Source organism: Methylobacterium sp. Ger2507, assembly GCF_055231875.1.
The window spans coordinates 1,916,228-2,376,157 of record NZ_JBUYVC010000001.1 but is presented as its reverse complement, the minus strand read 5'-3'; the positions used below and the strand labels follow the sequence as shown (position 1 = coordinate 2,376,157).

414 protein-coding genes, 3 tRNA genes, 2 pseudogenes and 1 riboswitch (2 of these 420 only partly in view) are annotated in these 459,930 nt (G+C 67.2%); of the genes and pseudogenes, 184 read left to right on the top strand and 235 right to left on the bottom strand.

What is annotated here, in order from left to right; genetic code table 11:
• The 4 genes from ACV7NL_RS11015 to ACV7NL_RS11000 all read right to left on the bottom strand — a co-directional run.
• On the bottom strand, positions 1–291 hold the beginning of the coding sequence (locus ACV7NL_RS11015; protein ID WP_463355676.1) for an alpha-hydroxy acid oxidase. Its footprint begins 930 nt before the window's first position; 291 of the gene's 1,221 nt are visible here — the first part of the coding sequence; it begins with the start codon at positions 289–291; its stop codon lies off the left edge, out of view.
• 341 nt (positions 292–632) lie between these two features.
• The gene (locus tag ACV7NL_RS11010; protein WP_056189087.1) at positions 633–1,349 is read right to left on the bottom strand and encodes an RlmE family RNA methyltransferase; all 717 of its coding nucleotides are present in this window, start codon (positions 1,347–1,349) and stop codon (positions 633–635) included.
• Positions 1,346–2,476, bottom strand: a complete 1,131-nt coding sequence (locus ACV7NL_RS11005) for a Ppx/GppA phosphatase family protein (RefSeq protein WP_056189090.1) — start codon at positions 2,474–2,476, stop codon at positions 1,346–1,348. Before ACV7NL_RS11005 ends, ACV7NL_RS11010 begins: the two co-directional genes overlap by 4 nt.
• 157 nt (positions 2,477–2,633) lie before the next feature.
• On the bottom strand, positions 2,634–3,104 hold the full coding sequence (locus tag ACV7NL_RS11000) for a response regulator (protein WP_056189093.1): 471 nt from the start codon (positions 3,102–3,104) through the stop codon (positions 2,634–2,636).
• 380 nt (positions 3,105–3,484) lie between these two features.
• On the opposite strand from ACV7NL_RS11000, the gene ACV7NL_RS10995 reads away from it, so the two are divergent.
• Together ACV7NL_RS10995 and ACV7NL_RS10990 are read left to right on the top strand one after the other, a co-directional pair.
• Positions 3,485–4,252, top strand: a complete 768-nt coding sequence (locus ACV7NL_RS10995) for a cold-shock protein (RefSeq protein WP_463355675.1) — start codon at positions 3,485–3,487, stop codon at positions 4,250–4,252.
• Positions 4,253–4,359: 107 nt separating this feature from the next.
• Entirely contained in the window at positions 4,360–4,650 is a 291-nt protein-coding gene (locus ACV7NL_RS10990; RefSeq protein WP_463355674.1) for a hypothetical protein, read from the top strand.
• A 100-nt stretch (positions 4,651–4,750) separates the two neighbouring features.
• On the opposite strand, the gene rpsD is transcribed toward ACV7NL_RS10990, so the two are convergent.
• The 3 genes from rpsD to murI form a co-directional block, all read right to left on the bottom strand.
• Positions 4,751–5,368, bottom strand: a complete 618-nt coding sequence (gene rpsD, locus ACV7NL_RS10985) for a 30S ribosomal protein S4 (protein ID WP_056189104.1) — start codon at positions 5,366–5,368, stop codon at positions 4,751–4,753.
• A 196-nt stretch (positions 5,369–5,564) separates the two neighbouring features.
• Positions 5,565–6,125: a DUF3291 domain-containing protein gene (locus ACV7NL_RS10980; RefSeq protein ID WP_463355673.1), complete on the bottom strand. Its 561-nt coding sequence runs from the start codon at positions 6,123–6,125 to the stop codon at positions 5,565–5,567.
• A 12-nt stretch (positions 6,126–6,137) separates the two neighbouring features.
• A complete protein-coding gene (murI, locus tag ACV7NL_RS10975; protein WP_463355672.1) occupies positions 6,138–7,013 on the bottom strand; it encodes a glutamate racemase in 876 nt (291 codons plus the stop codon).
• A 203-nt stretch (positions 7,014–7,216) separates the two neighbouring features.
• On the opposite strand from murI, the gene egtB reads away from it, so the two are divergent.
• Entirely contained in the window at positions 7,217–8,518 is a 1,302-nt protein-coding gene (gene egtB, locus ACV7NL_RS10970) for an ergothioneine biosynthesis protein EgtB (RefSeq protein ID WP_463355671.1), read from the top strand.
• Positions 8,519–8,555: 37 nt separating this feature from the next.
• Positions 8,556–9,530, top strand: coding sequence for an L-histidine N(alpha)-methyltransferase (gene egtD, locus ACV7NL_RS10965; RefSeq protein WP_463355670.1), 975 nt, complete (start codon positions 8,556–8,558; stop codon positions 9,528–9,530).
• 3 nt (positions 9,531–9,533) lie between these two features.
• On the opposite strand, the gene ACV7NL_RS10960 is transcribed toward egtD, so the two are convergent.
• The 4 genes from ACV7NL_RS10960 to ACV7NL_RS10945 form a co-directional block, all read right to left on the bottom strand.
• Positions 9,534–9,797, bottom strand: a complete 264-nt coding sequence (locus ACV7NL_RS10960; RefSeq protein WP_056189114.1) for a hypothetical protein — start codon at positions 9,795–9,797, stop codon at positions 9,534–9,536.
• Positions 9,798–9,995: 198 nt separating this feature from the next.
• Positions 9,996–12,470 (bottom strand): ATP-dependent Clp protease ATP-binding subunit ClpA, encoded by a 2,475-nt coding sequence (gene clpA / locus ACV7NL_RS10955; protein WP_056189116.1) that lies wholly within the window; start codon positions 12,468–12,470, stop codon positions 9,996–9,998.
• A 23-nt stretch (positions 12,471–12,493) separates the two neighbouring features.
• Entirely contained in the window at positions 12,494–12,922 is a 429-nt protein-coding gene (gene clpS / locus ACV7NL_RS10950) for an ATP-dependent Clp protease adapter ClpS (RefSeq protein WP_244476771.1), read from the bottom strand.
• Between the two features lie 312 nt (positions 12,923–13,234).
• A complete protein-coding gene (locus tag ACV7NL_RS10945; RefSeq protein ID WP_463355669.1) occupies positions 13,235–13,672 on the bottom strand; it encodes a phasin family protein in 438 nt (145 codons plus the stop codon).
• Between the two features lie 302 nt (positions 13,673–13,974).
• Here ACV7NL_RS10945 and ACV7NL_RS10940 point away from each other — a divergent pair, with 302 nt between their 5' ends.
• Positions 13,975–15,465, top strand: a complete 1,491-nt coding sequence (locus ACV7NL_RS10940) for an SPOR domain-containing protein (protein WP_463355668.1) — start codon at positions 13,975–13,977, stop codon at positions 15,463–15,465.
• A gap of 130 nt (positions 15,466–15,595) precedes the next feature.
• Here ACV7NL_RS10940 and ACV7NL_RS10935 read toward each other — a convergent pair whose 3' ends face one another.
• The 3 genes from ACV7NL_RS10935 to ACV7NL_RS10925 all read right to left on the bottom strand — a co-directional run bounded on the left by ACV7NL_RS10935 (position 15,596) and on the right by ACV7NL_RS10925 (position 17,751).
• Positions 15,596–16,273 carry a J domain-containing protein gene (locus ACV7NL_RS10935; RefSeq protein ID WP_463355667.1) on the bottom strand — a complete coding sequence of 226 codons (678 nt, stop codon included), beginning with the start codon at positions 16,271–16,273 and terminating at the stop codon, positions 15,596–15,598.
• Positions 16,270–16,506: a hypothetical protein gene (locus ACV7NL_RS10930; protein WP_056479321.1), complete on the bottom strand. Its 237-nt coding sequence runs from the start codon at positions 16,504–16,506 to the stop codon at positions 16,270–16,272. The genes ACV7NL_RS10935 and ACV7NL_RS10930 overlap by 4 nt, the downstream gene beginning before the upstream one ends.
• An 84-nt stretch (positions 16,507–16,590) precedes the next feature.
• Positions 16,591–17,751 carry a S1C family serine protease gene (locus tag ACV7NL_RS10925; RefSeq protein ID WP_463355666.1) on the bottom strand — a complete coding sequence of 387 codons (1,161 nt, stop codon included), beginning with the start codon at positions 17,749–17,751 and terminating at the stop codon, positions 16,591–16,593.
• A gap of 436 nt (positions 17,752–18,187) precedes the next feature.
• On the opposite strand from ACV7NL_RS10925, the gene ACV7NL_RS10920 reads away from it, so the two are divergent.
• The gene (locus tag ACV7NL_RS10920) at positions 18,188–18,403 is read left to right on the top strand and encodes a hypothetical protein (protein WP_055953370.1); all 216 of its coding nucleotides are present in this window, start codon (positions 18,188–18,190) and stop codon (positions 18,401–18,403) included.
• Here ACV7NL_RS10920 and ACV7NL_RS10915 read toward each other — a convergent pair.
• Positions 18,391–19,329, bottom strand: coding sequence for a DUF817 domain-containing protein (locus ACV7NL_RS10915; RefSeq protein WP_056189136.1), 939 nt, complete (start codon positions 19,327–19,329; stop codon positions 18,391–18,393). The genes ACV7NL_RS10920 and ACV7NL_RS10915 overlap by 13 nt on opposite strands.
• A 240-nt stretch (positions 19,330–19,569) precedes the next feature.
• Positions 19,570–20,436, bottom strand: a complete 867-nt coding sequence (gene galU / locus ACV7NL_RS10910; RefSeq protein ID WP_056189657.1) for a UTP--glucose-1-phosphate uridylyltransferase GalU — start codon at positions 20,434–20,436, stop codon at positions 19,570–19,572.
• Positions 20,437–20,603: 167 nt separating this feature from the next.
• Between galU and galE the strand changes: the two genes are divergently transcribed.
• From galE to ACV7NL_RS10895, 3 genes are all read left to right on the top strand, one after another.
• The gene (gene galE, locus ACV7NL_RS10905; RefSeq protein WP_463355665.1) at positions 20,604–21,593 is read left to right on the top strand and encodes a UDP-glucose 4-epimerase GalE; all 990 of its coding nucleotides are present in this window, start codon (positions 20,604–20,606) and stop codon (positions 21,591–21,593) included.
• Positions 21,594–21,661: 68 nt separating this feature from the next.
• Entirely contained in the window at positions 21,662–22,807 is a 1,146-nt protein-coding gene (locus ACV7NL_RS10900) for a lytic murein transglycosylase (RefSeq protein WP_463355664.1), read from the top strand.
• Positions 22,808–22,876: 69 nt separating this feature from the next.
• Positions 22,877–24,283 (top strand): SGNH/GDSL hydrolase family protein, encoded by a 1,407-nt coding sequence (locus tag ACV7NL_RS10895; RefSeq protein WP_463355663.1) that lies wholly within the window; start codon positions 22,877–22,879, stop codon positions 24,281–24,283.
• Positions 24,284–24,292: 9 nt separating this feature from the next.
• Here the strand turns inward: ACV7NL_RS10895 and gor are convergent, their stop codons facing one another.
• The 16 genes from gor to ACV7NL_RS10815 all read right to left on the bottom strand — a co-directional run bounded on the left by gor (position 24,293) and on the right by ACV7NL_RS10815 (position 42,713).
• Complete coding sequence (gene gor, locus ACV7NL_RS10890; protein WP_463355662.1) at positions 24,293–25,690, bottom strand: glutathione-disulfide reductase; 1,398 nt, start codon at positions 25,688–25,690, stop codon at positions 24,293–24,295.
• Positions 25,691–25,855: 165 nt separating this feature from the next.
• Positions 25,856–26,023 carry a 50S ribosomal protein L33 gene (gene rpmG / locus ACV7NL_RS10885; RefSeq protein ID WP_018044575.1) on the bottom strand — a complete coding sequence of 56 codons (168 nt, stop codon included), beginning with the start codon at positions 26,021–26,023 and terminating at the stop codon, positions 25,856–25,858.
• Between the two features lie 107 nt (positions 26,024–26,130).
• The gene (locus ACV7NL_RS10880) at positions 26,131–27,312 is read right to left on the bottom strand and encodes an MFS transporter (RefSeq protein WP_463355661.1); all 1,182 of its coding nucleotides are present in this window, start codon (positions 27,310–27,312) and stop codon (positions 26,131–26,133) included.
• 268 nt (positions 27,313–27,580) lie between these two features.
• A complete protein-coding gene (locus ACV7NL_RS10875) occupies positions 27,581–28,846 on the bottom strand; it encodes a peptide-binding protein (protein ID WP_463355660.1) in 1,266 nt (421 codons plus the stop codon).
• A gap of 62 nt (positions 28,847–28,908) precedes the next feature.
• Positions 28,909–29,142, bottom strand: a complete 234-nt coding sequence (locus ACV7NL_RS10870; protein ID WP_463355659.1) for a helix-turn-helix domain-containing protein — start codon at positions 29,140–29,142, stop codon at positions 28,909–28,911.
• The gene (locus ACV7NL_RS10865) at positions 29,142–29,747 is read right to left on the bottom strand and encodes a DUF2975 domain-containing protein (RefSeq protein WP_463355658.1); all 606 of its coding nucleotides are present in this window, start codon (positions 29,745–29,747) and stop codon (positions 29,142–29,144) included. Before ACV7NL_RS10865 ends, ACV7NL_RS10870 begins: the two co-directional genes overlap by 1 nt.
• Before the next feature lie 369 nt (positions 29,748–30,116).
• Positions 30,117–31,394: an efflux RND transporter periplasmic adaptor subunit gene (locus ACV7NL_RS10860; protein ID WP_463355657.1), complete on the bottom strand. Its 1,278-nt coding sequence runs from the start codon at positions 31,392–31,394 to the stop codon at positions 30,117–30,119.
• A 61-nt stretch (positions 31,395–31,455) separates the two neighbouring features.
• Positions 31,456–34,680: an efflux RND transporter permease subunit gene (locus tag ACV7NL_RS10855; RefSeq protein WP_463355656.1), complete on the bottom strand. Its 3,225-nt coding sequence runs from the start codon at positions 34,678–34,680 to the stop codon at positions 31,456–31,458.
• A 172-nt stretch (positions 34,681–34,852) separates the two neighbouring features.
• A complete protein-coding gene (locus ACV7NL_RS10850) occupies positions 34,853–36,007 on the bottom strand; it encodes a M48 family metallopeptidase (protein WP_463355655.1) in 1,155 nt (384 codons plus the stop codon).
• Entirely contained in the window at positions 36,007–37,299 is a 1,293-nt protein-coding gene (locus ACV7NL_RS10845; protein ID WP_463355654.1) for a DUF898 family protein, read from the bottom strand. Before ACV7NL_RS10845 ends, ACV7NL_RS10850 begins: the two co-directional genes overlap by 1 nt.
• A 119-nt stretch (positions 37,300–37,418) precedes the next feature.
• Complete coding sequence (locus ACV7NL_RS10840; protein ID WP_056479277.1) at positions 37,419–37,643, bottom strand: YbdD/YjiX family protein; 225 nt, start codon at positions 37,641–37,643, stop codon at positions 37,419–37,421.
• 5 nt (positions 37,644–37,648) lie between these two features.
• Positions 37,649–39,715, bottom strand: coding sequence for a carbon starvation CstA family protein (locus ACV7NL_RS10835; RefSeq protein WP_247634955.1), 2,067 nt, complete (start codon positions 39,713–39,715; stop codon positions 37,649–37,651).
• A 145-nt stretch (positions 39,716–39,860) separates the two neighbouring features.
• The gene (locus tag ACV7NL_RS10830; protein ID WP_463355653.1) at positions 39,861–40,493 is read right to left on the bottom strand and encodes a TPM domain-containing protein; all 633 of its coding nucleotides are present in this window, start codon (positions 40,491–40,493) and stop codon (positions 39,861–39,863) included.
• Positions 40,483–41,265 carry a TPM domain-containing protein gene (locus ACV7NL_RS10825; protein ID WP_463355652.1) on the bottom strand — a complete coding sequence of 261 codons (783 nt, stop codon included), beginning with the start codon at positions 41,263–41,265 and terminating at the stop codon, positions 40,483–40,485. Before ACV7NL_RS10825 ends, ACV7NL_RS10830 begins: the two co-directional genes overlap by 11 nt.
• 21 nt (positions 41,266–41,286) lie before the next feature.
• Positions 41,287–41,940, bottom strand: coding sequence for a LemA family protein (locus tag ACV7NL_RS10820; RefSeq protein ID WP_244478518.1), 654 nt, complete (start codon positions 41,938–41,940; stop codon positions 41,287–41,289).
• A gap of 497 nt (positions 41,941–42,437) precedes the next feature.
• Positions 42,438–42,713 carry a hypothetical protein gene (locus tag ACV7NL_RS10815; protein ID WP_463355651.1) on the bottom strand — a complete coding sequence of 92 codons (276 nt, stop codon included), beginning with the start codon at positions 42,711–42,713 and terminating at the stop codon, positions 42,438–42,440.
• A 448-nt stretch (positions 42,714–43,161) separates the two neighbouring features.
• Between ACV7NL_RS10815 and ACV7NL_RS10810 the strand changes: the two genes are divergently transcribed.
• The 4 genes from ACV7NL_RS10810 (at position 43,162) to ACV7NL_RS10795 (ending at position 47,149) form a co-directional block, all read left to right on the top strand.
• Entirely contained in the window at positions 43,162–43,584 is a 423-nt protein-coding gene (locus ACV7NL_RS10810) for a hypothetical protein (protein WP_056189183.1), read from the top strand.
• A gap of 213 nt (positions 43,585–43,797) precedes the next feature.
• A complete protein-coding gene (locus tag ACV7NL_RS10805; protein ID WP_463355650.1) occupies positions 43,798–44,403 on the top strand; it encodes a hypothetical protein in 606 nt (201 codons plus the stop codon).
• 725 nt (positions 44,404–45,128) lie between these two features.
• Entirely contained in the window at positions 45,129–45,584 is a 456-nt protein-coding gene (locus ACV7NL_RS10800; protein ID WP_463355649.1) for a hypothetical protein, read from the top strand.
• 830 nt (positions 45,585–46,414) lie between these two features.
• On the top strand, positions 46,415–47,149 hold the full coding sequence (locus ACV7NL_RS10795) for a DUF4396 domain-containing protein (RefSeq protein ID WP_463355648.1): 735 nt from the start codon (positions 46,415–46,417) through the stop codon (positions 47,147–47,149).
• Between the two features lie 210 nt (positions 47,150–47,359).
• On the opposite strand, the gene ACV7NL_RS10790 is transcribed toward ACV7NL_RS10795, so the two are convergent.
• The 3 genes from ACV7NL_RS10790 to ACV7NL_RS10780 all read right to left on the bottom strand — a co-directional run bounded on the left by ACV7NL_RS10790 (position 47,360) and on the right by ACV7NL_RS10780 (position 50,606).
• A tRNA-Ser gene (locus tag ACV7NL_RS10790) sits at positions 47,360–47,451 on the bottom strand.
• A 157-nt stretch (positions 47,452–47,608) separates the two neighbouring features.
• Positions 47,609–49,138 (bottom strand): class I adenylate-forming enzyme family protein, encoded by a 1,530-nt coding sequence (locus ACV7NL_RS10785; RefSeq protein ID WP_463355647.1) that lies wholly within the window; start codon positions 49,136–49,138, stop codon positions 47,609–47,611.
• A gap of 94 nt (positions 49,139–49,232) precedes the next feature.
• On the bottom strand, positions 49,233–50,606 hold the full coding sequence (locus ACV7NL_RS10780; RefSeq protein ID WP_463355646.1) for a methyl-accepting chemotaxis protein: 1,374 nt from the start codon (positions 50,604–50,606) through the stop codon (positions 49,233–49,235).
• A 751-nt stretch (positions 50,607–51,357) separates the two neighbouring features.
• Between ACV7NL_RS10780 and ACV7NL_RS10775 the strand changes: the two genes are divergently transcribed.
• On the top strand, positions 51,358–52,194 hold the full coding sequence (locus ACV7NL_RS10775) for an aldo/keto reductase (RefSeq protein ID WP_463355645.1): 837 nt from the start codon (positions 51,358–51,360) through the stop codon (positions 52,192–52,194).
• Between the two features lie 36 nt (positions 52,195–52,230).
• Here ACV7NL_RS10775 and ACV7NL_RS10770 read toward each other — a convergent pair whose 3' ends face one another.
• The gene (locus ACV7NL_RS10770; RefSeq protein WP_056189668.1) at positions 52,231–54,375 is read right to left on the bottom strand and encodes a sensor histidine kinase; all 2,145 of its coding nucleotides are present in this window, start codon (positions 54,373–54,375) and stop codon (positions 52,231–52,233) included.
• 95 nt (positions 54,376–54,470) lie between these two features.
• The gene (locus ACV7NL_RS10765) at positions 54,471–54,803 is read right to left on the bottom strand and encodes an Rdx family protein (RefSeq protein WP_056479244.1); all 333 of its coding nucleotides are present in this window, start codon (positions 54,801–54,803) and stop codon (positions 54,471–54,473) included.
• A gap of 535 nt (positions 54,804–55,338) precedes the next feature.
• Between ACV7NL_RS10765 and ACV7NL_RS10760 the strand changes: the two genes are divergently transcribed.
• Both ACV7NL_RS10760 and ACV7NL_RS10755 read left to right on the top strand, forming a co-directional pair.
• Positions 55,339–55,626 (top strand): hypothetical protein, encoded by a 288-nt coding sequence (locus ACV7NL_RS10760; protein WP_463355644.1) that lies wholly within the window; start codon positions 55,339–55,341, stop codon positions 55,624–55,626.
• Positions 55,627–55,861: 235 nt separating this feature from the next.
• A complete protein-coding gene (locus tag ACV7NL_RS10755) occupies positions 55,862–57,295 on the top strand; it encodes a mannose-1-phosphate guanylyltransferase/mannose-6-phosphate isomerase (protein WP_056479241.1) in 1,434 nt (477 codons plus the stop codon).
• Between the two features lie 168 nt (positions 57,296–57,463).
• Here ACV7NL_RS10755 and ACV7NL_RS10750 read toward each other — a convergent pair whose 3' ends face one another.
• Positions 57,464–57,766 carry a DUF6894 family protein gene (locus ACV7NL_RS10750; protein ID WP_463355643.1) on the bottom strand — a complete coding sequence of 101 codons (303 nt, stop codon included), beginning with the start codon at positions 57,764–57,766 and terminating at the stop codon, positions 57,464–57,466.
• Positions 57,767–57,989: 223 nt separating this feature from the next.
• Here ACV7NL_RS10750 and ACV7NL_RS10745 point away from each other — a divergent pair, with 223 nt between their 5' ends.
• On the top strand, positions 57,990–58,814 hold the full coding sequence (locus ACV7NL_RS10745; protein WP_463355642.1) for a YdcF family protein: 825 nt from the start codon (positions 57,990–57,992) through the stop codon (positions 58,812–58,814).
• Here ACV7NL_RS10745 and ACV7NL_RS10740 read toward each other — a convergent pair.
• The 9 genes from ACV7NL_RS10740 to ACV7NL_RS10700 form a co-directional block, all read right to left on the bottom strand.
• A complete protein-coding gene (locus tag ACV7NL_RS10740; protein ID WP_247634981.1) occupies positions 58,781–59,032 on the bottom strand; it encodes a DUF3253 domain-containing protein in 252 nt (83 codons plus the stop codon). The two genes, ACV7NL_RS10745 and ACV7NL_RS10740, sit on opposite strands and share 34 nt — an antisense overlap.
• Positions 59,033–59,181: 149 nt before the next feature.
• Entirely contained in the window at positions 59,182–59,904 is a 723-nt protein-coding gene (locus tag ACV7NL_RS10735; protein WP_056189215.1) for a DUF599 domain-containing protein, read from the bottom strand.
• A 114-nt stretch (positions 59,905–60,018) separates the two neighbouring features.
• On the bottom strand, positions 60,019–60,303 hold the full coding sequence (locus ACV7NL_RS10730) for an acylphosphatase (RefSeq protein ID WP_463355641.1): 285 nt from the start codon (positions 60,301–60,303) through the stop codon (positions 60,019–60,021).
• A gap of 15 nt (positions 60,304–60,318) precedes the next feature.
• Positions 60,319–61,158 (bottom strand): formate/nitrite transporter family protein, encoded by an 840-nt coding sequence (locus ACV7NL_RS10725; RefSeq protein ID WP_463355640.1) that lies wholly within the window; start codon positions 61,156–61,158, stop codon positions 60,319–60,321.
• Positions 61,159–61,282: 124 nt separating this feature from the next.
• Complete coding sequence (locus ACV7NL_RS10720) at positions 61,283–61,714, bottom strand: gamma-glutamylcyclotransferase (RefSeq protein ID WP_056189223.1); 432 nt, start codon at positions 61,712–61,714, stop codon at positions 61,283–61,285.
• A gap of 77 nt (positions 61,715–61,791) precedes the next feature.
• Positions 61,792–63,795: an acetyl-CoA carboxylase biotin carboxylase subunit gene (locus tag ACV7NL_RS10715; protein ID WP_463355639.1), complete on the bottom strand. Its 2,004-nt coding sequence runs from the start codon at positions 63,793–63,795 to the stop codon at positions 61,792–61,794.
• Positions 63,796–63,929: 134 nt separating this feature from the next.
• A complete protein-coding gene (locus ACV7NL_RS10710; RefSeq protein WP_463355638.1) occupies positions 63,930–65,210 on the bottom strand; it encodes a GGDEF domain-containing protein in 1,281 nt (426 codons plus the stop codon).
• Positions 65,211–65,309: 99 nt separating this feature from the next.
• Positions 65,310–65,747, bottom strand: coding sequence for a hypothetical protein (locus ACV7NL_RS10705; protein ID WP_463355637.1), 438 nt, complete (start codon positions 65,745–65,747; stop codon positions 65,310–65,312).
• Between the two features lie 168 nt (positions 65,748–65,915).
• Positions 65,916–66,569: a L,D-transpeptidase gene (locus ACV7NL_RS10700; protein WP_463355636.1), complete on the bottom strand. Its 654-nt coding sequence runs from the start codon at positions 66,567–66,569 to the stop codon at positions 65,916–65,918.
• A gap of 197 nt (positions 66,570–66,766) precedes the next feature.
• Here ACV7NL_RS10700 and ACV7NL_RS10695 point away from each other — a divergent pair, with 197 nt between their 5' ends.
• Entirely contained in the window at positions 66,767–67,696 is a 930-nt protein-coding gene (locus ACV7NL_RS10695) for a histone deacetylase family protein (protein WP_463355635.1), read from the top strand.
• Between the two features lie 143 nt (positions 67,697–67,839).
• Here ACV7NL_RS10695 and ribB read toward each other — a convergent pair whose 3' ends face one another.
• The 3 genes from ribB to ACV7NL_RS10680 form a co-directional block, all read right to left on the bottom strand.
• Positions 67,840–68,916, bottom strand: a complete 1,077-nt coding sequence (gene ribB / locus ACV7NL_RS10690) for a 3,4-dihydroxy-2-butanone-4-phosphate synthase (RefSeq protein ID WP_247634931.1) — start codon at positions 68,914–68,916, stop codon at positions 67,840–67,842.
• Positions 68,917–68,967: 51 nt separating this feature from the next.
• Complete coding sequence (aroC, locus tag ACV7NL_RS10685) at positions 68,968–70,071, bottom strand: chorismate synthase (protein WP_463355634.1); 1,104 nt, start codon at positions 70,069–70,071, stop codon at positions 68,968–68,970.
• A 94-nt stretch (positions 70,072–70,165) separates the two neighbouring features.
• Positions 70,166–71,305 (bottom strand): anhydro-N-acetylmuramic acid kinase, encoded by a 1,140-nt coding sequence (locus ACV7NL_RS10680; RefSeq protein WP_463355633.1) that lies wholly within the window; start codon positions 71,303–71,305, stop codon positions 70,166–70,168.
• Between the two features lie 120 nt (positions 71,306–71,425).
• Here ACV7NL_RS10680 and tyrS point away from each other — a divergent pair, with 120 nt between their 5' ends.
• Positions 71,426–72,724, top strand: a complete 1,299-nt coding sequence (tyrS, locus tag ACV7NL_RS10675) for a tyrosine--tRNA ligase (protein ID WP_463355632.1) — start codon at positions 71,426–71,428, stop codon at positions 72,722–72,724.
• 96 nt (positions 72,725–72,820) lie between these two features.
• Here tyrS and ACV7NL_RS10670 read toward each other — a convergent pair whose 3' ends face one another.
• Together ACV7NL_RS10670 and ACV7NL_RS10665 are read right to left on the bottom strand one after the other, a co-directional pair.
• Positions 72,821–74,059 (bottom strand): GGDEF domain-containing protein, encoded by a 1,239-nt coding sequence (locus tag ACV7NL_RS10670; protein ID WP_463355631.1) that lies wholly within the window; start codon positions 74,057–74,059, stop codon positions 72,821–72,823.
• Positions 74,060–74,242: 183 nt separating this feature from the next.
• Positions 74,243–77,692, bottom strand: a complete 3,450-nt coding sequence (locus tag ACV7NL_RS10665) for a YhdP family protein (RefSeq protein WP_463355630.1) — start codon at positions 77,690–77,692, stop codon at positions 74,243–74,245.
• Positions 77,693–77,864: 172 nt separating this feature from the next.
• On the opposite strand from ACV7NL_RS10665, the gene ACV7NL_RS10660 reads away from it, so the two are divergent.
• Together ACV7NL_RS10660 and ACV7NL_RS10655 are read left to right on the top strand one after the other, a co-directional pair.
• Complete coding sequence (locus ACV7NL_RS10660) at positions 77,865–78,332, top strand: peroxiredoxin (RefSeq protein ID WP_463357103.1); 468 nt, start codon at positions 77,865–77,867, stop codon at positions 78,330–78,332.
• A gap of 94 nt (positions 78,333–78,426) precedes the next feature.
• Entirely contained in the window at positions 78,427–79,629 is a 1,203-nt protein-coding gene (locus ACV7NL_RS10655; protein ID WP_463355629.1) for a M23 family metallopeptidase, read from the top strand.
• Positions 79,630–79,662: 33 nt separating this feature from the next.
• On the opposite strand, the gene prfB is transcribed toward ACV7NL_RS10655, so the two are convergent.
• The 5 genes from prfB to ACV7NL_RS10630 all read right to left on the bottom strand — a co-directional run bounded on the left by prfB (position 79,663) and on the right by ACV7NL_RS10630 (position 83,895).
• A protein-coding gene (gene prfB / locus ACV7NL_RS10650; RefSeq protein ID WP_156375915.1) for a peptide chain release factor 2 occupies positions 79,663–80,791 on the bottom strand; the annotation gives its coding sequence in 2 pieces (ribosomal slippage) (positions 79,663–80,721 and positions 80,723–80,791; 1,128 coding nt in all).
• 395 nt (positions 80,792–81,186) lie between these two features.
• Positions 81,187–81,504 carry a hypothetical protein gene (locus ACV7NL_RS10645; RefSeq protein ID WP_463357102.1) on the bottom strand — a complete coding sequence of 106 codons (318 nt, stop codon included), beginning with the start codon at positions 81,502–81,504 and terminating at the stop codon, positions 81,187–81,189.
• Positions 81,505–81,712: 208 nt separating this feature from the next.
• Complete coding sequence (locus ACV7NL_RS10640) at positions 81,713–81,925, bottom strand: hypothetical protein (protein WP_056189261.1); 213 nt, start codon at positions 81,923–81,925, stop codon at positions 81,713–81,715.
• Positions 81,926–82,102: 177 nt separating this feature from the next.
• Positions 82,103–83,335, bottom strand: coding sequence for an LL-diaminopimelate aminotransferase (locus tag ACV7NL_RS10635; protein ID WP_056480130.1), 1,233 nt, complete (start codon positions 83,333–83,335; stop codon positions 82,103–82,105).
• A 230-nt stretch (positions 83,336–83,565) separates the two neighbouring features.
• On the bottom strand, positions 83,566–83,895 hold the full coding sequence (locus tag ACV7NL_RS10630) for a hypothetical protein (protein ID WP_463355628.1): 330 nt from the start codon (positions 83,893–83,895) through the stop codon (positions 83,566–83,568).
• Between the two features lie 144 nt (positions 83,896–84,039).
• On the opposite strand from ACV7NL_RS10630, the gene ACV7NL_RS10625 reads away from it, so the two are divergent.
• On the top strand, positions 84,040–85,848 hold the full coding sequence (locus ACV7NL_RS10625; RefSeq protein ID WP_463355627.1) for a PHA/PHB synthase family protein: 1,809 nt from the start codon (positions 84,040–84,042) through the stop codon (positions 85,846–85,848).
• Positions 85,849–86,003: 155 nt separating this feature from the next.
• On the opposite strand, the gene ACV7NL_RS10620 is transcribed toward ACV7NL_RS10625, so the two are convergent.
• Both ACV7NL_RS10620 and ACV7NL_RS10615 read right to left on the bottom strand, forming a co-directional pair.
• Positions 86,004–88,439 carry a PQQ-dependent sugar dehydrogenase gene (locus ACV7NL_RS10620; protein WP_463355626.1) on the bottom strand — a complete coding sequence of 812 codons (2,436 nt, stop codon included), beginning with the start codon at positions 88,437–88,439 and terminating at the stop codon, positions 86,004–86,006.
• Between the two features lie 417 nt (positions 88,440–88,856).
• Positions 88,857–90,179, bottom strand: a complete 1,323-nt coding sequence (locus ACV7NL_RS10615; RefSeq protein ID WP_463355625.1) for an OmpP1/FadL family transporter — start codon at positions 90,177–90,179, stop codon at positions 88,857–88,859.
• 435 nt (positions 90,180–90,614) lie between these two features.
• Between ACV7NL_RS10615 and ACV7NL_RS10610 the strand changes: the two genes are divergently transcribed.
• Entirely contained in the window at positions 90,615–91,499 is an 885-nt protein-coding gene (locus ACV7NL_RS10610) for a fumarylacetoacetate hydrolase family protein (protein WP_463355624.1), read from the top strand.
• Between the two features lie 47 nt (positions 91,500–91,546).
• A complete protein-coding gene (bioB, locus tag ACV7NL_RS10605; protein WP_463355623.1) occupies positions 91,547–92,566 on the top strand; it encodes a biotin synthase BioB in 1,020 nt (339 codons plus the stop codon).
• 27 nt (positions 92,567–92,593) lie between these two features.
• On the opposite strand, the gene ACV7NL_RS10600 is transcribed toward bioB, so the two are convergent.
• The 4 genes from ACV7NL_RS10600 to mnmA all read right to left on the bottom strand — a co-directional run bounded on the left by ACV7NL_RS10600 (position 92,594) and on the right by mnmA (position 96,944).
• On the bottom strand, positions 92,594–94,084 hold the full coding sequence (locus ACV7NL_RS10600) for an ATP-binding protein (protein WP_463355622.1): 1,491 nt from the start codon (positions 94,082–94,084) through the stop codon (positions 92,594–92,596).
• Between the two features lie 193 nt (positions 94,085–94,277).
• Positions 94,278–95,066: a TVP38/TMEM64 family protein gene (locus ACV7NL_RS10595; protein ID WP_056189281.1), complete on the bottom strand. Its 789-nt coding sequence runs from the start codon at positions 95,064–95,066 to the stop codon at positions 94,278–94,280.
• Positions 95,063–95,716, bottom strand: a complete 654-nt coding sequence (locus ACV7NL_RS10590; protein WP_056479184.1) for a class I SAM-dependent methyltransferase — start codon at positions 95,714–95,716, stop codon at positions 95,063–95,065. Before ACV7NL_RS10590 ends, ACV7NL_RS10595 begins: the two co-directional genes overlap by 4 nt.
• 76 nt (positions 95,717–95,792) lie before the next feature.
• Positions 95,793–96,944 carry a tRNA 2-thiouridine(34) synthase MnmA gene (gene mnmA / locus ACV7NL_RS10585; RefSeq protein WP_463355621.1) on the bottom strand — a complete coding sequence of 384 codons (1,152 nt, stop codon included), beginning with the start codon at positions 96,942–96,944 and terminating at the stop codon, positions 95,793–95,795.
• A gap of 970 nt (positions 96,945–97,914) precedes the next feature.
• Between mnmA and ACV7NL_RS10580 the strand changes: the two genes are divergently transcribed.
• The 8 genes from ACV7NL_RS10580 to flbD all read left to right on the top strand — a co-directional run bounded on the left by ACV7NL_RS10580 (position 97,915) and on the right by flbD (position 105,027).
• Positions 97,915–98,604, top strand: a complete 690-nt coding sequence (locus tag ACV7NL_RS10580) for a flagellar hook-length control protein FliK (protein WP_463355620.1) — start codon at positions 97,915–97,917, stop codon at positions 98,602–98,604.
• A gap of 11 nt (positions 98,605–98,615) precedes the next feature.
• Positions 98,616–99,290 carry a flagellar hook assembly protein FlgD gene (locus ACV7NL_RS10575; protein ID WP_463355619.1) on the top strand — a complete coding sequence of 225 codons (675 nt, stop codon included), beginning with the start codon at positions 98,616–98,618 and terminating at the stop codon, positions 99,288–99,290.
• A gap of 101 nt (positions 99,291–99,391) precedes the next feature.
• Positions 99,392–99,667, top strand: a complete 276-nt coding sequence (gene sciP / locus ACV7NL_RS10570; protein ID WP_018044452.1) for a CtrA inhibitor SciP — start codon at positions 99,392–99,394, stop codon at positions 99,665–99,667.
• A 242-nt stretch (positions 99,668–99,909) separates the two neighbouring features.
• Positions 99,910–101,511 (top strand): flagellar basal-body MS-ring/collar protein FliF, encoded by a 1,602-nt coding sequence (gene fliF / locus ACV7NL_RS10565; RefSeq protein WP_463357101.1) that lies wholly within the window; start codon positions 99,910–99,912, stop codon positions 101,509–101,511.
• 54 nt (positions 101,512–101,565) lie between these two features.
• The gene (fliG, locus tag ACV7NL_RS10560) at positions 101,566–102,627 is read left to right on the top strand and encodes a flagellar motor switch protein FliG (protein WP_463355618.1); all 1,062 of its coding nucleotides are present in this window, start codon (positions 101,566–101,568) and stop codon (positions 102,625–102,627) included.
• Positions 102,624–103,223, top strand: a complete 600-nt coding sequence (locus tag ACV7NL_RS10555) for a FliH/SctL family protein (protein WP_463355617.1) — start codon at positions 102,624–102,626, stop codon at positions 103,221–103,223. The genes fliG and ACV7NL_RS10555 overlap by 4 nt, the downstream gene beginning before the upstream one ends.
• Positions 103,224–103,250: 27 nt before the next feature.
• Positions 103,251–103,595, top strand: coding sequence for a flagellar motor switch protein FliN (fliN, locus tag ACV7NL_RS10550; RefSeq protein WP_056189298.1), 345 nt, complete (start codon positions 103,251–103,253; stop codon positions 103,593–103,595).
• 64 nt (positions 103,596–103,659) lie between these two features.
• A complete protein-coding gene (gene flbD, locus ACV7NL_RS10545; protein ID WP_463355616.1) occupies positions 103,660–105,027 on the top strand; it encodes a sigma-54-dependent transcriptional regulator FlbD in 1,368 nt (455 codons plus the stop codon).
• A gap of 42 nt (positions 105,028–105,069) precedes the next feature.
• Here the strand turns inward: flbD and ACV7NL_RS10540 are convergent, their stop codons facing one another.
• Positions 105,070–105,348, bottom strand: coding sequence for a hypothetical protein (locus tag ACV7NL_RS10540; RefSeq protein WP_056189303.1), 279 nt, complete (start codon positions 105,346–105,348; stop codon positions 105,070–105,072).
• A gap of 75 nt (positions 105,349–105,423) precedes the next feature.
• The gene (locus ACV7NL_RS10535; RefSeq protein WP_463355615.1) at positions 105,424–106,737 is read right to left on the bottom strand and encodes a capsule biosynthesis protein; all 1,314 of its coding nucleotides are present in this window, start codon (positions 106,735–106,737) and stop codon (positions 105,424–105,426) included.
• A 240-nt stretch (positions 106,738–106,977) separates the two neighbouring features.
• On the opposite strand from ACV7NL_RS10535, the gene ACV7NL_RS10530 reads away from it, so the two are divergent.
• The 3 genes from ACV7NL_RS10530 to ACV7NL_RS10520 all read left to right on the top strand — a co-directional run bounded on the left by ACV7NL_RS10530 (position 106,978) and on the right by ACV7NL_RS10520 (position 109,457).
• Positions 106,978–107,355, top strand: a complete 378-nt coding sequence (locus tag ACV7NL_RS10530; protein ID WP_463355614.1) for a (2Fe-2S) ferredoxin domain-containing protein — start codon at positions 106,978–106,980, stop codon at positions 107,353–107,355.
• Positions 107,356–107,487: 132 nt separating this feature from the next.
• Positions 107,488–108,528, top strand: coding sequence for a lysylphosphatidylglycerol synthase domain-containing protein (locus tag ACV7NL_RS10525; RefSeq protein ID WP_463355613.1), 1,041 nt, complete (start codon positions 107,488–107,490; stop codon positions 108,526–108,528).
• 8 nt (positions 108,529–108,536) lie between these two features.
• Entirely contained in the window at positions 108,537–109,457 is a 921-nt protein-coding gene (locus ACV7NL_RS10520; protein ID WP_463355612.1) for an EamA family transporter, read from the top strand.
• Between the two features lie 19 nt (positions 109,458–109,476).
• On the opposite strand, the gene ACV7NL_RS10515 is transcribed toward ACV7NL_RS10520, so the two are convergent.
• The 9 genes from ACV7NL_RS10515 to ACV7NL_RS10475 all read right to left on the bottom strand — a co-directional run bounded on the left by ACV7NL_RS10515 (position 109,477) and on the right by ACV7NL_RS10475 (position 120,115).
• A complete protein-coding gene (locus ACV7NL_RS10515; protein WP_463355611.1) occupies positions 109,477–110,877 on the bottom strand; it encodes a dihydrolipoyl dehydrogenase in 1,401 nt (466 codons plus the stop codon).
• Positions 110,878–110,991: 114 nt separating this feature from the next.
• On the bottom strand, positions 110,992–111,654 hold the full coding sequence (gene gmk, locus ACV7NL_RS10510) for a guanylate kinase (protein ID WP_056479147.1): 663 nt from the start codon (positions 111,652–111,654) through the stop codon (positions 110,992–110,994).
• Between the two features lie 12 nt (positions 111,655–111,666).
• Positions 111,667–112,545, bottom strand: coding sequence for a YicC/YloC family endoribonuclease (locus ACV7NL_RS10505; protein WP_056479144.1), 879 nt, complete (start codon positions 112,543–112,545; stop codon positions 111,667–111,669).
• Between the two features lie 290 nt (positions 112,546–112,835).
• Entirely contained in the window at positions 112,836–114,203 is a 1,368-nt protein-coding gene (gene mltG / locus ACV7NL_RS10500; protein WP_056479141.1) for an endolytic transglycosylase MltG, read from the bottom strand.
• Between the two features lie 1,323 nt (positions 114,204–115,526).
• Positions 115,527–116,789: a beta-ketoacyl-ACP synthase II gene (gene fabF / locus ACV7NL_RS10495; protein ID WP_463355610.1), complete on the bottom strand. Its 1,263-nt coding sequence runs from the start codon at positions 116,787–116,789 to the stop codon at positions 115,527–115,529.
• A gap of 83 nt (positions 116,790–116,872) precedes the next feature.
• Entirely contained in the window at positions 116,873–117,109 is a 237-nt protein-coding gene (locus ACV7NL_RS10490; protein ID WP_018044468.1) for an acyl carrier protein, read from the bottom strand.
• Between the two features lie 465 nt (positions 117,110–117,574).
• Positions 117,575–118,315, bottom strand: a complete 741-nt coding sequence (fabG, locus tag ACV7NL_RS10485; protein ID WP_056189334.1) for a 3-oxoacyl-[acyl-carrier-protein] reductase — start codon at positions 118,313–118,315, stop codon at positions 117,575–117,577.
• Between the two features lie 16 nt (positions 118,316–118,331).
• Positions 118,332–119,273 (bottom strand): ACP S-malonyltransferase, encoded by a 942-nt coding sequence (gene fabD / locus ACV7NL_RS10480; protein WP_463355609.1) that lies wholly within the window; start codon positions 119,271–119,273, stop codon positions 118,332–118,334.
• Positions 119,274–119,392: 119 nt separating this feature from the next.
• Positions 119,393–120,115, bottom strand: a complete 723-nt coding sequence (locus ACV7NL_RS10475) for a carbonic anhydrase (protein ID WP_056189341.1) — start codon at positions 120,113–120,115, stop codon at positions 119,393–119,395.
• A gap of 1,290 nt (positions 120,116–121,405) precedes the next feature.
• Here ACV7NL_RS10475 and rpoZ point away from each other — a divergent pair.
• From rpoZ to ACV7NL_RS10460, 3 genes are all read left to right on the top strand, one after another.
• Positions 121,406–121,816, top strand: a complete 411-nt coding sequence (gene rpoZ / locus ACV7NL_RS10470) for a DNA-directed RNA polymerase subunit omega (protein ID WP_056189348.1) — start codon at positions 121,406–121,408, stop codon at positions 121,814–121,816.
• 222 nt (positions 121,817–122,038) lie between these two features.
• On the top strand, positions 122,039–124,282 hold the full coding sequence (locus ACV7NL_RS10465) for a RelA/SpoT family protein (RefSeq protein ID WP_056189352.1): 2,244 nt from the start codon (positions 122,039–122,041) through the stop codon (positions 124,280–124,282).
• 381 nt (positions 124,283–124,663) lie between these two features.
• Positions 124,664–125,407: a LabA-like NYN domain-containing protein gene (locus tag ACV7NL_RS10460; RefSeq protein WP_247634904.1), complete on the top strand. Its 744-nt coding sequence runs from the start codon at positions 124,664–124,666 to the stop codon at positions 125,405–125,407.
• A 111-nt stretch (positions 125,408–125,518) separates the two neighbouring features.
• Here the strand turns inward: ACV7NL_RS10460 and smpB are convergent, their stop codons facing one another.
• Positions 125,519–125,992: an SsrA-binding protein SmpB gene (smpB, locus tag ACV7NL_RS10455; protein ID WP_056189358.1), complete on the bottom strand. Its 474-nt coding sequence runs from the start codon at positions 125,990–125,992 to the stop codon at positions 125,519–125,521.
• Positions 125,993–126,072: 80 nt separating this feature from the next.
• Complete coding sequence (dapA, locus tag ACV7NL_RS10450) at positions 126,073–126,972, bottom strand: 4-hydroxy-tetrahydrodipicolinate synthase (RefSeq protein ID WP_056189361.1); 900 nt, start codon at positions 126,970–126,972, stop codon at positions 126,073–126,075.
• Between the two features lie 186 nt (positions 126,973–127,158).
• On the opposite strand from dapA, the gene ACV7NL_RS10445 reads away from it, so the two are divergent.
• The 3 genes from ACV7NL_RS10445 to ACV7NL_RS10435 all read left to right on the top strand — a co-directional run bounded on the left by ACV7NL_RS10445 (position 127,159) and on the right by ACV7NL_RS10435 (position 131,222).
• Complete coding sequence (locus tag ACV7NL_RS10445) at positions 127,159–129,426, top strand: lytic transglycosylase domain-containing protein (protein WP_247634903.1); 2,268 nt, start codon at positions 127,159–127,161, stop codon at positions 129,424–129,426.
• A 165-nt stretch (positions 129,427–129,591) separates the two neighbouring features.
• Entirely contained in the window at positions 129,592–130,311 is a 720-nt protein-coding gene (locus ACV7NL_RS10440) for a competence/damage-inducible protein A (protein ID WP_056189694.1), read from the top strand.
• A 65-nt stretch (positions 130,312–130,376) separates the two neighbouring features.
• A complete protein-coding gene (locus ACV7NL_RS10435) occupies positions 130,377–131,222 on the top strand; it encodes a formate/nitrite transporter family protein (protein ID WP_463355608.1) in 846 nt (281 codons plus the stop codon).
• A gap of 7 nt (positions 131,223–131,229) precedes the next feature.
• Here ACV7NL_RS10435 and ACV7NL_RS10430 read toward each other — a convergent pair whose 3' ends face one another.
• Both ACV7NL_RS10430 and ACV7NL_RS10425 read right to left on the bottom strand, forming a co-directional pair.
• Entirely contained in the window at positions 131,230–131,448 is a 219-nt protein-coding gene (locus ACV7NL_RS10430) for a hypothetical protein (protein ID WP_056189369.1), read from the bottom strand.
• A gap of 195 nt (positions 131,449–131,643) precedes the next feature.
• On the bottom strand, positions 131,644–131,823 hold the full coding sequence (locus tag ACV7NL_RS10425; RefSeq protein ID WP_056189372.1) for a hypothetical protein: 180 nt from the start codon (positions 131,821–131,823) through the stop codon (positions 131,644–131,646).
• 249 nt (positions 131,824–132,072) lie between these two features.
• Between ACV7NL_RS10425 and ACV7NL_RS10420 the strand changes: the two genes are divergently transcribed.
• A complete protein-coding gene (locus ACV7NL_RS10420) occupies positions 132,073–132,939 on the top strand; it encodes an outer membrane protein (RefSeq protein WP_463355607.1) in 867 nt (288 codons plus the stop codon).
• A gap of 128 nt (positions 132,940–133,067) precedes the next feature.
• Here the strand turns inward: ACV7NL_RS10420 and ACV7NL_RS10415 are convergent, their stop codons facing one another.
• The 9 genes from ACV7NL_RS10415 to ACV7NL_RS10375 all read right to left on the bottom strand — a co-directional run bounded on the left by ACV7NL_RS10415 (position 133,068) and on the right by ACV7NL_RS10375 (position 144,224).
• A complete protein-coding gene (locus ACV7NL_RS10415; protein WP_056189378.1) occupies positions 133,068–133,502 on the bottom strand; it encodes a GlcG/HbpS family heme-binding protein in 435 nt (144 codons plus the stop codon).
• 219 nt (positions 133,503–133,721) lie between these two features.
• Positions 133,722–134,696 carry an HpcH/HpaI aldolase/citrate lyase family protein gene (locus tag ACV7NL_RS10410; RefSeq protein WP_056189381.1) on the bottom strand — a complete coding sequence of 325 codons (975 nt, stop codon included), beginning with the start codon at positions 134,694–134,696 and terminating at the stop codon, positions 133,722–133,724.
• A gap of 130 nt (positions 134,697–134,826) precedes the next feature.
• Positions 134,827–137,586 carry a phosphoenolpyruvate carboxylase gene (locus ACV7NL_RS10405; protein ID WP_463355606.1) on the bottom strand — a complete coding sequence of 920 codons (2,760 nt, stop codon included), beginning with the start codon at positions 137,584–137,586 and terminating at the stop codon, positions 134,827–134,829.
• 267 nt (positions 137,587–137,853) lie between these two features.
• Complete coding sequence (gene sucD, locus ACV7NL_RS10400; protein WP_056189386.1) at positions 137,854–138,747, bottom strand: succinate--CoA ligase subunit alpha; 894 nt, start codon at positions 138,745–138,747, stop codon at positions 137,854–137,856.
• 18 nt (positions 138,748–138,765) lie between these two features.
• Positions 138,766–139,944, bottom strand: coding sequence for a malate--CoA ligase subunit beta (locus ACV7NL_RS10395; RefSeq protein WP_056189389.1), 1,179 nt, complete (start codon positions 139,942–139,944; stop codon positions 138,766–138,768).
• Between the two features lie 256 nt (positions 139,945–140,200).
• Complete coding sequence (fchA, locus tag ACV7NL_RS10390; RefSeq protein WP_463355605.1) at positions 140,201–140,842, bottom strand: methenyltetrahydrofolate cyclohydrolase; 642 nt, start codon at positions 140,840–140,842, stop codon at positions 140,201–140,203.
• A 5-nt stretch (positions 140,843–140,847) separates the two neighbouring features.
• Entirely contained in the window at positions 140,848–141,708 is an 861-nt protein-coding gene (locus tag ACV7NL_RS10385; protein ID WP_056189395.1) for an NADP-dependent methylenetetrahydromethanopterin/methylenetetrahydrofolate dehydrogenase, read from the bottom strand.
• A 239-nt stretch (positions 141,709–141,947) separates the two neighbouring features.
• The gene (locus ACV7NL_RS10380) at positions 141,948–142,886 is read right to left on the bottom strand and encodes a D-2-hydroxyacid dehydrogenase (RefSeq protein WP_056479106.1); all 939 of its coding nucleotides are present in this window, start codon (positions 142,884–142,886) and stop codon (positions 141,948–141,950) included.
• A gap of 129 nt (positions 142,887–143,015) precedes the next feature.
• Positions 143,016–144,224, bottom strand: coding sequence for an aminotransferase class V-fold PLP-dependent enzyme (locus ACV7NL_RS10375; protein ID WP_056189401.1), 1,209 nt, complete (start codon positions 144,222–144,224; stop codon positions 143,016–143,018).
• A 585-nt stretch (positions 144,225–144,809) separates the two neighbouring features.
• On the opposite strand from ACV7NL_RS10375, the gene ACV7NL_RS10370 reads away from it, so the two are divergent.
• The 3 genes from ACV7NL_RS10370 (at position 144,810) to ACV7NL_RS10360 (ending at position 147,422) form a co-directional block, all read left to right on the top strand.
• Positions 144,810–145,631, top strand: coding sequence for a UDP-2,3-diacylglucosamine diphosphatase (locus ACV7NL_RS10370; protein ID WP_056479103.1), 822 nt, complete (start codon positions 144,810–144,812; stop codon positions 145,629–145,631).
• Complete coding sequence (locus ACV7NL_RS10365) at positions 145,628–146,707, top strand: glycosyltransferase family 4 protein (protein WP_056189407.1); 1,080 nt, start codon at positions 145,628–145,630, stop codon at positions 146,705–146,707. The genes ACV7NL_RS10370 and ACV7NL_RS10365 overlap by 4 nt, the downstream gene beginning before the upstream one ends.
• 70 nt (positions 146,708–146,777) lie before the next feature.
• Complete coding sequence (locus ACV7NL_RS10360; RefSeq protein WP_247634897.1) at positions 146,778–147,422, top strand: ribonuclease HII; 645 nt, start codon at positions 146,778–146,780, stop codon at positions 147,420–147,422.
• Here ACV7NL_RS10360 and ACV7NL_RS10355 read toward each other — a convergent pair.
• Positions 147,388–148,512 (bottom strand): PA0069 family radical SAM protein, encoded by a 1,125-nt coding sequence (locus ACV7NL_RS10355; protein WP_463355604.1) that lies wholly within the window; start codon positions 148,510–148,512, stop codon positions 147,388–147,390. The two genes, ACV7NL_RS10360 and ACV7NL_RS10355, sit on opposite strands and share 35 nt — an antisense overlap.
• 187 nt (positions 148,513–148,699) lie before the next feature.
• Between ACV7NL_RS10355 and ACV7NL_RS10350 the strand changes: the two genes are divergently transcribed.
• Positions 148,700–149,221, top strand: a complete 522-nt coding sequence (locus ACV7NL_RS10350) for a glycosyltransferase family protein (protein ID WP_463355603.1) — start codon at positions 148,700–148,702, stop codon at positions 149,219–149,221.
• A 15-nt stretch (positions 149,222–149,236) separates the two neighbouring features.
• Here ACV7NL_RS10350 and ACV7NL_RS10345 read toward each other — a convergent pair whose 3' ends face one another.
• The 4 genes from ACV7NL_RS10345 to ACV7NL_RS10330 all read right to left on the bottom strand — a co-directional run bounded on the left by ACV7NL_RS10345 (position 149,237) and on the right by ACV7NL_RS10330 (position 152,207).
• Complete coding sequence (locus ACV7NL_RS10345; RefSeq protein WP_056189418.1) at positions 149,237–149,509, bottom strand: PilZ domain-containing protein; 273 nt, start codon at positions 149,507–149,509, stop codon at positions 149,237–149,239.
• Positions 149,510–149,631: 122 nt separating this feature from the next.
• A complete protein-coding gene (gene moaB, locus ACV7NL_RS10340; RefSeq protein WP_056189421.1) occupies positions 149,632–150,189 on the bottom strand; it encodes a molybdenum cofactor biosynthesis protein B in 558 nt (185 codons plus the stop codon).
• An 85-nt stretch (positions 150,190–150,274) separates the two neighbouring features.
• Complete coding sequence (ypfJ, locus tag ACV7NL_RS10335) at positions 150,275–151,186, bottom strand: KPN_02809 family neutral zinc metallopeptidase (protein WP_056479088.1); 912 nt, start codon at positions 151,184–151,186, stop codon at positions 150,275–150,277.
• 103 nt (positions 151,187–151,289) lie between these two features.
• The gene (locus ACV7NL_RS10330) at positions 151,290–152,207 is read right to left on the bottom strand and encodes a uracil-DNA glycosylase (RefSeq protein WP_463355602.1); all 918 of its coding nucleotides are present in this window, start codon (positions 152,205–152,207) and stop codon (positions 151,290–151,292) included.
• Positions 152,208–152,447: 240 nt separating this feature from the next.
• On the opposite strand from ACV7NL_RS10330, the gene ACV7NL_RS10325 reads away from it, so the two are divergent.
• From ACV7NL_RS10325 to ACV7NL_RS10310, 4 genes are all read left to right on the top strand, one after another.
• Positions 152,448–154,109 (top strand): electron transfer flavoprotein-ubiquinone oxidoreductase, encoded by a 1,662-nt coding sequence (locus ACV7NL_RS10325; RefSeq protein ID WP_056189428.1) that lies wholly within the window; start codon positions 152,448–152,450, stop codon positions 154,107–154,109.
• 172 nt (positions 154,110–154,281) lie between these two features.
• Positions 154,282–156,135 carry a tetratricopeptide repeat protein gene (locus ACV7NL_RS10320; RefSeq protein ID WP_463357100.1) on the top strand — a complete coding sequence of 618 codons (1,854 nt, stop codon included), beginning with the start codon at positions 154,282–154,284 and terminating at the stop codon, positions 156,133–156,135.
• A gap of 78 nt (positions 156,136–156,213) precedes the next feature.
• Positions 156,214–157,089: a 4-(cytidine 5'-diphospho)-2-C-methyl-D-erythritol kinase gene (locus ACV7NL_RS10315; protein WP_463355601.1), complete on the top strand. Its 876-nt coding sequence runs from the start codon at positions 156,214–156,216 to the stop codon at positions 157,087–157,089.
• A gap of 178 nt (positions 157,090–157,267) precedes the next feature.
• A complete protein-coding gene (locus ACV7NL_RS10310; protein ID WP_463355600.1) occupies positions 157,268–158,869 on the top strand; it encodes a putative bifunctional diguanylate cyclase/phosphodiesterase in 1,602 nt (533 codons plus the stop codon).
• Positions 158,870–158,900: 31 nt separating this feature from the next.
• Here ACV7NL_RS10310 and ACV7NL_RS10305 read toward each other — a convergent pair whose 3' ends face one another.
• On the bottom strand, positions 158,901–159,920 hold the full coding sequence (locus tag ACV7NL_RS10305) for a polyprenyl synthetase family protein (RefSeq protein ID WP_056189441.1): 1,020 nt from the start codon (positions 159,918–159,920) through the stop codon (positions 158,901–158,903).
• A gap of 158 nt (positions 159,921–160,078) precedes the next feature.
• On the opposite strand from ACV7NL_RS10305, the gene ACV7NL_RS10300 reads away from it, so the two are divergent.
• From ACV7NL_RS10300 to ACV7NL_RS10290, 3 genes are all read left to right on the top strand, one after another.
• Positions 160,079–160,303, top strand: a complete 225-nt coding sequence (locus ACV7NL_RS10300) for a putative signal transducing protein (RefSeq protein ID WP_056189444.1) — start codon at positions 160,079–160,081, stop codon at positions 160,301–160,303.
• Positions 160,296–161,090, top strand: a complete 795-nt coding sequence (locus ACV7NL_RS10295; RefSeq protein WP_463355599.1) for a tRNA1(Val) (adenine(37)-N6)-methyltransferase — start codon at positions 160,296–160,298, stop codon at positions 161,088–161,090. The genes ACV7NL_RS10300 and ACV7NL_RS10295 overlap by 8 nt, the downstream gene beginning before the upstream one ends.
• A 136-nt stretch (positions 161,091–161,226) precedes the next feature.
• Positions 161,227–162,081 (top strand): S49 family peptidase, encoded by an 855-nt coding sequence (locus tag ACV7NL_RS10290; RefSeq protein WP_056479064.1) that lies wholly within the window; start codon positions 161,227–161,229, stop codon positions 162,079–162,081.
• A gap of 24 nt (positions 162,082–162,105) precedes the next feature.
• Here ACV7NL_RS10290 and ACV7NL_RS10285 read toward each other — a convergent pair whose 3' ends face one another.
• The gene (locus tag ACV7NL_RS10285; protein ID WP_463355598.1) at positions 162,106–162,345 is read right to left on the bottom strand and encodes a hypothetical protein; all 240 of its coding nucleotides are present in this window, start codon (positions 162,343–162,345) and stop codon (positions 162,106–162,108) included.
• A gap of 223 nt (positions 162,346–162,568) precedes the next feature.
• Between ACV7NL_RS10285 and ACV7NL_RS10280 the strand changes: the two genes are divergently transcribed.
• From ACV7NL_RS10280 to glyS, 5 genes and pseudogenes are all read left to right on the top strand, one after another.
• Complete coding sequence (locus ACV7NL_RS10280) at positions 162,569–163,516, top strand: glycine--tRNA ligase subunit alpha (RefSeq protein ID WP_463355597.1); 948 nt, start codon at positions 162,569–162,571, stop codon at positions 163,514–163,516.
• Positions 163,517–163,593: 77 nt separating this feature from the next.
• Positions 163,594–163,803 carry a hypothetical protein gene (locus ACV7NL_RS10275; RefSeq protein ID WP_463355596.1) on the top strand — a complete coding sequence of 70 codons (210 nt, stop codon included), beginning with the start codon at positions 163,594–163,596 and terminating at the stop codon, positions 163,801–163,803.
• A gap of 15 nt (positions 163,804–163,818) precedes the next feature.
• Positions 163,819–163,941: pseudogene (locus ACV7NL_RS10270) on the top strand (Fic/DOC family N-terminal domain-containing protein); the annotation flags it as partial.
• Positions 163,918–164,751, top strand: a complete 834-nt coding sequence (locus ACV7NL_RS10265) for a Fic family protein (RefSeq protein WP_463357099.1) — start codon at positions 163,918–163,920, stop codon at positions 164,749–164,751. The pseudogene ACV7NL_RS10270 and the gene ACV7NL_RS10265, both read left to right, overlap by 24 nt.
• Before the next feature lie 4 nt (positions 164,752–164,755).
• Positions 164,756–167,005, top strand: a complete 2,250-nt coding sequence (glyS, locus tag ACV7NL_RS10260) for a glycine--tRNA ligase subunit beta (RefSeq protein ID WP_463355595.1) — start codon at positions 164,756–164,758, stop codon at positions 167,003–167,005.
• Positions 167,006–167,017: 12 nt separating this feature from the next.
• Here the strand turns inward: glyS and ACV7NL_RS10255 are convergent, their stop codons facing one another.
• A complete protein-coding gene (locus tag ACV7NL_RS10255; RefSeq protein WP_463355594.1) occupies positions 167,018–167,416 on the bottom strand; it encodes a winged helix-turn-helix transcriptional regulator in 399 nt (132 codons plus the stop codon).
• 106 nt (positions 167,417–167,522) lie between these two features.
• Here ACV7NL_RS10255 and ACV7NL_RS10250 point away from each other — a divergent pair, with 106 nt between their 5' ends.
• Positions 167,523–168,401: an SDR family oxidoreductase gene (locus ACV7NL_RS10250; RefSeq protein ID WP_463355593.1), complete on the top strand. Its 879-nt coding sequence runs from the start codon at positions 167,523–167,525 to the stop codon at positions 168,399–168,401.
• Positions 168,402–168,550: 149 nt separating this feature from the next.
• Positions 168,551–168,790, top strand: coding sequence for a hypothetical protein (locus ACV7NL_RS10245; protein WP_463355592.1), 240 nt, complete (start codon positions 168,551–168,553; stop codon positions 168,788–168,790).
• A 67-nt stretch (positions 168,791–168,857) separates the two neighbouring features.
• Here ACV7NL_RS10245 and ACV7NL_RS10240 read toward each other — a convergent pair whose 3' ends face one another.
• Positions 168,858–169,352 (bottom strand): GNAT family N-acetyltransferase, encoded by a 495-nt coding sequence (locus ACV7NL_RS10240; RefSeq protein WP_156375912.1) that lies wholly within the window; start codon positions 169,350–169,352, stop codon positions 168,858–168,860.
• Complete coding sequence (locus ACV7NL_RS10235) at positions 169,349–170,926, bottom strand: OpgD/OpgG family glucan biosynthesis protein (protein WP_463355591.1); 1,578 nt, start codon at positions 170,924–170,926, stop codon at positions 169,349–169,351. Before ACV7NL_RS10235 ends, ACV7NL_RS10240 begins: the two co-directional genes overlap by 4 nt.
• 678 nt (positions 170,927–171,604) lie before the next feature.
• On the opposite strand from ACV7NL_RS10235, the gene ACV7NL_RS10230 reads away from it, so the two are divergent.
• Together ACV7NL_RS10230 and ACV7NL_RS10225 are read left to right on the top strand one after the other, a co-directional pair.
• Positions 171,605–172,771 carry a type III PLP-dependent enzyme gene (locus ACV7NL_RS10230; protein WP_463355590.1) on the top strand — a complete coding sequence of 389 codons (1,167 nt, stop codon included), beginning with the start codon at positions 171,605–171,607 and terminating at the stop codon, positions 172,769–172,771.
• A 147-nt stretch (positions 172,772–172,918) separates the two neighbouring features.
• Positions 172,919–173,536 carry a GNAT family N-acetyltransferase gene (locus ACV7NL_RS10225; protein ID WP_463355589.1) on the top strand — a complete coding sequence of 206 codons (618 nt, stop codon included), beginning with the start codon at positions 172,919–172,921 and terminating at the stop codon, positions 173,534–173,536.
• A gap of 21 nt (positions 173,537–173,557) precedes the next feature.
• Here the strand turns inward: ACV7NL_RS10225 and ACV7NL_RS10220 are convergent, their stop codons facing one another.
• On the bottom strand, positions 173,558–173,734 hold the full coding sequence (locus ACV7NL_RS10220) for a hypothetical protein (RefSeq protein WP_200941009.1): 177 nt from the start codon (positions 173,732–173,734) through the stop codon (positions 173,558–173,560).
• 347 nt (positions 173,735–174,081) lie between these two features.
• On the opposite strand from ACV7NL_RS10220, the gene ACV7NL_RS10215 reads away from it, so the two are divergent.
• The 4 genes from ACV7NL_RS10215 (at position 174,082) to ACV7NL_RS10200 (ending at position 177,354) form a co-directional block, all read left to right on the top strand.
• Positions 174,082–175,527, top strand: a complete 1,446-nt coding sequence (locus ACV7NL_RS10215) for a homospermidine synthase (protein ID WP_463355588.1) — start codon at positions 174,082–174,084, stop codon at positions 175,525–175,527.
• Positions 175,528–175,696: 169 nt separating this feature from the next.
• A complete protein-coding gene (locus tag ACV7NL_RS10210; protein WP_056189478.1) occupies positions 175,697–176,038 on the top strand; it encodes a hypothetical protein in 342 nt (113 codons plus the stop codon).
• A gap of 27 nt (positions 176,039–176,065) precedes the next feature.
• Complete coding sequence (locus tag ACV7NL_RS10205; RefSeq protein WP_056189480.1) at positions 176,066–176,908, top strand: DUF1206 domain-containing protein; 843 nt, start codon at positions 176,066–176,068, stop codon at positions 176,906–176,908.
• A 110-nt stretch (positions 176,909–177,018) separates the two neighbouring features.
• Positions 177,019–177,354: a PepSY domain-containing protein gene (locus ACV7NL_RS10200; RefSeq protein ID WP_244476759.1), complete on the top strand. Its 336-nt coding sequence runs from the start codon at positions 177,019–177,021 to the stop codon at positions 177,352–177,354.
• A 46-nt stretch (positions 177,355–177,400) separates the two neighbouring features.
• On the opposite strand, the gene ACV7NL_RS10195 is transcribed toward ACV7NL_RS10200, so the two are convergent.
• From ACV7NL_RS10195 to leuD, 4 genes are all read right to left on the bottom strand, one after another.
• Entirely contained in the window at positions 177,401–178,354 is a 954-nt protein-coding gene (locus tag ACV7NL_RS10195; protein ID WP_463355587.1) for an NAD-dependent epimerase/dehydratase family protein, read from the bottom strand.
• Between the two features lie 13 nt (positions 178,355–178,367).
• A complete protein-coding gene (locus ACV7NL_RS10190; protein WP_463355586.1) occupies positions 178,368–178,754 on the bottom strand; it encodes a RidA family protein in 387 nt (128 codons plus the stop codon).
• On the bottom strand, positions 178,751–179,911 hold the full coding sequence (locus tag ACV7NL_RS10185; protein WP_463357098.1) for a lytic murein transglycosylase: 1,161 nt from the start codon (positions 179,909–179,911) through the stop codon (positions 178,751–178,753). The genes ACV7NL_RS10190 and ACV7NL_RS10185 overlap by 4 nt, the downstream gene beginning before the upstream one ends.
• 557 nt (positions 179,912–180,468) lie before the next feature.
• Positions 180,469–181,071, bottom strand: coding sequence for a 3-isopropylmalate dehydratase small subunit (gene leuD / locus ACV7NL_RS10180; RefSeq protein WP_056189704.1), 603 nt, complete (start codon positions 181,069–181,071; stop codon positions 180,469–180,471).
• 172 nt (positions 181,072–181,243) lie between these two features.
• Between leuD and ACV7NL_RS10175 the strand changes: the two genes are divergently transcribed.
• Positions 181,244–181,411: a hypothetical protein gene (locus tag ACV7NL_RS10175; protein WP_200935790.1), complete on the top strand. Its 168-nt coding sequence runs from the start codon at positions 181,244–181,246 to the stop codon at positions 181,409–181,411.
• A gap of 24 nt (positions 181,412–181,435) precedes the next feature.
• Here ACV7NL_RS10175 and ccrA read toward each other — a convergent pair whose 3' ends face one another.
• Positions 181,436–182,713 carry a crotonyl-CoA carboxylase/reductase gene (ccrA, locus tag ACV7NL_RS10170; RefSeq protein ID WP_056189493.1) on the bottom strand — a complete coding sequence of 426 codons (1,278 nt, stop codon included), beginning with the start codon at positions 182,711–182,713 and terminating at the stop codon, positions 181,436–181,438.
• Positions 182,714–182,961: 248 nt separating this feature from the next.
• Positions 182,962–183,267, bottom strand: a pseudogene (locus tag ACV7NL_RS10165) (catalase-related domain-containing protein); the annotation flags it as partial.
• A 120-nt stretch (positions 183,268–183,387) separates the two neighbouring features.
• Between ACV7NL_RS10165 and ACV7NL_RS10160 the strand changes: the two are divergent.
• Positions 183,388–185,454: a protein meaA gene (locus ACV7NL_RS10160; RefSeq protein ID WP_463355585.1), complete on the top strand. Its 2,067-nt coding sequence runs from the start codon at positions 183,388–183,390 to the stop codon at positions 185,452–185,454.
• A 108-nt stretch (positions 185,455–185,562) separates the two neighbouring features.
• On the opposite strand, the gene ACV7NL_RS10155 is transcribed toward ACV7NL_RS10160, so the two are convergent.
• The 6 genes from ACV7NL_RS10155 to miaB form a co-directional block, all read right to left on the bottom strand.
• Positions 185,563–186,738 carry an MFS transporter gene (locus ACV7NL_RS10155; RefSeq protein WP_463355584.1) on the bottom strand — a complete coding sequence of 392 codons (1,176 nt, stop codon included), beginning with the start codon at positions 186,736–186,738 and terminating at the stop codon, positions 185,563–185,565.
• Positions 186,735–188,411, bottom strand: coding sequence for an apolipoprotein N-acyltransferase (lnt, locus tag ACV7NL_RS10150; RefSeq protein ID WP_463355583.1), 1,677 nt, complete (start codon positions 188,409–188,411; stop codon positions 186,735–186,737). Before lnt ends, ACV7NL_RS10155 begins: the two co-directional genes overlap by 4 nt.
• Positions 188,412–188,421: 10 nt before the next feature.
• On the bottom strand, positions 188,422–189,525 hold the full coding sequence (locus tag ACV7NL_RS10145; protein ID WP_463355582.1) for a hemolysin family protein: 1,104 nt from the start codon (positions 189,523–189,525) through the stop codon (positions 188,422–188,424).
• A 36-nt stretch (positions 189,526–189,561) separates the two neighbouring features.
• Entirely contained in the window at positions 189,562–190,071 is a 510-nt protein-coding gene (gene ybeY / locus ACV7NL_RS10140; protein ID WP_056479019.1) for an rRNA maturation RNase YbeY, read from the bottom strand.
• On the bottom strand, positions 190,068–191,192 hold the full coding sequence (locus ACV7NL_RS10135; protein ID WP_463357097.1) for a PhoH family protein: 1,125 nt from the start codon (positions 191,190–191,192) through the stop codon (positions 190,068–190,070). The genes ybeY and ACV7NL_RS10135 overlap by 4 nt, the downstream gene beginning before the upstream one ends.
• Before the next feature lie 157 nt (positions 191,193–191,349).
• Positions 191,350–192,690 (bottom strand): tRNA (N6-isopentenyl adenosine(37)-C2)-methylthiotransferase MiaB, encoded by a 1,341-nt coding sequence (miaB, locus tag ACV7NL_RS10130; RefSeq protein ID WP_056189513.1) that lies wholly within the window; start codon positions 192,688–192,690, stop codon positions 191,350–191,352.
• 209 nt (positions 192,691–192,899) lie between these two features.
• On the opposite strand from miaB, the gene ACV7NL_RS10125 reads away from it, so the two are divergent.
• Both ACV7NL_RS10125 and ACV7NL_RS10120 read left to right on the top strand, forming a co-directional pair.
• Positions 192,900–193,187 (top strand): BrnT family toxin, encoded by a 288-nt coding sequence (locus tag ACV7NL_RS10125; RefSeq protein WP_463355581.1) that lies wholly within the window; start codon positions 192,900–192,902, stop codon positions 193,185–193,187.
• On the top strand, positions 193,162–193,671 hold the full coding sequence (locus ACV7NL_RS10120; protein WP_463355580.1) for a BrnA antitoxin family protein: 510 nt from the start codon (positions 193,162–193,164) through the stop codon (positions 193,669–193,671). The genes ACV7NL_RS10125 and ACV7NL_RS10120 overlap by 26 nt, the downstream gene beginning before the upstream one ends.
• A gap of 19 nt (positions 193,672–193,690) precedes the next feature.
• On the opposite strand, the gene ACV7NL_RS10115 is transcribed toward ACV7NL_RS10120, so the two are convergent.
• From ACV7NL_RS10115 to ACV7NL_RS10100, 4 genes are all read right to left on the bottom strand, one after another.
• Positions 193,691–194,569 (bottom strand): lysophospholipid acyltransferase family protein, encoded by an 879-nt coding sequence (locus ACV7NL_RS10115; protein ID WP_463355579.1) that lies wholly within the window; start codon positions 194,567–194,569, stop codon positions 193,691–193,693.
• 27 nt (positions 194,570–194,596) lie between these two features.
• A complete protein-coding gene (locus ACV7NL_RS10110) occupies positions 194,597–195,118 on the bottom strand; it encodes a GNAT family N-acetyltransferase (protein WP_463355578.1) in 522 nt (173 codons plus the stop codon).
• Positions 195,115–195,792 carry a tRNA (adenosine(37)-N6)-threonylcarbamoyltransferase complex dimerization subunit type 1 TsaB gene (gene tsaB / locus ACV7NL_RS10105; protein ID WP_056189520.1) on the bottom strand — a complete coding sequence of 226 codons (678 nt, stop codon included), beginning with the start codon at positions 195,790–195,792 and terminating at the stop codon, positions 195,115–195,117. The genes ACV7NL_RS10110 and tsaB overlap by 4 nt, the downstream gene beginning before the upstream one ends.
• A 173-nt stretch (positions 195,793–195,965) precedes the next feature.
• Positions 195,966–196,532 carry a NifU family protein gene (locus ACV7NL_RS10100; protein WP_056189523.1) on the bottom strand — a complete coding sequence of 189 codons (567 nt, stop codon included), beginning with the start codon at positions 196,530–196,532 and terminating at the stop codon, positions 195,966–195,968.
• Positions 196,533–196,800: 268 nt separating this feature from the next.
• Here ACV7NL_RS10100 and rplS point away from each other — a divergent pair, with 268 nt between their 5' ends.
• Positions 196,801–197,256 (top strand): 50S ribosomal protein L19, encoded by a 456-nt coding sequence (rplS, locus tag ACV7NL_RS10095; RefSeq protein WP_056189527.1) that lies wholly within the window; start codon positions 196,801–196,803, stop codon positions 197,254–197,256.
• A 158-nt stretch (positions 197,257–197,414) separates the two neighbouring features.
• Here rplS and ACV7NL_RS10090 read toward each other — a convergent pair whose 3' ends face one another.
• Together ACV7NL_RS10090 and ACV7NL_RS10085 are read right to left on the bottom strand one after the other, a co-directional pair.
• Complete coding sequence (locus tag ACV7NL_RS10090; RefSeq protein WP_463355577.1) at positions 197,415–199,433, bottom strand: putative bifunctional diguanylate cyclase/phosphodiesterase; 2,019 nt, start codon at positions 199,431–199,433, stop codon at positions 197,415–197,417.
• A gap of 369 nt (positions 199,434–199,802) precedes the next feature.
• Entirely contained in the window at positions 199,803–201,392 is a 1,590-nt protein-coding gene (locus ACV7NL_RS10085; protein WP_056189532.1) for a catalase, read from the bottom strand.
• Between the two features lie 138 nt (positions 201,393–201,530).
• On the opposite strand from ACV7NL_RS10085, the gene ACV7NL_RS10080 reads away from it, so the two are divergent.
• The 8 genes from ACV7NL_RS10080 to ACV7NL_RS10045 all read left to right on the top strand — a co-directional run bounded on the left by ACV7NL_RS10080 (position 201,531) and on the right by ACV7NL_RS10045 (position 211,477).
• A complete protein-coding gene (locus ACV7NL_RS10080; RefSeq protein WP_056189535.1) occupies positions 201,531–202,505 on the top strand; it encodes a LysR substrate-binding domain-containing protein in 975 nt (324 codons plus the stop codon).
• Positions 202,506–202,568: 63 nt separating this feature from the next.
• On the top strand, positions 202,569–203,618 hold the full coding sequence (locus tag ACV7NL_RS10075; protein WP_463355576.1) for an AbrB family transcriptional regulator: 1,050 nt from the start codon (positions 202,569–202,571) through the stop codon (positions 203,616–203,618).
• A 1-nt stretch (position 203,619) separates the two neighbouring features.
• The gene (locus tag ACV7NL_RS10070; RefSeq protein ID WP_056189539.1) at positions 203,620–203,976 is read left to right on the top strand and encodes a diacylglycerol kinase; all 357 of its coding nucleotides are present in this window, start codon (positions 203,620–203,622) and stop codon (positions 203,974–203,976) included.
• 244 nt (positions 203,977–204,220) lie between these two features.
• Positions 204,221–205,219 carry an asparaginase gene (locus tag ACV7NL_RS10065; RefSeq protein WP_463355575.1) on the top strand — a complete coding sequence of 333 codons (999 nt, stop codon included), beginning with the start codon at positions 204,221–204,223 and terminating at the stop codon, positions 205,217–205,219.
• A 198-nt stretch (positions 205,220–205,417) separates the two neighbouring features.
• Complete coding sequence (ilvA, locus tag ACV7NL_RS10060) at positions 205,418–206,971, top strand: threonine ammonia-lyase, biosynthetic (RefSeq protein WP_463355574.1); 1,554 nt, start codon at positions 205,418–205,420, stop codon at positions 206,969–206,971.
• Between the two features lie 213 nt (positions 206,972–207,184).
• Positions 207,185–209,347 (top strand): methyl-accepting chemotaxis protein, encoded by a 2,163-nt coding sequence (locus ACV7NL_RS10055; RefSeq protein ID WP_463355573.1) that lies wholly within the window; start codon positions 207,185–207,187, stop codon positions 209,345–209,347.
• 133 nt (positions 209,348–209,480) lie between these two features.
• Positions 209,481–210,398 carry a prolipoprotein diacylglyceryl transferase gene (gene lgt, locus ACV7NL_RS10050; RefSeq protein WP_056189550.1) on the top strand — a complete coding sequence of 306 codons (918 nt, stop codon included), beginning with the start codon at positions 209,481–209,483 and terminating at the stop codon, positions 210,396–210,398.
• Positions 210,395–211,477 (top strand): class I SAM-dependent methyltransferase, encoded by a 1,083-nt coding sequence (locus tag ACV7NL_RS10045; RefSeq protein ID WP_463355572.1) that lies wholly within the window; start codon positions 210,395–210,397, stop codon positions 211,475–211,477. Before lgt ends, ACV7NL_RS10045 begins: the two co-directional genes overlap by 4 nt.
• 186 nt (positions 211,478–211,663) lie before the next feature.
• On the opposite strand, the gene ACV7NL_RS10040 is transcribed toward ACV7NL_RS10045, so the two are convergent.
• Entirely contained in the window at positions 211,664–212,122 is a 459-nt protein-coding gene (locus tag ACV7NL_RS10040) for an N-acetyltransferase family protein (RefSeq protein WP_463355571.1), read from the bottom strand.
• A 408-nt stretch (positions 212,123–212,530) separates the two neighbouring features.
• On the opposite strand from ACV7NL_RS10040, the gene ACV7NL_RS10035 reads away from it, so the two are divergent.
• From ACV7NL_RS10035 to rimM, 4 genes are all read left to right on the top strand, one after another.
• Entirely contained in the window at positions 212,531–212,755 is a 225-nt protein-coding gene (locus tag ACV7NL_RS10035) for a glutathione S-transferase (RefSeq protein WP_463355570.1), read from the top strand.
• Between the two features lie 44 nt (positions 212,756–212,799).
• Positions 212,800–214,353, top strand: coding sequence for a signal recognition particle protein (ffh, locus tag ACV7NL_RS10030; RefSeq protein WP_463355569.1), 1,554 nt, complete (start codon positions 212,800–212,802; stop codon positions 214,351–214,353).
• A gap of 114 nt (positions 214,354–214,467) precedes the next feature.
• Positions 214,468–214,830, top strand: a complete 363-nt coding sequence (gene rpsP / locus ACV7NL_RS10025) for a 30S ribosomal protein S16 (protein ID WP_055957770.1) — start codon at positions 214,468–214,470, stop codon at positions 214,828–214,830.
• A gap of 10 nt (positions 214,831–214,840) precedes the next feature.
• The gene (rimM, locus tag ACV7NL_RS10020; RefSeq protein WP_056189560.1) at positions 214,841–215,527 is read left to right on the top strand and encodes a ribosome maturation factor RimM; all 687 of its coding nucleotides are present in this window, start codon (positions 214,841–214,843) and stop codon (positions 215,525–215,527) included.
• A gap of 373 nt (positions 215,528–215,900) precedes the next feature.
• Here rimM and ACV7NL_RS10015 read toward each other — a convergent pair whose 3' ends face one another.
• Together ACV7NL_RS10015 and ACV7NL_RS10010 are read right to left on the bottom strand one after the other, a co-directional pair.
• The gene (locus ACV7NL_RS10015; RefSeq protein ID WP_463355568.1) at positions 215,901–217,580 is read right to left on the bottom strand and encodes a sensor domain-containing diguanylate cyclase; all 1,680 of its coding nucleotides are present in this window, start codon (positions 217,578–217,580) and stop codon (positions 215,901–215,903) included.
• Between the two features lie 203 nt (positions 217,581–217,783).
• Positions 217,784–218,575: a class I SAM-dependent methyltransferase gene (locus ACV7NL_RS10010; RefSeq protein ID WP_463355567.1), complete on the bottom strand. Its 792-nt coding sequence runs from the start codon at positions 218,573–218,575 to the stop codon at positions 217,784–217,786.
• Positions 218,576–218,646: 71 nt separating this feature from the next.
• On the opposite strand from ACV7NL_RS10010, the gene trmD reads away from it, so the two are divergent.
• Positions 218,647–219,372, top strand: a complete 726-nt coding sequence (gene trmD / locus ACV7NL_RS10005; protein WP_056478984.1) for a tRNA (guanosine(37)-N1)-methyltransferase TrmD — start codon at positions 218,647–218,649, stop codon at positions 219,370–219,372.
• A 67-nt stretch (positions 219,373–219,439) separates the two neighbouring features.
• Here trmD and ACV7NL_RS10000 read toward each other — a convergent pair whose 3' ends face one another.
• A complete protein-coding gene (locus ACV7NL_RS10000; RefSeq protein ID WP_463355566.1) occupies positions 219,440–221,986 on the bottom strand; it encodes an autotransporter family protein in 2,547 nt (848 codons plus the stop codon).
• 26 nt (positions 221,987–222,012) lie between these two features.
• Entirely contained in the window at positions 222,013–222,549 is a 537-nt protein-coding gene (locus ACV7NL_RS09995) for a phosphatase PAP2 family protein (RefSeq protein ID WP_463355565.1), read from the bottom strand.
• Between the two features lie 1,036 nt (positions 222,550–223,585).
• On the opposite strand from ACV7NL_RS09995, the gene ACV7NL_RS09990 reads away from it, so the two are divergent.
• The 3 genes from ACV7NL_RS09990 to mtnA all read left to right on the top strand — a co-directional run bounded on the left by ACV7NL_RS09990 (position 223,586) and on the right by mtnA (position 227,577).
• Complete coding sequence (locus ACV7NL_RS09990) at positions 223,586–224,959, top strand: MFS transporter (RefSeq protein WP_463355564.1); 1,374 nt, start codon at positions 223,586–223,588, stop codon at positions 224,957–224,959.
• A 202-nt stretch (positions 224,960–225,161) separates the two neighbouring features.
• Positions 225,162–226,334 (top strand): phosphoserine transaminase, encoded by a 1,173-nt coding sequence (locus tag ACV7NL_RS09985; RefSeq protein WP_463355563.1) that lies wholly within the window; start codon positions 225,162–225,164, stop codon positions 226,332–226,334.
• A 145-nt stretch (positions 226,335–226,479) separates the two neighbouring features.
• The gene (gene mtnA, locus ACV7NL_RS09980) at positions 226,480–227,577 is read left to right on the top strand and encodes an S-methyl-5-thioribose-1-phosphate isomerase (protein ID WP_463355562.1); all 1,098 of its coding nucleotides are present in this window, start codon (positions 226,480–226,482) and stop codon (positions 227,575–227,577) included.
• Positions 227,578–227,581: 4 nt separating this feature from the next.
• Here mtnA and ACV7NL_RS09975 read toward each other — a convergent pair whose 3' ends face one another.
• From ACV7NL_RS09975 to ACV7NL_RS09945, 7 genes are all read right to left on the bottom strand, one after another.
• Positions 227,582–228,577: a MaoC family dehydratase gene (locus ACV7NL_RS09975; protein ID WP_463355561.1), complete on the bottom strand. Its 996-nt coding sequence runs from the start codon at positions 228,575–228,577 to the stop codon at positions 227,582–227,584.
• Positions 228,578–228,681: 104 nt separating this feature from the next.
• The gene (gene ychF / locus ACV7NL_RS09970) at positions 228,682–229,779 is read right to left on the bottom strand and encodes a redox-regulated ATPase YchF (protein ID WP_056189579.1); all 1,098 of its coding nucleotides are present in this window, start codon (positions 229,777–229,779) and stop codon (positions 228,682–228,684) included.
• A gap of 67 nt (positions 229,780–229,846) precedes the next feature.
• Positions 229,847–230,455 carry an aminoacyl-tRNA hydrolase gene (gene pth, locus ACV7NL_RS09965; protein WP_463355560.1) on the bottom strand — a complete coding sequence of 203 codons (609 nt, stop codon included), beginning with the start codon at positions 230,453–230,455 and terminating at the stop codon, positions 229,847–229,849.
• Between the two features lie 141 nt (positions 230,456–230,596).
• A complete protein-coding gene (locus tag ACV7NL_RS09960; RefSeq protein ID WP_056478967.1) occupies positions 230,597–231,289 on the bottom strand; it encodes a 50S ribosomal protein L25/general stress protein Ctc in 693 nt (230 codons plus the stop codon).
• Between the two features lie 427 nt (positions 231,290–231,716).
• A complete protein-coding gene (locus ACV7NL_RS09955; RefSeq protein WP_463355559.1) occupies positions 231,717–231,944 on the bottom strand; it encodes a hypothetical protein in 228 nt (75 codons plus the stop codon).
• A gap of 493 nt (positions 231,945–232,437) precedes the next feature.
• A complete protein-coding gene (gene mutS, locus ACV7NL_RS09950; protein ID WP_463355558.1) occupies positions 232,438–235,191 on the bottom strand; it encodes a DNA mismatch repair protein MutS in 2,754 nt (917 codons plus the stop codon).
• A 181-nt stretch (positions 235,192–235,372) separates the two neighbouring features.
• Entirely contained in the window at positions 235,373–235,675 is a 303-nt protein-coding gene (locus tag ACV7NL_RS09945) for a hypothetical protein (protein WP_463355557.1), read from the bottom strand.
• 181 nt (positions 235,676–235,856) lie between these two features.
• Between ACV7NL_RS09945 and hrpB the strand changes: the two genes are divergently transcribed.
• Both hrpB and ACV7NL_RS09935 read left to right on the top strand, forming a co-directional pair.
• A complete protein-coding gene (gene hrpB, locus ACV7NL_RS09940; protein WP_463355556.1) occupies positions 235,857–238,361 on the top strand; it encodes an ATP-dependent helicase HrpB in 2,505 nt (834 codons plus the stop codon).
• Positions 238,358–238,828, top strand: coding sequence for a DUF805 domain-containing protein (locus tag ACV7NL_RS09935; protein ID WP_082503610.1), 471 nt, complete (start codon positions 238,358–238,360; stop codon positions 238,826–238,828). The genes hrpB and ACV7NL_RS09935 overlap by 4 nt, the downstream gene beginning before the upstream one ends.
• Here the strand turns inward: ACV7NL_RS09935 and lpxB are convergent.
• The 9 genes from lpxB to ACV7NL_RS09890 form a co-directional block, all read right to left on the bottom strand.
• On the bottom strand, positions 238,806–239,978 hold the full coding sequence (gene lpxB / locus ACV7NL_RS09930) for a lipid-A-disaccharide synthase (RefSeq protein WP_056478956.1): 1,173 nt from the start codon (positions 239,976–239,978) through the stop codon (positions 238,806–238,808). The two genes, ACV7NL_RS09935 and lpxB, sit on opposite strands and share 23 nt — an antisense overlap.
• Entirely contained in the window at positions 239,975–240,871 is an 897-nt protein-coding gene (locus ACV7NL_RS09925; RefSeq protein ID WP_463355555.1) for an LpxI family protein, read from the bottom strand. Before ACV7NL_RS09925 ends, lpxB begins: the two co-directional genes overlap by 4 nt.
• Positions 240,868–241,680, bottom strand: a complete 813-nt coding sequence (gene lpxA, locus ACV7NL_RS09920) for an acyl-ACP--UDP-N-acetylglucosamine O-acyltransferase (protein WP_247635300.1) — start codon at positions 241,678–241,680, stop codon at positions 240,868–240,870. Before lpxA ends, ACV7NL_RS09925 begins: the two co-directional genes overlap by 4 nt.
• Positions 241,677–242,132 carry a 3-hydroxyacyl-ACP dehydratase FabZ gene (gene fabZ / locus ACV7NL_RS09915; protein ID WP_443136787.1) on the bottom strand — a complete coding sequence of 152 codons (456 nt, stop codon included), beginning with the start codon at positions 242,130–242,132 and terminating at the stop codon, positions 241,677–241,679. The genes lpxA and fabZ overlap by 4 nt, the downstream gene beginning before the upstream one ends.
• Before the next feature lie 417 nt (positions 242,133–242,549).
• Entirely contained in the window at positions 242,550–243,608 is a 1,059-nt protein-coding gene (gene lpxD, locus ACV7NL_RS09910; protein WP_463355554.1) for a UDP-3-O-(3-hydroxymyristoyl)glucosamine N-acyltransferase, read from the bottom strand.
• 45 nt (positions 243,609–243,653) lie between these two features.
• The gene (bamA, locus tag ACV7NL_RS09905) at positions 243,654–246,215 is read right to left on the bottom strand and encodes an outer membrane protein assembly factor BamA (RefSeq protein WP_056478948.1); all 2,562 of its coding nucleotides are present in this window, start codon (positions 246,213–246,215) and stop codon (positions 243,654–243,656) included.
• Positions 246,216–246,557: 342 nt separating this feature from the next.
• Positions 246,558–247,718, bottom strand: a complete 1,161-nt coding sequence (rseP, locus tag ACV7NL_RS09900) for an RIP metalloprotease RseP (protein ID WP_463355553.1) — start codon at positions 247,716–247,718, stop codon at positions 246,558–246,560.
• 161 nt (positions 247,719–247,879) lie between these two features.
• Positions 247,880–249,460 (bottom strand): DHA2 family efflux MFS transporter permease subunit, encoded by a 1,581-nt coding sequence (locus ACV7NL_RS09895; protein WP_463355552.1) that lies wholly within the window; start codon positions 249,458–249,460, stop codon positions 247,880–247,882.
• 8 nt (positions 249,461–249,468) lie between these two features.
• Complete coding sequence (locus ACV7NL_RS09890; protein ID WP_463355551.1) at positions 249,469–250,689, bottom strand: HlyD family secretion protein; 1,221 nt, start codon at positions 250,687–250,689, stop codon at positions 249,469–249,471.
• Positions 250,690–250,835: 146 nt separating this feature from the next.
• Between ACV7NL_RS09890 and ACV7NL_RS09885 the strand changes: the two genes are divergently transcribed.
• Complete coding sequence (locus ACV7NL_RS09885; RefSeq protein WP_463355550.1) at positions 250,836–251,480, top strand: TetR/AcrR family transcriptional regulator; 645 nt, start codon at positions 250,836–250,838, stop codon at positions 251,478–251,480.
• 9 nt (positions 251,481–251,489) lie between these two features.
• Here the strand turns inward: ACV7NL_RS09885 and dxr are convergent, their stop codons facing one another.
• From dxr to ACV7NL_RS09845, 8 genes are all read right to left on the bottom strand, one after another.
• A complete protein-coding gene (dxr, locus tag ACV7NL_RS09880) occupies positions 251,490–252,653 on the bottom strand; it encodes a 1-deoxy-D-xylulose-5-phosphate reductoisomerase (protein WP_463355549.1) in 1,164 nt (387 codons plus the stop codon).
• A gap of 12 nt (positions 252,654–252,665) precedes the next feature.
• Positions 252,666–253,529 carry a phosphatidate cytidylyltransferase gene (locus tag ACV7NL_RS09875; protein ID WP_463355548.1) on the bottom strand — a complete coding sequence of 288 codons (864 nt, stop codon included), beginning with the start codon at positions 253,527–253,529 and terminating at the stop codon, positions 252,666–252,668.
• A gap of 2 nt (positions 253,530–253,531) precedes the next feature.
• The gene (locus ACV7NL_RS09870) at positions 253,532–254,374 is read right to left on the bottom strand and encodes an isoprenyl transferase (RefSeq protein WP_463357096.1); all 843 of its coding nucleotides are present in this window, start codon (positions 254,372–254,374) and stop codon (positions 253,532–253,534) included.
• Between the two features lie 65 nt (positions 254,375–254,439).
• Complete coding sequence (gene frr, locus ACV7NL_RS09865; RefSeq protein WP_056189640.1) at positions 254,440–255,006, bottom strand: ribosome recycling factor; 567 nt, start codon at positions 255,004–255,006, stop codon at positions 254,440–254,442.
• 510 nt (positions 255,007–255,516) lie between these two features.
• Positions 255,517–256,266, bottom strand: a complete 750-nt coding sequence (pyrH, locus tag ACV7NL_RS09860; protein WP_463355547.1) for a UMP kinase — start codon at positions 256,264–256,266, stop codon at positions 255,517–255,519.
• Positions 256,267–256,421: 155 nt separating this feature from the next.
• Entirely contained in the window at positions 256,422–257,342 is a 921-nt protein-coding gene (gene tsf / locus ACV7NL_RS09855; RefSeq protein WP_463355546.1) for a translation elongation factor Ts, read from the bottom strand.
• A gap of 203 nt (positions 257,343–257,545) precedes the next feature.
• Complete coding sequence (locus ACV7NL_RS09850; RefSeq protein WP_056190063.1) at positions 257,546–258,613, bottom strand: 30S ribosomal protein S2; 1,068 nt, start codon at positions 258,611–258,613, stop codon at positions 257,546–257,548.
• A 197-nt stretch (positions 258,614–258,810) separates the two neighbouring features.
• Positions 258,811–259,185 carry a PH domain-containing protein gene (locus tag ACV7NL_RS09845; RefSeq protein WP_463355545.1) on the bottom strand — a complete coding sequence of 125 codons (375 nt, stop codon included), beginning with the start codon at positions 259,183–259,185 and terminating at the stop codon, positions 258,811–258,813.
• A 94-nt stretch (positions 259,186–259,279) separates the two neighbouring features.
• Here ACV7NL_RS09845 and ACV7NL_RS09840 point away from each other — a divergent pair, with 94 nt between their 5' ends.
• From ACV7NL_RS09840 to ACV7NL_RS09735, 22 genes are all read left to right on the top strand, one after another.
• Positions 259,280–260,041, top strand: a complete 762-nt coding sequence (locus tag ACV7NL_RS09840) for a pyridoxine 5'-phosphate synthase (protein ID WP_463355544.1) — start codon at positions 259,280–259,282, stop codon at positions 260,039–260,041.
• Positions 260,038–260,457, top strand: a complete 420-nt coding sequence (acpS, locus tag ACV7NL_RS09835) for a holo-ACP synthase (RefSeq protein ID WP_463355543.1) — start codon at positions 260,038–260,040, stop codon at positions 260,455–260,457. The genes ACV7NL_RS09840 and acpS overlap by 4 nt, the downstream gene beginning before the upstream one ends.
• A 111-nt stretch (positions 260,458–260,568) precedes the next feature.
• Positions 260,569–261,369, top strand: coding sequence for a signal peptidase I (gene lepB / locus ACV7NL_RS09830; RefSeq protein WP_463355542.1), 801 nt, complete (start codon positions 260,569–260,571; stop codon positions 261,367–261,369).
• A gap of 13 nt (positions 261,370–261,382) precedes the next feature.
• A complete protein-coding gene (gene rnc / locus ACV7NL_RS09825; RefSeq protein WP_056190055.1) occupies positions 261,383–262,177 on the top strand; it encodes a ribonuclease III in 795 nt (264 codons plus the stop codon).
• On the top strand, positions 262,170–263,144 hold the full coding sequence (gene era, locus ACV7NL_RS09820; RefSeq protein ID WP_056190120.1) for a GTPase Era: 975 nt from the start codon (positions 262,170–262,172) through the stop codon (positions 263,142–263,144). Before rnc ends, era begins: the two co-directional genes overlap by 8 nt.
• Positions 263,145–263,273: 129 nt before the next feature.
• Positions 263,274–264,194 (top strand): class I SAM-dependent methyltransferase, encoded by a 921-nt coding sequence (locus ACV7NL_RS09815; protein ID WP_463355541.1) that lies wholly within the window; start codon positions 263,274–263,276, stop codon positions 264,192–264,194.
• 50 nt (positions 264,195–264,244) lie between these two features.
• Positions 264,245–264,949, top strand: coding sequence for a pseudouridine synthase (locus ACV7NL_RS09810; RefSeq protein WP_463357095.1), 705 nt, complete (start codon positions 264,245–264,247; stop codon positions 264,947–264,949).
• Positions 264,950–265,012: 63 nt separating this feature from the next.
• The gene (locus ACV7NL_RS09805) at positions 265,013–265,276 is read left to right on the top strand and encodes a PepSY domain-containing protein (protein WP_463355540.1); all 264 of its coding nucleotides are present in this window, start codon (positions 265,013–265,015) and stop codon (positions 265,274–265,276) included.
• A 79-nt stretch (positions 265,277–265,355) separates the two neighbouring features.
• Positions 265,356–266,060, top strand: coding sequence for an MgtC/SapB family protein (locus ACV7NL_RS09800; RefSeq protein WP_463355539.1), 705 nt, complete (start codon positions 265,356–265,358; stop codon positions 266,058–266,060).
• A gap of 358 nt (positions 266,061–266,418) precedes the next feature.
• Complete coding sequence (gene rpsF / locus ACV7NL_RS09795) at positions 266,419–266,898, top strand: 30S ribosomal protein S6 (RefSeq protein ID WP_056190048.1); 480 nt, start codon at positions 266,419–266,421, stop codon at positions 266,896–266,898.
• Positions 266,899–266,901: 3 nt separating this feature from the next.
• The gene (rpsR, locus tag ACV7NL_RS09790) at positions 266,902–267,189 is read left to right on the top strand and encodes a 30S ribosomal protein S18 (RefSeq protein WP_056173092.1); all 288 of its coding nucleotides are present in this window, start codon (positions 266,902–266,904) and stop codon (positions 267,187–267,189) included.
• A 178-nt stretch (positions 267,190–267,367) separates the two neighbouring features.
• Positions 267,368–268,435 (top strand): DUF2232 domain-containing protein, encoded by a 1,068-nt coding sequence (locus ACV7NL_RS09785; protein WP_463355538.1) that lies wholly within the window; start codon positions 267,368–267,370, stop codon positions 268,433–268,435.
• 29 nt (positions 268,436–268,464) lie between these two features.
• Positions 268,465–269,028: a 50S ribosomal protein L9 gene (rplI, locus tag ACV7NL_RS09780; protein WP_056190044.1), complete on the top strand. Its 564-nt coding sequence runs from the start codon at positions 268,465–268,467 to the stop codon at positions 269,026–269,028.
• Between the two features lie 348 nt (positions 269,029–269,376).
• Positions 269,377–270,864, top strand: coding sequence for a replicative DNA helicase (locus ACV7NL_RS09775; protein ID WP_056190043.1), 1,488 nt, complete (start codon positions 269,377–269,379; stop codon positions 270,862–270,864).
• A gap of 394 nt (positions 270,865–271,258) precedes the next feature.
• The gene (alr, locus tag ACV7NL_RS09770; protein ID WP_463355537.1) at positions 271,259–272,371 is read left to right on the top strand and encodes an alanine racemase; all 1,113 of its coding nucleotides are present in this window, start codon (positions 271,259–271,261) and stop codon (positions 272,369–272,371) included.
• A 48-nt stretch (positions 272,372–272,419) separates the two neighbouring features.
• Positions 272,420–273,856 (top strand): DNA repair protein RadA, encoded by a 1,437-nt coding sequence (gene radA / locus ACV7NL_RS09765; protein ID WP_056190041.1) that lies wholly within the window; start codon positions 272,420–272,422, stop codon positions 273,854–273,856.
• 304 nt (positions 273,857–274,160) lie between these two features.
• Positions 274,161–274,766, top strand: a complete 606-nt coding sequence (locus tag ACV7NL_RS09760) for a CvpA family protein (RefSeq protein WP_463355536.1) — start codon at positions 274,161–274,163, stop codon at positions 274,764–274,766.
• A 108-nt stretch (positions 274,767–274,874) separates the two neighbouring features.
• Positions 274,875–276,365, top strand: coding sequence for an amidophosphoribosyltransferase (purF, locus tag ACV7NL_RS09755; protein ID WP_056190038.1), 1,491 nt, complete (start codon positions 274,875–274,877; stop codon positions 276,363–276,365).
• 8 nt (positions 276,366–276,373) lie between these two features.
• Complete coding sequence (locus tag ACV7NL_RS09750; RefSeq protein WP_463355535.1) at positions 276,374–277,123, top strand: SDR family NAD(P)-dependent oxidoreductase; 750 nt, start codon at positions 276,374–276,376, stop codon at positions 277,121–277,123.
• Between the two features lie 840 nt (positions 277,124–277,963).
• Complete coding sequence (locus ACV7NL_RS09745; protein WP_463355534.1) at positions 277,964–279,688, top strand: FAD-dependent oxidoreductase; 1,725 nt, start codon at positions 277,964–277,966, stop codon at positions 279,686–279,688.
• Between the two features lie 283 nt (positions 279,689–279,971).
• A complete protein-coding gene (locus ACV7NL_RS09740; protein WP_056478903.1) occupies positions 279,972–280,391 on the top strand; it encodes a dihydrofolate reductase in 420 nt (139 codons plus the stop codon).
• A 36-nt stretch (positions 280,392–280,427) separates the two neighbouring features.
• On the top strand, positions 280,428–281,555 hold the full coding sequence (locus ACV7NL_RS09735; RefSeq protein WP_463355533.1) for a carboxylate-amine ligase: 1,128 nt from the start codon (positions 280,428–280,430) through the stop codon (positions 281,553–281,555).
• Between the two features lie 9 nt (positions 281,556–281,564).
• Here the strand turns inward: ACV7NL_RS09735 and der are convergent, their stop codons facing one another.
• The 3 genes from der to ACV7NL_RS09720 form a co-directional block, all read right to left on the bottom strand.
• Entirely contained in the window at positions 281,565–282,923 is a 1,359-nt protein-coding gene (der, locus tag ACV7NL_RS09730; protein WP_056190028.1) for a ribosome biogenesis GTPase Der, read from the bottom strand.
• Positions 282,924–282,969: 46 nt separating this feature from the next.
• Positions 282,970–283,683 (bottom strand): tetratricopeptide repeat protein, encoded by a 714-nt coding sequence (locus ACV7NL_RS09725; RefSeq protein WP_056190026.1) that lies wholly within the window; start codon positions 283,681–283,683, stop codon positions 282,970–282,972.
• Positions 283,684–283,782: 99 nt separating this feature from the next.
• Positions 283,783–284,391 carry an NnrU family protein gene (locus ACV7NL_RS09720; protein WP_056190024.1) on the bottom strand — a complete coding sequence of 203 codons (609 nt, stop codon included), beginning with the start codon at positions 284,389–284,391 and terminating at the stop codon, positions 283,783–283,785.
• A gap of 117 nt (positions 284,392–284,508) precedes the next feature.
• Between ACV7NL_RS09720 and ACV7NL_RS09715 the strand changes: the two genes are divergently transcribed.
• Positions 284,509–285,702 (top strand): hypothetical protein, encoded by a 1,194-nt coding sequence (locus tag ACV7NL_RS09715; protein WP_056190022.1) that lies wholly within the window; start codon positions 284,509–284,511, stop codon positions 285,700–285,702.
• Here the strand turns inward: ACV7NL_RS09715 and ACV7NL_RS09710 are convergent.
• Complete coding sequence (locus ACV7NL_RS09710; protein WP_463355532.1) at positions 285,686–286,597, bottom strand: LysR family transcriptional regulator; 912 nt, start codon at positions 286,595–286,597, stop codon at positions 285,686–285,688. The genes ACV7NL_RS09715 and ACV7NL_RS09710 overlap by 17 nt on opposite strands.
• Before the next feature lie 101 nt (positions 286,598–286,698).
• Between ACV7NL_RS09710 and ACV7NL_RS09705 the strand changes: the two genes are divergently transcribed.
• Entirely contained in the window at positions 286,699–287,685 is a 987-nt protein-coding gene (locus ACV7NL_RS09705) for an aldo/keto reductase (protein ID WP_463355531.1), read from the top strand.
• A gap of 10 nt (positions 287,686–287,695) precedes the next feature.
• Here ACV7NL_RS09705 and ACV7NL_RS09700 read toward each other — a convergent pair whose 3' ends face one another.
• Both ACV7NL_RS09700 and ACV7NL_RS09695 read right to left on the bottom strand, forming a co-directional pair.
• Positions 287,696–290,275, bottom strand: a complete 2,580-nt coding sequence (locus ACV7NL_RS09700) for an ABC transporter permease (protein ID WP_463355530.1) — start codon at positions 290,273–290,275, stop codon at positions 287,696–287,698.
• Positions 290,276–290,279: 4 nt separating this feature from the next.
• Entirely contained in the window at positions 290,280–290,993 is a 714-nt protein-coding gene (locus tag ACV7NL_RS09695) for an ABC transporter ATP-binding protein (protein WP_056190016.1), read from the bottom strand.
• A 145-nt stretch (positions 290,994–291,138) separates the two neighbouring features.
• Here ACV7NL_RS09695 and ACV7NL_RS09690 point away from each other — a divergent pair, with 145 nt between their 5' ends.
• Together ACV7NL_RS09690 and thpR are read left to right on the top strand one after the other, a co-directional pair.
• Positions 291,139–291,768 (top strand): arylesterase, encoded by a 630-nt coding sequence (locus ACV7NL_RS09690; protein WP_463357094.1) that lies wholly within the window; start codon positions 291,139–291,141, stop codon positions 291,766–291,768.
• Positions 291,769–291,772: 4 nt separating this feature from the next.
• The gene (thpR, locus tag ACV7NL_RS09685) at positions 291,773–292,312 is read left to right on the top strand and encodes an RNA 2',3'-cyclic phosphodiesterase (protein ID WP_463355529.1); all 540 of its coding nucleotides are present in this window, start codon (positions 291,773–291,775) and stop codon (positions 292,310–292,312) included.
• Between the two features lie 21 nt (positions 292,313–292,333).
• Here the strand turns inward: thpR and coaA are convergent, their stop codons facing one another.
• The 11 genes from coaA to petA all read right to left on the bottom strand — a co-directional run bounded on the left by coaA (position 292,334) and on the right by petA (position 301,071).
• On the bottom strand, positions 292,334–293,305 hold the full coding sequence (gene coaA / locus ACV7NL_RS09680; protein WP_056190110.1) for a type I pantothenate kinase: 972 nt from the start codon (positions 293,303–293,305) through the stop codon (positions 292,334–292,336).
• 65 nt (positions 293,306–293,370) lie between these two features.
• A complete protein-coding gene (locus ACV7NL_RS09675; RefSeq protein ID WP_056190012.1) occupies positions 293,371–293,694 on the bottom strand; it encodes a phosphoribosyl-ATP diphosphatase in 324 nt (107 codons plus the stop codon).
• Positions 293,695–293,787: 93 nt separating this feature from the next.
• Positions 293,788–294,564 (bottom strand): imidazole glycerol phosphate synthase subunit HisF, encoded by a 777-nt coding sequence (gene hisF / locus ACV7NL_RS09670; RefSeq protein WP_056190010.1) that lies wholly within the window; start codon positions 294,562–294,564, stop codon positions 293,788–293,790.
• Between the two features lie 18 nt (positions 294,565–294,582).
• Complete coding sequence (gene hisA, locus ACV7NL_RS09665) at positions 294,583–295,341, bottom strand: 1-(5-phosphoribosyl)-5-[(5-phosphoribosylamino)methylideneamino]imidazole-4-carboxamide isomerase (RefSeq protein ID WP_056190008.1); 759 nt, start codon at positions 295,339–295,341, stop codon at positions 294,583–294,585.
• Between the two features lie 47 nt (positions 295,342–295,388).
• Positions 295,389–296,051 carry an imidazole glycerol phosphate synthase subunit HisH gene (gene hisH, locus ACV7NL_RS09660; protein WP_056190007.1) on the bottom strand — a complete coding sequence of 221 codons (663 nt, stop codon included), beginning with the start codon at positions 296,049–296,051 and terminating at the stop codon, positions 295,389–295,391.
• Positions 296,048–296,533, bottom strand: coding sequence for a DUF2628 domain-containing protein (locus ACV7NL_RS09655; protein WP_056190005.1), 486 nt, complete (start codon positions 296,531–296,533; stop codon positions 296,048–296,050). Before ACV7NL_RS09655 ends, hisH begins: the two co-directional genes overlap by 4 nt.
• Before the next feature lie 40 nt (positions 296,534–296,573).
• Positions 296,574–297,176, bottom strand: a complete 603-nt coding sequence (hisB, locus tag ACV7NL_RS09650) for an imidazoleglycerol-phosphate dehydratase HisB (RefSeq protein ID WP_056190002.1) — start codon at positions 297,174–297,176, stop codon at positions 296,574–296,576.
• Between the two features lie 99 nt (positions 297,177–297,275).
• The gene (locus ACV7NL_RS09645; protein ID WP_056190000.1) at positions 297,276–298,151 is read right to left on the bottom strand and encodes an S-methyl-5'-thioadenosine phosphorylase; all 876 of its coding nucleotides are present in this window, start codon (positions 298,149–298,151) and stop codon (positions 297,276–297,278) included.
• A gap of 171 nt (positions 298,152–298,322) precedes the next feature.
• Positions 298,323–299,219, bottom strand: coding sequence for a cytochrome c1 (locus ACV7NL_RS09640; RefSeq protein WP_463355528.1), 897 nt, complete (start codon positions 299,217–299,219; stop codon positions 298,323–298,325).
• A gap of 22 nt (positions 299,220–299,241) precedes the next feature.
• Complete coding sequence (locus tag ACV7NL_RS09635) at positions 299,242–300,528, bottom strand: cytochrome b (protein ID WP_056189996.1); 1,287 nt, start codon at positions 300,526–300,528, stop codon at positions 299,242–299,244.
• Positions 300,529–300,561: 33 nt separating this feature from the next.
• Positions 300,562–301,071, bottom strand: coding sequence for a ubiquinol-cytochrome c reductase iron-sulfur subunit (gene petA / locus ACV7NL_RS09630; RefSeq protein WP_244476788.1), 510 nt, complete (start codon positions 301,069–301,071; stop codon positions 300,562–300,564).
• Between the two features lie 621 nt (positions 301,072–301,692).
• Between petA and ACV7NL_RS09625 the strand changes: the two genes are divergently transcribed.
• A complete protein-coding gene (locus tag ACV7NL_RS09625; RefSeq protein ID WP_463355527.1) occupies positions 301,693–302,004 on the top strand; it encodes a hypothetical protein in 312 nt (103 codons plus the stop codon).
• Positions 302,001–305,012 (top strand): ATP-binding protein, encoded by a 3,012-nt coding sequence (locus tag ACV7NL_RS09620; RefSeq protein ID WP_463355526.1) that lies wholly within the window; start codon positions 302,001–302,003, stop codon positions 305,010–305,012. Before ACV7NL_RS09625 ends, ACV7NL_RS09620 begins: the two co-directional genes overlap by 4 nt.
• A gap of 143 nt (positions 305,013–305,155) precedes the next feature.
• Here ACV7NL_RS09620 and ACV7NL_RS09615 read toward each other — a convergent pair whose 3' ends face one another.
• From ACV7NL_RS09615 to ACV7NL_RS09595, 5 genes are all read right to left on the bottom strand, one after another.
• A complete protein-coding gene (locus ACV7NL_RS09615; RefSeq protein WP_247635334.1) occupies positions 305,156–306,085 on the bottom strand; it encodes an amino acid ABC transporter substrate-binding protein in 930 nt (309 codons plus the stop codon).
• A 337-nt stretch (positions 306,086–306,422) separates the two neighbouring features.
• On the bottom strand, positions 306,423–308,084 hold the full coding sequence (locus ACV7NL_RS09610) for a porin (RefSeq protein ID WP_056189987.1): 1,662 nt from the start codon (positions 308,082–308,084) through the stop codon (positions 306,423–306,425).
• 718 nt (positions 308,085–308,802) lie between these two features.
• Positions 308,803–309,417 (bottom strand): bifunctional 4-hydroxy-2-oxoglutarate aldolase/2-dehydro-3-deoxy-phosphogluconate aldolase, encoded by a 615-nt coding sequence (eda, locus tag ACV7NL_RS09605; RefSeq protein ID WP_463355525.1) that lies wholly within the window; start codon positions 309,415–309,417, stop codon positions 308,803–308,805.
• A 32-nt stretch (positions 309,418–309,449) separates the two neighbouring features.
• Positions 309,450–311,273, bottom strand: a complete 1,824-nt coding sequence (edd, locus tag ACV7NL_RS09600; RefSeq protein WP_463355524.1) for a phosphogluconate dehydratase — start codon at positions 311,271–311,273, stop codon at positions 309,450–309,452.
• A gap of 256 nt (positions 311,274–311,529) precedes the next feature.
• Complete coding sequence (locus tag ACV7NL_RS09595; RefSeq protein ID WP_463355523.1) at positions 311,530–313,008, bottom strand: SulP family inorganic anion transporter; 1,479 nt, start codon at positions 313,006–313,008, stop codon at positions 311,530–311,532.
• 359 nt (positions 313,009–313,367) lie between these two features.
• Between ACV7NL_RS09595 and ACV7NL_RS09590 the strand changes: the two genes are divergently transcribed.
• On the top strand, positions 313,368–314,753 hold the full coding sequence (locus ACV7NL_RS09590; protein ID WP_463355522.1) for a GGDEF domain-containing protein: 1,386 nt from the start codon (positions 313,368–313,370) through the stop codon (positions 314,751–314,753).
• A gap of 28 nt (positions 314,754–314,781) precedes the next feature.
• Here the strand turns inward: ACV7NL_RS09590 and ACV7NL_RS09585 are convergent, their stop codons facing one another.
• Together ACV7NL_RS09585 and ACV7NL_RS09580 are read right to left on the bottom strand one after the other, a co-directional pair.
• Positions 314,782–315,414 (bottom strand): L,D-transpeptidase, encoded by a 633-nt coding sequence (locus ACV7NL_RS09585; protein WP_463355521.1) that lies wholly within the window; start codon positions 315,412–315,414, stop codon positions 314,782–314,784.
• Between the two features lie 86 nt (positions 315,415–315,500).
• Positions 315,501–315,938 carry a globin family protein gene (locus tag ACV7NL_RS09580; protein ID WP_056189981.1) on the bottom strand — a complete coding sequence of 146 codons (438 nt, stop codon included), beginning with the start codon at positions 315,936–315,938 and terminating at the stop codon, positions 315,501–315,503.
• A 314-nt stretch (positions 315,939–316,252) separates the two neighbouring features.
• Here ACV7NL_RS09580 and ACV7NL_RS09575 point away from each other — a divergent pair, with 314 nt between their 5' ends.
• Together ACV7NL_RS09575 and ACV7NL_RS09570 are read left to right on the top strand one after the other, a co-directional pair.
• Positions 316,253–317,134 carry a DUF4336 domain-containing protein gene (locus ACV7NL_RS09575; protein WP_463355520.1) on the top strand — a complete coding sequence of 294 codons (882 nt, stop codon included), beginning with the start codon at positions 316,253–316,255 and terminating at the stop codon, positions 317,132–317,134.
• 206 nt (positions 317,135–317,340) lie between these two features.
• Entirely contained in the window at positions 317,341–318,270 is a 930-nt protein-coding gene (locus ACV7NL_RS09570; protein ID WP_463355519.1) for a hypothetical protein, read from the top strand.
• Between the two features lie 46 nt (positions 318,271–318,316).
• On the opposite strand, the gene ACV7NL_RS09565 is transcribed toward ACV7NL_RS09570, so the two are convergent.
• From ACV7NL_RS09565 to ACV7NL_RS09555, 3 genes are all read right to left on the bottom strand, one after another.
• A tRNA-Leu gene (locus ACV7NL_RS09565) sits at positions 318,317–318,403 on the bottom strand.
• Positions 318,404–318,468: 65 nt separating this feature from the next.
• On the bottom strand, positions 318,469–319,659 hold the full coding sequence (locus ACV7NL_RS09560) for an FAD-dependent monooxygenase (protein WP_463357093.1): 1,191 nt from the start codon (positions 319,657–319,659) through the stop codon (positions 318,469–318,471).
• A 32-nt stretch (positions 319,660–319,691) separates the two neighbouring features.
• Positions 319,692–319,946, bottom strand: a complete 255-nt coding sequence (locus ACV7NL_RS09555; protein WP_056190104.1) for a zinc-finger domain-containing protein — start codon at positions 319,944–319,946, stop codon at positions 319,692–319,694.
• A 211-nt stretch (positions 319,947–320,157) separates the two neighbouring features.
• Here ACV7NL_RS09555 and map point away from each other — a divergent pair, with 211 nt between their 5' ends.
• The 6 genes from map to ACV7NL_RS09525 all read left to right on the top strand — a co-directional run bounded on the left by map (position 320,158) and on the right by ACV7NL_RS09525 (position 326,007).
• Positions 320,158–320,988, top strand: coding sequence for a type I methionyl aminopeptidase (map, locus tag ACV7NL_RS09550; RefSeq protein WP_463355518.1), 831 nt, complete (start codon positions 320,158–320,160; stop codon positions 320,986–320,988).
• A gap of 10 nt (positions 320,989–320,998) precedes the next feature.
• Entirely contained in the window at positions 320,999–321,745 is a 747-nt protein-coding gene (gene radC / locus ACV7NL_RS09545; protein ID WP_463355517.1) for a RadC family protein, read from the top strand.
• Positions 321,746–321,844: 99 nt separating this feature from the next.
• Entirely contained in the window at positions 321,845–323,284 is a 1,440-nt protein-coding gene (locus ACV7NL_RS09540) for a circularly permuted type 2 ATP-grasp protein (RefSeq protein WP_056189972.1), read from the top strand.
• Positions 323,285–323,413: 129 nt separating this feature from the next.
• The gene (locus ACV7NL_RS09535; RefSeq protein WP_056189969.1) at positions 323,414–324,358 is read left to right on the top strand and encodes an alpha-E domain-containing protein; all 945 of its coding nucleotides are present in this window, start codon (positions 323,414–323,416) and stop codon (positions 324,356–324,358) included.
• Between the two features lie 37 nt (positions 324,359–324,395).
• Complete coding sequence (locus ACV7NL_RS09530; protein WP_463355516.1) at positions 324,396–325,223, top strand: transglutaminase family protein; 828 nt, start codon at positions 324,396–324,398, stop codon at positions 325,221–325,223.
• Positions 325,224–325,254: 31 nt separating this feature from the next.
• Positions 325,255–326,007 (top strand): proteasome-type protease, encoded by a 753-nt coding sequence (locus ACV7NL_RS09525; RefSeq protein ID WP_056189963.1) that lies wholly within the window; start codon positions 325,255–325,257, stop codon positions 326,005–326,007.
• A 7-nt stretch (positions 326,008–326,014) separates the two neighbouring features.
• On the opposite strand, the gene ACV7NL_RS09520 is transcribed toward ACV7NL_RS09525, so the two are convergent.
• From ACV7NL_RS09520 to ACV7NL_RS09480, 9 genes are all read right to left on the bottom strand, one after another.
• Positions 326,015–327,082, bottom strand: a complete 1,068-nt coding sequence (locus ACV7NL_RS09520; RefSeq protein ID WP_463355515.1) for an NAD(P)H-dependent flavin oxidoreductase — start codon at positions 327,080–327,082, stop codon at positions 326,015–326,017.
• A 3-nt stretch (positions 327,083–327,085) separates the two neighbouring features.
• Positions 327,086–327,757 (bottom strand): thiamine phosphate synthase, encoded by a 672-nt coding sequence (locus ACV7NL_RS09515; protein WP_463355514.1) that lies wholly within the window; start codon positions 327,755–327,757, stop codon positions 327,086–327,088.
• Between the two features lie 49 nt (positions 327,758–327,806).
• Positions 327,807–328,592: a thiazole synthase gene (gene thiG / locus ACV7NL_RS09510; protein ID WP_056189954.1), complete on the bottom strand. Its 786-nt coding sequence runs from the start codon at positions 328,590–328,592 to the stop codon at positions 327,807–327,809.
• Positions 328,593–328,595: 3 nt separating this feature from the next.
• On the bottom strand, positions 328,596–328,808 hold the full coding sequence (thiS, locus tag ACV7NL_RS09505; RefSeq protein ID WP_056189952.1) for a sulfur carrier protein ThiS: 213 nt from the start codon (positions 328,806–328,808) through the stop codon (positions 328,596–328,598).
• The gene (thiO, locus tag ACV7NL_RS09500) at positions 328,805–329,989 is read right to left on the bottom strand and encodes a glycine oxidase ThiO (protein ID WP_463357092.1); all 1,185 of its coding nucleotides are present in this window, start codon (positions 329,987–329,989) and stop codon (positions 328,805–328,807) included. The genes thiS and thiO overlap by 4 nt, the downstream gene beginning before the upstream one ends.
• 101 nt (positions 329,990–330,090) lie before the next feature.
• Positions 330,091–330,219: riboswitch (TPP riboswitch) on the bottom strand.
• A gap of 170 nt (positions 330,220–330,389) precedes the next feature.
• The gene (locus tag ACV7NL_RS09495; protein ID WP_463355513.1) at positions 330,390–331,637 is read right to left on the bottom strand and encodes an adenylate/guanylate cyclase domain-containing protein; all 1,248 of its coding nucleotides are present in this window, start codon (positions 331,635–331,637) and stop codon (positions 330,390–330,392) included.
• A gap of 222 nt (positions 331,638–331,859) precedes the next feature.
• Positions 331,860–333,854: an RNA polymerase sigma factor RpoD gene (gene rpoD / locus ACV7NL_RS09490; RefSeq protein WP_247635345.1), complete on the bottom strand. Its 1,995-nt coding sequence runs from the start codon at positions 333,852–333,854 to the stop codon at positions 331,860–331,862.
• A 198-nt stretch (positions 333,855–334,052) separates the two neighbouring features.
• Complete coding sequence (gene dnaG, locus ACV7NL_RS09485; RefSeq protein ID WP_056189943.1) at positions 334,053–335,975, bottom strand: DNA primase; 1,923 nt, start codon at positions 335,973–335,975, stop codon at positions 334,053–334,055.
• Between the two features lie 89 nt (positions 335,976–336,064).
• On the bottom strand, positions 336,065–336,526 hold the full coding sequence (locus tag ACV7NL_RS09480) for a GatB/YqeY domain-containing protein (protein WP_247635346.1): 462 nt from the start codon (positions 336,524–336,526) through the stop codon (positions 336,065–336,067).
• A 208-nt stretch (positions 336,527–336,734) separates the two neighbouring features.
• Here ACV7NL_RS09480 and carA point away from each other — a divergent pair, with 208 nt between their 5' ends.
• The 8 genes from carA (at position 336,735) to ACV7NL_RS09440 (ending at position 346,563) form a co-directional block, all read left to right on the top strand.
• Positions 336,735–337,976 (top strand): glutamine-hydrolyzing carbamoyl-phosphate synthase small subunit, encoded by a 1,242-nt coding sequence (carA, locus tag ACV7NL_RS09475; protein WP_463355512.1) that lies wholly within the window; start codon positions 336,735–336,737, stop codon positions 337,974–337,976.
• 216 nt (positions 337,977–338,192) lie between these two features.
• Complete coding sequence (locus ACV7NL_RS09470; protein ID WP_056189936.1) at positions 338,193–338,570, top strand: hypothetical protein; 378 nt, start codon at positions 338,193–338,195, stop codon at positions 338,568–338,570.
• Between the two features lie 163 nt (positions 338,571–338,733).
• The gene (gene carB / locus ACV7NL_RS09465; protein WP_056189934.1) at positions 338,734–342,219 is read left to right on the top strand and encodes a carbamoyl-phosphate synthase large subunit; all 3,486 of its coding nucleotides are present in this window, start codon (positions 338,734–338,736) and stop codon (positions 342,217–342,219) included.
• 126 nt (positions 342,220–342,345) lie between these two features.
• The gene (gene greA / locus ACV7NL_RS09460; protein WP_200935803.1) at positions 342,346–342,822 is read left to right on the top strand and encodes a transcription elongation factor GreA; all 477 of its coding nucleotides are present in this window, start codon (positions 342,346–342,348) and stop codon (positions 342,820–342,822) included.
• Positions 342,823–342,829: 7 nt separating this feature from the next.
• Positions 342,830–343,354, top strand: a complete 525-nt coding sequence (locus ACV7NL_RS09455; protein WP_463355511.1) for a hypothetical protein — start codon at positions 342,830–342,832, stop codon at positions 343,352–343,354.
• A gap of 49 nt (positions 343,355–343,403) precedes the next feature.
• Positions 343,404–344,429 carry a mitochondrial fission ELM1 family protein gene (locus ACV7NL_RS09450; protein ID WP_463355510.1) on the top strand — a complete coding sequence of 342 codons (1,026 nt, stop codon included), beginning with the start codon at positions 343,404–343,406 and terminating at the stop codon, positions 344,427–344,429.
• 14 nt (positions 344,430–344,443) lie between these two features.
• Entirely contained in the window at positions 344,444–345,418 is a 975-nt protein-coding gene (gene trxB / locus ACV7NL_RS09445) for a thioredoxin-disulfide reductase (RefSeq protein ID WP_463355509.1), read from the top strand.
• A 254-nt stretch (positions 345,419–345,672) separates the two neighbouring features.
• Positions 345,673–346,563, top strand: coding sequence for a LysR family transcriptional regulator (locus ACV7NL_RS09440; protein ID WP_056190100.1), 891 nt, complete (start codon positions 345,673–345,675; stop codon positions 346,561–346,563).
• Between the two features lie 58 nt (positions 346,564–346,621).
• On the opposite strand, the gene msrP is transcribed toward ACV7NL_RS09440, so the two are convergent.
• The 4 genes from msrP to ACV7NL_RS09420 form a co-directional block, all read right to left on the bottom strand.
• Positions 346,622–347,578: a protein-methionine-sulfoxide reductase catalytic subunit MsrP gene (gene msrP / locus ACV7NL_RS09435; protein ID WP_463355508.1), complete on the bottom strand. Its 957-nt coding sequence runs from the start codon at positions 347,576–347,578 to the stop codon at positions 346,622–346,624.
• Between the two features lie 193 nt (positions 347,579–347,771).
• Complete coding sequence (locus ACV7NL_RS09430; protein WP_463355507.1) at positions 347,772–349,466, bottom strand: AMP-binding protein; 1,695 nt, start codon at positions 349,464–349,466, stop codon at positions 347,772–347,774.
• 85 nt (positions 349,467–349,551) lie between these two features.
• Positions 349,552–350,238, bottom strand: coding sequence for a hypothetical protein (locus ACV7NL_RS09425; protein WP_463355506.1), 687 nt, complete (start codon positions 350,236–350,238; stop codon positions 349,552–349,554).
• 5 nt (positions 350,239–350,243) lie between these two features.
• Positions 350,244–351,740 (bottom strand): leucyl aminopeptidase, encoded by a 1,497-nt coding sequence (locus ACV7NL_RS09420; protein ID WP_463355505.1) that lies wholly within the window; start codon positions 351,738–351,740, stop codon positions 350,244–350,246.
• Positions 351,741–352,048: 308 nt separating this feature from the next.
• Between ACV7NL_RS09420 and lptF the strand changes: the two genes are divergently transcribed.
• From lptF to rsmA, 5 genes are read left to right on the top strand one after another with little or no spacing between them, the layout of a single operon-like run.
• Positions 352,049–353,221 carry an LPS export ABC transporter permease LptF gene (gene lptF / locus ACV7NL_RS09415; RefSeq protein WP_463355504.1) on the top strand — a complete coding sequence of 391 codons (1,173 nt, stop codon included), beginning with the start codon at positions 352,049–352,051 and terminating at the stop codon, positions 353,219–353,221.
• Between the two features lie 13 nt (positions 353,222–353,234).
• Entirely contained in the window at positions 353,235–354,323 is a 1,089-nt protein-coding gene (gene lptG / locus ACV7NL_RS09410; RefSeq protein ID WP_056480068.1) for an LPS export ABC transporter permease LptG, read from the top strand.
• A 56-nt stretch (positions 354,324–354,379) separates the two neighbouring features.
• Complete coding sequence (locus tag ACV7NL_RS09405; protein ID WP_156375935.1) at positions 354,380–356,989, top strand: LPS-assembly protein LptD; 2,610 nt, start codon at positions 354,380–354,382, stop codon at positions 356,987–356,989.
• A 34-nt stretch (positions 356,990–357,023) separates the two neighbouring features.
• On the top strand, positions 357,024–358,046 hold the full coding sequence (pdxA, locus tag ACV7NL_RS09400; RefSeq protein ID WP_463355503.1) for a 4-hydroxythreonine-4-phosphate dehydrogenase PdxA: 1,023 nt from the start codon (positions 357,024–357,026) through the stop codon (positions 358,044–358,046).
• Positions 358,043–358,903, top strand: coding sequence for a 16S rRNA (adenine(1518)-N(6)/adenine(1519)-N(6))-dimethyltransferase RsmA (gene rsmA, locus ACV7NL_RS09395; protein ID WP_463355502.1), 861 nt, complete (start codon positions 358,043–358,045; stop codon positions 358,901–358,903). Before pdxA ends, rsmA begins: the two co-directional genes overlap by 4 nt.
• Positions 358,904–358,993: 90 nt before the next feature.
• On the opposite strand, the gene ACV7NL_RS09390 is transcribed toward rsmA, so the two are convergent.
• The 3 genes from ACV7NL_RS09390 to ACV7NL_RS09380 all read right to left on the bottom strand — a co-directional run bounded on the left by ACV7NL_RS09390 (position 358,994) and on the right by ACV7NL_RS09380 (position 361,985).
• The gene (locus ACV7NL_RS09390) at positions 358,994–359,992 is read right to left on the bottom strand and encodes a Tim44 domain-containing protein (protein WP_056190093.1); all 999 of its coding nucleotides are present in this window, start codon (positions 359,990–359,992) and stop codon (positions 358,994–358,996) included.
• A gap of 138 nt (positions 359,993–360,130) precedes the next feature.
• Positions 360,131–361,264 (bottom strand): ATP-binding protein, encoded by a 1,134-nt coding sequence (locus tag ACV7NL_RS09385; RefSeq protein ID WP_463355501.1) that lies wholly within the window; start codon positions 361,262–361,264, stop codon positions 360,131–360,133.
• 88 nt (positions 361,265–361,352) lie between these two features.
• Positions 361,353–361,985 (bottom strand): S24 family peptidase, encoded by a 633-nt coding sequence (locus ACV7NL_RS09380; protein ID WP_056189898.1) that lies wholly within the window; start codon positions 361,983–361,985, stop codon positions 361,353–361,355.
• Positions 361,986–362,204: 219 nt separating this feature from the next.
• Here ACV7NL_RS09380 and ACV7NL_RS09375 point away from each other — a divergent pair, with 219 nt between their 5' ends.
• Positions 362,205–362,579: a DUF952 domain-containing protein gene (locus ACV7NL_RS09375; RefSeq protein ID WP_463355500.1), complete on the top strand. Its 375-nt coding sequence runs from the start codon at positions 362,205–362,207 to the stop codon at positions 362,577–362,579.
• On the top strand, positions 362,576–363,655 hold the full coding sequence (locus ACV7NL_RS09370; RefSeq protein ID WP_463355499.1) for a quinone-dependent dihydroorotate dehydrogenase: 1,080 nt from the start codon (positions 362,576–362,578) through the stop codon (positions 363,653–363,655). The genes ACV7NL_RS09375 and ACV7NL_RS09370 overlap by 4 nt, the downstream gene beginning before the upstream one ends.
• A gap of 50 nt (positions 363,656–363,705) precedes the next feature.
• Here ACV7NL_RS09370 and ACV7NL_RS09365 read toward each other — a convergent pair whose 3' ends face one another.
• Complete coding sequence (locus ACV7NL_RS09365) at positions 363,706–363,993, bottom strand: hypothetical protein (protein WP_463355498.1); 288 nt, start codon at positions 363,991–363,993, stop codon at positions 363,706–363,708.
• 341 nt (positions 363,994–364,334) lie between these two features.
• Between ACV7NL_RS09365 and ACV7NL_RS09360 the strand changes: the two genes are divergently transcribed.
• Both ACV7NL_RS09360 and ACV7NL_RS09355 read left to right on the top strand, forming a co-directional pair.
• Positions 364,335–366,632 (top strand): FdhF/YdeP family oxidoreductase, encoded by a 2,298-nt coding sequence (locus ACV7NL_RS09360; protein ID WP_463355497.1) that lies wholly within the window; start codon positions 364,335–364,337, stop codon positions 366,630–366,632.
• On the top strand, positions 366,629–366,934 hold the full coding sequence (locus ACV7NL_RS09355; RefSeq protein WP_056478809.1) for a hypothetical protein: 306 nt from the start codon (positions 366,629–366,631) through the stop codon (positions 366,932–366,934). Before ACV7NL_RS09360 ends, ACV7NL_RS09355 begins: the two co-directional genes overlap by 4 nt.
• A 367-nt stretch (positions 366,935–367,301) precedes the next feature.
• On the opposite strand, the gene ACV7NL_RS09350 is transcribed toward ACV7NL_RS09355, so the two are convergent.
• Together ACV7NL_RS09350 and ACV7NL_RS09345 are read right to left on the bottom strand one after the other, a co-directional pair.
• The gene (locus tag ACV7NL_RS09350) at positions 367,302–368,408 is read right to left on the bottom strand and encodes an alkene reductase (protein ID WP_463355496.1); all 1,107 of its coding nucleotides are present in this window, start codon (positions 368,406–368,408) and stop codon (positions 367,302–367,304) included.
• A gap of 106 nt (positions 368,409–368,514) precedes the next feature.
• On the bottom strand, positions 368,515–369,399 hold the full coding sequence (locus ACV7NL_RS09345) for an HpcH/HpaI aldolase/citrate lyase family protein (protein WP_056189874.1): 885 nt from the start codon (positions 369,397–369,399) through the stop codon (positions 368,515–368,517).
• A 200-nt stretch (positions 369,400–369,599) separates the two neighbouring features.
• Here ACV7NL_RS09345 and ACV7NL_RS09340 point away from each other — a divergent pair, with 200 nt between their 5' ends.
• Complete coding sequence (locus ACV7NL_RS09340; protein ID WP_056478803.1) at positions 369,600–369,929, top strand: DUF167 domain-containing protein; 330 nt, start codon at positions 369,600–369,602, stop codon at positions 369,927–369,929.
• Between the two features lie 13 nt (positions 369,930–369,942).
• On the opposite strand, the gene ACV7NL_RS09335 is transcribed toward ACV7NL_RS09340, so the two are convergent.
• The 8 genes from ACV7NL_RS09335 to ACV7NL_RS09300 form a co-directional block, all read right to left on the bottom strand.
• Positions 369,943–370,281, bottom strand: a complete 339-nt coding sequence (locus ACV7NL_RS09335; RefSeq protein ID WP_463355495.1) for a hypothetical protein — start codon at positions 370,279–370,281, stop codon at positions 369,943–369,945.
• Positions 370,282–370,339: 58 nt separating this feature from the next.
• A complete protein-coding gene (locus tag ACV7NL_RS09330) occupies positions 370,340–370,711 on the bottom strand; it encodes a tRNA-binding protein (RefSeq protein WP_463355494.1) in 372 nt (123 codons plus the stop codon).
• Positions 370,712–370,717: 6 nt separating this feature from the next.
• A complete protein-coding gene (locus ACV7NL_RS09325; RefSeq protein ID WP_463355493.1) occupies positions 370,718–371,542 on the bottom strand; it encodes an FTR1 family iron permease in 825 nt (274 codons plus the stop codon).
• A 46-nt stretch (positions 371,543–371,588) separates the two neighbouring features.
• The gene (locus ACV7NL_RS09320) at positions 371,589–373,016 is read right to left on the bottom strand and encodes a 4Fe-4S binding protein (protein WP_463355492.1); all 1,428 of its coding nucleotides are present in this window, start codon (positions 373,014–373,016) and stop codon (positions 371,589–371,591) included.
• A 134-nt stretch (positions 373,017–373,150) separates the two neighbouring features.
• Positions 373,151–373,489 (bottom strand): cupredoxin domain-containing protein, encoded by a 339-nt coding sequence (locus ACV7NL_RS09315; protein WP_056189854.1) that lies wholly within the window; start codon positions 373,487–373,489, stop codon positions 373,151–373,153.
• 5 nt (positions 373,490–373,494) lie between these two features.
• Positions 373,495–374,067 (bottom strand): iron transporter, encoded by a 573-nt coding sequence (locus ACV7NL_RS09310; protein ID WP_056478787.1) that lies wholly within the window; start codon positions 374,065–374,067, stop codon positions 373,495–373,497.
• A gap of 197 nt (positions 374,068–374,264) precedes the next feature.
• The gene (locus ACV7NL_RS09305; RefSeq protein ID WP_463355491.1) at positions 374,265–375,638 is read right to left on the bottom strand and encodes an MATE family efflux transporter; all 1,374 of its coding nucleotides are present in this window, start codon (positions 375,636–375,638) and stop codon (positions 374,265–374,267) included.
• A gap of 77 nt (positions 375,639–375,715) precedes the next feature.
• Positions 375,716–376,189: a gamma-butyrobetaine hydroxylase family protein gene (locus tag ACV7NL_RS09300; RefSeq protein WP_247635365.1), complete on the bottom strand. Its 474-nt coding sequence runs from the start codon at positions 376,187–376,189 to the stop codon at positions 375,716–375,718.
• A gap of 160 nt (positions 376,190–376,349) precedes the next feature.
• On the opposite strand from ACV7NL_RS09300, the gene moaA reads away from it, so the two are divergent.
• Positions 376,350–377,387, top strand: a complete 1,038-nt coding sequence (gene moaA / locus ACV7NL_RS09295) for a GTP 3',8-cyclase MoaA (RefSeq protein WP_463355490.1) — start codon at positions 376,350–376,352, stop codon at positions 377,385–377,387.
• Positions 377,388–377,463: 76 nt separating this feature from the next.
• Entirely contained in the window at positions 377,464–378,330 is an 867-nt protein-coding gene (locus tag ACV7NL_RS09290) for an NAD(P)-dependent oxidoreductase (protein WP_056480059.1), read from the top strand.
• Here the strand turns inward: ACV7NL_RS09290 and miaA are convergent.
• Positions 378,308–379,270, bottom strand: coding sequence for a tRNA (adenosine(37)-N6)-dimethylallyltransferase MiaA (miaA, locus tag ACV7NL_RS09285; RefSeq protein ID WP_463355489.1), 963 nt, complete (start codon positions 379,268–379,270; stop codon positions 378,308–378,310). The genes ACV7NL_RS09290 and miaA overlap by 23 nt on opposite strands.
• 19 nt (positions 379,271–379,289) lie before the next feature.
• On the opposite strand from miaA, the gene serB reads away from it, so the two are divergent.
• Positions 379,290–380,186, top strand: a complete 897-nt coding sequence (gene serB / locus ACV7NL_RS09280) for a phosphoserine phosphatase SerB (RefSeq protein WP_247635367.1) — start codon at positions 379,290–379,292, stop codon at positions 380,184–380,186.
• A 174-nt stretch (positions 380,187–380,360) separates the two neighbouring features.
• Here the strand turns inward: serB and ACV7NL_RS09275 are convergent, their stop codons facing one another.
• The 6 genes from ACV7NL_RS09275 to ACV7NL_RS09250 all read right to left on the bottom strand — a co-directional run bounded on the left by ACV7NL_RS09275 (position 380,361) and on the right by ACV7NL_RS09250 (position 386,689).
• On the bottom strand, positions 380,361–381,902 hold the full coding sequence (locus ACV7NL_RS09275; RefSeq protein WP_056189840.1) for a DegQ family serine endoprotease: 1,542 nt from the start codon (positions 381,900–381,902) through the stop codon (positions 380,361–380,363).
• Between the two features lie 133 nt (positions 381,903–382,035).
• Positions 382,036–382,998: a protease modulator HflC gene (gene hflC, locus ACV7NL_RS09270; protein WP_056189839.1), complete on the bottom strand. Its 963-nt coding sequence runs from the start codon at positions 382,996–382,998 to the stop codon at positions 382,036–382,038.
• Positions 382,995–384,170 (bottom strand): FtsH protease activity modulator HflK, encoded by a 1,176-nt coding sequence (gene hflK / locus ACV7NL_RS09265; RefSeq protein WP_463355488.1) that lies wholly within the window; start codon positions 384,168–384,170, stop codon positions 382,995–382,997. Before hflK ends, hflC begins: the two co-directional genes overlap by 4 nt.
• 275 nt (positions 384,171–384,445) lie before the next feature.
• Positions 384,446–384,943: a dihydrofolate reductase gene (locus ACV7NL_RS09260; RefSeq protein ID WP_056189834.1), complete on the bottom strand. Its 498-nt coding sequence runs from the start codon at positions 384,941–384,943 to the stop codon at positions 384,446–384,448.
• Positions 384,943–385,737, bottom strand: coding sequence for a thymidylate synthase (locus ACV7NL_RS09255; RefSeq protein WP_463355487.1), 795 nt, complete (start codon positions 385,735–385,737; stop codon positions 384,943–384,945). Before ACV7NL_RS09255 ends, ACV7NL_RS09260 begins: the two co-directional genes overlap by 1 nt.
• A gap of 94 nt (positions 385,738–385,831) precedes the next feature.
• Complete coding sequence (locus ACV7NL_RS09250) at positions 385,832–386,689, bottom strand: lysostaphin resistance A-like protein (RefSeq protein ID WP_463355486.1); 858 nt, start codon at positions 386,687–386,689, stop codon at positions 385,832–385,834.
• A gap of 401 nt (positions 386,690–387,090) precedes the next feature.
• Here ACV7NL_RS09250 and ACV7NL_RS09245 point away from each other — a divergent pair, with 401 nt between their 5' ends.
• Positions 387,091–387,756: an SspB family protein gene (locus ACV7NL_RS09245; protein ID WP_463355485.1), complete on the top strand. Its 666-nt coding sequence runs from the start codon at positions 387,091–387,093 to the stop codon at positions 387,754–387,756.
• Positions 387,757–387,964: 208 nt separating this feature from the next.
• Here ACV7NL_RS09245 and ACV7NL_RS09240 read toward each other — a convergent pair whose 3' ends face one another.
• The gene (locus tag ACV7NL_RS09240; RefSeq protein WP_463355484.1) at positions 387,965–389,398 is read right to left on the bottom strand and encodes a cytochrome P450; all 1,434 of its coding nucleotides are present in this window, start codon (positions 389,396–389,398) and stop codon (positions 387,965–387,967) included.
• Between the two features lie 156 nt (positions 389,399–389,554).
• On the opposite strand from ACV7NL_RS09240, the gene fumC reads away from it, so the two are divergent.
• The 3 genes from fumC (at position 389,555) to ACV7NL_RS09225 (ending at position 391,792) form a co-directional block, all read left to right on the top strand.
• The gene (fumC, locus tag ACV7NL_RS09235; RefSeq protein WP_056189826.1) at positions 389,555–390,967 is read left to right on the top strand and encodes a class II fumarate hydratase; all 1,413 of its coding nucleotides are present in this window, start codon (positions 389,555–389,557) and stop codon (positions 390,965–390,967) included.
• Between the two features lie 14 nt (positions 390,968–390,981).
• Entirely contained in the window at positions 390,982–391,173 is a 192-nt protein-coding gene (locus tag ACV7NL_RS09230; RefSeq protein WP_463355483.1) for a DUF4169 family protein, read from the top strand.
• A 400-nt stretch (positions 391,174–391,573) separates the two neighbouring features.
• Positions 391,574–391,792 carry a ribbon-helix-helix domain-containing protein gene (locus ACV7NL_RS09225; protein WP_463355482.1) on the top strand — a complete coding sequence of 73 codons (219 nt, stop codon included), beginning with the start codon at positions 391,574–391,576 and terminating at the stop codon, positions 391,790–391,792.
• Here the strand turns inward: ACV7NL_RS09225 and ACV7NL_RS09220 are convergent.
• On the bottom strand, positions 391,742–392,530 hold the full coding sequence (locus tag ACV7NL_RS09220) for a helix-turn-helix domain-containing protein (RefSeq protein ID WP_463355481.1): 789 nt from the start codon (positions 392,528–392,530) through the stop codon (positions 391,742–391,744). The genes ACV7NL_RS09225 and ACV7NL_RS09220 overlap by 51 nt on opposite strands.
• A gap of 164 nt (positions 392,531–392,694) precedes the next feature.
• Here ACV7NL_RS09220 and ACV7NL_RS09215 point away from each other — a divergent pair, with 164 nt between their 5' ends.
• Entirely contained in the window at positions 392,695–393,666 is a 972-nt protein-coding gene (locus ACV7NL_RS09215; protein ID WP_463355480.1) for an MBL fold metallo-hydrolase, read from the top strand.
• Positions 393,667–393,671: 5 nt separating this feature from the next.
• On the opposite strand, the gene ACV7NL_RS09210 is transcribed toward ACV7NL_RS09215, so the two are convergent.
• The 4 genes from ACV7NL_RS09210 to ACV7NL_RS09195 form a co-directional block, all read right to left on the bottom strand.
• Positions 393,672–395,054, bottom strand: coding sequence for a heterodisulfide reductase-related iron-sulfur binding cluster (locus tag ACV7NL_RS09210; RefSeq protein WP_463355479.1), 1,383 nt, complete (start codon positions 395,052–395,054; stop codon positions 393,672–393,674).
• Between the two features lie 144 nt (positions 395,055–395,198).
• On the bottom strand, positions 395,199–396,386 hold the full coding sequence (locus tag ACV7NL_RS09205) for an FAD-binding protein (RefSeq protein ID WP_463355478.1): 1,188 nt from the start codon (positions 396,384–396,386) through the stop codon (positions 395,199–395,201).
• A gap of 139 nt (positions 396,387–396,525) precedes the next feature.
• Positions 396,526–397,998 carry a lipopolysaccharide biosynthesis protein gene (locus ACV7NL_RS09200; protein WP_463355477.1) on the bottom strand — a complete coding sequence of 491 codons (1,473 nt, stop codon included), beginning with the start codon at positions 397,996–397,998 and terminating at the stop codon, positions 396,526–396,528.
• A 92-nt stretch (positions 397,999–398,090) separates the two neighbouring features.
• On the bottom strand, positions 398,091–399,095 hold the full coding sequence (locus ACV7NL_RS09195) for a magnesium transporter CorA family protein (RefSeq protein ID WP_463355476.1): 1,005 nt from the start codon (positions 399,093–399,095) through the stop codon (positions 398,091–398,093).
• A 213-nt stretch (positions 399,096–399,308) separates the two neighbouring features.
• Here ACV7NL_RS09195 and groES point away from each other — a divergent pair, with 213 nt between their 5' ends.
• Together groES and groL are read left to right on the top strand one after the other, a co-directional pair.
• Positions 399,309–399,596, top strand: a complete 288-nt coding sequence (groES, locus tag ACV7NL_RS09190; RefSeq protein WP_055886789.1) for a co-chaperone GroES — start codon at positions 399,309–399,311, stop codon at positions 399,594–399,596.
• 96 nt (positions 399,597–399,692) lie between these two features.
• Positions 399,693–401,345 carry a chaperonin GroEL gene (groL, locus tag ACV7NL_RS09185; protein WP_056478744.1) on the top strand — a complete coding sequence of 551 codons (1,653 nt, stop codon included), beginning with the start codon at positions 399,693–399,695 and terminating at the stop codon, positions 401,343–401,345.
• Positions 401,346–401,465: 120 nt separating this feature from the next.
• Here the strand turns inward: groL and ACV7NL_RS09180 are convergent, their stop codons facing one another.
• From ACV7NL_RS09180 to ACV7NL_RS09170, 3 genes are all read right to left on the bottom strand, one after another.
• The gene (locus ACV7NL_RS09180) at positions 401,466–402,653 is read right to left on the bottom strand and encodes a DUF1501 domain-containing protein (protein WP_056478740.1); all 1,188 of its coding nucleotides are present in this window, start codon (positions 402,651–402,653) and stop codon (positions 401,466–401,468) included.
• 12 nt (positions 402,654–402,665) lie between these two features.
• Positions 402,666–404,192 (bottom strand): DUF1800 domain-containing protein, encoded by a 1,527-nt coding sequence (locus ACV7NL_RS09175; RefSeq protein ID WP_463355475.1) that lies wholly within the window; start codon positions 404,190–404,192, stop codon positions 402,666–402,668.
• A gap of 176 nt (positions 404,193–404,368) precedes the next feature.
• Positions 404,369–405,001 (bottom strand): 2OG-Fe(II) oxygenase, encoded by a 633-nt coding sequence (locus ACV7NL_RS09170; protein ID WP_056494770.1) that lies wholly within the window; start codon positions 404,999–405,001, stop codon positions 404,369–404,371.
• Between the two features lie 188 nt (positions 405,002–405,189).
• On the opposite strand from ACV7NL_RS09170, the gene ACV7NL_RS09165 reads away from it, so the two are divergent.
• Together ACV7NL_RS09165 and ACV7NL_RS09160 are read left to right on the top strand one after the other, a co-directional pair.
• Positions 405,190–405,489: a hypothetical protein gene (locus ACV7NL_RS09165; RefSeq protein ID WP_463357091.1), complete on the top strand. Its 300-nt coding sequence runs from the start codon at positions 405,190–405,192 to the stop codon at positions 405,487–405,489.
• Between the two features lie 144 nt (positions 405,490–405,633).
• The gene (locus ACV7NL_RS09160; RefSeq protein WP_463355474.1) at positions 405,634–407,745 is read left to right on the top strand and encodes an ABC transporter ATP-binding protein/permease; all 2,112 of its coding nucleotides are present in this window, start codon (positions 405,634–405,636) and stop codon (positions 407,743–407,745) included.
• A 3-nt stretch (positions 407,746–407,748) separates the two neighbouring features.
• Here ACV7NL_RS09160 and ACV7NL_RS09155 read toward each other — a convergent pair whose 3' ends face one another.
• The 3 genes from ACV7NL_RS09155 to ACV7NL_RS09145 are packed head-to-tail and all read right to left on the bottom strand — an operon-like array spanning position 407,749 to position 409,347.
• Positions 407,749–408,465, bottom strand: coding sequence for an LrgB family protein (locus tag ACV7NL_RS09155; protein ID WP_056478728.1), 717 nt, complete (start codon positions 408,463–408,465; stop codon positions 407,749–407,751).
• On the bottom strand, positions 408,462–408,860 hold the full coding sequence (locus ACV7NL_RS09150; RefSeq protein ID WP_463355473.1) for a CidA/LrgA family protein: 399 nt from the start codon (positions 408,858–408,860) through the stop codon (positions 408,462–408,464). Before ACV7NL_RS09150 ends, ACV7NL_RS09155 begins: the two co-directional genes overlap by 4 nt.
• Before the next feature lie 13 nt (positions 408,861–408,873).
• Entirely contained in the window at positions 408,874–409,347 is a 474-nt protein-coding gene (locus ACV7NL_RS09145; protein ID WP_463355472.1) for a tellurite resistance TerB family protein, read from the bottom strand.
• Positions 409,348–409,569: 222 nt separating this feature from the next.
• Here ACV7NL_RS09145 and ACV7NL_RS09140 point away from each other — a divergent pair.
• Positions 409,570–409,645, top strand: a tRNA-Thr gene (locus ACV7NL_RS09140).
• Between the two features lie 172 nt (positions 409,646–409,817).
• On the opposite strand, the gene dps is transcribed toward ACV7NL_RS09140, so the two are convergent.
• Positions 409,818–410,372 (bottom strand): DNA starvation/stationary phase protection protein Dps, encoded by a 555-nt coding sequence (gene dps / locus ACV7NL_RS09135; protein WP_463355471.1) that lies wholly within the window; start codon positions 410,370–410,372, stop codon positions 409,818–409,820.
• 562 nt (positions 410,373–410,934) lie between these two features.
• On the opposite strand from dps, the gene ACV7NL_RS09130 reads away from it, so the two are divergent.
• Both ACV7NL_RS09130 and ACV7NL_RS09125 read left to right on the top strand, forming a co-directional pair.
• Entirely contained in the window at positions 410,935–412,200 is a 1,266-nt protein-coding gene (locus tag ACV7NL_RS09130) for a glycosyltransferase family 4 protein (protein WP_463355470.1), read from the top strand.
• A complete protein-coding gene (locus tag ACV7NL_RS09125; protein WP_082508117.1) occupies positions 412,197–413,015 on the top strand; it encodes a WecB/TagA/CpsF family glycosyltransferase in 819 nt (272 codons plus the stop codon). The genes ACV7NL_RS09130 and ACV7NL_RS09125 overlap by 4 nt, the downstream gene beginning before the upstream one ends.
• A 64-nt stretch (positions 413,016–413,079) precedes the next feature.
• Here the strand turns inward: ACV7NL_RS09125 and ACV7NL_RS09120 are convergent, their stop codons facing one another.
• Both ACV7NL_RS09120 and ACV7NL_RS09115 read right to left on the bottom strand, forming a co-directional pair.
• Positions 413,080–414,225, bottom strand: a complete 1,146-nt coding sequence (locus ACV7NL_RS09120) for a glycosyltransferase family 4 protein (protein WP_463355469.1) — start codon at positions 414,223–414,225, stop codon at positions 413,080–413,082.
• Positions 414,222–415,007 (bottom strand): polysaccharide deacetylase family protein, encoded by a 786-nt coding sequence (locus ACV7NL_RS09115; RefSeq protein WP_463355468.1) that lies wholly within the window; start codon positions 415,005–415,007, stop codon positions 414,222–414,224. Before ACV7NL_RS09115 ends, ACV7NL_RS09120 begins: the two co-directional genes overlap by 4 nt.
• 197 nt (positions 415,008–415,204) lie before the next feature.
• Here ACV7NL_RS09115 and ACV7NL_RS09110 point away from each other — a divergent pair, with 197 nt between their 5' ends.
• The 4 genes from ACV7NL_RS09110 to ACV7NL_RS09095 all read left to right on the top strand — a co-directional run bounded on the left by ACV7NL_RS09110 (position 415,205) and on the right by ACV7NL_RS09095 (position 421,386).
• A complete protein-coding gene (locus ACV7NL_RS09110; protein WP_463355467.1) occupies positions 415,205–416,206 on the top strand; it encodes a lipid II:glycine glycyltransferase FemX in 1,002 nt (333 codons plus the stop codon).
• A 39-nt stretch (positions 416,207–416,245) separates the two neighbouring features.
• Complete coding sequence (locus ACV7NL_RS09105; protein ID WP_463355466.1) at positions 416,246–417,553, top strand: lipopolysaccharide biosynthesis protein; 1,308 nt, start codon at positions 416,246–416,248, stop codon at positions 417,551–417,553.
• 186 nt (positions 417,554–417,739) lie between these two features.
• A complete protein-coding gene (locus tag ACV7NL_RS09100) occupies positions 417,740–419,119 on the top strand; it encodes an O-antigen ligase family protein (RefSeq protein ID WP_463355465.1) in 1,380 nt (459 codons plus the stop codon).
• Between the two features lie 155 nt (positions 419,120–419,274).
• The gene (locus ACV7NL_RS09095; RefSeq protein WP_463355464.1) at positions 419,275–421,386 is read left to right on the top strand and encodes a GumC family protein; all 2,112 of its coding nucleotides are present in this window, start codon (positions 419,275–419,277) and stop codon (positions 421,384–421,386) included.
• 19 nt (positions 421,387–421,405) lie between these two features.
• Here the strand turns inward: ACV7NL_RS09095 and ACV7NL_RS09090 are convergent, their stop codons facing one another.
• From ACV7NL_RS09090 to ACV7NL_RS09070, 5 genes are all read right to left on the bottom strand, one after another.
• Positions 421,406–422,371 (bottom strand): UDP-glucuronic acid decarboxylase family protein, encoded by a 966-nt coding sequence (locus tag ACV7NL_RS09090; RefSeq protein ID WP_056478706.1) that lies wholly within the window; start codon positions 422,369–422,371, stop codon positions 421,406–421,408.
• Positions 422,372–422,393: 22 nt separating this feature from the next.
• Positions 422,394–423,740 (bottom strand): UDP-glucose dehydrogenase family protein, encoded by a 1,347-nt coding sequence (locus ACV7NL_RS09085; RefSeq protein ID WP_056480037.1) that lies wholly within the window; start codon positions 423,738–423,740, stop codon positions 422,394–422,396.
• A gap of 325 nt (positions 423,741–424,065) precedes the next feature.
• Complete coding sequence (locus ACV7NL_RS09080) at positions 424,066–425,961, bottom strand: right-handed parallel beta-helix repeat-containing protein (protein ID WP_463355463.1); 1,896 nt, start codon at positions 425,959–425,961, stop codon at positions 424,066–424,068.
• Between the two features lie 272 nt (positions 425,962–426,233).
• Positions 426,234–426,443: a hypothetical protein gene (locus ACV7NL_RS09075; protein ID WP_056189755.1), complete on the bottom strand. Its 210-nt coding sequence runs from the start codon at positions 426,441–426,443 to the stop codon at positions 426,234–426,236.
• A gap of 322 nt (positions 426,444–426,765) precedes the next feature.
• Positions 426,766–428,637 carry an ABC transporter ATP-binding protein gene (locus tag ACV7NL_RS09070; RefSeq protein ID WP_463355462.1) on the bottom strand — a complete coding sequence of 624 codons (1,872 nt, stop codon included), beginning with the start codon at positions 428,635–428,637 and terminating at the stop codon, positions 426,766–426,768.
• A 104-nt stretch (positions 428,638–428,741) separates the two neighbouring features.
• Here ACV7NL_RS09070 and ACV7NL_RS09065 point away from each other — a divergent pair, with 104 nt between their 5' ends.
• From ACV7NL_RS09065 to hslU, 10 genes are all read left to right on the top strand, one after another.
• A complete protein-coding gene (locus tag ACV7NL_RS09065; RefSeq protein ID WP_463355461.1) occupies positions 428,742–429,209 on the top strand; it encodes a tRNA (cytidine(34)-2'-O)-methyltransferase in 468 nt (155 codons plus the stop codon).
• A gap of 84 nt (positions 429,210–429,293) precedes the next feature.
• Positions 429,294–429,983, top strand: a complete 690-nt coding sequence (locus ACV7NL_RS09060; RefSeq protein ID WP_463355460.1) for a PspA/IM30 family protein — start codon at positions 429,294–429,296, stop codon at positions 429,981–429,983.
• Positions 429,984–430,246: 263 nt separating this feature from the next.
• Positions 430,247–430,516, top strand: coding sequence for a YiaA/YiaB family inner membrane protein (locus tag ACV7NL_RS09055; RefSeq protein WP_056189740.1), 270 nt, complete (start codon positions 430,247–430,249; stop codon positions 430,514–430,516).
• Positions 430,517–430,566: 50 nt separating this feature from the next.
• The gene (gene hemF / locus ACV7NL_RS09050; RefSeq protein WP_056480033.1) at positions 430,567–431,493 is read left to right on the top strand and encodes an oxygen-dependent coproporphyrinogen oxidase; all 927 of its coding nucleotides are present in this window, start codon (positions 430,567–430,569) and stop codon (positions 431,491–431,493) included.
• Positions 431,490–432,077: a suppressor of fused domain protein gene (locus ACV7NL_RS09045; RefSeq protein ID WP_463355459.1), complete on the top strand. Its 588-nt coding sequence runs from the start codon at positions 431,490–431,492 to the stop codon at positions 432,075–432,077. The genes hemF and ACV7NL_RS09045 overlap by 4 nt, the downstream gene beginning before the upstream one ends.
• Entirely contained in the window at positions 432,077–433,198 is a 1,122-nt protein-coding gene (locus ACV7NL_RS09040) for an ATP-dependent DNA helicase (RefSeq protein ID WP_247636716.1), read from the top strand. The genes ACV7NL_RS09045 and ACV7NL_RS09040 overlap by 1 nt, the downstream gene beginning before the upstream one ends.
• A gap of 97 nt (positions 433,199–433,295) precedes the next feature.
• Positions 433,296–433,832: an ATP-dependent protease subunit HslV gene (gene hslV, locus ACV7NL_RS09035; RefSeq protein ID WP_056478689.1), complete on the top strand. Its 537-nt coding sequence runs from the start codon at positions 433,296–433,298 to the stop codon at positions 433,830–433,832.
• 84 nt (positions 433,833–433,916) lie between these two features.
• A complete protein-coding gene (locus ACV7NL_RS09030; protein ID WP_463355458.1) occupies positions 433,917–435,581 on the top strand; it encodes a methyl-accepting chemotaxis protein in 1,665 nt (554 codons plus the stop codon).
• Between the two features lie 171 nt (positions 435,582–435,752).
• Complete coding sequence (locus tag ACV7NL_RS09025) at positions 435,753–436,823, top strand: hypothetical protein (protein WP_463355457.1); 1,071 nt, start codon at positions 435,753–435,755, stop codon at positions 436,821–436,823.
• Positions 436,823–438,136 (top strand): ATP-dependent protease ATPase subunit HslU, encoded by a 1,314-nt coding sequence (hslU, locus tag ACV7NL_RS09020; RefSeq protein WP_463355456.1) that lies wholly within the window; start codon positions 436,823–436,825, stop codon positions 438,134–438,136. The genes ACV7NL_RS09025 and hslU overlap by 1 nt, the downstream gene beginning before the upstream one ends.
• Positions 438,137–438,200: 64 nt before the next feature.
• Here hslU and ACV7NL_RS09015 read toward each other — a convergent pair whose 3' ends face one another.
• From ACV7NL_RS09015 to ACV7NL_RS09005, 3 genes are all read right to left on the bottom strand, one after another.
• The gene (locus ACV7NL_RS09015) at positions 438,201–439,277 is read right to left on the bottom strand and encodes an MBL fold metallo-hydrolase (RefSeq protein ID WP_056478675.1); all 1,077 of its coding nucleotides are present in this window, start codon (positions 439,275–439,277) and stop codon (positions 438,201–438,203) included.
• Between the two features lie 80 nt (positions 439,278–439,357).
• Entirely contained in the window at positions 439,358–440,386 is a 1,029-nt protein-coding gene (locus tag ACV7NL_RS09010) for an aromatic ring-hydroxylating oxygenase subunit alpha (RefSeq protein WP_056480030.1), read from the bottom strand.
• 540 nt (positions 440,387–440,926) lie between these two features.
• A complete protein-coding gene (locus tag ACV7NL_RS09005; RefSeq protein ID WP_082508115.1) occupies positions 440,927–441,499 on the bottom strand; it encodes a hypothetical protein in 573 nt (190 codons plus the stop codon).
• Between the two features lie 168 nt (positions 441,500–441,667).
• Here ACV7NL_RS09005 and pgeF point away from each other — a divergent pair, with 168 nt between their 5' ends.
• The 3 genes from pgeF (at position 441,668) to ACV7NL_RS08990 (ending at position 444,585) form a co-directional block, all read left to right on the top strand.
• On the top strand, positions 441,668–442,525 hold the full coding sequence (gene pgeF / locus ACV7NL_RS09000) for a peptidoglycan editing factor PgeF (protein WP_463355455.1): 858 nt from the start codon (positions 441,668–441,670) through the stop codon (positions 442,523–442,525).
• Positions 442,526–442,751: 226 nt separating this feature from the next.
• Positions 442,752–443,627, top strand: a complete 876-nt coding sequence (locus ACV7NL_RS08995) for an outer membrane protein (RefSeq protein ID WP_247636723.1) — start codon at positions 442,752–442,754, stop codon at positions 443,625–443,627.
• A 217-nt stretch (positions 443,628–443,844) separates the two neighbouring features.
• The gene (locus tag ACV7NL_RS08990; protein ID WP_056484414.1) at positions 443,845–444,585 is read left to right on the top strand and encodes a DUF2076 domain-containing protein; all 741 of its coding nucleotides are present in this window, start codon (positions 443,845–443,847) and stop codon (positions 444,583–444,585) included.
• A 59-nt stretch (positions 444,586–444,644) separates the two neighbouring features.
• On the opposite strand, the gene ACV7NL_RS08985 is transcribed toward ACV7NL_RS08990, so the two are convergent.
• Positions 444,645–445,493 (bottom strand): L,D-transpeptidase, encoded by an 849-nt coding sequence (locus ACV7NL_RS08985; RefSeq protein ID WP_463355454.1) that lies wholly within the window; start codon positions 445,491–445,493, stop codon positions 444,645–444,647.
• 246 nt (positions 445,494–445,739) lie between these two features.
• Here ACV7NL_RS08985 and ACV7NL_RS08980 point away from each other — a divergent pair, with 246 nt between their 5' ends.
• The 4 genes from ACV7NL_RS08980 to moaD all read left to right on the top strand — a co-directional run bounded on the left by ACV7NL_RS08980 (position 445,740) and on the right by moaD (position 449,620).
• Positions 445,740–446,474, top strand: a complete 735-nt coding sequence (locus ACV7NL_RS08980) for a chemotaxis protein (protein WP_463355453.1) — start codon at positions 445,740–445,742, stop codon at positions 446,472–446,474.
• A 67-nt stretch (positions 446,475–446,541) separates the two neighbouring features.
• Positions 446,542–448,668 carry an excinuclease ABC subunit UvrC gene (gene uvrC, locus ACV7NL_RS08975; protein WP_463355452.1) on the top strand — a complete coding sequence of 709 codons (2,127 nt, stop codon included), beginning with the start codon at positions 446,542–446,544 and terminating at the stop codon, positions 448,666–448,668.
• A gap of 86 nt (positions 448,669–448,754) precedes the next feature.
• A complete protein-coding gene (gene pgsA, locus ACV7NL_RS08970) occupies positions 448,755–449,354 on the top strand; it encodes a CDP-diacylglycerol--glycerol-3-phosphate 3-phosphatidyltransferase (RefSeq protein WP_056179856.1) in 600 nt (199 codons plus the stop codon).
• A 14-nt stretch (positions 449,355–449,368) separates the two neighbouring features.
• The gene (gene moaD, locus ACV7NL_RS08965) at positions 449,369–449,620 is read left to right on the top strand and encodes a molybdopterin converting factor subunit 1 (RefSeq protein ID WP_056484406.1); all 252 of its coding nucleotides are present in this window, start codon (positions 449,369–449,371) and stop codon (positions 449,618–449,620) included.
• A gap of 11 nt (positions 449,621–449,631) precedes the next feature.
• Here moaD and ACV7NL_RS08960 read toward each other — a convergent pair whose 3' ends face one another.
• On the bottom strand, positions 449,632–450,591 hold the full coding sequence (locus ACV7NL_RS08960) for a metal ABC transporter solute-binding protein, Zn/Mn family (RefSeq protein ID WP_463355451.1): 960 nt from the start codon (positions 450,589–450,591) through the stop codon (positions 449,632–449,634).
• Positions 450,592–450,798: 207 nt separating this feature from the next.
• Between ACV7NL_RS08960 and ACV7NL_RS08955 the strand changes: the two genes are divergently transcribed.
• The 3 genes from ACV7NL_RS08955 (at position 450,799) to ACV7NL_RS08945 (ending at position 454,035) form a co-directional block, all read left to right on the top strand.
• Entirely contained in the window at positions 450,799–452,586 is a 1,788-nt protein-coding gene (locus tag ACV7NL_RS08955; protein ID WP_463355450.1) for an ABC transporter ATP-binding protein, read from the top strand.
• A 69-nt stretch (positions 452,587–452,655) separates the two neighbouring features.
• Positions 452,656–453,696: an aldose epimerase family protein gene (locus tag ACV7NL_RS08950; protein ID WP_463355449.1), complete on the top strand. Its 1,041-nt coding sequence runs from the start codon at positions 452,656–452,658 to the stop codon at positions 453,694–453,696.
• A gap of 3 nt (positions 453,697–453,699) precedes the next feature.
• Complete coding sequence (locus ACV7NL_RS08945; RefSeq protein WP_056179843.1) at positions 453,700–454,035, top strand: YnfA family protein; 336 nt, start codon at positions 453,700–453,702, stop codon at positions 454,033–454,035.
• Positions 454,036–454,269: 234 nt separating this feature from the next.
• Here the strand turns inward: ACV7NL_RS08945 and ACV7NL_RS08940 are convergent, their stop codons facing one another.
• From ACV7NL_RS08940 to tesB, 4 genes are all read right to left on the bottom strand, one after another.
• A complete protein-coding gene (locus ACV7NL_RS08940; protein WP_463355448.1) occupies positions 454,270–456,987 on the bottom strand; it encodes a DNA translocase FtsK in 2,718 nt (905 codons plus the stop codon).
• Between the two features lie 220 nt (positions 456,988–457,207).
• Positions 457,208–458,713, bottom strand: coding sequence for an ammonium transporter (locus ACV7NL_RS08935; protein ID WP_056179840.1), 1,506 nt, complete (start codon positions 458,711–458,713; stop codon positions 457,208–457,210).
• A gap of 103 nt (positions 458,714–458,816) precedes the next feature.
• Complete coding sequence (locus tag ACV7NL_RS08930; RefSeq protein ID WP_056179837.1) at positions 458,817–459,155, bottom strand: P-II family nitrogen regulator; 339 nt, start codon at positions 459,153–459,155, stop codon at positions 458,817–458,819.
• A gap of 357 nt (positions 459,156–459,512) precedes the next feature.
• A protein-coding gene (gene tesB, locus ACV7NL_RS08925; protein ID WP_056179836.1) for an acyl-CoA thioesterase II crosses the window boundary here: on the bottom strand, positions 459,513–459,930 show its final stretch. It continues 461 nt past the right edge of the window; the window shows 418 of its 879 coding nt (coding positions 462–879); its start codon lies off the right edge, out of view; the stop codon is at positions 459,513–459,515.

The following is a 459,930-nucleotide window of genomic DNA, read 5'->3' as shown; positions in this document are numbered from 1 at the left end:
GGCACGGATGCGGATCTTCTCAAAGCCGTCACGATTCGCCTTGAGCGTCTCGTCGCCGTCGACGCCGCTGGCGAGGTATCCGTAATGCGCTGGCGGGAGCGCCTTCTTGGCGGCCGGCTCGAAGTCGAACACGTTGAGGGCTTGGGTTGGGGAATCGATGATGTCGCCGACATTGCCCGGCGACTGACGCAGGACATCGTAGCTCTGGGCCATGGCTGCATCGGTGCCGAGGGCCGAGAGGCCTGCCAGGGCCGTGACGAGACCGGGGGCGACGACCGGACTTGCAGACAAGAACTCCAAGAACTTGCGGCGGTGGAGCAGTTTTTCAGTCTCGGAACCAGGCTGAATTTGAAACGTCTCGGTCATTCAATGGGCTCACACAGCGATCTCGCGGAGATGCCGTCCTGCACCATCCCTGTTGCGATGCGCAACACAGGCTCTATGCGTTATATGTCAATCTCTCGGCCCGGGATTGCGACGTTATATTGCAACTGTAGTCTTTGGAATGATAATAAACCGATGGTAAGATCGCGGGCGTAGATCTCGGCAGTCTAAAGGTCTGCACTCACATTCGTGCTGCATTGCATCAAACGCATCGTGGCTAAGCTTCGATCGGTCGGGTCGCGGCGCCGTCAGGCGTCATCCCGATCAGCGGTTTCGCCGGTCGGGCCCCGATACCCCGAGGCGAGGACGTAGAGTTCGCTGGAATCGGCCCGGCTGGCGTTCGGCTTGACGTGGCGCACGGTGGCGAAGTCGCGCTTCAGGTCGGCCAGCAGCGTTCCCTCGGTGCCGCCCTGAAACACCTTGGCGAGATACGATCCGCCGGGTGCGAGGATCTCGCGCGCGAACTCGGCGGCCGTTTCGGCAAGCCCGATGATCCGCAGGTGGTCGGTCTGTTTGTGACCGGTGGTGTTGGCCGCCATGTCCGACAGCACCAGATCGGCGCGGCCGCCGAGCAGGTCGGTCAGCAGCGCCGGCGCTTCCGGCGCCAGGAAGTCGAGGGTGATGAATTCGACGCCGACCATCGGCTCGATCTCCAGGAGATCGATGCCGACGATCCGGCCGGTATCCCCGACGATCTTGGCCGCGACCTGCGACCAGCCACCGGGCGCGGCGCCGAGATCGACGATGCGCTGCCCGGGCTTGAGCAGCTTGAAGCGCTCATCGATTTCGATCAGCTTGAAGGCCGCACGCGAGCGATAGCCTTCGCGTCGGGCACGAGCCACGTAGGGATCGTTCAGCTGCCGCTCGAGCCAGCGCTTCTGCGAGGCCGTGCGGCCCCGCCCCGTCTTGACCCGCTGCTTGAGTTCGCCGCGCAAACCCCCGCTGGCACCACGCCTGTCACTCACCGGTAGCTCCCACGGCGCCAGACGCCGTCCTCACGCATCATGTTCATCAGCAAGCCCTCGCGCAGGCCGCGATCGGCGATCCGGAGGCGGTCGGACGGAAAGGCCCGGCGAATGGCCTCCAGGATGGCGCAGCCGGCCAGCACGAGATCCGCCCGGTCGCGACCGATGCACGGATTGTCCGCGCGCTGGTCGAGGCGGGTGTCGAGAAGATCGTCGATGGCATCGCCGACTTCCGCATCACTCATCCAGAGGCCGTCCACGCGCCGACGCTCGTAGCGGGCGAGGCGCAGGTGCATCGCTGCCAACGTGGTCACCGTACCGGAGGTGCCGAGCAGGTGGAAGTGCCGCGCATTCGCCGCCGGCGCCGCCCGGATGGCGAAGCGCGCGAGCAGGTCGGCGACCTCCTCGACCATGCCCTCGAAGGTCAGGCGGGTGACGTCGCTGCCACCGTGCCGCTCGGCCAGCGTCACGACCCCGACGGGAAGCGAATCCCAGGCGCGGATGCGCAGGGTGGGGTCGGCAGAGGGGTTGGTGGCTGCCCCGTCGAGCCAGGCGATCTCCGTCGAGCCGCCGCCGATATCGAAGATAACGACCGACTCGGAATAGGGGTCGGCCAGGGCCGCACAGCCCGTCACTGCCAGATAGGCCTCGGTCTGACGGTCGACGATCTCCAGGTCGAGCCCGACTTCACTGCGCACGCGCTCGACGAATTCGGCGCCGTTGACTGCGAGGCGACAAGCTTCTGTGGCGATGATCTTGGCGCGCAGCACGCCGCGCGCTTGCATCTTGGCGCGGCAGACACGAAGCGCCTCGAGAGTCCGCTCGATCGCCGGCTCGCTCAGCCTGTCGGAGCTGCCGAGCCCCTCGCCAAGGCGCACGATGCGCGAAAACGCATCGATGACGCGAAAGCCGTGCGAGGCCGGCTCGGCGACCAGCAGGCGGCAATTGTTGGTGCCGAGATCGAGGGCCGCGTAGGCGTTGCGGCGCTGCGGGCGACCGGCCGGACCCTGTGCTTCGACGCGGGCCGACTCCACACGGGGAGCCTCGACACGCGCGAGCGGTGCCGGCGACGGCTTCTTCCCGCCATTCGGGCGGGCCGGCAGGGTCGCGGCGCTCTCTTCCCTCATCGGCCGAGCCGAAATCCTCGATCATGGCCCCAGGCGGAGAGCCGGACCAACATTCCGCAAGGACGCTACAGGTCTCCCCGACAAACTGCAAAGCCTCGATAACAAAGGCGCGTGGATGGCGGATGATTCCGGCGGCCCGACCGGAGCGAGGGGAAATCTAACCGAGTTTGCCGGCCGCCGCCATGCGCGGGACGGGGCGCAGCAGGCTCTTCACCTGCGAGAACGGACGCGGGCGGTTGATGACTTCATCGAGGCGCGACCAGAGCGTCTTCGGCGAGAACGGCTTCGCGATGATCTCGTTGACCCCTAGCGAGATCGCCCGATCCACCACGTTCCGGCGTGGCTGGGCGAGCATGAGAATGATCGGCACGGTCGGCGACGGAGAGGTCGTCGGCGTCCGGGCGAGGCGGATGAACTCCTCCCCGGAGAGAATTGCCAGATCCCAGTCGATGATGGTCAGGTCGGGCTTGCTTTCGGCCAGGACGCCGAGGGCCTCGGCTCCGTCCGGCGCCTCGAGCACGCGCTTGATCCCGACGCGCATGAGCATGTCGCGCACGATGCGACGGATGTAGAGGCTTTCGTCGACGACGAGGGCCGAGAGATCCGGGAAGCTCGGTGTGGCGATCATGTGTGAGGGTCGGACCGGTCGGCTGGCGCAGGCGTGCTCCGGCAACAGCTTAGCCGGACCGGCCTTTGCGCTTTGCTAACGCGCGACGACAAATTGCCACGATCGCGCGGGCGCCTGAAAATTGCCCAAACGCGAGGCATCGGCGCCCGCAGCTCGCCGGTGCGCTAAAAAGCTACGCATTTTGCCGCAGGAAAGTTACGGAACCCTGACGAACCCGGGCAGAAGCATCTTGCGATCAAGGCAGCTTTCAGTCAGGACTAAGGCGTTATTCTTGGTCACCGCTGCTGGGAGTAATGATAGTGCGGAGCGTGGGCTGTCTGGGATGGCGCGCACGCGGTTATCGAAACTGATGGTCGGCGGACGGTTTTTGCGAGCTTTCTATGGGACGTGGTCGTGATTTTCGGGGGCCGCAGAAGCGCGGCTTCGATGAGGGTGGAGCCGAGCCGCGTTGGCCGGATCAGGCTCCTCCGAGCGGCGGTGGCTACGGTGGTGGTTTCGGCGGTGGTGGCGGTTTCGACCGTGGCCCGGCCAGGGCTGCCGCAGCTCCCTCGGGGCCGGAGCGCGATGCGACGGTCAAGTGGTTCAACAAGGAGAAGGGCTTCGGTTTCGTCGAGCTGGCTGACGGTTCGGGCGATGCCTTCCTCCACATCCGCGCCGTCGAAGCTGCCGGTCATGCCGATCTCCTGCCCGGCACGCGCCTGACGGTTCATACCGCCCAGGGCCAGAAGGGTCCGCAGGTGACCGACGTCACCAGCGTGGATACCTCGACGGCTGAGGCTGCGCCCATGCGCGACGCGCGTCCGCCCCGCACCGGCGGGTTCGGCGGCGGCGACCGCTTCGGCGGTGGTGGCGGTTACGGCGGCGGCGGCGGTGGTGGCTACGGCGATCGCGCCGGCGGCGGCGATCGTGGCGGTGGCCGCTTCGCCAGCGGCCCGTCGACCGAGATGACCGGCACGGTGAAGTGGTACGACCCGGCCAAGGGCTTCGGCTTCGTCTCCGTCAACGATGGCGGCAAGGACGTGTTCGTGCATCGCTCCGCGCTCTCGCGGGCTGGCCTCGACTCGCTCGCCGAAGGCCAGCAGGTCGTCCTCGGTGTCGTCGAGGGCCAGAAGGGCCGCGAGGCCCAGAGCATTAACGTCGACGATTGATCCTCGTCCCGGGGTCGCGTTGCGGCCATCTTTGAGAGCTTGACTGAAGCGGCGGCCCCTTGGGCCGCCGTTTCACGTTGGGGATACGGCAGGCTGAGGACGAACGGATGCGGATCGCCGTGATGTCGACGGTTACCCTGGTTACCCTGGTTGCCTTGATCAACGCCGGCTCGGCCGCGGCGGAGGATTTCACCGGATTCTACGCCGGCGTGAACGCGGGCGATGCGTTCGGGGCGGCGGAGCGCGACGCACGGGGCGCTAGGCCGGATGCCGCGAGCGAGGTCGCGGGTGCGACGGCAGGGAATGGCTTGCCACCGAGTGCGATGGATGCATCCCGAGCGCTTCAGGCACGGAACCGCACACCGCAGCCGGGTTCGGCGAACCCCCTCCCCCGCTGATCGTCGCCAGGGGTGAGCGTTCCACGCGCGGACCGGGTCAACGAGAAAGGGCCGCCCTTGTGGGGGCGGCCCTTCCGGTGTTCGGCGCGATCCGCTGGGATCAGCGCGAATAGAACTCGATGACGAGGTTCGGTTCCATCTGGACCGGGTAGGGAACTTCGCCGAGGTTTGGCACGCGGGTCACGCGGGCGGTCATCTTGGAGTGATCCACCTCGATGTAGTCCGGCACGTCGCGCTCGGGGAGTTGCGCCGCCACGACGACGATCTCGAGCTGCTTCGACGAATCCTTGACCTCGATCAGGTCGCCCGGCTTCACCAGGTAGCTGGCGATGTTGACGCGCTGGCCGTTGACCTTGACGTGGCCGTGGTTGACGAACTGGCGCGCCGCGAACGGGGTCGGCACGAACTTCGCGCGGTAGACCACGGCGTCGAGGCGGCGCTCGAGCAGGCCGATCAGGTTCTCGCCGGAATCGCCACGCAGGCGGATCGCCTCGGCGTAGTAGCGGCGGAACTGCTTCTCGGTGATGTTGGCGTAGTAGCCCTTGAGCTTCTGCTTGGCGCGCAGCTGCGTGCCGAAGTCGGACATCTTGCCCTTGCGGCGCTGACCATGCTGGCCGGGGCCGTATTCGCGGCGATTGACGGGGCTCTTCGGGCGGCCCCAGATGTTCTGGCCCATGCGGCGATCGAGCTTGTGCTTCGCCTGAATGCGTTTTGACATCGCGGTTCCTCTCGCAATGGAGATCTATCGAGGAACGCGCCCTCCTCTTTCCGCCGGGGCACAGGGCCGATGACGGAACGACAGAACGGACATTGCCGCCCACGGGTGCGTTAGAACGAGTGTGTACGAAAATGCGTCGGGGCCCCTCGTCGGAGCCCCGTCACCGGCGCTTCGTTAGAGCAGGAGCGCGGCAAGGTCAATGCCGAGCCGGCTCTTCGCTACCGGCCGTGGCGGCACGGATCGGACCGGAGCGGGTGAGGCGCGGGGGCCGGTACGTCATCGTCAGATGCCGCGGACTTGGGTGGCGGACTTTCGAGGGGCGGCCATCCGCACGCATGCGGCGGTCCGCGTCCTTCCAAGGCGGGAGGTTGCTCCCGGAGGTCAGGACAGTGTCCGCCTGGGTCCAATGCACCACCGAGGCCTCATCGCACCAGCGGACCAGGCTGGGCATCGCGCTGCGATGGGCACCCCCCATCACGTACCGGCGCATGCTCGCCTCATCCGTCCAGGCCGTCATGGTCCAGAAGGTCCAGTCGTGATCCGGTAGCTGAGCACCGGCCTCGAACCCGGTGGCTAGGCGAACCTGATTGCGAGTCCGGATCGCGTGCACGGCAAATCCCGGCAGAAATCGGATCGCGCGGAGGCGCAGGCGAGTGACACTGATGAAGGTCATGATGTTACCGGTCACCCGCATTCGGCCGAGAGCGATGGAGGGGACGCCAGGTTGCGCCCACAGCGCGCGTTCGGCGACGAGCAAGGCTCCGTCCCGCTATTGGCGTCCGAGCGGCATCGGCTCGACGGCGATGGAGCCGATGCCGCGCAGCATCAGCGAATGTCGAAGCGGTTGGGTCAGGCCCCCTCCAGCCGTGAAGGCACCCAGCATGGGGGCGGCCGCGGGGGCGGTGCGGTCCACCGGTCCGAGCAACTGGGTCACGCGGCGGGCGATGGCCGGTGCGGGATCGATCCACGTCACCGGCCATGGTGCGAGGACCTGGAAGCGTGTGAGCAGCAGGGGGTAGTGCGTACAGGCAAGGCAGACCACATCGGTGCGCCGGCCATCCTCCAGGGTCACGAAGCAGGGAGCGATCTCGCGGGCGAGCTCTAAATCGTCGATGGGCCGTCCGGCCAGTTCGGCCTCGGCATAGCCCGCGAGGTTCGGAGCACCCACCAGGGTCACCGCGCAGGTGGACGCGTAGGTCTCGATGAGATCATGCGTGTAGGCCCGCGCCACCGTACCCGGCGTCGCCAGAAGGGTGACGACACGCGAGCGCGTTGCCTCCGCCGCCGGTTTGATCGGCGGCACGACGCCGACGAACGGTGTGGTGAAATGCTGGCGCAGGGCCGGCAGAACCAGGGTGGATGCGGTGTTGCACGCGACCACCACGAGGTCTGGGCGGTGCACGGCAACCAAACGCTCCATCACGGCGAGCACCCGGTCGACCAGGACGGGCTCCGCGAGGCGCCCATAGGGAAAGGCTGCGTCGTCGGCCGCATACACATAGCTGGCATCGGGCCGTGCCCGCCGAACCTGATCCAGCACGGACAAGCCGCCGAGCCCGGAATCGAACACCAGGATGGTGGGCGTCGGGACCACGTTCCGGGCCGCCGCGCTGGTGGTCGCTCCAGCCATGAGATCGATCCGCATCCGAGTTCGGTCCGACTGTCTCGCTTCAACGGCGAAGTATCGGCCGGCGACGGTTAAGGGGATGTCACCATGGCCTGAAAAAGGCGACGCGTTCCGTAGGGTGCGGGACCGTTGCCGCGACGAACGGCCCAGCTTTGCGGAGATTGCCGAATCCACCATCGGACATATCTCACCTGACGATAGTGTCAGAGAGGATGTTCGTCATGGCAGCGACGGCAGCGTTTCGCGAGATCCAGGACGTGGCGACGGACCGGGCGGTCTTCCCGCCTCCGTCTCGAAATGCCAAGCCTGTCGATCGCTCGGCCTGGATCGCCGCTTTTCATCATGTCCGCGACGAGACAGAGCGGCGAGCCGGCCCGCTCTCTCCCGAGGACCAGCAGGTCCAGTCGATGGCCGATGCGAGCCCGACGAAATGGCACCGAGCCCATACGACGTGGTTCTTCGAACAGTTCCTGCTGCGCGAGCATCTGCCGGGCTACGCCATCTATGATGAGCGGCTGCACTACCTCTTCAATTCCTACTACGTCGCCGCCGGCCCCCGTCAGCCCCGCATTCTGCGCGGGCTGATCACGCGGCCGACCGCCGACGACGTGGCGGGCTACCGGGCGCATGTGGATCGGGCCGTGGACGCTCTTCTGAGCCAAGCTTCCGCCAGCGCCTTGGATGCGATCCTGCCGGTTCTGGAGATCGGGCTGTACCATGAGCAACAGCACCAGGAGTTGCTGATCACCGATATCCTGCATGCCTTTGCGCAGAACCCCCTCGGACCAGCCTATGACGCCGGGTGGCGCTTCCCTCGACCGGTTGGCGCAGAGGGGCGTTCGGATCTCGCGCGCGGCATCGTCCCGATCGGGCATACGGGTGAGGGCTTCTCGTTCGACAACGAATCGCCGCGCCACGAGGTTCTGATCCAGGGCGGTACCATCGACAGAGCCCTCGTGACGAACGCACAATGGCTCGCCTTCATGGCCGATGGTGGCTACAAGCGCCCCGAACTCTGGCTTTCGGATGGCTGGATCGCCGCCCAGGCTGAGGGCTGGGAGGCGCCGGGTTACTGGCGCCGTGACGGCGTCTCGGAGGCCGAAGAGATCAGTGGCCGCCAAGCGTGGGCAAGCATGACCCTGGCCGGCATCCAGCCGATCGACCCAGCTCTCCCGGTGACCCATATCAGCTACTTCGAGGCTGACGCTTATGCCCGATGGGCCGGACGGGATCTGCCGACCGAGTTCGAGTGGGAGGTCGCTGCCCGCGAGGACAAACTTTCGGACGCCTTCGGCCTCGTCTGGCAATGGACTCGCAGCGCCTACACCGCCTATCCGGGCTATCGCCCGGTCGACGGAGCGCTCGGCGAATACAACGGCAAGTTCATGTCGAACCAGTTCGTGCTGCGCGGCTCATCGGTCGCCACGGCGCAAGGCCATGCGCGCGTTGAATACCGAAATTTCTTCTACCCGCATCAGCGCTGGCAATTCACGGGCCTGCGTCTGTCCGACACCCGCATCTGACTGCTCCCTCGACCTGTCGCGTATCCGGAGAGATCCCTTGACCATCAATCCCGTCTTCACGGATGCGACGCCGATCACGGCCCTCGACGCCGAACGGCAATTCCTAGACGATGTCCTCACCGGCCTGTCGGCACCCCAGAAGTTCCTCTCGGCGAAGTACTTCTACGATGCTGCCGGTTCGGACCTGTTCGAGGCGATCACCCGCCAGCCTGAATATTATCCGACGCGAACCGAACTCGGCATCCTCGACGCGCAGGGTTCGGCGATTGCCGCGGCCCTTCCGGAGCGGGCGACGCTCGTAGAATTCGGCAGCGGCTCGACCGTCAAGGTACGGCGCCTCTTGGTGCATCGGCCGGACCTCGCCGGATACGTTCCGGTCGACGTTTCGGAAAGCTTCCTGCGCAGCGAGGCCGAGGCCTTGGCGCAGGATTTCCCCCATCTCGCGATCACCCCCGTCGCCGCCGACTTCACCCGGGCCTTCTCCCTGCCGTCGGGACTCGCGGAGGGACCTGTGGCCGGCTTCTTTCCCGGCTCAACTATCGGTAATTTCGAGCCGCCCCAAGCAGCCCGGCTGCTCGAACACTTCGGACAGGTTCTGGGCTCCGGCGCAACGTTGATCATCGGAGTCGATCTCGTGAAGGACAGGGCGGTCCTCGAAGCGGCCTATGACGATGCGGCGGGAGTAACGGCGGCCTTCAACCGGAATCTTCTTGTCCGCATGAAACAAGAGCTCGGTGCCGATATCGACCGCGATGCCTTCACGCACCGTGCCTTCTTCAATGCGGACGCCTCTCGCATCGAGATGCATCTGGTCAGCCGGAGAGCGCAGACGATCCAGATCGCCGATCGGCGCATCTCTTTCGCGGAAGGCGAAACCATCCATACCGAGAACAGCTACAAGTATACGATCGATCGCTTCCGTGCCTTGGCTTACGAGGCCGGCTGGGAGGCGGGGTCTGTCTTGACCGACCCGGCCGCCCTGTTTTCGATTCACGCTCTGAAGCGGCCGTAGGCGTCAGCTGCGTTTCTCCAGCATGGCTTTGACCTGCATCAGCTGATCCCAGAGTTGGCCCGGCGAGGTACCAAGAACGTCGAGTCCGGCCGTCACACCCCAGTAGATCCCGACGACGATGACAGGAACGAGGATCCAGCCCAGGATTTCCTCGCCCTGACGCCGGCGCTTGCGACGCAGCCGACGCTGTTCGCGGGCCGTCAGCTTCGGCACGGGCTGGTGGGTCTGCGAAATCGGCGTGAGGGGACCTTCGTGTAAGTCACTCATCCGGGGGGCGCCCTCCTCAATCGTTCTCAGCGATAGGGAGGCGTTTCCGGCCCATCTGTCGTTGCAGCGCCCGCTCTCCGTTCCCGCGCTTGCTAACCACCCTGCGATCTCATGTCGACCGGCGGGTCTGGTTTTCTCAACGTCCAAGACCACGAAACCGGCCCCTCCGATGAACGGAGAGACCGGCTGGTTCTGCGATCAGGCTTTGACCAACGGCACTTTCGGGACTGTACGAACGCCCGAGCCGCCGCCCCCGGACCCACCCTTGTCATCACGCTTGTCGGTCGGCTTGCGCGTCGACGCCTTGGCCCGGGTCCGCTTGTGCTTCTTGGCGGCGTTGGTGACATCCTTCTCGGGCTTCGGCGTAACCGGGCCGGCCGGGAATTCGAAACCGAGTGCCTCCTTGCCCTCGCCTTCCGGCTTGCGGACCACGACCCGGACCGCGCCGCCATCCTTGAGCCGTCCGAACAGAACCTCGTCGGCCAGCGGAGTCTTGATGGTCGACTGGATCAGCCGGGCCATGGGCCGGGCGCCCATGGCATCGTCGTAGCCGTTCTCGGTCAGCCACTCGCGCGCCTCGTCCGAAAGCTCGATGGTGACATTGCGATCGGCCAGCTGCGCCTCGAGCTGGAGGACGAACTTGTCCACCACCTTCGCCACGACTTCCTTTGGCAGGTGCCCGAACGAGATGATCGCATCGAGCCTGTTGCGGAATTCCGGTGCGAACAGCTTGTTGATGGCCTCGACGTCGTCGCCCGTGCGCTTCGCCTGCGTGAAGCCGTAGGCGGACTTGGCCAGGTCGGACGCGCCCGCATTCGTCGTCATGATGATGATGACGTTACGGAAATCGACCTGCTTGCCGTTGTGATCGGTTAGCTTGCCGTGATCCATGACCTGCAACAGGATGTTGAACAGGTCCGGATGCGCCTTCTCGATCTCGTCGAGCAGCAGAACGCAATGCGGGTGCTGATCGATGCCGTCGGTCAGCAGGCCACCCTGGTCGAAGCCGACGTAACCGGGAGGCGCGCCGATCAGGCGGCTGACGGTATGGCGTTCCATGTACTCCGACATGTCGAAGCGAAGCATCTCGACACCGAGGGACGCCGCAAGCTGCTTGGCGGCTTCGGTCTTGCCGACGCCGGTCGGACCCGCGAACAGGTACGAACCGATCGGCTTGTCCGGGTCGCGCAAGCCGGCGCGCGCCAGCTTGATCGCGGATGTGAGCGCATCGATGGCGTTCGGCTGGCCGTAGACTACGCGCTTGAGGTTCTCGGTCAGGTTCTTGAGAACCACCGCGTCATCCTTCGACACGGTCTTGGGCGGAATGCGGGCCATCGTGGCGATGGTCGCCTCGATCTCCTTGACGCCGATGGTCCGCTTGCGGCGTGCCTCCGGGACCAGCATCTGCGACGCGCCGGTCTCGTCGATGACGTCGATCGCCTTGTCGGGCAGCTTGCGGTCGTTGATGTACCGGGCCGAGAGTTCCACCGCCGCCTTCACGGCCTCGGTGGTGTACTTGAGCTTGTGGAATTCCTCGAAGTACGGCTTCAGGCCCTTCACGATTTCGATCGCATCCGGGATCGACGGTTCGTTGACGTCGATCTTCTGGAAGCGGCGGACCAGGGCGCGATCCTTCTCGAAGTACTGGCGGTACTCCTTGTAGGTGGTCGAACCGATGCAGCGGAGCGAGCCGTTCGCCAGGGCGGGCTTCAAGAGGTTCGAGGCATCCATCGCGCCGCCCGAGGTCGCACCGGCGCCGATGACGGTGTGGATCTCGTCGATGAAGAGCACCGCGTTCGGATGCGCCTCGATCTCCTTCATCACCTGCTTGAGGCGCTCCTCGAAGTCACCGCGATAGCGGGTACCGGCCAGCAGGGTGCCCATGTCGAGGGAGAACACCGTGGCCTCGATGAGGACTTCTGGCACCTCCTTGTTGATGATCTTGCGGGCCAGACCCTCGGCGATGGCGGTCTTGCCGACGCCCGGCTCGCCCACCAGCAGAGGGTTGTTCTTCTGCCGGCGGCAGAGGATCTGGATGGTGCGCTGCACCTCGCTCTCGCGTCCGATCAGCGGATCGATGCGACCGTCACGGGCCTTCTTGTTGAGGTTGACGCAATAGGCCTCAAGGGCATCGCCCTTCTTCTTCGCGCGACCCTCGCCCTCATCACCGCTGGGACGCTCCGAGGCCGCTTCCTCGTCGGCTCCGCGCACAGGCTTCGACTCGGAGGCTCCCGGCCGCTTGGCAATGCCGTGGCTGATGTAATTGACGGCATCGTAGCGCGTCATGTCCTGCTCCTGCAGGAAATAGGCGGCGTGGCTCTCGCGCTCGGCGAAGATCGCCACCAGCACATTCGCACCGGTGACCTCCTCGCGCCCGGAGGATTGCACGTGGATCACCGCGCGCTGGATCACGCGCTGGAACCCCGCTGTCGGTTTGGCATCCTGCCGGCCGTCCCCGATCAGGTTCGCCAATTCGGTGTCGACGTATTCGACCAGGCTGCGCTTGAGGGTGTCGACCTCGACGTTGCAGGCGCGCATGACGGCGGCCGCGTCCTGATCGTCGACGAGGGCGAGCAGGAGATGCTCCAGCGTCGCGTATTCGTGCCGGCGCTCACCGGCGAGCGCCAAGGCGCGGTGGAGAGCTTGTTCTAGGCTGCGAGAGAAGCTGGGCAAAGCGTGGCCTCTGTGTGGGGTGCCTATTTCTTTTCCATAACGCACTGGAGAGGATGTTGGTGTTTGCGGGCGAAGTCCATGACCTGCGTCACCTTGGTCTCCGCAACTTCGTAGGTGAAGATCCCGCACTCGCCGACACCGTTGTGGTGTACGTGCATCATGATTTGAAAGGCGGCTTCCTGCGACTTGTTGAAGAATTTCTCGACGACATGCACGACGAATTCTTGCGGCGTATAGTCGTCGTTCAGCAAGAGAACCCGATAAAGGCTCGGTCGCTTCGTCTTAGGCTTCGTTCGAGTGATGATGGCGGTTCCGGACCGCCCGTCATCGGTACCACCCGGCTCGTGGGGTTCGTCGACCGCGCGCACTTCGGCGACACGGCGAAGCTGCGTAGGGGTGTCGGGGCCGTTCGCGCGTGAGGATTCGCTGCCCCGTATCAGGACGTCGGTCATCTGAATCGCATCGACCCCATAGTGCGGCATGCTGCTCGTAGGCTGCTGGTCCGCGGGTCACGCCGGCGAGGCGCGCTCGCATCGGGAGTAATCTATAGAGCGATCGGCCGCTTCGCCAGTCGGATGCGCGCACTTGTCCGATACCGCTTTCGGCAAGGCATCGGTGGAGCCCGGACAGCGGTTCTGTCCGCCGCAACGCCGCCGCGCGGCGCTCGAACGCAAACGACCCCGCGCGAAGACTCGCGCAGGGTCGAAGGGGGGTGTTCCGGGTCTCGCGAAGGGAGGTCGATGCCCCCCCCGCCGGGTCTGCGCTCAGGCGGCCAGCGTCTTGGGCGCGCCTGGAAAGCCCGGAAGTTTCGGAAAATTTTTCGGATCTAGGAAGGCTTTCGGATCGAAGAAAGTTTTGGGATCGAAGAAGGCCGGCACGCCGAACCCGGTCTTGTCCTGGAGGGGCGCGCCGATTTCCTTCGCCAGCCCTCGGTAGAGTTCCGTCATCGTGTTCGCTTGCGCCTGAAGCCGCTCGTAAGAGGCCTTCAGATACGCGGTCTGGATCTCGAGCACGGACTGCATCGTACGCGCGCCGGCCAGCTTCTTGATGGATTCCGAACTGGCTGCGTAGGAGTCCTTGGCAAAGTCCACCAGCTCGATCCCGGCCGTCTGGTTGGTCTTGGCCACCAGGGACACGCTTCTCAGCGCGTCGGACAGGCCCGTCTTGCTCATCGTGGAAGCTTTGTCGAACATTTGGGTCATCTGGCGATCCTCTCGGCTTTTTCAGGCCGGTCCCTGACGTTTCGGGTGCAGGCCCGGTCGACTGCGAGCAGCCTGCGACCTGATGTGTGCGATGCACCATCGAACGTCAAGATTTATATTGCGATGCAACACGAGATGTTTTCCCGGCGAATTGGCGTCCAGGCATTAACCGGGCCGTAACTGCGTCCACCTAGCCTGATTGACAGATGTTGCGGGGTTTGGGCGGACCGACCGCCCGCTCCGCCGAGATGTTGCGGTGCAAGCCGGCCTGCGGGCTGTGCATGTCGAGGCAGTGAGTCGTGATGCGTAGCCATACTCCCCGCGTCGGCCGGGTGCCTGCCCTGCCGGCCGCGATCGCGGCGGCCGCCGTTCTGGCCGCCCTCGCCTCTCCGGCGGAGGCCCGTCGCGGTCACCATCACCGCGGTGGCGGCGGAGGTGGCTACAACCCGCCCTACGCCGCCATGGTGGTGGACGTGAAGACCGGCAAGACGTTGCATGCGATCAACGAAGACTCGCTGCGTCACCCGGCCTCGATCACCAAGGTCATGACGCTCTACATGCTGTTCGAACAGCTTGAGCGTGGCCGCTACACCCTCGAGTCGCCTTTGACGATCTCGTCCTTCGCGGCCTCGCAGGCTCCTTCGAAGCTCGGTCTGCGCCCGGGCTCGACCATCGAGGTCGAGGAGGCGATCAAGGCGATCGTGACCAAGTCGGCCAACGACGTCGCCTGCGCCATCGGCGAGAATATTGCCGGCTCGGAAGCGCGCTTTGCCGAGATGATGACGCAGAAGGCCAAGGCGCTCGGCATGAGCCGGACCCACTACGCCAACGCCTCAGGTCTGCCGGACGCCGACCAGATCACCACGGCCCGTGACCTCACGATCCTGGCGCGGGCGATCCAGGACCGCTTCCCGCGCTATTACAAGTACTTCCAGACCCGCTCCTTCGCCTTTCGCGGCCGGGTCATCGGCAACCACAACCGCCTCCTCGGCAACGTGCAGGGGGTGGACGGAATCAAGACCGGCTACACCCGCGATTCCGGCTTCAACCTGATGACGGCGGCCAAGCTGGACGATCGCCAGATCGTGGCGATCGTGCTGGGTGGCAAGTCGGGCGCCAGCCGTGATCGCATCATGGCCGACCTTGTGCGCCAATCCTTGCCGCGCGCCTATGCGGGTTCGCGACAGACGCCCTCGACCATCGAGGTCGCCGAGCGCGCGCGTCCGGCCGTGGTGGCGGACGGCGCTTCGCGGACGCGGACGCAGGTTGCTTCGGCGGACGACGAGGAGGATGTCGAGACCACCGCGTCGACGCTCCGTGCCGGCCAGCCGCTCGACATCACACCCAACCGGAGCGCCACCACGACCCCCGGAAGCGCCGGTGCGAAGTGGCGGTCCGGTGCCCTTCCGAATTCTGCGCAGGCCTATGCGGCCACGAGCGGTCCTGCGGCCTTCCCGTCGGGCGGCAAGAGCGATGCCCGCCTCGCCTCCGTCGATGGTCCGCGCGCCGAGGCGCCGAAGCCGGTGGCCGGCGCGAAGATCACGCCGACCGCCTGGGTGATCCAGCTCGGCGCCATGGATGACGAGGACAAGGCGAAGTCGATGCTCGCCGAGGCCCGCAGCCGTACCGGTGGGACGCTCTCCAAGGCGTCGCCCTACACGGTGAAGGTCGAGCATGGCGGCGCGACTCTGTTCCGGGCCCGGTTCTCCGGCTTTGCCGAGCAGGATACTGCCCAGGACGCCTGCAACGCGCTGAAGCGCAGCGGTTTCAGTTGCTTCGCCACCCGTAGCTAAGGTCCCCGTCGGCGACCTTCGATCGGCCCGGACGCCTCATCGCGCGTCCGGCACAGGATACGCATGCCCGGTTCGTTCCACCGGTCGGCGGTACGTTCGACATTCCCTGTCTGGCAACGCGCGTGGAGTATCAGCGATGTCGGTTGTTAAGCCTGTCACGGGCCGCGTTGACGCGCGCCGCTTGCTCGGCCGTTCCCCCCTGGTCGGGGTGCAGCCGCTTCATCAACGTCCGATGGGCCGTGCGGACCTGCTCCAGGGACGCCCCGCGCTCAAGCCCCAGGATCTCATAGGCCTCCTGCTCCGTCATCGCCCCTGGGTACGCCGCACGGCGCGGCCCCGTGTCGGCATCTCCCTGAGCGTCTACACGCCAGCCGGGATGCCGGCGGTCGAGATACGCCTCTAGTCGGCGGGCGGTGACGGCATCGCGTCCGAACAGGGCGAGAAGACCGGGCACGGGGATCGCCGACAGGGGTTGCCCCGCATAGGGACCAATCAGCGCGATCCCGTCGCCACTTTGATCGAACCGGATGCTGCCGCCGCCGAATTGTCTCGGGTCAAACCGGGAAGCGATACCGTTTAGGCGGGTTTTCAATCCGGTGGAACCCTCCAGCAGCCAGGCCCCACCCGCGCCCAGCAGGAGCGCGAACTCGAGCCGGCCGCGGAACAGGAAAAGCCCCGCCGCCGCGAGGGCAAGATAGCCACCCACCTGCCGCAGCAGGCGCGTGCTCAGCGCCGGATACCGCCGGCGCGCATGGGATGCGAACCACCACAGGATCATGAGCGCGACGATGCCGGCGATGAACGTCACCGGCTGACGCCGTACTCAGCGGTGATCCGCCCGCCGACTCGAAGTTTCACCCCGTCGATGTCACGCAAGCCCTGATCCCGAGCCGATCGGTCCGGCGCGCGTTCGCTACCGCACCCGCGCCGCGAGGGCAGCCGCACGCCTTCCGGCGCGTTCTCCGGGCAGAGACGGGGCGGCATCTGCTCTCCGGCATCGGCGGCGACCATGCCGGCGAACCAGAGCAGGAGAATCGGCACGGGACGGTGACAGACCATGAGTCGCTTTCGCTGATCGCCGAGCCGCTTTACCGGTCGGCGCCCCACCTGACGAGAGGTCGAGAGTCAAAGACGGCTTTCCGCAACGTCGGACGTCGTGACACGGACACGGCGTGTGCGCCCGTCGCGCTCGACGGTCAGTTCGATCGACGCACCCAGGCCGGCCGCCTCCATCGCGGCGGTGAGATCGGCGAGGCGATGCACGGGTTGGTTGCCGGCGCCGACGATGATGTCGCCGATGTCGCCGGTCTGGGGATCGACACCGCGCAGGCCGGCCGCCGCGGCTGGCGATCCGCGCAGGACGCGCAGAACGACGACGCCATCGATGCCGAGGCGCGTTGCCGTGGCCTCCTGACCGGCGATAATCCCGATGCCGGGATTGCGGGTCCGGCCGTTTCGGATGAGTTCGGGAACGACCCGGTTCACCACATCGACGGGGATTGCAAAGCCGATGCCCGCGCTGGCTCCTGACGGCGAAAAGATTGCCGTGTTCACGCCGATGAGGCGCCCGGCGGAATCGAGAAGCGGACCACCCGAATTTCCGGGATTGATCGCGGCATCGGTCTGGATCACGCCCGACAATTCGCGGCCCGCGCTCGTGGGTAGACGCCGCTGGAGTGCACTGATCACGCCCGTGGTCAGCGTATGATCCAGACCGAAGGGATTGCCGATGGCATAAGCCGCCTGTCCGACCTTCAGGTCGGTCGAAGTGCCGATCGCCAGGGGTTGCGGTGCGGCTGTCGTGCGGCCGAGGCGGAGCACGGCAAGATCATAGCTCGGTGCCGCACCGACCAAACTTGCCGACACCACCGCGCCGGAGGAGAGGCGGACGGCGACGGAGCTGCCGCCCTGCGCAGCCGCTGCAACCACGTGATTGTTGGTGACGATATGTCCGGCCGCGTCCCAGACGAAGCCGGTGCCGGTCTGCGCGCCGTTGTTCTGGTCGCCATCCTCCGCGTCGACGCCCATCAGGGCTCGGCCTTGAGCAGCAGCCTGAACGAAGACGTGAACCACGGACGGACTCGCCCGGGCGAACAACTCGACCGTCGTCGCCTCGGCCGGCGCGAGGTCGCCCCGGGCGGTAATGGCGCGGGACGTCCGCTCGGAGAACGCGAGACCGGTCAGGTAGGGTTGCGCGACGAAGAGTGTGAGCAGGACGATCGCCGCACCGGCGACCCATCGCAGGAAACGATCCGCCGGAGGCTGCGGCGAAGACCGATCGCGCATGTGTCATCCTCTTCACCATGCCGCGAAAATCGCGTCGCACGTCATGTCCATTAACTGGTCAGTGACGCATCGCCCTTCAACTGATGCGGTACCACCGCCGGCGTGGGTGTGACAGCACACCGATTCTGGCGGCTGCCAAAGATAAACATCGGCCCGACATTGTCAGGCTTGGTGACAAACCGAACGAGAAGGCGTCCAAAAGCGGCCATATTCTGCGCTAATTGCACCGCGCAAGTGCATCGTATGAGGGAGACAGGGTTCAGGCTGAAATGAACATTTCATTGTGGTCTGAAATAGCCTCGAAGCCGCCTCAGAGATGCTTCCATTCATACCGATGAACGTCCCGCAGCGAATGTTCAGGTTCGAGGCCGTAAAGGTCTTGAGCCGGTCACCCGGTATCGCGGGGAACCACCCTCACGATTGAAGGAATACGAAAATGGAAACCCAAGCCCTGGAACGTCCCGCCGATCTGACGATCTGGCGTACGGCTCCGGTTCCGGCTCCCCTCGCCCAGCCGGCCCGCTACCGCACCCTGCGCGAAGCGATCGAAGCCGCCGCCGGTGCCCTGTCCGACCCGGCCAAGCAGCCCTGGATCATCACCGAGGATGGTGAGGTTCTCTCGCCGAACTGGATCCGCACCTACTTGAACTGACGTTCGTTCGTCGGCGCCGGATCGGCGCCGCACTCTGCGCGAGCCGGCTGTCGAAATGGCCGCGGCCGGCTCACGAGTGTCACGAGGACGTACGAGACGATCATCAGCAGGAACCAGGACCCGAACTTTTGCCAGGATACGGGCGACCAGCCGGTCACCTGCTTCGGATAGAGCCAGACCCGGGTGTAGGTGCCGATATTCTCCGCAATCCAGATGAACACTGCCACAAGGCCGAAGCCTAGAAGCAGCGGCATCCGGCGGTGGACCTGCCAGACCTTGAAATACACCCACGTCCGTCCAAAAAGCAGCACCGTGGCCAAGAATAGCGCAATCCGCATGTCCCAGATCACATGGTGGCTGAAGAAGTTCACATAGATCCCCCCGGCCAGGGGTAGCGTCAGGGACAGACGCGGATGATGGGCGAAGCGGAAGTCGAACAGGCGCCAGACCCGCGCGATGTAGGACCCGACACTGGCATACATGAAGCCCGTGAAGAGCGGGACACCGGCGATCCGCAGGACGCTTGCTTCGGGATAGATCCAAGATCCGACGCTGGTCTTGAACACCTCCATCACCGTGCCGACGACGTGATAGAGGGCGATGATCTTCGCCTCTTCCCAGGTCTCCATCTTCAAGGCGAGCAGGCTAGCCTGGATGGCTATGGCCGCGAGGGTCAGCGCATCGTAGCGGCTCAGGGCGGCATCGGGCGGATAGAACAGATAGCTCCCGATCACGGCGGCGCAGAGCAGGCCACCAAACAGGCAGGCCCAGCCCTGCTTGATGCCAAACCTTAGAAATTCGTAGGCTCCGGCGACCCAAGGCCCTTTCGCCTGTGCCCAGGTCCCAACGCGTACATCCAGAGATATGAAACGTGCGAGATGCGGCCAGAATCTGGCTGCGCTCTCTGCCCCCGTCCCGTGCTTCATGTCTGTCCCTGTTCCCGGCAGTAACGGCATAGGACAAAAAAAGGCCGCTCCGAAGAGCGGCCCGAAGTCTAGGGAGGAAACGCCCAAGAAGGGCTGCCGAACCGCGACGCCATCGCGGTCCCGCAACGCACAATCTAAAGTGCGCCGCACAAATAGCAAGGAGATTGTACGGCGTTCAACGCAGATTTTCGTCCGCGCGCTACGGCCGAATAGGCGCTCGCCGAGCCCCCTGTGGGGCGTTCAGTGCTCGCTGAGAAGCTGCGCGATCTCGACCTTCAAAGCATCGGCAAGGTCGGGCCGCTCCAGTGCGTAGGCGATGTTCGCCGTCAGGAAACCGAGCTTCGAACCGGTGTCGTACGTCCTGCCCTGATAGTGCATGCCGAAGAAGGCCTGATCCTGTGCCAGCTTGATCATCGCGTCGGTCAGCTGGATCTCGCCGCCTGCGCCCTTCTCGCCATGGGAGAGGATATCGAAGATCTCGGGCTGAAGGATGTAGCGTCCGGAGATGATGAAGTTCGAAGGGGCCGTGCCGGCCTTCGGCTTCTCCACCATCCCGTTGATCTCGAACGTCTGACCGAAGGTCTGGCCGACTCCCACGATGCCGTACTGATGCGTCTCCTCCGGCTTCACCTCCTCGACGGCGATGACGTTGCCGCCGTGACGCTCGTAGGCGGAGAGCATCTGCTGCATGCAGCCTCGGCTCAGCATATCGGGCAGCAGAACGGCGAAGGGCTCGTCACCCACGATCTCACGGGCGCACCAGACGGCATGGCCCAGACCGAGGGGAGCCTGCTGGCGCGTGAAGCTTGTCTGGCCGGCGGCCGGCAGGTCGCGCTTCAGAGACTCGTAGGCCTCCGTCTTGCCGCGCTCCTGCAGCATCCGGTCGAGTTCGAAGGCCACATCGAAATGGTCCTCGATCACCGCCTTGCCGCGCCCCGTCACGAAGATGAAGTGCTCGATCCCCGCTTCGCGGGCCTCGTCGACGACGTGCTGGACCACCGGGCGATCGACGACGGTGAGCATCTCCTTCGGGACAGCCTTGGTGGCCGGGAGGAAGCGGGTGCCCAAGCCGGCAACAGGCAGGACGGCTTTGCGAATCGGTTTCATCAAGCGGGACCCGATAACAAGGGAGGATGAGGAAAACCTCGAAGGGTTTGACGATGGCGCAACACAACCTCTGTTAACGGAGGTCATCGGGCAACCGGCGTAATGGACATAACCGACAAGCTCGATTTCGGATATATCGTCGGTGAAATGATTGGGGAGAGGATGTGATGGCGGTTCTGGTGACAGGCGGAGCGGGATATATCGGCAGTCACATGGTGCTGGCTCTGCTCGATGCCGGCCACGACGAGGTTGTGGTTCTCGACGACCTGTCGACTGGTTTCGATTGGTCACTTCCGCCTGAAGTAAAGCTTGTCGTCGGCGACATTGCCGATCAATCGCTTGTCACCGAGGTCATCCTTCAGCATCGCATCGATGCCATCGCTCACTTCGCTGCGCGGATCGTAGTGCCGGATTCGGTTGCCGATCCGCTCCACTATTATCTGGCGAACACGGTGAAGACCCGGGCGCTGATCGAGACGGCTGTCCGTTGCGGCGTCAAGCACGTGATCTTCTCGTCGACAGCCGCCGTCTATGGCGAACCGGAGACCGTCCCGGTGCCGGAGAGCCTGATACCGGCACCGATCAATCCCTATGGTCGCTCCAAGCTGATGAGCGAGTGGATGATTGCCGATGCGGCCAAGGCGCATGGGTTTTCCTACGTCATCCTCCGCTACTTCAACGTCGCGGGCGCAGACCCGCGTGGCCGGACCGGGCAATCGACTCCGAACGCGACGCACCTGATCAAGGTGGCCACGCAGGCCGCCCTCGGGCAACGCCCGCATCTCGATGTCTACGGGACCGACTACCCAACGCGCGACGGCTCCTGCCTGCGCGACTATATCCAGGTCTCCGACCTCGCCGAGGCGCATCGGGTCGCCCTGGATCACCTCCGCTCCGGCGGCGAGAGCCTGACCCTGAATTGCGGCTATGGCCAGGGCTACTCGGTCCTCGAGGTGATCGAGGTAGTCAAACGCGTTTCCGGGCGGGACTTCGAGGTCCGCCTGTCGCCGCGCCGGCCCGGCGATCCGGCGCAGATCGTGGCGGAGGCCGAGCGCATCCGGGCTCTCGGATGGACGCCGCGATACGACGATCTGGACGAGATCATCGGTCAGGCCTTCGCTTGGGAAGAAGCCCTCACCCGCCGCAATCGCACGTGACGCGCTGGTCAGCCCTCGTCCTTGCAAGCCTGATCGGCGCAGGTCCGGTGCTCGCCGCGGGAGCAGGCGTGTCTCCGCCCGTCGCCGCTCGCGAGATCACCGGTGGATTCGGCAGCTTCATCGCCGCATTGCGGCCGGACGCGGAGGCACGGGGCATTTCCGCCGCGACCTTCACGGCAGCGTTTGCCGGGATCTCGGGGCCGGACCCGGACGTCGTCGCTCGGACGCGCCGGCAGGGTGAGTTCAGCCGTCCAGTCTGGGACTATCTCGTCGGTGCCGTGTCGGCCAGCCGGATTGCGCGTGGGCAGGCGCAGGCCGCCAAGCTGGCGCGCGTGCTCGCGGAAATCGAGACCCGATACGGCGTACCGCGCGCCATCGTTCTTGCATTCTGGGGGGTGGAGTCGGATTTCGGCGCCACTGCCGGCACGATGTCGACCATCCGTGCCTTGTCGACCTTGGCGGAGGTCAAATTCCGCGGCAGCCTGTTCCGCGATGAATTGCTTGCCGCCCTGACGATCCTCGAGCGTGGCGACATCACCCCGGATCGCATGAAGGGATCCTGGGCCGGTGCAATGGGCCAGGTGCAGTTCCTGCCGACGAGCTTCCTCGCGCACGCGGTCGATTTCGACGGCGACGGCCGCCGCGACATCTGGACATCGGAAAGCGACTCACTCGCCTCGATTGCGGCCTATCTGAAGACGCTGGGCTGGAATCCATCGCTCTCCTGGGGTTACGAGGTCATCCTGCCCGCCGATTTCGATCTCGCGCGCTATCGCGGCGACCTCTCGGATTTCGCCCGGCGGGGCATACGGCGCACGGACGGAAAGCCTCTCCCGAGCGGCGGCCCGGCGAGCCTGTTCCTCCCCGGGGGGCATTCCGGACCGGCTTTCCTGATCACCGACAACTTCGAGGTCATTCGCGCCTACAACACTTCGGATTCCTACGCTCTGGCGGTGGGACACTTCGCCGATCGGCTGTCGGGCGGGCGGGCCCTGGCGCGGGCGTGGCCGACGAAGGAGGGGCGCCTCGACAAAGCGGGGCTGCAGGCCCTGCAGGCCGCCCTGGCCAAGCGCGGCCTTTATGCGGGCGAAGCTGACGGGCGCGCTGGACCGAAATTGCGCGAGGCGGTGCGTCAGGCTCAGATCGCCGAAGGTCTGCCGGTCGATGGCTATGCGACGCCGAAGCTCCTCGCTCATCTCGCAGGTCGGCCTTAGACCTCGCCGGCATCCTCCGCTAAGGTGGCGGGACCGATCGCTCCGCCGATCAGCATTTCGAGGCGCCCCATGACCTTGCCGGCTTCCCGCACGGCCTGGTGTTTCCTCTCGGGATTGTCCCTGTTTGTCGCCGGACTTGTGCCGGCGCAGGCCCAGTGGGGTGATTCCTATGATGCGCCGCGTGGTGGCGACTACGAGCCGCCGCGCCGGCGGCCGCGCGACTATTATCGCGACGACAGCGGCTACGGGGCGCGCCAGGCCACGCGCCGCTACGCACCGCCGCCGCAGGAAGCACCGCGGCAGTTCTACTGGCCTTGGGAGGATCGCCCGGCGCCTGCCCAGGCCGCGCCCCCGGTGCCGAGCGCCCGACCGGCTCCAACACGCGGGCGCAGCTATGCGGACGATCCGCGCGGCGGTCGCGACGATGGACGGGCGGTTCGGCGTCGACCGCGCCCAGCCCCCATCGTCGCACAGCCGAAGCCGGTCGTGCCGAAGGTCGAGCCGACGACCCGGATCGCCGTTTTCGGTGACACGCTGGCGAGCCACCTCGGCAGCGGGCTCTCGAACGTGTTCGAGGACAATACGGAGATCGGCGTGGTCGACCGCTCGAAGCCCGATAGCGGCTTGGTGCGCAAGGATGTGGTGGATTGGCCGAAGGCGGCCGAGGACTTCGTCAAGGCCAACCCCAAGACCAACTATGCCGTGGTCATGCTGGGATCGAACGACCGCCAGCCGATCCGGGAGGGCGATCAGACCCTCGATCCCCTGAACGACCGGTGGCGAACCGTTTATTCCGAACGCGTCGATGCCCTGATCAAGGTGTTCACCGACGCAAGGATTCCGCTGATCTGGGTCGGGGCGCCCCCCATGCGCAGCGAGGCACTGACGAAGGACATCGCCGAGATCAACGATATCTACCGTGAGCGCATCGCCAAGGCGGATCAGACCTATGTCGATATCTGGCCGGGCTTCGTCGATGATCGCAACCGTTACACGGCCACCGGTCCCGACCTCGAGGGCCAGGAGGCAAAGCTGCGTACCGCCGACGGCGTGCATTTCACCAAGGCCGGCGCGCGCAAGATGGCGCATTTCGCCGACGTGGAGCTCAAGCGCATGATGGGGACGGGGGTGGCGGCGCCGCCGGCCGCCCTCGCCGCCCCCGTGGCGACCGCGCCTCAGACACCCCTGGAAGGAGAGGCGGTCAAGCTCGACGATGCCGGAGCCATCGACCGCCAGATCACCGCGATGCTGCCGAGCCTGCCCGAACCGCCGGGGATTCCCGCTCTGCCGGTGAAGCCTCTTGCGGGGCCGGTGGTGCCCCTCGGACGCGCCGAGGTGACGCCGGGCGGAACCCTGATCAGCGGCCGCCCACGCGACGGGGACCCGTCTGGAACAGTAGAGCGCAGCCTGGTGCGCGGGGCGGCGCCCCTGGCGCAACCGGGGCGGGCCGACGATTTCAAGTGGCCGCCGGGCTGAGGGCGGGATCTAACCGACGCCGACCGGGTGCTTGGTCACCACGGGGCTGCGCATGGTGACGAGCTCTTCGCCGAGGGTCGGATGCACCGCGACGGTGCGGTCGAAATCCGCCTTGGTGGCGCCCATGGTGACGGCGATGCCCACGGCCTGGATGATCTCGCCGGCATCGTGGCCGAGGACGTGGACGCCGACGACCCGGTCGCTGGCACAATCGACCACCACCTTCATCAGCACGCGCTCATCGCGGCCGGACAGGGTCGCCTTCATCGGGCGAAAACGCGAACGGTATACATCGACGGTGCCGTAGAGGTCGCGCGCCACATCCTCGTTGTGGCCGACGACGCCGATCTCCGGAGTCGAGAACACGGCGGTGGGGATGAGGCCGTGGTCGACACACCACGGCGTATTGCCGAACACCGTATCGGCGAAAGCGTGGCCTTCGCGGATGGCGATGGGTGTCAGCGCCGCACGGTCGGTGACGTCGCCGACGGCATAGATCGAGGGAATGGAGGTCTGCGAGAAGGCGTCGACCGGGATCGCACCGCGCGCATCGGGCTGGATCCCGACCGCCTCGAGACCGAGGCCGGCGGTGTTCGGGCGCCGTCCCGTGGCGGTCAGGACCTGATCGACCTCCAGGGTCGTGCCGTCGTCGAGGGTGGCCCGGATGCCGGTCTCGGTTCGATCGAGTCGCTCCACGGTCCGGTTCAGGCGCAGGTCCATGCGCCGGGCATAGGCCTCGCCGAGCGCGTCGCGGACCTCTTCGTCGAAGCCCCGCAGGAGCTTGTCGCCGCGGTGCAGCAGGGTGGTGCGTGCACCGAGGTGGGCGAAGACACCGGCGAACTCGACCGCGATGTAGCCGCCGCCCACCACCAGGATGCGCGCGGGCAGGGTCTCCAACTCGAACACTTCATTGGAGGTGATGGCGAGTTCGGCGCCCGGAATCAGCGGCTCCTTGACCGGATGGGCGCCGACCGCGACGAGGATGAAACGGGCGGTGACGCGCCGGTCCGAGCCGACCAGCCGCACGGTGTGGGCGTCCTCGATCACCGCCCGTTCGGGGATGATGGTGACGCCGGCCCGGCTGAGATTGGCGTCGTAGATGCTCTCCAGCCGCGCCACCTCCGCGTCGCGGCGTGCTTTCAGCACCGACCAATCGAAGCTCGGCTCGGACACCGACCAGCCGAAGCCGGCGGCATCCTCGAACTCGTCGGCGAAACGCCCGGCATAGACCATGAGCTTCTTCGGCACGCAGCCGCGGATCACGCAGGTGCCGCCGACCCGGTATTCCTCGGCGAGCTGGACCCGGGCGCCGTATCCGGCCGCGATCCGTGCCGCCCGGACGCCGCCGGAGCCTCCGCCGATGACGAACAGGTCGACATCGAAGGTGCGGGCCAGATCGTCAGCCATGGAAGTCATCCTGCGGGTGGGAGCACCGAGGGCTCTCCATCGCCCGAACCGCGCGGTACATCAACCGGCGCGTCTTGCCGTTCCCACCGCCGAACGAAAAAGGCCGCCTCCCCTCGCGGAAAAGCGGCCTTCCGAACCCCAGCGCGGCGCGAGGCGCCGGCGGGCTTACTTGATCTTGGTTTCCTTGAAGTCGACGTGCTTGCGCACGACGGGGTCGTACTTCTTCATCGACAGCTTCTCGGTCTGCGTGCGGGAGTTCTTCTTGGTGACGTAGAAGTAACCCGTGTCGGCGGTCGAGATCAGCTTGACTTTAACGGTGACGGCCTTGGCCATGGACGCGGCGCTCCTGTGATCGCGGCATTCCGCATCAGCGAAACGCAAAAGGGCCGGCGGTGGCCGGCTGAATACCGGCGGGTGATTGCCTTATCGGCCGGGATTCGTCAAGGCGCCTCGTGCGTCGGATGCTGGACGATGCGCAGGGCGACGACCACCGCGTAGCCGAGGAACAGCAGACAGAGGCTGTAGGCGAAGCCCTGGGGCGGGATCAGGTCCATGCCTCCGCCGATGAGCGGCGGACCGAGCATCAGGCCGACATTGTACAGGACGACGAAGGCGGCGTTGGCGCCTGCCAGTTCGGGCCCCTGCACGGTGGCCCCGAGATGGGCGAGGCCCACCGTATAGAGCGTTCCGGCGATGCCGCCCCACAGGAACAGCAGCACGAGCAGGCCCGGAAACCAGGTCGACGCCAGGGGAATCAGCATCGACCCGAGGGCTCCGCCGAGCCCGGCCATGAGGAGGACGAGGCGGCGGTCGACCCGGTCGGCAAGCCAGCCGAAGGGAATCTGAAACAGCACGTTGCCCAGGGCGAGCGCGCTGACCAGTCCGGCCGCGGTCTCGGCCTCGTAGCCGAGGCGCAGGCCGTAGAGCGGCAGGATCGCGAATCCGCCGGTCTCGACCGCTCCGTAGACCAAGGCCGCGACGGTGGCGGCGGGGGCGAGGCGCAGATAGGCGAGGAACGGCCGCGATGCTCCGTGCCCGATCACCGGCGACAGCCCCCGCGCCAGCAGGAGCGGGACCAGGGCGACGAGGAACAGCAAGGCGCCCCCGAAGTAAGGCGCGTATCCTTGCGTGCCGAGGAGTGTCAGCAGGATCGGCCCGACCGCGAAGCCGAGGGCCAGAACCGTGGCGTAGATGCCCATGACCAGCCCACGCCGCTCCGGCGGCGCCGCCGCATTGATCCAGAACTCGGAGAGCACGAACAGGGCGCCGAGACTCATCGAGAACACGAAGCGCAACACGAACCACCAGACGATGCCCTGGAGCAGCTTGAAGGCGACGAGGCAGAGCGCGCCGAGCACGATGGCGCCGACGAGGAGGCGCAGAACTCCGAGCCGGGCCGCCAGGCGCGGCACGAACGGCACAGTGACGATGGCGGCGAGCCCCGCCACGGCGGTGTTGATCCCGATCAGGGTGCCGGAGGCGCCCATGCGCTCCATCTCGAGGGAAAGCAGCGGAATCGTCAGGCTGAGCCCGATGCCCACCACCGCCACGCAGGTGATGGCGGCGGCAATCGAAGCGAAGCGCGAGCCATCGGGGAAATCGGCGGGGCGTGGGGCCGGCATGAAGGGGTCCGTTGCGGGTCGCGCGCGACACCGGGACCGCCTTGTCTACGCCGGGGCTTGCCGACGCAACCGGCGCCCCGGCTGGCTGCGGATGGCTGAAGCCTGGGCCGGGCTGTTCACGCCGATCCTTGTCCTGTCTGTTCGTCGATGCCTCGCGTCTTCCGTGCGAACTCAACGATGAAGAGGCCCGGACGGGGGCGCATCGAACGATGCCCGGCTTGAGCGCGTAAGCGGTCCAACGCGCACGGCACAGGCAGGTACGCCATCGTCAGAAGCGCGTTCCTTCCGTCGCGACGGTGACGGATGTTCCGGCACGGTCAAGCTGCAGGCGGCGTCGCTCGCCCGGACGCGCCGACAGTTTCGCCCGCACGGCATCGGGTGCGAGGCCATCGAGCGGATACCCGTCGACCTGCAGCAATCGGTCTCCCACTTCGACGCCGGATACGAGGGGATGCCCGTCCCTCGTCGCGACGGCCGCGATGGCGTAGCCTGCATCGCGTCGCACCAGCGTCAGGCCAACACCGTCGAGATCGCCCGGATCGTCGCTGCCCAGCCGCTCCCAGAAGCTTGTGCCGGCTGCGTAGTCGAGCGTCAGCCGCACGGTGTCGAGAACGTTGTTGCCCAGCCAGCCGGTCACCGGCTCGCCCGCATCCACTTGCCAAGTGTCCCAGAAGATTTCGCCGAGGGCAGCGTCGCCGATGGCGCCACCGAGCGGGCCCGTGCCCAAAGCCCCGACATCCCGGAACATCACTCCCCCGACGTCGATGCCCGGCAGGCGAATGATTGTGCCAGCGCGTTCGAGAGCCAGATCCGCCATCGCCAGGTTGGCGCGCCCGACCGCGCCGTCGGCACGGCGCCACTCCGGATGCTGGAGAAGCCACCCGGCAACGGTCCGTCCACGCAGCCATGTATAGGGCGCGCCGACATCGAGAACGAGCGGAATGCGTTGGTCGCCGACCTGCGCATCCACCACGGTGATCCCCGTCGTGGGATTGGTCCGGACCGGAACCGGTACGCCGCGGCTCTGCGATGCACCGGATGGCGCCAGCGTCAGGGATGCGGTCTTTGGATCGATGGTGACGGCAAAGTGCTGAAGCACTCCAGCCGGCAGAACGGCCTCGACGGTGCGAGGTGCGAACAGGAGACCGAAGAGATCCTGTCCGTCGACGCTGCCCGGGCCATCTTTCACCGACCCTGCCTCGACCGTGACGCTGACGCCACCGATGTCCATCAGAAGATCGTGGCCCTCGGCGAGGCCCAACGCGCGATAGAGATCCTGAGACAGGATCGGAGCGGCCGCACCCATGTTGAGCCAAGCGAGCAAGCGCCGTTCGCTCCCATCCGGTCTCCGAAAGGCGACCGGTACGAGCCAGCGTCCGGACGCCCGCTCCATCGGCAGCGTGACCGAGGTCCCGCCGTCCGGCCAGACCACCGCAACCCGACTGACCTGCGACGGCGGCGGGAGACAGGCAGTCAGCAGCCCGGCGGCGAGACCGATCACGAGCGCGCGCCGAACACCTGAGAATTTGTACATGGGCACAGGTCTCCGCTCCTGCACCGTGAAGGCAGGTCGGTTCGAGATCGAGGATCGGATCGTCAGCCGGCGCGGCTCTGGGCGTTTTCGCCGTCGATCACGTATTCGAGCAGATCGCCCGGCTGACAGTCGAGTTCACGGCAGATCGCTTCCAGGGTCGCGAAGCGCACACCCTGAACCTTGCCGGATTTCAGAAGCGACAGGTTCGCCTCCGTGATTCCGACGGCGCGGGCGAGATCCTTCGACTTCCGCTTGCGTCGCGCGAGCATCACGTCGAGGCGCATCACGATCGGCATCAGACGAACCCGTCCCGGTCGTCCTGGATCGCCTGACCGGCCCGTATGAGTTCGGCCAGAACGATCAGAAGGACGGCGAGCAGGAGAGCGTGCATCGAGGAGGTGCGGAACCACGCGAGATCGACTCCACCCCCGGCGAGCCGGACCAGAGCCTGTCCGCCGATCGGAGCGACGGCATAAGCCAGGAGGCAGATCGCCATGCGACGCAGGCGTAGAACCTGTCCGGCCGCAAAGACCGTCCCGACCGCCAACTGGCGCAGCAGCGCGTGGAGATCGAAGAGCACGGCCGCGACGGGCATCTGGGTCAAAGTGAAATTCGCTCCGTAGGCCCACCGGGTCGGCCAAGTGAGAGCCTCGAACGGCACAACGCCCACAACGTCCGCGGGACGGGCGCCGATGAAGGCCGCACCCGGAGCAAGCCAGAGCCACGAGCCTTTGAAAACCAGGCCGAGCGTGAGCACGGCCACGGTGAAGACCAGGGTTGCCGCCAGGACCGTGGCGACAAGCCGTGCGGCAAAACGAGCACAGCGCCGAAGCGTGAGATGCTCCTCAGTCTGAAGCTGCGGCACCTGATTCCGCTTCGGCATGACCGATACGTTCGACATCCCCGCTCCTTCACGGATGGGATATCACGGAAAATAATTTCTGCAAAACAATAATATTTCGCCGGCGGCGTCGTCTTTGGCAGGTCGAGCGATGCCAGGACGCGGGCGTGCGTCGGACAGGTCTGCGCGCCAGCCACAGGATTGGCAGGGTGTCGGACCAGACGTTTTCGGAAAGAGTCCCGTCTTCACAGCGTATAACGGGATGCGCCGCTTGCCTGCTCAGCGGATCTCCAGCCAGCGCGAAAGTCGCCGAGCCTGTGTGTTCAAGGTGGTGTTCGGAGAAACGTCATGGTGCGGAGGCTGGCGGACCCATTCCCACCCCTGACCTCTCGCCACCAGGAGGTAACGGACGCAGCCTGATCCCTCTTGTCAGCGCGCGGCCGATTTCAGCGGCTTGCTGTCGGTGGAGGGCGGCTGGCGCTCGATCGTCTGGCCGTCGCGGAGGTCGGCGGGGGGGCTGAGGACGAGCTCTTCGCCGCCCTCCAGGCCCTGGTCGACCTCGATCGTGGTGCCGAGATCGCGCCGGATTCGGACCGTACGCCACTGCGCCGTGCCATCCTCGCGGGCCAGGGCGACCTGTGTGCCGCGCTGATTGAAGACGAGGCTTTCGGCCGGGATCACCACGTTCGCTTCGGTGCGAGGCACCTTCAAGGTGACGTAGACGTAGAGGCCGGCGCGCAGGGCACCGTCCTGGTTCGGCACGTCGACCTGCGTCGTCAGGGTGCGCGACGCGGTCAGCAGCGCCACCGAGCTGCGCTCCACCTTGCCGGAAAATATCCGGTTCGGGATCTGCGGCACCTTGATCGCCGCCTCGACTCCCGGCGTCACCCCGACCGCGAGGTTCTGGGGCACGTTGACCGAGACGCGCAGGATGTCATCGCGATCGACGGACAGGAGGGCCGTTCCGGTTCCATCGGCCTGGACGAGGTCCCCGACATCGACGCCGCGCTGGATGACCACGCCGTCGAAGGGCGCGATGATGTCCTTGAATCCGGTCAGCGCCCTAAGGCGCTCGACCGTCGCGGCCTGCGCCTTGATGTTGGCCTGGGCCACCTTCACGCCCGCTTCGGCCGAGGCGAGGGTCGCGGCCTGGCTGAGGACGCTGGCCTGCGAATTGTCGGCGTTCTGCTTCGAGGCCCAGCCCTGCCCCGCCAGGGTCGAGGTGCGGGTGTTGGTGACGTTGGCGAGGTTCACGTTGGCCTTGGCCTGATCGACCATGGATCGCGCCTGCAGCAGGGCGGCTTCGAGCTGGCCCGTCTGCGCCTCGGCCTGGGCCAGTTGCTGATCGAGGTCGGGCGCCGCGATCCGCATCAGGATGTCGCCCTGGCGCACGCGGCTGCCGATATCGACCCGGCGCTCGGCGATGTAGCCGGTGGCGCGGGCATACAGCGCGGCCTTGGCGAAGGCGTCGGTCTGGCCCGGCAGGGTGATCTCGATCGGCTTGTCGGCGCGCTCGGCTGTGGCCGTGCGTAGCTTCGGCACGAAGCTGTTGACCTTGCGCTGCGTCTCGGCCGCCGCCGCGCGGCGCTCCATCTGGCCGTAGCCGCCCCAGGCGAGCAGCCCGATGACGCCGAGCGCCACGAGCACGAAGGGCACCTTCCCGGGAGGCGGTGGGATTTCGGACGGACCGTGCTCCGGATGCTTCACGACTGTCCCATCCCCGAACCGGACATCATCCTGCCATACCGTATTTCGACCTGCCACCGGCTCACGCGTAGTCCTCCAGCGGCTTGACCTCGCCCCGACGGAGGCAGGCGTAAAGGAACGGCACGAACAGCAGGGTCGCGGGCGTACCGACCGCGATGCCGCCCATCACGGCACGGGCCAGGGCGGCGTTCTGCTCGCCGCCCTGGCCCGTGCCGAGCGCCATCGGGATCAGCCCGAGGAACATCGCGCTCGCGGTCATCAGCACCGGTCGCAGGCGGGTCTCGCCAGCGAGCAGCGCCGCCTCGACCGCTCCGCAGCCGGTCGCCTCGCGATGCTCCTTGGCAAAGGTCACCAGCAGGATCGAGTTTGCGGAGGCGATGCCCACCGACATGATCGCGCCGAAGAGCGAGGGAATCGAGAACGTGGTCCCGGTGATGAACAGGCTCGCGACGATGCCGCAGAAGGCCAGCGGCAGGGCCGCCAGCACCACGAACGGGTCGCCCCAGCTCTGGAAGTTCACCGCCATCAGCAGGTAGACCGCCACCAGGGCGATCGCGAGGCCGACCTGGAGCCGGAAGAAGGCCGATTCCATGTTCTCGATCTGGCCCCGGACGGTGATCTTGTCGGGGGCCGGCAGGGATTTCTGCTCCTCGGCGACGATGCGGCGGATCTCCTTGGCGACCGAACCCAGGTCGCTGTCCTGTACGGCAGCGTAGATGTTGAAGGTCGGCTGCGTGTTGACGTGGTTGATCACCGTTTGCGAACCCTCCCGCCGCATGGTCGAGACGCTGGACAGGAGCGTCAGGACGCCCGGCGCATCCGCGTTGCCGTTGACCAGAAGCGGCGTGTTCTGCAGGTCGGTGAGGGACGCGTTGCGGTATTCCGGCGTCTGCACCCAGAGTTGATAGGGGATGCCGGTCTTCGGATCGGTCCAGAAGTTCGGCGTCACCTGGAAGGAGCCCGAGAGCGAGACGTTCAGCCCTTGCGCGATCTGCTGTTGCGTCAGCCCGAGTTCCGAGGCGAGGCGCCGGTCGACATCGACGAAGAACTGCGGCGTGCCGACGATCTGGTGCAGGTGGACGTCGACGGCGCCGCGCGTGGCCTTGAGGCGTCGGACGATGGTCTGCGCCACCTCCAGATCCTTGGCGGTGTTGCGGCCAGAAACCTGGATGTCGATCTGCGCCAGGGTGCCGAAGTTCAGAATCTGGGTGATGATGTCCGAGGGCTGGAAGTAGAACACCACATCAGGAAACCGCTCGCGCAGAACCTCACGCAGGCGCTTGGTATAGTCGGCCACCGAGCCATGGCCTTCCTTCAAGTTGATCAGCATCTGACCGTCGTTGTAGGCGACGAACGAACCATCCGAGAAGGCGAAGTTGTAGTTGTTCGCCGGCAGGCCGATATTGTCGAGGATCTGGTCGATCTCCCCTTCGGGAATGACTTCGCGGACCACGGTCTCGACCTGGGCGAAAACCTGCTCGGCCGTCTCGATCCGCATGCCGGGGCGGGTGCGCAGGTGCAGGGTCATCTGGCTCGAAGCGACCTGCGGGAAGTAGTCTTGGCCCACGAAGACGAAGAGCCCCGCCGTGGTGGCGAAGACGATTGCGACCACGGCCAGCGTCGCGATCCGGCGGGCGATGACGACGTGGAGCAGGCCGAGATAGCCGCGATGGAAGCGCGCGAACCGCGCTTCGAAGCCGTGCCGGAACCAGCCGGCGAGGCGGAACACCGGGCCGACGATCCCGCCGAGTGCCCGGGCGATACGGCCCTGCTGCGGCGCGGCGCGCTCCCCGTGCTTGGCGTCGTATTCCCGCGCCACCAGCACGTCGATCAGCACTGGCACCAGGGTGCGGGACAGGACGTACGAGGTCAGCATCGCGAACACGACCGCGAGCGCCTGTGGGGTGAACAGGTATTTCGGGGTGTCTGTCAGGGCGAAGACCGACACGAAGGCGGCGCAGATCGACAGGGTCGAGATCAGCGCCGGCTTGGCGATGCCGGCGGCGCCCTCCACCACCGACTTGCGGAAGGGCTCGCCCTCCTCGAACAGCCGATAGGTGTTCTCGATCGCCACCGTGGCGTCGTCGACCAGGATGCCGACCGCCAGGGCCAGCCCGCCCAACGTCATCACGTTGATGGTCTCGCCGAGCGCCGTCAGGATCGCCAGCGAGGTCAGGATCGAGAGCGGGATCGAGACCAGCACCACGATGGTGGAGCGCCATGAGCCGAGGAACAGCAGAATGGTGAGGCCCGTTAGGGCCGCCGCGATGATCGCCTCGTGGATCACGCCCTCGATCGCCGCCGAGACGAAGACCGACTGGTCGAACAACGGCTTGAGGCTCATGCCCTCGGGGGCGGCGGCCTGAATGTCCGGCAGGGCCTTCTTGACGTTGTTGACCACGTCGAGGGTCGAGGCGGTGCCGTTCTTGAAGATCCGCATCAGCACCGAGTGCAGACCGTCGGCCCGCACGATATTGACCTGCGGCGGACCGCCGTCGCGGACATGGGCGACGTCGCGCACCAGGATCGGCTGTCCCCCCACGACCTTGATGGGGATCTGATTCAGGGCGTCGATCGCCTCCGGCGAGGCGTTGAGCTGCACCGGGTATTGCTGCTCGCCGATCTTGGCGAGGCCGGACGGAATGGTGAGGTTCTGCGCCGTCACCGCGTTGGTGACGTCGAGGGCGGTGAGCCCGAGGGCCTGGAGCGCGTGCAGGTCGAGGTCGACCATGATCTGGCGCGGGGTGCCGCCGAAGGGCGACGGCAGGGTCGAGCCGGGGACCTGGGTCAGGCGCTGGCGGATGCGGTACTGGGCGTAGTCGAAGACCTTGGTCAGGCTCTCCCGGTCGGAGGACAGGGCCAACTGGATCACCGGCACCGAGGAGGCCGAGAAGCGCAGGACGATGGGCGGCTGCACGCCCGGCGGCATCGTCGCGCGGATCGAGTTCATGGCCGAGACGACCTGTGCGATGGCCAGATCGATGCTCACGGCGCCGTCGAAGTAAATCTTCTGGATCGCCGTGCCCTGGAGGGTGGTCGATTCCATCCGGGCGATGTTGTTGACGTTGTTGGAGAGCGAAAACTCCGCGTAGGTGGTGATGCGACGCTCCATCTCGGAGGTCGACAGGCCGTTATAGGTCCACACCACCACCACCACCGGAATGTCGACGGTGGGAAGCACGTCCTTGGGCGCCACCACGACCGCCGCCGCGCCGCCGAGCATCATCAGCACGGCCAGCACGTAGATCGTGATGCGGAACTTTAGAGCATACTGGACGAGGCCCATCGGGTTTCCAGGTGGTCGCGTTCAGGCTGGTGTACCACGCTCGTCGCATGCCACGGGGCCATGTGTAGCCGCGACGCCGCGACGCAATTGTGGTTCCAGGCCGGGATTTTTGTTTCCGGGTGTAAATCCGCGGATCAAGATTGTACGAAAGCGTGCGGAACCGACGCCGGACCTATCGGGGTGCTGCCGTCGCGACGCTGCGGCAGATACCCTTCAGCGTGATCCAGTCCGCGTCGGTCAGGATGTGGCGTCCCGCTGTGTCGTTGCCGGCTAGGGCGCGGATGCGATGCGCGCGCTCCCGGGTGAAGGGATGGCTGCGCAGAAGGCTCGCGACCCCGTCCGGTTCTTCATCCCGGGCGATGCGCTCGAGGATGGTGGCGAGTGCGCCGGCATCGCCGCCGGAGCGCCGTAGGGATTCGACCGCGTAGGCATCCGCCGCGGTCTCGGCATCCCGTGAATAGCCGGCCGAGAGGGCCATCTGCCCGGTGGCGACGATGAGCGTCGAACCCGTGAGATCGCCGAGGACGAGGCTGAGGAGGAACGAACTGCCACTGGCCGCCAGCAGGGCGCGCATTGGATCGCGGGCGGCGATATGGCCGAACTCATGCGCGAGAATGCCGGCGAACTCGTCCGCGGTCTCGGATCGGTCGATCAGGCTGGACAGGATGATGACGCGGCTGCCCGGCAGGGTCAGCGCGTTGGCGACGGCGTGGTGGTGCACGGCGATCCGGGGCTCGCCCGCCATGACGCGCTGCCCCAGCATGCCGCGCTGCCCCGCCATCCGTGCCACGAGCCGGTCGAGAACGGCGCGGGCCGGACCGTCGTCGCAGACGGGGGGATGCCCGAGCATCCGGTCGACCTGATCCGCGACGGCGCTGCCGAGGCGTGCTTCGACCGATATCGGGATCACGGGGGCGAGCCGCGCGGCGATGGCAGGCACTCCGTAGATCGCCAGCAGGATCACCGAGAGCCCGGCGGCGATCGACCAGACGACCAGCCGCAGATTGCCGCCGGACCCGTTGTCATCCGACCGATGCAGATCTGGGCATCGGGCCGTGAGGGCGTCGGCGAAGGCGCTGTCGCTGACCTCCACGCGGGCCGGTTGGCCGCGCGGGCCGATCCGCATCAACGGTGCCACCGTGTCGCCGGCCACGAGGTCGAACAGATCCCAGTCGACGGCGATCTCCGGCCCCGCGATCCACAGGCGCTGATCGAGCCTCAGCGTCACGGGATGGATTCGGGCGCTGAGCCCATCGAAATAGCGCCCTTCGGCGTGGAGCGTCGCTCCCTGCCCGGCGCCCGTTCGGTCCGAACCGTGCGGCTGCACTAGAACCCGATCTCGAGGGCGCCGCCAACGTCGAGGGCGTCGGCGAGGCCCTCGTTGAGCCCGCTGCCGACCCGTCGGCCGGAAGCCAGGATCGCCCCGAGGCCGTCCGCGTTCTCCACCTGGGTGGTCGTGGCGACGGCGGCCCAGACGCGCGCGGTGATGACCCGGACGTAGAGCACGGCGAAGAACAGGGCACCGCCGAGATAGGCCAGGACCAGCCCGAACATGAGCACCCACTGGGCGCCATTGAGGGCTCCGCCGGTCTGGATCGAGACGGCGCCGGCTGCGATCACGACGCCGACCACGGTGATGAAGCCGAAGATCGACAGCATGTAGACGATGTAGGGCCAATAGAACTGTCGCGCTCTGAGGGTCGAGGCGAGGCGAACGGGGCCGAGGCTGGCCGCGTTCATGAAGATCCGCGTCTCGCGGGCCCGATAGAAAGGGATCAGCAGCAGCCCCAGGGGCGCAGAGACGCTGAACGTGCCGATGAGGAGGGCGCCGTAGGTGGCGATGGGAGTGCCGGCATAGGCGGAATTGAAGACGGTCTCACCGGGTTTTCCGCCGGGCTTGGCCACGAAGAGGTCGGCCGGGATGGCAAAATCTGAGGCTGCGAAGAAGGCCAGGACGGCGGCGAGAACCGGGACGAGCACCACGAGGTAGAAGGCGAGCCAGGGCAGGAGCAGCGATCGGCCTCGGGCCGACGACGCCATGCGGCCCGACCCGATCAGGGTGTGGTTGATCCGGTAACGCTCCAGGCTCGCGCGCATGAACGGGAAGGCGAGTCCGAGGGTCGCCAGGGTCAGGAGCGCCCACCCCGACGCCATCAGCGCGTAGGTGATCGCCGAACCGTCCTGCCCGAGCCGGATCCCGCGCCAGAGGGTGCGCGAGGCCCGGTAGCGACGGCCCCGATAGCGCGCGAATTGCCCGAGGACGAACAGGATGGCGAAGGACAGGGCACCGCCGAAGGAGGCGAGCGACGGCACCGACAGGGTGGCGACGAAGATCGCCACGTAGATTGGGATCAGGACCGCGAGCGCCACCAGGAACCCGAGAAACAGTTCCTTGCCGCGGCCGACATACTCGCCCGGGCTGCCGTCTACGACGGTTCGGCTCCAGAAGTAGCGCCGCAGGTCGGTCACATACCAGAACCGGTAGATTCCGAAGGTGACCAGAGACAGCAGGAAGCCCCGGACGGCGAGGCCGGTGAGCCCGGCGAGGCGCGTGTCGAAGGTGATCGCCCCGACGCGGCCACCCAGGGATCGCGCGTCGCCCGGCATCGGCTGTGTCATCGTGCCCCCAAACGTCAGAGGCTCCAGCTAAGCCGATTTGCCGTGCCGCTGCCACAACCGCACACGAACAGACTGTAGACCCGGTTAAGACCCGCCAAAGTCGCAGCAGGCGGACTCCTTCAGCAACAGCGGAAACCGTTGCGGTTGCCGACGCCGAAGCGAGCATTCTCGCGGTTGCGGAAGAATTCCCGCTCGGTCATGGGCTCCTGGTCCGCATGCGTTCGGCGGATATGGGCGGCATAGGCCTCGTAGTCGCCCTGCCCCACCATCAGCCGGGCGCCGTCGCAGACGCATTTCGAGAAGGTCTTGAGGCGGTCCCGCAACTCGGCCGACGATAGCGCCATGGTGCCTACTCCGCCGGAACCGCGGACGGACCGTCGCTCTCCAGCGCGGTCCAGCGATCGGCCCGGTACGCCTTCACGCAGGCCATGATGCCGAAGACCGCGATGGCCACCACGAGGCCGACGAACAGGATTGCCAGCGCCGCGTCGATCCGGTCGTTGAAGACGATCTTGTGCATGTCGGCCATGGTCTTGGCCGGGGCCAGCACCTTGTTCTCGGCGATCGCCGCCGAGAAGCGGTCGGCATGCGACAGGAAACCGATCTTGGGGTCGGCGGAGAAGATCTTTTGCCAACCGGCCGTCAGGGTGCAGATGCAGAGCCACACGGTCGGGATGATGGTGACGAAGGCGTAGCGCTCGCGCTTCATCTTGAAGATCACCACGGTGGCGAGGGTCAGCGCCACGGCGGCCAGCATCTGGTTCGAGATGCCGAACAGCGGCCACAGGGTGTAGATGCCGCCGAGCGGATCGGTGACGCCCTGGTACAGGAAGTAACCCCAGGCACCGACGCACAGGGCGGTGGCCAGGATGCTGGGAACCCAGGCAGTGGTGTCCTTGAAGGCCGGCGAGACGAGGCCGAGCAGGTCCTGCAGCATGAAGCGGCCGGCGCGCGTGCCCGCATCCACCGCCGTCAGGATGAACAAGGCCTCGAACAGAATCGCGAAGTGGTACCAGAACGCCATCATGCCCTTGCCGCCGATGGCAGAGGAGATGATGTGCGCCATTCCGACCGCAAGGGTCGGGGCGCCGCCGGCGCGCGAGATGATCGAGTGCTCGCCGACGTCGACGGCGGTCTGGGCGATCTCGGCGGCCGTGATCGTGAAGGCCGGGTCGAGCTTCGTCACCGCCGCCGCCGCGCTCTCCGGCGTGGTGCCGACGAGTCCCGCGGGCGAATTCATGGTGAAGTAGATGCCGGGCTCGATCACGCTGGCGGAGACCAGCGCCATCACGGCGACGAAGCTCTCCATGAGCATGCCGCCGTAGCCGATGAAGCGTGCATCCGACTCCCGGTCGATGAGCTTCGGCGTGGTGCCCGAGGAGATCAGGGCATGGAAGCCCGAGACCGCGCCGCACGCGATGGTGATGAACAGGAACGGGAACAGCGAGCCGGCCCAGACCGGACCGCTGCCATCGACGAATTTGGTCACCGCCGGCATCTGCATGTGCGGGGCGACGTAGGCGATGCCGAGCGCCAGACCCACGATGGTGCCGATTTTGAGGAAAGTCGACAGGTAGTCGCGCGGAGCGAGCAGGAGCCAGACCGGCAGGATCGAGGCGACGAAGCCGTAGCCGATCAGCAGCCAGCACAGCTGGGTCCCGGTGAAGGTGAAGACCGGACCCCAGTACGGGTCGGCCGCGACGTTGCCGCCGTACACGATGGCGAGCATCAGCAGGACGAAGCCGATGATCGAGACCTCGCCGACCTTGCCCGGGCGGATGTAGCGCGCATAGAGGCCCATCAGCATGGCGATCGGGATCGTCGCGGCGACCGTGAAGGTGCCCCACGGGCTCTCGGCCAGGGCCTTGACGACGATCATCGCCAGCACCGCCAGCAGGATCACCATGATCATGAAGGTGCCGAACAGCGCGATGATGCCCGGGATGGTGCCGAGTTCGGCACGGATCAATTCGCCGAGCGAGCGGCCGTCCCGTCGCATCGAGATGAACAGCACCATGAAGTCCTGCACCGCGCCGGCCAGGACGACGCCGGCCAGGATCCAGAGCAGGCCCGGCAGGTAGCCCATCTGCGCCGCGAGCACCGGGCCGACCAGGGGGCCGGCGCCCGCGATGGCGGCGAAGTGGTGACCGAACAGGACGTTGCGGTTGGTGGGCACATAGTCGAGCCCGTCATTGTGCACGTGCGCCGGCGTCCGACGGCCGTTGTCGAGCCGCATGACCTTTTCGGAGATGAAGAGCGAGTAGTAGCGGTAGGCGATCAGGTACACGCAGACCGCCGCGACGACGATCCAGAGGGCATTCACGGTTTCGCCGCGCGTCGTTGCGACGATCGCGAGGGCGGCCGCCCCCAAACCTCCGACCAGGACCCAGGGTCCGTGCTTGGATACCGCACTCATGACGTCTCGCTCCCGCGACCTGTCCTTGCCGGCAGGTCGTCAAGGGGCCTTCTCGCGCAAATTGACTGGAAGGGCCAGGGCAGTCGATTTCAATCGACGTTGTTTGAAAATCGAACGGCCTTCGTCGCAGGTCGACTCGCGCCGCTCAGTGGATGGTGATGACGCGATTCGGCAGGGCGTCGACAGGGACCGCGCGCGAGGGAAAGTCAGCCGCCAGGATGGTGCCGACCTGGCCGACGGCGGCGGTCAGGCCTGCCTCGACCTCATCGCGCCGGAGGGCATCGAGCAGGGTATCGATCGCGTTCGACCAGGCCGGGGTCGGGACCCGAGCGGCGACACCGCGATCCGCCACGATCTCCGCATGCCCTTCGGCCTGGGCGAGGTAGATCAGCACGCCGGTGCGCCCTTCGGTCTGGCACAGGCCCCTTGTCCTGAACTCGCGCAGGGCCTGTTCGTGAGCCCGGTCGCGGCGGATGGAACGGGGCACCAGGGCCATTCGCACACGGGGATGCAGACCCGCGAGCAGCACGACGAGCACGACGGCGATCTGCGCCAGGGCGATTGCGGCCGCACTCCAGGGCGTGAACAGGATCAGCGGCCAGGGGACCACGAGCCCGCAGGCAAGCGCGGCGAGAAGCGGCGCCGAGCGATAGAAGCCGGCCCGCGCGGCGACCAGCACCACGATCTCGCCGGAAGTCGTGGTTTCGGCCCTGCGGATCGCCTCCGCGATGCGGGTGCGGGCGCCCTCGTCCAGGAGGTCCCTCGATTTACCAGTCACCGGAGGCTCCTCCCCCACCCGACGAGCCGCCGCCGCCGGAAAAGCCGCCTCCATCGAAGCCGCCGGACACGCCGCCGCTCCATCCCCCGGAGACCGGCCCCGGCAGGATCACGAACCCGCCACCGCGGCCGCCGCGCCCGCCCCGGTTCATCCGATAGACGACGAACAGGATGACGAAGAACAGCACGATGAAAAGGAGGACCTGGCTCGGATCGGCCTCGTCGGTCCGGACTTTGGCCTTGCGCTGCCACTCCTCGGCGTCACCGGCCAGGATCGTCAGCATGGCGTCGACGCCGGCATTGAGGCCGCCGGCATAGTCGCCCGTCTTGAAGCGCGGGGTGATGGCGGTGGTGATGATGACCTTCGAGAGCGCATCGGTCAGCGCCCCTTCGAGGCCGTAACCGACCTCGATCCGGACTTTTCGCTCGTTGGGCGCCACCAGCAGCAGCGCTCCGTTGTTGGTCTTGGCTTCTCCGAGCTTCCAGGCCCGGAACAGCCGATTGCCGTAATCCTCGATGGTGCGGTCCTGCAGGCTCGGGATGGTGGCGACCACCACCTGGTCCGAGGTCTTGTCCTCGTAGGCCTTCAGCTTGGCCTCGAGGGTCGCCCGGTCCTCGGGCTTGAGGATGCCGGCCGCGTCCACAACCCGCCAGGTCAGGGCCGGAAACGTCGGTTCGGCCGCGCCGGCGGCTCCGGCCCAGAGGGCGAGCCAGAGCGCCAGCAGCAGGCAGGCGGTGTCGATCCAGAGGCGGCGCGCCGCGATCCCCCGCATGCTTGGAGCGCCCATCCTGGGCTAGAACTTCACGTTCGGCGGGCGCTCGGCGTTCGGCGTCGCCGTGAAGGTCTCCATCGGCTTCGCGTCCGGGTAGAAGATCGCCGCGATCCACCGGCCCGGAATGGTGCGGACCTCGGTGTTGTAGTCCTGAACCGCCGCGATGTAGTCCCGGCGGGCGACGGCGATCCGGTTCTCGGTGCCTTCGAGCTGCGACTGCAGGGCGAGGAAGTTCTGGTTCGACTTGATGTCGGGATAGCGCTCGACGGTGACGAGCAGGCGGCCGAGAGCGCCCGAAAGCTGGTTCTGCGCGTCCTGGAATTCCTTGAATTTCTGCGGATCGCTCACGGTCGAGGCGTCGACCTTGACGCTCGACGCCTTGGCCCGCGCCTCGGTCACACCGACCAGGACGTCCTTCTCCTGCTGCGCATAGCCCTTCACCGTCTCGACCAGATTGGGGATCAGATCCGCCCGGCGCTGGTACTGGTTCTGGACCTCGCTCCACGAGGACTTCGCCCGCTCCTCCAGGGTCGGCACCCGATTGACGGCGCCACATCCGGACAGGCCGATGCCGAGCGTCAGGGCGGCGACGGCGATCCGCACCCGGCCGAGCCAGTTTCCGACCGAACCGGATCTGACCGACTGGGTCGTGGGGGTGATCACACCTGCGTGCATCGTCGAACTCCTCGGAACCGGACCGCCGCGCATCGGCGCTGCCCCGCCCCAGTCTCCGAGGGATGGGGCCGCGCGTCGCGGCGGTGCGCGCTACTCACGATGCCGCTCCTGCCACGAGAAAGCCGAAGTACCAAACCCATCGGCGCCGAGAAAAGCCGTTATCACCCGATCCTTGGGTGCTGAGCCATCGTTCTTCCCCGAGATGCCCACGCCCGCCACCAAGGCGTGACAACTGGATGGGGGCTCTGTCCGGGTGAAACCTTGCTCGAATACCAGGTCTGAGCGGCGTTCCTGCCCGCGTCCCCGATGCCCGGCCGTCACACAGTCAGATTCTGCTTGGGCATCCCATCCGGCAGGCACCTCGGCAAGTCCAGGGCGCAAGGACAGGGCTCAAGCGCTTTCGAACGGCCTTAAGCAGGCCTCTGCTTTCTGCCCTGCCTCCCGCGATGGCCACGCAGCGCAATCAGGCCGAGAGACCGGCCGCCAGCAGGTGCCGGTCAGCGCCCCCCGGGGCCGCCGTTGGCGCTTCCATTCGGAAACGCCTGTTCGGGCCGGCTCGCATTGCCGCCGGCGGCAGAGTTCGTCGTCACCGTATCGGCCCCTGTGGCTCCATAGGAGATGACGACATCGCGACTGTTGCCGGTGGTGTTCGGCTGATTCTGGACGATGACGCCCCTTCGGTCTTCCGGGAGGAACACACCCTGCGCCAGAACCGGGGCCGCCGATGTAGCCCCGATGACAAGCGAACTGACCAGCGCGACACGAATGCTCACGGCGTCCTCCATGCAAGAATCCTGATCGGTGAACACGGGCCGGATGGGGCTGTTCCTGCGACCAAACGGAGGTGATCGGTCCGGTGTCGCGTCCGTTTGCGCGGTCGATCGCACCGATGAGCGAGGGACAGACCGCGCGCACCGGGCGTTTCAAACGTCGCCGCTACGAGCGTCGGATCGCTGAACAGGTCAGAGTGCCTGCAGCGACCGGATCGACGGTCGCGGATCTCAGCATTTCTTCCATCGCCCTAAGACAGCATAGTTGAGACGAAGCGTCATCGCTGTGCCTCGGACGATCCGCAGACCAAACTACGGCCAAATAGGCTGCGGCCCGGTCCGGCGTGGCGCCGGAGACTCACCCTGTGACGTGTTGAACCAACAGGTTCGAGGGAACGGCCTGGGGCGCAGGTTGTTTCTAGCCTAACGTTCATACGACAGGAGTTCTCAGATGCGGAAGTTCGTCCTTGCCTCCACGGCCTTGGTCGGCCTTGGCCTTCTGGCATCGGCACCTGCCGAGGCACGCGGTTGGGGCTACGGCCACGGTGGTTACGGTCATGGCGGTTACGGCTACGGCGGTGGTTATCGCGGTGTCGGCTTCCGCGGCGGCTACGGTGGATATCGTGGCTATGGCGGCGGCTACGGTCGCGGTTACGGCCATCGTCGCGGCATCGGCCCGGGTGCCGCCATCGGCCTCGGCATCGCCGGTCTGGCAGCCGGCGCGATCGTGGCAAACAGCTATGGCGGCTATGGATACGGCTACGGCCGTCCCGTCGGTTATTACGGCGGCGGATACGGCTACGCCCCGGCCCCCGCCTATGGCTATGCTCCGGCCTATGGCTACGGCTACCCTGCCTATGGCTACGGATACTAACGTGGCCAATTAAGCTCCGCAGTAGGGCGGGTTACAATCGACATCATTGGCGGCACATTCGGAAAGATCCGAGTGTGCCGCCTTTGTTTTGTTTTTCTTCTTTCGATCGTTCGTCTATCTGCGGCGATAAGGCTTCCGTTATCATTCGAACATCCGATTGACGCTCGCGTTGGTCGTCGGATTATTTAAAGGAAGCCAATGTCACCTTTTAAGATGCTGTGCGGTGTAGCCGCTCTGTCCGCGCTCGGCTTCGTCCATACGGCGGCCTACGGCCAGGAGGGCGGCCCCTGCACCGACGATATCGCCACGTTGAAGCGCGAACTCGGGACCCAGGTGGGGATGGGGGCACCCGTGTCCCAGCCGGATTCCGGGCAGCATAAGGGGCCGCACGCCGGTTCAGCGGATCGCGCGGCCGGCAACACATCGCCCGACGCCAAGCCCGTCGGCAATGCCGAGACGGATCGCGCCCAGCAGGGCGGAGCGTCCCGCGAGGCCGGTGGATCGCCGGGTACCGTCGGCGGCGTTTCCGGACCCGTGGCTGCTGCCACCGGGACCGGACAGGCAGATTCGGTTGCCTCAGGGCGGATCGCCACCTCTCCGGCCGACGTTCGCGCGCAATCCGAGAACAAGCCGACGGCGGCCGCCAAGGCTGCCAGCGGCGGAGAGGCCTCGGCTTCGCCCAGCCTCTCGGCCGAGGACAAGGTCTCCCAGGCCAAGACGGCCCTTCAGCGCGCGACCGACCTGAACGCCAAGGGCGACCAATCCTGCCGCGAGGCCGTCCAGCAAGCGCGTTCGCTGATGCCGCAACAGGGTCGCTGATCGGCGGCCGCCGCCACCAGACAGCAGGTACGGCGTGTCCCGGATGACGGGGCACGCCGTTTCCATGTGCGCCAAATCTTGGTCGGGTCTGGACCGGGCGCGTCGGGCCTGAGGCCGCATCACCGGATGGCGCTCCGTCTCGTGACGGCAAACACTCGCGAGAGCGATCCTATTCCCGCATGCAAAACTGCTCCGTCGCCTTTCGCGAACGGCAGGCTGTGCGATCACGGTGCGCGCTGAACGAGACCGCCGCGTTGGCCAAAGAACAGCGCCCCTTCGATGGCTGAGTCGGGAGCGGACGCATCGTCTGGCGCTCGGCACCTCGCCCAGCAATGACCGTTCTGATCCAGAACCGCGCGTGAATCACAATCCCCGAACAGTCTGATCTCTCGCAACGTTTCGTCGCGTGCTGTTATCGATAGACAGTATATAAGCTTCTTCGATATGACTTAACCGATGTTAGACGCACCGGATTTGTGCCGGAACCCAGCCGATGGCTGCGGAACTACAGCGGAAAGCACGCGGTTGGATGGGCTGAGCGAAGGGTTTCGGACGCCGGCCCTGCAATCCCGGTTCTCCCGTCCGTCCCGAGGAACGCAGCACTGAGCGATCTGCCGGACGGCCGAGCCTCCGCATGCGAGCCCCCACCGGCCGTTTCTCATCACCGAGACCATCGCGTCGGCTGCCAGTCGGGGAGCCGACCCGTATTGGAAGGATGTCATCCCATGGTTCGTCTGAGCCTGTCCCTCGCCCTCCTCGTCGGCGCAGCGGTGCCCGCTTTGGCCCAACCGGCGCTGTCCGACGCTCCACCGGCGCTGCTGGTGCATGGCAATTATTGCGGACCCGGCAACAACGCTCCGCGTCCACCAATCGATGCCCTCGACGCGGCCTGCGCCCGCCACGACGCGTGCACCCCGTCCGGCGGGTTGCCATCGCGCGCCTGCAATCTCCGTCTGCAGCGCGACGCCGCGCGCATTTCCCGCGATCCGCGTGAACCTGATGAGATTCGCGCCCTTGCTGGGCTCATGGGAGCGAGCGTAGCCCTTCTCCCATCAGATCTGCACCTCGCGGCCGCACCGGCGACGGCGACGGGCACGTCGAGCGTCGAGACACCGGCGCCGTCCGACCCGACCTCACTCCTGCCCACCGGCGGCGACATTACGATCCCGGCCGTGCAATAAGGTCAGGCCGGCTCCGCTTCGATCGGATCAAGACACCCATTGCGATCCGATGAGACCCTCGTGTGCAGCCGCGAGAAGACCCGCGCCTGCCGACCACCATCGGATGCACCGAGCAAGTCTCGACCGCCGGCGCGTCCCTGTGGACTTCCGGCTCTGGGAGGGCGGACATCGCGATCGTCAGCCGTGTGACGGATGAAGACTTTTCCAGCGTGCGACGGGTGAACACGCGGCCCAACCTGCTGATCAGCTTGGCGGAACTCAAGGCACTTCGGCACAGCCGGTCTTCGCAAACCCTGGGCGGTGGACCGACCCGCCGCGTCCATGGCGCCAGCCTCGACGCGGCGGCTCGGCATGTCTCTCGATCCGGCCCATGGCCGTCAATTTCATGGCCGTCAATTTGATGGCCCTCAAGCCGATGGCCCTCAACCTCATGGCCCTCGATTCAGTGTCAGCCTGACACGCAGCATTGATGGCATGCACGACCATGGGCATGCGCGGCGGTCGGATCGGCTGCATACGTGACAGTGGCGATGGTCGGCCGGACGAATCTTGGCATTCCTCCGCAAAGGACGACAGGGCCGAGGCGAACGGCACGCTCCGGCTGCCATTCGCCTGCATCGGTGACAGGTTTCTCCATCGCCGGAACGCATTGGACCCTACACGGCAACAGAGTCTACCAGGCGACCGGGTGCAGCCGGCGGCGCGACCGGAGATTCTCTGACGTCGGGAGAGCGATGTCTGAACGTGGTCTGGACACAGCAGATCCGCGGGAACAAACAATCGCACAACAACTTTTCGTTGAATTAGGGTGCGATTGAGAGAGGATCCCGATGTTTCCTGCATGGCTTCATGGTCTTTCGATCACCGCCCTGCTGTTGGGCGCTGTCTGTGCCCTCGTGATCTCCATCGACGTTGTCCGGCATCCCCAACCCATGGGCATCATGAATGTCGTATGGCCGGTCTGTGCCCTGTTCGGGACGGTCGCGGTTGCGTGGGCCTATCTCCGCTATGCACGATCCGTCATCCCGGAGGTGCATCATGCGGGGAGGGATCGGGACACAGCGACCGCGCACCGGACCGAGCCCCCGTTCCCCGTCATGGTCGGCAAAGGCGCCCTTCACTGCGGCAGTGGCTGCATGCTCGGCGATATTGCGGCGGAGTGGCTTGCTTTCCTGATCCCGGCCGTGGCGGTCTGGTTCGGCTGGCAGACCGTGTTCGCCGAGAAGATGTACGCGGTCTGGATCCTCGATTTCGTGTTCGCCTTCGGACTCGGCATCGTGTTTCAGTACTTCGCCATCGTGCCGAAGCGGAATCTCTCGCCGATGCAGGGACTCGTTGCGGCTTTGAAGGCCGACACGGCTTCCCTCATCGCGTGGCAGATCGGCATGTACGGCTTCATGGCGTTGGCCCAGTTCGTCCTGCTCCCGGCCCTCGGCGCGCCGCGGGCCGCGGTGAACACGCCCGAGTTCTGGTTCGTGATGCAGATCGCGATGGTAAGCGGTTTTCTGACCAGCTACCCGGTCAACTGGTGGCTGATCACCACCGGCCGCAAGGAGCGCATGTGAGGGGGCCGACATCGAATCGGGATCGGACGATCGGTTCGGACGGATCGGCCCCGAGCCGGACAGGTCGCGTTCGCCGGCAGGGGCGGTCCAGCGCTCTCCCGGTCCCCTGTCGCACGCCGGCAAAGCACGTCTGACAACAGCGGGCGAGCGGTCACAGACATCCGCTCAGCCCAAATCGGACTGACGATCGCGACGCGGGGGATTGCGGTCTGGCGGAGACGGAGGGATTCGAACCCTCGATACCCCTTTCGGGGTATGCTCATTTAGCAAACGAGTGCCTTCAGCCGCTCGGCCACGTCTCCGCAGGCCGTCGATCTAGAATTTCGCATCCGGCGGGTCAAGCCGCGTTTCGGCCAACGGTGGGGAATTCGGCGGCTTTGCGGGCGCTGTGCCGTGGGGAGCACAAGGGCCGAGAGCCCGATGGAGGAGCGCTTGGCACGGTCGCTGCCGCAATCCTGATCAGGGGCCAGCCAATCTCTTGCGCTGGACCTTGCCGTTCGGCGTGCGCGGCAAGGCGTCGAGGAACCGGACCTCGCGAGGGCATTTGTAGGCCGCCAGCCGATCGCGGCACCAGGCGATGAGGTCGTCAGCCTCCAACTCGGCACCCGGTCTCGCGACGACGAAGGCCGTGATCACGCTGAGGTCGCTGCGCACCGCCACCTCCGTCACGCCGACTTCGGCCACGTTTGGATGGACGCCCAGCACGCCTTCGACCTCGTTCGGCGAAACCCGATAACCCAGCGCGTTCATCAGGTCGTCGTTGCGGCCGTGAAAGGTCAGGTAGCCGTCGGCATCGAGGCTGGCGAGGTCGCCCCCGACGAACCAATCCCCGCGCCGTACCGCGGCCTCCTCCTCGGGTCGGTTCCAGTAGCCCAGCATCAGGCCGGGTTCGGACCGATGGACCGCCAGCAGGCCGATCTCGCCGGGACCGAGCGGGTCCGCCGGCCCATCCGTCGGCAGGATCGCGACGCGCCGGCCGGGCTGAGGCTTGCCCGGCGAGCCCGGCCGCACCGGAATGGTCGGTCCGGTCGACACGTAGGTCGAGACCTCGCTCATTCCGAGCGCTTCGTAGAGGGGTTTCCCGGTCGCTTCGGTCCAGGCCGCGTGCAGCGCGGGCGAGAGTGCTTCGCCCGCCGTCACCCCATGACGCAGGGCACGCAGGTCGACGGACGAGAGATCGCCGTATTTCAGAATCTGGCGGTACAGGCTGGGGACGGCGGCGAACAGGGTCGCCCGATGGCGCGCCATCAGTGCGGGCCAGACGGTCGGATCGCGCGGGCCGTCGTACAGCACCGCCGTGGCACCGCAGGCCCAGGGGTCGGTGATGCCGACGCCCAGAGTGTAGGTCCAGTTCATCGTGCCGGCATGCAGCATCACGTCGTGCTCGGACAAACCGAGCCAGTGTTCATGCATCGGGCGGCGGCCGCGAATGGCCCGATGGGCGTGCAGGACGCCCTTCGGCCGGCTGGTGGTGCCGGAGGTGTAGACCAGGGTCGCGGGATCCTCGGCGCCGGTATCGGCATAATCGACAAGCGCCGGTCCCGCCTTCATCGCGGCGATCGCGTCGGGCTTCAACAGGATGCGGCCACCGAGGCCGGCCGGATCGGCCGGGTGATCGCGGCCCACCACGACGACCGAGGCATCGGCATTCTCCATCAGGAATGCCGCTTCGGCCTCGGTCAATTGTGGGGAGGAGGGCAGCGCCACGAGGCCCGCCGCCAGCGCGCCGAAATACACCAGGACGTAGTCGATCTCGTTGCCCATACGGATCATGACCCGGGCGCCGCGTGCGAGGCCGAGTCTCTGGAAGCCGGCCGCGATGCCGCGGACGGCCCGGTCGGCCTCCGCGAAGGTCAGGGACCTGACGTCGTCGGCCCCCGCCATGATCAGCGCGACCTTGTCGGGCCGGAGCCGGGCGTTCTCGGCCAGACAGTAGCGGGCACCGTTGAAGCGGGATTCGGGGGCGGTGGCGTCCGACGATGGGGGCAAGCGGGCAGGCTCCGTGGCGTTCGGCCCGCAGGGAAACCGAAACCCGCCGGCGGCACAAGAGCGCCGACGGCTGCGCCATTTCGCACTGAGCGTATCAGCCCGTGATCTCCTTGGCGGCCGACAGCATATCCTTCATGGCGTCTGCGGCTGCCTGATAGGCGGGCGTGCCGATATCCCAGTTGCTGACCTTGATGGCTTCCAGCATCTTGGCGGCCTCGGCGCAGGCCTTGGTCTCGGCCGCGGCGAAGCGGGCGAAGGCCGGATGGGCGGCAGGCGCCGTTCCAGCAAGGTCGGTGCGCAGGCTGCGGCCCGGCTGCCCCGACAGGTTCGCCAGGGACGGCTCCGGCTGCGCCATGCCGACGAGGACGCGCGCGAGCTTGCGCTTCCAGGCGCCCACATCCGCGGGCAGCCGCACGAGCCCGTAGACCGGCACGTCGCGGGCGTTGGCGCTCAGGGCCGCCTGGCCGGTCGCTTCGGCACGGACGAGGCGGGTGGTGATCTTCTCGATCTCCTCGTGGGTCTTGGCCGCTTTCGCGGCGATGTTCTGGACGCTCGTGGAGATCTCGGACGTGGCCGCGCGCTGCTGGCCGAGCATCTGCGAGATCGCCTGGTTCAGGTCGCTCGCCTGAGCGATGCGGGTATTCGTCTCGACGATCCGGTGCTCGAGATGGTCGACGATGGTGCGTCCGGTGGTGACGGCGCTGCGGCTCTCGCCAACCGCCTCCGAAATCGCGCCCATTTCGCTGGTCAGGGTGCTGAGAAGACCGCGGATCTCGCCGGTCGATTTGGCCGTCTGGGCCGAAAGCGACTTCACCTCGGCGGCGACGACGGAGAAGCCGCGGCCGGCCTCGCCGGCACGGGCCGCCTCGATGGTGGCGTTCAGGGCCAGTAGGTTGGTCTGGGCGGAAATCGCCGCGATGGTTGTGGCCATCACCTCGATCTGCGCGATGGCACGCTCGAGGACCACGACCCGATCGGAAATCTGCGCGGTCCGGGTGTCGATCTCGTGCATCGCAGTCCGCGCCTTCTGCGCGTCCAGGATACAGGCCTGCGTCTCCGCCAGGGCGCCCTGCGCCACCATGACGACGGTCTCGGAGGTCTGGGCGACTTCGGCGACGGAGGCCGCCATTTCCTCGGTCGCGCCCGCGATGGTTTGGGTGGCGCTCGCCACCTCACCGACATCGTAGGTCATCCAGCCGGTGTTGGTGGCCGCCTCGGAGGCTTCGCGGGCGACGGCGGCGGTGTTGGCGAGGCTGCGCAGCAGGTCGCTCTCGCGCTCGGCGTGCAGACGCTCGATCGCTGCGCGCAGTGCGCCCTCCGGAAGGTCGACCGCCGCAAGGGTCTGGCTCGCCATCAGGGCCTCGACGGCGCGGACGAGACGGACCTCCTCGGTACCACGTCCGGTGTCCGACTGAACATCAGTCGAGGGCTGCTTCGGAGTGGAACGAGCGAAGGGGAGTCCGAGCATCGGGATGGGTCCTGTTGGGCGTAACGACAGGGTTTAGCCGAACCCCCTTAAGTTATCGTTATGCGCAATAGCACCGTGGAAGAACCGGTGGTTGATCACGGACTTGTCAATCCGGATATCGTTGCAACGCAAAAAGATCGATAAGGTTGCCACTTTCGATTTATTCAATGATTGCGGTTTCGAATTGAGATCGAAGTGTCAAAGATCTGCGCAACGAGCGCGGAGAACGTCTTGCAAGCGACGAATCCTGCGACCGTGACCGGCGAATCTTAGCTCTTGATCGAGCACTTGCTGAAAGACACAAACGCCGGTTCATCCGTGCAAAACTGCGGCGGATGCCTTTGGCCCTCGTTCTCACCAACAATAAACCCTGGAAAGGAAACCCGACATCAGCCATCGCACGATACACTGGCATGTTCTAACGGCAGAAAATTTCCTGTTTCGTTAAGGAAGACAAGTTTTCATCTTAGTTGTGAGCCAAATGGATCGGATTTCTCTCACAATTCATCTTTTTCGTGTGAATTGATAGAATACAATTTGAGGTAGATTATCGGCCTGACGACGCTCTCCTGCGAATCATAACTTTTGATCGGTTTCGATTTTCAACCAACTCGCTTCGGCCGTGGCGATGGCCGCTTTGGAAGCAACGACGCCTTCCGGACCGTCTGTCGCACCTCACCCGTCGATCCCTGGCAGGTTCACATTCCGAGGTCGCCGATGGCGGCAACCCCACGCCTAGGAGATCGACCTGATGGCTGACGTGACTGATATCCCGGCAATCAACCTCTGCGACGGACGCACGATCCCGCAGCTCGGCTTCGGGGTCTATCAGCTGCCGGACGACCGGGCGCCGGAGATTGTCGGCGCAGCGATCCGCGCCGGCTTCCGCTCGATCGATACGGCGGCCATCTACGAGAACGAGGCTGGTGTGGGACAGGCCCTTCGGGCGAGCGTGGTGTCACGCAGCGATCTCTTCGTCACCACCAAGCTCTGGAACGACCGCCAGGGCTACGAGGCGACCTTGCGGGCCTTCGACGAAAGCCTGGTCCGGCTCGGCCTCGATGATGTCGATCTCTACCTGATCCATTGGCCGTGTCCCGATCGGGGCCTCTTCCTGGAGACCTGGAAGGCCTTCGTGCGTCTCCAGGCGGAGGGTCGGGCGAAATCGATCGGCGTCTCGAATTTCGAGCCCGATCACCTCGATCGCATCATCACGGAGACGGGCGTGGTCCCGGCCGTCAATCAGATCGAATTGCACCCGCGCTTTCAACAGAAGCCCCTACGCGCTGTCCATGCGCGATACGGGATCGTCACGGAATCCTGGAGCCCCCTCGGCCGCGGGCAGGCCTTGTCCGATCCGATCCTGATGGGGATCGCGGAGCGGCACGGCCGGACGCCGGCGCAGGTCGTGCTGCGCTGGCAGATCCAGAAGGGTCACGTGGCGATCCCGAAGACCGCAACGCTCTCCCGCATTCCGGAGAATCTCGACGTCTTCGGCTTCACCCTGGAGACGGACGAGCTGACGGCCATCGACACTCTCGACCGCCCCGACGGCCGGATGGGGCCGGACCCGATGACGTTCGGGTAACGCAGGCCGGCGTCGGGCACGGTCTCCCGTTCCCGGTCAGGCCGAGCGGGACAGCGGGACCTCGCGGGGACCGATCAGATCGACCTTCCGCTCCAGAAGGGTCGGCGGCGGAACGGGAGCTTCGATCGTGCACACGACGCCGGTCGGGGCGAACGCGAGTTGGACCGTACCATCGAGTTCGCGCGCCAGGCTGCGTTCGATCAGCCGCGATCCGAAACCGGTCCGGCTCGGCGGCACGACGGGCGGACCGCCGTCCTCGGTCCATTTCAGGGTCAGGCGGGTTTCGGTCAGGCGCTCGACCGACCACGCGATGGTGACGGTGCCGCCTTCCTGCGACAGCGCCCCGTACTTGACGGCATTGGTTCCGAGTTCGTGCAGCGCCATCGCGATCGACAAAGCGAGGCGCGGCGGCAGGCGGAGAGTCGGACCGGAGGCGATGAAGCGCGACCGTTGTCCTTCCCCGCTGTCAAGGGGCGCGATGGCATCGGAGACGACCGTTCCCAGCTCGGCCCCGTCCCAATTCTCGCGGGTCAGGACATTGTGGACCCGGGCCAGCGCCAGGAGCCGCGCCTCGAAGGCCGCGCGGGCGGCGGTGGCTTCCGGCCCGTCCAGTCTGCGCAGGGATTGGCCGGCGATCGATTGCACTGTGGCCAGGGTGTTCTTCACCCGATGGTTCAGCTCATGAATGAGGAGCTGCTGGTGCTCGGCGGCGCGCTTGGCATCGGTGATGTCGACGTTGCAGCCGGTATAGCCGAGGAAGTTGCCGGTATCATCCGTGCGCGGCACGCCCTCGCAGCGGAGCCAGCGCACAACCCCGTCCCGGTCGATCACCCGCACGTCGGCCTGGAACGGCACCCGTGCCGCGAAGGCGTCGTTGAACCGTCGGGTGAAGGCCTCGAAATCGTCCGCGAAGATGATGCGCTGCCAGTTCTCCCCGCTGAGTTCGGCCGCCGTCTGGCCGCCGAACATGTGGTCGAAGTGCATGTTGGCGAAGCTGATCTGGGCCGCCTCGTCGGTCATCCAGATCAGGGCCGGCGCCGAATCCGCCATGTGCCGGAACCGCGCTTCGCTCTCGCGCAGAGCGCTCAGGCCCCGCTCCGTTTCCGCGAGCGCCCGGTCGCGCTCGTCGCTGCGCAGGCGCAGACGCTGCGAGGCTTCGGCGAGGACATCACCGAGACGCCGGATTTCGTGGATCGGCGAGGTGATGCGCGGGATGACTTCGCCGCGCGCCAAGGCCGGTCCCGTGGCGGCAAGCCGGCGCAGGGGCCGGGATACCCGTGACCACAGGTGAACCGCGAGCATCGACGAGGTTGCCAGGACGATCAGGCCGAATCCACAGAAGGCCCAGATCCAGTTGCGCAGGCGCGCCTCCACCAGGGCCTGCGGAATGATCGCCGCCGCCGTCCATCCGGTCAGGCGCGAGCGCGCTTCCACGACCGTGACCGGCTTCCTGCCCTGATCCTTGCCGTCCCAGACTCCCTGCGTCGCCGTCTGGTTTTGGCGCAGGCTGCCCAGGCGCATCGACCCGACGAGGGTGTCGCGGTCGGGGACGCGAGCCAGGATGATGCCGTCGCGGTCCGACAACCCGGTGGTCCAGCCGTCGACGGTCTCCCGGGCGACGAGGCTGTCCAATCGCCCAACCGGGACCGAGAAGCTGAGGATGTGGCTGACATTGCCCGCATTGAGCACCGGCACCGCGACCGCATAGGTCGCGTCGTCCGCTTTCATGCCCTTGATGAACCCTGAGACGATCGCCCGCTGGGCGCCGGAGGCGACCTCGCGATCGAAGGGAAGCCCAGTGCGCGGCAGGGGCGCGCCGCGCCGGACCGCTGTGTTGACGACCTGCTGTCCGTCGGGGCGCCGCAGGAGGATCTCCAGGCCGACCGTATCGCGCACGAGCCGGGCCTGGGCGTCGAAGCTGTCGAACTCGCCGTCTTTGAGCCGCGGCGAGGTCGCCAGGGTCTGCAGCACGGAGACGAGGCCGGCGGTGTCGCGGTCGACCGAGAGGGCGATCCCCCGCACCTTCTCACGGGCATCCTGCTCGAAGCGTGCCCGCTCGGTGCCGGCATAGCGGACGAGAAGAATCGCGGTGAAGAGAAGGCCCGGCCCGATCAGCGCCACCACCAAGGCGACCAGGTAGACCTGTGTCGAGAACCCGCGGTGACGGACCCGGTCGATCACTGCGGCCACGGGGCGGGGCCACCACCTGGGACGTCCCCCCGGAGCACCCGTCGCCGAACCGCGCGCTGTTACCGGATCCTTCGGAGTACGATCGCTCATGCGGGATCCGCAGGCGGGCGATCGTCTTTCCGGCGATCGATGTGGCCAAGATCCCGACCCGGGGCGAGGCAATCCCGCACGCGCTGCTTGAGAACCTTGATCTCCGGGAAGCCGCCATCGCGGGTCCGGTCCCAGATCAATTCCGTTCCGCACAGGATGACGAACGTGCCGCCGGTGCCTGGAATTAGCGCGACTTCACCGAGATCGTCGCGAAAGGTCGAGAGCAGTTCCTGCGCCATCCATCCCGCACGCAGCAACCATTGGCACTGCGTGCAGTACGTGATCGAAACCCGCAGCTTCTCGGGCGATGGGCGTCGCGTTTCGTCCATGGGTCGGTAAAGCGACCAATCCGTCCCGCGTTGTCAACCACGACGACAGGCCGGGAGGCGGTTGCGGCGCAAGCAAGGTCTTCATCCGACGCGGCAGATCGCTCGGAGGCGGTCACTCGGATCGGGCGTGTTTCGCCGGTGCGCGCCGTTATGACCCGATCATCGATGACGGATGACGGACAGGGGTCCGAGCCGGCTAGGAAGGTGCTGCTTCGATCCGTCCGCGAACAGCATGCTGCCTTCCGACACTGCTGGCCCGACAAGAGTATCCTCGCGCGATCGGCGCCGACCGAACCCCGTCACTGTCAGCCCGGTGGACGGGAACAGAAGCCGACGCGGAACGCCCGACAACTCGGCCAGCCCCCTCTTGGCATCGGCCGATCGATCGCTCCATCGAGACGGTTCGACGCGCTTCCGGACCCACCATTTCCATGCATGACAATCCGCCCTCTCGGAGAGCCGAGCGTCCGCGTTTTCCTTGCTCTGGCGTTCCACCGCCGTTGTCGAGTCTCCGACACCCTGGCATGATCAGGGAATGTCACAGACGTCCTATCCCCGCTGGTCGCCGGCGGAACTCGTCGCGGAACTTCGCGAGGCCGCCGAGGAGATCGCGCCCGAACTGAACGGCATCAAGGCCGAGGAGACCCTGGAGGGCGAATCGGCTCAGATGATCGAGGAAATGGCCGAAGCGCTGAAGCGGATCGCCAGCGGGGGCCCTCGGCCGCAGGAGATTGCCCGGACGGCACTTGCCGCGCAAACGCCACGCCTGCCGATCGGACGCCCGCAAGCGGGCGTCCGCAAGGCGGTGAAGCCACGGCGCTGACGTTGGTGCCGGACCAGTGGACGCCGGCCCTGGAAGCTTCCCCGGCGACGATTGTATTTTCGGGAAGTCGACCCCCAAACGCTGCATCGATCATTAAGCGTGATCGATGGTTTTGCGCTGGTGCCCGTGGTGGCGAATTGGTCTTTGAACTGGTAGAGCACGTTATTGTTGCAGTGCGGTCTGCGCGGATTTCTTCGATCCACGATAGGCAGATTTTTTCGGGATGAATGGTGAAATGTCGCAGCACGCCAACGCGTTGATCCATCCGGTGATTCTCTGTGGCGGCTCCGGCACGCGGCTCTGGCCCGCCTCGCGCGAGAGCATGCCCAAGCAGTTCACGCCGCTGGTCAATCCGGATTCGTCGACGTTCCAGGATACCGCTCTGCGCCTCGGTGACGGCTCGGTCTTCTCGCGACCCGCCATCCTCACCAGTAGCGATGCCCGCTTCATCGTCGCAGAGCAGTTGCAGCATGTGGGCATCGCGGCGGACATCATCCTCGAACCGGAGCGCCGGGATTCGGCCGCTGCCGTCGCGGTCGCGACCCTGCATGCCGCCCGGCGCGATCCGGAGGCGATCGTACTCATCATGGCCGCCGACCACGTGATCGGCGACGCGGCCGCCTTCGTGGAGGCGGCCAGGGCCGCCGCCGCCGGTGCCCGCGCGGGGGCCATCATGACCCTCGGCATCACCCCGACCGCGCCCGCCACCGGCTACGGCTACATTCGCGTCGGCGCGGCTCTTACGGGGGGCGAGGGCAACCACAAGGTTGAGCGCTTCGTCGAAAAGCCGGACCGCGACGGCGCCCTCCGGCTCATCGACGAGGGGGCGTTATGGAATTCGGGCTACTTCCTGTTCCGGGCCGACGTGATGCTGGCCGAACTCGAGACCTACGCGCCCGAGATCCTGGCCGCCACGCGGGCCGCCCTCGAGGCCGCCGTGATCGACCTCGACTTCGTCCGGCTCGATGCGGCGGCCTTCGGCCGGGCGCCCAAGACCTCGATCGACTACGCCGTGATGGAGCGCACGGACCGGGCCGGTGTCCGGCCGGTGTCCTTCCCCTGGTCGGATGTCGGCACCTGGGATGCGGTCTGGGACGTGCTCGCGCATGATTCCGACGGCAATGCGGTGCGCGGACGGGTCGAGACCATCGACACCCATGGCAGCCTGATCCACAGCGAGGGCGAGCACCTGACCACGGTCGTCGGCCTCGACGACGTCGTCGTGGTCACCACGCCGGACGCCGTCCTGGTGACCTCGAAGGCGCGCTCCGGACAGGTGAAGGACCTCGTCACCCGCTTGCGCGACAAGGCTCACCCGGAGGCGGATGCCCATCGGCGGATGTACCGGCCCTGGGGCTGGTACCAGCGCATCGACATCGGCGAGCGTTTCCAGGTCAAGCGGATCATGGTCACGCCCGGCGGTCGGCTGTCGCTGCAGAAGCACTTCCACCGCGCCGAGCACTGGGTCGTGGTGAAGGGCACCGCCGAGGTGACCTTGAACGAGTCCGTGGTGCTGGTGCACGAGAACGAGGCGATCTACCTGCCGATCGGCTCGATGCACCGCCTGACCAACCCTGGCAAGATCCCCCTGGAGCTCATCGAGGTTCAGGTCGGCTCCTATACCGGCGAGGACGACATCATCCGCGTCGAGGACATCTACGGCCGCTAGAGCGGTCGGAACCGACGCGGTGGCATCGGGCTCAGGCTGTGACCGGCGCCGTCGGCGTCCAATAGCCTGAGCGGGCTCGGCCCTCCGGTGCGTCAAGCAGCGCCCCGAGGGTCGGCGCACGGCCTCACTCCGCAGACGTTCGGTTAACTTGTTGTCTAAACGGGAAGCTCAAGGGTCGGTTGAAGTAACCTCGACGGAACCGTCGACTTGCTGGATGTCGAGGGACAAGTGGGCGCGGTAGAGAACCTGCGCCCCCTCCCCCCTTACGATCGCCAGATAGTCCTGGCGCTCGGTCTCGGTGCCGAACTCTTGCGCGATCTTGGCCATGATGCGTACAAGCTTGCTGCGCACTGCGCTCTCATCAGCCAATTCGAAGCCAACATTGTCCTTGACGAAATTGGCTCCGTCATGAAGATCAATAAAGAAGCGCGGCATAGACAATAACACCCGTGGGAATTTATCCCACTCCATATGATTAACCTAGGCTGTTCGAGCACCGAGCGCAATTGGTGCTGTCCACTTAGGTCGCCTCCCGGACAGATTTGTCGGCGCCCTGATCGACGCAATCTGCCGCCAGTGTCGCGGGTCTGTATCGCCCGTCGGAGAAAGCGGCCATCCAAAACCGTGACGGCGGACAGGCCGTCGACCCCTGCGCTATCAAGCGCATCCTTCTTGTGTGGTCCGGCTGCGCCTCATGTTCTTTCCGCTTTCGAAGCTGTTGTTTTTCGTGGTGACACCCTCGAATGCGCTCGTGCTCCTGATGCTCGTCGGGCTCGGTTTCGGCGTATCCGGATCGCGGCGATTCGGTTTCGGATTGGCGGCCGTCGCCGGCCTATTTCTCCTCATCGCGGGGCTCTCTCCTCTCGCCGTCACTGTCGCCCTACCCCTGGAGGAGCGCTTTCCGGCTTTCGTCGACGATGGCAGACCGGTCGCCGGGATCATCGTGCTGGGCGGTGCGATCGAAACGCGGCTCTCGGGCGAGCGTGGTCAGCTCGTCCTGAACGATGCTGCCGAGCGCCAGATCGCGATGGCGGATCTAGCCCGGCGCTATCCGACGACCCGGCTCGTCTTCACCGGGGGCAGCGGCAGCCTGGTGAACAGAAAACCGTCCGAGGCGGAGATCGTCAGCCGGTACGCCGATTCCACGGGCCTGCCGCGGACGCGACTGATCCTGGAGGATCGATCGCGCAACACGTGGGAGAACGCCCTGTTCACCGCCGACATGGTCAAGCCGAAGCCCGACGAGCGCTGGCTCCTCGTCACGTCGGCCTGGCACATGCCTCGTGCCGTCGGCTGCTTCCGGCAGGCTGGCTTCGACGTCACCGCTTATCCGGTCGATTACCGCACCGGCGGCTGGGACGACATCTGGCGCATCAACGGGTTCGCGTCGGAAGGACTGGCCCTCCTCGATCTGGTGACCAAGGAGTGGATCGGCCTCACGGCCTATCGGCTCGCCGGCTACACCGACGCGTGGTTGCCGGCGCCTCAGGCGCCGTCCGCGACCGAGCCGAGCCGGTAGACGCCGCGGAAATCATCGGGGTCCTCGACGGCCTTGCCCTTGCGCAGGATCGCGACCTGTCCGGCCTTGGTCATGCGCACCGCGATGCGGCGGATCGGCTGCATCAGCGGGCTCCACGCCTCGGGTTGCGAGCCGCCGAGTTCGCGCGCCACTTCCGACGGGCAGACCGTCTTGCCGACATCGCGGGCCGCTACGAGGCGCAGGATCGTCTCCGCGATGAGGTCCTCGGACGGCCCCTTCCGCTCGGGACGGCCAGAAACCTTGGGCGTCGGTTTGACCGCCGGTTTCACGGCGGTTTTCGGAACCGGCTCGGCCGCCGGCTTCTTGGGTGAGGAGGTGCGCTGGCGCGTCGGCTTCTTCGGTATCGTCATGGCTGCCACCCCTGCCCTGTCCCGTCGTCTTCCGCTAGCAGGGCGGCGCGAATTCGCGAAGCGAATTGCCGGCGCCACATCACCAGGACGACGGCCGTGGTGGTGAGAACGAGCAGCCACGGGCTGATGAACCAGCCGAGATAAGCCAGGGCGAAGAAGAAAGCCCGCTGCCCGCGGGCGAAGTGACTGCCCGCAGCGATATTCATGGCGGCGGCCTTGCGCGCCGCACGCTGCATCTGCTCCGCTGTCGCGCTCGACCCTTTCGGCGGAACCGCGCCGAGCAGGATCGCGCCGTAGTTGAACAGCCGGTAGGCCCAGGAAAACTTGAAGAAGGCATAGACGAACACCACAGCCAGCCCCGCGACCTTGATCTCCCAGGTCACCCGCGAGGCGATGGCTCCGAACGGCAGAGCCCCGAACAGCGTGAGCACGTCGTCGCCCGAGCGCGACAGGGTGAGCACACCCCCGAGGGCAATCAGCGACGTGGAGGCAAAGAAGGCGGTTCCGTTCTGCAGCGAGGCGTTGATGGTGGTGTCGACCACGCGGTTGTCGCGCTCGATGAGTTGGCGCGTCCATTCCGCCCGCTGGGCGTTCATGATCTGGCTGAGACTGGTGCGGCGCCCGCGCATCCGCGCCACGGCGACGCCGTATCCGGCCCAGGCGGCCACGAAGTAGCAGAGCGCCGCGAGGTCGAGATAGGAGAAGTCGGGGGTCAGCATCGCGTCCGCTCTTCGACGACCGGGTCGGGGGCGCCTCGCCGCCGGGCGCTAGCGCGGTTTCCGCCGCCCTGTCCAGCGCTGCCGGACCGTACCCGCGCCGACCGGCCTCGAACGTCACAGAATCGCGAAACCGACCTCGACCACCGCATCGGTGCGATCCGTCACCGCAACCTCATTCACGCGTGAGCCCGGTGGTCCAGTCCGGCAGGCCTCCAGCATCCGGTCGATGGTGTCGGGTCGGCCACAGAAGCGTGCCTCGACCGAGCCGTCCGCCCGGTTGCGGACATGACCGGCCAAGCCGAGACGGCCGGCCTCGCGACGCGTCCACATCCGGTAGCCGACCCCCTGGACCCGTCCGCGGATGATCACGTCAACGGTTCGGATCTCGGGGGTCTCCATCACCTGCTCCGACTCTCAGCGCGCGACGATCCCGCCCGCGCGCGGCCTCGCGAGCGGGACCGGCTGAGCCGTTCCGCTGCGGAAAGTGAGATACCACGCCACCGAGATGAAGAGCACGCCACCGACGAAGTTGCCGAGCGTAACGGGAATCTGATTCCACACCCACCATTGCTCGAACGAGACGTGTGCCCCGAGCATCATGCCCGCCGGAATCATGAACATGTTGACGACGGCGTGTTCGAAGCCCTGCGCGAAGAAGAGAAAGATCGGCAGCCAGGCACCCAGGATCTTGCCGAAGGTCGAGGTCGACATCATCGACATGGTGACGCCGAGGCAGACCATCCAGTTGCACAGCATGGCCTTCACGAAGCAGGTCAGCATGCCGGCGCTGCCGAGCGTCTCGTAGGCGACCGTCTTCGACAGGGTGATGTCGATGATCTTCTGCGCCACACCGGCCGGCGGCGTGTGCCAGGCATTGGTGAGGGCGATGACCAGAAGTACGGCGTAGAGAACGCTGCCGACGAGATTGCCGACGAAGCCCCAGGCGAAGTTGCGCATCATCGGCCGAAAGCCGATCCGCCCCTCCATGAAGGACAGCGCCAGGATGCCGAAATTCCCTGTGCAGAGTTCGAGGCCCAAGCAAACGATCATCACGAAACCGACGGGGAACACGATGGCGCCCACGAAGGGAACGCCGCTCTGAACGCCACCGGTGAGCGCGAGGCTGGTGGCGATCCCGAGCAGCGCGCCGGCCATCATGCCGCGCACCAGCATGTCCCGGATCGACAGATCCGCGCGTACGACACCGGCCTCACTCATCGCGGCGGCCATGTCGGCGGGTTTTACGAAGTCCATCGGCAGATTTCCTCAATGTGTTTTGAGGACGCTCGACGCAAGGGGAAGGCCAAACTACGATCACGGAGGGCGATGGTGCGATCCAAGACCAACGCGGCCCTGCGAAACATTCCGCGCCGGCGCCCTACCCTGCGCGGCCACGCTGCCAAGTCTTCAACTCGGCGCAGTAGGCTGGCGGCAGTTGTGCCGCCGATGCAGCCGCGATGACCGCCTCCAGGTAGCCCGGACGGGGCGCGCCCGTAGCGCTGCTGCCGCCGAGATAGATCAGTGCCCGCTTCGCGCCGCCCTGCATCGAGACCGGCTGCATCGCCTTGATGTAGAGGCCGGCCGCGACGCCCTCGTAGCGGTCCAGGGCCGGCACGTCTCCGAGGGACAGGTCCCATAGGATTCCGAACACGGTCGCACGCGGGTCACGCACCACCGAGGCGTAGCCCTCGCGCATGATGATGAAGCGGTGCCGGTTGAGCCGTCCCTGCCCGATCAGCGTCGAGCGTGGGCACCGCGCCGCCATCGCGGCGGCATCCATGTTCGCACCGTAGGCGAAGTAGAGGGGCATCGACCGTTCCTGGCGTCCGTCCCGACCGTGCGCCCTCCCCGAATGGAGGAGGGTGCACGGTGCGGCTCAGCGAATCCTCAGGCGAATTCGAGGATCACCGCGTCGACGGCAAGGCTGTCACCTTCCTTCGCGGAGATCTTGGAGACGGTTGCGTCGCGCTCGGCACGCAGGACATTCTCCATCTTCATCGCTTCGACGATGGCCAGCGGCTCGCCGTTCTTCACCTCCTGGCCTTCCTTCACCAGGATCGCCTTCACCAGACCGGGCATCGGGCAGAGCACCTGCTTGCCGGAGCCTGCATCCTCCTTGATCGGCATCAGGGCTGCCAGCGCCGCTTCGCGCCGGGTGTAGACGCGGGCCTCGGCCGCCGCGCCCGCATGCTGCAGAGCGACGCCGTTGAGGAGGCCACGCACCTGCATGGCGACACGGGTGCCGGCGATCTCGCCCTGCCAGACCGGCTCGCCGGGACGCCACTCGCTTGACACCGTCCAGGTGGTGCCGTCCTCGCCCGTGACCAGCAGCGTGCCGCCGACGGCGTCGACGGTGACCGGATAGGATTCGCCGGCCAGCACGACGATGCGGTCGCGCTCGAAATGCAACAGGGCGGGATCGCGCATCTGGCCGGAGATCCCGCGCTTGCGCTGGTTCATCTTGTGGTCGATGGCCGCCGCGGCCGCCGCCATGCGCTGGGCGACGGCGCCCTTCGGATCGGGGGCGACGAAGCCCTCGGGAAACTCCTCGGCGATGAAGCCGGTGGAGATGTTGCCCGAACGCCAGCGCGGATGGGCCATCAGGGCCGCCAGGAACGGAATGTTGTGGCGGATGCCCTCGATGGCGAAGGCGTCGAGGGCTTCGCCCTGCGATTCGATGGCCTCGGCCCGTGTCGGCGCCCAGGTCACCAGCTTGGCGATCATCGGATCGTAGTGGATCGCGATCTCGCCGCCCTCCTCCACGCCGGTGTCGTTGCGCACGATGGCTCCGCCGAATTCGCCCTCGGCCGGCGGCCGGTAGGTGGTGAGACGGCCGATCGAGGGCAGGAAGTTGCGGGTCGGGTCCTCGGCATAGACGCGGCTCTCGACGGCCCAGCCATTCAGCTTCACATCGGCTTGCGCGAGCGGAAGCGTCTCACCGGCCGCGACCCGGATCATCATCTCGACGAGGTCGAGCCCGGTGATCATCTCGGTGACGGGATGCTCCACCTGCAGGCGGGTGTTCATCTCGAGGAAGTAAAACGATTTGTCCTGGCCGGCGACGAACTCGACCGTGCCGGCGGAATCGTAGCTCACCGCCTTGGCGAGGGCGACGGCCTGCTCGCCCATCTTCCGGCGCGTGGCCTCGTCGAGAAGCGGCGACGGCGCCTCCTCGATAACCTTCTGGTTGCGGCGCTGGATCGAGCACTCGCGCTCGCCGAGGTAGATCACGTTCCCGTGCTTGTCGCCGATCACCTGGATCTCGATGTGGCGCGGATCGGTGATGAATTTTTCCACGAAGACGCGATCGTCGCCGAAGGACGAAGCAGCTTCCGATTTGGCACGGGCGAAGCCCTCGGCGACCTCCGACGAGGAATGGGCGATGCGCATGCCCTTGCCGCCGCCGCCGGCCGACGCCTTGATCATGACCGGATAGCCGATCTCGTCAGCGATCGTCACCGCGTGCTCGGGGCTCTCGATCACCCCGAGGAAGCCCGGAACGGTGGAGACGTTGGCGGCGGACGCCGCCTTCTTCGACTCGATCTTGTCACCCATCGCGGCGATCGCGCCTGGGTTCGGACCGATGAAGACGATGCCGGCCGCCTCCAGAGCGCGCGGGAAGGATTCGCGCTCGGACAGGAAGCCGTAACCCGGATGCACGGCTTGGGCGCCGGTCTGCTTGCAGGCCTCGATGATCTTGTCGATCAGCAGGTAGGACTGTGCCGCCGGCGCGGGCCCGATATGCACCGCCTCGTCGGCCATGGCGACGTGCACGGCATCGCGGTCGGCATCCGAGTAGACCGCCACGGTCTTGATGCCCATGCGGCGGGCGGTCTTGATGATGCGACAGGCGATCTCGCCACGGTTCGCGATCAGAATTTTATCGAACATTGATCCGCGCACTCTGTATTCAAACGGTAAACATCGAGGCGCGGTCGGCGCCCAAGCTTGTCTCCGATAAAGCAGTTATGCGGCTTCGGGAAGCAGACCGAACCGGGAGGCGCCCGTTGAACCGTGAATTGTGTTCACGCTACCTGCCGTGCCGGCGGCGCAACGGCCGCCTGCGCGTCCCAGGCCGCCACGACGCGGTTCCGGCCGGCAGCCTTGGCGCGGTAGAGGGCGATGTCGGCCTGCTTCACCAAATCGTCCGGCCAGATGGTCGAGTCGTCGGGTTTCGCCAGCGCGATCCCGACGCTGACGCTGACCACCTTCCGGCCTTCGAGCCCGGGATGAGGCATGCCGAGGTCCGAGACCGCGCAGCGGATCACCTCGCCCAATGCCACGAGGCTCTCCGGCGTCGCATCTCGTAAAACGGCGATGAATTCCTCCCCGCCGAAGCGACCGACCACCGCCTGGGCCGGCATCGCCTGCCGCATGGCCTCCGCAACGGCGATGAGACAGCGGTCACCCGCATCGTGTCCGGCGGTATCGTTGAATCGCTTGAAGTGATCGATATCGAGCAGGGCGACGCCGAGGCTGCCGTCGCGCTGTGCCGCCTCGGCCCACGCATCGACCAGACGGCCACGAATGGCGCGGCGATTGGCGAGACCGGTGAGGTCGTCGGTCCCGGCCAAAACCTCCAGACGCGTGTTCATCTCGGTCAACCGATCGGCCTTGAGCAGGTCTTCCAGCCTGAGCATGAAGGAATGGCGATGGAGGATATTCATACTTCGGCGCGCCGGGATCAGGCATCCCAGTATCACCCCGTAGAAGACCACCATCGTTCCCCGAATGACGGGATCCATGGCCGGGTTCCGGAGGCAGAAAGCCCCGTAGATGCCGATCGCCAGGACGGCGGCGCTGATGGTCGAGACAAGGCGAACCGGAAAGATCACCAAGCCGGTCGCCAGGACGAACAAGCCACCGCTCAGGTAGCGCTCGGGGATTGCGCCCTCACCGGTGTGGCCCAGGACGCCGGACATCAGCATCAGGGATACGGCCGCGACCGGCAGGATGAGACTTTCGGCTTTTTGCGATCGAAACCGGGTCATCGCCCAGCTCAAGCTGCCGTAGATGACTGGGAGGAAGATGAAATGCGACAGGAGCGCAACTTCAAAAATGCGTGGATTCTGCAGAACATCGATGGCGAAGATGGGCGTATTCAGGATCGCTACCCATATCAGCCATGAGCGAATACGCTTGGCGCGTTCGTGCCAGGTGCTGCTGTGATAGAGGGCTTCGAGACGTTTCGTCAGCTTGAGGTCGCGGATGCGGCCGTCGAGGACGGCTTCGACCTCGGTCAGCAGTTCCGCTCGTCCTGCGGGGTCCAAGGCATCAATGGGCGCCCGCCATCGGCTGGCCCGCATCTTCGCTGCCTTTCCGACTGTCGACTGCCTCATCAGAAAATCCGGGTTGAGACAAGCACCTGCTGCCAAGGCCTGAACGGGTGACGGCCTCAGGATAAGTCACGCTGCCTTAACAAATGATCTATCATTCTGCGTGTATTGATTGACCGACTTCGCGGAGAGCGCGAATGCGATCAGTGCTTCGTCGCTCACCTGGGCCTCGCGGACCACTTCGCGGGCGATCCGGGCTGCCAGGGCGCTCGGGCCGCTGCCGGCGCGCAGAGAGCTGACCAGCCAGCACGCCAGCTCGGTGTTGATGTAGCCGGTGGGACGCTCGCCCCAGACCGCGAAGTCGACCACGGCGGCGGTCAGGTAATCCCCGAAGGCGCCATCGGTCGCGGTCACGACCCGGTCGAGGGCGATCAGCATGTCGGCCTCGTCGCGGCTGGTGAGGCCATCCGGAAGGACGTGGCGGGTCAGCGCGACGACGTCGGCGGCGGTGATGGCGCCAGCGGCCACGATACGGTTACAGAAAACCTGCAGCGAAAGGTTGATCATGTCTTGATGCCTCCCCGGCTTTGTCTTGGCCGGTCTGTGTCCCTGTCGATGGTTTGACTATGCAGGACGGCATCGTTCAAGCAGTTAACGCCCAAATCTGAATCGACGTTCAGGTTAAAGCCTGATCACGAATGAGCCTTTCGAAAAGATGACCTTCCACACTGCGCCTCAGCGCACCACCACCTTCGCGCCGATCGGCACGCGGTCGTAGAGGTCGACGACATCGTCGTTGAGCATGCGGATGCAGCCCGAGGACACCGCCTGGCCGATCTTCTCGGGCTCGTTGGTGCCGTGGATGCGGAACAGCGTGTCCTTCTTGCCCTCGGCCAAGTACAGAGCCCGTGCGCCGATGGGGCTGGTCGGTCCGCCTTCCAGGCGCTTCGGCAGGTCGGGCCGGCGCGCCAGCATCTCGGGCGGCGGGTTCCAATCGGGCCACTCGCCCTTGCGATCGACATTGGCCGTCCCGGCCCAGGCCATGCCGGCATGGCCGACCGCCACGGGGTAGCGCACCGCCTTGCCGTCGGCCAGCACGTAGTACAGGCGCCGCTCCTTGGTGACCACGATGACCGTACCGGGGGCTTCCCGCGTCGGGTAATCTACGGTGGTGCGGGCGATCTTCGGATCGACGATCGCCGTTGGCGCCAGCTTCATCCAGGCCTTGTCGCGGGCAACGGGGTCCATCGGTGCGGCGCTGCCAGGCGCGGGTGTAACCACAGCGACTTGGACCGCCGCCGGTGCGGTGGCGATCCCCGTCGTCCGGGGGTTGCAGGCCCCAAGGGGCAGCAGGGCACCCAACAGCAGGGCGGTGGCGGGAGTGCGCATGGGTGGGGCCTGTCTTGGAAGGGCTGGTTTCGACCTGCCCACCTGTGACGCGGCCCGATCGATTCTGGGTGGATCGGGTCTTGCACAACCAGGGCCGAACGCGCATCCCAACACGACGATCGCACGCAAGATGTGATACATTGGCACCATGTGTTGCGGAAATGCCGCAGCAGAGGTTCGCCACCGGAGGGACGAACGTGACGACGCTGTATGTGAGCCATCCGTCCGCCCTCGACCATGCCATGCCCGAAGGGCATCCCGAGCGGGCCGATCGCATCCGCGCCGTCGAGCGGGCGCTGGAGGACGAGCGCTTCGCGGGATTGCTCCGCGGGCTGGCACCGAAAGCCGACGCCTCCGTTCCGGCCCTGGTCCATCCCGTCCCCTACGTCCAGGCGATCATCGAAGCGTCGCCGATGGACGGCTACGTCCAGATCGACGGCGACACCCTACTGTCGCCCGGTACCCTCGAAGCCGCGCTGCGCGGGGTCGGCGGCGCGGTCCATGCGGTCGATGCCGTGATGGCGGGCGAATGCACCAACGCCTTCGTGGCCATGCGCCCGCCGGGGCACCATGCCGAGCGCATGACCGCCATGGGGTTCTGCCTGTTCAACAACGCCGCCATCGCGGCCCGCCATGCCCGGGAGGCGTACGGGACGAGCCGGGTCGCGATCGTCGATTGGGACGTCCACCACGGCAACGGAACCCAGGACATCTTCTGGGACGACAAATCGGTGATGTATGCCTCCACCCACGAGATGCCGCTCTTCCCGGGCACGGGGGCGGCGTCCGAGCGCGGCAACCACGACACCATCGTCAACGTGCCCCTGCGCGCCGGCGACGATAGCGAGCGCTTCCGCGAGGTCTTCGAGGCCGGCATCCTGCGCCGTCTCGACGCCTTCGCGCCCGACCTCATCATCATCTCGGCTGGGTTCGATGCGCACCACCTCGACCCGCTCGGACACGTCCAGCTGACGGAAGCCGATTTCGGCTGGGCGACGCGCCGTCTGGTGGACCTCGCCGCCAAGCATTCAGGCGGCCGCGTGGTCTCCGTACTGGAGGGTGGCTACAGCCTGAAGGGACTGGGACTTTCGGTGTCGGCTCACGTCGACGCCCTGATGGGCCGGTGAAGGAGCACGCCGCCCGCTGGGGTTACGCCTGAAACTCGCAAGCACCTGGGAAACCGAAAGGTCGGGCGTAAGCCTCGCTCTTCGGCGCGTGCATTCGAGGCTTGGACCGGGTGCTTGACGCGCGAGCGTACGCTTCGCGCGCCCTATCCGTCGATGCGCTCGTCACCCAGGAACTCGATCCCGAAACCGGACAGGCCTACATAGGCGCGCGACGAGGTCGCGAGGTTGCGGATCGACGCGACGCCGAGGTCGCGCAGGATCTGCGCCCCAAGTCCGATTTCCCGCCACTGGGCCACTCGCTGGGCCTCCGAACCCTCCTCGGCGAAGGGCTTCAGGGGTACGCCGGCCGTACCGTCGCGCAGGTAGACCAGAACGCCCCGGCCTTCCTGAGCGAAGCGGCGCATCACCGCCTCGATTTGACGGCCCCCCTCGATCACGTCGGCGACCACATTGGAGCGGTGGAGCCGCACCAGCACGTCCTTGCCATCGCCGATGCGGCCATGGACGAAGGCGAATTGTTGCACGGTCTCGAACGGCGTGGTGTAGGCGTAGCCCGTCATTTCGCCGAACTCGGTCTTCACCGGGAAGGTGCTGACCCGCTCGACAAGCGTTTCGCGCGCTTGCCGGTAGGCGATCAGATCGGCCACCGAGACGCGCTTAAGCTTGTGAAGGTCTGCGAAGGCGGTGATCTGCGGGCCCTTCATCACGGTGCCGTCGTCGTTGGCGAGTTCACAGATCACGCCGACCGGCGGCAATCCGGCGAGCTTGCACAGGTCGACCGCCGCCTCGGTGTGGCCGGAGCGCATGAGCACGCCGCCATCCTTGGCGATCAGCGGGAAGACATGGCCGGGACGGACGAAATCGTCCTCGCCCATGTTGCCGTTGGCCAGCGCCCGCACGGTGTTGCAGCGCTGCTCGGCCGAGATGCCGGTGGTCAGCCCGTGCTTGGTGTCCACCGTGACCGTGAAGGCGGTGCCGAGCGGCGCGTCGTTCGAGGCCACCATCGGGTCGAGGCGAAGGCGCCGGGCCTCGGCGCGGGTCAGAGGCGCGCAGACGATGCCGCAGGTGTTGCGGATGATGAACGCCATCTTCTCCGGGGTGCAGAGCGAGGCCGCGACGACGAGATCGCCCTCGTTCTCGCGGTCGTCGTCATCGGTGACGACGACGATCTCGCCGCGGGCATAGGCCTCGATGGCCTCGGTGACTTGGGTGTGGGGCACGGGCTGTCTCTTGACGTTTCGCGGATCGGACGATGGCGGGCGCAAGCGGGATCAGTCCCGCGCGCCGACCTGCCCCCGATGGCGCAGATAGTGATCGGCGAGGACGCACGCCATCATGGCTTCGGCCACCGGTACGGCGCGAATGCCGACGCAGGGGTCGTGCCGCCCTTTGGTGATGAGGTCGACGTCGCGGTTGTCACGGGTGACGCTCATGCGCGGGGTCAGGATCGACGAGGTCGGCTTCACGGCGAAGCGGCACACGATGGGCTGTCCGGTGGAGATGCCACCGAGGACGCCGCCCGCATGGTTGGCCAGGAAGGTCGGGGCGCCGGCATTGCCGGACCGCATCTCGTCGGCATTGTCTTCGCCGCGCAGGGCCGCAGAGGCGAAGCCGTCGCCGATCTCGACGCCCTTCACGGCGTTGATCGACATCATGGCGGCGGCGAGATCCGCGTCGAGCTTGCCGTAGATCGGCGCCCCGAGTCCGGGGGGCACGCCCTCGGCCAGCACCTCGATCACGGCGCCGACCGACGAGCCGTCTTTGCGGATGCCGTCGAGATAGTCTTCGTAGAAGCTTGCCGTCTCGGGATCGGGGCAGAAAAACGGATTGGCGTTCACCGCCTCCCAATCCCAGCGCGACCGGTCGATGGCGTGTGGTCCCATCTGCACCAGGGCGGCGCGGATGGTAACGCCGGCAGGCAGAACCTTGCGGGCGACGGCGCCCGCCGCGACCCGCGCGGCGGTCTCGCGCGCCGAGGAGCGCCCGCCGCCGCGATAGTCGCGGATGCCGTACTTCGCGTCGTAGGCGTAGTCGGCGTGGCCCGGCCGGTAGCTGTCGCGGATCTCGGAATAATCCTTCGAGCGCTGGTCGGTATTCTCGATTTCGAGGGCGATCGGGGTGCCGGTGGTCAACTGGACGCCGCCGGTGCGGTCGTCGGCGAAGACGCCCGACAGAATGCGGACCTGATCGGGTTCGCGCCGCTGCGTGGTGAAGCGTGACTGCCCGGGCTTGCGCCGATCGAGTTCCGCCTGGATGTCTTCCGCCGACAGGGCCAATCCGGGCGGACAGCCATCGACCACGCAGCCGAGGGCGACCCCGTGGCTCTCGCCGAAGGTGGTGACGCGAAACAGGTGTCCGAACGTATTGTGCGACATGGCGCACCCGCTCTAGCGCGGGTTTGCCCCGAGGGCCAGCGCGGGGCCATGCGCCGGTTCGGGGACGACCGTGCGCCAGGACACGGGCCGAACCTTAAGCCTCCGGTCGTGCCAGCACGCCGCCGGTCGTTGGTGCACGGACGCCGGTGGTGGACGGGAAGGTGATCGGCAGGCCCTTCACCGAGCGCACCGCGAGATGCGCGAAGGCCTGCGCCTCGAGATAGGCCGAGGACCAGCCGATGGCGTCGGCCGTCGTGATCTCGGCGCGCAGGTGATAGTTCAGCAGGCGCACCAGTTCGCCGTTGCGGGCGCCGCCGCCGGCCACGATCCAGCGTGCGGGAATCTCGGGCGCGTGGTCGAGGGCGCGCGCCACCGCCCGCGCGGTAAAAGCGGTCAGCGTCGCCGCGCCGTCCTCGGTGGAGAGCTGGCCCGCGAGCTTGTGCGAGAACCAGTTCCGGTCGAGCGACTTCGGCGGGCGCCGGGCGAAGAACGGGTGGATCAGCAGCCAGGCGAGCAGCGGCTCGTCGGGCCGGCCGCGGGCGGCGGTGCGGCCGCCGTCGTCCAGGGGGCGGCCGGTGCGCTCGCGCATCCAGTCGTCGATCAGGGCATTGCCGGGTCCGGTGTCGAACGCGATGACGTCGCCGTTCGCCGACAGGATCGTGGCGTTGGCGACGCCGCCGATGTTCAGGATGCCCAGCGCCCCTTCGAAGCCGGAAGCGCGGGCCAGCGCCTGGTGGAACACCGGTACCAGGGGGGCTCCTTGCCCACCCGCCAGCACGTCGGCGTGGCGCAGATCCGAGACCACGGGGATGCCGAGGCGGCGGCTGAGGGCCGCGCCGTCGCCGATCTGCACGCTCATGCGCTGGTCCGGCCGGTGCACCACGGTCTGGCCGTGGAAGCCGACCACATCGATATCGGCGGCCGTGAGGCCGTTATCGGCCAGGAAGCTCTCGACCGCCTCGGCGTGGGCGGCGGTGACGAAGGCCTCGGCCTCGACAAGGCATCCCGGACGGTCCTCGCGCGCGATAACACCTTCCGCATCGATCAGCGCTTGGCGCAGCAGGGACCGATCCTCGTCCGAGTAGCCGCGATAGCCCGTGGGCCCGAGGGGTTCGAGATAGCCGTTATGGCTCACCACCACCCGCACGGTCTCGCCGTCCGTCTCGATCAGCGCGACGTCGACGCCGTCGAGGGACGTGCCGCTCATCAGTCCGATCGCGCGCATCATCGCCATGGTTTCCGCCCCGTGCCTTCCGTGTGCAGCCCTGCTAAGAGGCGCTCAGATCCCGTGCGGTGCTATCACGCGGCCTTCGACCCTGTCCCGCGCCGCGATTCCCTCGAACCGGAACTTCGCATGTCCTCCGACGCCACCCAGGTTGCTCCCGCCGCCGCGCCCTTCCAGCCGCAATCCGAGTTCCTGAAGGTCCTCACCGAGCGTGGCTACATCCACCAGGGCTCGGACCTCGCCGGCATCGACGCGGCCGCGCGCGAGGGCCGCCTGACGGCCTATGTCGGCTACGACTGCACCGCCTCGTCCCTGCATGTGGGTCACCTCCTGTCGATCATGATGCTGCACTGGCTTCAGGCCACCGGCGGCACTCCGATCACCCTGATGGGCGGCGGCACGACGCGGGTCGGCGACCCCTCGGGCCGCGACGAATCACGCAAGATCCTCACCCTGGAGCAGATCGAGGAGAACAAGGCCGGCATCCAGAAGACCTTCTCGCGGTTTCTGAACTTCGGTGACGGTGGCAATGCTGCGACGATGGTCGACAACGCCGAGTGGCTGACCAAGCTGAACTACATCGAGATGCTGCGCGACATCGGGCGCCACTTCTCGGTCAACCGCATGATGTCGATGGACAGCGTGCGCATGCGTCTGGAGCGCGATCAGGAACTGTCGTTCCTCGAATTCAACTACATGATCCTGCAATCCTACGACTTCGTCGAGCTGAATCGCCGCTACGCCTGCGTGCTTCAGATGGGCGGCTCCGACCAGTGGGGTAACATCGTCAACGGCATCGATCTCGGCCGTCGCATGGGCACGCCGCAACTCTACGGGCTGACCTGCCCGCTCCTCACCACCGCTTCGGGCGCCAAGATGGGCAAGACCGCGGCCGGCGCGGTCTGGCTGGATGCCGGGATGCTGAGCCCGTACGATTACTGGCAGTTCTGGCGCAATACCGAGGACGCCGATGTCGGCCGCTTCCTCAAGCTGTTCACGCTGCTGCCGATGGACGAGATCACGCGCCTCGAAGCCCTGCCCGGTGCCGGCATCAACGAGGCCAAGAAGGTGCTAGCCACCGAGGCCACCGCCCTGATGCATGGCCGCGAGGCTGCAGACGCCGCGGCAGAGACCGCGCGGAAGACCTTCGTGGAAGGCACGGTGGCGCAGGATTTGCCGAGCATCACGGTCTCGGCCGATCTGCTGGACGCCGGCCTCGGCGTACTCTCGGCCTTCGGGCCCGAATACGCCAAGCTTCTGCCCTCCACCAGCGAAGGCAGGCGTCAGATCAAGAGCGGGGGCCTGCGCGTCAACGATGTGCCGGTCACCGACGAACGGTCAGTGCTGCGCCACGCCGACCTGACGGCGGACGGTGTGATCAAGCTCTCGTTCGGCCGCAAGAAGCACGTGCTGGTGCGGGTGGGCTGAGGCGGGGACGTTCCGTCACCCGGACATCGTTTCGGACCAGGATACCGCCGGCAGTCCCGATGACTGCCTGCGGCCCGGACGGTGTGGCGCCCGGGATCAGGCAAACCGCTGCTGTTGGGTCCCGGAATCCGAGAGGGTATCGGTCGCCGGTTCGATCAACGAATTTTCCGCTTCGACGCGATTGCGACCCGCCCGTTTGGCGCGATAGAGGGCGGCATCGGCAACCTGCAGCAGGTCTATGAGGGTGCTGCCCGTCACCGGCGCCGCGGCACAGCCGATACTCACGGTCATGCCGGGCCGGCCCGTGGCCGGCCCGTCGGTCTCGACGCTCAAGCGAATTGCCTCGGCGAGACGGGCGCCGTCCGAGCGGGTTCCACCCGGAATCAGACAGACGAACTCCTCGCCTCCGATCCGAGCGAGGACCGGTTCGCCGAGCCTTTCGGTCGACCGCGGCTGTGTCTCGCGCAGGCTCCTGGCCGTCTGGCGCAGGAGCGCCGCGAAGCGGATCAGAGCCGCGTCACCGGCCGAATGCCCGCCGCTGTCGTTGATCCGCTTGAAATGATCGATGTCGAGCATCAGCACGGCCATGTCCCGGTGCTGTGCCGCGAGCCCCTCGGCGCAATCAAAGAACGCGCGCCGGTTCAGCAATCCGGTCAGGCTATCGGTGGTCGCCACCTTGCGCTGGCGCTCCGCTTCGTTCCCGAGTTCCAGCGTGGTCACGGCCAGGATCAGGACGATGTAGATCACCAGATACAGCATCAGCCACAGCGCCGCCCGGGTCTGGGCATGATCGAGCGGGACGACGATGTTCTCCTGGACGGCCGTGTAGGCCGTCAGTCCAAGAGAGGCGATCGAGAGCAGCCAGAGCAGAAACGCGGCAAGAACGCGGTTGGGGGTTGGCCGTACCTGATCCGGCCGCAGCATCTCCATCGACATGGCGAGGCAATAGGCCGTGAAGCCGAGGGTTGCGACGACGTAGCGAAATTGCTCGCCCGCGAAGAAGGCCGGCACCAGGCAGGCTGCCGTCCAGATCGTCGTGCCGGCCCAGATCGCGATCGGAGAATGCGATCGGTGGTGGACGAGTCGGACCGCCACCCACAGGAAGGCGAAGGTCTGAATGAAGCAGACCTGGGCGAGCCAGATCGTGACCCAGTCCGGCACGATCTGACGCAGCATGAAGAGAAGGCATCCCGCCGTCGCGCTGGTCGCCGAGGCGGCGATCCAGAGATGGATGCGGGCGGCGCGGCCGCTGACCCACAATACCCAGAAGTAGACCGCAATACCAAAGTCGATCACCGTCGTGGCGATGAGCAGAGTAGCGATGTCGAGGGTCACGTCATAGTCCGTCGTTTGTCAGAATCCTGGTCTAGAGTTTGTCAGGGATGAGTGGAAATCGGTTATCCCGATAAGACAAACGAAAACCAAAGACCCGAGAGTCTGGCTGGTTCAGAATGAACCGGACTGACTCTCGTCCCGTCTGGCTGCGGTCCTGCTACCGCTGTCTCGGACTGACTCCGTTCAGCGCTCGGTTTCGTCCATCGGCGGCCCGGCTGCGACGCCGTCGTTGCCGCCGCCGGCGCTGAACAGCTTGCGCAGAATGCCGGGTGCCAGTGCCGAGAGCGGGTTCACGCTCACATCCGGCTTGGCGAGGCGTCCCGAGACCCGGAAGTTGAGGGCGAAAAGCCCTTCGTTTCGGCCGCCGCCGAGGAGTTGGCCGAGGATCGGCAGTTGCGAGACGACGTTGTTGAGGCCGTAGAGCGGTACGAACGTGCCGTTGATGTCGGTGCGTTCCTTGGCGGTGTCGAGGTAACCCGTCATGGTGAAGCCCATGGCGGGATTCGAGATCGCCGCATCGCTGATGTCGATCCGGCTCCCCGTACGGGTGAAGATCGCCCGAAGCCGGTCGAATTCCACGTCGTTCCCGGCGTTCTGGACCACGTATTTCCGGCCGCGCGCATCGGTGACCTCGCTGGTCGCCGGTCCTTGGGCCATGATGCTCGACAGCGCGGGCTCGTTGCGCAGGATGAAGTTGCGGATCTGGACCGAGCCCGGCTGCGGCCCGTCGTTCAGCGAACTGCTCATGATCAGCTTGCCGCCATACATGCGCTTGTAGATGTCGGCGAAACGGAGCGCCGAGCCGGCATCCAGCGTCTCGATGGCGATGCTCGATCCGCCGCGATCGGCATGGGTGATCTGGGCCGAGAAGGGCGCGCTGCTGAACTTTCCGAGAATGCGTCCGCTTCGGAGGTCGCGGCCGCGCAACAGGAGCTTGGCACTTGCGTTGGTCAACGCTTCTCCGTTGAAGCCGCTGACGATGGCGAGGTTGATGTCGGCGTCGATGTCTTTCGGGCTCGCCTCACGGCCGCCCTTGGCGGCCGGCCCGGTCAACCCGCGCAGGAACGGGCGCGCATCGGCCACTGCGCCCCGGACCGAGACCCGATAGGCGTTGCCGCTGGTATGGTCGACCGACAGGCGCATGTCGTCGCCGGGCGACAGCTTGAGGGCGGTCAGGTCCGCGCGTTCGAACCCGCCCTCGCCGTTCAGGCTGATGCTGCCGCGCGCCATCAGGGGGCCGGCATCGACGCTGAGATCGCGCAGATCTTGAGCGCCGTTCGCGCCCTCCACCACCGTGAAGCTGGCGCGTCCCGGCTTGCCTGCCGCCTTGGTGACGCCGGGCAGCAGGCCGTCGCTGCCGACCCGGCTCAGATCGGCCTCCACCCGGGCCGGCGCCTTGCCGGGGCCGGGCCGGCCGATCGGCATGGTGATCCGCACCGGGATGGAGCCTGAGAGCTGCGGCGCCACCGGCAGACCCTTGCGGGCGCGGAGGGCGTCGTCGAGGGCAAAGCCGATATTGACTTCACCCGGCGCGCCGGCCTTCGGCTGACGCAGGTCGACGGTCAGGGGGGTGCCCATCACCCGCCCCTCGCCCTTCAGGGAGAACGCCCCGCGCTCGCAGAGGATAGTGAAGCGTCCACCCTCGAGCCGATCCTTGCCGAAGACCTTGTCGACACCGATGTCGGACAGGGTGCCTTTGATGCCCACCGGCAGATCCGCCAAGTCGGGGATGTGCTTCAGGTCGAGGGGGAAATCAATCCGCAGGTCGGCACTGCCCTTCACCGTCGCGGGATCGAGGTCGAGGCCCGTGAGCGTCTTGAACATCTTGGTCTGGAGGAGGGAGACCAGGGCATCCGCCCCCCCGCTGAGCCGCAGCCCGATCTGCGCCGTGACCATGTCGGGGGTGATCTTCGGGATGACAAACGATCCGTCCGAGATCGACAAAATCCGGTTGTCCGGCATCTGGACATCGGCCGTGACGTTGCGGATGTTGGTCGTCTGCCCCGTGATGGTGCCGGTCACGCGTCCGCGCGTCAGCGGCGGCGATTCCGGCACGACCGTCAGGGTCGCGTCCGACACGGCGAAGTTGATGTGCACCGCATTGTCGGGCATGGGCTCGCCGCGCGTGGCGGCGGCCAGTTCGGTCCCGCTCATGTCGACGCTGATGTCGACGGCGTTGACGGTCCCGCCACGCAGATAGTCGACGAGGTAGTTGCGTGCGGGTGGCGCCACGTGTTCGGGCCACAGCCGCAGCGCCGTGCGCGCGTCGGTTGAGGCGGCGGTGATCTTCAGGGTCAGGCCGTCATCGTCGGCGGTCGTTCCGAGAGTCCCGGTGATCCGACCGGTCGCCGCCCCCGCCTTGATGGCGAAATCGTCGATGACGACGCCGCCGGCCTTACCGGTGAGGTGGGCGGAGACCGCATCGAGCGTCACCGGCTTGTCAGCCGGGTTGGCACCGCGCAGCACCGCGTCCTTGCCGGCGAGCACCAGGGTCCAGGCCGTATCCGCGCCGGACGGGGCCGCCGTCCAGGCACCGGTGAGATGGACCGCATTGCCGGCGCCGCGATAATCGAGCCCGTCGAGCTTCATCGTGCGACCGGCCTCGTCCCAGCTGAGTTCGGCTGCCAGGCTGTCGATGGTGACCGGGTTGAAGTCCTTTTCCTCGATCAAGACATTGCCGCCGCCGGTGCGGATTTCGGCCTTCATGGTTTCGATGCGACCGGCATCGATGGCGACGTCCGTCTTGGCCGAAACCTTCAGGTCGGTCTCGACCGGAAGCTTGGACTGACCCGACAGCAGCAGGAGATCGTTGATCGGCAGATCGTCGAGGGTGATCGTCCCGGTGCGCTTCGTGCCGCCCGCCTCGTGCAGGTCGCCGCCGAAGCGCCACTCGCCGTGCGGGCCGTCGATCCGCAATTCGAAGATACGGGCGTCCCGCACGGCATCGCGGCGGAACAGACCGTTGACGTGCTCGAACACGGCGCGCTGGCGGGCGTCGTCGTCGATGAGGGTGAGCCGCCCGTTGGTGATCCGCGCCCGGTCCAGGGCGCCGATCACGCCGGCCGAGTCGAGCACGACGCCGAAGATCGAGGCGACCGTGGCGGAGATCGGTGAGACGCGGCCGAGCACCGCATCGACGCTCGGGAGGGTGTGCGGCTCGACGGACCCGGCCTGGGTCGAGTCGGAAGCCGCGAAGGCGATGCTGCCGTCCCGGTGGATCAGCGCCGTCATCTGCAGGTCGCGGAACTCGATGGCGCGGGGTAGGACCGAGAGGCGCAGGAGGCTCCAGCTGTCCAGGCTGACCACGGCCTGGGGCGCACGCACCACGAGGTCGCCCTCGGGATTGTGGATGTCGAGACCGACGACCCTCAGGGCCAGCGAGTTCTCTGAATCCAGCTCGACCGCACTGTCGCTCAGCCCGACGCGCCAGCCCGGTCCGATGCTGCCGGCGATCGCGGACGCGACCCGTTCCGAGAGTCCATCGAACCGCATCGGCCCCTGCGAAAGGCGCAGGATGAGACCGCCGACGCTCAGGACTACGATGAGCCCCAGGGCTGCCACCAGCCAGAGCAAGGCGCGCCATCGCACGCCGGGCCGCGCGGATTGCACAACGTTGGCCGTTTCCTGGTCCATCAATCCTTGTGCCGCTGGATCGGAACGTCCCCCCGGGCTATCGAGCGGCTGTCCTACGGGTTTCGGCTTTCGCGGGGCTTATCAGGTCCGCGGCGACGCGTTTCCGGAGCATCGGGCTCCGTCGGGATGCAACCGCAGACGCACACTATCAATCAGCCGAAAGGAAGGCATGATGCCCCTCGCGATTGGAGATCAGGCGCCCGACTTCACCCTTGCGGGCGCCGGTGACGAAACGATCAGTCTCAGCGCCCTGAGGGGCCGCAAGGCGATCCTGTACTTCTATCCCAAGGACGACACGAGCGGGTGTACCCTGGAGGCTCAGGGCTTCAATGCTCTCGAGGGCGACTTCGCCGCCGCTGACACCATCGTGATCGGGATTTCACCGGATTCGGTGAAAAGCCACGACAAGTTCCGCGCCAAGTACGGCCTGACCTTCCCCCTCGCCTCGGACGAGAGCAAGGCGATGCTGGAAGCCTATGGGGTCTGGGTCGAGAAGAGCATGTACGGCCGCCAATATATGGGCGTCGAGCGCACCACGCTGCTCATCGACCGCGATGGCCGCGTCGCGCGGCTCTGGCCCAAGGTGAAGGTGCCGGGACATGCTGAAGAGGTGCTGGCGGCAGCGCGCGACCTCGCCTGAAGCGAAATCTCGCAACTCGTTCGCGCCAGGACGCCTTGGCGGTTCGTTAACCCTGATTCGGCAGGGTGACGTCGTGGATCAGGTCACGCGTCCCATGTCACTGTCGCCATCGTTCTCTCGAAAACCATCTCGGAAGGCGACCCCCGTCGTCCCCGGTTCCGTGCTTCGGACACGCCTCCTCGCGGGAGCGCTGGCCCTGGCCGTGGCCTGGGCCGGCGGGGCGACATACTACCTTGTCTTTCACGACGAGGTTCTGGCGCGCTTCGTCTCCCAACAGAGCGCAATCCAGTATGGATACGAGGAGCGCATCGGCGCCCTGCGCCTACAACTCGACCGGGTGACGATGGAGCAGGCCGCCGCGCGGGACGGTATCACCCAGCGCCTGGCCGAACTCGTCCGCCGTCAGGCCGCGATGGAAGCCCGTCAGGCCGCTATCGCCACTCTGGCAGGGGAACCTAGCCCGTCCCAGCCCGGCGCAGCTCCGGTCGAGGAGCGGGCTGCCGAGACATCATCGAAGCCGGCCAACGGATCGAAGCCCTATCCCACTCCCGACACGCTGCAACTTCGTACCCAGGACGACCTCGCACCCGGGCGCCAGTCCGCCGGGGCCGTGGAGGGACGGCTCGCCTCGCTGGAGCAGCGCCTCGACGGACTCGCCGAAGCGCAATCCCGCGTGCTCAACCGCATCGGCCTGCGGGCCGGCCAGGGCGCCCAGCGCCTTCGCGGTCTCGTCGTCCGGCTCGGGCTGGACCCTGCGCGCTTCGAACGCGAGTCCACCGGCGGCATCGGCGGCCCCCTAGTTCCGCTCAATCCCGACGCGTTTGGCCTTTCCTTGGCTCAAGCCCAGCGCTCGCTGGCCGACGAGGCGCGCCTCCGTCGCATCGCGGCCACGCTGCCGGTGCGCCGTCCCCTGTCGGGGGAGATCAGCCTGTCGAGCAATTTCGGAGGGCGGCTCGATCCGTTCACCCGCAGCTACGCCATGCACACCGGCATGGACCTGCGGGCGGAGACCGGCGAGCCGGCCCGTGCCACCGCGGCCGGACGCGTCACGCTGGCGGATTACAACGGCGGTTACGGCAACATGGTGGAGGTCGATCACGGCCATGGCCTAATCACCCGTTACGCCCACCTCTCGGCCTTCAACGTGGTGCCGGGGCAGTGGGTCGAACCCGGAGCGATCGTCGGACGCGTCGGATCGACCGGGCGCTCGACCGGCAGTCACCTGCATTACGAGACCCGGATCGACGGTGAGCCCGTCGATCCGATCCGCTTCCTGAGGGTCGCCGAGGCGCTTTGAGAGTCGCCGCGGCGCTCCGAGAGCGCCCCTGCCCTACTCGATGTCCTCGACCACGTCGGCGCCGCCATAGACGCGTTGGGCCAGGGAGGCTTCCATGAATGGATCGAGGGAGCCATCCAGCACCGCGTCGGGATCGGTCGATTGCGTGCCGGTCCGCAGGTCCTTTACCAGTTGGTACGGTTGCAGCACGTAGCTTCGGATCTGGTGACCCCAGCCAATGTCGGTCTTGGCGGCGGCCTCGGCGCTGGCCTTCTCCTCCCGCTTCTTCAACTCGGCCTCGTACATGCGGGCGCGCAGCATGTTCCAGGCGGTCGCCCGGTTCTTGTGCTGCGAGCGCTCCTGCTGGCACGCCACCACGATACCCGTCGGAATGTGCGTGATGCGCACTGCCGAATCGGTGGTGTTGACGTGCTGGCCACCGGCACCGGACGACCGGTAGGTATCGATGCGGCAGTCGGATTCCTTGATCTCGATCTCAATCCGGTCGTCGATGACCGGATAGACCCAGACGCTGGCAAAGCTGGTGTGCCGCCTTGCGCTCGAATCGTAGGGTGAGATCCGCACCAGCCGATGGACGCCCGACTCGGTCTTGAGCCAGCCATAGGCATTGTGGCCCTTGATCAGGAGCGTCGCACCCTTGATCCCGGCCTCGTCGCCATCCGACCACTCGACGATCTCGACCTTGTACTTCCGGCGTTCGGCCCAGCGTCCATACATGCGCTGGAGCATGTTGGCCCAGTCCTGGCTCTCGGTGCCGCCGGCGCCCGAATGCACTTCGAGGTAGGTGTCGAAGCCGTCGGCTTCGCCGGAGAGCAGAGTCTCGATCTGGCGGCGCGCGGCCTCCTTCTCGACGGCGCGCACGCCGGCCTCACCTTCCTGAATGGTGGCTTCGTCTCCCTCCATCTCGCCGAGTTCGATCAGCGTATGGGCGTCCTCGAGGTCTTGGGACAGCTTCTTGATCGCGTTGACCGCATCATCGAGCTGGGTGCGCTCGCGCATCACCTTCTGGGCCGCCTCGGCGTCGTTCCAGAGTTCGGGGTTCTCGGAAGCTGCGTTCAGCTCCGCGAGACGTTTTTCGACGGTATCCCAGTCAAAGATGCCTCCTCAGCAGTCCGATCGACTGCTTGGCGGCATCCGAGAGTTGTTCGATCTCGGCGCGCATCTGGTGTTTCGGGCTCGTATTTGGGGATGTGGGATCGGGTGATACCGGGCGGACCGGATGGTGTAAACGGCGCGTGCCGAAACCTTGGGTCTGGCGTCTCCTGGGCGAACGGCATCACCGGAATCGAACGGGTTTCGGCGTACCTCGCTTGCGAGTAACGCGCTCGCCGATCATCGCCGATCCCGTCCTCGACGCCTACGCGCCGGGCCGACCTCAAGAATTGACACGTGAGGCAGATCAGTCGCCCGGGCGCGCGATGGTCCCCGCCCTCGATGGTCACGTCGCATCGAATCGAATCCGCGCCGGTGTTCATCTCGGCGGCGCAAACGGTACGGCAAGCACCTCGTCCGGCGCGGACCCGTCGCTGGAGCGGAAGGGCGGCTGCGCGACCGGCGCTAACGCAGAGCGGGGCGGACGTAGTCCGTCGGTCCGATCCGGGCCGGTGCGAGGACGAATTCGCACGGCCGGTGCTTCCTGTTCAGCGGACCTTCGCTGAGCCCATCACTGAAATAATCGGTTCCGGTCAGGCCGAAGCCGCCGCCGTTCATCACCTGCGGCACCGGAATGGCGTTCGGTACGTCCGGAACCGGACGACCACTGCTCGGGCTCGTCGGTAGAACGATCGGACCATCGGCCCCGAGATAACGCATCTGTGCCGAGGCGGCACCCGGGAGCCCGAGCGCGATCAGGCCGGCGGCGAGGACGGTTCGCATGGTCAGCACGAAGAACTCCGGTGGGCAGACAGACGACTCAGGGAGAAACGCGCCCGATCCCCTTATGCCTCAACCCGATGGTGCTGTCCGTGTCCGATCGGACGCGCTGCGGCAGGATTCGCACGGTACCCTGTGGGTAAGGCGGAGAAATCCGAGGGCGGCGCGGGGTTGGACCGGCGAGTCGCAAACGCGATCCACCGGGCCAGGGTCAGCCCTTGGCGCGAACCACCACCGAGCGCTCCTGCAGGATCGGCTCGCAATTGGTGTGATAGGCGTTCAGCACGGTCGAGCGCGACGTGCACTCGTAGCCGAGGGTCGGCTCTGGCGCCGGCACCGGATCGCGGGCCACGATCGGCTTCGGAGCGCAGGCTCCTGCGGAGGCGCTGAGCACCAGGGCGACGGCAAGGGTCAGGCGACGCATACGTTCCTCGGGCCTCGGCGAACCGGCCGCGCGATACGGGGGGAAACCCGGACGCGGCCACGCAAGACCCTGCTGACCCGGCCCCGTCGTGACAAGCACGCCGATGATCGCCGGACCGCTTTGCGGCCGCCTGTCTCCCGACCGCAACAGGCTGCGGCGGAAGCATCCGGCGCGCGGTCAGCCCGCCTTCGACAGGGGCGCATCGGACAGCGGCACCACGTTGTGCAGGGTCTTGTCGGAGGTCTCGAAGAAGCGCCGGACATTGCGCGCCGCCTGCCGGATGCGCTGCTCGTTCTCAACCAGGGCGATGCGGACATAGTTGTCGCCGTGCTCGCCGAAGCCGATACCGGGGGCCACCGCCACGTCGGACTTCTCCAGCAGCAGCTTCGAGAACTCGAGGCTGCCCAATGCCTGGTACTTTTCCGGGATCGGCACCCAGGCGAACATCGAGGCGGAGGGCGTCGGGATCTTCCAGCCGGTCTTGCCGAAGGACTCGATCAGCGCGTCACGGCGCTTCTTATAGATCGACCGCATTTCGACGATGCAGTCCTCCGGCCCGTTGAGGGCGGCAGTGGCCGCCACCTGGATCGGCGTGAAGGCGCCGTAATCGAGGTACGACTTCACCCGCGTCAGCGCCGCGAGCAGGCGCTCGTTGCCGACCGCGAAGCCCATGCGCCAGCCGGCCATGGAGAAGGTCTTCGACAGGGAGGAGAACTCGACGGTGCAGTCAATGGCGCCCGGCACTTCCAGAACGGAGGGCGGCGGATCACCGTCAAAATAGACCTCGGCATAGGCCAGATCCGACAGGATGATGATCTCGTGGCGCTTGGCGAAGGCAACGAGGTCCCGATAGAAATCGAGGCTCGCCACGTAGGCGGTCGGGTTCGAGGGGTAGCACACCACGATCGCCACCGGCTTCGGGATCGAGTGCTGCATCGCCTTCTCGACCGCGGGGAAGAAGGCCGGGGTCGGCTCGGCCGGCACGGAGCGGATCACGCCGCCGGCCATGAGGAAGCCGAAGGCGTGGATCGGATAGCTCGGGTTCGGCACCAGCACCACGTCGCCCGGCGCGGTGATGGCCTGGGCCATGTTGGCGAAGCCTTCCTTCGAGCCCAGAGTCGCCACCACCTGGGTGTCGGGATTCAGGCTCACGCCGAAGCGGCGCTTATAGTAGTTCGCCTGGGCCCGGCGCAGACCGGCAATGCCCTTCGACGACGAGTAGCGATCTGTGCGCGGGCGGCCGGCGGTCTCCACCAGCTTGGCGATGACGTGCTTCGGGGCGTCGAGATCCGGGTTGCCCATGCCGAGGTCGATGATGTCGGCGCCGTTGGCGCGGGCCTGGGCCTTGATCCGGTTCACCTGCTCGAACACGTAGGGCGGCAGGCGCTTGATGCGGTGGAAGTCGGTCATGGCCTTCACGGTGTCCAGGAGCAAAGGTGGGCGCGGGATTCTCCCGACGCGCGAATCTGTCATCAACCCGAGCGGAATCGTGGTTTCGTCCGGAGGTCCCTCGGGCGGAAATCCGGACGTCTCATGGCGACCTTGCCGGGCACAGGGCCATCGCAGATATCGCACGCTTCGCAAGGGTCTAGCAGTTTTGTGCCACGACGCCGAACGAAATCAGCGGGCGCGCAATCCGGCTACTGCGCCTTGCCGGCCTGCGCGGCACTCTCCGCCGAGCGGCCGCGCGCCTCGTTGCGGCCGCGGGCGGCCACCAGCTCCTCCTCCAGCGCCTTGGTGCCCTCGGCTGTCTTGGCGCGGGTGGGTCGGGCCGGGGCGGAGACGCCGACGGGCATGAAACCATCATCCTTGCGCCGCGAATCGGCGACGAATTCCGGCGCCTTGGCCTGAGGACCCGCCTCGCCCGTGCCATAGGCGGCCCGCATCGGATTGAGATCGCTGGAACAGCCGCCGAGCAGCGCGGCGGTGACCGCAAGGGCGACAAACTGACGGTTGTGACGCCGGGACATGGGGGTACTCGGCCGTTTCGGAAGCGGGCGCTCTGGCGGAACTGCGCGATGGCGCGTTAATTTGTCGGAAACGAGGCCTCCCACGATCGCGCGACAGGCGTCGCACGTACAAGGGTCGGGCCGAACTCGGGGAGAAACGCACGCGTGACGACCGAACGGACGACGCCGCCGCTGCCCGACATCGAAGCTCTGTCCCGCAACGCCAGCCTTCTGGTCGAGGAATTCGGGCGTGCTGCCTCTCGCTACATGAAACCGGTCGGAACGCCGGATGCCCTCCCGGTCGAGGCGGTCGAGCCGCCCGAGGAGGTCAAGGACGTGGTCCGCACCCTCGGCACCGTGGCCGAGACCTGGCTGTCCGATCCGAAGCGGACGGTCGAGGCCCAGACCAAGCTCAGCGAGGCCTTCATCACCCTGTGGGGTTCGACCTGGCTGAGGCTTCAGGGCGAAACGGCCGCACCCGTGACGCAGCCCGAGCCGAAGGACAACCGCTTCGCCCACGCGGAATGGTCGACCAACCCGATCTTCGACTTCATCAAGCAGAGCTATCTCATCACGTCCCGCTGGGCCGAAGGGCTGGTCGAGGACGCCGAGGGCATCGATGAACACACCCGGCACAAGGCGCAGTTCTACCTGCGCCAGATCACCGGCGCGCTTTCGCCCTCGAACTTCGTGATGACCAATCCGGAGTTGATCCGGCACACCCTGAAGGAGAACGGCGCCAACCTGGTGCGCGGCATGAAGATGCTGGCCGAGGACATCGAGGCCGGCAAGGGCCAGCTTCGCGTGCGCCAGACCGACCCCTCCGCCGGCTTCGAGGTCGGCGTCAACGTAGCGGTGACGCCGGGCGAAGTGGTGTTCCGCAACGATCTGATGGAGCTGATCCAGTACGCGCCCACCACCGACACGGTGCTCAAGCGCCCGTTCCTCATCGTGCCGCCCTGGATCAACAAGTTCTACATCCTCGATCTCAACCCCTCGAAGAGCCTGATCGCCTGGATGGTGAGCCAGGGCCTGACGGTGTTCTGCATCTCCTGGGTCAACCCGGATGCGCGGCACTCCGACAAGGACTTCGAAAGCTACATGCGGGAGGGGATCGAGAGCGCGATCGACGCGATCGGGGTGGCCACCGGCGAGAGCGAGGTCGCGGCGGCGGGCTACTGCGTCGGCGGCACGCTGCTCGCCGTCACCCTGGCGATGCAGGCCGCAACCGGCAACAAGCGCATCAAGAGCGCGACCTTCCTGACCACGCAGGTGGACTTCACCCATGCGGGCGACCTGAAGGTGTTCGCCGATGAGGACCAGATCCGCCTGATCGAGTCGCGGATGGAGAAGCGCGGCTACCTCGAGGGCACCGGCATGGCCACAGCCTTCAACATGCTGCGGCCGAACGATCTGATCTGGTCGTACGTGGTCAACAACTACGTCAAGGGCCAGTCGCCGATGCCCTTCGACCTTCTGTACTGGAACGCCGATTCGACCCGGATGCCGGCGGCCAACCACTCGTTCTACCTGCGCAACTGCTACCTCAACAACACATTGGCGCAGGGCAAGATGATCCTCGGCAACGTGCGGCTCGATCTGAAGAAGGTGAAAATTCCGATCTTCAATCTCGCCACCAAGGAGGATCACATCGCTCCTGCCCTGTCGGTGTTCGAGGGTTCCTCGAAGTTCGGCGGTCCGGTCGACTATGTGCTGGCGGGATCGGGTCACATTGCCGGAGTGGTGAACCCACCCTTGAAGCCGAAATACGGGTTCTGGACCGGCGGCCCGGCCAAGGGAAAATTCGAGGACTGGCTGGCGGCGGCGACCGAAACCAAGGGATCGTGGTGGCCCTACTGGTTCCAGTGGCTGGAGCATCAGGCCCCGGCCCGCGTCCCGGCCCGGATTCCCGGCGAAGCCGGCCTTGCCTCTCTTGGCCCGGCACCCGGCACCTACGTGCGGATGAAAGCATAAGGGCTGCGCCCTCGCGGTACATCGACGACGTGCCGTTCCAATCATCTTTGACGACGGGCCAATCCTGAAGGATCGGCCCTGAGGGCATTCATCGCCGTCCCCCGAGGGCATCCATGGCCGCCCTCAGAGAAGAGATGCTTCGTCGCGTCTGCCGATCAGGCGAAGGCGTAGTCGCTCGGGATCAGAAGGGTGCCCGGTGTGCCGCCGGTGCTGATCAGCAACTGTCCTTCGGACAGGCCAGCGGTATCGTGGATCTCGTAGACCATCGCGTTCCCCGATGTCCCCACCATAGCCAGGGTCGAGCCGGCCGTGAAACCGGTGAGCTTGATCAGATCGCCGCCGATGGCGCCCGCACCCTGGAAATCGACGATCAGGTCCGTGGCCCCCTTCAAAGCCAAGTCTCCGCGGGCGATCAGGAAGGTGTCGTTTCCGGCACCACCGGCCATGCGATCCGCTCCGAGGCCCCCGGTGAGCACGTCATTGCCGTTGCCCCCGGACAGTACGTCGTTGCCGGCGCCCCCATTCAGGGAGTCATCTCCGCGGCCGCCGCGAAGCGTGTCGTCGCCGTCGAGGCCGGCGATCTGAACGCGCGTGGTCGAGGTCGAGAAATCGAGGACGTCGGCCGATGCCGTGCCGCGGACGTAGCTCCCTGACGCAATGTCGTCGTTGCGGATCGTCGCCGATGCGGTTGCATGAAGCGGGTCGATGCTGCCGGTACTGGGGGATGCGAGGGTGACCGTGAAGGCCTCGTCGCGCTCGACCAGCGCATCGCCCGCAACCGCGATCGTGACGCGCGCCGTGCTCTGCCCGGCAGCGAACGTCACGGTACCGGACGGGAGAACACCACCGGAGAAATCGGCGCCGTCCGCCGTGTCGCTGGTGACCGAGAAGCGGATGGTCGCGGCGGCATCGACGGACCCGTCACGGGTGATGTCGAATTGGAAAGGGGTCGAACCGCCGTTCCCCTCCAGCGCAGCAGCCGAGAGGGCGGCGAGCGAGAAGACCGTCGGCTGGTAGCTCGACGCGTTGACCACCTGATCGTCAAACTGGAAACGTTCGATGCCGCTCAGGATATCGGTCCCGTCATTGAGACCAGGGCGCGTGTCGCTGATAGTGAAGCGTCCGGTGGGGGCGTCGTACCGGATGGCATGCTGCGCCAACGTTCCGGAGAAGCGGGCGATGTCGTCGCCGGTGCCGCCATCGAGAACGTCATTGCCGAGCCCGCCGACGAGTTGATCGACATCGGCGCCGCCGAAAAGCCGATCGTCGCCGCTCCCGCCGAAGAGCATATCGTTCCCCACGCCGCCGTCGAGCGTGTCGTTCCCGTCGCCGGCACCTTCCGAGAAACTCAGGCGGAGGAATTTCCCGTCGACGCCCATCGCGTAGAGGCTGCCGTCGCCGCTCTGGGCGAAAGACACGATGGCGCTGAAGCGGCCATTATCGATGCGCAAATCCTGATCCAGATTCCGGAAGAACTGGGGTTCGCCGTTGACGATGCGGGTAGCCCAGAGATGATTGGCCGAGAAATCGGTGAAGAGGTAGAGATCCTGCGCACCACCGGAGCCGTGGTAGACGTAGCCACCGGTGACTGAGGACCCGTTCAGTGGGCCGCTGCCATGCTGGTACTCCAAGGTCGGATCGGTATAGGCCGGATCGTCCGGGCCGATCGATCCTTCCTTCACGCGCCAGCCGAAATTCAAACCGCCACCGATGCCGGCTTGGACGACGTTGATCTCCTCGGTTCGGTCCTCGCCCACATCGCCGATGTAGAGATCGCCTGTCTTGGAATCGAAGCTGTTCCGCCAGGGATTGCGCAGGCCGAGCGCCCAAACCTCGGGTGCACCCTCGCCCGGCGCGAACGCATTCCCATCCGGGATGACGTAGTTCCGGGTCGAGTCGTTCGGAAAGCCATCGGCACGGACGTCGATCCGCAGCATTTTGCCGAGGAGTGAGTTCGGGTCCTGCGCCGTGTCCTCTACGCGTCCCGGGAACCCGCCATCGCCGGTGGCGATGTAGAGGAAGCCGTCCGGACCGAAGTCCATCCAGCCGCCGTAATGCTGGTCTCCCGGATGGTCGAAGGCGAGGATGACCTTGGCGGAGGCCGGATCGGCCTGGTTCGGTTGGGTCGCGGATCGCGTGTACTCGCGAATCTCGACGGCTCCGGTCGGGTTGGTCAGATAGATGTAGAACTTGCCGTTGGCGGCGTAGCCGGGATCGAACGCCAGGCCGAGAAGGCCCTGCTCTCCACCGGGCGCGAGGCTGGTGTCGGGAAGATCGAGGAACGGAATCGCCAACTTGGTCTCGCTGGCCGTATCGAGGATGACGATCCGACCGCTATGCTGCTCGACCACGTAGAGAAGGCCCGGCTGCCCGGGCGGCGATGCGGCATAGACGGGACTGGCGAAGCCGACCGGTAGGCGGTGGACGTCGATGGCGCCTGAATCGAGGGCGCGATCGGCGGACCCGAACCCGTACAGGATATCGTCTCCGCCGCTGCCCGTCAGGGTATCCGAGCCCATGCCTCCCGACAGGGTGTCCGCGCCAGACGAACCAACGACCCGATCGTCATCTGGACCAAGATTCGTGATCATTCCTGCCACTCCATGTGCCGAGATCGGCCATGGTGACGCGAGACATCGCATCCATCAAGGTATCAATGCGCTTTTCTGAAAGCTCTTGATAAATGAGCATTCGACCCTGGGTCGGGTTGTCCAGCTTTTTTGCGATCCGGACCGGTTGTCAGAAAATCTTTCAAGTAATGGCCATTACAGGCCTTGGTCGCTCACTGCCGGCGCACAAAAATCATCTGCTTGATGGGGGCGGCCCGTGATCTCGTAGGATATATCGCAGGCTGGAAGATCTCGATGCGGCGTCAATCGTTCTTTTGGTTGCGTTCTGGAACGGCCTTGCCTGCGGCCCGGGTCTGTCGGCTCTCAGCGATGAGCGGCCGGTCCCGGGGCGTCTCGGCGGCGTTGAAGATCGCGTCTGCACCGCCGCCGGCACCAGCTTCAGAATTTACGCACCAGAGGCGCAGGTGCGACCACGGCCGGCTCGCCGAAGACGTAGCGGAAGCCGACCGACACGATGTCGGCGCTGCCGTTCGCCGTCCCGACGAAGGGCACCAGCGGGTTGTCGCGCGTCACGATGCTGTTCTTGTCCACGAACAGGTGGGAATAGGCGAGATTGAGCGTCAGCTTCTCGCTCCAGCGGTAGCTTCCGCCGAAGGAGAGGTTGACCCGGTCGCCGTCCGGGAGGCGGACGGTGCGGTTCGCGTCGTTGATGGGCGACTGCTCGTAGGCGACACCGGCGCGGACCGTCAGCGCCGGAGACCAATCGTATTCGCCACCAATGGAATAGGTATAACCGTCCTTGTAGTTCAGGTGTAGGACGGTCGCGACGCCACCGGTCCGATTGGAGAGGACATTGACCTCCCCGAGACGGCTCCAGTTGTCCCACTCGAAGCCGAAATTGATGCGGGCCACCGGGCTGATCGCCTGCGTGAGGCCGACGCTCAGCTTCTCGGGCGTGTTGAGCTTCGCCTTCACGTCACCGCCCAAAGCGGCGAACGGGCCCGGAAGGATGAGTTGACCACCGATGTCGTGATGCACCGACGAGCGGAAGCCGACGCCGATTGCGGTACCTTCCAGCGGCGTGATCAGAACACCGGCGGTGAATCCGACGCCCCAGGAATCCGCCTTGATGCCGGAACTCGGCAGGTTCGCGGGATCGATATTGATCGGCGAGAGAAACCCCTGACGCAGGGTCAGCTTGAAATATTCGATGTTCGGACCGGCGGCGACCGACAGCCATTCGTTGACCTTGAAGCCGATGACCGGATTGAAGGCGAGAGAAAAGATCCGGCTGGAGCGTCCGTAGATCTCGCCGGCCCAGGTGTTGCGCGGCTTGGTCACGAGGCCGAAGGGCGCGCCGGTCGTGATGCCGATCCAGAGACGTTCGTTGAGCTGGTAGGAGGTGGCGCCCGCAGGCACTACGGCGCCCTGGCCGATATCGCCGCTGCCACCGAGGCGGGCAAACGCCGGGTTGGTGCCGGCCTCGGGAGTGATCCGCCCGGACAGGTTGATGAAGGAGAGGTTCTGCTCGGTCACCCAGCCTGGCCGCATGGTCACGGTGGCAGGGTTCCAGAACATCGAGGACACGCCGCCGGAGCCGGAGGCGGCACCCGCGAAGGAAAGGCCCTGGGCCTGCGTGCTCTGCTCTCGGATGCCGAAGGCACCGGCCGAGGCAGCGGTCACGCTCGCGCAGATGAAGGCTGCCGAAACGCCCGACCGCGCGAAGCTGCGGATGGAACGGCCCCGAAACGTGCCCATCATGATGTAAGACCCACCCCTGTTGCTGATGCTCGCTTGTCCCGTCCCGAACGGGGCGGCCCCGCACCTTGAGTGAGACAATGACGTGGTCAGGTCGACTTCGCAATCCTGCTAAACTTAAGTAAATATCGCGTTAATATTCACGTTTATACTTTGATGTGCGTAATATTTCATCCTCGTAATCCCCTGTATGAGATGGGTCGCAGAATGGTTCATATCTAAACTCTCTCATTTGTGAGTAAGCGCCGTTCCGGGAAAATCGGCGCAGACGCATCTCCGGGCATCGGTGTGGCCTTTAGGCGACAAAAGCGCCGTCGTCGGGCACCTCCGACGTTTCTGAAGCGAACAGATTCCGCGGCATCTGTCGCGTGTCGCCTCTTGCCGCCTGTTGTCCGGGGATCGATCTGTTGCTTCGGGAAGTAGAGAGAGGCATCAGCCATGAAACTGGTTCGGTACGGTGCGAACGGGGATGAGAAGCCGGGTCTCGTCGACGCGCAGGGCGTCCTGCGCGATCTGTCGGCGCACGTGAAGGACATCGCCGGCCCCGCCCTGTCGCGCGAAACTCTGGAGCGCCTGCGCCGGATCGATCCGGCCAGCCTTCCGGCCCTGCCCGCCGGGACACGCCTCGGCCCCTGCGTCGGCGCGACGCGAAATGTCATCGCCATCGGGCTGAACTACACAGACCATGCCGCCGAGATCGGCGCCGACATCCCGCCCGAGCCGATCCTCTTCAACAAGGCTCCGTCGTGCCTGGCAGGGGCCAACGACCGGGTGATCCTGCCCAAGGGCTCGGCCAAGACCGATTGGGAGGTGGAACTGGCGCTGGTGATCGGCGCCCGCGCCTCCTACGTCCACGCCAACGAGGCCCTGTCCTACGTGGCCGGCGCCTGCATCTGCAACGACGTGTCGGAGCGCGAATACCAGATGGAGCGCGGCGGGACCTGGACGAAGGGCAAGGGTTGCCCGACCTTCGGTCCCCTCGGCCCCTGGCTCGTCACGCTGGACGAGATCCCCGACCTCAAGCGGCTCGGTCTGTGGCTCGACCTCAACGGCACCCGGATGCAGACGGGCTCGACCGCCACGATGATCTTGGATCCTGCCCAGCTCGTCGCTTACGTCTCGCACTTCATGATGCTGGAGCCCGGTGACATCATCACCACGGGCACGCCGCCCGGTGTCGGCATGGCGCGCAAGCCACCCCGCTTCCTGCGCAACGGCGACGTGGTGACCCTCGGCATCGACGGTCTCGGCGAGCAGCGACAGGAGATCATCGCCTTCGACGACTGGACCGCCAAGGTGGCGGCCGGCGAGCCTACCCACTGAATGCGCGGCCGGCTTGATTTTCCGGCCAGGATTCGCCTTCTGGGCACATGACCGACACTCTGGCCCCCCTCGCCCCCTTCCCGGCCGCCGAAACCTCGGCCATCCGTCACGACTGGACGGTGGCCGAGATCCAGGCGATCCACGATCTGCCGCTCCTCGATCTCGTGTTCCGGGCGGCGCAGGTTCACCGCGCCCACAACGATCCCGCCGACATCCAGCGCGCCAGCCTCCTGTCGATCAAGACCGGCGGCTGCCCCGAGGATTGCGCCTACTGCCCGCAATCGGCCCACCACAAGGGCACCGGGATGGCCCGCGAGCGCCTGATGCCGGTGGATGCGGTGCTGCGCGAAGCGGCGGAGGCGAAGGCCGCCGGCGCTCACCGCTTCTGCATGGGCGCGGCTTGGCGCCAGCCCAAGGACGGCCCGGAATTCGATGCCGTGCTGGCGATGGTGCGCGGCGTGCGTGGCCTCGGCATGGAAGCCTGCGTGACGCTGGGTATGCTCTCGCCGACGCAGGCCGAGCGCCTCGCGGAGGCAGGGCTCACCTCCTACAATCACAACCTCGACACCGGGCCCGAATTCTACGGCGACATCATCTCGACCCGCACCTACGAAGACCGCCTGACCACCCTGCAGAACGTGCGCGACGCCGGTATTGGCGTCTGCTGCGGCGGCATCGTCGGCATGGGCGAGGGCGTCAAGGACCGTGCAAGCATGCTTCACGTGCTGGCGAACCACGCGCCGCATCCGGAAAGCGTTCCGATCAATGCCCTGGTGGCGGTGGAGGGTACGCCTTTGGAAGATCGTCCGGCCGTCGATCCCCTCGATCTCGTTCGGATGTGCGCCACCGCCCGCATCGTGATGCCGCGCGCCCGCGTTCGGCTGAGCGCCGGGCGCAAGGGCCTGACCCGCGAGGCGCAGATCCTGTGCTTCCTCGCCGGCGCCAACTCGATCTTCTACGGCGAGCGCCTGTTGACCACGGCCAACAACGAGACCGATTCCGATGCCGAGCTGCTGCGCGACATCGGCATCACCGTTCCGGGCCTGACGCTCGCGGCGGCCGAGTAACCTCCCTCCCCCGGAACCCGCCCCGGCTCATCCGCCGGCGGCGTCCGGGATGGTGATGCGGAAGCAGGTTCCACAAGCGGTCTCGTCGAGGGTCAGGCGTCCCCCGTTCAGCTCGACCAGCTCGAACGCGATGGCGAGACCGAGACCGGTTCCACCTGAGCGTGACGAACCCTTGAACGGGCTGAACAGGTGTTCGCGAGCACGCGCCGGAAGACCAGGGCCGTTATCGGCCACGAGGATCGTGGTCTCCCCAGATCCCGCCGCGCCGACACGCTTGGCCTCGATGGTGATCGCAGGATTGTCGCGAACCGAAGCCTCCGCCCCATTGGCCGAAGGGCTGAGCGCCTGCACCGCGTTCCGCACGATGTTGGCGAGCGCTCGTGAGAACTGATCCGGGTCGACGAAAATCTTGAGATCGCCCGGGCAGATCTCGTGAATGGCGATCTTCGAATCACGGCCGCGTCCGGCGAGGTCGGCCTGTTCCGAGAACAGCGCAGCCAGCGGAATCGTGCGCCGGTTCGGCTTGCGCTCCGAGGTCCGGCCATACGCCAGGGTTTCCTCGCAGAAGCGGATCGCGCGATCCAAGGTCGCCACGAGGCGCGGGGCCACGCGCTGAACGACCGGATCGGTGACGCCATCCAGTCGGTCGCTGAGCAACTGCGCGGTGGTCAGCAGATTGCGCAGTTCGTGGTTGATCTTGCTCACCGAGAGACCGAGCCCGGCCAAGCGCCGCTTCTCACGGAGCTCGCCCGCGAGCGCGGTTTCCATCCGGGCCAGGGCGATTTCCGCCTGTCCAATCTCATCCGTCCGGCGAGAGGGCACGATGACGCCATCGATCGCCTCGGGGTTCTCGGCGAAGTCGGTGATGTTGCGCACGAGGCGGCCGACCGGCCGAACGATCGCGCGCTGGAGCACGAGGAAGATCAGCCCCGCCACGGCCGCCGCGATGGCCAGGGATGACAGGGCGAGGCGAATGGCGAAGTCTGCCACCGCCTCACGGAATGGACCCGGATCCATCAGGATCTCGACGAGATCGAAGCCGTCCCGTCCATGTCCGATGACTCGAATCGGGTGTGGTGTTTCGGCCAGAAGGGTCCGGGCGATGCCGCGGATCGACGCAATCCAATGATCCTCACGCAGATCGATGATTTCCGACACGGTGTCCGGCACCATCTCGATCGACAGCAGACGTCGGGCGCCATTGCCCCGAACCGCGATGGCACGAGCACCCGCTCCGGCCAGGAGGCGCTGGGACAGGCCCTCGGAGACCTGCTGGTCCGGGGCGGCGTCCAGCACCAGGGCCGCGACCTGGGCCGCGGCGATCCGGTCAGAGAGCCACATCCGGCGGTAGTTCGACACCGTCGGGACGTAGATCAGCACTTCGATCAGGGCCACGAAGGCCACAGTGAGCAGGAACAGCCGCCCGGATAGCCCAAGGTGACGCCCGAGCCCGCGCGACGACGTCGGCTCGACGGATGTGACCTGCTGCTGGAATTCGACGCGCGACGTCACACCCATCTCGGCACTTTGCGTTTCCGGTGTCCTGTGGCGCGACGTGCAACGGCGTGAATTCGATCTGGAGGACCATCCAGCGGCGTTTTCAGGGCGAAGGCTCGGCGCGTGATTGCCGTGCCAACGCTCCGAATCGTCGAAGGCTGCGTCCAGCTCCCGAACTCTTTAGATCAGGTACATGGCTAAATTCGATCAGAAATTAAGGCTGACGACGGGTCAGTCGGCGTCGTAGGACTACCGAGACGAGGGCGAAGGCGGCCAAGGCGGCCAGACCGGCGACCATCTTGGGAGTGACAAGGGCTCGCAGCGTGAGGGCATTGTCGCAATCAAGCCCCTGCGCCGCGAGGCAGGCGGTCTTCGCCGTCTCATGGACGGCGACGACATCCTCGATGGCCGCTCCGGTCGAGGCATAGATGAAGGCGCCGGGCAGCAGGCCCACAAGGGTCGCCAGCACGAAGGTGCTGCGCTTCACGCCGAAGGCGGCCGGTGCCAGATTGGTCATCCAGAACGGAAAGATCGGCAGCAGCCGCAAGAAGGCGATGTAGCCGAAAGCGTCCTCGCGAAATCCCGCCGCCAAGCTGGCGAGACGTGGGCCGGCCCGCCGTAGTAGCAGATCGGAAGCGGGTCCGCGCCCGATGGTAAAGACGATGGCGGCCCCGGTGGTGGCGGCGGCCAGGGCGATGAGCGCGCCCGGCACGATGCCGAAGAGAAATCCGCACAGCATCGTCAGGAACAGCGAGGCGGGCACGGAGACCACGACCGCGCCGACATAGACGCAGTAGGCCGCCACCATCGCGCGGAATGGATCTTCCGCCACCCACGCGTTGAGCCAGGCGCGCGAGGCGAGCAGCCGATCGAGGCTGAGGAGATGCGAAGCACCCGAGACAAGAACGGCGAGAGAGGCACCGACGAGGAGCAGCAACGGTATCCAGCGGAAGAGACGTTTCGTCCGCGTCGATGCCGGTGGGCGGGCGAGCGGCTCGCTCACCCGGGCTTGCGCATCCGGAGGATCTTGAAGAATCCGCCGGGGAAGGTCGGCGAGACACCGATGAATTCGACGCCATTGGCTCGAGCCCAGGCTTCGATCCGCGTCGATTTGAACGCCGAGGACCAGCCGATCTTGGTGCAGAGCGGGGCCACGATCTCCTCGACCTTCGCCACCGGACCGGCGGTCTGGCCGAAATGGTTGGCCAGCACGATCTCGCCACCGGGCCGGACCACGCGCAGAAACTCGGAAAGCGCCGCCTCGGGGTCCGGCACGAGGGTGATGAGGAATTGCGCCACCACCGCGTCGAAGGATTTGTCGGCGTAACCGAGGCGGCACACATCCATCACCTGGAGCCCGTGCACGTGGCGCAGGCCGCGACGAAGCACCTTGGCGCGCGCCCGCTTCAGCATGTCCTCGGACAGGTCGACGCCGCAGACGAAGCTGGTGGGCGGGTAATAGCCGAGCGACAGGCCGGTACCGACGCCCGCCTCCAGGATGCGTGGACCGCAAGCCACCGCCGCGTTCACCGCGTCGCGCGCCGCCGGCTCCGTCAGCTTGTCGTAGATGACATCGTAGACCGGTGCCCAGCGGGCATAGGCCTTGCGCATCAGGGCGGTGCTCGGACCAGCCTCCCGCGGCTCGCTCAGCATGTCAGTCTCGTCGTCCTGTGAAGGGATCGGGGTTCGCCCGCGCCGATGGCGGGGCTTATGATGACGCGGCTCTCGCTCAGGCGGCTTGGGCCGTGCCGGTCGCCAACGCGTCGATACGCCGAATGGTGCCACCGCCGAGGACGCGGGCGCGTGGGCCGTCGTCGGCGTAGATCACGCAGGCCTGTCCGGGCGAGACGCCGTCCTCGGGCGTCGCCAGGACGATCTCGGCCGAATGGTCCCTGGAATCTCGGGTGAGAAGCGCCGGGCGGGGCTCGCGGGTGGAGCGCACCCGCACCGCCACGGGCAGGCCCTCGAAAGCTTCGTCGCCCCCGAGCCAGTTCAGGTCGGTGATCCGAATTCGGCTGGTGGCCAGGGCCGAGCGTGGACCGACCACAACACGGGCGCTGTCGGGCTCAAGGCGGATGACGTAGAGCGGTTCGCCGACCGCGAGGCGCAGGCCCCGTCGCTGGCCGACGGTGTAGTGGATGATGCCCTCGTGCCGGCCGAGCACCTGCCCTCCGAGATCGACGATCTCGCCGGCGCGGGCCGCGTCCGGCCGCAGCCGGGCGATCACATCGGCGTAGCGTCCCTGCGGAACGAAGCAGATGTCCTGACTGTCAGCTTTTTCGGCGACCGCAAGGCCAAGGTCACGGGCGAGGCGCCGGGTCTCGTCCTTCGGCAGTTCCCCCAGGGGGAAACGGAGGAAGTCGAGTTGCTCCGCCGTGGTGGCGTAGAGGAAGTAGCTCTGGTCCCGCGCCGGATCGAGGGCGCGGTAGAGGCCGCGGCCACCGGAAGCCTCCGGGCGGCTCGCCACGTAATGCCCGGTCGCGAGGCAATCGGCTTCCAGGTCGCGGGCAGTGCGTAACAAATCGCGGAACTTGATCGAGCGATTGCACTCGACGCAGGGGATCGGCGTCTCCCCGGCGAGGTAGCTTTCGGCAAAGCGATCGATCACGGATTCGCGGAAACGGTCCTCGTAGTCGAGAACATAATGCGGGATCTCAAGAGCCTCTGCCACGCGGCGGGCATCATGGATGTCCTGGCCGGCGCAGCAGGCGCCTTTCCGATGGGTGGCGGCGCCATGATCGTAGAGCTGAAGCGTGATGCCGACGACGTCGTAGCCCTGCCGCTTCAGGAGACCGGCCACGACGGAGGAATCGACGCCGCCGGACATGGCGACGACGACGCGCGTCTCGTGCGGAGCCTTGGGAAGATCGAGGGAATTCATCGCGCCAGGGTTTGCCGGTGAGGACCGGTCCGGTCCCGCGCGTGAGTCTATAGCGATCCTCGCCCGGGAGTTCCAGGGAGATAGGTCAAGCGGGACAAGGCAAGTGTAGGCCCTCAGACGGGTGAAAGCTGCCGGCCCTCAGGCAGAAATTGCCGACCCGCGTTTTCATCAGCTCGACAGTCGACCAAAATTCCTAATCAATCACAGTCTCTTAGATCAAAAATTTCCTGGCCTGCGCCTTGCTCTGTCGGAGCCGAGGAGTAAGCGACCCATGCCTGTCTCGCCAATCGACCGGAGTTCCCTGGCGCGGCGGCCAGCCCCGACCGGAACGGTTCCGTCGCCGGGGGCAAACCTTGCCAGCTTCCGCATCGAGGCATCGGACGCGGCGTCCCGCGACGCTTCGTCCAACCTGCGTTCGGCGGCACTGCGACCCCGGGGCGACTACGCGGCGGCGGCGACTCGGAATGACCGAGTGGCGTCGGACCGCGCCGATGCCGCACGTCGAGCGGCGCAGGACCGGCATGATGCAAGGCAGGACGACGCGGCAAAGGCCGAGAGGGCTGAAAGGGCGAAGAGCGCTCGGTCGACCCCGGAGGCGCGCCAGCGGGCCGCTGCCCCGCAGGTTCGGGACCGGGTGTCCACCGCTGACCGCCAGGAAACTGCCGAAACGGTCGGTACGCCCCCCCCAGGGGCAGCCGGATCATCGGACGAAACATCCAATGCGGATGCGGCCTCTGACGACGGCAAGGCGATCCCCGAGGATGGTAGGGCCTCCAAAGACGAGACGAAGGAAGCGGCGCTGGGCGCGGCGCAGATGGTCCTTGCGCCGGCCGTTACCCCTCCGCCTGCAACGCAGGTGGCTGCAGCCCTGGGCGCAGGTGCAGCCCAGAGCGGGTCTGGGAAGCCGGGTGATCTTTCGAAGGCCGGTGACGATATTGCCGGTTCGGTGGAGGCCCACACGACGCCTGTGGTGAATCCGGACGCGTCGGCCCCCACCGGATTGCCGGCTCTAAAGGTAGCCGCGGGAAATGACGGCTCGGAGGCTGGCGACCAGCCTTTCGCCAAGGCCGAGGGCGCCTTTGCCGAGGCTCTGGGCCCCGCTCCCGATGCGACGGCACGGACCGACTTGGCGCCCTCTTCCGTGGCGAACCCCGCTCCCGCCGGTGCCAGAGGCGCGGAGCCGACGGCCCAGAATCCGGCGAGTGCCCAGGCCTCGGCACCGGTGCCTCTCGGCGCAGTCCCGATGACAATCGGCCTGCGATCCCTGGCCGGCAGCAATCAATTCGAAATCCGCCTCGACCCGAAGGATCTCGGCCGCATCGACGTGAACCTCGACATCGACAAGGCGACCGGGGCGGTTCAGGCCCACCTTGTCGTCGATCGGCCGGAAACCCTGGCGCTGCTCCAGCGCGATGCCGCCAATCTCCAGCAGGCGCTGGCCCAGGCCGGTCTCAGCGCGGGCGACGGAAGCATCAACCTGTCCCTGAGGGGCGATGGAGCCGCCAGCGGACAGTCGAACGGCTCCGGCGCCGACGGGGGCGCCTCGGACCGGCACGGCGCTGCGCGCGCCGGCTCCCACGCCTCCGACGTCATCCCATCCCTCACCGCCGTTCCGATGCGCCGCTACGGCGCCCTCCTCGGCATCGACATCCGTATCTGAGGAACCGACCCATGGCTTCAGGCATCACAGGCGCCGCCAGCGCGGCGAACGCGAAAGGCACCACCAAGACCTCCCAGCAGGAACTGGCGGGCAATTTCACCCAGTTCCTGACGCTGCTGACGACGCAGCTCAAGAACCAGAACCCCCTCGACCCGATGGACACCAACCAGTTCACCCAACAGTTGGTGCAATATGCCGGCGTCGAGCAGCAGCTGAAGTCGAACGACCGGCTCGACGCGATCCTCACCAACGCCAAGTCGTCGAGCGCGGCGTCGGCGACCGGCCTCATCGGCCAGACGATCACGGCGGACGGTAAGACCACCACGCTCAAGGACGGTGCTGCCCAATGGACGCTGACGCCCCAACGGGCCGCCAAGCAGGCCACGATGACGATCAGCGACGCCAAAGGCAACGTGGTGGCGACTCAGACCAAGGCCCTCGCGGAGGGCGCCCAGTCCTTCACCTGGGATGGGCGCTCGTCGAGCGGGTTCACCTCGGCGAACGGAACCTACTCGATCAAAGTGGATGCGGTCGACGTCACCGGCACCAAGATCGTGGTCGACACCAAGGTCAAGGGAACGGTGTCGAGCATCGATCTCAGCGGGTCCGAACCGGTGCTTCTCGTCGGCAAATCGAAGGTCCCGGTGTCGGCGGTTCAGGACATCGGCGCGAAGTTGTCCACATGACGAACCAGGCGAATCCAATGCGAGCGATCCGCTTCAAGATATCTTAAGCGGCCACAAGTAGCTTCCAATCTCGACAGGTCAGTCGAGTTGTAGAGCGTATCATGACCGAACCAAGCCGCCCGAGAGTGAAGTACGTGATCGGGCCTGATGGAAGTCCGTTAACCATTGCGGACCTTCCGCCGACCACCACGCGGCGATGGGTCATCCGTCGCAAGGCCGAAGTGGTCGCCGCTGTGAGAGGCGGATTGCTCAGCCTTGAGGAGGCCTGCCAGCGCTACACCCTCACCACTGAGGAGTTCCTGAGCTGGCAATTCTCTATCGATCAACACGGTTTGGCCGGCCTGCGCACGACGCGCATCCAGCACTACCGTCACTGAGTCGCCGACCGCCGGGATTTCCGTCAATCCCGTCTGTCTTATCCGAACCCGGAAGCCGCGTCTCCTCATCCGGGCGCGGCTTTCGCGTCTCCGGGGACCTCTATAGGACTACCTGTCCTCCATCATAGGACCACCCGTCCTTCCTCACGGAACGTTAACTTCGCGGTAACCACGACCCAGGCAAATTTTGCCTAGTAGGTGCCGGGAGTCCGGTGCCGCGTCTCGTGTGGGTACGTCGCTTCGTGAAACCGGTCCTCGACCTCGTGACCAAGTTAGGCCCGGCGCGTCTCGCCGCCATGGCCGCCGTCACGATGACGCTGATCGGTTTCTTCGCCTTCGTGATCCTGCGCGTCTCCAAGCCCGACATGGGCGTGCTCTTCGCCGACCTGTCGATGTCCGATTCTTCGGCCGTGATCCGTGACCTCGACGCACGCGGCATCAAATACGAAACCCGCGGCGACGCCGGTCAGACCATCCTGGCGCCCCGCGCCGACCTTCCCCGCCTGCGCATGGACCTCGCCGGTAAGGGCCTTCCGGGCGCCGCCGGCGTCGGGTACGAGATCTTCGACAAGGGCGACGCCTTCTCGTCCACCAACTTCGTTCAGAACGTGAACCACCTTCGGGCCCTGGAAGGCGAGCTGTCCCGCTCCATTCGGGCCATCGCTCGGGTCCAGGCCGCCCGTGTTCACCTCGTGATCCCGGAGCGCCGCCTGTTCGAGCGCGATCGTGAAACACCGAGCGCCGCCATCGTCCTCAAGCTGATGGGAGATCTCGACCCCTCCCAAGTCCGGGCTATCCGCCACCTTGTGGCCTCTGCGGTGGAGGGCCTGAAGCCGGAACGCGTGTCCATCGTCGACGAGCGCGGGCGTCTTCTGGCCGACGGTGCACGCGGCACCGAGGCCGATGCCGGTGCCGGCATGGAGGAGAAGCAGGTCGGCATCGAGCGCCGCCTGCGCTCGCAGATTGAGGAGATCGTCGCCGGAATCGTCGGGGCCGGCCGCGCTCGCATCCAGGTCAGCGCCGAACTCGACCTCAACCGGATCGAAAGTCGTTCGGAAAGCTTCGATCCCGAGAGCCGCGTGATGCGCTCTACCCAGACACGCAGCGAGATTTCGATCACGAGTGGCTCCGAAGGCGCGGTCACGGTGGGCAACGAGCTTCCCGGTGCCAATCAGCCGGGGCCGGCTCCGACCCCAAAAGATTCCACGAACAAGAATGAGGAGACCACGAACTACGAGATCTCCCGCGTCACCAAAACCGAGATTGCCGAGGGCGGAAGGGTCAAGCGGCTCTCGGTTGCGGTGGTGGTCGACGGAGCCTACGTCCCTGGACCGGATGGCAAGCCGGTCTATCAGCCGCGCCCGGCTGATGAGGTCGATCGCATCGCTGCCCTGGTCCGGTCGGCCATCGGCTACGACAAAGCCCGCGGCGATCAGGTGGAGGTGATGAACCTTCGGTTTGCGGAGACCCCGACACAGGTTGAGTTCGCCGAGCCAAGCTTGGTTCAGTCGCTGCTATCCCCGTCCAAAGAGGAGATCATGCGGATCGTCGAGCTGGCTGTTCTCAGCATGCTGACGCTGATCGTCCTGATGGCGGTCGTGCGCCCCCTGCTGAAGAAGGTCCTGGCCTCGGAGCCGATCCAGATCGCGATCGCGTCGGGCGCCGGAGCCGCGGTCGCCGAAGCTCTGATGGTGCCGCCCGAGAATAACACTGCGCGGCTCGTCGATTTTGCGCAGTTGAACGGCAAGGTACAGGCTGAGACGGTCCAGCGTGTCGTCGACATGGTTCGCGCCAGCCCGAGCGAGACCGTGGAAGTGCTCCGCAACTGGATCCACGAGACCTGATGTCGATTGCGGCTGGAAACCATTCCCTGCATCACCCGGTGAGGAGGTGAGGCCATGGCCTCGGGACTGAACCTTCAGGCGGAACTCGCCAAGCTCGGCAGCGGTAACGGCGGCGGCTTCCCGGGTATGACCGGGGCTCAGCGCGCCGCTGCTCTTCTGCTTTTGCTGGGGGAAAGCGAAGGCGCACCGATCTGGCAGATGCTCGACGAGGACGAGGTCAAGCTCGTCTCGCACGCCATGGTGCAGCTCGGCTCGCTGGAGGCCGAGACCGTCGAGAAGCTCATCGTCGACTTCGTCTCGCGTCTGTCCTCCGGCGGCGGAATCACGTCGAATTTCGAGCGCACCGAATCGCTGCTTCTGAAGATTTTTCCGACCGAGCAGGTCTCGGCGATCATGGCAGAGATCAAGGGCGCCTCGGGGAAGCGGGTGTGGGCAAGCCTCACGCAGATCGACCCCGAGATCCTCGCCTCTTTCCTACGGAACGAGTACCCGCAGACCGTCGCTGTCGTCCTTTCGAAGGTGCGCTCCGACTACGCCGCCAAGGTTCTGACCATTCTGCCCGAGGAATTCGCCATCGACGTCCTCAATCGGATGCTCCGCATGGAAACGGTGCAGAAGGAGGCGCTGCGGCACATCGAGGAAACCCTTCGCGTCGAATTCGTCTCGACCATCGCGCAGACCACGCGTCGCGACGCGCACGAGCTGATGGCCGACGTGTTCAATGCGTTCGACCGCCAGACCGAAGGTCGCTTCCTGACGGCCCTCGACCAGGCCAATCGCGGGTCGGCCAAGAAGATTCGCCAGCTCATGTTCACCTTCGAGGATCTGCTCAAGCTCGATGCCGGCAGCGTTCAGACCCTCCTGCGCAAGGTCGATAACGAGACGCTGTGCCGGGCCCTCAAGGGGGCCGACGAGCGGGTGCGCACCTTCTTCCTCAAAAACATGTCCACCCGTGCGGCGAAGAACATCACCGACGAGATGGGTTCGCTCGGCCCGATCCGGCTCAAGGACGTGGATGAGGCGCAGGCCAAGATGACCGAACTCGCCAAGGACTTGGCGGAGAAGGGCGAGATCATGATCGCCAAGTCGAGCGGTGAGGAGGAACTGGTCTATTGAACGCGCGTCGCTTCCTCTTCGACACCGACTTCCGTCCCCGCCCGGACAACCCCGCCACCGTCAAGGAAGCGGCCGCTCTGGCGGAGACCGTCGCGCGCGCCGAGGCCGAGGGCTATGCGCGCGGACTTCGCGAAGGGCAGGCCATGGCCGAACAGCAGATCCAGGCGCGCCTGTCGGACGCGATCACCCGACTGGGGCTCGCAGCCGCCGGCCTGATCGGGCAATCGGATGCACGTGACCAGTCGCGCGAGGACGAAGCGATGGACTTCGCGGTCGCCCTTGCCCGCAAGATCGCCGGCGAGGCCCTTGATGCTCAGCCCCTGGCGGCAATCGGCGACGCCGCCCGCGCCGCGCTCCAGCACCTGCGCGGCGTGCCTCACCTAGTGGTCCGGGTTCACGAGAGTCTCGTCGATGACTCTGAGGCTCTTGTGAAGAGACTGGCGCGCGAGCGGGGCTTCGAGGGCCGTCTCGTCGTGCTCGGCGAGCCCGATCTCGCACCGGGCGACGCGCGCATGGAATGGGCCGATGGTGGTGTGGTGAGAGACCGCGCCCGCATTGAGGCCGCCGTGCTCTCCGCCATTGGCATCCCCGCCTAACCCGACACCGGATCAGGAAGAGCCCGCATGTCCGACGATTTCAGCCTTCCCCAGCTCAATAGCGGCGATGCGTCCTTCGACGGGCTCGGGACCGAGTCGATCCGCGAGGCCCCAACGACCCCAAAGAGCGCTGCGGACTTGGAGCAGGTCTTCGACGTGCCGGTGGTCGTCTCCGCGGTTCTCGGATCCTCCCGCATGCCGATCGGAGATCTGCTCCGACTCCAACCCGGCGCCGTGCTGGAACTCGACCGCAAGGTCGGCGAAGCCATCGACATTTTCGTGAACAATCGCCTCGTGGCGCGTGGTGAGGTCGTCCTCGTCGAAGACCGCCTTGGCGTTACGATGACCGAGATTATCAAGAGCGATCACTGAACCTTCTCACCTTTCCGGCCGCCGCGCACCCGTGCGAAGCCAAACCTGACGGAGACCCTGGACCATGCGGCTTCTCATCATCGGACGCCTGAACAGCGAACTGATCACGGCGTCGAAGATCGCCATGAACCGCGGTGCGTCCGTGACCAACGCCGAGAGCCTGACGCAGGGCCTAGCCGTTCTCCGCTCCAAGGGCGCCGACCTCATCATGATCGATGTCGGCTTGGCGATCCGCGATCTGGTCACCGCGTTGACCGACGAGCGTATCCGCACGCCAGTCATCGCCTGCGGTGTCGCCACCGATGCCAAGGCCGCCGTTGCGGCGATCCAGGCCGGGGCTCGCGAGTACATTCCCCTGCCCCCCGACCCTGACATGATCGCGGCAGTGCTTCAGGCGGTATCCGAGGATGGCCGTGCCTTTGTGTGGCGCGACGCGTCCATGGAGAAGGTGGTCAAACTCGCCGAGCAGGTGGCGCGCTCCGAAGCGTCGGTGCTGATCACCGGCGAAAGCGGCACCGGCAAGGAGGTGTTGGCCCGCCACGTCCACGCAAAGTCGAACCGGGCCAACCGCCCCTTCGTCTCCGTCAATTGCGCAGCCATTCCGGAAGCACTGCTCGAATCCGAGTTGTTCGGCCACGAGAAAGGGGCGTTCACGGGCGCCATCGCGCGTCGAATCGGCCGATTTGAGGAAGCCAACGGCGGAACGTTGCTGCTCGACGAAATCTCCGAGATGGATGTGCGCCTGCAGTCGAAACTGCTGCGCGCCCTTCAGGAGCGCGTGATTGATCGGGTCGGTGGAACTGCACCGGTGAAAGTCGACATCCGCGTCCTTGCGACCTCCAATCGCAATCTGGTGGAAGAGGTCCGCAAGGGCACATTCCGCGAGGATCTGTACTACCGGCTGAACGTCGTACATCTCCGCCTACCGGCCCTACGGGAACGCCCGGCCGATATCCTTGAACTCGCCGCTCACTTCGCTCGAAAATACGCCGACGTGAATGGACTGCCGATGCGCCCGCTCAGTCAGGCAGCGCAGAGCCTCGTCCGGGCCAATCCTTGGCGCGGCAACGTGCGCGAACTCGAGAATACCCTCCATCGAGCCGTGTTGCTCGCGTCTGGAACCGAGATCGGTCACGATGCGATTTTAACCCCCGAAGGAGACAGTATCGCGCCGGTCTCTGCAGGTCCGGCCGAGCGGGCAGCCCGAGTGGCCGAGGCTGCGACCCGCGGCCTCGTTGGACAGACTGTGGCCCAGGTGGAGCGCGATCTGATTCTCGATACCCTGGATCACTGTCTCGGCAACCGGACGCATGCTGCGACCATTTTGGGTATCTCGATCCGGACGCTGCGCAACAAGCTCAACGAGTACGTCGATGCCGGCATGGCGGTTGCGGAACCCGGCAACGTCAGGGCTGTCGCCGCCTACGGCTGATCGATCTTCCAGCGGAATGCACTGCTTACCGCACGGTCGCGCTCAGCGATCACCGTAAGCCTGCTCGGACGCCATCTGGACGGCATGGGCGCGCTCCAACTTTTCCAAGGCGACGAAGCGCGCGATTTCGGCCTCGACATCGCGGATCGTCTCCTGGACCAGATGCTGCTGAAGGGCAGTCCGGGGATCGTCCGCAGTGAGGCCGTCCCGCGCCTGGAGACGCTCGACGGCCTCTTTGACGACGCTGTAGACTGCCTCGCGTTCCGAGCGGGACATTGCGGGATTAACCGCCCGGGCAATGAGATCGTTGAAGTCCGACATACGGTCTGAAGGAACCCCTTGGGTTGGAAAAACTGGCGGTTGCGGCAGGTCCATACCAACGCCGCTGGGGCGGCGTCAGAGGCGTTGGTCGTTGATACCGGCCAGGATCAACGCCAGTGAACTCCAGACGACCAGGAAGCCGAAGAACACCACCATCAAGCTGTACCCACGCTGCGGATACTCAGAGTAGGTCGGCAAAGAGGGCTCGACGAATGTCGCCAGGTAGATCTGCTGCTTGCCGGCAGCGATTCTGGCCCGATCGACCATCAGGTTCGCAGATTCATTGAGCTTCGTCGCGATGGTGCGCTCGACCTGCAGGCCCTCGTATTCCAGCAACGCGCGCGTCATGTTCGTGCTCGGATCCGAGCCGGACAACCCCTCGGTGGTGAGTTGGTCGGTCAGTTTCTTGATCTGCTGATCCAAAGCGCTGATGCCGGAAACCAGATTCTGAATGCTGCGCGATTTCTCGTCGAGGTTTGAGCCGCGCAGCACAACGAGGTCGGACTCGGCCTTGATCCGATCCTTGCGCAGCAACGCGATCGTGGTCAGCGTCGATTCTGCCGCCTTGGCGGGATCGATAATCCCCCAGCGGTTTCGGAAGACCTGGAGAGCCAGATGGGCGTTGCGCAGCCGCTCCTGCGCCTTCGCCGCTTCGATCTCGGCATGCTTGACCATGTCACCTTGAGCGCGCCGCGAGATGTCGTTGATCAGGGCTTCGCTGCGCGCCACCACTTCGCGATTGATGGTCAGAGCGTCCTCGGGCGTGAAGGCACGTACGTTCAAGGTGATGATGCCGGATAGCACCTCGATCCGTGTCGTCACATGGTGGCGCCAGTACTTGACCAACTCCTCGATCGGTTGCCCCGGCCGGTAGCGTTCCCAGAAATCTGCAATGCTCCGAGAGAACATCTCCGAGACTTTGAGATGCTGCTCCACCTTTGAAACGATTGCTTGGCTATCGATGTAATCTCGGATGATGAAGCTATCCTGGCTGTTATGCTTCATCATCAAGTCGGAGAATTGCCCGCCCGGGCTTTCGTCCATCGGCTCGACATTGCCGCGCACGGCAAACTGGGCGGTGGCGATGTACTGATCCGAGGCGAAAACGAAAAGATAGAGCCCTGCGATGGCTGTCGGCAGAAGAACGAAAAAACCGAATTGACGGAGGAGACCGCCTATCAGGTTCTTCGGCGTTGCCGATGGAGGGCGAATCCCAGGCAGGCGCCGCCAGTCGAGCTGCTCCTGTGCCCGTTTCAATAGGGCCGGGACGCGGCTTGGCGTGACCGGAGCGACGGTTTCTGCGTCGCGCCGCAGATCCGGTACCGAATTTAGTGCGACGTCGATGACCCCGCGCACCCGGTCCCTCTGCTTGACCTCGTCGACGCTCATGCTTCTAGGTTCCCGGAACTCGGCTCGATGCGGGCTAGCTGTGGACTTCCCATCAAGGGCAGTCATCCTGACGAAGCCAGACGACGATGCATATGGTCACGCCTTCGGAGCCCTCTCGACACTCTGCCGTTGTGTTTTGGCATGTTGCGGTTTTCGGCCCTTTTTAAGGCGCCCCGTCATCCGTTGCACCCTCGGTGACGGTACCAGTAGACCTCGATCGCTCGATAAACCGGTGGGTGAATGAACAGCAAGAATGAGGTGGAAGCGCACCCGGTACGGTTACGCTTGGCCAGGGCCGGATTTTCGGAGTTGGTTCTGGTCTGCAGCAAATGCGTCAAGCGTCAGGGTTTGAAAAAGGGTTCGTTACGGAAACTTCTGAAGCGTGAGCTGAAGGGTCGAACCACGGTTGGCAAGCTCCGCATCGTCGAAACCGGCTGCCTTGGTCCCTGTCCAAAACGGTTGATGGCTGTCGCGACGACGGGGAGCTTGGTAAAACAGCGGATTCATCTTCTCGATCCAACCGCCTCGGCAGCTGAATCGGTTGATGCACTGTTCCCCGATTTCGGCCCCAAAGTCCGCCGAGCGCTGGGGGCGGATCGATCGAATTCGGGTCGGTAGATTCAGGTTGGGCGAGTTTCGTCACCTGCATTGCGGCCCCGGGGAAGTATGGCTTGGAGCGGACGACACTTGACCGACCTCATGCCTGAGCCGTCATCTGCGGAAGCACTTTCGCCCGCAGGAGACTCGCGAATGACAAGTCTCGGCCGTGGCGTGGTGCGTCGCCTACCCCTCGTTGGAACCCTGCTGGGACTTGGACTCGGAGTCTGGCTGATCGCAACAAACGATCTCGGGTCCGTCACAGACGCCTTCGGACGCGTGGGAGCGGTGGGTCTCGTGAGCATCGTGCTGGTTCGCGTGGTCATCATCCTCCTGTGCGGGCTGGCCTGGGCCCAGATCGTGCGGGGCATCGCCGGTCTCGGACAAGCAAAGACCGGCGCCTTCGTCCTGTTGAGATTCGTCCGCGAGGGTATCAACGTGCTGCTGCCGGTCGCCTCGATCGGAGGTGATGTCGTCGGTGGCCGCCTGCTCACCTTCTGGGGCGCGACGGGGACCCTCGCGGCTGGATCGATCCTGGTCGATATGTTGTTCCAGGCGGGCACCCAGGCGCTCTTCGCTTTGGGCGGGGTAATGCTTCTGCTGCAGGTCGGAGGGGACTCGGCTCAGGGCCTCGCGACCTGGGTCTTGCGCGTGCTGGGCGTCACCGCACTGCTGCTCACCGCTTTCCTGCTGGTACAACGCAGCGCCGCAGCGCGGACTGTGGCAGGAAAGGCCATCGACCGCCTGCGCAGGACGTTCCGCGGACAAGATGGCGTGACCAAGCAGACGGGAGGCAGCGTCTACGACGCTCTCGATGCGATCTGGGGCGCGAACCGGAGTGGGCGGCTCGCCGTCTCCGTGCTTCTGCATCTCGTGGCCTGGATGCTGGGCGCAGTCGAGATCTGGATTGCTTTGGCATGCATCGGCGTGGCGAATGTCGGTTTCGCCGAGGTCATGGTCATTGAGGCGCTAAGCCAGGCGATCAAGTCCGCCGCTTTCCCCGTTCCAAGCGGGCTCGGCGTGCAGGAGGGTGGCTTCGTCCTCCTGGGCAGCCTGTTCGGCATCGATGCCGGCACCGCGCTTGCCCTGTCGCTAATCAAGCGCGTTCCCGATGTGGTTCTCGGCCTCCCTGCCCTGCTGCTGTGGCAGGCGCTGGAGGCGCGGCGCGCACTGATCCTGCCGCCGACGCCTTGAAGCGCGACATGTCCCCGACCATTCGCGGGCCCATGGCAGCGCAGGGTGTTCTGGCCGCGACTCTGCTGCCGGTGGGTGCCCTCCTTGGCAGCATCGTCTCGCTGAGTGTGGGCACGTCCTTCGCCAAGCGCCTGTTCCCGATGCTCGGTGCCGAGGGCACCACCACGCTCCGCGTCGGCCTGTCGGCGGTGATGCTGGTTCTCCTGTGGCGGCCGTGGCGCCTGCGACTGAGCTTCGCCGATGCCCGGTCACTGGTGCTCTACGGCACGGTGCTGGGCGCGATGAATCTGCTGTTCTACCTGTCGCTCCGGACCATCCCGTTGGGCCTTGCCATCGCCATCGAGTTCTCCGGCCCGCTGGCCTTGGCGCTCGTGGTCTCGCGCAAGCCGATCGACTTCGCCTGGATCGGCTGTGCGATCTTGGGGCTCGGCCTGCTGCTGCCGCTCGGCGGCCTCTCGAGCGGGCTCGATCCGGTCGGCGTCGCCTGCGCGCTTGGTGCGGCCGTGTGCTGGGCGCTCTACATCGTCTTCGGACAGCGGGTCGGGCATCTCCACGGGGGCTGTGCCGTCGCGATCGGGATGTCGATGGCGGCCCTGGTCGTCATGCCCTTCGGCATCGCCAGTGCGGGCGTGGCGCTGCTCGATCCCGCGATTCTGGGGTTCGGACTCGCGGTGGCCGCCCTGTCGAGCGCGCTGCCCTACACCCTCGAGATGGTCGCGCTACAGCGTCTATCGAAGCAGAGCTTCGGCGTACTCCTCAGCCTTGAGCCCGCAGTCGGGTCGCTTGCAGGCTTCATGATCTTAGGTGAGCGCCTCACCCCCACGGAGTGGATCGCCATCCTGTGCATCGTGGTGGCCTCCATCGGTAACACCATCACGGGGCATCGCCGACGGAACAAGGGCGCGGCGGTCGGGGTCTCACCGGTCTGACGAACCGCCGGCTTTCGGTTCAGGGCTTAGCCGTCTGCGAGATGATATCGTCCAAGGCGGTCTTCAGCCCCTCTTCGACGGTAGGATGGTAGAACGGCCGGTCGAGCAGGGTCTGGGCCGACAGGCCGTCCTCGATCGCCAAAGCGAGCAGGTGCGCGAGGTGTTCGCACGATGGGCCGAGCATCTCGGCGCCCGTGAGGCGGCCGGTTCTGTCGGCGTAGAGGCGCAGACCGCCGGCGTTCTCGGCCATGATCCTGGCCCGTCCCTGGTCGCCGAAATCGACGTTGCCGATCAAGGTGTTGGTGTCCTGCGGATCGAACGGAACACCGACGCTGGCCGCCTGCGGCTCGGTGAACACCATGGCGAGGTTCGTCCAGCGCCGGGGCGCCGCGACGGAGCCGCCCCCGTCGGCGATCAGCCGGGCCGCGTTGGCGCCGGCGATGTGCCCCTGGCGGGAGGCTTCGTGCAGCACCGGCCGCTCGGCGTTGGCATCGCCGGCGAGGAAGATGGGTGCGCCGGCGCAGAGCAGCGAGCGGGGGTCGACGTCCGGCATGCCGTCCGCGTCGAGGGTAAGGCCGGCCTGGTCGAGGCCGAGGTGATGCAGGTTCGGGGGACGGCCGATGGCGGCGAGCACCCGGGCGAAGCTGCCGCTGTGGGCGGCGCCGTCCGCGTCGGTCCAGGTCAGGCAGGCGCGGCCTTCGTCGATGCGGCCGCCGGTGACCTCGGAGCCGAGTTCCAGGGTGATCTCGGCGCCGAAGATCCGGCGGGCCTCGGCGGCGAGGCCGGGGTCGCGCAGGGCGGCGAGGTGGGTGCCGGGATCGAAGAGCGTGACGGCGACGCCGAGGCGGGCCATGGCCTGGGCCAGCTCGATTCCGACGGCGCCGCCGCCCAGGACGGCGAGGGATTCGGGCAGATCCGGCAGTTCGAACACCGTGTCGGTATTCACCAGCAACGTGTCGAGGTCACACAGGTTGGAGGGCATCGCCGGGTGTGACCCGGTGGCGACGACCGCGGCGCGGTAGGCGACGCGGGTGTGATCGTCGACCATCAGGGTGCCGGGGCCGGTGAAGCGGGCGCGGCCGTCGATTCGGGCCTCCGCGTCGATGGCCTCGACGCCGTCAAGCACGCCGGTGACGAAATGATCGCGCTCGCGCCGGACCCGGGCCATCACGGCGGGGCCATCGATGCGGACGGGACCGGCCTCGACGCCGAAAATCCCGGCCCGGCGGGCCGCATGGGCGGCGTTGCCGGCGGTGATCAGGAGCTTCGACGGCATGCAGCCGACGCGGGCGCAGGTGGTGCCGCCTGGGCCGGCCTCGATCAGCACGACGTCGGCGCCGCCGGCGCGGGCGGCGTGGAAGGCGGCGAGGCCGGCGGTGCCGGCGCCGATCACGGCGATGTCACAGAATCTCTCGCGCATCGCGTCGGGGTCTCGCAGGTTGGCGCCGCTGGGCCCTGCAAGGGCGAGGCGGTGCGGGGCGGCGGGCCAACACGCCGGTCCGGCGAACGTTCCTGGCGCGGCTGCGGCCTTCCGTCAGTCCGGCTCGGCCAGCAGGCCTTCGACGAAGGCGGTCAGGCCGACGCGGCGCTCGCGCTTCAGGCGCTCGGCGATGAGGATGCCCTCGAGGGAGCGGAAGGCGTCGTCGAGGTCGTCGTTGACGATGACGTAGTCGTATTCGCTCCAGCGCTGGATCTCCATCCGGGCGTTGGCGAGGCGCTTCTCGATGGTGTCCGGCGAATCCTCGGCCCGGCGCTCCAGGCGGTGACGCAGTTCGGCCAGCGAGGGCGGCAGGATGAACACCGTGACCACGTCTTCGGCGAGCTTGGAGCGCACCTGCCGGGTGCCCTGGTAGTCGATGTCGAAGATCATGTCCCGGCCGGCGCCCAGCACCTTCTCCACCGGGCGGCGCGGGGTGCCGTAGAAATTGCCGTGCACCTCGGCCCATTCGAGCAGGTTGTCGGCGCTGCGCAGGGCGTCGAAGGCCTCGCGGTCGATGAAGGTGTAGTGCTTGCCGTCGATCTCGGAGGGCCGGCGCTGGCGCGTCGTCACCGAGATCGAGAGGTCGAGGCCCCATTTCGGGTCGGCCGCCACCGCCCGGGTCAGCGTGGTCTTGCCCGCGCCGGACGGGGACGACAGGATGAGGATGAACCCGCGCCGCCCGATCGACGGTGCGCTCTCCTTCGATGAGGCCTGCATTTCGGGACCAACCTACTCGACGTTCTGAACCTGCTCCCGGAATTGCTCCACCACGGCCTTCAAGTCGAGTCCGATCCGCGACAGGGTGACGTCGTTGGCCTTGGCGCACAGGGTATTGGACTCGCGCCCTAGCTCCTGGGCCAGGAAATCGAGCTTGCGGCCGATGGCGCCGCCGGCGGCGAGGAGTTCGGCCGCGCTGGCCAGATGGGCCTGGAGCCGGTCGAGCTCTTCGCGGACATCGGCCTTGGCGGCGATCAGCACCGCCTCCTGGTGCAGGCGGTCGGGATCGAGGCTGCCGGCCTCCAGCAGGGTCGCCACGGTGGCGGCGAGGCGCGCCTTGACGGCTTCCGGCTTGCGGGCCGGGCAGGCCTCGGCGGTGGCGGTGAGCCGGGCCATCTCGGACAGCTGGCCCTCGATGACGGCGCGCAAAGCCCGCCCCTCGGCCCGGCGGGCCTCGACGAGGTCGGCCACCAGTTGGACCACGCCGGCGGCGAGATCGTGGGCCAGGGCGTCGGTGTCGGTGCCGGGCTCCTCGTCAGATTCGATCACGCCCCGGATGCCGAGCAGCCCGTCGAGGGAGGCCGGGGCCAGCCCTTCGGGGCGCGGCACGCGGGCGATGGCGGCGGCGAGCTGGCCCAGCAGGGCCTCGTTGACGCGCACGCGCGGGGCGGCGTCGGGGCGGGTCAGCGTCAGGTTGAGCTGGCACTGGCCGCGCGCCAGGGTCTTCTGCAGGGCGGTGCGGGCGACCTCCCCGACCGCGTCGTAGCCGCTCGGCACCCGCAGGCGCACATCGAGGCCGCGCCCGTTCACGCTGCGGACCTCCCAGGCCCATTGCACCGGCCCGGTGGTGCCGGCGGCCCGGGCGAAACCGGTCATGCTGGAGAGGATCATCGTGGTGTCCGCGTCGGACCGACCGCCTTCCCTCCCCCTTGTGGGGAGGGACCGAGGGTGGGGGTGGTTGGGCGACCCTGCGGGTGCCGAGGCAGGGCCATCGCATGGGGTGGCACCTCGTCATCCCGGGGCCGCGCAGCGGAGCCCGGGATCCAGAACCACGACGGGTGCCAGACTTTACACCGTCGGCGGCTCTGGATTCCGGGCTCGCCTGCGGCGCCCCGGAATGACGGGGTGGTTCATCGATTTATTTGGCTCGCAAAGAGACTCAAGAGCAGCGTACCGAACCCCTACGGCTGCTTCAGCACCGGCACGGTCTTGGGCGAGTTCAGGTCGAAGGTCTTGTTGCGCAGGGGGTCGAGGCGGGTGCCCTCGGAGGCGTCGAAGGCCCGCGGGCGGACGCTGCCAGGCTCCGGGGTCGCCGCCATGTTGGTGCCGTCGGGAGCGTAGGCCGAGGCGGCGCCGGGCATGGTGGCGGCGGAGGTGCCGGGCGGGTCGGCCTTGTCGACCACCGCGTCCGGGGTCGGGGTCTGGCGCGCCTTCTCGACCTGACGCCAGCGGGCGACGTTGCGCGAATGGCCTTCGAGGGTCTCGGCGAAGGCGTGGCCGCCGGTGCCGTCGGCCACGAAGAACAGGTCCTTTGTGCGCGAGGGGTTGGCCACGGCTTCCAGGGCGGCGCGGCCGGGATTGGCGATGGGTCCCGGGGGCAGGCCCTCGATCACGTAGGTGTTGTAGGGCGTGGCGCGCTCGATCTCGGTGCGCTGGATGCCGCGCCCGAGGGTGCCGCGCCCGCCCACCAGCCCGTACACGATGGTGGGGTCCGATTGCAGCTTCATGCGCTTGTTGAGGCGGTTGACGAACACCCCGGCGACGCGGGGCCGCTCGTCGGCCCGGCCGGTCTCCTTCTCCACGATGGAGGCCAGGGTCACCATCTCGGCCGGGGTCTTCACCGGGATCTCGGCCGAGCGGCGCAGCCAGATCTGGTTGAGCACCTCGCGCTGCTTGGTCCGCATCAGGTTGACGATCTGCTGGCGGGTGGCGCCGCGCTCGAACTTGTAGGTGTCGGGCAGCAGCGAGCCTTCCGGCGGGATCTCGTTGATGTCGCCCGTGAGGATGTCGTTGTCGTTGAGCCGCATCACGATCTGCTCGGAGGTCAGCCCCTCCGGGAACGTGATGGCGTGCTGCACCTGACGGCCGGAGGACAGGGTGTCGATGGCCTCGCCGATGCTGGCATGGGCCTTGAAGGTGTACTCGCCGGCCTTGAGCGCCTTGCCGGAGAAGCGGGCGGCCCATTCGAACAGGGCGGTGTGGGTGATGACGCCTTCGCGGCTCAGCGCCTCGGCGATCTCGGAGGTGCCGCTGCGGGGCGGAATGACCACCACCTTGTCGGCGGGCAGCGGCCCCGGCTCCTTGGTCTGACGCTCGAACAGGGTGACGCCGATCATCACCGCGATGGCCAGCACCACGGAGGCGGTGAGCAGGCCGGAGATGCGGGCGAGCAGACCGCCGCGCTCACGGACCGGACGGTCGGGCGGCGGCGGCGCGGCGGTGGGCTTGATCGCCTCGCTCGGGCTGCGCGGCGACAAACGGTTGGGCAGGGCCGGCTCGTCGGACGGGATCGGCGTCGACGCCGGATTCTGACGTTTGCGGAAGAACATGGACATCCTGTTCGGGCCTCAGGTCCCCGCCCCGGCCGCCGCCGGATTTTTTGGGGATTCCCTGCGCCCGAGTCGAGTGGGTTGACGCACGGGACGGGCATTTTGGCGCGCGAACTGCGTGGGTTTTGTGGCGAAATGGGGATGCGCCGACCCAGCGAAGCGATCCGGCCTGGGCGAGCCGCCTGGCCGGCGGAGTGCGGGAGGGCGCCCGTTTTCCGTGGGGAAGAATCTCGGCGCTCGACCCGTACCGGCTCCAGAGGCACACTCACTTGTCTTGAACGACCGCAAGACTTCTATTCATTCCTCTTTCCGAGGCTATGTTATGCGCCGAATCGAGGATTTTCATATGAGGCGCGGAAATCTTATTGCCCTGTTCTTTCAAATCCCATTCCTTATCATTTTGTCTGTTCTCATGAAAATACCTTTCGATCAGCTCGGAAAAGCAAGAGGCTTTTGGTTGGTTGGACTGACTTTCGGAGGTATCGCTTGGTTCTCGAGCTTCCTTTATATCTTAATAAGCAACATAAAAAAGCTTGCGAGCTATGCCGACGCCTCTCCGATCCTGTCGCCGATCTTGAGGTTCATAACGCTCTACCAGAAACGAATACGATTTGTGCTTTGTATCTTCGTTTTTCTGGTGCTTTTTCTGAAAATATTTGCACCGAAACAGAAGGTTTTCCTGGCGCCGACGATGTTGGGCCGAAGTACGATCCTGTCGCTTCACCGATAGCGGAATCGGCGCTTCCTGTTGGTTCTGGGCTCGACCCTTGCGCCAGAGCGGTTGTGCGACAGACACCTCGGAGTATTGGCCCTGAGGAGAACATTGAATTTGCCGTCGCGCCTGGCTCATCAGTTGCTTCCGAGAACGCGGTCATCCCGGGGCCGCGTAAGCGGAACCCGGGATCCAGAAACACAGGTTCAGCGGGGTTTTCTACTGAAAGCGGCTCTGGATTCCGGGCTCGCCTTCGGCGCCCTGGAATGACGGGGCTGTCTTCCAAATCCGCTTCGCAAGGGCTGTAAAACGCGATGATCTGCCGTCGTCCCATTCAAGGAATTGCGGCAGAGGATTCACACGTATCTCAGAATATTTATTTGCCAGCCAAGATTCCATCATCGAGGTATAGCGTCAGTTGCCTATCGTGGTGCTTCGCTCGCAACACGCGACGGCTGACTTCTTCCGTCCGTCCACGCGGCAGCTATGACAGTCGCATTATAGATAGAACTCTAAGTAACCTTGCAGAAGAAAAAGCAGCTAAAGTTCTTAGTTGCCGGGACGCCGTATCGCAGAGATGTCTTTCAAAGATTGAAGCGATTGCCTTGATATCAATCCACCCGCCGCATCACCAAACTCGCATTCGTCCCACCGAACCCGAACGAATTCGACAGCACGGTATCCACCCGCTTGCGCTTGGCCTCGTGCGGCACGAGGTCGATGGCGGTCTCGACGGAGGGATTGTCGAGGTTGAGGGTCGGGGGCAAGATGCCGTCGCGGATGGCCAGGATTGAAAAAATCGCTTCCACCGAGCCGGCGGCGCCGAGGAGGTGGCCGATCGAGGATTTGGTCGAGGACATCGAGGCCTGGGCGGCGTGGTCGCCGAGCAGGCGTTCCACGGCCTTCAGCTCCAGCTCGTCGCCCATGGGCGTCGAGGTGCCGTGGGCGTTGATGTAGTCGAGGTCGCTGGCCTGGATGCCGGCGCGCTTCACGGCGGCGCTCATGCAGCGGAAGGCGCCGTCGCCGTCCGGGGCCGGCGAGGTGATGTGGTAGGCGTCGCCGGTGAGGCCGTAGCCGATCACCTCGGCGTAGATCTTGGCGCCGCGAGCCTTGGCGTGCTCGTATTCCTCGAGCACGACAACGCCGGCGCCCTCGCCCATGACGAAGCCGTCCCGGTCCCGGTCGTAGGGGCGCGAGGCGCGGGTCGGGTCGTCGTTGAATCCGGTGGAGAGGGCGCGGCAGGCGGCGAAGCCCGCGAGCGCGAGGCGGTTGACCGGCGATTCGGCGCCGCCCGCCACCATCACGTCGGCATCGCCGAACTGGATCAGCCGGGCCGCGTCGCCGATGGCGTGGGCGCCGGTGGAGCAGGCCGTCACCACCGCGTGGTTGGGGCCTTTCAGGCCATGCGCGATCGAGATCTGGCCCGAGGCCAGATTGATGATGCGGCCGGGAATGAAGAAGGGCGAGATGCGGCGCGGGCCCTTGTCGTGCAGGGTCACCGAGGCGTCGTAGATGCCGCCGATGCCGCCGATGCCGGAGCCGACCATGACGCCGGTGGCGCACTGGTCCTCGTAGGTGGTCGGGTGCCAGTCGGCATCGTTCAGGGCCTCGCCGGCGGCCGCCATGGCGTAGACGATGAACGGATCGACCTTGCGCTGCTCCTTGGCCTCCATGAAGGCGTCGGGATTGAAGCTGCCGTCGGTGCCGTCGCCGAAGGGCACGGAACAGGCGATGCGGCAGGCCAGATCGTCGACGGGGAACGCCGTCACGACCTTGGCCGCCGACTCGCCGGCGATCAACCGGCTCCAGGTGGCTTCGACCCCGCTGGCCAGCGGCGTCACCATCCCCAAGCCCGTCACCACTACCCGACGCATCGCGCTATCCCGAACCGGTCCTGTCATCACAACGAATGGCGTGCGGGGCCCGGATCGGCCCCGCGCACGCGCGATCCGTGGCCTTAAGCGGAGTTCTTCTCGAGGAACTTCACCGCGTCGCCGACCGTCTGGATGGTCTCGGCGGCATCGTCGGGGATCTCGACGTTGAACTCTTCCTCGAACGCCATCACGAGCTCGACGGTGTCGAGGCTGTCGGCGCCGAGATCATCGATGAAGTTCGCGCCCTCGACCACCTTCTCCGGCTCCACGCCGAGGTGCTCGACAACGATCTTCTTCACGCGCTCAGCGATATCGCTCATCGGTCTTGGTCCTTAGCTCTTCAAGGTCGTGATGGTGCAAGGATCTTTGTGTGAAGAGTCTTGCTGGTGGAGGTCTTGTTCTGGGAGGTCTTGTTTTTGAAGGTGCCGTGGCCGCCGTCCCGTCCCGGGACTGACTGTCGGATGGAGCGGCCGGTGTGATCGATCGCGCGTTTCGGTCAAGTCACCGGACTTGTCCAGTCGGTGACCCGTGATTTTCCAACCTCCGCAACACGCTGAATCGGCACCCCCCTCGCACGGCAGCCGGGGTGTTAACACAGGGTTCCGACGCTGGCGAGGGGCGGTTCACAACCCGTTCATCGGTGTGGCCTTTTCGAGCCGGTCCCCGAAATTATCCCCTGTGCGGTGCAGCAGAAACCGTCCTCCTCCCCCTTGTGGGGAGGGGCCAGGGGTGGGGCTGCGCCGGTGCCCCCCACAAGCTGGAGGAGAGGAGAAAGGCGCCCGGCCTCAATACATCGCCATGCCGCCGTTCACGTGCAGCGTCTGGCCGGTGACGTAGGCGGCCTCGTCGGAGGCGAGGTAGATCGCGGCCGCGGCGATGTCGGTGCCGGTGCCGAGGCGCCCCATGGGCACGCGGGTGAGGATGCCGTCGCGCTGCTTGTCGTTCAGCGCGTCGGTCATCGGCGAGGTGATGAAGCCCGGCGCGATGCAGTTGACCGTCAGGTTGCGGGTGGCGACCTCGGCGGCCAGCGCCTTGGTCATGCCGACGAGGCCGGCCTTGGCGGCGGCGTAGTTGACCTGCCCCGGATTGCCGGTGGCGCCCACCACCGAGCCGATGTTCACGATGCGGCCGTGGCGGCGCTTCATCATGCCCTTCACCGCCGCCCGCGACAGCCGGAACGCCGCCGACAGGTTGACGGCGATGACCGCATCCCACTCGTCGTCCTTCATGCGCAGCACGAGGTTGTCGCGGGTGATGCCGGCGTTGTTGACCAGGATGTCGAGGCCGCCGAGGGCCGCTTCGGCGGCCGGGATCAGTGCCTCGACCGAAGCCTTGTCGGAGAGATCGCACGGCACGAGGTGGACGCGCTCGCCCCCGAGTTCGGCCGCGAAGGCTTCCAGGGCCGGCTGGCGGGTGCCCGAAATGGCGAGCGTGGCGCCCTGCGTGTGCAGGCCCCGCGCGATGGCGCCGCCGAGGCCGCCGGTGGCGCCGGTGACGAGGGCCTTGCGGCCGGTCAGGTCGAACATGGGCGTTCCTTGAGGTTCAGCCGAAGGCGGGAAAGGCAGCGATGTCGTCGGGCGTGCCGACCGCGCCCGCGACGGCGCCGGGCGCGATGCGCTTGACGAGGCCGGTGAGCACCTTGCCGGTGCCGATCTCGCTGAACTGGTCGATGCCGGCGGCCGCCATCGCGGCGACGCATTCGCGCCAGCGCACGGTGCCGGTGACCTGGGCCACCAGGGCCTCGCGGATCGCGGCCGGATCGGACAGGGGGGCGGCCCGCACGTTGGCGTAGACCGGCACCACCGGGCTGTGCATCGCGACCTCGGCCAACGCCTGCCCCATGGCCTCGGCGGCGGGGGCCATCAGCGAGCAGTGGAACGGGGCCGAGACGTTGAGCATGACCGCGCGCTTGATCCCGCGCGCCTGCGCCAGGGCGACGGCCCGCTCGACCGCCGCCTTCGCGCCGGAGAGCACCACCTGGCCACCGCCATTGTCGTTGGCGACCTCGCAGACCGCGCCCTCGGCCGCCTCGGCGGCGATCGCCTGGGCGATGTCGGCATCGGCGCCGATCAGCGCCGCCATGGCGCCCTCTCCCGGAGCCACGGCGCCCTGCATGGCGGTGCCGCGGATGCGCAGGAGCCGCGCGGCGTCGGCGATGGAGAAGGTACCGGCAGCGCACAAGGCCGTGTATTCGCCCAGCGAATGCCCGGCGACGCAGGCGACGTCGCGCTTCAGGTCCAGCCCGCGCTCGGCCTCCAGCACGCGCAGCGTCGCCAAGCTGGCGGCCATCAGGGCCGGCTGGGCATTGGCCGTGAGGGTGAGGTCCTCCACCGGCCCCTCGAACATCAGGCGCGAGAGCGGCTGGTTCAGGGCTTCGTCGACCTCCGCGAACACGTCGCGGGCCTGGTGGAAGTGCTCGGCCAGCGCTCGCCCCATGCCGACGGCCTGACTGCCCTGGCCGGGGAAGATGCAAGCGCGCGCCATGTGATCTCCTCGTCGTCGGGCCGGAATTGCCCGGCCCGGATAGCCCAAACCGGAAGGGCGGCGCAGTCGCACCGCCCGCCACCTGTGTCAACATGGCACCGCAGCGAGGCGGGCGGGTGTCAGCCCTGATTGAAGAAGTCGACCGTGCCGGAATCGAGGCTGTAGGACGCCCCGACGATGCGCAGCTTGCCGGCCCTCAGCGGATCGAGCAGCGACGGCTCGGAGGCGCTGCGCAGGCGCTCCACCACCCGGTTGACGTTGGCCCGCACGCAGTTCTCGGTGAAATCGCCCGGCACGTCGCGCTGCGACAGCACCGCCGGCACGATCGGCTCGATCATCCGGCCGATCGAGCCCGGGAAGACGGTGTTGTTCTTGACGACGTCGATGGCGGCCTCGACGGCGCCGCAGCGGCTGTGGCCCATCACCAGCACCAGCGGCACGCCGAGTTGCGAGACGCCGTACTCGATCGAGCCGAGGGCCGCGGTGTCGACGCAGTTGCCGGCATTGCGCACGATGAACAGCTCGCCGAGGCCGCGCCCGAACAGGATCTCGGGCGAGACGCGCGAATCGGAGCAGCTCACCAGCACCACGAACGGCGTCTGACCCAGCGCGATCTCGATCCGGCGCTCGCGGCCCTGCACCGACCGGACCGGACTGTCGGTCTGGTAGAGCCGGTTGCCCTCCTTCAGGGCCTCCAGCGCCTGATCGGCGGTCAGGGTCGTCTTCTTCGAGGACGGGACCGCCGCGAGACTGAGATTCGGCAGCGCCGTCGCAGCAAAGCACGCGGCCCCGAGAGCGCAGCCGCAGCCGAGAAGGCCGCGGCGGGTGAGATGTGCAGTCATGGTCGGTTCGTCCCCCGGCCGCGCCGGTTCTTCGCCGCGACTCGTCTCCTTTATAACCGGTCCACGCGGAGGGTCCCTGAGGCGTTATGCGGGGGATGGCGATGGGATTGCCGGGGATCGATGAACGTGGGCCATGGGATGGAATAGGGTGGGATATCCGGTGTACTGTGATCCGCCCTGTTCTTCAAAACGTCTTTACGTTACGAAATCCATCGCGTGGATGCCTTTCAGATCCGGGTCTTTCTGAACCAGTCGCGCACAAAGAGAAAGCCGATCCTTGAGATGGATCCAAGAATAGATCCTGCCGTCAGCGGGACACCAATCGTTAGAATAATGACCATCTCGATTGATAGGTAGTAATACACATAGAAATATATAAGCATTATCAAAAGAAGCGCAGTCGCTAAAATCACGAAATAAAATAAGGTTTTAATTTCATTCGACAAGACAAGCGCAGTAATGAAGGCCATGCAAAATGACGGTGCGGCCATCAGAAGTAGCAGCAATCCAAGGTTACCCTGCCTCATTGACGATCTCCGTAGCGTTCGCTCAAACAAGCACGCCTTTATTGCTTATCGCTCAAGGGCTGCTCCGAAAATAACCCAAAAACTTATTCAGTGTCGTTCTTCAATAGCCTTGACCTGTCTATCGCGGCAACCCAAAAGGTTGATTGATCGGTTCAATTCGACCAAAATCGCCACCGTACAGACGTCGACGCCACTTATTGTGATTGAATTATCTATCTATTTATAGGTAATTATAATTTAGTGAATCAATTTTATATGTTTTAATACGTATATAAATTTGATGAACGAATATTACGTTTTAATCATTCAAATATTAATTTAATTTATTACTGATATCTATTCCATGATGATTCCTATCAAGGATTCATAGAGCTGGAGTCTTGATGTCCAGAAAGAGTCTATTCTCTTGTCGTGGTTGGCTTGGATCGCAACGTGCTGCTGAGATTGGCGCCGTTGGGAATGTTTCCGACTTTTAAATATCGTTAGCAGAGGACGCGCAGCGTGGACGTCCGTCGCGATTCAAAACAGTCTCTCCTCCGGTTGTTATGAACTTGTCCTCGGCGACCGGACCAACGCGCGTTCCAAGCGGGCCTTCGAAAAGCGTCGGGATTCCGTTCGCCGGTGAGAGGAGGATCGCCCGCCGACGATAGTGCCGGTCCCGGGGATAGGCGAATGGATTTCGCCACCGCTTGTTGCCTGGCGCCAAGGGGTGTATGCATCGGGCTCAGCCCAGAAATTCCGTCCGAGGAAGGAGCCGTCCGCCATGGCTCGCGTCACCGTTGAAGACTGCATCGACAAGGTCGAGAACCGCTTCGAGCTGGTTCTGCTGGCCAGCCACCGGGCGCGCCTGCTCGCTGCCGGCGCCCCGCTGACCATCGATCGCGACCGCGACAAGAATCCCGTCTGCGCCCTGCGCGAGATCGGCGACGAGACGATCACGGCGGATGACCTGAAGGAACAGCTCATCCACTCGATGCAGAAATATGTCGAGGTCGACGAGCCGGAAGCCGAGACCGTGCCGCTGCTGTCGAGCTCGCCGGCCGCCGCTGCCGTCGCCCCGCCCTCGTCGAGCGACGACGGCGCGGTGCAGTTCGATCGCATGAGCGAGGAAGACCTGCTGCGCGGCCTCGAGAACCTGGCGCCGCCCACCGAGACGGACGAAGAGGCCGAGTAGGCCTCCCATCTTCGGGACGACGCGACGAGAACCCGGCCTTCGCGCCGGGTTTTTTCATGCCGCGATCGGGGCGGGAGAATCGCTTTTCCTGCGGTGGGCCCCGGAATTTCCGCGGATGCGACGCCGTGGGGCTGGCGTGGACGCGTGCGATGCGGGACACATCGGGAAGCGGCATCCGCTGCCGGATGCGTTGCGTTGCGTTGCGGAAGGGTCTCCCGGCGGATGATGCGCCAATACGAGCTTGTCGAGCGGGTCAAGCGCTACAATCCCGCCGCGAACGAGGCCCTGCTCAACCGCGCCTACGTCTATGCCATGCGCGCGCACGGAACCCAGAAGCGCGCCTCCGGCGATCCCTTCTTCGCCCATCCCCTCGAAGTCGCCGCCATCCTGACCGACCTCCGGCTCGACGACGCCACCATCGTGGCGGCGGTGCTGCACGACACCGTCGAGGACACCGCCGCGACCCTGGACGAGATCCGCGAGATCTTCAGCCCGGAAATCGGGGCGCTGGTCGACGGCCTGACCAAGCTGAAGCGCCTCGACCTCGTCTCCAAGCGGGCGGCGCAGGGTGAGAACTTCCGCAAGCTGCTGCTGGCGGTCGCGGCCGATGTGCGCGTGCTTCTGGTCAAGCTCGCCGACCGCCTGCACAACATGCGCACGCTGCACCACATGCGCGTCGACAAGCGCGAGCGCATCGCCCAGGAGACCCTCGACATCTACGCGCCGCTGGCCGGCCGCATGGGCATGCAGGAGCTGCGCGAGGAACTCGAGGATCTGGCGCTTCGCAATCTGAAGCCGGAGATCTACGCCACCATCGCGCAGCGCCTCGCCGACCTCTCGGCCAAATCGGAACGGCTGGTCGAGAGCATCGAGCACGATCTGACGGCGAAGCTCGCGGCCCAGGGCATCAAGGCGGTGGTCACCGGCCGGCAGAAGCGGCCCTACTCGATCTCGGCCAAGATGGAGCGCAAATCGGTCGCCTTCGAGCAATTGTCCGACATCTTCGGCTTCCGGGTCGTGGTCGAGACCCTGGCCGATTGCTACGGGGCGCTCGGCGTCGTCCACACCAGCTGGCCGATGGTGCCGGGCCGGTACAAGGATTACATCTCGACGCCGAAGCAGAACGATTACCGCTCGATTCACACCACGGTGATCGGCCCGAAGAGTCAGCGCGTCGAGCTGCAGATCCGCACCGCCGCCATGGACGAGATCGCCGAATACGGCATCGCCGCCCATGCCCATTACAAGGAGAGCGGCGGCAAGGACGAGATCGGCGGCGGTCATCCCCGCCTCGCCACCGAGAGCGGCGCCTACCAATGGCTGCGCCGGACCATCGAGCTGCTGGCCGAGGGCGACAGCCCGGAAGAGTTCCTGGAGCACACCAAGCTCGAACTCTTCCAGGACCAGGTGTTCTGCTTCACCCCGAAGGGCCGGCTCATCGCCCTCCCCCGGGGGGCGACTCCGATCGACTTCGCCTATGCGGTCCACACCGATGTCGGCAATTCGGCGGTCGGGGTGAAGATCAACGGCCGGATGGCGCCGCTGCTGCACGAACTGGTCAACGGCGACGAGGTCGAGATCGCGCGCTCGGACGGCGCCGCGCCGCCGGCGGCCTGGGAGTCCCTTGTGGTCACCGGCAAGGCGCGCTCGGCCATCCGCCGGGCCACGCGCTCGGCGGTGCGGCGCCAATATGCGGGTCTCGGCCGCCAGATTCTCGACCGGGCCTTCGAGCGCGCCGCCAAGAGCTTCTCCGAGGACAAGCTGCGGGGGGCGCTGCCGCGCCTCGCCCGGCAGAGCCTGGAGGACGTGTTCGCCGCCGTCGGCCGGGGCGAGATGTTCTCCGGCGACGTGGTGCGCGCGGTCTATCCCGACCACAAGGACGAGCGCCGCGGGGCGCCCGCGCCCCTGCCGCAGCCGACCTCCGGCGACGGTGCCGGCCGCCTGAGTCTCGCCAAGGACCAGACCATGCGGCTGACCTTCCCGGAGGGTCGCGCCGCCGAGCACGGACGTGCGGACGGCATCCCGATCCGCGGCCTCGACGGCGACCTGCCGGTGAGCTTCGCGCCCAATGGCGGCGCCGTGCCGGGCGACCGCATCGTCGGCATTCTCACGCCCGGCATCGGGGTGACGATCTACCCGATCCAGTCGGCCGCCCTGGCCGATTTCGACAACGAGCCCGACCGCTGGCTCGACGTGCGCTGGGATGTGGAGGCGGGGGCCAGCGAGCGCTTCCCCGCGCGCCTCGCCCTGCAATCGATCAACGAGCCCGGCGTTCTCGCCCAGATCGCCCAGGTCATCGCCGACCACGACGGCAATATCGACAATGTCTCGATGAAGCGGAAGACCCAGGATTTCACGCAGATCATCATCGACCTGTCGGTCTGGGACCTGAAGCACCTCAACGCGATCATCGCCGAACTGCGCGGCAAGCGCACGGTGAACAAGGTCGAACGGGTGAACGGCTGACGGCGTGCCCCGGGGCGGCCCGGTCGGCCATGGTACTGTATCCGTTCGGTGATTCAGGACGGATCAGCCCGGGCCTCGGGGTCGTGACGAGGCGCAGCACAGCGCCCCCAATGCCCGGGGCTAAGATCAAGTGATATTTGCAGTTGTATGCCAAAGTGGCGTTCAACAGGAAGATTTGACTTTTTGTCGTCGCAGGATTTAAACAAACATAGGTATTTCAGGCGTTATATCTGAGCTGAGAGGCCGTTCGGCGTTTTTCGCCCTGCTTTGGTCTGCCGGCGCCCAAGATCAAGTCTGCGCAAGAATTCCATAGCCTGCGAATATCCACCGGACTTTTCTAACTTATTTCTTGCAATATTTCTCTATTAAATGGATCCGTTCATGAGCGCACAACAGCGCAGCGCGCTATTCATCGATGGCGCAAACCTCTACGCAGCGACCAAGGCTCTCGGTTTCGATATCGATTATCGCCGGTTGCTGAAGGAATTCCAATCCCGCGATAATCTGCTGCGGGCTTTTTACTACACGGCAATCGTCGAAGACCAGGAATACTCGTCGATCCGCCCGCTGATCGATTGGCTCGACTATAACGGTTTCCGGGTCGTCACCAAGCCCGCGAAGGAATTCGTCGACTCGATGGGTCGGCGGAAGGTGAAGGGCAATATGGACATCGAGCTGGCGATCGATGCCCTCGAGCTCGCCCCCCGAATCGACCACATGGTGCTGTTCTCCGGCGACGGCGATTTCCGCTCCCTGGTGGAAGCCATGCAGCGGCGCGGCGTGCGCGTGACGGTGGTCAGCACCATCCAGACGCAGCCGGCCATGATCGCCGACGACCTGCGCCGGCAGGCCGACGAGTTCGTGGACCTCGCCCAGCTCATTCCGCGGATCGGCCGCGATCCCGGCGAACGCACCGGGGGGCGCGCGCCGGACAGCCGCAATCCCGACGTCAGAAGCCAGGATAGCCGAAGCCAGGATAGCCGAAGCCAGGACAATCGTGGATCGGGCGATACCGGCACCCGCTCGCGCGGCGAAACCCCGGAGCGCTCGGCGCGCCCGGTCCCGGCTGCGGCCCTGGAAAGCCGCTACGGCATTCGGCAGAGCGACGAACCGGTGGAGTCTTAGAGCCTCAGGCCGAGCCATCGTGCGAAAGACGAAAGGCCGGGCGTCTCGCGACGCCCGGCCTTTTCGCATCTTTCATCGATTCGGGTGGACGCAAGCCTCGCCCCGGAGATCCTAGCCCTTGTCGCGCATGATGCGGGCGCGGTCGCGCTGCCAGTCGCGCTCCTTCGAGGCCTCGCGCTTGTCGTGCAGCTTCTTGCCTCGGCCGAGCCCGAGTTCGATCTTCGCCCGTCCCTGCTCGTTGAAGTAGATCTTCAGCGGCACCACGGTGAAGCCCTCGCGCTGGGTCGCACCGATCAGCTTGTTGATCTGCTTGCGATGCAGCAACAGCCGGCGCGGACGCTTGGTCTCGTGGTTGAAGCGGTTCGCCTCGACGTATTCGGGGATGTAGGCGTTGAACAGCATCAGGTCGGTGCCGGACGGACCGGCATAGGCCTCGCCGATCGTCGCCTTGCCCTTGCGCAGGGATTTGACCTCGGTGCCCGTTAGCGCAAGCCCGGCCTCCAGGGTATCGGTGATCTCGTAATGGTAGCGGGCGGCGCGGTTGTCGGCGACGACGCGGCGGTTCGATTCAGGTTTGGGAGCCATCACAACGTCGGGTCAGGCCGGTCGCAGAGTCGCGACCGGGCCGAGGAATATGGTTCGTCGTCGCCGATTTGCCAGATGGTTCAGGCGTCGAGCAGGCCCGCATGGCGCAGGGCGGCATCCACGAGCGCCTTCGTCTCGTCGCCGACCGGGAGGAGCGGCAACCGCACCTCGTCGGTCATCAGGCCGAGGCGCGCCAGGGCGTACTTCGCCGGCGACGGGTTCGGCTCGACGAACATGCTGGCATGGAGCGGCATCAGACGGTCCTGGATCTGCAGCGCCTTGGCGTAATCGCCGCCGAGCGTCGCGTCCTGGAGGTCGGCGCAGAGCCGCGGCGCCACGTTGGACACCACCGAGATGCAGCCGCAGCCGCCCTGGGCGTTGAAGCCGAGCGCCGTCGCATCTTCGCCGGACAGCTGGATGAAATCCTCGCCCATGGCCTGGCGCTGCAGGCTGACCCGGTCGAGCTTGGCCGTGGCATCCTTCACGCCCGCGATGTTCTTGAGTTCGTACAGGCGCGCCATCGTCTCGACGCTCATGTCGACGATGGAGCGCCCGGGAATGTTGTAGAGGATGATCGGGATGCCGATGGCATCGTTGACGGCCTTGAAATGCGCGTAGAGCCCGGCCTGGGTCGGCTTGTTATAATAGGGCGTCACCACCAGCACCGCGTCGGCCCCGGCCTTCTCGGCGTGGCGGGCGCGGGACACCGCCTCGGCGGTGGAATTGGAGCCGGCGCCGGCGATCACGGGCACGCGGCCGGCCGCTTCCTCGATGCAGATCTCGACCACGCGGTCGTGCTCGGCATGGCTCAGGGTCGGGCTCTCGCCGGTGGTGCCGGTGGGAACGAGCCCGTGGATGCCCTCCGCGATCTGCCAGTTCACGAACTTGCGGAAAGCGGCCTCGTCGAAGGCCCCGTCCTTGAACGGGGTCACGAGCGCGGTCATCGCGCCCCGGAGGCGTCGGGTGGAGGTCTCGGTCATCCTGGCGTTCCCAGCCGTCGGTCTTGTCATGGCCGGTGTTCCGGCAGCGGCACCGCGTGTCGCGGACGGGCAGACATAGGCGCTCGCCCGCACCGGCGCAAACGCTGCTTTGCCGGGGTTAATGCCTTCTTAATGCCCTCTGGGTGAGCTTGATGGTCTGTCCACGGTGATGGGACTGGAAGAACCATGGTGTTCTCGACGCAGCGCGCAGCCCTGATGCTGGCCCTCAGCCTGGCTTCGGCCGGCGCCCTCGCGGCCTCTGCCGGGCCGGACGGGGAGCCGAGCCTGCGGCCGGCGAGCGACGCGGTGGCGCCCTCCGCCGCCCTGCCGGACGCCAAGATCCCCGATCCGGTCGCGGCCGACGCCCTCAAGATCGACGCGAAGGCGCCGGAGGCCGCCCCGAGCCAGGCCCTCCCGGCCGCCGCCAAGGCCTACGCCTCGGCCGACCCCGAGGCCGGCATCGCATTCCCGCTCCCCGATGCGGCGGTCTCCCCCGTCGCCCCGATCCCCGAGGTGCCGGACCCGGCCCGCGCCGCCCAGGTGGCGCCGGATATCGACCTGCCGGCCCTGCGGCAGGCCATCGACGCCTACCGCAAGGGCCGCGTCTCCGAGGGCGACCGGCTGCGCGACGGCTTCAAGGACCCGGCCGCCCGCGCGCTCCTCGAATGGGTGGCGATCCGGGCGGGAGCCGGCATCGGCTTCGAGCGCACGGTGTCGTTCACCCGCCTCCATCCCGACTGGCCGGCCGGCCCGCTGCTCCGGCGCCGGGCCGAGGAGGCCCTGCTGACCGAGCGCCGCAATGCCGCGACCGTGCGGGCGTTCTTTGCCGCCGCGAAGCCCGCGAGTGCGCCGGGCAAGTTCGCCCTGGCGCTCGCCTTCAAGGCCGACGGGCTCGACGAGGACGCGGCCGCGCTGGTGCGCGACCTGTGGCGGTCCGAGACCTTCGGCCGGAACCTCGAGACCAAGGTGGTCGACGCCTTTCCGACGGTGCTGACCCGAATCGATCACCGCTACCGGATGGAGCGCGCGCTCCTGAAGGAGGATTACGACACCGCCGGGCGCGCCGCGGCTTTGGCCGGCGGCAGCTACGCCACCCTGGTGCGCGCCCGCCGCGCAGTGGAGGACAAGAGTTCGTCCGCGCCCGCCGCCCTCAACGCGGTGCCGCCGTCGCTGCGCAGCGATTCATCCTACATCCTGTCACGGGCCCAGTACCTGCGCCGCCATGACAAGTTCGCGGAGGCGGCCGCGATGCTGGCGACCGCGCCGACCAACGGGGATGTCCTGGTCGACGGCGACGAGTGGTGGGTCGAGCGCCGGATCGTGGCCCGCAAGCTGATCGATACCAACGACCCCGCGGGTGCCTACGCGGTCGCCCGCGCTCCCTGCGCCCGCACTGTGGAGAAGCGCATCGAGGCCGCGTTCCACGCCGGCTGGATCGCCCTGCGCTTCCAGGACGACGCCGCCAAGGCGGCCGGGCACTTCGCCGAAGCGGCCGAGATCGCCGAGACCCCGATCTCGCTCGCCCGCGTCGCCTATTGGCAGGGTCGCGCGGCCGAGGCCCTGGGACAGGCCGAGGCCGCCAAGACCTTCTACGAGCGGGCCGCCCTGCAGCCGATCGCCTATTACGGGCAGTTGGCGCGCACCAAGCTCGGGCGTTCCAGCCTGTCGCTGCGCAGCATTCCCAGCCTCGACGCCAAGCAGCAGGGCGCCTTCGACCAGCGCCTCTACGTGCGCGCCCTGAAGATGCTGGAAGCCGCGGCGATCCGCGATCTCGCGCTGCCCCTCTACATCGACGCGGCCAATCGCCTGACCGATGCCGCCGAACTCGAAGCGCTGGGCAACATCGCGGCCGAGCAGCGCAACTCCCGCGCCCTCGTGGCCATCGGCAAGGCCGCGGTTCAACGCGGCCTGCCACTGGACGCCCACGCCTATCCGACCATCGGCATTCCGAACTACGAGGCCTCCGCCGCCGTGCCCCTGGTGGAGAAGGCGATGGTCTTCGCCATCGCCCGCCAGGAGAGCCAGTTCGACCCGCAGGCGCAATCGAGCGTCGGCGCCCGCGGCCTGATGCAGATGATGCCGGCGACCGCCCAGCGCACGGCGCGCCGCGTCAGCGCCAGCTTCGACCAGGACCGCCTGACCAGCGACCCGGCCTACAACGCCCGACTCGGCCAGGCCCATCTCGGCGAGCTGATGGAGGATTGGCGCGGCTCGTACATCCTGGCCTTCGCCTCCTACAATGCCGGCGGCGGCAACGTGAAGAAGTGGATCGACGCCTACGGCGACCCGCGCAAGGGCGGCGTCGACCCCATCGACTGGGTGGAACGCATCCCCTTTACCGAGACCCGCAACTACGTCCAGCGGGTGATGGAGAACCTGCAGGTCTATCGCAACCGCCTCGACGGCAAGAGCGCGCTCCTGATCGACGGCGACCTCCAGCGCGGGGCGCGCTGACCCGGTGTCGACCGACGTGGTCAGCGCGGCCCTGCCGCGCTAGGTGGCAGGATCTCAGCCGCCTGCCCCGGACATGCCGTGACCGATTCCACCGAAACCCGAACCGTCCTCCCCGAAGCGGTTACCGCCGAAGCCGCTACCCCCGAACCCGCTGCTCACAATGTCATCACGGCCGCAATCCTGGTCATCGGGGACGAGATCCTGTCCGGGCGGACCAAGGACAAGAACATCGGCACCATCGCCGATTACTGCACGGCCATCGGCATCGACCTGAAGGAGGTGCGGATCGTTCCCGACGAGGCCGACCGCATCGTCGCCGCCCTCGACGCGCTCCGGCACGCCTACACCTACGTCTTCACCACCGGCGGCATCGGCCCGACCCACGACGACATCACCGCCGATTGCGTGGCCGCCGCCTTCGGGGTGACGATCGACATCGACCCGCGCGCCAAGGCGATGCTGCTGGAGCGCCACAAGCCGGAAGACCTCAACGAGGCGCGTCTGCGCATGGCCCGCATCCCGGCCGGCGCCGACCTGATCGCCAATCCGATCTCGAAAGCGCCGGGCTTCCGCATCGGCAACGTCTTCGTCATGGCGGGCGTGCCGGCGATCATGCAGGCGATGCTCGATACGATCGGCCCGACCCTCGACACCGGCGCCAGGGTGCTGTCGGAAACCATCGAGGCCGGCAACATGCCCGAGGGCACCTATGCGGGCGGCCTCGCCGCTATCGCCAAGGCGCACGGGGCTGTCTCCATCGGGTCGTATCCGTCGATGACGCAGACCGGGTTCGCCAACCGCATCGTGGTGCGGGGCAAGGACGCCGAGGCCGTCGCGCGGGCGAAGGCCGAGATCGTGGCGCTGCTCGCCACCTTGCGGATTTGACGCGACCGCCCGAACCCGGGCCGCCGTGACCCGCTTGCATCAACGCGACCTGTGGAGCGGACACGATGGCGGAGCAGACGGAGAACGAGGATGCCGAACAAGAGGAGAGCGTGGCCGAGAGCGGCCGGCCGGACGCCTTCGTCCTGCACGAGGTCATCCGCCGCGAGGGCGACGAGGAGTTGCGGCGGCGTGGCGGCGCGCTGCTGATCTCGGCCCTCGCGGCCGGCCTCTCGATGGGCTTTTCGCTGATCGTGCCCGGGGTGCTCAAGGCGCATCTGCCGGAGGCTCCCTGGGCCAGCCTGATCACGAGCCTCGGCTACGCCACAGGCTTCCTCATCGTGGTGCTCGGGCGCCAGCAGCTGTTCACCGAGAACACGCTGACGCCGATCCTGCCGCTCCTGCACGACCGCAGCTCGGGGACCCTGCGGCGGGTGCTGCGCCTGTGGGGCATCGTACTTTCCGGCAACATCGTCGGCACGGCGGCGATCGCGGCGGTGCTCGCCTTCTCGGACGCCTTCGAGCCCGGCCTCCATGCCGCCTTCACGCAGATCAGCCATCACGCGGTAGCCTCGGGCTTCGCCACCACGGTGATCAAGGCGGTGTTCGCCGGGTGGCTCATCGCCCTGATGGTCTGGATGCTGCCCGCGACCGGTTCGGCGGCGGTCTTCGTCGTCATCCTGATCACGTGGCTGGTCTCGATGTGCGGCCTCAGCCACATCGTCGCCGGATCGGTGGATACGTTCTACCTCGTCTTCACCGGCGAGGCCTCGATGGTCGATTATGTTTGGCGCTTCTTCCTGCCGACGCTGGTCGGCAACGTCTTCGGCGGCACGGCCCTGGTGGCGGTGCTCAACTTCGGCCAGGTCGCTCCGGAGGTCGAGGCCCAGAAGGAATCGGACGGCGAAGCGTGAGCCGGGCTCAGCCCGCGGAATCCGCCCGGCCCCGGACGTAGCCGTGCGAGATCAGGCGGTCCCGCCGCAGGGTTCGCCGCTCGGCCTCGCACAGATCCGTCAGGGCATCAGCCACGGCGCGGTGCAGAGCCAGGATCGCATCGCCGCCGGCCTCCTCCAGGTAAGCGGACACGATGGCCTCCGCCGGAGCCGCCCACTCGGACAGGGTGTTGGGACGAGGCTGCATCGCGGATCCTGATTGAGAACAGATCAGGAACATGGTCCGACCCGCCAGGGTGGGTCAACCGGGATTCGCAGGTTTTCCCCGAGGTCGGTTCGAAAGGCGCCGCCACAGAACGATGTGTCGGCGCGGGATCGTTAAGAAACGCACGTGCTTTCCGAAGCGCGCACGCGTTGATTCTTAGGCGCGCACGAGCCGGTTTCAGGCTCGCACGAGGCCCTTTCCTTTGACGGCCGCCGCGAGGGCTTTGAGGTTGCGGTTGAGATCGGCGATCTCGTTCAGCGCGATCGTCTTGTGGCCGTCCTTCACCGCGCGCTCGATGTCGCTCACCTGGTCGGTGGCGATGCGCTTCAGTTCGGCGGCGAGCTGGTCCCGTGTCATCATCGCTCCTGTCACGGCTGGAGGGGTGCCGGATCGATCTAGCGCAACGTGCTTAACCGGCCGTTGTCGGTTCCGGCATCGCACCGCCTCGCGCATCGTCCCACATTCTCCGATCCGCGAAGTCCGGGCGTAGAAATTCGGTACGGCCTGAGACGCTTCCGAGGGGGGTGTGTCTTGCGGGGCATAGTCGAGATGAACAACCGAGGATAGCTTGGCCAACAACTCTCCGACCCTGGGACAGACACCCCGATGATCTCAAAATTCCTCCTGGCCGGCGTTGCTTCGCTCGTCGCCCTCGGCGCGGCCAACGCTGCTGACCTTCCGCGCCGCGAAGTGGCGCCGGTCTTCACCCCGATCCCGGTCTTTACCTGGACCGGCATCTACGTGGGAACGCACAGCTCCTACACCTTCAGCGACAGCCAGAACATCCGGACGCTGGGCAATAACGCCAACACCGCGAACAACGTGGCCCTCGGCCGCCGCGCGCCGAACTTCAAGGCCGAGCAGGACGGCATCGGCAACATCGGCGGTGGCATCGGCTACAACTATCAGCTCACCCCGGGCTCCGGCTTCGTCATCGGCGCCGAGGCCGACGTGACCTGGACCGATATCGGCAAGCGCCGCGACTATCTCGGCCCGGCCATCGCGCAGAACAACTTCATCCCGGATCCGAGCAGCTACCGGAACCGCCTGAACTACCTCGGCACCGTCCAGGGCCGCCTCGGCTACGCCTTCGACCGGTTCCTGGTCTACGGGACCGGCGGCTTCGCCTACGGCGAGGTCAAGTATCAGGCCGACTTCTTCAACACGGCCGGCCAGCTCGCCTATTTCGGCCGCTACAAGGGCATGGAGACGGGCTACGTCTACGGCGGCGGCGTCGAGTACGCGATCCCCACCGACAGCTTCCTGAACCGCTTCAACTTCATCGGCGGTCTCATCGGCGCCAGCGCCATCACGCTGAAGGCCGAGTACCTGCGCTACGACCTCGGCAGCCGCAACGTGCTGGTGAACAACACCGGTCTGGGTGCGCCCGCCACCGGCTCGTACACCTCGCGCTTCAACACCGAGGGCAACCTCATCAAGGCCGGCTTCAACTACAAGTTCGGCTCGTACTAGGATCATTCGGTCCGGCGGCCCTGCGGGGTCGCCGGACCGGGACGTCCCGGACGAGAAAAGCCCCGCTCTCGCGAGCGGGGCTTTTTGCTGTTCGGTGCCGGATCGCCCGCGTCGGTGACGGGGTCGGGTCAGGTCCGCCAGGGGTGGGCAGGCAGTTCCGTCGATCCGATCGAGCTGGCACCGGCCAGGGCCACCGCGTGGTCGTTCTCGACGGTGGAGCCGCTGACGCCGATGGCGCCGGACATCTCACCGTCCTTGTCGACGATCGGGATGCCGCCCGGGAAGGTGATGAGCCCGTCGTTCGAGTGCTCGATGCCGTAAAGCGGCCCGCCCGGCTGCGAGAGCTGGCCGATCTGGCCGGTCATCATGCCGAAGAACACGGAGGTCTTGGCCTTCTTGTGCGAAATGTCGATGGAGCCGACCCAGGCGCCGTCCATCCGGTAGAACGCCTTCAGGTTTCCACCCGAATCGACCACGGCGATGCACATCTGCGTGCCGAGCTCGACGGCCTTGGCGCGCGCCGCCTCGATGGCCTTGTGCGCGTCTTCGATGGTCACGTGCATGATCGGATCTCCCTGAATACCCGGTCGTGGTGTCGTGTCATGCGAGAGCGTGACACGCTGATCTTGTAGATTTTCAGCAACGCTTGCCGATGACGGCGGTCTGCTAACGGACGAGGGCCCGATTCGGTGCCCTGGCATCCCCAGAACCCTCGCCAAACAAAAGGGCCGCCCCCGAAGAGGCGGCTAAGGTGCGGGTTAGTTCGTCTGGTCGCTCGCGTGTCAGCTCGCCGACATCGCGTTGGCCTTCTCGATCAGTGCCTCGGCCATGCGGATGGAGGCGATGTCGATCAGGCGGCCATCGAGGGACACGGCGCCCTTACCGGCCTTGGCGGCGTCTTCCATGGCCGCCAGGATGCGGCGGGCCTTGTCGACTTCGGCGGCCGACGGGGTGAACACCTCGTTGGCGAGATCGATCTGCGAGGGGTGGATCGCCCACTTGCCCTCGAAGCCGAGCGCGGCGCAGCGGCGGGCGGCGGAGGTGTAGCCGTCCGGATCGGAGAAGTCGCCGAAGGGGCCGTCGATGGGACGCAGGCCGTAGGCGCGGCAGGCGACCATCATGCGGGCCTGGGCGAACAGCCACGGGTCCTGCCAATGGGTCTCGCGGTTGCCGGACTCGTCCTTGTCGGTCAGGACCGAGTAGTCCTTGTTGACGCCGCCGATGACGGTCGAACGGGCGCGGGTCGAGGCGGCGTAATCGGCGACGCCGAACGACATGGCTTCGAGGCGCTTCGACGAGGTCGCGATCGCCTCGACGTTGGCCATGCCGAGCGCGGTCTCGATCAGGACCTCGAAGCCGATCTTCTTCTCGCGCTTCTTGGCCTGCTCGATCTGCGTCACCATCACGTCGATGGCGTAGACGTCGGCCGGCACGCCGACCTTGGGGATCAGGATCATGTCGAGGCGCGGGCAGGCCTCAACGATGTCGACCACGTCGCGGTACATGTAGTGGGTGTCGAGACCGTTGATGCGGATCATCATGGTCTTGTTGCCCCAGTCGATCTCGTTGAGCGCCTGGATGATGTTCTTGCGGGCCTGCTCCTTGTCGTCCGGAGCGACCGCGTCCTCGAGATCGAGGAAGATCACGTCGGCCTTCGAGGTGGCGGACTTTTCCATGAAGGTCGGGTTGGAGCCCGGAACGGCGAGCTCCGAACGGTGAAGGCGCGGGGTGGCCTGCTGGATCAGGGTGAAGCTCATTGGGATTCCTTCCTGTTGGGAGTGTTCTGGTCGTTCATGAGACCCGACGGTCGGGCCACCATACCGGTCCGGATGCGCCTGAGCGCAAGCCCGAGGGCCTGGGGCGGCCCTCGGTTTCCTGACAGCATCCTCACCCCGTCGCGCCGAAGCCGACGGCGATGCAGTTGATCGAGAGCAGCAAGGCGGATTTCACCGCCTCGCGCTGGTCCTCGTCCTCTTCCGAGCGGAAGCGGCGGAGGAGTTCCACCTGCTCGCGGCTGACCTGGTTGATCGTCGGCAGGCGCCCGTTGAGGCGATCGCGGAACAGGGGGAAGCGCTCCGCCAGTTCGCTGCCGCCGCTGACCCGCAGGGCCATCTCGCGGGTCAGGGCGTATTCGGCCTCGATCAGCGGGAAGATGCTGTTGCGCGCGCCCTCGTCGGGGACGAGGCTCGCGTAATCGCGGGCGATCTCCAGATCGACCATCAGCAGCGTCTTCTCGACCTCGTCGAGGATGAGCCGGAACGGCTTCGATTCGGCGAACAGGCGCTTCAGCTGAGCCTCGCCCTGCTGACCGCGCACGTCGAGGAAGCTCTTCAGGCCCGAACCGACGCCGTACCAGCCCGTGATGACGTGGCGGTTCTGCGACCAGGCGAACACCCACGGGATGGCGCGCAGGTCGGAGAGCGAGCGGGCGCCGAAGCGGCGGGCCGGGCGCGAGCCGATGTTGAGAAGCGCGATCTCGTCGAGGGGGCTCGCGGCACCGAAATAGGTCACCAGATCGGGGTGCTGGATCAGGTTGACGTAGGCCGCGCGCGAGGCGCCGGACAGCGCCTCCAGGCAGTCGTCGAATTCATTGCGGGGGATCTTGGCGGCCTCGCGCTCCGACTTCAAAGCGTGCTCGAACACCGAGGAGGCCAGAAGCTCCATCTGGTAGGCGGCGGTGCCCCGGTTGGCATACTTGAACGAGACCACCTCGCCCTGCTCGGTGGTGCGGAAGCGGCCGTTGATCGAGCCGGGCGGCTGGGCCGCGATGGCCCGCGCGGTCGGGGCGCCGCCACGGCTGACGGAGCCACCGCGGCCGTGGAAGAACGCGATCGGCACGCCGGAGGCCTTGCCGAGCTGGGTCAGCTTGTCCTGCGCCTTGTACAGCTCCCAGTTCGAGGCGACGAAGCCGCCGTCCTTGTTCGAATCCGAGTAGCCGATCATGACCTCCTGCACGCCGCCCTGCCAGCGGGTGGAGCGGCGCACGACCGGGATCGAGAACAGCTCCTTCATGATCGCCGGCGCGGCGCGCAGATCGTCGATGGTCTCGAACAGGGGCACCACCGGCAGGCAGCAGATCTCGGTGCCGGCGGCGTCGAGGAAGTTGCCGGCCTCCTTGGCCAGCAGATAGGCGCCGAGGATGTCCTGCACCGAGCGGGTCATCGACAGGATGAACGAGCCGAAGGCCTCGCGGTCGAGCTGCTCGCGCATCTCGCCGACCAGCGCGAAGGTCTCCAGGGTCTCGCGGGCGTCGTCCGGCAGTTCTTCGAAGCTGCGCTCGCCCGTGCGCGGCTTGGCCAGCTCGTCGATGAGCCACTTCTTCCACTCGGGGGAATCGACGTCGGGCGGGGTGCGGTTCTGCCCGTTCGACTGAACCCACAGGGCCTGCAGGGTCTTCGTGGTGCGGGTGGTGTTCTCGCGCAGGTCGAGGCGGACGGTGGAGAATCGGAAGATCTCGACCATGCGGCGCACCGGGCGCACCAGGTCGACCGCCAGCGACGCGCATTTCGCGTCGGCGAGGCCCTGTTCCAGAATGCGCAGGTCGTTGATGAGGCCGTCGGCGCTCGGATAATCGGGTCCGGTCGAGCGCTGGCCCTTGTTGCGCAGGATCGTCGCCTCGAGCTTGCGCAGGATGCAGGTGAGGAACTGGCGATAGGCCTCGCCCGGGTTGCGGTTGGCGATGGCGCGGCCGTCACCGCTCTCGGCGAGCATCTGCGCCAGCTCGGCCTTGAAGGTCGGGGGCACCGGCAGCGAGCGTTCGGTGAGGGACAGCGTCCGTCCGAGCGCGGTGACGCCGTCACGGTAGCGCCGCAGGGAGGCGAGCGCGTTGCGCTGCAGGGTGGTGCGTGTGACCGAGGAGGTGACGTAGGGATTGCCGTCGCGGTCGCCGCCGATCCAGGAGCCGAACTGAAAGAAGGCCGGCACCTCGAACTTCTCGTCCGGGTAATACTGCGCCAGGCTCTCCTCCAGGGAGTAGAGCACTTCGGGCAGCATCTCGAACAGCGTCTCGTCGAAGAAGTGCAGCCCCCAGGCGACCTCACGCTCGACGGTGGCCTTCTCCAGATGGAGTTCGCCGGTCATCCAGACGAGTTCGATCTGGTCCCGCAGCTCGTTCATCAGGCCGTTGCGCTCGCGCTCGGTCCAGCGCGGCAGTTCCAGCTCACGCAGCACCAGGTAGATGCGGCGGAACTTCTCCAGCACGGTGACGCGCTTGCCCTCGGTGGGATGCGCGGTGATCGTCGGGCGGATGCGCAGGTCCTTGAGCAGCGCGTGGATCTCCGGCGCCTTGATGCCGTTCGCCGCCGCGTCGGCCAGGACGGCGCTGAAGCTGCCGCCCAGCGCCTCGCGGCCCTTGGTGCGCTCCACCTGCCGGCGCCGGCGCATGGCGGCGTTCTGCTCGGCGATCGAGAGAAGCTGAAACCAGATGCCCTGCACCTGCAGCGCGCGGGCCAGCAGTTCGGGCGAGAATTCCGAGATGTTGGCGCGGCCGTGCAGCACGTCCTCAAGCTCGGGCTCATGGCGGCGCGCCACAGCCAGGAGAGCATGGAACAGGATGTCGAGCGCTTCCTTCGACGAGGTGCCCGTGATCACGGGCGGCGCGAAGGTGAGGTCGACGGCTCCGACCGGGGCGTGAAGGGTATCCGTCATCGAAGGCCACCTCGAGGGGAGTATCAGCCGATTGGCCGCGACGGAGGCGGGCAATGGATTGGTGTGTTGCAGCCGCCGGGCTCATGCGATCGGCGATCAGGGCGATCAAGCTTCGGGCCTGGAAGCGCGACGGACCTCCTCCCCCTCTGCGGGAGAGGGTGCCTGCGGAGCAGGCGGAAGAGGAGGCGACCGCTTCGCGGATGGCCTACCGCTCTCCCGGTCGCTCCGCGACCACCCTCCCCCACGGATGGGAGAGGGTTTTCGATCTCACGCGGCCAGCTTGCGCATCACCTGCGCCACCGTGGAACCGAACTCGCCGGGGCTCGGGGCAACGGTCAGTCCGTAGGAGCGCATGATCTCGGCCTTCTCGGCGGCGGAATCGCCAGTCGCCGAGATGATCGCGCCGGCATGGCCCATGCGGCGGCCCTTCGGGGCGGTGAGGCCGGCGACGAAGCCGATGACCGGCTTCGTCATGTTCTCCTTGATCCAGGCCGAGGCCTCGGCTTCCTGCGGGCCGCCGATCTCACCGATCATCAGAACCGCCTTGGTCTCCGGGTCCTGCTCGAACAGGGCGAGATGGTCGAGGAAGGACGAGCCGTTGATCGGGTCGCCGCCGATGCCCACCGAGGTGGTGATGCCGATGCCCTCTTCCATCATCTGGGCGGCCGCCTCGTACCCGAGGGTGCCCGAGCGCGAAATCACCCCGACATTGCCCTTGAGGTAGATGTGGCCGGGCATGATGCCGAGCATCGACTTACCGGGCGAGATGATGCCGGCACAGTTCGGACCGACCACCATGGTGCGCCGATCCTTGGGGTAGCGGCGCAGATACCGCTTCACCCGCATCATGTCCTGGGCCGGGATGCCGTCGGTGATCGAGCAGATCAGCGCGAGGCCGGCATCGGCGCCTTCCATGATGGCGTCGGCCGCGAAGGGCGGGGCCACGAAGGTGATGGAGGTGGTGGCGCCGGTGGCCTCGACGGCCTCCTTGACGGTGTTGAACACCGGTACGCCCAGATGGGTCTTGCCACCCTTGCCCGGGGTGACGCCGCCGACGACATTGGAGCCGTACTCCATCATCTCCTTGGCGTGGAAGGTGCCCTTGTCGCCCGTGATGCCCTGGATGAGGATCGGGGTCTTCTCGTCGATCAGAATGCTCATGACGTATCCTCCCCTCTCTTAGCGGTTGTTCTTGGCGGCGGCGCAGGCCTCGACGGCCTTGGCGGCGGCGTCGGACAGGCTGTTGGCGGTGATGAGATCGAGGCCGCTCTCGGCCAGGATCTTCTGGCCGGCCTCGACATTGGTGCCGGCGAGCCGGACGATCAGAGGCACGTCGATCTTCACCTCGCGCGCCGCCTGGATGACACCCTGGGCGACCCAGTCGCAGCGGTTGATGCCGGCGAAGATGTTGACGAGGATCGCCTTCACGTTCCGATCCGACAGGACGAGGCGGAAGGCCGTGGCGACCCGGTCCGGCGAGGCGCCGCCGCCGACATCGAGGAAGTTCGCGGGCTCGCCGCCGGCATGCTTGATCATGTCCATGGTGGCCATGGCCAGACCGGCACCGTTGACGATGCAGCCGATTTCACCCTCGAGGCCGATATAGGAGAGGTTGTGCTCGGCGGCCTGGGCCTCGCGCGGGTCGCCCTGCGAGGGATCGTGCATGTCCGCAATGTTGCGCCGGCGGAACATGGCGTTGTCGTCGAAGGACATCTTGGCGTCGAGCGCCAGCACCCGGTCGTCCTTGGTGACGACGAGGGGGTTGATCTCCAGCATGGTGCCGTCGCAATCGCGGAACGCCCGGTAGGCGTTCATGATCGTCTTCACGGCGGCCGAGACCTGCTTGATGTTGAGACCGAGCTGGAAGGCGATCTCGCGGGCCTGGAACTGCTGCAGGCCGACGGCGGGCTCGACCACCACCTGGATCAGCGCCTCCGGCTCGTTGGCGGCGATCTCCTCGATGTCCATGCCGCCGCGCTGGGAGGCGATGACCCGGACGCGCTCGGCCTTCCGGTCGAGGACGTAGCCGAGGTAGAGTTCGCGCTCGAACGGATCGGCGGTCTCGACATAGACGCGCTGGACGGGCTTGCCCTCGGGCCCCGTCTGGAGCGTCACCAGGCGCTTGCCGAGGAGGTCCTTGGCGGCGTCGCGAACCTCGTTGTAGGTCCGGCACAGCTTGATGCCGCCGGCCTTGCCGCGGGCACCGGCATGGATCTGCGCCTTGACGGCCCAGAACGATCCGCCAAGCTCGGTGGCGGCATAGACCGCCTGATCGGCGCTGAAGGCGACGGCGCCCTTTGGAACGGCGACACCGAAGCCGGCAAGCAGTTCCTTGGCCTGGTACTCGTGCACGTCCATCAGCGTTCTCCTCGGCGTTTCTTCGTTGGCCCGACTGTCTCGTAAATTTCACTTCACGGAAAGTGCTTGGCCGTTTATATTTTTTTACATTGGCGTTCACTCTGCCTTGAGGGGCGGTGAACTGTATTCAGTTTGCACAAGAGCTGCCCCGATGGCGTCGGGAGCAGCTCTTGATATCGCCGATCGTCCGGTTTGTCTTGGCCCGATGCCTCGCGGCTTAGCCTGGGGGTTTAACCGGCCCAGTTGACCTGAGGCGTCAGTTCACCTTGGCCTTGACGATCTCGTAGATGGACTCGTTCAGCGGACCAGCCGAGCCCATCAGGGTTTCCAGCTCGCGCAGGCGCTCGTCGGCGAAGGCCCGGTCGTCGAGGCCCTTGGCGTTGACGTAGACGTTGAGGGCGGCACTGCGCAGGCCCGCATGGGCGGAGAGCACCGCCACGCCGGCATCCGAGATGACGTTCAGGTTGCCCTTGTCGGCCACGATCTCGGCGAGGTCGATGACCTTGCGACAGGCGCGGCAGCATTCGAGCGGCACGTCGGTGGCGACCTTGAGGGCGGCCTGGATCGTGTCCGCCCGCGCGGCCTTTTCTTCGTCGGTGGTCTTGGGAAGACCGTAGGCGCCCATCACCGCGTCGAAGGCAGCGACATCGTCGGCGATCATGCCGGTGAGTTCGGCGCGCAGGGCCTCGGACTTGCCGAGGATCTCCTTCAGCTCACCCTCGACCTCGACGTACTTCTTCTTCCCGATGGTGAGGTTGCACACCATGCTGAGGAGGGCGGCGCCCATGGCGCCCGAGATGGCGGCGGCACCACCCCCGCCGGGGGTGGGCGCCGAACTCGCGAGACCGTCCAGGAAGGTCTGGATCGTCTCGTGCGCGGGATTTTCCTTCTCGGCCATGGCGATCAGGCCATCTTCTTGGCGAGGGCGTAGATCGCCTCGGCGTCCAGCACCTGCTCGGTGTTGTCGAAGAGCTGGCCGACGCAGGCGCGGTGCAGCTTGAGCTTCAGGCCGCCGATGCCGAGGGCGCCGAACACCTTCTTGCCGTGCCGGTCCTTGCCCTTGTCCATGGCCTCGATGCCGCCGAAGCCGAGGGGTGGCTGAGCGTTGTAATCGGCCACGAACTCGATGCTGGCCTCGTCCTTCCAGGCATCCTCGGGCAGCAGCTCGAGGCCGATGGCGCCGGCGGAGAACACGAGGTTCTGGCCCTTGACGATCTGGGCGCGCGAGGCGGCGTCGGGCGTCTCGGCGGCCTTGATGCTCACCTTGAAGCGGGTGTTGATCTGGTCGGCGGCGGCCTGAGCCTTGTCGAGCGACCGACCGCACAGGATGACCTCGGCGCCTTCCTGGGCGAGGAGCGCGGCCGAGCGCATGCCGACCGGGCCGGTGCCGGCGAGCACGACGGCCTTCTTGCCCTGGAGCGAACCGGCGGCCTTCTGGACCAGCGCGACGCCGGCTGCGGCGGTGGTGTTGGAGCCGTTGGAATCGAGCATGATCGACACGCGGAAGGGGCCGAAGAAGCGCTTCTTCACCGCCTCGAACACGGCCTCGCCGGCCGCCATGCTGCCGCCGCCGACGAAGATCGCCGTCGACTTCTTCTCGGAGCCGCCGCGGGTGTAGATCGTGCCGTCGACCAGGGCGCCGACATTATCCGGGGTGACGTTGCCGTAGCCGGTGATGTGGTCGGCGCCGCCATCGTAGCCCACCACCACGTCGAACACGCTCGGAACGGCGTCGGTATCGAATTGGAACAGAAGCTTCTTCATTTGGCGTCCTCTCGCCCGCGTCTCGGCGCGGCTGGCGTTCGTGTTGGTAGGTCTGTTCGGCGGCACGACCCGCCCTGTCAATCCAGGGCGCCGATGTCGAGCCAGGAATGCAGAGTCGCCGAGGTCACCGACTGGAATACCACGTGTGTTCTGGGATTCCGGGTTCCACTTCGCGGCCCCGGAATGACGACCGGTTCTTATGGATGCGCAGTTCGGTCCTCGACCACGTCGAGGTCAGGTTAGACCACGTTCTGCGGCTTGCCCGCCACGAAAGCCTCGACATTGTCGACGAGCTGGTCGGCGAGGATCTGCATGGCTTCCTTGCTGGCCCAGGCCACGTGCGGCGTGACGATGAGGTTGGGCAGGTCGAGCTCGCACAGGATGTTGCCGTTCTTCGGCGGCTCGGTCATCACCACGTCGAAGCCGGCGCCGCCGATGGTGCCCGCCTTCAGGGCCTCAGCCAGAGCCTCTTCGTCCACGAGGCCGCCGCGCGCGGTGTTGATGAGAAGCGCATGCTTCTTCATCTTCGCGAGCTGTTCGCGCCCGATCATGTTGCGGGTCTCGGGCGTCAGCGGCGCGTGCAGCGTAATGACGTCGGACTCGCGCAGGATCGTCTCGAAATCGACGAGGCCCTCCTGGGGGAACACGTCGTAGGCGATGACCGTCATGCCGAGGGCTTCCGCCCGCTTGGCGATGGACTTGCCGAGAGCGCCGTAGCCGACAATGCCCAGCGTCGAGCCGGCGATGTCGTGGATCGGGTAGTCGAAGTAGCAGAACTGGGTCGATTTCGCCCAATCGCCCCGGCGCACCGAGTTGGCATAGGGCACGATGGCCCGGCGCAGCGCGAACATCAGGCCGATGACGTGCTCGGGCACGGTGTTGAAGGCATAGCCGCGGATGTTGACGACGGTGATGCCCTGGGCCTTGGCGGCCTCCTTGTCGACCACGTCGGTTCCGGTGGCGGCGACTGCGATCAGCTTGAGGTCGGGAAGCTGCTTCAGGGTGTCGGCCCGCATCGGGACCTTGTTGATCAGGGCGATCTCGGCGCCCTTCAGGCGCTCGACGATCTCTTCCGGCGTCCAGGTCGACTCGTACTCGACGTACTCGTGCGGGAAGTTGAATTCACGGACCTTGGCGTCCAGGGACTCGCGGTCGAGGAACACGATCTTCTTCGTCATGGAATCCTCTGGCCGATCCGGCCAAGTCTCGGATAGGGCGCGTCACCGCTTGGGCACGTCACCGATAGGGTCGCGGGTGTGACCGGGATGGGCGAACCCATCCCGGTCACGTGTCGGGCTTCGAGAAGCTCAGGCCTTGTGGAGCGGGTTCTCGCGCAGGTAGCTCGACGCGGCGGCGACGCCGGAGCCGGGCTGGACCTTCATGCCATGGTCGAGCATCGACATCTCGGCACCCGCGATGGCACCCAGCAGCGACAGCTCGTTCATGTCACCGACGTGGCCGATGCGGAACACCTTGCCGGCCACCTGGCTCAGACCGGCGCCGAGCGCCAGGTTGTAGCGCACGTAGGCGTGCTTGATGATCGCGGCGGCGTCGACGCCCTCCGGCACCAGGATGGCGGTGACCGTGTCGGAGTTCCACTTGGGCTCCTTGGCGCAGGTTTTCAGGCCCCAGGCCGCCACGGCCTGGCGGGTCGCCTCACCGAGCACGTGGTGGCGGTGATAGACGTTCTCCAGGCCTTCCTCGTTGAGGCAGGCCAGGGCCTCGCGCAGGCCGTAGAGCAGCGGCAGCGACGGGGTGTAGGGGAAGTAGCCCGACGGGTTCTGCTTCTGGTGGTCGGCCCAGTCGAAGTACACGTGCGCGAGGCGGTCGTTCTGGCCCGACGAGGTGTCGGCGGCCTTGAGCGCCTTCTGGCTGACGCAGATCACACCGAGGCCGGCGGGGAGCATCAGGCCCTTCTGCGAGCCGGCGATGGCGCAATCGACCTTCCACTCGTCCATCTTGAAGGGGAGCGAGCCGATCGAGGACACGCCGTCGACGAACAGCAGGGCCGGGTGGCCGGCGGCGTCGATCGCCTTGCGCACGGCGCCGATATCGCTGGTGACGCCGGTTGCCGTCTCGTTATGGACGACCATGACGGCCTTGATCTCGTGGTTCTTGTCGGCGCGCAGGGCCTCGCCGATCCGCTCCGGGCTCGCACCCGTGCCCCACTCCTCGTCCTGGACGATGACTTCCAGGCCGAGGCGCTGGGCCATGTCGATCCAGAGGTGGCTGAACTGGCCGAAGCGGGCGGCCAGGACCTTGTCGCCGCGCGACAGGGTGTTCGACAGGGCGGATTCCCAGATGCCGGTGCCGGAGGCCGGGAACAGGAAGATGGTGCCCTCGGTCGAACCGTAGACGGCCTTCGTGTCCTGGAAGAGCGGCTTGGTCAGCGAGGGGAAGTCCACCGAACGGTGATCCTCGGACTGCACCATCATCGCGCGCATCACGCGATCCGGGATGTTCGTCGGGCCCGGGACGAACAGGTGGTTCCGGCCGGGACGTCGCGTTGCCGCCATGATGTTTCTCCGCTTTCTCTTCGTCTCCGCAGGTGTTCACCTGCGGCATGCAAGGTTCTGGATGGTTTGAACGAACCGCGCGGCTCTGTCCCAAGACGTCCGGGACTAGGCCGACGCGGCCGCCGATGTGCCGGATTGTGGGACGAGCCCGCCGACGTTCGGGACCCGGTCGTGCGCCGTGCGGACGGATGAGCCGGCCGGAGTTCGACCTCCGACATCCTCCGTCCCACGCGCCACCGAATGCCTCACGCCTCTTCTCCATGGGCCGGGTCGCACGCTGGATACGCGCGCGCCGCTGGGCCGTTTCAGCGTCGTCGTCCCCGGGAACGGCACCCTTGATTTGCCTCGATGGGCTCCGGCCATGCGTTTTCGAACGCCGCCCGGTGGGGCACCTTGCGGAGGACTATGCCCGCCTTCGCGGGGAAAGGAAAACCCGAAATACTTACTTCCAAATCAAAATTTTTTTCGTGGAAGAAGGGCTTACGTCGCGTTGCGGTACCCTCGCCGACGCACGGGTCGGCGTCATCAAACTGATACGGGAATCCGGTTTGGCTCGCCACATCTGAGGCTGTCCCGGAGGCGAGCGTGGGCGAAGATACCGAGACGACCCGCGTCCGGACCTTGTTTCTGTCGGACATGCATCTCGGCACCAAGGGCTGTCAGGCCGATCTGTTGCTCGAATTCCTGCGCGATTACGATGCGGACGAGATCTATCTTGTTGGGGACATCGTCGACGGCTGGCAGCTCAAGTCGGGCTGGTACTGGCCCCAGAGCCACAACGACGTGGTGCAGAAGCTGATGCGCAAGGTGCGCAAGGGCTCCACCCTGGTCTACGTGCCGGGCAACCACGACGAATTCCTGCGCGACTACATCGGCATGACCTTCGGGGGCATCGAGGTCGCCGACCAGCGCCTGCATGTGGCCGCCGACGGCAAGCGCTACCTCGTCATCCACGGCGACCAGTTCGACATGGTGGTGCGCCACGCCAAGTGGCTCGCCTTCCTGGGCGACGGCGCCTACACCTTCGCGCTGTTCATCAACACCTACGTCAACACCGCGCGCCGGCGCCTCGGACTCGCCTACTGGTCGCTCTCGGCCTGGGCCAAGCTCAAGGTGAAGAATGCGGTCAACTTCATCGGCAAGTTCGAGGAATTGCTGAGCGCCGAAGCCCGGCGCGTTGGGGCTGACGGGGTCATCTGCGGCCACATCCATCACGCCGCCAACCGCCAGATCAACGGGCTGACCTACCTGAACACCGGCGACTGGGTCGAATCCTGCACCGCCATCGTCGAGCATTACGACGGCACCATGGAGGTGCTGCACTACCCGAGCCTGCTGCGCGCCCGCGCCGCCCGCGCCGATCTGGTCGGGCATCCCCGCCCCGACGGAGCCCGGGCCGTCGCGTGAGACTCCTCATCGCCACGGATGCCTGGCACCCGCAGGTCAACGGCGTCGTCCGCTCCCTGGAGAACATGGCGGCGGCCGGCGCGGCTTTCGGCTTCGAGACCGTGTTCCTGACGCATCAGGACTTCGCCTCCGTGCCGCTGCCCGGATATCGGGAGATCCGGCTGGCCTACGCCACCAAGCGCCACGTCGCGCGGCTGTGGGACGATCTGCGCCCGACCCATGTGCATATCTCGACCGAGGGCACGGTCGGCTACGCCACCCGCCGCTACTGCCTCGCCCATTGCCGGCCGTTCACCACGAGCTATCACACCCGCTTCCCCGAATACCTCTCCGCGCGCGCGCCCGTGCCGGAGGCCTGGAGCTACGCCTGGCTGCGCCGGTTCCACGGAGCCTCGAACGGCACGATGGTGTCGACCCCCTCCCTGGAACGCGACCTCGACGCGCGCGGCTTCACCAAGCTGATGCGCTGGACGCGCGGCGTCGACACCGACCTGTTCCAGCCCCGGCCGACGAATGCGCCGGAACCGGCCGATCTCGCCGGGCTGCCCCGACCGATCTTCCTCTCGGTCGGTCGCCTCGCGGTCGAGAAGAACCTGGAGGCCTTCCTGCGCCTCGACCTGCCCGGCACCAAGGTCGTGATCGGGGACGGTCCGGATCGGGCGCGCCTCGCCGCCATCGATCCGGGCGCGCGCTTCCTCGGGACCCGGACCGGCGCCGACCTCGCCGCCCTCTATGCCGGCGCCGACGTCTTCGTCTTCCCGAGCCTGACCGACACCTTCGGCATCGTGCTCCTCGAAGCCCTGGCCTGCGGGGTGCCGGTGGCCGCCTATCCGGTGACGGGGCCCCTCGACGTCATCGGCGGTTCCGGCGCCGGCATCCTCGACCACGATCTGCGGGCAGCGGCTATGGCGGCCCTGGACCTGCCGCGGGCGCGGTGCCGCGCGGAGGCCCTGCGCTATACGTGGGCGGAGAGCGCGCGCCAGTTCTACGACAACATCGCCGTCGCGCACGGCACCGTACCGGCGCGCCGGCCAGCCCTGGAAACTCAGGCGGAAGCGGCGATCCATCTCGGTTGAGGCGTGGACGGGTTGCCGTGGCCGGGCTAGGGACGGGCCAACAGGCCCCCTGTGCACGGATCTTGCCGCGATGCCGCCGTTCGACCCGCTTCTGGCGGCGACCTATCCAGCCGTGATCGGATGCGACGAGGTGGGGCGCGGGGCCTTGTGCGGCCCCGTCGTGGTCGCGGCCGTGTGGTTTCGGCCCGACGCCCTCCCCCCCGACCTCCTGGCACGCCTCGACGACAGCAAGCGCCTGAAGGCGGCCGAACGGGAGGCGTTGACGCCGCTGATCCGCCGCCATGCCCGCGTCGCCGTGGCCGCGGGCTCCCGCGCCCTCGTGGATCGCATCAATGTCCGCGGCGCCACCCTCGACGCCATGCGGCGGGCCGTCCTGGCCCTGCAACTCGATGCGCCGGTCTGGGTCGACGGCCGCGACCCGGTTCCGGGCCTCGCCTTGCCCTGCCGCGCCTTGCCCTGCCGCGCCGTCGTTGGAGGCGACCGGCTCGTGCCGCAGATCGCCGCCGCCTCGATCGTCGCCAAGACCCTGCGCGATGCGCTGATGCGGCGCCTCGCCGGGCGCTATCCGGATTACGGCTGGGCCAGCAATGTCGGCTACGGCACCCGCACGCACCTGGCGGGGCTGGCGGCTGTCGGCCGCTCGCCGCATCACCGCCTCAGCTTCACCCGTGCCTACGATCTCAGAACAGGGACAGCTGGTCGGTCGGCACCCTGAACAGGTCGGTGCGCAGGCGGCGGCGCTCTTCGGGATAACCGAGACGCTGGCGGGCGAGGCGCATGCGGTCGCGGATCAGGTCGGCATAGGCGCCGGTGCCGGTCATGCGGGTGCCGAAGGCGGCGTCGTAGGCCTTGCCGCCCCGGGCCTGCCGGACGAGCGACATCACGTGCCGGCGCCGCCCCGGGTAATGCTCGGCGAACCAGTCGTCGACCAGGGCATCGAGTTCGAGGGGCAGCCGCAGCAGGACATGGCTCGCCTCGATGGCCCCGAGGGCGCGCGCCCGGGTCAGGATCGCCTCGACCTCGTGATCGTTCAGCGACGGGATGATCGGTGCCGCAATCACCATCACGGGAATGCCGGCTTCGCTCAGCCGGCCGATCGCTTCCAGGCGCTTCTCCGGATGCGGGGCGCGCGGTTCCAGGCGGCGCGCCAGCTCCGGATCCAGGGTGGTGACCGACACCGCGACCTTCACGAGCCCGTCCCGCGCCATCTCGGCCAGGAGGTCGATGTCGCGCAGGACGAGGTTCGACTTCGTGACGATGCCGACCGGGTGGCGGAAACGGGCCAGGATTTCGAGCACCGAGCGGGTCAGGCGATGCTCGCGCTCGATCGGCTGATAGGGATCGGTGGCGGTCCCGAGGGCGATGGTGGCCGGGCGATAGTTTGCAGCCGACAGCTCCCGCTCCAGCAGGACGGCCGCATTCGCCTTGTGAAACAGCTTGGTCTCGAAATCGAGGCCGGGCGAGAGCCCGACATAGGCGTGGTTCGGACGGGCGAAGCAGTAGACGCAGCCGTGCTCGCAGCCCCGATAGGGGTTGATCGAGCGATCGAACGAGATATCGGGCGAGGTGTTGCGGGTGATCAGGGTGCGCGCCTGCTCCGGCAGGACCTCGGTGCGCAAAGGCGCCGGTGCATCGCGATCCGGCCAGCCATCCGCGAAGGCCTCCTGCCCCGTCGGCTCGAAGCGGCTGCCCGGATTGGCCGTGGCGCCCCGGCCGCGGCGGCCCGACGGCAGGGGCGTGGTCTCGGCAAGGCGCCGGGGCGCGCTCTCCGTCACCGTGAGATCGGCCGTTCGCGTGTTCCGCATCCGCTCCAGCATTCCCGTTGCCCGGACGAGAACATAACACGAACGAACAGGCGCGTCCCAGCAGAAGTCGCGAGGCCGTCTGGTCCGAGGCCAGCATTCCCCCCCCCTGCACGCGCCTCCGTAGTGTGAGATGGGCCATCAGAGACGTGGAAATTTGGCCTCACGCAAAAATGCGGTATGCGCGCGCATGATTTCGGCACTGATCTCCGTCACGCGGCCCAACGACCCGGAAGCGATCGATCTGCTGGCCGACACCCTCGGCGCTCTGGTGGCGGGTGTGGCGGCGGGGCTCGTCGGCGATGCGGTGATCATCGTGGCCGGTGCGAACCCGGCGATCGAGACGGTCGCGGAGGCGACGGGCGCCAAGGTGGTCCTGCGCGGACGCGGCGCGTCGCCGTGGTCGGCCGGCGCCAGAGCGGCGCGGCGGGACTGGGTGCTCTGCCTCGAAGCCGGCGATGTCCCGGCGGAGGGCTGGATCCGCCTGCTCGACCGCTTCATCGGCACTGCCCGACCGGAGGTGTCCCTGGCGCGCCTGCGCCGTCCGCATACCAGCCTGCCGTCCCGGCTCGCCGCGCGGGGCGAGAGCGTCATCGGCGTGACCGCGCCGCGACCGGGCGATCTCGTACGCCGGGACCGGCTGCTGTCGGGGCCGAAATTCGCGCGGCGGCTCAAGGTCCGCCGGGTTCCGGCCCGTCTCGAGCGATCATGAGGTGAGCGAGGGCGCCTAAAGGCGCTCGTTCCAGCCCGGCGTGTAGCGGATCACCCGTCCGGATTTCATGATTACCAGAAAGCTTTTCGGCACGCCGGAGGCGGGACAGTCGAACAGTTCGATGCGCATCCCGATTCGCGCGTCGGCGCCATTCGACATGTCGTGGATCAAACAGGTGAGACGGGTTCCGTCATCGAAGACAGCCGTCGCCTGCTCGGCCATCTCTACCCGCTCGAATTTTCGGCGGCTGCGAAACTGATCCAGGTTCGACGCGTGCTTTGCGACCATGATGTCCCTGCAGAACCGAACGGTGACGATGCTTCCGCATGAAACGGCGCGGCGCTTGCGGTACGGTTAACGACGCGTTCGAAAGCCGAAATACACCAGCCCGTCGGAAGCCGGACGATCGGCTAGACCGTGATCGACGCGCCGCGACGCAGATGCTCGTCGAGGCGCGGCATGATCTCGACGAAGTTGCAGGGGCGGTGCCGGTAATCGAGCTGGGCGGCGAGGATTCCGTCCCAGGCATCGCGGCAGGCGCCCGGCGAGCCCGGCAGCACGAAGATGTAGGTGGCCTTGGCGACGCCGGCAGTGGCGCGCGATTGCAGCGTCGAGGTCCCGATCTTGTCGTAGGAGATGCGGTGGAACACGGCCGAGAAGCCGTCCATGCGCTTCTCGAACAGTGGCTCGATCGCCTCCGGAGTCACATCGCGACCGGTGAAGCCGGTCCCGCCGGTGGTGATGACCACGTCCACCGCAGGGTCGCGGCACCAGGACTCGACCTGGTTCCGGATCGCCTCGACTTCGTCCGGCACGATGGCCCGGGCCGCCAATTCGTGACCCGCCGCCTTGAGACGCTCGACGAGGGTGTCGCCGGAGCGGTCATCCTCGGCGACGCGGGTGTCGGACACGGTCAGGACCGCGATGGTCAGCGGGATGAAGCTGCGGGTCTTGTCCGATGCGACCATCGTGATGTGCCTTCAATCGGATGGGTGTGGAACGGCCACGAGTCTAGCCGAACCGCCTTCCTCCCGACAGCGTGGTGGACGCGGCTCAGTTACGCGCCGCGCGAAACGTGTCGCAGGACTTGGTCTGGCCGCTGCGATAGCCGGTCATGAACCAGCGCATCCGCTGCTCGGACGAGCCGTGGGTGAACGAGTCCGGCACCGCATAGCCCTGCGACTGCTTCTGCAGCTTGTCGTCGCCGATAGCGCTCGCGGCCCGCATGGCCTCCTCGATGTCGCCCGGCTCCAGGGCATTGTACTTGTCGTTCGAGTTCTTGGCCCAGACGCCGGCAAGGCAGTCGGCCATCAGCTCGACGCGCACGGAAAGCTGATTCGCCTCGGTCTTGCTCGATGCGCTCTGCTGGCGGCTCTGGACCTTGCCGAGGATGCCGAGTTCGTCCTGGACGTGGTGACCGACCTCGTGGGCGATGACGTAGGCGTAGGCGAAGTCGCCCTTTACACCGAACTTCTGCTCCATCTCCTTGAAGAAGGAGGTGTCGAGATAGACCTTCTTGTCGAGCGGGCAGTAGAACGGACCCATGGCGGCTTGGGCCGAACCGCAGCCGCTGCGGGTGCCCCCGGTATAGAGCACCATCGCGGTCGGCCGGTACTGGCGTCCCGTCTGGTTCGGCATGATCTCTTTCCACACATCCTCGGTGTTGCCGAGGATCGCCGCGGCGAAACGGCCGCTCTCATCCGTGGGCTTGGTCTTGCGCTGGGCCTGGGTCTGCGGATCGACCTGCTCCTGGCGCGGACGCCCGCCGCCCGACATCTGCTCGGCCCCGCCGATCAGGATCGCGGGGTTGATGCCCGTAACCCATCCGATGAGGGTCAGGATCACGATGGCGCCGATGCCGAGGCCGCCTGCACCACCGCCGGGGAATCCGAATCCACCACCGCCGCCACCTTCACCGCGCCGGTCCTCGACGTTGTCCGAAGAACGGAAATCTTCCCAGCGCATGATCTCGTGACACCCTGTTCGGACGCGCGGCAAGGAACACGACCGCGTGAGTTAAGTCGCGGCCCGCAAATACGGTTCCGCTTGTGCAGACGCCGTAGCGGGCTCAGGCCTTGCCGTCGAGGGCGGCCCGCAGGGTGCGGAAGTCCCGCCAGGCGAGGCGCTTCTGCAGGGGCTGCCGCAGCAGATAGGCCGGATGCAGGGTCGCCAGCGCGCGGATCTCGCGCGTCCCGACCCGGTAGGGATAGAACCGGCCCCGCGCCTTGAGGATGCCGTCCTTGGTGCCCGTGATGGTCTGGGTCGCCGGGCTTCCCAGGCACACGATCAGGTCGGGATCGGCCAGTTCGATCTGCCGCTCGATGAACGGCCGGCAGATCGCGACTTCCTGCGGGGTCGGGTTGCGATTGCCCGGCGGGCGCCACGGCACGATGTTGGTGACGTAGGCCGCCGTCCGGTCGAGGCCGATGGCGGCCATCATCCGGTCGAGGAGCTTGCCCGAGCGGCCCATGAACGGCTTGCCGACGCGATCCTCGTCGGCGCCCGGCGCCTCGCCGATGAACATCAGCTTGGCCGCCGGATTGCCGTCGGCGAAGACGAGGTTTTTGGCGGTGAACTTGAGGGGACAGCCGTCGAAGCCGGCGAGCAGCGCTTCCAGTTCCTCCAGGGTCTGCACCTCGCGAGCCCGCGCCCGGGCATCGCCGGCCGCCTCTCCGGGCTTGGCCGAGGCCGACTGGCCGAAGGTCCGGGCCGGCGGAGGCGGGGCCGCACCGCGCTCGGGCAGGTCCGCCAGGACCATGTCGGCACCGCGCAACGGGGGGCGCTGCGGGGCCGGACCGTCGCGCGCCGGGGCGAGCCGCGCGGGCGCTGCCGGCATCAGCTCGGGCGCCGCCGGCACCGGCTCGGGCGCCTCCGCTTCCGAGAAGCGGTCGTGGGGTGCCTCGTCGAGGAACAGGTCGAGTCCGGCCTCGACATGGAAATCGAGGCTGGCGATGAGATCCCGCTGTCGGTCGTCGCTCTGGCTCATCCGTCCGATGTGGCGCCTCACGCGGCTGTGGACAACCGCGCATGCGACGCTGCGCACCGGCATTTGCCCCGCGCGACATCGTCACCGGGCGCCCTCTGGACCTTTGCGGCGCTTGCGTTCTCAGGTTGGAATGGGTTGAGAGTGATCGCCAGACACGTGAGCGTCCGGTCCTACGGTCGGACGTGCGAGACGCAATACGAAGGCCCGGCGGTACAGCAGGGCCTCACAGGAGGATGACGGATGGCGCTGCCCGAACGCGAGGCGATGGAGTTCGACGTGGTGATCGTGGGAGCCGGCCCGGCCGGACTCGCGACCGCCATCCGCCTCAAGCAGCTTTCCGCCGATGCCAGCATCGTGGTGGTGGAGAAGGGGTCCGAGGTCGGCGCCCATATCCTGTCGGGCGCGGTGATCGATCCCTCCGGGCTCGACAGCCTGCTGCCCGACTGGCGCACGGATGACGCGCGCCCGCTGAAGACGGCCGTGGAGCGTGACGAGTTCATGTTCCTGACCAAGAACAGCGGCGTCACCATGCCGAACCTGTTCTTCCCCAAGCTGATGTCGAACCACGGCAACTTCGTCGGGTCGCTGTCCAACGTGACGAAGTATCTCGGTGCCAAGGCCGAGGAACTCGGCGTCGAGATCTACCCGGGCTTTCCCGCCTCCGAGGTTCTGTACGACGATTCCGGAATCGTGGTGGGTGTCGCCACCGGCGACCTCGGCATCGGCAAGTCCGGCGAACCGCGCGACGACTATACCCGCGGCATGGAATTGCGGGCCAAATACACGGTCTTCGGCGAGGGGGCCCGCGGCTCCCTGACCAAGACCGTCATCGACCGCTTCAAGCTGAACGCCCACAGCGACCACCAGAAATACGGTCTGGGCGTCAAGGAACTGTGGCAGCTGGCGCCCGACAGGTTCCAGTCCGGCCTCGTCCAGCACACCATGGGGTGGCCCCTGCCGAACAAGGCCGGCGGCGGCTCCTGGCTCTATCATTTCGACGACGGCCTGCTCTCGGTCGGCTTCGTCACGCACCTGAACTACGAGAACCCGACCCTGTCGCCGTTCGACGAGTTCCAGCGCTTCAAGACCCACCCGATGATCCGCGAGACCTTCGAGGGGGCCAAGCGCATCGGCTACGGCGCCCGCGCCATCATGGAGGGCGGCTGGCAATCGGTGCCGAAGCTCGTCTTCCCGGGCGGCTGCCTCGTCGGCGACTCCGCCGGCTTCGTCAACGTGCCGCGCATCAAGGGCTCGCACAACGCGGTCCTGTCCGGCATGCAGGCGGCCGAAGCTCTGGCCCAAGCGCTGGAATCCGGGCGCCAGGGCGACGAGCTCAGCACCTACGAGCACGGCTGGCGCGACAGCGCCATCGGCCAGGACCTGAAGCGCGTGCGCAACGTCAAGCCGCTCTGGTCGAAATACGGCACCCTGATCGGCGTCGGCCTCGGCGGTCTCGACATGTGGTCGAACACCATCCTGGATGCCTCGCCCTTCGGGACGCTCAAGCACGGCAAGCCGGATCACGCCACGCTGAAGCCGCTCAGCGAGGTCAAACCGATCGTCTACCCGAAGCCCGACGGCAAGCTGACCTTCGACCGCCTGTCTTCGGTCTACCTGTCGAACACCAACCACGAGGAGGACCAGCCGGCCCACCTCAAGGTGCGCAACCTCGAATTGCAGAAGGCGTCGGAGCACGACGTCTATGGCGGTCCGTCGGCGCGCTATTGCCCGGCCGGCGTCTACGAATGGGTCGCGGATGCGGGAGCCAGCGACGGCGTCCGCTACCAGATCAACGCTCAGAACTGCGTCCACTGCAAGACGTGCGACATCAAGGATCCCAACCAGAACATCAATTGGGAGACGCCGGAGGGACCGGGCGGACCGAACTATCCGAACATGTGATCGCGCGTCCGCCCTGCGGAAACCCACCCGATCACGGCTTCGCGCGGCGGGGCCCGATCCCGCCGCGCGCCATCCTGCTGCCTTGCTAGGATGGCGCGAAGAGTCCAGTGTCCCGCCGCAATCGAGCCCGGCCGCCGACGCGGCCGGTGCGCAGGAGCCGTGATCGGTGCCCATGAACGGAAACGCCAAAACCACCCGGACGGGTCGCCGGGTTCTCTCGGCTCTCGCGATCGGCCTCGCGGTCTCGCCCGCCGCCTACGCGGCCCAACCGCGCGAATCCGCGCCGATCTCCGAGTACGAGCCCGCCGAATCGCTCGAAGGCAACTTCCTCTCGGCCTACATCGCCGGCGCTTCCAAGGACACGGCCGCCGCCGCGAGCTACTACCGCGAGGCGGTGAAGGCCGACCCGCGCAACGCCGAGCTGCTGGAGCGCGCCTTCGTGTCCCTGCTCGCCGACGGGTCCCTGCCGGACGCGTTCCGGGCGGCCGAACGCCTGACCAGCCGCGACGGCTCGAACGGTCTCGCCCAGCTCGCCCTCGGTGTCCGTCAGATCAAGGCCGGGCAGTTCGCCCAGGCCCGCCAGAACTTCGCCCGTAGCGGCCGGGGTGCCGCCGCCGACCTGACCGGCACGCTGCTGACCGCCTGGGCCTATGCCGGGGCCAATGACGGCAAGCGCGCGCTGGACACCATCAACAAGCTCAAGGGCGAGCGCTACTACAACACCTTCCGGGACTTCCATGCCGGGCTGATCGCCAGCCTCGTGGGGGATCAGGCCGAGGCCGAGCGCCGCCTTAAGGCCGCCTACGATGCCGACCGCAACACCCTGCGCATCGTCGATGCCTATGCGCGCTTCGAGGCGCAGGCCGGCCGCACCGATCTGGCGATCCAGGCCTATACCGAGTTCGACAAGCTGCTGCCGCGCCACCCGATCGTGCGCGATGCCCTGACCAAGCTGAAGGAGGGCAAGCCCCTTACCCGCCTCGTCAACACCGCGCAGGAGGGCGCCGGGGAGGTGCTGTACGGGCTCGGTTCGGCGGGTTCGACGCAGGGCGACGAGCTGCCGGCGGTGGTCTACCTGCGCCTCGCCCTCTACCTCGCCCCGGAGCACGCGCTGGCCCGCCTGACCCTGGCCGACCTTCTCGACCGCATGAAGCAGACCGACCGGGCGAACGAAGCCTACGCGCAGATCCCCACCACTTCGCCGCTCCGCCTCAATGCCGACGTGCAGGTCGGCCTGAACCTCGAGCAGATGGGCAAGGGCGAGGAGGCCATCGCCCACCTCGATGCCGCCATGAAGGCGCATCCGGACGACATCGAGGTCATCACGGCCCTCGGCAATGTCCAGCGCTCGCGCAAGAAGTACGAGGAGGCCGCGGAGACCTACAGCCGCGCCATCGCGCTGATCGGCGACCGCCCGGCCTCGAATTACTGGACGACCTTCTACTTCCGCGGCACCGCCTACGAGCGGGCCAAGCAATGGCCGAAGGCCGAGGCCGACCTGAAGAAGGCGCTGGAACTCGTGCCGGCCAGCCAGCCCGGCGCCCGGGCGCAGGTGCTGAACTATCTGGCCTATTCCTGGGTCGACCAGAACATGAACATCGACGAGGCCTTCACGATGCTGAAGCAGGCCGTCGATGCGGCTCCGCGCGACGGCATGATCATCGACAGCCTGGGCTGGGCCTATTTCCGCCTCGGCCGTTGGGACGATGCCGTGCGCGAGCTGGAGAAGGCGATCGAGCTGAAGCCCGGCGATCCCACCATCAACGATCACCTGGGCGACGCCTATTGGCGTGCCGGGCGCCGCCTGGAGGGCAAGTTCCAGTGGCAGCATGCCAAGGACCTGAACCCCGAGCCGGACGAACTCGAGAAGATCAACGCCAAGCTCAAGGACGGGCTGCCCGAGCTGGAGAAGCCGGCAGCCACGGCCGAGAACCCGCCCGAGGGCAAGGTGAACCCGGAACTGCCGAAGGGCGCCCCGGCCCCGAGCGAGCCTCCGGGCGCTGCCGACAAGAAGAGCGGCGGCTGACACGGGACGCTTGACGCGGCGCGGGTTGCGAGGCCAGACCGGCCCCGCACCCGTTCCACGCTCAAGCTCCGAGGCGCCGTGTCCCTCCTCGTCACCCGCGCTCCGGCGAAGATCAACCTGACGCTCCACGTCCTCGGCCGGAGGGCCGGCGACGGCTATCACGAGCTGGAGAGCCTGGTGGCCTTCACGGGCGCCGGCGACACCCTAACCCTGGAGCCCGGCCCCGACCTGACCCTGACGGTCACCGGGCCGACTGCCGGCCCTGCCGGCCCTCTCGACGACAACCTCGTCATCAAGGCGACCCGCAATCTGGCGCGCCTGCGCCCCGGCCTGCGCCACGGGGCCTTCCACCTGGTCAAGCGCCTTCCGGTGGCCGCCGGCATCGGCGGCGGCTCCTCCGACGCGGCGGCGGCCCTGCGCCTCCTCGGCCGCTGGAACGATCTCGCGCCCGATCATCCCGACCTGATCGCCGCCGCGCGCGCCACCGGTGCCGACGTTCCCGTCTGCCTGATGCCGCGCGCCCGGATGATGCAAGGGGCCGGCGAATCGATCGGCCCGGCCCTCGACCTCACCCCCATTCCCGCAGTGCTGGTCAATCCGGGCGTTCCGGTCGAGACCGCACCGATCTTCCGGGCGCTCGGCCTCGCGGTGGGCGAGCGCTACGGCACCGATGCACATCCGGTCATCGCGGCTCGCCTGTCCCGCTCGGGCCTGCTCGAGGCAATCGGCCCCGCCCGCAACGACTTGGAGGCACCGGCCCGGACCCTCGCTCCCGTCATCGACGTGGCGTTGGCCGCCTTGCGCCAGGAACCCGGATGCCGGCTCGCCCGCATGTCGGGGTCGGGCGCCACGGTCTTCGCGCTGTTCGATCATCGCTCCGACGCGGCGCGGGCGGCCCGGCACCTGTCGGCGGCACAACCGAACTGGTGGGTCAGCGCGGCCTTTCTGCGATAAGGCCCCAGGCATCGGCGTGAGCCAGCGTATTTGCGTCCGTTTCGGCGGACTTCCTCTGTAAACTTTACGCCCAAGCAAGACTTATCTCCGCAGGATCGCCGCGCGCAAGGAGCGGTCGATGCCCGATCACGGTCATAAGTCATGGGGGGAAGGGGAGCTTCGCGAGCTCCTCTGTCTCATGATGATCGGAACCTGCGTCTGGCTTCTCGGAACGCGACTCGGTTTCTTCACTTTCCTCGGCGAGGCGACCCGGACCTACGAGCTTCAGGACCTCCTGATGCTGTCGCTGTGCATGAGCCTGGGCCTTGTCGCGGCGAGCGTGCGCAAATCGCTGAAACTACGCCGGGCCATGCGGGATCGCGACGGCGCCGAGGCGCAGGCCGAATCGGTGGCGCGCCATGACGCGCTGACCGGGCTCGCCAACCGGCGCCTGTTCCGCGAAATCCTTGAGGCCCGCATTCAGGGCAGTTCGGATGCGGCGGGCGTTCCGCGCATCGCCGTGATGCTGATCGACCTCGATCGCTTCAAGCCGGTCAACGACCTCCACGGCCATGCCGCCGGCGATGCCGCCCTGTGCGTGGTGGCCGACCGGCTCCGCCTTCTGCGGCCCGCCCAGGGTTTCCTCGCCCGTCTCGGCGGCGACGAATTCGCCCTCCTGGTCGATCCCGGTGACGATCTGGAGGTTCTGGCGCGCCTGGCGCAAGGGATCATCGCCTCGATCTCGCAACCGATCGCCTGGGAACAGGGGCATCTGGAGATCGGCGCCACCGTCGGGATCACGACGGCGACGGAGGAATGCCGAAGCGCGGAAGCCCTGCTGCATTCCGCCGACGTCGCGATGGATCAGGGCAAACGCGACGGCCGCGCCACCTTCCGGTTCTTCCACCTCGACATGGGTCACGCCCTCAAGGCGCGGGCACGCCTGGAGGGCGAGTTGCGGGTCGGAATCGAACGCGGGGAAATCGAGCCGTTCTACCAGCCGGTGGTCTCGCTGCCCGGCCGAGACCTGATCGGCTTCGAGGTGTTGGCGCGCTGGAACCACCCGCAGCACGGAATTCTCGGACCCGACGCCTTCATCACCCTGGCCGAGGAGACCGACCAGATCGCCGAACTGACCTGGGGGCTGATGCGCAAGGCCTGCGCGGATGCGCGCCAATGGCCCGCTCACCTGCAGCTCGCGGTCAATATCTCGCCGATCCAGCTGCGGGATCCACGCCTGCCAGAGCGCATCCTGGCGATCCTGACCGAGACCGGTTTCGCTCCGTACCGCCTCGAAATCGAAATCACCGAGACCGCCCTGGTCAACGACCTGGAGGCGGCGCGGACTGCTTTGACGTCACTCCAGGCCTTCGGAATCCGCGTCGCTCTCGATGATTTCGGGACCGGCTATTCCAGCCTCTATCATCTGCGCGAGCTGCGCTTCGACAAGCTCAAGATCGACCGCAGTTACGTCGAGGCGATGCGGCTCAGCAGCGAGCGGGCGAAGCTCGTCGACGCGATCATCGCCCTCGGCTCCAGCCTCGGTCTCCTGACCACCGCCGAGGGCATCGAGACCGGGTCGAGCGTCGACTGGCTCGCCGGCCAGGGCTGCACCTACGGACAGGGCTATCTGTTCGGGAAACCGCAGGACAAGGGCATCACGGACGAACTGCTGGTCCAATGGACCGACGCTGCCGGTCGGATCGTGATCGCCCCGTCCCCGATGGAAACCACGGAGAGCCGGAGCGGCAGCAATCCGATCCTCAGCGCGCCTGCCGTCCCGGATCACGCCGCGGCCTGAGAGCCCAGGGGCCTGCGCCCACCGCGAAGGCTCAGTGAGCCCGCGCGATGCAGAAATCCACGACCTGCAGGAGCGCGTGCTTCATCGGGCTCGGCGGGAACGGCTTCAGGGCATCGCGCGCCCGATCCCCGTAAAGGCGCGCGCGCGCCATCGTCTCCTCCAGGGCGCCGTGTCGCCTGAGGATGGTGCGGGCGGTCTCCAGGTCGGCATCGGCCACCTCGCCGAGTTCCAGCGTGCGCTTCCAGAAGCTGCGCTCGGAGCCGGTGGCGCGCCGCACCGCCAGCACGATCGGCAGGGTGATCTTGCCCTCGCGAAAATCGTCACCGACGTTCTTGCCGAGGGTGTCGCTGGTGCCGCCGTAATCGAGCACGTCGTCGATGAGCTGGAAGGCGATGCCGAGATTCATGCCGTAGGCGCGGCAGGCCGCCTGCTCCGCTTCGGCGCGGGAGGCGAGCACCGGCCCGACCTCGCAGGCGGCGGCGAACAGTTCGGCCGTCTTGGCGCTGATCACGGCGAGGTACTCGTCCTCGCTCGTCTCGGTATTCTTCGCGGCGGTCAGCTGCATCACCTCGCCCTCGGCGATGATGGTGGCTGCTGCCGACAGGATGTCGAGGGCCTTGAGGGAGCCGACCTCGACCATCATGCGGAAGGCCTGTCCCAGAAGGAAATCGCCGACCAGGACGCTCGCCTCGTTGCCCCACTTGATGCGGGCCGCGACCTTGCCGCGCCGCATGTCGCTGCCGTCGACCACGTCGTCATGCAGCAGCGTGGCGGTATGCATGAACTCGACGCTGGCCGCGAGCTTCACGGCGCCGTCCCCGGCATAGTGGCAGAGGTCGGCGGTCGCCAGGGTGAGGATCGGACGCAAACGCTTGCCGCCCGACGAAATGAGGTGGTTGGCAACTTCCGGAATCATCTGCACGTCGGACCCGGTCCGTGACAGGATGGTCGCGTTGACGCGCTCCATGCCGCTGGACACCAGGGAGACCAGGTCGGCCAGGCTCGCCTCCGGGTCGGGGCTGCTCTCATCGATCGGAACTACGACGCCCAAGACCTCGAGACCTCCCGCTTCCCTACGCCAACGCGGCGCGATCCAATCGATCGCGTCTGTGACACCCCATCGCATGCGCCCGATGGCGCTGCAACACGCACCATGCCGCAAGCTACAGCGACAAGCTGCGCCCATGATGTCGCCCCGGATGACGATGCATGACCGAACTGATCCGCAGCAACGACATTGTTCTCATCGGCTTCGCCCAGTCGCTTCTGGAGGGCGCGTCGATCCCGGTCCTCGTGGCCGACCAGCATATGAGCCTGCTGGAAGGCTCGATCGGCGCTTTCGCCCGGCGGCTCCTGGTGCCGCACGACCATGCCCGCCAGGCGCGGCGCCTGCTCACCGATGCGGGTCTCGCCCATGAGCTTCGGGATGCCTGATCCCCTGACGCTTGCCCCGCCCGATCTCTGGCTCGGCGGCCGCCTCCGGCTGCATCAGCCTCCGCGCGGCGGACACCGGGCCGGCACCGATGCGGTGCTGCTGGCGAGCCTGATGGTGCCGGAACCGGGCACCATCGTCTGCGATGTCGGGGCCTCCACCGGGGCGGTCGGCCTCGCCGTCGCCCTGCGCCATCCCGACGCCCGGGTGGTCCTGGTCGAGCGCGAGCCCGAACTCGCCGGGCTGGCCCGGATCAACGCGGACGCGAATGGACTCGGCGACCGGACCACGGTGATCGTTGCGGATGTCCTGGCAACGGGCGCCCAGCGCCGCGCCGCCGGGCTCGCCTCCGGCCTCGCCGGCCTCGTCCTGACCAACCCTCCGTTCTTCGAGCCCGGCCGTTACCGCGCCTCGCCGGTGACGGCCAAGGCCAGCGCGCATGGCTATGGCATGGCCGACCCCGAAGGCGGACTCGACGGCTGGCTCCGCACCTGTGCCGACCTGCTGAGCCCGCACGGGCGTCTCGGCCTGATCCACCGGGCCGACGCCCTGCCCGCCTGCCTCGACGCCCTGAAGGGGCGTTTCGGCGCCGTGACCGTCCGGCCGGTGCAGGCAAGACCCGACCGCCCGGCGATCCGCATCCTCGTCAGTGCCGTCAAGGGCAGCCGGGGGCCCTTCGGGCTCCTGCCGGCGCTCATCCTGCAGGACGAAGCCGGTCGGTTCACGGAGGTGGCCGAGGGGCTCAATGCCGGCCGAGGCTGGATCGGCCAGACCTCTGACACGCCCTGAATCGGGGGCGACGACAGCGAGGCTGGCAAAACGGTTCGGCTCGCCCCAGTTCAGGCTCCGGGACGGCCCAGTCGCCCTCCCCCGGGCAGCGCGGTCGCGCCGGTCCGTGTTTCAAGCAACATCGAGTCGCTGCACCATGCCGATTTCCCTGCCGGGTCCCCTGCGCGCGCTCCTGCCGCGCCGTTGGCGCCGAAACGTCCCGCGCGTTGCCGTCCTGCGGCTCAGCGGAGCGATCGGAGCCGTGTCGCCGTTCCGAGCCGGGCTCTCGATCGGCGGTCTGGCCAGCAGCCTGGAGCGCGCCTTCACGACACCCGGCATCTCGGCGGTCGCCCTCGTTATCAATTCGCCCGGCGGCGCACCGGCCCAGTCCCACCTGATCCACCAGCGCATCCGCGCTCTAGCGACCGAGAAGAAGCTTCCCGTTCTCGCCTTCGTGGAGGATGTGGCGGCCTCGGGCGGCTACATGATCGCCTGTGCCGCCGACGAGATCATCGCCGATCCGATGTCCCTCGTCGGATCGATCGGCGTCGTCTCGGCGGGGTTCGGGTTCGACCGCCTGATCGAGCGCATCGGCGTCGACCGTCGGGTGCACACGCAGGGCGAAGCCAAGGGGATGCTCGACCCGTTCCGCCCGGAAGACGCCGCCGACGTCGCGCGCCTCAAGGTCATCCAGGCCGACGTGCAGGCGCTCTTCACCGCGCTGGTGAGCGCACGGCGCCCGAAATTGGCGGCGCAGGGCGAGAATCTCTTCACCGGCGCGGTTTGGACCGGCCAGCAGGCCGTGCCGCTCGGATTGGTGGATGGGCTCGGCGATGCCCGCTCGACGCTTCGGGCGCGCTACGGCGATACGGTCGAACTGGTTTTCATCGCCGACAAGAAGGGCTCGCTGATCGCGCGGCTGCTGCGCCGCTCGGCACCGGGTAGCAGCGTCGCGGGCGAGGTGATGGCGGCGATCGAGGATCGCGCCGCCTTCGCCCGCTATGGCTTGTAGCGTGTCGCTGCGAGACGCCGCGGTTCAGCGCTTGCAGGCGTCGTTGCCGTAGCCGGCATAGACGACCCGAACCTTCCGGGCGCAGGTCTCGGCCAGGACCGGTGCCGGTACGGCCGCCACCTCGATCGGAGTCACGGCAGCCGGCATCGTCACCGCATCCGAATATTCGGCGGTCGCGAGCGCGTTCGACGCCGTGATGACCAGCGGCGTCGCAACGAGGGAAGCTGCAACGAGGGCGGCGAACACTGTGAGAGACGAGCGCATGGCGCGAAGATCCAAATTGTCGTCCGCCCGGGAGGCGGCGAAAACCCCTTGATTGCCGAATAAACTTGGCAGCAAGCGAGACCGTTCCACCGCTATGTCGAATCGTGGCCGAAATGTGTGTGCCGCCACACCCGCGTGGTAAACGGGCCTGCGCGGCGCCGTCGCTTGACACCCCGGACCGGCCTCTTAAACGCTGGCCGTCCCTCCACGGACCGGAAGACCCATGTCGAGCGCCAATCCCCTGTCGAGCGCCGTCGATCTCGCGCCCAAGGCTTCGTTCCAGGGCCTGATCCTGACGCTTCAGAGGTTCTGGGCGGCGCAGGGCTGCGTCATCCTGCAGCCCTACGACATGGAGGTGGGCGCCGGCACCTTCCATCCGGCCACCACCTTACGGGCACTGGGACCGAAGCCGTGGAAGGCCGCCTACGTGCAGCCCTCGCGCCGGCCCAAGGACGGGCGCTACGGCGAGAACCCCAACCGGCTGCAGCACTATTACCAGTTCCAGGTCATCCTGAAGCCGAATCCGCCGAACCTGCAGGAACTCTACCTCGCCTCCCTCGATGCCATCGGCGTCGACATGAAGCTCCACGACATCCGCTTCGTCGAGGACGATTGGGAGAGCCCGACGCTAGGCGCCTGGGGGCTCGGGTGGGAGTGCTGGTGCGACGGCATGGAGGTGAGCCAGTTCACCTACTTCCAGCAGGTCGCCGGCATCGAATGCGCGCCGGTCGCCGGCGAGTTGACCTACGGGCTCGAGCGCCTGGCGATGTACGTCCAGGGCGTCGAGAACGTCTACGACCTGAATTTCAACGGCGGCACGGGCGACGAGCGCGTCTCCTACGGCGACGTCTTCCTGCAATCCGAGCAGGAATATTCGCGCCACAACTTCGAGGCGGCCGACACCGCGATGCTGTTCCGCCAGTTCACCGACGCGGAAAAAGCCTGCCGGACCTACCTCGACGCGGGAGCACCCACGGGCGAGTCCGATCGCCATCGGATGGCTCAGCCGGCTTACGACCAGTGCATCAAGGCGAGCCACGTATTCAACCTGCTCGACGCCCGCGGCGTCATCTCGGTGACCGAGCGTCAGAGCTACATCCTCCGGGTGCGCGAACTCGCGAAGGCCTGCGGGGCGGCGTACCTGCGCACGGCGGGCGGCGGGGCTGTTTGACTTGCGTTGAAAAGTCGATCGAGCTTTTATAGGAAGTCGCGGTTTCCTATAAAACTCAGCGCTGGATTTCTCCTTTCATGAAGAAGTCGCTTCTTGCGCTATCGCCGACGGGGGTGCTCGTCCCGACGCTCGCGGGGCAATGGGCATTCGATCCCGCCGATCTGCCACCTGCCCTCGACAACAATGTCATTATTCAGTCCTTCGCAGAGGCGACGCTGGCTCTCGGCGAACTCAACGGCATCGGCCGGACACTCCCGAACCCGTATCTTCTGATCGCTCCGTTGTAGGCCAAGGAGGCTCTCACCTCCTCGAGCATGGAAGGCACCTTCACCACCGCCGCGGAACTGCTCCTGCTCGATGCCGGGCTCGACCAGCCTTCGACGACGGCCGAAGCCCGGGAAGTGCGCAACTATGCCCGCGCGCTTCGCGAAGCGATCGACAGCCTCGATCGTCTGCCACTCTGCCTCCGAACGATTCGCGACGCCCATGCGACGCTCCTGGGCGGTCTCGGTCGTGGACGGGGAGGATACGCGAAGGCGGGCGAGTTCCGAGACCAGCAGAACTGGATCGGCTCCCGATCCATCGAGGGAGCCCGCTACATCCCGCCGCCGCCGCAGCAGGCGCGTGAGCGCATGCATGCGCTGGAGTCGTACATCCAACGCGAGGACCGGGCTGCGATGCCACCGCTCATCGATGCGGCGCTCATCCACTACCAATTCGAGACGATTCACCCCTTCCTGGACGGCAACGGCCGCGTCGGGCGCATCCTGATCCCGCTCTTCCTGTTCGAGCGAGGCACGATCCGGCAACCACTCCTCTACCTCAGCCCCTACCTGGAACGGCATAAGGACGAGTACATCGATCGCATGTTCGAAGTCTCGCGTCGGGGCGATTGGGCCGGTTGGATTGCATTCTTCCTCCGCGTCGTGCGCGATTCCTGCATCGAGACCATCGCGGTGGCGGACCGGCTGCTCGCGCTGCAGGCCGCTTACCGCGCAAGACTGTCCGGGGCGGGCCGGTCGTCATTACCCCTTGCCATCGTCGACCATCTTTTCCGGCACCCGATCGTCTCGATTCCTCAGCTTCAGGAACGCCTGGGCACGACCTACGTGTCCGCCCAGAAAAATCTCGGGATCGTCGAGGAGGCCGGCATCGTCGAGCCGGTGGAAGGCACGTCCCATCCGAGGTACTTCCACGCTAACGACATCCTGAACATCATTTCGGACGCGACCTGATTCCATGCCCGACCTCCTCCTCGAACTCCGCTCCGAAGAGATTCCCGCCCGCATGCAGCGGCGCGCGGCCGACGATCTGCGGAAGCTCGTCACCGACGCTCTGGTCGAGCGCGGCTTCCTCTACGAGGGCGCCAAGGCCTTCGCGACGCCGCGCCGGCTGGCGCTGCACGTGGCCGGCCTGCCGCCGCGCGGGCAGGACGTGCGCGAGGAGCGCAAGGGCCCCCGGGTCGGCGCGCCGGAGGGAGCGGTCCAGGGCTTCCTCAAGAGCGCGGGGCTGGCGAGCCTCGACCAGGCCACCATCGTGACCGACCCCAAGAAGGGCGAGTTCTACGTAGCGGTGATCGAGCGGCCGGGCCGCGAGACCCTCGACGTCCTGGCCGAGATCCTGCCGCAGATCATCCGCAGCTTCCCGTGGCCGAAATCCATGCGCTGGGGCAAGGGCTCGGCGCAGCCGGGCGCCCTGCGCTGGGTGCGGCCACTGCAATCCATCGTGGCCACCTTCGGGCCGGAGACCGAGACCCCGGACGTGGTGCCGTTCGCGGTCGACGGCATCGTCGCCGGCACCACCACCTACGGCCACCGCTTCCTCGCGCCCGCGGCGATCGAAGTCCGGCGCTTCAACGACTACGTCCAGGCCCTGGAGCGCGCCAAGGTCGTGCTCGACGTGGAGCGCCGCAAGGACATCATCCTGCACGATGCCCGTGACCTCGCCTTCGCGCGCGGCCTCGAACTCGTGGAGGACGAGGGCCTGCTGGAGGAGGTCGCCGGTCTGGTGGAATGGCCCGTGGTGCTGATGGGCTCGTTCGACGAGACCTTCCTGGACATCCCGGCCGAGGCGATCCGGGCCACCATCCGGGCCAACCAGAAGTGCTTCGTCCTGCGCCGGGCCGGCACCGACACCCTCGCGCCCGCCTTCATCCTGACATCGAACCTCGTCGCCAGCGACGGCGGCCTCGCCATCACGGCCGGCAACGAGCGCGTGGTGCGGGCGCGCCTGTCGGACGCCAAATTCTTCTGGGAGACCGACAAGGCGATCCGGCTGGAAGACCGCCTGCCCAAGCTCGACAGCATCGTGTTCCACGAGAAGCTCGGCACGCAGGGCGAGCGGGTGCAGCGCATCGCCGCCCTGGCGCGTGAACTGGCGCCCCTGGTCGGGGCCGACCCGGATCTGGCCGAGCGCGCGGCGGCGCTCGCCAAGGCCGACCTCGTCACCGAGATGGTCGGTGAGTTTCCCGAGCTTCAGGGCTTGATGGGGCGCAAATACGCGGCGCTCCAGGGCGAACCGGAGAGCGTCGCGGCGGCGATCGAGGATCACTACAAGCCGGTCGGCCCCTCCGATCGCGTGCCGACCGATCCGGTCACCGTCGCGGTGGCACTCGCGGACAAACTCGACACCCTGGTGGGATTCTGGTCGATCGACGAGAGGCCAACCGGCAGTAAGGACCCGTATGCTCTTCGGCGCGCGGCTCTCGGTGTGGTTCGACTAATCCTCGACAACAAAAAGCGGCTCTCGATCCTTCCTTTGTTCATTGGTATCAAAGAAGTTTTCGACAGTTTATCGACTAGATCTGATATCAATGCCGTAATAAGTGATATGTCTGCAGCATTAGAGGGGTATGAGCGCCTATTTCCGCACGTAAGATGGACACAAAGAGTCAATTTTATCGCTACGCCGGCTATAAATCCGCTGCGGAGACCTCCGCAGGAACCTGATAGCCGCCTTTTAGATCTTCTCGCCTTCTTCGCCGACCGCCTCAAAGTCTACCTGCGCGACAAGGGCGCCCGCCACGACCTGATCGATGCGGTGTTCGCCCTGCCCGGGCAGGACGACCTCCTGATGGTGGTGCGCCGCGTCGAGGCGCTGGGCTCGTTCCTGGAGACCGACGACGGCAAGAATTTGCTCGCCGGCTACAAGCGCGCCGCCAACATTCTCCGCATCGAGGAGAAGAAGGACGGCCGCACCTACGACGACGCCCCGGATGCGGCGCTCGCTGCCACGGGTGAGCCGGAAGAGCGCGCCCTGGCGGAGGCCCTGGCGGTGGCCCGTGAAAAGGCCTCGGCGGCGGTGGCGGCGGAGGATTTTGCCGGGGCCATGCAGGCGCTCTCGACCCTGCGTGCGCCGGTGGACGCGTTCTTCGAGCGCGTCACGGTGAATGCCGACGATGCGGACCTGCGCCGGAACCGCCTCGCCCTGCTCAATGCTCTGCGGGCGGCGACGCGCGAAGTGGCGGATTTCTCCCGCATCGAGGGCTGAGCGCCCCGCCGCTCAAGGATCGGCTCGGAAGCGCGTCCGGGCCGCGCGGATGGCGGGGTGGTTCCGCTCCGCCCACTCGACCAGCACACCGAGCGGATCGAGCAGCGAGCCGCCCAACGGCGTGAGGCTGTATGCGACGCTCGGCGGGCTGGTCGGGAACACGCGACGGCTCACCAGCCCGTCCCGCTCCAGGTCGCGCAGGGTCTGCGTCAGCATCCGCTTCGAGATGTCGGGAATCACCCGATGAATCGCCCCGAACCGCTGCGTGCCGCCGGCCAGCGCGGCGATGATCAGCGTCGTCCACTTGTCGCCGAGATGGCTCAGCACGTCGCGCACCGGGCAATGGTCCGGGTCGAAGCCGAGATCCTGCCAGGACGCGAACTTGCGGGCGAGGTCCGGCCCTTCGGTCATGGTGGTTCCTCCACGGTAACCTGGACACGAAAACCTGCCGTCTTACGGCCCTATACGGTCTCTTTTATAGACCTTGTGTCGGAAAGAAACCACCAGGAGCCCAGCCATGTCGCAGACCCCGTCCCCGCGCCTGTTCGTCACCGGAGCCACCGGTCAACTCGGACGCCTCGTCATCGCGGCGCTGCTGCGCGCAGTGCCGCCCGGTACGATCGTGGCCGGCGTCCGCAACCGTGACGCGCCCGCCGCGCAGGACTTGGCGGCGCGCGGCGTCGAGGTCCGGGTCGCCGACTACTCGGCGCCGGATACCCTCGGCGTCGCCTTCGCGGGCATCGATCGCCTGCTGTTGATCTCGTCGAGCGAAGTCGGATCGCGCGTCGCTCAGCACCGCAACGTCATCGCGGCGGCCGTCGATGCGGGCGTGAAAGTGATCGCCTATACCAGCCTGCTGCGGGCCGACACCTCGCCCCTCGCGCTTGCCGAGGAACATCGGGCCACCGAGGCGGCCCTGGCGGAGTCGGGCGTGCCGACCGTCCTCCTGCGCAATGGCTGGTACACCGAGAACTACGCCGCCGCCCTCCCGGCTGCCCTGGCACGGGGCGTCATGTTCGGAAGCGCCGGCGCGGGACGGATCGCCAGCGCGGCGCGAGTCGACTACGCCGAGGCCGCGGCTGCCGTGCTGACCGCTGGATCGTCCGAGAGCCGGATCTACGAACTGGCGGGCGACGCGGCCTACACCCTGGCGGACTTCGCCGCCGAAGCCGCCCGCATTTCCGGCCGACCGCTGCGCTATCAGGATCTGACGGCGGCGGATTACCGCTCGGCCCTCCTGACCGCGGGGCTCCCCGAGGGGCTGGCAAGTCTGCTCGCGGATTCCGATGCCGGCGCCGCCAAAGACGCCCTGTTCGACGCGGGCGATGCGTTGCGTGCCCTGATCGGACGGCCAACGACTCCCCTTGCTACGACGCTCGCTGCTGCCCTTGGTTGAGTCGATTGTCAGAATGCGCGCCGACGCAACCGGGGCAACGTCAGCGCTCGGCGCGTATTCGTAACCATTGATCAAGATGTCTTCGCGTTAAGCGGAACGGTTTGACGGCGATCTCCGTTGTGGCGGCAGTTTCCACTTGGGAGTTCTCCATGCGCCACCCCGTTCTCGCCGCCCTGACCCTGGCAACGCTGTTCGGTGCCTCCGCCGCCCAGGCCGAAACCACGGTGATCCACCGTGATGCGCCCGACACCGTCGTCGTCGATCGCCCCGCCTCCGAGAGCCGCACGGTCGAGCGCCGCGAGTCGAGCGACGGCTGCTCCACCAAGACGGTAACCAAGGAGAACGACCTCGGCGACCGCAAGACGGTCACGAAGGAGAGCTGCGACTGATATCGTCGCTTTAGTCCGGCTCGATCCATGACCCGTTCCGGCCTTGGCCGGGACGGGTCATGTCCGTTCAGAGGTCCTTGGTGTAGCGCCAGGCTTCCATGCCATCCTCGTAATAATCCGGGATGACCGCGAACCGCACGTAGCCGCGGCGCTCATAGAGGCGGATGCCGGCGCCATTGTCGGCCCGGACCTCGAGGCGCAGCCGGGTGCAGCCATGAGCCCTGGCATCGTCCTCGGCGCCGTCGAGTATCCGGCTGCCGAGGCCCAGACCCGACCGCAGCGGTGAGACCGCGATCGACGAGAGTCGCGCGTTGCGGCTGCCGCGCCGCCGCTCCAGGGTGGCCGCGCCCACCAGAATGTCCTGCTCCGCCCCGTCATCCATGATCGCCACCAGCACGGTCATGCTCGGCGACCGGATGGCGTGCCGGATGGAGCGGCGCTCGGCCCGGTCACCGGCGAAGGCCGCATGTTCGAGGGCGACCAGCGCGTCGAGGTCGGCCGGCGTGGCGACCCGCAGCGTGACGATGGGGGGCGGCTCCGCCTTCGGCGAAGGCGCGCTCACGTGGCGGTCCAGGGACAGGTCCAGGTTTCCGTCAGCGCGCGGCCGCCCGCCTTGAGGAAGGCCCGCATATCGGTCGATTGCCCGGTCGATTCGAGAGCCACGTCCACGGCGGCGCGAAAGCCGTCGATATGCGGATTCGGTACCAGGGAGGTGGCGGTGATCCGGCCCGCCGAGGTACCGGCCACGATCTCGACCTTGGCCGGATCAGGACGGTAATAGCCGAGTTCGCCGCCGGCGAAATCGATGAGGAAGCGGCGTACGAGACCGCCCTTGATCTCGGCGGCCTTCGCGGTTCCGCTCGCCACCGGCGCCACGCTGAAGGTGTTCACCACCTGCCCGCCGGGATGCAGGGTCTCGCCGCCGACCGTCCGCACCCGGTAGGCGAGCCGCACCGGCGTCCCGGCCGGATAGGCTTGAGCCGGCCGCCAGTAGGCGACGATGTTGTCGTTCACCTCCGTATCCGTGGGCAGTTCCATCAGCATCACGGCGCCCTCGCCCCAGGCGCCCTCGGGCTCGACGAAGTAGCCGGGGCGTCGGCTATAGGAGGCCTCCAGGTCCTGATAGGCCTTGAAGTGGCGGTCACGCTGTAGCAGCCCGAAGCCTTTGGGGTCGCGGTCGGCGAAGGTCGAGATGCGGCGCGCGGCCGGGTTCTCCAGCGGGCGCCACAGCCACTCGCCGCTGCCCGCCGCGATCTGCAACCCGTCGGAATCATGGAGTTCCGGCCGGTAATCGTCGGTGTGGCTGTGGTCGTTCTCGCCGATGAAATACATCGAGGTCAGCGGCGCGAGACCGACCGTGGCGAGATCGACCCGCGGGTTCAACGTCGCCGTCACGCCGACGCTGGTCTCGTCGCCCGGCCGCACGGTGAAGCGAAATGCGCCCGTCAGCGAGGGACCGTCGAGGAGCGCGTCGATCACCAGCGCATCGGCATTGGTCTCGGGCTGGGCGATCCAGAATTCGCGAAACACCGGGAACTCCTCGGGTCCGCCGACGCCCTCGACATTGACCGCGATGCCGCGCGCCGACAGTCCGTAGAGCTGGTCGCGCCCGAGGAAGCGGAAGTAGCTCGCCCCCAGGAAGCTGATCAGTTCGTCGAGCAGGTTCGGCTTGTTCAGGGGGGAATGGATGCGGATTCCCGCGAAACCGAGATCGAGCGGCAGCGCCCGGTCGAGCTTGGTCCGGCCCAGGTCGTAGAGGCTGGCCTGATAGGGGATCGGCGTCGCCACCCCGCCGCGCACGAGGTTCACCGTCACGGGGCGGTTGTAGAGGAAGCCGAGGTGGAAGAGCTGGAGCCGGAACGGGCTCCCCTCCCCCAGAAACGCCTTGTCGGGCTTGAAGCGGATATCGCGCCAGGCATCGTAGTCGAGCTTGGCGATCGGCGCCGGCAGCGCCGGGATCCGGGCGTCGTAGGGAAGTTTGGCGAGGTCGCTGGCGCGGCGCTCCACGTCGGCGAAGCCGAACGGGGTTTCGGGCCGCCGGTCCGGCGCCTGCGCCTGCCCCTCCGCGGTACCCGCGACGAAGGCCGCGGTCGCCGCCAGACCCTGGACGACGGAGCGCCGGTTGAGTTCTGTCATTGGCCTGCGACCCGGTGCGTCCACGCGTGAAAACCGTGCGCTTGATGGCCCGTCCGCGGCCCCTTGGGAAGAGCCCATCGGCGCCGTCAAGAAAACCGGCGCGGCGTTTATGCAACAGCCCTGGCTGCTCACAGCAGAAGGTTGGTGAAAAACACGGCTTTCCCTTGTGGCCGGAACGCCCTGACCGTATATGCGCCTTGCCCAATTTCGCACGTGCCTGTGGCCGCGTGTCGGTTGGTGGGCATCCGGCCAACTGCCGGACAGCCGCCAGGGGTCTTAAAGGATCGATGGTCGACAGGGTGGATTCCCTCCGGCCGGCATCCAGGTGGCAACACCGGACCCCGACAACAACCGGCAGCCGGAGGCGAAACCGGCGAACCCCGCTCTCCACGGGGGACGCAGCTTAAAGCAACGACGAACGGGCTTTTTTGGTCTCGTCGGCCCTCCAAAGGCCGGCACCGAAGAGGCTTGTTTCTCTTTGCCCGGCGTGCGGTGGGGGTCCCCCCTTCCAATCCAAGGCAGCTTCCGGGTGCTCTCGCGCCCGCTGCGCTTCGCGTGTCTCCAAAGCACGCGATGCGTCGCGACGCAGCGCCCCCAGACGCCGGACGACTCGCGTCGTCCTGACATTCGACAGCGCGCCCCGTGAGGGCGGCCGCGAACCTGTGGGTTGGAACGACCATGACCGATCGTATCCGCGATTTCCTCCGCGCCCGCCGCGACATGGGCCAGGACGAAGGGCCCGTGATGGTGCTCGACCTCGAGGTCGTGCGCGACAACTACACCGCGTTCGCACGCGCCCTGCCGGACACCCGCGTGTTCTATGCCGTGAAGGCGAACCCGGCTCCCGAGGTGCTGCGCCTGCTCGCCGAGATGGGCTCCTGCTTCGATACGGCCTCGGTGGTCGAGGTCGAGATGGCGCTCGCCGCCGGCGCCACCGCCGACCGGGTCTCGTTCGGCAACACCATCAAGAAGGAGCGCTGCATCGCCCGTGCGCTCAAGCTCGGCGTGCGCCTCTTCGCCGTCGACTGCCAGGCCGAGGTCGAGAAGATCGCCCGCGCCGCCGACGCGTCAGGGATCGACGGCTCCGACGTGCAGGTGTTCTGCCGCATCCTGTGCGACGGGGCCGGGGCCGAATGGCCGCTGTCGCGCAAATTCGGCTGCGTGCCGGAGATGGCGGTCGACGTGCTGGAGCATGCCCATCGCCAGGGCCTCACCGCCTACGGCGTCTCCTTCCATGTCGGTTCGCAGCAGGGCAACACCGGGGCCTGGGACGGGGCACTGGCCTCCGCCGCCATGATCTTCGAAGAATGCGCCCAGCGCGGCATCAGTCTGTCGATGGTCAACCTCGGCGGCGGCTTCCCGACCAAGTACCTCAAGGCGGTGCCGGGCGTGGAATCCTACGGCGACGCGATCTTCCGCGCGCTGACCAAGCACTTCGGCAACCACATGCCCGAGACCATCATCGAGCCGGGCCGCGGCATGGTCGGCAATGCCGGCATGATCGAGGCCGAGGTCGTGCTGGTCTCGAAGAAGTCGGAGGCCGAGGACGAGGTGCGCTGGGTCTATCTCGACATCGGCAAGTTCGGCGGTCTGGCCGAGACCATGGACGAGTCGATCCGCTACGCGATCCGCACCGAGCACGACGAGGACCGCATGACGCCCTGCGTGCTCGCCGGTCCGACCTGCGATTCGGCCGACGTGCTCTACGAGAAGGTGCCGTATCCGCTGCCGGTCTCGCTCTCGATCGGCGACAAGGTGCTGATCGAGGGCGCGGGTGCCTACACCACCACCTATGCGGCGGTGGCGTTCAACGGCTTCCCGCCCCTTCAGCAATACGTCATCTGAACCGCTCTACGGTCGTGACGCGCAGGTCGGGCACCCTCGCTGGAGGGTGCCCGGCGGTGGTCCCCCACATGCTCGCCCCGTGCGCATCCTCCGCGATGGCGCCCGGATCGTTTCGTCGCCTGCCCAACGTTCGGGAAGGGTGCGGCCTTGGTCCAGATCCGTGATGAGAAACCCGCCGACCTCGTCGCCCGGGAACGCCTGCTCGACGTCTGCTTCGGCGAGGCGCGACGCCTGAAGACCTCCGAGCGCCTGCGCGAGGGGCGTCTTCCGGCCGAGGGGCTGGCCCTGGTGGCCGAGCAGGACGACCGGGTGATCGGCACCGTCCGCCTCTGGCACGTGGAGGCTGGCCTCGGCCGGTCCGCCCTGTTGCTCGGTCCGCTCGCTGTCGATCCGTCCCTTCAGGGGATCGGGCTCGGAACGATGTTGATGCACGCGTCTCTGCGCCGGGCGACGATCCTCGGTCACGGCGCCGTGCTGCTGATGGGTGACGCGCCGTACTATGCGCGCTTCGGCTTCTCGCCGGCGCTGGCGGAGGGGCTGTTCATGCCTGGTCCGTTCGAGCGCGATCGCCTGCTCGGGCTCGAATTGCGGCCGGAGACTTTATCGGGCGCGCGCGGCATCGTGCGAGCCACCGGAGCCTGGGATGAATCGGCACCCGACCGCACGGATACAGCGGACGTGGTGGCCTTGCCGATCGCCGAACCGATCATCGGCGAACGGCCATTCGCCGAGGCCGGTGCGGCCTCGCGACGACGAGTGGCCTGACGGTCGGCCCGACGCCGCACCTCAGATCGCGGAGTGATGCTCGGCCTTGGCGGCGAGTTCGCAGCGACGCTGAAAGGCGGCGTCGTGGCGACGGCCCATCATGCGCAGGATGGAGGCGGCCAGCGTAATGATGCCGGGATCGCGATCGATCGGCTCGTCGACGGGGGCGGAAAGGCGTGCGGTGATCAGGGAAAGCATGGCGGCGGTCCGTGGCGTCGAGGGACGGACGCTTCCTCGCTGTCGACCCCTCTGAAGACGGGGATCGGCGTTGTTCTGTTGCAGTGCAATATCGGAGCGTCCGAGGCGGTCTGCAATCCGTTGCGGTGGGACGGCGACCCGCGTCCGACACATGGGACGATTCAGGGTTCCGTAACCCTTGCGTCGAGCCCGGCCCGTCGCGCGGGTGGACGCCGATCCGGTCGGGGAGTTGACCCTGCGGGCCGCAAACGTCACTGAGCCCGTCGCTTGTTCGTCATTTGCGGCGCCTAAGCACGGCGCTCGCCGAGCGATGACGACGAATTGAGTATGAGAAGGATCGAGTGCTGATGACCGAAGCCGCAACCTCCTGGCCCGTCCACGGCCGCATCACCGGCCCCATCGTGATGATCGGCTTCGGCTCCATCGGGCGCGGCACCCTTCCGCTGATCGAGCGCCACTTCGAGTACGACAAGGCCCGCTTCACCGTCGTCGAGCCGTCCGACGCGCACAAGGCGCTGGCCGACAAGCATGGCCTGCGCTTCGAGCAGGTGGCGCTCACCAAGGAGAACTACCGCGAAATCCTGACGCCCCTCCTCACCGAGGGCGGCGGCCAGGGCTTCTGCGTCAACCTCTCGGTCGACACCTCCTCGCGCGCCATCATGGAACTGTGCCGCGAACTCGGCGCCTTCTACATCGACACCGTGGCCGAGCCCTGGCCGGGCTTCTACTTCGACAAGAACAAGAGCCAGGGCGACCGCACCAACTACGCCCTGCGCCAGGACATCCTCGACGCCCGCGCGGCGAGCCCAGGCGGCATCACCGCCGTCTCGTGCTGCGGCGCCAATCCCGGCATGGTCTCGTGGTTCGTCAAGCAGGCGCTCCTCAACGTCGCCGGCGATCTCGGGCTGAAGAGCCCCGAGCCGAAGGACCGCGCCGGCTGGGCCGCGCTCATGCGCGAGGTCGGCGTCAAGGGCGTGCACATCGCCGAGCGCGACACCCAGCGCGCCAAGTCGGCCAAGCCCATGGGCGTGTTCGTCAACACCTGGTCGGTGGAAGGCTTCGTCTCCGAAGGCAACCAGCCGGCCGAACTCGGCTGGGGCACCCACGAGACCTGGAAGCCCGACAACGCCCGCGAGCAGGAGAAAGGGTCGCGCTGCGCGATCTACCTGCTTCAGCCCGGCGCCGACACCCGCGTGCGCTCCTGGACCCCGACCGCCCAGTCGCAGTTCGGGTTCCTGGTGACGCACAACGAGGCCGTCTCGATCTCCGACTACTACACCGTGCTGGAGGGTGAGCGCGCCGCCTACCGCCCGACCTGCCACTACGCCTACCACCCGGCCAACGACGCCGTCCTGTCGCTGCACGAGATGTTCGGCAATGGCGGCAAGGTTCAGGAGAAGCACCACATCCTCGACGAGACCGAAATCGTGGACGGCATCGACGAGCTCGGCGTTCTCCTCTACGGCCACGCCAGGAACGCCTACTGGTACGGTTCGCAGCTCTCCATCGAAGAGACCCGCCGCATCGCCCCCTACCAGAATGCCACCGGCCTGCAGGTGACCTCGGCCGTGCTCGCCGGCATGGTCTGGGCCCTGGAGAACCCGGAGGCCGGCATCGTCGAGGCCGACGAGATGGACTTCCGCCGCTGCCTCGAGGTGCAGACCCCGTATCTCGGCCCCGTCGTCGGCGTCTATACCGACTGGACCCCGCTGACCGGTCGCCCGGGCCTGTTCCCCGAGGACATCGACACCAGCGATCCGTGGCAGTTCCGGAACGTGCTCGTTCACGGCTGATCGGCCTGCGACTCGCCTGATCGGTTCCCGGCGCACCGTTGGTGCCGGGGACTGAACCCGACACGACGCACTTCGACCCCGTTGTGCGCTGGACTGACAGACGTCTACGATGGCATCGCGCTCTGACGCGCAGATCCGTCTTCGTCTCCAGCCAGGACTGCATTGCCCGGTGCCTCACTTCGAAGATTTCTATGCCGCCAAGCTGCGTGGCTCGCTCGGCGTCACCGACGCCGAATCGGTGCTCGACCTGCGCGGGGTGAACCGACCGACGGCGGAAGCGTCGCTTGCCGACATGCTGGAGCGCAGCCGGTTCGGGAAGGGCAAGACGGTGGCGCTCCGTCTCGATCCTCCGCCGGAGGGCGGCGGCGAAACCCTGTTCCAACCGATCGGACGGCTTCTGCTCGACGCCAAGCGCAAGGGTCTGGTCGATCGCCTGCAGACCCTGCCGGCTGGCGACGGCCTCGGCTTCTACGTGGCACTATCTGGCAAGGCTGCGCGTTCCTCCGACTGAACCAGTCTTGGAATACCAGGAAGCGCCGTGTTTTCACTTGGACTCAACACAATCGAGCGTCTGGCTCGGTTCGGATACGGCGCGCGCGGCGTCGTTTACTGTCTGGTCGGCGGCCTTGCCCTGTTGGCGGCGATCGGCCGGGGGGGACGCGCGGGCGACAGCGAGAGCGCCATCCGCTGGGTCCTGGCCGGGCCGTTCGGTGCCGTGCTGGTCGGCCTGATCGCCGTCGGGCTCCTGGGATTCGCGATCTGGCGCCTGGTCGAGGGCGTCACCGACGCCGACCGCCGCGGCACGTCGCTCAAGGGCAGCATCGTGCGCCTCGCCCATCTCCTCAGTGCGGTGATCTACACCGGTCTCGCGATCACCGCCGCGAGTCTCGCCCTCGGTCTGAGCCGAGGCGGCGGCGACAAGGCGCAGGACTGGACCGCTTGGCTCCTCGCCAAGCCGTTCGGGCTGTGGCTCGTCGGCCTGATCGGCCTCGGCGTGATGGGCGGCGGGGTCGCCTTCCTGGTGAAGGCCTTCAAGGGCGATGTGACCGACCGCCTGAAGCTCGACGCCGACCATTGCCGCTGGGCCAAGCCGATCGGGCAGTTCGGCTATGCCGCGCGCGGCATCGCGTTCCTGATCATCGGCGGGTTCTTCATCGCGGCGGCTTGGTACCAGGCCTCGTCCGAAGTGAAGGGGCTTGCCGGTGCCTTCGCGGCCCTGCGCGCCCAGCCCTACGGCTGGGTCCTGCTCGCCATCGTGGCGGCCGGACATTTCGCCTTCGGAGCTTTCGGCCTGATCCAGGCGCGATTCCGCCACATCGATGCGCCCGATATCGACCAAACGGACGACGCCGTCGCGGCCGCCCTCAAGGCGGTCCGCTGAGTCGCGCCCACGGAACCAACGCGCGCATCGGTCGATTGAGGCGCAGTTCGTGCGTCCAGGTATTGAGGCCGATGGAGCCGCCCCGATGCGCGCAAGAGGGGAAAGCCCAGTTGTCCATTCGTTCGACCATTCTCGCCGGCAGCCTCATGGCGCTCGGCCTCGGCCTGACCGCCGCGCCCGCCTCCGCGCAGGGGATCTCCATCGGCCCCGGCGGCGTCCAGGTCGATCCCGGCTACCGTCGCGGCTACGATGATCGCGGTCCGCCGCGCAGCGAGCTGTCCCGGGGCGAGGCGGCGCGGATCGCCCGGCGCGAAGGCCTCGTCGATGTCGACGGCGTCGACCGGCGCGGTCCCCGGATGATCGTCCGCGGCTCCGACCGTCGCGGCGACGACCTGACCGTGGTCATCGACAGTCGCTCCGGCGACGTGCTCGACGTCCGCCGCTGATCGACAGCCTATTTCGCGACAGAGCCCGGCGCGGTGCCGGGCTTTTTTATGTCTGGTTTCCGTTCGGACCGTGGCCGGCCAGGCTCTCCCGGGCGAGCCGCACCAGCCCGTCCCGGGCGGCGATGGCCGGAGTCCAGCCGAGGTCCATCAGCCCATCGGGCCGCGCCACCAGATCGCCGGCCAGCCGGGCGTAGAGGGCCTCCCGACCGGTGAGGCGGCAGGCGAGGCCGAGCAGGCTCCTCGGCACCGGCACCAGACCCGGCCCACGCCCGAGACCGGCCCGCAACGCCGCGATCATGTCCGGCAGGGTCAGGGCATCGGGTTCGGCGACGATCAGGGGCCGGCGCAGCGGGCCGGGCGCTTCGAGAACCGCCGCTACCGCGGCGCCCAGGCTCTCGACCGAGACCAGCGAGCGCCGACCGTCGAGGCGCCCGAACGGCAGAGGCGCCGCCGAGCGGGCCAGTTGCATCAGGCGGGCGACATTGCCTTTCGCGCCGGCTCCGTAGACCAGGACGGGTCGCAGGGCGACCCAGTCGAGATCGGTCCCCGCCAGGGCTGCCTCGGCATCGCGCTTCGAGCGTCCGTACGGCTCGGTCGGCGCCGGCAGGTCTGTGTCCGTCACGATGCCGGACGCCGCGAAGCCGACCTGGGCTCGGATCGACGAGAGGAAGACGAAGCGGTTCACGCGGGCGCGGGCGGCGGCTTCGGCGAGGCGCAGCGTGGCTTCGGTGTTCGAGGCGCGGAAGTCGTCCTCCGGCGTTCCCGACATCGCATGGGCAAGCCCGGCCGAATGCACGATCGCGTCGACGCCGGCGAGCGCTGCCGCCATGTTCATCGGCCGCGTCAGGTCCCCGACCACGGCGCTGGTGGCGCCCTCCGGCATCGCGACCGGCCGGCGCAGCAGGACCCGCACGCGATAGCCCCGCTGCGACAGGCTGTGGAGCAGGTGGCGCCCGATGAATCCGGTGGCGCCCGTCAATGCGATCAGCCGTGCGACCACGATCGGGTTCTCCCTAGGGCAGTCTCGCGGTGACCTCGATCTCGACCTTCATCTCGGGGCGCAGCAGGCCCGCCACGATGGCGATGGTGGCGGCCGGCCGGACATCGGCCAACACCCGCCCACAGATTCCGAGCACCGCCTCGGCATCCGCGCGATCGGTGACGTAATAGGTCGCCCGCACGATCCCCGCCAGGGACGACCCCGCGTCCACCAGCGTGGCGCCAATCGTGCGCCAGCAGGCCTCGGCCTGATCCTCCGCCGAGTCCGGCATCGTCATCGTGGCGTAATCGTAGCCGGTGGTTCCGGCCACGAACACGAAGCCATCCTGCACCACGGCACGGGAATAGCCGTAGGCGTTCTCGAAGGGCGACCCCGAGCTGATCAGGCGGCGCGCACTCATCCGCGCCTCAGCGCCTCCAGCACCTTGGCACCGGGGCGGCCGGTCGCCGGCATGCCGAGGCTGCGCTCGACCTCCTTGATCGCGTCGCGGGTCTTCGACCCGACCTTGCCGTCCGGCTCGCCGACGTCGAAGCCGCGCTTGGTCAGGCGGGCCTGGAGATCGCGGCGTTCGGCCCGGGACAGGGGCGGATCGTCGGTCGGCCACTCCGCCTGGATGCCCGCGCGGCCGCGCAGGCGATCGGACAGCACCGCGATGGCCAGACCATAGGATTCGGCGGCGTTGTAGGAGTAGAGCGCGTCGAAGTTCTTCGTCACCAGGAAGGCCGGCCCGTCGCTGCCCGCCGGCAGCAGGATACCCGCCGGCCCGTCGCCCGAGAGTGGGCGGCCGTCGATGCGGGTGACGCCGAGGGAGGCCCAGTGCGCCACCGGCTTCTTGTTCTTGCGCCCGGCGGCGCCGGCGTTGAAGCCGCGCGGGACCTTGACCTCGTAGCCCCATGGCTGGCCGTTGTTCCACTTGGCGACGCGCAGGAAGTTGGCCGTGGAGGCGACGGCGTCCGGCACCGAATCGACCAGATCGCGGCGCCCGTCACCATCGCCGTCGACGGCGAGGCGCTGGTAGGTGGTGGGCATGAACTGGGTCTGGCCGAAGGCACCGGCCCAGGAGCCGTTGAGGCGCGAGGGGTCGATGTCGCCGCGCTCGATGATCTTCAGGGTGGCCATCAGCTCGCCCTTGAAGAAGTCCTTCCGGCGGTGATTGGCGCAGATCAGGGTGGCGAAGGACTGGACCAGCGGCATCTTGCCGAGGTTCTTGCCGAAATTCGACTCGACGCCCCAGACCGCCGCGATGGTGTGGCGGTCGACACCGTAGCGCGCCTCCGCGCTGGCGAGCGCCTGCGCGTGCTGACGCATCGCCGCCTTGCCGTCGTCGACACGCTCCTCGTCGACCAGGGCGGCCATGTAGTCCCAGATCGGGGTCTTGAACTCGGGCTGAGCCTGGGAGAGTTCCAGCACCTTCTCGTCATGCGCGATGCCGGCGGTGGCCGCCCGGAAGGTCTGGGCCGAGATGCCCTGCGCCGCGGCCTGCGCCTGGAGGTTGGCGAGGCAGCCCTGAAAATCGGCCCGCGCCGGAGCGGAGATCGACAGGAGGGCCGCAGCCATCCCGAGGGAGAGGGTCGCCGTCTTGCCCGGTCGGCCGAATGCCATCGTGTTCTCCGCCACTACGTACCCATCGATCGTGAGCGGCGATTCAGGCGATACCAGGGTTAACGAACGGTTGAGACGGGGTCGGAATGATCGGAATGGCTCTTTCCCTGTGGTGGGCTCCTCGATCCGCGCCTCCCAGCGCAATGCGGCCCTCCTCTCCCTTGTGAGGAGGAGTGGGAGGTGGGGGTGGTGCGGCTGGCCTCCCTCGGCAGAGGATCACCCGGCCGCCCAACTCCTAACCTCTCCCCACAGGCTACAGCATCCACACATCTCGCGCGCTGCGCGGGTCCCCTCTCCTGGAAGGAGAGGGACAGGGTGAGGTGTGCGGATTGTCCGGATAAGGCACACACCTCACCCCAACCCTCTCCTTCCAGGAGAGGGAGTTCCAGTGCACCTCACGCCCCCGCAGAGACCTTCCCCCCGCACTGTTCTTGATCGAGTCAGTTCCGCCAGAGTTGTGTGTTTCTGATAGCCTCACAAGAGGAGGGGACCGGGTCAGTTTCCGGCCAACGTCAGGCGAACCCGCGCGCCGCCAGTTTCTCCTCGTAGGCGTCGATCTTGGGCGCTCGCTTCAGCGTGAGGCCGATCTCGTCGAGGCCGTTGAGCAGGCTTTCCTTGCGACCGGAATCGATGTCGAAATGCAGGGTGCCGCCGTCCGGACCCTTGATGGTCTGGGCTTCGAGATCGACCGAGAGCGTGGCGTTGGAGCCGCGCTCGGCATCCTCGAACAGCTTCTCCAGGTCTTCCGGCGAGACCGTGATCGCCAGGATGCCGTTCTTGGCGCAGTTGTTGAAGAAGATGTCGGCGAAACTCGTCGAGATCACGCAGCGGATGCCGAAATCGGTCAGGGCCCAGGGCGCGTGCTCGCGCGACGAGCCGCAACCGAAATTGTCACCGACGACGAGGATCCGGGCGTTGCGATAGGCCGGCTTGTTGAGGACGAAATCCGGGTTCTCGGAGCCGTCGTCCCGGTATCGCATCTCGGAAAACAGGCCCTTGCCGAGGCCGGTGCGCTTGATCGTCTTGAGATACTGCTTGGGGATGATCCGGTCGGTGTCGACGTTGATGATCCGCATGGGCGCCGCGACGCCCTCCAGGGTGGTGAACTTGTCCATGATGCCGGTCGCCGTGGTCTCGCGATGGGCGGCGGCCTCATCCCCGGACGAGGCAGGTGCCGCATGTGGGCCGACCTCTATCAGGCGGGCGCCGACGCCGAAAGACGGGGCTTCGCGTCTCGCGATCGTCGCCCATCGGGCCTATGCTGTGCGCAACACCAGGGGAACAGCCATGAGCGAAACCACGAACCAGTTCAAGAAGGCGCCGAAACGCAAGAAGGAGAAGGCCCGCACGGTGTCGGTCTCCCCCGAGATGCGCCAAGCCTACGCCGACCTGATCAAGCAGAAGGAAGAGCGCGAGGAATACGCCAAGCACCTGCCCTCCGAAAAGGGCAGGTGATCGTCTGGTGTTGGGTACCGGACCTTAGCGCTTCCCGGCCTCGACCACGTCCTCGACCGTGCGCAGACCGGCGCGGGGGGCGTTGACGAGGCAGGCCATGTTGCCCGGTGCGTGCTGGTTCTTCCACATCTTGGTGTGAGCCTGGGGAATCTTGTCCCAGGGGAAGACTTCGCTCATGCACGGGTCGATGCGCTGGTCGAGGACGAACTGGTTCGCCGCCGAGGCCTGCTTGAGATGGGCGAAGTGCGAGCCCTGGATACGCTTCTGGCGCATCCAGACGTAGCGGGCGTCGAAGGTGATGTTGAAGCCGGTGGTGCCGGCACAGAACACGATCATGCCGCCGCGCTTGGCCACGAGGGTGGAGACCGGGAAGGTCGATTCGCCCGGATGCTCGAACACGATGTCGACGTCGTTGCCCTTGCCGGTGATCTCCCAGATCGCCTTGCCGAACTTGCGGGCCTCCTTAAGCCAGGTGTTGTATTCAGGGCTGTTCACCTTCGGCAACTGGCCCCAGCAATCGAACTCCTTGCGGTTGATCACGCCCTTGGCCCCGAGGCTCATGACGTAGTCGCGCTTGGTGTCGTCGGAGATCACCGCGATGGCGTTGGCGCCGGAGGCCGCGCAGAGCTGGACCGCGAACACGCCGAGGCCGCCGGACGCGCCCCAAACCAGGACGTTCTGGCCCGGGCGCACGGTGTGGGGGGCGTGGCCGAACAGCATGCGGTAGGCAGTGGCGAGGGTCAGCGTGTAGCAGGCCGCCTCCTCCCAGGTCAGATGCTTCGGACGGGCCATGAGCTGGCGCGACTGCACCCGGCAATACTGCGCGAACGAGCCATCCCCGGTCTCGTAGCCCCAGATGCGCTGCGAGGGCGAGAACATCGGATCGCCGCCGTTGCACTCCTCGTCGTCGCCGTCATCCTGGTTGCAGTGGATGATGACCTCGTCGCCGACCTTCCAGCGCTTCACCTTCGCGCCGACCTTCCAGACGATGCCCGACGCGTCCGAACCGGCGATGTGGTACTCGCCCTTGTGCACGTCGAAGGGCGAGATCGGCTCGCCGAGGCCGGCCCAGACGCCGTTGTAGTTGATGCCGGCGGCCATGACGTAGACGAGCACTTCGTCGTCGCCGATCTCCCAGACCGGAAGGACTTCGAGCAGATGCGACTGCTCCGGCGGTCCATGGCGCTCGCGCCGGATCGCCCAGGCATACATCTTCGCCGGCACGTGACCGAGGGGCGGGACCTCGCCCATCTCGTACAGGTCCTTGATTTCAGTCGTGCTCGACGCAACGCTCGCGGCCATCTTGGCTCTCCCCGTGACTTCTTGTGCTGTCCGCTATATCGGCGAACCCGAAGCCGTCCAAGAGCCCCAACGGCCAAGAATCTTTTCGTTGGCGCGCAAGAAACCTTGCGATCCACAAGCAGAAGGCGCCGGCCGGACCGACGCCTTCCTGTATTCAATATTATGCTTTTGCCACGGACCTTTAAGGCTCGCTGCCCACAGGTTTCTTCGGCGATCTCCTGACGGGCGGCGATGCCCAGGCCCTCGGCGACGCCGCGACCGAAGTCGGGGTGCACCTTGTACCAATGTCCAATCAGCTGCTCCCGGATGCCGCGCGAGCTGTCGCCCATCGCGCTGACGATGGTTTGGATGAGGCGCTGACGGCCGCCGGCGTCGGGCCTGGAATCGCGGCCGCCATCGCCCTGCGCGATCGCGTTCGACAGGTCCGCGGCGATCACCGTCGGTCTGCCGTCCCAACCGCAATCAGCTCCGCGCCCGGATCGGGCAGCCGACCACTGCGCCGTGAATGGCAGGCCGAGAACGGGCGATCGTTGCAGGCGCGCAACCGTGAGCATCCGGGCCGTTCGTCCTGATGACGCCGCCCACGCGCTTCGCTAGGGTGCGCGGCAAGTGATCGAGAACAATCAAATTCAATTTTAGATCACATCAAATTCAGTCTCAGGGAGTCTTCGGGGATGAGCGGACAGGCAGGCGTTGCGGAGATCAAGCGCGACAAGCCATGGATCATCCGCACCTATGCGGGCCATTCCAACGCGAAGGAATCGAACGCGCTCTACAAGGGCAACCTCGCCAAGGGGCAGACCGGTCTTTCGGTTGCTTTCGATCTGCCGACCCAGACCGGTTATGATCCCGACCACGAGCTGGCGCGCGGCGAGGTCGGCAAGGTCGGCGTCTCGATCGCTCATCTCGGCGACATGCGGACCCTGTTCGACCAGATTCCGCTGCAGCAGATGAACACCTCGATGACGATCAACGCCACGGCACCGTGGCTGCTGTCGCTCTACCTCGCGGTGGCCGAGGAGCAAGGCGCGCCGTTCGCCGGGCTCCAGGGCACCACGCAGAACGACATCATCAAGGAATACCTGTCGCGCGGCACCTACGTGTTTCCGCCCGCACCCTCCCTTCGCCTGACCAAGGACGTGATCCTGTTCACGACCAAGGAAGTGCCGAAGTGGAACCCGATGAACGTCTGCTCCTACCATCTGCAGGAGGCCGGGGCGACGCCGGTGCAGGAACTGTCCTACGCGCTCGCCATCGCCATCGCGGTGCTGGACACGGTGCGCGACGACCCGGATTTCGACGAAGCCAGCTTCGCCGACGTGTTCAGCCGCATCTCGTTCTTCGTCAATGCCGGCATGCGGTTCGTCACCGAGATCTGCAAGATGCGGGCGTTCTCGGAACTCTGGGATGAGATCGCCCAGGAGCGCTACGGCATCACCGATCCGAAGAAGCGGATCTTCCGCTACGGCGTCCAGGTCAATTCCCTCGGCCTCACCGAGCAGCAGCCGGAAAACAACGTCCACCGCATCCTGATCGAAATGCTGGCCGTCACCCTGTCGAAGCGGGCGCGCGCCCGCGCCGTGCAGCTTCCGGCCTGGAACGAGGCGCTGGGCCTGCCGCGCCCCTGGGACCAGCAATGGTCGATGCGGATGCAGCAGATTCTGGCCTTCGAGACCGACCTGCTCGAATACGACGACATCTTCGACGGTTCGAAGGTCATCGATGCCAAGGTCGAGGCCCTGAAGGCCGAGACCCGCAAGGCGTTGGAGGAGATCGGCGGCATCGGCGGCGCCGTGGCGGCGGTCGAGACCGGCGCCCTCAAGCGGGCGCTGGTGGAGTCCAACGCCAAGCGCATCTCCGCCATCGAGGCCGGCGATCAGGTCGTGGTCGGCGTCAACAAGTTCCAGGCCGGCGAGCCCTCGCCCCTCACCGCCGGCGAGGGGGCGATCTTCACCGTCTCCGAGACGGTCGAGATGGAGGCCGAACAGCGCATCCGCGAGTGGCGCTCCAAGCGCGACGGCCGGGCCGTCGACAAGGCACTCGACGACCTCGAAGCGGCCGCCCGTTCCGGCGCCAACATCATGCCGGTGTCGATCGCGGCGGCGAAGGCCGGCGTCACCACCGGTGAGTGGGGCGAGCGCCTGCGCCAGGTCTTCGGCGAGTATCGCGCCCCGACCGGCGTCTCCCTCGAGACCATCTCATCGGGCGCCGCCGCCGATGCCAAACTGCTCATCGCGGATCTCGGCGAGCGCCTGGGCGAGACCCCCAGGCTCGTGGTCGGCAAGCCCGGCCTCGACGGCCATTCGAACGGCGCCGAGCAGATCGCGCTGCGCGCCCGCGACGTCGGCTTCGACGTGACCTATGACGGCATCCGCCAGACCCCGGCCGAGATCGTCGCCAAGGCGAAGTCCACGGGCGCCCACGTGGTCGGGCTGTCGATCCTCTCGGGCAGCCACGTGCCGCTGGTGCGCGACGTCCGGGCCAAGATGCGCGAGGCCGGGCTCGATCACATCCCGCTGGTGGTCGGCGGCATCATCTCGCCCGACGACGAACTGGTGCTCAAGAACATGGGCGTGACGGCGGTCTACACCCCGAAGGACTACGTCCTCGACACCATCATGGTGGGCATCGCCAAGGTGGTGGAACGCGCCCTCGACAAGCGCGCCGCCGAGCAGGCCGACGCCAAGGCCGGCGTCGCGGGGGCGACCCCGCGCGGCGACACCGCCGAGAAGGTGTTCTGAGCCAAGCGTGCCCGGAGGGTTTTTGGCCCCTCTGGGCGGCCGATCGGCCCTGACGGTCTGGCCCGTTGGTCGATGCGCCAGCCCGTAATCTTGAGGTCTCGGGGCCGCTCAGCCCCGCCCGACATAGCGGTCGCGTCCCGCGCCCAGACTGCACAGGAACGCCGCGATCGCGATGGCGCAGAACAGGGCCGTCGAGGCGGCCCAGGTGCCGGTCAGGTCGTGGGCCAGACCGAAGCTCAGGGGGCCGAGCGAGGCCAGGGTGTAGCCGACGCTCTGCGACATCGCCGCGAGACTGCCGGCGGCGGCCGGATCGTGGGCACGCAGGACGATGATGGTGAGGCCGAGGCCGAACAGCCCGCCGAGGCCCGCCCCGAGCAGCATGCCCACCGGAAGTGCCCAGGACAGCGGCCCGTAGACCAGCGTCACCAGCGAGACGATGCACAGGCCGAGAAGCCCGGCGGCGAAGCCGCGCTGGTCGCGCACCCGTGCCGCGAAGGATGGCACCAGCAGCGCCGCCGGGGCCTGCCCGATGCTCATCAGTGAGGACACGAACCCGGCCTCGACCGCGCTGAGCCCGCGGTCATGCAACACCAGGGGCAACCAGCCGAACATGATGTAGGCCAGCGACGATTGCAGGCCCATGAACCCGGTCACCTGCCAGGCGATCAGGTCGCGCCACAGGGAGATCCGGCGCGCGTGTCCGGCCTGCGCATCGGCGCCCGTCGCGAATGGCGCCCAGGCGACGGTCGCCACGATGGCCGGGAGCGCCCACACCCCGAGGGCCACGGGCCAGCTTCCGAGCTGGTCGGCCAGGGGCACCGCGAGGCCCGCCCCCGCCGCCGCACCGAGGCAGAGCACCATGGTGTAGAGGCCGGTGACGAATCCGGTCAGTCCCGGGAAGTCGCGCTTGACCAGTCCTGGCAGGAGCACACCCGAGAGGCCGATCCCGAAGGCGGCGAGGCAGGCGCCGACGAAGAGCGGCCCGAGACCGCCGAGGCCGCGCAGGCCCGAACCCAGCGCCACGATCGCCACCGCCAGCAGCACGCCGCGATCGGCCCCGAAGCGTCGCATCACCAAAGGACCGAGGGTGCAGGCGAGACCGATGCACAGCACCGGAAGCGTGGTGAGCAGGGCCGCCCCGGCGGCACTCAGGGCGGTCTCGGCGCGGATGCGCTCCAGCAGCGGGCCGACGGTGGTCAGGGCGGGGCGCATGTTGAAGGCGACCAGCAGGATGCCGAGACCGAGAAGGATCGGCCGGGCTCGCGTCGGAGATGTCGTCTTCACGCGCTGCGCCGCCGTACCGCCAGGGTGGTGAGGAAACCACCGATCCAGACCAGCCCGAACGGCAGGTCGCCGAGGCTGGCATAGAGCGTCCGCCCGGAGAGGCGGGCCGGCAGGTCGGCATCGAGCACGCCCTCGACGCCGAGCGGCAGACTGGCGGTGATGCGGCCATGGGCGTCGACAACGGCCGAAATGCCGGTGTTGGCGTCGCGCACCAGGGGCAGCCCTTCCTCCACGGCACGCAGACGCGCCTGGGCGAGGTGCTGGCGTGGCCCCGGCGTGTCGCCGAACCAGGCGTCGTTGGTCAGATTGAGGATCAGGCCGGGAACCGGCGGCGGCCCGTTCGGCGTGGCGCTCGGCACGATCGCGCCCGGAAAGATCGCCTCGTAGCAGATCGTCGCCGCCACCGGGGGCAGGCCCGGGATGGTCATGATCCGCTGGGTCGCCCGGTCGCCCGCGGTGAAGCCGCCCGGGATCGAGACGAACTGCCGGATGTGCAGGGCGCGCAGGGTCGCGTCGAGGGGTCCGGGCAGGTACTCGCCGAAGGGCACCAGGTGGACCTTGTCGTAGATGTCGCCGAGCTTCGGCCCGGCCGACATCGTCAGGATGCTGTTGAAGAAGCGTGGACGCGCGTCGCCCACCGGCACTTCGGCCCGCGCCGCCCCGGTGATGAGCTGCTTGCCCGGCGGGAAGGCGGCGGCGATCCGGGCCAGGGCCTCGGGATCGCGCTGGATCAGGAACGGAAAGGCCGATTCCGGCCAGATCACGTGCGTGACGTCGGCGATGCCGGTACGGTCGGGCGCGGCGGCGCGGTCGCTGAGTTCGAGGTAGCGGTCGAGGATGTCCTGACGGTTCTCGGGCCGGAACTTGGCGTCCTGGTTGAGATTCGGCTGGACCAGGCGCAGGCGCACACCCGCCACGATCGGATCGGCGGCGGCCGGAACCCGCGCGGCGCCGAATCCCGCGAGGGCCGCCAGGGCGAGGCCGGCGAGGACCAGCGGCCCGAAGCGTCCGCGCGCGCTGTCCGCCACCGCCAAGGTCGCGGGGGCGGCCGCGATGAGGATCGCCAGAAGGGTCAGGCCATAGAGGCCGACCAGGGACGCGCCCTGCATCAGCCACAGGTTCTGCCCCAGCGCCATGCCGAGCGTATTCCAGGGAAACCCGGTGAAGAGGTGCCCGCGCAGCCACTCGCTGGCGGACAGGCCGAGCGCGAGGGCAACGATGCGCAGTGCCCCGCGCGACCACAGCAGCCGGGCGAGCCCGAAGCCGAGGGCGTAGAACAGGGCCAGTACCGCCGGCAGGCCGACGACACCCAGGGGCAGCGCCCACAGGAACTCCTCGGCCTCCACCAGGAAAGCCGATCCGAGCCACCACAGACCCGCGGTGAGATAGCCGAACCCCCAGGCCCAGCCGATCACCGCGCTGGCGAGGACGGCTCCGCGCGTGGCCCGGCGTCCGGTGGCGGCGCCATCGATCAGCCAGACCGCGACGCACAGGGATACGACGAGGGCGGGAAACAGCCCGAAGGGCGGCATCGCCAGGGCGCCGGCGGCGCCGGCCGCCATGGCGACGGCGATGCGGCGCCAGCCTGCGGTCAGCATCACCCACTGCGCCAGGGCGGCGAGCGGCCCCGTCGCCGCTCCGTAACCGGCGCGTCCCACGACGCTCGACGTCATGCGAAACCCGTCACGGGGCCGGCGATCCGGGCGGCGTGGGCGCCGGCAGGGCCAGCGGAACCACGGCGGTGATGCGGGCATCCCCCCGCTGCAGGCGCAGGCGCTTCACCCGGCGCGGATCGGCGTCGAGCACCTCGAATTCGAGGTTCCCGGGACCGCTGATCAGCTCTCCGCGCGAGGGCACGCGCCCCGCCAGGGTCACGATCAGGCCGCCGATGGTGTCGATCTCCTCGGCCATCTCGCCGACCGCCGCCACGAGGTCGACGCCGCTCGCGGCGGAGACCTCGGCGAGGCCCGCCCGGGCATCGGCGACGAACACGTCGCTCTCGCCGTCAACGCGCTGGATCAGGTGTCCCTCGGCGACATCGTGCTCGTCCTCGATGTCGCCCACCACCATCTCGACCAGATCCTCGATCGAGATCAGGCCGTCGGTGCCGCCATACTCGTCGATCACGAGGGCCATGTGGGTGCGCGTCGCCTGCATCCGGACCAGCAGATCGATGGCCGGCATCGAGGGCGGCACGAACAGCACCGGGCGCTGAATACGGGTCGCCGCCAGCGTCGCCGAGAGATCGACCTGGGCGAGGTTGAGGCTGCGCAGAGCGCGGGCGCCCCGGCGGGCCCGCGGCGGCAGGACCGGGGCGGCCTCGCCCTCCGGCTGCGTCGGCGCCGCACGGCGGCTGCCGGACTCGGCCCGGGCAGCGATGTGGTCGACGAAGTCGCGGATGTGGACCATGCCGCGCGGGTCGTCGAGGGTTTCCCCGTAGACCGGAAGCCGGGAATGCCCGGCCGTGCGGAACAGCTTCAGCAGGTCGCCGAGGCTGGTGTCCATCGAGACCGCGACGATGTCGGCCCGGGGAATCATGACGTCGTCGACCCGCACCTTGTGCAGGCCGAGCACGTTCTTCAGCATGGCGCGTTCGAGGGGCGAGAACGCGTTCTCGCCAGTGTCGGGCTCGGCCAGCGCGCCCTCGATGTCGTCGCGCAGCGAATCGCGCGGGCGAAGATGGAACACGTGGAGGAGGCGGTCGTACCAGGGCTCGCGGGCCTGGTTCTCACCATCGCCGGAACTGGGCGCGGCCTGGGCCGCGCCGCGACTTCGATCGTTCGTCATGTCTCTCTGATCTGGGATGTCGGGCGGGATCGCCGCTCACTCCGTGCAGGTCTCTGCAGCATAGGGGTCGGGCACGCCAAGGGTCCGAAGCGCCGCCACCTCGAGGGCTTCCATCGCCTCGGCATCCGCCTCGCCGGTCTCGTGGTCCTGACCGAGGAGGTGAAGGGTGCCATGGACGAGGAGATGGGCCAGATGGTCGCTGAGCGGCTTCGACTGCTCGGCACTCTCGCGCAGCATCGTGTCATACGCAAGAACGACGTCGCCGAGCGGACGCGGCACGCCCGGATGAGTGGGCTGGGGCGCAGCCGGGAAAGACAGCACGTTGGTCGGCTTGTCCTTGCCGCGCCAAGTCCGGTTCAGGTCCTGCACCGCCGCATCGTTGGTGAGCAGCACGCTGATCTCGACCTCGCCCTCCGGCGCCTCGGGGGCGGCGGCGAGCCCGGCTTCCACGGCCCGGATCACGAACGCTTCGAGATCCGGCGCCACGCTCGTCCAGCGCGCGTCCTCGATCGCGACGTCGATCTCGGCCGAAACGGCAGCGCTCACGACAGGGGCCTCCGGCGGGACAGGGGCGCCCGGTCGGCATCGCCCTCCCCGTGCGACGCCGCCTCGTAGGCGGTGACGATGCGGCGGACGAGGTCGTGGCGCACCACGTCGACGTCGCGGAAGGTGATGCGGCCGATGCCCTCGACGCCGTCGAGCACGCGCACGGCCTCGACGAGGCCGGATTTCTGGCCCGGCGGCAAATCGATCTGGCTCGGATCGCCGGTGATGATCATGCGGGAATTCTCACCGAGCCGGGTCAGAAACATCTTCATCTGCATCGAGGTGGTGTTCTGCGCCTCGTCGAGGAGCACCACGGCGTTGGTCAGGGTGCGCCCGCGCATGAAAGCCAGCGGCGCGATCTCGATGATGCCGGTCTGCAGACCGCGATCGACGTGGCGCGCCTCCATGAAATCGTAGAGCGCGTCGTAGATCGGCCGCAGGTAGGGATCGACCTTGTCGCGCATGTCGCCCGGCAGGAAGCCCAGGCGCTCGCCGGCCTCGACGGCGGGGCGCGACAGGATCAGGCGCTCGACATGGCCCTGCTCCAGCAGGGAGACCGCATGGCCAACGGCGAGCCAGGTCTTGCCCGTCCCGGCCGGTCCCTCGGCGAAGACGAGTTCGTGGCTGCGCAGGGCCTTGATGTAGGCGTCCTGCGCGGGGTTGCGGGCGCGCACGGCGCCGCGCTTGCGCGTGGCGATCTGGTCGAACACAGCCCGGTCGGGCTCGGCGCTGACCTCGGCGGCGGGAAAGAGGTTGCCCTGCTGCGTCGTTTCCTGGATCGCCCCGTCGACGTCGCCGAGGGTCAGCGGCAGCCCGTTGGTCTTGACCCGGGCATAGAGCCGCTCGAACACCTTGCGGCCCTTCTCGGCCGCCTCGACGCTGCCCTTCAGCACGAGATGATTGCCGAGGGCCGTGGCGGTGACGCCGAGACGGCGCTCGATATGGGCGACGTTCTGGTCGTACTGGCCGAAGACGAGGCTCGCGAGGCGGTTGTCGTCGAAGGTCAGCGCGACCTCCTCGGTTTCGACCGCCCCCCCGATCCGCGCCGCCGGGCCGCGCCCCCGCAGGGCGCCGCCACGTCCGCCCGACCCTTCAGTTCCTGGCACGCCGTTGTCCTTCATTGCCGTCCGGGACGGATCGCAGGCTGCGAAGCCGTTTCGCACCGCGTGTCCGGAGAAGCCCCTGACATCGGAATTCGTTGCGCCACGTCCAGCGCTTCCCCGGCGCGGCGTATCGCCCGACCGGAGACCGGACGCGTCGCCGCTGCGATTCGAGCGCTCAAGCGGCCGCCGCCGTGTCGCCGACCGTCTCGCCGAACAGGCTGTTGGAGCCGGCCCGCACCACCCGCACCGGTACCACCGTGCCGATGGTCGAGGCCGGCGCATCGAATTGCACCGGCAGCAGATGGGGCGTCTTGCCGGCGACCTGGCCAGGGTGGCGCCCGACCTTCTCGACCAGGACCTCGACCACATGGCCGACGGCCGAGGCGTTGAAGGCGTGCCGCTGCGCGTCGAGCAAAGCCTGGAGCGCGGCCAGACGCTCGGACTTCACCGCCTCCGGCACCGCATCGACGCTGTCGGCGGCCGGGGTGCCGGGACGCGGGCTGTACTTGAACGAGAAGGCGCTGGCGAAGCCGATATCGCGCACCAGCCGCATCGTCTCCTCGAACTCCGCATCGGTCTCGCCGGGAAAGCCGACGATGAAGTCCGACGACAGGGCGATGTCGGGCCGGGCCGCTCGCACCCGCTCGATGATCCGCCGATAGGCGTCGCCGCTGTGCTTGCGGTTCATCGCCCGTAGCACCCGGTCGGAGCCGGACTGCACCGGCAGGTGCAGGTAGGGCATCAGCGCCGGGATCGTCCCGTGGGCGGCGATCAGATCGTCGTCCATGTCGTTGGGGTGGCTCGTGGTGTAGCGCAGGCGCAGGAGGCCGGGCAGACGCTCCAGCGCCCGCAGCAGAACCGGCAGGGTCGCGCTTTCGCCGTCCGGCCCAAGGCCGTGATAGGCGTTGACGTTCTGACCGATCAGCGTGATCTCGCGCACCCCGCCGCGCACCAGCTTCTCGGCCTCCGCCAGGATCGCCGCCACGGAACGCGAGACCTCGGCGCCGCGGGTATAGGGCACCACGCAGAAGGCGCAGAACTTGTCGCAGCCCTCCTGCACCGTGAGGAAGGCGGTGACGCCGTGGGTCCGGCGGGCCGGCAGATGGTCGAACTTGTCCTCGACCGGAAACTCGGTGTCGACCACGCGCCCGGTGGCGGAGCGCGCCAGCAGATCCGGCAGGCGATGGTAGTTCTGCGGCCCCACCACCACGTCGACGGTCGCGGCGCGGGCCAGGATCTCGGCCCCCTCGGCCTGGGCGACGCAGCCCGCCACCACGATCTTGGTGTCGCGTCCGGCCTGCGCCCGCTCACCCTTCAGCACACGCAGGCGCCCAAGCTCCGAATAGACCTTGTCGGCGGCCTTCTCGCGGATGTGGCAGGTGTTGAGGATGACGACATCCGCGTCCTCCACCACGTCGGTGGCCGCATAGCCCTCGGCGCCCAGCACGTCCGCCATGCGGGCGGCGTCGTAGGCGTTCATCTGGCAGCCGTAGGATTTGACGTAGGCTTTCTTCAACAGGCCGATTCCGAGGATGAGGATGTGCGGCCGCCCATAGCACGGATCGGCGCCGTCGTCGCGATGCCGGAGACGCCGATCAGGGTTCCGCCCTCCACACCCGCGTTCGAGCAAACTACGCCCCATTTCGGCTGCTGCAACATGTCGTATTTCCGCTACTACAAAAATTCCATTGTGAAGCTCTCCGTACTGCCGTAGGCTCTGCGTCCATGACGACGACGTGGGACGAAGCGAAGCGGCAGGCGAACCTCGCCAAGCACGGCTACGATTTCGCCGACTTCGAGACTCACTTCGATGGCGAGACGGCGCTGATCCGGCCAACTCGACCCAGTCGAAATGGGCGCCATCGCTATCTGCTCATCGGAGATTGGAACGGCGAGCGGGTGGTGGCGGTGGTCGTCTCACCGCTCGGCACCGAGGCACTCGCCCTGGTGAGCCTGCGCAGCGCCAGCCCTGTGGAGAGGTCTGCCTATGACCGACACCGCGCCAAAACCTGATTCCCGCGAGGCCCGATCCACGCCACGGGCCTCCCTGCCCCGGAGCTATACGCAGCAGGACTGGGACGACGTGTCCGACACCCCGGAACTGACCGAGACGGAAGCCGCCGGTCTGCGGCCTGCCCGAGAGGTACCGGAAGTCTACGGCCTGCTGCCGAAGCGCGGGCGTGGCCGCCCGAAGCGTGCAGACGCCAAGGTGAACCTGACGCTCCGGGTCGAGCCGGCATTGCTCGAAGCCTACAAGGCGACCGGGCCGGGCTGGCAGGTACGGATGCAGGACGCTCTCGCTGCATTCCTGGCGACCGGAAACGAACGGCCCTCCGGCGGCGAAGGGGCCGCATCCGCGCCGTCCGCCTGTGCAGCCGGACACGGAACGGCAGCCGCGAATCGGGATGACGGCGGCGTCCCGGATGCGAACCGGTCGAGCACCCGATGCAACGATCACGCAGCAGCGCAGCGCTCAGGTCGCCCGAAATCCGCGTAGTCAGGGACCGCGAGAGCGTTCAGCGTAGCTCGAGACCCGCTCCGCTCACGGCTGCGGCCCCGTCGACCGCTTTGCGGGTGCGTCCCGACCAGACCGGCCCGAGGGGCGGGCGTCCGGTCGTGCCGCGCTGGACCGCCTCGCGCACGGAGGCTTCGGCCAGGGCGGTGGCGCGCTTGCGGTCGGTGCCGGCTTCGAAGGCGATCGGCGCGCCCCAGCTGACGTGGATGTCGAGGGGACCGCCGGCCAGGAAGCTGGCGAGGTGGGGCGCGAGGTCCATGTCGCCGTACCAAGCGATCTCGGGGCGCTCGGCACGCACCACCGGCAGGCCGTTCCGGCGCGGATAGGTGAGCGCCAGCGGCTGCAGGCGGATGCGGGCCGGGCCCTCTCCGGCGACGGCCGCGCGGGCGGCGCCCACGAGCGAGGAGCGGAACGGCAGCAGCCGGGTCCCGTCGCCCGTGGTGCCCTCGGCGAACAGCACGATGAGATCGCCCCCCGCCAGACGGCGCGCCACCGTGGCGTTGACGCTGGCGGTGTCGGCGCGGCGGGTCCGGTCGATGAAGACCGTGCGCTGGAGCCGCGCCAGGGTGCCGACCACCGGCCAGCCGGCGATCTCGGATTTGGCCACGAAGGAGAGCGGCCGCAGGGAGCCGAGGACGAGGATGTCGAGCCAGGACACGTGGTTGGCGAGCACCAGGGCCGGCTCGCCCGGCTCGGGCGGGGTGCCGCTCTGGGTCACCCGCAGGTCGAACAGCATCCGGAAGGCGCGGTGGAACAGCACCGGCATCCAGGCCGCGATCCGTCCGCGCCCGAAGCGCAGGCTGAGAAGGTGGGGGCCGACGATCGCGCCGAAGAGGAGCGCGCAGAGGAGGAGCCGGATCGCCGTGCCGACGCGGGTCATCGCGCGCTCAGGCGCCGTGGCGCCGGATCACGCCAGCACCGCCGTCATGGTCAGAGCGGTCGCGCGCTGGCCGTCGGCGCGGGTGTAGTAGCCCGTCCGCTCGCCGACCTGCCGGAAGCCGTGGCGGGCGTAGAGCTTCAGCGCCGGGGCGTTGCCCTCGTCGACCTCCAGGTGGACGGTGCGGATGCCGGTCTGGGCTAAGTGTTGGAGATGCGCGCTCACCAGCTTATGCGAGAGGCCGCCGCCGCGCACGCCCGGCGCCAGCACCACCGTGAGGATCTCGGCCTCGTCTGCGGCGCGGCGCGACAGGACGAAGCCCTGGATCGCACCGTTCTTCCACAGGGTATGCGCCTCGGTGGAACGCTCGCACAGCATGCGCTCGAACTCGTGCGCGTCCCAGGGGCGGGCGAAGGCGGTGGCGTGGATGCGGGCCAGCGCCCGGGCCTGACCGGAATCGCGCAGAACGGTCACGTAGGGCGCCGTGCCCCAGGCTTCCCACCAGGCGGACCAGACCTCGAAGGGCCAGAAGGGAGTCAGGGGTCGGGTCATCGGCGCGCAAGCCTCGCATGATCCTGCGGCTGGGCGTCGGGGCCACGCAGGTAGAGCGGCCGGGCCAAGGCCTGGGCCGGATCGGCGAGCATGCCGAGCGAGGCGATCCAGCCGATCTCGGCGGCCCCGGTGCCGGCGACCTCGACGGCGAATCCGCGGGCCTTGGCGGCGGCGGCGATCAGGGGCGCACCGGAGCCGACCAGCGTCACGACGCCATCGAGCATCGCCGCCGCCTCCGCGACCGGAACGTGGCTCGGCGGCACCACGATGCCGTCCGTCATGCTCATCGCCTGGAGGTAGACCGAGCCGTGACGCGCGTCGATGGCGGCGACGATCAGGCCCTCGCCGTTGAGCGCCAGCAGCGGCGCCAGCAGGGCCGACAGGGTGGTGACGCCGACCACCGGAATGCCGGTGGCGAGACCGATGGCGCGGGCGGCCGAAAGCCCCACCCGCAGGCCGGTGTAACTGCCCGGCCCGACCGTCACGGCGACGCGGTCCAGCGCCTCGAACCCGCCCTCGACCCGGGCGACCACGCGCTCGATCATCGGCAGCAGGGCCTCGGCATGGCCGCGACCGAGGACCATCGACTCGTGGGCGAGGAGATCGTCGGTGGCATCCGAGGCGATGCAGACGGAACAGGCGTCGAGCGCCGTGTCGATGGCGAGGATACGCAAACTCACTCCCGATCGTGCCGCGGCCCCGGAGCGCGCCTGCGTCCCGGGACGGCCTGACGTTAAGACAAAAACGGCCGCTCCGGCAGAGCGGAGCGGCCGTCAGGGACACATTCGCGCGAACCTGTTGCGGCTTTGCGCCGAACGGGCGGTTTCTCGGCCTCGGATCGCCGACCTTAGATCGCTTGCACCTCGCGGATTTCCGGCAGGAAGTGCCGGAACAGGTTCTGCACGCCGTTGCGCAGGGTGGCGGTGGAGGACGGGCAGCCCGAGCAGGCGCCCTTCATCTCGAGGTAGACCACGCCTTCCTTGTAGCCCCGGAAGGTGATGTCGCCGCCGTCGCCGGCCACGGCCGGACGAACGCGGGTCTCCAGCAGGTCCTTGATCGTCTCGACCGTCTCGAGGTCGGCCGGATCGAAGAACTCCTCGGCATCCTCGCTGCCGACGACGTGGCCCTCGGCCAGGGTCGGCGCACCGGACTGGAAATGCTCCATGATCGCGCCGAGCACGGCCGGCTTCACCTGCGGCCAGAGATTGTCGTCCTCGGCCTTGGTGACCGAGATGAAATCGTGCCCGAGATAGACGCCCGAGACGCCGGGCACGTCGAACAGGCGGGTCGCCAGGGGCGAGCGGGCCGCGGCCTCAGCGTCGCGCGCCTCGAAGGTGCCTTCGGTCAGGACCACGCGGCCGGGCAGGAACTTCAGGGTGGCGGGATTCGGAGTGGCTTCGGTCTGGATGAACATGGCTCAGAAAGATCCTCGTCCGCTGCGCCGGTTCAAGGCCGGCCGGGAATGACGCCGGAAGGCTCCGCCGCCCTCTCCATGTGGACCGGAGCGGCGATTTTCTCAACCGTGCGGGCTGCGCAGAGCCCGCCCCGAAACCGCCGGGACCGGGTTGGACAAGGGGCCGCACCTCGTGTATGGCCCGCCTCAATTCAAAACAGGATGCCGAAATCCTGACGCACGCGGTCCCATCCGGGGATCACGGGCGCGCACCGGCAGGATATCATCGATGAACATCATCCAGCAGCTCGAGCAGGAGCAGATCGCTTCGCTCGGCAAGACCATCCCCGACTTCCAGCCCGGCGACACCGTGACGGTGAACGTGAAGGTGAAGGAAGGCGAGCGCACCCGTGTGCAGGCCTATGAGGGCGTCTGCATCGCGCGCTCCGGTGGCGGCCTCAACGAGAGCTTCACCGTCCGCAAGATCTCCTACGGCGAAGGCGTCGAGCGTGTGTTCCCGCTCTACTCGCCGCTGATCGATTCGATCGCCGTCGTCCGTCGCGGCAAGGTGCGTCGCGCCAAGCTGTACTACCTGCGCGATCGTCGCGGTAAGTCCGCCCGTATCGTCGAGCGCGCCGATCGCCCCGCCGAGAAGGCCGCCAAGGCCGATGCCTCGAAGGCGAACAAGGACGCCCGCAAGGCCGAGAAGGCCGCCAAGAGCGCGGCCAAGAACGCTGCTGAGTAAGACGGCTGCCGAGTAAGATCGCAGCAGGATCCGATGAACATCTGACGGGCGCATCGCGCGCGCGTCAGCCGGATACGAGAAGGCCCGCGCGGGATATCGCGCGGGCCTTCCGTCGTTTTCGGAGCAGAATCCGTCGCCACCGACCGGACGATCGGTGATCAGGCCTGCACGGCGAGGCGTCGGCGGCCCGTGACGAACCAGCCCTCGTCCCGGGACAATCCGAATCGCAGGGCGGCGTTGTGGGCGACCCAGTCCAGCGCGGCAGGCTCCGGCATGGCGCCGGCGAAGTGGAAGCCCTGAAGGATCGGGCATCCGAGCTGCTTCAGGATGTCGAACTGGGCGCGGGTCTCGACGCCTTCGGCCACCACCGTCACCCCGAGGGTCCGGGCGAAGGCCAGGATGGCCTTCATCAGCAGGCGGTCCCGTTCCTCGTCGACGAGGTTCTTGATGAAGCTCCGATCGATCTTCAGGCAGTCGAAGCGCAGGTTGCGCAGGGCTCCGATCGACGAGTAGGCGACGCCGAAATCATCGACGATGATGCCGACTCCCATCCCGATCAGCGCCTCGACATCCGCCCCGCCCCGCTCGCTCGAATAGACCGCCTCCTCGGTGATCTCGATCGCGAGGCGCGCCGGCGCGACCTGGTGGGCCGCCAGTTCGGCGGCGACCATCGCGGCGAGGGGATAGCTGCCGAATTCACTCGGCGACATGTTGATCGAGACACGGACGTGGGAATGGCCGGCGGCATCGAGCTGCTGCGCCATACGACAGCCGTCGCGCAGGATGACCTGCATCACGGCGCGCGACTGGCGCGTCGCCAGGGCAGCCGCGATCACGTCCGGGGGCGACACCCACCCCAGCTTCGGATGGTTCCAGCGCAGCAGCGCCTCGACCCCGACCACCGCGCCGGTCCGACTCTCGACCTGGGGCTGGAACCAGGCCCGGATCGCCCGGCTCTCCAGGGCGCCGGCGAGGTCGCGCTCGATCTCCCGCTTGATCCGCGCCACCCGGTACATGGCCTCCTCGTACCGGCACCAAGCGCCACGGCCCTTCGATTTCGCGACATAGAGGGCCAGGTCGGCATGGCATTGCAGGTCTACGAGGGTGTCGGCGTCACCCGGGTAGCGGGCGATGCCGACGCTGGCCCCCGCCTGGACGGTCTGGCCGGACGCCGTGACGAGCACGGCAAGCTGCGCCACGATCTCCCGCGCCAGCCTCGGCCCGTCGTCCCGGCCGGGCGGACCGGGGACCAGGGCGGCGAACTCGTCGCCTCCGAGACGCGCGACCACGGCCTCCGCGCCGAGAATCCGTCTCAGGCGCGCACCGGATTCGACCAGGACCGCGTCGCCGACCGCATGCCCGAAGGTGTCGTTGATGCCCTTGAAGCGATCGAGGTCGATCAGCAGGATCCAGAACTCCTCCCGATCCGCCGTCCCATTCCCCAGGCGTGCCTCGAAAGCGGCTTGATAGGCCGCCCGGTTGAACAGGCCGGTCAGGTGATCGTGGGACGCCGAATATTCGAGGCGGCGCAGGGCCTGCTCGGCGGCGAGATTGGCGGCCTTCAACGATTCGGCCAGCGCGGTGGCTTCCAGCTTGAGGCGGCTCGATTCCAGGTAATGCGCCTCCTGGTCGGTCGCGCCGCGAATCATCAGCACCGCGAGGATGATCAGGTTCACGGCGATGATCTGCGCGCTGAGAGATCCCTCGACGAGGAACAGCACCGTGAGGACCGCGAGGCTCGGAAGCATGAAGGCGATGGCGGGAGCCCGGGACACCTTGCTCTGGATGACCCCGGCATTCAGGCTGCAGAAGGCCAGGGCGACCGCCACCGACTGGGTGTGTCCGTTCTGCGCGAGGCCGATCAGGGCACCGGCCCAGCAGAGGCCCGAGAGCAGGGCGCCGATCCACGCGAAGGCCAGGACCCGGTCGGGGTACCGGTCCGCGTGGCTCAGCCTCAGCCATCGGGCGGCAATCAGGGCACGGGAGAAGTTGAGCAGGGCGTTGACGCCGACGAAGGCGAGGATCAGCGCGCGAGGAACCAGCTCCCACATCATCCCGCCGAGGGACACCGAGACGAACACGTTCGCGATCAGCGTCGGGCGCATGCCCCGCAGGACCTCGCGCGCCCGATCGCGCTCGATGATCGCCTCGACGGAGCTGAGCTCGTTCCTGATCAAGGCTGATCTCTCGTCCCGCGCTCGAACACCCTGGCATTCTGCCACGCCGGCTATCTGACAGACCAATCGGTAAATATATCGTGCGTCCTTCGAATAACGCAGCCTATAGGGGGAATCATTAAAAACAAGAACTTGTCTTCAACAACATAAGATTTCAAATTTACAGCACATCACACCGCAACGTCCGTGCCTGTCGAACGACGGATGTCCGTCACCGCTCGATGGATGTCATTGCGTCGAACCCCTCGTCGCTCGTCGTTCCCGATCCGACCTTTGCCTGCGGCGCGCAGAGGATCGAGCAACGAAAAAGTCCCGCCGGGTCCTAGGACCCGGCGGGACTCGATCAGCCTTCGCGATGAGACGGTGAGTTTACTCGGCGGCGATGCTGTGAGCCTGGCTGCCGTCGGTATAAGTCTCGGCCTGGAGCCGCTTGCCCGGCGCGGCGCGGCCCGGAAGCGGCGGCAGAGCCTTGGCCTTTTCCAGATCGATCCCCGCACCCTCGGCGACGCGACGGCCGTAATCTTCGTCGGCGTGCCAGAAGTGCCAGACCATGCGCAGCTGGATCGGCTCCGGGCACTGCTTCATATCGCCGACGAGGTTGGCGATCAGGTCGTCACGCTCCCAATCCTGGAACGAACGGTAGCGCACGCCGGCCTGGGTGTAGTCGTCCTCGGTGCGCGAGGTCTGGTAGCGGCCGAGCTGGCCCTGCACCGGCTGGTGATAATCCTTGGCCGGCTTCGGCGCCTCGCGCAGACCCTCGGCCAGGGTCGAGGGCTCATAGTTGATGTGGGCATTCGGGCCGGTGCCGTCGACGCCGTAGGTCATCTGGCCGTCGCGCTGATTCGAATAGACCTTCACGCCCGGCTGCGGCGCGTTGATCGGCAGCTGGAGGTAGTTGGCACCGACGCGGTAGCGCTGCGTGTCCGAGTAGGACAACGTCCGGCCCTGGAGCATCTTGTCGTCCGAGAAGTCGATGCCGTCCACGAGCACGCCCGTGCCGAAGGCCGACTGCTCGACCTCGGCGAAGAAGTTGTCCGGCACGCGATCGAGCACCATGCGGCCGACGGGCAGCAGCGGGAAGTCCTCGACCGGCCAGAGCTTGGTGTCGTCGAGGGGATCGAACGACAGGTGGTCGTTCGGACCGTCGGGCATGATCTGCACGCAGAATTCCCACTCGGGGAAGTTGCCGGCCTTGATGTTGTCGTAGAGGTCGCGCGTGGCGTGGCCGACATCCTTGGCCTGAATCTCGGAGGCCTGGGCCGAGGTCAGGTTGCGGACGCCCTGCTTGGGCTCCCAATGGAACTTGCACAGCACGGCTTCGCCCTGGTCATTGACCAGCTTGTAGGTGTTGACACCCGAGCCCTCCATCTCGCGATAGTTGGCGGGGATGCCCCAGGGCGACTTGAGGTGGGTCACCATGTGGATGGCTTCGGGATGCTGCGCCACGAAGTCGAAGAAGCGCCACGCCTCCTGCCGGTTGGTCACCGGATCGGGCTTGAACGCGTGGATCATGTCGGGGAACTTGATCGCGTCGCGGATGAAGAAGACCTTGAGGTTGTTGCCGACCAGATCCCAGTTGCCGTCGACGGTCTTGAACTTCACCGCGAAGCCGCGCGGGTCGCGCTCGGTCTCGGGGCTTTCCTTGGCGCCGGCCACGGTGGAGAAGCGCACGAACATCGGCGTCTTGACGCCGGTCTCGTTGAGAACGCGGGCGCGGGTGTACTTGGAGGCCGGCTCGTTGCCGATCTTGCCATAGGCCTCGAAGTAGCCGTGAGCGCCGGCGCCGCGGGCGTGGACGACGCGCTCCGGGATACGCTCGCGATCGAAATGCGTGATCTTCTCGATGAACTGGTAGTTCTCGAGGGTCGCGGGGCCGCGCTCGCCAACCGTACGGGTACTCTGGTTGTCGCGAACCGGGTGGCCCTGTCGGGTGGTCAGGATCGGGCGCTGATCGCTCATGCGGTGCTCTCTCGCTCAGATAAGATCGTCGCGGCGACCGCCGCATCCGAATCTTGGAATCATTCCGAGCCGGTCTTATGGACCCGCGCCGGCGATTTGGCTAATGCATCGTGGCGAAAGGGATGATAGGCAAAGCCTATGAATATGTCGGGCCTGTCCCTGCGCGATCTCGAATATGTCGTGGCCGTCGCCGAGGAGATGCATTTCGGCCGGGCCGCCGAGCGCTGCAACGTCAGCCAGCCCACCCTGAGTGTCCAGGTCCGCAAGCTGGAAGATCTGCTCGGCCTGGCTTTGTTCGAGCGCGGCAACCGCCGGGTGATGCTGACCCCGGCCGGCCAGACCATCGTGCGCCAGGCCCGCATCGTCATGGCGGAGGCCCAGCGCCTCCTGGTCCTGGCCAGCGAGGGGCGCGGCGCCCCGCTCACCGGCCGCCTCGTCCTGGCGGCCATCCAGACGCTCGGGCCCTACCTGTTCCCCCTGGTGTTGCGGACCCTGCGCCAGGAGTTTCCGCTGCTGGCCCTGGCCCTGAGCGAGGCCCGCACCGCCGAGATTCTCGAAGGATTGCGCAACGGCCGCATCGACGCGGCCCTGATCTCGCTGCCGGTGCCGGCCTCCGGGCTCACCGTGTCGCCGCTCTTCGTCGAGCCGTTCCAACTCGCCTGCCCGGCCGAGCACCCCCTCGCCCGGGGCGGTGCGCTCCGCGCCACCGACATCGCCGGGCCGGACCTCCTCCTCCTCGACGAGGGCAACTGCCTGCGCGACCAGACCGTGGCGGCCTGCGGCGCCGGCTCCGCCGCCGGGCGCCACGCCACCAGCCTGGAGACCCTGCGCTCGATGGTGGCGGCGGGGGCCGGATACACCCTGCTGCCCACGCTGGCGGTTCCCACCGGACCCGACCCGAGCGGCCTCACGGTGACTCGCAGCTTCGACGTCGACGGCCCCGGCCGTACGATCGCCCTGGCCTGGCGCACCAGCGATCCGCGCAGCGACGGCCTCGCCCATCTCGCCGCCTTCTTCCGCGCCCATGCCCCGTCCGGCACCACCGCCTGCCGCGACGACGGCATGCCCCGCCCGCGCATCCCGCGCCGTGACAGCGTGGCCGATCCGGTGTAGCGCCCGGCACGACGGGCCGTACGGCCCGGCCTTCGCGTCTCTCCGCATCCTTCCGGCCTCTCCGTGCTCTCACTGCGCTTTCTCGGCCGTTGGGCGGCTCTCCTCGGCACCTCCGGCCTCCTGGCCTATGGCCTCGACCACGCGCATTTTCCGGCGGCGCTCCTGCTCGGGCCGATGGTGGCGGCGATCGCCTTCGGCGTCGGCGGCGCGAACCTGTCGGTGCCGAAATTCGGCTTCCAGGCGGCCCAGGCGATGATCGGTTGCCTCGTCGCCCATACGGTGACCGGCGAGATCGTCCGCACGGTGTCGGAGGACGGCGCCCTGATCCTGGCGGTGGTGCTGGTCACGGTGCTGGTCGGCGGCGTGGTGGGCTGGGCGCTCACCCGCCTGCGCATCCTGCCGGGCTCCACGGCGGCCTGGGGCTCGTCCCCCGGAGGCGCCGCTGCCATGGTGGCGATGTCGGAGGAATACGGCGCCGATCCCCGCCTCGTGGCCTTCATGCAATACGTGCGGGTGGTCGCCGTGGTGCTGTCGGCGTCCGTCATGGCCCGCCTGCTCACCGATGTCACCGACGTGGTGCCGGCATCCGACCCCTTCAGCGTGGCGCCGCTCTCGATCCTGGCGACCCTGGCGGTGGCGGCCGCCGGCGCCGTTCTGGCGAAGGTCCTGCGCCTGCCGGCCTTCGCGCTGATCGGGCCGATGCTGCTCGGCGCGGCGCTCCACGCCTCCGGCCTCGTGTCGATGGCACTGCCCATGCCGGTCCTCGACCTCGCCTACGCCACCATCGGCTGGTATGTCGGCCTGCGTTTCCGGCGCGAGACCCTGCGCGAAACGGTGAGCGCCCTGCCGGGCATCATGATCGCCACCCTGGGGGTGATCGCCCTGTGCGGCGGCTGGGCCTACGGGCTGACCTTCCTGCTGCCCATCGACTTTCTCACCGCCTACCTCGCCACCAGTCCCGGCGGGCTCGATTCGGTGGCGATCATCGCGGTCGGCTCGAAGGTCGACGTGTCCTTCGTGCTCGCGGTCCAGACCCTGCGGCTTTTCGTGGTGCTGGTCACCGGACCGGTCGTGGCCAAGTGGATCACCCGCAGCGCTCCGGCGGCCCGCTGAGATGCACGCCCTCTACCTCGCCTTCCTCAATTCCTGGCGCGGCCTCGTGCACGGCGCCCGCACCGAGCGGGCCGTGCGCCTCGAACTCGTGCTGCTGGTCCTCGGGGTGCCGCTGGGGCTGCTGCTCGGCTCCACGCTCTGGGTCCGGGTCGCCCTGCTGGCGAGCCTGCTGCTGATGCTGGCCGCCGAATTCCTCAACACCGCGATCGAAAAGCTCTGCGACCACCTCCATCCCGGGCACCATCCCAAGATCGGCATCGTCAAAGATCTCGCCTCGGCCGGGACCTTCTCGGCCCAGGGCATCGCCGCGCTGATCTGGATCGCCGCACTGGTCGAGCGCCTGTCGGACCACCCCTGACGCCGCATCGACAGTGACGGCCTCGAACGAAACGAGCCGATCACAGTCGCAGGCCCGATGAAACAGCATCGCCCTGCGTGATCTGGACAGGGACGGCGCGGTCCTTCAACGCTGGACGTCCGGTCGATCGTCGACGGAGCGACCGCAATCCTTTGAAACGACTTGCGTCCACCGAGGTGCGTTCATGCCGGTAGCCATGATTCTGAGACAGACACTGTTCGGCTTGAGCGGTTTACTGCTTCTGATGCAACCGACAGCTGCAGCCGACCTGCCGAAGATTGCCGTGATCGCGACCGGCGGAACCATCGCCATGAAGCTCGACCCGGCCACGCATACGCCGGTGCCGGCCCTCTCAGGCGAGGATCTCGTCGCGGCCGTCCCGAAGCTCAAGGACCTCGCGGCGATCGCCGTCACCGAGTTCAGCAATGTCCCGAGCGACTATATGGGGCCGGATCGCTGGCCCGGCCTGTCACGCAAGGTCGACGAAATCCTGGCCGACCCGGCGATCCGCGGCGCCATCGTCCTGCACGGCACCGATACCCTGGATCAGACCGCCTACTTCCTCGACCTCACCCTGAAGAGCGACAAGCCCGTGGTCCTGGTGGGCGCCCAGCGCAACGCCTCCGACTGGGATTCGGACGGGTCGCGAAACCTCCTCAATGCGGCCCGGCAGATTCTCGCCGACGGCGCGAACGGCATGGGCGTGACGGTGACGCTGAACCATCACATCAATGCCGCCCGCGAGGTGCGCAAGACGCATACGAGCAACGTCGAGACCTTCAATTCCGGCGATGCCGGCTTCCTCGGCTACGTCGACGAGGACCGGGTCGTGTTCAGCCGTAAGTCGCTGCGCCGCCAGACCCTGCCGCTGCCCGAGCGCATGCCCCGGGTCGATCTCGTGGCGATGTATGCCGGCGCCGACGGCAGTCAGGTACGCCACGCCGCCGAAACGGGGGCGGAGGCCATCGTGGTCGAGGCCTATGGCTGGGGCAACATGAATGCCGAGATGCACGACGCCATCGCGGAGGTCATCGCCAAGGGCGTCCCGGTCATCGTGGCCACGAAGGTTTCCAACGGCCGGGCGCTGCCGGTCTACGGCTTCAAGGGCGGCGGCAACACGCTGCTCAAGGCCGGCGCGGTCTTCGCCGACGACCTGACGCCGGACAAGGCGCGCATCCTCACCCTGATCGCGCTGCCCAAGACCCGGGAGCGCGCGGCGCTGCAGGCCCTGTTCGACAAGTAGGCGCCTTCGCGTCGCTGCCGGGAGGGCCGGCGTCGCCGCCATCGTGCGGCGGCGCCCGGACAGGATCTTGCCTGCGACAGGACCTCGCCCGCGACAGGACCTCGCCCGCGACAGGACCTCGCTCGCTTCTGGCGCGCCGAGCGCCTATGTGCGGGCATCCGTCTTCCGCATCGCCGCCTCGCCGGAGCCCGTGTCTCCTTGACCGACTACATCCGCAAGATCCTCACCGCCCGCGTCTACGACGTCGCTATCGAGAGTCCGCTCGACCCGATGCCGCGCATGTCGGCGCGCCTGGGCCGCCCGGTGCTCCTGAAGCGCGAGGACCTGCAGCCGGTCTTCTCGTTCAAGCTGCGCGGCGCCTACAACAAGATGTCGGGCCTGTCGCCCGAGCTGCTGGCCAAGGGCGTCGTCTGCGCCTCGGCCGGCAACCATGCGCAGGGCGTGGCGCTCGCCGCCGCACGGCTCAACGTCCGCGCCGTCATCGTGATGCCGCGCACGACTCCGGCGATCAAGGTCGATGCCTGCCGGGCGCGCGGCGCCGAGGTCATCCTGTTCGGCGATGCCTTCGACGAGGCGCTGGGCCATGCCCGCGAATTGGAGGCGCGCGATGGGCTGACCTTCCTGCACCCCTTCGACGATCCCGACGTGATCGCCGGCCAGGGCACCATCGGGATGGAGATCCTGACCCAGCATTCCGGGCCGATCGAGGCGATCTTCGTGCCCGTCGGCGGCGGCGGCCTCGCCGCTGGCATCGCCACCTTCGTGAAATACCTGCGGCCCGAGACCAAGGTCATCGGCGTCGAGCCGGACGATGCCGCCTGCATGGCGGCTGCCCTGGCGGCCGGGAAACGGGTGGTGCTGCCCACCGTCGGCCTGTTCGCCGACGGCGTCGCCGTGCGCGAGGCCGGAGCCGAGACCTTCCGGCTCTGCGCCGAGTTCCTCGACGAGGTCATCACCGTCGACACCGATGCGATGTGCGCGGCGGTCAAGGACATCTTCGACGACACCCGCGCCATCTCGGAGCCCTCGGGCGCCCTCGCGCTGGCCGGCGCCAAGGCCTACGCCGCGCGCCAGGGGGACGGCGCCGGGGCGGGGACCGGCACGCTGGTGGCGATCTCCAGCGGCGCCAACCTCAACTTCGACCGCCTGCGTCACATCGCCGAGCGGGCCGAGATCGGCGAGGAGCGCGAGGTCCTGCTCGGCGTCACTATCCCCGAGCGCCAGGGCGCGTACCGCGCCTTCATCCAGACCCTCGGGCCGCGGGCGATCACCGAGTTCAACTACCGCTACGCGACCGGCACCGATGCGCAGATCTTCGTCGGCATCAATCTCGCCGGCGGCGCGCGGGAGAAGCACGGCCTGATCGAATCGCTGCGCGCCGCCGGCTACCGGACCGTCGACATGAGCGACAACGAGATGGCCAAGGTCCATATCCGCTACATGGTCGGCGGCCGGACCACCGGGCTCGCCCACGAACGGCTCTACCGCTTCCAGTTCCCGGAGCGCCCGGGCGCGCTGATGAAGTTCCTCGACGCGCTCGGCGACGACTTCGACATCAGCCTGTTCCACTACCGCAATCACGGAGCCGATTACGGTCGCGTGCTCGCCGGCATCGGTGTGCCGCCGGCGGACCGCGCCCGCTTCGATGCCGCCATCGCGAAGCTGGACTATCCGTGCATCGACGAGACCGACAACCCGGCCTACCGGATGTTTCTCGACGACGGCGGAGCATCCGGCCGGGAAGCTGCCTGAGCCGGATGGGTTTCGGCCATCCGGTTTGAGTTGGCGTGTGGTCGACCAGAGTCTCCGCCGCGTCGCTGGCCGAAACGCACCAATTGATGCCGCATCGGCGGAGCGTAACCGGCAGTCACTGCCTGGGCTGCCGAGCGACGGGCGGGCTGAAACCTAATTCTTCAGTATTTGGTTGCATGATCGGGCTTCGCATTTCCCGATCGGTGCCCTTCGATGCCTCGTCACTCCAGTCTGAACTTCCGCCTTCCCGCAATCACGGTCGGGCTCGCCCTCGTCAGCGCCACCGTGATGGGCGGGCTGAGCTGGTACAGCGCCCGCGCCGGGCTGGTGGATGCTGCCCAGGAGCGCCTGCAATTCGCCGCCTCGGCCCGCAAGGCGGGAATCGAGCTGGTGGCCGAGCGGGTCGGCGGCGACCTCGTCACCATCGCGGGCAACCCGCAGGTGGGCGGCAATTTCGGCGACCTCGTCGAAGCCCTCGATCCGGCCAAGGCCGATTTCGCCGGTCTCGTCCGCACCTACACCGAGGGCGCGACGCTGGAATCCCGCCTCGGCGCCGAGGCGGCCGGCACGATGTACGGACGTCGCCACGCCAAGGTCCAGGAGGTCGCCCGCAAGATCCTGGAGCGGCCGGGCTATGCCGACCTCGTCTTCGTCTCCGAGGACGGCCGCATCGTCTACACCACGACCAAGGGCAAGGATTTCGGACGCGCCCTGGCCGAACCCGATCTGGCCGGCACCGGCCTCGTCCGTCTGGTGGAGCGCCTGAAGGCTTCCGGTTCCGACGCGACCCTCTACGAGGATTACGGCGCCTACCCGGCCGATGCCGTGCCGTCGGCCTTCATCGGCCGCGCCATCGCGCGCCGCGCCAACGTCGCCATGGGGACCGGCCAGGACTCGGCCCGGATCGGCTTCGTCGTGATGCGCCTGACGCCGGCCCTGTTCGACCGCACCCTCGCGGATCGCGGCGGCCTCGGCGAGACCGGTCAGGTCATGGCGGTGGGCGGCGACGGCGCCCTGCGCAGCGACCCGCCGCTCACGGCCAACTCCGGCAAGCCCGTGACCGCCGGCACACCCGCGACGGCTCTGGGCCTCGACAAGGATGCCCTGGCGAGCGGGCGCCCCTTCACCTACCAGGACGGCGCCGGGCGCCGCATGGTCGCCACCACCAAGGTCTCGGTGCTCGGCGCACCGTGGACCATCCTGGCCGAGCAGTCCGAGGACGAGACGCTGGCGGCGGTCGGAACCCTGACCCGGGCGCTGGCCTTCACGGCCCTGGCGGTGCTGGCTGTCACGGCGATTCTCGGCCTGCTGTTCGCCCGCACCATCGTCGGTCCCCTCGGCGCCCTGACCCGCGCCCTGCAGGCGCTTGCCCGCCGCGAGACCCTGGCCGAGGTGCCGGGCAGCCGCCGCGCCGACGAGATCGGCGACATCGCCCGCGCGGTCGTCACCATCCGGGACATCTCCCTGGAAGAAGCCGCCCAGCAGCTCCAGACCACCGAGGCGGCACGCCTGCGCCAGGAGACCGAGCGCCGCGCCCTGCTGCGCGACCTCGCCGACCGGTTCGAGCACTCCGTCGGCGGCATCGTCGGCACCGTTTCGCAGGCTTCGTCCGACCTCCAGGGCGCGGCCTCGGGCATGACCGAGGCGGTGGCCGGCACCGCCCGTCGCTCCAGCTCGGTCGCGGCGACCGCGCAGGAGACCGCCGGCAACGTCAACGCGGTGGCGGTGGCGGCCGAGGAACTCGGCGCCACGGTCGGCGAGATCGGCCGGCAGGTAGAGCAGGCCTCCGCCATGTCGGGTCAGGCCGTCGAGGAGGCGGGCCGCACCGCCGCCACCATGCAGACCCTGTCCGAGGCCGCGACCCGGATCGGCGACGTGGTCGGTCTCGTCTCGCAGATCGCCAGCCAGACCAACCTCCTGGCGCTCAACGCCACCATCGAGGCGGCCCGGGCCGGCGAGGCCGGGCGCGGCTTCGCCGTAGTCGCCTCGGAGGTGAAGAACCTCGCCGAGCAGACCAGCCGCGCCACCACCGAGATCGCCGAGCAGGTCGAGGCGATCCGTTCCGCCACCACCGGCGCCACCGGGGCGATCCGCAGCATCGTCACCCGTATCGAGAGCATGAGCGTCGTCACCAGCAGCATCGCGGCGGCGGTCGAGGAGCAGGGTGTCACCACCCAGGAGATCGTCCGCAACATGGGCCAGGCCTCGGCCGGCACCGGGGCGATGAGCCAGGACATCGAGGCGGTGGCGCATGCGGCGGCGGAGGCCGGCGCCACGGCGGCCCAGGTCCAGCGCGCCTCGGCGGACCTGTCGCGCCAGTCCGAGCACCTGCGCACCGAGGTCGGCACCTTCCTCGCCACCGTGCGGGCCGCCTGAGGCGCGCGCCCCTTCCCCCGCGAAGAAGGGCCGGCGGCGCTCGCCGGCCCTGCTTCGTCAGCCATGTCCTCAGCGGCCTTGACCCCCCGGCGGGCTTGGCTCCAATGCCCCGGGTCAACCGGGACGCCTCGCCATGCCGCCGCTCCTCGCCCTGCCCTTCCCCGCCATCGATCCCGTAGCGGTGGCGATCGGGCCGATCACCATCAAGTGGTACGCGCTGGCCTACATCGTGGGCCTGCTCGGCGGCTGGTACTACGCCCGTCGGCTGGTGGCGGCGGACCGCTACTGGGGCGTGGTGCGGCGCCCGACTCTCACCGACATCGACGATCTCATCGTCTGGGTGGCGCTCGGCGTCGTGCTCGGCGGGCGCATCGGCTACGTGCTGTTCTACAACCTGCCGCTCTACCTCTCCGACCCCATCGAGATCCTGGCCATCCGCAACGGCGGCATGTCCTTCCACGGCGGTTTCCTCGGCGCCGTACTGGCGATGCTGCTGTTCGCCCGCGCCCGCAAGCTCCAGCCCTTCACCTTCCTCGACATCGCCGGCGTGGTGGTGCCGATCGGGCTGTTCTTCGGCCGCATCGCCAATTTCGTGAACGGCGAATTGTGGGGGCGCATCGCCCCGGACTTCGCCTACGCGGTGGTGTTTCCCTCCGGCGGCCCCCTGCCCCGGCATCCGAGCCAGCTCTACGAGGCCGCCACCGAGGGCGCCCTGATGTTCGTCGTGATGGCGCTGGCGGTGCGCGCCTACGGCTTCCGCAAGCCCGGCCTGATGGGCGGCATCTTCGTCCTCGGCTATGCCCTGGCCCGGACCTTCTGCGAGTTCTTCCGCGAGCCGGACCGCCAGCTCGGCTACCTGTTCGGCACCGAGAACTGGTCCACCGGCGGTATCACGATGGGGATGGTGCTGTGTGTCCCCATGGCGCTCGTCGGGCTCGCCGCCATCGTGATGGCGTTGCGCGGCACCACCCGCCCGCGTGTCGCGGTGGAGGACCTGCCCCCCGCGAGCACCGCCAGCGCCGCCAATCCGGCGAAGGCCGACGCGGCGTGACGAGTCCGCTCTTCGCCGCGATTCGCGACGAGATCCTGGCCTCGGGTCCGATCGGGCTCGACCGCTACATGACCCTCTGCCTCGGCCATCCGGTCTACGGCTATTACCGCACCCGCGACCCGCTCGGCGCGAGTGGCGACTTCATCACCGCCCCCGAGATCAGCCAGATGTTCGGCGAGCTGATCGGCATCTGGATCGCGGCGACCTGGGGCGCGATGGGCGCGCCGCCCGATCTCGCTTTGGTGGAACTCGGCCCCGGGCGCGGCACCCTGATGCAGGACGCGCTCCGGGCCTTGTCACGCGCCGCCCCGACACTCCGCCCCGCCCTGCACCTCGTCGAGACCAGCCCGGTCCTGCGCGAAGCGCAGGCGACACGCCTCGCGGCCGCCGCGCCGACCTGGCACGACAGCATCGATACCCTCCCGCGCGCGCCGACCCTCGTCATCGCCAACGAGTTCTTCGACGCGCTCCCCGTGCGCCAGTTCCAGCGCACCGCGCGCGGCTGGTTCGAGCGCCTCGTGGGCCTCGCCCCGGACGGGACCGCCCTCGCCTTCGGCCTCGCCGCCGAGCCCGACACCCGCATCACCGCGACCGGTCCGGACGGGGTGCTGATGACCCTGCCGAGCGCCGCCCTCGAGCTCGTGCGCAGCCTCGCCCATCGCCTCGTCGCCGACCGGGGCGCGGCCCTGATCATCGATTACGGCCATGTCCGGCCCGGGTTCGGCGATTCGCTGCAGGCGATGCGCGGCCACGGTTTCGTGCCGCCCCTCGCCACGCCCGGCGAGGCCGACCTGACCACCCATGTGGACTTTTCCGCCCTGGGCCGCGCCGCCCGCGCCGAGGGCGCGACCCTGCACGGCCCGGCCGACCAGCGCGACGTTCTCGCCGCCCTGGGCCTGCGCGAGCGCGCCGAACGCCTTAGCCGCGACGCCAGCCCGGCCCAGCGCGATGCGATCACGGCAGCGGTGGCCCGCCTGATCGACCCCTCCCGGCGCGGCATGGGCAGCCTGTTCAAGGCGATGGCGTTTTCGGACCCGTCGCTCACCGCCCTCCCGGGTCTCCCGACGGCGCCGTCGTAGGCGGCTCGGCCCGGCTCAGGGCATGCGACGGGCTGGCCACAGGGTTCCGAGATCCAGTGCGCGAGCGCCGCAGAGGAACAGCAGCAGGGTCAGGGTGTGGGCGCCCATGTGGGGGCTCCGTGATCGGAGTTTCTTCGAAATCCTGTGCTGCCGGCGCCGTCGCCAACCGGCGCAACACGGCTGACGCTACTTTGCCACGCCCGGGTCGGCCCCGATCATCCCGGACAGATCGCGCCAGCCATAGGCCAACTCGGTCAGCGATACCCCTTCCTCCGTGTCCATCGTCTCGGCCACGCGTTCACCACCCAGGCGCTCATAGAAAGCGCGGGCACCGCTGTTGTCCTGCAGAACCCAGACCGTAGCGGCCTTGAAGCCCTGGTCCGCCAGCGCCATGCCCATTCTGCGCATCAGAGCGCGGCCGAGCCCGGAACGCTGGTGTGATCGGCGGAGATAGAGGGCGCTGACCTCGCCATCGAAGCCGCCAGCCCGCAACTCGGCATCGCGCTGGCAGCAGCACGACGCGAGGGCAACGACTTCGCCTCGATCCTCCGCAACGAGGACGGCGACTACGCCGTTCGTCTCCATGCCGTCGAGAATCGTGCGCCACATCGCGATGCGCGACGCGACCGAGAGGGCTGCCAGCATCGCATCGGGGAGATGCCCCGCGTAGGTCTCACGCCACGACGCAACGTGCAGGCGCCCCATCGCGTCCGCATCACCGGACGTCGCCCTGCGAACCTGGACTATCGCCACCGGACCTCCTCTTACGCCGAGACGGCCCCGCACAATGTCAGGACGCATCCGCAGGACATTCCCGTTGAACGGGTGGGACGATGTCAAACGGAAAGGCATCCGCGACCCGCAAAACTTGACTTCACCCCCTCATCGGATTAACCGCCATCGCATTCATGCGACGGTTTGATCGTCAACACGAACGCCGACCGGCCCTGTGAGGCCGGAGGTCAACGCCCGACAGCGCGATGCGCCCTCGGGCGGGTTTCGCGTTGGAGAACAGGGCGTCGGTTCCGGTTCACACGTCGTCGTCGAGTCCCGATGCCCAACGCCCCCGCGAAGACGCCCCTGCGCATCGAGGATGCGGTGAACGATACCTGCCCGTGGTCGGGCAAGCCGATCGCGGCGGATTCGCTCACCCTCTACAACGGCGCCGTGGTGGGCTTCTGCAATCCGGAATGCCGCGACAAGTTCGCCAAGGCGATCCGCAGCTTCGAGGACGCGCTGCAGGCGCGGCGGGCCGAGAGCGCGGGCGTCAATCAGTGATCGCTCCGTCGATGCAGACGATGCCGGTTCAGGGAGCCTGACGCATGTTCGAAGGCCTGTCCGATCGCCTCTCCGGAATTCTCTCCGGCCTGACGCGCCGCGGCGCCCTCACCGAAGCCGACGTCACCGCGGCTTTGCGTGAGGTCCGCCGCGCCTTGCTGGAGGCCGACGTCGCCCTCGAGGTGGTGCGCGGCTTCACCGAGAAGGTGCGCGAGAAGGCCGTCGGCGCCGTCGTGCTGAAGTCGGTCACGCCCGGCCAGATGGTCGTCAAGATCGTCAACGACGAGCTGGTGGCGATGCTCGGCTCGGAAGCCGGCATCATCGATCTCAACGCCCCCGCCCCCGTCGCCATCCTGATGGTCGGCCTGCAGGGCTCGGGCAAGACCACCACCACGGCCAAGATCGCCCGCCGCCTCGTCGCCCGCGACAAGCGCAAGGTTCTGCTCGCCTCTCTCGACACCCGTCGCCCGGCCGCCATGGAGCAGCTTGCGATCCTGGCCAAGCAGGTCGAGGTCGAGAGCCTGCCGATCGTCGCCGGCCAGTCGGCCGTGCAGATCGCCAAGCGCGCCATGGACGCCGCCCGCCTTGGCGGCTTCGACGTGGTGATGCTCGACACCGCCGGCCGCATCACCCTCGACGAGGCGCTGATGGCGGAGGCGGCCGAGGTCAACGCCGCGACCAACCCGCACGAGGTGCTGCTGGTCGCCGACGCGCTCACCGGCCAGGACGCGGTCAACACCGCCCGCGCCTTCGACGAGCGCCTGGGCGTCACCGGCATCGTGCTGACCCGCATGGACGGCGATTCGCGCGGCGGCGCGGCCCTGTCGATGCGCGCCGTCACCGGCAAGCCGATCAAGCTCGTCGGCACCGGCGAGAAGGTCGACGCCCTGGAGGAATTCCATCCCTCCCGCGTCGCCAACCGCATCCTCGGCATGGGCGACATCGTCTCGCTGGTCGAGAAGGCGGCCGAGACCATCGACCACGAGCAGGCGCTCCGCACCGCGGAGAAGATGCGCAAGGGCAAGTTCGACCTCGACGACCTGTCGATGCAGCTCGCCCAGATGGAGAAGATGGGCGGCATCGGCGGCCTGATGGGCATGCTTCCGGGCATGGGCCAGATGAAGAAGCAGGTCGAGAGCGCCAACCTCGACGAGAACATGTTCAAGCGCCAGCGAGCCATCATCTCGTCGATGACCGCGCAGGAGCGCAAGAATCCCGACCTCCTCAAGAATTCCCGCAAAAAGCGCATCGCGGCGGGTTCGGGGACGAAGGTGGAGGAGCTGAACAAGCTCCTCAAGATGCACCGGACCATGGCCGACATGATGAAGGCGATGGGCTCGGGCAAGCGCGGCATCGGCCAGGCGCTGGGCTCGATGTTCGGCATGGGCGGCGGCGGTGGAATGGGCGGTATGCCCGGCCTGCCCCCCGGCATGGCGGAGCCCACGCCGGAGATGATCGCCGACATGCAGAAGCAGCTCGGCGGCAAGCTCCCCCCCATGCCTCCGGGCCTCGGGGGCAAGATGCCGGGCCTGCCAGGCCTCGGCGGGCCGAAGGGGCTTCCGGGCCTCGGCGGCTTCCCGTTCGGGAAGAAGAAGTAGCACCGGGGCGCCGGTGCGCAGCGACGAGCGAAGGGACCTGCGTCTTCTCCGCTCCTCTCTGCCCACCGGACGCCTCATCCGACACACGCAACACCCCCTCATCAGGAGAAATAAATGTCCCTCAAGATCCGCCTGACCCGTGGCGGCGCCAAGAAGCGCCCGTACTACCGCATCGTCGTCGCCGACGCCCGCGCCCCGCGCGACGGCCGCTTCATCGACAAGGTCGGCGTCTACGACCCGATGAAAGCCAAGGACGATCCGGCCCGCATCGTCCTCGAAGCCGACAAGATCCAGGCCTGGCTCGCCAAGGGCGCCCAGCCGACCGACCGCGTCCTGCGCTTCCTCGACGCCGCCGGCCTCGCCAAGCGCCCCGCGCGCAACAACCCGCAGAAGGCCGAGCCGGGCGAGAAGGCCAAGGAGCGCGCCGCCAAGCGCGCCGAGAAGGCCGCTGCCCCGGCCGAAGACGCCGCGGCCTGAGGTCCCTCGCATGGCGCGTCGTCCCGGAGGCCTATCGACCCACGGTGACGGCGGCCGCCGTGCGCGGCCCGGCCGCATCGGCAGCGAGGCGGCCACCTCGCCCCACCGGCCCAAGGCGGAGGTCGACGCGCCTCTGCCGCCCACCGACCCGAGCCTCGTCCAGATGGGCGAGTTCGGGCGGGCGCACGGGCTCAACGGCGAGGTCCGGCTGAAATCCTACACCGGCGACCCGCAGGCCATCGCGTCCTACGGGCCGCTGATCGGTGCCGATGGCCGCCGCATCGAGCTCACCGATGTCCGGCAGGCCGGCGGTGCCTCCCCCGACCTCCTGGTCGCGCGCGTCAAGGGCGTCGGCGACCGCACCGGGGCGGAGGGTCTCAACCGCCTCGCCCTGTACCTGCCGCGCGAACGCCTCGGCACCGTGGCGGAGGAGGACGAGTTCTTCACCGCCGATCTCGTCGGCCTCGACGTGGTCGACACGCAGGGCACGGTGCTGGGCACCGTCGCGGACGTGCCGAATTACGGCGGCGGCGACCTTCTCGAAATCAAGCCGGCCCAGGGCGGCGCCACAGCCCTCCTGCCCTTCACCAAGGCCTTCGTGCCGGACCTCGACATCGCCGGGGGCCGCGTGGTGATCGACCCGCCGGAGGACCTGTTCGCTCCGGCCCAGCCGCGCCCGCCCGAAGAACCCGTCTGAGGACCTCGTTTGGCGGGAACTGCCGATCCGGTGACGCTCGGGGAGGATCATCGGATCGGCCAGCGTCCCCCATACGACAGGGAGGCCGAACGGACCGGGTGACACGCCGCGTTCGTCACCGAAACGGTGAAGGCCCGACGTTCGCCGTCCCCGGGGCATCGCGTGGGCAGGCGTGATCGCCGGCAGGCGCTGCTTGGCGTAGTGCGCCGCGTCCTGACCGGTGTCGAACACCACGCCCTCGTCGCCCCGCAATACAGCCCGATCGTAGATGTCGAAGTCGAAGCGCGGCTTGGTTGGTCTCGCGAGCACCGTGCGTAAGCACATCGGTCCCGGAGGCGTGGGAGGCCGTGGGCAGCGCCGCGACAGCGTCACCTTAGCCCGAACCACCGGAGAACGGACCCTCCTCCCTCGACCGGTCGCGGGCGACGGACCCGGACGCCGGCGCTCCGTCCGGGTCGGACAGCATCGTCGAAGTGCGCCGCTCGAAAAATGCCGCGTCATCCGAAGCAGCGGACCCGCCCGAAGGGTCGGCGTGGCGGGTCTGGTTCCGCCCGTCCGCCTTGGCCGCGTAGAGGGCGGCATCCGCGGCACGATAGAGGTCGCTCAGCGACCACATCCCCGGTTCGACGTCGTCGCTGCTCGCCACGCCGATGCTGACCGTCAGCGTGCCCGCCGCGATGCCCGAGACGGCGAGATCGAGGCGGCCGACCGCCGCGTGGATGCGGGCCGCGACACGGGCGGCGCCCAGACCGTCGCTTCCGGGAAGCAGCACCACGAATTCCTCGCCGCCGACCCGGCACACGAGGTCGCCGGCGCGGGCGACGCTGGCTTCGAGGCAGCGCGCGAGGCCTTTCAGCACCTCGTCGCCGACGGCGTGGCCATAGCGGTCGTTGAGCGCCTTGAAGTGGTCGGCATCGATGACCAGGAGCGACAGGGGGAACGGCGACAGCGATCCCGCCGCCCGGGCCTCACCGATCGCTGACTCTCCGATCCCCACTCCACCGATCCCCGCCAAGGCCTCTTCAAACCGGCGTCGGTTCGGCAATCCAGTCAGGGCGTCGGTGCGCGACAGGCGGACCAGTTCCTCCTGCATCCGGGCGCGCCGCCGCAATTCGCGCCCGAACAGCAGCGACAGACCGGCGGTGAGCCCACACAGGATCAGCAGCACGCCGCCCAGCACCGCCGCCCGCCCGCGCCACTCGGCCTCGATCTCCTCGGGCGCCAGGGTCACGTCGAGGATGAGGGGCAGGTCGCCGATCCGCATGAAGGTGTGGAGCCGCGACCCCGTGTTCTGGATCGTGGGGCCGACGAAGCTGCCGTGCCCGACGCGGACGAGGTGCTGGAAGACGGGCGAATCGGCGACGCTCTTCCCCAGCGTTCCGTCCCAGGGGGGATACCGCACCAGGCGCGTGCCGTCCGCCCGGTAGAGGTTGATCGCCCCCTTGGTCCCGAGCGCGAGGTTTTCGAACAGGCTGCTGAAATAGGTGAGCTTCAGGGAGGCCTGCACCACGCCGCCGAAGCTGCCGTCCGGCTTGGCGATCCGTCGGCTCAGCACCACCACCGGAACGCCGAGGAACCGGGAGATCACCGGCTCGCTGATGTCGAGCCCGATATCGGGATGGTCGCGATGGATGCGGAAATAGGAGCGATCGGCGTTGTTGAGTTGGCGCGCCGGCACGGCGTTGGCGTCGTAGAGGGTGTTGCCGGCCTCGTCGATCACCAGGATCACGCCCATGTCGCGGGTGGTGACCGCGCGGTCGAACAGGATGAGCTGGCGCAGCTCCGGGCCGAGGGCGGCAAAGCCCGGCGCCGACAGGTTCTCGACCGCGCCGCGCAGGGCCAGGTCGATCACCTCGATGTTGCGGGCAATGTCGCGCTCGATCACCTGAAGCAGGTTGCGCGACGTCTGCTGCGCCTTCTCCCACGCGTCGTCGCGCAGGTTGAGCAGCATCGTCCCGGAAACGACGAGCATGCCGAGGGGCGCGAGAATGCCGAGGCCGATCCAGGCGCTGGTCGCATCGAGACGACGCCAAAAGCCGGCCACCAGGCGCATCGTCGGAATCATCCCCTGGTTGTAAAGCCCAGAAGGCGATACCACGCACAGAACGATTCCAGCCTGCGCTCAGGCCGGCCCACCACCCCTTTTGGTAACGACAACCTCAGCGTGTCTCACGACACCCTTCCCCGCGTCGCGCCGTACCAGCGTCCGGGGGATCGTCGCCCGGGGATCGCCCGAACCGCGCTCCAGGCCCCGCGCTATCGCCGGCCCGCGCGCGTGGTCTCATCCCGGCAGGGCCGGATCGACGCCGGGTCCGGCCTGTCCTCGGGTCGCGGCGCCGCGAAGATCGCGAGGTAGCCGACGCCGCCCTCGAGCACGGAAAACCCGGTCTGGCGGTATCCGGCGGCGGCCAGTTCGCAGGCCAGCAGTTTCGGCGGCGTTCCATGGCGCGCGGGAACGTCGTCCGCATCGACGATGCCGACCTTTCCACCCGGCTTCATCATGGGGCCGAGATTGTGCAACAGGCCAAAGGGCTGGGCGATCTCGTGATACATGTGGACCAGCACGGCGGCATCGAGGGAGCCCGCCGGCAGGCGCGGATCGTGCGGCTCGCCGCGCACAACCGTCACGTTGGTCAGGGCGCTCTTGGCGATCCGGGTCTCGAGCCCCGCCAGGTAGCGTGGCGTGACATCCTCGGCATAGACCTGCCCCTGGGGGCCGACCCGCTCGGCCATCCGCACCGTGTAATAGCCGCTGCCCGCCCCGATATCGCCGACGCCCTGGCCCGGGGCGATGCCCATCAGCCGCATCACCTGCCCGACCTCGTCGACCGAATCGCGCTGCGATTCGGAGGCCCAGAGCGGCGCCACGATCTCGGCGACGGGCCGGTCGGGCTTGGGAAACGCGGTCGCGGGCGCGCCGGGCGGCGCCAGCGGTTCGGCCGCCTGCGTCGTATCCGGTGTGATCACGCCGGCCCCGGAGAGCGCCGCCGCCAGGGCGAGCGATCGGACGAGGGGAGAGCGGAGATGGGCAATGCCGGACAGGACCATGGCGGGACAACCCACCCCGAACGGTTCGGTGCCACGTTGACCGGGCGCATCTCCGCGCGCCATCAAGCGGCATGACCGTCCCCTCCCCCGTCGCCGGGTCCAGCCGACCCTGGACCGCCACGATCCTCACCCTCTACCCGGAGATGTTTCCCGGTCCGCTCGGGCTGTCCCTGTCCGGCGAGGCGCTTGCGCGGGGCACCTGGAGCCTGGAGGCGCGCGACATCCGCGAGCACGGCCTGGGGCGCCACCGGGCGGTGGACGACACCCCGGCCGGGGGCGGCGCCGGCATGGTGCTGCGCTGCGACGTGCTGGCATCGGCCATCGACGCCGCCGCCCCACCCGACGACCCGCGCCCGCGCCTGCTCATGAGTCCCCGAGGGCGACCGCTGACCCAGGCACGGGTCCGGGCCTTGAGCGAAGGCCCCGGCCTCGTCGTCGTCTGCGGCCGGTTCGAGGGCGTCGACGAGCGGGTCATCGCCGGTCGCGGCCTGGAGGAGGTGTCGATCGGCGACTACATCCTCTCCGGCGGGGAGATCGCCGCCTTGGTGGTGCTCGATGCCTGCGTGCGCCTGCTGCCCGGCGTGATGGGCAAGCTCGCCTCGGGGGTCGAGGAAAGCTTCGAGACCGGGCAGCTCGAATATCCGCACTACACCCGCCCCCGCGACTGGGAGGGCCGGGCCATTCCCGACGTGCTGACCGGGGGCAACCACGGCGCCATCGCCCGCTGGCGTCAGGCCGAGGCCCTGCGCCTCACACGCGAGCGCCGGCCGGATCTGCTCCGGCCGGCGAAGGGCTGACGTCCCGCTCGGACCCGTCCGCCCGCGGCGGGACCCGACGCGGATCGAACCGCGTCGGGCCGGGGGATCAGAAGCGCCAGACGAAGTTCCCCTTGACGGCCTGGTCCTGAGCCCGGCTGCCAGTCTGGCCGGTATAGGCCACGCCCAGGCTGGCATTCGGTGCCACCGCGACGTCCAGGCCGACTTCGGCCACGAACGCGTCCCGGTCGATCGGCACGCCCGCGCTGAGGAAGGCCGGACCGGTGGCGAAGGTCAGCAGCGCCTTCGGCACCACGTCCCCGAACGCCCGCCGGTAGCCCGCGAGACCCCGCACCGTCACCGGCAAGCCCAGCCCGAGATCCAGGCCCGTCTGTCCCCGCACGCCCACCGTGGTGGCGCCGACGCCGTAATCCGCCGCCGCGCCCGCCAGTGCGGCCGCGCCGCCCGTCTCCGCGAAGGCATCGCGCCGGACGCCCACATAGGCTCCGCCCACGAAGGGCTCGACATAGGTCGCCACCAGCGGCACGCCGGCACCGGTCCCGCCATCCTTCGACACCAGCACCGCCGCGATCGGCGCTCCCAGCGCAATCTTCCAGCCGATCTCGCCAAAACCCTGGACCGTGTAGCCGCCGCCGTGGCCGCCCAGCGTGCTCGACAGCCCGTACGGCACCGCCCGTCGGGTGCGCGTGTCGGTGCCGGCATAGATCGCGCCCAGCCGCAGCGAAAGCGGGCCGACCGCGTAGCCGCCATAGACGCCGCCGAACCCGCTCTTGAGCGCGGCGCTCTCCGCGTCCCTGGTGCCGCCGGCTCGTCCGGCGCTGTCCAGGTAGGCCTCGGTGTAGCCGCCAACCACGCCCAGGCGCAGGCCGCTCGGCAGTTGCAGGTCCGCACCGGTGGCGAAGCCGGCGATCTGCCGGTTCATATCGAAGGCGTTGCCGCCGCCCTTCGCGCTGCCGAACGCGCCGAAGCCCTGGCCCCAGAGCCCGACCACCTGCGGGTCCAGGATCCGCATGGGCACGCTCGCCACCGCCGGCGAGCGGCCCGGCAGATCGGCCGTGTAGGCGGACGGCAGGGTGCCGTAATCCAGGCCGGTGCCGGGATTGCCCCAGCGCAGGCGGTCGAGGACCGCTTCACGCACGAAGAAGGCGGTCTCGTAGGCGGTGGAGACGGTGCTGGCATGGATGCCGCCCGCGAGGGCACGGAAGCCGCCCGCGGCCTCCGAGGCGGTGAACCCTACGGCAGCGTCGTAGATCCGGCCCGTCCCGGCCGCCTGGATCGCGTTGGCGACCGCCATGCCGTTGCGGGAGGTGGCGCTCGCGGCGAACGGCACGTCGTTGCGGGTGAGCGTCAGGTCGACGTCGGACAGGCTGTAACGAAGGGTCGGGGTCAGGAAGGCGAGGTTCGAGGTCACCCCGGCGAACTGGCCCGAGACGCCGCCCGCGGCGGTGAGGATCGTGTAGGTGGTGCGGGGGTTGTAGGCACCGGAGGCGGCCAGCACCTGAACGGTGCCGCCCGACAGCGTCGCCTGACCTCCGGCCGCGATCCGGTCCGCCTGCCCGGCGGCATTGGCCTCGACCTGATAGGTGGCTCCGGCCGCGAAGGCGACGTTTCCGGCCACGGACAGAGTCCCGATGGAATTGCCCGGCGCGACGGTACCGCCCGACAGCGCCGTCACGGTCCCGATCGTCCCCGTGCCCCCGAGGCTCGCCCCGGAGCCGACCATGACGGGCGCGTTCGCGAACGATCCGTTGACCGCGAGACCACCTTCCAGCACCGAGAGGGGACCGGAAAGGGTGCCGCTTCCGGTGAGGGTCAGCCGACCGGCATTGATCTTGGTCAGGCGGCCGGTGCCGTTGATGGTGTTGGCCATGGTGGCATCCGCGGCCTGATCGAGGATGACGACGGCGTTGTCGGTGATCGTCCCCGTACCGAAGGCGCGGGCCTGTCCGATGAGCGTACCCCCGAGGACGGTCGTCCCACCCGCGTAGGTGTTGTTGCCGCTCAGCGCGAGGGTGCCGGTGCCGTCCTTGGTCAATGAGCCGGACCCGCCGATATCATTGCCCCAGTTGTCATAAGCCGAGAACCCGCCCTTGGCCGCATCCATGACGACCCGGATCGGGCCGTTGAACGCACCGTATCCGTCGGCGGCCGCAAACAGGTTCAGCCGGGCCCAGCCGCTGCCGTCATCGAGGGGTTGACCCGAGGCGAGTTCGGTGGTCGCGAGCACGTCGCGGCGCTGTTCGGCGCTGAGATAGGGAAAACGGGTGGCCAGGAGGACCTCGGCGCCCACCGGGACCACCGGCGCGAGGTCGGTGGGGCCGACCGGACTCAGGCCATAGGTCAGCGTGTTTTCGTAGAAAGCCTTGTTCTTCGCCTTGTCGCTGTACTCGTTCGGGCTCTGCGCGGCGCACTCCCCGGCGCCGAGGCCGCATTGCGCCCGGATATAGCTGTTCAGCGCCTGGGCAGATTGCGCGACGGTTGCCGCAAAATCTTCGCCGGGCTGCAGATAGCCGGGCGTATTGTTCAGGAGCTTCGTGGTTTCCTGGAAGGCGAGAATCCGGCCGCCGATGACGTCGAGGGCATAGTGCACGCCGAGCACGAGGCGGCTGTTCTTGAACTCGGCCGCTTTCGTCAACGAACGCTGGTAGAGTTCCGGTACCATCACCGCGTAGAGGAGGGCGTTGGTGTTGGCGGCGAACGCTGGTAGAGTTCCGGTACCATCACCGCGTAGAGGAGGGCGTTGGTGTTGGCGGCGGTCGAGTGTCCGCTGGGAAAGGCCGCCGAATTGCTGCTCTGAACCAGGCCGTAGCGCGGGTCGAGCTTGATCTCGCTGCTGACCTGGAACGGCCTCGGATTGCCCTGGGAATTGGGAACGCCCGGCTGAGTCAGGCCGAAGACCGTGCCGTAGGTGTTGATGGCTCCATAGTACAATTTGAGCACGCCGCTATCACCGCCGACGCGGCCGTTGGCGGTCTTCGAGATGAAGTCGAGCGCGTTGCCGACCGGGGTCGGGCTGCCGCTCGGGACCGCCTGCAGGAAATTGGCGGCCTTCGTCCCGAAGAAGCGGAGATCGTAGCTGTTGGCATCGATCACCGCCTTGTCGAATCGCGCCGGGCTGGCGCTACGATTGAACTCGATCGTGCGCTGCAAGCTCTCCAGATAGGTCTTCCGCGGAAGGCTCAAGATGCCGTTCAGCACCTGGGCCCCCTCCCGCTGCGGTAGCGTGTTCAAGCTTTGCGCTTGCGCCGGACTGAAGGAAGCAGCCAGCACAAGTGCGGACACGCCAGACATACGAAGAAGCATTGTAGTCTCTTTCTCAGATCAAGTTTTATTCTGTTTCCGGGGATGGCGTGCAGCGTTTGGAGATATTTTCTGATCGTAAAATATTTTATACTGATATAGATTTGTCTATAAGAAAATCTTGGTATGGAATTTGTCTAGCGAACATTTGTGAAACGCTGGTGACGGTCGACAAAAGACCGTGGAGGCTCGGGCGCCGAAAGTACCGTCTGGGCGATAGTCTGGCGTTTGTGGCCGCTTGAACCGTGGGCTTCGGCGCCCGTATCGCCTCGCGGGCGCGGCAAACGTCGCGGCTGGAGAATGCGCGCAGGAATTGCCGCGCGGGTCCGGCATCCGAGCCATGCCGAGCGCGCATCGATCATGCGATCAAGCGGGATCGAACGAAGGTTTGGCGCAGGCCCATCGCCACAATCTCCACACGCCTGTCGAACGGCGCAGGCATTCTTAACGCCGTGATCTTTCCTTCGGTGACGCTGTCACCAGAAATGATCAAACAGAACATCGAAAGACAAACCCGACACTTGGTTCGACGATCGATTGTCGACGATCTTTGATCAGGCGTCTGGTTTGTGACTCGACCCGGACGAACCCGAGAGCGGCAGAGCGCACAACAGGACGGATACGCGCGGAATTGCTGAACCAGGATCAATAGAACGCGGCCGAGTCGAGAACACGACAATCCTCGCCCCCTTCGAGCGGGCTATTTCTCACGTGCAAACCTGCTATACACATGACAGTTCAGCCTATAGGCATGGCCGGAACGGCGATGCATCCGGACCGCTCTGCGCAATCCGATCTCGCGGATTCTCGATGTCGGATAGCCCTCACCGACTGTGCGGCCCCGATTCCATGATGGGTTTCCCACCCCAACGGCGCGCCAATCGGGACGACATCGCATCCGTCGGTTCCGCATATCGAGCAGGACAAGGTGGGGATGCCTGAAGGACCGGAAAGCGAGCGCCGTTTCTGGCTGCTCCTGCTCGTATCGACCGGCGCGTTCATGCAGGCCGTCGATGCCACGATCGTCAATGCCGCGATTCCGATCATCGCGTCCGCGTTTTCGACCGTCCCGCTGGAACTGCATCCGGTCCTCACGGCCTATGTTCTGACGCTGGCCGTCTGTATTCCGGCGACACCGTGGCTGTGCGAGCGCTACGGAACGAAGCGCATCTTCGGCGGCGCGATCGTCGTCTTCACCGCCGCCTCCCTTCTCTGCGGGCTCGCCACGAGCGTGTCACAGCTGGTCGCCGCTCGGGTCCTTCAGGGGATCGGTGGCGCCGCCCTCCTTCCCGTCGGCCGATATGTCATGGTCCGCAGCATTGATCCGAAGAGGCTGATCGCGTCGATCAGCACCGTCGCGACGGTGGGACTGGTCGGAGCCACGATCGGACCGTTCGCGGGCGGGTTTCTGGCGCAGTACATCTCCTGGCGCATGGTGTTCTTCATCAATGTCCCGATCGGGATCTTCGCGCTGATCGTCAACAATCGGCACATGATCGACGTCCGGGCGGTCGCGTGGAAACGGTTCGACACCCTTGGCTTCGCTCTCTTCGGAGCGGGATCGGTCCTGCTCCTCTACGGCTCCGAGACCGTGGTGGCGTCCCGGTGGCAAGGGGTGACCGGCTTGGCCGGCGCGATCGTCCTGTTCGCGATCTACATCGCCTGCAGCCGACACTGTCGGCATCCTCTGGTCGACCTCGCACTGTTCCGGGTGCGCAGCGTTGCGGTCGCGATGGCGGGAAACCTGCTCGCACGGCTCGGAATCTCCGGCCTGTTCTTGATACAGGTGATCTTCCTTCAGGTCGGTTGCGCATGGTCGCCCGCGGAAGCGGGCCTGATGCTTGTTCCGCAAGCGATCGGATCGATCGTTGCCAAACGGTTGGTTGATCGACTGCTGGTCCGCTACGGATACAAACCGTTCCTGCTGGTGAACACGACGCTCGTGGCCTTATCGGTCGGCGGATTCGCAGCATTGAGCCCAAGCACGGGCGCCCTGGTTCTCACCGTTTACATGTTTCTCTACGGCTGCCTCACAGGGCTTCAATACACCGTGATGAACACGCTGATTTATACCGATATTCGTGAGCACGATATCGCCATGGCGTCTTCCATGGCATCGACGATGCAGTATTTTTCGATGAGCCTTGGAATCGCCATCGCAACGCTGCTGATGAATGCCTTCCTGCTCGACGAAACGCCGCTGGGTTACGTTCATGCCTTTCGCGAGACCGTCGTCATTCTAGGAATTGTCACGTTTCTGGCGGGCGGCATCTTCGCGACCTTGCCCAACCGGGCTGCACAGCCTTGAGGCGGGCGCGAAGTCGGGGCGGCCTCGTCTCGGCCCGGGCCGCCGGCACTCCCCGGCGCTGCGGTGCCGCCCGGCCCTGGTCGAGTGTCGGTTCGCCCATCGGCGGTCCGGCGAGCGCTTGCGTCCGGTGCGACGCGGGTCCATTGGCGTCTCCGGGCCACTCCTCCCCGCCTAGGAGCTCTCATCTGGAAGGATGACGTCCGTGACCAACCGACCCGCCACGCGCCCCCGCGTGCCGAACTTCTCCTCCGGCCCCTGCACCAAGCGTCCCGGCTGGAGCCTCGACGCCCTCTCGGACGCGCCGCTCGGCCGCTCGCATCGTTCGGCCGTCGGCAAGGCCAAGCTCGCCGAGGCGATCGACCTGACCCGCACCGTGCTGCAGGTGCCGGCCGATTACCGGATCGGCATCGTGCCGGCCTCCGACACCGGCGCCGTGGAGATGGCGATGTGGTCGATGCTCGGTCCGAAGACCGTCGAGGTCGTGGCCTGGGAGGCGTTCGGCCTGGAATGGGTCACCGACGCCCTGAAGGAACTCAAGATCGCGCCGCGCGTCCATGTCGGCGCCTACGGAATCCTGCCCGACCTGTCGGCGGTGGATACGCGGCACAACGACGTCATCTTCACCTGGAACGGCACCGCCGCCGGCGTTCGCGTGCCGAACGGCGACTGGATCGCCGCCGACCGCGAGGGCATCACCATCTGCGACGCCACCTCGGCGGCCTTCGCGATGCCGCTCGACTGGGCCAAGCTCGATGTCGTCACCTTCTCCTGGCAGAAGGTTATGGGCGGCGAGGCCGCGCACGGCATGATCGTGCTCTCCCCCCGCGCCGTCGCCCGCATCGAGGGCAACGTCCCGGCCTGGCCCGTGCCGAAGGTGTTCCGCCTGGCCAAGGACGGCAAGCTCATCGAGGGCATCTTCAAGGGCGACACCATCAACACGCCCTCGATGCTGGCGGTCGAGGATTATCTCGACACCCTGAAATGGGCCGAGCGAATCGGCGGCCTCCCGGCGCTGCATGCCCGGGCCGACGCCAATGCCCGAATCATCCACGACTGGGTGGCACGCACGCCCTGGATCGACCACCTCGCGGCCGATGCCGGCACCTACAGCAACACGGGCGTCTGCCTCGTCATCGCCGATCCCGACGTGCTGGCGCTCGGTGATGCCGCCGTCGGCGCCGTCGCCAAGGGCATCGCCGACACCCTCGACCGGGACGGCATCGCGTACGACATCGGCGCCTATCGCGACGCCCCCGCCGGCTTGCGGATCTGGTGCGGCGGCACGGTCGAGCGCTCGGATCTCGAGGCCCTGACGCCGTGGCTCGATTGGGCCTTTGCCCAGGAGAAAGCGAAGCTGCTCGCGCGGGCGGCGTAGACCCCGCGACCGCGACGCGACGCTCATGTATACCACGCCCCTGAAAGGCGCTGGTATACAGGCGACGGATTCCTCGTGAACCTCCGTCGCCCGCCTCTCTCGATAGGGCGGCTCGGCCCGGCCCACCCGCACCCGGACACGCTGCATGAAGATCGACGGCAAGCCCTACCGCACCATCTTCCCCGCCGAGGACGCCGCCTCCGTGGCGGTGATCGATCAGACCCGCCTGCCTTTCGCTTTTGAGCTCAAGACCTTAGCGACCCTGGACGATGCCGCCGTGGCGATCCGCACCATGGTGGTGCGCGGCGCGCCGCTGATCGGCGTCACCGCCGCCTACGGTCTCGCCCTCGGCTTGCGGGCCGACGCCACCGAGGCAGGCCTCGACCATGCCGTCGACCGTCTCGCCGCGACCCGCCCCACCGCGATCAACCTTCGCTGGGCCCTCGACCGGGTCGCCGCCAAGCTCCGCACCGTGCCGGAAGCCGACCGCGCCGCCTTCGCCTATGCCGAAGCCGGGCGCATCGCGGAGGAAGATGTCGCGAGCTGCCACGCCATCGGGGTGCACGGCGCCGTGATCCTGAGCGATCTGCATCGCGAAAAAGGCAGGCCGATCAACGTGTTGACCCATTGCAACGCGGGCTGGCTCGCGACGGTGGATTGGGGCACCGCTCTGGCGCCGATCTATGTGGCGCACGATGCCGGCGTGCCGATCCATGTCTTCGTCGACGAAACCCGCCCCCGCAACCAAGGTGCGGCGCTCACCGCCTTCGAACTCAACGGTCACGGCGTCCCGCATACCGTCATCGCCGACAATGCCGGCGGGCATCTGATGCAGCACGGCGCGATCGACATCTGCATCGTCGGTTCGGATCGCACGACCTCATCGGGCGACGTCTGCAACAAGATCGGCACGTACTTGAAGGCGCTCGCCGCCAGCGACAATCACGTGCCGTTCTACGCGGCTCTGCCCTTCTCGACGATCGACTGGACCCTCGATGACGGCGTGCGGGAGATCCCGATCGAGGAACGCGATGGTCGCGAGGTCACCCACCTGACGGGCCGTCTGGCCGATGGCGGCTTCGGCACCATCGAAGTGGTCTCGCCCGGAAGCCCGGTCGCCAATCCGGCCTTCGACGTGACGCCGGGCCGCCTCGTCACCGGGATCATCACCGAGCGCGGCGTCGCGTCGGCCGATTCCGAGGGCCTGCTGTCGCTCTATCCGGAGCGCCGCAAGGCCGCCTGAGGCGTCACGCCCCAGGCGCCCACTGCCAGAAAACCGAGCCGGTGAAGGAAAAAACCGTTTCACCGCGCTGGTTTACGCCGACGTTCTGGTGGGTCGCGAGCCCCCAGCCCGGTCGTGAGGCGGTGGCCCGCTTGTCCACCAGGGTGCAGGTGTAGCGGATCGTGTCGCCGGCATAGACCGGCGCGAGCCAGCGCATATCGCGAAACCCCGGGGACGGCCCGAGTTGCGGCACCGGGCCGGTGCGGGCGGTATGGACGACGTCGCGGCCACGGGTGATGTGGAGACGCTTCATCCAGGCGGCCGCCGTATGCCAACCGGAGGCGCAAAGCCCCCCGAAATGCGTCTGCCGGGCCGCCTCGGGGTCGAGGTGGAAGGCTTGCGGGTCGTAGGTCCGGGCAAAGGCCATGACGGCCTCCGGCGTGAACCGATGCGCCCCAAGTTCCCGGGCCGCGCCAAGGGGCGCCGTTTCCAGGAAGCACAAGGGTTCGGCGTCAGCGGACTCGATGAGAGGTGCGTCGTCCGGCGCTTCGACCGTGCGTGGCGGCAGCGGTGTCGCTCCGCGACGGGCAAACATCACCGTGAAGTTCTGGGTCATCACCGGCTCGCCATCCTGGTTCAGGATGGTCATCGCAAAGACGACGAAGCCGCGATCCGGCTTGGTGTTGGATGCCCGGCACGACTCGACGCGAACCGATATGCTGAGGGCATCCCCCGGCAGGACAGGCCGGAGCCAGCGAAGTTCGGCGATCCCGGGCGAGCCCATCGAGGTCGCCCCGCCGAACGCATGCCGCTGAAGGAGCCGCATGCCGAACCCGGCGGTCTGCCATCCAGAGCCGATCAGCCGACCCACGAACGTCGCCTGGGCCGCCTCGGCATCGAGATGGAACGGCTGCGGATCGAATTCCGCCGAGAAAGCGACGATCTCGGCCTCGGTGACCGTCAAAGAGCCACCGTCGATCACCATCCCGGGGGTGAAGTCTTCGAAGGTGATGCCGGGCATGCGGGGCCTCTCTGGCGTTGAACGTCTTCGCGCCTGGACGACGCGAAACCGACGCCGCTCCGCAGAGTGGCACCCGTTTCGCACGCGATCCGGCCTGGATTGGCTCAGTTGGCGAAGCGGAAGTGCAGGACGTCACCGTCCTGGACCACGTACTCCTTGCCCTCGAGGCGGAACTTACCGGCTTCCTTCGCACCGCTCTCACCCTTCAGGGTGGTGTAATCGTTGAAGGCGATGGTCTCGGCCCGGATGAAGCCCTTCTCGAAATCCGTGTGGATCACGCCTGCGGCCGCGGGCGCACGGGTGCCCTTTTCGATGGTCCAGGCGCGCGCTTCCTTCGGACCCACGGTGAAGTAGGTGATGAGTCCGAGAAGTTCGTAGCCGGCGCGGATCACGCGATTCAGCCCGGGCTCCGCGAGGCCGACCGCCTCCAGAAAATCTCCCTGGTCGGCCAGCGGCATCACCGCGATCTCACTCTCGATCTTGGCCGAAACTACCACCGCCTTGGCGCCCTCCGCCTTCGCGCGGGCCATCACCGCTTCAGAATAGGCATTGCCCTTGTCGGCATCGCCCTCGTCGACATTGCAGACGTAGAGGACAGGCTTGGCTGTCATCAGACCGAGGCTCTGGAAGAGCTTCTCCTCGTCGGGCTTGCGCTGGACCAGACGGGCCGGCTTGCCCTCGCGCAGCAGCGGCAGGGCGCGCTGGACGAGGTCGAGTGTTTCCTTGGCCTCCTTGTCGGCACCCTTGGCCTTCTTCTCCAGAGCGATGACGCGCTTTTCCAGGCTATCGAGGTCCGCAAGCATCAACTCGGTCTCGATGGTCTCGATATCGGCAGCCGGATCGACCTTGCCCTCGACATGGGTCACGTCGCCGTCGGTGAAGCAGCGAACGACATGGGCGATGGCATCGACCTCGCGGATATTGGCTAGGAACTGGTTGCCGAGGCCCTCGCCCTTCGATGCGCCGCGCACGAGGCCGGCGATGTCCACGAAGGTGAGACGCGTCGGGATGATCTCCTTCGAGGCGGCGATCTTGGCCAGATCATCAAGGCGCGCGTCCGGCACCGCCACCTCGCCGACATTCGGCTCGATGGTGCAGAACGGGTAGTTCGCCGCCTGAGCGGCGGCCGTCTGCGTCAGCGCGTTGAAGAGGGTCGACTTGCCGACGTTCGGCAGGCCGACGATGCCGCATTTAAAGCCCATGGGTCACCTGTCCGTTCGCGAAGCCGACCGCAGCCGGCCTGCGTGAAATCCGATGTCGCTGCCGCGGTCAATCGCGGGCGTTAACCTGCTTGACGTCGTCCCAGCCCCGTCCCGCCATGGCGAGGTGGACCTTGTTCTGGAAGCTCGTATCCTCGCCGGCCGCCAGGAGCGGCGCCTGGTCTGCCACCGCCCGGCAGAGGTCGTCGACCCAGGCTTCCTCGCCCTTACCGAAGTCGTTGAGCACATAGGCGTGTACGAGGGCCTTGTCTCCTGGGTGCCCGATACCGAGGCGGACACGCCGGTAATCGTTGCCGCATTGCGCGGTGATCGAGCGCAGGCCGTTATGACCCGCATTGCCGCCGCCGGTCTTCACCCGCAGCTTGGCCGGAGCGAGGTCGAGTTCGTCATGGAGCACGATCACGTCGGAGAGCGCGATCTTATAGAAGCGCTGAGCCTCCTGAACCGCGCGACCGGACTCGTTCATGAACGTCAGCGGTTTGAGGAGGATCGCACGCTCCGGCCCGAGCGCTACTTCGGCGATCTCACCCTGGAATTTGCGCCGCCACGGACCGGCCCGGTGGATACGGGCGACTTCGTCGAGGGCCAGGAAGCCGATGTTGTGTCGGTTCTTCGCGTAGCGAGGGCCGGGATTGCCGAGACCGACGATCAGGCGCATGGCGCGAATGGATCCCTGCGAGTTTGCGGCCGGACCCGCGAGAGTGAGCGGATGCCGGCGTAGGCCTCGAAATAGAGATGCCCCAGCCTGCTGGCCGGGGCACTGTCATGGATGACGTGAAGCCGGGCGCGAGCCCAGATTTCAGTCTTCCTTCTTCTCGTCTTCGGCAACGGCCTCGGCGGCCTCTTCCTCGGCCTTCTCGTCGGCAGCTTCGGCGGACTGCGCTTCGGCGATTGCAGCCTCCTCGGCCTCGACCTCGGCGCCGAGGACGGTCGGCGGTACGATGTTGGCGACGGTGGCGTCGGGCTCACCCGTGAAGGTCGCGCCAGCAGGGAGCTTCACATCGGTGATGTGGATCGCATCGCCGATCTCCCGACCCGTCAGGTCGATTTCGATGGCATCCGGAATCGCGTCAGGGGCGACTTCGAGGGCCAGGGTGTGGAGGACGACGTTGAGCGTGCCACCCTTCTGCTTGATGCCGGGCGCCGCATCTTCGTTGGCGAAGTGCACCGGGACCTCGACCGTGATCGACTGACCGGCGACGACGCGCAGGAAGTCGACATGGATCGGCACGCCGGTCACGGGATCGAGGTGGAAATCGCGCGGGATCGCACGGGTCTTCTTTCCGCCGGCGTTGATCTCGAACAGGGTGGTCTTGAAGCCACCAGCGTAGATCAGCGTGCGGATGCGGATGAGGTCGACCGCGATCGATTGCGGGGCCTGGCCGCCTCCGTAGATGACGGCGGGAACGTGACCCTGGCGACGAACGGCCCGGGCGGCCCCCTTGCCGACCCGGTCGCGTGCCACGGCCTCAAGCGTCTTGACTGCGCTCATGGCGTGATCCTTTTGCGTATGAGAATGAACGGAAAACGCGAAAGGCCGCCCGAAACGGACGGCCAAGCCCCGAATCCCGAAGCGCCCGTGCCTCCAAGGGTGTCTGGCGGGCGCTGGCGCGGCCTATACCCGCAAGTGCTTGCCGGCGCAACCGCTGGAGCAACACAGGTCATTCCATTCTGCAGGCAAGCGCCGGTCGCGCTTCCGTTGATCCATTGGGTAGCAAACCGCTCGCAAGAGCGTGGCCGCGCTCGTTCGAGGAAAGCGCGACATAATTCGGCGCCGGGAGAGACCGCTGACCAGGATTATGGTCAGAGGATCAGCCGATAAGATCGTGACCACCGATTGAGAATAGGCGCTCCGGCGAAGCGTCGTCCGCCGGAGCGCAGCCCTTCTCGATCGACGGCATATTCGAGCGAGATCGAGATTAGCGAACCGATGCCTCGGCCGTCTTCGCAACGAGCTGCCGAGTTGCCGGTGCACGCGGTGTGATGAACGGCGTGGTGATCAGTTCAGAAGCCGGACGCACGGTTGCCGTGGCGCGCGCCTGCTCACGATACACGGGAGGGGTGAGGTAGGTCCGGTCATCCGCCAACGCAGTGGTGATCAGGGTCAGAGATGCGAGTGCGCTTAGGACGATGGTACGGGTGGTCATCGTAAGCTTCCTTCGGAATTTCCGGGGCGACAGCCCCGTTCGACGATCCGAAGATATTTTGCACCGCATCATGATTTAAACAAATGGATTCAATATCGAATATTGATTCTATCGATTTCAATTTATGTGTTGGACCCGCCTCGGTATATGCAAACGCTCCGAAAACGGGGTGGGAATACGAAAAGGGCGATGCTGGCTATCGATTGTACACGATTGCCGCAGTGACGAACGCTCGCCCCTCACGACTGTGTTGAAAGCTATCCCAGCGCTGTATGCCGGCGTTTCGTGCCCCGATCACAAGCGGCAGAATAGCCGAAACAGGTGGGATCTCTGGAACTCGCTTCGCCACGAGGCACGGAACAATGGGCGCCGTATGAACATTTCTTTGCAGGTCGCCAATACTTTTTGCAAAACCTCCGACGTCGCTTTCTCAATCTGACTGACTTCCGCTCGGGCCGCCTGTCCCGATCCCCATGCGCGAACGGGAGCGGCGTCAATGCGGTCCGCTGCCGACGGCCTTGAGGCGGTACAAGGCCTCCAAAGCTTCGCGTGGCGTCAGCATGTCCGGGTCGATCGCATCGATGGCTGAACGCAGGACATCATCCGCAACCTCTAGAACGGGCTCCGGCATCGGCGGAGGAGCAAGGTTGGCGAAGAGCGGCAAGTCGTCGATCCGGGGGCGGGATGGCCGGTCCCGCTCCGCCTTCTCCAAGTGCTTCAGGATCGACCCTGCCCGCGCGATCACCCCGGCTGGAAGGCCAGCGAGGCGAGCAACCTGCAACCCATAGGAGCGTTCGGCCACACCCGACACCACCTCGTGCAGGAAGACGACCTCGCCCTTATGTTCGGCAACCCGAAGGGTCGCATTGTCGAGATGCGAGAGGCGTTGCCCAAGAGCGGTCAGTTCATGGAAGTGGGTCGCAAACAGGGCCCGGCAACCATTCTGTTCGTGCAGGTGCTCGAGGCAGGCCCACGCGATCGAAAGCCCGTCGAAGGTCGCCGTACCACGACCGATTTCGTCCAGGATGACGAGGGAGCGACGGGTCGCCTGATTCAGGATCGCAGCGGTCTCGACCATCTCGACCATGAACGTCGATTGACCACGGGCAAGATCGTCGGCGGCACCGACACGCGAAAACAGGCGGTCGACAAGCCCGAGCCGGACGCGGGCCGCCGGCACGAAGGCTCCGATCTGCGCCAGGACGGCGATGAGGGCGTTCTGGCGCAGGAAGGTGGACTTACCGCCCATGTTCGGACCAGTGATCAACCGGATGCGTCCACGCCCCTCCCCTGACAGGTCACAGTCGTTGGCAATGAACGGCGCTCCCGACGCGCGCAGGGCAGCCTCGACAACCGGATGTCTCCCACCCTCAACGACGAAGGCGTAGCTTTCATCGACAATTGGCCTGCGCCAGTCGCGCTCGACGGCCAACTCGGCATGCGAGGCCGCCACATCGAGGCGCGCCAGCGCCTCAGCCACATCCGCAATAGCGCTCGCCTGCTCCAGGACGCGCCCTGACAGGGCATCGAACACCGCATTCTCCAGGGTCAGCGCGCGGTCGGATGCGCCGGAAATGCGGCTCTCCAACTGCCCGAGTTCGACACTGGTGAACCGCATGGCGTCGACCATGGTCTGGCGATGGATGAAGGTCTCGCGCATTACCCCTTTGAGGCAGGCCTCGCCCACCCCCTGTGGGACTTCGATGTAGTACCCAAGCATGTTGTTATGCTTGATCCGAAGCGTACGGCAGCCCGTTTCTTCGGCGTAGCGCGTCTGCAAGGCAGCGATGACTTTGCGCGAATCCTGGCCGAGGAGGCGGTTCTCGTCGATCTCTGCGTCATAGCCGGCGCGGACGAAGCCGCCGTCCTGGCGCTTCAGTGGAAGATCCTCGGCGAGGGCCGCCCGCAATGTCTGCACAAGCTCGCCATCGACGAAAGCAAGACAGGTGGCTAGGGCCTTCAAATCCTCGGGAAGCCTCTCCAAGCCGTCGCAGCGGGTCGCGAGCTCCTGGGCAGCGTCCAGACCATCACGCAAGGCTGCCAAATCCCGCGGGCCACCCCGGCCGAGCCCGAGGCGCGACAAGGCGCGGGCAAGGTCAGGGGCACGGGCGAGGCTAGCGCGGAAGGCGGACCGGGTCGGCCCGTCCTCAGCCAGAAACTCGACAGCGGCGTGACGATGCCGGATCGCCTCAAGATCGGTCAACGGACCCGCCAGATGCTCGGCGAGCATCCGGGCGCCGCCCGCGGAGACGGTTCGATCGATGGCGTCGAGGAGGCTGCCCTTGCGCTCGCCCGACAGGGTCCGGGTGAGTTCGAGATTGGCCCGGGTCGAGGCATCGATGGACAGGGTCGCGCCAGCGCTTTCGCGCGACGGCGGCGACAAGGTCGGGCGAGCGCCAATCTGCGTACGCTCGATGTAAAGCAGGACCGCTCCTGCCGCTGCGATCTCGGCGCGGCCGAACTGCCCGAAGCCCTCGAGCGTCGAGACTCCGAATTGTGCCTTGATCCGCCGCTCCGCCGAAGAGGGCTCGAGTTCAGCTTGTGCGAGCGGCGTGACGGGAGCGGAGCATTCGCGCCAGAACCGGGTCAGAGCCGGATCGGCATGGATCGCTTCCGACATGACGATCTCGCGCGGATCGTGTCGGGCAATTGCGGAGGCAAGCTCGGCAGCCGGGACTTCACTGAGGGAAAACCGCCCGGTCGAGATATCGACTGCAGCCAACCCGTAAACCAAAGCAGTCTCACCAGCCTTGCGTCGGCCGATCGCCAACAGAACGTTGGCACGGGCGGGGTCAAGAAGACGATCCTCGGTGATGGTACCGGGCGTGACCAGGCGGACAACTTCCCGCCGAACCACGGATTTCGGGCCGCGCTTCTTCGCTTCGGCGGGATCTTCCGTCTGTGCGCAGACAGCCACGCGGTGGCCGAGCGCGATCAGGCGGCTAAGATAGTCGTCGGCGCGGTCCACCGGAACGCCGCACATCGGAATGTCGGCACCGCCATGCTTGCCGCGCTTTGTCAGAACGATGCCGAGCGCGCGCGAGGCGATCTCGGCATCTTCGAAGAACAACTCGTAGAAGTCGCCCATACGATAGAACAGGAGGCAATCGGTATTGGCCGCCTTGATCTCGATATACTGCGCCATCATCGGCGTGGCACCGGTCGTGTCGAGAACGGCAGCGCTCGTCGTGTAGTCTGAGGGGGCGGAGCCGGTCTTGGCGACGGATCGAGCGGGGCGCTGTGACATGGTCCCAGCATAGCAGACCTAGCTGGCAAGGATCAGCGCGGTAGCCCGTCTGGCCTGGGGAGAAAGCTGATACGTCTACGACCAGTGAGAACGCAGAGCCACGCATCGCCACATGAAAAGGGTCGGCCTGCCTGCGCAGACCGACCCTCGTCGAAGCCGATTGAAGGGACTGAAAGGGAACTCAGTAGCGCGGACCGCCCGTGGTGCTGCCCTTCTGCTGCTGGTAGCCGGGCTGCGAGGGGTTGCGCGAATTCGGATCGCTCATCATCCGCGAACGCGGCATGCGATGCATCCGGCGGTGATGACGATGATGGCGCATCCCATGGTGATGGCGCCGATAGGCGACCTGATCGAGCGCCTGATCACCTGCGACGGCAACGGCCGGAGCCGGCATAACAGGGGCGGCCGATGCGGATGTGAGCCCGAATGCACCGAGCAGAGTGCTGGCAGCCAGAGCGATCGCAAACTTGTTCATGAATTCCATCTTCCGTCAAAGCGCCACTTGCGCTGCGAGCGATCAAGTCCTTCGAAGTGAATCCGTTCCCAGGTGATCCAACAGAATGATGGAATTGGCCCCGGTCATGGCAAGTATGGTGGAACATTCGTGACTCGACCTGAACCGCAGCGGGTTGCGGATCGTCCGCGATCGCGTCACCAGCATTGGAATGGTCCACTCTGCACCCGCGCCTCTCGTCTCCACCCTGCCTATCGAGGTCGTCCTTCCAGCACTCCGTGACGCTCTTGCGGTCCGTCCGTCCGTTGTCCTCGTGGCACCGCCCGGCGCCGGTAAAACCACCCGGGTGCCGCTCGCCCTCCTCGAAGCACCTTGGTTACGGCCGGCGGACAAGATCATCCTGCTGGAGCCTCGCCGTCTTGCAGCCCGCGGCGCTGCCGAGCGCATGGCCGCGACGCTCGGTGAGAACGTCGGTGAAACCATTGGACTGCGTGTCCGCCTCGGCTCGAAGGTTTCGAGCCGCACCCGAATCGAGGTCGTCACCGAGGGCGTCTTCACCCGAATGATCCTGGAGGATCCGGAACTCACCGGCGTCGGCGCCGTCCTGTTCGACGAGTTCCACGAGCGCTCGCTGGATGCGGATTTCGGTTTGGCCTTGGCCCTCGACAGCCAAGGTGCTTTGCGGGAGGATCTTCGCATCCTCGTCATGTCGGCGACGCTTGATGGCGCCCGTGTCGCGACGCTTCTCGGCGGAGCGCCGGTAATCGAATCCGAGGGGCGCGCCTACCCGGTCGAGACCCGATACTCGGATCGAGACCCGAGCCGACGGATCGAGGACGTCGTGGCGGAGGCGATCTTACGGGCGCTGCGGGCAGACCCGGGTTCGGTGCTCGCCTTCCTGCCGGGTCAAGGCGAGATCCGTCGCGTGGCATCTCTTCTGGCCGACCGAGTCGATGCATCTATCGAGGTGGCTCCCCTGTATGGCGCTCTTACGCCTGTCGAACAGGACCGTGCCATCGGCCCCGCGCCGCCCGGCCGGCGCAAAGTGGTGCTCGCCACCAGTATCGCCGAGACTTCGCTGACCATTCAGGGCGTGCGGATCGTCGTGGATTCCGGTTTGTCGCGGGTGCCGATCTACGAGCCTGGCCTTGGACTGACTCGTCTGGTCACCGCCCGTGCCTCACGCGCCTCGGTCGATCAGCGCCGAGGCCGTGCCGGCCGAACCGAGCCGGGCATCTGTCACCGACTGTGGTCCGAAGCTGCAACAAACGCCCTGGAGCCCTTTACCAGTCCCGAGATTCTGGCGGCCGACCTCTCGGGCCTACTTCTGGATTGCGCAGCCTGGGGTGTCGCGGACCCGACGGCCCTGGCATTTCTCGACACGCCCCCTGCCCCAGCTCTCGCCGAAGCCCGAGCGATGCTGAGCTACCTCGAAGCGATCGACCCGGATGGTCGCCTAACCAAAACCGGGCGGGCGCTGCGCGCACTTCCTCTGCCTCCACGACTCGCCCGTATGGTTGTCGAGGCAGCAGGCTACGACAGGGCTCGTGAGGCGGCAGACCTTGCAGCCGTGCTGGTCGAGCGGGGGCTCGGTGGCGACGACACCGACGTTAGGTCCCGGCTCGACCGCTACACGCGGGACCGTGGGCAAAGGGCGAGCGACATGCGCCGGCTCGCACAGAGCTGGGTACGACAAGCCAACGCGTTCGCCGGAACCCGTGACCATGCTCCGGTTGGCCTCGACTTGAGCGAGGCCGGAACGCTGCTCGCCCTGGCCTATCCCGATCGGGTTGCCCGAGCCCGTGGCCGCGATGGCGAATTCGTCATGGCCAACGGACGAGCTGGACGGGTCGATCCGAGCTCTGCGCTGGCCCGCGAGCCGTTCCTCGTCGTAGCGGAAATCACCGGGACAGCGGCCCAGGCTCGCATTCTTGCTGCGGCTCCGATCTCCCTGGGGGCGATCGAAGCGCTGTTCGGGACTGCAATCGAGGCGAAGACAGAGATCACCTTCGACCGGACGGCACGTGCCCTACGCGCGCGGTCGATGCGACGACTTGGATCAGTGACGCTGGGCGACCACCCGCTGCCTGTGCCGGTGGAGATTGCCGCGGCCGAGATACTCGCCAAAGGCGTCGTCGAGATCGGGTTACACGCCCTGCCATGGACGCCGCAACTTACCCAATGGCGCGCACGCCTACGCTTCCTGCGAGAGGCTGACCCCGCGAACTGGCCCGACGTGTCAGACACTCAGTTGCTGGCAAACATCCAGCATTGGTTGGCACCGGAAATCATCGGGCGCACGAGCCTCGACGCCATCACCGCCGACGATCTCGCGCGCGCCCTTCAAGCGTTGCTGCCCTGGGATCGGCGCGCCCGCCTCGACGCGGATGCGCCCACCCATTTCGAAGTGCCAACCGGATCGCGCATCGCACTCGACTATGAGTTCGAGACCGGGCCGGTGCTGGCCGTCCGAGTGCAGGAGCTTTTCGGTCTGGAACGCCATCCGAGTATTGCCGGTGGAAGAATCGCCCTCGTGTTGCATCTGCTCTCACCAGCCTCGCAACCCATCCAGATCACCCGCGACCTTCCAGGCTTCTGGCGTGGATCGTGGAGCGCCGTACGCTCGGAGATGCGCGGGCGCTACCCACGCCATCCCTGGCCGGAAGATCCTGTGGCCGAGCCTCCGACGCGGCGTGTCAAGCCGAGGGGGACATGAGCAAGGAACTTTGTCGCGCCTGGGCTCCGTTCGATCCAAGCGGTCGCCTCTCGGCCCCGGCCTATCGCGGCTTTCTGATGCGTATGATCGTCCTCGGGTTTGGCCTGCTCTGCCTGGGGATCTGGCTCGCCGCCCTTGGCCTCCGCTGGTCGGGTATTCTCGTTGCCTCCGGCACGCTCCCCGTCATCCTGGCAACCTCGATCCAGACGGTCCGACGGCTACATGACCGCAACCGCAGTGGCTGGTGGTTGGGGGCATACATTCTCGCGGAGGCAACCAGCCTTCTGCCGCTTGAGGGGGTGGTCGACAGCTATCCCATCCCGGTCATTGGGCTCGTCCTGGCAATGCTAGGCTTCTTCGTTTGGTTCTTTCTCGAGACGGTCTTTCGATCCGGAAGCCGGGAGGCCAACCGCTACGGCGCAGTCCCATTGGATTGCAAACGGCTCACGCTGCACGCTTCGCTTTGAGGACGATGCGCGCTGCGCTTCGGCTCGGCTGATCATCGTCCGGCAAGCGCATGAGGCTGTCGATCTGCGCCAGGGCCGCCACCTGCGCATCGCGCTCCGAAGCGCCGGCCAGCAAGGGCTCGAGGGCTGCGGCAAGCCGTGGCGCAGTACAGTCGCCCTGAATGAACTCCGGCATCGCGTTGTGGCCCAGGATCAGATTCGGAAGCACGATGGTCGGGACCTGGATCAGGCGTCGCGCGACGGCCTCCTCGATCCGCGAGACCTTGTAGGCAACCACCATCGGAACACCGGCCAAGGCCAGTTCGAGCGTGACCGTACCGGACGCGGCCAGCGCTGCCCGGGCCCGGCGAAACGCGGTATGCTTGGCCGCTTCGCCGTGAACGAGCGTGACGGGATTATCCCAGGCGAGCACCGACCGCTCGATCAAGGCTCGGTGCCGCGTCACCGCCGGCAGCACCGCCTCGATCGGTCCGAAGCGCGCCGTGAGACGCGCCAGCGTGGCCCCGAAGACCGGCATCAGACGCTCGATTTCCGATCGGCGGGAGCCAGGCAGGATCGCCAGGACCGGTGATCCTACGAGGCGTGCCTCGGCTTCGGTGCGGGACGGGCGCAATTCCGAGAGTCGCTCGATCAGCGGATGACCGACATAGGTACAGGCAGGGCCATTCAGGCGTCGGTGTGCCTCTGGTTCGAAGGGCAGAAGGGCGAGGACGTGATCGATGAAGGGGCGCATCTTCGCGGCCCGCCAGGGGCGCCAAGCCCAGACGCTCGGCGACACATAGTCGACGATGGGAAGGTCTGGCATTCTCTTACGGACGCGTGCAGCCACGGCATGCGTGAAACCGGGACTGTCGATGATGACAAGCACATCGGGCCGGGCTTCGATGACGTCACGCACCGTCTGGCGAATACGGCGCAGGAGGGTCCGCAGCCGCGCGGCGACGGGCAGGTAGCCCATGACCGCCACGTCATCGATGGGGAAGAGGGACCGGAAGCCTTCTGCCGCCATCGCCTCGCCGCCGACCCCTCCGAAACGAATCGGGCGATCCGACAACTCACGCAGTCCGCGCATCAGCTTCGATCCGAGTTGATCCCCCGAGTCTTCGCCTGCCACCAGCCAGATGACTCGCTCAGGATGGGGCTCGTTCATGCGTCCGGTCCCGTTCTGGCATCGAGATTCAATCCGACGACGAAGAGGCCTATCCGATCCGCCGCCGCAATCGTCGCTTGGCGATCGATGATCAGCGTGTGGCCAGCCTGGACGGCCACACCTGCGCAACCGGCCGCAGCGGCATTCACCACGGTACGGGGTCCAATTGCCGGCAGGTCGACGCGAAGATCCTGTCCGATCTTGGCGCACTTCACCAGCACGGTGCCGGGCTGCGCGTTGCCGTAACCGAAGGGGCGGCGGCCGAGTCCCCGGGCGCGGGACAGCATTCGGTCGGTGCCTTCAGGTCCCTCGATGGCGAGCGCCCGTTGACCCACCACAACCGTTGCCTGCCCGACATCGTATCGAGAAAGCGTAGACAGCAGAGCCTGGCCGGTTTCGATCGACTCGCGTGAAGCAGCGTCGGGCGCATGCAGGCCGAGTACTCCTTCGGGGCTGAGAAGATCGGGCGCGACTTCGTGGACGCCCATCACACCATAGCCGTGCTCCTCCAGAAGCAGAAGAGCGCTGCGCAGCAGCCGGTCGTCGCCGCCGGCAGAGATCGCCCTCAGGGCGTCGCGGTTCCGTAACGCCGCCGCGGCATTCAGAATCGCGGCGGGGTTCGGCCGAGACACGCCGCCGGCCGGGATGACACAAGCGGGTCCCCATGCCTCGAGGACGGACAGGATACCGGCGATGTCGAGGAGATCGACCGTCGCTTCGGCCCGTCTTCGCATCGCCCGCTCGGCGAACCCGCGAATTGCCAGAACGCGAAATGGGCGCCCGGCGCGGTCGAGCGAGGCCGCCACCAATTCTGGCAGGTGACCGGCGCCCGCCACCAGGACCAATAACGGTGCCCCGGTGATCTGCGCAGCGGGCGCTGGGTTCGCGTTCAAGAGGTGCTCGGCGTCTCGCGCGGGGTACAGAGGGAACGCTTGCCGCCAGCGCGAATGAAAGCAACGATTTCGGCGACGGCGCGGTGACTCTCGAACTCCGCGGCCACGTCTTCCAGACGCTCCATCAGCGTCCCCTCATTGGCAAAGAGAAGGCGATAGGCTCGCCGCAACGTGTGAATATCCTCACGGGCGAAACCGCGCCGCTGCAATCCAATGATGTTCAGGCCGGAGAGGTAGGCGCGGTTCCCGAGCGCCATGCCATAAGGAATGCAGTCATTCTCCAACCCGGAAAGCCCGCCGACGAAGGCATGGGCCCCAACGCGGGCGAATTGGATCACGGCTGCACCACCGCCGAGGATCGCGTAATCGCCAACGCTGCAATGCCCGGCCAACATGACGTTGTTGGAGAACACGACTCCGTCACCGACGCGGCAATCATGGCCGACATGGGAGTTGGCGAGAAACGTGCACTTGTCGCCCACCGTCGTCTCCAACCCCCCCCCGGCGGTTCCGGGGTTCATGGTCACGCCTTCGCGGATCACGCAATCGGCGCCGATGGTCAGAACGGAGGCCTCGCCCCTGAACTTGAGGTCCTGGGGTGGATGTCCGATCGAGGCGAAGGGATAGAGCTGTGTACGTTGGCCGATCGTTGTCCGGCCGGCCACCACGACGTGGCTCACGAGTTCGCACCCATCACCGAGAGCGACGGACGGCCCGACATGGCAGAACGGCCCGACCCGGACGCCTTCCCCGAGGATCGCGCCGTCCTCGATCACAGCGCTCGGATGGATCTCGCCGACAGTGCTCACTCGGTCACCAGCATGGCGCCGATCTCGGCCTCGGCCACCAGGGTACCATCCACCCGCGCCTCGCCCCGGAACCACCACATGGTCTTTCGGTGATTGATCTTCGTCATGTGATAGCGAACGGTGTCGCCCGGAACGACGGGTTTGCGAAACTTGCATTTGTCGATGGTCATGAAGAAGACCTGCTTGGCACGCAGTTCGTCGCTCATGATGTGGCGGCAGCAGATGGCCCCCGCGGTCTGAGCCATACCTTCGATAAGAAGGACCCCGGGGAACACTGGCAGTCCGGGGAAGTGTCCTGTGAATTGCGGCTCGTTAATCGTGACATTCTTGATGCCGACGCAGCTGCGGTCTCCGTCGATCTCCACGATCCGGTCGATCATCAGGAAGGGATAGCGGTGCGGCAGCAGCTCCAGGACCTTCTGGATGTCAGCCGAGCCGAGCTCACGCGGCATGTCGTTCATCGATTCGATTACCTCACTGCGCGTCGACGCCCCCGCCGCCCCGCCTCGTTCCTATCAGCCGCCAACTTGGAGGATGCGCCTTCATTCGGCAGAAGCGGACGGGATGCAAGCCCTGCGGATCGAATGGGATACAGGGAAGGATCGCCGGCCTTCGGATCGAGGCGGTAGTCCTCTACGGCCTCAATCAGGCACGTAGCGATCAAAAGATCCCCGATTTGGACAGGGTCGTGCACCGGCTCAGGCTGCGATCATCCAGCTTTGTCGACACATTATCGGCTGGGATCAGGCCGCTCGCATGGCGTGCGAACGCTGTGGACGAGAGCCCTATCGTCGGGCTTTTCCCAGAGCGCTCGGATCCGCTCTCGCTACGCGCTCTTAGTCCAGTTTGTACCCGCGGAACAGACGCCGTCAGCTCCCCGGTTCGTCGCCGGACGTCGAACGCTCGGCGAGACGTGCCAGGGTCGTGAGTTCACGGAACCACGCTCGGACCGGCTTCGCGGGTGTACCCCCCCATCGACTTCCAGGAGGAACGTCCCGGTTCACATTGGACGAACCGGCGATCTGCGATCCCATTCCGATGCGAAGGTGGCCGACGACGCCCACCTGTCCGCCAAGGACAACATAATCCTCAAGGGTGGTCGAACCGGAGATCCCCACGCCCGAGACGATGACGCAGTGCCGACCGATGACGACGTTGTGGGCGATCTGTACAAGGTTATCGATCTTCGTCCCCTCCCCGATGATTGTATCCCGGCTGGCCCCCCGGTCGATCGTCGTATTGGCACCGATTTCGACATCATCCTGGACAATGACCCGGCCGATCTGCGGCACCTTCAGGTGTCCCCCTGGGCCCATCGCGAATCCAAATCCGTCCTGGCCCAAACGTGCGCCGGGATGGATAATCACCCGATTTCCGATCAGCGCATGGGTCAACGTCGCACCGGCCCCGATGGCGCAGTCCCGTCCAATGCGAACGGACTGTCCGATGCTCGCATTGGCGCCGATGATCGTGCCCGAGCCAATCTCCGCACCCGGGCCAATGACCGCACCGGGATCGATTTGTACGCCGGGCTCGAGGCGTGCCTCGGGGTGGATGTGAGCGCCGGGGGCGACACCGGCAGCACCGAAGAGTGAGCCGGGACGCATCGCATCCGGGTGGAGCCGCGCCAATAACCCTGCATAGACCCGATAGGGATCTTTAAGAACCAAACTGATCGTGCCGGAAGGAACACGCGGCGCAAAACGTGGGGAAACGAGGCAGAGCCCTGCACGTGTCTTCGCGAGCGCATCGCCGTAACGGGCATTGTCCATATAGGCGACATCAGACGGCGACGCGGATTCGAGCGGTGCGGCGCCGGTAATCAGGGCATTGGAGTCAGCCGTCGCTGGCAATGAAACGCCAGCAGCCTCGGCGATGGCGCCGAGGCTGAGGGTGGAGGTCGCGGAGAAGAAGATCGGATCTGACATTCGGTCACAACGCGCCGCCTCCCGAAAAGGAGACGGCGCTCTGACTTAGAAGCGTGAGCCGCCGGAGAAGCGGAAGGCCTGGAGCTGATCTTTTCCGACCCGTCCCAGATAGCTGCCGTTCGCGTCGTAGGCCTTCACGCCTTCATCCTTCGAGAGCGCATAAGCATAATCGAAGCGGATCGGTCCGAGTGGCGAATTCCACAGAATCGAAGCACCGACGGATGAGCGGATCGTCATCTTGTCACGAACGTTTACGCACTCGGGCTCAACGCCGATGGTAAGCTGGTTGAAGTTACAGGCACCACCCGGAGCGATACCGTTGATGAAGCTGTCGCCGTTCACATTGAACTGCGTCCGACCGTTATAGCCGAACAGCGTACCAGCATCAGCAAAGACCGCGCCCTTTAAGCCGAGATCACGCGGCACTCCGGGAAGCGGGAACTGAACTTCGACGGTTCCGCCGAAGTAGGTCGAACCACCGATCGCGTTGGAGCGGCTGTCGCTGATGCCGACGTCACGCGGCCCGATGCCGTTCGGCGCGAAGCCGCGGACGAGCGACGGTCCAAGGAAGAACTGGTCGGTGATCCGCAGCGGCTGGTCGTTCAGAGCTGAGATGTGACCGCCCTGGAACCGGACGAAGCCGACCACGTCCTCGTAGAACTCCTTGTAATATCGGGCATCGCCCGTCACGCGGAAGAACTTCGAGTCGCCACCGAGACCCGCGAGATCAGGCTTCAGTTCGGCGTAGAGGCCGTTCCGCGGCGAACCGAGGTTGTCGAGGGTCGAGTAGGCGAGCGTAAGTCCAGCAAGGGAGGTCAGGGTGTTGCCCTGCGATCCCTTCAACGCGATTGAGGCTTCACCGTCGAGGGCGCAAGCTGGATAGGCAGCTTGCTCGCCTGGTGCACCAGTCGCGAGTCCACCTCTTGTAATCGCAGTGTATCCAAGGATCGGGTTCGAGCAGTCGTTATACGGCCGCTTGACGGTATTCGGAACCTTGAGTTCGGTATTGTAAACCGAGTAGCGGAGCGTAATCCCGAACTCTTCGGTGATTGGGAGGCCGACACGAAGCTGCCCACCATAAACCGTGGTCTCGTAACGCGAGTAACGGGTCTGGTCGCTGTACTTGTAGAAGGCATCGAAACCCGCAGCGAGACGATAGCCGAGGAAGTACGGTTCCGTGAACGAGAAGTCGAAACCGCGCGAGTACTGACCACCGGTACCAGCGACACGGACGTACTGACCACGACCCAGGAAGTTCGATTCGGAGACCGAGACCTCGCCGATGATACCGTCCTGGGTGGAGTAGCCGCCAGCCACCGAGAACGAACCCGTGGGCTGATCCTCGACATCAATGTTGATGATCACGCGGTCGGCCGAGGAACCCGGCTCGTTCGAGAAGCGAACCTTCTTGAAGAAGCCCAGACCGTTCAGGCGGCGCTCGGCGCGATCGGTGAGCACCCGGTTATAGGCGTCACCTTCGGTGATATCGAGCTCGCGGCGAATGACGTAGTCGCGGGTCCGAGTGTTACCGCGGATGTTGATGCGCTCGACATAGACGCGCGGACCATCCTCCACCACGAAGCCAAGAGCCACGGTGTGGGTTGCACGGTCGCGCTGGCCAGTGGGGCGCACCTGCGCGAAGGGATAGCCCTGGCGGCCGACCTGATTGGTTACGCCGTTAAGAGTCCGCTCCACGTCCTCGGCATTGTAGACGTCGCCGACCTGGGACCGAATCTCGCCGTCCAATGTCTGCGTATCCAGACCCGGCAGACGGGAATCGATCGCTACCGCACCGACGCGATACTGTTCGCCTTCGTCGACAGTGACGGTGATGACCCAACCGGCATCTCCCTCGCCCTCGACATAGCGCGCATCGGCGTTGACGACCCGGAAATCGGCGTAGCCATTCTTCAGGTAGTAGCGCCGGACAATGTCGAGGTCGTTCGTGATACGGTCCGGATCGTAAACGTCAGATGTCTTGATGAAGCTGAGGAAGTTCATCTCGGACGACGACATCAGCTCCCGGAGCTTGGATTCCGAGTAGGCACTATTCCCAACGAAATTGATCGCCTTGATACCCGTCTTGTCACCTTCCTCGATGACGTAGATCACGTCGAGCCGACCATTCGGCAGGTCGACGGTCCGATAGGTCACCTTGGCCGTACCGCGACCGGCGCGACGATAGACTTCCTTGATGCGCTGAATATCGGCCTGAACAACAGCCTCGCTGAAAGCGCCGCGCGCTTTGGCCTCGACCTCGCCCTCAAGGGTCGCTTTCTCGATCTTCTTATTACCCTCGAACACAACCCGATTGATGAGGTTGTTCTCACGGACGCTGACGACGGTGCTGGCGCCGCTGCGAGAGACCTTCACATCGGAGAACATGCCGCTCGCCAGCAGGTTGCGGCGGGCTTCCTCGGGGGAGCCGGAGGCGGTGCCGGTCACATAGGACCGGATGGTGTCGGCATCGACACGCTTGTTTCCCTGAACGACGATCTGCTGCGCCTGGGCGGTTCCACCGAGAACGAGGCCAGCGGCCGCCGCGGCGACTAGGACGATGGTCTGTTCCACCGACTTACGCCGGCGCTTCCCCGTCATCGACATCATGTAATCGCCCGTCTCTTTATATCTTCAGCGCGAGTTTGCACCCGCAGTCAGGCGTCCGTTTTCCGGACGTCCTGACACCTGGTCCCAAGCTCAGCTTCTATCGGGATTCCTGCGTTAAGGAAACGCCGGCAGGTCCCGCACTCTGGGGATTTTGGGGAGACGTGGCCTTCCGGTCACTTAACGCCCCGGACCGATCATCGAATAGGGTCAACAAACGGTTGCACGCGAAACGCAAGGTTCCGCGCGCAATGGGGATTGTGGTTAAGATCGAGGCGTTTGCGTGTCTCGCAACGGGACCGCCGTCACAGTCCTCAGGTCAGGCGCAAGATCAGGTGGACAAGCTCAGGTCCCACGTGCGCCCCAGGATGCACCGAGGTTGAGGATATCGTTCCACGCAGCGAACAGCATGAGGAACAAAACCAGAGCTAGGCCGATCCGGAAACCGATTTCCTGTGCCCTCTCGCTCAAGGGCCGGCCGCGAATCGCTTCGAAGGCGTAAAACAACAGATGCCCCCCATCCAGCAAGGGTACGGGGAACAGGTTCAGCAGCCCGATCGAGACGGAGAGCAGCGCGATCAGGCCGATCAGACCGCCGATACCACCGACCTTTGCGACTTCGCCCGAGACCCGCGCGATCCCGATGGGGCCCGATAGCTGGTCGGGGGATTCTCGTCCGGTCACGAGCTTGCCGATATAGTCTATGGTGCGGTCAACGACGAAATAGGTCTCGTAGACGCCCAGGCCCACCGATTGCAGAGGGCCGTAGTGCACAAGTTTCGCCTCTGTCCCCTTCGGCCCCTGGATGCCGAGCCGCCCGAAACGATGACGCCCGAACGGGGTCACGTCCTCCTTGCTCTCCGGCACGGCGACCAGTTCCCTGGTCTCACCGCCACGTTCGACCGTGAAGGTCAGGCTGGAACCTGCGGCACCCGAAACCGTGCGCTGCATGTCGGTGAAGCTATCGATCTTCGATCCGCCGATGGCCCGGATCACGTCGCCGGGTTCGAATCCGGCGCGGGCCGCGGCACTGTCTGGGATCACAGCCTCGACACGGGCAGGGGTCTCGTAACGGCCACCGAAATAGATTGCACCGGAGAACAGGACGATGGCGAGGATGAAATTAGCGATGGGCCCAGCCGCTACGATCGCGGCCCGCTTCGGCAACGGTTGAGTTGGAAAGCTGATGGCACGCTCCCGTGCCGTCATCCGTGCCACCGCTTCCGGGTCGGGAACGCTGGCGCCGTTGGCATCACCGTGAAACTTGACGTAACCGCCGAGGGGAATGGCAGAGAGTTTCCACCGCGTCCCATGGCGATCGTTGAAGCCGAACAGTTCCGGTCCGAAGCCGAGGGAGAACGCGTGAACGCCGACCCCGCACCAGCGGCCGACCAGGAAATGCCCCATCTCGTGGACGAACACGACGATGCTCAGCACGATCAGGAAGGGAATCACCGCACCGAAGAAACCGGTTGCCGTGCCGCCCATGGCATTCAGGAAATCCATACGTCGATCCTCTCGGCCTCTCGCGGGGCCGTCGTCCCGCTGTAGCAGATCGGATGCGTCGAACGCGAACGCAAACCCGGCGGACGTGATTCGAGGTCGCAGCAGACCCCTTTCGTCGGTCTATCCCCGCATTCCCAGCCCGTTGGTAAAGGGCATCTGCCTCAATGGCCGCCCCCTGCGCCCGCTGCCGCACGCGGCCGCCGAATAAACGGTACGGCACAAGCCATCGCCACGAACAGGAAGGTCAGCACCAGGAACACGTCGGTGAAGCCCATCACCAATCCCTGAAGACGAACCGTGTTCATCATCGCTTTCAGAGCCATCGCGTCCGCACTGCCACCGAACCCCTCGAATTGCCGGCGCGTCATCTCAAGTCGTTCAAGGACAGCGGTGTTCGTCCAGGTGAAGCGTTCGTGCAGCCGGGCGAGGTGGAGGTCCCAGCGGTCGTTCAACACGGTGTTGATCAGCGCGAGACCGACGGCGCCACCGAGGTTGCGGGTGAGATTGTAGAGCCCGGACGCGTTCTTCATCCGCGCTGGCGGCAGCGTTCCAAGAGCGATGTTGTTGATCGGAATCATGCACAGCATCAGCGAGCAACCGCGCAGGACCTGTGGCACCAGCAATTCCCAGAAGTCCCAATCCTTGGTCAAGCCGGTGACCATCCAGGTCCCGGTGGCGAAGCCGAGGAAGCCGAGACCCATCATGATGCGGGGATCGATCTTCCCCGAGAAACGGCCCGCGATGGGAGCTGTCGCAAACATGCACAGCCCTGAGACGAACATCGTCTCGCCGATCTGCAGTGCAGAGTAGCCGCGCACTCGTCCGAGATAGACCGGGTAGAGGTAGGTCAAACCGTAGAGGCCGATGCCGAGGACGAAGCTGAAGATGCAGCCGGCGGTAAAATTGCGGTCGGAGAAAGCGCGCAGATCGACAATCGGCTCGGCGGCCGTGAAGGCGCGCCAGAAGAGGGCCGGCCCCGCGATGAGACAGACCACGGCGCTCGCGAACACTGCCTCGTCGGCCAACCAGTCGTGGTTCGGCCCTTCTTCCAGTACGTATTCGAGGCAGCCGAGCATCAGCGCCATGAAGACGAGGCCGAACCAGTCGAAGCGCTTAAACAAGGCAAGGTTCGGTTCATCGAAATCGACCAGTAGATAGGTCGAGACCGTCACGAAGATGCCTGGCACGACGTTGACGAGGAAAAGCCAGTGCCAGTCGAACAGGTCGGTGAGGTAGCCGCCGACTGTCGGCCCGATCGTGGGAGCAAGCGTCGCAACCAGTCCGATCATCGGCGAAACGACGGAGCGCTTCGAGGGCGGAAAGATCGTGAAGGCCGACGCGAAGACCGTCGGAATCATACCGCCGCCGATGAAGCCTTGAGCGGCGCGCCAAATGATCATCTCGTTGATCGAGGTCGATGTCGCGCACATCAGGCTCATCAGCGTGAAGCCACAGGCCGAGATCACGAACATCCATCGCGTGGACACCACCCGCGACAAGAAGCCGGAGAGTGGGATCGAGATCACCTCGGCGATGAGGTAACTGGTCTGGACCCAGGGAATTTCATCACCCGAGGCCGACAGACCAGCCTGGATCTCAGCCAGGGAAGCCGAGACGATCTGGATGTCCAGGATCGCCATGAACATCCCGAACACCATGCAGACGAACGCCACCATTCGACGGCGATCGAGCGGCGGCTCGGTAGCCATGGCGGACGGCCCCGGGACGGCATCGGCGGTCATGGACGTCTCTAGTGCCGTGAAGCCGTGCGCACGGGATTGTCCCCGCCAGCCGATCCACTTCCCTCTCGAGTATCCACCCGAACGGTGACCGACAGGCCGGGGCGCAGAATTCCCTCGCGAGCGACCTCCGCCGGTACGTGCACCCGCACCGGCAGGCGCTGGACGATCTTCGTAAAATTGCCGGTGGCGTTGTCGGGAGGCAGCAGGCTGAAAACCGAACCGGAAGCGGGCGAAAGCGACTCGACCTCGCCCAGGATGTCGCGATCGGGATAGGCATCCACTGCGATATGGACGCGCTGGCCTGGATGCATACGCTCGACCTGCGTCTCCTTGAAATTGGCGTCGATGCGAACGCTCTCGAGGGGCACCAGGGCAGCGATGCGAGAGCCTGGCGCGACATAGGCGCCAGCCTCCACGGCCTTGTTGCCGACGACGCCGTCGAAGGGCGCTCGAATCGTCGTGAATGCGAGATCGCGAACCGCCCGCGCCTCGGCCGTGCGGAGTTCGGCGGCCAGCCCCTCAGCCTCCTGGGCCTGCGCCCGAAGCACCTCGACATTGGCGCGCATCGCAACCAGCGAGGCTTCGGCCCCCTTCACCGCGGCGTCAGTCCGGTCGCGGTCGGCTCGCGCCTGTTCGATGCGTGCCTTAGCGACGAAGTCGACCTTCTCGAGCTGTTGCTGGCGGGCGTAATCGGCCGCTGCTCGTACCGCATCGGCCTTGCTCGCGTCGATTTGAGCCGAGGCCTGGAGCATTTGCGCCTGCGCGGCTTCGACCTGCCGGCCGATGCGGACGATGGCTGCTTGCTGGGTCACCAGCTTGTCATGCGCCGCCTGGGCGGCAAGGCGGTAGTCGCCATCGTCGATCCGCGCGATCACATCACCCTTGTGCATCATCTGCCCATTCACAACCGGCACTGCCGCAAGATAGCCGGGGACCTTGGCGGCAAGCACCGAAATGTCGGCCTGCACGTAGGCGTCGTCGGTCGTCACAAAGAAGCGTCCCACCATCCACCAATGATGCGCCTTGTAGGCTGCGCCACCGAGGCCGGCGAGCAACAGAGTGGCAAATACCAGCTTGCGCGCGCGCCGCAGCCTGTCTGTCGGCTCCGTCGCGATCAGCGCTGGCGTCTTTGGCACAAGCGGGACGGCCGCTGAGAGCTTCCCAGTCATCCCGACGGCATCGAGCTGAGGCGGCTTAGGCAGATATGCGTCGTCTTCGCGCAAGCTCATGGCAAAAATCCTGACCTCCGCGGCAATGACCGAACCGTTCGGTCATTGCCGAGACTGCGCATGCTGGGCTGAGACTGCGCATGCTGGCGCTTTCCAACAAATTTAGATATTCTGACTGAACCGTTCGGTCAATCAGGATCAACTTCATGGCGACCGTAGAAGCCCCAATGAATGGGCGTGAGCGCACCATGCCGGAAACTGACAAGCGTCGGCAGATCCTCAACGGCGCCCGTGCGGTCTTCATGGCCTCCGGCTTCGACGGAGCAAGCATGGGCGAGATCGCCAAAGCGGCTGGCGTCTCAAAGGGAACGCTTTACGTCTACTTCGACAGCAAGGAAGCTCTATTCGAGGCGCTGGCGCTGGCCGAAAAGCGCGGGCTTGCCGAGGTGCTGTTTCGCCTCGATGCCGACGATCCCAATGTGCGAGGCGTGCTCACGCGGCTGGGACTGAGTTATCTCACCGAAATGGTCAGGCCGGAGCACATCACCGTAGTCCGGATGGTCATCGGTGCCTGCGAGAAATTCCCGCGTCTCGGCCAAGCCTTCTTCGAGGCTGGCCCTGTGCAGGGTACGACCCGGCTCGCCGCTTACCTTGACGCGCAGGTGGCGGCAACGCGGCTCCGCCCAGCGGACACCAATCTCGCCGCGCGCCAATTCCTTCAGATCTGTCAGGCCGGTTTGCTGACCCGGCTCCTGTTCAACGCCGGGGACGGGGTCGCTCCAGCAGAGATCGAACACAATGTCCGAGAGGCGGTGCGCGTGTTCCTAGCAGGCTACGGCCAAGAAAATTGACAGCCTCGCTCAGGCCGCCGCGAGGGCCTGGCTGCTCCAACGCCGAACCTCGGCGTCGATGGCAAGGGCCGCGTCGACGTCCTCGGGAGCGGTCCTGTATTGGCCGGCGAAGTATTCACAGGCGCGTTCAACCAGATCGGCGATGCCGTAGAAACCGATGGCACCCTGAATGAACGCCGCCACCGCAATCTCGTTGGCAGCGTTCATCACGGTCGGCGCCGCGCCACCGGCGGCCAGGACCGCGCGGGCAATGCGCAGGCAGGGGAATCGCATCTCATCGGCTGCTTCGAAGGTCAGGCTGCCGGCGGCCGCAAGGTCGAGATGGCGTCCGCGCGCGATCGACAAGCGCTCGCCGAGCCCGAGGCAATGGGCGATCGGCACACGCATGTCTGGCATGGCCAAGCCCGCCGTCACCGCGCCGTCCCGCCAGTAAACGAGACCGTGCACGATGGATTGCGGGTGAACGATCACATCCAACCGATTGGGCTCGAGGGCGAAGAGATGGTGCGCCTCGATCAACTCCAGCCCCTTGTTCATCAGGGAGGCGGAATCGATGTTGATCTTCATGCCCATCGACCACGTCGGATGGGCAGCCGCCTCCGTTGGGGAAGCATTCGCAATACGCTCACGGGTCCAGGTTCGGAACGGGCCGCCGGAGGCCGTGATCGTCATCTTAGCCACATCGTCGAGGCGGCCGTCACCGAGAGCTTGAGCCAAAGCGTTGTGCTCGGAATCCACTGGCAGCAGAGTAGCTCCGTAGCGCTTGGCGTCCCGCATGAAGGCGTCGCCGGCGCAGACGAGGCTTTCCTTGTTGGCAAGTGCCACGGTACGGCCGAGCTTCAGCGCCTCATGCGTGGGCCGCAGGCCCGCAGCTCCGCTCACCGCTGCCACGACGATATCGGCATCCCGTGCCACCGCCTCTAGCACGGCACCCTCCCCGGCTCCGTTGCGGATCCCAGTGTGACCGAGCGCGTCGCGTAGGGCCGGACCGGCAGCTTCATCGGCGAGTGCCACAAAATCCGGCTGCAGGTTACCTGCGAGCCGAACAATGGCGTCGACATCGCGCCCGGCTACGAGGCTGCCGATGCGAAAGCGGTCCGGATGCTGAAGCAACAAGTCGATGGTCGATTGGCCGATGGAGCCTGTGGCGCCGAGAATGGTGACGGTCAGCAACGGGAGGGTCCTTCAGGGCGCGACGAAGCGGCGTACGATAAGATAGAAACCGGCGAGGATGGCGACGGCGAAGAACCCGTCGAGACGGTCCATGACACCACCGTGTCCGGGAATCGCACGGCCCGAATCCTTCACGCCGTACCGGCGTTTGAGGGCGGACTCAACGAGGTCACCGCCTTGGCTGAGAACCGAGGCTGTGGCGCTTAGGAGGGCGACGACGGCAAGCGATGTCGTCGAAAGACTGCTCCAGCCATGGTCTCGGGCGATCAGCACGAGCGCTACTCCAGCGAGCGTTCCTGCGGCCAGCCCACCGATGGCACCGGACCACGTCTTCTTCGGGCTGACCCGCGGCATCAGCTTCGGGCCGCCGAATGTCCGCCCCGTGAAGTAGGCGATGATATCGGTGGACCAGACCACGGCGAACATCCAGGCGGGACCCAGAATCCCGATCCCGGGATCATCGCGCAGAGCTGTCGGCACCAGAGCGATCACAGCGGCGCTGGCGAGGCCGCCCAAGGCACGAAGGCGTCCGGCAGGTTCCTTTGCGATGGCCGTCACGAGACTGGCCCCAACGAGTCCCACCACGATCATTGGCAGCGGAGCAACGTCGCCATGAAGACAGAGAACGAGGCCGAACAGGGTTGCGGCCGTCACCGAGAGAACGAGGCGCCGCGGCGCGATCGCGCTCATGCCGATCCACTCGGCGGCAAACACGATGCCTGCGGCGAGCCAGATCATTGCGAACGGCCAGCCGCCAAGGATCAGCGCCGAAATGACGATAGCGCCGAGCAAGATTGCCGAGACGAGGCGAGCCCGGAACTCTCGGCTGGCAAAAAGTCCGCGCCGGGAGGCGGGAGCCGCCTCTTCAGGCACCACGATTACCCGACCTTGCCACTCAGGCCGCCGAAGCGGCGGTCACGGCGATGATATTCCTCGATTGCAGCGTGGAACGCTGCATGATCGAAGTCTGGCCAGAATTCAGGGACGATCACGTATTCCGCATAAGCTGTCTGCCAGGTCAGGAAATTCGACAACCGCTGCTCCCCCGACGTGCGGATGACGAGATCCGGATCCGGTATCCCGGTGGTGTCGAGGGCGCCTGTCAGGACATCCAGATCGATGGCGTCCGGCGCAAGGGCGCCTTCGGCCACGGACCGTGCAAGATTTCGAACCGCCCGAAGGATTTCCTGACGACCGCCATAGTTGAAGGCTACGATCAAGGTGAGCCCGGTATTAGCCTGCGTGCGGCACTCCGCTTCGTCCAGGAGCCCAGCAATGTCGGAACTGAGGCCCTCACGCTCGCCGATGATGCGGACCCGAACGTTGTTCCCGTGCAGGTCGCCGAGATCGCGGCGGACGAAAAGCTTCAACAAGCCCATGAGGTCGGCGACCTCGGCCGGCGGGCGGCGCCAATTCTCGGATGAGAAGCTGTAGATGGTCAGAAAGTGCACGCCCAGTTCGATCGCCGAACGCACCGCGCGCCGGACCGCGTCGACACCACGGCGATGACCTTCGACGCGGGGCAGGCCACGACTTGCCGCCCAGCGACCATTCCCGTCCATGATGATGGCGACATGAGCCGGCGCGGTTTGCAGACCTGCCTTGGATTGATGAGAGCCTGCATAGACCGTCGTGGCACCATCCGCGGGCTCACGACTAGACGATTCAACGCCGTGCACCCTTGCCGCCTCGATCTGACGCGCGCCTTCTGAGCGACCCAACGCGCTTCTCCCCCAACCGTCTTTCGTGTCGATCACACGTGATCTCGAACCCGGACCAGCGAATCCTAGACCTGCATGATCTCCTTCTCCTTGGCGGCGAGCACACCGTCGATCTCGGCAATGAACTGATCGGTGGCCTTCTGGACTTCGCCGGCCTGACGCTTCTCATCATCCTCGCTGATGGCGCCGTCCTTCTCCAGCTTCTTCAGATGGTCGAGCCCATCACGCCGGACATGGCGGACCGCAACGCGAGCCTCCTCCGTGTACTTGTGCGCGACCTTGACCATTTCCTTGCGGCGCTGCTCGTTCATCTCAGGAACACGCAGGCGGATGGTCTGACCTTCGGTTTGCGGATTCATGCCCAGGTCAGATTCCCGGATGGCCTTCTCGACGGCACCGATCATGCCGCGATCCCAGACCGAGATGCTGAGAAGGCGGGGCTCGGGAACGCTCACGGTTGCGACCTGAGCCATCGGCATCATGGCGCCGTAGGCATCGACCTGGATCGGATCGAGGATGCTCGGCGTGGCGCGGCCGGTACGGAGCGACCCGAGATCGCCCTTCAGCGAGGCTACGGCACCCTGCATACGGCGCTTGATGTCATTCAGGTCGAATTCTGGAATGGCTGCCATGCTGGACTATCCCGACGCGAACTAGGGGAAATTGGGGGCCGAGCCACGAAGGCCCGTTCGTGCGCCTCAATGAACCAAAATCAGAGAGGCCGCAAATGGGGCTACGGCGCTTATGCGTCGGGGTCAGCCCGAAGCAGAATCCATCGCTGCCGTCCCACCTCGTCATAAGACCCAAACCGATCAATCCGCGGCGACTGCAAGAATTGCTGTCGCGAAAGCTGTCATGATCCGGAACAGATTGCGACATTCATCATAGCCACTCAGTTCAGGAATTCAGCGGCTTCTCGGCTAGAGATACGCTTCCAGCTCCAGGCAAGAGCGTCGAATTTCTAACATGTCATTCCGTCGGACTCATGCAGATAGCGCCGTCAACCAAGCAAACGCACCCCGTCATTTGAGAAAAAATTGTTCGATAATATCAGCGACCTTGATGGCATTGATCGAAAAAAGTGCTTCGAGGCATCAGCGCTGAAATGATCGACAAGATTTCTGATTGCCGTCGCTGCGTGTCTACCCTCGCGCAGTGTCAGTCGTGGTCTGAGGGACAACCTGCGTGGCCGGCGCCGAACCGGTCAAAATAGCCAGGACCGAACTCGGGGCATGGATGGAGCCGACCACGATCGAAAGGCGGCTTTCGCGAGCCAGCGCGAAGGCCGCGGTGTCCATCACTTTCAAGTCGCGAGCGATCGCTTCATCATGGGTCAGACGATCGTATCGTGTCGCGGTCGGGTCGCGCTTCGGATCGGCGGAATAGACCCCGTCCACCTGGGTCGCCTTCAGCACCGCGTCACAGCGCAACTCGGCGGCGCGGAGTACGGCAGCGGTATCGGTCGTGAAGAAGGGATTACCGGTGCCCCCGGCAAGGACGATAACCTGACCCTTGTCGAGGTGGTGCAGGGCAGGCTGACGCGCAAAAGTTTCGCAGATGGTCGGCATTGAGACGGCGGACATGGTGCGTGCCGGCACGCCCGCAGCATTCAGGGCCGTTTCCAGAGCCAGTGAGTTCATCACCGTGGCCATCATGCCCAGGGAATCACCAGTAGCCCGGTCGATCCAACCAGCCGCCGAGATACGGGCACCGCGGATCATGTTGCCACCTCCCACCACCAGCGCGATTTGAAAGCCGGCCTCGCGCGTGCGGGCGATGTCGTCGGCGATGCCCGCGAGCGTCGGCGGGTGAAGCCAATAGCCATCGGGAGCAGCCAGCGCCTCGCCCGAGAGCTTCACGAGTACGCGGCGAAACGGTGCGGTCTCCGGCATCGAGCCAGTCCCCTCTAATCCGGCCTGGATCAGGTCGGAGAGCCAATCGGAAGCGGGGGGTGTCTAGCCCAACGGAGGCCTCAACGTCGAGGGGCAGCGGCATCCTTGCCGCTGCCCCTCTCATTTCCGAAGCAAAAAATGCTCGAAATTTCAGATCAGCGTGAAAGGCTCGCGACTTCAGCCGCGAAATCCGGCCCCTCGTCCTTCTCGATACCCTCGCCGAGCGCATAACGCACGAACGCAGTGAGCTTGACCGGCGAACCAGCCTTGCCCTCGGCTTCCTTCAGAACTTGGCTGATCGTCTTGGAGCCGTCGTGGACGAAGGGCTGCTCCAGGAGGGTCACCTCCTTGTAGTAGCTCTTCAGGCCGCTCTCGACGATCTTGGCGAGCACGTTCTCGGGCTTACCGGCGTTTTTCTCACGCAAGATGTTAATCTCGCGGTCGAGCGTACCCTGATCGACGCCAGCAGCATCGAGAGCCACCGGGTTGGTGGCGGCAACGTGCATGGCGATCTGGCGGCCGAGGGTGGAGAGCACCTCGACATCGCCCTCGGACTCGAGCGCGACGAGCACGCCGATCTTGCCAAGACCCTCGACCACCTGGCCATGGACGTAAGAGGCGATAATGCCCTTGGTCACGTCGAGCTTAGCAACTCGGCGCAGAGTCATGTTCTCGCCGATAGTGGCGATGAGGTTGGCGAGACTTTCCTTAACCGTAGTCGTCGCACCCGGGAACGTGGCGGCCTCAAGGCCTTCCAGCGTGCCGTCGGTGTTCAGCGCAAGTTTGGCGGCTTCACGAACGAAAGCCTGGAAGCTGTCATTGCGGGCGACGAAATCGGTCTCCGAATTCACCTCTACGATCGCGGCATGGTGCCCCGCCGACTCGACGGCGACAAGGCCCTCAGCGGCCACGCGGCCAGCCTTCTTGGCGGCCTTGGCGAGGCCCTTCTTGCGCAGCCAATCGACCGCGGCTTCGATGTCGCCGTCGGTCTCGTTCAGAGCGCCCTTGCAGTCCATCATGCCCGCGCCGGTCTTTTCGCGGAGCTCTTTCACCAGTGCGGCGGTGATGTTGGCCATGGCCGGTCCTTTCCGTGTCGTATGAAATACGAAGTGTGATGAAACGCGGGTCGTGCGAAACTTGTGTCCGGCGAAACGCGTCGTGTTTGGTGGGCAAGACACTCTGGAAGCGAATGAGCCCGGCGCTCTCGGAAAGCACCGGGCTTCAGCTTCAATTGTCGGATCTGCCGATGGCGGCCCAATGACGGGCCGCCGATGCGGGATCAGGCGGCGGCAGCGGCCTCGACGAAGCCGCGAGCCTGATCGACCCAGCCATCGCGCCCGATGCGGCCGTTCAGCTTCAGATCGGCATCGACCTTGGCGACATCATCCGCGCTCATCGCAGCAAGCTGCCAGTAGTGATAGATTCCCGCCTCGTTGAGCTTCTGAACGATCTGCGGACCAGCGCCATGGAGCTTGGACAGATCGTCCGGAGCACCGCGAGGGGCCGAAAGCAGTTCGAAGTGCTCGGTCGACTCCACAAGGGCAGCGACGTCGGCTTGCGTGACCGAACCGGACTCGACGGAAGCCGCCGCGTCGTCGTTGGCCGGAAGCTCCTCGGCGACCGGCTCCTCGGAAGCACCGAGATCGATACCCATCGAGCCCTGGCCGCGCGAGATGCCGTCAATGGCAGCACGAGCGATCAGGTCGCAATACAGCGCGATGGCGCGGCCCGCGTCATCGTTGGCCGGCACGACGTAGGTGATGCCGTCCGGGTTGCAGTTGGTGTCAACGATGGCTGCCACCGGGATACCAAGACGCTGGGCCTCCTTGATCGCGAGTTGCTCCTTATTCGTGTCGATCACGAACAGAAGATCAGGCACGCCACCCATATCCTTGATGCCGCCGAGGGCCTTCTCAAGCTTGTCCTTCTCACGGGCCAGCATCAGACGCTCCTTCTTGGTAAGGCCCTGGGCCCCGCCGTCGAGGGTCTCGTCAACCTTGCGCAGGCGCTGGATCGAGCCCGAGATGGTCTTCCAGTTGGTGAGCATGCCGCCGAGCCAGCGGGAGTTGACGTAGTACTGGGCCGAGCGCTTAGCCGCTTCCGCAATGGTGTCAGCTGCCTGGCGCTTCGTGCCGACGAACAGCACGCGGCCGCCCTTGGCCACGGTGTCGCTCACCGCCTGAAGAGCCTGATGGAGGGCCGGCACGGTCTGCGCGAGATCGATGATGTGGATATTGTTGCGCGTCCCGAAGATGTAGGACTGCATTTTCGGGTTCCAGCGATGGGCCTGGTGTCCGAAGTGGGCGCCGGCCTCGAGAAGCTGACGCATGGTAAAATCAACGGCCATGTCTTTGTACTCTCCGGTTGGTACCGCCGCGGAGGAAGCGATCGCGCCTAAGGGCAACGACCACCGGAAACGCCTCATTCAGGCATGAGGCCGACTCCGCGTGTGGAATGGGCGGGGCCTTACCAGAGACCGCACGCTGAGGCAAGATTTCCCCGGCCAGTTCCTCTCAGGGGAAACGCATCGGATACAGGACGGCATCAGCGGATCGATGCAGCGATGGCCTGCTGAATTCCCAGTATGTTGGCGCCCCGCTTCAAGGTCTTGCGGATCGGCTCGGCTCGACCCGAGACCCAGATCGCGAGTTCGGACTCAAGGTTGAAGCTTCCCGCAGTCTCCACCGAGAAAGAGGTGATCGCCCGATAGGGGACTGTCAGGTACGAGACTTTGCGACCTGTAATGCCCTGCTTATCCACAAGGATCAGGCGGCGGTCCGTGAAGACGACCAGGTCGCGAATGATCCGGAAGGCGATCTGAACCGGCTCGCCCTCCGTGAGAACTCCAGCCAGTTGCTCGTTCACCTCCCCGGGCGAGAGGTCGCTGCCATGGCCGAGCAGTCCGTCAAGAAATCCCATCGCGCGTCATATCCCCTGCGACCCAGCATCTCCTATGTAGTGACGCACGCGCCCTTCCATCAGAGTGCAGCGATCCCCTTCGGAGCTATCCGCGATGTCATCCCGTGCCCTGCCTTCAGATCGTCTCCGGCTCGGCGTCAATATCGATCACGTGGCCACAGTCCGGAATGCCCGCGGCGGGACGGCTCCTGATCCGATCCGTGCCGCTCGCGAATCGGTCGCGGCAGGAGCCGACGGCATCACCGCACACCTGCGTGAGGATCGCCGGCACATCCGCGACGCCGATATGGAGACACTCGCCCGCACCCTCACGATTCCGCTCAACTTCGAGATGGCCGCCACCGACGAGATGATCGAGCTGGCAACCCGATTGAGGCCACACGCCGCCTGCCTCGTGCCCGAAAAGCGCGAGGAGCGTACCACCGAGGGCGGGCTCGACATCATCGGGGCTCAGGATTCACTGAGGCCTCGCATCGCACGCCTCGCTGCGGCAGGCATCCGCGTGTCGCTTTTTGTCGAGCCAGACTTGGCCGTGTTGGACACTGCCAAGCGCCTGGGTGCACCCGTCGTGGAGCTTCACACCGGCAGCTACTGCGACGCGGTTGCCGAGGGGAATACGGCCAGGACCGCGCGAGAGCTCGCGCGGATTACCAAGGCGGCAGCCTATGGCTTTGGCATCGGGCTTGAGATCCATGCCGGCCACGGACTCGCTCTCGAAAGCGTCGGGCCGGTGGCCGCCCTGCGCGAGATCGCCGAATTGAACATTGGTCATGCCCTCATCGGCGAAGCTATCTTCGTTGGCTTGGGCCAAGCGATCCGCGATATGCGCGCGGCCATGGAAGAGGCACGCGCATGATCGTCGGCATCGGCTCCGACCTTTGCGACATCCGGCGGATCGAGAAGTCGCTGGAGCGCTACGGCGAACGCTTCACCCACCGGATCTTCACCGAAGCGGAGCGGGCCAAGTGCGATGCTCGCGCGGCGCGCGCTCCGTCCTATGCCCGGCGTTTCGCGGCCAAGGAGGCCTGCTCCAAAGCCCTCGGCACCGGTATCGCGCAAGGAGTGTTCTGGCGCGACATGGAGGTCGTCAATCTACCGGGCGGACGCCCGACCCTCCGGCTCACCGGAGCGGCGGCCGAGCACTTGGCGGCGCTCATGCCGGTCGGTCACCGGCCCAAACTCCACATCACGCTCACGGATGACCCCCCTCTGGCACAGGCCTTCGTGATCATCGAGGCAGTGCCGGACAGCACGCCCGGAACTCAGCCGTGAAGTCGCGTGCGTTGCGGCGCCTATCCGCATGGTCTATGCCGCCGGTCGACCGTCAACGACGGAAGTCGCCCGGAATCCGGGTGCGCGCGTCGGACCGGAGATGGCAGCCAGATGGAACGTGCCCACGTGGATCAGCAGACAAAGCGTGACCTGAAGGCTGCTGATACCAGCACCTGGGCGAGCATCAAGGAGACGCTGAAGGTCGGCGGTCAGGCGCTTCTCATCGCGCTGGTGGTTCGAACGCTCCTCTTCCAGCCCTTCAACATCCCTTCGGGCTCCCTCGTGCCGACGCTTCTGATCGGCGACTATCTGTTTGTATCAAAATATTCCTACGGATATTCGAAATATTCGTTACCCTTGAGCGAATACCTGCCCTTCACGGCCGACGGAAGGATCTGGGCGGCGGAGCCGAAGAGGGGCGACATCGCCGTCTTCAAACTGCCGAAGGACAATTCCACCGATTACATCAAGCGCGTGATCGGTTTGCCGGGTGACAAGATCCAGATGAAAGCCGGCCTCCTCTACATCAACGACGTACTGGTGAAGCGTGAGAAGATCGCACCTTTCGAGACGACGGGCCCCTACGGCGAACAAGCCAAGGCGGAACAATACCTCGAAACCCTGCCCAACGGGATTACCCACCGCGTCATCGAGCGCGATGGCGATAACGGCTACTGGGACAATACCGAGCCCTACACCGTGCCGCAGGGGCGCTTCTTCATGATGGGCGACAATCGCGACAACTCGACGGATTCGCGCGATCTCGCCAGTGTCGGCTTCGTGCCATTCGAAAATTTCGTAGGACGGGCGGAGATGATCTTCTTCTCCATCGACGAGGGCACGCCGGCGTGGCAGATCTGGAACTGGCCGGCGAAGGTTCGCTGGAACCGGCTGTTCACGGCCATCCATTAGGACGTTACGCATTGTGACCGAAGAGGCGCGTCCCTCCAGCCGGGCGCGGCGCGCGCCCCGTCCGAAGCCCGACCTCGCGGTACTCGAGGCGCGGATCGGACACGCTTTTGCCAATCCGAAGCTCCTGCTCCACGCCCTGACGCACGTGAGTAAGGCCGGGGGGAACGGCCGACTCGGCAGCTACCAACGCCTGGAATTCCTCGGCGACCGCGTCCTCGGGCTTGCCATCGGCGACCTCCTCTACGAGGCCTTCCCGGGCGCCGACGAGGGCGAGCTGTCGCGACGCCTTGCGGGGCTTGTGCGGCGTGAAACCTGTGCGTCCGTCGCGACGAGCTGGGACGTCGGTCCGCACCTCGCACTTGGCCCCGGCGAGGTCCAGAGTGGTGGACGTCGCAACCAGACCATCCTGGCCGACGTCTGCGAATCGATCCTCGGTGCAGTGTTCCTCGACGCCGGCTACGAGGTCGCCAAGGCGATCGTCAACGCGGCCTTCACGCCGGACACCGACACCGCCGCTCCGCGCGGTCGCGATGCCAAATCGTCGCTTCAGGAATGGGCTATGGCCCGCGCTCTGCCGATCCCAGTCTACGACGTGGTCGAGCGCTCGGGTCCCGACCATGCGCCGGTGTTCCATATCGCGGTGCGCGTCGAGGGGCTCGAGGTCGGTATCGGCGTCGGTCCCTCGAAACGCCTCGCCGAGCAGGAGGCCGCCCGCCTCGTGCTCGAGCGCGAGATAACCGGCCCCGATCCGGCCCGATCCAAGGAGACGTCGGCGGACGTCGATGAAGGACACGCCTCCGATGCCTGAAGATGATCACGACTTCGACGACGATTTCGCGCCGCCGCCGCTGATCCCGCTGCCGGCCGTGACGATGCCGGAGAATACCACGGCCGGCTTCGTCGCGCTGATCGGTATCCCCAACGCAGGCAAGTCGACCCTTCTGAACAGCCTCGTTGGCACGAAGGTCTCGATCGTGTCGCGGAAAGTGCAGACCACCCGCGCCCTCGTGCGCGGCATCGTCATGCATGAGACCGCGCAGATCATTCTGGTCGATACGCCCGGGATCTTCGCACCCAAACGCCGCCTCGATCGCGCCATGGTCCATTCGGCCTGGAGTGGAGCCTCGGACGCGGATGCGGTCTGCTTGCTGATCGATGCGCGCAAGGGCGTCACCGAAGAGGTCGATGCGATTCTCGCCAAGCTTCCCGACGTGAAGCGCCCGAAGGTTCTGATCTTGAACAAGATCGACCTGATTCCCCGAGATCGGCTACTCGCCCTGGCGGCCTCGCTGAACGAGCGTATCTCCTTCGAACACACCTTCATGGTCTCTGCGCTGAACGGCGATGGCATCGAGACACTGAAATCGACGCTGGCCGGCATGATGCCGAAGAGTCCCTGGCTCTACCCGGAGGATCAGGTCTCGGATGCGCCGATCCGCATGCTGGCGGCGGAGATCACCCGCGAAAAGCTCTACGACCGCCTGCACGAGGAACTGCCCTACCGCTCCACCGTCGAGACCGACCAGTGGCAGCCGCGTCCGGACGGGTCCGTGCGTATCGAGCAGACTATTTTCGTCGAGCGCGAGAGCCAGCGCTCCATCGTTCTCGGCAAGGGCGGGCAGACCATCAAGGCCATCGGACAAGCGGCGCGTCTCGAAATCGCGGAAGCGGCCGAGCAGACGGTACACCTCTTCCTGCACGTGAAGGTACGAGAGAACTGGGCCGACGATCCGGCCCGATACCGAGAGATGGGTCTGGAGTTCCCGCGCGGCTGAGCATGGGCTAAGAGAATGGGAGACCGACCCCGGCGGCGATTCTTGTCGCCTGGTGGGCCGGGCCTCCCGCTTTCCTGTCACGCCCTGAGCCGTCGAGGCGCGCGCGCCGTCGCGCCGGATCCCGTTACGATGTCCACAATGCCTGTCTCGGAAGCCGTTTACGGCGCGCCGCCGCTGGAACTGGTGGAGGTGCCCGACACTGCCGTGCAAGTCTCGCCGTTGGTTCCGGGCGCGGCGCGCTTGGAAGATGTCGCGCCTCATAGCCTCGACCGACTCGGTATGCTGGCACCGGCCGGCACGATCGAGCGGCGCTACGTCCTGGCTCTCGCCCTGAAAGCCCTGAAGCCGGGCGGAGTCCTCACGGCTCTGGCGCCGAAGGATCGCGGGGGAAGCCGGCTGGCCAAGGAACTCACCGGCTTCGGCTGCGCGGTGCAGGAAAATGCGCGCCGCCATCATCGGATCTGCACGGTCGCGTGCCCCGAGAACCTTACCGGACTTGACGAGGCCATTCTCGAGGGCGGGCCGCGTCACATCGACAATCTCGCCCTCTGCACCCAGGCCGGGATCTTCTCCTATGACCGCCTCGATCCTGGTACGGCTCTCCTGCTGGCGAACCTCCCGCCGCTCGCAGGTACCGGCGCCGATTTCGGCTGCGGCCTCGGCATTTTGGCCCGGGCGATTCTGGCTGCGCCGAAGGTGACGGAGCTGACCCTGATCGACATCGACCGGCGCGCCATCGAGATGGCCCGCCGCAACGTCGGCGATCCGCGCGCGAGCCTGCGTTGGGCGGATATCCGCGCCGGTGGCCTCGGGCTGAGCCGTCTGGATTTCGTGGTGATGAACCCGCCCTTCCATGACGGGGGGGCGGAAGACCAGGCCCTGGGCCAAGCCTTCATCGCCCGAGCCGCGGAAGCGCTGCGACCCGGTGGCACTCTCTGGCTGACGGCCAACACCCACCTGCCCTACGAGGCGCCCCTGAACGCGGCCTTCAAGAGCGTGGCACTGAAAGCCTCGGCGGGAGGCTACAAGATCTACGAGGCCCGCCGGTGACGAAACCGCCGAAGATCGTTCACGCACGCCTCGATCGGCTGCTGGCGAATATGGGTTACGGCTCCCGCCGCGAGATCGCGCTCCTAACCCGGGCCGGGCTTGTCGTCCTCGACGGTGCGCCGCTGCGCGACGCCGACCAGCGCATCCCGGTTACGCCGGATTTGGCGCAGCGGATGACGGTCGATGGCGCCCCCCTCGATCCTCCGCCAGGGCTGACCCTGATGCTGCACAAGCCCCTGGGCGTCACCTGCTCACACAAGGAGGCAGGCCCCCTCGTCTATGCTCTGCTGCCGGAGCGCTGGCGCCGGCGCGATCCGGCACTGTCGACGGTCGGACGCCTCGACAAGGAGACCTCGGGCCTGTTGCTCCTCACCGATGACGGCGCGTTGCTGCACCGGATCATCGCGCCCAAGGCCAATGTCGCGAAACGCTACCGCGTCACCCTCGATCGACCCCTCAAGGGCAACGAGGAAGCGGTTTTCGCCTCCGGGACCCTGATGCTCGACGGCGAAGACAAGCCGTTGCTGCCCGTCGAGTTCGTCGCTGAAGACGAGACCGGCGCCGTGGTGACCCTGCACGAGGGGCGCTACCATCAGGTCCGGCGCATGTTCGCGGCCATCGGCAACCACGTCACCGCGCTGCATCGGGACCGCGTCGGTGGTCTCGCCCTACCGGAGGATCTGGCACCCGGCGAGCACCGCATCCTCGGCGAGGCTGAGATTGCGCGCGTGTTTGCGGGATCGGACGAGACCTGATCCGTCCGGAACCGGACGTTTTGCACCCGGTTGGATCAGACAGCACTGATCCAGAGGTGATCCATGATCCGTTTTTCGGCACTCCTCCTCGCCGTGACGCTGAGCACCGGGGCAGCGACCGGTGCGCTGGCCGACACGCCAGGTCCCGACTGGATGCCCGCCGATCAGGTGAAGCAGAAGCTGATGGCGGCGGGATACTCCAGTATCACCGAATTCGAGGCCGATGACGGCCACTGGGAAGGCGAAGGCGTGAAGAACGGCATGAAGATGCAGTTCCACGCCGACCCGAAGACCGGCGCGATCCTGACGGAGAAGCCTGACAAGTAGCTGGTTTGGCGGTGGACCGGTTGCAGCGGCGCAGCAAGTCTTCCTCCATGTTGGTCTCCTGGCACGTTGATTGTCGGGCATGCTGAGCAATATCGACATGATCGGCCGTCTGCTGGTCGCCGCCCTCCTGGGAAGCGTCATCGGATTCGAGCGGGAGCGGCTGATCTGGGCGGCCGGCATGCGGACCCATATGCTGGTCTGCGTTGGCTCATCCCTACTGATGATCGTCTCGGCCTTCGGCTTTTCGGACGTTCTGGGACAGCCGAACATCACGCTCGATCCGTCCCGTGTCGCCGCGCAAGTCGTTTCAGGCATTGGCTTTCTCGGAGCCGGTACCATCCTGCTGCGCGGCGAGGTGGTGAAGGGACTGACGACGGCGGCCAGCCTCTGGGCGGTGGCGGCGATCGGCTTGGCGTCCGGCGGCGGGCTGTTCGTGCCGGCGATAGCGACCACCGCCATCGTGCTGGCGATCCTGGCCGGGATGAAGCCGTTCGAGGAGCGGTATCGCGCCCGTCGCCAGAAGCACGATCTGCGGATCGTCGCCGCCCACGGCGCCCTCACGATGGAGATGATCCGCGTGCTGGCGGGACCCTGCGCGGCGAAGCTGCGGCAGACTGAAATCGCTCGGGGAATACCAGAGGGTTTCGACGAGGTCACACTGTCTCTGGTGCATGTCGACCGACGCGCGGTCGATGCGTTCGCGGAACGGCTGCGTCGCCGCGACGGTGTCCGCAGTGTCGAATCGATCACCCGCGAATCGATCGGACGCGAACCAGACGCCTGATCCGGGCAAGATCTTTTCAGGTCCAGCGAAATCTCCCCGGCTTCCGCGACATCCCGCCGATCGCAGCATGCCCTTTCGCTTTGCCAAACCTTGTCACTCCGAAAAAATTGGTTTATGCGCCAGCCCTCGCGTTCGCTCCGGCTGGGGGCTGAACGGACGGTGTCGATTCCATCGGCATAGGGCAACCCGGAGACGGAGTGTCCATCGTCCCGTGTCTCCGCCTTCGATCAACCGCTCGGGCCTTCAAACGGCTCGAAGGGCTTGGCGCCGGGCGATCTCGCGTGTGAACCGGCCCGACGCTTCCTTTTCCGCACTCCCGCAGTGCCGTCGGGTCCCTTTGGATATGAAGGGCCCGTTAATGCCTCTCTACGAACACGTCTTCCTGGCGCGCCAGGACGTGACGGCCCAGCAGGTCGAGACCATGGTCGAGACCTACAAGGGCGTCATCGAAGCCAATGGCGGCAAGGTCGAGAAGATCGAGATGTGGGGCGTGAAGTCCCTCGCCTACCGCATCAAGAAGAACCGCAAGGCGCACTTTACGCTCCTCAACGTCGACGCCCCCCCGGCGGCGCTCGCCGAGATGGAGCGTCAGATGCAGATCTCCGAGGACGTCCTCCGCTTCATGACCGTCCGCGTCGAAGAGCTCGAGTCCGAGCCGTCGGCGATGATGCAGAAGCGCGACCGCGACGACCGCAAGGATCGTGAGCGCGGCCGTCGTCGTGACGACGAGGGCTTCGGCGGCGGTGGTGGATTCGGCGGCGACCGCGATCGCGGCGACCGGGGTGATCGCGGCGACCGGGGTGACCGCCCCGAGCGCAGCTTCGGCGGGGAGGCTTAAGTCATGGCATTTGGTGCTGGACCCGGTGCACCCGCCGCTGGCGGTGCTGGTGGTGGTGCGGGCGGCGGACGCCGTCCCTTCTTCCGTCGTCGGAAGACCTGCCCCTTCTCGGGCGCGAACGCGCCCAAGATCGACTACAAGGACGTCAAGCTCCTGTCGCGCTACGTCTCCGAGCGCGGCAAGATCGTGCCGTCGCGCATCACGGCGGTGTCCGCCAAGAAGCAGCGCGAGCTCGCCCAGGCGATCAAGCGCGCCCGCTTCCTCGGCTTCCTCCCCTACGTGATCAAGTAAGCGCCCCGGGGCACGCGCGAGCGGCCCCGAGAGCCTGCATCAGCATGTCCCGGATCGGTCCATCCGGTCCGGGACAGGAGATTTCGTACCGGCCGATCCGACAGGGCGGCCGGGAGTCGTTGGGGCGACAGGCGCCTCTAACCCTGCCCGGATCGGGACAGTGGGACAGCGGGATGTGATGGCACAGTACCTCGGCATCGGTATCGGCGCGGGCCTCGTCTCCGCCCTCCTCTTCGGCGTTCTGCTGAAGGCGACAGCGCTCGCGATCCTGCTCTACCTGCTCGCCCCGCTCCCGATCCTGATCGTGGGCCTCGGCTGGAGCCACCGGGCCGCCCTGGTCGCCGCCATCACGGGCGCGCTGGCCCTGGCTGTCGTCGTGCAGCCCTTCCTCGGCCTCGGCTTCTTCGCCTACCTGGCGCTGCCCGCCTGGTGGCTCGCCTACCTGGCGCTTCTCGGCCGTCCCGATGCGGGCGGCACGATGGAATGGTATCCGACCGGCCGCCTCCTCGCCTGGACCGCCGGGACGGCCGGCATCGCTTTCGTGGCCATCGCGGTCATCGCAGCCCCGAGCTACGAGGCCTTTCAGGCGCAGCTCCGCGGCATGACCCGGACGCTGATCCAGGTACGAACCGACCGGGCCGCCAACCCTTCGGCACCGAATCCGGCGACGCCGAAACCCGACGCCGGCACACCGACCGAATCGGGCCAACAGGGCTCGGCGCAACAGGACTCCGCGCAACAGGACGCCCCCCAACAGGACTCCGCTTCACAAGATCCCGCAGAAGCCAGTCGTACCGAGGTCGCCAACGCCCTGGCGGCGATCGCGCCGGGCCTCGCCGCCCACGGCCTCACGGTTCTGCTCACCTTCTATCTCTGGGCGGCGGCCCGAATCGTCCGCGTCTCCGGGCGCCTGCCACGGCCGTGGCCGGACCTCGCCGCTACCATGATGCCGCGACGCGTGCTGGCCGTGCTGCTCGGTGCCCTCCTCCTCGCCCTGGTGCCGGGTTTCCCGGGGGTCCTCGGCATCGCCGTCGCCGGCGCCCTGAGCGCTGCCTTCGCCATGCAGGGGCTCGCGGCCTTCCACGATCGCAGCCGCGGCCGGCCGGGGCGCCTCGCTCTGCTGTTCGGCCTCTACCTGATCCTCTTCTTCACCCAGGGCGTCGCCCTCGCCGCCCTGACCCTGTTCGGCATCGCCGATACCGCCCTCGACCGCCGCCGCCCCACGGGCGCGGCCGGACGACCCTGACCAACCCCAGACCTCAAAGGACGAACACCATGGAAGTCATTCTTCTCGAGCGCGTCGCCAAGCTCGGCCAGATGGGCGAGACCGTGAACGTGAAGCCGGGCTACGCCCGCAACTTCCTCCTCGCCCGCGGCAAGGCCCTGCGCGCCACGGAGAACAACAAGAAGCACTTCGAGACCCAGCGCGCCCAGCTCGAGACCCGCAACCTCGAGCGCAAGTCCGAGGCGCAGGCCGTCGCCGAGACCCTCGAGGGCAAGAGCTTCGTGCTCATCCGCCAGTCGGGCGAGACCGGCGTGCTCTACGGTTCGGTCTCGACCCGCGATCTGGCCGAGGTCGTCACCGCCGACGGCTTCACCGTCGGCCGCGACCAGTTCGCCCTCAACCAGCCGATCAAGACCCTGGGTCTGCACACCGTTCCGGTCGTGCTGCACCCCGAGGTCGAGGTCAGCGTCACCGTCAACGTCGCCCGTTCGCCGGAAGAGGCCGAGCGTCAGGCACGCGGCGAGTCGACCACCGAGCGCGAGGCGTTCAACCTCGACGACCTCGGCCTCGAGGTCGGCGCAGCCCTGGCCGAGGCTGGCGACGACCGCGAGTAAGCGGACCACACACCCGGTGAAGAACGGGGACGAACAGCCTTAATGGTTGACTAGTTCCTCGTTTGTTCCAGCATGGACGCCCGTCATCCGCAAGGATGGCGGGCGTTTCTGCGAGGGGTTTCGCCGGATCCTCCGGGGCGACGCATCCCTGAGAAGAGACGGGCTCGGGAAGAGACGGGCTCGGGAAGAGACGTGGCCGTGAAAGACCGGTCAGCAAAAGACGGGCCCAAGCGCGAATCGGCTAAGGTTCGGCTAACCATGCCGGCGCCATGGTCGGCAGATAGAGAGGCGCGGTGGCGGACCGCCGCGCGGACCATGAAACGAAGAGTCGGAGCCTCGAATCAGCCCATGGCCCTGCCCAACGCCCTGACGGCCAACCTTCAGCCCGTCGCGCAGGAATTCCGCGTCGCGCCGCACAACATCGACGCGGAGCAGGCGCTGCTCGGCGCGATCCTGGTGAACAACGACGCCTATTACCGGATCTCGGACTTCCTCCTCCCCGAACATTTCATGGAGGACGTCCACCGCAAGATTTTCGAGGTGGCCTCCCAGCTCATCAAGGCGGGCAAGCTCGCGACCCCCATCACCCTGAAGACCTACCTGGGCGACGCCGACCTCGGCGGCCAGACGGTGATGCAGTACCTCGCGCGCCTCGCGGCGGAAGCCACCACCGTCATCAACGCGGGCGATTACGGCCGCACCATCTACGACCTCGCCATCCGGCGCCGGCTCATCACCATCGGCGAGGACCTGGTGAACGGCGCCTACGAGGCGCCGGTGGAATCCTCGCCCCGCGACCAGATCGAGGGCACCGAGCGCCGGCTCTACGAACTCGCCGAATCGGGCAAATACGATGGCGGCTTCCAGAAGTTCTCCGACGCCCTGACGGCGGCGGTGGACATGGCCGCCAAGGCCTACCAGCGGGAAGGCAAGCTCTCGGGCGTCGCCACCGGCCTGTCCGACCTTGATGCCAAGATGGGCGGCCTGCAGCGCTCGGATCTCATCATCCTCGCCGGCCGCCCGGCCATGGGCAAGACCTCGCTCGTCACCAACATCGCCTTCAACGTCGCCAAGGCCTACCAGTCCGAGAAGCTGCCGGACGGGCGCACCGAGACCAAGAACGGCGGCATCGTCGGATTCTTCTCCCTCGAAATGTCGGCCGAGCAATTGGCGACCCGTATCATCGCCGAGCAGTCGGGCGTGCCGTCCTACAAGATCCGCCGCGGCGATATTCAGCCGGCCGACTTCTACAAGATCACCGACGCGGCCCGGGACATGCAGACGATCCCGTTCTACATCGACCAGACTGGCGGCATCTCGATCGCCCAGCTCGCCGCCCGCGCCCGCCGCCTCAAGCGGCAGAAGGGCCTCGACCTGCTGATCGTCGACTACCTTCAGCTCCTCTCGGGCTCCGGCAAGCGCAGCGACAACCGCGTCCAGGAGATGACCGAGATCACCACCGGCATGAAGGCCCTGGCCAAGGAGCTGGCGGTGCCGATCATCGCCCTGTCCCAGCTTTCGCGTCAGGTGGAAAACCGCGAGGACAAGCGCCCGCAGCTCGCAGACCTTCGCGAATCGGGCTCGATCGAGCAGGACGCCGACGTGGTGATGTTCGTCTTCCGCGAGGAATACTACGTCAACAACAAGAAGCCCCGCGAAGGCACGGAAGAATTCTTCGCCTGGGAGGCCGAGATGAACCGCGTCCACGGCAAGGCCGAGGTGATCCTGGGCAAGCAGCGCCACGGCCCCACCGGGACCGTCGAACTGCAGTTCGACGCCAACATCACGCGCTTCTCGGACCTCGCTCAGTCCGACCGCCTGCCGGAGCAGATGTGATCTGCCGACCGGAGTGATCAGGAGGGCAGTTGTCCCGGAAGATCGAAGGGACATGAGACGGCCGCAGGTGAATATCCCGAAGTCTGGGAAGCCATGCGCAGTTCGGCCTCTCCTTCCCGCAAGGGCGATGGCATATGAAAACGCGCCGTCATTCCGGGGCGCCGCAGGCGAGCCCGGACCCGAAGGGGCGCGCCACCGGCGTGCAATCCAGTGCCGCTTACAGCGCAAGTCATTGCGCCACCTGTGTTTGTGGATCCCGGGCTCCGCTGCGCGGCTCCGGGATGACGGAGTGCTTCAGAGGACTTTTGGGCTCGCAGGTCCCCATATGCGATCACCTTACCGCAATGGGTCCCCACGGTGCGCCCGGCATCCTACTCTGTGGAAAGGTGAGGCCATGAACCAGGAGATCGTCATCCCATCGACGCACGGCGCTCTCCTGACCATCGACCTCGCCGCCCTCGCGGAGAACTGGCGCCGGCTGGCGGCGCAGGCTCCGGAGGCGGATTGTGCCGCCGTGGTCAAGGCGGATGCCTATGGCTGCGGCCTTGCGCGGGTGCTGCCGGTGCTGTGGGCGGCAGGGTGCCGGACGTTCTTCGTCGCCCACCTGAGCGAGGGCGTGGCGGCGCGTGCGATCCTGCCCGAGGCCAAGATCTACGTGCTCAACGGGCTGCTGCCCGGCCTCGGCCCGACCCTGGCGGCCCATGACCTGCGGCCCGTGCTCGGAAGCCGGGACGAACTCGCCGAATGGGCGGCTCTCGCTGAGGCGTCCGGCCGGACCCGGCCGGCGGCGCTCCACGTCGATACCGGCATGAACCGCCTCGGCCTGTCCATGCCCGAGGCGCTGGTGCTGTCCGGCGATCCGCTGATCGGGCGGGCCGGGATCGCCCTGCTGATGACTCACCTCGTCAGCGCCGAGCTGGCGAGCGATCCGATCAATGCGCGCCAGATGGCGGATTTCGCGGCGGTGCGTGCCGCCCATCCGGGCGTGCCGGGGTCCTTCGCCAATTCCTCCGGCATCTTCCTCGGGGTCGCCGCGCATCACGACCTGCTGCGTCCGGGCTATGCCCTGTTCGGCGGCAATCCGACTCCGTGGAAGCCGAACCCGATGCGGCCGGTGGTGCGCCTGGAGGCGCAGATCGCGCAGATCCGCGACGTCGCTGCGGGTGAGACCTGCGGCTATAACGGGCGCTGGCGGGCGGCCGAGCCCCGGCGGCTCGCGACCCTGTCGATGGGCTACGCCGACGGGTATCCCCGGGCGGCGAGCGGGCGCGGCATCGCCCTGGTCGGCGGCGTGCGCTGCCCGATCCTCGGGCTGATTTCGATGGACCTCATCATCCTAGACGTCACCGACGCGCCGGCGGCGGCGCGCGGCGCGACCGCAACCCTGATCGGCGACGGCCTCGACGTCGACACGGTCGGCCGGGCCGCCGGCACCATCGGCTACGAGATCCTGACGGGGCTAGGTTCTCGCTATGTTCGCCATTATGTGACAGGAACCGGGGCCTGACCTCCGCCTGATCCGGGCGAGTCCTCCGGCTCCTCCAGCGGAATCGCGATGGCCAAGATCCAACAGAGCTTCGTCTGCCAGTCCTGCGGGGCGGTCTACAACCGTTGGCGCGGGCGCTGCGAGGCCTGCAACGGCTGGAACACCATCGTCGAGGAGACCGGCGCCACCGGCCCCCAATCGGGTCCGGTCAAGACGCGGCCGAGCCGGGCGCGCGGTCGGGTCTTCGCCCTGGAGGGCCTGACCGGTGAGGTGCGGGAAGCGCCGCGCATCCCGTCCGGGATCAACGAACTCGATCGGGTCACCGGCGGCGGTTTCGTGCGCGGCTCGGTGATCCTGCTCGGCGGCGACCCCGGCATCGGCAAGTCGACGCTGCTGATGCAGGCCTCCGCCGCCATGGCCCGGACCGGCGAACGCGTGGTCTACATCTCGGGCGAGGAGGCGGTGGCGCAGGTGCGGCTGCGTGCCGAGCGCCTGGGCCTGACCTCGGCGGCGGTCGAACTGGCGGCCGAGACCAATGTCGAGGACATCGTCGAGACGCTTTCGCAGGGGCGCCCGCCGGCGCTGGCCATCATCGATTCGATCCAGACCATGTGGACCGAGACGGTGGAATCGGCCCCCGGCACCGTCACGCAGGTGCGCGGCTCGGCCCAGACCCTGATCCGCTTCGCCAAGACCAGCGGCACGGCGGTGATCCTGGTCGGGCACGTGACCAAGGACGGGCAGATCGCCGGCCCCCGGGTGGTCGAGCACATGGTCGACGCGGTCGCCTCCTTCGAGGGCGACCAGGGCCACCACTTCCGAATCCTGCGCGCGGTGAAGAACCGCTTCGGACCCACCGACGAGATCGGGGTGTTCGAGATGACCGATCTGGGGCTGGCCGAGGTGCCGAACCCCTCGGCCCTGTTCCTGGCCGGGCGCGACCACGCCGCGCCCGGAACGGCGGTGTTCGCCGGTATGGAGGGGACGCGGCCCCTGCTGGTGGAGATCCAGGCCCTGGTCGCGCCCTCGTCGCTCGGCATGCCGCGTCGGGCCGTGGTCGGCTGGGACCCGAACCGCCTGTCGATGGTGCTGGCGGTGCTGGAGGCCCATGGCGGCATCCGCCTCGGCACCCACGACGTCTATCTCAACGTGGCGGGCGGCCTGCGCATCTCCGAACCCGCCGCCGACCTCGCCGTCGCCGCCGCCCTGGTCTCGTCCCTCTCCGGCGCGACGCTGCCACCCGAGACGGTGTATTTCGGCGAGATCGGACTGTCGGGCGCCGTCCGCCCGGTGGCGCAGGCTCCGGCCCGGATCAAGGAGGCGCTGAAGCTCGGCTTCGCCAAGGCGGTGATGCCGCAGGGGCGCGGCGAGGGCGGCGACGGCGGCCTGTCGACGGAGGCGCTCCGCCACATCGCCGACATGGTGGCGGGCATCGCCAGCGGCGGCCCGCGCCGGGTCGGATCGCGCCGGGGCCACAACCCGCCGGATTATGGCGACGACGATTGACGGGACAGACTTGGCGCGACGCGCGCCGGAACGGGAAGATCGCGGCAAGACGATCTCGTCGGCACCGAAGATCAGGGCCTCGCACCCGACGACGGAGACCGGGGCACGATGTCATGTTGCCAGGGACGATGCATCGCGACGGCCCCCCGACCGGGGTCAAACCTGGCCGGACCCCGGCCGGGGATGGCATCCCGCGCCAGGGTGACGGCCGAGGTTCCGCACGATATACAGAGCCGCGGCCGGGGGAAGCCGCACGATCCGGTCATCGTCGCCGCTCCGCCCCATGAAGTGACAATCGTCAGAGATGCCGTTCTCCGTTCTCGATCTCGTCGTGCTGGGTATTGTCGTGGTCTCGGCGCTGCTGGCCGCCGTCCGTGGCGCGACCCGCGAAGTGCTTGCCATCATCGCCTGGGTCGCGGCCGCCGCCATCGCGTGGAAATTCCATCCCCTCCTGCTGCCCACGGTCAGCCAGCATGTGAGCAACCCGACGGTGGCCCTCGTCGCCTCGATCGCGGCGATCTTCCTGCTCACCCTGATCGTCGTGTCCATCCTCACCGTGAAGGTGTCGGACATGATCCTCGATTCGCGCATCGGGGCCATCGACCGCTCGCTGGGCTTCCTGTTCGGGGCCGGACGCGGCTTCCTGATCTGCGTCATCGGCTGGGTGTTCCTGGCCTGGCTGGTGCAGGGCAAGATGCCGCCCTGGGCCTCCGAGGCGCGCAGCCGGCCGATGCTGGAGAAGTCCGGCGAGGCCCTGGTGGCGCAGCTCCCGGAGAATCCCGAGGGTCTTCTGAAGCAGTTCAAGAAGCCGAAGGCCGATACGCCGGCCGATCCGGTCGAGCCGCCGGAGGGCGAGGTTCCGGCCCAGCGCCGCACCGAGGCGCCAGCCACGCCCGCCCCGCGACGCTGATCTGCGTCGCCGTGCGCTTGGTCGCGCGGCGAAGGCCGATTACATGACGGTCATCTGTCGGCGCCTGCGCGGGGATTCGCACGGGGCCAACCAGGGAACGACATCATCATGTCTGTAGCCAAGTCGAGTGCCCGTCCCCCGGTCGAGGTCGTGGACGGGCTCGACCGCGACGGCGATACGCTGCGCGAAGAGTGCGGCGTCTTCGGCATCTTCGGCCACCCGGACGCCTCCGCCATCGTCGCGCTGGGGCTCCATGCCCTGCAGCACCGGGGCCAGGAAGCGGCCGGCATCGTCTCCTTCGACGGGGCGGTGTTCCATTCCGAGCGTCGGCCGGGCCTCGTCGGCGATTCGTTCTCGGACCGCTCGACCATCGAGCATCTCGAAGGCCCGGCCGCCATCGGCCATGTGCGCTACTCCACCACCGGCGGCACCATCCTGCGCAACGTGCAGCCGCTCTTCGCCGAGCTGGCCAGTGGGGGCTTGGCGGTCGCCCACAACGGCAATCTCACCAACGCCCTGTCGATCCGCCGCGACCTGGTGCGCGACGGTGCCATCACGCAATCGACCTCCGACACCGAGGTGATCCTGCATCTCGCCGCGCGCTCCCGTGCGCCCCGCATCGTCGAGCGCTTCACCGAGGCCTTGCGCCAGATCGAGGGCGCCTACGCCATCGTGGCACTGACCAACAAGAAGCTGATCGGCGCCCGCGATCCGCTGGGCATCCGCCCCCTGGTGCTCGGCGAACTCGACGGCCGCTATATCCTCGCCTCCGAGACCTGTGCCCTCGACATCATCGGCGCCAAGTTCATCCGCGACATCGAGAACGGCGAGATCGTGGTGATCTCGGAAGAGGGCATCGAGTCGATCCGCTTCGCGCCCGCGCAGCCGATGCGCCCGTGCATCTTCGAGTACATCTACTTCGCGCGCCCCGATTCGGTGGTGAACGGCAAGAGCGTCTACGCGGTGCGCAAGAATATCGGCCACGAATTGGCCCGCGAATCGGCGACCGCGGCCGACGTGGTCATTCCGGTGCCGGATTCCGGTGTGCCCGCCGCCCTCGGCTTCGCCCAGGAGACCGGCCTGCCCTTCGAGATGGGCATCATCCGCAACCACTATGTCGGCCGCACCTTCATCCAGCCGACCCAATCGGTGCGCGAACTTGGCGTGCGGATGAAGCATTCGGCCAACCGCGCCGTGGTCGAGGGCAAGCGCATCGTGCTGGTCGACGACAGCCTCGTGCGCGGCACCACCTCGGTGAAGATCGTCCGCATGATGCGGGAGGCCGGCGCCAAGGAGGTGCATTTCCGCATCGCCTCGCCGCCGATCACCTATCCGGACTTCTACGGCATCGACACGCCGGAGCGGGAGAAGCTGCTGGCCGCCACCCATGACCTCGAGGGCATGCGCCGCTACATCGGTGCCGATTCACTGGCCTTCCTGTCCATCGACGGTCTGTACAAGGCCATGGGCGAGGCCCGCCGCGACGAGGCCTGCCCGCAATACACCGACCATTGCTTCACCGGCGACTACCCGACCGGCCTGACCGATCTGGCCATCGCGGGGCCGCGCCGCCTCGCCATGCTGGCCGAAGCGGACTGAGCCGGCCGATGAGCACGCCCGAAAAAACCCTCGCCGGCCGCGTCGCCGTCGTCACCGGGGCGTCGCGGGGCATCGGCCATGCCGCCGCCCTGGCGCTGGCCGAGGCCGGCGCCCACATCGTCGCGGTCGCCCGCACGCAGGGCGGCCTGGAAGAGCTCGACGATGCCATTCGGGCGCGCGGCGGCAGCGCCACCCTCGTGCCCCTCGACCTCACCGGTTACGACGCCATCGACCGGCTCGGCGCCGGCATTCACGAACGCTGGAAGCGCCTCGACATCCTGGTGGGCAATGCCGGCATCCTGGGCAATCTCACACCGATCGGGCACGTGACTCCGAAGACCTGGGCGCAGGTGATGGAGATCAACGTCACCGCCAATTACCGGCTGATCCGCTCCCTCGATCCGCTGCTGCGGATGTCCGACGCCGGCCGCGCCATCTTCGTCACCTCCGGGGCGGCGCAGAAGTGCCGGGCCTATTGGGGCCCCTATTCGGTGTCCAAGGCGGCTCTCGATGCCCTGGTGCGGACTTACGCAGCCGAGACCGCGACGACACCGGTGCGCGCCATGCTGCTCAACCCCGGCCCCCTGCGCACCTCCATGCGCAAGGCGGCGATGCCGGGCGAGGACGAGATGACCCTGAAGACGCCGGAAGACCTCGCCCCGCACTTCGTGCGCCTCGCGAGCCCGGATTTCTCGGAATCGGGCAAGATCTACGACTTCCCGAGCGACCGGATCCTGACGCCCCAGATGGCAGGCTGACGCCGCAGCGTCGGCAAAGTCGCCGCCCCCTGGCCGCGACCGATCACCGGTGAAGGCAGCCCCGCTCGGTTCCGAAGCCGCCCTCCCCCTCCCGGCATCGCGCGACCGCGACATCGCCTCCGCGCGATCGTCCCGCTGGCTCTCTCCGACGACCCGGTTCGCCTCGGACGGCCGAACCATGGGCGGAGGCCATCGAGGCTCGGTCGCCACCAGATGGACCCATGCCCCCGCGCGGCATCGTCGTCGCCGCCCGGCGAGGCGGATGACAGCGGCGCATGAGGGCCGCTCGTGCATCGAGCGAGCGGGCCATCCCGATCTGCCGGGATCAAACCGTTCGCGATCGATCTGCACCAAGGCCAGGCTTGGGACGTCTCTCGCGCAGATGCGGGATTCGGGTGCCTTCCCGGCCAGAAGCCCCTCGACCGGCCCCTTGCCTTGCCCGGACCCTTGCCTCGCCCCGACCAGCGGTCGAACTCCTTCCCGTCTCCCGGGTGGTCTCGCAACGCCGCGAAGCGCGAGACGATGGGTCCGCCCACGATCACGCCCGAGGCATAAACATCGTTGCTGATCTAATCAGATCTGCTGCGAGACATGGTACTTCGAGAAGAAATAATTTTTATCAAATAGTCGGCCAGGACGCGGGATCACATTTATCACTGTTCAAGTTGCCCTATATAAACAGGAGCATTTTTCTGTTTCCGATCGCGAATAAATTCGAAAGGTCAGACTGCGCAGAATCCGATTCAATTCATTGACCATATGTGACAAGCCGATATGTGGTTCTCCGTGCTGTATGATCGTCGATCGCGCTTTTGAAGAAACTCCGAGAGACTCCCCATCATGGTTTCGCGACGTTCTTTTCTCGGGGGTGCCGCCGCAACGCTTCTCTATCCGCTCTCCGCTCGGGCCGGACACTTGAGCTTCGACATCGTCGTCTACGGAGCGACCAGCGGCGGTATCGCGGCGGCGTTCGAGGCCAAGCGCCAGGGTCGCTCCGTCGCGTTGGTCGGCGGTTGGCGGGAGAGTCACCTGGGCGGCATGATGTCGGGCGGGCTCGGGTATTCCGATGTGGACTCGCCGCGCGCCTACGGTGGGCTGGCCCGTTACGTGATCGACCGCATCAACGAACGCGCCGGACATCCCCCGGGGACCTTCGCGTTCCAGCCGCGCTTCGCCGAAGCCGTGTTCCAGGATCTGCTGGCACGACACGATATTCCGGTGTTCTGGTCACTGGGGGTCACCCAGGTTCGCAAGGAGAACGGCCTGATCGTCGAGATTGCGACGACGATGGGACAGACCTTCGCGGCGAAAGTCTTCATCGACGCATCGTACGAGGGCGACCTGGCCGACAAGGCCGGAGTGACGACCTTCATCGGTCGCGAGGCCGCGTCGCCGCAGGACCTCTACAATGGCTACCGGAACGTCTTCAACGACGGCGGCGGAAGCAATCACAACTTCGTCCGGCCGCGCTTCTTCCTGAAATTCCTCGCCGACCGCCACATCTACCTCGATCCGTTCGTCACGCCCTCCGATCCGGCATCCGGCCTGTTGCCGGGCGTTCGCGAACGCCCGCAACTGCCCTCCGCCTCGGGGGACGGCGCCGTTCAGGCCTACAACTTCCGCCTGACCATGACGCGGGACCCGCGTGCCCGGGTGCCGTTCGCGAGCACCCCGCCGGACGGCTACAAGAAAGCTAACTACGAAATTCTATTCCGCTATCTCGAGGCGCTGCGCGACGGTGGCTTCCTGAAGCCGACCTCGACGATGGCAGAAGAGAATTTTCTGCTCTGCAACAACATCGGCGACGGCCTCTACGACGTGAACAACCGGGGAGCGGTATCCCTCGACCATGTCGGCGGCTCCTGGTCCTATCCGTCCGCAAGCTATGCGGAGAGAGGCCTGATCTGGAAGGAGCACGAGCGGTGGATTCGCGGCCTCTTCTATGCCTTCCAGCACGAGAACGACCCGCGGGTGACGGAATCCGTCCGGGAATCCATGCGGGCCTTCGGCCTGGCGGACAATCACTACCTCGACCCGTTTCCCGGCGACGAACGCCATTGGCCCTACCAGCTCTACGTCCGCGAATCCCAGCGCATGGTGTCGGATTTCGTGCTCCACGGCGCCGATATCGCGGCCCGTGACGGCTCGGAGCCGCGCAGCCTCAGTACGATCGCGGCCGGAAGTTACAATCGGGACAGTCATCACACGCAACGGATCGCGGTTCCGCTCCCGGTCTGGCACGTTCGCAACGAGGGCAATTTCGAGGTCGGGAATGGCGGAACGGACAAGATCTTCCCCATCCCCTACGAGGTCACGGTTCCTCGGCGCGCCGAGTGTCGAAACCTCCTGGTGGCCTTTTGCGTCAGTGCCACGCACGAGGCCTTCGGCGCATTCCGGATGGAACTGACCTTGATGCAGGTCGGCCAATCCCTTGGCATGGCCGCCGCGATGATTGCGGAGCATCCCTGCTTTCTGGCGGTGCAGGATGTGCCGTATGCGGATCTCCGCCGGCGCCTGCTGCAAACGCCCGAGACCACGAAACCCTATCTGCCGCAGACGAACTGAGGTCCGGCCCTCACCTGGGGGGCTCACCGTGGGCGCTCACCGAGGGGCATTGGCGGTACCCGGCGCGGCGTCATCGATCGGGACGAATTGTCCCCGCACGGGCGCGAAGTTGCGATTCGCAATCGCGCTGACGGTCCAGATCTGCCATCAGCCGATGGACCCTGTCCGTGCGGCGGCCCGATCCGAGAGCGAGCCGCAGCACCCCGATCCTTGCCGGTGCCATCGGTGCGACCCTCCATCGGCAGGTCGCGCCATTCCCCTCCCCTCTTCGGACGAGCCTCTCATGATCGACGTTCGCTGCATCTGCGCCATCGGCCTTCGCGGCCAGCTCGGCCTCAAGGGACACCTGCCCTGGGAGGGCAACACCGACCCGCTCTTCGTCGAGGACGTGACGCGCTTCTTCGCCATCACCATGGGGCACGTCCTGATCGCCGGCCCCAAGACCATCGCGTCGGTGCCCGAATTTGCGTTCAAGGACCGCACCATCGACGTCATCCGCAGCCACGAGGACCCGGAGGCGGTTCTGGCGCGCTATCCCGGACGGCGCATCTTCGTCGGCGGCGGCATCGCGGTCTGGAACGTCTACGCCCGCTATATCCAGCACTGGGACGTCACCCGCCTGCCCTATGACGGCGAGGCCGATCGCTGGTTCGATCCGGCCTGGCTCGTCGGCGGCCCGGCCCGGGCACAAATGCCCGCCTGACGGGTTGAGGGGAGCAAGCAACCGACAAGGCTCCCGATGACGTCCGCCCCCTTCCGTTTCGGCATCGAGGAGGAATATTTCCTGGCGGATGCGGAGACGCGCGGCACGCCCCGGCGCTCGGTGAAGCCCTTCCACGTCCAGGCCGGCGAGGAACTGCCCGAGATCGGGCGCGAACTGCTTCAATGTCAGGTCGAGGTCTGTACGCCGCCCTCGACCGACTTCGCCGGGGCCCGAGAGGTGCTGGCCCGGCAGCGGGCGGCGCTGGCCAAGCTCGGGCGCGAACACGGCCTCCTGGTCTTCGCGGCCGGCACGCATCCGGTCGCGGATTGGGCGCGCCAACTCCCCACCAAGGGCGACCGCTATCGCGGCATCCTGCGGGACGTGGGCCTGGCCGGACGGCGCAGCCTGATCTGCGGCATGCATGTCCATGTCGAGGTGCCGGACCCGGACCGGCGGGTCGACCTCATGAACCGGCTGCTGCCCTTCCAGCCGATGCTGCTGGGGCTCTCGGCATCCTCGCCGTTCTGGCAGGGCAAGCCCACCGGCCTCAGCGCCTATCGCCTCAGCGCCTTCGGCGAGTTGCCCCGCACCGGGCTGCCGGAGCTGTTCGCCGACCCGGCCGCCTATGCGCGCTACGTGCGGATCATGACCCAGGCCGGCTCGATCCAGGATGCCAGCTTCCTGTGGTGGTCGCTTCGTCCCTCGATCAAGTTCCCGACGCTCGAATTGCGGATCGCCGATTCCTGCACCCGCCTGGACGACGCCCTCGCCATTGCGGCGCTCTATCGCTGCCTCGTGCGGCTGGTCGTGCGCCGGCCGGAGCTGAATGCAGGGCTCGACGGCGTTTCGCGCGCGCTGGCGCAGGAGAACCTGTGGCGCGCCCAGCGCAGCGGCACCGAGGCCGAGCTGATCGACGAGGCGAGCGAGGAGGCCGTGCCCTTCGCCCAGGCTTTGGACACGCTGCTGACCCTCATCGCCGAGGACGCCGCCGCGCTTCACTGCGAAGCGGAGGTGACACAGGCCCGTCGCATCCTCGATCACGGCACCAGCGCCGAGCGACAGGTCGCCACCTTCGAGGCCACCCGCAACGGCGACACCTCGAACCGGCAGGCCCTCGACGCGGTGGTGGACTGGCTGGCGGAGACGACGTGTGGGCCGCCGTGACGCCTGTCCTCAGCCCTTGTTCTCGCGGTCGAACGGGTTTTTCGAAGTCCGCAGCGACAGCCGGATCGGCGTGCCCGGCAGTTCGAAGGCCTCGCGCAGGGCGTTGACGAGGTAGCGGGTGTAGGATTTCGGCAGGCCGTCGAGCTGATTGCCGAACAGGGCGAAGTGCGGCGGGCGCGCTTTCACCTGGGTGGCGTAGCGGATCTTGATCCGGCGGCCCGACACCGCCGGGGGTGGATTGCGCTGGGTGGCGGCGCTCAGCCAGTCGTTGATCCGCGAGGTGGAGACGCGGGTGCTCCAGATCTCCTCGGCGTTCGTCACCGCCTGCATCAGCTTGTCGATGCCCTCGCCGGCGAGGCCGGAGAGCGGCACCACGGCGACGCCGCGCACCTGCGGCAGCAGGCGGGTGCAATCCTCGCGCAGCTTCTTGAGCAGGCCGTTCTGATCGGCGACGAGATCCCACTTGTTCAGCCCGATCACCAGGGCGCGGCCCTCGCTCTCGATCAGGTCGACGATGGTCAGGTCCTGCTTCTCGAACGGGATCGTGGCGTCGAGGAGCACCACCACCACCTCGGCGAAGCGCACGGCGCGCAGGCCGTCGGTCACGGCGAGCTTCTCGAGCTTGTCGTCGATGCGGGCCTTACGGCGCATGCCGGCGGTGTCGTGCAGCTTGATCCGGCGGCCGCGCCATTCCCAGTCGAGGGAGATCGAATCGCGGGTGATGCCGGCTTCGGGTCCGACCAGCAGACGATCCTCGCCGAGCATCCGGTTGATCAGGGTCGACTTCCCCGCATTGGGCCGGCCCACGATGGCGACCTTGAGCGAGCGGTTCGACGGATCGTCGTCGTATGCCTCGTCCTCGTCGTCGAGCTTGGGAAGCGCCTCGATCAGCGCGTCGTGCAGTTCGCCGGTGCCCTCGCCGTGCTCGGCCGAGAACGGGATCGGGTCGCCGAGCCCGAGGGAAAACGCCTCGTAGGCGCCGGACATGCCGGCGCCGCCCTCCGCCTTGTTGGCGATGAGGATGACGGGGCAGCCGGCCCGGCGCACCATGTCGGCGAAGGGCTGGTCGGCCGGAAGCACGCCCGCGCGGGCGTCGATCACGAACAGCACCACGTCGGCTTCGAGGATCGCCGCTTCGGTCTGGGCGCGCATGCGGCCGAGCAGCGAACCCGGATCGGCCTCTTCGAGGCCAGCGGTGTCGATGATGCGGAAGACGAGACCACCGAAATTGACGTCGCCCTCGCGCCGGTCGCGGGTCACGCCGGGGCGGTCGTCCACCAGCGCGAGCTTCTTGCCCACGAGGCGGTTGAACAGGGTCGACTTGCCGACGTTCGGCCGTCCGACGATCGCGACGGTCGGCATATCCATGGTGTGCTCGTTTCGATCAGGCGTACGTGAGAAGCGGGTCGAGGGCTCAGCGCGTGACGGGTGGGGGAGCGGCCGGCGCGGCCGGAGCCGCCGCCGTCACGGTGACGGGTCCGCCGGCCACCAAGGCCGCGTAGACTTCGATGCGCTGGCGCAGGTTCTGCGGCGTCTGGGAATCGGCGTTGATCTGGTCGAACCAGCGGCCGGCGCCCTCGTAGTCGCCACGCTTCAGCGCGACGAGCCCGAGCATCTCGCGGGCGGTGTGGCGGAACGGGGCGTTCGGCGCGGCGAGGCCCTGGAGGGTGCCCAGCGCGGCATCGGGGTCGGTGCCATCGAGCCGCAGCAGGGCGGAGCGCAGGCGCGCGAGATCGCGCAGGCCGGTGCTGACCGAGGTGTCGTTGGCGAGGGCGTCGTACTCGGCGGCACCGGCCTTCGCATCGGTCTTGCCGGTCTCCGCCGCCGAGCGGAACCGGGCCAGAAGGGCATAGCCGGCGGGCGCATCGCTCTCGATCGCCTCGAACGCCTTGTCGGCCTCCGCAGACTTGCCCTCGCGGGCGAGGCGGTTGGCGACCTCGAAGCGCTCGGAGGCGGCCTCGGCGCGCACGCGCTGGTCGTGCTGCCAGTAGCGCCATCCGCCCACGCCGGCCACGACGAGAATCGCCAGGGCGATGATCACGCCGCTATAGCGGCGCCAGATCTCGGCGACCTGATCGCGGCGATAGTCCTCGTTGACCTCGCGGATGAACTCGTTGTTTTCGGCCATGTCGTCTCACGCCGCCCGAAACCCCGGCGGCCGCTCAAGAAAGTGGAAGGCCTGCGCCTAGCACAGGCGCAGGCCCTTGGCGACCGGCTTCGAAACGGCTCAGGCCTGGCCCGGCCAGGCGGCGACGCCGATCAGCAGCGGATGCAGGTACTTCCCGAACACGAACCAGACGCCGAGGCCGACGACCACCGCGAGCGCGTCGTTGCGCCAGCCGGCGGGCGCCGCCACCGGGCCGCCGTGCTGGGCCGCGACCGCACCGGCCGAGAGCGCCCGGCGCTTGGCGCTGATGCGGGCCACCACGGCCCAGGCGAGGAAGCTGCCGAACAGCAGGATCGAGCCGAGGTCGCCGTTGGCGAGGAGGTGGGCGGTGGCCCAGATCTTCACCGCCAGCAGCATCGGGTGCTTGGCCTTGGCGCGGATATGCCCCGGCAGGTAGGCGGAGGCGAGCACGATGAAGGCGAGCGCCGTCAGCAGCAGGGACAGGTGGCGGGTCCAGACCGGCGGGTCCCAGACGGCGATGTAGCCGGATTCGCGGTAGAGGTGGAAGCCGTAGGCTATCAGCACCAGCCCGAGGAGGGAGGCCAGGGTGTAGGCCAGCTTGAAGCGCCCCTCCCCGACCTGGCCGACGACCTCGGCCCGCTTGGTCCGCGCCATGGAGAAGGCGTGCGTGCCGAGAAACAGCACGAGGCCGAGAATGAGGATCAACATGGGGGGCTTTCGCGAGAAATGGGCGTCGGTGTGGATAAGCTCGGAGCCGCCGATGCCGGGACAAGCAGACTGTAACGGTTCAAAACCCAATCCTGGTCCGATGTCCAGGCTTCCCCGATGACGCGCCCGTCCCGCCTCGCCGCCCTCGGGCCGGTTCTCGCCCTCGGCTGGCTGCTCGGCGCGGGGACCGCGCAGGCGGCGCCCGAGCCGCCGGTCTCGGCTCTGACGCTGGTCGGGCCTCCGGTGGTGATGTTCAAGGCGACCCGCGACGCCTGCGACGGGGACGACGTGCCGGATGCCTCGGCAAGGGCGTTTCGCGACGCGTCCGGGGCGGTGGCGCTGTTCGGGATGCACTACCGCAACCGTGCCTTCCGCGGCCCGAGCCTGGATGCGCTCAAACTCGACTGCACGGTGGTGCTCGATTCCGGCGGTCAGGCCGATCCCGCCGCCTATGACGACGCCTCCTGGATCACCGCCACCTGGACCGAGGACGGGCGCCGCGTCGCCGCTCTGGTCCATCACGAGTACAGGGCCAACGAGCATCCGGGCCGCTGCCGTTCCGCGGTCTACCTGGAATGCTGGTACAACAGCGTGATCGCGGCGACGTCGCCGGATGGCGGGCGCAGCTTCACCCGGGCGAGTCCCCCGGTGGTGGTGGCCGGCGCGCCCTTCCGGCAGGAGGTCGACCAGGGTCGCCATCGCGGCTTCTTCAATCCCTCGAACATCGTCGGCGACGGAAGGTGGCGCTATTTCCTGGCCTCCACGACCGGATGGCGCCTGCCGGGCAGCGACCAATCGGCCGGGGTCTGTCTGTTCCGTTCGGACAATCCCGCCGACCCGACGCTGTGGCGGGCCTGGACCGGAACCGGCTTCACCGCCGCCTTCCCCGATCCGTATGCGAAGCCGCCCAAGCGGCCGGCCACCTGCGCGCCGATCGCGCCGTTTCCGACCCCGGTCGGCGCGGTGGTGCGGCACCGGGCCAGCGGCGCCTGGATCGCGGTCTTCATGGCCAAGGCCGGCGAGGGCTTTCCGCAATCGGGCTTCTACTGGACCACCTCCCGCGACCTCCTGGCCTGGGACCAGCCCCGGCTGCTGCTGGCAGGTGCGACCCTCTACGACGATCCCTGCCGGGCGCCCGGCGGCCTGATCGCCTATCCGTCGCTGCTCGATCCGGACGCGCAGGGGCGCAACTTCGACGATACCGGCGATCGCGCGATCCTGACCTACGTCACCCTGCGCACCGAGGGCTGTACCATCACCTCCGACCGCGACCTCCTGCGGCGGACCCTGGCGATCAAGGTATGGCCGTGAGGTCGGGCTCGGGGCGGCGCACCAGATCGATAAAGGCCTGGAGCGGCGGCGGGATCTGGCGCCGGCCGGCATAATACAGGAACAGCCCGGGGAAACTCGGGCACCAGTCGGGCATCAGGCGGACCAGCCGACCGGACGCCAGGTGCTCGACGACGCTCTCCTCGAAGACCAGTCCGAGTCCGAGCCCCGCGAGGGCCGCCTGCACGATCATCTCCTGGTCGTTGACGATGAGCGGTCCGTCGACGGAGACCGCCACCGCCCGCCCCTCCTTCTCCAGTTCCCAGCGATAGATCGCACCACCCGGAAAGCGCTGCCGGATGCAGAGGTGGCGGCCAAGGTCGTCCGGACCTTCTGGGTGCGAACGCCCGGCGAGGTAATCGGGGGACCCCACCACGGCGAAGCGCTGCGCCCCGCCGAGCGCCACCGCGATCATGTCGCCGGCAAGATGCTCGCCGAAACGCACCCCGGCATCGAAGCCGCCGGCGACCACATCGGTCATGGCATCGTCGGCCACGACCTCGACGCGGACAGCCGGATAACGGGCGAGGTAGCGCGCCACCAGCGGCATCAGGACGAAGCGACAGGCCGAGCGCGGGGCGTTGATCCGCAGGGCGCCCCCAAGCGTCGCCCGGAACGCTCCTGCCGCCCCCACCGCCTCGGCGATCTCGGCCAGGGCCGGCCCGATCCGGGCGAGCAGCGCCGCTCCCGCCTCGGTCGGAGCGACGCTCCGGGTGGTGCGATGGAGCAGCCGCAGGCCCATCCGGGTCTCCAGGCCCCGGAGGGCGTGGCTCAGCGCCGAGGTGGAGACGCCGAGTTCGAGGGCCGCCCGGCGGAAGCTGCCATGCCGGGCGATGGCGGCGAACACCGTGAGGTCGGCGAGATCGCTGCGCTGCATTGATGAATCTCGCTCAACGGTTCGTCCGGGCGGGTCGATCTTATCGCCTCAGGTCCCGCATGGCACATCGCGGGGGCCAATCTCGAATCCAGGAGCCGCCCATGCGACAGCAACCCCTCGGCCAGACCGGCCTCACCGTCTCCGTCCCGGGCCTCGGCTGCATGGGCATGTCGGAGTTCTATGGTCCGTCCGACGAGACGGAATCCCTCGCGGTGCTCGCGGCGGCGCTCGATCGCGGCTACGATTTTCTCGACACCGCCGACACCTACGGCCTCGGCCACAACGAGACCCTGCTGGGCCGCTTCCTGAAGGGCCGGCGCGACCGGGTCGTTCTCGCCACCAAGTTCGCCATCGTGCGCCCGCCCGACAGCACAGAGCGGCGCATCGACAATACGCCGGCCTACATCGCCCGCGCCTGCGAAGCCTCGCTGACCCGCCTCGGCGTCGAGACCATCGACCTCTATTATTGCCATCGCCGCAATCCGGAGACCCCGCTGGCCGAGATGGTGGGCGCGATGGCGCGGCTGGTCGAGCAGGGCAAGGTGCGGGGGCTCGGCCTGTCCGAAGTCTCGCCCGAAACCCTGCGGGCCGCCCACGCGATCCACCCCATCGCGGCGGTGCAGAGCGAGTATTCCCTGTGGAGCCGGGCGCCCGAGGACGGGATGCTGGAGACCTGCCGCGAACTCGGCATCACCTTCGTGGCCTACTCGCCGCTCGGACGCGGCTTCCTCACCGGTGGCCTCGACACGGCCGGACTCGCGGCGGACGATTTCCGCCGGGGCAATCCGCGCTTCCAGGCCGATGCGCTGGCCCGGAACCAGGGCCGGCTGGACGGGCTCGGGGCCATCGCGGCGCGCCGGGGCGCCGGTGCGGGGCAGATCGCCCTCGCGTGGCTCGTCGACCGGGCGCCGGGCGTGGTCCCGATCCCGGGCACCCGGCGGGCGGTCCGACTGGCCGAGAACGCCGCGGCGATGGACCTCGCGCTGACGCCGGCCGAGATCGCCGAACTCGACGCCCTGTTCGATCCCGGCGCCGTCGCCGGTGCCCGCTATGCCGAGGGTGGAACCGCCGGCATCGAGGTGCTGTGAACCCGGTGCCTCAGAACTGGCGCAGGTAGGGCGCGGGCTTCTGGCCGAGGATGCGCCAGGTGCCGGCGAGGCCGAGGACGATCGCGAAGGCCACCGCCAGCGCGGCGGCCACGATCGCGCCCGACAGGTCGAGGGTGAACTCGAGCTTCATCACGCGGGTGACGATCACCCAGCCGGCAAGGGTGCCGGCGGCGAGACCGAAGATCGCCGTCGCCAGCCCGAGGGCGCCGTATTCGAGGGTGTAGGCCGCGAGCAGGCGGGACCGGGTGGCGCCCAGGGTCTTGAGCACGACGGCATCGTAGAGCCGGGCGCGGTGGCCCGCCGCCAGCGCACCCGCCAGCACGAACAGGCTGGCCACCACGGCGATGCCGCTGGCGCCACGGATGGCCAGGACCAGCTTGGCGACGATGTCGCTGACGGCCTCCAGCGCCTCCTTCACCCGCACGCTGGTGACGGAGGGATAGGCCCGGGCGACATCCCGCAGGATGGTGGCCTCGGCCTTCGCGTCCGGCCCGTTGGGCAGGGTCAGGGTGGCGAGGTCGGAATGCGGCGCCCCCCGGAAGGTGCCGGGCGTGAACACCATGACGAAGTTGATGCCGAGCGAGCGCCATTCGACCTTGCGCAGGTTGGCGATCTTCGCCGTCAGGGTACGCCCGAGGACGTTGACCGTCACGGTGCTGCCGACCTTGAGATCGAGCTTGCCCGCCAGTTCGGCATCGAACGAGACCAGCGGCGTCCGCGCCTCCTCGGCATTCCACCACGTGCCGGAGACCAGGGACGAGCCCTCGGGCAGATCCTCCGCGTAGGTGATGCCCCGATCGCCGTCGAGGACCCAGGCGGCATCCTCCGGCGGCTTGATCTCGCCCGCCGGGACGCCGTTCAGGGCGGTGATCCGCCCGCGCATCATCGGCACCCGCTCGATCTTGGCGCCCGGGGCCTGAGCGCCGAGGAAGCCGTGGAACGCATCCGCGTCGCTGGACGGGATGTCGAGGAAGAACAGGTTCGGGGCCTTGGCCGGCAGGGAGTTGGTGAGCGTACGCCGCACGTTGGCGTCGATCAGGCTCAGGGTGACCAGGAGGGTCACGCCGAGGCCGAGGGAGAGCACGATGGCGGGGGTGAGCGCCCCCGGGCGATGCAGGTTGGCGAGCGCCATCCGGGGCGCGGCCCGACGCGGGCGCGGCAGGCGGCGGGCGAGCGCCATCAGCCCGACGGCGACGAGGCGCAGGAGCCCGAAGGCGAGCCCGGCGGCGATGATGAAGATCAGCGCCAGACGCCGGTCGAAGGCGGTGACCAGGGCCAGGGCGACGAGCCCGGCCAGGGCCGCGCCCAGGATGAGGCGATAGCGCAGCCGCGTCCGGATCGAGCCCGGATCGACCACGTCGCGGAACAGGCCCGAGACCGGGATGTCGTGGGCGCGGCCGAGGGGCAGGATCGCGAAGGCGAGCGCGGTCAGGAAGCCGTAGGCCGCCGCCAGGGCCAGTTCGCCCGGCGCCAGCGTCGGATTGAGGGGCAGCGGCAGGGCATCGTGGAACACGGCGTCGAGGCCGAAAGGCAGCGCCGCGCCGACCGCCAGCCCGATCGCGATGCCGAGGGCGGCGATCAGCAGGACCTGGGTGAGATAGAGAACGACGACCTGCCCGCCCGGCGCGCCGACGCTCTTCAGGGTGGCGATGGCGCCGCGCTTGCGCTCGACGAAGGCCGCGACCGCATTGGCGACGCCGACGCCGCCGACGATCAGTGCGGTGAGCCCGACCAGGGTCAGGAACTGGGTGAAACGCTCGATGCTCTTGGCGAAGCGCGGGTCCGCATTGGTCCGCGCCCGCATCTCCCAGCCGGCATCCGGGGCCGCCTTGGCGATGGCGGCGACGCGGGTGTCGAGTTCGGCATCGGCGACGTTCGGAACCTGCAGGCGGTAGCTCCAGCGATTGAGACTGCCGGGCCGGATCAGGTCCGAAGCCGCGAGCGCCGCGTGCGAGATCAGCACGCGCGGCCCGAAGCCGATGCCGTTGGCGATGCGGTCGGGCTCCGACACCAGGGTGGCCCGAATCGCGAAGGGCTTGCCCGCGATGGTGATCCGGTCGCCGACCTTGAGGTCGAGGCGCGTCAGCAGCACGGGGTCCGCCACCGCACCGGAGGCGCCGTCGCGCTCGGCCAGCAGATCCGCCAGGGGCTCGGCCGGATCGGTGACGAGGTCGCCGGCGCTGGGATAATCGGCGCCGACCGCCTTCAGCTCGACCAGGGCGGCACCGGTCTCGCCCGCCACCGCCATCGCCCGCAGGGTGGTCACCACGGAGACCCTGCCCTGGGCGTCGAGGGCAGCCCGCTCCTCCGGCGTCGCCTCCCGGTTGATCAGGCTGTAGGTGAGGTCGCCGCCGAGGATTCGGGCGCCCTCGCGGCCGAGCCCGTCGGTCAGCGAGCGCGAGATCGAGGCGACGCCCGCGATGGCGGCGACCCCGAGCGCGATGCAGGCGAGGAAGACGGTGAAGCCCGCGAGACCGCCGCGCAATTCGCGCAGGGCGAGCCGCAGGGTGAGCGGGACGCGGGGGCCGGCCCGCCGGGGCGTCGCGGTTTCGGGAAGGGTGCCGTGCATCGGATCAGGCCTGGACCGGCGCCGGCGCTTCCACCCGGCCGGAGCGCAGGCGGACGGTGCGGTCGCATAGGCGCGCGAGGCCGGGATCGTGCGTGACCAGCACGAGGGTGGCGCCGCGGTCCCGCTTGAGGGCGAACAGCAGGTCGACGATCTGCCGACCGGTCGCCTCGTCGAGATTGCCCGTCGGCTCGTCGGCCACGAGGATCGCCGGGTTCGGCGCGATGGCGCGCGCGATGGCGACCCGCTGCTGCTCGCCGCCGGAGAGCTGGGCCGGGTAATGGTGCAGCCGGTGGCCGAGGCCGACCGCCTCCAGCTCGGCCTGGGCCCGGCGGTGGGCGTCGGGCTGGTCGGCGAGTTCGAGGGGCAGGGCCACGTTCTCCAGGGCCGTCATGGTCGGCACCAGGTGGAAGGCCTGGAACACGATGCCGATGCGACGCCCGCGAAAGCGCGCCAGGGCGTCCTCGTCGAGGGTGCCGAGATCCGTGCCCTCCACGACGATGCGACCCGCATCGGGCCGCTCAAGCCCCGCCATCACCATCAGGAGGGTCGATTTGCCCGATCCGGACGGGCCGACCAGGCCGACCGCCTCACCGGGCGCCACGTCGAGGGAGATTCCGCGCAGGACGTGGACGCGCGCCGCGCCGCGGCCGAGGCTTAGGTCGATGTCAGAGAGGGCGATGGTCCGCGCCGTCGGCGCCGTGGGCTTGTCGGACTTCAACGGGCGACCGATCTGTGGGCAACTGAGGTCATGGTGAACCGAGGGTCGGGGTTGTGATCGAATGGGTCTGTGTGGAGTCTCACGTCTCGCCGATATGGTCCGGGCGCAAGCGGCGCGCCATGCCGGTCTCGGCCTCGCGGCCATGATGACGCTCTTTGCCGCACTCGGGCCGGGCGATACGCCCGCACGCGCCGCTGCCGACACGCCCCCCGTGAAGCTCGTGGCCTTCGGCGACAGCCTCACGGCCGGATATCGCCTGCCGGCGGATGCCGCCTTCCCGGCCGTGCTGGAACGGGCCTTGAAGGCCCGCGGTCGCGCCGTCTCGATCGCCAATGCGGGCGTCTCGGGAGACACCACCACGGGCGGGCTCGACCGCCTCGACTGGTCGATCCCGGACGGGACGGACGGGGTCATCCTGGAACTCGGCGCCAACGACATGCTGCGCGGCACCGACCCGGCGGTGACCCGCAAGGCCCTCGACGCGATGATCGCCCGGCTGAAGGCGCGCGGAATCCCGGTCCTCCTCGCGGGCATGAAGGCCGCCCCCAATCTCGGGCCGGATTACGTGGCGCGCTTCGATGCGATCTATCCGGACCTCGCCGAGAACTACGGCCTCGTCCTCTACCCGTTCTTCCTCGAGAGCATCCTGGGCGATCGGCAGGCCCACCTCGATGACGGCCTGCACCCGAACGCCAAGGGGGTGCAGGCCATCGTGGCCGGCATCCTGCCCACGGTCGAGAGCTTCCTCGATCGCCTGACGCCGCAGGGGCGCTGAGGCCGTGCCCCGCCTGTTCACCGGGCTGGAGATCCCGCCGGACGTCGCCGAGGCGCTATCCCTCAAGCGCGGTGCCCTGCGCGGCAGCCGTTGGATCGAGCCATCCGATTATCACGTCACCCTGCGGTTCCTCGGCGACGTCGAGGTCGAGATCGCCGAAGCCCTGCACGCGCGGCTGGCCGAGGCGCGGCCCCGGGCGCCCTTCGCCGTCACCCTCGACGGATTGGCGAGTTTCGGGGGCGACAAGCCCCGGGCGATCCTCGCCACGGTGGCGCCGAATGCCGAACTCGGCGATCTCCAGGCCGAGCACGAGCGCCTCGCCCGCCAGGCGGGGGCCGAAGCCGAGCGGCGAAGATTCACGCCCCACGTCACCCTGGCACGCCTGCGCCGCGAGGCCGGCGCGGAGGATGTCGCCGCCTATCTCGGTGAGCGCGGATTGTTCACATCGCTGACCTTCACGGTGGAGCGGGTCGCGCTGTTCTCGGCGCGCGAGTCGAAGGGCGGCGGCCCCTACGTGGTCGAGGCCGCTTATCCGCTGGGATAACCGGTTGATCGCGCGCCTTTCTCAGAGCCGGCGCAGGGCCACCGTCTCGATGCGGTGGCTCGCCCCCTTGGCGAGGATCAGGCTGGCCCGCTGGCGGGTCGGCAGGATGTTGTCCCGCAAGTTGGGCAGGTTGATCGTCGTCCACAGGGTGTCGGCGATCTCGATCGCCTCCGCCTCCGTCACCTCGGCATACTTGCGGAAGTAGGACAGCGGATCGCGGAAGGCGGTCTGGCGCAGGCGCAGGAAGCGGTTGACGTACCAGCGATGCAGGTCGTCCTCGTGGCCGTCGAGATAGATCGAGAAGTCGAAGAAGTCGGACACGAACGGGATCGCGGTGCCGTCGCGCGGCAGGCGCGCGGGCTGGAGCACGTTCAGACCCTCGACGATAAGGATGTCGGGCGATTCGATGATCCGCTCCTCGCCCTGCACCACATCGTAGACGAGGTGCGAGTATAGCGGGGCGGCCACGCGCTTCTTGCCGGCCTTGATGTCGGTGAGGAAGCGCAGCAGCGCGGCGGTGTCGTAGCTTTCCGGGAAGCCCTTGCGCTCCATCGCGCCCATGCGCTTCAGCTCGGCATTCGGCAGGAGAAAGCCGTCGGTGGTGATGAGGTCGACCTTCGGGGTGTTGGGCCAGCGCGCCAGGAGCGCCGCCAGCACGCGGGCCGAGGTCGATTTGCCGACCGCGACCGAACCGGCGAGGCCGATGATGTAGGGCACCTTGGTCTCGTGCTCGGCCAGCAGGAAGCGCTGGGTCGCCTTGAACAGCCCCTGCGTCGCCGCGACGTAGAGCGAGAGCAACCGCGACAGCGGCAGATAGATCGCCTCGACCTCCTCCACCGAGATCGGATCGTTGAGAGATTGGAGCCGGGCCACTTCCTCGGCGGCCAGGGTCAGAGGGGTGTCGGCGCGCAGCTGCGCCCATTCCTCGCGGTTGAACAGGCGATAGGGCGAGAGCCGCTCGGAGCCCTCGCCGGTCACCGGGTCGTGACCCATCACCGGATTCTGTCCCCGAATGGCGGGACGTTCGGGCCGGCCCATCGGCATGGGGGGCTCGGCGTTCACGCGGGCCTCCGTGCGGCCTTCTCGGCGATCCCGCTCTGGACCGTCCGCCGCTGCAATTCAGCCAGCACCTCGTCGAGGGCGATGCCGCCCCCGCGCAGCACAACCAGGAGGTGATAGAGCACGTCCGCCGATTCGCTGACGAGGCCGGCGCGATCACCCTGGACCGCGGCGATCGCGGCCTCGACAGCCTCCTCGCCGAGTTTCTTGGCAGCCCGGGCGGGGCCACCGGAGAGGAGCTTTGCGGTGTAGGACGTCTCGGGGGAGGCCGCCGCACGGTCCGCGACCAGGGCTTCGAGGTCGCTGAGAGTAAATTGGGTCATACCATCCTGATCCCGGCGAACCGGGCTTATCGTGCCATGCAACCAAGCGTGCGGCACGATGGATCATGACGCAAGGGCTGCGACAACTCGGCCTCAGGGATCGAGGCGCATGGAAAGGCCGGCCGCGGCCATGTGGGCCTTGGCCTCGGAAACGGTGTGCTGCCCGAAATGGAAGATCGAGGCGGCCAGGACCGCGCTGGCGCCGCCATCGCGCACGCCCGCCACCAGATCGTCGAGACCGCCGACGCCGCCGGAGGCGATGACCGGCACCGAGACGGCGTCGGCGATGGCCCGGGTCAGGCCGATGTCGTAGCCGGAGCGCATCCCGTCCCGATCCATCGAGGTCACCAGCAATTCTCCGGCGCCGCGGGCGGTCACGGTGCGGGCGAAGGCGATGGCGTCGATGCCGGTCGGTTTGCGTCCGCCATGGGTGAAGATCTGCCATTGCGGCGGCGCGTCGGGCGCGGAGGTGCGCTTGGCATCGATCGCCACGACGATGCATTGGCTGCCGAACTTCTCCGCCCCGCGCGCCACGAAATCGGGATCGTTGACCGCCGCCGTGTTGATCGAGACCTTGTCGGCCCCGGCCAGCAGCAGCGTGCGGATATCCGCCACCGTGCGGATGCCCCCACCGACGGTGAGCGGCATGAAGCAGGCCTCGGCGGTGCGGCTGACCACGTCGAGCAGCGTTCCGCGATCCTCGTGGCTCGCGGTGATGTCGAGGAAGCAGAGTTCGTCGGCTCCGGCCGCGTCATAGGCCTTGGCGGCCTCGACCGGATCGCCGGCATCGCGCAGTTCGAGGAACTGCACGCCTTTCACGACGCGACCGTCCTTGACGTCGAGGCAGGGGATGATGCGGGTCTTGAGCACGGGGGTCCTCGAACCGGATCAGGCCGCCGGACCGGCATCGGCCGCGCCGGTGGCGCGCCGGATCGCCGCCAGGGCCTCACGCGGATCGATGCGGCCGTCGTAGAGGGCGCGGCCCGTGATGGCGCCGGCGAGCAGCGCGCAATCCGGCTCCAGGATGCGGTGGACATCCTCGATCGAGGCGAGGCCGCCGGACGCGATCACCGGGATGGTGACGGCGCGGGCGAGGCCGAGGGTCATCTCGATGTTGAGGCCCTTCAGGATGCCGTCACGGGCGATGTCGGTGTAGATGATGGCCGCGACGCCGGCATCCTCGAACCGGCGACCGAGTTCCTCCGCCGTCATGCTGGAGGTGGTCGCCCAGCCTTCGACCGCGACGCGGCCGTCCTTGGCGTCGATGCCGACCGCGATCTTGCCCGGATAGAGACGGGCCGCCTCGCGCACGAAGGCGGGATCGCGCACGGCGGCGGTGCCGATGATGACGCGGCTGACGCCCTTGGCGATCCAGGCCTCCAGCGTACGCATCTCGCGGATCCCGCCGCCGAGCTGCACCGGCAGCCTGGTGCGGGCCAGGATCGCGTCGACGGCGTCGGCATTCATCGGGGCGCCCGCGAAAGCGCCGTCGAGATCGACCACATGCAGCCAGGAGAAGCCCTGTTCCTCGAAGACGGCGGCCTGCGCGGCCGGGTCATCGCTGAACACGATGGCCTGGGCCATGTCGCCCTGGACGAGGCGGACGCAGCGTCCTTCCTTGAGATCGATGGCCGGGAACAGGATCACGCGTCGGTTCGCTTTCGGGTGGACGGTTCAAAAGTGGGGTGCGGGTCTCAGGGGCGCCAGCGCAGGAAGTTGGCGAGGAGCGCGAGGCCGAGGTGCTGGCTCTTCTCCGGATGGAACTGGGTGCCGGCGACGTTGTCGCGCGCCACCATCGCGGTCACCGCGCCACCGTAATCGCTATGGGCGACCCGGTCCTCGGACCGCTCCGGCGACAGCGCGTAGCTGTGCACGAAGTAGGCGTGCAGGCCGCCCTCGCCGGTGGGGATATCGGCCAGCAGCGCGTGCTCGCGGTCCACCTGCAGGGTGTTCCAGCCCATATGCGGCACCTTGAGGCCCGGATCGGACGGCTGAATCGGTCCGACATCGCCGGGAATCCAGCCGAGGCCCGGCGTCGTGTCGTATTCGAGGCCGCGCGTCGCGAGGAGTTGCATGCCGACGCAGATGCCGAGGAAGGGGCGACCCCGCGCATGCGCCGCATGGGTCATCGCCTCCACCATGCCGGGCACGGCGTCGAGGCCACGGCGGCAATCGGCGTAGGCGCCGACGCCGGGCAGAACCACCCGGTCGGCCCGCGCGACGGTCTCGGCCTCATCGGTCAGGACGATCCGCGTCGCATCCAGGCCGGCCTCGCGCGCGGCGCGCTCGAAGGCCTTGGCGGCGGAGTGCAGATTGCCCGAGCCGTAATCGATGATGGCGACGGTCTCGACGCTCACCGGCGCGTCTCGCTGAAGGGGAACATGCCGATGGCGAGATCGCTCGGTGGGACAGCGAGTCCGCCAGAGGGGGCCGAGGACGGCCGTGCGGGGGGCGCGCCTTCGAGCCAGCGGGCGGAGGCCTTCATCTCGGCTTCCTCAGTGCTCGCGGCGATCACCGCATCCCGGACCGGTCGCCCGACCCGGGCATAGGTCCAGCGCCGCAGGGAGGAGGCTTCGAGGCCGATCAGGATCGAGACCAGGAGCGCGATGATCGACGCCGCCACCGGCGTCAGGCCGAGGAGGCGTCCACCGAGCGCCACGCCGGCGAGGAGCACCAGCACGCCGAGGCCCGCGAGCCAGAGACGGTGGAAGAAGAACCACAGGGGTCCGAAGGCGAAGGCCGGCCAGGAGAAGCCGTCCGGCACCAGATGCGCGCGTTCGAGGCCGTAAGCCTCGCCGGCCAGGGCGTCCCGCTCCGGGTGCAACGTATAGGTGCGCATCACGTCTCGCATCCTCCCTGCCGAGCCGCCCCGAGGCGGATCAGAGCGATCCCTTCGTGGAGGGAACCCGACCACCCTCGCGGGGATCGATCGCCACCGCCTGGCGCAAGGCGCGGGCCAAGCCCTTGAAGCAGCTCTCGGCGATGTGGTGGGCGTTGTCGCCGTACAGCGTCTCGACATGTAGAGTGAGGCCGGCATTCATGGCGAAGGCCTGGAACCACTCGCGCACCAGTTCGGTGTCGAACTGCCCGATCTTCTCGACCCGGAACTCGGTGCGAAACACCAGGAACGGGCGGCCGGAAATGTCGATGGCGACGCGGGTCAGCGCCTCGTCCATGGGTAAGTGGATGTCCGCATACCGGGCGATGCCGCGCTTGTCGGCCAGGGCCTGCGCAACCGCCTGCCCAAGGGCGATGCCGGTGTCCTCCACCGTGTGGTGATGGTCGACGTGGAGATCGCCGGACACCGCGACGTCGAGGTCGAACAGGCCGTGGCGGGCGAACAGTTCGAGCATGTGATCGAAGAAACCGACGCCGGTCGAGACGGTGGCGCGTCCGGTTCCGTCGAGATCGACCGAGACGCGGACGTCGGTTTCCGCCGTCTTGCGGCTGATGCTGGCGAAGCGCCTGGCCTCTTGGGTCACTGATCGGTTCCGGTTCTTCGAGACGAACCCGCCTTCTAGTGCGAAGACCGGCCCCCGTGAAGGGCGCCCAATGCCGAATCCACCGGCGCGCCGATCACGTCAGGCGGAGAGGACTCGTCCGGCCACGGCATCGAGCTTGGCCAGTAGGGCCGGATCGCGCTGCGCCGGGGCGGTCATGATGGCGCCGTCGAGGGCCCGCTCGGTGCCCGCCGGACAGGCCACGCGCTCGGCCGGGAAGTCGCGGGCGAGACGGGCGACGAGCCGAGCGGCCTTGTCGGCATTGGCGCGCGCCACCGCCACCACGGCGGCCACGTCCACCGCCTCGTGGGTCGGGTGCCAGCAATCGAAGTCGGTCACCATGGCGATGGTCGCGTAGGTGATCTCGGCCTCGCGGGCGAGCTTGGCCTCCGGCATGTTGGTCATGCCGATGACGTCGTAGCCGAGGGCCTTGTAGGTGGTGGATTCCGCGTAGGTCGAGAATTGCGGCCCCTCCATGCAGACATAGGTCCCGCCGCGATGGACCGCGATGTCCTCGGCCTGCGCCGCCTCGGCGATGCGGCCCTGCAAGGCGGGACCGATCGGGTGGGCCAGGGAGACGTGGGCGACGCAGCCGTCGCCGAAGAAGGACGCGGCGCGGCCGTGGGTCCGGTCGACGAACTGGTCGACGAGGACGAAGAGGCCGGGATGCAGCTCCGCCTTGAACGAGCCGCAAGCCGACAGCGAGACGAGGTCCGTGACCCCAGCCCGCTTCAGGATGTCGATATTCGCCCGATAATTGATGCCGGAGGGCGAGAAGCGGTGGCCGCGCCCGTGGCGGGCGAGGAACACCACCTTGGTCTCGCCGATGCGGCCGATGCGCAGGGCGTCCGAGGGCTCGCCCCAGGGAGACTCGATCCGCTCCTCGCGGACATCCTCCAGGCCGGGCAGGTCATAGACCCCGGACCCGCCCATCACGCCGAGCACCGCTGCCGTCATCCCCATCTCCAAAAGTTCGCGCCGGTCGCCCCTCCTTGGGGCGCCGGCGCGGGTCGTGTCAACGAAGGGCCGGCGGGTCCATCCAGAGCGCCGGGACTTTGTCAGCGGGGCTTGGTCAGCGGGACTTTGTCAGCGGGGCTTGGTCAGCGAGACTTGATCAGCGAGACTTGCTCAGTAGGTCTTGTGCAGCTCGGGCTGGAGACCGTGGACCTCGCCGCCGACCTTCGCCCAGATCTTCTTCTTCACGTAGTAGAGCAGGCCGGAGAGCACGAGCAGGAACAGGATCACCCGCAGGCCGAGGGCCTTGCGCGCCATCATGTGGGGCTCGGCCGCCCAGGCCATGAACGCCGCGACGTCTTTCGAATACTGCTCGGTGGTCTCCGGCACCACCGGCTCACCCTTGTCGTTCTTGGCGTACGTCACCTGCCCGTCGCTGATCGGCTTCGGCATCGCGATCAGGTGACCGGCGTAATACTTGTTGTAGTAGGTCCCTGCCGGAATCTCCTTGCCGGCCGGCGGGTCCTCGTAGCCGTTCAGAAGCGCGTGGATGTAGTCCACGCCCTGCTCCGAGAAGCCGATGAACGGCATCGCGTCGAACACGAACCACGGGAAGCCGCGCTCGTAGGTCCGGGCCTTCGCCAGCACCGAGAAGTCGGGCGGGGCCTTGCCACCGTTGGCGGCGGCGGCCGCCTTCTCGTTCGGGAAGGGCGACGGGAAGGCGTCGGCGGCACGGGCGGGACGCTCGACGTCCTCACCCGCATCGTTCTGCTCCTTCACCTTGTACTGGGCGGCGAGTTCCTTGACCTGCCCGGTGGTGAAGCCGGGCCCCCCCTCCTCCGAGAGGTTGCGGAAGCGCACGAGGCTCATGCCGTGGCAGCTCGAGCAGACTTCCTTGTAGACCTGGAAACCGCGCTGAAGCTGGGCCTGGTCGAAACGCCCGAAGGTCCCGGCGAAGCTCCACGTTTCGCGGGGCGGGTTTGGTGGGCCATGCTCCTCCTCTGCCTGGACGGCAGAGATGCTCATGACGGCCGCGAGCAGGGACGCGGCGAGAAGGCGGGTTGTTTTCATGGTTCTTAAAAGTCCCCTGCCCTCAACCCTTGGACGATGGTGCGGCCGCCGCACCCACCGGCATGCCGGACCCGCTGATCTGCTTGCCGGGGCCGGTCACGGTCTCGAGGATCGAGCCCGGAAGAGCCTTCGGCGTCTCGAACAGGCCGACCAGCGGCATCACGAGCAGGAAGTGCAGGAAGTAATAGGCCGTGCAGATCCGGGCCGCGATGACGTAGCCACCCTCCGGCGGTTTCGCGCCGAGCCAACCGAGCACCACGCAGACCACCACGAACAGCCAGAAGAACTGGCGATAGATCGGGCGGTAGTTGCACGAACGCACCCGGGAGGTATCGAGCCACGGCGCCAGCGCCAGGATCAGCACTGCGCTGAACATCAGGATGACGCCGCCGAGCTTGTCCGGCACCGCGCGCAGGATCGCGTAGAACGGCAGGAAGTACCATTCCGGAACGATGTGGGCGGGGGTCACGGCTGGGTTGGCCGGCACGTAGTTGTCGGCGTGGCCGAGGTAGTTCGGCTGGTAGAAGATCCAGTAGGCGAAGAAGGCGAAGAACACGACCGAGGCGAACACGTCCTTGACGGTCGCGTAGGGCGTGAAGGGAACCGCATCCTTGCCGGTCTTAATCGGGATGCCGGCCGGGTTGTTCTGGCCCGTCACGTGCAGCGCCCAGACGTGCAGGATCACCACACCGGTGATCATGAACGGCAGCAGGTAGTGGAGCGAGAAGAAGCGGTTCAGGGTCGGGTTGCCGACCGAGTATCCACCCCAGAGCAGGCTCTGGATGGTGTCGCCCACCACCGGGATCGCCGCCAGGATGTTGGTGATGACGGTGGCGCCCCAGAAGCTCATCTGGCCCCACGGCAGGGTGTAGCCAAGGAAGGCGGTCGCCATCATCAGCAGGTAGATGATCACGCCGAGGATGTAGAGCACCTCGCGGGGGGCCTTGTACGAGCCGTAATACAACGCCCGGAAGATGTGGACGTAGACCGCCACGAAGAACATCGACGCGCCGTTGGCGTGCATGTAGCGCAGCAGCCAGCCGTAATTCACGTCGCGCATGATGTGCTCGACGGAGTTGAAGGCGTTGGCGGCGGAGGGATCGTAGTGCATCGCCAGCCAGACGCCGGTGACGATCTGCGACACCAGCATGGCGATCAGGATCGCGCCGAAGGTCCAGAAGTAGTTGAGGTTCCGCGGCACCGGGAAGGAGACGAAGGACGAATGCACCAGCCCGATCAGGGGCAGGCGCGATTCGAACCACTTCGCCAAGGCACTCTTGGGAACGTAGATATTGCCGTGTCCGCTCATGGGGCGACCCGCTCCAAATCCTGTTTCAGGGTGTCAGGCGACGGCCTTGCCGCCCTCTTCGCCGATCCGGATCTTGGAATCCGATTCGAAGATGTAGGGCGGGATCGGCAGGTTCGTCGGGGCGGGCCCCCGGCGCACCCGGCCTGACGTGTCGTAGAGGGAGCCGTGACAGGGGCAGGACCAGCCTTCGTACTGGCCCTGATGGCCGATCGGCACGCAGCCGAGATGGGTGCAATTGCCGTAGACCACGAGCCACTTGGCGTGGCCCTGCTTCACGCGGGCGGCGTCCGTCTGCGGATCGATGAGATCCGCCATCTTCACCTCGCCGGCTTCCTTGATCTCCTTCTCCGAGCGGTTGCGCACGAAGATGAGCTTGCCGCGCCAGAACACGTTGACGATCTGACCTTCCTGGATCGGCGCCAGATCGACTTCGAGCGGAGCACCGGCCGCGATGGTCTCGGCGTCCGGCGCCATCGAGGCGACGAAGGGCCAGGCGAGCGCGCCGGCGCCGACGGCCAGGGCCGCTCCCGTCGCGAGGAACATGAAGTCACGTCGCGTGCCGTCCGGCGCGCCGTGAGAGTTCTCGGGATCGGCTGCCGTGTTCGCCAAGTGTCACACTCCAAGCATGATTGCGCCGGATGAGCCTCATTCCGGGTGCGGAATCGGCCAGACGGGACCTTAGAGGCTTTCAAAGGAAAGTCAGCCCGGCGGGACGGAAGCACCATCCCACAGCATTGTGCAATGCGACCCCGCGTCACCCGAAGTCAAGGCGCGAACCCGTTCTGAATCGGCCGTTTCCGACCTTGGCGCAGCAGCGTTGCGGCAGTGCCGCGCGGGGGTCCTCCGAGCCATGCAGAAGGGCGAGTCTCGGGCGCGTTCGCTGGTCTTGCCATGCGCTCGGCGTGGAGGCGGATGCCGTCCGGACCATGAATAATATCGCAGGTCGGCCTGCTCCGTTCACGGCGCCATCGATGGCCGCTCCAGGGTCCGGCGACCGGTCCGGCCCGGATCGTGCTGGACACCCATGCGACGATGGCTGCCGGCCAGGGGTTGCGATCACCCTGCGTCGCATCCGCTTTTGCCGCCTGTGCGCAACCGCGCAGATGCGCTACCCGGAACCGCATAGCTTGACCGTCTCGTCAGGCCGCCGACGCCGAGAGACTCATGGACGTCACCGATCCGCCCTTCACCCCGGACGGGCTGCGAATTGCCGGCGGCGTCCTGCTGGTCGTCACCGCGGCGAGGCTTGGCGTCGGCACGGACGAGGCCGATTCGACCGGCGACGAGCGCGTGCCCCTGTGGCGGGCGGTTCACACCGCCCTCGTCGCTATCCCGGCGGCCCGGAAGGGCGGCACCGCCGAGGCGTGGATTGTCCACGCCACCCCCATCGGCGCCGCGATCGGGGCCTCCCTGGTGGCGACGGTACCGCCTCTCCCGTTGCGACGGCACCTGCTTCGGGAGCATCGGACGGCGTGAAGATCCGCCCGTCGGAATTCAGACCTAGCCTCGCCGGGGTCCCGCGCTGGATGGGAGTCCGGGCCGCGCACGGCACGCCGGTCATCCTGTTTGCCGCTCAACCCGCATCCGCCATCGAAACCGGATCCCTGCAGGCGTGGTCACCGGGCAGCTTCGGGATCGGCGTGGGACTGGCAGCCCTGGTCGGCGCGGGCACGCTCGGGCTCGTCCGCTGGCGGCGTCGACGGGCCGCACGCGCAGCGGGCCGCGACGCCGGTCTGCTGAACGCCGTGTTCGATGCCTCGGCCGATCCGCACCTCGTCTTCGCGGTCGCGCCGGATGGCGGTTTCCGTCTCGCCGCCTGGAATGCTGCGGCAGCGGCCGCCTTCGGGGGCGACGACGGCCGGATCGGTCGCGACGTCTCGGCGCTGCTGCCCGCATCCGAGGGTGCGGCGATGCGGCGGGATCTCGCCCAGGCGGTTGCGACCGGAACGACGGTGCGGAGTCAGACTCCGGCGGACGGATCATCGGCGACGCCCGCGACGGAAACCACCTGTGTGCCCCTGCGACGACCCGGCACCGGCCCGGTGGATCGCGTCCTCGTCACCCGACGTGACATCAGCCACCTCGCGCAGGCGCAGCCCGAAACCCTGGCTGCCAACCGCCGCCTCGTCCTGGCCGAGCAGGTCGCCCATATCGGCCACTGGCATCTTCACCTGGCCTCGCGCGTCCTGACGTGGTCCGACGAGGTCTTCCGCATCCACGGGCACGAGCCGCAGAGCTTCGTTCCCACCATCCCGGGCAGTATCGCCGCCTGCCACCCGGACGACCGTCGCGGCATGGTGCGGCGGATCGCCCGCGCATTGCGCCGGCACGAGGGGTTCGACATCGCCCTGCGGCTGGTCCGGCCGTCCGGCGAGGTGCGGGACGTTCTCGTGCGCGGCCTCTGCCTGCCCGAGCGGTCCGGCCGCGATCCCTCCGACGGCACCCAGCCGGAGGCGATTTTCGGCGTGTTTGCCGACATCGCCGAGTTGAAGCAGGCCGAGCGTGCCCTGGCCGAGAAATCCGCGCTGCTCGAAGCGACCCTCGAGAGCATGGATCAGGGGCTGCTGAGAATCGACGGGACCGGGCACATCCCCGTCATCAATCGCCGGGCCATGGAGATCCTGGCGATCTCGCCCGAGATCCTGGCGACCAAGCCGGACTATCGCATTCTCCGCCAGCATCTGCGCGAAACCGGCACCTGGGGTACCCTGATCCAGGACCCGAAGCACTGGCACCTCGACGAGAACCGGCGCACCACCGAACTGCGCTCCGAGCGCCGACGGGCCGACGGACGGGTGATCGAGACCCGCTCGCTGCCGATGCTGAACGGCGACGGGCACCTTCAGACTCTCACCGACATCACCCACCGCCGTCACTCCGACGAGCAGTTGCGGGAGAGCGAGGCGCGCTATCGCCTGCTCGCCGACTACACCGCCGACCTGATCGTCCTCGACGATGCCTCCGGGCGCCACCTCTACATCTCCCCGGCCGTGACGGGGATGCTCGGCTACGATGCCGTCGAGGCCAATCGCCTCGGCTTGCGCACCCTCGTGCATCACGAGGACATCGCCAATCTCTCGGCCACCCTGCACGCCCTCGGCCCCAAGCAGCCGACCGGGTCGGTCATCTATCGGATGCGCCACAAATCCGGGTCCGACATCTGGGTCGAAGCCGCCTTCCGGCGCATCGAGGAAGGGGGCGACGTTCAGATCATCCAGGCCATCCGCGACGTGTCGCAACGCCAGAGCCAGGAAGCCGACCTGCAGCGGGCCCGCGTCGCCGCCGAGGCCGGCGCCCGCGCGAAGGCGGAGTTCCTGGCCAATATGAGCCACGAACTGCGCACCCCGCTCGTCGGCATCCTCGGGGTCCACGATCTCCTGCGCGGGGACGCGCAGCTCACACCGGATCAGGCGCGTCTGGTCGGGCTGGCCCAGGAATCCGGCCGCTCCCTGCTCACCATCGTCAACGACATCCTCGATTTCTCGAAGATCGAGGCCGGCCAGCTCGTCATCGAATCCGTGCCGTTCAGCCTGCGGGCCCTGGTCGAGGCCTGCCGGGAGTTCAGCGCGGAGATCGCGCAGGTCCGCGATGTCCGGTTCGTCACGGAGATCGCCGACGACGTGCCGGACTGGCTGCTCGGCGACCCCACCCGGTTGCGGCAGGTCATCCTCAACCTGGCCACCAACGCGATCAAGTTCACGCCCGCGGGCTCGGTGACCCTCCGGGTCACCTGGGCACCGGCGCCCGACGATGCGCCGCGTCCGGGCGCGACCCTGCGGATCGCCCTGATCGACACCGGGATCGGGATCGCGCCGGAGACGCTGTCCCAACTCTTCGAGCGCTTCGCCCAGGCCGACGGCTCGACCTCGCGCCAGTACGGCGGAACCGGCCTCGGCCTGACCATCTGCCGACGGCTGGTGCACCTGATGGGTGGCGAGATCGGCGGCGAGAGCCGGCTCGGCGAGGGGTCGACCTTCTGGTTCTGGCTACCGCTGCACCGCGCGGCCGGCGCGGATGCCGCGGCGGCGCCGACCCCGACAACGCTGGCTCGGCGGGCCGGTCCGAGCTGGCGGGTGCTGCTGGCGGAGGACAACGCCATCAACCAGGAGATCATCGGCACGGTGCTGCGCCAGAAGGGGCATGTGGTCGACGTGGTCGACGACGGCGAGCAGGCGGTGACGGCGGCCTTCGACCGTCCCCGCGACCTCGTCCTCATGGACGTCCAGATGCCGGGACAGGACGGGCTGGCGGCGACGCAGGCGATCCGCCTCCGCGAGCGCCTGGAGGGCCGGCCGCGCACGCCGATCATCGCCCTGACCGCCAATGCCATGCCGGAGGAGATCGAGCGCTGCCGGATTGCCGGCATGGACGCCCACGTGGCCAAGCCGGTGGACTGGTCGGTGCTCTTCGCCACGATGGAACGGCTCGCGGGCTCTGCCGGAGGAGAGCACTCGGCCGCAGGGGGTGAGACGGCCGGGCGATGAGATTCGCCGCGGGGGTTCGCGTCTTTCGTTTGTCTTGTGGGGATCATCGGATTTCGACGGATCCCTGACAGACGCCAGGACGCGAAACGCCCCGCCCTGAGGAAGGGCGAGGCGTCGGTGGATGGTCGTCCGGATGGTTCGGTTCAGTAGGCGGCCGGGTCCGGGCTGTCGCTCGGCGAGGCGAAGGCCTTGATCATGGCCTCGCTCATCGGGAGGTTCAGGTTGATGCCGCGCGGCGGGATCGGCTTGGTGAACCACTTGTCGTAGAGCGCCCGGCCCTCGGCGCTCTTGTAGAGCTTGGCGGTCGCCTCGTCGGCCACGGCCTTGAACGGAGCGTCGTCCTTGCGCAGCATGATGCCGTAGGGCTCGGGCTTCGAGATCGCCTCGCTGGAGATCGCGTAGGCACCGGGGTCCTTCGAGCTGGCGGCGAGGGAGGCCAGCAGCACGTCATCCATCACGAAGGCGGCGGCCCGGCCGGTCTCGACCATCAGGAAGGCTTCGGCATGGTCCTTGGCCGGCAGGATGGTCAGGCCGAGGTTGCGCGCCGTGTTGACCTCGTTGATCTGCCGAATGTTGGTGGTGCCCGAAGTCGAGACCACGGTCTTGCCCTTCAGATCTTCGATCTTGTCGAGCTTGGCCGACTTCTTGGCGACGAAGCGGGTCGCGGTCAGGAAGTGCGTGTTGGTGAAGGCGGCCTGCTTCTGACGGTCGGGATTGTTGGTCGTCGACCCGCATTCGAGATCGATGGTGCCGTTGGCGATCAGCGGGATGCGGGTGGCGGAGGTGACGGGGTTCAGCTTCACCTCGAGATTGGGCATCTTGAGGTTGGTCTTCACCGCCTCGGCGATCTTCTGACAGATCTCAAGGGCGTAACCGACCGGCTTCTGATCGCCGTCGAGATACGAGAACGGCACGGACGCGTCCCGGTAGCCGATCGTGATCGAATTGGTTTCCTTGATCTTCTTCAGGGTCCCGGTGAGGTCTTGCGCCTGGGCGCTCCCTCCCGCGAGCACCGACAGCGCGAAGCTGAGGGCGACGGCAGGCAGGGTGGATCTCTGGTGGCACGAACGCATCTGCAGGCTGACTCCGGAGGGTCGATCGCCGCACCGGCGATCACTGAGGCTTACATGAGCAACGTAGCAGGGGCCTTTGCCGCCGCAATCGTTGTTTTCGCGCTGTCCAAGACGGAAACGCTTCCCGCCCTGGCAAGGGGCGTGCCGCGAAGCGTCGACAGAGCGTCTAAAGCCTCAGACATGGCGTCCCGAGCCTCAGACTGTCCTGCCGCCACGCTCCCGTCGGGCGATGCTGCGCACATGCAAAAAGGCCCGACTTTGCTGCCGGGCCAGTTCGCCTGTCTCGAAGATGGAGGGTCCGGGCTCAGCGGGAGCCCGGACCGGACCGTTCCGTCGCTTAGAAGTCGCGCTGGACGCGGGCGCGCAGCTGGAAGGTGTCGTCTGCGGTGACGGTCCGGACACTGCCGTTGGCAATGTTGGCGGCCGTGACGGCGCCGTTGGAACGGGTCATGTCGACGACGCGACCGTTCTGGACACCAACCTTGGTGTAGAAGCCTTCGAGACCGATATCGAGATCCTTGACGGGCGACCAGATGATGCTGGCGCCGGCGACGATCTGATAGTTGTCACGCAGCACGGGGCTGACATTGAAGGACACCTGGCCGGGAACACCCGTGAACTGACCGGTCGAGCCGGTCGACTGGAACACGGCGGCATTGGCGGCGCGGGCGCCACGAGCGAAGTTCAGCTCGCCGTAGCTGGCGAACACGGCCGAGCGCCACTCGGGGGCCCAGTAGTGCAGGAACGAACCGACAACCGTGAAGCTGGTCGACAGCTCGATCTTGCCCGTGAAGGGGTTGAGCGTGGCATCGGACATGTAGGGGTCGAACGCAGCGCCGTTGATGGTGCTGGCGCGCGACGCGTAAGTGCCGTTGTACGAGGAGTAGCCGGTGTAGAGCGTCGCGCCCTCGCCGTAGGCGCCCTGGAGGTACAGGGTATCGCCGGGTGCGATGAAGGGCATGTTGATCTTGGCGCCGGCCTGAACGGCCCAGCCGTACTCGCTGGCGGGACGCTGGAGCGTGCCGGCCAGACCGGCGAAGCCGGTACCGGCGAGGTTCGGAGCAAGCGCGGTTCCGTTCGGGCCGAGAGCGGCGCCCGAGATGAAGTTGCCGGTGTTCAGCTCCTTGACGGCGGCGGAGATCTGCGCCGAGCCCCAGGCGGCATCGTACCGAAGGACACCGACGAAGTCAGGCATGCGGTTACGCTGCGCGACATCGACGTTGGAGAACCCGTTACCCGTGAAGATCGGCGACGGCGCACCGGTGTTGGCGACGTTGATGCCAACCTGCGAGCCAGCGGGGGTGAACGTGGTGTTGGCACCGAACACCTGCGAATAGATGGTGTTGCGGCGGAAGGACGGATCTTCCAGCGAGATCGTGGCCGAGAGGCCGCTGCCGCCGAGCTTGCTGGTGTAGGCGAGCAGGTTGGTGGACTGCAGGTCCGAGTTGGCGGTGGCACCGGCGAACTCGAAGTCGTGGGCGTAGAAGTCGAAGAACGACGACGCGCGACCGGCGGTGAGGCCGGCGAACTGAATGAACGCCTTGTCGGTGTTCACGAACTGCTGAACGCGGCCGTTCTGGTCCTGACCGGTGGCGCCGAAGGCGTTGCCGATGCGCTCCTGGGTGCCCGAGCGAAGGCCGCCGGTGGCACCGGTCCGCGAGGCGAACTGGAGGCGCACGAAGGCGCGCAGGGTGCCGTAGGCGGTCTGCGTGCGGGCATCGACGTTGATGCGGGCGAGGCCGATATAGCCGGTGGTGTCACCGTTCGAGCCGGAGCGGCTGTCGGTCGGCTGGTAGCCGACGTCGAGGCGGGCGCGGCCCGAGAGACGGATGCAGGTGTCGGTGCCGGGGATGTAGAAGAAGCCTGCACCGTAGGCGGAGCAGACGCGGACGTATTCGATTGGGGCAGCCTTCTTGACCGGAAGGTCGGCTGCCTGTGCTCCAGCGACCGCGGCAAATCCTGCAGCGGAGGCGAGAAGCGAGCTCTTCAAGAGCTTCATTGAATTCTCCAAAAGCTTCGAGACCCGAGGAAAGCGTACTACGCCCGAGATCTTCGAGGATCTCGATGTCGCGTCGCCCTTTGTTCTTGAATGACCAGGCGTTACCGCCGGAAATTGTTGATTGCCCCGGAGTTGCCCCCAACGCCCAATCACTGTGTGCGAGCGCCTTCTTTGCGGCAACTCGGAATCGTGATCGCGGCGGCGGTTCCGGCCTGCTGTTGCGGGCTTGCAACGTTGAACAGGTGGCTAAGTGACTGTTCTGAGGGCAGCTTTTTCGAAGCGGTGCCTGTTTTCCGCGCCGGTCGGGTGGTCCGGGATGAGCTGCAAGTCTCAGGAAATACGGAATAATCTGTGATTTATGACACTTCTGAGAAGGCCGCAGACAATCCGGCTCCATCCCGATTGCTCAGCGAATGGTCTCAAACCGACGCTTTGTCCGCTGGCATACCAAAATGATCTCAAGCAGATCTTTGGGATGTGGATGACCGGCTCAGGACGGGAAACGAGCCGCGCGGCACGATTCGCGAAGCTCCGCTTGCGGGTCCCAGGGATGAGAATCAGATACCCTTCGTGACGGATCACAAGAGACCGGCCGGGATCGACACAGCAGGCATCCGTGACTCGCCGATCCTCTCGGCCGTCGGACGCGAAACCGACCTGTCCGTTGGCCGATTCCTCCACGGCCAGCGGCTGCGGGTCTCGGAGAGATCGACGGGATCTAGCACCTGAGGCGGCTGGCCGCCTCGGCCGAGCGGCGGATCACCTCCGGCTCCGGCACGCCCGGGGGAACAACCCAGCTGCCACCGACGCAGAGCACCGGCGAGAGGGCGAGCCAATCCGGCGCCGTGGTCTCGGAGATGCCGCCGGTCGGGCAGAACCGGACCTGCCCGAAGGGGCCTGCCAGAGCCTTGAGCGCCTTGATGCCGCCGGAAGCCTCCGCCGGGAAGAACTTGAAACGATCGAGGCCGTGATCGAGGCCGCGCATGATGTCGGCCGCATTGGCGACCCCCGGCAGGTAGGGCACGCCGCGAGCGAGCGCGGCCCGGGTCAGCGGATCGGTGAGGCCGGGGCTGACGATGAACTGCGCGCCCGCCTCGAGCGCCGCGTCGAGGTCGCGGGCATTCAGGACGGTCCCGGCGCCGACCACGGCGCCCTCCACCCGCGCCATGGCCCGGATGACGTCGAGGGCGGCGGGCGTCCGCAGCGTGACCTCCAGGGCGGTGAGACCACCCGCCACCAGGGCGCGGGCGATGGGCTCGGCCTGGGCGACATCCTCCACCACCAGCACCGGAATGACGGGGACGGAGCGCATCAGGGTGTCGATGGTGGTCATGGACGGCATCCTTGGCTGGGCGGAGGCGAGTGTCAGAGGCCGGCGGCGGCGAGCATGGCGGAGGCGCCCTGCTCGGCCCCGTCGGCGCCGTGGCGCAGGAAGGCGAAGAGCTCGCGACCGGTGCCGAAGGCCGGCGGGGGCGGCACGGCGTCGGTCCGGCCCGCCCATTCGGCCGGGTCGACCAGGGCTTCGAGGGTCCCGGCCTCCGCGCTCAGGCGCACGATGTCGCCATCGCGCAGCTTGGCCAGGGGGCCGCCGCCGAGTGCTTCCGGACTCAGATGGATCGCCGCCGGCACCTTGCCGGAGGCGCCCGACATGCGTCCATCAGTGACGAGGGCGACGCGGAAGCCGCGATCCTGCAGCACGCCGAGCTGAGGCGTGAGCTTGTGCAGTTCGGGCATGCCGTTGGCGCGCGGTCCCTGGAAGCGCACCACCACCACCACGTCCCGTTCGAGTTCCCCGGCCTTGAACGCCGCCATGACGTCGTCCTGGTCGTCGAAGACGCGGGCCGGCGCCTCGACGGTCCAGCGCGACGGATCGACGGCGCTGGTCTTGAAGGTGGCGCGGCCGAGATTGCCCTTGACGAGGCGCATGCCGCCATCCGGCTGGAAGGCCTCCGCCGGGCTGCGCAGGATGGTCTCGTCATGCGAGCGCTCCGGCGCGTCCTCGTAGACGAGCTGGTCGTCGATCAGCTTGGGGTCGCGGGCATGGTCGCGCAGGCGGCTCCCGGCCACGGTCAGGATGTCGTCGTGCAGGAGCCCGGCATCGATCAGGCTGGCGATGACGTAGGACATGCCGCCGGCTGCGTGGAAATGGTTCACGTCGCCCGAACCGTTGGGATAGACCTTCGCGACCTGGGGCACGACCGCCGAGAGCCGGTCGAAATCGGCCCAGTCGAGGACGATGCCGGCCGCCCGCGCGATGGCCGGCAGGTGGATGGCGTGGTTGGTCGATCCGCCGGTCGCCAGCAGCCCGACGACCGCGTTGACGATGGCCTTCTCGTCGATGCAGTGGCCGAGAGGCCGGTAATCGTTGCCGTTGGCCCCGATCTCGGCGAGGCGATGGACCGCCGCCCGCGTCACGGCCTGGCGCAGCTTCGTGCCCGGGTTGATGAAGGATGCGCCGGGCATGTGGACACCCATGACGTCCATCATCATCTGGTTCGAGTTGGCCGTGCCGTAGAACGTACAGGTGCCGGCCCCGTGATAGGAGGCGGATTCGCTCTCCAGCAGCTCGTCGCGCCCGACCTTGCCCTCGGCATAGAGCTGGCGGATGCGCTGCTTCTCCTTGTTGGCGAGCCCCGAGGGCATCGGCCCGGCCGGGATCAGGATCATCGGCAGGTGGCCGAAGCGGAGCGCGCCAATCAGCAGCCCCGGCACGATCTTGTCGCAGATGCCCAGCAGCGACGCCCCGTCGAACATGCCGTGGCTGAGAGCCACCGCCGTGGACAGCGCGATGGTGTCCCGCGAGAACAGCGACAGCTCCATGCCGCGCTGCCCTTGCGTGACGCCGTCGCACATGGCCGGAACGCCGCCGGCCACCTGGGCCGTGGCGCCGACCTCGCGGGCGAACAGCTTCATCTGCTCGGGGTAGCGGCCATAGGGCTGATGCGCCGACAGCATGTCGTTGTAGGCGGTGACGATGGCGAGGTTCATCGCACGCCCGGACTTGATCACCGTCTTGTCCTCGCCGGACGCGGCGAAGCCGTGGGCGAGGTTGCCGCAATTCAGCATGGGCCGGTGGACGCCGGATTCGCGCTCGCGCGCGATCAGGTCGAGATAGGCCTTTCGCGAGGGGGCCGAGCGCTCGATGATGCGCGCCGTGACGGCGGCGATTTCCGGGTGAAGCGCGCTCATGACCTCTGTCTCCTCGCGTCCGGGCGGATCCCGACGCAGCTTGCCTCAGCCGCGGCAGGTTGCGCCAGCATGACCGTAGCGCGCCAGCGCGACGGTCATGCGATTGTTGTGTCTGATGTCAGCCCGGTCTCGGGTCGGTCAATGGCGCCGGGATGCGACCCGCACCCGACCCGCGCCAGCCCGACCCGCTGCAGGTTGCGGGCCAGCCCCCGCTTCCCGGCCGTCGCCCGCCCCGGCGGCCTCCGAACGAGGCCCCTCAATGACTACCCGCGGCCAGGGCCGCGCCCGGCCTGTGATGGGTTCCCAGGCGTTCGACCATCGTGGCGGTGGCGGCGTTCATGCCGACGATCTCCACCGGGATGTCGTGATGGCGGAACTTGAGGACCACGCGGTCGAGGGCATTGACGCCGGTGATGTCCCAGAAATGGGCCTCCGACAGGTCGATCACGATCCCGGTCAGCTCGACCTCGCGGAAATCGAAAGCGGCGTGAAAGGCTTCCGCCGTGGCGAAGAAGATCTGCCCGGTGACCCGGTAGGTCCGCACCGTCCCGGTCCGATCGGAGGTGACGGCGAAGAACCGGGTCACCTTGTGGGCGAAGAACAGCCCGCTGAGAACCACGCCGAACAGGACGCCCTTGGCGAGATCGTGCGTCGCTACCACCACCGCGACCGTACCGAGCATAACGAAGCTCGAACTCTTCGGATGAGTCAGCAGGGTCCGCAGGGACCCCCACTGGAAGGTGTTGATCGACACCATGATCATCACCGCCACCAGGGCAGCCATCGGGATCTGTGCCACGTAGGGGCCGAGCACCACGATGAGGAAGAGCAGGAAGGCGCCGGCCCAGAGCGTCGAGAGGCGACCGCGGCCGCCGGACGAGACGTTGATCACCGATTGCCCGATCATGGCGCAGCCCGCCATGCCGCCGAACAGGCCGGCCCCGACATTGGCGAGGCCCTGTCCGGCGCATTCGCGGTTCTTGTTCGAACCGGTGTCGGTCATCTCGTCGAGGATGGCCGCCGTCATCAGGCTCTCCAGCAGGCCGACCATGGTCAGCGTGAGCGCGTAGGGCAGGATGATGCGCAGGGTCTCGAGGGTGAAGGGCACCTGCGGCAGCGCGAAGAACGGCAATTCGGTGGGCAGCGCCCCCATGTCACCGACCTTGTGGATCGGCAGCCCCATGGCCATCGAAACGGCGGTGAGGAGCAGGATGGCGATGAGCGGAGACGGCACCGCCTTCGTGAGGTAGGGCAATCCGTAGATCAGCCCGAGGCCGACCGCCGTTATCAGGTAGACGGTATTTCCCTGTCCGATCAGTTCCGGCATCTGCGCCAGGAAGATTAGGATCGCCAGCGCGTTGACGAAGCCGGTGACGACCGAGCGCGAAACGAAGCGCATCAGGTTGCCGAGACGCAGGGCACCCGCCGCCATCTGCAACAGGCCGGTCAGGATGGTGGCGGCGAAGAGGTAGCCGAGGCCGTGATCCTTCACCAGGGTGACCATCACCAGCGCCATGGCGCCGGTGGCGGCGGAGATCATCGCCGGCCGCCCGCCCGCGAAGGCGGTGATGACCGCGATGCAGAACGAGGCGTAGAGCCCGACCTTGGGGTCGACCCCCGCGATGAGCGAGAAGGCGATGGCTTCGGGGATCAGCGCGAGGGCGACCACGGTGCCGGCCAGCAATTCGCGCGTGATATCGGGAGCCCATTGGCTCCGCAGGTTCGTCAGGGACATGTTATGAAACGATCCAGGCGTTCCCGCACGACCGGCGTGACGGGAAGTCGAATGGGACGTCACCTGCGCATTGCGGCAGCAAGCGACGGAGATGCGGGTGATGTTCGTGGGAGAGCGACGGCTACGGCGGCGTTGGCCGTGCGTACAATCTGGCTCGATCCTTCAGCATTCGGTCAGCCTTATCAGGATCGCACATGAATGCAACGCGGGCGCATCTGCGGCCGATGGAACGCGCCCCGATCTCGCCACGACACCACGCCGGACATTTCTGAGCGGGAGATCGTCAGGACCGGTGGGATTTTTACAGGTCTCTCCCGAGTCATGGCCTATAGTCCCGGCACAGAAGCTGGCAGATCTCCATGGACACCGTAAATCCAAGTCTGAACGGGCCAAATCTGATCGAGCCAAGCCTGAACGGGCCAAGTCTGATCGAGCCAAGTCTGGTCGGGCCAAGCCTGATCGAAGGAGCCCGTCGCAGGCCCTGGTACCGTCTTCGCCTGCCGGGAGACCTCGAACGCCAGTTCGACGCCACGATCCGGTGGTCGTCGGGCACCTATATCCAGTCCTGGCTCCTGATCTTCATCGTCTTCAACGTCATTTCCCTGAAGATGGACTACGACCTGTTCGGTTCCGAACGGTTCTTCATTCCGGCCTTCCTGACGCTGGCCGTGTTCATCCCCCTCTGCACGCTGGCGATCCTGGCCCTGGGCGGCATCACGACGGCCCGGCGTCAGGCCGCTCTCGTGACGAGCGTGGCGTTGCTCGACATGGCCATCGTGCTGAACAGCGCCCGGATCGCCCCGCCGGCCCACGCGGACACTTATCTGGTCATCGCGGTGATCGTGCCCATGGTGGTCGGTATGATCGCACCGCTGTCCTTCCGGCACAGCCTTGTGCTGTCCGGCAGCGCCCTGGCCCTCTACGCGACCTACGTGATCGGGATCGCACTTCCGCGGAGCGAGGCCACCGGCCTGCCCCTACTGATCGCCAGCCTCATCCTGGTCCCGTTGAAGCTTGCCTATTCGCGCGAATGGACCCGTAAGGAATCCTTCCTGCTCACCCTGGAGAAGGCGGCCCGCGAGGTGGACCTGGCCGAGGCGAATGCGCGCCTGACCATCCTGTCCGAAACGGATGCGCTCACCGGGCTGCCCAACCGCCGCAGTGCGACGCTGCGGCTGCAGGCCGGCTGGCAGGAGGCCTGCGCCCGCGGAGAATGGGCAACCCTGGCCCTCATCGATATCGACGCCTTCAAGCGTCTCAACGACACCTCCGGACACCTCGAGGGCGACCGCTGCCTGCGCTGCGTGGCCGAGGCTCTGGCCGACTCAGCCGGGGCCTATGGGGCGCAGGTCGCGCGCTACGGCGGCGAAGAGTTCATCGCCTTCCTGCCCGGCAACGATCCCGGCCAGGCCGCGACCATCGCCGAGAGCCTGCGCGCGGCGGTCTTGCGCCTCGCCTATCCGCATCCGGGACTGCCGGGCGGCACCTGCGTCACGGTCAGCGTCGGCGTCGCGACGGCCCATGGTCATCTCGGAAGGCTGGCGACCGGGGCCGACGATCTCCTGCGATCCGCCGACGATGCCCTTTACCGGGCCAAGCGCGCGGGGCGGAACCGGGTCGAGACCGTCATCCTGTCTCTCGCCGCACCGGTCCAAGACGCGTCAGTACACGACGCGTCCGTACAGGATGCGTCAAACCACGACGTGCCAAATCACGACACGCAGCGGGCGAATGCATGGCGATGAGGCGCGTCGCGAACGCGGCCCTGACGGATCAATCGAGGCCGTCGCCGACACCGTAGGGACCACCGTCGAAGCCCGGATCGCCGACATCGTAGGCGGACGGTCGGCGCGGGACCGCGCGAACGGCCACGACCGGTCGCTCGACCCGACCGGAGGGCTCGCGTCCCATCTGCATCCCCGCCGACATGATGCCGTCGTCGTCCTGGCGGCGGCGGCGGGAGGCCATGATCGCGCTGCCTTCGATGACCACCCGCGTCCGGGCCATGCCCTCGGCCTTCACGAGGTTGAACAGGGTCGCGGCATTCTTCGGCGCGAGTCGGACGCAGCCATGGGAGGCCGCGCTGCCCAACCGGCGGGTCTGGTTGGTGCCGTGGATGGCGTGTCCCTGCCCGGTGAAGAAGATCGCATTGGGCATCGGCGCGTCGTCGAACTCGCGGGAGAAATGGGTTCGCTCCATCCGGAACGGCCGGTGGGCTCCGCTCGGAGTGTCGTAGCTGTCGGCGCCGGTCGAGACGGGCCACGTGTAGCGGGTCTGACCGTCGACCGCGACAATCATGCGCTGCGCGTCCTTGTCGACCGAGATCAGAACCTCGGCGGCGGCGGGACAGGCCAGGATCAGGGCGGCGGCGAGGCCGGAGAGAACGGGCGACAGGCGGCGGCGCATCGGGGCCCTTTGCACACGGGAGACCATCACGCAGACGCGTGTCCGGCCGGTTGGTTCCAGAGCCCCCGAGAGGCCGCGAGGCCGGATCAGGCTGCGCTGGGGGCGGCGGGGGGCCGGACCTCGGCCGCCGCGGCCTTCATGACGCTCGCGACCAAGCCGTAGGTCTCGACCCAAGCCTCGCGCACCTCCGGGGTGAAATCCGGCCCCAAGCCCTGCTCCAGGGTCCAGAGGAGGGCCGCACCGACGGGTTCGTAATGGGCGGCCTGGGTTCCGAAGGACACGTGCTGGCGGCCGAGGGTCTGGAGGGCCGGCACCACGGTCTCCGGCTTGTGGAGATTGGTCACCGCCAGGCCCAGCATCGCCATCAGCTTCTTCTTCTGTTCCCGCATGTCATCGGGAAACATCGGGCGAACCTGAGGAGCGATCTCGAACAGCCGGCCATAGAACAGATCCGCCGCCGTGTCGGCGATGGGCCGGACCTTGGCGAAACTGTCCTGAACGAGAATCACCTGATCCGGGGTCATGCGGGCTCCTCAGGGAAAGACGGTCGCGCGAAGACGATGCGACATGGCCCCGTTTACTGGTCAGCGGCAAGGTCGCTCAAGCCTGAACCCCGGCCACGCCGGCGAACGACGAGACAGATCGGTGAATTCCGTCACGCCCGGAGCACCGGACGGAACCGATGCGTGCATCGGGACCGGCCCTGTCGCGGTCCGGTGGTGAGGGACGGGCATTCGCGAGACGGCCCGAAAACCGCCCCCGCGATTCGGCGCAGGGACCCCGGGGTTGCGGCTTCGCGTTCTCCCAGGCGACCACATCCGCGAGGGAGTTCGAGCGCTTGGCCCACGAGTATCATGACACCCGAGAGATCCAGGATGCTCAGGACATCAGCTATCCGCCCCTGAACATTCCGAAGCCGGTCACCGATGGTGTCTGGATCGTCGATGCGGCGCCGATCCATGCGGGCGGCCTGCCGCTGCCGATCCGCATGACGGTGCTGCGGCTGGCCGGCGGCGAGCTGCTTCTGCATTCGCCGGTCCCGTACCGCCCGGAGCTTCAGCGCGCCCTGGAGCGGCTGGGACGCATCGGCCACCTGCTGGCGCCGAGCGTGGGGCACTGGATGTTCCTGCGGGACTGGCAGGGCGCCTGCCCCAACGCGATCACCTGGGCGGTGCCGGGACTCGAGGATCGGGGACAGGTGCGCCGCTCGGGTGTCCGGATCGATGCGGAGCTGACGGACCGGTCGCCGCGGGTCTGGTCCGAGGAGATCGACCAAGTGCTGATCACCGGGCCGGTGTTCCGGGAAATCTGCCTGTTCCATCGGCCGAGCCGGACGCTGCTTCTCACCGATCTCGTCATCAACCTGGAGGGCGACCTCCTGCCGGTGATCATGCGCCCGGTCGCGCGCCTCCTCGGGATCGTCGCACCGGACGGCAAGGCGCCGCTCTACCTCCGCCTCCTGTTGCGCACCAATCACCAGGCCGTCCTGAATGCGGCGCAGCGCTTGGTGGCCTTCCACCCGGACAGGGTCATCTTCGCGCACGGGCAATGGTTCGACCGGGACGCGCCGGCGGAACTGCGGCGCTCCCTCGCATGGATTCTCGGGCCGGGAATCGACCGGGACCAACGCCGCCAACCGGGAGCCTCGCCGCTGGTGATCGGCGCGGCCGTGTTGGGTGTCGCGGCGGCGCTCGCCTATCTCTGGCGGAAGCGACGCTAAGCGCGGCATCCCGAGCCGCGCCCTGCTCCGCCCCCCGACGCAGCCGGCTCGGTCGAGTCAGGTCCGGTCATCGACCCTCCGGCTGATCCATCCTGCCGGCCTCGGGGGGGCCGATCGCGCACGGTTCGGCAGCGCCGGACAGCATTGACTTAATCACACCGCTCATCCTAACTCATATAGCACTGGCTATAATATGAGGGGTGACCATGCAGGGTTGGGAGGTTCCGAAGGCGCGCTCGGCATTCGCCGCGCTATGGGCGGCCGTTTCGCTGGCCGGCGGACAGGCGCTTCTTCCATCCGGCGCCCAGGCCCAGGCCCTTCCGACGGCCGCGGAAAACCTCACCCCCGGCGACCTCGACAGCGAGCACCTGTTCGGCTTCACCGAGGGCAGCGACCTCGGCGTCCCCGGCGAGGCGGAGCTGGAATGGGAAACCTCCGGGCGTCTGGGCAAGCGTCTCGGGCGGTTCGTTGCCATCGACAGCGGATTGGCGCTGAAGGTGCCCCTGACGAGCAATGTCCGGCTCGCCCCCGGCATCACCTTCAATGCCTACGAGATCGACGTGCCGGGACATCCGGCGCGGCTGAGCGGCGGCCCGGCGGGCGCCTTCCTGGAAACCCGCCTGCGCCTCCTCGACCGCCGGACCGGCCCGTTCGGGCTCACCCTCAACATCGTCCCCAGCTATAGCGCCGTCGACAGCGGGTCCGGAGCGAGGGCCCGCAGCGTCGGCACCGAAATCGGGTTGCTGGCGGATTACGAATTGATCCCGGGCCGGCTCGTCGCCGCCCTCAACGCCACCGTCGCCTTCGCGTCGACGCGGCTCGGCGCGGGCGACGACCTCGCGCTCGCCTCGGGCACCGAATGGGCAGGCGCCCTCGCCTACCAGGTTCGCCCCGGCCTGTTCGTCGGCGGAGAAGCGCGATACGCGCGCACCTATGACGGGCTGACCCTCGGTCGCCTCGCCGGCCAAGCCGTCTATCTCGGGCCGACCCTCTACACGACGCTCTCCCCCCATGCCTGGGCCTCCGTCACCTGGAGTTTCCAGGTGGCCGGAACCGCCGTCACCGAGCCCGGCCCCCTCGACCTGACAAACTTCGACCGCCACCAGATGCGACTCAGGGTCGGCTACAGCTTTTGAGATTTTCGACGCGTTTGTCGTCGCGGCCGTTCGGACGATGATGGGTTGGTGCGGACGGCGGGACTCGAACCCGCACAGCCTTTCAGCCGCAAGATTTTAAGTCTCGTGCGTCTACCGGTTTCGCCACGTCCGCATACCCGGATCAGCGGTAGCGGGGCCGCATCCGGAGATCAAGACGTCCCGTCCGGACGGGCCGGATCAGGGCGTCCAGCCGTAGAGCCAGGCGTAGCGGCGGTTCATGCCTTCGGGGCCGAGGCGGCGCATCACGGCGTTGCGGATCGGCGCCACCAGGGCGCCGGCATGGTAGGTGCGGCCGTTGGCGCGGGCGGCGCGGCGGACCCGGCGGACCCGGGCCGTGCGCAGGCGGCTGTAGCGCGCCAGCGCCGCGCCGGGATCGAGCGGGCCTTCGCGGGGGTCGAGGACCCTGGCCAGGGTCGCCGCATCCTCGATCGCCAGCGCCGCGCCCTGGGCCAAGAACGGCAGGATCGGGTGGGCGGCATCGCCCAGGAGGGCGAGGCGGCCGCGGGCCATCGGCCGCGACGTGTCGCGGTCCTCGAGGGACCAGACCAGCCAGGAATCCGGCACCGCCAGGAGGGCCGCGAGCGGCGCCGCCGCGTCGCGAAACCGGGCGCGCAGCACGGCGGGCTCGCCGAGCTGTCCCCAGCCCTGGCTGCCGGTCCGCTCCGGGATGACCGCCACCACGTTGACGTGCTGGCCGCCCCGGATCGGGTAATGCACCACGTGCCGCGCCGGCCCGAGCCACAAACCCGTCGACTCCCCGTCGAGCTCGGACGGGAAGGCCTCGCGCGGCACGATCGCCCGCCACGCCGCCGCGCGGCTGGAGCGCAGGCGGTGGCCGTCGAGATGCCCGCGCAGGCGGGACCGGACCCCGTCGGCGCCGATGACGAGATCGGCCGGGAAGGTTTCGCTGCGCGACCCGCTCGCGCTCTCCAGGGTGAGGTCGATGCCGTCCGGCCGTTCGGCGAGGGCGGTGACGTCGCGTCCGACCAGGAGGCGGATGTTGGGGCGCCCGCGCACAGCGTCGAGGAGCAGGGTCTGCAGGTCGGCCCGGTGGATCACATAGTAGGGCGCGCCGAACTGCTCGCGCAGGCTGGCGCCCAAGGCGACGCCGCCGATGACGTGGCCGGAGGCCAGCGCCCGCACCACGACCCCTGGGGGCTCGCTCGCCGCCCGGCGCAGGGCCGGCCCGAGCCCGAGCCCGATCAGCACCCGGCTGGCGTTCGGCGAAATCTGAATGCCGGCGCCGACCTCGCTGAAGCCGGTCCGGCGCTCGATCAGGGTCACGGCGTGGCCGGCGGCGTCGAGGGTCAGCGCCGCCGTGAGGCCGCCGATCCCCGCCCCCACGATGGCGATGCTTAATGCTGGCACGAAGTCGCCCGGCACGGAGCCGATCCGCCCGGTCAGGCGGCGGCCGGGGTCCGGTCGTCCCACACGCAGATGGCGGGGTCGGCGTTGCCGGCGGCCAGGGTCGGGCGGTAGCGGTACAGCGTCGAGCAATACTGACAGATAATCTCGTCCTCGGCGCCCATGTCGAGGAAGATGTGCGGATGGTCGAACGGGGGCTTGGCCCCGATGCACATGAACTCCTTCGAGCCGACATGGATCACGGCCACGCCGGGCTCGTTGTGGAAATGCGGCACCGCCTTGTCAGCCATCGCCTCGTCCTGCCTGCCGGCCCGCCGGGCCATCGTCCCGATCGGGCATCCGTGTCGTGGGGTCTGCCGAGATCCGTCTCTAGCCGCTCGCCCGGCGCAAGCCTAGTGCGGACGGCGCGAGCCGCGTGAAAACGGAGCAAGGGTTGGCCTCGCGCCGACCTCACCGTACATAGGGGTCGAGCCAGCCCCGGACCGCTTCGCGAAATTTTCCATGATCCAGAACGAACAGGCCGTCTCCGAAAGCGGACGGCGGGCGCCCCAGCCGCCGATCCATGGCCCGGAGGGGTTCGAGGGTATGCGCAAGGCCGGCCGGCTCACCGCGGAAGCCCTCGACGTGCTGATGGAGGCGACCGCCCCCGGCGTCACCACCGAACATCTCGACAAGCTCGCCTACACCTTCGCCATGGACCACGGCGCCTACCCGGCCTCCCTGCTCTATCGCGGCTATCCGAAGTCGATCTGCACCTCGATCAACCACGTCGTCTGCCACGGCATCCCAAACGACAAGCCCCTGCGCGAGGGCGACATCGTCAATCTCGACATCTGCCTCATCGTCGACGGCTGGCACGGCGATTCGAGCCGCATGGCGTATGTCGGCGAGGTGCCACGCCGCGCCCAGCGCCTGTGCGAGATCACCCACGAATGCCTGATGCGCGGCATCGCGGCGATCAAGCCCGGGGGTTCGACCACCGATATCGGCCGGGCGATCCAGGCCTATGCCGAATCGGAGCGCTGTTCCGTGGTACGCGACTTCTGCGGCCACGGCCTCGGGCGCACCTACCACGATGCCCCGACCATCCTGCACTACGTCGAGCCGAGCTACGACGTGAAGTTCCAGCCCGGCCAGTTCTTCACCGTGGAGCCGATGATCAATCTCGGCCGCCCGGCGGTGAAGGTGCTCTCCGATGGCTGGACGGCGGTGACGCGCGACCGTTCGCTCTCGGCGCAGTTCGAGCACACGGTGGCGGTGACGGAGACGGGGGCGGAGATCTTCACCCTGTCGCCCAAGGGACTGCACCAGCCCGCGCCCACCGCCGCCTGACCGCGACGCCGTGACGGACCGGCCGCCTCCCAGACCTGACCGACGACCGGAGGGCGGGCCGGAGGAGGCCGGCAGCGGCCCGGCGGAGCCCCACTACCTCGGGCACCGCGACCGCTTGCGGGCGCGCTTCGCCCAGGGCGGGGCCGACGCCCTGCCGGATTACGAACTGCTCGAGTTGGCGCTGTTCCGGGCGATTCCGCGCCGGGACGTGAAGCCCCTGGCCAAGGCCCTGATCCGGCGCTTCGGCAGCTTCGCCGAGGTGGTGAGCGCCGAACCCGCCCGACTTGCTGAAATTGAAGGCATCGGCGCCGGGGTCATCGCCGACCTGAAGCTCATCGAAGCGGCAGGTCACCGGCTGGCGCGCGGCGCCATCGCCGATCGGCCGCTGCTCTCCTCCTGGAGCGCCGTGCTGGACTATTGCCGCGCCACCATGGCCTTCGCCCCGCGCGAGCAGTTCCGCATCCTGTTCCTCGACCGCCGCAACCACCTCATCGCCGACGAGGTTCAGGGTCGCGGCACCGTGGATCACACTCCGGTCTATCCGCGGGAAGTCGCGCGCCGCGCCCTCGAACTCTCGGCGACGGCGATCATCCTGGCCCACAACCACCCGTCCGGCGATCCGACGCCCTCGGCCGCCGACATCCGCATGACCCGCGAGATCCTGGGAGTGCTCGATCCCCTCGGCATCGTCATCCACGATCACATTATCCTGGGTCGCGACGGACACGCGAGCTTCAAGGGCTTGAAGTTGATCTGAACGTGCTACCGTACACGCCAGGGCGGTACCTTCGGGGCCGATGTCCGATCGCTGGCGCGTGTCTTGCCTAGCTAGACGGTGTTCAAGGGGGAGACGCGAATGGCGCTCGCTGCATTCGACGAGATGACCGGGCTGCCCGACGGGGCGCTGAGCAACCCCGCCGTGCGCGAAGCCTACGACAGCCTGAAACACTGGCTCGACACCACGCCGCCCGAGCATTTCAACACGCGCCGCAGCCAGGCCGAGATGCTGTTCCGGCGCATCGGCATCACCTTCGCGGTCTACGGGGCGAACGAATCCACCGAGCGCCTGATCCCGTTCGACATCATCCCGCGGGTGATCACCAAGCCGGAATGGAGCTTCCTGGAACGCGGGCTGAAGCAGCGCGTCACCGCGATCAACGCCTTCCTGAAGGACATCTACGGCGCCCAGGAATGCATCAAGGCCGGCGTGATCCCGGCCGACCTCGTCTACCGCAATCCGCATTACCGCATGGAGATGCGCGCCTTCCGGGTGCCGCACGACCTCTACGTCCACATCGCCGGCATCGACATCGTCCGTACCGGCGAGAACGACTTCTTCGTGCTGGAGGACAATGCCCGGACCCCGTCCGGCGTGTCCTACATGCTGGAAAACCGCGAGGTGATGCTGCGGCTGTTCCCCGAGCTGTTCTCCCGCCACCGGGTCGCCCCGGTCGAGAACTATCCCGACGCCTTGCTGGCGACCCTGCGGAGCCTGGCGCCCTCGACGGCGACCCGCGATCCCACCGTCGCCCTGCTCACCCCCGGCCGCTACAACTCGGCCTTCTACGAACACTCGTTCCTCGCCGACAAACTCGGCGTCGATCTGGTGGAGGCCTCCGACCTCTTCACCAAGGACGATGTCGTCTACATGCGCACCACGGAGGGTCCGCGCCGGGTCGACGTGCTCTATCGCCGCCTCGACGACGACTTCCTCGACCCGCTGGTGTTCCGCCCGGATTCCGTCCTCGGCGTTCCGGGCATCATGAACGCTTACGAGCGCGGGACGGTGACGCTGGCCAACGCAGTCGGCACCGGCATCGCCGACGACAAGGCGGTCTACAGCTACATGCCGGAGATCGTGAAGTTCTTCACCGGCGAGGAGCCGATCCTGCACAACGTGCCGACCTATCGCTGCCGCGAGAAGGAGGCCTTCGCCTACGTGATGGACAACCTTTCCGAACTCGTCGTGAAGGAGGTCAACGGGTCGGGCGGCTACGGCATGCTGGTCGGGCCGCACGCCACCAAGCGCGAGATCGAGGAGTTCGGGCGCAAGCTGAAACACGCGCCGGACGGCTTCATCGCCCAGCCGACCCTGGCGCTTTCCACCTGCCCGACCTTCGTCGCCTCCGGCGTGGCGCCCCGGCACGTGGATCTGCGCCCGTTCGTCCTGTGCGGCTCGGACGAGATCCGCATCGTGCCCGGCGGCCTCACCCGGGTCGCGCTCAAGGAGGGCTCGCTGGTGGTCAATTCGAGCCAGGGCGGCGGCACCAAGGACACCTGGGTCCTCGACGCCTGAGACATCGACGGGCGTCCGACACGACGTTTCGCGTCGGACGCCTTTTCAACGCGGTGCCCCCACCCGCATAGTCCTCCCCGCCCTGCGGCCTGCGTGATCCGACGCCGGCCGACGTCCCGATGGAACCCCATGCTGTCCCGGACCGCCGACAACCTGTACTGGCTCTCGCGCTACGCCGAGCGGGCGGAGTTCGTGGCCCGCATCCTCGATGCGGCCCTGCGCCTCGCCGCCCTGCCGTCCAGCTATGGCGGCGGCGAGACCAACGAGTGGGCCTCGGCCCTGGCATCGGCGGGCGACCCGGAGGTGTTCAAGCCGCTCTACGACAGCGTCACGGAAGCCACCGTGTGCGATTTCCTGGCGTTCAGCCCGCACAACCCATCCTCGATCCGCTCCTGCATCGAGACCGCGCGCGAGAACGCCCGCAGCGTGCGTACCGCGCTGACCACCGAGATGTGGGACGCGATCAACGGGGCCTGGCTCGAGTTGCGCAACTACGAGGGGCGCGAGCTCAATCGCGACGAGTTCACCCGCTTTCTCGACTGGGTGAAGGGCGTCTCCCTCGCCTTCGACGGCTCGGCCTACCGCACCATGCTGCGCAACGACGCGTATTGGTTCACGCGCCTCGGCACCGCGATCGAGCGGGCCGACAACACCGCCCGCATCCTCGACGTGAAGTACCGCATCCTGCTCCCCGCCACGGAGAAGATCGGCGGCAGCCTCGACTACTTCCAGTGGACCACGATCCTGCGCGAGGTCTCGGCCTTCAACGCCTATCACTGGGTCTACCGGGAGAGCGTGAAGCCCCTGCTGGTGGCCGACCTGCTGATTCTCAACCGGCAGATGCCGCGCTCCTTCACCAATTGCTACGGCATGCTGGTGGAGCATCTCGATCTCATCGCCGATGCCTATGGCCGGCGCGGCGCGAGCCAGCGCCTGGCCAGCAACACGCTGGCGCGTCTCGAAGGCGAGAACATCAACCGCATCTTCTCGTCGGGCCTCCATGAGTTCGTGACGGAGTTCATCGTCGAGAACAATCGTCTCGGCGCCGCGGTGATCGAGCAATATCTGGTATAGGGCCGGCTCGAACCCGACGCCGCGCAAAGGTCGTTGCATGCGAATCCGCGTCTTTCACGAGACCAACTACACCTACGAGCAGCCGGCTCGCGGCCTGATCCAGGTCCTGCGCCTGCGCCCGCGCGACCATGACGGGCAGTACGTGCGGCGCTGGCGCATCGAGCCCTCCGTCGATGGCCGGGTCAGCGAGCGCGAGGACGGCTTCGGCAACGTGGTGCACTGGTTCACGGCGGACGAGCCGGCCGAGGCCCTGTCGATCCGGGTGACGGGCGAAGTCGACACCCTCGAGATGCACGGCATCGTGCGCGGCACCATCGAGCGGCTGCCGGACGTGTTCTACCTGCGTGATTCCGATCTCGCCCTGGCCAACGACGCGATCCAGGACTTCGCGCGCGAGATCGCGGCGGCCGGCGATCCGGCGCCCCTGCCCTGCCTGCATCGCCTGCTCGCCGCCGTTCACGCGCGGGTCGCGTTCGTGCCGGGTCCGGCCAGCGCCAGCACCAATGCGGCGCAGGCCTTCAGCCAGGAGAAGGGCGTCTGCCAGGACCTCACCCACCTGTTCATCGCGGCGGCGCGGCACCTCGAAATTCCGACGCGCTACGTGTCGGGCTACTTCCACCACGCCGACGACGACGCGGATCAGGGCTCCGGCCATGCCTGGGCCGAATCCCTGGTGCCGGGCCTGGGCTGGATCGGCTTCGACGCGGCCCACGGTATCGCCACCACGGAGGCCCATATCCGCGTGGCGGTCGCCCTCGACTATCTCGGCGCGGCCCCGATCCGCGGCAGCCGCCTCGGTGGTGGGACAGAGACCCTCGACGTGACGCTCCGCGTCGAGCAAGCACAGGCCAGCGTCCAGTCCTGATTCCAGGCGGCCGCGCGGGAAAGATCGCATCATGACCTATTGTGTCGGCGTCCTCGTGGAAGAGGGCCTTGTGATGATCGCCGACACCCGGACCAATGCCGGGCTCGACGACATCTCGACCTATCGCAAGCTCCACCACTTCAACGTGCCGGGCGAGCGCGTGATGATGCTGGCCTCCGCCGGCAATCTCTCGATTACCCAATCGGTTCTCAGCCTCCTGTCCGAGGGCGTCGAGGGCGATGCCGGCGAGCCGACGATGAAGCTCGTCGAGGCGCCGACCATGTTCCAGGCGGCCCAGCTCGTCGGCCGCGCCATCCGCCGGGTGCGGGAGATCGAGAAAGCCGGCTTCGAGGCGGCGAACCTGCGTTTCTCGGTCTCGCTGCTGTTCGGCGGCCAGATCGGCACCGATCCGATGAAGCTCTACCTGATCTATTCGGCCGGCAACTTCATCGAATGCAGCGGCGATGCGCCCTTCCTGCAGATCGGCGAGCACAAATACGGCAAGCCCATCCTCGACCGCGCGGTGAAATACGAGACCGATCTCTACGACGCTCTCAAGGTCGGGCTGGTCTCGATGGACTCGACCATGCGCTCGAATCTCGGCGTCGGTCTGCCCATCGACATCGCGCTCGCCCGCCGCAACGCCCTCGACCTCGAGGTGAACCACCGGATCGAGGCCGGCGAAAGCTACTTCCACGACCTGCGCGAGCGTTGGTCCGCGGCCCTGCGCGCGGCCCACCGAGCGATCCCGCGGCCGCCCTACGGGCCGTCCACGGCGAAATGATCGGACGTCAGGCCCGTCGGAGAAGCGCCAGGGCCTGCTCTGCCAGCTCGACAGTCAGGCGTCCGGCGTCGATGTCGCGGGCGAGCGGCCCGGCCTGACCGGCCCAGAGCGGCGAGAAGTCGCCCGACCCGCGCCGTTCGGCCTCGATCCGCAGGGGCTGCAAACCGATGGCGGCTGCGGGGAAGACGGGAGCGTCCGCGCGAAGCGGCCCGAGTTCACGGATCGCACGGTTGATCACGCCCCGCGCCGGCTTGCCTGTCAGCACGTTGGTGATCGTGGTGTCCTCGTCCCGCGCCCGGCGCAATGCGTCGCGATGGGGAGCGGATAATCCCGCCTCCGGGGTGAGGAGATAGGCGGTCCCCAATTGGACGGCCGAGGCGCCGAGCATGAAGGCCGCCGCGATCCCGCGCGCATCGGCGATCCCGCCGGCGGCGATGACCGGGACCGCGACCGCATCGACCACCTGGGGCACCAGCGCCATCGTGCCGACCTGCGTCGCGGGATCACCGCCGAGGAACGTGCCGCGATGGCCGCCCGCCTCGGCTCCCTGGGCGATGATGGCGTCGACTCCACGCTCGGCGAGCCAGCGCGCCTCGCGCACGGTCGTCGCCGACGCGAGGATGCGGCAGCCGAGCGCCCGCAGGGGTGACAGGAGGCTCGGCTCCGGCAAGCCGAAATGGAAGCTGACGACCGGCGGCCTGAGATCCGCCACGACGGCCAGCATGGCCGCATCGAAGGGCGCGCGTTGCGCCATGGCGATGGGTGCGGCCGGGTCGAGCCCGAACTCCGCGTAGTAGGGTTCGAGCCGGCTGCGCCAGGCCGCCTCGCGCGCGGCGTCCGGCGCCTCCGGCACGTAGCAGAAGAAGTTGAGATTGAACGGCCGCTCGGAGCGCGCGCGCAGCGCCGCGACTTCGGTCCGCACGAGGTCAGGCGTCATCGCCGCGCAGGCGAGGGAGCCCAGGCCGCCCGCCGCGCTGACGCTGGCTGCGAGCGCCGGCTTCGGCCCGATCATCGGCGCCTGGATGATCGGATGCTGCACCGGCACCAGGTCGAGGAAACGGTTCGGACCCCACATCGCTCAACCTCTCCCCGATCGGCTGCGGCCGGATCGCACATCGAGCGACGCGCCGTAGGCCCGCGCCTCCGCCTCGGGATCGGGGCTGCGCATCAGCCCGCCCATCACCGCGATGCCGGCGGCCCCGGCCTCGCGGCAGAGTCCGACGCGGTCGGGGGCGATGCCTCCGAGCGCGATCACCGGGATGCCGAACGGCGCCGCCGCCGCCAGCGCCTGCGGCCCGAGGGCCGGACCGTAGCCCGGTTTGCTCGCGGTCGCGAAGATTGGGCTCAGGGTGACATAATCGGCGCCTGCCCGCGCCGCAGCCTCGACCTCGGCGAGGCTGTGGGCCGACACTCCGAGGCAGCCGTGCGGAAGACGCTCGCGTGCCGACGCCACATCGACCGGAGTTGCCCCGCCGGGCAGGTGAACGCCCTCGGCTCCGAGATCCAGCGCCAGGGCGGGATCACCCCCGATCGAAACGAACCCGCCTCGGGCTCCGACGAGGTCGACGACGTCGCGGGCCAGTGCGCGACGCTCGTCCGGGGCCAAGTCCCGCTCCCGGAACCAGACCCAGCGCACACCACCCCGCATCAGGCCTTCGAGCGTGTCCAGGAGTTGGCGGGCGGCGAGGTCCGGTGGCGCCACGGAGGAGCGCTCCGTTACCGCCAGCAGCGATGCCGGCAGCGATCTCATGCTGGCCCACGCGCGCAACGGGTGGACGGCTCGCCCAAACCGAACCGGCTCACGAGCCGACGAGGCCGAGCTGCGGGCTGGACGGTTCGGCGCGGCCGCGCCTCGGAATGCGGCCGGCCAGATGCGCGTCGCGGCCGGCCTGGACGGCGCTGCGCATGGCGCGGGCCATGCGGACGGGATCGTCCGCCTTGGCCACGGCGGTGTTGAGGAGGCAACCCGCAGCCCCGAGTTCCATGGCGATCACGGCGTCGGAGGCCGTGCCGATGCCCGCATCGACGATCACCGGCACGGGGGAGCGGCGGCAGATGAGTTCCAGGTTGGCGGGATTGGCCACGCCCATGCCCGAACCGATCAGCGAGCCCATCGGCATCACGGCAGCGCAGCCGAGATCGGCGAGACGCTGGCACACCACCGGATCGTCGTTGCAATAGGGCAGCACCGTGAACCCGTCATCGACCAGGTGGCGGCAGGCCTCCAACAATTCGGCGACGTCGGGATACAGCGTTTCGCGGTCACCGATGACCTCGACCTTGATCCAGGTGGTGTCGAGCGCCTCGCGGGCGAGTTCGGCGGTCATGATCGCGTCTCGCGCCGTCTCGCAGCCGGCCGTATTGGGTAGGAACCGGTGCCCCTTCAGCCGGCGCAGGGTGTCCGATCCGTGTCCCTGCAGCGAGACGCGGCGAATCGAGGCCGTGACCACTTCGGCGCCGGAGGCCGCCACCGCCTCGAAGAGGATGCTCTGGGTCGGGTAGCCGGCCGTGCCGATAAACAGGCGCGAGCCCAGGCTCACGCCGCCGATCACCAGCGCATCGGTGTCGTTCGCGGGTTCAGTCATTCCTCAGCCTCCCTGCATGGCACGGACGATCTCGACGCGGTCGCCCTCGGCGAGCCGGGTCGCGGCCCAATCGCGCCGCCGGACCACCGCGCCGTTGAGCGCGATGGCGATGCCCTGCGGGCTGTCGAGGCCGGTTTCCTCGGCCTCCTCCCGGAACAGGGCGTCGAGATCGGCGGCGGCGCTGTCGCGGGCCTGTCCGTTGACGGTGAGCCTCACGCGAAGGCCCTCGCGGGTTCAGGAATCGCGAAGCGGGCGAGCCCGAAGTCGCGCGCGTAAGCCGGAAGCGTCCCGTCGGCGACCAGGGCCGCCACCGCGTCGGCGGTGGCCGGAGCCAACAGGTAGCCGTTGCGATGATGGCCGGTGGCGACGACGAGCCCGGGCGCCAGCGCGTCGATGATCGGGGCGTCGTCGTCGGAAGTCGGGCGGAATCCGCTCCACACCGCCTCGACCGCCATCTCCTCGATACCCGGCAGCACGCGGCGGGCGCCCTCCAACAGGGCAAAGAGGCCACCGGCGGTGACACCGGCGACAAAGCCGCAATCCTCCACCGTCGCTCCGACGATGAGGTGACCGTCGCTCTTCGGCGCCATGTGGACCTGCTCGGTCCAGACCATATGGGCGAGGGTTCCGGTGCGGGCCGTGGTCCGCAGGGCCAGGGATTGGCCGCGCAGGGGTCGGACCGGCAGGGCGAGCGAATCAGGCAGCAGACCGGTCTCGCCGCTCCAGGCGCCGGTCGCGAGCACGATGGTGTCCGCGAGGGTGAGTCCGTGCGCATGGCGCACGCCCGTGACCCGGCCGGCGCTCCAGTCGAGCGCCGCGACCGGGCAGCCCTCCACGAGGGTGACGCCTGCCCCGAGACAGGCCTGCACCAGGGCCGCCATCACCCGACTCGGATCGACCTGATGATCGTGCGGACAGAACAGACCGGCGGTGACGGCCGGCCGCAAGCGCGGCTCGCGGGCGCGGACCTCCGGGCCGGTGAGCCAGCGCGCATCGAGGCCCGAGCGTTTCTGGAGATCGTGGCGGAAGCGCAGGCGCTCGACCTCGTCGCGGCCGAGGGCGAGCACCAGGGTGCCCTCCTGCCGGTAATCGATGTCGAGACCGGACGCGGCCTGAAGGTCGTCGCGAAATCCCGGCCAGCGCGACAGGCTTTCGAGGGCGAGCGGCAGCAGCGGATCGGAGCCGGGCTCGTGCTCCGCGGCAGGGGCGAGCATGCCGGTGGCGGCCAGGCTCGCTCCGGCGCCGACGGTGTCACGCTCCAGGACGGTGACGGACCGACCGCCCTGCGCCAGGCGCCAGGCGGCCGAGAGGCCGATCAGGCCCCCGCCGACCACGACGACGTCGCTGCGCGCCGGAGGGACGGCGACGGGCGGCGCAGCGCCATGTGTCCGTCGCAAGTTGAGGCAAGCCTTCGGGGTCACGTCCAACGCAATCTCCGCAACGGGCGTCGAGATTGGTGGGGCTGCAGCTTCAGGCGGTGAAGCGTGCCGGGCTTGATGAGAAACCCGCGGTCCAATCCCTACGCCGGTATGAACCGGGTCAGGTTCGAAGGATTTCCGCGCTGCCATCCGCGAACGGACGGCCATCGGTTTCTCAGCCCCTTGCCGGGGATCTCCCTGGAACGCTCCTGATGTGGGCCGTCCGCCCGCCGGGGTCAATCCCCGTCATGGCCGATGCCAACACTCGGGCAGCGCCACGACTGGCGACAGCCACGACTCGGCCAACAGCAGGGCTTGGCCAACAGCAGGGCTTGGCCAACAGCAGGGCTTGGCAGAGAGGACGGATCGCGGGGTGGCCTCAGGTCGCCGGCGGGCGCGTCGGACGATAGACGCCCATCGGCTCGGCGAACCCGTCGAGGGCATGTTCGCCGAGAGGTTCCGGCATGTCCCAGAGGAAATCGACGAACGGCTTCGTCATCAGGATCGGCTCGCCGAGCGTCCGATTCAGGCGGGCGACACGGCTCGCAAGGTTCACGTCGCGGCCGATGACGGTGAAGTCGAGGCGGGCGCCCGAGCCGACATTGCCGTAGGCGGCCTCGCCGTGGTGCAGGGCGATGCCGGCCGCGACCGGGTTGGCGAAGTGACCGAGCGAATTGGCCTCGGCGAGCGCCGCCATGGCGCTCTGCGAGGCGGTGAGTGCGCCCTTGGCCGCGCCCCCAAGATCGTCCCCCGGCTCGCGAAAAATCGCCAGCAGGCCGTCGCCGAGATATTTCAGGACCTCTCCGCCCTCGCGCTCGATGGCGGGCACAAGACAGTCGAAGAAGATGTTCAGCAGGTCGACCGCCTCCTCCGGCGTCATGTCGGCCGAGATCCGGGTGTAGTCCCGCATATCGGCGAACAGGATCGCCGAGCGGATGCGCTGGACATGGCCGCGACGGATCGAGCCGCCAAGGATGGCCTTGTGCGGCTCGTCGCCGACATAGATCCGCAGGACGTGGTCGAGCTGCTTGTTGACGCTGCGCATCTCCATCACGGCGGCGAGCGTCGGCATGACGAAGCGCATGATCGCCACGTCCTCGTCGCGGAACCCGTCCGGGGACCGGGTGGCGAAGGAGATGCCGTTGCGGGTGCCGTTGGTGAAGAACAGCGGCGCCACGATGTAGTGCCGGTAGCCCTCGGCCTTCAGGTCCGGGATCACCGCGTAGGCGTCGTCCGGCGTCTCGGCGAGGTCGAGGATCAGCCATTCGCCGGTCTCGTGCACCCGGTGGAACGGGCTCTCGCGATAGGCCTTGTCGGACGCTTCCCCGTGCGGGAACAGCCGGACGGTGGAACCGGTCTCGCGGGTCCAGAAGCGGCCGACGCCGGAATATTCGGAATGCAGCGCGTCGATGGCGGTGGTGGCGCGGTCGACCGGCACGTCGAGGCGGATCAGGCGCTCGGCGAGACCCGAGAGCAGGTCCTCCGCCTTCGGCATCCGAGCCCCCTCGCTCAGCAGCCAGTCGCGCAGGGCCACGCATTGCTGGAGGGCGCCGAAGGGAACGTCGGCCGCCTCCGAGCCGTCGGCTTCGGCGGTGGGAGAAGGCTGGGGCGGGCCTCGATCGAGCATATGGCCAAGGTGGGTTGAGAGGCGGCATCCGGCAACGGCCGCCGACGCCTTTTGTGAGTATCGCGCGGACCCGGCACCTTCAACCGTACAGCTGACGGGCGGGACCAGCGCAGATGTGATGGGCAAGGCCAAAGGTCCGCCAATGAAAAAGGCCGGCGCCCCGAAGCGCCGGCCCTCCCAAGATTGATCGTCAGCACACGGTCTTGCGGGTGGTTTGAGGCGCTAGTTGTCGAGAAAGCTGCGGAGCTTGCGCGAGCGGCTCGGGTGCTTGAGCTTGCGCAGAGCCTTCGCCTCGATCTGACGAATGCGCTCGCGGGTCACCGAGAACTGCTGGCCGACCTCTTCGAGGGTGTGATCGGTGTTCATGCCGATGCCGAAGCGCATGCGCAGCACGCGTTCTTCGCGCGGGGTCAGCGAGGCGAGGACACGTGTCGTCGTCTCACGAAGATTGCTCTGAATCGCCGCGTCGATGGGCAGGACGACGTTCTTGTCCTCGATGAAGTCGCCGAGGTGGCTGTCCTCCTCGTCGCCGATGGGCGTTTCGAGGGAGATCGGCTCCTTGGCGATCTTGAGGACCTTGCGGACCTTTTCCAACGGCATGGCCAGCTTCTCGGCCAGTTCCTCCGGCGTCGGCTCGCGGCCGATCTCGTGCAGCATCTGGCGCGAGGTGCGGACGATCTTGTTGATCGTCTCGATCATGTGCACCGGGATGCGGATGGTGCGGGCCTGATCGGCGATCGAGCGGGTGATCGCCTGACGAATCCACCAGGTGGCGTAGGTGGAGAACTTGTAGCCGCGGCGATACTCGAACTTATCGACCGCCTTCATCAGGCCGATATTGCCCTCCTGGATCAGGTCCAGGAACTGCAGGCCGCGGTTGGTGTACTTCTTGGCGATCGAGATCACGAGGCGCAGGTTCGCCTCGATCATCTCCTTCTTGGCCTGCCGGGCTTCGCGCTCGCCCTTCTGGACCATGTTGACGATCTTGCGGTACTCGCCGATCTCCAGGCCCGTCTCGGAGGCGAGGGTCAGAATCTGCTCGCGCAGGCGGGCGACCTCGCCCGAGCCCTTCTCGACGAGATTCTTCCAGCCGCGGCCGCCGAGGCTGCCGACGCGCTCCATCCAGTTCGGATCAAGCTCCCAGCCCTGGTAGTGGCGCAGGAACTCGTCGCGGGCGACGCCGTGGCTCTCGGCGTAACGCATCAGCCGGCCCTCATGCGAGATGAGGCGCTTGTTGATGTCGTAGAGCTGCTCGACGAGGGCCTCGATGCGGTTAGCATTGAGGGAGAGCGACTTCACGTCGGTGACGACGGCGTCCTTCAGCTCGTCCTGCTTGCGCTCCTGCGAATCGGTGCGGGTGCCACCCGAGGCCTTGAGCTCGGCATGCTCATTCTGCAGCTTGCGCAGCTTACGGTAGTTATTGGCGATGTTGTCGAACGTCTCGAGGACGCGCGGCTTGATCTCGGTCTCCATGGCGGCGAGGGAGACGTTGTTCTCCATGTCGTCGTCATCGTCGCCCTCGGGCGGCGTCGGAGCGTCGGATTCGCCCTCTTCGGTCTCCTCGGCGCCGTCGGCGATCGCCATCGCGTTCTTCGCGTCGGGTCCCGCATAGGTGGCTTCGAGATCGATGATCTCGCGCAGGAGCACCCGGCCGTCGACGAGTTCGTCGCGCCAGATGATGATGGCCTGGAAGGTCAGCGGGCTCTCGCAGAGCCCGGCAATCATCGCCTCGCGACCGGCCTCGATGCGCTTGGCGATGGCGATCTCGCCCTCGCGGGACAGGAGTTCGACCGAACCCATCTCGCGCAGGTACATCCGCACGGGATCATCCGTGCGGTCGGTCGGCTCCTTGGTGGTCTCGGCGCGCAGGGCGACGGGCTTCGTCGGCGCGATCTCGGCGACCTCGGTTCCCTCGGCGCCGTCCTCGTCCTCGGATTCGCCGCTGGCCTTGGTCTCCGTCGTCTCCTCGGTCTCTTCCGCCTCGACGACGTTGATGCCCATCTCGGACAGCTGGGACAGCACGTCCTCGATCTGGTCGGGATCGGACTGGCCGTCGGGCAGAACCTCGTTGATCTCCTCGTAGGTGATGTAGCCGCGCTTCTTGGCGAGCTTCACCATCCGCTTGACGGAGGCATCCGTCAGATCGAGAAGCGGCCCGTCGGTCTGTTGCTCCGGAGCAGCATCCGTTTCGTCCCGTTCCGTTGCCTTCGTCGCCATGGTCCGCCTATGGTTGTCGTGTCAGTGTCGCGCGGGAGCGTGTCGCCCACTCCGCGTCATCGACGCTGCAATGCATGTGATGTGCGGACCGTCGAAGTGACAGCCGCGTCGATGTCAGATCCCGGTATGCAAGCGAGACGCTTGACCGATTGTTAACCATAGCCGCCAAGAGCGGCCGAATTCGTTCGCGACGGATGATCAGGATGCGGACGCCTCATCCGCGTCCGGCACCACTTCATCCGCCTCCGCACCCGCGATGACTGCCATACGGGCCTTCACGTCGCACAGCCAAGCGAAGTTCGCCTCCGTCTCGTCCTCGACCAGCGCCCGTTCCGCGAGGCGGAGTTCGCTATTTAGCGCGCCAGCCTTGCGGTGCAAGATCACGGCCTGACGCAATGCGTCTTCGAGACGCACAGGATCGGCATGCGCGTCAAGGGTCCATCGGTCTCCGGGGCGAACATGGCTGGCCAGACGGGCGGCGGCTTCGATCAGTCCGGCCCGCTTCAAGCGGCTCTCCAGCACCTCGACGCCGGGCTGATCCGCATCCGCATGGCTGTCGAGCAAGAGAGATCGCAGCGCCTGCGCGTCCGGGTCGCCGAGTTCGAGTTCTGCCAGATCCTCCGCCTCGATCCCGAGCAGTTCCGGGTGGACCAGAAGGCTGGACACGATCATCGCCTCGCGATCCCGGTACGCGACCGGCCCTGAAGCGCTGGTCTCCCCGGCAAAGAGCGGGTTGAACTTCGTGGTGATTCGCGGCGAGGGCGGCGGGTCGCCGGGTCGCGGCGTCCGCTGGAAAGCGGGGCGCGCGGACGCGGTGCGCGGCTCCCAGGGCCCGCGCCGTCCCTGGCTCGCCTGGGGCGACAAGGCCCGAAGCCGGCCCTCGATCTCGTCGCGATAGAACCCGCGCACGGTCTCGTCGCGAATCGAGGCAACCATCTCGCGCACCGATTTGGCGAGGCCGGCTCGGCGCTCCGGGGTGTCGAGGGGCGCCCCGTCCGTGGCGCGCGACCACAGCATCTCGACCAGGGGGCGCGCGCCCTCGAGGACCCGATCGATCGCCCCCTTGCCCTCGGAGCGCAGGAGATCGTCCGGGTCCTGGCCCTCGGGCAGCATGGCGAAGCGCAGGGACTTGCCCGGCGTGAGCCCCGGCAGGGCCACGTCGAGGGCCTTGAAAGCGGCGCGCTGACCGGCCCCGTCACCGTCGAAGCACAGAATCGGCTCATCGGCATTGCGCCACAGCAGACCGATCTGCTCCTCGGTCAGAGCCGTGCCAAGGCCCGCCACGGCATTGGGATGACCCGCCATGGTCATCGCGATGACGTCGACGTAGCCCTCGACGGCGATGATCACGCCCCGGTCATGCGCCGGCTTGCGGGCATTGTGCAGGTTGTAGAGCAGCTGCCCCTTGTGGAAGAGCGGCGTCTCCGGCGAATTCATGTACTTCGCCTTGGCATCCTTCTGCAGCGCCCGGCCGCCGAAGGCGATGACGCGCCCACGTGAATCCGTGATCGGAAACATCACCCGGTCGCGGAACTTGTCGTACGGAACCTTGATGTCGTCGCCCGAGCTCAGCAAACCGACCTCGGCCATCAGATCCTTGTCCACGCCCTTCGCGGCGAGGAAGTCGCGCAGGGCATAACGGTCGCCGGGCGCGTAGCCGAGGCGGAAGCGCGACCGGATTTCCGGCCCGAGCTGGCGCCGATCGAGATAGGCGCGCGCCTCGATGCCGGCGCGGCCCGCCAGCTGCTCCTCGAAGAAGGCGGCCGCCATCTCCATGACGTCGAGCGCTCCGGCGCGCTTGGTCTCCTGCTCTCGGGCATCGGCGCTGGGCGCCGGCAGGGACACGCCCGCCTCCGCCGCCAGACGCTCGACCGCCTCGGGAAAGCTCAGGCCCTCCGTCTCCATCAGGAAGGTGAAGACGTCGCCGTGCTTGCCCGAAGAGAAGCAGTGATAGAACTGCTTCTGGTCGTTGACGTAGAAGGATGGCGACTTCTCGGCATTGAACGGCGACAGGCCGCGCCACTCGCGACCGGCTTTCTTCAGCCGGACGCGCCGCCCCACGATGTCGGATGCGGGCAGGCGCGCACGGATCTCTTCGAGGATGTGGGGCGGGTAACGCACGGCAGGAACCGAACCTCTGCGACTGTGCATCTTAGCAGCCCCGGCTTAAGGAGTCCCCAACGCCCGGAAACGGCGTTGAGCGACCGGCCTTACGCCTTGGCGTTCAGCGCATCCTTCACGAGTCCGCTGGCCTTGCCGAAATCCATGCGGCCCGCATAGGCGCCCTTCAGGGCGGCAATGACCTTGCCCATGTCCTTCGGACCGGCAGCGCCGGTCTCGATCACCGCCTTGTCGATGGCCGCGCGGGTCTCGGCCTCGTCCATCTGCTGCGGAAGGAAGCCCTGGATGATCGCGACCTCGTTGCGCTCGTTCTCGGCGAGTTCGGGCCGACCGCCCTGATCGTAGACCGCGGCCGATTCGTTGCGCTGCTTGATCATCTTCTGCAGGAGCGCGAGGATCTCCTCCTCGGAAGCCGGCTCCTTGCCGAGGCCGCGCGCCTCGATGTCCTTATCCTTGAGGGCGGCCTGCATCATCCGGACGGTGGCGAGCTTCGCCTTGTCGCCGGCCTTCATGGCTTCCTTCATCTCGGTGGTGAGACGGGCGCGCAGCATCGTGTGACTCCTGAAAAATGAACCCGGGGTAGCGAATCGACGGCGTGGTCTGCGAATTGCTGCGCGAACCGGGGTTCTTGAGACGCGCCGACGCGAGGGCCACATTGACCCTAACGCGGCACGCTCGCTATGAGCGCCGCACGACAAGCCGCCCGCATGTGCCGCTCTACGGCGCCGGGATCGGCCGGACATAAGCGAGATCACGCCGATGCTGCAAGATGAAGGCGTCCACACGCCTGCCGTGCCCGCGCCCCCCGCTCCCTGGGCCGAACCCCTCGCCACCGCCCTCCTGGTCCTGGCCGACGGCACCGTGCTGGAGGGATTTGGCATCGGCCAGACCGGAATCGCCGATGGTGAAGTCTGCTTCAACACCGCGATGACGGGCTATCAGGAGATTCTGACCGACCCGTCCTACGCGGGCCAGATCGTCACCTTCACCTTCCCGCATATCGGCAACACCGGCACCAACGACGAGGATCTCGAGAGCCTCGACGCGGCACCGGCCTCCGGGGTGCGGGGCACCGTGATCGCGTCGGCCGTGACCAACCCGTCGAACTGGCGCTCGTCGAGCCATCTCGACGCCTGGCTGAAGGCCCGCGGCATCGTCGGCATCACCGGTGTCGACACTAGGGCGCTCACCGCCCTGATCCGCGACCACGGCATGCCGAACGCGATCATCGCCAACGATCCGGAGGGTCGCTTCGACCGCGAGGCCCTGAAGGCGCGGGCAGCCGCCCTCGCCCCGATGGAAGGCCTCGACCTCGTGCCGCCGGTGACCAGTCGCGAGCGTTCGGAATGGTCCCAGACCATCTGGGACGTGAAGGCCGGTTACGGTGATCGCAAGCCGGGCACAGGCCTCAAGGTCGTCGCCATCGATTACGGCGTGAAGCGAAACATCCTCCGGCTTCTGGCCGAAGCCGGCTGCGACGTGACCGTGGTGCCGGCCACCACCACCGCCGCCGAGATCATGGCGATGAAGCCCGACGGCGTGTTCCTGTCGAATGGCCCCGGTGATCCGGCCGCCACCGGCGAATACGCGGTTCCGGTGATCCGAGCGCTGCTTGAGGAAAAAGTGCCGACCTTCGGCATCTGCCTCGGGCACCAGCTCATGGGCCTGGCGTTGGGCGGGCGCACCGTGAAGATGGCGCAGGGCCACCACGGCGCGAACCATCCGGTAAAGGACAAGACCACCGGAAAGGTCGAGATCGTGTCGATGAACCACGGCTTCGCGGTGGATCCGGCGAGCCTGCCCGAGACGGCGCTGGAGACCCACGTCTCGCTCTTCGACGGCTCGAATTGCGGTCTTACGCTCACCGACCGACCGGCCTTCTCGGTGCAGCACCACCCGGAGGCCTCGCCGGGCCCGCGCGACAGCCACTACCTGTTCGAGCGCTTCGTCGCCCTGATGAAGGCCGGAAAGCCCGAGACGCTGGTCACCACAGCGGACTGACGGCGGCCGGGCGAACTCCGCCCGGCCCTTGCCACGTCTGCATGTTCGACTTGCATCTCAGTCCGAAAACACTCTGCGCGGGAATCACAGAATGGTTCCCGCGGCGTCATAAAAAACCCGGCATTTCCGGGCATCCCCACGCCGTTAACGACGCGCTAACGACGTCCGTCGAGGATCGTGGCGTGATCGCATCCGGTTCTGGACGGGGATTTCCACATGACGTTCGACGACGCGCGCGACGACTTCTCGCGCCTGCATCGCCTCTTCACGTTCCATCTCGGGGTGGCCGTCGGCCTCGCGTGGATGACCGCCCTCTACTCCGCCTGCTACGCCCCCTGGGTCCGCAACATCCGGGCGCTGATCGATCCGTCGACCGGCCTCGACCGGGTCGAGAGCACCTGGTCGTTCCTGTTCGCCCTGCCGGTGGTGATGACGCTCGCCTGGATCGGCTTGTATTTCGGCCGCGAGATGCTGCGCCGCAGCCAGACCCTCTCGAATGCCGCTCTTGAATTCGCCGCCGCCGCAATCGTGGCCTTCGGGGTGTTTTATCTCTCCATCGACCGCGCGGTGTCGGTTCTCTACCTCGGCTTCTGAGCCGCAACGGCGCTTCACCTTCAACGCGCGCCCTTCCAATGGCGACGGGCTGCGTGTAAGTGCCAGGATCAACGACAATCCACGCCGCTAGCGCCCCCAGGCCCGTGCCGCCGATCCGGCACCGTGCATGGCTGGGCGCGCGTGCCTGCAGCCAAGGCGCCCGATGCCGAAACGCACCGACATTTCCTCGATCCTGATCATCGGTGCGGGGCCGATCGTCATCGGTCAGGCTTGCGAGTTCGATTATTCCGGGACCCAGGCCTGCAAGGCCCTCCGCGAGGAGGGCTACCGGATCGTGCTGGTGAATTCGAACCCGGCCACGATCATGACCGACCCGGACATGGCGGACGCGACCTATGTCGAGCCGATCACGCCCGAGATCGTCGCCAAGATCATCGAGAAGGAGCGCTACGCCATCCCGGGCGGCTTTGCGCTGCTGCCCACCATGGGCGGCCAGACGGCGCTGAACTGCGCCCTCTCTCTCAAGAAGATGGGCGTGCTCGAAAAATTCGACGTCCAGATGATCGGCGCCACCACCGAGGCGATCGACAAGGCCGAGGACCGTCACCTCTTCCGCGACGCGATGACCAAGATCGGCCTGGAGACGCCGAAATCCGCCCTGGCCAACGCCTCCGCGGCGAAGAAGGCCGACCGCGCGAAGTACCTCGCCGAGATCGCCCGCATCGAGGCCGCGAACGAGGGCGAAGCCCGCACCACCGCCCTTGCCGCCTTCGAGAAGACCTGGCACCGGGGCGAGTCGGAGCGGCGCAAGCGCTACGGTGAGCACGCGATCGGGCAGGCGCTGATCGCGCTGGCCGAGGTCGGCCTGCCGGCCATCATCCGCCCGTCCTTCACCATGGGCGGCACCGGCGGCGGCATCGCCTACAACCGGGAAGAGTTCCTGGACATCGTCGAGCGCGGCATCGACGCGTCGCCGACCAACGAAGTCCTGATCGAGGAGAGCGTTCTCGGCTGGAAAGAATACGAGATGGAGGTCGTTCGCGACAGAAACGACAACTGCATCATCGTCTGCTCCATCGAGAACATCGACCCGATGGGCGTCCATACCGGCGATTCCATCACCGTCGCGCCGGCCCTGACGCTGACCGACAAGGAATATCAGGTGATGCGCGACGCATCCCTGGCCGTGCTGCGCGAGATCGGCGTGGAGACCGGCGGCTCGAACGTGCAGTTCGCGATCGACCCGGCCACCGGCCGGATGATCGTCATCGAGATGAACCCGCGCGTCTCGCGCTCCTCCGCCCTGGCCTCGAAGGCCACCGGCTTCCCGATCGCCAAGGTCGCGGCCAAGCTCGCCGTCGGCTACACCCTCGACGAGATCGCCAACGACATCACGGGCGGCGCGACGCCGGCCTCGTTCGAGCCGTCGATCGACTACGTCGTCACCAAGATCCCGCGCTTCGCCTTCGAGAAGTTCCCCGGCGCCGAGCCGACGCTGACCACTGCGATGAAGTCGGTGGGCGAGGCCATGGCGATCGGCCGCTGCTTTGCCGAATCGCTCCAGAAGGCTCTGCGCTCCCTCGAGACCGGCCTCACCGGCCTCGACGAGATCGAGATCGAGGGACTGGGCAAGGGCGACGACCACAACGCCATCAAGGCCGCCCTCGGCACCCCGACGCCGGATCGCCTCCTCAAGGTCGGTCAAGCGTTGCGCCTCGGCGTGAGCCACGAGGAGGTCCATGCCTCCTGCAAGATCGATCCGTGGTTCCTGGAGCAGCTCCAGGCGATCATCGACCTGGAGAACCGGGTCAAGGCGCACGGCATCCCGAACACCCCCGGGGCGCTGCGTCAGCTCAAGGCGGCCGGCTTCTCCGACGCTCGCCTCGCCGTGCTCGCCAAGACCGACGAGGACAGCGTGCGAGCGGCGCGCCGGGCGCTGGGCGTACGCCCGGTGTTCAAGCGCATCGACACCTGTGCGGCCGAGTTCCAGGCGCCCACCGCCTACATGTACTCGACCTATGTGGCGCCCTTCGCCGGCACGGTGGTGGACGAGGCACGTCCCACCGATGCCAAGAAGGTCATCATCCTCGGTGGCGGTCCGAACCGGATCGGCCAGGGCATCGAGTTCGATTATTGCTGCTGTCACGCCTGCTTCGCGCTGTCGGAAGCCGGGTACGAGACCATCATGGTCAACTGCAACCCGGAGACGGTCTCGACCGATTACGACACCTCGGACCGCCTCTATTTCGAGCCGCTGACCCAGGAAGACGTCCTGGAGATCATCGAGACCGAACGCCAGGCCGGAACCCTGCACGGGGTCATCGTCCAGTTTGGCGGCCAGACCCCGCTGAAGCTGGCCCGCGCTCTGGAGGCCGCCGGTGTCCCGATCCTCGGCACCTCGCCTGACGCCATCGATCTGGCCGAGGACCGCGACCAGTTCAAGCGCCTCCTCGACAAGCTCGGCATGAAGCAGCCCAAGAACGGCATCGCCTACTCGGTGGAGCAGAGCCGGCTGATCGCCTCCGATCTCGGCCTGCCCTTCGTGGTGCGGCCGAGCTACGTTCTGGGCGGCCGCGCCATGGCGATCATTCGCGACGAGGCGCAGTTCGCGGACTACCTCCTCGATACCCTGCCGAGCCTGATCCCCTCCGACGTGAAGGCGCGCTACCCCAACGACAAGACGGGGCAGATCAACACGGTGCTGGGCAAGAACCCGCTCCTGTTCGATCGCTACCTGTCCGACGCCACCGAGATCGACGTCGACGCGATCTGCGACGGCAAGGACGTCTTCATCGCCGGTATCATGGAGCACATCGAGGAGGCGGGCATCCACTCGGGCGATTCCGCCTGCTCGCTGCCCTCGCGCTCGCTTTCGCCGGAGATCATCGCGGAACTGGAGCGCCAGACCCGCGCGATGGCGCTGGCTCTGCAGGTCGGCGGCCTGATGAACGTGCAATACGCGATCAAGGACGGCGTGATCTACGTGCTGGAGGTCAATCCGCGCGCTTCCCGCACCGTGCCGTTCGTCGCCAAGGTGATCGGCGATCCGATCGCCAAGATCGCCGCCCGGGTCATGGCCGGCGAATCGCTCGCGAGCTTCGATCTGAAGCCGAAGGTGCTCGACCACATCGCCGTCAAGGAAGCGGTGTTCCCCTTCGCGCGCTTCCCCGGTGTCGACGTGCTGCTCGGACCGGAGATGCGCTCGACCGGCGAGGTCATCGGGCTCGATTCGAGCTTCGGCGTCGCCTTCGCCAAGAGCCAGCTCGGCTCGGGCACCCTGGTGCCGAAGGGCGGCGCGGTGTTCGTGTCGGTGCGCGATGCCGACAAGGAGCGCATCCTGCCAGCCATCCGGCTCCTGTCGGAGCTCGGCTTCACCATCGTCGCCACCAGCGGCACCCAGCGCTACCTCGCCGACCAGGGCGTTCCGACAGAGCGGGTGAACAAGGTCCTGGAAGGCCGGCCGCACGTGGTCGACTCGATCAAGAACGGCGACATCCAACTGGTGTTCAACACCACGGAGGGCGCCGGCGCCCTCTCGGACTCGCGCTCGCTCCGGCGCGCTGCCCTCTTGCATAAAGTGCCGTACTACACCACTCTTGCGGGGGCGATGGCGGCGGCCGAAGGGATCAAGGCCTATCTCGGAGGCGATCTCAAGGTCCGCGCCTTGCAGGAATACTTCGCGGCCTGAATTGACGCGCGGCTTCCGTCTTGATCGGGAGCCGTGTCGTTTGCGGTTCAGGACTTTCTTACTCTGGCCCGGAGGGAGCACAGTGCTCCTGGCCGGGCCTATTCATTGTGGCGCGAGACGATGACGATAGACAAGGTTCCGATGACGGTGCGCGGTTACGCAGCGCTGGAGGAGGAGTTGAAGCACCGCCAGCAAGTGGAGCGCCAGCGCATCATCCAGGCGATTGCTGAGGCGCGCGCGCTCGGCGACCTTTCGGAGAATGCCGAATACCATGCCGCAAAGGAGGCCCAGTCCCACAACGAGGGCCGTGTCCTCGAACTCGAGAGCATGATCTCGCGGGCCGAGGTGATCGACGTCACCAAGCTGTCGGGCACCAAGATCAAGTTCGGCGCGACCGTGAAGCTCCTCGACGAGGACACCGAGGAGGAGAAGACCTACCAGCTCGTCGGCGAGCCGGAGGCGGACGTGCGCTCGGGCCTCGTCTCGATCACCTCCCCGATCGCCCGCGCGCTGATCGGCAAGGGCGTCGGCGACACCGTCGAGGTGACGACCCCGGGCGGTGGCAAGTCATACGAGGTCGTCGCTGTCCAGTACGGCGTCTGAGTCGGGGATGCGGCGCGGCCCCTTTCGCGCGGTGGCCGCATCCCTCGTCCTCCTGCTGGGGGCCGCCCTTCTTCCGGGTCTCGCCCGGGCGGCGGGCCTCCCCAGCCTCGGCGGCGAGCGCCTGTCCGGCGTACGGGTCGACGTGCAGCCGCTGCTCGCGAAGGGCGGCGGAGTTCCGGCGGAGGATCTCCGCGATGACCTGCTCGCCGCTCTCCGGACGGAGTTCGCCCGCCAGCTCGGCGGCCGCGGGCCTGTTCTGGTGGTGCGGATCACGGGCCTGTCGCTCAACCCTTACGCGGGCGGCGACGGCGGGCGTGGGCGGCTCGGCGGCGGAACCCAGAGCGACTACCTCGAAGGCGAGGCCCTGCTTGTCGGGCAGCGGGGCGAGATTCTGGCCCGTCATCCTCAGCTCTCTGCCGTCCCGGCCAGTTCGGGGGGAGCCTGGTACGATCCCGCCTCCGAGCGGCGGCGGGTGACGGCCCTCGCCGCGCATTACGCCGGCTGGCTGCGGCGCGCCCTCCCCGAGGATTAGGTGGACGAGGGGCCCCCGGCGACGCCCAAGGATTGAACTGGATCACCTGATGTCGGCAGCGTCCGCGATGCCCTCCCCCAACGCGGCCCCCGCGCCGCTCCCCGACCTGTCGCAGGCCCGGACCTGGATCGTCACCGACGGCAAGGCGGGTGACGAGAACCAGTGCGTGGGACTGGCCGAAACCCTCGATCTCCCCTTCGAGGTCCGGCGGGTTTCGCCCCGTCCCCCCTTCGGCTGGATGGCGCCCTGGGGACCCGTCGATCCGCGCGACCAGCCCGGCGACAGGCGCGGGAGCCTCGCCGGACCCCTGCCCGATCTGCTGATCGCCTCCGGTCGCCGATCCGTGCCGTACCTGCGCGCCGTCCGCGAGGCGTCGCAGGGCCGGACCTTCACGGCGTTCCTGAAGGACCCGCGTACGGGCCACGACACCGCGAACTTCGTCTGGGTGCCGGATTACGACGATCTGCGCGGCCCCAACGTGTTCACCACCCTGACGCCGCCGCATCAGGTCACCCCGGAGCGCCTGGACGAGGCGCGTAGAAATCCGGACCCACGCCTCGTCGCCCTGCCCTGGCCCCGCATCGCAGTGCTGATCGGGGGCGACAGCCGCCATCTGAGCTACCGTCCGGCCGATATGCGCCGGCTCCTGCGCGATCTCACCAAGCTGACCGATGGCGGGTGCAGCCTGATGGTGACGGTGTCGCGGCGCACCCCGCAGAACCTGCGCGATGCGTTGCGAACCCTGGTCGCCACCAAGGGTGGTTTCTACTGGGATGGCGCCAGCTCGAACCCCTATGTTCCGATGCTGGCGATCGCCGACGCGATCGTGGTCACCTCGGATTCCGCCAACATGGTCGGCGAGTCGGTCAGCACCGGCGCGCCGGTCCTCCTGTTCGACCTGCCGAAGACCTATATCCGCCACAGGCGTCTCTTCGCGGGCCTGGCGATGGCAGGGGCCCTGAAGCCCTTCGTCGGCCGCCTGGAGACATTGCACTACACACCCCTGGATGCGACCCCCGTCATCGCGCAGGCGATGGCCAAGGCCTATGCGGACCACCGCGCGCGATGGGCCTGAAGGAGACGAGAGCGATGGCGCACACCCATTCCAAACTCATCATCATCGGCTCCGGCCCCGCCGGCTACAGCGCCGCGATCTATGCCGCCCGCGCCATGGTCGAGCCGCTGATGATCTCCGGCTTCCAGCCCGGCGGCCAGCTCATGATCACCACCGATGTCGAGAACTATCCGGGCTTCGCCGAGGCCATCCAGGGTCCCTGGCTGATGGAGCAGATGCGGCTCCAGGCCGAGCATGTCGGCACCCGGATCGTGTCCGAGTACATCACCAAGGTCGACCTCAAGGTCCGCCCCTTCCAGTTGGAGGCGGATTCGGGCGAAACCTATTCGGCCGATGCGCTGATCATCGCCACCGGCGCCCAGGCGAAGTGGCTCGGTCTGCCGTCGGAAGCCAAGTTCCAGGGCTTCGGCGTCTCCGCCTGCGCCACCTGTGACGGCTTCTTCTTTCGCGGCAAGGAGGTCGTGGTGGTCGGCGGCGGCAACACCGCCGTCGAGGAGGCGCTCTACCTCGCCAACCTCGCGTCCAAGGTCATCGTCGTGCACCGCCGGGGCGAGTTCCGGGCCGAGCGCATCCTGCAGGAGCGCCTGTTCAAGCACCCCAACGTCGAGGTGGTGTGGCACCACGCCATCGAGGAGATCTGCGGCAGCGAGAAGCCGCCCTCGGTGACCCATGTCCGCCTCAAGGATACCCGCACCGGGGAGATCACCGAGCGCACGACCGACGGCGTGTTCATCGCCATCGGCCACCAGCCGGCGACGGGGGTCTTCGAGGGCCAGCTCGCCATGCGCGACGGCGGCTACATCGATACCGCGCCGGGCACGACCCACACGGCGATCCCCGGTGTCTATGCCGCCGGCGACGTGACCGACGACGTCTATCGGCAGGCGATCACCGCCGCCGGCATGGGGTGCATGGCTGCGCTCGACGCCGAGAAGTACCTCGCGGCCCTCGATGTCGGCGAAACACCGCAGCAAGCGGCCGCAGAATAGGAAGATTTCGGCGGACGGAGGCTCCGGGCGTCTTGCGTGCGGCATCAAGACAATCGCAAGGTCGTCCCCCTAACCTAAGCGCTGACGGCATGCGCCGTCGGCGTCACCCGCATGACTGAGGTCGCCCCGTTCCGCGTGTCCGGCACGCATCGGGAGATGTCGGTCGGGCCTGTCATGGATATCCGGATCGCCAATCGGCGCGGATCGGGGAGGCATGATCAGCCGGCGTCGGGTTGCGTACGGGAGTGGACGCCTTGGACTGGGATAAGATCCGCATCTTCCTCAATGTGGCGGAAGCCGGCAGCTTCACGCGGGCGGGCGACGACATCGGCCTGAGCCAGTCGGCCGTGAGCCGCCAGATCAGCGCCCTGGAGCGCGAATTGAAGGCGCCGCTGTTCCATCGCCACGCCCGGGGCCTGATCCTCACCGAACAGGGCGATCTCCTGTTCCGGGCAGCGCGCGACATGAAGCTGCGCCTGGAAAACACCAAGGCGCGCCTCGTCGAGACCAGCGAGCGCCCGACCGGCGACCTCAAGGTCACCACCACGGTCGGCCTCGGCACCGCGTGGCTCGCCCAGAGGGTGGCGGAATTCCTCGACCTCTACCCGGATGTCCGGGTCGAACTCATCCTCACCAACGAGGAACTCGACCTCGCCATGCGCGAGGCCGACGTGGCGATCCGGATGCGGCGCCCGGCCCAGCCGGACCTGATCCAGCGACGCCTGTTCACGGTGCATTACCACGCCTTCGCGTCGCAGGATTACGTGAAGCGCTTTGGCGAGCCGAAGACGATCGCCGATCTCGACAATCACAGGCTCGTCTCGTTCGGCGGCAACGAGCCGTCCTACCTGCTCGCCACCCACTGGCTCGCCACGGTGGGCCGCGAGGGCCAGGAGCGCCGGACCATCCATTTCACGGTCAACAACATCACTGCCCTGCAGCACGCGATCGAAACCGGTGCCGGCATCGGCATCCTGCCGGACTACGCGGCGGAGGGGCAGGCCGGCCTGGTTCAGGTGATGCGCGAGACCGAGATGCCCCACATGGAGAGCTATCTCGTCTACGCCGAGGAGATGCGGACCGTCGCCCGCGTCCAGGCATTCCGCGACTTCCTCGTCGCGAAGGCCCAGCGCTGGACCTATTGAGGCCCGCAGGGACCGACGGATGCGGGCGGGACAGAAGGCTGCCCCGCCGCCGCGCCGGTCAGACGAACAGCCGTTCCTTCTCCAACCCCTTGTAGAGGCCGGCGACCTGCTCGCCGTAGCCGTTGTAGATCAGGGTCGGCACGCGTTGGTCGGTGCCCAGCACCCGCTCGGTCGCCTGGCTCCAGCGCGGATGCGACACGGCCGGGTTCACGTTGGCCCAGAAACCGTACTCGGCCGATTGCAGCCCTTCCCAGAAGGTCTTCGGCCGCTCGGCCACGAACGAGATCTTGGTGATCGATTTCACCGACTTGAAGCCGTACTTCCACGGCACCACGAGGCGGATCGGAGCGCCGAACTGGTTGGCGAGCGGCTTGCCGTAGACGCCGGTGGCGACGAAGGCGAGATCGTTGCCGGCCTCCTCCAGGGTCAGACCTTCCGTATAGGGCCACGGATACAGGAACGACTTCTGGCCCGGCGCCATGGACCGGTCGAGGAAGGTCTGCATCTGGATGTACTTGGCCCCGGCGCTGGGCTTGGCCAGGGCCAACAGCTTCGAGAGCGGGAACCCGGTCCAGGGCACCGACATCGACCACGCCTCGACGCAGCGGTGGCGATACAGGCGCTCCTCCAGGGGCATTTTCCGGATCAGGTCGTCGATGCCCAGCGTCATCGGCTTCTCGACGAGTCCATCGATGGCGACGGTCCAGGGCCGGGTCTTCAGCGCATTGGCCGCCGGCAGGACCGATTTCGAGGTGCCGTACTCATAGAAGTTGTTGTAGTCCGCGCTGTACTTCTCGGGCGTCAGGGCGCGGTCGAGGGTATAGGCCTCGTTGCGCTTGGCCGGATAGAGGTCGGCGGTGAGATCGGCCGCGGCCTCGGCCCGCGCGATGCCGACCAGCGATGCGGCGGCGAGGCCGGCGGCACCGCCGAGCAGGCTGCGGCGATCGAGAAAAACGCTCTCCGGCGTCGCCCGATGTTCGGGCATCTCCCATGCCCGCGTGCGCTTGATCAGCATGTCGATCCCTCCCGTGCGGCACATCCGGAGATGCGCCGGCGTGTTGCCCTGATCCGCGTGCCGTGACCCCTGCGTCACGACTGTCGAGACGAGACATCGTGCGGCGCCGACCGACCGGCAAGCTGTCCCGATGTCACTCCTTCGAAGTTACTTCTTCGATGGTGGACCGCGGGAGGTTACGCGGACGCGCGGGTTACGCCGTGGGCGGTTCGTCGCGGAGTGCACGCCGTAGCACCTTGCCGACGTTGGTCTTGGGCAGGGCGTCGTGGAAGACCACCTGCCGCGGCACCTTATAGCCGGTGAGCTGCGTGCGCGCGTAGGTCCTCAGCGCCTCCGTGGTGATGGCCGGGTCGCGGCGCACCACGTGGGCGACCACCATCTCGCCGGTGTCCTCGCTGAGTGCGCCGACCACGGCGCATTCGCGCACCGCCGGATGGCTCGCGAGCACATCCTCGATCTCGTTCGGATAGACGTTGAAACCTGAGACCAGGATCATGTCCTTCATCCGGTCGACGATCCGGACTTGTCCGTCCTCCTGGAGCACCGCCACGTCGCCGGTTCGGAAGTAGCCGTCCGGCGTCGTCGCGCGCGCGGTCTCGTCCGGGCGCTTCCAGTAGCCGGCCATGACCTGGGGTCCGCGGACGCAGAGTTCGCCCGGGTGGCCCATGCCGACGTCGCGGCCATCCAGACCCCGGACCGCCACATCCGTCGAAGGCAGCGGGTAGCCGATCGTCCCGCTCCATTCCGGAAGGTCGAGTGGGTTGACGCAGACCACCGGCGACGTCTCGGACAGGCCGTAGCCCTCGACGATCGCCTGTCCGGTGATCGCCTTCCACTTCTGGGCGACGGTGGCCTGAACCGCCATGCCGCCGGCGATGACGAAATCGAGCTTCGAAAAGTCGACCTCGGTAATTCTGGGGTGATTGATCAGGAGATTGAACAGGGTGTTCACGCCGGAGAAGTGGGTGAAGCGCGTACTCTTCAGGGTCTTGATAAAGCCGTCCGCGTCGCGCGGGTTGAGGATCAGCAGACAGCAGGCACCGATCTTCATGAAGAAGAAGAAGCAGCAGGTAAGCGCGAAGATGTGGTACAGCGGCAGCGCCGTGACCATCACCTTGCCCTCGCCGTACTCGGCCGAGACGCGGAACCAGGCTCGGCTCTGTTCGACGTTGGCCATGATGTTGCGGTGGGTCAGCATCGCCGCCTTGGCGATGCCGGTGGTGCCACCCGTGTACTGTAGGAAGGCCAGGTCGTTCGGCCCGATATCGGCGCGGATCTTGGGCTTGCCGGTCCCGGCATTGATCACCGCATCGAAGCGGAGCGCGAGACCAGCGGGGAAGCGGTAGGCCGGCACCGCCTTCTTGATGTGCCGCGACGCCAGGGTGATCAGCCGACCCTTGAGACCGAGGCCGTCGCCGGGGCCGGCAACGACCACCCGGTCGAGGCTGAGATCCGGCAGGGCCTGCACCACCGTGTGGGCGAAGTTTTCCAGGACGAAGAGGATACGGGCGCCCGAATCGTTCAGCTGCGCCGTCAATTCGCGGGGCGTGTAGAGCGGATTGACGTTGACGACGGTGCAGCCAGCGAGCAGCGCGCCGAAGATCGTCGCCGGATAGGCCACGACGTTGGGCATCATGATCGCGACGCGGTCGCCCTTGACGAGGCCCTGATCGGCGAGCCAGGCCGCCACGGCTTCGGCTGTGTCTCCGAGCGCCGCGTAGGAGATGCGGGTTCCGAAGCTCTCGAGCGCCGGACGCGATGCGGATTGCGTCATGCACTCTTCGAACAGGTCGACCAGCGTTCCGAGACGAGGGATATCGAGTTCCGCTGGAATACCCGGCGGATACGCCGACAGCCACGGCCGCCCGGCGCTTCGGGATTCGAACATGTGTTTCCTCCCTGCGATGCGACTCGGCAGCTTCCTGCGTCCTTAGTTCACATCTAAACTATCCTCCGCCATCCCGGCTTCGGGATCAAGCGGCGGCTTGTGCAGGCTGGGAACGATCCCGTCGGGTCGTCAGTCGCACGCAGCTAAGGTGCGGTAGGAAGGCGATGCAGGCCAGGGCGGCGGCTAACACGGCATCCTCCCCTGTCATGGCCCGGCGCGGCCAGTTCCCGAAGCCCGCCGCATGGGCCAGGCCGAGCACCGCGAGGGCGAACCACAGCGCAAGATAGCGCAGAACGATCGCGAGGCCGGCGCGCAGCCAGGTCCGGGGGCGTGCCGGCGCGTTTCCGATCAGCAACGCACCGATAGCCAGGGCCGTGGCGAAGACCATCGCGGCGAGTGCCGAGCCGAGGGCATAGGCAGCGGGCATCGCCTGCTGCGTGAGGAAGGCGGTGCCGCCGCTGGCAAACGCGAGGCGCAGGGTGACGCCGCCGAAGGTCGGATGGAGGCAGACCGCCAGGAACACCGCGAACGCGAGGGTTCCGCCGATCAGCCGACGCGGCCAGCCGGCCGGGCCAGGTCGCAGGATGCGCAGGCCGAGGCGCGCCAGCCCATACACGATCGCCACGGTGAAGAGCGGGTAGCGATCGAGGAAGAAGCCGTAGAACCGCGCCTCCAGTTGGGGCGGGAGAACCGTCCGCTGGTCGAATCCCGTGGCGAAGGCGACCCCGATCGCCAGGAGCGCGGCCGCCAGCGGGATGACGGCCGCCCGCACGCGGCTCAGGCCTCGTAGTTGTCGCGCACCAGCCGGTCGAGCAGGCGCACGCCCCACCCCGCGCCCCAGCTCCGGTTGATCTCGCTCGGCGAGGACGACATCGCCACGCCGGCGATGTCGAGATGGGCCCATGGCACGTCGTTGACGTAGCGCTTCAGGAACGAGGCCGCCGTGGCGGCGCCGCCGTGGCGACCGCCGGAGTTCTTCATGTCGGCGAACTTGGAATCGATCGCCTTGTCGTAGGCCGGAATCAGCGGCATCCGCCACACGGCCTCGCCCGTCGCTTCGCCGGCGGCGGTGATCTTCGCCGAAAGGGCATCGTCGTTCGAGAACAGGCCGGCGATATCCTGGCCGAGGGCCACGATGATGGCGCCCGTCAGGGTGGCCAGATCGATCATGAACTTCGGCTTGTAGGCGCTCTGGATGTGCCACAGTACGTCGGCGAGGACGAGACGTCCCTCCGCATCGGTGTTGATGATCTCGATGGTCTGGCCCGACATCGAGGTGACGATGTCGCTCGGGCGCATGGCGTTGCCGTCCGGCATGTTCTCGACGATGCCGATGGCGCCCACCACGTTGACCCGAGCCTTGCGGCGCGCCAGCGCATGCATCGTGCCCACGACGCAGGCGGCGCCGCCCATGTCGCCCTTCATGTCCTCCATGCCGCCGGCGGACTTGATCGAGACGCCGCCGGAATCGAAGCAGACGCCCTTGCCGATGAAGGCGATCGGCGCGTCCGACGCGTCATCCGCCCCGTTCCAGCGCATCACCACGACGCGGGCCTCCCGGGCCGAACCCTGGGCCACCGCCAGCAGAGCGCCCATGCCGAGCGCTTCGAGCTTGCCGGGGCCAAGCACCTCGACCTCGACGCCGAGGTCAGTCAGCGCCTCGGCGCGACGGGCGAACTCCTCCGGAAACAGGACGTTCGGCGGCTCGTTGATGAGTTCGCGGGCCAGGACGACGCCGTCCGCGACCGCCTCGGACACCTGGGCGGCCGCTTCGGCGGCAGCGACGTCCGCGACCATCAAGGTCAGGGACGTGCCCTTCGCGTCATCGCCCTCGGGCTTCTTCTTGGTCTTGTAGCGATCGAAGCTGTAGTGCCGCAGACGGGCGCCGAGGGCGAAGTCGGCGGCGTTCTCGGCGGAGACGTTGAGGCCGGCGAGGATCAGGGCGGCGTGGGCGCTCCGACCCGCGACCTTGCTGGCGGTGTAGCCGCCGAGCGCGGTCCAATCGATCTTGGCGCGATCCTTCTCCGAGCCGAGGCCGATCACCACGAGGCGGTCGGCATCGAGGCCGGCGGGAGCCGGCAGCGCCAGGGCCGACAGGGACTTGCCCTTGAAACGCTCGCTGGCGGCCGCGCGCGCGACGAGATCGGCGACTCCGCCGCCGATGGCCTGGGCCACGGACGGTGCCAGGGCGAGATCGTCGCCGACGAAGAGGACGACGTCGCCCCGGCCCACCGAGCCGAGAGGCCCGAACGTGATCGAAATTCCGTCCGCCATGACGCTAGCTTTCCGAAGGATTGGGCTCGAACGAGAGGCGCGTTCGAAGTGATGCGCGCAGGATGTGCGGAGGAACACGGGCTTCGACGTGCCCCTCCCAAGGCTTCTGTGTACCCGTTGAGGCAGAGAACGCAACGCGACCGGACGGCCGTGAAAGCGCCCGAATTGGCGCGCCCGGATCGGGCTGGCCGGTCGGGGGTGGGACAGGTCGAAACGCGCGGGTGGAATCCCGCCGGGTGAGGCGGGATCGGTCCTTGAGGGTCGATCCACCGGAACCTGACTCACGAGAACCCGATCCACGAGATTCGATGCCGCAGATCGAGCGCTACATCTTCAGACTCGCGCTCGGGGCGTTCCTGGCCTGCCTCGTCGGCCTCACGGGCACGATCTGGGTGACGCAGGCCCTGCGCGAACTCGACCTGATCACCGCGAAGGGCCAGACGCTGGTCATTTTCTTCCTGATCACCGGGCTGTCGCTGCCGACCCTGATCACCGTCATCGCCCCGGTCGCCCTGTTCATCGCCGTCGTCCACACCCTGAACAAGCTGAACGGCGATTCCGAGCTGATCGTGATGTCGGCCGCCGGGATGCGACCGCGACAGATCCTGCGTCCGTTCCTCAGCCTCGGTCTCGCCGTCAGCCTCGCGGTGGCCTTCCTGACGATCCAGGTCATGCCGTCCTCCTTCCAGGAGCTGCGTGACGTGCTGACCCGCGTGCGGGGGGACTTCATCGCCAACGTGGTCAAGGAAGGGCAGTTCACCAGCCTCGACAGCGGCATCACCTTCCATTTCCGCGAGCGCGGACCCGGCGGCGCCCTGCTCGGCCTGTTCATCCAGGACAAGCGGGAAGCCGGCAAGTCGGTGGTCTATCTCGCCGAGCGCGGCCAAGCGCTCGAATATGGCGGTCAGAGCTATCTCGCCCTGGAGAAGGGCAGCATCCACCGGCAGCAAAAGGACTCCCGCGACGCCTCGATCATCACCTTCGAGCGCTACACCGTCGATCTCGCGGCCTTCACTCCGCCCGATGCGGAGCTGGTCTACAAGCCTCGCGAGCGCGCCACCGCGCAGCTGCTGTTCCCAGACACCGGCGAGACCTACTACAAGCAGCAGAAGGGGCGCTTTCGGGCGGAACTGCACGACCGGCTCTCGTCCTGGCTCTACCCGCTGGCCCTGACCTTCATCGCCTTCGCGGCACTGGGCGATCCGCGCACCACGCGTCAGGGGCGCGGCCTCGCGGTCGCGGCTGCGGTGATCGCCGTGGTTGTCGTGCGCATCGGCGGCTTTGCCGCGTCGAGCGCCGCCGCGCGGAGCCAGGGCGCCGTGATCGCGGTCTACGCGGTGCCCCTCCTGGCCATCCTCGTCTCGGCGCTGCTGATCTTCCAAGGCGCCGCCGTGCGGGACTGGAACGCGCGGACGAGGCGGGCCGTGGGCCGGCTCGCAGGCCGCCTCCTGGGGCGGCGTCCCCGCCTCGGGGTGAGCTGAGGCGCGCATGTCCATCCTGATCGGCGCCACCCTCGGCCGCTACTTCGCCATGCGCTTCGTGCGCACGATCCTGGGGGTGTTCCTCACGGTCTTCACGCTGGTCTACACCCTCGATTTCGTCGAGCTGCTGCGGCGCGCCGGCGACGCGGAGGGTGCATCCCCAGGCCTGATGGCGCAGCTCTCGCTCTACCGCACCCCCGCCGTGGCCGAGGGCGTGCTGCCCTTCGCCATCCTGTTCGGGTCCATGGCCGCGCTGCTCCAGCTCTCGCGCAAGCTCGAACTCGTGGTGGCGCGGGCGGCCGGCATCTCGGCCTGGCAGTTCCTCCAGCCCGGTGTGTTCGTGGCGCTCGCCATCGGGGTCTTCGCGGTGGGCGTCTACAATCCGGTCTCGGCGCTGATGAAGCAGCGCTCCACCGAAATCGAGGCGAAGATCTTCGCCCGCTCCAGCAAGGCCAATTCCGGCAAGGACCTGTGGATCCGCCAGCGCAGCCTCGACGGGCAGGCGATCATCCGGGCCGATACGGCGGTGGAGGGCACCACCGCCCTCGCGGGGGTCTCGGTCTTCACCTTCGACGAGGCGGGCGTGTTCACCGCGCAGATCGAGGCGGCGCGGGCCAGCCTGCATGACGGCTACTGGGAGCTGAGCCAGGCCCGCGTGATGGCGCAAGGCCAGCCGGCCGAGACCTACGACACCTACCTGATCGCCTCGACCCTGGTGCCGTCCCAGGTGCGCCAGCGCTTCACGCCGCCGGAATCCGTGCCTTTCTGGCAACTGCCGGAAACCATCGCACGCTCCGAACGAGCGGGTCTCGATGCCACGCGCTACCGTCTTCAATACGATGTGCTGCTCGCGAGACCTGTCCTGTTCTTGGCCATGGTGCTGGTGGCGGCCAGCGTTTCCTTAAGGTTCTTCCGCTTTGGTGGTGTGGGAAAGCTGGTGCTGGGCGGCGTCGCGGCGGGGTTTGTGCTGTACGTCGCCCGACAGGTGCTGGAAGGCCTCGGTGCCTCGGGAATCGTGACGCCGGCTGTGGCGGCCTGGTTCCCGGCCGTGGTAGGGAGTCTCCTCGGTACGCTCACGCTTCTCTATCAGGAGGACGGCTGATGTCGGACTCGGCGATGGGGATGGGTCAGGGGCCTTGGCAGGAGTTGGGACTGGCGTTGCGTAAGGTCGCCGACATCGCGTTGGCCACGGGGTTCGTGGCACTGCTCACCGTCGTCGCACCCGCGCCGCTCGGAGGGTCGGCCCGCGCGCAGGCCGCGCCGAAAACCGCCGCCGGAAAACCCGAATCCAACAGAGTCGAATCCGGTAAACCCGTCGAGCGCCTCCTCGTGGAGGCCGCCGAGCTGATCTACGACAACGATCGCAACACCGTGACGGCGCGCGGCAATGCCGAACTACATTACGGCCCGCGCGTCTTGCAGGCCGACCGGGTCATCTACGATCGCAAGGCCAGCCGGGTCTTCGCCGAGGGCAACGTACGCCTCACCGAAGCCTCGGGCGACGTCGTCACCGGCGCCAAGATGGAGCTGACCGACGATTTCCGGAACGGCTTCATCGATGCGCTGCGGGTGCAGCAGAACGTCGAGCTGAACGGCCAGACCGTGCGGACCCGGTTCTCGGCGCCCCGCGCCGAGCGGATCGAGGGCGACAGCACCAGCTTCGAATACGGCACCTACACCGCCTGCGAGCCGTGCAAGAACAACCCGGAGACGCCGCCGCTCTGGCAGATCCGCGCCACCAAGATCGTCCACAACAACGAGACCCACACCGTCGCCTTCGAGGAATCGACCCTCGAGATCGGCGGCATCCCGATCGCCTATCTGCCGTATTTCGAGACCGCCGACCCGACGGTGAAGCGCAAGACCGGCTTCCTGACGCCGCGCTTCCTCACCTCCACAGCGCTCGGCTCCGGACTCGCGACGCCGTTCTTCGTCAATCTGGCGCCGAACTACGATCTCACGCTCTCACCCGCCTTCCTGAGCAACCAGGGCGTACTCGGTCAGGCCGAGTTCCGGCATCGGCTGGAATCCGGCTCGTACAACCTGCGCCTGTCCGGCATCTTTCAGACCACGCCGAGCGCCTTTCTGCCCGGACCGCTCGGCGCCGGAGACCGTGACTTCCGCGGCTCGGTGGAGACCAAGGGCCAGTTCTACATCAACGACCGCTGGCGTACGGGCTGGGACATCGTCGGCGTCACCGACAAGTGGTTCCTCGACAATTACCGCATCCGCAACCAGAGCATCACGACGGATTACTTCCGTGAGGCGGTGTCGACCGCCTACCTGATCGGTCAGGGCGACCGCTCGTGGTTCGAGGCGCGGGGCTACTACTTCAAGGGCCTGTCGAGCTTCGACTGGCAGAAGGAGCAGCCCTTCGTCGCGCCGGTCATCGATTACGACAAGCGCATCAACGGGCCGGGCTTCCTCGGTGGCGAGGTCCGCTTCGAGGCCAACATCACCAGCCTGAACCGGCAGGCGACCGACTTCCAGGCCATCGGAACGCCGACCGCCTACCTGCAGACTCCGACCATCAACGGCCGGACCTACTACCTCTATGAGACCTGCACGTCGTTCTCGCGCGGCCAGTGCGTCATCCGGGGCCTTGCCGGAACTAACACCCGCGGGTCGGCCCAGCTCTCCTGGCGCCGCAGCTTCATCGACGATGTCGGCCAGGTCTTCACGCCCTTCGCCTACCTTCGCACCGACGCGTTCTTCGTCGATCCGCGCAATTCGGGCTACCAGAACGCCCTGTCGACGAACATCGCGACGCAGGATTCGGACTTTTCCGGCCGGGTCCTGCCGGCGGTCGGCCTCGATTACCGCTATCCGTTCGTCAGCAATTTCGGCCCCCTCGGCGTCCACACCCTTGAGCCGATCGCCCAGGTCATCGCCCGCCCGAGCGAGACCCGGATCGGCCGTCTGCCCAACGAAGACGCCCAGAGCCTGATCTTCGACGACACCTCGTTGTTCGAGTGGGACAAGTTCTCGGGCTACGACCGGGTCGAAGGGGGTGTCCGCACCAATCTCGGCGCGCAATACTCCGTCGTGACCCCGGCCGGCTGGTACGCGAACGTGATGTTCGGCGAGTCGATCCAGATCGCTGGCGTCAACTCGTTCCGCCGCGGCGACATCGCCAATGTGGGCCTCGATTCCGGCCTCGACAGCCGGGCCTCCGATTTCGTCGGCCGGTTCCAGCTCTCGCCGAACCAGAACATCACCTTCATCACGCGCGGGCGCTTCGATCACGCCGACCTCGGGGTGAACCGGGTCGAGACCGGCGTGATCGCCCGACTGGCGCCGTTCGCGCCGATCGACCTCTCGGCGTTCTATTCCTACTACCGGGCCCAGCCGGCCCTCGGCTTTGCCAATCGGCGCGAGGGCGTGACCGCCTCGGCCACCTACCACGTCACGCCGAACTGGTTCGTCACCGGCTCGGCCCTGGTTGACCTGTCGCACTATCTCGACGTGCGCGACAACTTCCAGACAGCCTATGCGTCCTACCTTGCCAACCCGGTCGGGGACGCGCCGGTCTATCGGAATCCCGGCCGCGCCTACCTGTCGGGCATGAGCATCGGCGGGGGCTACCAGGACGAGTGCACCACCATCTCGGTCAACTACATCGTCTCGCCGGTCGCCGCCTCCCTCGGCACCAGCGAGCGCAACCGGACGGTGCTGCTGCGGCTGGAGCTGAAGACGCTGGGCGAGGCGGATTTCCGCCAGAACCTGAACACGGCCATCACGGCCGATGGCATCTCGACGGTCCGTTGAGGCGGACAGCCGACCGAACCCGGAGCGTATCGCGATGAGCAGCCTGCATGGGCCCATCGCCCTCACGCTCGGAGACCCCGCCGGGATCGGCCCCGAAATCGCCCTGATGGCCTGGCGCCTGCGCGACGCCGGGGCGGGTCTGCCGCCGTTCTTCCTCGTCGGCGATCCCGCCTTCATCGAGCGGCGGGCGAGCGAGCTGAACCTGCAGGTGCCGATCGCCGATGTGGGACCAGATCTCGCCACGGAAGTGTTCGGCCGCGCCTTGCCGGTGATGGCCCTGCCGAGCGGCGCGGCCGTCCACGCCGAGGCCGGACGCCCCGATGCCGCCAATGCCGGCGCGATTCTGGAATCGATCACCACGGCGGTAGACCTCGTCCGCTCCGGGGCCGCCACCGCCCTCGTCACCAATCCGATCGCCAAATACGTCCTGACCCAGGTCGGCTTCGCGCATCCGGGCCATACCGAGTTCCTGGCCGCCTGCGCGGTGCCCCCCGGCGAGACCCCGCCGCTGCCCGTGATGATGCTGTGGAGCGACACCCTGGCGGTGGTGCCGGTCACCATCCACGTCGCCCTCCGGCGGGTGCCGGAGCTGCTGACGCAGGACCTCGTGATGCGCACCGCCCGCATCGTCGATCACGACCTGCGCCGGCGCTTCGGCCTTGCCCGGCCCCGTCTCGTTCTGTCGGGGCTCAACCCGCATGCGGGGGAGAACGCCACCATGGGCACCGAAGACCGCGATGTGCTGGAGCCGGCGGTGCTTCAGCTGCAGGCCGAGGGCATCGACATCCGGGGGCCTCTTCCGGCCGACACCCTGTTCCACGCGCGGGCGCGGGCGAATTACGATGTCGCGCTGACGCCGACCCACGACCAGGCCCTCATCCCGATCAAGACCCTCGCGTTCGACGAGGGCGTCAACGTCACCCTGGGCCTGCCGTTCATCCGCACCTCGCCGGACCACGGCACCGCCTTCGACATCGCCGGCAAGGGCATCGCGCGGCCCGACAGCCTGATGGCGGCCCTGCAGCTTGCCGCGCGCCTCGTGAAGGCCGGCGCGTGAGCGAGGACGGAAGCACCAGCAGCGACGGCCTGCCACCCCTGCGGGAGGTGGTGCGCAAGCACGGCCTCGAGCCGAAGAAGGCGCTTGGCCAGAACTTCCTGTTCGACCTCAACCTGACTGGGCGGATCGCCCGCTCGGCCGGGCCGCTCGACGGCGTCACCGTGGTCGAGATCGGCCCCGGTCCCGGCGGCCTCACCCGGGCGCTCCTGGCAGAGGGGGCCGCCCGGGTCATCGCCATCGAGCGCGATCCCCGTGCGCTTCCGGCGCTGGCCGAGATCGCCGCCCATTATCCCGGTCGCCTCGACGTGGTCGATGCCGATGCCCTCGCCTTCGACCCGGTGCCGCTGATCGGGTCCGGGCCGGCGCGGATCGTTGCCAACCTGCCTTACAACATCGGCACGCCCCTGCTGGTGGGCTGGCTCGCCGGTGCGGCCTGGCCGCCCTGGTGGGATTCCCTGACGCTGATGTTCCAGCGCGAAGTCGCCGAACGCATCGTGGCGGACGAGGACGACCGCGCCAATTACGGCCGCCTCGGTGTCCTCTGCGGCTGGCGGACGGAGGCGCACATCCTGTTCGACGTGGCGCCGTCGGCCTTCGTGCCGCCGCCGAAGGTGACGTCGTCGATCGTGCGGCTCACACCCCGGCGCGCGCCCCTGCCCTGCTCGGTCCAGGCTCTCGAGGCGATCACCCGGGCGGCCTTCGGGCAGCGCCGCAAGATGCTGCGCCAGAGTCTGAAGGCGGCGGTTCCCGATCCGGCCAGGCTGCTGGACGCGGCCGGCATTCCCGAGACCGCACGGGCCGAGGAGGTTCCGGTCTCGGCCTTCGTGGCGATGGCGCAGGCCTACAGGCCGACCTGATCACCGCCTTCCGAAACGCGAAAGGCCCCCGCGCGGATGTCTCCGCGCGCGGGCCTTTCGTTCACAGGCTCGCTTTCGAAGCCGGTCGCTTCAGCGACCCTGCTGGATCGCCGAGAGGATCCAGCGGCCGCCGCGCTCGCGCACGAAGGTCCACAGCTCCACAGCCTCGGGCTCGCCGGTCTCGACGACCCGCTGCGTCTTGCGGTCGAAGGTCACGTCCTTGATAGCGTAGCGCATCGCCACCGTGGCGTACTCGGCATTGCCCTCGCCCCAGCTCTCGGACAGGTCGCCCTGGAGGAGCTTGACGTCGGAGATCCGGTTGACGACGCCGCGCGCCTCGTTGGCCCGCAGTTCCTCGATGAAGTAGCCGGCCATTTCCGGGGTGGCGAGGTTGCGGAGTGCGGCCACATCCTCACGCCCATAGGCGGCCTGCACGTCGTTGAGGTTGATCTCGAAGCTCTCGAAATCGCCCGGTCCGATCTGGACCGGACGCGCCTGAACCGGCTGGACCGGAGCGGGACCGCGCTGGGCGTTGCCGTAGCCGCCACCCAGAGGACCACCACCCAGAGAACCGCCCGCCATCGGGCCGGGGTTCATGCCGCCACCGTCGAGATTCTGGCGGGCGTGGCCGGCGGCGGCGGGCTGGCCCTGGCGCCGGCGGAACCAGCGTACCGCGAAGGAGACGAGCAGGACCACGAGGCCGACCTGCAAGATCAAACCAAGGAACGAGGCGATGCCGCCGAGGCCCCCGAAAAAGCCGCCGCCCAGGAGTGCGCCGAGCAGGCCCGCGCCGAGCAGGCCGGCCATGAAGCCGCCGCCGAAGCGCCGGCCGGGCTGCGCGGCGGTGTTCATCCCGGGATTGCCCATGGCGGGACCGGGCTGGGTCTGCGAACGCTGGATCGGAGCCGGGGCACCGGGAGCCGTCGTGGTCGCCGACGGGGGTGCGTAGGTGCGCGACCCGCGCGAGCCCATGCCACCGCTGCTGCCGCTTCCGGGACGCGCCTCGACGACCGGCGCAGCGAGCGCCAGCGTCGCGGCGAGCGCGAGGATGGACGCCGCGCGCTTACGGCGAGTGGTGGAGGTGAGCATGAAAACGCCTCTGATGAACATCACGGAAGTCTCGGCGCGAACGCCGCTCCTGATATGGTGACGTTCGCGCCGGAGTTTTAGTCCGTTGATCTTCGGGAATTCCAACGGAGATGTCCGCTCGCTCCGCCCTGAGCGTGCTCAGAGCGCGGCGGGGAAGACCATCCGGACCGTGGCGCCCTCCCCGGGCTTCGAGTCGATCGTCACCGTGCCGTTCTGGCGCTTGACCAGGCCATGCACGATCGCCAGCCCCGTGCCGCGGCCGGCCTCGCGGCTGGTGACGAAGGGGGCGAGCGCCCGGGCCGCCATCTCGGGCGACATGCCCTGCCCCTCGTCGGTCACCGTGATCCCGACCGCGCCGTCGCCCGGACGCTGGAGCGCCCGATCCCCGGGCGGAACCGAGAAGGTCGCCACGGTGATGCGGCCCGCGGCGGGCATCGCCTCGCAGGCATTGGCGACGATATGGCTGAGCGCCAGTTCGATCTGGTTCGGATTGCTCAGGCCGCAGGCGAGACCCGGAATGGTGCGGATCTCCAGGGTGATGCGCGTGGGCAGCGTCGGGCCGATGCGGGCGCCGAACACCTCGATCAGGCGGTTCAGGTCCACGGGGCGGACATCCGGGGCGATGCGGCGCGAGAACGCCAGCAGCTGGCGGGTGAGGATCGTGGCGCGCTCGGCGGCATCGGTCGAGCGAAGGATCGCCCGCTGGATGAAGGGCTCCTCCCGGTCCCCGAGGCGACGTTTCAGGCCATCGATGTAGCCGATGAGAATCTGCAGGAAGTTGTTGAACTCGTGGGCCACGCTGTTGGTGAGCAGTCCCAGCGCCTCGCGCTGACGTGAGAGCGCCAACGCACCCTCGGCGTCGCGCCGGCGGGTCACGTCGATGATCTGAGCGAGACGATACGGAGTTCCGGGGATGGGCACGACGAAGACCTCAGCCCAGAAGGCCGCGCCCCCGGCGGGGCGGACCAGCACCTCGACGCCGTCCGGGCAGCGATCGGACAAAACCGGGTCGAGGGGGGTCGCCGCCGCCCGGTCCGCATCGAAGCCGAGGAGCGCCCGCAGGTCGCCATCGAGCGGCGCGTCCGATGCGCGTTGGGCAAGTGCGTGAAGGGCTCGGTTGGCGGCGACGATGCGGCCGCCGGCTTCCTCAGAGGCCAGGAGAGCGGTCGGCACAGCCGAAGCGGCCACGCAAGCCGCAATCCCGGCCTCGATCGCGCCCTCGCCGGCCTTCTCTTCGACCGCCGCCTGCTCGTCCGTTCGGGGCGATGCCATGGCCTGTCCGCCGCTGCGAGGCACGCGGCCCCTGTGGCCGACAGGCATAGCCGTAACGGCAGGGGCGGCAAAGCCGCGGGTGGTCGGGCTACTGCCGCACCCACATCACCCGGCCGATCCAGGCGATATCGCTCACATTCACCACCCGGTCCTCATGATCGGGATTGAGGGAGGCCAGCTCGATGGTCCGCGCCGTCTTGCGCTTCAGCTCCTTGGCCAGGACCTCGCCGGCGGCGAGGCGCACCACGACGCGGTCGCCCTTGCGCACGCCGGCGGTGGGCGACACGATGAGCACGTCGCCGTCGCGGTAGAGCGGCGCCATCGAGTCGCCCTGCACCTCCAGGGCGAAGGCGCGGTCGTCGCCGAGGTCCGGAAACTCGATCTCCTCCCAGCCGGGACCGCCGGTCGGCATGCCCTCGTCGGTGAACAGACGCCCCGCCCCCGCCTGCGTCATGCCCACGAGGGGGATCATGGTGCGCGCCGGCCCCTCCCGAACCTCGATCAGCCTCAGGAATTCATCGAGGCTGGCGCCGGTGGCGGACAGGACCTTCGAGACCGATTCAGTGGAGGGCCAGCGCTTTCGCCCGTCGGGTCCGATGCGCTTCGACCGGTTGAAGCTCGTCGCGTCGAGGCCGGCCCGCCGCGCCAGACCAGATGCGGAGAATCCGTGACGTTCCGCCAAGCGGTCGATCGCGGTCCAGATCTGTTCATGAGACAGCATCGAAAGCTCAACGCGTGCTACGGCTAAGACGTCCAGCCTAGTGATAGGAAAGTAGAACTAATTCGTTTAGATAGCAATCTCGTGAGCAATGCAAATGCGGCCGGATGTCCGCGCCCGATAACCCTGACAACCCATCCGGTTAACTTGGTCGGTGAGGTTGCGGTTTCGCGGCCCGGAACGTGGTTTGATCGCCTCCCGGAAACCCGTTAGGGAGCGGGCATGTCGATCGTCTACAAGCTCTCTCCACGGGATCTCTGGCGCCGGGCCGAAGCGGCGGGCCGCTTCGAGGGGGCTCCGATCGACCTGGCCGATGGCTACATCCATTTTTCCACTGCCGCTCAGGTGATCGAGACCGCCGCGCGCCACTTCGCCGGCGTCGACGACCTCCTGCTCGTGGCCGTCGACGCCGAAACCCTGGGCGACGCCCTGCGATACGAACCTTCGCGAGGGGGCGACTTGTTCCCGCATCTGTACGGGCCCCTCGATCTCGGCGCGGTCCGCTCCGTGGTCGACCTGCGGCTCGGTGCCGATGGCCGGCACGTCTTCCCGGGCGATCTGAGTTCCCAGGCGGAAAATCCGGGCGCACGGGCATGATCGGCGCCCTGTTTCCGCTGGCGAAACCCCTCCTGCACCGGCTCGACGCCGAGACCGCACACAATCTCACATTGCGTGGCCTGTCCGCCCTGCCGGCTCTTGGCCCGAGGGCCGACGATCCGCGCCTCGGAATCGAGGTTCTGGGCCGACGTTTTCCGAATCCGGTCGGTCTCGCGGCGGGGTTCGACAAGGGGGCCGAGGTGCCGGATGCGCTGCTCGGTCTCGGCTTCGGGTTCGTCGAGGTCGGCGGCGTCGTTCCGAAGGCGCAGCCGGGCAATCCCCGCCCGCGCGTCTTCCGGCTGACGCGGGACGGCGCGGTCATCAACCGCTACGGCCTGAACAGCGAGGGTCTCGACGTGGTGCGCGCGCGCCTCGCCGCCCGCCAGGGACGGCCCGGCCGCATCGGCGTCAACATCGGCGCCAACAAGGACTCGACCAACCGCCTCGCTGATTACGTGACCTGCACCCGCGCCCTGGCGCCGCTGGTCGACTTCGTCACCGTCAACGTCTCGTCGCCGAACACGCCGGGGCTGCGCGATCTTCAGGGCGAAGCCTTCCTGGACGAGCTTCTGGCCCGGGTCGTCGAGGCCCGCGACGCCGTCCATCCGGCCACCGCCATCCTGCTCAAGATCGCCCCCGACATCACGCTGGCGAGCCTCGACGCCATGACCGCCACGGCGCAGCGGCGCGGGGTATCGGGCCTCGTGGTGTCGAACACCACGATCGCTCGCCCCGAGAGCCTGCGGGACACCGCCCTCGCCCGGGAGACGGGCGGTTTGTCGGGACGGCCGCTCTTCGCCGCGTCGACCCGCCTTCTGGCCGAGACCTACCTGCGGGTCGGCGCGAGCCTGCCCCTGATCGGCGTCGGCGGCATCGACTCCGCCGAGACCGCCTGGACCAAGATCCGGGCGGGCGCCAGCCTGGTGCAACTCTATTCGAGCCTCGTCTATGCCGGGCCGGGGCTCATCCCCGAGATCAAACGCGGCCTCGTCGCCCATCTCAAGGCCGATCACGCGACGAGCCTCGCCTCCGTCGTCGGCCGCGACGCCTCCAGCCTCGCGACCATGGCGGGCTGACACCTGCGTCGGCCCGGCACCGATCGCGGGGCGCCACCCATTCAGACCGCTCAGTTCGGCCGACGTCGCCCCGTGCCGGCCAGAACCGCCCCTCCGGCCGCGAGGCCGAGCAGGATCCACTTCAGCGGCAGGCGTCCCGCCGCCTCGCTCGGCAGCGGCTCGGTCACCATCCGCCCCGGCGCGATCTCGACGCCCGGCTTGCCGTAGGCCTGGGCATCGGCGATCTGCTCGCGGGAGACGGCCCACTCGGCCCCGATCTGGCGATCATGCGCCATCACCGCCACCCCGACGGCGATGGCGGTGGCCAGGGCGGCAAAGACCCGAACGGGCGTCCTCATGATGTCGGCTTTCGCAGCTGCGATCTCATCGGCGTGTCGGGTGTCCCGGAGACCACGGCCTCGTTGCACGGATTTTGCTCAAAAGCCGTGCCCGCCAGATTTGCCCGTTATTCCGGCCCGCTCTCCATGCCCGAGACCCATGCGTCCTGCATAGCCGGAACGGCGTTGCGGTTTCGAATGAGTTTAACCTCTCGGAAAGCCGCCCTGCACGAAACGCATGGCACCCCTAACCGCAGGACTGGCCTGCGTTTTTGCATCGTTGAGCCGTTCCGGTGCACTGCGATATCGGGAGCAGCGTTCTCGTCTTCTCGATTGCACCCGTGTCTCAGCCAGGACCCTCGATGGATCATCCGGTCGCGTCCCCCAAGCGTTCCTCCGCCGCCGGCGGATGGGGCGCGTTGAAAAGCTGCGGCAAGCATCTCCTGGGGAGCCGGGCGCCGCTCTCGGGTGCGCGGGCGATGCTCAAGGCCAACCAGCCGGACGGCTTCGACTGCCCGGGCTGCGCCTGGGGCGATCCGGAGCACGGCTCCTCCTTCGAGTTCTGCGAGAACGGCGTGAAGGCGGTCTCGTGGGAGGCCACCGACAAGCGCACCCCGCCGAAGTTCTTCGCCAAGCACACCGTGACCGAGCTGCGCGGCTGGACCGACTATGCCCTGGAGGGCGAGGGCCGCCTGACGCATCCGATGCGCTACGACGCAGCTGCCGACCGCTACGTCGTCACCACCTGGGATGCCGCTTTCGCGGAGATCGGCGCCACTCTGCGCGGCCTCGCGTCGCCGGATCAGGCCGAGTTCTACACCTCCGGCCGCGCCTCCAACGAGGCCGCCTACCTGTATCAGCTCTTCGCGCGCCATTTCGGCACCAACAACTTCCCCGACTGCTCCAACATGTGCCACGAGGCCAGCGGCATCGCCCTGCAGGCGGCGATCGGCGTCGGCAAGGGCACCGTCCTGCTCGAGGATTTCGAGAAGGCCGATGCGATCTTCGTCGTCGGTCAGAATCCCGGCACCAACCATCCCCGCATGCTCGGCGATCTGCGGCGTGCCGCCCAGCGCGGCGCCAAGGTGGTGGTGTTCAACCCCGTGCGCGAGCGCGGCCTGGAGCGCTTCGCCGATCCGCAGAACACCGTGGAGATGCTGCGCGGCGCGAGCGCGCCCGTGGCGAGCCACTATTACCAACCACGCCTCGGCGGCGACATGGCGGCCTTCCGGGGCATCGCGAAAGCCGTGCTCGCGGCCGATGACGCGGCGCTCGCCGCGGGCAAGCCGTCGCTGCTCGATCGCAGCTTTCTGCGCAACCATACCGCCGATTACGAGGCCTACCGAGCCGTCGTCGATGCCACCACCTGGGACGCGATCGAGGATCAGTCCGGTCTGTCCCGTGCCGATATCGAGGTGGCGGCCGGGGTCTACCTCGCCGCCGACAAGGTGATCTGCACCTGGGCGATGGGCGTGACCCAGCACCGGCACTCGGTGGCCACCGTCCGCGAACTCGCGAACGTCATGCTGCTGCGCGGCCATGTCGGGCGCCCCGGCACCGGCCTGTGCCCCGTGCGCGGCCATTCCAACGTGCAGGGCGACCGCACGGTGGGCATCAACGAGAAGCCACCCGCGAGCCTCCTCGACGCCCTTGAGCAGGAGTTCGGCTTCGCGGCGCCGCGCAAGCACGGCCACAACGTGCTCGCCGCCATCGGGGCGATGCTCGACGGCTCGTCGAAGGCCTTCATCGGTCTCGGTGGCAATTTCGCCCGGGCGACGCCGGACACCACCCTGGTGGCCAAGGCCCTGGCCTCGTGCGACCTCACCGTCCACATCGCCACGAAGCTCAATCACTCCCACCTCGTGCCGGGCCGCGTCGCCTACCTGCTGCCCTGCCTCGGCCGCACCGAGATCGACCGCAACTCGAAGGGCAAGACCCAGATCGTCACGGTCGAGGATTCGATGAGCATGGTCCACGGCTCGGGTGGCATCAACAAGCCGGCCTCGCCCGAACTGCGCTCGGAGATCGGCATCATCGCCGGCATGGCGGCGGCGACGGTCGGATCGGAGCGGGTCGACTGGGCGGCTCTGGCCGACGATTACGACGGCATCCGCACCCTGATCGAGCGCACGATCCCGGGCTTCACCGGCTACAACCTGCGCGTCCGGCGCCCGCGCGGCTTCATGCTGCGCAATCTGGCGGCCGAGCGGAACTTCGAGACGCCGACCGGCCGGGCCAACTTCGCCGCCCATCCGCTGCCGGAGAGCACGGAGCATCAGCAGGCGAAGCGTGATCCCGGCACCTTCGTGCTCCAGACCTTCCGCAGCCACGACCAGTACAACACCACGATCTACGGCCTCGACGACCGCTATCGCGGCGTCTACGGCGAGCGCCGGGTGGTCTTCGCCCATCCGGACGACCTCGCCGAGATCCGCGCTCTGACCGGCGACCGGGTCGACATCGTCGGCACCCATGCGGACGGCGTCACCCGTGTGGCCGAGAACTTCCGCCTCGTGCCCTTCGACATGCCGCGCGGCTCGCTCGCCGGGTACTATCCGGAACTCAACGTGCTCGTTCCGCTCTCGACCTTCGGCGCGGAGAGCGACACGCCGACCTCGAAGTCGGTCCTCGTGCGCCTGCGCGCCCCGCTGGCCGCATGAGTGAACCGCCCGCGGACGCCGAGACCTTCCTGGCGGCGACCGACTCGGTGGCCGCGCTTCAGCCCGGGCTCACGACCCTGGAGGCGGGCATCCTCGCCGGCCTCCACCTCCGGCTCGCCGACGACAGCCGCAGCTTCGCCCGGGTGTTCGGCATCGAGCACGCCCTGGTGCTACGGGCGGTCGAGACCCTGGCGAGCGATGCGGGCCTGCTGACTCTGACCGAGCGGAACGCCCGGACCCAGCGCACGCGCTACGCACTCAACGCGGCCGGCGACGCTGTGCTGGCCCACCTGCACGGTTAGGCATCTCGTTCCGAGCTGGGAAGTTCCGGCCAACGCCGCGATGTCGATCCTTTCCCGGTATGGAAGGAAATGACATTCGCTGAGGTGCGTGCCGAAAGATCAATTTTACCACCGAGTCATCCCGGGGCCGCGCAGCGGAGCCCGGGACCCAGAAACGCAGGTGGCGCAAGACGTTGCACCGTCAGCGGCTCTGGATTCCGGGCTCGCCTGCGGCGCCCCGGAATGACCCTGAGGTTCCATTTGCGATCACCTGCCCGCGTGGGAAGGGTCACGAGACAGGTGACTCCGCCAGCTTCCAAGACTGTAAGGTCCCTCAGCGAAGCCCCAACTCTTGCTCCCTCCCGGCGGGGGAGAAGAAATCGGCGGCTCAGCGCTTGATCGCCACCGGCCCGTTCATCCCCGGCCAGTCCGAGTAACCGTTGGCGCCGCCGCCGTACCAGTATGGCTTCGGGGCCTCGGCGAGGGGGGCGCCGGTTTCGAGGCGCTGCACCAGATCCGGATTGGCGATGTAGGGGCGCCCGAAGCTGAAGAGGTCGGCCCGGCCCTCCGCCAGATCCTTCTCGGCCAGCTCCAGGGTGTACTGGTTGTTGCCGATATAGGCGCCCTCGAAGCGCTTGCGGATCTGCCCAAAATCGACCGAATCCGGCACGTCGCGGGTCTGCTGCGTCACCCCCTCGATCGTGTGCACGTAGAGCAGGTCGAACGCGTTCAGGGCCTCGACATAGGCGCCGAAGGTCGCCTTCGGGTCGCTGTCGAGCGGCGTCTTGCCGGGCTCCGTGGTGGCGGGCGAGAGCCGGATGCCGACGCGATGGCCGCCGCCCCAGACCTCGGTCACCGCCTTCACCACGGCGAGCGGGAAGCGCAGGCGGTTCTCGATCGAGCCGCCATACTGGTCGGTGCGGTGGTTGGTGGAATCGCGCACGAACTGTTCGAGCAGGTAATTGTTGGCCGAGTGGATCTCGACTCCGTCGAAGCCCGCGCGCTTGGCGTTCTCGGCAGCCCGGCGGTAATCCTCGACGATGCCGGGGATCTCGTCGGTCTCCAGGGCACGCGGCGTGACGTGCGGCTGCATCCCGGATTCCGTGAAGGCCGTGCCCTCGGGCTTCAGCGCCGAGGGCGCCACGGGCAGCTGTCCGTCCGGCTGGACGTCCGGGTGCGAGATCCGGCCGGTGTGCCAGAGCTGGAGGAAGATCAGGCCGTCATTGGCATGGACCCCGGCGGTGACGGGCTTCCAGGCTTCGACCTGCGCGTCGCTCCAGATCCCCGGCGTGTAGGCGTAGCCCACTGCCTGGGGCGAGATGTTGGTGGCCTCGCTGATGATGAGGCCGGCATTGGCGCGCTGCGCATAGTAATCCACCGCGAAATCCGGCGGCACCCCCTCGGTCGAGGACCGGCTGCGGGTCAGCGGCGCCATCACGACGCGGTTCTTGAGCGTCAGATCGCCAAGGGTGAAGGGTTGGAGGATCGGGCTCATGCGGTCGGCTCTGTCCTGGATGGAGCGGGCGCGCGGTGGCGCCCGGTTTCAGCCGGGACAAGCACCGACGCCCGAGGGTGTTCCGCCATGCCGCCGCACGAGGCTGTCAGTAGCCCTTGGCGGCAATCGCCTCGCGCCAGTTCACCGCGCGGCGGGCCATGCTGATATGCTGGCGCTCGTACATTCGGCCCTCGATCTTGATGGCGCCGCGCTTGGCGTTCTCCGCCTTCTCGAAGGCCTCGATCACCAGCCGGGCGCGGCGGACCTCCTCGTCCGAGGGGGCGAAGCAGGTGTTGGCCGGCTCGAGCTGGTTGGGGTGGATTAGGGTCTTGCCGTCGAAGCCGAGGTCGCGGGCCTGCTGGCACTCGGCCCGGCAGCCATCCACGTCCTCGATGTCGTTCCACACGCCGTCGAGGATGGTCAGCCCCTCGGAGCGGGCGGCCGCCAGGGTGAACATCATCCAGGGCAGCATCGGCACCCGGCCGGGCACGAGCTGCGCCCAGGTGTCCTTGGCCAGATCGTTCGTGCCGAGCACGAAGCAGGTCAGCCGAGTGCGCCGGTCGCGCTGCGCCTTGGCGATCTCCTGGATATTCAGAATCGCCGCCGGGGTCTCGATCATCGCCCAGACGGCGATGCTCTCATGGGCGTCGAGGGCTTCGAGATGATTGGCGATGCTCTCCAGCACCGCCGGCGAGGACACCTTCGGCATCAGGATCGCGTCGGGCCGCGCCTCGATGGCGGCCTTGAGGTCGGCTTCGCCCCAGGGCGTCTGCGGCGCGTTCACCCGGATGATGATCTCGCGCGTGCCGTAGCCGCCGCCCTTCACCGCCGCGCAGACCTGCTCGCGCGCCAGATCCTTGGCGTCCGGCGCCACCGCATCCTCCAGGTCGAGGATCAGCGAATCGGCGGACAGGGTCTTGGCCTTATCGAGCGCCCTCTGGTTCGAACCGGGCATATAGAGCACGCTGCGGCGCAGGCGGAGGTCGGACATCGGGGCTTCCTGTGGTTTTCCCGGAAGCTTAGTGCAGCACGCCGGCCAGGACACCCCGGGACGGCCGGATTAGCGTGGCATTCCACCGAATTTGTTGCAGCGCACCGCGCGATCACCGAGGGATGTCCGGCTCCGGGCGAGACGAGACAAGTCGAGACCGAGACATGGATAGACCGGATACGATCCCGCATCGGTGACGGATGGACGAGCCCTATCAACAGATCCCCGAGGGTCTCCGCCTCGCCGTACGGCTGACCCCGCGGGCGAGCCGCGAGGGATTGGACGGTCTGGTGGCGGATGCGGAGGGGCGGATCGCCCTGCAGCTCCGAGTAGCGGCGCCGCCGGTGGAGGGCGCGGCCAACGCGGCGCTGATCGCGTATCTGGCCAAGACCCTGAAGCTCCGTCGATCCGACATCCGGATCGCCTCCGGCGAAACTGCCCGCCTCAAGATCGTCGTCCTCTCCGGCGACGGACCGTCCCTCGCCGCCCGGCTGGCCGACTGGACGCATGGAACCCCCCTGCGTCGCTAGGAGCCGGAGCCCGTCAGTGACGAAGCGGGGCCGTGAGGCTGAAGATCACCGTATAGTCCGGGTTCTCGACCACCGGATCCTCGGGCGAAAGCTGGTACGAACCGGGATCGGCCGGCTCGATGGCCTCCAGGATCGGCACCATCGTGAACGACGCGGCGCCGTCGAAGGGCTGGATCGTGATTCCGGCCTCGGCATCCACCGTCTCGACCCGACCGAAGACCTGCTGGCGGCGGATCAAGGTTCCATCGTGGTCGAGATAGGTGACGCCGACGAACAGCGTGGCGCCGACCAGTTCGGCGGCGAACCCGTCGTCCCACTCGATGCCGGATTCGTCGTGGTCGCGGTCGCTCATCGGACAGGGATGGCGAAAAACCGCGCTCCGGGCAAGCGGCCCTCCGGTCGCTTTGTCCTCAGAACAGGCGGCTGCCGTCCGGCACCGGCTGATCGGGGCGGAACAGCACCACGGCACCGTCGGCATCGGCGAAACCGAGGGTCAGCACCTCCGACAGGAACCTGCCGATCTGGCGGGGCGGAAAGTTCACCACCGCCGCAACCTGCCGGCCGGGCAGATCCTCGGCCCGGTAATGCTCGGTGATCTGGGCGCTCGAGCGCTTCCGACCGATCACCGGCCCGAAATCGATGACGAGCTTGAGGGCGGGCTTGCGCGCCTCCGGGAACGGCTCGGCCGAGACGACCGTCCCGACGCGGATGTCGACCGCCAGGAAGGCGTCGAAACCGATGGCCGGGCTGGCCGGCGCGTCGGGGGCGTGGCTGACGTGCATCGGCGGTCAGGCGGTGCGGAGCTGGCGGCGCTTGCCGGCAGAGGACACCTGCATCAGCGCGACCATGACCAGGATGGTGCCGAGATAGACCAGCACCTGCATGGCGCTCGGCCGGTCGGTGTAGCCGACCAGGGCGTGGAGCACGCGGCCGACCATGCTGTCCTCGCGCAGGACAGAGGAGGTGTTCCACAGCGGCCGGTCGAGCACGTTGATCAGGCCCGCATTGGTGAGGAACTGCGCGGCCTGGGCGGCGAGCCCGGCGGCGAGCAGGACGATGAGGCCGCTCGTCACCGAGAAGACGTAGCGGGTCGGGATCGCCGCGAGGCCGAAATAGCTCACCGCGGAGGTGGCGGCGCCGACCGCGACGCCGGCCAAGGCGCCGAACTGGATGTCGGGCCCGGAGGTGCCGGAGGCGACGAGTCCGTAGAGGAACAGCACGAGTTCGGCGCCCTCGCGCAGGATGGCGGCGCCGACCACCAGGGCGAGGCCGGCGGCGGTGCTCTGACCGGTGCGGACCGCCTCGCCGGCCGCGCGCAGCTCGCCGGCCAGTTCGCGCCCGTGCTTGGCCATCCAGGTGTTGTGCCAGATCAGCATCAGCACGGCGACGATGAGCACGGCGGCGTTCAGGATTTCCTGGCCGGCGCCCTCGAAGGCATCGGAGATCCTTTCGGCGAACAGGGCCACCAGGGCCGCGCCCGCGAGGCCGCCGACCACGCCGAGGCCGATCCAGCGGCCGCGCCCGGCGATGCCGCGCGTCGCCGCGAGCACGATGCCGATGATGAGGCCCGCCTCGATGACTTCGCGGAAGGCGATGACGAAGGCTCCGATCATGCGGAGGATTCCTTATGTATTGGCACGCGCGACCGAACCGGTCGCCCTACCAGATCCAGAACAGCAGCGCCCAGCCGTAGACCGAGAGCGAGCAGGCCGCCGCGATGCCGAGGGTCGCGCCGAGGCGGCGCAGCCCCCCGGCCGAGAGGCCCGCCACCGACCAAGCGAGCCAGACGCTCCACAGGCTGGTGCCCAGGAGGAGCGCGGCCCTCATTTCCGAGACGTAGGGAATGTGGATGCCGTCGCCGCGCAGGAACGTCACCGTCAGGGCCGAGAGGCCGAGGAAGACGCCGCAGCCCGCCACCGGGATCAGCGTCTGGGTGAGATGGTGGAAGCGACGCAGGGACCAGCCGCCGAGCGACAGGGTCGCGAGCCCGACCAGGGCCGAGAGCGAGACGCCCAGCACGACCGCGGCGGCGGCGATGTAGCCCAGCAGCAGCCCGCCATCGAGCAGGCTGAGCACGTCGTTGTGTTCGGGGTAGTTGGTCAGGATGAACCAGGGCAGCGTGGTCTCGAGGGGCCAGGTGACGCCGTGCTCGATCAACCAGGTGGCGAGCGCTTGCTTGGCGTCGATGTACCAGGGGCTCGACGACCACTGGAAGGCGCCGACCGCGAGGCCCATCATGCCGAACAGGATCAGCACGGTCTGGTCCAGGCTCGGCTCGGAGCCGGCCACGTGGACGATCTCGTGGGTGGGCGAGCGCCGCGCGAGGCGCACGGCGCCGCGATAGCCGGAGCAGCGCCCGCACATATGGCAGGCGCCGGCGCCGTTCATGGTCTTCACCGGCACCAGGGGCGCGCAGTTGAAGCTCTCGCTTTTCTGATTCGGGGATGATTTCGGTTTCGGCGAGGTGGCCCAGGCGGCGTGGTCGACCTGGAAGCTCACCGGCGCCAGCTTGGCCAGCACCGCGAAGACCCCGTTGACGGGACAGAGATAGCGGCACCAAACTCGCTTGTTGCGGCCGTAGAGCAGCCCGACGACGATCGCCGCCACGGTGGAGCCGCCGAGCACCGCCAGCACCGGCTTCGGATAGCCGTAGACGCTGACCATCTGGCCGTAGACCGTGGTCCCGGCGAAGGCCACGAAGGGCCAGCCGCCCCAGGTGATCCAGCGCGGCACGGCGCGCCCCAGGCTCCAGCGACTGACGAACTCCGTCAGAGCGCCCTCGGGGCAGAGAATGCCGCACCAGGCCCGTCCGACCACCACCATGCTGACCAGCACGAAGGGCCACCAGATGCCCCAGAAGGCGAATTGGGCGAAGACCGTGAGATTGTTCCAGAGATGGGCGCTGCGATCGGGCAGCGGCAGGAAGGCCGGCACGGCGACCAGCACGAGGTAGACCGCCACCACGCCCCACTGGATGGTGCGGATGGTGCCGCCATGGCGCTGCAGCCACTGCCCGAGATCGGCGAGCTTCGCGTCGATCCAGGCATCTCGGGCGTCGCGCGGCGTGAGGGAAGTCGAGGCCGCCATTCCGGTTCGATTCACCAGGGGTTCTGTGCCGGGGTCGGAGTTCGCCGGGGTCGGAGTTCGCCGGGATTAGAGTTCAACGTCGAAGCGGCCCCCGGAGGCTCACTTCGTCACGCGCTTCAGGGGGGTGGAGCGATTCACTTCGCCACCAGGGTCGCTTTCGCGTTCGGGTGGAAGTCGTCGAACACGTCGTAGGTGCCGGGATCGACGGTGCGGAACACGATGGACGAGGTCGCCCCCGCCGCCAGCGCCTTCTCGCGCTTCAGTTCCAGGCTCTCGAACTCCACCGGACTGGTACCCGTGTTGGTGATCTCGAGCTTGAAACGGGTGTTGGCCGGAACCTCGATGACGTTCGGGGTGATGGCCCCATCCTTCATTTCGACCTTGATGACCGGCAGATCCTCGGCCCGCGCCGGGGCGGTGGCGAGGAGGCCGGCCGCGAGGGCTGCGAAAAGGGTTCGGTGCAGAACGGCCATGGGGCTCAATAGGCTCCCTTCTTGCCGATTCCCGCGAAGGTGAAATCCTGAATCAGGTCGAACGGCTTGAACCATTCGGCGACGCCGGTCTCCTTGTCGACGTGGCGACCGAAATGGCTGTTGGCGCCGGGCGGGGCCACGGTCAGCTTCAGGCGGTAGCGCCCGGGGCCGGACAGCTTGACGTTGTCGCCGTAATGCGGGCCGTCATTGGCGACCATCGGCATCAGCGAACCGGCGACCTTCGGCCCGGTGGCGGCCTCGCCCTCGAGCTTGGTGATCTCGAAATTCACCACCAGGGCGGGGACCCAGTCACCCTCGGCGAAGCCGTTGCGGTTGTCCTTGGCGGCATGGATGTCCGCCTCCAGGTGGATGTCGGACTGCGCGGCGGCGCGCATCATGTCCGGCGGGTCCATCTCGATCGGCTGCAGGTAGACGGCGCCGACCTCGATCCCGTTCTGGGTCACGTGGGGACCGATCGGCGTCTCCTTCGCCTCGGCGCGCCCGCTGAACGCGGCGCCTCCGACAATCAGGGTGGCGGCCAAGGTGGCGGGGAGAAGGGAGGAAAGAATCTTGCGCATCGTGGCTAGCGCGTAGACCAGCGAACATAACAAGCAAAGAGGCTTTTTCGTCACGTTCCTTAATCAGAACCATTCCAAACTGAGGCAGAGCATGAACAGGCAAGTAGATCGATGATGATCCGACAGTTCATACCCGCTTCGTATGTGTCCAAAGCCTATCCGTACGAAGGGAATTCAACCCGCATCGCGAAATGGTGTCAGGCCGGCGTGAAATCCGACACGCGTTTATCCAGAAGCATCGCGTCGCGCCCGGCGAAGGTCCGGCGCACCAGTCCAGGATAGGCCAGCGCCTGGCTGATCCCGCGCCCGGCCAGGAGAATCAGGAACGAGAGCCACAGCCCGCCATTGCCGAGGCCGGCCGCGTGGGCGGTCAACAGGGCGACTCCGTAGAGCGCGCTCGCTGCGAGCATCAGGTTGCGCATGGCCCGCGTCCAGGTGGCGCCGATATAGATGCCGTCGAAGGCGAAGGGCACGGCCGCCATCAGGGGCGCCAGGGCCGCCGGCAGCAGGTAGAGCCGGGCCATGGCCCGCACCTCCGGGCTGGTGGTCACCGCGTCGATGAAGAGGTTGCCGGCCAGAAGAAAGCCGACCGCGATGGCGCCACCGAAGGCTAGGCACCAGAGCAGGCTCAAGGCGGCGGCGCGGCGAAACCGAGCCTCGTCCCGGGCGCCCACGGCCTGCCCGCACAGGGTCTCGGCGGCGGTGGCGAACCCGTCGAGAAAGAAGCCGCCGATCATGAAGAGATTCCACAGAACGGCGTTGGCGGCGAGCACCACGTCGCCCGAGCGTGCGCCGAGCGCGGAGAACAGGGTGATGCAGCCGACCAGCAGCAGGGTCCGGATCATCACGTCGGCATTGACGCTGAGCATCCGGGCCAGCGCCAGGGGATCGCGCACCACCCGGAACGGCACCGCGAAGGGGCGCGAGCCGAGCCGGGCCAGCAGGATCAGGCCGAGACCCGCGCCGGCCGCCTCGGCGATCAGGGTGGCGAGCCCGGCCCCGGCCACGCTCATGTCCGCCCCAAGGACGAACGCCAGGGTGAGCGCGATGTTGGTGAGATTGATGGCGACCTGCAGCATCAGGCCGAGATCGGTCCGCCCGCGCCCCAGCACCGAGCCGAGAATGGCATAGTTCGCGAGGGTGAAGGGCGCGGCGAAGATGCGGATGTGGAAGTAGGCCGACAGGCCGGCGATCACCGCCGGGCTGGCGCCGCTGAGGGAGAAGGCGGCCCGGCCGATCGGACCCTGCAGCGCCACGATCGCCAGGCCGACGAGCACGGCCGCCGCCAGGGCGCGGGCCAGCGTACGGTCCACCTCGGCCGAATCGCGGGCGCCCACCGCCTGCGCGGTCAGCCCGGCGGTGGCCATGCGCAGCGAGCCGAACGACCAGAAGATCGCGTCGAAGATCACGGCGCCCAGCGCCATCGCCCCGAGGAGCGCCGCGTCGCCCAGCCGGCCGATCACGGTGGCGCCGACGAAGCCGAGCAGCGGCGTCGTGACGTTGGCGAGCGTCATCGGAAGCGCGAGCGCGAGGACGCGCCGGCTCGTCGCCGGCTGGGTCGAGGGCGTCATGCGGAGGGCGTCATGCGGAGGGCGTCATCGGACGGCTTTCGGGGTCGGCTTTCGGGATCGGGGCGCGGATCATGCGGTCAGTGGCAACCGCAGCCGCTGCCGCAGCTTCCGCTCCCCTCGCTCGGGGGCGTGGCCGGCTTCGGCGCCCGGCGCACGGGTTCGCGGCTGAGGCCCCGGTCCTGCAATTCGGACAGGTAGGTCGCCCAGCGGTTCCGGTACTCGCGCCCGAGATCGTAGAGGTAGCCCCAGCCGAACAGGCCGGTATCGTGCATGTCGTCGAAGGTCAGCTTCACCGCGTAGTTGCCGATGGGCTCGACCTTAAGGATCGCCACGTCCTGCTTGCCGCCGATGACCTTGCGCTCGGAGGGCGAGTGCCCCTGGACCTCGGCCGACGGGCTCGACACCCGCAGGTACTCCGCCGGCAGGGCGAAGCGACCGCCATCCTCGAAGGCGACGTTCAGGGTGCGCTTGTCGCCCGAGAGGCGGATCTCGGTCGGCCAGCGCTCGGGAGCGGCCGGGGCCGCATGCGGGTCGACAGCCTGTTGATTCATGGTCGCATCCTTCCGCCGGGTCGCCCGACTGCCTTGCACGGGTGCTGCGCCCCGCGCAAACTTGCCCCTGGCCGTACGAACCCTCATATGTCTCGTCATGTTAGGATCGTCACGCGACCGCGCCAACGTTTCCGCACCCCAACAGAGCACAGAATCCCGCATGTGGGGTCCCCGCGCCACCGACGATGCCGCTCCGATCGTGCCAGCGCCGCTGATCGACCCGTTTCAACGGGCGATTACCTACCTGCGGATTTCGGTGACCGACCGCTGCGATCTGCGTTGCGTCTACTGCATGTCCGACGACATGCAGTTTCTGCCGAAGCGCGACCTGCTGTCTCTGGAAGAACTGGACCGGCTTTGCGCCGTGTTCATCCAGCGCGGCGTCAGAAAGTTGCGTATCACCGGCGGCGAACCGCTGGTGCGCCGCGACATCATGCATCTGTTCCGGCGCCTGTCCCGCCATCTCGATACGGGCGCCCTCGAAGAGCTGACGATGACGACGAACGGCACCCAACTCGGCCGCTTCGCACCGGAGCTGGCCGATCTCGGCGTGCGCCGCGTCAACGTCTCCCTCGATACCCTCGACCCCGAGAAATTCCGCGCGGTGACCCGCCGGGGCGACCTCAAGGTGGTGCTCGACGGCATCGAGACGGCCCGCAAGGCCGGCATCAAGGTCAAGATCAACGCCGTGGCGCTGAAGGGCGTCAACGAGGACGAGATCGCCGACATGATCGCCTGGGCCCATGGCGACGGCATGGACATGACCCTCATCGAGGTCATGCCGCTCGGCGAGATCGAGGGCGACCGCACCGACCAGTTCCTGCCTCTTTCAGTGGCGCGCGCCCGGCTCGAACAGCGCTACACCATGACGCCCCTGCCCGACCGCACCGGCGGCCCGGCCCGCTATGTCCGCATCGCCGAGACCGGCGGTCGCCTCGGCTTCATCACGCCGCTGACCCATAATTTCTGCGAGAGCTGCAATCGCGTCCGCCTCACCTGCACCGGCAAGCTCTATATGTGCCTCGGCCAGGAGGACGCGGCGGATCTGCGCGCGGCCCTGCGCGCTTCCCCCGACGACGCCCTGGTGACCCAGGCGGTGATCGACGCCATCGCGCGCAAGCCCAAGGGCCACGACTTCGTCATCGAGCGGGCGCGCCCGGCCGCCGTGCCGCGCCACATGAGCGTCACCGGCGGATAAGCGTTCGCGAACGTTTGACGCTCGCCAGCATCGCTCCTAGACCCCGATCGTATTCAGGATACAAACGGGGATGATGATGGCGAAGGTCGCGTTTCTGGGGCTCGGCGTGATGGGCGGCCCGATGGCCCGCCACCTCGCCGCCAAGGGCCACGAGGTCACGGTCTACAACCGCACCACCGCCAAGGCCGAGGCCTGGGTCGCCGCGCAGGGCGGCGCCTTCGCCGCCACCCCGCGCGAGGCCGCCAAGGGCCAGGCCATCGTGTTCGCCTGCGTCGGCAACGACGCCGATCTGCGCAGCGTCACCCTCGGCGACGATGGCGCCTTCGCCGGCATGGAGCCGGGCGCGATCTTCGTCGACCACACCACCGCCTCGGCCGAGGTCGCCCGCGAACTCGCCGATGCCGCCAAGACCGCCGGCCTCGGCTTCATCGATGCGCCCGTCTCGGGCGGACAGGCCGGGGCCGAGAACGCGGCGCTCACCGTGATGTGCGGCGGCGAGCCTGAGACCTACGCGAAGGTCGAATCCGCGATCCTGTGCTTTGCCCGCGCCAGCCGCCTGATGGGTCCGTCGGGCTCCGGCCAGCTCACCAAGATGGTCAACCAGATCGCCATCGCGGGCCTCGTCCAGGGCCTGTCCGAGGCGGTGCACTTCGCCAAGCGGGCGGACCTCGATGTCGAGGCCGTGCTGGAGGTCATCTCGAAAGGCGCCGCCGGCTCCTGGCAGATGGAGAACCGCGGCAAGACCATGAACGCGGGCACGTTCGATTTCGGCTTCGCCGTGGACTGGATGCGCAAGGACCTCGGCATCCTGCTCGCCGAAGCCCGCCGCAACGGCGCGCAATTGCCCGTCACCGCCCTGGTCGACCAGTTCTACGCCGACGTACAGGCCATGGGGGGCAATCGCTGGGACACTTCGTCCCTCATCGCACGCCTGGAGACGTGAGCAGCGCCCGCGCCCGCCCGAGGGCCTCCTCGGGTGGGGTCCAGAGCCAGTCGGCCCCCATCTGGTGGCGGAACCAGGTGAACTGCCGCTTGGCATAGCGCCGGGTGTCGCCCTGCCCGCGCCGGATCGCCTCCTCACGGGTCAGCGCGCCGTCGAGATGGGCGATCAGGCCCGGCACGCCGTGGGCGCGCATGATCGGCAGCATCGGGTCGAGGCGGCGGTCGCGCAGGGCCGCGACCTCGTCGAGCGCCCCCCCGGCGATCATCGCCTCGAACCGCCTATCGATGGCTCGCCGCAGGGTCTCGCGCTCGGGCGCCAGGAACAGCTTGAGCAGGGGCAGGCCGGCGAGCGGTCCGGGTTGGCGTGCCCCGTGAAAATCGGCGATGGGCCGGCCGGTGGCCGCGAACACCTCCAGGGCGCGCATCACCCGCGCCCGGTCGCTGGGGCGAAGCCCGGCCGCGCCGCCCGGGTCGCAGAGCGCGAGTTCGGCATGCAGGTCTTCGGTCGCCCGTCCCTCGGCCCGGGCGCGCACCGCCGACCGGACCGCATCCGGCACCGGAGGCAGCTCGGATAGCCCCTCCTCCAGCGCCCGGAAGTACAGGCCGGTGCCGCCGACGAAGACCGGCAGGCGGCCCTCGCCGCGCAGCGATTTGATCAGCGGCTCGGCCTCGCGGGCGAAGTGTCCGGCCGAGTAATTCACCGCTCCGTCGACGTGGCCGTACAGCCGGTGCGGGGCCAGCGCTTCCTCCTCCGCGCTCGGGCGGGCGGACAGACGGCGCAGATCGGCATAGACCTGCATCGAGTCGGTGTTGATCACCACCCCGTCGAGATCGCGCGCGAGCGCCAGCGCCAGGCCCGACTTGCCCGAGGCGGTCGGCCCTGCGATGAGGATCGCCGCCGGCAGAACCTGCGCGTGTGGGCGTTGTAGGACCGGCGACACTGGCGTGGAAAGCTCCCGGATGACCCTCGTCGCGATCCTGATAGCAAACGAGAGCCGCCCCGCCATCACCGATGCGGTGCTGGCCGAGACCCGCGCGGTGATGCGCACCGAACATCAGCCTCGCATCCTGCACGGCGAGGTCGCCGCCGAGGTGCTGGTGCCGGGCGCGCCCGCCGATGCGCCGGCCCTGGCCCGGCGCCTGCGCGCGGCCCTGGCCTCCGAGCCGATCGACGTGGCGGTGATCGAGGCCGGCCCGCACCGGCGCAAGCGCCTGTTCCTGGCCGACATGGATTCGACCATGATCGAGCAGGAATGCATCGACGAACTCGCCGAGACCATCGGCCTCAAGGATCGCGTCGCGGCGATCACCGAGCGGGCGATGCAGGGTGAGATCGCGTTCGGCCCGGCCCTGCGCGAGCGGGTCGCGCTCCTGCGCGACGTGCCCGTGGGCCGGATCGATGCGCTGATCGCCGAGCGCATCACCCTCACGCCGGGCGGCCGCACGCTGGTGCAGACCATGAAGGCGCACGGCACCCACACCTGCCTGATCTCGGGCGGCTTCACCCTGTTCACAGGACCGGTCTCTGCGCAGATCGGGTTCGACGAGGCCCACGCCACCACCCTCGGCGTACGGGACGGGCACCTCACCGGCGAGGTGATCGAGCCGATCGTCGACAAGGAGACGAAGCGCGCGACGCTGATCAACCTTCGCACGCGCTTCGGTCTCGATCGGTCCGAGACCCTCGCGGTGGGCGACGGCGCCAACGACCTCGACATGCTGCACGAGGCGGGCCTCGGCGTCGCCTTCCGGGCCAAGCCGAAGGTGGCCGCCGCCGCCCAGGTCCGCATCGACCACGGCGACCTGACGGCGCTGCTGTATCTGCAGGGCTATGCGTCGGCCGAGTTCGTGGGCTGAGCGCAGCGGGCACCGCTCCGTCATGCCGGGGTCGCCTTCGGCGCCCCGGAATGACGGTGTAATGCCATCGACAATCGCCCTTCCCCTAACAGGAAGGGGAAGCGCTCCCCTGGACAAGACAAAACCGCCGCCCTCTCGGGCGGCGGCTTGGTATCCACAGAGTCGTTTCGACGATCAGTCGATCCCGAGCGCCACGAAGCGGACGTCACCGCTCGCGCTGGCGACCAGGAGCAGGACGGACTTGCGGCCATCCTTCTTGAGCTGGTCGATGCGCTTGGTCACGTCGGCCGGGGCGCTGACCGCCTCCTGGCCGACCTCGACGATGACTTCGCCGGGCTTGATCTGCTTGTCGGCCGCCGTCGAGTTCGGGTCGACGCGGGTGACGAGCACGCCCTTCAGGCTGTCCTTCAGGCTGAAGCGCTTGCGCGCCTCGTCGGTGATGCCGGACAGGTTGAGCCCGAGCACCTGACGGACGGCGCTCTCCGCCTCGGGCTGCTTGACGCTGGCGAGCGTCGGCTTCTCCGTATCCTCCAGGCGGCCCAGGGTGACGGACTTCGTCGTCTCGGCGCCCTTGCGGATGACCAGCACGTCCACCGTCTTGCCGACCGGCGTGGAGGCGACGATGCGCGGCAGGTCGCTCGACGACTTCACGGCCGTGCCGTTGAACTTGACGATGACGTCGCCGATCTCGAGACCCGCCGCCTTGGCGGGGCCCTTCTCGTCGACGCCGGCCACCAGCGCGCCCTTGACGCCGTCCTTCATGTCGAGGGCCTCGGCCGTGGTCTCGTCGACGTTCTGGATACGGACGCCGAGCCAGCCGCGACGGACCTCCCCGAACTCCCGCAGCTGGTCGATGACCTGCGCGGCGTTGTTCGAGGGCACCGCGAAGCCGATCCCGACCGAGCCGCCGGTGGGCGACAGGATGGCGGTGTTGATGCCGATGACTTCGCCGTTCATGTTGAACAGCGGTCCGCCGGAATTGCCCTTGTTGATGGCCGCATCCGTCTGGATGTAGTTGTCGTACGGACCGGATTCGATGTTGCGGCCGCGCGCCGAGACGATGCCGGCCGAGACCGAGCCACCGAGGCCGAACGGGTTGCCGATGGCGATGACCCAGTCGCCCGGGCGCATCTTCTCCGAATCACCGAACGGGACCGCCTTCAGGGGCTTGTTCGGCTCCGGCTTCACCCGCAGCACCGCCAGATCGATCTTGGCATCCTTGCCGATGATCTCGGCCTTCAGCTTGGTGCCGTTGTGGAGGATGACCTGGATGTCGTTGGCGTCGCCGATGACGTGGTTGTTTGTCACCACGATGCCGGAGGCATCGATGATGAAGCCCGAGCCGAGGGAATTCGACTTGCGCTGCTGCGGCTTCGGCCGGTCGGCCTCGCTGCGGTCGCCGCCGCCGCCACGCTGACCGCGCTTGTTGAAGAATTCCTCGAACAGGTCCTCGAACGGCGTGCCCTGCGGCAGCTGGGGACCCGAGCGGGTGTTGGGTCGGGCGTCGACGGTGGTCGAGGCCGAGATGTTCACCACCGCGTCGGTGACCTGATCGGCGAGATCGGCCAGCGATTCCGGTCCCTTGGCGTAGGCGGGGGCGGCGAGGCCCATGACCGAGACGGAGGTCGCCAGCGTGGCGGCCATCAGGACCGAGCGCAGGCTGCGGTGGAGCGCTCGGGAACGGGGCGCCCGGACGGCGCTCGCAACGGGGACCATGGTCGACCTCATCTCTCTCGGGACGTTCTTAGATCGTCCCCACCGTCCGCCGATCAAGAGTCCGGCGGCGGACCAAAGGCCGCCGCCGGACATGTCGTACCAGGGTCGTTTCGGCAGGATCACGTCACCCGCTTCAGCGGGTGGCGCCCGTCGAACCGGTGGTACCGGGCTCGGCCGGAGCGCGGGTGCGTGCTGCCGGGCTCGCCGGGGTCCTGCCCTGCGGATCGCTGAAGTAGCGGAAGAAGTCCGAGGACGGGCTGATCACCAATCGGGTGTCGGAGCCCTTCAGACCGGTCTCATACGCCTGCATCGAGCGGAAGAAGCTGAAGAAGTCCGCGTCCTTGCCGTAGGCTTCCGCCAGGATGCGGTTCTTGTCGGCGTCGCCCTGACCACGCAGGGTCTCGGCGGTCTGGTTGGCCTCCGAGAGCAGCACCGTCACGTCACGGTCGGCCTTGGCCTTGATGGTGACCGCCGCCTGCTCGCCGGTGGCGCGGATATCGGCCGCCTCACGCTGGCGCTCCGTCGTCATGCGCTTGTAGACCGCCGAGCTGTTCTGAGCCGGCAGATCGACGCGGGTCATGCGCAGATCGACGATCTCGACGCCGAGCTCCTTCGCCTGCCGGTTCACGTCGGCCTGGATCTGGTTCATCAGCTCGGCGCGCTGCGTCCGCACGATGGCGTCACGGGTGGAGCGGGCGAGCAGGTTGCGCAGGGCCGAGTTGGTGAAGCTCGCCAGCAGGGTGTTGGCGCGGGCGATGTTGTTGGCCGACTGGTAGAACTTCAGCGGATCGATGATCCTGTAGCGCGCGAAGGCGTCCACCTCGAGGTTCTGGCGGTCGGTGGTGAGCAGGGTCTGGACCGGCAGATCGAGGTCGAGCACCCGCTTGTCGAACAGCACCACGTTCTCGAAGAACGGAAGCTTGAAGTAGAGGCCGGGCTTGTCGGTGCCGGTCTGGTTCAGGACGGCGCGGACGCCGCCGAAGCGCAGCACCAGGGCCTGCTGCATCTGGCCGACGGTGAAGACCGACGCGTAGAGGCCGACCACCAGGGCGGCGGCGGCGATCATCAGGCCGGTGCGGAGGGTCTGATTGTTCATCGGGCCACTCCACCGGCAGCGTTGCGGGGACCGAACTCGGTCAGCGGAAGCACCGGCAGGACGCCGGCGGCGCTGGCGCCCGTACCGGCGCCGGCCCCGTTCTGATCGATGATCACCTTGTTGACCGAGCCCAGGACCCGCTCCATCGTTTCGAGGAAGATGCGCTCGCGGCTGATCACCGGGGCGACCTTGTAGGACTCGTAGACCTGCGTGAAGCGGGCGGCCTGACCGGTCGCGTCGGCGGTCGACTGCGTCTTGTAGGCTTCCGCCGCCTGGATGATCTTCTGCGCCTCACCCTTGGCGAGCGGCACCTTCTGGCTCTCGTAGGTCCGCGCATCGTTCTTGGCGCGCTCGGCATCCTGCTGCGCCGCGTTCACGTCGAAGAAGGCGGGCCGCACTTCCGGCGGAGGCTGGACGCTGACGAGCTGGACGAGTTCGATGCGTACGCCGGCGCCGTATTCGTCGAGGGCCTTCTGGGTGATCTCCCGGACCTCCTGGGCGACGCTCGACTGTTCGTTGGTCAGGATCGGCTGGATGTTGCGCCGGCCGACGACCTCGCGCATCGCGCTCTCGGCGATGGCCTTGATCGTGCCCTCGGGGTTCTCGAGGTTGAAGACGAAGTCGGACGCCTTCAGGGGGTTGATCCGCCACTGCACTTCGAAGTCGAGGTCGACGATGTTCTCGTCACCCGTGAGCATCAGGCTCTCCTCGGGCTTGTCGACCGTGCGGGTCTGATTGCCGAAGCCGGCGCGGTAGCCGATCTGCACGCTGTTGACCTGACCGACATTCGGCTTGGTCACGGCGCCGATCGGGGCCGGGAAGTTGTAGTTCAGGCCCTGGCCGGTGGTGCTGAGATAGCGACCGAACACCGTCTCGATGCCGACCTGCTGGGGTGCCACGGTGTAGAACCCGGTGAGAAGCCAGCCCGCGACCAGGAGGCCGCCGATCACCAGCAGGCCGCGCCCGCCACCGAAGGACCCGCCGGGGAGCACGCCGCGCAGCCGGTCCTGGCTGCGGCGCAGCAGGTCCTCGAGGTCGGGTGGGGTCTTGCCGCCACCGCCGCCGCCGCCATTCCCCCACGGGCCACCCCCGCCGCCATTGCCGCCGCCGCCTCGGCCCCAGGGCCCTCCCCCGTTGCCGCTACCGCCGCCGCTCTGATTGCTCCAAGGCATGCTCGCCGATCTCTCCTGTTCCAGCAGCGTCTGCGCCGCGCACGAAGCCCACCCGCGCTCTCCGTCCCGGCCTCCTCAGGAGGCGGGCCGGATCTCCCCCGCGTGGACAAGAGTATTGATCTCGTCGTGACCCGACCCTGGCACCTGCCTGGGCGCACCGAATCCTGTCAAGATTGCCACTTGGGCATCGGACCGCCGAAAGACAACCGCATGGGAACCCGATGCGCAATGGGTCGCGCCGGAATGGTTTACGGGACCGGCCCGCGTCGCGTCCCTCACCCGGCTCGCTCCAGATCGACGAAGCTGAAGCCGCAGGCGTCATGCTCCCCCGGCGGATGGGCCTCGCGGTGGGTCTCGCGATAGCGCGCGCGATCGAAGGTCGGGAACACCGTATCGCCCTCCGGCGCCAGATCGACCTCGGTGAGGTGGATGCGGTCGGCATGCGGCAGCGCCAGCGCGTAGATCTCGCCGCCGCCGGCCACCATCAGCTCGTCCGCGCCCTCGGCCGCCGCGAGCGCGCCCGTCCAGTCATGGGCGACGGCGACGTCCGGCGCCGCGAAGCCGGTATCCCGGGTCAGCACGATGGTGCGCCGCCCGGGCAATGGACGACCGATCGACGCGAAGGTCTTGCGCCCCATCAGCAGGGGCTTGCCCATGGTCAGGGCCTTGAACCGGCGCAGGTCGCTGCGCAGGCGCCAGATCAGGTCGTTGTCGCGGCCGATGATGCCGTTGCGGGCGACCGCCGCGATGAGGGTGATGCGGGGCGCGGCCATCAGACCGCCACCGGAGCGCGGATGGCGGCATGCGGCGCATAGCCCTCCACGGCGATGTCCTCGAAGCGGAATTCGGACAGCGCGGTCACGGCGGGGTTGAGCACGAGCCGGGGCAGCGGGCGATGCTCGCGCGTGAGCTGCAGCCGGGCCTGCTCCAGGTGGTTCACGTAGAGGTGCGCATCGCCGAGGGTGTGGATGAAATCGCCGGGGATCAACCCGGACACCTGCGCGATCATCGCGGTGAGGAGGGCGTAGCTGGCGATGTTGAAGGGCACGCCCAGGAACACGTCGGCCGAGCGCTGGTAGAGCTGGCACGAGAGCCGTCCCTCCGCCACGTAGAACTGAAACAGGCAGTGGCACGGCGCCAGGGCCATCCGGTCGAGATCGGCCGGGTTCCAGGCGGAGACGATGAGGCGGCGCGAATCCGGGTTGCGGCGGATCTCGTCGAGCACCCAGGCGATCTGGTCGACGCTGCCGCCGTCGGGTTTCACCCAGGACCGCCATTGCTGGCCGTAGACCGGGCCGAGGTCGCCGTTCGCGTCGGCCCATTCGTCCCAGATGCTGACGCCGTTGGCCTGGAGCGCCCGCACGTTGGTATCGCCGGTGAGGAACCACAGCAATTCGTGGATGATCGAGCGCAGGTGGAGCTGCTTCGTCGTGACCAGGGGAAAGCCCTGCCCGAGGTCGAAGCGCATCTGGTGCCCGAACACCGAAAGCGTGCCGGTGCCGGTCCGGTCGTCCTTGCGCACCCCCTCCCGGAGGATGCGTTCGAGAAGCTGGTGATAGGCGTGCATCGCGGCTCCGGGGCGGGGTGCCTGGAATACCTCGTCGCGCCGGAGCTGGCGAGATCGGCAGCCGGCGCGTCAACACCTTCATGCCGGCGCCCGCTCAGCCGATGGCCGGCCCGAGCACATACAGGATCATCGCGAAGTTGCTCCAGGCGTGGAGCACGATGCCGGGCCACAGCCGGCCGCTGCGCCAGCGCACCCAGCCGAGCATCAGGGCGAGCGGGATCAGGGAGACCGGCCGGGCGAAGCCGGCGGGCGTGAGATGGGCGCCGGCGAACAGCAGCGCCGTCACCAGGATGGCGCCTGGCGGGGCGAAGTGTTCGCGCGCACGGGCGAACAAAGCACCCCGCATCAGCAACTCCTCGGCCAGCGGCGCCAGCACCAGCACGTAGGTGAACCACAGGGCCGCCGCCCCGGCGGTCAGGCTCGGGGACAGCGACGTGTGCCGGCCGATCGGCATCCGGAACAGCTCCGCGCTGCCGGTCACCCAGGTGATGTGGATCAGCGGCCAGGCCAGCAGGATCAGGGCGAAGCGCCCGGGCGACAGGCCGGGCGCGCCCCAGGGCGGCGGTCCCGGCGGCGCAAGCGCCAGGGTCCGCCGCCAGGCGGCGCCGTGGCGCCAGCGCACCGCCCCGACGACGAGGACGGCCAGGATCACCTGGCGGATCACGTCGAGGGCCAGCTCCCGCATGGCGACCTGTCGCGGATGCAGGCGCGGCCGCTCCCCGCCGAAGGGCGCCACGCCGTCGAGCCAGTCGCCGCCGACCTGCACGATCACCAGGGCGAGGACGCTCGCCGCCACCAGCGCGAGGCACGCCGCGAAGGCCAGACCGACGACGGCCCGCGCGCGGCCCAGAACGGTCCGGCCGGGGAACGCACGCGCCCCCGGAGGCTCGGTCGTTGCCCGGATGACATCCGCCCGCGCTTCGGGCAGCGGCGCCCCATCATCGGGCTTCAAAAGCGGCGGCACTCCCACTATAATCAAAGTGTTGGCCGAGAGGCTCGGCGAGGACGGAAATCCGGCATCGCCGGGTCGGGTTTCGCGGTCGGGCGAATGGTGCGACCGGAGGGTAACCCGGCAGCGCCTCTCCGGACCACGGGCTTTTGGACGCAAGGACCCGAGGCTCGACAGGCCGCAGGTTTTGGCGGAAGCTCGGACGCGCGGCAGATCACGGCGCAGGCCGCGATGTCCTGGGCCGCGATGTCCTGTTTCGTCCGGGAGAGATCCTGTCGGCCCCGAGCCGTTCAGGCGAGGTTCTGGGAGGGCCGGGCACCGGCGCTCCCCATCAATTTTCATCCGACCCGGGGCGCCCTCACGGCGCGCGACGGCGGGCAGTGACCGGGCATAAGCGACCGCAGATGGCAGACGACCTGATCCGCTACGATCTCCTGGTGCAGGACGCCCTGCGCGGCGTGGTGCGCAAGGTGCTGACCGACGCGGCCCGCGAGGGCCTCGCGGGCGAGCACCACTTCTACGTCTCGTTCCGCACCGAGGCGCCGGGCGTGCGGATGTCGCAGCGCCTGCGCGAAAAATACCCGCAGGACATGACCATCGTGCTCCAGCACCAGTTCTGGGACCTCGGCGTCAACGAGCACACCTTCGAGGTGGGCCTGTCCTTCTCGGGCGTGCCCGAGCGGCTGCTCGTGCCTTTCGACGCCCTGACGGGCTTCTTCGATCCCTCCGTGCAGTTCGGGCTGAAATTCGACCTGACCGAAGGCACGGAAGAGACGGCCGCAGAGGCGATCGACGACGAGTCGGCGGCCGACAATGGTAAGGGCGCACCGCGCGGCGCCGCCTCGGAGCCCACCGAGATGAAGCCGAAGAGCACCGGCCTCGCCACCATCGGCAGCACCGTGCCGAAGCTGATCCCGGCGGCCCCCGGCACCGCCGCGGCGACGGCCAAGGCCGATTCGGACGCGAAGCCGGCCGCCAAGAAATCCGAGGACGGCGCCAAGAAGTCCGAGGACGGCCAGGAAACCAGCGCCGAGGTCGTCAGCCTGGACGCCTTCCGCAAGAAGAGCTGACGGGACGAAAATTTCGGGGGTGAAGATTTTTGGGATCAAGATTTCTGGGATCAAGAGCCTAGAGGCCGCCTGATCACCCCGTCATCCCGGGGCCGCGCAGCGGAACCCGGGATCCAGAAACACGGGTGGCCCAAGGTCTTCCTCGGTCGGCGCCCCGGAATGACAGCGCGCGAAGATTTGCGCGTGTCCCACCTCCGTCGTCCCGGCCTCACCCCCGCGGGTGCACCGTCATGTGCAGCCCGTGCTCCGGCCGCAGGGTCACGCGATGGAGTGGGGTCACCGGCGCATGGTCGTCGGCGAGCGTAAAACGGGCGGCACGGGCGATGTGGGCCAGCACCACCACGGCTTCCTGCACCGAGAAGCTCTGGCCGATGCAGACGCGGGGACCTGCCCCGAACGGCAGGTAGGCGAAGCGCGGGATCTCCGCGCGGGCTTCGGGCAGGAAGCGCTCGGGCATGAACGCCTCCGGCTCCGGCCACAGGGTCTTGTGGCGGTGGAGCACGTAAGGCGCCACCATCACCAGGGAGCCCTTGGGGATCTTGATCCGGCCGATGCGATCCTCCGCGATGGCCTGGCGGCTCAGGAACGGCACCGGCGGAAACAACCGCATGGTCTCCTCCATCACCGCCCGGGTAAAGGGCAGCGCGTCGGCATCGAAATCCTGGTCCGCCGGGACAGCATCGACCTCCGCCTCGACCCGGGCCTGGGCGGCCGGGTCCTGCGACAGGCAGTACAGCGCCCAGGTCAGGGCGTTCGCCGTGGTCTCGTGACCGGCGGCGATGAAGGTGACGATGTTGGCCTTGACCTCCAGGTCGGTCAGTCCCCTGCTCGTCTCCGGGTCCTGCGCCTTGAGCAGGAGCGTCAGCAAGTCGTCTGGCGCCGCCCCTTTGGCGATCCAGGCGCGGCGGCGGTCGATCAGTTCATCCACCACTTCGGCAAAGAACCGGATTGCGGGGCGTGCCCGCAGGCGACCGATGCGCGGCACGAAGCCCGGCACCCCGAACACGTCGAGGGGATCGATCGGCCCGACCGATTCGAGGAAGCGGGTGATCGCCCGTCCGAGCGCATCGGGATCGCTCGCGAGGCCGTGGGTGAAGATCGTCCGCTCCAGCACGTCGAGGGTGACGCGGGTCATCTCCAGGGCCACGTCGATGCGGGTGCCGTCGCGGCGCGCCAGTCGGCGGGCCATGCGGGCGCCGGCCGCGTTCATCGGCGCGTTGAAGCCGAGCACGTGCCGGGCGGAGAAGATCGGCGCCAGGGTGCGGCGCTGGAGCTTCCACTCGTCGCCCTCGGCGGTGAGCAATCCGTTGCCGAGCCCGGGGGCGAGGACGCGCCGCTGCAGGTCGTCCTTGCGATAATTGGCGGCGTTCTCGACGTAGAGGTAGCGGATCAGGGCCGGGTCGCTGACCACCGTGACGCGCCCGAGAGCGCCGTCGGCGGCCACCACCGGTTTCTCGAAATGGACATCGAGCCAGGTGGTGAGGGGGTTGGCGCGCGCCGCCTTCAGGAAGCCGAACAGGCCCGGCTGCTGGCGCAACGGCTTGGGCACCGCCGGCCGGAAGCGGATCGGGGCTTCAGAAAGGACCTGGGCTTGGGAAGAAATCTGGGCTTGGGGGGAGACCTGGGCGGCGGCAGGCGACATCGAGGACAACTCCGGGCCCGGCGGGGGGCTGGCAGGGTATGGCTGGGGAGCCATGACATTTCGGCGCCGGGCACACGGCCCGCTGGCGATGCGGCATCGCGGTTTGCTGGCGTGCAGTTTAAGTAGGGTCCGGATTGACCAGACGAAGAGGCCACGATGTCGCCCACCGAGACGCCCGCCACCCGCACCGAGTCCGACACCTTCGGCCCGATCGAGGTCCCGGCGCATCGCTACTGGGGTGCGCAGACGCAGCGCTCGATCCAGAATTTCAAGATCGGCACCGAGAAGATGCCGGCGCCCCTCGTCCACGCGCTCGGCATGGTCAAGCAGGCCGCCGCCCTGGTCAACCAGGACCTCGGCGCCCTCGACCCGAAGGTGGCCCAGGCCGTCGCGGCCTCGGCGGCCGAGGTGGTCTCCGGCGAGCACGACCAGGAATTTCCCCTGGCGGTCTGGCAGACGGGGTCCGGCACCCAGTCGAACATGAATGCCAACGAGGTCATCGCCAGCCTCGCCAACGAGCTGCTCGGCGGCAAGCGGGGCGGCAAGTCGCCGGTCCATCCCAACGACCACGTCAATCGCGGCCAGTCGTCCAACGACGTGTTCCCGACCGCCATGCACATCGCGGTCTCGCGCGAGATCAACGACCGGCTGCTGCCGGCCCTACAGCACCTGCACGACGCCCTTCAGGCGAAGTCGGAGGCGTTCGCCTCCATCGTCAAGATCGGCCGCACCCACCTGCAGGACGCGACCCCGATCTCCCTCGGCCAGGAATTTTCCGGCTACGTCGCGCAGGTGGCTCTGGGCACCGAGCGCGTGAAGGCGACGCTGCCCGGCGTGCTGGCTCTGGCCCAGGGCGGCACGGCGGTCGGCACCGGCCTCAACGCGCATCCCGACTTCGCCGAGAAGTTCGCCGCGAAAGTCGCCGAGCTGACCGGCCTGCCCTTCACCTCGGCCGCCAACAAGTTCGAGGCCCTGGCGACCCACGACGCCCTGGTGTTCACCCAAGGGGCGCTCACGGCCCTGGCCTCGGGCCTGTTCAAGATCGCACAGGACATCCGCTTCCTTGGCTCCGGCCCGCGCTCGGGCCTTGGCGAGCTGTCGCTGCCGGAGAACGAGCCGGGTTCGTCGATCATGCCCGGCAAGGTCAACCCGACCCAGTGCGAGGCCCTGACGATGGTCTGCGCCCAGGTGATCGGCAACGGCACCACCGTGAGCTTCGCCGGCAGCCAGGGCAATTTCGAGCTGAACGTGTTCAAGCCCGTCATCGCCAACGCGGTGCTGCAGTCGATCCGCATCCTCGCCGACGCGGCGGTGAGCTTCACCGACAATTGCGTCGTCGGCATCAAGGCCAACGAGGACAAGATCGCCGACCTGATGAGCCGCTCGCTGATGCTGGTCACGGCGCTCGCGCCCTCGATCGGCTATGACAAGGCCGCCGAGATCGCCAAGACCGCGCACAAGAACGGCACCACCCTGAAGGAGGAGGCCCTGCGCCTCGGCTACGTCACGGCGGAGGCGTTCGAGCGCGTGGTGCGCCCCGAGACGATGCTGGCGCCCAGCGCCGAGTGAGGGAGACCACCGGCATGGCGGAGATCATCAACCTGCGCCAGGCCCGCAAGGACCGGGCGCGGGGGGAACGGGCGGCGAAAGCGGCGGACAACCGCATCGCCTTCGGTCGCCCGAAGAAGGCCAAGACCCTGGCCGAGGCCAAGAAGGCCATCGAGGTCTCGCGCCACGAGGAGCACAAATTGGTGGGGCCGGATCCGGAGGGGTGATGCGAGGAGAATGGTTCTCGTATTCCGCAAAGCTTCGGGATTCCACTTCGAGACAAGTGCGCGCCGCGCACCCCCACGGCGGGACAATCCCATCGGCCCCTCTGCACGCCGAAGAACCTCGTGGAGCACCCCGTCATCCCGGGGCCGCGCAGCGGAGCCCGGGATCCAGAAACACAGGTGGTGCAGAACGTTACACCGTCGGTGGCTCTGGATTCCGGGCTCGCCTACGGCGCCCCGGAATGACGGCGCGGTGCCGTCTGCGATGGCTCTGCCGTCCCTTGCTCCACACGCTTGACGGATGTTGGGTAAGCCCGAAATCAGCCGAGGAGAATGACTGGCTCTCAGGGACAAGCGGCCATTTCAGGAAGCCCGTCACACCATCAGGGAGGGTTTGCTGGCGATGACCACCGGGGTCACCAAGCGCTCCGTGATGATCGCCGGCCATCGCACCAGCGTATCCCTGGAGGACCCGTTCTGGGAGGCGCTGCGCAGGATCGCGGCCGCGCGCGACCAGTCGGTCCAGGCCCTGATCGGCACCATCGACGCCGGCCGCGACGGCCAGAACCTGTCATCGGCGATTCGGGTGTTCGTGCTGGCGAACGCGCGCGCCGGCTCCTGATGGCGGAGACGCGGTCGGCGTGCGCAGTCCCAACAGGCTGCGCGAGGCCGGAGCGCCGAAGGTCCGGCGGAAGGCGTTGGCGAAATGCGCCTGATCCGCAAAACCGGCTTCGTGGGCCGCCCCCGTGAAGTTCGCACCGCGAACGACGGCCTCGATCGCCGAGCGCATACGCAGCCAGCCGCGGTAGCGTCGGAACGGGACACCGACGGCGTCGCTGAACAGGTGTTGCATCCGGGAGGAGGACAGCGTCGCGGACGCAGCGAGCCGGCCCGCACTCATCTGCACATCCTGGCACCCGCGCAGCTCGGCGAGAATGCGGGCGATCCGCCCGTCCATCGGTCGATCGTCGCGCTTCGCGGCGAAGTCCGACAGGTCCGCGATGGCCTCGCCGGCCCAGTCGCAGGCATCGCGGCATTCGAAGAGGGCGCGCAGCGCAAAGATGTCGCCCGCCCGGGACACCAGGGCACCCTCGACTGCGTCCGCCATCTCCATCAACCCAGTCAGGACCCGCGCGCCGGCATCGGGCTCGCGGTAAAGCACGCCGATCGGGTCGCCGCCGCAATCGAGTTCATGGGCCAAGCCGGCGGGAACGAAGGCCGTTCGGCAGCTTATCCAGGCGCCGGGTTGGAAACGGATGCGGAAAGCGCCGTACAGGCCCGCGAGGTAGACCGGGGCTCCGTGCTGGTGGCTCGCATTGTAGGCGAGCCGCCCAGCGAAGAGCGTGTGCGCTCCAGCCACGTGCCAGATCGGACCGAGTGGAGCATCAGGCGCAGCACGTTCGTACAAGCTCGGCCTCCCCTCGCGGCGCTAGATCGTCGGCGTCCGGTCCCGAGACCATCCTGACGGAGCCGGGCTTCCCGGGACATCCCTCACCCGGACTTCCTCGCCAGGAACGTTCTCCCATGACCGATCTTACCCGCCGTCATCTTGCCGCAACCGCGATCGCCGGCCTGACTCTGCCGGGTCCGGCCATCGCGCAGACGCCACGTACCTGCGAGGCGGCGACCCTGAGACAGGTCCGTCTTGGCGCTTTTACCGTCACCACCCTGCTGGATGCCGACCTGATGATCGACGGTCCCTGGCCGATCGTTGGCGAGAACCGTGAAGCCTCGGACATCGCGGCGCTGATGCGCGAGAACTGCCTGCCGGAGGTTCGGTTCAAGCCCGGATTCACGCCGACCCTCGTCCAGACCGGCCGCCAGACGATCCTCTTCGACACCGGGAACGGCGACGTGGGCTTCATCCCGCGTCCGGCGGGCGGACGACTCGCGCATCTTCTCGGTCAGGCTGGCCTATCCCCTGAGGCGATCGATCTCGTGGTGCTTTCGCACTGCCACACCGATCATATCGGCGGCCTCCTGGACGGAGGGAAACGGCTCTTCCCGAAGGCCGGTTACGTCGTTGGTGCGCGGGAATACGCCTTCTGGAGCGACGACACCCGCCTCGCCGCGCCGGAGGCCGGCAACGAATACAAGTCGGCCCGCGTCTTTCGCAGCCATCTGCAGCCTCTGGAAGAACGCATCCGCTTCGTAAAGCCAGGCGATTCGGTGGCGCCCGGAATCAAGGTGCTGGCGGCCTTCGGCCATACGCCGGGACATCTCGCCTTCCACGTCGAGAGCGAGGGCCAGCGGCTTCTGATCTGGGGTGACTGCGCCCATCACGAGATCGCCTCGCTGGCGCGGCCCGACTGGCATGCCCTGTTCGACATGGACAAGGCCGCGGGGGCTGCCACCCGGCGGACCATGTACGACATGGCCGCGACGGACCGTATCCTGGTCGCCGGTTATCACACCTCGTTCCCATCGCTGGGTTACGTGACCCGCGACGGGCTCGGCTACCGGTGGATTCCCCTCACCTACCAGCTCGATGGCTGAAGCACCTATTCCGCCGCCAGCAGCGCCCGGTCGCGGATCCCCTCCAGGGCCGCCGGCTTCGGGCCGCCGGTGGCCCAGTCGAGCAGTTCCGCCGTGTGGACGATCGGGATCGCCGTGCCCTTCCCGATCTGGGTGGCGCAGCCGATGTTGCCGGTGGCGATGACGTCGGGGCGCATGCGCTCGATGTTGGCGACCTTGCGGTCGCGCAGGCGGTTCGCGATCTCGGGCTGGAGGATGTTGTAGGTTCCGGCCGAGCCGCAGCAGATATGGCCCTCGGGCACGTCCTTCACGGTGAAGCCCGCTGTCTTCAGGAGGTTCTTGGGCTCGGTGCGGATGCCCTGGCCGTGCTGCATCGAGCAGGCCGAGTGGTAGGCGACCACGAGGTCGGTCTCCACGATCGGCGGCATCAGGCCGATGGCGGCCACGTACTCCGTGACGTCCTTGGCAATCGCCGACACCCGCTTCGCCTTGTCCGAATAGGCCGGGTCGTCTCGGAACATGAAGCCGTAATCCTTGATCGTCGTGCCGCAGCCGGAGGCGGTGACCAGGATCGCGTCGAGGCCGGCGCCGTCCATTTCGGCGATCCAGGCGTCGATGGTGCGCTTGGCCTGGGCATGCGACGCGTCGGCCTTGCCCATGTGGTGGGTCAGGGCACCGCAGCAGCCCTCCCCCGCGGCCTGGACCACCTCGACCCCGTGCCGAGTCAGAAGGCGGATCGCCGCCTCGTTGAAATCGGGACGCAGCACGCTCTGGGCGCATCCCCGCAGCAGCGCGACGCGACCTCGACGCGACGGCGTGGCATACCCCTGCAACGCATCGCTGGCCTCGAGGGCTCGCGTATCGGCCGGGAAGGTGCCCGGACGGTCGGTGGGGTTGCGGTTCGGCAGTTGCGCCGGGGCTAGGTCCAGCATCGCCGCGAGGCGGTTGCCGACACGCGGCAGGCGCGCCACCAGGGGCCGGAACGGCGCACCGATCTTCGCCCCGAGGAGCGCCAGCCGGAAGCGATTCGGATAGGGCAGGACGAAGGCCAGGACGGCCCGCAGCAGCCGGTCGCTCAGCGGACGACGATAGGTTTCCTCAATATGCGCTCGGGCATGATCGACAAGGTGCATGTAATGCACCCCCGACGGGCATGTCGTCATGCAGGACAGACAGGACAAACACCGGTCGACGTGCTTGACCACCTCCGGCACGGCCGGCTTTCCACCTTCCAGCATATCCTTGATCAGGTAGATCCGCCCCCGCGGAGAATCGAGTTCATCACCGAGCAGGAGGTAAGTCGGGCAAGTCGCGGTGCAGAACCCGCAATGGACGCAGGTCCGCAGGATCTTCTCGGACGCCGCCATGGCCGGATCGGCGAGCTGCGTCAGGCTGAAATTGGTCTGCACGGCGTGTCCTCGGATCCACCCTCGCGCCGTCGATCGGTCCGGCTTCGCAGCCCGGCCCGTGTCGGCATCGTCGTTCTTCCGGCGTCAGTTTAAAGACAATCGCGCCGGATTCCGAGCCTTGGAATCGCTCTCAACAGCGCAGCCTCAGAGGCCGGCATACATCCGACCCGGATTGAACAACCCCTGGGGATCATGCGCCGCCTTGATACCGGCGGTGATCCGCATCAAAGCCTCCGACAGCGGCTCGAATACGGCGACCGCCGCCCGGACAGCTTCCGGCGCCCGCACGAGGGTGGCGTGTCCGCCCTTGGCTCGAACGGCCGCGCGGACGATCTCCGCTCCGGCATCTCCCGCCGCGTCCGTCGCAAGCCAGATCAGGCCGCCGCCCCAGTCGTAGAACCAGCGGGCCTCGCGGCGCGACGCGATCGCCGCCGTCACGGCCGGCGCATGGGTCGGGGCGGTCGCGATGCGCCAGATCGCAGCCTCGCGCGGCTCGGCCAGCGCCACGACATCGCGAATCCCGGTCCATAGCTCGGCGCCTGGATCGCCCTCGACGACCTCCGGCTCGCCGAAGCGCTTGAGCAGACTGCGCAATTCGCCGAGCCGATAGTCGATCGATTCCGAAAAACCCTCGAGCCGCATCAGCGTCCGCGCGGTTCCACCCGCGATTCCGGCAGGCAGATGGGCGGCCCCGGTCAACTCGAACGGGGAGCCGAGGGCAGCGGACAGCGCCCCGATGGCACGGACATCGTCGAGGTCCGGGAAGGCCAGGGTCGCCACCCGCTCCTGCCGCGGCAGCACCTTAAAGGTCACCTCGGTCAGCAAGCCCAGGGTTCCCCAAGACCCCGCCATCAGCTTCACGAGGTCGAGCCCGGTCACGTTCTTCATCACACGCCCGCCGGACTTGATCGCCTCGCCGCGCCCATTGATGAAGCGCACGCCGATCAGGCTGTCGCGCGCCGCGCCGGCATTGATCCGCCGTGGGCCGGAATTGTTGGTGGCCGCCACGGCTCCGAAACTGGGCTCGCCGGTCGTCCCCATCAGGGTACGATGGTCCATCGGCTCGAAGGGCAGCATCTGGCCACGCTCCGTGAGCAGGGCCTGAACCTCCGCCAGCGGCGTTCCAGCTCGAGCCGAGACGACCATTTCGGCGGGTTCGTAGAGGGTGATGCCGGAGAGCCGGACGCTGGACAGCGTCACCTCGTCCTGGGCCGGGCGCCCGATGGCGCTCTTGGTCGCGCCACCCACGAGGCGAAGCCGCTCGGGACCGCTGGCCGCGGCCCGAACAACCTCGGCCGCCGCGCCCTCATCGTGAGGCTCATATGAACGCATCGATTCCTGCCCGATTCGGAGCGTTCTACGGCGCCCTCGATCCTGTCTGCCGTCGACCACCTTAAAGGAGGATCACGGCGATGACAGCCAGTCGAGTCCGTCTATTCCGCCGAGCCCGTTCTATCCCACCGAGGCCGTCCTATTCCACCGAGGCCGGCTCGGTGGGGCGGGGCGATCCGGGAAGGCTGCGGGAAAGGCGTGCCACCGCGTGGCCCCTCAAGCCGGCAATGTCGAAGAGCCAGACCAGGGCGCCGTAGACCGCGATGCCGAGCGGTACGCCGAGGGCGAGGGCGCGGGTCGGTTCGATGTGGCGCAACGGCAGGAGGCAGAGCGCCATGGCCATGGAGGCGACACAGGCCGCCAGGATCTCCCACCAGGGCAGGCGCAGCCGATCCGGGCCGGTCAGTGCGCGAATTCCCAGCAACAGAGTCGCGGCAGCCAGCCCCAGGGTCTGCGCGACCGCGACGCCCTCGGGACCCAGCAGGGGTGGGAGGAACCATAACCCGGCAGCGTTGAGCCCCAATCCAACGCAGGCAGCCGCGATGACCGGGCGAGTCCGGCGGCGGATCTGGAAAATCGGATTGAGCGCGAAATTCATCATCGCCAGACAGAAGAAGCCTGGCACCATCACGCCGGCATAGGCGGAAAAGGGACCACGGTAAGCTTCCGGCACCACCAGCGTCTCCAGAGCGGGAAGCACGGCCCAGAACCCGACGGCGCAGGGCAGAAGCAAGGTGACGACAACGCCGACGTTCAGCCCGACCTGGCGCTCGGCCGCGGCACGGCCCTCCTGCTCCTCCACCCGGACGGCAAGTTGAAACAACAGCAGGTCGAGGGCAGTGCCGAGGGTACCGATACTCCGGGTGGTGACATCGGCAGCCAATGCAAAGTAGCCGGCTTCGGCAAGACCCGCATGGGCCGCGATGCTACCCCGATTGAGAAATGGAAGGAGCTGATAGATCGCATTCGCGGCAATCAGCGGCAGACCATAGGCGACGAAGAGCCGCCAAGTCTCCCGGACGCGGGCCTGCAGGCGCGGCACGACCGGGTCGCGCATCGGACCGTAGAGAAGCAGGACAGCAACGGCCTGGCTGATACCGGCCGCCACCAGAACCCAGACCGGTTGCGGAAAGTACCAGGCGGCCCCCGCCATCAGCACGAAGGCGAGGGCATTCTTGACCGCGACGAGGTTGAAGTAGAGCGCACCGTCAAAGCGCGCGCGGACGAGCGCGGCATGATAGTCGAAAACCCCGATGCCCAGCGCGGCCACCGCAGCACCGGCCGTGATCGCGAAATGACTGTCCGCACTCGGCTGAAGCGAGACGCCGAACACGGCACAGAGCAAAGCCGCAGCGAACAGGGCCAGCGCCAGAAACGCGTAGGCATGGTCGAGCCCGTGGCGGATCCAAGGCTCATCGACGCGCACCCGAACGGAATAGAAGCGCGTCGCCGACAGGCGAAGCCATTCGAACAGGATGGTGTTGGCGACGATCGCACCGGCGGTCGCCAAAGCGAACAGGCCGAAATCGGCCGGCCCGAGCAGCTTGGCGATCAGAAGCCCGAGGACGAAGTTCAGACCGGCATTGAGGACGAAGGCAGCGATCACGGCCATGGCGCGGACACTTCATCCTCGAAGGCTGCTTGGACGGGCAGCGATGCAACCGGGTTGGTTTCGCACGCGCGACCGAACAATTCGTCACGCCCTCAGATCCAGCCTCGAATCCGAAAGAAAACGATCGGAATGATGGCGCTGAGCGCGATCAGGGTCAGGCCATAGGGATAGCCGTAGAGCCAGTCGAGTTCCGGCATGTGCTTGAAGTTCATGCCGTACATCGAGGCGATCAGCGTCGGCGGGATACCCACCACGGAAGCGACGGTGAGAACCCGGAAGGTGTTGTTCTGCTCGATGCTGATGAGGCCCAGCGTGGCGTCGAGGAGGAACTGCACGTTCTCCGACAGGCGAATTTCGAACTCGTCGAGGGAGGCGATGTCCCGGCGCATCGCCTCGAATCTCGGCACCTGCTCCTCCCCGAGGATATGCTCGCATTCGTTTGCGACGAACGGCACGATCCGCTCCAGTCCGAGGAGACTGGAGCGGATCTTCCCAAGCGCCTTCCCGCGTCGACCGATGCCGCGCAGGATACGGCGAAGGGCCAGGTCGCGCCGGCGGGGGTTCTGGTGCGGGGCCCTGATGTCCCCGGTGGCGGCGCTGCTGCGGACATCGAAATCGAAGATCCGCGTCGAGAGGGCGTCGAGGTCCGCGCCCATGTCCTCGAGGGCGTCTGCGAGACTGTCGACCAGTTCCTCCACCAGCAGAAGGAAGATCTCCGTGCTGGTGGTGCCCGGCCCGTCTCCGGCATCGATCCGCTTCTTGACCTCCGCAAAGGCCCGCAGATCGTGGAAGCGGACGGTGAGCAGGCGATCCTTCGTCAGGACGAAGCCGAGGGGTTTGAGCTGAGAATCCAGTTTGTCGAAGGTGATCATCGGCGTGGAGAGCGTGAAACCGCTCTTCATCCGGCGCAGCCGGCTCGAATTCTCGACTTCGCTCAGCGCTTTGCGCGACGGCACGCTGATACCGGTGGCAAGTTGGACCCGCTCTGCCTCGGCGGCGCTGGGATCGTTGAGGTCGATCCAGACGGCATGGGAGGGATAGGCGGTATCCGGCGCCGCAGGCTCGACCGCACCCTGCGGTCCATGAAGCTCGATCATCCGCGAAGGACTTTCCGTCGGGGTGTGAAATGAAGGAAGGATCCTGTCGTCGGAACGTCATCGGACCCTGCGACAGTCTTGACTCGACGGAGCCACGCGCCTAACTCGGCGCCATCGTTAGCACTCACCCAGAGAGAGTGCTAACGGCCTGGGTTGAGCGCGCTGCCGCGCCGCATCAACGCCATCCACGAATTTGAAGCAAGAGGGCAGCTCATGAAGTTCCGTCCGCTGCACGACCGTGTCGTCGTCCGCCGCATCGAAGGCGAAGAGAAGACCAAGGGGGGCATCATCATCCCCGATACCGCCAAGGAGAAGCCGCAAGAGGGCGAGATCGTCGCCGTCGGCCCCGGCGCCCGCGACGAGGCTGGCCGTATCAACGCGCTCGACGTCAAGGCCGGCGACCGCGTCCTGTTCGGCAAGTGGTCCGGCACCGAAGTCAAGATCGATGGTCAGGACCTCCTGATCATGAAGGAATCCGACATCATGGGCGTCGTCGCCTAAAGCGCGGCCACCCTCTTCCCTCGATCCTAGCTGAGTCCTTCGAGCGCGCTCTCGTTTCGAGCGCCTCAGGGCTCTCAACAACTCAAGGATTTGAACATGGCAGCAAAAGAAGTCCGTTTCGGCTCCGATGCCCGCGAGAAGATGCTCCGCGGCGTCGATATCCTCGCTGACGCCGTCAAGGTGACGCTCGGTCCCAAGGGCCGCAACGTCGTCATCGAGAAGTCCTTCGGCGCTCCGCGCATCACCAAGGACGGCGTCACCGTCGCCAAGGAGATCGAGCTCTCCGACAAGTTCGAGAACATGGGCGCCCAGATGGTGCGCGAAGTGGCCTCGAAGACCAACGACATCGCTGGCGACGGCACCACCACCGCCACCGTCCTGGCCCAGGCCATCGTCCGCGAAGGCGCCAAGTACGTCGCCGCAGGCATGAACCCGATGGACCTGAAGCGCGGCATCGACCTCGCCACCACCGCTGCCGTGAAGGACATCACGAGCCGCGCCAAGAAGGTCGCCTCGTCCGAGGAAGTCGCCCAGGTCGGCACCATCTCGGCCAATGGCGACAAGGAAATCGGCGAGATGATCGCCCACGCCATGCAGAAGGTTGGCAACGAGGGTGTCATCACCGTCGAGGAAGCCAAGACCGCCGAGACCGAGCTCGACGTCGTCGAGGGCATGCAGTTCGATCGTGGTTACCTTTCCCCGTACTTCATCACGAATGCGGAGAAGATGGTCGCCGAGCTCGAGGACCCCTACATCCTCATCCACGAGAAGAAGCTCTCGTCGCTCCAGGCGATGCTGCCGGTTCTCGAGGCCGTGGTGCAGACCGGCAAGCCGCTCGTCATCATCGCCGAGGACATCGAGGGTGAGGCGCTCGCCACGCTCGTCGTGAACAAGCTGCGCGGTGGCCTCAAGGTCGCGGCCGTCAAGGCTCCGGGCTTCGGCGATCGCCGTAAGGCCATGCTCGAGGACATCGCGATCCTGACCCAGGGTCAGATGATCGCCGAGGACCTCGGCATCAAGCTCGAGAACGTCACCCTCCCGATGCTCGGCCGCGCCAAGCGCATCCGCATCGAGAAGGAGACCACCACGATCATCGACGGTCTTGGCGAAAAGGCGGACATCGAAGCCCGCGTCGGCCAGATCAAGGCGCAGATCGAGGAGACCACCTCGGACTACGACCGTGAGAAGCTCCAGGAGCGCCTGGCCAAGCTCGCCGGCGGCGTCGCGGTCATCCGCGTCGGCGGCGCGACCGAGGTCGAGGTCAAGGAGAAGAAGGACCGCGTCGACGACGCGCTCAACGCCACCCGCGCTGCGGTGGAAGAGGGTATCGTCCCCGGCGGCGGCACCGCCCTCCTCCGTGCCCGCGAGGCCGTCCGCGCCCTCACCAGCGACAACCCGGACGTCCAGGCCGGCATCAAGATCGTGCTGAAGGCCCTTGAGGCGCCGATCCGCCAGATCGCCGCCAATTCCGGCGTCGAGGGCTCGATCGTGGTCGGCAAGATTACCGACAACACCTCTTCGATCACCTACGGCTTCAACGCCCAGACCGAAGAGTACGTTGACATGATCCAGGCCGGTATCGTCGACCCGGCCAAGGTCGTGCGCACCGCCCTTCAGGATGCGTCCTCGATCGCCGGCCTCCTCGTCACCACCGAGGCCATGATCGCCGATGCTCCGAAGAAGGACAGCGGCGCCCCCATGGGCGGCGGCGGCGGCATGGGCGGCGGCATGGGTGGCATGGACTTCTAAGACGTCCAAGACACCTGAACACCGAAAACAAGGGGGTCGCCGAAAGGCGGCCCCTTTTTCCATGTCGTGACCGGACGAAAACGCGCGCACCGACGATGCAGCGCGCGGAGGTCTACGGGCTCAGACCAGCCCGAGATCGCTTGGGGAGACGTCCGGGAAGATGCGACCGAGACTGGCTGCATCGAGTCCGTAGATGCGCTGCAACAGACCACTCAGCATCGCCCGATAATCGGTGAGCACCGGATAGTCCCTGTTCTGGAACAGATGAGCTTCGTCGGCCCGAACCTGCGGACCGGCGATCCGACCGCCCCGTACCCCGCCCCCGAGCACCAAGTAGACGCTACCGTGACCATGATCGGTGCCGCGATTGCCGTTCTCGCGGAAGGTCCGACCGAACTCGGAAACGACGACCACGACAGTATCGGTCCAGCCGGCGCCGATCTCCTGGACGAAGCCGGAAAGGCCACGGCCAAGTTCTCCGATGCGGTCGGCGAGATAGCCGGTTGCACCGCCCTGGTTCACATGCGTATCCCACCCACCGACATCGACGAAGCCGAGGTTGAACTGGTCCCGCATCAGGCGGCCGATGCGACGGGCGGCCAATTCGAACCCCTTGGGCGAAACCGCGCCGCGATCCGCCTGTGCTTGGTGATCGGAGATTGTCCGATAGACCTCATCTCGGACCCGAAAGCCCTCGTTCACCGCGCTCGCCAGGGGGCCGCCCGCGTACATAGCCCGGATCAGAGCAGCCTGCCTCTCGTCGATCCCCGGCTTGCCGATCCCGTGGATCGCGATGTTGGGCACGGGATCGGGTCCCCGGAAGATCAGGGGTGATTGCTCGGTGAAGGCGATCGGGCGCACCCGCGTCAATTCCACGGCGAGGCGCGCCATGAACCCGGATTGGTAATTTCGCGAATCACCGACCGGCTGTCCGAGTTCGATCGTGTCCTGCGTCTCGAAGTGGCTGCGGGTGAGGTCGTTCGTACCGGCGAACGGCACGAAGGCCGCCTCTCCTTTCGCGTAGAGCGGCAGGATCGTCTCGCGCAGCGCCGGATGAAGGCTCCAGTCGGCATCGAGCGGGAGGGCTGCCGCCGGGTTCGCCGGATCGGGTCGAGCCACCGCCAGATTCGGCCGGGCTCGATAGTAGAAGTCGCTGCCGGTCGGGATTACCACATTGGCGGCGTCGTAAGCCCCCCGCAGGAAGACGACGAGAAGGCGGGCATCGGCTTTGGGCGCCGCCCACACCCGGCCCGCGACGGTGCTGGCACCGAAGGCGGCGGCAGCGCGGATGAGATCGCGTCTGTTCATCGATCCGCCTCCTCAATGCATGAACTCGGGGGAGGACAGGAACAACGTGTTCCAATCCTGGGGCGAGACCGCCCGACGCAAGGCGTCCCTCGTCCGCGGCGTGAGGGTCGCCATCAGCGGCCCGAAATAGAGACCATTCTGCAGGAGCGGAAAGGCAGGTTCCTCGACCGCATCGAGGGCGCCAGACTTGAACAGCCCCGCCGAGCCGGAGCCGATCTGGCGCGCGATCTCGAAGCGCGTCGTGAGCTGGCCTGGGCCGCTCCAGGCAGCGGCGTCGAGCGGATACCCGTCGGGTGTCGAGCGATTGAAGAGGCCCTCTCCGAGGCGGTTCAACCAGTTCTGGACTGGGGTCGTATTCAGAATGACCTGGTCGTCATAGGCCAGCCGCAGGGCCGAAAAAACATAGCGGACCGGATCCTTGAAGCCCGAGCCGGCCGCGTCCACGAATTCCGGAGAGTGGACGAGCGCGCCCAGCACTGCCGCGGTATCGCCGTCCGTTCGAGTGAAGACCGCGGCGAGCCGATCGACGAGAGCATTCGAGGGCGAACGCCCCATCAGATAGAGGGCCATTGCCCGGGAGACGTTGCGGGCGGTTGCGGGATGCCGGGCCAGAACGTCGAGCGCCTCCTCGATCTCGGCATAGCCACGACTGTGGATGGTATGACCAAGCAGAACCTTGCTGCCGTAATCGTGCCGGGCCGGGTTGAACAGGAAGAGCCCCTTTCGGACGAGATCGCCCTGAAGCTCTGGCTTCACCCTGGGGTTTTCGGGCCGCGAATCGATACCGGCCCCCGTGAGAATACGAGCCAATTCCTCCACGTCGTGCTGCGCGTACCCCCCTCCGACGCCGAGGGTGTGAAGTTCCATGAGTTCGCGGGCGTAGTTCTCGTTGAGCCGACCAGCAGCATTCTCGACGTTATCGAGGTAGCGCAGCATCGCCGGGTGCTCGAGCGTCGCAGTCAGGAGATCGCGGAATCGCCCAAGGGCATTGGGGCGGATGGCAGTGTCGAGATAGTCGCCGACGAGGACGCGCAGATTGGCCTTGCCCTGATGCACGTTGAAGCGGTTGAACCAGAACCAAGTCATCCGCTCCCGAACCTGATCCGGCGCATAGAGCGCTCGCAGGATCGTGGCGGTCAGTGATTGCCGGTAGGCGTCGTTCAAGGCGCCCTGATAGGCGGATTGAGCCGCCTTCTTGGCGTTCAGATCGGCGAGCCCATTCGCGGCCTTGGCTTGTGCGTCGAAAGCGACGACGCGATCGATCAAGGCGCCCTGTGGCTGGATCGAATGGATTTGGGCCTGAGCCACGGGCGGGAGTGCCATCGCGTGGGACGGCCGCAGTTGCGCCGACAGCCAGGCTTCCCGCCCTTGCGCCCGCAGCGCGGAGAAACTCGTCGGCGTCGCTCCCCAGGTCAGCGCGTCGAGAAGCGCGAGGTCCGACGACGGTGACCCGACGGGCGCTGCAAATACCGGCCCACAGGTCAGGATGGCCCAAACGAGAGCGGTCCGAACGATCGCCGCGCCACACAACCTCGACATGAGTCGCCCCCTCCGGCTTATCCGTAAGGTGCAACTCGCCGAGGAAACATGGCGGTGGAATGTCGGGGAGAAGGCAAGCGCGGCGGAGAAACCGACCGGAAACCAGATTGTGGCCCACCGCCTGCCACCTGTCGCCCCCCCTTCGAACTTGGACCCGCCCCTTCGGGACGGTGCCCTTACCGGCCGAAGATGCCCTTCAGGAACTGGGCGGTACGATTACGCTTTTTCTTGCGCTCGAGTTCGTTCGCATCCTTGACCCAGGCCACCTGCACAACGCGACGCTCGCCCTCGAAAGGCTCGTGGCCGTGCCAGGAATTGTCAGCGCGAAGGAACGCGAACATCGTGCCCATGGTGGGAGGGACCTCGACCGCGAAGGGTTCATAGTTCTTGCCGTCATAAAGTACCCGCAGGCGCCCGGCCGCCGGAGCGTCCCAGGCGTCGTTCATGTAGATCAGCATCGTCATCACCTTGGACGGGCCATCGGTGTGGATCGAGCCGTATTTCAGCTGACTGCGCTTCATGATGGTGGTGAGGCGCGGACATGAGACGAGATCGATGCCGAACTTCTCACCCATGATCCGCGAGAAGGCGTCGCTTTCCAGTTCTTCGATCAGCGCTTTGAAGCGGCCCTTCAAGGCGACCTCGTCGACGGTGAGATAGCCGGGCTTGGCGATCGCCGGAAAATCCTGGCGGATCTCATCGACGGCTTCCGGCTTCAGAACGTCGTTTCCGAGAAAGAAGCTGTAGGGCTCCCGCGATACGGGAGCGGCACGCACGGCATCGAGATTGAGGATCGACAGTCCCGTCATGGCTCAGACGTTCGTCCATTCCGGCGGACCGAACCGTCAGCCGGTGGTCGCGCGCTGGGTTGAGCGCCCGCGGGGCGCAATCTCGGTGGATAGAGCGCGCGATTGCGGCAAGCGGACGGCAACCCCTTTCCGCGTCACACGGAAACTGCCATGCTTGGCCGCATCGAAACAGAGGAACGGCGCCGCGTATCGTGACGAGATGCCTCGCACTCGCCCTCTGCGCCATCCTGGTGACGCCGGCCAGTGCTCAGAATCCCCTCCCCTCGACCCAGCGCTTGACCTGCGCCGATGCCATGGCCTTGGTGAAGGACAGAAGATCGCTTTGGATCAACCCCGGCAACGCAGCCGCCGAGCGCTTCGTGCGGGACCGCAGTCAGTGCAATCTGACGGAGATTGCAGAACTGCGCTTCGTTCCGACACGCGATAACCCGGAATGTCCCATCGGCTATCGTTGCCGCGAGCCCGACTTCGGTGACTGGGACTGGTAGCGGTTCCGTCGACGCGGGCGGAAGCCGAGCTGCCGGAGGTCGCAGGGCAGCGCCACGATCTCGCCACGACCGGACGGCAATGCCACCGGCAATCCGTGCCGTCTCGGCATCCAGCCATAAGAACAATGACAAGGGGAGGCGCACGTGCCCGCATTGAGGACAGGCCTCGGCCTGCAAGCCGGGATCACGGCGCTCTTCGCTCTCGCTCTTCTGATCCTGCCGGGCGTGTCCACGCCGCTGTATGTCAGCCTCAGCGGCTTCGCCATGGCGGCGATCCTCATCGCGTCCGGCAAACTCTCCGACTACCTGAAGGTTTTCGTGTCGGTCTACGGGATCGGCTACGTGCTGCTCGCGGGTTCGAAAACGCTGGCCGCCATGGGCATCCTGCCCGCCGTCGTGGCGGCACTGCTGCCCCCAGCCTTCGCTGCCACGGGCGCCGTGGTCTTCGCCGGCGTGGTCCTCGCCATCTCACATTGGAAACCAGTCCGCGACATCACCCTGATCGCCGACCCGTATTTTGCAAACCGAGACAAGCCGACCAAGGAGATCGGCCTGTTCCGCTGGTTCGGGCGCACGGAGGGTCAAATCGGCCAGCGGCTCGTCGCGCTGTCGATCTTCGTGAATTTTGCGGACGTCGCTCTGACGCTGCGGTTCAACTTTTTTTATCGTGACCTCTACAACTCCATCCAGGAATACGACCAGCAGGCTTTCTGGTATCAGCTGGCCTGGATCTTCGTCCCGCTGGCCCTCCTGAACATCGCCATCGGCATGTTCGACCTGTTCGTCGATTCCTCGCTGCACATCCGCTGGCGCACCTGGCTGACCCACAGCCTCTACGAGCGCTGGCTCGGCGCCGGTACGCACTACCGTATTCCCTTCACCGACGAAGATGCCGACAATCCGGATCAGCGTATCCAATCCGACGTGAACGCCTTTATCCAGCAGACAGCTGGCGTATCAATTCGCCTGTTGTCCCAGGCGGCTCAGCTCGTCTCATTTATCGTCGTGCTCTGGACCCTGAGCCGCGATTTCGTCCTGCCCTTCACCGACATGGTGATCCCGGGCTTCCTGGTCTGGCTGGTAATTGCTTATGCGCTGGTCGGAACATGGCTCACCCATCTGATTGGGCGTCCCCTCATCGGGCTTAACTTCCGCCAGGAGCAGGTCGAGGCGGATTTCCGCTTCTCGCTTGCCCGAAACCGCATCTACTCCGAGCAGATCGCGCTACTGCGCGGCGAGCGCGCTGAGAGCACGCGGCTCGCCACCCTGTTTCATGCAATCATCGACAACTACGTCGGCATCATCTTCCGACGCATCAAGCTGATCGCCTTCACCTTCAGCTATCGGCAGGCCAGCTCGATCTTCCCGCTGGTCATCGCCGCGCCGTCGTTCTTCGCCAAGAAGATCACCCTCGGCGCTTTGCAGCAGACATCCAGCGCTTTTGGAAGCGTGCAGGAATCGCTGAACTTCTTCATCACCTCCTATCTGACGCTGGCCTCCTACAGGGCGAATACGATCCGTCTTGGCTCGTTCAAACGGGCGATGACGAAAGCGGAGGCCCTCTCAGCGGCGGGCTATGGCCTCGTGCAAGGCAACGAAACCACCGGTGAGGTGGTCGCCCGGAACCTCACGCTCGCCCTTCCGGACAACCGCGAGATCGTTACGGCGGAACGGCTGACGCTCCAACGGGGGAAAGCGACGCTGGTCACCGGCCCATCCGGCTCCGGCAAATCGACGCTGTTCCGCGCGATCGCTGGGGTTTGGCCCTTCGGTCGAGGTCGGGTCGACGTCCCGGCTGGCCAATCAGCCCTCGTCCTGCCACAGCGGCCCTACCTCCCGCTCGGTACGTTACGTGGAGCGGTGGTCTACCCGAACACAACGGATCAATTCACGGATGCGGCAATCCGAGACGCCCTGATCGCGGCACAACTTCCGCAATTCGCCGACCGGCTCGACGAAGTGGATAGCTGGGACCGGCGCCTGTCCGGTGGTGAGCAGCAGCGCCTCGCCATCGCCCGGGCTGTCCTGACCAAACCGGATTGGCTGTTCCTCGATGAAGCCACAGCCGCTCTTGATGAGCCGAATGAAGCTGCGATCTATCGCATGCTGCGGGAGCGTCTTCCTGGCACGACAATCGTGTCCATCGGGCATCGCTCGACCCTTCATGCTCTCCACGACCGGCGCATCGACATGCAGCCGGTCGACGACGGCCGATTCACTCCTCGGGAGGTTTCCTCAACTGTCGCCGCTCAGTAGAGGTCAGCGCAGAAAGGTCAGTGCAATCGGTGCCAGGATCGCAGTGAGGAAGGCATTCAAGCCAAGGGCGATACCCGCGAAGGCGCCGGCAACCTCATTGACCTGAAAAGCACGTGCCGTTCCAACCCCATGCGCAGCAAGGCCCGCCGCGAAGCCGCGAGCGCGCATGTCCCGAATGCGCAGAACGTTCATCAGCGGCGTGACCAGGATACCGCCCGTCATTCCGGTCAGCATGACGATCACGGCCGCTAAGGTCGGGTCGCCCCCCAAAGTCTGGGCGATCCCCATGGCCACGCCAGTGGTCACCGACTTCGGCGCGAGCGAAATGATGACCTCGCGAGGAATGCCGAACGCTTGGCCAAGAAGCAGAGCCGAGCCCAGAGCGACTACGGAGCCGACGATGAGGGCCGCCGCCATTGGAGCGAGCGAACGCAGCACGGTGGCGCGATATTCATAGAGCGGAATCGCCAGGGCCACCGTCGCAGGCCCCAGCAGGAAATGCACGAACTGAGCGCCATCGAAATAGGTGGCGTAGGGTGTGCCTGTCGTCTCAAGAACCGTCGCCGTGAGGGCTATGGCGATCAATACGGGATTGGCCAACGGATGACGGTTGGTTGCCTGAGCGATCCGATCGGCCACGACGTAGGCCAGTAGCGTCACCGTCAGCCAAAGCAGCGGCGTACGCGAGAGATAGACCCAGACAGCAAAATCCGGGGTCACGGGTGCGCCTTCGGTTTCTCCAACGCGTACGAGACAGCGACGAACGTGACCGCAGTGGCTGCCAATGTTGCCACCGTCGAGATTAGTACGATCGCACCGAGGGCCACGCCCTGTGCGGCAAGGACGTCGAGGCGCCCGACAATGCCGGCTCCCGCCGGCACGAACATCAGCGAGAGATTGGCCAGGAGCCCCTTCCCGGTCCCCTCCAGGCGGCCATCGATCAGCGGGAGCGCTAACAGGCGTGGACCCAATCGTGGTGCCCGATCTCTTAGGATCAAAAACAACAGGAGCAGCGCCATTCCGATCAGGGGTCCCGGCACCGGTAACCCCGTGGCATGGGCCAGGGCCTCGCCGCAAAGTTGCGCGAAAAGAATCAGGGTCAGGCAGAGGATCATCGCAGCAACCCAGTCAATTCAGGGCAAGTGGCCCTTCCGCGGCAGCGCGCCGCGTATCGGCTATGGCAGCCTCGTCGAACCCGAGCAGACCGCCCAGGCGGTGCACGAGCGCCTCTTCGAATTCATGAACAACGCCGTCCGCACCTGCAACGGACCAAGCCATCGCCAGCAGCCGCCCTCTCCGCTCCTTGTCAACGGCGTGGCCGATCATCTCGACCAGTTGCGCCATATCCCGGGTTTCAGCGTCGAAATCGGCGGCACGAGCGATCAAGGCCTCGGCTTCGCTCCGGGTCTCGGTGAAACGACCTTCGACAAGGCGGGCAAGCCGTTCCATCTCTTCCGGAGCCAGGACGCCATCGGCGCGCGCGACGTGAACAAGGAGTGCGATCGCAGCGAGGCGCTCATCGGCCTCACCGCCAGCGTGCGTAGGGTCTTTGAGACCGAGTGTATCGACGGCGTAGGCACGAAGGCGGGCGATCAGGGACATCAGAACCTCAAGCGTCGCTGGAAGCCTTTGGGGGCAGCCGATGAGCCGTCAAGCATCGGCTCAGACGTATCGGACAATGCCCTATGACCGTGTCAGAGATACATCGTTTCCCGCCCTTTCACCCTGGCAGCAGGATTCAGAAAGCTTGCCATCGGCAGCGCCGCCCGATATGACCCTCCACCACACGGTTCGGCTTGGCTTCAACGCCCGACGCGGAACCGAGCCGCAATAGCTCAGCTGGTAGAGCACCTCATTCGTAATGAGGGGGTCGGGGGTTCGAATCCCTCTTGCGGCACCACATACCTCATTCGTTTCGAAGTCGTATGTGAAAGCGCGATCAGGCGTCTGCCCTTACATTCGCAATACATTCGGACTGAATTCTTGACCTGTTAGACGACCGGGAGCAGGACGTGAAAAGGGGAAGCGACAAGTAGCGCTCCCCCGTTTTCGTCTAGGCCGCTCTCGTTGCCTTAGCGCTGACCAGCGTGATCGCCGTCGCGCATGATGCCAGTCGGTTCCTGCACGTGGGCCTCAAGGAACCAAAGCTGCTTGTCGACCCCGCGCGAAACTTCGGTCAGGAGATCGGACGTGCCAGCATCACCGGCCTCATCCGTGTCATCGATGTTCTGGCGCACTGCGTTGGCATAAACGCCATAGCGGTCGATGAGCGCTGCAAGATGATCAGCGACGGCATAGGCATCGAGGGGATAGGGCGCGAGCTGCGATCCTGAGGCCACGGATGTGGCGGTGCCACGTGCCGTCCCGCCGAGTTGGGTGATTCGCTCGGCCACTTTGTCATTGTAGTCATCGAGTTCCGTGCGGAAGCCATCGAGCATCTCGTGAATGCCGATGAATTGAGGTCCTTTCAGGTTCCAGTGAGCCTGTTTGACATCAAGGGCTAGATCGATCCCATCTGAGAGACGGGCGTTCAGCACATCGATCGACACCTTCTTCGCGTTGGACTTCGTACCGTTCTGGGTCTCATGGAGACGCTGATTACCGGCTTGGGACTTGGAATCGGCCATTCGGATGGTCCTTCAGTTTCGTAAAGAGCACACGACCAAACTCAGATCCCGAGCGCATGATGCGACGATGCCTCGAATTTGGCTGAACGTGATCACGATTGGGCAGCGATCAGCGCCTCCCGTTCGATCAGTCTGCCATTCAACGACAGGCTCTCGCCCATGTTCCTAACTATGCACAGAGCGCATGGACCATCCCCGCAAGACGGCGTCTCTTGCGTTCAGCCCGATGACGCCCGGCGAGCCTTGTCGAACAACGACATAGATATCAGCTGGAAAACGCCCTCACGCCCAGTTGTAATCGCTAACTTTCGAGATACGCGATAGATTTATCGAATTTTAAGTGAATTTAAGCTGAAAGTCTCAGCGCGGACACTGGGAATCTCTCTGGGATTTGTCAGCATGGGCGAGCCTCTTAGGCGTCTGCTCTGCGCATGTGTAATTCAAATGACCGCGACTGCGTGTCAAAAGGCCGAAAGCAGTGACGTTTCTTTAGAGAATTACCCTCATTCCTTCTCGAGATCCGGTAGCTAGAGCGCCGCCGTCGGAAGCATGGCGTCTTGTGATGACAAAGGCAGCAGTCGATTTCGACCAGTCCGACGAAGGACCTTTCGATTCTATCGCCGAGCCTGTCACCAAGACGGGATTACCCAAGTTGCGGATCCTTGTGATTCACAATCGCTATCAGGTTCGCGGCGGTGAAGATTCAGTGGTGGCGCAGGAAGTCGATAGCCTCCGGCGCTCGGGTCAACGCGTAGAGACTTTGTTCTTCGACAACGCTGGCATCCGAACAGGGTGGGACCGTCTCCGAACCGCCTATGAGGCGCCCTACGCCCAGCGTGGGATCGCCACGGTGGTCGACGCGGTCCGAGCGTTCAGGCCGGATGTCGTACACGCCCATAATGTTTTTCCGCAGATATCCCCTGGCGTGCACCAAGCGATACGGGCGGAAGGCGTAGCAACAGTTCAGACGCTTCACAATTTTCGCGTGACCTGTGCGAACGGTATTCTCATGCGCGAGGGGCGCCCGTGCGAAGATTGCATCGATGGCTCTCCGTATCAGGCAGTAAGGCACGCTTGCTACCGGGGGTCTCGTTTGGGTTCGCTTGCGGTAGCGCGAATGATCGACGTGCATCGACGCTCCGGGACGTGGACGCACGACGTCGATCGTTTCATCGCACTCACACCGTTTGCGCGAACGCGCTTCCTCGCAGCCGGTCTTCCGGGCCATCGAATCCGGATCAAACCCAACGGGCTTGCGGACCCAGGCTTCGATAGGGAAGCTCCGCGCAACGGCGTCCTGTTTGTCGGACGTTTGGTTCCAGAGAAGGGTGTCGCTACTCTCGCAGAGGCGGCTCATGCCTGCCGAATTCCTATCACTCTGATCGGCGAAGGGCCTCTCGAAGGCCGGCTGCGAGATACGCCTGGAGTAACTCTTCTCGGCCCACAGCCCCCTACTACCGTCCAGGCCATGATGGCCCGAGCTGAAGCTCTCGTGGTGCCGTCACAGTGGTACGAAGGTATGCCGATGGTGATCGCCGAGGCGTTCAGCCTCGGCACGCCCGTTGTCGCATCGCGGATCGGAGCGCTCGCCGACCTGATCGTCGATGGGAGAACAGGTTTGCATGTCGAGCCTGGCGATCCCGTGAGCCTCGCTCGCGCACTCAACCAAATCGCCGACGCACCGGTTGCCACGCGGGACATGGGGCGCGCAGCCCGTCGGGTCTACGAACAAGAATGGACCGCTGACGTCGTCACCGCCCGTGCCCTGCTGATTTATCGCGAAGCGATCGCCAGTCGCGAAGACACCGCCGCTCGAGACGCAGCATGACCGGCCCCATTGCGCGAACCAGCCAGCCATCTTCCTACGCTTGGGGACATGATCCGGATGTTCCTCATTTCAACCTCGGCGGCGTTCCGATCTCCATTACGGATATGAACGGCCTCGTATCCGCCATTCGGCGTCGCTTGGCCCGCAGGTCGGCCGCTCCGGGAACCTTCGTGGTGTTTCGTGATGCACATGGGATCGTCCGGGCACAGGACGAGCCGTCCGTCAAAGCGGCGCACGACGCTGCCCTCCTGGTCTGTGCGGATGGCCGCCCCCTGGCCTGGGTAGGCTGGCTCCGCGGACACAGGGGCATCGATCAAGTACCAGGAATCGAATCTGTCGAGGTCGTCTGTCGAGCTGGTGTTGAAGCGGGGTGGCGCCACTTCTTCCTCGGAGGAGGTCCCGGGGTCGCCGAGCGTTTGGCCGCGGAGATGCGCGATCGGGCACCGGGGTTAATCATAGCCGGAGCAGAAACTCTTCCGTATCGGCCGCTGACCGAACCGGAATCGCAGGATCTGCATCAAAGGCTGTTGAGCGCCGGAACCCAGATCCTCTGGATTGGGCTCAGCACGCCGAAACAGGAGCTCTTCCTCCACACCCACACCCCCTTCCTTCCGGGGGTTATCGGCATGGGCGTCGGGGCGGCTTTCGACGTCAACACCGGAGCGATCGCACGAGCGCCTCGCATGATGACGCGATGGGGGTTGGAGTGGCTCTATCGCCTGATCCGTGAGCCCCGCCGTCTCAGATCACGCTACGCGCAGGTCGTCCCTCGGTTCCTAGCGATCGTGGCCTTCAATCGTGCAGGACGCGGCTAAGGTCTATTCGCCTCGAATGGAGCAGATCCCCCCGACCGTGACTGGTCAGCACACGAATCATCGCTCAATCTGGAGAATTGGTCAGTACTTCACGGTAGGCAGCGGTTGCAGCAGCGAGGGAAAAGCGCTTGAGCGCCGGCACAGCCAGGTGACGCAGATTTGTGCGTCGCTCTGGATCGTCAAGCAGATCTAGGGCCGCCGAAACCCACCCGTTGACGGTCATCGGGCGGACAACGCCACAGGCATAGGCGTCGAGAAGTTCGCGAGCGCTCCCCGAATGCGGTGAGGCCAGCACGGCCGTTCCACATTGGAGCGCCTCCTGGATGACGATACCCCAGACATCACCACGGCTCGGGAAGAGGAAGAGCCGCGCCGACGCATAGATCGCGTTCAGGCCCTGTTGCTGAACAAAGCCGTCGAAGTGCGCATTCACCCCCGCCTCTGCGAAGCGTGATTGCATCTCGCCGCGCAATGGGCCGTCCCCAGCGACTCGGATCCGCAGTTCCCGGCCGCGCCCGTGGCAGGCAAGGACGACTTCCGTGAAGAAGCGCGCGCCTTTTACTTCTTCGTTGAGGATCCCGCAAAAGAGGATGTCATACGGTCGATCGCGGTCGGACTGCATTGCGCCCTCAAGACCTTCTGGCTCCCAGGCGGGAAACAGTGGGGCGAGGGCGAGACGCTCGGCAGCCAAACTATAGCCTTCTAGCAACCGCAAACTTCCGTCACTCGCTCCGAGACCGAACCGAGCCTTCGGTACCAGCAGACGGCGCATCGTTCGATGTGACCACGAACGTTGTCCGGGATCAGTATCGGGCACGCCATCGGTGCGCAGACCATAGGGAATGGCGAGCAAGCGGGCCGTCACAGCGGCCATCAGCATGGTCGGAGCGAAGTCGTTGACGACGATCAAGCTCGGGCGGAGCGTGATGATGCGGGGTACGATGTACGGGTTGATGTAGAGGTTGCTGACCGCGCTCCGATACCAGCGTAAGCCCGGGATCACTTCAAAGCGATAGGCTTTGGGATCGGGCAACTCCCACTGGCGCGCGGCCTCCCGTGCACTGCACGCCAGAACATGGAGCGGCCGGTCCAGTTCCGAGCCCAGACGCTCGTAGAGCCGATGCATGTAGGGCGCGCGTGCACCGATAATGATCGCGATAGGGCGGCTGCGATCGCTGTTTCGCGATCGAATGGCCTGATTGGCATTCATCGAGCGTCACGAGCCCGTCCACCCATCAGGGCGTCGACCTGATAGAGTCCCCAATTCGGCTCTAACACGTGGCGTGGCATGAGCATGAGATCGTCCGGCCCAAGCGCGACACCACGCCTTGTCGTATAAAACGTCCGATAGCCCGCGCGACGTGCGAGAGTAACGTCGCGCGCCGGGTCGAAGTCGACGTTGGCAACCCCCCATGGGCAGGCGAAGTGCCGGATGGCTACGCCGGTCATCGCCTCCAAGTCCCGGCGCGATCGACCGAGTTCATCCGTAACCTCTGTCTCGCTAAGGTGGCGGAGATTTCTGTGCGTCGCAGAGTGTGACCCGACATCAAGACCGGCGGACTGCCAAGCAGCGACGGCTGAACGATCCATATAACTCGCACCATACCTGTTTGCCTTCGGAGGAGCATCAATCCAATCGCTGACAAGGAACAGGATGGCGGGTGTGGAAGAGGCCTTGAGGACTGGGAGAGCTACCGAAAGGTTATCGAGATAGCCATCATCGAAACTGACGAGAAAGTAGCGACGATCAAGGGTGGCGCCACTCTTCACGAGATCGGCCGCCCGATCCGCCGTAACAAAATCGCCGAGTTCGCTTAGGTAGTCCAGTTGTCGAGCAAAAGACTTCTGCTGCTCGGGTAGCACATGGTGATAGCAAAGGGTGTAGAGGCCAGGGGACGAGTTAGCGATCGAATAAGTGAGCGCACGTACCCGCAAGGCCATCTCGCGCAGAAGCGGCGTGTCGCGGATGAATGTTTTGAGCGCTTTCACCATGAAGGCATCCTACTACCTCCGTTCAAATTTTTCAGCCAACTGCCGGATCGCCTCAACTCGGATTGCGCATATCGTTAAATTAAGGATCCCTGGTGTCTTTCTTGGAAATGCATTCCCACACGGGAGGCGATATCGATTGTTTCGACGTACGACGTTCCGAACTTACGTTCATAGGCCGGTCGAAGGCATAAAAATCGATGAGTACGACGTTAGCAATCGGTGCCTGCCTGGTACCCGAAATTTGGGACGACACCCTCTGGTCGCTGCCCAAGTGCAACATCTTTTCGTCGTGGATGTGGGGGGCTTACAAGGCGCGAGTCGGCTGGACCGTAACCCGACTCATAGTGCGCAACACTGAGGGCCTTCCCGTCGCACTGATCCAGTATCAAGTGAAGCGACGTGGGTTTCTCCGCTTCATCCTAGTCCAGGGGGGGCCACTCCTGACGGAGCAGGGCGAGAAGCATGCTGAGGCAGCGATTAATCTCTTCCTGGACCACCTTGCACTCAGTCGCTTCGATCTGCTTGCCGTCAGCTTCGAACACTTTCAGAGCGACGCCGTCATTGTGGCCCTGCTTCAAAACCGATTTGTACCTATCCAGTCGGCTAAATATTTTACCCTGGAAATCGATGTGTCAGGGGGTACCGAGATCATTTTGCAGAGAATGGACCAGCGCTGGCGAAAGGCTTTGAAAAAGGCCCAACGCAATCCTGACGTGACCACGCATTTCCTGACCGATCCGAATGATCGCCTGGCGGCATTCGACACGTTCTGGACGATGTACAGTGCTCTTCAGGCAAGAAAGGGGTTCCGGGACAGCCTTAACGGTCCAGCTATCCGCGATCTCATTGCGCATGATCCACATCACCGCATTCTTGAAGTCCGAGAAAACGGCGAGCCGGTGCTGATTCGGATCGCCCATGTCTCTGACACACGCTTTACGGACTTCTACACCGCCTCCAACGATCGAGCGCGTGCCTGCGCGGCACCCACGTTGGCCGTGTGGCGCTTCGTCGAGCAAGCTCACGCGGAAGGTCGGCAAACATTCGATTTTGGCGGGATAGACCCGGCCGACAACCGAGGTGTTTTCGATTTTAAGCATGGATTGACCAAAAAGGTGACCCTCAGCGGCCCGCGCTGGATCTATGGCCGTACCCCGAGGCTGCGGGACGCTGCCGCTGCGTTCCTTGCCTATCGCTGATCTGCGATTCCGCTTCATACGATGAGCCACCGAGTCCCTGTGATCGAACCAGTGCGCGATAACGAACTGGTCGTCGCTCGGATGAAACGCTTCGTCCGGCGTCCAGCCCTGGCCTCCGTGCTGGATCAGGCTGCCGTCAGCGGCTTCGGTTTCCTCAGCGGTATCGCTGTTGCACGCTTCGTCGGCATCGAGGAATTTGGCGTCTTCGTACTGGTCCTGATCATCACGGCTTTCGCACAGGGGCTGCACAACGCCCTGGTGACGGCACCGATGATGACGCTTGCCGCACGTGGGCGCCGGGCAGCCTCCACATACGAGGCCACCGTCCTAGCCAGCGCCATGCTGGTCTCGCTGGTTGCAGCGACCGGGACAGCGCTGGCGCTCGTCGCCATCTTCGCCCTGCGACACCATCCCGTCGAGTTCGACATCGTCGTCTCGGGCGCGGCCCTGACAGTCGCGCAGAATCTGCAACTCACGGTACGCAGAATCCTGTTCATCCGTGGACGCGGTCTCCTCGCCTTCGCGATGGATAGCGTTCGAGCCTTGGTTTTTTCCTTTGCGATCGTGGCAGTGTGGTGGAGCGGACTCGTCCTCGATGCGGCGTCAGCCACCGCACTCCTGGCGGCAACTGCCCTCATCACTGTGGTTCCCCTTGCTTACGGTATCTGGCGGACACCTCGACGTGGCCTGCGCTTTCGGCCTGTCGCTCACCGACATTGGGAGATCGGGCGCTGGATGTTCCCTTTGGTCTTCGTCACGTTCGGGCAGGAACAACTAGCTTGGATCATCGCCGGTGTCGTGTTGGGTGACGAAGCGATTGGTGGTCTGCGCGCAGCGCAGTACCTCGTCGGCTTCGTCATCATCCTTCTGACTGCAACCGAGAATATCCTGCCGACCGCAGCGGCACGAGCGTTCGAGACTGGCGGCGAGCAAGGCCTGCGCACCTATCTGAAGCGAATGGCGTTGAAGCTCGGTCCGATGGTCGGCCTGCTTCTCGTCACCATCGCGCTCCCAGCCGGGACGTGGCTCACCCTCGTCTTCGGGCCAGCCTTCGCAGCCTATGCTACCAGTGTCCGCGTTCTGGCGGTCGCAGTCGCCTGCATTTTCATTCGTGATATGGTAACCCAATACTTTCGGGCGATCGAGGATACTGGGCCGGTCTTTCAGGCGTTTGTGATCAGCCTTATGGTCTCACTCGTGATCATGTACCCGATGATTGTCTATGCCGGGATCACCGGCGCTGCGTTCGTCATCACGATCGGGCACGCAATGTCGGCGGCGCACCTCATGCTAATTATGCGACAACGATCGGCAAATCACAGCCGATCAGCGATGCACGCCGGTTAATCGCCAATTGGCAAAAATGCTGGGCGCATCCAATCCGCGTGACCCGGCATCGTCGGACTCATTTTACCGGCCTTTACGATAATTTCGAAGTCCTAACACGATTCCGGGGCTATTCACGTCGCTGAAACGCTTCTGGAGGGAAGTGTCGAGATCGGCATCTGCGCGAGCATCGAGGGAGGAACACGTTTGCTGAACCTGTTTCTTGTGCTGGCAATCCCAGTTTGGTTCACGATGCTGTATCCGCTTGCCCGCCGCAACCTCGCGGTGGCGGTACGTCCGCTCGATGCCCGACTTGTCCTGCCAATGGTGCTGGTCTGCACCTTCGCCTTCATGCCCCTCGTTTTCACGGTCCCCCGCGAGGACGGAAACGCGGTGCTGGAGGAAGGGCTCAGCGCTTCGAACATCATCACCCTGGTGCTCACTGGGCTCACCGGGCTTTACCTTCTTGGCAAGATCGGTCTCGACCGCCGCATCGCATTGTTGCCCTTCGCGATGCCTTATCTTCCCTTTACTCTCATGATCGGCATGGACGGACTGAGCACAGCTTGGTCGATTGTACCACCCTATACACTTTATCGTAGCGTAGAGCTGCTGATCTTTTATCACGCTTCGATTGTAATATTCGATCGAAGCGATATTGAATACCGTTTCGCCGATATTTTGGCCATCATCATTCTATCTTGGCTCGCTGCTGTACTGCCGATCATCCTTGAGAGTTTAGCGCACGGAACTATCTTCTCGGCAGCAAAAAACAATATGATGCCATACGTTTGTGCGATGCTGGGCTTCTTGGTCATCTTCCGGCCGCCCCAAAGGCGGCGGGGCGCCTATCTTGGCCTGGCCCTTATTGGCTTCGTCGTCGCCGGGTCGGCGGCCAGCACGGGGGCACTCGTTGCAGTCGGCCCGGCCATGTTGATGTCGTCGCGTCATGTGGTCCTGCGTAACTTCGGTATTTTCGGAGCGCTCGCGGCCATCGCGGGTTTCGTCCTATTGATGCTCGACCTTGCGGCATTCCCGGCTCTCCTCGACCTCCTCGCCACCATCCTGCAGAAGCCGGCTGTCGAATTGGCGAATGGTACAGGACGGTCGACCTTCTGGCCCACCTTCATCGCTGCGACGCAGGATCGGCTCGCAGGTTCGGGATTCTCGGCCGGCGACCGGTTCATCCAGCTCCTGATCCCGACTACGACACTTGCTGAAACCTTGGGCCGGGAAGACGTGTTCATCACGAGTTCGCACAACATGTTTCTCAGCGCCTGGGCCGGCACGGGCATGATCGGCCTCGGCTTCTCCTTTGTCGTCCTGTTCACGACGCTGTCCTGGGGCATGAAGCTTGATCTGGGGGGACGCCGCTTCGTCGCATCATGCGTGCTGATGCTGGTGCTGAACGGCATGACCACGCCTGGAATTTACCAGGACTGGAACGTCAATGTTCTGGCGCTTGCGGGACTGCTCGCCTTCATTCGCGTTCAGCTGCCTCCGGATGGTCGGGCCGACCGGCCTGCACCCATCTCGACCGATCTGCGTCCCGAAGCGGCGGTCGCAAACGCGTGGCGCATTTCGTGAAAGCACTTCAAACACAGGCTGCTTCCGCCGCAACTTGTTCCGAAATCGGCCGGATCGAACAATCAGACCGGGACTCGCTGGGTCTCGGTGTCCCGGTGCAGGATATTATCCAGCAGGTGGCCTGCCCACCGCCGACTACGTAACGGAAAGCGTCCATGGCTGTCATCGAACGCGCCCCACCCGTAATCCTTAAGCACTTCGGTGCCGATACCGAGGTATCGAGCGCGCCCCTCCCCTGGTTCCTGGAGATGAGCGAGGTCGGCCGTATTTTACGCCGCCGCTGGGTCACCGTAATCCTTCCGGTTCTCCTTTTATCGGCTCTCGCGGTTGGATATCTGGCGCTGCCGGCGCAGTACGCGGCAACGACCCAGCTCATCATCGACCCACGTGGCCTCGCTGTTCTGAAAGACGAGGCCAATCCGCAAGGTCAGGCGAACGAATCGACCCTGCTTCTGGTCGATAGTCAGTTGCGCGTGCTTCAGTCGGACGACGTCCTGCGCAGGGTGGTGCTTTCACAGAAGCTTGCCAGCGATCAGGACTTTGTAGAGCCCAGCGCCATCGATCGACTCCGGACGTGGGTCGGGCACCTGGTAGGACGAGCGTCAGAGCCGGAATCCGACCCGACCCTCACAGCCCTGCGAGCCTTGCGCGACCGAATGTCGGCCAGACGCCTTGAACGGAGCTTTGCCGTCGACGTTTCCGTTTCGACCAACGACCGAGAAAAGTCCGCCCGCCTTGCTCAGAGTATTGCGGAGACCTACCTCTCGACGGAAATCAGCAATCGGTCCGAATCGATACGGCGAGCTCGGGAGGGCCTGAACAGCCGTCTCGGAGAACTGCGCGACAGCGTTCAGCAGGCCGAGAATGCTGCACAGGTGTTCCGCAACAAGAACAATCTGGTAGGCACGCGGACCCAACTCGTCAGCGAGCAGCAGCTTGGCCAGTTGAGTGATCAGCTCGGCGCTGCCCGGGCCAAAGCATCTGAGCAGCAGGCGAAGCTGCGCCAGATCGAAAGCGTGAGCAGCAGCGATCCGGCCAAGCTGGATTCGATCCAGGAGGTTCTCCAGTCGCAGACCATTGGCCAGTTGCGCGGACAACTCGCACAGGTCGAGCGCCAGCGGGCCGATGCGGCGGCGAGCCTCGGCGAGCGGCACCCGGCAATGAACGCATCCGACGTGCAGCTACGTAGCGCCCGCAACCAGCTCGAAGCCGAGGTAAAGCGCATCGCCGCCGCGATTCGTAACGAATATCGAGCGAACATGGCGAATGTAGTCGAACTCTCGCAGGCCCTGGAGAAGCGCAAGGCGGACGCCCTCAACGTCGGCGACAGCTTCATAAAGCTGCGAGAGTTAGAGCGACAGGTCGATGCCCGGCGGGGCGTCTATGAAGCTTTTCTCGTGCGCACCCGTGAGCTGCAAGAGCAGCAGCAGCTCGACACTTCAACTTCACGCATCATTTCTCCGGCTCTTCCGCCGACCCGACGCCAGGGTCCGCCAGCACCCCTCGTCCTCGCGGCCGCCCTGCTTGCAGGCGTGGGGCTTGGCATCGGCGGAAGCCTGACGGTCGAGCAGTTCAGCGGACGCGTCCGGTCCCGGAAGCGCCTTGAGGCGCGGACGCAGCGTCTCGTGATCGGCCTCCTGCCGACGCTTCGCCGCGGCATCGCGAATGGAACGGACCGTCTCAGCGGCGGCCCTTACGAGATAGCGATCACCCGGCTGCGGAACCGTCTTCGCCGCGATCTGCCAGCCAAGCGTCCGCACGTCATCCTGGTGACGTCCGCCGACGATATCGTCGGTCGCTCACGTCTGGCCCTCGACTACGCTGCCTCGGCTGCCCACGAGAACGAGCGGGTGCTTCTCGTCGACGCATCGGCTGACGGTACTGTTACCCGCGAAATTGGTCTGCCGCCGCGTCATGGCGGAACTTCAATGCCAAAGCGCGCAGACCTCTCGGATGTCCTTGTGCGGCACAGCTCGGGCCTCGCCTTGATTCCGCAGGACGGCCAGACTGCACGCAGCGAAATGCGTGTCTATGTCGACAGCATCCTGGGCGCTCAGGACTCTTACGACCTCGTCGTGATCCATGCCGGACTGATCGGCTCGGATGCCACAGCGGAGCGGCTCGCGGCTGACCCTCGTGTGACGGCAGTGTTGGTTACCGTCCGGAACGGCGAGAGTCGCTATGCGATCCTGGACAAGGCTCTGGCAGCGATAGGCGGACGTCCATACGTCGGAATGGTCCTCACCGACGCGGAGGCGCTGGACTGATTGGACTGGGGTGCCCTTGTCAGGCGGGCACATTCGCTCCGAGATGGCGGTCGAAGTGGCCGATGGTCCGCATCAAGCCTTCACGCAGGGAGACGGTTGGCTCCCACTCGAGGATGGCCTTGGCCTTATCGATGTTCGGCCGGCGCTGGCGCGGATCGTCGGGCGGCAGCGGGCGCGCAACGATCCGAGAGCGGGAGCCAGTCAATTCAATGACGAGGTCGGCGAGTTCCCGGATCGAAAACTCACCGGGATTCCCGAGGTTGATTGGCCCCGTCACTTCAGGATCGGTTCGCATCAGGCGCAAAAAGCCCTCGATCAGATCGTCGACGTAGCAGAATGCCCGGGTTTGCGAGCCATCGCCGTAGATGGTGATGTCCTCGTTGCGTAGGGCCTGCACGACAAGGTTCGATACCACGCGGCCGTCATTTGGATGCATGCGCGGCCCGTAGGTATTAAAGATGCGTGCGACCTTGATCGAGAGGTTATGCTGGCGGTGATAATCGAAAAACAACGTCTCGGCGCAGCGTTTGCCTTCATCGTAGCAGGACCGATATCCGATCGGATTGACCTTACCCCAATATTCCTCCGGCTGCGGATGGACCTCAGGGTCCCCGTAAACCTCGCTGGTCGACGCCTGAAAGATCTTGATCTTCAGACGTTTGGCGAGACCTAACATGTTGATCGCGCCGATGACGCTGGTCTTGGCCGTCTGGACCGGATCGAATTGGTAGTGCACCGGCGAGGCCGGGCAGGCGAGATTGTAGATCTCGTCGACCTCGACATAGAGCGGAAACGTCACGTCGTGGCGCATGAACTCGAACCGCGGGTGATCGAGCAGGGCAGCGATGTTACGACGTGATCCGGTAAACATATTGTCGACGCAGAGAACTTCGTGACCCTGCTCCAGCAGGCGCTCACAGAGATGGGAGCCCAGGAAACCTGCCCCACCAGTGACCAAAATCGTCTTCGTCTCGCCGTCTCGCATGCCTGACCCGAACCTGTTCGCATTACACGGTGGCGTGTTCGTCGTCCGGGGTCGGCGACAGACTGTGCGCCTGTCCAACACCGGTGTAGCGGAAACCGCGGCGCTTAAGGTCCTCGGCCTTATAAACGTTGCGCAGATCGACCATCACCGGTGCAGTCATCACTGCGCGCAGGCGGACGAAGTCGAGCGCCCGGAAGGCATTCCACTCGGTAATGATCACCACTGCGTCGGCCCCGGTGGCACATTCGTAGGCGTCCCCGGCGTAGGTGACGTTCGACAGAAGCGCGCGAGAAGCTTCCATTCCCTCCGGATCATAGGCGCGAATCTTCGCGCCACCGTCTTGCAGGCCAGTGATGATCGAGAGCGAAGGCGCATCGCGCATGTCGTCGGTGTTGGGTTTGAAAGTCAGTCCCAAAATGGCAATCGTCTTTTCACGCACCGATCCGCCGCAGGCGAGGATCACTTTGCGGGCCATGGCGCGCTTGCGCTGGTCGTTCACCGAGACCACCGTCTCGACGAGGCGAACCGGGGTGCCGGCGTCCTGCGCCGTCTTCACAAGAGCGAGGGTATCCTTTGGGAAGCATGAGCCACCGTAGCCGGGGCCTGCATGCAGAAATTTCGAGCCGATGCGGTTATCAAGCCCGATGCCGCGGGCGACTTGCTGAACATTCGCCCCCACCTGCTCGCAGAGATCGGCGATTTCGTTGATAAAAGTGATCTTGGTGGCGAGGAACGCGTTCGCGGCGTACTTTGTAAGTTCCGCGGTGCGCCGGTCCGTGTAGAGGATTGGCGCCTGATTGAGATAGAGCGGGCGGTAGATCTCAGCCATGATGGCCGCGCCGCGTTCGCTGTCTGCACCGATAACAATGCGGTCGGGCCGCTTAAAGTCCTCGATGGCGGCGCCTTCGCGTAGGAACTCCGGATTCGAGACGACCGCAACTTCGGCGTCGGGCCTGGCGTTTCGGATGATGCGCTCCACCTCATCGCCGGTTCCGACAGGCACGGTAGACTTCGTCACCACAACGGTGAAACCCTTCAGCGCGTGCGCGATCTCGCGCGCGGCGGCATGCACGTAGGAGAGATCAGCGAAGCCATCACCGCGGCGGGACGGCGTACCGACAGCGATGAACACGGCGTCCGCAGCAGCGACTGCGCTGGCGAGATCGGTCGAGAATCTCAGTCGCCCATGACGAACATTCTCGGCCACCAGGGCTTCCAGCCCCGGCTCATAGATCGGCATGCGCCCGGCATTCAGAAGATCAATCTTACCCGCATCGTTGTCTACGCAGGTCACCTGGTGGCCAAAATCCGCAAAGCAGGTGCCCGAGACGAGGCCGACATAGCCGGACCCAACCATCACGATGTGCATGACAAGCCTTTCCTTGCCGGTGCGCATGCCCGGCAACCGACGTCTCCGCGATCCGTGGCGCCTAGCAGCCCAGGATGCGATGATCCATCACGGAATCGGTCGGCGCGGCGCGGAAACAGCCCATGAAGGCCGCCGGGATGCTGCGGCAGGGTGATCTCAATGAGACTTCGCCAAGTATTCAAAAATCGGACATGCCTATCGTTCGTCGCTGCCCCTATTGATAGCAGGTGCCGCCAAGAACGCTTCAACATACGCTAACGATGTTACGCTTAGTCCCATCGTAGCTTGGAAAAATTCACGAAATTGGCCGGGAACAATGAGAAATCTACGGGTGACCCGGTCGATTGTCTTCGAAGGGCTTGAGGAGGATCGAACGTTCCATCCGATCGTAGTCTCTCCGGCGCACCAAGGCGTTCGTGGCATCCAGCACGTTTTCAAATCGCTTTACGCTTTCTTTCCGTGAAGCGACCTGTTCGTCGCTGCGTGTCAGGGGCGCCAGGCGAAGGCCGGCTGGACCGATGTTGCGCGTGAGGTTCTGCTCGCCGGAACGGGCCAAATCCCCAAAACGGAACGGCTCGCTGTTGAGAAAGACATTGTCCGTCAGGCTGTTGCGAGCGGCGGCCGGATCGTCAGCCAGGATCGTCGCCAAACCTGGATAGCGCTCACGCCACAGCTTCCCGCCGACCGGCATCGCCGCGTAGGCGGCCCGCAATTCCGATTGCGGGTCCGTGATTGCATCCTGGGCCCAGGTCCGGCCGCGTGCATCGACGTGGATCGCAGGGCTCGAATCCACGAAAAGGTTTTCGCTGACGCGATTGTCGCGACCACCGCCGAGGAAGATTGGCTGATCGACCCGAACGAACAGGTTGTCCCGGATCGTGATGCCGCTCGCCATATCGTCGAGATAGATCCCCTTGATCTCGAAGCCCGGTGCTGCGCGAATATCGTGCAGGTAGTTGTGCTCGATCACCGAACCCCGGGCGGACCAGTCGCGACCCGAATAGATCGCTCCACTATCCGTTGATTCCGAAAGGATACGAGTGATCTCGTTCCAGGCGACTCGGTGTTCGTTACCGCGCAAATGAATCGCGTACTCGTCGGTATCGTGAATGTAGTTGCCCTGGACGGTCTGACCCACGCCATCGACCATGATCGCCGGGCTTTGAGTTCGCGCCGACTGGGCGTAATCGCTGATGCGACAATCCCGGACGAAGAGCCCGGCCGGAATCAGGCTGGGTCGATCGCCACCCGACAGACGGACGCCGCCAATTCCGGTTTCCGCAACGGTGCTGCGTTCGAGGCCGCTGGCGGTCGATCGCTCAATTGACAGGGCCCGACCGGCGGACCGCCGCAACCGTGAGCCGGAAATGACCACGTCGGACGCATCGCTGATCCGAACCAGATCGCCCTGAGCCTGTTCCAGGGTCAGGGCCTGGATACGGAGATGTGACGCGCCTTCCACGCTCAGCAGGGTGTCGGTAATGGCCACCTCGACGGCGTCGGAGGGATCGCGCGGCCAGAGAAGGACGACGCCCCAGCCGGCGTCGCGCCACCACTCGCCGGGCGCGTCGAGTTCGCTGAGGGCGTGGACGATCCGGAAGCGGGCGCCCGAGGCGATGCCCTCGTAGGGTGTGGCCTCCAGGGTGAGGTGGTCGGGTGCCACGGCGGCGACCGGAAAGGTTTCGAACAGCCAGTTCCAGCGCCAGTAGCCCTCGGCCCAGAGCTCCGGCTCGCGCCGCCAGCGCGCGGAGCGGCCGTCCGCCAGGGCGAAACTGGCCTTATTTTCGTTGTGAGACGAGACACTTACGCCGGACGCGGTCCTGGCCCAGCCGGTGTTCGGCCAGCGCGCCGGCCACAGGGCACCGGCGCGATCGAACAGCGCGAGGTGGACCGGGGCATCGCGCCGCGCGAGGGTGCGGGGCTCCTGGATGCGCTGGCCGGTGACCGAGGCGGGCAGGCGATAGACACGCAATTTCGCCCCTCGGTCGACCAAGAGGGTCGCGTCGAGGTCACGGGGAATTCCGTCCGGCGCAGGCACGAGCGGAACGGATCCGACGAGGCGCGTCGAACCGTCTGCGGCTCCGTATACCACCAGGGGAATCGCGGCTGTGCCGCTATCTTCGCGGCCGAACCGGACCGGCTCGGACAGACGATGAACGCCCGGAGCGAGCGCGATCGAAATCGCTTGACGCGGATCGGCGCGGCGCCAGCGTCGGCGCAAGGCCACTGCCTCGGGAAGACTGGCGACCCGGACCTGGTCGACTGCTCGCTTCGGCGGCGTTCCGACGGCTTGAGGGTCGACCGTGATGACGAGGGGATCGGCGGCGCAGGCCGGCGAGACGAGGCTGGACGACGAGACCAGGCAGGAGCCGACGATCGCCAGCAGCGCCCATCGACGACGAGGAAGACCGGCGCCATATCGCCACCAGGATCTCAATCTCCACCCCCGCCCCTGCCCGTTGCCGCACCGGGAGGATGCGGCAGCGAGGCAGTTTAGGCGGTCGGGTAGGAGAACACACCCACCGACTTGTGGAAGTGTCCGGTCTCGCGCGCCCGATGACGGCGGGCCTTGTCGAGCAGGCGGCTGTCGAGGCGCTCACCGCCGATATCGGCGAATTGCTGGTCGGTAAGATCGGCGATCTGACGAACAGATGCGCTCTCCTTCCAGGAGGACAGGAGATGGGTGAGGATTGCGTGTACCATGAGAGAGAACGTCCAAACGTGTCGGTGCGGCGGGTCTGTGTGATCCCGTCGCCATGACCGGAATGTAGGCTTTGCCGCAGCGCAGCACGAGGGAGGATGCGGATGGGCTGCCATGCAGAGTGGGCATGAAACAGGCAGCGTTTGATTAACCTCTGAGCATATCCCCGCTAACCCTCTCCACGCACACGCGTTATTTCCGCCCCGATGCCGCCCACTTGAACGGAAAAGCGCAATGCGGCGCCATTCAGGGCTGAACCGATGTGCGACGCAGCACGCCGGCCTCGAGACCTGATTCCAATGGGGCGCCTGCCAAGCCGCAACCCTATTCCGCAGCGGCCTCGTAGGTCCGAGCCGTCGCACCGTCACCGAGGAAACCGCCGGACTGGCGCTCCCACAGGCGGGCATAGAGACCGCCGCCGGCGATCAATTCGGCATGGGTGCCTTCCTCGATGATGCGGCCGGCATCGAGGACGATCAGCCGGTCCAGGGCCGCGATGGTCGAGAGCCGATGGGCGATGGCCAGCACCGTCTTGCCCTGCATCAGGGTGTCGAGGCTTTCCTGAATCGCCGCCTCCACCTGCGAGTCGAGGGCAGAGGTCGCCTCGTCGAGAATCAGGATCGGGGCGTCCTTCAGGATCACCCGGGCGATGGCGATGCGCTGACGCTGGCCGCCCGAGAGCTTGACGCCACGCTCTCCAACCTGGGCGTCGTAGCCGGTGCGACCCTTGTGATCGACGAGGTCGCGGATGAAGCCGTCGGCCTGGGCCAGCCGCGCGGCGCGCTCCACCTCCGCCATCGTGGCATCGGGGCGGCCATACGCGATGTTGTCGCGGATGGAGCGGTGCAGCAGCGATGTATCCTGGGTCACCATCGCGATGGCGCTGCGCAGCGAGGCTTGCGTGACGCCTGCGATGTCCTGCCCGTCCACCAGGATGCGACCGCTCTCCAGGTCGTGCAGGCGCAGGAGCAGGGAGGTGATGGTGGTCTTGCCGGCGCCGCTGACGCCGACGAGCCCGACCTTCTCGCCCGCCCGGATATGCAGGTTCAGGTTCTCGATGATCGAGGCATCGTCGCGGCCGTAGTGGAAGCCGACCTTGTCGAAGCGGATATCGCCGCCGGCGACCGCCAAGGTCCCGGCATCGGGCCGGTCGGTGATGGCGTGCGGGCGCGCGATGGTCTGCATGCTCTCCTGGATCACGCCGACATTCTCGAAGATGCCGCGCACGGTCTGCATGACCCAGCCCGACATCGCCATCAGGCGCAGCACCAGGGCGAGGCCGGCCGAGGCCTCGCCGGTGGTCATGCCGCCGCGCTGCCACAGGACCACGCAGACGGCGGCCGTCGACAGGATCAACAGGCTGTTGAGGAGGCCGAGCAGGGTCGTGGTGCTGCTCACCAGCCGGAACTGGTGCAGGTAGGCCTTGGTGTGGATGTCGACGGCGTCGCGCACCGCCGCCCGCTCCTCGCGATCGCGGGCGAAGAGCTTGACCGTCAGGATGTTGGTGTAGCTGTCGACGATGCGCCCGATCAGGGCCGAGCGGGTGTCGGCGGTGACCAGCGATCGGGCGCGGGCGCGGGGCACGAACCAGCGGGTCAGCAGGGCGTAGGCGGCGATCCACACCACCACCGGGAGCGCGAGCCACAGGGAGATCGAGCCGAACAGGCCGACCGCCGTGACAGCGTAGATCGCCACGTAGAGCAGCGTGTCGATGAACACGACGGCGAGTTCGCGGACAGCCGGTCCGACCTGCACCACTCGGTTGGCGAGGCGCCCGGCGAAATCCGCCTGGAAATACGAGAGCGAGTGCCCGAGGGTGTAGAGGTGGGTGCGCCAGCGAATCTGGTTGGTGGATTGCGGCACTAGGAGCTGGTTCGACAGGATCTCGTGCAGCCAGATGGTGATCGGCCGGACCACGATCAGAAGACCGGCCGCCAGCATCAGAGCAGTGCCGTGCTCCTGCCAGAGGGTGGCGCGGTCCGCCTTGTTCAGGAGGTCGATGAACCAGCCCATCAAGATGTAGAGCGAGGCCTCGACGGTCCCGGCCACGATCGCCACCACGAACAAGACGATCAGCGCCGACCGGACCGGGCGCAGGTAGAACCCGGCGAAGCCCATCACCGTCTTCGGCGGCATGCGCCCGTCGTCGAACGGCGCGAAGGTGTCGATTCGGCGTTCGAGCCAATCGAGAAACATGAGATCATCCGGTCGTTGCAGCGCTCCTTAGCTAAGCCGTCTTGACCGCCTGCCAACCGGGGGGCGATGCCGCACGGCCCAATCCGCTCGATGTGTCCGCCACCATGCTCCGCCTCGCCCTGTACCAACCCGACATCCCGCAGAACACCGGCACCCTCCTGCGCATGGCCGCCTGCCTCGGGGCCACCGTCGAGATCATCGAGCCGGCCGGCTTCGACGTCTCCGACCGGCACCTGCGCCGCTCGGGGCTGGACTACCTCGACCACGTGGCGGTGACCCGCCACCGCTCGTGGCAGGCGTTTTCGGATTGGCGCCGGGCCGAGAACATCCGGCTCGTTCTCGCCACGACCCAGGGGGCCCTGCCCTATACCGACTTCGCCTACCGGACCGGCGACTGCCTGCTGATGGGCCGGGAATCGGCGGGGGTGCCCGATGCGGTCCACGCGGCCGCCGACGCGCGGGTCGTGGTGCCGATCCGTCCGGACCTGCGCTCGCTCAACGTCGCGGTGTGCGCCGCCATGATCCTCGGGGAAGCCCTGCGCCAGACCGACGGCTTTCAAACGGCATATTGAACGGCGTGCAATACCGCACTTGAACGCTGTTCAAACCGTGCGACATCCGGGTGGTGGACAGCGTCCCCGCACCCGGAGGCCATCATGCTCAGACTGTTTCGCACCCTCGCCCGCGGCGCCGCCGCCAAGGCCGAAGAGGACCTTTTCGACCGCAACGCCCTCCTGATCCTGGACCAGCAGATCCGTGAGACCCGGGCGGCCCTGGAACGCAGCCGGCAGGCCCTGGCGGCCTCGATGGCCGGGGACCGGGCCGAGGAACGACGCCTCGCCGCGGTCGAGACCCGCGCCGCCGACCTGGAAACCCGCGCCGTGGCGGCGCTCCATGCGGGACGCGACGACCTCGCGGGGGAAGCCGCCGAGGTGATCGCCGAACTCGAATCGGAGCGCGACGCCATCCGCGCAGCCCGGACCCGGTTCGCCGTCGAAATGGCCCGCATCCGCGCCGTGGTGGCCGACGCCACGCGGCGGCAGGCTGAGCTGGAACGAGGCCGGCGCCTCGCCGCCGCGGCCGAGACCGCCCGGCGCCTGCGGGTCGCCTCCGCGCCGCAGGACCGCGCCACCCTGACCGAAGCGGAGGCGACGCTGGCGCGCCTGCGCACCCTCCAGGCGGAGGCCGAGGACACCGAGGCGGCCTTGCGGGCGGTCGAGCCCGGGATCGACATGGCCGCACGGATGGAGCGCGCGGGCTTTGGCCCGAGCACCCGCCCGAGCCCGTCGGCGATCCTCGACCGCCTGCGCTCGAGGGCCGAGGCGGCCCGAGCCCACGCGGGCTGACGTCCTCCGACAGCGCGTTGTCTGGCACCACCCGTGTTTCACGATCTCGGGCTCCGCGGCGCGGTTCCCGAACGACAAAGCGTGGCGGGATGGTCGACGCCCCCAAACGTCTGCTGCGGTCTCTCGGCACCGCAAGAATATCCGGCACGCTGAGAATCGCCCGGCACAGCAGGAAATGGGAAGCGCGGCGACCTTCGTCGTACCCGCCCTGAAATCCGCTTTTCCTGCCTCCCGAAACGACGTCCTCTCCAAGGAACATCATCATGACCAACGAGACCACGCAGCATTCCGGCGCCTGGGTTGCCTTCACCTACGCGTCGTTCATCGGCTCCGCCGCGATGGTGAGCCTCGGCATCCTGTTCATGCCCATCGACATCTGGATCAAGGGCTACCTCGCCATGGGCACGATCATGCTGGTGCAGTCCTGCATCACCGCCACCAAGACCCTCCGCGACGTCCACGAGGGTCGACGCATGGTCAACCGCATCGAGGACGCCAAGACGGAGCGGCTGCTGATGTCCGTCAAGGATTGATGGCGATCTGGCGAATTGACGGGCGGGCGGCGGGATGGGACATCCCCCGCATGTCGATGCCAGATTCCAACGTCCCGCCCCTGCCCGAGGCTGAGCGCGACGCCCTCAAGGGCGCGGCGACGGCCTGGTTCACCACCCTGCGCGACCGGATCGTGACCGCCCTCGAGGCGATCGAAGCCGAGGCGACCGGGCCGTTCCATCCCGATGCCCCGACCGCGCCGGGACGCTTCGAGAAGACCCCCTGGCAGCGCACCGACCACACCGGCGCGCCGGGTGGCGGCGGCACCATGGCGATGATCAAGGGCCGCGTGTTCGAGAAGGCCGGCGTCCACGTCTCGGCCGTGCACGGGGAGTTCGCTCCGGAGTTCCGTGCCCAGATGCCGGGCGCGGCCGAGGACCCGCGCTTCTTCGCCACCGGCATCTCGCTGATCGCGCATCCGTGGAACCCGAACGTTCCGACCGTGCACATGAACACCCGCTTCGTGGTGACCACCAAGACGTGGTTCGGCGGCGGCGCCGACCTGACCCCGGTGCTCGATCGGCGACGGACACAGGACGATCCCGATTCGGTCACCTTCCACGCGGCCATGAAGGAAGCCTGCGACGCGCATGCGCCCGCCGCCGACTACGCCCGCTACAAGGCCTGGTGCGAGGAGTACTTCCACCTCAAGCACCGCAACGAGCCGCGGGGCATCGGCGGCATCTTCTACGATTACCACTGGACCGGCGACCCCCAGGCCGATCTTGCTTTCACCCGCGACGTCGGCGGCGCCTTCCTGAAGGCCTACCCGGCCATCGTGCGCGCCAATATGGGGACGCCCTGGACCGAGCAGGACCGGCTGGAGCAGCAGGTCCGACGCGGGCGCTACGTCGAGTTCAACCTGCTCTACGACCGCGGTACGATCTTCGGCCTGAAGACCGGCGGCAACGTCGCCTCGATCCTGTCGTCGCTGCCCCCGACGGTGCGCTGGCCGTGAGCGCCCCTCCGGCGGACATCACGGAGACCAACCGCGCCGTGGCCCGGATGCTGGCTGGGGCCTTCGGGGGGCGCCCCTCCGTCGCCCGCCACGCCGACGAGGCCGGGCGCAGCCACGTCGACATCCTGATCTGCCGCGAGGCGCCCCGCCCCGGCCTCACCGCCGGCGCGACGGTGACCCTGGCCAATCATCCGCTCTACCAGGACGGCGCAGAGTTTCCCGGGCGCTGCGAGATCCTCGGCGTCGGCACCGACCCGGATTTCGCGCGCGTCCTGGCGGCCTGCGCCTTCCAGGTGATCAACGGGCGCTGGTTCCTCGCCCCCGGCATCGTCTTCCCGGGCGTCCTCGCGGGCACCGGCCTGTCGACCCTCCTCGCGCATGTGCTGTTCGTGCCGCCGGTGGCGTTCGAGGCCCGTCTGCAGGCGCTTCCCGCGCTCGACACGGGCCTCGCCTTCCTCCAGGCGGTACCGATCTCGGAAGCCGAGTACGCCTTCGCGCAGGAATCCGGCGGCGATGCCCTGGAGGACGTGTTCGATGGGCGCGGCACCGATCTGTACGACCTTGGCCGGGCCTCGGTGTTCTGATGGCCGAGACCGATCTGCCGACCCGCTTCGCCCCCCAGCAGGACGCCGCCCTGAAGGCGATCGCGGAGTGGCGCAAATCGAGCGGCCAGCAGGTGTTTCGCCTGTTCGGCTATGCCGGCACCGGCAAGACCACCCTGGCCCGGCGCATCGCCGACGATGTCGAGGGCACGGTGGTGTTCGGGGCCTTCACCGGCAAGGCCGCCTCCGTGATGCGCCAGAAGGGCTGCCACGACGCGGCGACGATCCACAGCCTGATCTATCGCACCAAGGAAACCGAGGAGGGCGGCCCCGCCTTCACCCTGAACCGCACCGGGCCGGTCTCGAAGGCCGAACTCATCATCATCGACGAGTGCTCGATGGTGGATTCCGACCTCGGCAACGACCTCCTGTCCTTCGACAAGCCGGTGCTGGTGCTCGGCGACCCGGCCCAGCTGCCACCGGTGCGCGGCGGCGGCTTCTTCACGGAAGCCGAGCCCGACGTGATGCTCACCGACGTCCACCGGCAGGCCGCCGACGACCCGATCGTCCGCATGGCCATGACGGTGCGCGAGGGCGGGCGCCTCAGCCTCGGCGATTACGGCGAGAGCCGCATCGTCTCGCGCCGGTCGATCGATCCGGCCGTGGTGTTGCAGGCCGACCAGGTGCTGGTGGGCATGAACAAGACCCGGCGGCTCTACAACAACCGTCTGCGCGAGCTGGCCGGCCACACCGACCCGATGCCGGCGGTGGGCGAAAAGCTGGTCTGCCTGCGCAACGACCGCACCAAGGGCCTGCTCAACGGCTCGACCTGGACGGTGCATGCCCAGCGTTCCTCGCCACGCTCCGACACGGTGCGCCTCGACGTGGTGCCGGAGGACGATCCGGCCCTGCGGCGCCGCCCGGTCGACATCAAGGTCCTCAAGGCCGTGATGTCGGGCTCCGAGGAGGAGATCCCGGCCTTCCTGAAGCGCGAGACCGACGAGTTCACCTACGGCTACGCCCTCACGGTCCACAAGGCGCAGGGCTCGCAGTGGGACGACGTGGTCCTCTTCGACGAATCCTTCGCCTTCCGCGAGCACCGGGCGCGCTGGCTCTATACGGGGCTGACCCGGGCGGCGCGGCGCATCACCGTGGTGATGTAGGCCCGGTGGCATTCGGGCCCGGGCGCGCCTACCTGCCTCCCCACACAACCGAATTCAGGAGCCCGCCTTGGCGCACGATCAGAACGGCCCGCCGCAGATGCACGCCACCACGATCCTCATGGTCCGCAAGGGCGGCCGGGTGGTGATCGGCGGCGACGGGCAGGTCAGCCTCGGCCAGACCATCGTCAAGGGCAATGCCCGCAAGGTCCGGCGGCTGGCCAAGGGCGCGGTGATCGGCGGCTTCGCGGGCGCGACCGCCGACGCCTTCACCCTGTTCGAGCGGCTGGAGGCCAAGCTGGAACAATATCCGGGCCAGCTCACCCGGGCCTGCGTCGAGCTGACCAAGGACTGGCGCACGGACCGCTACCTGCGCCGCCTCGAGGCCATGATGCTGGTCGCCGACAAGGAGGTCAGCCTGCTGCTCTCGGGCGCCGGCGACGTGCTTGAGCCGGAGAGCGGGGTCATGGCGATCGGCTCAGGTGGCAATTACGCCCTGTCCGCCGCGCGCGCGCTCGAAGACAGCAGCCACGACGCCGAAGAAATTGTGCGCCGCGCCATGCGGATCGCGGCTGAAATCTGTGTCTATACCAATGGCAGTCTCGTGATCGAGACGCTGGAAACGTCTGAAAACTAACCAAGCGCCACACGTTAACGGAAGTTTTCAGGAACCTGCCTAGCACCTTGGGTGCAAGGTTGGGGCAGGTTCTTGAAAATGACGATGAAGACGAAGATTCTGTTGTTCGTTCTCTCTTGCGGGGCGATCACTCTGCTGGTCGCCGGGATCGGGATCAGCACCCTTTCGGCCTTCAACGGGGCGATGGAAGAGTCCCGGATGGCGGCCCGCCGCGCCCTCGACGCCGCCAACGTCAACCGCCTCGTCACCAACGTCGTTCTCGAATCCCGGGGCGTCTACGCCGCCAAGGATACGGCCGATGCGCGGAAATACGCCGATCGGCTGCGCCAGAATCTGACGGCCATGAACCGCCTGCTCACCGAGTGGGGCGGCCGCATTCCGGCGGAGGAGCGGGCGCAGTTCGAGCGCGTCGTCCAGGGCGCCGCCACCTTCACGACCCTGCGCCAGGAGATCGCCCGCCTCGGCACCGAGGTCGCCCCTGCGGCTGCGGCCGAGCAGGGCTTCAACGAGGCCAACCGGGCCAACCGGCAGGCCTTCCAGGATTCGATCGACGTGCTGGTGGCGAGCGGCCAGGTGCAGGTCACGGCCATCGACGCCGCCACCGACGCCCTCTACGCCAACCGCCTGACCCTCCTGTTCGCGCTGGCCATCGGCGGCACCCTGGCGAGCCTCGTGCTTGGCGGCCTGATCGGACATCACCAGATCGCAGCGCCGCTCGCCAGCGTCACGGCGGCGATCCGGCGCCTGTCCGGGGGCGACCTCGATCTGCCGCCGGTCAAGCCGAGCCGGGACGAGATCGGCGCGATCTGGTCGAGCATGCAGGTCTTCGCCCACTCGATGCGCGAGGCCGAGGCCCTGCGCCAGACCCGGGACGAAGCGGCCGGCCTCGCCTCCACCCGCCGCCGCGCCGAGCGCAGCGAACTCGCCGACCGGTTCCAGGGCAGCGTCGGCGCCCTGGTGGGCAACCTCTCGAACGCCGCAGCCGAGATGGAAGAGACCGCCCGGGCCATGTCGGCCAATGCCGAGCGCACCAACCGCCAGTCGGCGGCGGTGATGCAGGCCGCCGAGGACACCGCGCAGAACGTTCAGGCGGTCGCCGCCGCTACCGAGGAACTGGCCGCCACCGCCAACGAGATCGGCCATCAGGTGAGCCAGACCTCCGCCGCCGCGGCCAACGCCGTCGAGAGCACCCGTCTGACCAACACCCGGGTCGAGGCCCTGGCCCAGGGCGCCGCCCGCATCGGCGACGTGGTGGCGCTGATCTCCAGCATTGCCGGCCAGACCAATCTGCTGGCGCTGAACGCCACCATCGAGGCCGCCCGCGCGGGCGAGTCGGGCCGTGGCTTCGCCGTGGTCGCCTCCGAGGTGAAGACACTGGCGGCTCAGACCGCCAAGGCCACCGACGAGATCACCGCCCAGATCACCATGATCCAGGCCGCCACCCGCGAGACCGTGGAGGCGATCCGCGAGATCGGCACCACCATCGGCAGCGTGCACAGCATCGCGGTCGGCGTCGCGGCAGCGGTGGAGGAGCAGCAGGTCGCCACCCAGGAGATCGCCCGCAGCGTCAGCGACGCCGCGCGGGGCACCCAGGACGTGACCCAGACCATGGCGGAGGTCCAGGGCGCGGCGGTGGAGGTCGGGGCCGGGGCCGCCCAGGTCCTCGCCTCGGCGGCCGAACTCGCCCGCCGTTCGAACACCCTCGACGCCGAGGTCACGCACTTCGTCGGGTCGATCCGCGCCGCGTGAGACGCCGGAACAACCGGACTCGGACGATCGAACCGCGATGAGGGGGCGGGCACGACTGGAAAGCACGGCGCCGGGCGCTTAAGTCCGGACCGTGCGCCAGCCCGACCCCTTTCCTGCCCGACGCGGCATCGCCCTTGCTCATCGCCGGGCGACCCTCCGCGAGGTTCCGTCGTGATCACCATCGACCACCTCCGCCGCGCCGTGGCCGAGGGCATCATCACCGATGTGCAGGCGAACGCTCTCGATCGCCTGGCCCGGTCGGGTGCGATGCTCCCACACGGCCTCGAAGAGCCGCGCGACGACGAGCGCCTGCGCTTCGTCTCGGGCTTCGCCGACATCTTCGTCACCCTCGGGCTGTTCCTGTTCCTCGGCGCCTGCGCGCATTTCGGACTGTCGGCGCTGGGTCCGGCCGCGGGCTATGCCCTGATCGCCGTCCTGGCCTGGGGCCTTGCCGAATTCTTCACCCTCCGTCGCCGCATGGCCCTGCCCAGCATCGTGCTGCTGGTCCTGTTCGCCCTGGCGGTACAATCGTCGGTGGCCTTCGGGCTCGCCGGTTCCGGCCTTGCCGGGTCGAGCTGGCCGACGCTGTTCGACCTGATGACGGCCGACCGCCTCGGCCCGGCCCCGCTGATCGGCAGCGGGCTCGCGACCCTCGCGCTGGTGACCTTGCATTATCGGCGCTTCGCCGTGCCGATCACCGTGGCGGCGGGTGCGGCGTCGCTCTGCGCCCTTCTCTTCGGAGTTCTGCTCGCCGTTGCGCCGGATCTGACCCTGGCGGCGCACAATGGCCTGTTCATCGTTGCCGGCCTCGGCGTCTTCGCCCTGGCCATGCGGTTCGACCTCTCCGACCCGGCCCGCGTCACCCGCCGCACCGATATCGCCTTCTGGCTCCACCTCCTGGCCGCGCCCCTGATCGTGCATCCGATCCTGGGCAACCTGACCGCCGGCGGCGGACAGGCGGCGACCCTCGGCGTGCTGGCGATCGTGCTCGGCCTCGCCGGCATCGCCCTCGCGGTGGACCGGCGCGCGCTGCTGGTCTCCGGCCTCGTCTATGCCGGGATCGCCCTCGGGTCGCTGGTGCGGGACGCCGGGTTCGCCGGCAGCACGATCCCGCTGAGCCTGCTCACGCTGGGGGCCTTCATCCTGGCGCTCAGCGCCGGATGGCACCCCTTGCGCGCCCTCCTGCTGCGCGCCCTCCCCCGCCCCCTGGCAGTCCGGCTGCCTCATCCGATCGGAGCGTGATGACCACCTTCTCTCCCCGCGAGATCGTCTCGGAACTCGACCGTTTCATCGTCGGACAGGGCGACGCCAAGCGCGCCGTCGCCATCGCGCTGCGCAACCGCTGGCGCCGGCAGCAGCTCACCGGCCCCCTGCGCGAGGAGGTCGCGCCGAAGAACATCCTGATGATCGGCCCCACGGGCTGCGGCAAGACCGAGATCGCCCGACGCCTCGCGCGCCTCGCCGGCGCGCCCTTCCTCAAGATCGAGGCCACCAAGTTCACCGAAGTCGGCTATGTCGGCCGCGACGTGGAGCAGATCGTACGCGACCTCGTGGAGGTCGGCATCGGCCTCAAGCGCGAGGAGAAGCGCCGCTCGGTGAAGGCCAAGGCCGAGGCGGCCGCCGAGGCCCGCATCCTCGACGCCCTGGTCGGCCCGACCGCGAACCAGGCCACCCGCGACAGCTTCCGCAAGAAGCTGCGGGCGAGCGAGCTGGACGACAAGGAGGTCGAGATCGAACTGGCCGGCGGATCGCCGGGCGGCCTGCCGATGTTCGAGATTCCCGGCATGCCGGGGGCCTCCATGGGCGCGGTCAATCTCGGAGACATGCTCGGCAAGGCGCTCGGCGGCCAGAAGGGCAAGCCGCGCCGGATGACGGTGAAGGACGCCTACGCCCCGCTGCTGGCCGAGGAATCCGACAAGCTCGTGGATGCCGAATCCCTGACCCAGGAAGCGATCAGCGAGGTCGAGGACAACGGCATCGTCTTCCTCGACGAGATCGACAAGATCTGCGCCAAGGAAGGGCGCTCCTCGGCCGACGTCTCCCGCGAGGGGGTGCAGCGCGATCTGCTGCCCCTCATCGAGGGCACCACGGTCGCGACGAAGCACGGACCGGTGAAAACCGACCACATCCTGTTCATCGCCAGCGGCGCGTTCCACGTCTCCAAGCCGTCCGACCTGTTGCCGGAGCTGCAGGGCCGCCTGCCGATCCGGGTCGAGCTGCAACCGCTGACGGTCGAGGATTTCCGCCAGATCCTGACCTCGACGGAGGCGAGCCTGCTGAAGCAGACCGTGGCGCTGATGCAGACCGAGGGCGTCACCCTCGAATTCAGCGAGGACGCGGTGGATGCGCTCGCCCGCGTCGCCGTCGACGTGAACAACTCGGTGGAGAATATCGGCGCCCGCCGCCTCCAGACCGTGCTGGAGCGCGTCATCGACGAGATCTCCTTCACGGCCACCGACCGCTCCGGCGAGACCGTGCCGATCGATGCCGAGTACGTGCGGTCGCGGGTGGAGAGCCTGGCGGCGAACGCGGATCTGAGCCGGTTTATTCTGTAGCGGCAGGCTCGCGGAAAGCCGTCACGACGCGGCATTCCGGGCGGAGGTCGGGAGCCTGCGCCGTTCAGGCCTGCCAGACCTGCCCCGGCCGCATCGCGAGAAACCTTTCCGGCGCGAGGCCGGTCTCGGCGCAGGCGGCCGCGAGGGCCTCGACCGGCTGCTCGATCCCCTCGTCGGTGAGCTGAAAGGTGCCCCAGTGGTGGCCGAGCATCTGGTCGGCGCCGAGGAGCAGCCCGGCCTCGACCGCCTCGGCCGGGTTCATGTGCTGGTCCTTCATGAACCAGCGCGGCTCGTAGGCGCCGATCGGCAGGGTGGCGAGCCGCGGCGGGCCGAACCGAGCCCGGGCCTCGCGAAAACTCGCCCCGTCGCGCAGGCCGGTATCGCCCGAATGGTAGTGGACGCCCACCGGCGTGGTGAGGACGAAGGAGCACCACAGGGCCATGCGCCGGTCGTTCACCCCGCGCGCCGACCAGTGGTTGGCGGGGGTGAGGTGAACCGTGAGACCGCCGCCGAGATCAACCGACTCGCCCCAGTCGCGCGTCTCCACATGCATGGTGTCGTCGTAGCCGCGCAGGATCGCGTCGTTGCCGAGCGGTGCGAGGATCAGCGGCTGATGGGCCTGCCAGAGCCGCGCCACCGTCGGCCCGTCGAGATGGTCGTAATGGTTGTGGGTGAGCAGCACCGCGTCGATCGGAGGCAGGTCGGCATAGGCGATCCCCGGCGGATTGACCCGCTTCGGTCCGGCGAAGCGCACCGGACTGGCGCGCCGGGCATAGACGGGATCGACCAGGATGTTCCGGCCCGCCACCTGGAACAGGTAGCTGGCGTGCCCGATCAGGGTGACGCGCAGGCCTGCATGCCGCTCGGGCGGGACGTCCGTCGCGAAGGGGCTCGGGTGGTAGGACGGCCATGTCTGGCGCGGCGGGCTGTCGATGCCGCGCCGCGTGCGCCAGCGGGCGAGATCACCGAGGCTGGCATCGGCCGGCTGGTCGACGCCGTGGAAGCGCAGACCGTCGAAATGGTCGCTGCGGGGGCCCCGGTAATAGGGATTGCGGCCCCGCCGGTGCGCGGCATAGCCGACCCCGCCGAGCGTCATCACGGTGGCGGCGCTCAACGCCTTGATCAAACTATGCCGTTTCATTCCCCCGAGATGGCGGCTGCGGCGCCGCGATCAAGCGGCGCGGCCGAGCATCGCAGATTCAGGGGAACGTCGCGGCTCGATCACGAGCGCCAGCGCAGTTCCTGCGTGGCGAGCGGGGTGACGAAATCGCGGCCCTCACGGGCGGCCTGCAGGGCCTCGCGCTTCAGGCGGAAATACCATTGCGACGGCAGGTCGCCCTGGCCGAACAGCACCATGGTGGGTTTGCGATCGAGGCCGGCCTGGGCGTGCTGGAGCACCTGCTGGTCCTGCGTCAGGAACTGGCGCATCAGCGGCCGGGCGATGGGCTTCAGCAGGTTCAGGGCCGGCATGTTCCAGTACAGCGCGTTGGTGAGCATCGTGCGGTTCTGGGTCAGGGGCGTGGCGAAGGTGTAGTTCGCGACCCGCTTGGTGCCCGCCTCGATCCGCTCCAGGCGCACCCCCGGCAGGCGGAACTCGATCTCGACGGAGGGCGCGCCGCCGAGCAGCCGGTAGACCGGGGAACTCGTGGTGGTGGCGTGGCTCGTCATGGTGAAGCCGTGCGGGGTCGGCGTGAAGGTCTTGACCTTCTCGCGCAGCTCCTTCGAGGGCCGGAACCACCAGGAATCGTGGACGAAGGCGACGTGGCCGGGATCGACGAGGCTCAGCGTCGTCAGGTCGAACGAGGCTTCGACCACCAGTTCCACCACCACGCAGCCAGCCGGCGCGAAGCCGAGTTCCGGCAGGGCGGCCGCGGGTGAGCCGGTCGGCGGCCCGAGATAGGGATTGACCCAGGCGAAGCCCGCGCTCTCCCGGATCGGGAAGCGCTGCACGGCGATGCGCGAAAAATCGGCGTTGTCGCGGGCCGACAGCGTCGGGACGTCGCGGCAGCGCCCGTCGGTGCCGAAGCGCCAGCCGTGGAACGGGCAGGTCAGGGCGTCGCCGTCGAAGCGGCCCTTCGACAGGGCCATGCCGCGATGGGGGCAGCGGTCGCGTAGCGCGAAGGGCGCGCCGGAGGCCTCACGGCCGAGGACGATCTGCTCCCCGTTCAGCTCGACGGCGCGCAACGCACCCGCCTTCAGGGCATCCGAGCGGCCGACGCAGTACCAGGCGTCGGGCAGCGGCTGACGCATGGCATCCGGATGCAAGGCGTCCGAGTGGAAGGCGTCCGAGTGGATGGCGTCCGAGTGGATGGCGTCCGAGTGGATGGCGTCCGGGTCGAGCGCCGCCTCGTCGGGCGCCGGCATCCGCAGGGCTGTGGACATGGGGTGGGGTCGGTCCGTGGCCGGTGGGCGACACACGGGGCCGCTCCACCCTGGGGAGAAGGCCTAACGCTTTAGACCTCCGGTGAAGCCGAGGCCAGCGCAGTGCTCGCCCGACCCGGACTGGGTCGGGAGGGGAGCGGCGGATGGGCGCGGCCGGGCCCCTTTTCAAACCCGCCGGGGCTCACTAGCTTTGGCTCACCCGCAACGAACGAAAGGAGGTGATCCAGTGTCTCATTGTCATCAGCCGCTCACCCCGGCCCCCCGGACCTGGACCGTCGCCTCCGGCGCAGCCTTCTAGCGCTCGACGCGAACGAGACAGTTTCGGCCAGACACGAGTGGTTCGGCAATGGAAGGGCCGCCCTGCGAGGGGCGGCCCTTCGGTGTTTCAGGCCCCCGAAACGGGTGGTCTCAGACCGCGCTGCGGTGCTGGAAGATCGGCTGGGCCAGAGCCTCGGCCCGCGCCGCCCACAGGTCGCGCTCGCTGCGCATCTCGCTGAAATTCGCCGCATCGGCGGTAATCCGGACGCGCAGATCGCGGATTTCCTGCTCGAACTCGGCCTGGAGCGCGACAAGATGGTCGCGCTCGCCGCGGACCGTCTCCAGATCGCGCATCTCCTCCTCGACATGGGCGCGCAGGCTGCGCAACTCGCGGGCGATGACGCCCTGGAGCGCGTCGTAGCGGTCGGTCTCGACCTTCAGCTTCGCCTTCAGCATGATGTTCTCCGCCATCAGGTCCGAGACGTCTGCATCTTCGGCACTGGCCGGTGCCGGCGTCACCACCCGTGGGGTCCACGACTTGTTGGTCTCGGGCGCCCTGGTTTCCGGGGCCGGTTCAGCGAGGCGGGCAGCCTCGCGGACGGGCGTCGCGGCGGCCGGCGTCTCGGTGACCGCCTTCATGGCCGCGAGCCAGTCGCGCAGCGGCCCGGGTTGAGGCCGGGCGGCCGGGTCGTACGGGGATGGGTGACGGGCGGCTTCCGACATCGGCTGGTCCTCGACTCTTGAGAATCATCCGACCAAAACATGCTTAACGAAGCGTAAAGAACGCCGCCGTCAGGGTGTGCCGAAGCGGATTTCACCCCGCTCCTGTCTGAGCGCCCAGGTCTCGGCTCCGGCGCCCCGTCCCCTTCCCTCTTCAGGACCGAAGACGCCATGACGCGTGACACCGCCGATGCCCTCGACTCCTCCGTCCTCGAATCCTCCGCGCTCGAATCCTCCGCTCTCGCCGGCCTGCCGGGGATCCGCCACGCCTTCTTCACCCGGCGCGGCGGGGTGTCCGAGGGACTCTATGCGGGGCTCAATGGCGGGCTCGGCTCCGATGATGCGCCCGCGCATGTGGCCGAGAACCGGCGCCGGATGTGCGCCCGCCTCGGCGTGGCGGAAGATCGGCTGATCAGCCTGTATCAGGTTCATTCCGCCGAGGTGGTGGTGGTCGAAGGGCCGATACCCCTGGATCAGCGCCCGAAGGCGGACGCGATGGTGACGCGCGTGCCCGGCCTGGCGCTCGGAATCGCCACGGCCGATTGCGGCCCGATCCTGTTCGCCGACGCGCAGAACCGCGTGGTCGGCGCCGCCCATGCGGGCTGGAAGGGTGCACTCACCGGGGTGATCGGTGCCACGGTCGACGCCATGGTGCGCCTCGGCGCCGAGCGCAGCCGCATCGTCGCGGTGCTGGGTCCGACGATCGGTCAGGCTTCGTACGAGGTCGGCCCGGATTTCATCGCGCGCTTCCATGCGGAAGCCCCGGGTTTCGAGCGCTTCCTGAGGCCAGGACCGCGCGCGGAGCACGCGCAGTTCGACCTGCCCGGCTTCATCGCCGCGCGCCTCGCCGAGACCGGAATCGGGACGGCCGGCGATCTCGGGCGCTGCACCTACGAGGACCCGGAGCTGTTCTACAGCTATCGCCGGACCACCCACCGCCGGGAACCGGATTACGGCCGCCTGATCTCGGCCGTCGCCCTCGCCGACGGATCCGACCAGCCCCCTGCGACAATCTGTCAGGGTCGTTAACGCGGAAAAGCGTGGCCGCAGATGAACCTTGGCCATTCGCGGACGTTCGGTGTTCACGGAGTGGGTAAGAATAAGACGAGCATCGCCACAAAGGGGCCGCGTTCACTGCGGCTGGCGTGTTCGTAACGCAACAGCTTCTTGCACGCTGCTGGATTAAAGACGGGGAACTGCAGCGGACGCCACCAGCAAAAGTGGTGCCGTTGTCCAACGGTTAGAGGACCAGACCATGAAATCCTTCCTTCGCGGCGCCACCGCGCTCGCCGGCATCGCACTCGCCGGTTCCGCTTTCGCTGCCGACCTGCCGCGTCGCCAAGCTCCGCCGCCGGTGTTCGTGCCGGTGCCGGTGTTCACCTGGACGGGCTTCTACGCCGGTTTCAACGCCGGTTACGGCTTCGACGCCTCCAGCCGCGACACCAACGTCTACAACAACGTGTTCCCGAACCTCGTGCGTGGCCCGAACGGCCTCGTCGGCGCCGGCGGTCCGTCGCAGGTCGCCTACTCGAACAATTCCAACGAGGGTTTCACGGGCGGTGGTCAGATCGGCTACAACTACCAGTTCACCCCGGGTTCGGGCGTGGTCGTCGGTATCGAAGCTGACGCCCAGTACGTCGACTTCGGCCGCAGCCGCAACAACTCGATCCTGACCCCCGGCTTCACCGCCGTCCCCGGCGTCACCTTCGTCGATCCGCGCGGCACCGCCAGCCTCGACTACTTCGGCACCGTCCGCGGCCGCCTCGGCTACGCCTTCGACCGCACCCTGGTGTACGGCACCGGCGGCTTCGCCTACGGCGCCGGCAGCAACGAGCGTTCGTTCGGCGGCTTCCGCGGCAACGACGACTTCCGCACCGGCTGGGCCGCTGGTGGTGGCATCGAGTACGCGCTCCCCACCGACTCGTTCCTGAACTTCTTCCGTTCGTCGGCCGTCACGCTCAAGGTCGAAGGCCTGTACGTGAACCTCGACAACAACAACCGCAACGCCGGCGTCTACGCCTACGACACCAACAACGTCCTCTACCGCCAGCCCGGCTTCTCCAACCGCAACAGCGGCACCGAGTTCGCCGTCGTCCGCGCCGGCCTGAACTACAAGTTCGGCTCGTACTAGGACCCGATCCGGGCGCCCCGCACGGGGCGCCCTCTTCGTCGAAAGCCCGGCCGCGAGGCCGGGCTTTCTGCGTTCGGGCACACACATTTCACGGGCGCGATGCATCCGGGACGGCAAAGTTTGCGTTGAGCCCCTGACAAAGGTCGACGGCACCCCCATCTCTGACCCGCCCCTCGCGGGTGGTTCACCCGCCGGCTTGCCCCAGGAGGACAACTCCATGAACAGCGAAGAACGCGACGTCATCGGCGGCATTTTCCAGCGCCTGGAGCAGGCTTCGAGCCAGCCCCGCGACGCGGAAGCCGAGCGCTTCATTGCCGAGAAGATCCGGGCTCAGCCCTACGCGCCCTACGCGATGGCGCAGCTCATCTATGTCCAGGAAGAGGCGATCAAGAGCCTGAACGAGCAGCTCGAGCAGCTGCGCCGTGCAGGCCAGCAGCAGCCCCAGGGTGGCGGCGGCTTCCTGTCCAGCATCTTCGGCGGTTCGTCCGCCCGCCAGCCCGAGCCCCCGCGTCAGGGCGGCGCCTGGGGGAACCAGGGCGGGCAGCCCGGATACGGGCAACAGCCGGGTTACGGCCAGCAGCCCGGCTACGGTGGCCCCCAGGGCGGACCGCAGCAGGGTGGACCTTGGGGTGGCCAGCAGGCGGCTCCGGCGCGTGGCGGCGGATTCATGGCCACGGCTCTACCGATGGCGGCGGGTGCGGCTGGCGGCATGTTGCTCGGCAGCGCGCTCTCCAACGCGTTCGCGGGCGGGCATTCCCAGCTCGGCAGCTCGGCGGCGGCAGGCCTCGGAGCCCCGAACGTCACCGAGAATAACTTCTTCGGCGGCAGCGGCGGCAACGACGATCTCGGGTCGGCCCTCGGGGGCGGCAACGACCTCCAGGATGCCTCGTTCGCAGACGATTCCGGCGGTGATTTCGGGGGTGACCTCGGCGGCGGCGGCGACGACGACTGGGTCTGATCCGATCCGGACGGGAGGCGGCCGCATCGAGGGCAGCCTCCCGTCAGCTTGTCAAGGTGTCACAAAACCTCGACGCGCGTTCCCACCGGTATGCGCTCGTACAGGTCGATGACATCCTCGTTCATCATGCGGATGCAGCCAGAGGACACGTTCTGTCCGATGGTGTGCGGCTCATTGGTCCCGTGGATGCGGTAGAGCGACGAGCCGAGATAGAGCGCGCGGGCGCCGAGCGGATTGCCCGGCCCCCCTGCCATGTGACGCGGAAGATCGGGACGGCGGCGGATCATTTCGGCCGGCGGCGTCCAGTCCGGCCATTCCCGCTTCTGGCTGATGGTCTTCAGTCCGGCCCAGGCGAAGCCCGGCCGTCCGACGCCGATTCCATATCGGATAGCCTGTCCACCAGGCTGGACGAGGTAGAGGAACTTGCTCGGAGTATCGACCACGATGGTGCCGGCACGCTGCGGTCCGTCGAAGGCGACGACCTGGCGGGCATAGCGGGCATCCGGCGCGCGGGCGATACGCTCGACCGCCGGTTCCCGATCCGGCGCCATTGGCAGAGCGGCGAGGCGCACCGGAACGCGTTGCGGCGAGATCTGGGTCTGTCGCTCCGGTTCCGGCTCGACCGGGACACGATCTCCCGAATGCAGCTGGCGGGGTACGCCGTAGGCGAGCGGCTGCGGCTGCGGCTGGTGATAACCCCATTGCCCGTCGGGTGAGGGACGGCCGGAGACCGGCCGCTCCATCCGGGCTTCGAACGCCCCTGTGCCGGCGCGGTCGTTCATCAGGAGTTCGAGGAAACCGCCGCCATAGGCGCCCGCCCGCGATGTGCCTTGCGCCTGCGCCCCGCCCCCCTGCCCCGCCCATCCCACCGTCAGGCAGGCGATGGCCACGCACCAATCGAACCGCATGCTCGTCAACGCTCCAAGCCCGGTCGTACCCGATCCCGGGCACGACATGCGGTCAGGATCGGGGGTCGAGGCGGAAACCCGGTGAAGGAGTATGGTGAATCGTTCGGTCCGGGGTGGCTGCGAACAGGCGAATGGATTCAGCGTGAACGCACCGTAAAGGTTGCCGAGCGGTTGCGACGTTCAAGAAATCGAAATCAGTTGGCCCCAAGGTGGCCCGGCTTCTCTCTTGTTGGCTGATCGCGACCGATGACTCTCAAACGTTACCGCATCGAAGACAGTCTCGGCCTCGCGAACGCCCCCGTGGCGGTGGCATCCGCCGTCTCGTCGGAAGCGGCCGACCTGAACAACAAGCGCTTGGACGAAATCCTGTCCGCGATTCAGGATCTGCGAAAGGTGACGCAGACCAGCACGGTGGAGACGATCGAGGCGTGTCGGAAGGAGCTGAACGAAGCCTTCGCGATGCGCTCCGAGCTCGACATCATGAAGGATGCGATCACCCGCACCAAGCAGGAGATCGCAACCCTCTATCGCTCCGAGAACACCGGCAAGGGCATGCGCCGCGTCGCCGGCGAACTCGATGCCGTGGTGGATTTCACGGAGCGCGCCACCAGCACGATCCTGGGTGCGATCGAGGAGATCGAGACCAACGCCAGCATGCTGCGCGCCATGACCACCACCATGGCCGGGCGCGAGAACATCGACGCCATCCTGGATCGGGTCGTCGTCGCCTTCGAGGCCTGCAACTTCCAGGACCTGACCGGCCAGCGCATCAACAAGATCGTGGGTGTGCTGAAATTCATCGAGGAGCACCTGGACCGCATGATTGAGGCCTGGGGCGGCCTCGACAGCTTCAGCGATCTGCTGGGCGTGGCACCGGCCAAGGTGGATATCGACGACGAGAGCTCGCTGCTCAACGGGCCGAAGCTCGCCGACGACATCGGCCACGTCGACCAGGGCGACATCGACGCGCTGTTCGATTGAGGGCCGAGGGCGGCCTTTGCCCGGTCCGCCCCTTTCCTCGCCTCGGCGCGAGGCTTAAGTCAGGCTCATGAGCCGCGCGCCCGCGAAAGACCACGCCTCGAGAGAGCGTTCCGCCAAGGATCTGCCCCCGGACGGCTTCGACGACCAGGACGGGTTCCAGGAGGACGGATTCCAGGCGGGTGGATTCCGGGAGGACGCCTCCGAGGAGGAGGCCGAGGACCACGCCGAAGCCGACGATGCGCCCGAGATCGACTTCGATTTCGAGGAGGGCGCGGTCAAGGCCGGCACCGAGGTGATCCGGCGCTTCTGGACGACCCTGCCGACCTCGCCGGGCGTCTATCGGATGTTCGACGAGAAGGGCGACGTGCTCTACGTCGGCAAGGCGAAGAACCTCAAGGCGCGGGTCGGGTCCTACGCGCGCGGACAGGCGCATTCGAACCGTATCGCCCGCATGATCTCGCAGACGGCGGCGATGGAGTTCGTCACCACCGCCACCGAGACCGAGGCGCTGCTCCTCGAAGCCAACCTGATCAAGCAGCTGAAGCCGCGCTTCAACGTGCTGATGCGGGACGACAAGTCGTTTCCCTACATCCTGGTCACGGCCGATTCGGAAGCACCGCAGATCATCAAGCATCGCGGCGCCCGGCGCCGGAAGGGCAGCTATTACGGGCCCTTCGCCAGCGTCTGGGCGGTGAACCGCACGGTGAACGCCCTGCAGCGCGCCTTCCTGCTGCGCACCTGCACCGACAGCTACTACGAGAACCGCACCCGTCCCTGCCTGCTCTACCAGATCAAGCGCTGCTCGGGCCCGTGCACCGGCGAGATCGATTTGGACGATTACCGGGGCCTCGCGGACAGTGCGAAAAGCTTCCTGGCGGGCAAATCGAACGCCGTGAAGGACCGCATGCGCGAGGAAATGCAGGACGCCTCCGAAAAGATGGAGTTCGAGCGCGCGGCCCGGTTCCGGGATCGCATCGCGGCCCTGTCGGCAATCCAGGGGACGCAGGGGGTCAACACGCAAGGGGTGGAGGAGGCCGACGTCTTCGCCATCGACGAGCAGGCGGGCCAGTTCTGCATCGAGGTGTTCTTCTTCCGCAACTTTCAGAACTGGGGCAACCGCGCCTACTTTCCCAAGGCGGACCGGACCATGACGCCGGACGAGGTGCTGGCCTCGTTCATCGGCCAGTTCTATGACGACAAACCGGCGCCGCGCAGCGTCCTGGTCTCGCACGCCATCGAGGATGCGGAGCTGCTGGCGGCCGCTCTGTCGAGCCGCACCGACTACCGGGTCGAGATCCACCAGCCCCAGCGCGGCGAGCGCAAGAACCTGGTCGAGTACGCCCAGCGCAACGCCAAGGAAGCGCTCGGCCGGCGCCTCGCCGACACCGCCTCGCAAGGCAAGCTGCTCGCCGCCCTCGGGCAGTCGTTCGGGCTCGCGGGCGCGCCCCGGCGAATCGAGGTCTACGACAACTCGCACATCATGGGCACGAACGCCGTCGGCGGCATGATCGTGGCCGGGCCGACGGGCTTCGCCAAGCAGCATTACCGCACCTTCAACATCAAGTCGGAGGAGCTGACACCGGGCGACGATTACGGAATGATGCGCGAGGTGCTCCAGCGCCGTTTCAAGCGCCTGGTGAAGGAGAACCCGCGCACGGCCCGGGAGGCTGCCATCGCGGCGAGTGAAGGGGGCGCGCAGGAGCCGGTACCGGAGGCGGCGCCCGAGAGCGACACGCTGCCGGTCTGGCCCGACCTCGTGCTCATCGACGGCGGCAAGGGGCAGCTCGATGCCGCCCGCACCGCCCTCGAGGAGATCGGCATCAGCGACGTGGCCCTGGTCGGCATCGCCAAGGGACGCGACCGGGATGCGGGGCGCGAGACCTTCTTCGTGCCGGGGCGGCCGCCCTTCAAGCTGCCGCCGCGCGACCCGACCCTGTACTTCGTACAGCGCCTGCGCGACGAGGCCCACCGCTTCGCCATCGGCAGTCACCGGGCCAAGCGCAAGCGCGAGATGGTGCGCAACCCCCTTGACGAGATCGCCGGCATCGGCCCGAGCCGCAAGCGCGCACTCCTGCATCACTTCGGGACCGTGAAGGCGATCCAGCGCGCGGCCTTTGAGGATCTGGCGAAGACGCCCGGTGTCAACGCCGCCACGGCGCGCGCGGTGTACGACTTCTTCCACACGCAGGGCTGAGCGCGGAGCCGCGCCCGCGCATGCGTGAAAATGTTCGTTCGCAGGAGCGGTTGACCCCCAACCCCGCACATGGTTTCACGCCTGCGATGAATTCCGTCCTCCCCCGCCGCCGCTCGCCAGCCTGGACGCTCGCGAACTGCCTGACCTACGGTCGGCTCGTCGCGGTGCCCGTGCTGGTGGCTCTGCTGTACTGGCCGCAGGAACCGAGCGCCCGATTCGGCGCCCTGGCGATCTACATCCTGGCCGCCATCACGGATTACCTCGACGGCTACGTGGCGCGGACCTACGACCAGAGCTCGGCCCTGGGCCGGATGCTGGACCCGATCGCCGACAAGCTGCTGGTGGCGGCCTGCCTGCTGATGCTGGCGGCCGACAACACCATCGTGGGCTGGACCCTCTGGGCCGCCATCGTGATCCTGTGTCGGGAGATCCTGGTCTCCGGTCTGCGCGAATATCTCGCCGAGCTGAAGGTCGGCGTGCCGGTGAGCAAGGTCGCCAAGTGGAAGACCACCGTCCAGCTGATCGCCATCGGCTTCCTGGTGGCCGGACCCGCCGGGGAGTCGATCCTGCCGGGGACACTCCAGGCCGGCACGATCCTGCTGTGGCTCGCCGCCGCGCTGACGCTGTATACCGGCTGGGACTACATGAGGGCCGGGATCAAGCACGTCATCGACGATCCGCGCTGAGGGACACCACCGCGATGAAGCTCGTGTATTTCGCCTGGGTGCGCGAGCGCGTCGGCAAGGCCGAGGAGATTCTGGATCTCCCGGCCGACCTCGTGACGGTGTCCGATCTCGTGACCTGGCTGCGCGGACGAGGCGAGGAATACGCCTACGCCTTCGAGACGACGGGCATCGTCCGGGCGGCCATCGACCGGGTCCATGCCAAGCCAGACGCGCCGATCGCCGGCGCCTCCGAGATCGCGTTCTTTCCGCCGATGACGGGAGGCTGAGGCCGGACGCCTCAGCGTTTGCCCAGCGCCGCCGTGAAAGCCGAGACGTTGTTGCGCATCATCGCCACGTAGGTCGGCGCCGGGCCGTCCGGGCCCGACAGAGCGTCGGAGAACACCTTTCCGCCGATCACGGCGCCGCTCTCGCGGGCGATCTGCTGCATCAGGCGCGGATCGCTGATGTTCTCCAGGAACACCGCCGGGATCTTCTCCTGCCGGATCTGGCGGATGATGCGGGCGACGTCGCGCGGGCTCGCCTCGCTGTCGGTGGAGATGCCCTGCGGGGCGATGAAGGTCAGCCCGTAAGCGGCGGTGAAGTAGCCGAAGGCGTCGTGCGTTGTGATGATCCGGCGCTGCGCCTTCGGGATCGCGGCGATCGCCGCCCGCACATCGGACTCGAGGGCATCCAGGGTGCCGAGATAGGCCTTCGCGTTGGCCGCGTAGGTCGCCGCGTGAGCCGGATCGATCCGCTCGAGGGCGTCGCGGATATTGCCCACGTAGATCCGGGCGTTGGCGATGCTCTGCCAGGCATGGGGATCGTCGTGATGGCCGTGCCCGTGATGGGCGTGATCGTCGTCCTCGGCCTCGATCGGCTTGACCCCGGCGGAGGCGACGACGACCGGGGCCTTTGTGCCGGAGGCCTTGATCAGGCGGTCGAGCCAGCCTTCGAACCCGAGCCCGTTGACCACGACGAGGTTGGCGTCGGCCAGGGTCTTGGCGTCGCTCGGCGCCGGGGCGTAGCCGTGGGCATCAGCGTTCGGCTGAACCAGCGACGTCACGGCCACCCGGTCGCCCCCGACCTGGCTCACGAAATCGGTCAGGATCGAGAAAGTCGCCACGACCCTGATCTTGGCCGCCGGTGCCGAGGGAGTGGCCGGTGCGGTCTTGGCATCCTCCGCCCAACCCGGTCCCGCCAGACCGAGCAGGAGCACGAAGGCGGCGGAGAGGCGCCAGAATGGAAGCCGGAGCGGCATCGGGAACGGTCCTTTCGATCAGCCCATTCGCTCTACTGTAACATTATCACATTGCCAAGCTGATCCCCGGTCCAACGAGGGGGACCCGCGCCACGCATCCGCCCGGGGTGGCTTTCCCTTGATCTCGCCGGCAGGCGGACGCAAACACCCGGGCAGTCACGGCCCAAGCGCAGTCGGCCGGGCACGGACACGGAAAGAGCGGATCAGATGGCGCGACGAGCGCTTCCCAAGGGCGACATCCTTCCCCTCCTCGGCCGGGTCTGGCGGGAATGGCTGCGGCCGCACCGGGCCACCCTCGCGGTGGTCCTGGGGCTCATCGCCATCGTGGGTGCGGCGACCGGCCTGTATCCGACCCTGATCAAGCTCGCCTTCGACGCCTTCGACCGGAAGGACATGGCGGCCCTCGCCTACGGTCCCGTCGTGGTGATCGCCATCACGTCGATCCGCGGCTTCGCGCTGTTCGGCCAGAACGTCCTGACCAACCGGGTGGTCACCCGCGTCGAGGCCGACATGCAGGCGGCCCTCTATGGGCACCTCATCGACTCGGACCTCGCCCAACTGGGGCGGGAAAGTCCGGCGGCCTTCACCCAGCGCTTCACCACGGATTTCGCCTTCATCAAGGAAGGCCTGACCCGGATCTCCACCGTCCTCCTGCGCGACATCGCCATGCTGATCGCCCTGGTGGCGGCGCTGGTGTGGATGGACCCGATCCTAACCCTGGTGGCCGGCGTGGTGGTCCCGTTCGTGGCTGGCCCGATCGGACGCGTCGGCAAGAAGCTGCGTCGGGTCTCCACAGAGACGCAGGAGCGGATGGGCCTCACCGCCAGCCTGATCACCGAGAGCCTGCAGGGCGCGCGCATCGCCAAGACCTACGCGCTGGAGGGCTACCTGAAGGGCCGGGCGCAGGGCGCCTTCGATGAGGTGCGCCGCCTCAAGATGAAGGCCGCCAACGCCCGCGGGCGCCTCGACCCGCTGCTCGAGATCGGCGGCGGCTTCGCGGTCGCCGCCGTCCTGGCCCTGGTCGGCCAGCGCGTGACCTCGGGCGACCGCACGGTCGGCGACTTCACCGGCTACGTCACCGCCCTCCTGCTCGCCTCGCAACCGATCCGCACCCTCGGGACCCTGAATGCGATTCTGCAGGAGGCAGGCGCGGCGCTGCAGCGCTACTTCGCCCTGATGGACGAGGCGCCGCGCATCCGGGACGTTCCGGGCGCCCCGCCCTTGCGGATCGCGGGCGGCGAGATCCGCTTCACCGGCGTGCAGTTCCGCTACCGCCCCGACGCACCGGCCCTGGAGGGGATCGACTTCACGGTTCCGGCCGGTGCGACGGTGGCACTGGTCGGCCGCTCCGGCTCGGGCAAGTCGTCCCTCCTGAATCTCGTGCCGCGCCTCTACGACGTGACCGAAGGGACGGTCCGCATCGACGGCCAGGATATCCGCACCGTCAGCCTCGCCTCGCTACGGGCGACCGTGGCGGTGGTCTCGCAGGACGTGGTGCTGTTCGACGACACCATCGCGGCCAATATCGGGTTCGGCCGGCCGGGTGCCACGCGGGCCGAGATCGAGGCCGCGGCCGAGGCGGCGGCGGCGCACGGCTTCATCAGCCGCCTTCCGGAGGGCTACGACTTCCAGGTCGGCTCCTCCGGTGGGCGCCTGTCGGGCGGCGAGCGCCAGCGGATCTCGCTGGCGCGCGCATTCCTCAAGGACGCGCCGATCCTGCTCCTCGACGAGGCCACCAGCGCGCTCGATTCCGAATCCGAGCGCCTGGTGCAAGCGGCCCTCCAGCGCCTCATGCGAGGCCGCACCACCCTGGTCATCGCCCACCGACTCTCGACCGTCCGCGACGCCGACAGCATCGTCGTCATGGACAGTGGCCGCATCGTCGAGACCGGCCGGCATGAGGCGCTGGTCGCGGAGGGACAAATCTATGCCCGGCTGCATCGGATGCAGCTCGCCGGTGATGCCGAAGCCGAGCCCGCAGGGCTGCCGGCCTGACGACCGGACGGCTTGACGGGACCGATCCGCCATCGACGCGTTGAGCCGGGGAACACCAGGACGGACACCATGCAGGCGGAGCCTTACGGGACGACAGGCGCGGGCGATCCCGTCACGCGCCACACCCTGGAGCGGGGCGATCTGCAGGTGCAGATCCTCGATTACGGCGGCATCGTCAGCCGGATCGATGTGCCGGACCGGACCGGACGCCGGGCCAACGTCGTCCTGGGGGCCGCCGATCTTGCCGGCTACGCGGCCAGCGACGCCCATTTCGGCGCGGTCATCGGGCGCTACGCCAACCGGATCGCCGGCGGGCGCTTCCGCCTCGACGGCCGGAGCTACGACCTGCCCCGGAACGAGGGCCGCAACACCATGCATGGCGGGCCGGAAGGCTTCGACCGCCGGGTCTGGCGCGTCGCGGCCGCCGAGGCCGCGAGCCTCACCCTGACCTACCGCTCCCCGGACGGGGAGCAGGGTTTTCCCGGCAACCTCGACGTCACCGTCACCTATCGGTTGGCGGACGATCACAGCCTCGCCATCGACTACGCCGCCGTCACCGACCGGCCGACCATCCTCAACCTGACCAATCACAGCTACTTCAACCTTGCCGGCGAGGGCGCCGGCAGCGCCCTCGGGCACGTCGTCACCATCGCGGCGGACGGGGTGCTGGTCACCGATGCCGAGCAGATCCCGACCGGCGCGATCGCCTCCGTCGCCGGCACGCCCTTCGACTTTCGCACGCCGGTCGCCCTTGGCGCGCGCATCCGCGAAGCGCACCCGCAGCTGGCGCTCGCCCACGGCTACGACCACACCTACTTGCTCGGGGGCGACGGAGCCCTGCGCGACGTGGCGCAGGCCGTCGACCCGGTGAGCGGGCGCTGCCTCACCGTAGCGACGACCCAGCCGGGCCTCCAACTCTACACCGCCAACATGCTGGACGGGACGGTGACCGGATCGGGTGGAGGGCTCTACCGGGCCGGCGACGCGGTCTGCTTCGAGGCGCAGGGCTTCCCGGACGCGCCGAACCAACCGACCTTCCCAAGCCCCGTCCTTCGGCCGGACGCGCCGTTTCGGGCGACGACGGTCTACCGCTTCACGTCGCTCGCGTAGGCCATGGACAAGCCTCTCGCGACCCTCGCGATCTACGCCGCGGCCGCCCTGGCGGAGATCGCTGGCTGCTTCGCCTTCTGGGCTTGGGCGCGGCTCGGGCGCTCGGCCCTGTGGCTCGGCCCCGGCATCGCGGCGCTGGTGCTGTTCGCCGCCCTTCTGACCCGCGTCGAGAGCGAAGCGGCGGGACGGGCTTACGCGGCCTATGGCGGGATCTACATCGCCGCCTCGCTGCTCTGGCTCTGGATCGTCGAGAGCCAGAGGCCGGACCGCTGGGACATGGCCGGCGCTACACTGTGTCTCGTCGGCGCCGCCGTCATCCTGTTCGCGCCGCGCGGATAGAGGCGGGTTCCCGCCGAACCGCGCGCCGCAGCGATCGCGGGAAGCGGGGTCTCGTGTCGGGAAGAATGGAGCCTGGGTCGGGTACGGGATCGACCCTCCCCCCTCTGCGGAGCAGGCGGGAGAGGGTGACGCGCAGGCTGCCTCCAAGATGAGAAATACGATCGCCCTCGAAAGCGCAGACCGTTCGCGTCTCGCGACGGCTCAGGCTCCTGGCGCACCCGATCACGCCTGCGTTCAGCTTTGGTGCGGATCCGGCTCGACCAGGATCTCGCGCTTGCCGGCGTGATTGGCCGGGCCGACGATGCCCTCGATCTCCATCTTCTCCATCAGCGAGGCGGCACGGTTGTAGCCGATCTGCAGACGGCGCTGGATGTAGCTGGTCGAGGCCTTCTTGTCCCTGAGCACCACTTGGACGGCCTGGGTATAGAGATCGCCGCCGGCCTCGCCGAAGCTGCCCTGATCGAACACCGCGCCGTCCAGCTCGATCTCGTCGGAGCCGCCCTTGGCTGGCTTCTCGTCGCCGCTGCCGTCGTCGGCGGTGACGGCCTCGAGGTAGGACGGCCGGCCCTGGCGCTTGAGGTGGGCGACCACGCTCTCGACTTCCGAATCCGAGCAGAACGGACCGTGCACGCGCGTCGTGCGCCCGCCGCCGGCCATGAACAGCATGTCGCCCTGGCCCAGCAGCTGCTCGGCGCCCATCTCGCCCAGGATCGTCCGGCTGTCGATCTTGCTCGTCACCTGGAAGCTGATCCGGGTCGGGAAGTTGGCCTTGATCGTGCCCGTGATGACGTCGACCGAGGGGCGCTGCGTCGCCATGATCAGGTGGATGCCGGCCGCGCGCGCCATCTGGGCCAGACGCTGGATCGCACCCTCGATGTCCTTGCCCGCCACCATCATCAGGTCGGCCATCTCATCGACCACGATGACGATGTAGGGCAGCGCCGACAGGTCCATCTCCTCCGTCTCGTAGACAGCCTCGCCGGTTTCGCGGTCGAAGCCGGTCTGCACCGTCCGGGTCAGGATCTCGCCGCGCCCACGCGCCTCAGCCAGTCGGGCGTTGAATCCGTCGATGTTGCGGACACCGACCTTGGACATCTTCTTGTAGCGCTCCTCCATCTCGCGCACGGCCCACTTGAGGGCGATGACCGCCTTCTTCGGGTCGGTGACCACGGGCGAGAGCAGGTGCGGGATGCCGTCGTAGACCGACAATTCGAGCATCTTCGGATCGACCATAATCAGGCGGCACTCCTCCGGCTTCATCCGGTAGAGCAGCGACAGGATCATGGTGTTGATGGCGACCGACTTGCCCGAGCCCGTGGTGCCCGCCACCAGCAGGTGGGGCATCTTGGCAAGATCGGCGATGATCGGCTCGCCGCCGATGTTCTTGCCCAGGCACAGGGCGAGGCTCTGCTTGGTCTCGGCGAAATCGGCAGAGGCCAGCAATTCGCGCAGGTACACCGTCTCGCGCCGGGCATTCGGCAGCTCGATGCCGATGGCGTTGCGACCGGGGACCACGGCGACGCGGGCCGAGACCGCCGACATCGACCGGGCGATGTCGTCGGCCAGGGAAATCACGCGGCTCGACTTGGTGCCGGGGGCCGGCTCCAGCTCGTAGAGGGTGACGACAGGACCGGGACGCACCGCGAGAATGTCGCCGCGCACGCCGAAATCGCTGAGGGTCGCTTCCAGCAGGGTGGCGTTCTGCTCCAGGGCCTCGGACGAAATCTGGCTCGAGGCCGGCAGGCGCGGCGCCTCACCGAGCAGTTCCAGGGCCGGATGGCGATAGTTCTCGGATGGCTGCTGGGGCGGAGTACGCCGCGCGGCGGCGGGCACCGGCGGGGGAGCGGCGGGCGCGACACGCGAGCGCGCCGGGGCCGGCTCCTCGACAGGGGCCGGACCATCGGCGTCCTCCGCGTCGTCGAAATCCTCGTCGTGATGGACCGGGGCCGGCCGCCGCTGCGAGACCGCCGCCGGCGGGGCGGATGAGACGGTCGGCGATGGGCCGGGCGAGGCCGGATCGAAGGGCTCGAACACGGGTTCCCGCCGTCCGTCGGACGGTCCGAGGCGGGCCTCCGGGGCATGCGTGGCCCAGGGCGCATCCTCCGGTGCCGCGAAGGCGCGCTGCGCCGCGAGGGCCGGCGAGGCCCCCGCATAGGCGAGCGATGTGGCGGCGGCGGCGCGCTCGGCACGCCACTCCCCGATCCGGGCCGCCAGGGCCGCGCGACCGCCCATCAAGGCCTGCGCCATCGCCCCGAGGGAGACGAGGCCGAGACTCGGCTCGTCATCCTCGTAGCGCCCGTCCTGGGTGTTATCGACGCGACCGCGCTGGGGCTGGCGCACAGAGGCCGGAGGCGCATCGTAGGCATCCGCATCGTCCTCCTCGACCTCGCCGACGCGGCAGGCGCCCGTGAGGCACAGAATCGCCACGCCGGCGAACAGGAAGCCCGCGAAGGCCAGGAGCGGTGAGGCCAGGATGCCCAGCATCGTGCGGGCGGCATGCATGAGCGCGTCGCCGGCAACCCCGCCGAGGCCGGTGGGCAGAGGCCAGCGCGCCGTCGACGGCAAGGCGCTGGCCACCGCGCTCGCGGCGAAGAAGCCGATGATCCAGAGCGTCAGGCGCAGACCGCCGCGCGGCAGCGTCCGCGTGCGCATCAGCTGAATGCCCCACAGGGCCGGCGGCAAGACGAAGGCCAGGGAGCCGAGCCCGAGAAGCTGCATCGCCAGATCGGACACCACGGCACCGCCGGTTCCGAGCACGTTGTGGGCGGGATGATCCGTGGCGTGGTTGAGACTCGGATCGTCGATCGACCACGTCGCCAGGGCAACCGTCAGCGCGGTGGCACCGGCAAACAGCACGAAACCGCCCAACTCCGTCATCCGCTTGGCCAGGAACGGGCGAAAGCTGTCGACGAAAGTATCGTAGGGCGATGCGGAACGGCGAAGCGAGCGCATGCGGTACCAGACACGATGGGGAACTGTCCGGTCACGCTACCGTCTTCGGAGTTAACGGTTGGCTAAGGTTGAGATTTCCCTTCCCCCGGCTCGGACAGCAATCCTGTGTCGGACCGGCCTCGTGGTCTGCCCGTCCGTCCTGCCGTACCGCCGAAGACGAAAAAGGCCCCGGTCGCGAGGACCGGGGCCTTCCGAACCGTGGGCTGAAGCGCCCGCGATCCTAGTAGTTGTAGGCGCGCTCGCCGTGATCGGCGATGTCGAGGCCTTCACGCTCCTCGTCCTGCGTGACGCGCAGGCCGATGGTGAGATCGACGAGCTTGTACAGGATGGCGGAGCCGATACCGGACCACAGGATGGTGAAGCCAACGGCCTTGACCTGGCTCATCACGGCGGCGCCGGTCTCGTAGGCGCCGACGGCGAGTTCACCGGGCTTGGAGGTGTAGTCCGGCAGACCGACGCCGCCGAACTCGGTGTTCACCAGGATACCGGTCGCGATGGCGCCGAGGATGCCACCGATGCAGTGGACGCCGAAGACGTCGAGCGAGTCGTCGTAGCCGAGCGCGTTCTTCACCGTGGAGCACATGATGAAGCAGACCGCGCCGGCGACGAGGCCGAGGACGATCGAGCCCATCGGGCCGGCGAAACCGGCGGCCGGCGTGACGGCGACGAGACCCGCGATGGCGCCCGAGAGCATGCCGAGCAGCGACGGCTTGCCCTTCAGCATCCACTCGACGAACAGCCAGGACAGGGCGGCGGCGGCCGTGGCCACGAAGGTGTTCAGCATCGCCATGGCGGCGGTGCCGTTGGACTCGAGGTTGGAGCCGGCGTTGAAGCCGAACCAGCCGACCCAGAGCAGCGAGGCGCCGATCGAGGTCATGGTCAGGGAGTGCGGGGCGAGCAGGTCACGGCCGTAGCCGATGCGCTTGCCGAGCATGAGGCAGCCGACGAAGCCAGCGATACCGGCGTTGATGTGCACCACGGTGCCGCCGGCGAAGTCGAGGGCGCCCCACTTGAACAGCAGGCCGGCATCGGCGTTCACGGCGTCGAGGGCGGCCTGAGCCGTTGCCTTCGAGGCGTCGTCGGTGGCGGCGGCCAGTGCCTTTGCGGCGTTGCCGACCGCATCCGGGCCGCCCCAGTACCAGACCATGTGGGCCATCGGGAAGTAGATCAGCGTGGTCCAGAGGATCATGAACACGACCAGCGCGGAGAACTTCATCCGCTCGGCGAAGGCGCCGACGATGAGGGCCGGGGTGATCATCGCGAACGTCATCTGGAAGCAGATGTAGACGTATTCGGGGATCACGACGCCGTTCGAGAAGGTGGCGACGGTGGAGTTCGCGTCGATGCCCTTCAGGAAGGCCTTGGACAGACCGCCGACGAAGTCGTTCAGGCCGCCGCCGTTGGTGAAGGCGAGGCTGTAGCCGAAGATCACGAACAGGAGGCTGGAGATGCAGGCGATGGCGAAGACCTGCGTCAGCACCGAGAGCATGTTCTTGGTGCGCACGAGACCGCCGTAGAACAGGGCCAGACCGGGCACGACCATCAGCAGCACCAGGGCGCTGGAGATGAGCATCCAGGCCGTGTCGCCCTTGTTCGGGACGGGCGCAGCGGTGGCGGCAGCGGTCATCGCCTCCGTCGTCGGGGTCTGCGCGAGGGATGGCTCGATGAACAGGAGGGCGAGCGCGGCGCCTCCCAGCCCGAGCGCCAGGGCATTGCGAAGCTTCATGGAAACGAGACTCCCGATCGCGGTGCGATGCTGATGTGAAGGATTGTGTCAGGGGCTGGCGGACGGAACCGTCCGGGTATGGCGTTGCCTCGGCGAGCGTCGCTCAGAGAGCGTCGACGTCGGTCTCGCCGGTGCGGATGCGGACCGCCTTCTCCAAGGGGACAACGAAGATCTTGCCGTCGCCGATCTGGCCCGTGCGGGCGGCCGCCGCGATCGCGTCGATGACGCTGCCCGTCAGGTCGGAGGCGACCGCGACCTCGATCTTCAGCTTGGGCAGGAAGCTCACCGCATACTCGGCCCCGCGATAGATCTCGGTGTGGCCTTTCTGACGGCCGTAGCCCTTCACCTCGGTCACGGTCAGGCCGTGAACGCCGATGCCGGTCAGAGCGTCGCGCACCTCCTCCAGCTTGAACGGCTTGATGATGGCCATCACGATTTTCATGGGCGACGCCCCTTTGGCTACGAGTGGATTTCGCGGATGGGAACTTGCGCGAGTGCGACCTTGCGCGAGTGCAAACCTGCATGACTGGAGGCCACGGGCCGGCGCACGCACGCGTCGCGACACGATCGACCCCGCCGGTACGCAGGGGCCGTTCCCGACCCATGCGCTCGACCACCCATATTCAAGGACTATGCCAGAGGAACTTTTTCGCTGAGCCTCGATCTGCCCAAGAAGTGTCCGCCGGCTGATTTAGGACGCGGCGTTTTTCCGGCCAAGTTTGCCCGCAAAGCAGGCATGTCGTTCACAGAATAGGCATAACCAGCAGAACAGAGGCAAAGACCTAGGCTGCAAGGTGCCTCAACCCTCGGCGCGGCGCGGCCGGATCATACCTTCCTGGGCCACCGAGGCGATCAGCGTGCCGTCTCGGGTGAAGATCTGACCGCGGGCGAAACCACGGGCCCCCTCGGCGCTGGGGCTGTCCTGGGCGTAGAGAAGCCAGTCGTCAGCCCGGAACGGCCGATGAAACCACAGGGCGTGGTCGAGGCTCGCCGACTGAATCTCAGGATCGAACACCGTCTGCCCGTGCGGGATCAGGGTGGCGTCGAGAAGCGTCATGTCTGACGCATAGGCGAGGACGGTGCGATGGATCGCCGGATCATCGGGCAGGCGGTCGACCGCGCGCATCCAGACATGGAAGCGCGGCTCGCGGGGTGACCGGCGCAGGTAGCGCTCGATCTCGACGGGTCGCAATTCGATCGGCCGCCGGCGTCCGAAA

Coding starts and splice junctions, on each gene's coding strand:
- ACV7NL_RS09675 (WP_056190012.1), bottom strand. CDS start 293,694: ATGACCCAATTTACTCTCAGCGACCTCGAAGCCCTGGTCGCGGACCGT.
- groES (WP_055886789.1), top strand. CDS start 399,309: ATGAAGTTCCGTCCGCTGCACGACCGTGTCGTCGTCCGCCGCATCGAA.
- ACV7NL_RS09590 (WP_463355522.1), top strand. CDS start 313,368: ATGGACACCGTAAATCCAAGTCTGAACGGGCCAAATCTGATCGAGCCA.
- ACV7NL_RS10845 (WP_463355654.1), bottom strand. CDS start 37,299: ATGACACAGCCGATGCCGGGCGACGCGCGATCCCTGGGTGGCCGCGTC.
- ACV7NL_RS10145 (WP_463355582.1), bottom strand. CDS start 189,525: ATGACGAACGATCGAAGTCGCGGCGCGGCCCAGGCCGCGCCCAGTTCC.
- ACV7NL_RS10395 (WP_056189389.1), bottom strand. CDS start 139,944: ATGGACGTGCACGAGTACCAGGCCAAGGAACTGCTTGCCGGCTTCGGT.
- ACV7NL_RS08940 (WP_463355448.1), bottom strand. CDS start 456,987: ATGCGCTCGCTTCGCCGTTCCGCATCGCCCTACGATACTTTCGTCGAC.
- ACV7NL_RS10630 (WP_463355628.1), bottom strand. CDS start 83,895: ATGTCCCGGCGTCACAACCGTCAGTTTGTCGCCCTTGCGGTCACCGCC.
- ACV7NL_RS10530 (WP_463355614.1), top strand. CDS start 106,978: ATGAACAGCAAGAATGAGGTGGAAGCGCACCCGGTACGGTTACGCTTG.
- hrpB (WP_463355556.1), top strand. CDS start 235,857: ATGGTCCACTCTGCACCCGCGCCTCTCGTCTCCACCCTGCCTATCGAG.
- ACV7NL_RS10245 (WP_463355592.1), top strand. CDS start 168,551: ATGCGCCACCCCGTTCTCGCCGCCCTGACCCTGGCAACGCTGTTCGGT.
- rplI (WP_056190044.1), top strand. CDS start 268,465: ATGGAAGTCATTCTTCTCGAGCGCGTCGCCAAGCTCGGCCAGATGGGC.
- ACV7NL_RS10710 (WP_463355638.1), bottom strand. CDS start 65,210: ATGCGGGCCAGCCGATGGCGGGCGCCCATTGATGCCTTGGACCCCGCA.
- ACV7NL_RS08945 (WP_056179843.1), top strand. CDS start 453,700: ATGGACAAGCCTCTCGCGACCCTCGCGATCTACGCCGCGGCCGCCCTG.
- ACV7NL_RS10525 (WP_463355613.1), top strand. CDS start 107,488: ATGACAAGTCTCGGCCGTGGCGTGGTGCGTCGCCTACCCCTCGTTGGA.
- ACV7NL_RS09030 (WP_463355458.1), top strand. CDS start 433,917: ATGAAGACGAAGATTCTGTTGTTCGTTCTCTCTTGCGGGGCGATCACT.
- ACV7NL_RS10775 (WP_463355645.1), top strand. CDS start 51,358: ATGGCTGACGTGACTGATATCCCGGCAATCAACCTCTGCGACGGACGC.
- ACV7NL_RS09115 (WP_463355468.1), bottom strand. CDS start 415,007: ATGGTGAAAGCGCTCAAAACATTCATCCGCGACACGCCGCTTCTGCGC.
- ACV7NL_RS09215 (WP_463355480.1), top strand. CDS start 392,695: ATGACCGATCTTACCCGCCGTCATCTTGCCGCAACCGCGATCGCCGGC.
- trmD (WP_056478984.1), top strand. CDS start 218,647: ATGACCGTCCCCTCCCCCGTCGCCGGGTCCAGCCGACCCTGGACCGCC.
- lepB (WP_463355542.1), top strand. CDS start 260,569: ATGGAACGTGCCCACGTGGATCAGCAGACAAAGCGTGACCTGAAGGCT.
- ACV7NL_RS10435 (WP_463355608.1), top strand. CDS start 130,377: ATGGCGGAGCAGACGGAGAACGAGGATGCCGAACAAGAGGAGAGCGTG.
- murI (WP_463355672.1), bottom strand. CDS start 7,013: ATGCGGATCGATCTCATGGCTGGAGCGACCACCAGCGCGGCGGCCCGG.
- ACV7NL_RS10940 (WP_463355668.1), top strand. CDS start 13,975: ATGCGTAGCCATACTCCCCGCGTCGGCCGGGTGCCTGCCCTGCCGGCC.
- trxB (WP_463355509.1), top strand. CDS start 344,444: ATGGCGCACACCCATTCCAAACTCATCATCATCGGCTCCGGCCCCGCC.
- aroC (WP_463355634.1), bottom strand. CDS start 70,071: ATGTCGCACAATACGTTCGGACACCTGTTTCGCGTCACCACCTTCGGC.
- ACV7NL_RS10990 (WP_463355674.1), top strand. CDS start 4,360: ATGCGGATCGCCGTGATGTCGACGGTTACCCTGGTTACCCTGGTTGCC.
- ACV7NL_RS09305 (WP_463355491.1), bottom strand. CDS start 375,638: ATGACGCCCTCGACCCAGCCGGCGACGAGCCGGCGCGTCCTCGCGCTC.
- tsf (WP_463355546.1), bottom strand. CDS start 257,342: ATGGCCAACATCACCGCCGCACTGGTGAAAGAGCTCCGCGAAAAGACC.
- ACV7NL_RS10220 (WP_200941009.1), bottom strand. CDS start 173,734: ATGCTTTCCCTGATCACCGCACGCCTTTCCGCCCCCGTCGACGAGCCG.
- ACV7NL_RS09885 (WP_463355550.1), top strand. CDS start 250,836: ATGGCGACCGTAGAAGCCCCAATGAATGGGCGTGAGCGCACCATGCCG.
- ACV7NL_RS10880 (WP_463355661.1), bottom strand. CDS start 27,312: ATGCCGGCCCCACGCCCCGCCGATTTCCCCGATGGCTCGCGCTTCGCT.
- ACV7NL_RS10520 (WP_463355612.1), top strand. CDS start 108,537: ATGTCCCCGACCATTCGCGGGCCCATGGCAGCGCAGGGTGTTCTGGCC.
- ACV7NL_RS09555 (WP_056190104.1), bottom strand. CDS start 319,946: ATGGCTGACAAGGCGGTGCCGCATTTCCACAACGAGCCCGGCGTGGCC.
- ACV7NL_RS10535 (WP_463355615.1), bottom strand. CDS start 106,737: ATGAGCGTCGACGAGGTCAAGCAGAGGGACCGGGTGCGCGGGGTCATC.
- ACV7NL_RS09120 (WP_463355469.1), bottom strand. CDS start 414,225: ATGAATGCCAATCAGGCCATTCGATCGCGAAACAGCGATCGCAGCCGC.
- ACV7NL_RS09725 (WP_056190026.1), bottom strand. CDS start 283,683: ATGGCCGAAAACAACGAGTTCATCCGCGAGGTCAACGAGGACTATCGC.
- ACV7NL_RS10285 (WP_463355598.1), bottom strand. CDS start 162,345: ATGCGCTCGTCTCTCACAGTGTTCGCCGCCCTCGTTGCAGCTTCCCTC.
- dps (WP_463355471.1), bottom strand. CDS start 410,372: ATGGCCGATTCCAAGTCCCAAGCCGGTAATCAGCGTCTCCATGAGACC.
- acpS (WP_463355543.1), top strand. CDS start 260,038: ATGATCGTCGGCATCGGCTCCGACCTTTGCGACATCCGGCGGATCGAG.
- ACV7NL_RS09935 (WP_082503610.1), top strand. CDS start 238,358: ATGAGCAAGGAACTTTGTCGCGCCTGGGCTCCGTTCGATCCAAGCGGT.
- pyrH (WP_463355547.1), bottom strand. CDS start 256,266: ATGCCGGAGACCGCACCGTTTCGCCGCGTACTCGTGAAGCTCTCGGGC.
- ACV7NL_RS08980 (WP_463355453.1), top strand. CDS start 445,740: ATGACTCTCAAACGTTACCGCATCGAAGACAGTCTCGGCCTCGCGAAC.
- lptF (WP_463355504.1), top strand. CDS start 352,049: ATGCCGCAGATCGAGCGCTACATCTTCAGACTCGCGCTCGGGGCGTTC.
- ACV7NL_RS10420 (WP_463355607.1), top strand. CDS start 132,073: ATGATCTCAAAATTCCTCCTGGCCGGCGTTGCTTCGCTCGTCGCCCTC.
- ACV7NL_RS10290 (WP_056479064.1), top strand. CDS start 161,227: ATGCCGATTTCCCTGCCGGGTCCCCTGCGCGCGCTCCTGCCGCGCCGT.
- serB (WP_247635367.1), top strand. CDS start 379,290: ATGACCCTCGTCGCGATCCTGATAGCAAACGAGAGCCGCCCCGCCATC.
- ACV7NL_RS09520 (WP_463355515.1), bottom strand. CDS start 327,082: ATGTGGGGTCCGAACCGTTTCCTCGACCTGGTGCCGGTGCAGCATCCG.
- ACV7NL_RS09760 (WP_463355536.1), top strand. CDS start 274,161: ATGCCGTTCTCCGTTCTCGATCTCGTCGTGCTGGGTATTGTCGTGGTC.
- ACV7NL_RS10080 (WP_056189535.1), top strand. CDS start 201,531: ATGAATATGTCGGGCCTGTCCCTGCGCGATCTCGAATATGTCGTGGCC.
- ACV7NL_RS09380 (WP_056189898.1), bottom strand. CDS start 361,985: ATGCTGTCTCATGAACAGATCTGGACCGCGATCGACCGCTTGGCGGAA.
- ACV7NL_RS09960 (WP_056478967.1), bottom strand. CDS start 231,289: ATGAGCGCAGTCAAGACGCTTGAGGCCGTGGCACGCGACCGGGTCGGC.
- ACV7NL_RS10405 (WP_463355606.1), bottom strand. CDS start 137,586: ATGACGGATACCCTTCACGCCCCGGTCGGAGCCGTCGACCTCACCTTC.
- rpoZ (WP_056189348.1), top strand. CDS start 121,406: ATGGCTCGCGTCACCGTTGAAGACTGCATCGACAAGGTCGAGAACCGC.
- galE (WP_463355665.1), top strand. CDS start 20,604: ATGGCGGTTCTGGTGACAGGCGGAGCGGGATATATCGGCAGTCACATG.
- ACV7NL_RS09470 (WP_056189936.1), top strand. CDS start 338,193: ATGACGTTCGACGACGCGCGCGACGACTTCTCGCGCCTGCATCGCCTC.
- radA (WP_056190041.1), top strand. CDS start 272,420: ATGGCCAAGATCCAACAGAGCTTCGTCTGCCAGTCCTGCGGGGCGGTC.
- lnt (WP_463355583.1), bottom strand. CDS start 188,411: ATGACGTCGAGCGTCGTGGGACGCGCCGGTTACGGAGCGGCGACGGGG.
- fliN (WP_056189298.1), top strand. CDS start 103,251: ATGTCCGACGATTTCAGCCTTCCCCAGCTCAATAGCGGCGATGCGTCC.
- ACV7NL_RS10015 (WP_463355568.1), bottom strand. CDS start 217,580: ATGCGCCTGGTGGCCGGCTTTTGGCGTCGTCTCGATGCGACCAGCGCC.
- ACV7NL_RS09735 (WP_463355533.1), top strand. CDS start 280,428: ATGACGTCCGCCCCCTTCCGTTTCGGCATCGAGGAGGAATATTTCCTG.
- ACV7NL_RS08990 (WP_056484414.1), top strand. CDS start 443,845: ATGAACAGCGAAGAACGCGACGTCATCGGCGGCATTTTCCAGCGCCTG.
- fumC (WP_056189826.1), top strand. CDS start 389,555: ATGTCGCCCACCGAGACGCCCGCCACCCGCACCGAGTCCGACACCTTC.
- ACV7NL_RS08955 (WP_463355450.1), top strand. CDS start 450,799: ATGGCGCGACGAGCGCTTCCCAAGGGCGACATCCTTCCCCTCCTCGGC.
- ACV7NL_RS09085 (WP_056480037.1), bottom strand. CDS start 423,740: ATGCACATCGTGATGGTTGGGTCCGGCTATGTCGGCCTCGTCTCGGGC.
- ACV7NL_RS09175 (WP_463355475.1), bottom strand. CDS start 404,192: ATGTCGAGGTTGTGTGGCGCGGCGATCGTTCGGACCGCTCTCGTTTGG.
- ACV7NL_RS09060 (WP_463355460.1), top strand. CDS start 429,294: ATGCTCAGACTGTTTCGCACCCTCGCCCGCGGCGCCGCCGCCAAGGCC.
- ACV7NL_RS10805 (WP_463355650.1), top strand. CDS start 43,798: ATGCTGTGCGGTGTAGCCGCTCTGTCCGCGCTCGGCTTCGTCCATACG.
- ACV7NL_RS09195 (WP_463355476.1), bottom strand. CDS start 399,095: ATGATCGAGCTTCATGGACCGCAGGGTGCGGTCGAGCCTGCGGCGCCG.
- carA (WP_463355512.1), top strand. CDS start 336,735: ATGCTGCAAGATGAAGGCGTCCACACGCCTGCCGTGCCCGCGCCCCCC.
- ACV7NL_RS09070 (WP_463355462.1), bottom strand. CDS start 428,637: ATGTTTCTCGATTGGCTCGAACGCCGAATCGACACCTTCGCGCCGTTC.
- ypfJ (WP_056479088.1), bottom strand. CDS start 151,186: ATGCGCTGGGAAGATTTCCGTTCTTCGGACAACGTCGAGGACCGGCGC.
- ACV7NL_RS10235 (WP_463355591.1), bottom strand. CDS start 170,926: ATGACAGAACTCAACCGGCGCTCCGTCGTCCAGGGTCTGGCGGCGACC.
- ACV7NL_RS09365 (WP_463355498.1), bottom strand. CDS start 363,993: ATGAGGACGCCCGTTCGGGTCTTTGCCGCCCTGGCCACCGCCATCGCC.
- ACV7NL_RS10135 (WP_463357097.1), bottom strand. CDS start 191,192: ATGAAGGACAACGGCGTGCCAGGAACTGAAGGGTCGGGCGGACGTGGC.
- ACV7NL_RS10275 (WP_463355596.1), top strand. CDS start 163,594: ATGAAGAAGTCGCTTCTTGCGCTATCGCCGACGGGGGTGCTCGTCCCG.
- ACV7NL_RS09525 (WP_056189963.1), top strand. CDS start 325,255: ATGACCTATTGTGTCGGCGTCCTCGTGGAAGAGGGCCTTGTGATGATC.
- ACV7NL_RS09390 (WP_056190093.1), bottom strand. CDS start 359,992: ATGCTCACCTCCACCACTCGCCGTAAGCGCGCGGCGTCCATCCTCGCG.
- ACV7NL_RS10620 (WP_463355626.1), bottom strand. CDS start 88,439: ATGATCACGAATCTTGGTCCAGATGACGATCGGGTCGTTGGTTCGTCT.
- ACV7NL_RS09580 (WP_056189981.1), bottom strand. CDS start 315,938: ATGACCCCGGATCAGGTGATTCTCGTTCAGGACAGTTTCGCCAAGGTC.
- ACV7NL_RS09610 (WP_056189987.1), bottom strand. CDS start 308,084: ATGAAGCTCTTGAAGAGCTCGCTTCTCGCCTCCGCTGCAGGATTTGCC.
- ACV7NL_RS10125 (WP_463355581.1), top strand. CDS start 192,900: ATGACGACGACGTGGGACGAAGCGAAGCGGCAGGCGAACCTCGCCAAG.
- ACV7NL_RS10215 (WP_463355588.1), top strand. CDS start 174,082: ATGACCGAAGCCGCAACCTCCTGGCCCGTCCACGGCCGCATCACCGGC.
- ACV7NL_RS10640 (WP_056189261.1), bottom strand. CDS start 81,925: ATGCGTCGCCTGACCCTTGCCGTCGCCCTGGTGCTCAGCGCCTCCGCA.
- ACV7NL_RS10925 (WP_463355666.1), bottom strand. CDS start 17,751: ATGCGCGATCGGTCTTCGCCGCAGCCTCCGGCGGATCGTTTCCTGCGA.
- uvrC (WP_463355452.1), top strand. CDS start 446,542: ATGAGCCGCGCGCCCGCGAAAGACCACGCCTCGAGAGAGCGTTCCGCC.
- hslU (WP_463355456.1), top strand. CDS start 436,823: ATGACCACCTTCTCTCCCCGCGAGATCGTCTCGGAACTCGACCGTTTC.
- ACV7NL_RS10445 (WP_247634903.1), top strand. CDS start 127,159: ATGGTGTTCTCGACGCAGCGCGCAGCCCTGATGCTGGCCCTCAGCCTG.
- smpB (WP_056189358.1), bottom strand. CDS start 125,992: ATGGCTCCCAAACCTGAATCGAACCGCCGCGTCGTCGCCGACAACCGC.
- ACV7NL_RS08960 (WP_463355451.1), bottom strand. CDS start 450,591: ATGCCGCTCCGGCTTCCATTCTGGCGCCTCTCCGCCGCCTTCGTGCTC.
- ACV7NL_RS10110 (WP_463355578.1), bottom strand. CDS start 195,118: ATGACCCGACCCCTGACTCCCTTCTGGCCCTTCGAGGTCTGGTCCGCC.
- fabG (WP_056189334.1), bottom strand. CDS start 118,315: ATGTTCGACCTGACCGGCCGCAAGGCCCTCGTCACCGGCGCCACCGGC.
- ACV7NL_RS10465 (WP_056189352.1), top strand. CDS start 122,039: ATGATGCGCCAATACGAGCTTGTCGAGCGGGTCAAGCGCTACAATCCC.
- ACV7NL_RS10750 (WP_463355643.1), bottom strand. CDS start 57,766: ATGGAGTGGGATAAATTCCCACGGGTGTTATTGTCTATGCCGCGCTTC.
- ACV7NL_RS10635 (WP_056480130.1), bottom strand. CDS start 83,335: ATGACCGACTTCCACCGCATCAAGCGCCTGCCGCCCTACGTGTTCGAG.
- ACV7NL_RS10460 (WP_247634904.1), top strand. CDS start 124,664: ATGAGCGCACAACAGCGCAGCGCGCTATTCATCGATGGCGCAAACCTC.
- alr (WP_463355537.1), top strand. CDS start 271,259: ATGAACCAGGAGATCGTCATCCCATCGACGCACGGCGCTCTCCTGACC.
- ACV7NL_RS10255 (WP_463355594.1), bottom strand. CDS start 167,416: ATGACCGAAGGGCCGGACCTCGCCCGCAAGTTCGCGTCCTGGCAGGAT.
- ACV7NL_RS10610 (WP_463355624.1), top strand. CDS start 90,615: ATGAAACTGGTTCGGTACGGTGCGAACGGGGATGAGAAGCCGGGTCTC.
- pth (WP_463355560.1), bottom strand. CDS start 230,455: ATGCGCCTGATCGTCGGTCTCGGCAATCCCGGCCCTCGCTACGCGAAG.
- ACV7NL_RS09330 (WP_463355494.1), bottom strand. CDS start 370,711: ATGCACGTCAGCCACGCCCCCGACGCGCCGGCCAGCCCGGCCATCGGT.
- ACV7NL_RS10895 (WP_463355663.1), top strand. CDS start 22,877: ATGACCTTGCCGGCTTCCCGCACGGCCTGGTGTTTCCTCTCGGGATTG.
- ACV7NL_RS09065 (WP_463355461.1), top strand. CDS start 428,742: ATGCTCCGCCTCGCCCTGTACCAACCCGACATCCCGCAGAACACCGGC.
- der (WP_056190028.1), bottom strand. CDS start 282,923: ATGGATATGCCGACCGTCGCGATCGTCGGACGGCCGAACGTCGGCAAG.
- rpsP (WP_055957770.1), top strand. CDS start 214,468: ATGTCCCTCAAGATCCGCCTGACCCGTGGCGGCGCCAAGAAGCGCCCG.
- ACV7NL_RS09785 (WP_463355538.1), top strand. CDS start 267,368: ATGGCACAGTACCTCGGCATCGGTATCGGCGCGGGCCTCGTCTCCGCC.
- ACV7NL_RS09740 (WP_056478903.1), top strand. CDS start 279,972: ATGATCGACGTTCGCTGCATCTGCGCCATCGGCCTTCGCGGCCAGCTC.
- ACV7NL_RS10720 (WP_056189223.1), bottom strand. CDS start 61,714: ATGCCCCTCTACTTCGCCTACGGTGCGAACATGGATGCCGCCGCGATG.
- tyrS (WP_463355632.1), top strand. CDS start 71,426: ATGTCCTCCGACGCCACCCAGGTTGCTCCCGCCGCCGCGCCCTTCCAG.
- ACV7NL_RS10085 (WP_056189532.1), bottom strand. CDS start 201,392: ATGAGCGATCAGCGCCCGATCCTGACCACCCGACAGGGCCACCCGGTT.
- ACV7NL_RS10865 (WP_463355658.1), bottom strand. CDS start 29,747: ATGTCGAACGTATCGGTCATGCCGAAGCGGAATCAGGTGCCGCAGCTT.
- ACV7NL_RS10665 (WP_463355630.1), bottom strand. CDS start 77,692: ATGGACCAGGAAACGGCCAACGTTGTGCAATCCGCGCGGCCCGGCGTG.
- ACV7NL_RS10795 (WP_463355648.1), top strand. CDS start 46,415: ATGTTTCCTGCATGGCTTCATGGTCTTTCGATCACCGCCCTGCTGTTG.
- ACV7NL_RS09090 (WP_056478706.1), bottom strand. CDS start 422,371: ATGCGAGACGGCGAGACGAAGACGATTTTGGTCACTGGTGGGGCAGGT.
- ACV7NL_RS10190 (WP_463355586.1), bottom strand. CDS start 178,754: ATGAGTGCGCGCCGCCTGATCAGCTCGGGGTCGCCCTTCGAGAACGCC.
- ACV7NL_RS10380 (WP_056479106.1), bottom strand. CDS start 142,886: ATGACGAAGAAGATCGTGTTCCTCGACCGCGAGTCCCTGGACGCCAAG.
- ACV7NL_RS09430 (WP_463355507.1), bottom strand. CDS start 349,466: ATGTTCGAATCCCGAAGCGCCGGGCGGCCGTGGCTGTCGGCGTATCCG.
- ACV7NL_RS09515 (WP_463355514.1), bottom strand. CDS start 327,757: ATGAGATCGCTGCCGGCATCGCTGCTGGCGGTAACGGAGCGCTCCTCC.
- ACV7NL_RS10680 (WP_463355633.1), bottom strand. CDS start 71,305: ATGGCGATGATGCGCGCGATCGGACTGATGAGCGGCACGTCCCTCGAC.
- ACV7NL_RS10745 (WP_463355642.1), top strand. CDS start 57,990: ATGTTCTTTCCGCTTTCGAAGCTGTTGTTTTTCGTGGTGACACCCTCG.
- ACV7NL_RS10590 (WP_056479184.1), bottom strand. CDS start 95,716: ATGCTGAGCGAGCCGCGGGAGGCTGGTCCGAGCACCGCCCTGATGCGC.
- ACV7NL_RS10310 (WP_463355600.1), top strand. CDS start 157,268: ATGATGATCGGAACCTGCGTCTGGCTTCTCGGAACGCGACTCGGTTTC.
- ffh (WP_463355569.1), top strand. CDS start 212,800: ATGTTCGAAGGCCTGTCCGATCGCCTCTCCGGAATTCTCTCCGGCCTG.
- ACV7NL_RS10735 (WP_056189215.1), bottom strand. CDS start 59,904: ATGCTGACCCCCGACTTCTCCTATCTCGACCTCGCGGCGCTCTGCTAC.
- rpsR (WP_056173092.1), top strand. CDS start 266,902: ATGGCATTTGGTGCTGGACCCGGTGCACCCGCCGCTGGCGGTGCTGGT.
- ACV7NL_RS09320 (WP_463355492.1), bottom strand. CDS start 373,016: ATGGCGGCCTCGACTTCCCTCACGCCGCGCGACGCCCGAGATGCCTGG.
- ccrA (WP_056189493.1), bottom strand. CDS start 182,713: ATGGCCGCGAGCGTTGCGTCGAGCACGACTGAAATCAAGGACCTGTAC.
- ACV7NL_RS09690 (WP_463357094.1), top strand. CDS start 291,139: ATGACGCTCTTTGCCGCACTCGGGCCGGGCGATACGCCCGCACGCGCC.
- ACV7NL_RS10330 (WP_463355602.1), bottom strand. CDS start 152,207: ATGAGCCAGAGCGACGACCGACAGCGGGATCTCATCGCCAGCCTCGAT.
- ACV7NL_RS09645 (WP_056190000.1), bottom strand. CDS start 298,151: ATGACGGCAGCGGTGCTCGGCGTGATGGGCGGGTCCGGGGTCTATGAC.
- ACV7NL_RS09335 (WP_463355495.1), bottom strand. CDS start 370,281: ATGAGCGACCGCGACCACGACGAATCCGGCATCGAGTGGGACGACGGG.
- ACV7NL_RS09075 (WP_056189755.1), bottom strand. CDS start 426,443: ATGGTACACGCAATCCTCACCCATCTCCTGTCCTCCTGGAAGGAGAGC.
- bamA (WP_056478948.1), bottom strand. CDS start 246,215: ATGATGTCGATGACGGGGAAGCGCCGGCGTAAGTCGGTGGAACAGACC.
- ACV7NL_RS10475 (WP_056189341.1), bottom strand. CDS start 120,115: ATGACTGCACATCTCACCCGCCGCGGCCTTCTCGGCTGCGGCTGCGCT.
- ACV7NL_RS10320 (WP_463357100.1), top strand. CDS start 154,282: ATGAACGGAAACGCCAAAACCACCCGGACGGGTCGCCGGGTTCTCTCG.
- ACV7NL_RS10070 (WP_056189539.1), top strand. CDS start 203,620: ATGCACGCCCTCTACCTCGCCTTCCTCAATTCCTGGCGCGGCCTCGTG.
- coaA (WP_056190110.1), bottom strand. CDS start 293,305: ATGGGTCACGACCCGGTGACCGGCGAGGGCTCCGAGCGGCTCTCGCCC.
- edd (WP_463355524.1), bottom strand. CDS start 311,273: ATGAGCGCGCTTCACCCGGAAATCGCCGCCGTCACGGCGCGCATCATC.
- ACV7NL_RS09300 (WP_247635365.1), bottom strand. CDS start 376,189: ATGAATCAACAGGCTGTCGACCCGCATGCGGCCCCGGCCGCTCCCGAG.
- ACV7NL_RS09040 (WP_247636716.1), top strand. CDS start 432,077: ATGGCCGAGACCGATCTGCCGACCCGCTTCGCCCCCCAGCAGGACGCC.
- ACV7NL_RS10375 (WP_056189401.1), bottom strand. CDS start 144,224: ATGGCGGCAACGCGACGTCCCGGCCGGAACCACCTGTTCGTCCCGGGC.
- hemF (WP_056480033.1), top strand. CDS start 430,567: ATGTCGATGCCAGATTCCAACGTCCCGCCCCTGCCCGAGGCTGAGCGC.
- ACV7NL_RS09480 (WP_247635346.1), bottom strand. CDS start 336,526: ATGCTGCGCGCCCGTCTCACCACCGAGATGAAGGAAGCCATGAAGGCC.
- glyS (WP_463355595.1), top strand. CDS start 164,756: ATGCCCGACCTCCTCCTCGAACTCCGCTCCGAAGAGATTCCCGCCCGC.
- ACV7NL_RS10810 (WP_056189183.1), top strand. CDS start 43,162: ATGCGGAAGTTCGTCCTTGCCTCCACGGCCTTGGTCGGCCTTGGCCTT.
- pdxA (WP_463355503.1), top strand. CDS start 357,024: ATGAGCAGCCTGCATGGGCCCATCGCCCTCACGCTCGGAGACCCCGCC.
- sciP (WP_018044452.1), top strand. CDS start 99,392: ATGACCGAACCAAGCCGCCCGAGAGTGAAGTACGTGATCGGGCCTGAT.
- ACV7NL_RS09850 (WP_056190063.1), bottom strand. CDS start 258,613: ATGGCCGTTGATTTTACCATGCGTCAGCTTCTCGAGGCCGGCGCCCAC.
- lgt (WP_056189550.1), top strand. CDS start 209,481: ATGCCGCCGCTCCTCGCCCTGCCCTTCCCCGCCATCGATCCCGTAGCG.
- ACV7NL_RS08950 (WP_463355449.1), top strand. CDS start 452,656: ATGCAGGCGGAGCCTTACGGGACGACAGGCGCGGGCGATCCCGTCACG.
- fabF (WP_463355610.1), bottom strand. CDS start 116,789: ATGCGTCGGGTAGTGGTGACGGGCTTGGGGATGGTGACGCCGCTGGCC.
- fchA (WP_463355605.1), bottom strand. CDS start 140,842: ATGGCCGAGAAGGAAAATCCCGCGCACGAGACGATCCAGACCTTCCTG.
- thiG (WP_056189954.1), bottom strand. CDS start 328,592: ATGACTGAACCCGCGAACGACACCGATGCGCTGGTGATCGGCGGCGTG.
- ACV7NL_RS10295 (WP_463355599.1), top strand. CDS start 160,296: ATGCCTGATCCCCTGACGCTTGCCCCGCCCGATCTCTGGCTCGGCGGC.
- ACV7NL_RS08930 (WP_056179837.1), bottom strand. CDS start 459,155: ATGAAAATCGTGATGGCCATCATCAAGCCGTTCAAGCTGGAGGAGGTG.
- ACV7NL_RS10660 (WP_463357103.1), top strand. CDS start 77,865: ATGCCCCTCGCGATTGGAGATCAGGCGCCCGACTTCACCCTTGCGGGC.
- ACV7NL_RS10515 (WP_463355611.1), bottom strand. CDS start 110,877: ATGCGCGAGAGATTCTGTGACATCGCCGTGATCGGCGCCGGCACCGCC.
- ACV7NL_RS11005 (WP_056189090.1), bottom strand. CDS start 2,476: ATGAGGGAAGAGAGCGCCGCGACCCTGCCGGCCCGCCCGAATGGCGGG.
- ACV7NL_RS10835 (WP_247634955.1), bottom strand. CDS start 39,715: ATGAGTGCGGTATCCAAGCACGGACCCTGGGTCCTGGTCGGAGGTTTG.
- moaA (WP_463355490.1), top strand. CDS start 376,350: ATGTGGGGTCCCCGCGCCACCGACGATGCCGCTCCGATCGTGCCAGCG.
- map (WP_463355518.1), top strand. CDS start 320,158: ATGATCCAGAACGAACAGGCCGTCTCCGAAAGCGGACGGCGGGCGCCC.
- ACV7NL_RS10800 (WP_463355649.1), top strand. CDS start 45,129: ATGGTTCGTCTGAGCCTGTCCCTCGCCCTCCTCGTCGGCGCAGCGGTG.
- hflK (WP_463355488.1), bottom strand. CDS start 384,170: ATGCCTTGGAGCAATCAGAGCGGCGGCGGTAGCGGCAACGGGGGAGGG.
- ACV7NL_RS10430 (WP_056189369.1), bottom strand. CDS start 131,448: ATGCAGCCTCGTCCCAACACCCTGTCCGAGTGGGCGGCTCCGGCGGAG.
- fabD (WP_463355609.1), bottom strand. CDS start 119,273: ATGGCGCGCGCTTGCATCTTCCCCGGCCAGGGCAGTCAGGCCGTCGGC.
- ACV7NL_RS09055 (WP_056189740.1), top strand. CDS start 430,247: ATGACCAACGAGACCACGCAGCATTCCGGCGCCTGGGTTGCCTTCACC.
- fliG (WP_463355618.1), top strand. CDS start 101,566: ATGGCCTCGGGACTGAACCTTCAGGCGGAACTCGCCAAGCTCGGCAGC.
- ACV7NL_RS09205 (WP_463355478.1), bottom strand. CDS start 396,386: ATGCGTTCATATGAGCCTCACGATGAGGGCGCGGCGGCCGAGGTTGTT.
- mtnA (WP_463355562.1), top strand. CDS start 226,480: ATGAAGATCGACGGCAAGCCCTACCGCACCATCTTCCCCGCCGAGGAC.
- ACV7NL_RS10995 (WP_463355675.1), top strand. CDS start 3,485: ATGGGACGTGGTCGTGATTTTCGGGGGCCGCAGAAGCGCGGCTTCGAT.
- rpmG (WP_018044575.1), bottom strand. CDS start 26,023: ATGGCCAAGGCCGTCACCGTTAAAGTCAAGCTGATCTCGACCGCCGAC.
- ACV7NL_RS10300 (WP_056189444.1), top strand. CDS start 160,079: ATGACCGAACTGATCCGCAGCAACGACATTGTTCTCATCGGCTTCGCC.
- ACV7NL_RS09240 (WP_463355484.1), bottom strand. CDS start 389,398: ATGTCGCCTGCCGCCGCCCAGGTCTCCCCCCAAGCCCAGATTTCTTCC.
- ACV7NL_RS09255 (WP_463355487.1), bottom strand. CDS start 385,737: ATGCACGCCTATCACCAGCTTCTCGAACGCATCCTCCGGGAGGGGGTG.
- rplS (WP_056189527.1), top strand. CDS start 196,801: ATGAACATCATCCAGCAGCTCGAGCAGGAGCAGATCGCTTCGCTCGGC.
- ACV7NL_RS08995 (WP_247636723.1), top strand. CDS start 442,752: ATGAAATCCTTCCTTCGCGGCGCCACCGCGCTCGCCGGCATCGCACTC.
- ACV7NL_RS09245 (WP_463355485.1), top strand. CDS start 387,091: ATGGCAGACGACCTGATCCGCTACGATCTCCTGGTGCAGGACGCCCTG.
- rimM (WP_056189560.1), top strand. CDS start 214,841: ATGGCGCGTCGTCCCGGAGGCCTATCGACCCACGGTGACGGCGGCCGC.
- frr (WP_056189640.1), bottom strand. CDS start 255,006: ATGGCAGCCATTCCAGAATTCGACCTGAATGACATCAAGCGCCGTATG.
- moaD (WP_056484406.1), top strand. CDS start 449,369: ATGAAGCTCGTGTATTTCGCCTGGGTGCGCGAGCGCGTCGGCAAGGCC.
- ACV7NL_RS10355 (WP_463355604.1), bottom strand. CDS start 148,512: ATGCGGAACACGCGAACGGCCGATCTCACGGTGACGGAGAGCGCGCCC.
- ACV7NL_RS09890 (WP_463355551.1), bottom strand. CDS start 250,689: ATGAGCTTGCGCGAAGACGACGCATATCTGCCTAAGCCGCCTCAGCTC.
- ACV7NL_RS09745 (WP_463355534.1), top strand. CDS start 277,964: ATGGTTTCGCGACGTTCTTTTCTCGGGGGTGCCGCCGCAACGCTTCTC.
- flbD (WP_463355616.1), top strand. CDS start 103,660: ATGCGGCTTCTCATCATCGGACGCCTGAACAGCGAACTGATCACGGCG.
- ACV7NL_RS09455 (WP_463355511.1), top strand. CDS start 342,830: ATGCGGCGCGGCCCCTTTCGCGCGGTGGCCGCATCCCTCGTCCTCCTG.
- ACV7NL_RS09540 (WP_056189972.1), top strand. CDS start 321,845: ATGGCGCTCGCTGCATTCGACGAGATGACCGGGCTGCCCGACGGGGCG.
- ACV7NL_RS09150 (WP_463355473.1), bottom strand. CDS start 408,860: ATGATCCTCTGCCTGACCCTGATTCTTTTCGCGCAACTTTGCGGCGAG.
- gmk (WP_056479147.1), bottom strand. CDS start 111,654: ATGCAGGCCTCATCGAAGGAGAGCGCACCGTCGATCGGGCGGCGCGGG.
- ACV7NL_RS09845 (WP_463355545.1), bottom strand. CDS start 259,185: ATGGGATTTCTTGACGGACTGCTCGGCCATGGCAGCGACCTCTCGCCC.
- ACV7NL_RS09350 (WP_463355496.1), bottom strand. CDS start 368,408: ATGAGCCCGATCCTCCAACCCTTCACCCTTGGCGATCTGACGCTCAAG.
- gor (WP_463355662.1), bottom strand. CDS start 25,690: ATGGCTGACGATCTGGCCCGCACCTTCGATGTCGACCTGTTCGTCATC.
- ACV7NL_RS09705 (WP_463355531.1), top strand. CDS start 286,699: ATGCGACAGCAACCCCTCGGCCAGACCGGCCTCACCGTCTCCGTCCCG.
- ACV7NL_RS10490 (WP_018044468.1), bottom strand. CDS start 117,109: ATGAGCGATATCGCTGAGCGCGTGAAGAAGATCGTTGTCGAGCACCTC.
- ACV7NL_RS09775 (WP_056190043.1), top strand. CDS start 269,377: ATGGCCCTGCCCAACGCCCTGACGGCCAACCTTCAGCCCGTCGCGCAG.
- pgeF (WP_463355455.1), top strand. CDS start 441,668: ATGACGCGTGACACCGCCGATGCCCTCGACTCCTCCGTCCTCGAATCC.
- ACV7NL_RS10425 (WP_056189372.1), bottom strand. CDS start 131,823: ATGACACGGGACCAGCTCGCCGCCGAACTGAAGCGCATCGCCACCGAC.
- galU (WP_056189657.1), bottom strand. CDS start 20,436: ATGAAACCGATTCGCAAAGCCGTCCTGCCTGTTGCCGGCTTGGGCACC.
- ACV7NL_RS10820 (WP_244478518.1), bottom strand. CDS start 41,940: ATGCACGCAGGTGTGATCACCCCCACGACCCAGTCGGTCAGATCCGGT.
- ACV7NL_RS10755 (WP_056479241.1), top strand. CDS start 55,862: ATGTCGCAGCACGCCAACGCGTTGATCCATCCGGTGATTCTCTGTGGC.
- lpxD (WP_463355554.1), bottom strand. CDS start 243,608: ATGTCAGATCCGATCTTCTTCTCCGCGACCTCCACCCTCAGCCTCGGC.
- ACV7NL_RS09345 (WP_056189874.1), bottom strand. CDS start 369,399: ATGTCCGACCTCCGCCTGCGCCGCAGCGTGCTCTATATGCCCGGTTCG.
- ACV7NL_RS09635 (WP_056189996.1), bottom strand. CDS start 300,528: ATGAGCGGACACGGCAATATCTACGTTCCCAAGAGTGCCTTGGCGAAG.
- ACV7NL_RS09895 (WP_463355552.1), bottom strand. CDS start 249,460: ATGACCGCCGATGCCGTCCCGGGGCCGTCCGCCATGGCTACCGAGCCG.
- dapA (WP_056189361.1), bottom strand. CDS start 126,972: ATGACCGAGACCTCCACCCGACGCCTCCGGGGCGCGATGACCGCGCTC.
- rpsD (WP_056189104.1), bottom strand. CDS start 5,368: ATGTCAAAACGCATTCAGGCGAAGCACAAGCTCGATCGCCGCATGGGC.
- ACV7NL_RS10055 (WP_463355573.1), top strand. CDS start 207,185: ATGCCTCGTCACTCCAGTCTGAACTTCCGCCTTCCCGCAATCACGGTC.
- ACV7NL_RS09945 (WP_463355557.1), bottom strand. CDS start 235,675: ATGGAATTCATGAACAAGTTTGCGATCGCTCTGGCTGCCAGCACTCTG.
- ACV7NL_RS09450 (WP_463355510.1), top strand. CDS start 343,404: ATGTCGGCAGCGTCCGCGATGCCCTCCCCCAACGCGGCCCCCGCGCCG.
- ACV7NL_RS09010 (WP_056480030.1), bottom strand. CDS start 440,386: ATGCGTCAGCCGCTGCCCGACGCCTGGTACTGCGTCGGCCGCTCGGAT.
- ACV7NL_RS09290 (WP_056480059.1), top strand. CDS start 377,464: ATGGCGAAGGTCGCGTTTCTGGGGCTCGGCGTGATGGGCGGCCCGATG.
- ACV7NL_RS09720 (WP_056190024.1), bottom strand. CDS start 284,391: ATGTTGATCCTCATTCTCGGCCTCGTGCTGTTTCTCGGCACGCACGCC.
- ACV7NL_RS09260 (WP_056189834.1), bottom strand. CDS start 384,943: ATGGCCGCGCCCCGCATCACCCTCATCGCGGCGGTCGCCCGCAACGGC.
- ACV7NL_RS10715 (WP_463355639.1), bottom strand. CDS start 63,795: ATGTTCGATAAAATTCTGATCGCGAACCGTGGCGAGATCGCCTGTCGC.
- ACV7NL_RS09640 (WP_463355528.1), bottom strand. CDS start 299,219: ATGAAAACAACCCGCCTTCTCGCCGCGTCCCTGCTCGCGGCCGTCATG.
- ACV7NL_RS09325 (WP_463355493.1), bottom strand. CDS start 371,542: ATGATCGGAGCCTTCGTCATCGCCTTCCGCGAAGTCATCGAGGCGGGC.
- ACV7NL_RS09180 (WP_056478740.1), bottom strand. CDS start 402,653: ATGAACAGACGCGATCTCATCCGCGCTGCCGCCGCCTTCGGTGCCAGC.
- ACV7NL_RS10655 (WP_463355629.1), top strand. CDS start 78,427: ATGTCACTGTCGCCATCGTTCTCTCGAAAACCATCTCGGAAGGCGACC.
- fabZ (WP_443136787.1), bottom strand. CDS start 242,132: ATGCCGCGTGAGCTCGGCTCGGCTGACATCCAGAAGGTCCTGGAGCTG.
- ACV7NL_RS10230 (WP_463355590.1), top strand. CDS start 171,605: ATGACCGATCGTATCCGCGATTTCCTCCGCGCCCGCCGCGACATGGGC.
- ACV7NL_RS10505 (WP_056479144.1), bottom strand. CDS start 112,545: ATGATCCTCTCCAGCATGACCGGTTTCGCCCGGGCCGCCGGCACCACC.
- rpsF (WP_056190048.1), top strand. CDS start 266,419: ATGCCTCTCTACGAACACGTCTTCCTGGCGCGCCAGGACGTGACGGCC.
- ACV7NL_RS09340 (WP_056478803.1), top strand. CDS start 369,600: ATGGACGAGCCCTATCAACAGATCCCCGAGGGTCTCCGCCTCGCCGTA.
- ACV7NL_RS10645 (WP_463357102.1), bottom strand. CDS start 81,504: ATGCGAACCGTCCTCGCCGCCGGCCTGATCGCGCTCGGGCTCCCGGGT.
- ACV7NL_RS10360 (WP_247634897.1), top strand. CDS start 146,778: ATGCCGCCGTTCGACCCGCTTCTGGCGGCGACCTATCCAGCCGTGATC.
- ACV7NL_RS09530 (WP_463355516.1), top strand. CDS start 324,396: ATGCGAATCCGCGTCTTTCACGAGACCAACTACACCTACGAGCAGCCG.
- ACV7NL_RS09310 (WP_056478787.1), bottom strand. CDS start 374,067: ATGCGCAAGATTCTTTCCTCCCTTCTCCCCGCCACCTTGGCCGCCACC.
- ACV7NL_RS10350 (WP_463355603.1), top strand. CDS start 148,700: ATGATTTCGGCACTGATCTCCGTCACGCGGCCCAACGACCCGGAAGCG.
- lpxB (WP_056478956.1), bottom strand. CDS start 239,978: ATGAACGAGCCCCATCCTGAGCGAGTCATCTGGCTGGTGGCAGGCGAA.
- ACV7NL_RS09990 (WP_463355564.1), top strand. CDS start 223,586: ATGCCTGAAGGACCGGAAAGCGAGCGCCGTTTCTGGCTGCTCCTGCTC.
- ACV7NL_RS10035 (WP_463355570.1), top strand. CDS start 212,531: ATGCCCAACGCCCCCGCGAAGACGCCCCTGCGCATCGAGGATGCGGTG.
- ACV7NL_RS09360 (WP_463355497.1), top strand. CDS start 364,335: ATGGATCATCCGGTCGCGTCCCCCAAGCGTTCCTCCGCCGCCGGCGGA.
- ACV7NL_RS10780 (WP_463355646.1), bottom strand. CDS start 50,606: ATGCTCGGACTCCCCTTCGCTCGTTCCACTCCGAAGCAGCCCTCGACT.
- ACV7NL_RS10915 (WP_056189136.1), bottom strand. CDS start 19,329: ATGAAGCACGGGACGGGGGCAGAGAGCGCAGCCAGATTCTGGCCGCAT.
- ACV7NL_RS09015 (WP_056478675.1), bottom strand. CDS start 439,277: ATGAAACGGCATAGTTTGATCAAGGCGTTGAGCGCCGCCACCGTGATG.
- ACV7NL_RS09655 (WP_056190005.1), bottom strand. CDS start 296,533: ATGCGCACCTATACGTTGCACCCGGAGCGGGACGCCCTGGCCGGCGAG.
- ACV7NL_RS09595 (WP_463355523.1), bottom strand. CDS start 313,008: ATGTCCCTGACGAACCTGCGGAGCCAATGGGCTCCCGATATCACGCGC.
- ACV7NL_RS09810 (WP_463357095.1), top strand. CDS start 264,245: ATGGGTTACGGCTCCCGCCGCGAGATCGCGCTCCTAACCCGGGCCGGG.
- ACV7NL_RS10410 (WP_056189381.1), bottom strand. CDS start 134,696: ATGAGCTTCACCCTGATCCAGCAGGCCACCCCGCGCCTTCACCGTTCG.
- ACV7NL_RS10415 (WP_056189378.1), bottom strand. CDS start 133,502: ATGCACGTGACCATCGAAGACGCGCACAAGGCCATCGAGGCGGCGCGC.
- petA (WP_244476788.1), bottom strand. CDS start 301,071: ATGTTCCTCGCGACGGGAGCGGCCCTGGCCGTCGGCGCCGGCGCGCTC.
- ACV7NL_RS09355 (WP_056478809.1), top strand. CDS start 366,629: ATGAGTGAACCGCCCGCGGACGCCGAGACCTTCCTGGCGGCGACCGAC.
- ACV7NL_RS10385 (WP_056189395.1), bottom strand. CDS start 141,708: ATGAAGAAGCTTCTGTTCCAATTCGATACCGACGCCGTTCCGAGCGTG.
- ACV7NL_RS09200 (WP_463355477.1), bottom strand. CDS start 397,998: ATGGCCGTGATCGCTGCCTTCGTCCTCAATGCCGGTCTGAACTTCGTC.
- ACV7NL_RS09535 (WP_056189969.1), top strand. CDS start 323,414: ATGCTGTCCCGGACCGCCGACAACCTGTACTGGCTCTCGCGCTACGCC.
- bioB (WP_463355623.1), top strand. CDS start 91,547: ATGACCGACACTCTGGCCCCCCTCGCCCCCTTCCCGGCCGCCGAAACC.
- ACV7NL_RS09585 (WP_463355521.1), bottom strand. CDS start 315,414: ATGCGCCGCCGCCTGTCGCCCGTTCTCTCCGGCCTCGCCGCCGCCCTG.
- ACV7NL_RS09375 (WP_463355500.1), top strand. CDS start 362,205: ATGTCGATCGTCTACAAGCTCTCTCCACGGGATCTCTGGCGCCGGGCC.
- sucD (WP_056189386.1), bottom strand. CDS start 138,747: ATGAGCATTCTGATCGACGAGAAGACCCCGATCCTCATCCAGGGCATC.
- ACV7NL_RS10100 (WP_056189523.1), bottom strand. CDS start 196,532: ATGTTCATCCAGACCGAAGCCACTCCGAATCCCGCCACCCTGAAGTTC.
- mutS (WP_463355558.1), bottom strand. CDS start 235,191: ATGTCACAGCGCCCCGCTCGATCCGTCGCCAAGACCGGCTCCGCCCCC.
- purF (WP_056190038.1), top strand. CDS start 274,875: ATGTCTGTAGCCAAGTCGAGTGCCCGTCCCCCGGTCGAGGTCGTGGAC.
- pgsA (WP_056179856.1), top strand. CDS start 448,755: ATGAATTCCGTCCTCCCCCGCCGCCGCTCGCCAGCCTGGACGCTCGCG.
- ACV7NL_RS09715 (WP_056190022.1), top strand. CDS start 284,509: ATGACGCGCCCGTCCCGCCTCGCCGCCCTCGGGCCGGTTCTCGCCCTC.
- ACV7NL_RS10010 (WP_463355567.1), bottom strand. CDS start 218,575: ATGGTCCTGTCCGGCATTGCCCATCTCCGCTCTCCCCTCGTCCGATCG.
- ACV7NL_RS10115 (WP_463355579.1), bottom strand. CDS start 194,569: ATGACCCGCGTCGGCACGGCGATCCGGCTCCTCCTCTGCGCGCTCCTC.
- ACV7NL_RS09420 (WP_463355505.1), bottom strand. CDS start 351,740: ATGGCGGACGGAATTTCGATCACGTTCGGGCCTCTCGGCTCGGTGGGC.
- ACV7NL_RS10600 (WP_463355622.1), bottom strand. CDS start 94,084: ATGGGTGTGACGTCGCGCGTCGAATTCCAGCAGCAGGTCACATCCGTC.
- ACV7NL_RS09145 (WP_463355472.1), bottom strand. CDS start 409,347: ATGTCCCTGATCGCCCGCCTTCGTGCCTACGCCGTCGATACACTCGGT.
- ychF (WP_056189579.1), bottom strand. CDS start 229,779: ATGGGCTTTAAATGCGGCATCGTCGGCCTGCCGAACGTCGGCAAGTCG.
- ACV7NL_RS10160 (WP_463355585.1), top strand. CDS start 183,388: ATGAGCGGACAGGCAGGCGTTGCGGAGATCAAGCGCGACAAGCCATGG.
- ACV7NL_RS10920 (WP_055953370.1), top strand. CDS start 18,188: ATGGAAACCCAAGCCCTGGAACGTCCCGCCGATCTGACGATCTGGCGT.
- ACV7NL_RS10730 (WP_463355641.1), bottom strand. CDS start 60,303: ATGGAGACCCCCGAGATCCGAACCGTTGACGTGATCATCCGCGGACGG.
- ACV7NL_RS10280 (WP_463355597.1), top strand. CDS start 162,569: ATGTCGAGCGCCAATCCCCTGTCGAGCGCCGTCGATCTCGCGCCCAAG.
- ACV7NL_RS09095 (WP_463355464.1), top strand. CDS start 419,275: ATGGCTGTCATCGAACGCGCCCCACCCGTAATCCTTAAGCACTTCGGT.
- ACV7NL_RS10765 (WP_056479244.1), bottom strand. CDS start 54,803: ATGGACGAAACGCGACGCCCATCGCCCGAGAAGCTGCGGGTTTCGATC.
- ACV7NL_RS09275 (WP_056189840.1), bottom strand. CDS start 381,902: ATGGTCCCCGTTGCGAGCGCCGTCCGGGCGCCCCGTTCCCGAGCGCTC.
- ACV7NL_RS10870 (WP_463355659.1), bottom strand. CDS start 29,142: ATGCCGATCGTGATGCGCCTCGACGTGATGCTCGCGCGACGCAAGCGG.
- ACV7NL_RS10065 (WP_463355575.1), top strand. CDS start 204,221: ATGCAACCGACAGCTGCAGCCGACCTGCCGAAGATTGCCGTGATCGCG.
- carB (WP_056189934.1), top strand. CDS start 338,734: ATGCCGAAACGCACCGACATTTCCTCGATCCTGATCATCGGTGCGGGG.
- ACV7NL_RS10175 (WP_200935790.1), top strand. CDS start 181,244: ATGAGCGAAACCACGAACCAGTTCAAGAAGGCGCCGAAACGCAAGAAG.
- rpoD (WP_247635345.1), bottom strand. CDS start 333,854: ATGGCGACGAAGGCAACGGAACGGGACGAAACGGATGCTGCTCCGGAG.
- ACV7NL_RS10875 (WP_463355660.1), bottom strand. CDS start 28,846: ATGTACAAATTCTCAGGTGTTCGGCGCGCGCTCGTGATCGGTCTCGCC.
- ACV7NL_RS10700 (WP_463355636.1), bottom strand. CDS start 66,569: ATGCGCACTCCCGCCACCGCCCTGCTGTTGGGTGCCCTGCTGCCCCTT.
- ACV7NL_RS09110 (WP_463355467.1), top strand. CDS start 415,205: ATGAGTACGACGTTAGCAATCGGTGCCTGCCTGGTACCCGAAATTTGG.
- ACV7NL_RS09170 (WP_056494770.1), bottom strand. CDS start 405,001: ATGACGGGACTGTCGATCCTCAATCTCGATGCCGTGCGTGCCGCTCCC.
- ACV7NL_RS09710 (WP_463355532.1), bottom strand. CDS start 286,597: ATGCAGCGCAGCGATCTCGCCGACCTCACGGTGTTCGCCGCCATCGCC.
- ACV7NL_RS10575 (WP_463355619.1), top strand. CDS start 98,616: ATGGCTTCAGGCATCACAGGCGCCGCCAGCGCGGCGAACGCGAAAGGC.
- ACV7NL_RS10250 (WP_463355593.1), top strand. CDS start 167,523: ATGTCGCAGACCCCGTCCCCGCGCCTGTTCGTCACCGGAGCCACCGGT.
- ACV7NL_RS09130 (WP_463355470.1), top strand. CDS start 410,935: ATGACAAAGGCAGCAGTCGATTTCGACCAGTCCGACGAAGGACCTTTC.
- ACV7NL_RS10615 (WP_463355625.1), bottom strand. CDS start 90,179: ATGATGGGCACGTTTCGGGGCCGTTCCATCCGCAGCTTCGCGCGGTCG.
- ACV7NL_RS10760 (WP_463355644.1), top strand. CDS start 55,339: ATGTCACAGACGTCCTATCCCCGCTGGTCGCCGGCGGAACTCGTCGCG.
- ACV7NL_RS09955 (WP_463355559.1), bottom strand. CDS start 231,944: ATGACCACCCGTACCATCGTCCTAAGCGCACTCGCATCTCTGACCCTG.
- mnmA (WP_463355621.1), bottom strand. CDS start 96,944: ATGAATTCCCTCGATCTTCCCAAGGCTCCGCACGAGACGCGCGTCGTC.
- groL (WP_056478744.1), top strand. CDS start 399,693: ATGGCAGCAAAAGAAGTCCGTTTCGGCTCCGATGCCCGCGAGAAGATG.
- ACV7NL_RS09495 (WP_463355513.1), bottom strand. CDS start 331,637: ATGCTCGATCGAGGCCCGCCCCAGCCTTCTCCCACCGCCGAAGCCGAC.
- moaB (WP_056189421.1), bottom strand. CDS start 150,189: ATGGTCGCATCGGACAAGACCCGCAGCTTCATCCCGCTGACCATCGCG.
- ACV7NL_RS10120 (WP_463355580.1), top strand. CDS start 193,162: ATGACCGACACCGCGCCAAAACCTGATTCCCGCGAGGCCCGATCCACG.
- ACV7NL_RS08935 (WP_056179840.1), bottom strand. CDS start 458,713: ATGAAGCTTCGCAATGCCCTGGCGCTCGGGCTGGGAGGCGCCGCGCTC.
- eda (WP_463355525.1), bottom strand. CDS start 309,417: ATGACCACCATCGACACCCTGATGCGCTCCGTCCCCGTCATTCCGGTG.
- hflC (WP_056189839.1), bottom strand. CDS start 382,998: ATGAACAATCAGACCCTCCGCACCGGCCTGATGATCGCCGCCGCCGCC.
- ACV7NL_RS10825 (WP_463355652.1), bottom strand. CDS start 41,265: ATGCGGGGGATCGCGGCGCGCCGCCTCTGGATCGACACCGCCTGCCTG.
- hslV (WP_056478689.1), top strand. CDS start 433,296: ATGCACGCCACCACGATCCTCATGGTCCGCAAGGGCGGCCGGGTGGTG.
- ACV7NL_RS10325 (WP_056189428.1), top strand. CDS start 152,448: ATGGCGCTGCCCGAACGCGAGGCGATGGAGTTCGACGTGGTGATCGTG.
- ACV7NL_RS09615 (WP_247635334.1), bottom strand. CDS start 306,085: ATGCGTTCGTGCCACCAGAGATCCACCCTGCCTGCCGTCGCCCTCAGC.
- ACV7NL_RS10840 (WP_056479277.1), bottom strand. CDS start 37,643: ATGGCGCTATCGTCGGCCGAGTTGCGGGACCGCCTCAAGACCTTCTCG.
- ACV7NL_RS11000 (WP_056189093.1), bottom strand. CDS start 3,104: ATGATCGCCACACCGAGCTTCCCGGATCTCTCGGCCCTCGTCGTCGAC.
- ACV7NL_RS10040 (WP_463355571.1), bottom strand. CDS start 212,122: ATGCTGGCAGCCCTCTCGGTCGCGTCGCGCATCGCGATGTGGCGCACG.
- ACV7NL_RS09815 (WP_463355541.1), top strand. CDS start 263,274: ATGTCCACAATGCCTGTCTCGGAAGCCGTTTACGGCGCGCCGCCGCTG.
- ACV7NL_RS10725 (WP_463355640.1), bottom strand. CDS start 61,158: ATGGACTTCGTAAAACCCGCCGACATGGCCGCCGCGATGAGTGAGGCC.
- ACV7NL_RS09700 (WP_463355530.1), bottom strand. CDS start 290,275: ATGCACGGCACCCTTCCCGAAACCGCGACGCCCCGGCGGGCCGGCCCC.
- era (WP_056190120.1), top strand. CDS start 262,170: ATGCCTGAAGATGATCACGACTTCGACGACGATTTCGCGCCGCCGCCG.
- clpS (WP_244476771.1), bottom strand. CDS start 12,922: ATGACCGACGTCCTGATACGGGGCAGCGAATCCTCACGCGCGAACGGC.
- ACV7NL_RS09315 (WP_056189854.1), bottom strand. CDS start 373,489: ATGGCCGTTCTGCACCGAACCCTTTTCGCAGCCCTCGCGGCCGGCCTC.
- ACV7NL_RS09230 (WP_463355483.1), top strand. CDS start 390,982: ATGGCGGAGATCATCAACCTGCGCCAGGCCCGCAAGGACCGGGCGCGG.
- ACV7NL_RS10705 (WP_463355637.1), bottom strand. CDS start 65,747: ATGATCAACCTTTCGCTGCAGGTTTTCTGTAACCGTATCGTGGCCGCT.
- msrP (WP_463355508.1), bottom strand. CDS start 347,578: ATGCTGATCAAGCGCACGCGGGCATGGGAGATGCCCGAACATCGGGCG.
- ACV7NL_RS09370 (WP_463355499.1), top strand. CDS start 362,576: ATGATCGGCGCCCTGTTTCCGCTGGCGAAACCCCTCCTGCACCGGCTC.
- ACV7NL_RS10185 (WP_463357098.1), bottom strand. CDS start 179,911: ATGGCTGCGGCCCTCCTGTCGATCTCCGCTCCGGCGCGGGCCGATTTT.
- ACV7NL_RS08985 (WP_463355454.1), bottom strand. CDS start 445,493: ATGCGGTTCGATTGGTGCGTGGCCATCGCCTGCCTGACGGTGGGATGG.
- ACV7NL_RS09840 (WP_463355544.1), top strand. CDS start 259,280: ATGTCATCCCGTGCCCTGCCTTCAGATCGTCTCCGGCTCGGCGTCAAT.
- ACV7NL_RS09975 (WP_463355561.1), bottom strand. CDS start 228,577: ATGCCCGGCATCACCTTCGAAGACTTCACCCCCGGGATGGTGATCGAC.
- ACV7NL_RS09570 (WP_463355519.1), top strand. CDS start 317,341: ATGCAGGGTTGGGAGGTTCCGAAGGCGCGCTCGGCATTCGCCGCGCTA.
- ACV7NL_RS10855 (WP_463355656.1), bottom strand. CDS start 34,680: ATGGGCCTCGTCCAGTATGCTCTAAAGTTCCGCATCACGATCTACGTG.
- ACV7NL_RS09625 (WP_463355527.1), top strand. CDS start 301,693: ATGGACGTCACCGATCCGCCCTTCACCCCGGACGGGCTGCGAATTGCC.
- ACV7NL_RS10540 (WP_056189303.1), bottom strand. CDS start 105,348: ATGTCGGACTTCAACGATCTCATTGCCCGGGCGGTTAATCCCGCAATG.
- ACV7NL_RS09750 (WP_463355535.1), top strand. CDS start 276,374: ATGAGCACGCCCGAAAAAACCCTCGCCGGCCGCGTCGCCGTCGTCACC.
- rseP (WP_463355553.1), bottom strand. CDS start 247,718: ATGGATTTCCTGAATGCCATGGGCGGCACGGCAACCGGTTTCTTCGGT.
- ACV7NL_RS10945 (WP_463355669.1), bottom strand. CDS start 13,672: ATGACCCAAATGTTCGACAAAGCTTCCACGATGAGCAAGACGGGCCTG.
- ACV7NL_RS09805 (WP_463355540.1), top strand. CDS start 265,013: ATGATCCGTTTTTCGGCACTCCTCCTCGCCGTGACGCTGAGCACCGGG.
- egtB (WP_463355671.1), top strand. CDS start 7,217: ATGGCAGCGACGGCAGCGTTTCGCGAGATCCAGGACGTGGCGACGGAC.
- leuD (WP_056189704.1), bottom strand. CDS start 181,071: ATGGACAAGTTCACCACCCTGGAGGGCGTCGCGGCGCCCATGCGGATC.
- ACV7NL_RS09125 (WP_082508117.1), top strand. CDS start 412,197: ATGACCGGCCCCATTGCGCGAACCAGCCAGCCATCTTCCTACGCTTGG.
- ACV7NL_RS09800 (WP_463355539.1), top strand. CDS start 265,356: ATGCTGAGCAATATCGACATGATCGGCCGTCTGCTGGTCGCCGCCCTC.
- ACV7NL_RS09005 (WP_082508115.1), bottom strand. CDS start 441,499: ATGTCGGAAGCCGCCCGTCACCCATCCCCGTACGACCCGGCCGCCCGG.
- ACV7NL_RS09225 (WP_463355482.1), top strand. CDS start 391,574: ATGACCACCGGGGTCACCAAGCGCTCCGTGATGATCGCCGGCCATCGC.
- ACV7NL_RS10345 (WP_056189418.1), bottom strand. CDS start 149,509: ATGGTCGCAAAGCACGCGTCGAACCTGGATCAGTTTCGCAGCCGCCGA.
- ACV7NL_RS09385 (WP_463355501.1), bottom strand. CDS start 361,264: ATGGCATCGCCCCGAACGGACGAGCAGGCGGCGGTCGAAGAGAAGGCC.
- mltG (WP_056479141.1), bottom strand. CDS start 114,203: ATGTTCTTCCGCAAACGTCAGAATCCGGCGTCGACGCCGATCCCGTCC.
- ACV7NL_RS10960 (WP_056189114.1), bottom strand. CDS start 9,797: ATGAGTGACTTACACGAAGGTCCCCTCACGCCGATTTCGCAGACCCAC.